Here is a 446713-nt window from a genome sequence, read left to right on the forward strand (position 1 = left end):
GCGATGTTACGGATCAGCTCCATCATGTTTACGGTTTTGCCTACACCGGCACCACCGAACAGACCAACCTTACCGCCCTTGGCAAACGGGCAAACCAGGTCGATAACCTTGATGCCGGTTTCCAGCAGCTCGTTGGAGCCAGCTTGCTCGTCGTAGCTGGGAGCAGCGCGGTGAATACCCCAACGCTCTTCTTCACCGATCGGACCAGCTTCGTCGATCGGGTTGCCCAGTACGTCCATGATGCGGCCCAGGGTCTTGACCCCGACCGGTACGGAGATGTTGGCACCGGTGTTGGCAACGGTCAGACCGCGCTTGACACCTTCAGTGGTACCCATGGCGATGGTACGTACAATGCCATCACCCAGCTGCTGCTGAACTTCAAGGGTCAGGCCCTTGTCGGTTACTTGCAGCGCGTCATACACCTTCGGCACGTCTTCGCGCGGGAATTCCACGTCGATGACGGCGCCGATGATTTGAACGATACGTCCGCTACTCATTTGTTGGTTCCTCTAAATGGTTGAAACCGTTACCGTTAAACCGCGGCGGCGCCGCCGACGATTTCCGAAATTTCCTGAGTGATAGCTGCCTGACGAGCCTTGTTGTAGATAAGCTGCAGGTTGCTGATAAGGTCACCAGCGTTGTCAGTCGCGTTCTTCATCGCGATCATCCGTGCAGCCTGCTCACAGGCATTGTTCTCGACCACCGCCTGATAGACCTGGGACTCGATGTAACGAACCAGCAGTCCATCCAGCAGCTGTCGTGCGTCGGGCTCGTACAGATAGTCCCAGCTGCCTTTCTGCGCGCCTTCCTCTTCGGAAGCGACCAGCGGGATCATCTGATCCACCTTGGGCTGCTGAACCATCGTGTTGACGAAGCCGTTGCTGACCAGGTACAGACGGTCGATGCGACCTTCGTTGTAGCCATCCAGCATCACCTTGACGCTACCGATCAGATCGTTCAACGCAGGCTGTTCGCCCAGGTTGCTGATCGCTGCGACAACGTTTCCGCCGTAGCTGCGAAAGAAGGAAGCGCCCTTGCTACCGATCACACAGAGCTCGGTTTCAACGTTGCGGTCACGCCACTCTTTCATGCTGTTGACCAGGGCCTTGAACAGGTTAGTGTTCAGACCACCGCAGAGACCACGATCCGAGCTGACCACGATGTAACCCACCCGCTTGACTTCACGCTCTTGCATGAACGGATGGCGATACTCGGGGTTGGCGTTGGCCAGATGACCAATTACCTGCTGGATACGCTCAGCGTAGGGACGGCTGGCAGCCATGCGCTGTTGTGCTCTGCGCATCTTGCTGACCGCCACCTTTTCCATGGCGCTGGTGATCTTCTGCGTACTTTTAATACTCGCGATCTTACCGCGAATCTCTTTTGCGCCTGCCATGTCACACCCTTTCAGGTTTGCCCTTGGCCGGGTCGCACGATGCGGGGCTCAGCTCATGCTGCGCCCCGCTGTCGGCTTACCAGCTCTGGGTTGCCTTGAACTTCTCGATGCCGGCCTTGATGGCAGCTTCGATATCGTCGTTGTAATCGCCCTTCTCGTTGATCTTGGCAAGCAGGTCTGCGTGCTCGGACTTGAAGTAGGCGATCATGGCTTTCTCGAAAGCACCGACCTTGTTCTGCTCGACATCGGTCAGGAAGCCTTTCTCGGCAGCAAACAGGCTGACACCCATCTCGGCGACGGACATCGGAGCATACTGGTCCTGCTTCATCAGCTCGGTAACGCGCTGACCATGCTCCAGCTGCTTGCGGGTGGCTTCGTCCAGGTCAGATGCAAACTGGGCGAAAGCTGCCAGTTCACGATACTGAGCCAGAGCGGTACGGATACCACCAGAGAGTTTCTTGATGATCTTGGTCTGAGCCGCGCCACCAACACGAGATACCGATACACCGGCGTTAACGGCCGGACGGATACCCGAGTTGAACAGGTTGGATTCCAGGAAGATCTGGCCGTCGGTGATGGAGATCACGTTGGTCGGTACGAACGCAGAAACGTCGCCAGCCTGGGTTTCGATGATCGGCAGAGCGGTCAGCGAGCCAGTCTTGCCAGTTACGGCACCGTTGGTGAACTTCTCGACGTACTCTTCGGAAACGCGGGAAGCGCGCTCCAGCAGACGGCTGTGGAGATAGAACACGTCGCCCGGATAGGCTTCACGTCCCGGAGGACGACGCAGCAGCAGGGAGATCTGACGGTAGGCAACAGCTTGCTTGGACAGGTCATCATAGATGATCAGAGCGTCTTCGCCGCGGTCGCGGAAGTATTCACCCATTGTGCAGCCGGCGTAGGGCGCCAGGAACTGCAGGGCAGCCGGGTCGGAAGCGGAAGCGGCAACGATGACGGTGTGAGCCATTGCATCGTGCTCTTCCAGCTTGCGTACCACGTTGGCGATGGTCGACTGCTTCTGACCTACTGCCACGTAGATACACTTAACGCCAGAACCTTTCTGGTTGATGATCGCATCGATCGCCATAGCGGTCTTACCGGTCTGACGGTCACCGATGATCAGCTCACGCTGACCGCGACCTACCGGAACCATCGCGTCGACGGCCTTGTAGCCAGTCTGGATGGGCTGGTCGACCGACTTACGCCAGATTACGCCCGGAGCAACCTTTTCAACCGCGTCGGTGTGCTTGGCGTTGATGTCGCCCTTGCCATCGATCGGGTGGCCCAGTGCGTTGACCACGCGACCCAGCAGTTCCGGACCAACCGGTACTTCCAGGATGCGGCCGGTGCACTTGACGGTCATGCCTTCGGCCAGACCCAGGTAGTCACCCAGAATTACAGCACCAACGGAGTCCTGCTCCAGGTTGAGTGCCATACCAAATACGCCTTCGGGAAACTCGAGCATTTCCCCGTACATTACATCGGCGAGACCGTGAATCCGCACAATACCGTCAGATACGGAAAGAATCGTACCTTCGTTACGTGCCTGAGAAGCGATATCGAGCTGCTCGATCCGCTTCTTGATGATGTCACTGATCTCTGATGGATTCAGTTGTTGCATGCCTTTATCCTCAAAACCTTATGCTGAAATCAGGAGCCCAACGACTCGGCCAGTTTGGTCAGTTTTCCGCGCACGGAGGCGTCGATGACCAAGTCGCCGGTGCGAACAACCAGTCCACCAATCAGTGACTTGTCCACAGCCGCTTCGATCTGCACATTGCGATCGAGCTTGCGGGACAGCGCCTCGGCCAGCTTCTGCTGCTGCTCTGCAGTCAGCTCGAAAGCCGAGCTCACATTGATGTCGATGGTACGCTCAAGATCAGCTCGGAAGCTGTTAAATAGCGTCGCGATCTCGGGAAGCAGGGCAAGCCTGCGATTATCGGCGAGGATCGTCAGAAAGTTGCGTTGCTCTTCGCTCACCGATTTCCCGGTGCAGTCGAGGATGACGTCGGCTTTCTTCTGTTCCGCCAGACCCGGATCGGTCAGCAGCTGGCGAGTTGCCTCGTCTGCGGCCACCTGGCCAGCAGCGTTCAGCACCTCGGCCCATTCGGCCAGGGCCTGTTGGGCTTTTGCCCGCTCAAATGCCGCTTTGGCGTAGGGGCGGGCCAGCGTAATCAGTTCTGCCATGATGACCTCGCTTAGAGTTCGGCTACCAGCTTGTTCAGCATGTCACCGTGCTTGTCAGCGTCGACAGAAGTTTCCAGAATCTTCTCGGCGCCGGCGACTGCGATGGCAGCAATCTCGGCACGCAGAGCGTCTCTGGCCTTGATGCGCTGCTGTTCGATTTCCGCCTGGGCCTGAGCCAGGATCTTCTCACCTTCCTTGCGAGCATCCTCTTTGGAGGCTTCAACAATCTGGTTGGCACGCTTGTTAGCTTGCTCAATCAGAGCTGCTGCCTGCTCTTTGGCCTGACGCAGTTCCTGGGCCGACTTTTCTTGAGTCAGTTCCAGGTCCTTGGCGGCGCGATCAGAGGCTGCAAGGCCATCTGCGATCTTCTTCTGGCGCTCCTGCAGAGCAGCAATGACCGGAGGCCATACATACTTCATGCAGAACACCACGAAGATGAAGAACGCGATCGCTTGACCGGCTATCGTCAAATTGATGTTCACGTCTTCACCTCTTGCCTGTCGTATTCATTACCTTCAAGTTGAAGTCGCCGTTGCCGGCGACTGCATTACGCAACTTGGGCAAGGAAGGGGTTGGCAAAGGTGAAGAACAGAGCGATACCAACACCGATCATGGTTACGGCGTCGAGCAGACCGGCGACGATGAACATTTTAACCTGCAGAGCGGGGATCATTTCCGGCTGACGCGCAGCGCCTTCCAGGAATTTGCCACCCAGGATACCAAAGCCGATAGCGGTACCCAGTGCGCCCAGGCCAATCAGCAGTGCTACGGCAATCGCGGTCATTCCAACTACAGTTTCCATTTAAAGCTCCCAGTTTTCAGTTAATTGCAAGTTATGGGTTTTCGGGTAGAACTAAATCGTTATCGCCTGAATCAGTGACTGTCTTCGTGCGCCATGCTGAGGTACACGATGGTCAGCATCATGAAGATAAATGCCTGCAGCGTGATGATCAGAATGTGGAAGATAGCCCACGGCACGGACAGAGCCCACTGAGCCCAGAAGGGCAGCAGAGCGATCAGGATGAAGATCAGCTCGCCGGCGTACAGGTTACCGAACAGACGCAGGGCGAGAGAGACCGGCTTGGCCAGCAGGCTGACGCCTTCGAGCAGCAGGTTGACCGGAATCAGCAGGATCTTCAGGAAGATGTTGCTGGAGGAGAAGGGATGCAGGGTCAGCTCACCGAGGAAGCCACCAACACCCTTGACCTTGACACTGTAGAAGATGATCAGCGCGAATACCGACAGGGACATGCCCAGGGTAGCGTTGACGTCGGTGGTCGGGACGACCTTCATGTATTCGACGCCGGCCATATGGAACAGCTGCGGCAGGAAGTCGACGGGGATCAGGTCCATGAAGTTCATCAGGAAGACCCAGCAGAAGATGGTCAGCGCCAGCGGTGCAATGACCTTGTTGCGGCCGTGGAAGGTTTCCTTGACGCTCTGATCAACGAACTCGACCATCAGCTCAACGAAGTTCTGCAGACCACCTGGGACGCCGGACGTGGCCTTCTTGGCCGCCATGCGGAACAGGAACAGGAACAGCGCACCGAGGAAAATGGACCAGCCCATGGTATCAACGTGGATAGCCATGAAGCCCATGTCGGACGCTTCCTGAGCGCCATGAGCCATGGTCCAGGTGTCCTGGGTCAGAACGGTACCATCGGTACGTTCGTAACCGGCCGGGAGTTTCCCGTAGGTCAGGTTCTGAAGGTGGTGCTTGATGTAATCTGATGCGGTAGCGCCTGCCATAACGTTCTCTCAGGTCCTTTAGCTATGCTGCGTTTTTCCACCCATTACTGCAGGTGTTAGCCAGTTCGTGACCAGCATGATCGCAAATGTAAGAAACAGTGCCGATTCGTCTATCGGCTTAATACTTTTGAACGCTATCGCAAAGAGGACAGCGCAGAGGATGAGCTTGCCGGCCTCACCCTTGTAAAAAGAACCCATGATCTGCTTCGCAGCCCGCGCACCGGTGTAACGGAACGCCTTGATCGCGAAATACACATTGGGCAGGAGGAAGATGAAGCCTCCTGCCAGGGCGGAATACGCCGCCACAGGGCTTTTAATCCAGAAAAGCGCCCCCATCAAAAACACGACGACAGCCTGGAACGCGAACCACTTGATCAGCGGGGGACGACGAATGGCATTGGTCTTCACAGTCGTCATCAGTACTCGGTACCCCTGCGGGTGGTGCATGCGTGAATAAATTGCCGGGCTGCCCTCAAAGCGCCGTGATTATATGTGTTCGACCCCGCAGAGGCAACCAAACCGGTCCCGTACTACACGCCGCTAAGGCGCATGCTGCCTGATCTGCGCGGCACTGCCGGCGCGTTTGGTTGTGCGCCGGAGCCAGGCACTACATGTTGTGGTTTGAATCGATTCAGCGACGCGCTGCAGTCATCTTTTGTAATAATTGACGACCGCCGCAACGCCAGCAACGACGCTGGCTTTGCGCTCAAAAGAGCTTAGCGGATGTGTTCGAGAATGCCATCGAGCTCGTCAAGCGAGCTGTAGCTGATCACCAGACGTCCCTTGCCGCGGGCACCATGCTGCAGCTTCACTTCTGCGCCCAAGCGCTCGCCGAGGTCCTGTTGCAGACGCTCGATATCCGGGTTGGTGCGCTGTTGTGTCGCATCCCTTTTCGGGCTCAGCCACTGGCGAACCAGCGCTTCGGTCTGACGAACGGTCAACCCCTTGGCCACCACCTGACGGGCAGCTACCGTTTGCTGCTCGGCCGGCAGACCAAGCAAGGCGCGGGCATGACCCATTTCCAGGTCGCCGCGCTCAAGCATCAGCTTGACGTCTTCGGGCAGGCTCATCAGGCGCAACAGGTTGGTAATGCTGACCCGCGACTTGCCAACTGCGTCAGCCACCTGCTGCTGGGTCAGTTCGAATTCCTGCTGCAGACGCTGCAGGGCGATAGCTTCCTCGATCGGGTTGAGGTCTTCGCGCTGGATGTTCTCGATCAGTGCCATGGCGATGGCGGCTTCATCCGGCACCTCGCGGATCACCGCCGGAATGCTGTCCAGGCCGGCCAGCTGACTGGCGCGCCAGCGACGTTCGCCGGCGATGATTTCGTACCGCCCCTCGCCGATCGGCCGAACGACAATCGGCTGCATCACACCCTGGGCACGAATCGACCCCGCCAGCTCTTCGAGTGCCTGCGGGTCCATGTCACGGCGTGGCTGATACTTGCCACGCTGCACCAGGTCGACCGGCAGCTCCTTGAGAATCTGATCCTGGCTTTCGCCGTCCGCTGTCGGCGCAACACTGGCACCCAGCAATGCGTCCAGTCCCCGTCCCAAGCCGCGTTTCTTGCCCGCCATGCCTGATGTCCTTGTAGTCAATCGTTCAAATCGGTAACGGCAGCCGCCTTGGCTGCCTGCTTGCTGCGGCGTACCACCTCGCCGGCCAGTGCCAGATAGGCGACGGCGCCACGGGACTGCTTGTCGTAGGCCAGTGCCGGCATGCCGAAACTGGGGGCTTCGGCCAGTCGCACGTTACGTGGAATCACAGTCTGATACAGCTTGTCGCCAAAATGCGCACTGAGCTGGGCCGACACATCCAGCGTCAGGCTGTTGCGCGGATCGTACATGGTCCGCAACAGGCCCTCGATCTGCAGGTTCGGGTTGAGCACCGAGCTGATCCGGCTGATGGTATTGACCAGCGCCGACAATCCTTCCAGCGCGTAGTATTCGCACTGCATCGGAATGACCACGCCATCGGCGGCAACCAGACCATTGACCGTCAGCATGTTCAGCGATGGCGGGCAGTCGATCAGGATGAAGTCGTAGTGATCGCGGGCGTTGACCAGCGCGTAACGCAGCCGGCTTTCCTTCATCTTGGTGTTGATCAGCTCGACTTCGGCAGCAGTCAGGTCGCCGTTGGCCGGCAGCAGGTCATAGCCACCGTGCTCCGAACGACAAACCGCATCGGCAAACTCGCATTGACCGGTCAGCAATTCGTAGACCGAGTTATCCAGATTGGCCTTGTCGATACCGCTGCCCATGGTCGCATTGCCCTGAGGATCAAGATCGATCAGCAGCACCTTGCGTTTGGTCGCAGCCAGCGAGGCGGCGAGATTGATCGTGGTGGTGGTCTTTCCCACACCGCCCTTCTGGTTGGCAATTGCCAGCACCTTGCCCACGTTCAGCCCCCTTGATATCAGCCCTGATCCATCCGTCGCAGTATCAACAGATGGCGGCTGCCAACGCAACCGGGAACCTGTAATTGTTCACTGCTCTCAAGCTTAAAGTCGACCGGCAACGCAGCCAGCTCTTCGTCGGGGTAAACGCCCTTCATCGCCAGCCAGCGGGTTTGTTCGGTACCCAGATGACGGGTCAGCTGGGTAAAGTCGGCCAGCGAGGCAAACGCGCGCGAGGTAATACCATCAAACGGCTGGCCTGGCTCGAACGCCTCGACCCGGCTGTTGACCACCTGCAGATTGGTCAGCCCCAATTCGTTTTTAACCTGGGTGAGAAACCGGGTCTTCTTGCCATTGCTGTCGAGCAGGGTGAACTCACGCTCGGGAAACATGATCGCCAGCATCACGCCGGGCATACCGCCACCGCTGCCGACATCCAGCCAGCGCTGGCCATCGATGAACGAGACAATGCTCAGACTGTCGAGCAGGTGACGGCTGACCATTTCGTTCGGGTCGCGCACCGCGGTCAGGTTGTACGCCTTGTTCCACTTGTTCAGCAGGGCCATGTAGCCCAGCAGTTTTTCCTGTTGCTGCTCGCTCAGGGCGACACCCAGCTGCCTTGCGCCCTGCGCCAGCTCTACCGCATGTTGACTCATTGCGCTTATGCCTCCCGGGCCAGCGAGCTATCGCCGAGGGCGTTGCGTTTTTTCAGATGGATCAGCAGCAGGCTGACGGCCGCCGGCGTCACGCCGGGGATACGTGAGGCCTGCCCCAGGGTCTGCGGGCGCACATCGGCCAGCTTGGCACGAATTTCATTCGACAGCCCGTTCAGGCTGGCGTAATCCAGGTCTTCCGGCAGGCGAGTCTGCTCGTGCTGACGCAGACGCTCGATTTCTTCCTGCTGACGTTCGATATAACCGGCGTACTTGGCCTGAATCTCGACCTGTTCGGCGGCATCGGCCGGAATGTCACTTGCACCGGTCAGTTCGACCAGTGCGGTGTAATCCACTTCCGGGCGGCGCAGCAGATCCAGCAGGCTGTATTCGTGGGTCAGCGGCGTACGGTACTGCGCACTATAGGCCTTGCCCTGCTCGCTGTTCGGCTGCATCCAGGTGCTGCGCAGACGCTGGGTTTCCTGTTCGATGGCTTCACGCTTGGCGTTGAAGACCGCCCAGCGCTCATCATCGACCAGACCCAGCTCGCGGCCCTTTTCGGTCAGGCGCAGGTCGGCGTTGTCTTCACGCAGTACCAGACGGTACTCGGCACGGGAAGTAAACATGCGGTACGGCTCGCGGGTGCCCATGGTGATCAGGTCATCGACCAGCACGCCGATGTAAGCCTCGTCACGGCGCGGGCACCAGGCGTCGCGCTCCTGTGCACGCAGTGCGGCGTTGAGACCTGCCAGCAAACCCTGAGCACCGGCTTCTTCGTAACCGGTGGTGCCGTTGATCTGACCGGCGAAGAACAGACCGTCGATGACCTTGGTTTCCAGCGAGTACTTGAGGTCCTGCGGATTGAAGTAATCGTACTCGATGGCGTAACCGGGGCGCAGGATGTGCGCGTTCTCCATACCCTTGATCGAACGGACGATCTGCAGCTGCACATCAAACGGCAACGAGGTCGAGATGCCGTTCGGATACAACTCGTGGGTAGTCAGGCCTTCCGGCTCGATGAATACCTGGTGCTGATCCTTGTCGGCAAAGCGATGGATCTTGTCTTCGATCGACGGGCAGTAACGCGGGCCAATGCCTTCGATGACCCCGGTGTACATCGGCGAGCGATCCAGGTTCTCGCGGATGATGTCGTGGGTGCGCTCGTTGGTATGGGTAATCCAGCAGTTGACCTGCTCCGGATGCATTGCTGCATTGCCCATGAACGACATGACCGGAATCGGCGTATCACCTGGCTGTGGCGTCATCTGGCTGAAATCGACACTGCGACCGTCGATGCGCGGCGGGGTGCCGGTTTTCAGCCGATCCACCCGCAGCGGCAGTTCACGCAGGCGCTGCGCGAGTGCGATGGCGGGCGGATCGCCCGCGCGACCGCCGGAGTAGTTGTCCAGACCGATGTGAATCAGGCCACCGAGGAAGGTGCCGGTGGTCAGTACCACGTTGTCAGCCAGAAAACGCAGACCCATCTGGGTAACCACGCCACGAACCTGCTGGTTTTCGACAATCAGGTCATCGCAGGCCTGCTGGAAGATCCACAGGTTTTCCTGATTCTCCAGGGTATGACGAATAGCCGCCTTGTACAGCACTCGGTCAGCCTGGGCACGGGTGGCACGCACGGCTGGGCCTTTGCGGCTGTTCAGAACACGAAACTGGATACCGGCCTTGTCGGTAGCCAGTGCCATCGCACCACCCAGCGCATCGATCTCCTTGACCAGATGGCTCTTGCCGATCCCGCCAATCGCCGGGTTGCAGCTCATCTGACCGAGGGTTTCGACGTTATGGCTGAGCAGCAGGGTTTTCACCCCCATACGGGCAGCAGCGAGTGCAGCTTCGGTACCGGCATGGCCACCGCCTACCACTATGACGTCAAAACGGCTGGGGAAATCCACCTGTCACCTCGATTGTCAGGCCTGTGCCTGACGCGGAAAAAAGGGGCTGATTATAGGCCCAAGGGGAAAAAATTGCAGCTTTGGCTGAACACTTTTTGTACAACGTGCCGAGTGTGGAAAAACGTCCAGATAGATATAGATAAGAAAAGAAAGATTTATATAAACCTTGAATTAGTTAATGTATATACGTAGCCACTTTTCTGTGAATAACTCATATAAATCCTTATAGATCAGAATCTTGCACAACTCAAAAGGTTGTGTGAAAGCGGTCGTTGGATGGGGGTGCAAGCGGTGCGTTGCCTGTGGGTAACTGAGGTGTTTATCCACAGGGGGATTTCACCTCAGGCTGTCCCCAGGGTTATCGACCGGGTTGGGGCCGGGTTTTCCACAGACCTTATACGCCGTTTTTTCACTTTTACCGCGCTGTTCGGGTGCATGCTTATCGCTATGCTGTGCAGATTGCACATGCATTTGCGCATCGATGCTCGCTCTTCACCGGGAAATCCATGGACTGGCACAGCGGTTGCTAAATCACCGGTGATGTACGTCTGCATGCACGCAGACGTCCTTTTTCAGCAAAGCGGAGATACCAGGATGAACCAGTCAGAGCGCACCACGGACCCCGATTACCCGTTGAGTCCGGTACCGGAAACCGCCCGCAAGAGCATGTGGTCGATGAGTTTTGTGCTGCTGGGCTTTACCTTCTTCAGTGCCACCATGTGGGCAGGTGGCAGTGTTGGCGCTGCCTTTGATTTTTCTACGACTCTGTGGGTTCTGTTAATTGGCAACCTGCTGCTCGGCGCCTATGCAGCCATTCTGGGCTATATTGCCGCGCGCTCGGGGCTGAATACGGCGTTGATGAGCCGCTACGCCTTCGGTGAGATCGGCAGCAAGCTGTCCGACTTCATTCTCGGCTTTACCCAGATCGGCTGGTACGCCTGGGGTACGGCAACCATGGCGCTGTTGCTGGTGAAAATGACCGGCCTGCCCGATAGCCTGACGCTGCCGCTGATGGTGGTGTTCGGGTTCGGTTTTTGTATCAGTGCCTTCGTTGGCTACCGAGGTCTGGATCTGCTGTCACGCTTTGCCGTACCTGCGATGCTGATTCTGATCGCGGTGAGCCTCGGGATCGCCACCAAAGACGCCGGTGGCCTGTCCGGTCTGAGCGCCATCGCACCCAGTGCGGAGCTCAGTGTGGCTGCAGCCATCACCATGGTGTTCGGGACCTTTGTCAGTGGCGGTACCCAGGCCACCAACTGGACCCGTTTTGCCAAGTCCGGCAAGGCAGCCGTCATCGCGACCCTGGCGGCGTTCTTTATCGGTAACGGGCTGATGACGCTGGTGGGCGCCTTCGGCGCGCTGGTCTATCAACAGGCCGACATCGTCGACATTCTGGTGGCACAAGGGCTGGCGACGCTGGGCGTGCTGATGCTGTTCCTCAATCTCTGGACCACCCAGGACAACACCGTCTACAACTTTGCCGTGGCCGGCTGCAACCTGCTGCGCACCGAGCGTCGCCGGACCATCACCGTGATCGGCGCGGCAATTGGCACGCTGCTGGCGGTACTGGGTATGTATGAGTGGCTGATCCCGTTCCTGATTCTGCTCGGTACCTTTATCCCGCCGGTCGGTGGCGTGATCATGGCCAACTATTTTGTGACCTGGCGCGGCCGCTACGCTGATCTGGGTTCCACTGCCCTGCCCGCGTTCAATGTGATCGGTCTGATAGCCTACGCACTGGGTTCGCTGGTGGCCTATACCTCCAACTGGATTGCGCCGGTGGTTGGCGTACTGGTCGCTGCCGCGTCCTACGCCTTGTTGGCCCTGCTGGTCAGTGCGGTCAAGGAGCGCCGCGCGGCGCTGATGAGCAACCTGTGAGTCCATTGCTGCGCACCGAGGATGTCCCGTTGTTACCCGGGCTTGGGGCTATTCGTCTGCGTGCCGGTCACGCCGGTGCGCAGCGTGTTGTCCGCTGGCCGTATGTCGCGGAAAACCGTTCCTTTACGCCGTGGATCAAGGGTGGAGAGCTGGTGTTCATCACCGGCATTGGTCGCCACCACAGCGTCGATAACCTGTTTGAGCTGCTTTACGAGGGGGTGGCGGCCAAGGTTGCCGGCCTGGTGATTCTGACCGGTGATGCCTACATCGGTCGCTTGCCTGCGGCCCTTCTGAAGTTGGCAGATCAGCAGCAGTTGCCATTGCTTGAGCAGCCGTATTCGCTGCCGATGGTGACGGTGACCGAGGTCATCGGACGGGCCATTGTGCAACGTGAACAGCTGGCCTGGCGGGATGCTGAAAGCCGAGCGGGCAGTTTGCTGGAGAAGCTGCAGCTACGCATTGGCGATGCGGGCGCGCGGGCCGACTTCGTCGCCCCCTGGTTTGCCGAACATCAGACCTTGCTACAGCACCTGGCGCCGACTATCGATGCCTGGCTGCGACATGGCGGCAATATCAGCGCGGCGGCCGCTGCACTGGGCAGCCATCGCAACTCGGTGCGCAACCGCCTCGATCGTCTGTTCCGTGAGACCGGGCTGGACCCGGCCAAGCCGACAGACATCTACAACCTGATTCTGGCTCATCTGCTGATGCACGAGCCCACTATGACACCCGAATGTGGAGATACCCCATGACCCAGACCCTGTCTGCCATCGTTAATGCTCGCCTGCCTGGTGAAACCGGCCTGTATCGGGTCGAGATCAGCGCAGGGCGGTTCAGCCGGATCGAGCCCCAGAGCGCGGATGTGGTCGCTGCCGCCGATGAACTGGATGCCGGCGGCAACCTGCTGCTGCCGCCCTTTGTCGAGCCGCACATTCACCTGGATGCTGCGCTCACCGCCGGCCAGCCGCGCTGGAACCAGAGCGGTACCCTGTTCGAAGGTATCGAGTGCTGGGGCGAGCGCAAGGCGATGCTCAGCCGCGACGACGTCATCAGCCGTGCCGAGCAGACGCTGAAGCTGTTTGCCGCCCACGGCATTCAGTACGTGCGTACCCACGTTGATGTCACCGATCCGCAGCTGACCGCGCTGCGGGCGATGGTTGAAGTACGTGACCGAGTGCGCGACTTTGTTGATCTGCAGATTGTTGCCTTCCCGCAGGAGGGCATTCTGTCCTTCCCGGGCGGTAAGGAGCTAATGAGTGACGCGGTGACGGTGGGTGCCGATGTGATTGGCGGTATCCCGCATTTTGAGTTCACTCGCGATTACGGCGTGGAGTCGGTCAAGCTGTTGATGGATCTGGCCGAAGCCAATGATTGCCTGGTGGACGTGCACTGCGACGAGATTGACGATCCGCAGTCGCGCTTCCTCGAAGTGCTCGCCGCCGAGGCCCTGAGTCGCGATTACGGCAGCCGGGTTACCGCCAGCCACACCTGTGCCATGCACTCCTACGAAGACGCCTACTGCAGCCGGCTGTTCCGCCTGCTCGGCAAGTCGGGCCTGCGCTTTGTGGCACTGCCGACCGAGAACCTGCACCTGCAGGGCCGATTTGATGGGTATCCAAAACGCCGCGGCATCACCCGGGTGCCCGAATTGCTGGATGCCGGTCTCAAGGTCTGTTTTGGTCAGGATTCGATCCGTGACCCCTGGTATCCGATGGGCAACGGTAACCTGCTGCGCACGCTGGATGTCGGCCTGCATGCCTGTCACATGCTCGGTATGGAGCGAATTGAAACCGCGCTGGAAATCGTTACCGATAACGGCGCTGCGGCGCTCAATCTTGCCGAGTACGGCATCGCGGTCGGCAACCCCGCACGCTGCATGGTGCTCAACGGCACAACGCCGTATGAGGTACTGCTGAATCAGAGCCCGGTTCTTGCATCGGTGCGTGATGGTCGCTGTCTGGTGCAGCGTGCCGCTCCGGTCCACGAGGTGGCTGGCTGGAGCTGATAACGCATGCCTCTATGCTAAGGTGACTGGCTGGTTCTGCGCTATCGAGGCGAGTTGTGTCACCTGCCAGCAACGACGGATTACCCATGCCCGCACGACTCGGCGCGATCATTGCGATTGCGCTGGGCGTGACCATGGCCGTGCTGGACGGCATGATTGCCAATGTCGCATTGCCCACCATCGCCAATGATCTGGGCACCAGTGCGGCCAACTCGATCTGGGTGGTCAACGCCTACCAGCTGGTGATAGCGGTCAGCTTGCTGCCTCTGGCTTCGCTTGGCGACCTGTGGAGCTACCGGCGTATCTATCTGATCGGGCTGGCGGTGTTTTCTGCCATGTCGATAGTCTGCGCCCTGAGTGATTCATTGTTGCAGCTGACCCTTGCGCGCATGCTGCAGGGGCTGGGCGCTGCAGCGGTGATGAGCGTCAACGGCGCCCTGACCCGACTGATTTATCCCCGCGCACGCCTGGCCCGCGGTGTGGCGCTCAATACCCTGATCGTCTCGGTGGCCGCCGCTGCCGGCCCCAGCGTGGCAGCAGTCATTTTGTCGCTCGCCAGCTGGCCCTGGCTGTTTGCGGTCAGCGCCCCCGTCGGCCTGCTGGCCCTGCTGCTGGGCTGGAAGTTTCTGCCCGCCAATGAAGGTGTACCGAGCCTGCGCTTTGATCTGCCAAGCGCAGTGCTTAATGTACTTACGCTGGGTTGCTTCTTTATGGCTGTCACCGGTGTAGCCCAGGGCCACGCCGGCTGGTGGCTGCTCGGGCCATTGTTGATTGGCGGCCCGCTGGGTTGGCTGTTCGTGCGCCGACAGCTGAGCCGTAGCATGCCGTTGCTGCCGGTGGATCTGCTGCGCATTCCCATTTTTGCCCTGTCGATCGGCAGTTCGATCACCGCGTTCGCCGGGCAGATGCTGGCGATGGTCTCCATCCCCTTCTACTTCCAGCAGCAGCTTGGACTCAATGCCATGCAAACCGGTTTGCTGATGACGCCCTGGCCGCTGGCGACCATGGTTAGCGCGCCCCTGGCCGGGCGGCTGCTGGAGCGCTTTCACGCGGGCTTGCTGGGTGGTATTGGCATGCTGCTGTTCGCCGGAGGTCTTTGGGGCTTGGCAGCATTGCCGGACAAGCCGGGAACTGGCGCAATACTCGGCTGGATGGTGCTGTGCGGCGCCGGGTTCGGGCTGTTCCAGTCGCCCAACAATCACACCATCATTACCGCTGCCCCCTTGCACCGCAGTGGCGGCGCCAGTGGCATGCTGAGCACCGCCAGGCTGGTTGGCCAGACCAGCGGTGCGGCGCTGGTGGCGTTGATGTTCAACCTGTTCGTCGACAATGGCACCCATGCCGCGTTGATCGCCGCCGGTTGCTTTGCCTGCCTTGCAGCGGCTGTCAGTACCTTGCGGCTAAGCCAGCCGCGCTCGGGATAAAGGTTACTTGCCGATGCAGAAGCTGGAGAAAATCCGCCCCAGCAGATCATCGGCGGAGAACTCGCCGGTGATCTTGCCGAGCGCCTGCTGCGCCATGCGCAGGTCTTCGGCCAGCAATTCGCCGGCCCCCATCAGGGTCAGTTGATCAAAGCCGTGCTGAAGATACGTGGCGGCTTCTTCCAGCGCCTCCAGGTGACGGCGGCGGGCACTGAACAGGCTCTCGCCGGTCTGCTCAAAGCCCATGCAGGCCTTCAGGTGCTCGCGTAGCAGGTCGATACCATCACCCTGACGGGCCGACAGGTGCAAGACCACCGAGCCATCATCCGCCGTTTCGACTGCTACCGCATCGCCGGTGACGTCTACCTTGTTGTAAATCAGCGTGACCTTGGCCGGATCAGGGCGTTGTTCGAGAAACTCGGGCCACAGCAACTCCGGGTTCTTCGCTTCCGGCTGACTGGCATCGACCATCAGCAGAATCCGGTCAGCGTCGCTGATTGCTGCCATCGCTCTTTGCACGCCGATGCGCTCAACCTGATCCTCTGTGTCGCGCAGGCCGGCGGTGTCGATGATGTGCAACGGCATGCCATCGATGTGGATATGTTCGCGCAGGATATCCCGCGTGGTGCCGGCAATATCGGTGACGATGGCGCTCTCGCGCCCGGCCAGAGCATTGAGCAGACTGGACTTGCCGGCGTTGGGTCGACCGGCGATCACCACCGTCATGCCGTCGCGCAGCAGTGCGCCCTGCCCGGCCTGACGCTGGACCTGCTGCAGGTCTGCCTGCACCTGCTGCAGCTGATTGAGCACGTGACCGTCGGCGAGAAAGTCGATCTCTTCCTCGGGAAAATCGATGGCCGCTTCGACATAGATACGCAACGCAATCAGCGACTCGGTCAGGCTGTGCACGCGCTGGGAGAACGCGCCCTGCAGCGAATTCAGTGCGTTGCGCGCGGCCTGCTCGGAGCTCGCCTCGATCAGGTCGGCAATGGCCTCGGCCTGGGCCAGATCCAGCTTGTCATTGAGAAATGCTCGTTCGCTGAACTCACCGGGACGCGCCTGACGAGCACCAGCTGCCAGACAGGCCTTGAGCAGCAGATCCATCACCACCGGGCCGCCGTGGCCCTGCAGCTCCAGCACGTCTTCACCGGTAAAGGAATGCGGGCCGGGGAAGAACAGCGCGATACCTTCGTCCAGTGTCTGCTCACCTGACCAGAACGGGCCATAGTGGGCATAGCGCGGTTGCAGCTCGCGGCGGGCGATGCGCTGGGCAATGTCTCGGGCTCCGGGACCGGAGACCCGGATGATACCGACGCCGCCTTGGCCGGGGGCAGTCGCCAGCGCGGCAATGGTATCGGCATGATAAGGCTTGCTCATGGCGGCTCCGGTGTTTTCAGTGGATAGCAAAACGCCCCGAAAACGGGGCGTTTGACTGGCGGTGTGCCGAACCTTAGTCCTTGCTCGCAGCGCCCTTTTCGATCTGGCGGGTAATGTACCACTGTTGTGCGATCGACAGACAGTTGTTGACTACCCAGTACAGCACCAGACCTGCCGGGAACCACAGGAAGAAGAAGGTGAAGACAATCGGCAGCATCTTCATTACCTTGGCCTGCATCGGATCCGGCGGCGTCGGGTTCAGCTGCTGTTGCAGGAACATGGTCGCGCCCATGATGATCGGCAGGATGAAGTATGGGTCTTTCAGCGACAGGTCGGTGATCCAGCCCAGCCATTCAGCCTGACGGATCTCGACGCTTTCCATCAGTACCCAGTACAGGGCGATGAAGACCGGCATCTGCACCAGAATCGGCAGACAGCCACCCAGCGGGTTGATCTTCTCCTTCTTGTACAGCTCCATCATACCCTGGGACATTTTCTGACGGTCATCGCCATACTGCTCACGCAGCGCCTGCAGCTTGGGTGCAACGCGGCGCATGTTGGCCATGGAGCGATAGCTGGTTGCAGACAGCGGGAAGAAGATCAGCTTGATCAGGCAGGTCAGCAGGATGATGCTCCAGCCCCAGTTGCCGACGAAGCCGTGGATCAGGCTCAGAACCCAGAACAGCGGCTGGGCGATCCACCAGAGGAAGCCGTAGTCGACCGTCAATTCCAGACCGGGAGAAATGGCTTTCAGGTCGTCCTGAATTTTCGGGCCGGCGTAGAAGCTGGCAGAAATGGTCTGCTGTTCACCAGCTGCAACCTGAACCGACGGGCTGGTGAAGCCGACGATGTAGTTGCCACCGCGGTCCTTCAGGGTGCGGTAGGTGTGCTTGGTTTCGGCATTCGGAACCCAGGCGCTGACAAAGTAGTGTTGCAGCCAGGCAACCCAGCCACCGGACACGCTCTCGCTCAGCTGCTTGTCGTCCAGGTCGGACAGACTCAACTTGGTGTAGGAGTTATCGGCACTCCAGTAGGCGGCACCGAGGAAGGTGGCCATACCGGTTGCGGTAGAGCTGGACGGATCACCACTGCCATCGCGCTTGATCTGACCAAACAGGCTGCCGCTCCAGGGCTGCGCGCTCTGGTTGTCGATCAGGTAGCTGACGTCGACCAGATAGCTGCCACGGGTGAAGGTGAAGCGCTTGGTGAAATCCACGCCGTCGCTGCTGGATTTCAGGTCAACAACCAGCTGCTCCTGGCCGTCTGCCAGGGTGTAGCTGTTCTGCTCGACACTGTAGCGTGCACGGCCGGTGGACTTGTCCGGGCCCTGTTGCCCTGTCAGACCACTTTGAGCAATGTAGGTACGGTTACCCGATTGTTCCAGCAGCTGGAACGGCAGATCCGGACGATCCTTGCGAGTCGGATACTGAGGCAGGGTGAGTGAAACGATGTCACCACCAACCGGGTTGATGCTCAGTTCCAGGGTGTCGGTTTTCACCTGAACCAGCTGACCGTCAGCCGAAGGAGTCGTCACCTGGGCCGGCGTCAGTGCCTCACCGTCGGCACTGATCGCCGCGGGAACGTCGCTGTTCAGCGGATCGGCAACGGCGCCAGGATCGCCGGGCAGGTCACTGCTGTCCTGGGGGGTTACTTGCGTCTGGGCTGCGGGCGCAAGATCCTGCTGGACAAAATCCTTGTTCCACTGCACCACCATCAGATAGGTGATAACCAGCAGTGCACCAATGAGGATATTTCGTTGGAGGTTCATGGTTTGTTGGCCATTCGGTTCGGTCGGTTGGCAGAAGCTGGGGGTACCGGATCATACCCACCGGGATTCCATGGGTGGCAACGTCCGAGGCGGCGCGCACTGAGCAAGCCTCCCTTGAGAAGACCATGCTGTTCGATGGCTTCCTGGGCGTAGCAGGAACAGGAGGGATAGAAACGGCAGTGACTGGCCATCAGGGGACTGATAGCGTAGCGGTAAACCTTGATCAGCCCTAACGCGATGCTACGCATTGGATGACGAGGGTCCAGGGTCACGTGAGCGGTTTTTGGCAGCAGATTTGATCAGCCTGCGCCACATGCCCTGATACAGAGCATGTAACGCAGCATTGTCCAGGTCGCCTACTCCCTTGCGGGCGAGTACGACAATGTCCAGATTGCCCAGTTCAGCGCGATGCTGTCTGAACGATTCACGAGCAATGCGTTTGACCTTGTTGCGGTCTACCGCATGCCGGACATTTTTCTTGGCAATGACCAGACCCAGTCGCGCGTGGCTCAGAGAGTTTTCTCTGGCCAGCAGCAGCAGACTGGGTCCTGAGGCCTTGCAGGTGGCTCCATCGAATACGGTTTTGAACTGGCCAGGTTTAAGTAACCTGTATTCAGGGCCGAATCCGAGATCCACCTGGAAACCGGGTCTTAGGCTGACAGGCGTGCACGGCCTTTGGCACGACGGCGAGCCAGAACAGCGCGGCCGTTCTTGGTAGCCATACGAGCACGGAAACCGTGGTTGCGCTTGCGCTTCAGTACGCTGGGTTGGAACGTTCTTTTCATCTTCAGATACCTGAGTAAGTTACATCAGAGCAAAGTGCCCCTCCGAGGGACGGGTGATTCTAGAGAAAAAGTGTGCCGTGGTCAATTTCCTTTCAACGTCCCGTGAATAGATAAAAATATAAGAAAAGAGATTGTTTAAGAGATTAAAGATATAGCTATGTATAGGCGACCACATTTCTGTGGGTAACCTGAATTTTCCCATATAGCTCAACGGGTTGCCCTAAGCATAAGGCTGTTGACATCCGGTTGCCCGGACTATCTGACTCCTGTGCTCCACCTGTGGATAACCGGGCGGGATATCCACAGGTGGAGTTATCCCCATTGATCGTGCTCTGTTGCCAACAATGTTGAGGCTGCCTTGTCCACAGCTTCTACGGCGCCCTGATTTCGCGGGTGTTACCGTTTTTTCATCGTTTCTGCTGCACGTCGAGGGTCGGCGTTGGCGATACTTTTTTAGCCCGGCTTCGGTCACGCGTGTGGATAAGTAGGGGGGGAGCAGATAGAATAGAGCGCTCTGTCAGTACCGCTTTTCAGTGCGGTCTGAAGTCTCTTTTTTGTACTCAATAACAGCCGCTGGCATCAGTGGTCCCGGGGGAATTCAGTGTCTGTTGCACTTTGGCAGCAATGCATCGATTTTTTGCGTGATGAGCTACCATCCCAACAGTTCAATACCTGGATTCGTCCGTTGCAGGTCGATGGCGACCAGGCGGAGATCCGTCTGTATGCACCCAACCGGTTCGTGCTGGACTGGGTCAATGACAAGTACCTCAATCGCATCCAGGAGTTGATGGACGATCTGTCTCAGGGGCAGGCGCCGATGGTGTCGCTGCTGATTGGCAGTCGTCGTACTGCTGCCGCGCCGGTCTCCGCGCCTGCGCCGCGACCGCTGCAGTCAGCGACAGCTGCCCCTGCACCGATTCCGGTAGCTGCTCCGGTTACGCCGGTGGTGGTCGAGTCTCAGCCGCAACCGCTGGTTGATCACAGCGGTACTGCCGAGGCAGCCGCTGAACTGGCCGGTAATTCTGCAGATCAGCCGCAGGCGCCGCCGACCCTGATCAAGCACACCAGTCTGCTTAACCGCAGTTTTACCTTCGAGAACTTCGTCGAGGGCAAGTCCAACCAGTTGGCCCGCGCTGCAGCCTGGCAGGTTGCGGACAATCCCAAGCATGGCTATAACCCGCTGTTCCTTTATGGGGGCGTTGGCCTGGGCAAGACCCACTTGATGCACGCGGTTGGTAACCATCTGCTGAAGAAGAATCCGGCTGCCCGGATCGTGTATCTGCATTCCGAGCGTTTCGTCGCCGATATGGTCAAGGCGCTGCAAATGAACGCCATCAACGACTTCAAGCGTTATTACCGTTCGGTCGATGCGCTGTTGATTGACGATATTCAGTTCTTTGCCAAGAAAGAGCGCTCGCAGGAAGAGTTCTTCCACACCTTCAACGCGCTGCTTGAAGGCGGGCAGCAGGTCATTCTCACCAGTGACCGGTACCCCAAGGAAATTGACGGCCTGGAAGAGCGGCTCAAGTCTCGTTTTGGTTGGGGCCTGACCGTCGCTGTCGAGCCGCCCGAGCTGGAAACCCGCGTTGCCATTCTGATGAAGAAGGCCGAGCAGTCCCGGGTTGATCTGCCTCACGATGCGGCTTTCTTTATTGCCCAGCGTATTCGCTCCAACGTCCGCGAACTGGAAGGTGCACTCAAGCGGGTCATCGCCAGTGCGCATTTTATGGGACGCGACATCACCATTGAGCTGATTCGTGAGTCGCTCAAGGACCTGCTCGCCTTGCAGGACAAGTTGGTGAGTATCGATAATATTCAGCGCACCGTCGCCGAGTACTACAAGATCAAGGTAGCCGACGTCCTGTCCAAACGTCGCTCCCGCTCCGTTGCACGGCCCCGTCAGGTTGCCATGGCCCTGGCCAAGGAGTTGACCAACCACAGCCTTCCTGAGATTGGCGATGCGTTTGGTGGACGGGATCACACAACGGTATTGCATGCCACGCGCAAGATTGCCGAGTTGCGCGAGACTGATGCGGATATCCGCGAGGACTACAAGAATCTGTTGAGGACGCTGACGACCTGAGCCCGTCAGCCCACATCACTGCCAACCAGCACGAGGTCGAAGGAAGACAATGCAATTCACCATTCAGCGAGAAGCTCTGTTGAAGCCCCTGCAACTGGTTGCGGGCGTTGTGGAACGTCGCCAGACCCTGCCGGTTCTGTCCAACGTCCTGCTCGTGGTCGACGGCAACACCCTGTCACTGACCGGTACCGACCTGGAAGTCGAGCTGGTTGGCCGTATCGCGTTGGATGAAGCCTGCGAGGACGGCGAGATAACCGTTCCTGCCCGCAAGCTGATGGATATCTGTAAATCGTTGCCGGACGATGCCACGCTGAACTTCAAGGTCGAAGACGGCAAGGCACTGATCAAGGCCGGGCGCAGTCGGTTTACCCTGGCGACCCTGCCGGCAAACGATTTCCCCAATGTTGAAGACGGCCCGGGTGCCATGAGTTTCGCCGTCAGTCAGGGCAAGCTGCGGCGCCTGATTGAGCGCACCAGCTTTGCCATGGCTCAGCAGGACGTGCGCTACTATCTGAACGGTCTGCTGCTGGAGATCAATCAGGGCCAGCTGCGTGCGGTAGCAACCGACGGTCATCGCATGGCGATGTGCACCGTTGATGCGAACATCGACTATCAGGAACGCTATCAGCTGATCGTGCCGCGTAAGGGCGTTCTTGAACTGGCCCGTCTTCTCGGCGAAGCGGATGACCTGGTCAATGTCGTACTGGGTACACACCACATTCGCGCCACCACCGGCGACTTCACCTTCACCTCCAAGCTGGTCGATGGCAAGTTCCCGGATTACGAGCGTGTGCTGCCGCGGGGCGGCGACAAGATTGTCGTGGCCGATCGGCATAGCTTGCGCGATGCATTCAGCCGTACGGCGATTCTGTCCAATGAAAAGTATCGTGGTATTCGTCTGACGCTGGAGTCGGGCCAGCTCAAGATTCAGGCCAACAACCCCGAGCAGGAAGAAGCTGAAGAAGAAGTAATGGTTGATTACAGCGGTGCGCCGTTGGAGATCGGCTTCAATGTCAGTTACCTGCTGGATGTGATGAACGTGCTCGGCCATGAGCAGGCCAAGCTGGTGTTGTCTGATGCCAACAGCAGTGCACTGATCCAGGAAGCCGAATCTGACGAAAGCCTTTACGTCGTCATGCCGATGCGTCTCTGACGCGCAATGCCGCTATCTCGTTTGACGGTCACCGCGGTGCGTAATCTGCACTCGGTGACCCTTCTCCCCTCTCCTCGTATCAACCTCGTTTCCGGTCCGAACGGCAGTGGCAAGACCAGCTTGCTTGAGGCCATTCATATTCTTGGCCTCGCCCGATCCTTCCGCAGTACCCGATTGCAGCCCGTTATTCAGTACCAGCAGGATAGCTGTACTGTCTTTGGCGAGGTTTTTTTGTCGGGTGGCAACTCCAGCAAGATTGGTATTACTCGCAGTCGGCAGGCCGACTACGACATTCGTATCAATGGCCAGAACGCACGTAGTACCGCCGAGCTCGCCGAAGTCCTGCCATTGCAGTTGATCAACCCGGACAGTTTTCGCTTGCTTGAGGGCGCTCCCAAACAACGTCGGCAGTATCTGGATTGGGGTGTGTTCCACGTGGAACATCGTTTTCTCCCGGCGTGGCAACGACTGCAAAAGAGCCTCAAACAACGGAATTCGCTGCTGCGACGTGGTAGAATCGAACGTTCGCTGCTAGCCCCCTGGGAGGCCGAGCTGGTCGCTTCTGGCGAGCAGATTGACGGCTTCCGACAGGCGTATCTGCAACAGCTGAAGCCGGTGTTCGAAGGCGTACTCGCGGAGCTGCTGCAGATAGATGGGCTAACGCTTAGCTATTTTCGCGGTTGGGATCGCGAGCGCGGTCTGGCTGAGGTGCTGGAGTCGCAGTTCGATCGTGATATGGCACTCGGGCATACCCAGGCTGGCCCACAGCGCGCTGACCTGCGACTGCGGGTCAACGGGATGAACGCCGCCGAAGTGTTGTCCAGAGGTCAGCAAAAGCTGGTCGTCTGTGCGATGAAGATCGCGCAAGGGCGGCTGCTAGGTCTGATGGAAAGGCAGCGAGATTGTGTATTCCTGGTCGACGACCTCCCCTCTGAGCTGGATCGTCACCATCGGCAAGCGCTGTGCCGCTTGCTCGAGTCGCTCGATTGTCAGGTGTTTATCAGCTGCGTCGATGCGGATTCGTTGAGTGAATGCTGGCAAGCAGACACACCCTTATCCATGTTCCACGTGGAACATGGGCACATTGTGCAGACCGAATGAAGTCTGGAGTGACTTAAGATGACCGATAACAAAGCCTATGATTCATCGAGTATTAAGGTTCTGAAGGGCCTTGATGCGGTGCGTAAGCGTCCCGGTATGTACATCGGTGACACCGATGACGGCACCGGCCTTCACCACATGGTCTTTGAAGTCGTCGATAACTCGATCGATGAAGCCCTGGCTGGCTACTGCAGTGATATCGACATCACCATCCATACCGACGAGTCGATCAGTGTCCGTGACAACGGCCGCGGTATCCCGGTCGATGCACACGAGGAAGGGGTGTCCGCTGCAGAGGTCATCATGACTGTTCTGCACGCCGGCGGTAAGTTCGACGATAACAGCTACAAGGTCTCCGGCGGTCTGCACGGTGTGGGTGTATCGGTGGTAAACGCCCTCTCGGAGAAGCTGGTGTTGACCATTCGCCGCGAAGGCAAGGTCTGGGAGCAGACCTACGTCCATGGTGTGCCGCAAGCCCCTCTGGCGGCAGTTGGTGACACCGATAGCACGGGTACCCAGATTCATTTCAAACCCTCGGCCGAGACCTTTAGCAGCATCTCATTCAGCTGGGATATCCTCGCCAAACGCCTGCGCGAACTGTCTTTCCTGAACTCCGGGGTGGGTATCAACCTGCGAGACGAGCGCACTGGCAAGCACGAACTGTTCCGCTACGAAGGCGGCCTGCGCGCATTCGTCGAGTACCTGAACCAGAACAAGAGCACCATCAACTCGGTGTTCCACTTCAATCTTCAGCGTGAAGACGGCATCGGCGTTGAAGTGGCGATGCAGTGGAATGACAGCTTTAACGAGAGCATTCTCTGCTTCACCAACAACATTCCCCAGCGCGATGGTGGTACGCACCTCGCCGGCTTCCGCAGCGCTCTCACCCGCAGCCTGAACAGCTATATCGAACAGGAAGGCTTGCTGAAAAAGCTTAAGGTCAATACCTCTGGTGACGATGCCCGTGAAGGTTTGACGGCCATCATTTCGGTCAAGGTGCCGGATCCCAAGTTCTCGTCCCAGACCAAGGACAAGCTGGTGTCATCCGAAGTGAAGACCGCCGTCGAGCAGGAAATGAACAAATTCTTTGCCGACTACCTGCTGGAGAAGCCCGGTGAGGCCAAGGCCGTAGTGGGTAAGATGATTGATGCCGCCCGGGCACGCGAAGCCGCCCGCAAGGCCCGTGAAATGACCCGCCGCAAAGGCGCACTGGATATCGCCGGCCTGCCGGGCAAACTGGCAGATTGCCAGGAGAAGGATCCGGCACTGTCTGAACTCTACATTGTGGAAGGTGACTCCGCGGGCGGCTCTGCCAAGCAGGGCCGTAACCGCCGGACCCAGGCCATCCTGCCGCTGAAGGGTAAGATCCTCAACGTCGAGAAGGCACGTTTTGACAAGATGCTCTCCTCTGCCGAGGTGGGCACGCTGATTACCGCATTGGGTTGTGGTATTGGCCGCGAAGAGTTCAACATCCAAAAGCTGCGTTACCACAACATCATCATCATGACCGATGCTGACGTCGACGGCTCGCACATTCGTACTCTGCTGCTGACGTTCTTCTTCCGTCAAATGCCAGAGCTGATCGAAAACGGCTACATCTACATTGCCCAGCCGCCGCTCTACAAGATCAAGAAGGGCAAGCAGGAACAGTACCTGAAGGACGACGAGGCACTCGAAGAGTACCTGACACAGTCAGCCCTTGAAGATTCCTATCTGTACGTTACCGAAGGCGCGCCGGGGATCACCGGTCAGGCACTGGAGCGTCTGGTACAGGAATTCCGCAGCGTGATGAAAACGCTCAAGCGCCTGGCTCGCCTGTATCCGCAGGAGTTGATGGAGCACTTCATCTATCTGCCCCGCCTGAGTGTGGAGAACCTGGCCGATAAGGCCTTTATGGAGACCTGGATTAAAGGGTTTGCAGAGCGCGTCGCACCCACGCAGCGATCCGGTCAGGAGTTCCGTGTCAGCCTTCGGGAAGACCCGGAACGGCATCTCTGGCTACCGGAGGTCGAGTCCATTACCCACGGTTTGTCGAACTATGTCACCTTCAATCGTGACCTGTTCGCCAGCAATGACTATCGCACCATGGCCGAGCTGGGTGAGAAGCTGCAGACCCTGCTGGAGCCCGGCGCCTATATGCAGCGCGGCGAGCGCAAGAAGCCGATCAGCAACTTCAAGGAAGCCCTTGAATGGATGATGAACGAAACCGCACGCCGTCATACTATCCAGCGTTACAAGGGGCTGGGCGAGATGAATCCGGAGCAGCTGTGGGAAACCACCATGGATCCGGAAAGTCGCCGTATGCTGCGGGTGAATATTGAAGACGCTATCGCTGCGGACCAGATCTTCAACACGCTGATGGGTGACCACGTGGAACCGCGCCGCGAATTTATCGAGTCCAATGCTCTGGCGGTGTCCAACCTGGACGTCTGATCAGGCGATAAAAAACCCCTTTGATCGTAGGGTCAAAGGGGTTTTTAGTGTCTGGCGATCAACGAAAGTCGTCGGTCAGATCCGAATCGGAAAACTCGTTACCCGGCGTCGCCGGCTTGAATGAAAGCTCCGCTTCTGGCTCTGGTTGCTGTGGCATGCCCAGTGGCGATTCGCTGCGGGTATCGCTGAACTTGGACTTCAGCTTCAGATCCGTTGGCGAATCAGCGTAGCGCAGCGCCATCTCCATGGTGATCTTGCCGTCGGTCAGCAGGTCGTACAGGTGCTGATCAAAGCTTTGCAGGCCGGGCTCCTGGCCGCGGTTCATCGAGTCCTTGATCTCGGACAGTTCGTCGCGGGCAATCAGGTTACGGATGTAGGGCGTGCGCAGCAGCACCTCGACGGCGGCCACACGCTTCTGATGCACCGCAGGCACCAGCCGCTGGGCAATAATGCCGGCCAGATTCATCGAGATATCACTGAGCGTCTGTTTGCGCTCGCCTTCCGGGAACAGGTTGACCATGCGCTCGATGGCCTGGACGCTGTTGGTGGCGTGCAGGGTGGCTACCACCAGGTGACCGGTCTCGCTGTAGTGCAGCGCGTGCTGCATGGTCGCCTTGTCGCGTATCTCGCCGATCATGATGACGTCAGGCGATTCGCGCAGAACATTGCGCAGCGCATGTTCGAAGCTCTGGGTATCCAGCCCGACTTCACGCTGATCGATGATCGATTTCTTGTGCCTGTGCAGAAACTCGATCGGGTCTTCAATGCAGACAATGTGCCCTGCCCGATTGGTATTACGGTAATCCAGCATGGAGGCGAGGGTTGTCGACTTGCCTGAACCGGTGGCGCCGACCACCAGCACCAGGCCGCGATCCTTGAGTGCCAGTCGTTCCAGCTGCTGCGGCAGGCCAAGGTCAGCGAAGGCAGGAATCTTGTTGCTGATATGGCGCACGACCATACCCACTTCACTGCGCTGGTAGAACACGTTGATACGGAAGCGGCCCAGGTTGGGCAGGCCGACCGCCAGGTTCATCTCCTGCTCGCGTTCGAACTCCTCGATCTGCTTTTCGTTCATCACCTGCCAGGCCAGTTCCCTGACGGCACCGGCTGCCAGCGGCTGATTGCCGAAGGCGAAGAAGTCACCCTCACGCTTTAGGGTCACGGGCGCACCAACGCTGAAAAACAGGTCGGAGCCGCCCTTTTCGGCCAGGGCGCGGAGGTAGCGGTTAATATCCATATCAAGACACCGGTCGAGCAGTTGATGAAATCGCGGTACGCCGCGTCAGAACACCCATTATGGACCAGTCGCCCTCAGGCGTCTTTCAGGCCCTGCAACTGCTGGTTGATCCAGCTTTCAGCCTGTTTGTTGGCGGCGACGATGGAGCGCGGATCGGCACCGGCCGGATAGATCGCGGGGCCGATCATCACCTTGACGGTACCGGGCTTCTTGGCCCAGCCCTGACGCGGCCAGAATTCGCCGGCATTGTGCGCAACGGGAATAATGGGGGCGTTATTGGCACAGGCCAGCGCAGCGCCACCACGGGAGAATTTGACCGTCTCTCCGGGGGCGATGCGGGTACCTTCCGGGAATACCAGAATCCACATGCCGTCCTTCAGGCGTTCACCGCCAGTGCGTGTCAGCTGCTGCAGCGAGTCGCGCGCCTTGCTGCGGTCAATCGCAATGGGTTTGGCCAGCGCAAAGGCCCAGCCAAAGAAGGGGACATACAGCAGCTCGCGCTTGATCAACTGGGTTTGCGGACGGAATACACGTGGCAGAAAGAAGGTTTCCCAGGTGCTCTGGTGGTTGGCGAGGATCACCCCCGGCTGATCCGGAATGTTCTCCAGACCGGATATCTCGTAGCGGATGCCGACGATGTTCTTCGCCAGCCACACAGCGATAGCGGACCACCACTCGATGATGACCTTGATCCGCCAGCGAACGCTCAGAAACAGCGCGAGCGGGGTGACCAGAATGCACCAGACGGCAGCGCTGGCCGACAGCAACAGGTAGAACAGAACGACGCGAAGGCGCATCAGCAGAGACATGGTTCAGGATTCCAGGAGGTGGTCGACAACAGCTGCCAGATCATCGAATACCCGCGTACCGGCGGGCAGTGTCTTGTGCTCGGTATTCGCACCCTTGCCGGTACGTACCAGATAGGGCGTACAACCGACGGCGCAGCCGGCCTCGAGGTCACGCAGGCTGTCGCCCACGGTGGGAACGCCATCGAGCGGCTGACCAAGGTCATCGGCAATCTGCCTGAACAGCCCTGGCAGCGGCTTGCGGCAATCGCAACCGGCATCAGGAGCGTGCGGACAGTAACGTATCAGATCCACCTTGCCGCCCTGCTCTGCTACCAGCTGGCGCAGCCGGTCATGCATGGCCTGCAGCGTGGCCTCGTCATAGTAGCCCCGGCCGATACCGGATTGGTTGGTGGCCACTGCGACAGTCCAGCCGGCCTTGCTCAGGCGCGCAATGGCGTCGATGGAGCCGGGCAAGGGAATCCACTCGTCGAGGGATTTGATATAGGCGTCGGAGTCCTGATTGATGACCCCGTCGCGGTCGAGAATGATTAACTTCATAGCGACAAGCTCCAAGCGGCAAGCTACAAGTCAGCACGGGCGGCTTGCCGCTTGCAGCTTGTAGCTTGCAGCGGCGTCAGCCGAGCAGCGAAATATCCGCAACGCCGAGGAACAGACCGCGCAGACGTGCCAGCAGCGCGTAGCGGTTGGCCTTGACGGCGTCGTCCTCGGCGTTGACCAGTACCTGTTCGAAGAAGGCGTCCACCGGCGCGCGCAGGGCGGCCAGTTGCTCCAGCGTCGCGTTGTACTGCCGTTGGGATGCCAGCGGCGCTACCGCCTGCTCTGCAGCGGCGACGGCGTTCGCCAGCGCCTGCTCGGCGGCTTCCTGCAGCAGTGCAGTATTGATCTGCTCACTGACGCTGCCGTCAGCCTTGGACAGGATGTTGGACACTCGCTTGTTGGCGGCAGCCAGGGCCTCGGCCTCGGGCAGTCGGCGGAAGGCCTGAACGGCCTGTACACGCTGATCGAAGTCCAGCGGCGAAGTCGGGCTGACGGCGCGTACCGACTGGTAAACCGCAACGTCGATACCTTCATCCTCGTAGCGGGCGCGCAGGCGGTCGAAGATGAAGTCCTGCACCTGGGCAACCAGCGCCTCGCCGCTCAATCCGGCGGTAGTCGCCTGGGCAAAGCCCAGTTCCTGGTTGGTCTCCACGGCATGTCCCAGCGCACTGGCCAGATCCAGGTCCAGTTGCTTCTCGATCAGGATACGCAGGACGCCGAGGGCGGCACGGCGCAGGGCATACGGGTCCTTGGAGCCGGTCGGCAGCATGCCGATACCGAAGATGCAGACCAGGGTGTCGATCTTGTCTGCCAGCGCCACGGCGGCGCCGGTCAGGGTGCTTGGCAGTTCGGCACCTGCACCGCGCGGCATGTACTGCTCGTTCAGCGCCAGCGCCACGTCGTCGGCTTCGCCGTCGTGCTTGGCGTAGTAGTAGCCGGCAATACCCTGCAGTTCCGGAAACTCGCCGACCATCTCGGTCGCCAGGTCGCACTTGGACAGCAGGCCCGCACGGGCAGCTCGCCCGGCGTCGCCGCCGATGCGCTCGGCAATAAAGCCGGCCAGCTCGGACACGCGTTTGGCCTTGTCGAATACACTGCCCAGATCGGCCTGGAATACCACGTTCGCCAGACGCTGGTTGCGGGTTTCCAGCGGCTGTTTCTGGTCCTGCTTGAAGAAGAACTCGGCGTCGGTCAGGCGCGGGCGCACCACCTTCTCGTTACCGGCGATGATCTGCGCCGGGTCCTTGCTCTCCAGGTTGGAGACGGTGATAAAGCGCGGCAGCAGCTTGCCGTTGGCATCCAGCAGGCAGAAGTACTTCTGGTTATCCTGCATGGTCGAGATCAGCGCTTCCTGCGGCACCTCAAGGAAGCGTTCCTCGAAGCTGCACACCAGCGGCACCGGCCATTCGACCAGCGCGGTGACTTCGTCCAGCAGGTCCGCCGGCACGATGGCGGTGCCCTGCTGCTCTGCAGCCAGCGTGTCGACGCGGCTCTTGATGATCTCGCGGCGCTCGGCGAAATCGGCGATCACGTGCGCGCTGCGCAGGGTCTCGGCATAAGCCGCCGGACTGGCGATGGTGACCTGATCCGGGTGGTGGAAGCGGTGGCCGCGGGACAGGTTACCGGCACGCTGCGAGAGAATCTCGCAGGGCACGACCTGATCACCCAGCAGCATGACCAGCCACTGGGTCGGGCGGACGAATTCGGTCTTGCGGGCACCCCAGCGCATGCGCTTGGGAATCGGCAGCGCGGCCAGTGCGGCGTCAACGATGCCGGGCAGCAGATCGGTGGCCGGCTGGCCCGGGATGTTCTGTACGAAGCGCAGCTTCGGACCACTCTGGTCGATCTCGGCCAGGCTGACACCGCACTTGCGGGCAAAGCCTTCGGCGGCTTTGGTCGGGTTGCCGTCGGCGTCAAACGCCGCCTGTACGGGCGGGCCATCGAGTTGGGTGGTGCGGTCGGGCTGCTGGGTTGCCAGCGCCTCGACCAGCACGGCCAGGCGGCGCGGCGCGGCGTAGTAGCGGGCCTTGGCGTAGCCCAGACCGGCGTCTTTCAGACCTCCTTCAACCCCGGCCAGGAAGGCTTCGGCCAGCTTCTTCAGGGCCTTGGGAGGCAGCTCTTCGGTGCCCAGTTCAACGAGAAAATCCTGCGCCTGCATTATTCGGCCTCCTTCAGCTTGGCCAGTACTTCATCACGCAATTCGGGGGTGGCCATCGGGAAGCCGAGGCGGGCGCGGGCCAGCAGATAGCTCTGGGCAATCGCGCGGGACAGGGTACGAACACGGAGAATGTAGCGCTGACGCTCGGTCACCGAGATGGCGCGGCGGGCGTCCAGCAGGTTGAAGGTGTGCGATGCCTTGATGACCATTTCGTAGGCCGGCAGCGGCAGCTCCAGTTCCATCAAACGATTGGCTTCACCTTCGTAGAAATCGAACAGCTCGAACAGCTTGTCGACGTTGGCGTGCTCGAAGTTGTAGGTGGACTGCTCCACCTCGTTCTGGTGGAACACGTCGCCGTAGCTGACCTTGCCGAACGGGCCGTCGGAGTAGACCAGGTCGTAGACCGAGTCGACGCCCTGCAGGTACATCGCCAGACGCTCCAGACCGTAGGTGATCTCACCGGTGACCGGATAGCACTCGACGCCACCGACCTGCTGGAAGTAGGTGAACTGGGTCACTTCCATGCCGTTCAGCCAGACTTCCCAGCCCAGACCCCAGGCGCCGAGGGTCGGCGATTCCCAGTTGTCTTCAACGAAGCGGATGTCGTGCACCAGCGGGTCGACGCCGATATGACGCAGCGAATCCAGGTACAGCTCCTGGATGTTGTCCGGGTTCGGCTTGAGCACCACCTGGAACTGGTAGTAATGCTGCAGGCGGTTCGGGTTTTCACCGTAGCGGCCGTCAGCCGGGCGGCGGCTGGGCTGGACGTAGGCGGCGTTCCAGGTTTCCGGGCCGATGGCGCGCAGGAAGGTGGCTGTATGGAAGGTGCCGGCACCCATTTCCATGTCGTAGGGCTGCAGTACCACACAACCCCGCTCTGCCCAGTAGCTTTGCAGGGCAAGGATCAGTCCTTGAAAGGTGTGGACGGCTGGATTGGTCTGAGTCACGTGTTTCACCAGGTCGGGCTGTGAAATTGAGAAAGGCCGAAGTATACATTCAGAACGCCTCCGACATACAGGAAAGCGGCGTATTTACTGGTCTGCGCGATCTTAGTCGGCGTGCTCTGCCAATCCCTTTGGGCGCTCACGGTGTTGCTGCCGCCGAGCGCTCAATCACCTGCCCCAGCCGGTCGAAATCGATATTGGCACCCGAGTTGATCGCAATCAGGGTCTGGTCGCGGATACCTTCGCGTCGTACGTATTCGCGCAAGCCAGCTACTGCCAGCGCGCCAGAGGGCTCGGTGATCGAGCGGGTGTCGTCATAAATCCTGCGTACGGCGCTGCAGATGGCGTCGTTACTGACGGTGATGACCTCGTCGACGTAGCGTCGGCAGAAGGCGAAATTGAGTTTGCCGATCTGCGCGACCGCGACGCCATCGGCAAAGCGCCCGACCGCTGGCAAGACCACACGGGCATCGGCCGCCAGTGCTGCCTGCAGGCAGGCGGATTCCTCCGACTCGACGCCGATCACCCGCACCTCTGGGCGCAGATACTTGATATACGCCGCTACCCCGGCGATCAGCCCGCCGCCACCGACCGGTACAAATACCGCGTGGAGTGCACCCTGATGCTGACGCAGCAGCTCCACCGCGACGGTTCCCTGGCCGGCGATCACATCCGGGTCGTCAAACGGCGGGACGAAGGTATAGCCGTACTTGTCTGCCAGCTGCAGCGCGTGTGCCAGTGCTTCCGGGAAGCCGTCGCCGTGCAGCAGCGCAGTGGCGCCCCGGGCACAGACGCCTTCGACCTTCAGCTTTGGCGTGGTGGTGGGCATGACGATCAGCGCGCGCACGCCGAGTCGCTGGGCAGCAAGTGCCAGTCCCTGGGCATGGTTACCGGCTGACGCGGTGATGACGCCGCGCGCCCGCTCGCTTGGGCTCAGTCGGGCGACGCGGGTGTAGGCACCGCGGATCTTGAACGAGAACACCGGTTGCAGGTCTTCGCGCTTGAGCAGAACCTGATTGTTCAGGTCTGAGGACAGGCGCGGGGCGAATTGCAGCGGGGTTTCAGTGGCGACGTCATAGACCGGTGCCGACAGGATGCTGCCGACCAGAGTGCGTAATCGTGCCGGGGCGTCGTCGTCACTCAGGTCGGTTTCGGTGTCGGTTGAAGAGAGGGATAGAGCAGTTGTCATACGGTCTCCTGATGCTTGTTTGCCCCGGAGACAGAATGAAAAAACCCGCCTCAGAGGCGGGTTTGGGTGCGCACGATGCTAGCCCGCCGTTATGGGAATGGCGGTAATAATCATTCGGCTGGTCAGTGCGGGTGTGCTGGTCATGGGTCGAATCTAGCGGCTGTGCCGGTTATGGTCAACCGCTTATTCCTTTGGCGCCCCGGGGTCGAGCAGATCCTCACTGCCGCGGCTACGCTGGTCGGCAGCGATCTGCTCCTCGAGATCGGCCTGCACGCGGGTATCCACCGCAGCGGGTGCCCGGGTTTGCGTCGATGTTGCCGGTGGTGTGACGCCCGGGCTGGAGGCCGCCCCGCGCTCGCTCAGCTGTACCCGGTAGATCGGCTCCGGCATATCCATCCCGGCGGCTTCCAGTGCCAGCTTGACCTGGCGAATGCCCTCGCTCTTTACGCTGGCAAAGTCATGGCTGCGCTGGTCTACCCAGGCCTGATAGCGGATCTGGACGTTGGAGTCGCCCAGCGCGGTGATATAGGCGCGAGGCGGGGGCGCGTCCATCACACCCTCCAGCGTGCTCAGCACGTCAATGCCAATCTGCTGGGCGCGCACCAGATCCTCGTTGACACCAATGCCGACATCAAAGCCAAAGCGACGACTGGGGTTGCGGGTGTAGTTGAGCATCACACTGCTGAATACCAGGGCGTTGGGCAGGCGCAGGTGATTGCCGTCCAGCGTCATGAGGATGGTAGCCCGTGAGGTCAGGGCGACCACAATGCCTTCGTTGCCATCAATGACGACATGATCCTTCGGTGAAAACGGCTGCCGCAGACTCATGAGGATGCCGGCAAGGTAGTTTTCCATGGTGCTCTTGAAGGCGAAGCCGAGCGCCACCCCCATGACCCCGGCAGTACCCAGCACGGCGCCGACCAGGGCGGTGGCGTCCATGATCTCCAGTGCAATCAGCACGCCGATCAGGCTGATGACCCAGCGTACGGTGGTGCGGGTCAGTTCGCGCAGGAACGGGTTGCGCCGGGCAACCCGGTCCAGCATCTGTCGGCGGGCCAGCCAGCTTCCCAGCAGCCAGAATACGGCGACCACAACGAGCGCAAGCAGGAACAGCGGCAGTGCTGCCAGCAGGCTGTAGCACTCCTCCAGCAGGCGTTGCAGGACGGCGTCCATGTTGAATGTCAGGGTCTCTGCCATGCTCGCTTCCTGTGTTGTGCCATGCCGCGGGTGGTTCGGCGCGGCGGTGGTCAGTCGTCGCGGGTGAGCACTTCCAGCAGCTCGATCTCGAACCGCAGGTTGCTGCCTGGTTTGATATGCTCGCCAACGCTGCGCTCGCCGTAGGCCAGTTCGGCAGGTACGAACAGCTGACGGCGACCACCGACCCGCATGCCCATCAGGCCCTGATCCCAGCCCTTGATGACCCGACCGGTGCCAATGACGCACTGGAAGGGCCGACCGCGCTGGTGGGACGAATCGAATACGGTGCCGTCCTCGAGGGTGCCGGTGTAGTGGGTGGTGATCAGCGCGCCCTTGACGCACTCCTTGCCCTCGCCCAGGGTCAGGTCGATGATTTGCAACTGGTCGCTCATGTGGTTCTCCGTGGGCGAATACAAGATGGGTTTTGGCGAGTATAACCCCCGAATTGGAGCAAGGCATGAACCCGACGGACCCGGTACGCTGTGGATGGTGCAGCGATGACCCTGTGTATCAGCGTTATCACGACGAAGAATGGGGCGTGCCCTGCCGGGATGCCGGCAGCCTGTTCGAGATGCTCATGCTGGAGGGCTTTCAGGCCGGGTTGTCGTGGATCACGGTGCTGCGCAAGCGTGAGCACTATCGGCAGGTGTATCGCGACTTCGATATCGCCTTTATGGCCAACCAGAGTGATGACGAGCTGCAGGCGCTGCTACAGGACCCGGGCATCATCCGCAATCGGCTCAAGGTATACGGCGCCCGGCGTAATGCGCGAGCGTGGCAACGGTTGTGTGCCGAGCAGGATCCGGTCGACTGGCTCTGGCAGTTCGTCGGCGGCCAGCCGCTGATCCGTCATGCGGCTACCCTGAGCGAGATTCCGGCACAGACCGCCGAGGCGAAGGCGATGAGCAAGGCGTTGCAGAAGGCCAACTTTACCTTCGTCGGGCCGACCATCTGCTATGCCTTTATGCAGGCGACCGGGATGGTCATGGATCACACTACCAATTGCCACTGCTACCCGGCCCTGGCTGCAGGCTGACCCGGGTTCTCGCCCTGCCCGCCCGTGCAGCTTACAATGGCCGCTGATTCATTGTTCGGAGCATTGCCGTGGAGCGGTTGAAAGGCGCCCTCATCGTTGGATTTCTCAGGCTGTTTGCCCAGTTGCCCTTTGGCGTCGCGCAGCGTCTTGGCGCGTTCGCGGGCTGGCTGATGTGGAAGCTGCCGAACCGCTCGCGTGACGTCACCCGGATCAACCTCAGTCACTGCATGCCGGAATTGGGCGAGGCCGAGCTGAATGATCTGGTCCGCCGAACGCTGCTTGATACCGGCCGCAGTTTTGCCGAGAGTGCTTGCGCCTGGATGTGGTCACCGCACAAGACGGTCGGGCTGATCAGGGAAGTCGAAGGGGAGCATTTGCTCACCGAAGCACTGGCAGCCGGCAAGGGCGTGGTCGCGATTACCAGCCACCTGGGTAACTGGGAAGTGCTCAACCACTGGTACTGCCTGCGCGCCAAGCCCATCATCTTCTACCGCCCGCCCAAGCAGAAGGCGGTTGATGACCTGCTCAAGCGCCAGCGCACCCAGCTGGGCAACAAGGTCGCTGCCTCGACCCGTGAGGGCATCATCAGTGTCATGCGCGAAGTGCGTCGCGGTGGCGCGGTGGGTATTCCGGCCGATCCGGAGCCGGCGCTCAAGAGCGGTGTGTTTGTTCCGTTCTTTGCAACCCAGGCACTGACCAGCAAGTTTGTCCCCAACCTGCTCAAGGGCAGCGAGGCACGTGCCTTGTTTTTCCATTGTGTACGGCTGCCCGACAACAGTGGTTTCAAGGTGATTCTGGAGGCGGCGCCAGAGGCGCTTTACAGTCAGGACGAGTACGAGGCCGTGGCCTGCATGAGCGCCGTGATTGAGCGCTATGTGCGCCGTTGGCCCAGCCAGTACATGTGGAGTATGAAGCGGTTCAAAAAACGGCCTGCCGGGGAAAAACGCTGGTATTAAAGTGATGGCCAGCCTGTGCTAGGGTGCACAGGTTTCTGCGGTGCAGGCCTGGCCTGTTGCAGATGGGTGCAATACGACTGATGTGGGGGTAAGGGATGGCCAACCAACGACAACATCCGCGAACACAGATGAAGGCGCAGATCCGCATCTGGCACCAGTCCTTTGGCGATATTCTGGCGTACACCCGAGACCTGTCAGACGGTGGGGTCTTCGTCGAACACCCGCTGATGGGAGAGCTGAGCAACGGTGACGAAGTCACCGGGCAGGTTCAGGGGATGCCCTTTGAGGCACCTGTTCTGCGCATGCAGGTGCAGCGAGCGGTGCCCGGTGAAGGTGCCGGCATGGCCTTTCTCGGCGAGGCTGACGAGGTCAGCGACGCCAGAACATCGGCGACAGCAGCACCAGCAGAGTGAAGACCTCCAGGCGGCCCAGCAGCATGGCGAAACTCAGCACCCATTTCACCCCGCTTTCCAGATTGCCGTAGTGCACGGCAACCTCGCCCAGACCCGGGCCGAGGTTGTTGATGCACGCCGTCAGCGCCGAGAACGCGGTGACAAAGTCCAGACCGGTTCCGAGCAGGATCAGGAACAGCATCGCGAAGGCAAAGACGTACACCGCACAGAACCCCCACACTGCTTCCACCACCCGGTCAGGTACCGGACTGTCGCCCAGCTTGACCGGGAAAACCCCGTGCGGGTGCAGCAGTCGCTTGATCTCCCGCGATCCCTGCTTGTACAGCAGCAGCACACGAATCACCTTCATACCGCCACCGGTCGAGCCGGCACAGGCGCCGATAAAGCTGGCGTACAGCAACAGATACGGCAACAGGGTCGGCCAGGTGGAAAAGTCGGTCACACCGAAGCCGGTGGTGGTAGCAATCGAAACGGTTTCGAAGGCGGCAAAGCGCACCGAAGTCCAGACATCATGGTGCTGGTAATGCACCAGCACGGCGAAACAGATGATGAACAGTGCCAGCAGGATCAGCACGTAGGCGCGGCACTCCGGGTCCTGCCAGTAGTTCTTCAGCGAGCGGTAGCGCCAGGCGAGAAAGTGCAGGGCGAAGTTGATGCCGGAAATCAGCATGAACAGGATGCAGATCGACTCGATCAGCGGGCTGTTATAGTAGCCGATACTGGCGTCGTGGGTGGAGAACCCGCCGATGGCGACGGTGGAGAAGCTGTGGCCGATGGCGTTGAACAGGTCCATGCCGGCGGCCCAGTAGGCCAGTGCACAGGCAACGGTCAGGCCGGCGTAGATATACCAGAGCACCTTGGCCGTCTCGGCGATGCGCGGGGTCAGCTTGTTTTCCTTCAGCGGCCCCGGCATCTCGGCGCGGTACAGCTGCATCCCGCCAACACCCAGCATCGGCAGGATCGCCACCGCCAGCACGATGATCCCCATACCGCCAAACCATTGCAGCTGCTGGCGGTAATACAGCAGCGCCCGTGGCAGGGTATCCAGCCCGGTGATTACGGTGGCGCCGGTGGTAGTCAGGCCGGAGAAAGACTCGAACACCGCATCGGCCACGGTCAGGTCAGGTGTTTCCAGCAACCACAGCGGCACCGCACCGAACAGGCCGAGGACCAGCCAGAACAGAACGGTAATCAGGTAGCCATCGCGGGTGCGCAGCTCGTTGCGTCGGCCACGCACCGGTAGCCAGATCAGGGTACCGGCAATCAGGGTGATGACGAAACCGCTGAGGAAGGCGTTCATCGCCTCCTCGTGGTAGTACCAGCCAACACCTGCCGCCGGCAGCATGCTGGTGGAAAAGAGCATCAGCAAAATGCCGATGATGCGCTGTATCTGTGGATACTGCATGCTGCGAGGCGCCTCAGAAGAAAGTCAGGCCGACCTGGAACAGACGCTCCACATCGCGGATATATTTCTTGTCGATCACGAACAGGATGACATGGTCATCGGATTCGATCACGGTCGAGTCGTGGGCAATCAGCACCTCGTCGTCGCGGACGATGGCGCCGATAGTGGTACCCGGCGGCAGATCAATCTGACCGATCGACTTGCCGACCACCTTGGAAGAGCGTGCGTCGCCGTGGGCAACTGCCTCGATGGCTTCTGCCGCGCCGCGGCGCAGCGAGTAGACGTTGACGATGTCACCCCGGCGCACGTGGGTCAGCAGGGTGCCGATGGTTGCCTGCGAGGGTGAGATGGCAATATCGATCTCGCCGCCCTGCACCAGGTCGACGTAGGCCGGGTTGTTGATCAGCGTCATCACCTTGCGCGCGCCGAGGCGCTTGGCCAGCATCGAGGACATGATGTTGGCTTCGTCGTCGTTGGTAATGGCGCAGAAGATGTCGACGTCTTCGATATTCTCTTCGATCAGCAGCTCGCGGTCCGACGCGCTGCCGTGCAGTACCACGGTACGGTCCAGGGTCTGCGACAAATAGTCTGCTCGGGTCTTGCTGGCTTCGATGATCTTGACCTGATAGCGGCTCTCGATGGCTTCGGCCAGCCGCTCGCCGATATTGCCGCCACCGGCAATGACCACGCGCTTGTGGGTCTTCTCGACCCGTCGCAGCTCGCTCATCACCGCCCGGATATCGCGTGTGGCAGCGATAAAGAACACCTCGTCGTCAGCCTCGATGATGGTATCGCCCTTGGGAATGATCGGGCGGTCCTTGCGGAAAATCGCCGCTACCCGGGTGTCGACACCGGGCATGTGCTGGCGCAGAAAGCGTAGTTCCTGGCCGACCAGCGGGCCGCCGTAGTAGGCGCGCACGGCGACCAGCTGGGCCTTGCCCTCGGCAAAATCGAGCACCTGCAGCGCACCGGGGTTCTCGATCAGCCGTTTGACGTAATTGGTAACTACCTGCTCCGGGCTGATCAATACGTCGATCGGCACCGCCTCGTTATGGAACAGACCGCCGCGTGTCAGGTAGGCGGATTCCCGTACGCGGGCGATCTTGGTCGGCGTCCGGAACAGGGTGTAGGCCACCTGGCAGGCGATCATGTTGGTCTCGTCACTGCTGGTAACCGCAATCAGCATGTCGGCATCATCGGCGCCGGCCTGACGCAGCACGGTCGGGAAGGAGCCCTTGCCCTGCACCGTGCGGATATCCAGCCGGTCACCCAGCTCGCGCAGGCGCGCGGTGTCGGTGTCGATCACGGTGATGTCGTTGGCTTCACTGGCCAGCTGCGCTGCCAGACTGCCGCCGACCTGACCGGCACCGAGAATGATGATCTTCATGCCGCAGACTCCCTGTTCTTCTGTTGCGGGCTGGCGCTGAGTTTGATCAGGCGGGCCAGATAAAATCCGTCGTGGCCATCGGCCTGCGGCAGCAGCTGGCGGCCGCACGGCTGTGCAACCCCGTAGTCACCGCCGATATCCAGCAGCCGTGCCCCGGGCTCGCGGGCGAGGAAGGCCTCGATCACGCGGGTATTCTCGTCCGGCAGTACCGAGCAGGTGGCATAGACCAGAATGCCGCCCACCTCCAGCGTAGGCCAGAGCGCGTCCAGCAGCTCGCCCTGCAGCGCAGCCAGCGGGGCAATATCGGCCGAGGTGCGGGTCAGCTTGATATCCGGGTGGCGCCGGATCACCCCGGTGGCCGAACACGGGGCATCCAGCAGGATACGCTGGAAGGGCGTGCCATCCCACCACTGATCGACAGCGCGGCCGTCGGCGGCGATCAGTGTGGCGTTCAGGCGCAAGCGGTCGAGGTTCTCCTCTACCCGCTTCAATCGCGCCGGCTCCAGATCAAGAGCGACTACTTCGCTCAGATCCGCCTGTTGTTCGAGAATCTGGCAGGTCTTGCCGCCAGGGGCGCAGCAGGCATCCAGCACCCGCAACCCCGGCTTGAGGTCCAGCAGTGGCGCGGCCAGCTGGGCGGCTTCGTCCTGCACGCTGACCAGCCCGTCGGCAAAGCCCGGCAGCAGGTTGACGTCGCAGGGCGTTGCGAGCTGAATGCCGACGGCGCTGAACGGGCAGGCGCTGGCGTCAATACCGGCGTCCGCCAATTGCTGCAGATAGGCGTCGCGGCTCAGGCGGCGTTGATTGACCCGCAGGGTCATCGGCGGATGCAGGTTGTTGGCGCTGGTGATGGCATCGAGCTGATCCGGCCAGGCGCGTTGCAGGCGCTTGTACAGCCAGCCGGGATGGGCACAACGCTGGGAGGGTGACTTGTCGACCGCAGCCAGCAGCGCCTCGCCCTCACGCTGAACCCGGCGCAGCACCGCGTTGAGCAGGCCCTTGGCCCAGGGCTTGTCGAGGCTGACCGCCGCGTTGACGGTTTCGGCGATGGCCGCATGGGCCGGAATGCGCAGATACAGCAGTTGATACAGGCCAACCAGCAGCAGCGCGTGCAGGTCCTGATCCGTCGGCTTCATCGGCTTGTTCAGCAGTTCGCGGGCCAGCCCTTCCAGGCGGTTGTACCAGCGCGCCGTGCCGAAGGCCAGCTCCTGCACCAGACCCTGATCGCGCGGCGCGACGGCCTTGAGTTGCGCCGGCAGACTGCCGCCGAGCGAAGCCTTGCCGGCCAGCACGGCGGCCAGGGCGCGGGCGGCTGCCGCGCGGGCATTCACTGACCGTTACCCAGCACAAGCCCGGGCGCAAACTGATCGCGACGGGCGTTATACAGATCGGCAAAGGCCAGCGGCTTGCCGCCGGGCAGCTGCAGCCGGGTCAGGCGCAGCGCGCCCTCGCCGCAGGTTACCAGCAGCCCTCGCTTCTCGCAGGCTAGCACCTGACCGGGCGTGCCCTGCCCGTCCGCCAGCTCGGCGGCCCAGACCTTGAGCGGCTTGCCGTCAAGCTGGGCGTGGGCCAGCGGCCACGGATTGAAGGCGCGGATCAGGCAGTCCAGTTCGCTGGCCGGACGCTGCCAGTCAATCGCCGAGACCTGCTTGTTCAGCTTGTGGGCGTAGGTAGCCAGGGCGTCGTCCTGCACCTCGCCGTGTAAGGTGCCCGCCGCCAGCCCTTCGATGGCCTTAAGCACTGCGGGCGGACCCAGTTCGGCCAGTCGGTCATGCAGGCTGCCACCGGTGTCCGTGGCACTGATTGGCGTACTGACCTTGAGCAGCATCGGTCCGGTATCCAGCCCGGCTTCCATCTGCATCACGGTCACGCCGGTTTCGCTGTCACCCGCTTCGATCGCGCGCTGAATCGGCGCCGCGCCGCGCCAGCGCGGCAGCAGCGAGGCATGGCTGTTGATGCAGCCCAGGCGGGGAATATCCAGTACTGCCTGCGGCAGGATCAGACCGTAGGCCACCACTACCAGCAGATCGGGCCTGAGGTCGGCCAGCGCCTGCTGGTCTGCCGGGTCACGCAGCCGTTCAGGTTGCATTACCGGCAGGCCATGCTCGAGCGCGAGTGTCTTGACCGCACTCATCGCCAGTTTCTGGCCGCGGCCGGCGGGCCGGTCGGGCTGCGTGTAGACGGCCACGATATTCAGCCCGGCATCAATCAGCGCCTGCAGATGGGCGGCGGCAAAGTCCGGTGTTCCGGCAAAAACGATACGTAGGTCGGTCGGCTTCATGGGAGTCCGTAAAGAAAAGGCTTGCCGAAGCAAGCCTTGTTATTCCGCTGGCAAATCAGGCCTGAGCCTGGCTGCGATGGATTTTCTCCAGTTTCTTGCGAATGCGGTCACGCTTGAGGTTGGACAGGTAATCCACAAACAGCTTACCGTTCAGGTGGTCGCACTCGTGCTGGATACAGACGGCAAGCAGACCCTCATAGACCTCGTCGAACGGGTTGCCGTCACGATCAAGTGCCTTGACCCTGACCCGCTCCGGGCGTTCTACGTTCTCGTAGAATCCTGGCACCGAGAGACAGCCTTCCTGCATTTGCTCGAGGTCGTCGGTCAGTGGCTCCAGCTCGGGATTGATGAATACGCGTGGCTCGGACCTGTCCTCGGACAGATCAATGACGACGACCCGCTCGTGTACATTGACCTGCGTTGCGGCAAGGCCGATACCGGGCGCGTCGTACATGGTCTCGAACATATCGTCGACGAGCTGCTGGATTCTGGCGTCCACGGCGGTGACCGGCTTGGCTATGGTCCGTAGCCGCGGGTCGGGAAACTCCAGTATGTTGAGAATAGCCATAGGGGTTTGTACCGCTTTGTCTGGAACAAATCTAAATTGTGCTGCTAAGATTATGAGCAGCTTGGAAATAAAGCGGGTCTGGCGTGTGGGAGCACGATTCGACCTGGATGCTGGCCTCTATAATAAAGGGATTCGTGTCATGAGGAAAACACTACTCGGCCTCGTGTTGCTCGCGGCGAGCGTATGGGTGCAGGCGCAAGAGTCTGTTCTCAGGGAGGATCACCCGGACAGCTACACCGTGGTCAAGGGCGACACGCTATGGGATATCTCCGGGCGCTTTCTCAGCCTGCCCTGGAAATGGCCGGAAATCTGGCATGCCAACCCGCAGATTGCCAACCCCCACCTGATCTATCCGGGCGATATCATTTCGCTGGTGTACATTGATGGCCAGCCGCGGCTGATGCTCAACCGTGGTAACGGCGGCACCATCAAGCTGTCGCCGCAGGCGCGGGTGAAACCGATCGCCGAGGCGATCCCGTCCATCCCGCTGGATGCCATCAACGCGTTCCTGCGTGCAGGCCGGGTAGTCGAAGATGAAGCCACCATCGAGATGGCGCCCTACATCATCGGCGGTGAGGCGGAAAGCGTGGTGCTGGGTGCGGGCAGCAAGGTTTACGCCCGTGGCGACTTTTCCGGCAATGTGCCGGCTTACGAGATCTATCGCCGTGGCAAGACTTACGTCAATCCCGAAACCGGCGAGCTGCTGGGCATTCACCTGCAGGAAATCGGCAATGGAACCGTATCGGCCGTCGAAGATGATATTGCGACTGTCAACGTGACCCGCAGCCGTCAGGAAGTGCTGGTCAATGACCGTCTGCTGGAGTCCGAAGAGCGCGCGGTTGCGTCGACCTTCTTCCCCAGCGAGCCGAGTCAGGAAATCAACGGCCTGATCATGGACGTGCCCAACGGCGTGACCCAGATCGGTCAGTATGACGTGGTGCTGCTCGACAAGGGCGAGCGCGACGGTCTGGAGGTTGGCAACGTGCTGGCCATCTACAAGCGCGGCGAGATCGTTCGTGACCGCGTGCGCAACGAGCGAGTGCAATTGCCCGCCGAGCGTGCCGGCCTGCTGATGGTGTTCCGCGTTTACAACAAGATGAGCTACGGCATCGTGTTGCAGGCCAGCCGCCAGATGGCGATTCTCGACGAGATTCGTAACCCCTGACGGGGAATGCACTGCCAAGGCCGCCTTCGGGCGGCCTTGTTGTTTCAACTGTTGGCCCTTTCTGATCAAGGATGATCCATGCTTACCGACCTGTCCGCCGAGCGGCAGGCCTGGTTGGAGCTGATGCTGCTCGACGGCGTTGGCCCCCGCTTTTTCCAGCGCTTGCGCTCGCATGCCGTCTCCCCGTCTGATTTCATGGCCGCCGATCTGTGCGCATTGGCCGATCTTGGTGTCCCACCGGCTGTGCTGACCAGCCTGCGACGCTGGCGCGCGGGTGATCCTGTGCTGCGCGGGCGGCTCGCCCTGGCGCTTGACTGGCAGCAGCAGGATGGCTGCCATCTGCTGTTTCTGGATGATCCGGACTACCCGCCGCTGCTGGCGTCGATCAGCGACCCGCCGCCGCTGCTGTTTGTACGCGGCCGGATCGAGGTGCTGCATGACCCGCAGATTGCCATGGTCGGCACCCGCCATCCGAGCCCGCTGGGTGCGGAAACCGCCCGGCAGTTTGCCCGCGAGTTTTGCCGCGCCGGGCTGACGGTCACCAGCGGCATGGCACTGGGTGTGGATGGCGCCTGCCATCAGGGCGTACTGGATACCGGCGGTCAGACGGTTGCGGTCTGGGGTACGGGTCTTGAGCGCTGCTATCCGCGCCGGCATCGCAAGTTGGCCGAGGCGATTGTCGACGCCGGCGGAGCGCTGGTCTCCGAGCTGTGGCCTGACAGCGAGCCGCATCCGGCCCAGTTTCCACGGCGCAATCGCATCATCAGCGGTTTGAGTCTGGGTACGCTGGTGGTCGAGGCCAGCCTCAACAGCGGTTCATTGATCACCGCGCGCATGGCGCTGGAGCAGAACCGCGAGGTGTTTGCCATGCCCGGCTCGATTCACAACGTGCAGGCGCGCGGTTGCCATCGCTTGCTGCGTGAAGGGGCCTGCCTGGTTGAGCAGGTTCAGGATGTGCTGGATGCCCTGAAAATACCGCTTGCCACAGCGCTTGAGGCGGCTGAAAAGCCGGTTACAGACGCGCCCGACTCACCGCTATGGCGCTGGCTGGGGTTTGATCCGGTTAGCCCCGACTGGCTGGCCCAGCACTCCGGGCTGGGTATGTCCGAGGTGCTGCAGCAACTGCTGGAGCTGGAACTGGCAGGGCAGGTGCTGGTGGCCGCCGGTGGCTATTGTCGCCGCCAGCCTTGAGTGCCGGGCCGGGCTCGGCTACTGTCGCAGCAATCAACCGAGGTGGAGTTCACATGCTGGCAAACTGGCGCATTACCCGTCTGAATCGCTTGCTGCAGGCCGGCGGCGTGATCGCCTATCCGACCGAGGGCGTCTGGGGGCTGGGCTGCAACCCCTGGAACGGCGCGGCGGTGGAGCGGCTGCTCAACCTCAAGCAACGTCCTGTGCACAAGGGCCTGATTCTGATTGCTGGTGAAATTGAGCAGTTCGACTTCCTGCTCTGGGATTTGCCGGACGGCCAGGTGGCCAAGCTGCGGCTGTCCTGGCCGGGGCCAAACACCTGGCTGGTGCCGCATCAGGGCCGTCTGCCCGCATGGATCACCGGTGCCCACGATACCGTCGCCCTGCGGGTAACCACGCACCCCATCGTGCGCCAGCTGTGCGCTGTCGCCGGGCCGCTGGTGTCGACCTCGGCCAATCCGGCTGGCCGCCCTTCGGCGCGTTCGCGGTTGCGGGTTGAGCAGTATTTTCACGGCGAACTGGACGCCATTGTACCCGGTGCGTTGGGTGGCGCGCGTAATCCCAGTATCATTCGCGATCTGCAAACCGACCAAGTCATACGCGGCGCCTGAGCCGCCCGGAGAGATTCCACGTGAAACAGGACCAACCCAGCGCCGCCGATGTTGCCGCGGTAAAAGCCTATCTGATGGATCTGCAGGACCGTATCTGCACCGCCCTGGCGGCGGCAGACGGACGCGAGCAGTTCATTGAGGACGCCTGGGAGCGGCCCGGTGGCGGCGGTGGCCGCTCGCGGATCATTACCGACGGCGCGCTGCTGGAAAAGGGCGGTGTCGGCTTCTCTCACGTCTTTGGTGACGGCATGCCGCCCTCGGCTACCGCGCACCGCCCCGAGCTGGCGGGTCGTCACTTCCAGGCCATGGGCGTGTCGCTGGTAATGCACCCGGAAAACCCCTTCGTGCCGACCTCGCACGCCAACGTGCGGTTCTTTATCGCCGAGAAAGACGGCGCCGATCCGGTCTGGTGGTTTGGTGGCGGCTTCGATCTGACGCCCTACTACGCCAACGAAGAAGACTGCGTGCATTGGCACCGCGTCGCCCGCGACGCCTGCGCACCCTTCGGTGACGACGTCTATCCGCGCTACAAAAAATGGTGCGATGAATACTTCTACCTCAAGCACCGTGGCGAGGCCCGCGGTATCGGCGGCCTGTTCTTCGATGACCTGAACCAGTGGGGCTTTGAGCGCAGCTTCGCCTTTCTGCGCGCCATCGGCGACGCCTACCTTGAGGCCTATCTGCCGATCCTCGAACGTCGCCGCAACAGCGCCTGGACGCCGGAGCAGAAGCAGTTCCAGGAATTTCGTCGTGGTCGCTACGTCGAGTTCAACCTGGTCTACGACCGCGGCACCCTGTTCGGTCTGCAGACCGGCGGGCGTACCGAGTCGATCCTGATGTCGCTGCCGCCGACCGTGCGTTGGGGCTACAACTGGCAGCCCGAGCCGGGCAGCCCGGAAGCCGAGCTGACCGAGCGCTACCTCATCCCGCGTGACTGGCTGGCAGGAGACGCCTGATGGACCGTTACGCCGTTGTCGGCAACCCGATCGAGCACAGTAAATCGCCACTGATCCACGCCATGTTCGCCGAGCAGACCGGTCAGCAACTGGAATACGGCAAGCTGCTGGCGCCGCTCGACAATTTCATCGGCAGCGTGCGCGACTTTCTGCGCGAAGGCCGTGGTGTCAATGTCACCGTACCGTTCAAGGAGCAGGCCTGGGCATTGGTCGATGAACACACCCCGGCCGCCGAGCGCGCTGGGGCGGTCAACACCATCATGCGCCGCGAGGATGGCAGCCTGCTCGGTGATAACACCGACGGTAAAGGGCTGGTACGCGACATAGAGGTCAACGCCGGGTTGTCGCTCAAGGGCTTGAGTGTGCTGCTGGTGGGGGCCGGTGGTGCCGCCCGCGGGGTGATTCAGCCGCTGCTGGCGGCGGGTCCGCAGCATCTGTGCGTCATCAACCGCACGGTTAGCAAGGCAGAAGAGCTGGCGGCGCTATTTGTCGATCAGGGGCCGATTGCCGCCGCGGGTCTGCAATGGCTGGTGGAGCCGGTCGATCTGATCATCAACGCGACGTCAGCGAGTCTGGCCGGCGAACTGCCGCCGATTCCCGACAGCCTGATCAAGCCCGGCCACACCTGGTGCTACGACATGATGTACGGCGCCGAAGAGACCCCGTTCAACCGCTGGGCCCGAGAGCGCGGCGCGGCGCGCTGCATCGATGGCCTCGGCATGCTGGTGGAACAGGCCGCCGAGGCCTTTGCCCTGTGGCGCGGCGTCCGTCCGGACACTGCGCCGGTGCTGGCCGCGTTACGTCAGGCCTGACGCGGCATTGCAGCGGCCAACTCGGCAGTCAGCCCGAGCGCCGCTGCCACGCCGCCCTGCTGCAGCGCCTCGATCAGCGCTGAACCCACCACCACCCCATCGGCGACCTGCGCCAGCGGCGCTGCCTGCTCGGCCCGGCGCACGCCAAAGCCAACGCAGATCGGCACACTGCTTTGCGCGCGAATGCCTTCCAATGCCTGCGCCACCGTGGTGTGATCCGCTGCGCCGACGCCGGTGACGCCGTTGTGCGACACGTAGTAGAGAAAGCCGCTGGCGTGCTCCAGCACCCTGGGCAGGCGTTGGGCGTCAGTGGTTGGCGTTGCCAGACGAATCATCTGCAGGCCGGCGTCGCGTGCGGCCGGGCCCAGTTCGTTGTCGTGCTCGGGCGGCAGGTCGACCACCAGCAGGGCGTCGACACCGGCCTTTGCGGCGTCACGAATAAAGTCCGCGCCGCCGTAGCGATGAATCGGGTTGTAGTAACCCATCAGCACCAGCGGCGTGCTCTGGTTCTGTTCACGGAAGCGGCGCACCAGCTCCAGCGTGCGCTGCTGATTCTGCCCACCCTGCAGGGCGCGCAGGGCAGCGGCCTGAATGGTCGGGCCGTCGGCTGTCGGGTCGCTGAACGGCATGCCCAGTTCGATGATGTCGGCACCGGCAGCAGGTAGACCCTGCAGCAGTTCCAGGCTGGTATCGAAGTCCGGGTCGCCGGCGCAGATGTAGGTCACCAGGGCGGCGCGGTTATCGCGGGCGCAGTCGGCAAAGCGGGTTTCCAGACGGCTCATTTTCCTTCCTCCATCAGACCCAGAATGGTCGGCATGTCCTTGTCGCCACGGCCGGACAGGCACACCACCATCAGGTGATCCTTTGGCAGCGTCGGCGCGCGGCGCGCCACTTCGGCCAGCGCGTGCGATGTTTCCAGCGCCGGGATAATGCCTTCGGTGCGGCAGCAGTTGTGGAAGGCGTCCAGCGCCTGCTGATCGGTTACCGCGACATATTCGATGCGGCCCTGCTCGTGCAACCAGGCGTGTTCGGGGCCAATGCCGGGGTAGTCCAGACCGGCGGAGATCGAGTGGGCGTCGGCAATCTGGCCGTCAGCGTCCTGCAGCAGGTAGGTGCGGTTGCCGTGCAGCACGCCGGGCGTGCCGCCCTTCAGGCTGGCGGCGTGCTTGCCGGTGTCGATGCCGTGACCGGCCGCTTCCACGCCGACCATCTGCACCTCGGGGTAATCGAGGAACGGATGGAACAGGCCCATGGCGTTCGAGCCACCGCCGATACAGGCGACCAGGCTGTCGGGCAGACGGCCTTCGCGTTCCAGCATCTGCTGGTGCGCCTCGCGGCCGATGATCGCCTGAAAGTCGCGTACCAGCGTCGGGTAGGGGTGCGGACCGGCCACGGTGCCGATCATGTAGAAGGTGTTGTCGACGTTGGTCACCCAGTCGCGCAGCGCCTCGTTCATGGCGTCTTTCAGGGTGCCGGTGCCGGAGGTTACCGGGACGATCTCGGCGCCCAGCAGGCGCATGCGGGCGACGTTGTCACGCTGACGGTGGATGTCGGTCGCGCCCATGTAGACCACGCACTGCAGGCCAAAGCGGGCGCAGACGGTCGCGGTGGCCACGCCGTGCATGCCGGCGCCGGTCTCGGCGATGATCCGCTGCTTGCCCATGCGGCGGGCCAGCAGGGCCTGGCCGATGCAGTTGTTGATCTTGTGCGCGCCGGTGTGATTCAGCTCCTCGCGCTTGAAGAAGATCTTCGCGCCGCCGTATTGCTCGGTCAGCCGCTCGGCAAAATACAGCGGGCTGGGGCGGCCGATGAACTCGGCGTTGAAGCGGTCCAGCTCGGCAATAAAGGCGGGCTCGGCGCGGGCCTCGTTGTAGGCCTGCTCCAGCTGCAGCACCAGCGGCATCAGCGACTCGGCGACAAAGCGGCCGCCAAACTGGCCGAACTGCCCGAGGGCGTCGGCTTCACGGCGATAATTATGATTGGGCATGGATAGAACCTCCTGAGCGTTGGACGCAGATTAGGGCAAGCGCAGGCGGGAAAAAATCGATAAGATGGCCGCAACATGTGAGAAAAAGTGACAAGTCCCATGGCCAGAGATCTTCCCTCGCTAAACGCTCTGCGCGCCTTCGAAGCCGCTGCCCGACTGGAAAGCGTGAGTCAGGCGGCAGGCGAACTGCACGTCACCCACGGCGCCGTCAGCCGGCAGATTCGTCAGCTTGAAGACGAGCTCGGCATCGCGCTGTTCAGCAAGGCCGGGCGCGGCATCAGCCTGACGCCGGCCGGTCGCCAGCTGCGCGATGCCTGCCGCGACGCCTTCGACGGGCTGCGCGAGGCGTGCATGGCGCTGCGTCAGGACCAGCAACAGGCGCCCTTCCTGCTGGCCTGTCCGGGCAGCCTGCTGGCGCGCTGGTTTATTCCGCGGCTGGACCGCCTGAACGCCGAACTGCCCGACCTGAACCTGCACCTGTCGGCCTCCGAAGGTGAACTCGACCCGCGCCGCCCCGGTGTCAGCGCCACCCTGCTCTACGCCGAGCCGCCGTGGCCGGCCGACATGCAGGTGTATCCGCTGCGTCAGGAGCGCATCGGCCCGGTGCTCAGTCCGCGGTATGCGGGTGCTGCGCGCCTGCTTGATCAACCGGCCGAGGTGCTACTCGGGGAAGCGCTGCTGCACACCCGCTCACGGCCCGGCGCCTGGCGCGACTGGGCCGAGCTCCAGGGACTGGACGCCGCGCAGCTGCGCAGCGGTCAGGGCTTCGAGCACCTGTATTACCTGCTGGAAGCGGCGCTCTCGGGCCTTGGCGTGGCCATCGCGCCGCAACTGCTGGTTGCCGACGACATTGCCGCCGGCCGCCTGCTCGCGCCCTGGGGTTTTGTCGAAACCCGTCACCAGCTCGGCCTCTGGGTGCCGGAACGCCAGCCGCAGGGCCCGGCGCAGCAACTGGCCGACTGGCTCGGCCACGCGCTGCAGCAGGCCAACGCATGAAGCGCTTCGCGACCCTTGGCATCGGCGCCTGCCTGCTCTGGCTGTCCGGCTGCAGCTCGGTTGGCTATCTGTATCAGAGCTGGCAGGGCCAGCGCGCCCTGATGGCGCGTGCCGAACCCATCGAGCAGCTGATTGCCGACCCGCAGACCGATCCGCAGCTGGCCGAACGCCTGCGCACCGCCAGCCAGATTCGGCGTTACGCGGTGGCGGCACTGGAATTGCCGGACAACACCACCTACACCCGCTACGCAGCCCTGCCCGGGCCCTATCCGTTGTGGAACCTGTTTGTCACCGATGAGCTGTCATTGGCGCCGGTGCCGCACTGTTACCCGTTTTTTGGTTGCATCGCCTACAAGGGCTATTTCGATCAGGCCCGCGCCGAGCAGGCCGCTGCGGACTGGCGTGCGCGCGGCAAGGACGTTTACGTCGCTGGTATTCCGGCCTATTCGACCCTCGGCTGGTACGACGACCCGCTGTTCAGCTCCATGCTGCACTGGAGCGACGACTACCTGGCCGAGATGCTGTTTCACGAGCTGGCGCATCAGCGGTTTTATGTGAAGGACGACACCGCTTTTAACGAGTCCTACGCCAGCTTTGTCGGCCAGCAGGGCCTGCGCGATTGGCTCAAGGCGCAGGGGCGAGCCGCGCACGACTCGACAGGCCGCGAACGCGAGCGGGCGTTTGTTGAGCTGGTACTGGCGGCGCGCAGCGAGCTGGAGACGCTGTATCAGAGCGATCAGTCAGACACCGCCAAGCGCAGCGGCAAGGCCGCGATCCTCGCCCGGCTGCGCAGCGATTACGCCACCCTGCGCGACAGCGAATGGGACGGCGACCAGCGCTTCGACCACTGGTTTGCCGCTGACCTGAACAACGCTCGCCTGCTACCCTTTGGGCTTTACGATCAATGGGTGCCCGCTTTTGCCGCGCTGTATGCGCAGAGCAGCGGCTGGGCCGACTTTCACCAGCGGGTCGAACGCCTCGGCAGACTCGATCCGCAAGCGCGCCTTGCCGCGCTGCGTGGCCTTTGCCCGCAGTGCGCCGCCGCAGTACAGGAGCCACAACCATGAAAGCAATTGGATACTTTGAAGCTGGCGCGCTGGACCGTGCCGACGCCCTGATCGACCTCGACGTACCCATGCCCGCCCCCGGCCCGCAGGACCTGCTGGTCAAGGTCGCCGCCATCTCGGTCAACCCGGTCGACACCAAGATCCGCAGTCGTCGCGGCGCGACCGGCGACACGCCCGAAGTGCTCGGCTGGGATGCCGTGGGTGAAGTGGTCAGCTGCGGCAGCGCCGTTTCCGGCTTCGCGGCGGGTGATCGGGTCTACTATGCCGGCGCGCTGGAGCGGCCCGGCAGTAACGCCGAGTATCAACTGGTCGACGCCCGCATCGCCGCCCACGCGCCGCTGTCGCTGTCCGCCGCCGAAGCCGCTGCGCTGCCGTTGACCGCGATCACCGCTTGGGAGCTGCTGTTCGACCGGCTAGGTGTGAATGAAGGCGGCGGAGAAGGCGAGACCCTGCTGGTGGTCGGCGCTGCCGGTGGCGTCGGCTCGATCCTGGTTCAGCTAGCGCGTCAGTTGACCAAACTCACCGTGGTCGCCACCGCCGCCCGCGCCGAGAGCGTGAAGTGGGTCAAGGGCCTGGGCGCCCATCACGTCATCGACCACAGCCAGCCGCTGCTGCCGCAGTTGCAGGCACTGGGTATCAAGGAGGTCGAGCTGATCGCCTCGCTGACCCACACCGATCAGCACTACCCGCAATACGGCGACTGCATCGCCCCGCAAGGCCGCCTCGGCGTGATCGACGACTTCGGCCCGCTCGACATGAGCGTGCTCAAGCGCAAGTGTGCGTCCTTCCACTGGGAATTCATGTTCACCCGCAGCATGTTTGAAACTGCCGACATGGCCGAGCAGGGCAAGTTGCTGCAGCGGGTCGCCGAGCTGGTCGATGCCGGCACCCTGCGCAGCACCCTGGGTGAGCATTACGGCGCGATCAACGCGGCCAACCTCAAGCGCGCGCATGCGCTGCTGGAGAGCGGCAAGGCGCGGGGGAAATTGGTGCTGGAGGGGGTTTGAGCGCCTGTGCGCCTGCTATCCAGACTGGCGCTATGCACTGGGCATCACTCCCCACACGTCATCCTCGCGTAGGCGAGGATCCATGGGGGTTGGCGGTCATGCCGGTCACTTCGGCGCTGTCTGATCATCCGCTTTTCGCCTTCACGGCGAGCCAAAGGGGGCCGCTTGCCCGGCCCCCCAAAGGGAAGCGCTAACCCATTTCACATGCCCTCTGGCGCTCAGGCCGGTCCGCAATCAAGGCGTGGTTTCGATGGCATGTCGGGTCCTGTCGAGAAATCACAACGCAGGGTGCGGACCGGCCTGACCGCCCCGCAGGGCGAGCGCTCAAGCATGCATCTGACTACGTTGCGCTGCTTGCCAATAGAACCACTATTGGCTGCACATCGCGCCTTGCATCTGCACGCTTGAGCACTTGCAGAGGGCGTGTGAAATGGATTAGCGCTTCCCTGAATCCCCCGGCACCCGACTACGCGGCCCTTCGGGTTCGCTGCGTAGGGGTCGGCAGAACTCGGCTCTGCGAGCCTCAAACAGGCTGCCGTCCTATTTCCTGCCAACCCTGCGCTACTCGCCCGCGTAAACGGGGATTGGGTCCGTGCATGCTTCACGTCGGACTGACTCGCCTCTCCACGGCATGCCGTGGCCGTGGGGCCTGTGACGTTCTGCGCAGACCATCCCTCCCAGGTTGCCCGTGCACCATCACGGTGCTAGTCTCACCAAACCGTCAAACGGCAACCTTTCGTTTTTACCTGTCCAGAGTGACCGCATGTCCACTGCCCAGACCACCGCTGTTGTAAACCGCCCCGCGCTTGCCGGTGTGGTTGCGCGTGTGCAGGCTGCCGTGGCCTGCCTGCCGGTCACCCCTCCCGGCGTAGCCATCGTGGCTGCCGTGGCTTCACCGCCACCGGCGCACTGATCCCGTTACCCCTTTTTTGATTTCTGTTCTCCCTGATTGGCGTTTTGCTGCGGGGCGAACCTGTGTCCTGACAGGTGACATATGGTTATTCAACGTTTGAACTGGGCCGCCATTGGCCCGACTGCGCTGTTCGTGCTGCTCTGGAGCGCAGGCGCGATCTTCTCCAAATGGGGGCTGGAACACGCCTCTGCCTTTGCCTTTCTGCTGCTGCGCTTTGTACTGGCCTGCGCCGCCCTCGGGCTGCTGGCGCTTACCCGGCGGCGCTGGCTGCCGGCGCACGGTACCCGCAAGCAGGTGGCGCTAGTCGGCGTGCTGCTGACCGGCGGCTACACCATCTTCTACCTGCTCTCGCTGGACGCCGGGCTCACGCCCGGGGTGCTGGCAACCGTGCTCGGCGTGCAGCCGATCCTTACCCTGATGCTGGTTGAACGCCGCGCCAACCTGCTGCGGCTCTTGGGTTTGCTGCTGGCGCTTGGAGGCCTGACGCTGGTGGTGCTCGACAGCCTGCTGGCGGCGCGCTTCTCGATGATGGGCATCGGGCTGTCGCTGGCAGCGCTGCTGTGCATCACCCTGGGTTCGATCTTTCAGAAGGGCATTCAGCAATCACCCATGGACGTACTGCCTTTGCAATACGCCATCGGCTTGCTGATGTGCGCGGTGGTCGTACCCTTTCAGCCGTTTGCAGTGGAGTGGAGCGTCGGTTTTATCGTGCCGCTGCTGTACATGGGCGTGCTGATTTCGGTCGGCGCGACCCTGTTGCTGTACCGGCTGATTCGGATGGGCAACCTGGTCAACGTCACCAGCCTGTTTTATCTGATGCCCGGTTGTACCGCGTTGCTGGATTTCCTGTTTTTGGGGAATCGGATGGCGGCGTTGAGTCTGCTGGGGATGGGGGCGATTGTGCTGGGGTTGGTGTTGGTGTTTCGACAACGGGGCTAACCCGGCGCCCGCGCTCAGGCAGCCTGGGCTCGCTGCCCCTATCCCCACGTTATCCTCGCGAAGGCGACGATCCAAGGGTGCTTTGACGCGCCACTGGATTCTCGCCTTCGGGAATTAATCTTTTCGCAGCGGCGCATCCTACCTCGCATCGCGCGATGGCAAGCTAGTGCCTCCGCCGATTCGACTCGAAAGCGCTTGTTATCAGAAGCACTTTAGTTTTTTTCTTGCGCTTGCTGCCTGCCCTTGCTCTCAGCTTGGCTTTAGCTAAACGCCGTTCTTGGCCCTTTTTTAGCAGGTATGCTTCGGCTTCCTGCCTCGTAAGTTGGGGTTCGTTTCGGAGCAATTGCTCTATCTTCTTCTCCCACACAGTGCTGTCCCTCGATTAAGTGTGAAGTTTACTAATATCCGTCAGCCGCGCTCGGATAACCTGGCTCGCTGTCCCTATCACCACGTCATCCTCTCGAAGGCGAGGATCTAAGGGGCTCAGTGGTTACTTCGGCGCTGCCTGATAACCCGGCTTTCGCCTTCACGGCGAGCCAAGGGGGGCCGCTTGCCCGGCCCCCCTTGGCGATCCCCCCGGGCACCCGACTACGCGGCCCTTCGGGTTCGCTGCGTTGCTCGATTTATCGGGGAGCCACAAAACTCGGGGCTGCGCCCCTCAGACATCCTGTGGCTCTTTTCCCCGATAAATCTGCGCTACTCGCCCGCGTAAACGGGGATTGGGTCCGTGCATTCTGCTATTTGTACGCAATCCTAAAACAACCGATATCTCTCTGCGGGCCCAGAATACAGCCAGTGCAATTAGGTTGGCAGCGCCAAAAAACTGTAGCACTATCTATCAACTGCACATGGGCAATCGCCCATCTCCATATGCGGAAAGGACGCCGACTTACAGCTTGAATACCTAGTGCATTCGATATAACACGCAGACATGAACGGAGATAGAACATGGAAGGCACTGATATGTGTCGGGTTCTTGTTAGAGGTGCGTCAGCTCCAAAGCGTGTTATGTCGAAGCTTTCGATCTAATCACTGAACCGCCCCGGGTTTCGCGGAGGCTGTTTGGTTTAAGTCAAGCCGCCACCTTGGAAGCCTGACTGGCTAGTTGCCGATAGTAGTTTGCCTCAGCCTCTGCCGGCGGTATATATCCGATGGGTTCGAGCAGTCGCTGGTGATTGAACCAATGCACCCATTGGAGCGTGGCCAGTTCCACCTGCTCACGATTGCGCCACGAGCGTCTGTGGATCACTTCGGCCTTGTACAGGCCGTTAATCGTCTCAGCCAGGGCATTGTCGTAGCTGTCCCCTTTGCTGCCTACCGACGGCTCCACGCCAGCCTCGGCCAACCGTTCGCTGTAGCGGATACTGACGTATTGCGACCCGCGATCGCTATGGTGGATCAGATGGCTACCGCGTTCAGGCTGACGTGCGTATAAGGCCTGTTCCAGCGCATCCAGCACGAAGTCGGTTGTCATCGATGGGCTCACCCGCCAGCCGACAATGCGCCGGGCAAAGACGTCCACAACGAAGGCCACGTACAGCCAGCCTTGCCAAGTGGAAACATAGGTGAAGTCGGACACCCACAACTGATTCGGTCGGTCGGCTCGGAACTGCCGGTTCACCTTGTCCAGCGGGCACGGAGCCTTGTGGTCGCTGACTGTGGTGCGGACGATCTTGCCACGCCGGACTCCGCGCAGGCCAAGTCGTCGCATCAACCGCTCGACCGTGCAGCGGGCCACGGCGTCTCCTTCACGGTTCATCTGCTTCCAAACCTTGTCAGCACCGTAAACTTGCAGGTTCGCGTTCCACACAGCTTCGATCTTTGGCATCAACTTGCTGTCGCGCCGGGCTCGGTGGCTTTGCAAATCCGGATTTCGACGGCGGGCGGCATACCGGCGATAGGCTGACGGGGCAATCTGCAGCACCGTGCAGATTGGCTCGACCCCAAAAGCATCCCGGTGTCCATCCACCAGAGCGTAGATCACTTCAGCCGGCGGTCGAGCTCCGCCTGGGCGAAAAACGCACTGGCCACCTTGAGTATTTCGTTGGCCCGGCGCAACTCCTTGACCTCGCGCTCGAGCTCTTTGACGCGTTGCGCGTCGGCTGTGCTGACGCCCGGCCGTACGCCGGCATCGACGTCTGCACGCTTGACCCATTCCAGCAACGTTTGGGGTACGCAGCCGATCTTGGGTGCAATCGACTCGACCGCCGACCACAGCGAGGGATAGTCGCCGCGATGCTCTTGCACCATCCGCACGGCTCGTTCACGGACTTCAGGGGAAAACTTGTTTGTCTTGTTCATGGCTTCATCTTCTCAGGAGTTGAAGCCTCCGCGAAACCCGGGGCGGTTCACACTGTTAGACGTAAAGAACCATGGAACCAATTCCTTCAACCATAACTAAGACGTACCCTAAGCGGGGGGCGATGCAACAGTTCCGCTTTGCAGAGGGTACGGCATTCAACTGTTTCCGCTGTGGTCGTTCTAAGAAGCCAAAGCTGATAACGGTGTATTCAGGCGATTGGTCGAAGAAGTTATGCAATGGTTGCTATGGTGAATTATTGTCGCTTTACGAGATAAAAGCTGGAACTTCTCCGGATGACATAAGGGCCGAAAAGTTATCTGACGCACTTTTATCTCTTGTTACTGCTGACCAGCAGCGGGAGGCGGAGCGGCTCTTCAAAGCTTCTGACCGTCGTGCAGAAACTCTTTCATCTGTTGCGCTTCGTTTCATAGCAACATCTGAGTATATAGCTACCCAACTTGGATCAGATGGGCAGCTTGAGTGGTCGCCCGCTGTTATAGGCGGCGGTTGCAGGAGCTGAGTGCAACACGGTTATTGAATTGACGCAGGAGCATCATATTGCATAGCCAAGGCTTTCTGCATCACTTCGCTCATGACTTCGATAGGACATTTGAAATCGAAGCGCTTACGTGGACGCATGTTCAGTTGAAACGCAATGGCATCCAGTTCTTCTTGGCTATGTACCGACAAGTCAGTGCCCTTGGGCAGGTACTGGCGGATCAGGCCATTAATGTTTTCGTTGCTGCCGCGCTGCCAAGGGCTGTGCGGGTCACAGAAGTAGATCGCCACACCGGTTCTCTGGGTGATCTCGGCGTGCTGTGCCATTTCCCGGCCCTGGTCGTAGGTCATGCTCTTGCGCATCGCCAGCGGCATGTTATTGAGGGCGGCGCTGAAGCCCTCCATCGCCGAGGTCGCCGTCGCGTCGTTCATCTTCACCAGCATCAGGTAGCCACTAGTGCGCTCCACCAGCGTACCTACAGACGAGGCGTTAGCCTTACCCTTAATAAGGTCGCCTTCCCAATGCCCCGGCATCAGCCGGTCTTCAACTTCTGGCGGGCGCAAGTGAATGCTGACCATCTCTGGAATCTGCCCGCGCCGATCCACACCGCCAAGGCGTGGTCTACGTGTCGTCTTGCCTTGGCGCAAACAAAGGATCAACTCCTTGCGCAGCTCACCGACGGGCAGGGCATAGATCGCGTTGTAGATCGTCTCGCGACAGACGTAGGCATCTCTAAGACTGGGTATGTTCATACTGCGCAGCTTGCCGGCAATCTGCTCGGGAGACAAACGCTGGCGCAGCATATGGATCACCAGTTCAAAGCGCTCACTACCTGGCAGCAGCTTTCGCATGGGCCGACAAGCCTGGCGGCGGACCTTCATCCGCTGCTGAGCCACGCGGGCCGAGTAGCTGCCAGCTGCATCTCGATTGCGGCGCATCTCTCGGCTGACCGTCGAAGGGGATCGGTTGATCAAGCAGGCAATCCTGCGCAAGCTGAGGCCTTGGGCATGACTAACTTGAATGGTGGCACGCTCTTCAACGCTGAGTTCGGAATAAGACATAGGGCAGCACCGTACCGGAAAGGTCAGGTGTTGCACTCAGTTTTTGCCGCCGCCGGCCTTTGTAAGGCTGCTGAAACTGAAATTGTCAATCGCGTCTTGGTGCCATTGGCCGCCATATCTAGTGGCGAAGATTTGAGTGCGGATAAGAAAGATAAAGATATTGGTCGCGTTGCGGCTTATTGTGCTGATACTACAAGAAAACCACCTGAGCTCGGTGTGTTTTCTCATTTCCTACAGACAGTTATTCACAGCAAGCAGCGGCGTCAAGAAAGTAAGTTAATTAGGTGCTTTGTTAAGCTTGTCGGGCAGTGGACTGGTTCGACATGGTTCCTGGAAGCAAATGGGCTTCATAGCTCTTTGGTAGATCTCACTTCAAAATATAGAAACAAAGCAGCCCATATCGATGAACTTGGTAAGCAAGACTATCTTGGCTGCCGTGAACTCGTAATCGGTAATCAAGGAATCGTTTGGAAATTAATACTTTCAACGGGAAATCGCAAATAATGCGAAATACACGTCTAACAATGGGCTCCAAGGGACGTCAAAAAGCTGCGCTCGTTCCTCGCTCCGTTTTTGCCGCCCCCGAGCCCAGGCGTTAGCCGGCGTAGGAAGCTTATATGAAAGATATCGACGGAATCCAAGATGTACTTCGCGTTCTGGAGCCGCACTGGGGAAGGATCGAAGCAGACTTCAATCGTCAGAATGAGCGATTTCTAGAGCTTGCTGCGGCTGACCACGACATGATTGGTCGTGTGCTAAGGGCCCACCTAGTCGTTGAGACTTTTCTGGGCGAGTTTCTGATGGCGCACTACGGCATTGAGGATCTCGGTGAGATGCGTCTGACGTTTGCTCAAAAGGCGAGGCTCCTGCCTCAGTCGAAATCCAGTGCAGCTTTTGTCAGGCCGGGGATCATCCAATTGAACGCGGTCCGGAACAAGTTTGGCCACCGCCTGAACCACATGATCGAGAGCCACGAGATCAGTGCAATCTACGAAGTCCTTCAAGTGGCACGTTCAGGCGTTCAGTTTGCATCGCAGGTTGACGCAATAGAGGCTTTTGTCCCCATTGCATGCGCGTTTTTAGCGGTCCCGCCTCCTGAGCTCCAACAGCTATTCATGGAGGCTTTTGCTCATGTCCACTCCTATGAGCCAGCAAATGCTAGCTAACCAGTCATTCCACCGGACCAGTTGCCTGCGGCGCCTGCCTGGTGGATTCCAACGTTAGAAACCAGGCAGAATTTACCGTGATTGATGCACTCATCAGAAACCTGCAAGCAGATATCGCGCTGCTTCAAACCTACATTGTTCAACGCCAAAAGGTTGGCTTTTATGACATGGAGCGGATGCTTGAGGCATTATCCATTCATATGTTTCGCGCACTCAATATCGGGGAGTTAGTTAACAAGAATCAGCTAAGGGTTAATTTTCCTGCAATTGACTTGGCGGACGACAAAAAAAAGGTTGCCGTTCAAGTTACGTCGAATGCGAGTCCGGCAAAGATTGATAAGACAATCAAAGCCTTCGAAACAAAAAACGATGCTGGCGTTAGCCTGGAAGACAGCTACTCAACTCTTTATATTTTCGGGTTCTGTAAGTCAGCAAAACACTCCGTGCCGACCTACTGTAAAGTGATTGACCCGAGCTATTTCATTGGTGAGCTTTGCGACAAGGCGGATGAAAATCAAATACAAAACATGCTAAACGCTGTACGGCGGCATCAAGACTATTCGTCATTGCATCCTTGGAATGATAAGGATTCTCTTGAAATCATTCTTAACACTATTAATCGCAACGCAATCAAGCACATGATGTCATGTGAAGGCAATATTGCCGATATGAACCAAGGACTTCGAGAAATATCCGAGTTGATTGCTAAGGGGACTATTGGAGGAAAAGAGCGGGCAAAGTCAATATCTGACTTCGATGATCAATCCATGATTAAATTTCTCCGAGATGTAATGGACGCCGTCTCTGATATTCAAGCGATAGTGAACAGATCAAAATTTGGCCAGGGAGATTTCGTTGCGATTGACTATGACGGAATGATGAAGATTGATGAATTAAAAGTAGAGATTTCTAAAAAATCATCCGAGATAGCCAAGTTGAACCAGATCGACATTGAGATCAACCCAAAAGGTTTCTAACATGGCGCTCAACCTCGCTCCCTTTGGTCGCTGGACTCGGGCAAGCTACGCTTGCCCTCACTAGTTAGCTCTACGTTAGAGCGATGAGGGGAGTTGTATGCACGAATGGGTAAATCTGGAAATTGGGATCAGATGAAAATTAATTACTCAAAAATGTTTACCTGATCCGTTTTCCCTTCTTCCGCTTCTCCCACTGCAGATCCCACTGATCGCCTGCAGCTTGACGCCCCAGCGTCCGTCAGCTTACCTTTACGTTAACGTAAAGCAACCCAAGCTGCCGCTCCATGACCCAGACCTACAGCATTTCCGACCTCGCCCGTGAGCTGGATATCACCACGCGGGCGATTCGTTTTTATGAGGAGCAGAACATGCTCAGCCCCGAGCGTCGTGGGCAGGAGCGGGTTTATAGCCCTCGGGATAAGGTGATTCTCAAGCTGATTCTGCGCGGCAAGCGCATCGGGTTTTCGCTGGCGGAGTGTCGCGAGCTGATTGAGCTGTACGACCCGGGCCACGGCAATCGCAAGCAGCTGGAGACCTTTCTGGACAAGATCACCCAGCGCCGTGCGCAGCTGGCGCAGCAGTTGCTGGATATCGAGCAGATGCAGATTGAGCTGGATACCGCGGAGGAGCGCTGTCGAACGGCGCTGGAGCAGACCCAGTAGTAGCTTTTTTTTCCTTTAAACGCCTACACAACAATAAACACAGGTGAACCCATGCATTACCCATCGCTGAACTTCGGTCTTGGCGAGACCATCGATATGCTGCGCGAGCAGACCCGCAATCTGGTTGATGCCGAGCTGGCGACGCGTGCCGCCCAGATCGACCGGGAGAATCAGTTTCCGCAGGAGATGTGGCGGCGTTTTGGTGACATGGGACTGCTGGGCATTACCGTGCCTGAGGAGTATGGCGGCTCGGGGCTTGGGTATCTGGCGCATGTGGTGGCGATGGAGGAGATCAGCCGCGGGTCGGCGTCGGTGGGCTTGTCCTACGGGGCGCATTCCAACCTGTGCGTGAACCAGATCAACCGTAACGGCACGCCGGAGCAGAAGGCGAAATACCTGCCCAAGCTGATCAGCGGTGAGCATATCGGGGCGCTGGCGATGAGTGAGCCGAACGCCGGTTCCGATGTGGTCAGCATGAAGCTGCGGGCCGAGCGCCGGGGCGATCACTTCGTGCTCAATGGCAGCAAGATGTGGATCACTAACGGCCCGGACGCGCACGTCTATGTGATCTACGCCAAGACCGAGCCGGAAAAAGGGCCGCACGGCATCACTGCGTTTATCGTCGAGCGCGATTGGGCCGGTTTCTCCCGCAGCCCCAAGCTGGACAAGCTGGGCATGCGCGGCTCGAACACTTGTGAGCTGGTGTTCGACAACGTCGAGGTACCGGCCGAGAACATCCTCGGCCAGTACAACGGCGGCGTGAAGGTGCTGATGAGCGGGCTAGATTACGAGCGCGTGGTGCTCTCCGGTGGCCCGACCGGGATCATGCAGAGCTGCATGGACGTGGTGGTGCCCTATATCCACGACCGTCAGCAGTTCGGCCAGAGCATCGGCGAGTTCCAGCTGATCCAGGGCAAGGTCGCCGACATGTACACCCAGCTGAACGCCAGCCGCGCCTATCTCTACACAGTGGCGCAGGCCTGCGACCGTGGCGAGACCACCCGCAAGGACGCCGCCGGGGTAATTCTCTACACCGCCGAGCGTGCGACGCAGATGGCGCTGGACGCGATCCAGATTCTTGGTGGCAACGGCTATATCAACGACTACCCCACCGGCCGCTTGCTGCGCGACGCCAAGCTGTACGAGATCGGCGCCGGCACCAGCGAGATTCGGCGGATGTTGATTGGACGGGAGTTGTTTAATGAGACGCGGTGAGGCAGCTGCAAGCTGCAAGCTACAAGCGGCAAGCCAACCCCGGCCACTCCACGGTTTTTACCGGACGAGAGCCCAACGCTTATCGTGGCTCTGTGCCCTTGACGTCCAGACAGCTCCGTGCAGCTTGCGGCTTATAGCTTGCGGCTTGCCGCTGCGCAGGGAGCGCGTCCGATGAGCGTCCTGCAAACCCAAATCAACCCCGGCTCACCGGAATACGCGGCCAACGCGAAGGCCATGCGCTCCCTGGTCAGCGAGCTGCAAGCCCTGCTTGCCGCCATTGCTCAGGGCGGGGGCGAGGCGGCGAATGCGCGGCATCTGGCGCGTGGCAAGCTGCTGCCGCGTCAGCGCGTGGACGCCCTGCTCGATCCCGGTTCGGCCTTTCTGGAGATCGGTCAGCTGGCCGCCCATGAGGTCTATGGCGAGTCGGTGCCAGCCGCCGGGGTGATCGCAGGTATCGGCCGGATCGAAGGCGTTGAGTGCATGATCATCGCCAATGACGCCACGGTGAAGGGTGGTTCCTACTATCCGCTGAGCGTGAAAAAGCACCTGCGGGCGCAGACCATCGCCCGTGAGAACCGCCTGCCCTGCGTCTATCTGGTCGACTCCGGCGGTGCCAACCTGCCACGCCAGGACGAGGTGTTCCCGGACCGCGAGCACTTCGGGCGGATCTTCTTCAATCAGGCCAACATGAGCGCCGCGGGCATTCCGCAGATCGCCGTGGTGATGGGCTCGTGCACCGCTGGCGGCGCCTACGTGCCGGCGATGGCCGACGAGACCATCATGGTGCGCGAGCAGGCGACCATCTTCCTTGCCGGGCCGCCGCTGGTGAAAGCGGCGACTGGCGAGGTGGTCAGCGCCGAGGCGCTGGGCGGCGCCGATGTGCATTGCCGCACCTCCGGGGTGGCCGACCATTACGCCGAGAATGACGAACACGCGCTGGCTCTGGCCCGCCGCTGCATCGCCAATCTGAACTGGCACAAGCAGGGCGAGCTGAACAGCCGCCCGGTGCTGCTGCCACGCTATCCGGTGGAGGAGCTGTACGGGGTGATTCCGGCTGACAGCAAGCAGCCGTTCGACGTGCGCGAGGTGATTGCGCGGTTGGTCGACGACAGCGCGTTCGATGAGTTCAAGGCGCTGTTCGGCACCACGCTGGTGTGCGGGTTTGCGCACCTGCACGGCTACCCGGTGGCGATTCTGGCCAACAACGGCATCCTGTTTTCCGAGGCCGCGCAGAAGGGTGCGCACTTTATCGAGCTGGCCTGCCAGCGCGGCATTCCGCTGCTGTTCCTGCAGAACATCACCGGCTTTATGGTCGGCAAAAAATACGAGGAAGGCGGCATCGCCAAGCACGGCGCCAAGCTGGTGACCGCGGTGGCCTGTGCCCGGGTGCCCAAGTTTACGGTGATCATCGGCGGCAGTTTTGGCGCCGGTAACTACGGCATGTGCGGCCGCGCCTACGATCCGCGCTTTCTGTGGATGTGGCCGAATGCGCGCATCTCGGTGATGGGCGCCGAACAGGCCGCGGGCGTGCTGGTGCAGGTCAAGCAGGAGCAGGCCGAGCGCAGTGGCGAGCAGTTCAGCACCGAGCAGGCCGAGGCCCTGCGCCGCCCGATCCTCGATCAGTACGAACGCCAGGGCCACCCCTACTACGCCAGCGCCCGCCTGTGGGACGACGGCGTGATCGACCCGGCGCAGACGCGGGATGTGCTGGGGTTGGCGATTTCGGCGGCGTTGGGAGCGCCTATACCGGCCAGCACGTTCGGTGTGTTTCGGATGTAGCGGCGCACATCAGCCGCAAGCTGCAAGCCGCAAGCTTCAAGCTGACCGAGCCGGCGGAGCGTTTTTTGCGAGGCAGGTAACCCTGCGTTGGCTTGGGTTAGCAAACGAGCTTGTGGGCTGCACGGACAGCTTGCCGCTTGTAGCTTGCGGCTTGCAGCTGCGCGAGCAAGAGCGCGCCAGCCACCAATCGAGAAAACAACATGAATGCTTACGAAACGATAGAACTCGAATTCCGCGCAGACGGTGTGGCGACGCTCTGGCTTGCTCGCGCAAGCAAGAACAACGCCTTCAACGCCCAGATGATCCGCGAGCTGCTGGATGCGCTGGATGCGGTGGCGGCTAACCCGGCGGTGCGCTTCATGCTGCTGCGCGGCCGCGGCAAGCACTTCTCTGCCGGTGCCGATCTGGCCTGGATGCGCGACTGCGCGGCGCTGGATTACAACGCCAATCTGGACGACGCCCGCGAGCTGGCCCAGCTGATGGCGTCGCTGGCGCAGCTCAAGGTGCCGACACTGGCGGTGGTGCAGGGCGCGGCCTTTGGTGGCGCGCTCGGGTTGATCAGTTGCTGCGATATGGCGATTGGCGCGGAGGACGCGCTGTTCAGTCTGTCGGAGGTGCGCATTGGTCTGCTGCCGGCGGTGATCAGCCCCTACGTTACCCAGGCCATCGGTGCCCGCGCCACCCGCCGCTACGCGCTGACCGCCGAACGCTTTGACGGCCTGCGGGCCCGCGAGCTGGGGCTGCTGGCCGAGTGTTATCCGGCAGCCGAACTGGAGGCGGCGCTCGATCAGTGGGTCGCCAACCTGCTGCTGAACGGTCCGCAGGCGATGAGCGCCACCAAGGCGCTGTTGCAGGAGGTCGGGCTGGGCGCCATGAGCACGCCGCTGCGCCGCTACACCGAGGCAGCGATTGCCCGGGTGCGGATCAGCCCCGAAGGTCAGGAGGGCCTGTCGGCCTTCCTGGAAAAACGCCAACCCGGCTGGTGCGCGAGCCATGATTGATTCCCTGCTGATTGCCAACCGCGGCGAAATTGCCTGCCGCATCATGCGCACCGCGCGCGAGCTGGGTATCGCCACTGTGGCGGTACACAGCGATACCGACCGCGACGCCCTGCACGTGCGCTGCGCCGATCAGGCGGTCAACCTGGGTGGCGCGCGGCCGAGCGAGAGTTATCTGCGGGTTGAGGCGATCATCGCCGCGGCCAAGGCCACCGGTGCCCAGGCGATTCACCCCGGCTACGGCTTTCTCTCCGAGAACGCCGACTTTGCCCGCGCGGTCGACGCCGCCGGGTTGATCTTCGTCGGCCCGCCGGCCGGCGCGATTGACGCCATGGGCAGCAAGTCGGCGGCCAAGGCGCTGATGGACGCCGCCGGGGTGCCGCTGGTGCCCGGTTATCACGGCGACGATCAGGCGCTGGAGACCTTTCGCGTCGAAGCCGCCAAGATCGGTTACCCGGTGCTGCTCAAGGCTGCGGCCGGTGGCGGCGGCAAGGGCATGAAGGTGGTCGAGAGCGAGGCGCAGCTGAGTGAGGCGCTATCCTCCGCTCAGCGTGAAGCGCAGGCTGCCTTTGGCGATGCGCGCATGCTGGTGGAAAAATACGTGCTGCAGCCGCGCCATGTGGAGATTCAGGTGTTTGCCGACCAGCACGGCAACGGGGTGTATCTGGCCGAGCGTGACTGCTCGATCCAGCGTCGCCACCAGAAGGTGGTGGAAGAAGCGCCGGCGCCCGGCCTGTCGCCGGAATTGCGCCGGGCCATGGGCGAGGCGGCGGTCACCGCCGCGCGGGCGATCGGCTACGTTGGCGCCGGTACCGTGGAGTTTCTGCTCGACGCCCGTGGCGATTTCTTCTTCATGGAGATGAACACCCGTCTGCAGGTCGAGCACCCGGTCACCGAGCTGATTACCGGGCAGGATCTGGTCGCCTGGCAGCTGCGCGTGGCCGCAGGGCAGCCGCTGCCGCTGAGCCAGGAGCAGATCGTGCTGCGCGGTCACGCGATTGAAGTGCGGCTCTACGCCGAAGACCCGGAGCAGGACTTTCTGCCCGCCAGCGGCGAGCTGACGCTGTACTTTGAGCCGGCGGGGGGCGTTGGGCGGCGGGTCGACAGCGGGGTGGTCGAGGGTGACCGCATCTCGCCGTTCTACGATCCGATGCTGAGCAAGCTGATTGCCTGGGGTGAAGACCGGGAAACCGCCCGCCGCCGTCTGCTGGCGATGCTGGCCGAGCAGCAGCTGGGCGGAGTGCACAGCAACCTCGCCTTCCTGCGCCGGGTGCTGGCGCATCCGGCCTTTGCTGCCGCCGAGCTGGACACTGGTTTTATCGCCCGTCATACCGACGTCCTGTTGCCTGCACCGGCCCCGCTGCCCGACGCCTTCTGGGCGCTGGCGGCCCGTGCCTGGTTGCTGACGGCACCCTCTGCTGCGCGGGCTGATGACCCGCACAGCCCTTGGGCCGCTTCCTCCGGGTTGCGCCTCGGACTGGCCGGCGAGCAGCGCCTGCATCTGCGCTGTGGCGAGGCCGAGGCGCGCGCCCTGCCCGCTGCCGGCGTCAGCCTGCAGGGCGGTCAGTTGCTGGTTGAGGGGCGTCGTCATATCGTGCAACGCCGCGGTCAGTGGCTGTTTGTCGAGTGGAACGGGCAGTTGCAACGGGTCACCCTGGTGGACCCGGTCAGCGAGGTAGAGGCCCGGCAACACGGCCACGGCGGGCTGACAGCACCGATGAACGGCAGCGTGGTGCGGGTGCTGGTCGAGCCGGGTCAGCAGGTGGCTGCCGGCGAGTTGCTGGTGGTGGTCGAGGCAATGAAAATGGAGCACAGTATTCGCGCTGCCGAGGCCGGAGAGGTCACGGCCGTTCACTGCGCCGAGGGTGATCTGGTTGACGAAGGCCGGGTGCTGGTGGCGCTGCAACCGCTTGCTGAGGAGGCAACGGCATGAGCATGCCGCAACAGGTGCGTCTGGTCGAAGTCGGCCCGCGTGATGGCCTGCAGAACGAAAAACAACCGATCAGCGTCGCCGACAAGGTGCGTCTGGTCGATGACCTGAGCGCTGCCGGTCTGAGTTATATCGAGGTTGGCAGCTTCGTCTCGCCCAAATGGGTGCCGCAGATGGCCGGCTCCGCCGAGGTGTTTGCCGCTATTCAGCAGAAACCCGGCGTGACCTACGCGGCGCTGGCGCCGAACCTCAAGGGCTTCGAAGGCGCGCTCGCCGCCGGGGTGAAGGAAGTGGCGGTGTTTGCCGCCGCCAGCGAGGGGTTCTCGCAAAAGAACATCAACTGCTCGATTGCCGAGAGCCTGCAGCGCTTTGAGCCGATCATGGCAGCGGCCAGGGAGCACGGCGTGCAGGTGCGCGGTTATATTTCCTGCGTGCTTGGCTGCCCGATCGATGGTGACGTAGCGCCGGAGCAGGTCGCCGCGATTGCCCGCGAGCTGCTCGACAGCGGCTGCTACGAGGTCTCGCTCGGCGACACCATCGGCGTCGGCACCGCAGGCGATACCCGCCGGCTGATCGAGGTGGTTGGCCGCGATATCGACCGCAGCCTGCTGGCCGGGCATTTTCACGATACCTACGGGCAGGCGCTGGCGAATATCCACGCCAGCCTGCTGGAAGGCGTGGCGGTATTCGACAGCTCGGTCGCCGGGCTCGGCGGTTGCCCCTACGCCAAGGGTGCGACCGGCAACGTCGCCACCGAAGACGTGCTCTACCTGCTCAACGGCATGGGTATCGAGACGGGTGTGGATATGGCGGCGCTGGTGCAGGCCGGTCAGCACATCTGCAACGTGCTGGGCAAAACCAACGGCTCGCGCGTGGCGCGGGCCTTGCTGGCTCGGGAGCAGGCATGAGCGAACCCTTGTGGCGGCCGGCGCCCGAGCGGGTTGCGGCCAGTCGGATGGATGCCTTCCGGCGCTTTATCAATCAACGCCATGATCTGGCGCTGGCAGACTACGCCGAGCTGCATCAGTGGAGCGTCAGCGCGGTTGACGCGTTTTGGCAGGCGGTGGCCGACTTCTTTGCGGTGGACTTCAGCACGCCGCCGCAGCGGGTGCTGGATAACCCGGATGCCATGCCCGGCGCGCAGTGGTTTGCCGGTGCCGAGCTGAACTTTGCCGCCCACCTGCTGCGCCGCCGCGACGATCACCCGGCGCTGGTCGCGATCAGCGAAGACGGTCAGCGTGAGCAGCTCAGCTACGCCGAGCTGGCGGCGCGGGCGGCCGGGTTGCAGCAGCACCTGCTGAAGCTCGGTGTGCAGCCGGGTGACCGCGTTGCGGCGCTGATGCCCAATACCTGGCAGACCGTGGTCGGCATGCTGGCGGCGGCGAGCATCGGCGCGGTCTGGTCCTCCTGCTCGCCGGACTTTGGCGCGCAGGGCGTGGTCGACCGCTTCGGCCAGATCGAGCCGCGGGTGCTGATCGCCTGCAGCGGTTACCGCTACGCCGGCAAGCAATTGGATATGAGCAGCAAGCTGGCGGAAATCCTGCCGCAGCTGGGCGGCCTGCAGCAGCTGATTCTGGTGCCCTACGGTGGCGTGGAGCCGTGTCTGGCCGAGTTTGCCTCGGTGGTCTCGACCGCCCACTGGGACGACGTCAGCCAGCCGGCCGGCAGCCCGGCGTTCACCGCCCTGCCCTTTGCCCAGCCGCTCTACATTCTGTATTCCAGCGGCACCACCGGGGTGCCCAAGTGCATCGTTCACGGTGCCGGTGGCACCCTGCTGCAGCACCTCAAGGAGCACGGCCTGCACACCGATCTGGGCAGCGAGGACGTGCTGTTCTACTTCACCACCTGCGGCTGGATGATGTGGAACTGGCTGGTCTCCGGGCTGGCGCTGGGTGCTACGCTGGTACTTTACGATGGTTCGCCGTTTGAGCCCTCGGCCGAGCGACTGATCGACCTGGTCGACGCGGAAAACATCAGTATTTTCGGCACCAGCGCCAAGTACCTGGCCGCGCTGGAAAAGGCCGGGGTCGAGCCGAATCGCAGCCACCAGCTCAGCCGCCTGAAGGCGGTGCTGTCGACCGGTTCGCCGCTTGCGCACGAGGGCTTTGATTACGTCTACCGCTGCTTCAAAGCGGACCTGTGCCTGTCGTCGATCTCCGGTGGCACCGACATCGTCTCCTGTTTCGCCCTCGGCAACCCGACCGCGCCGGTCTGGCGTGGCGAACTGCAGTGCAAGGGCCTGGGCATGGCGGTCGAGGTGTGGGACGACGAAGGGCAGCGGCTGGCCGAGGGCAAGGGCGAGCTGGTCTGCAGCAAACCCTTCCCGTCGATGCCGCTGGGCTTCTGGAAGGATGAAGACGGCAGCCGTTTCCGCGCCGCCTACTTCGAGCGCTTCCCCGGCGTCTGGGCGCACGGCGATTACGCTGAAGAGACCCCGCACGGCGGGCTGATCATCCACGGCCGCTCGGATGCAGTGCTCAACCCCGGCGGCGTGCGTATTGGTACTGCGGAAATCTATCGGCAGGTGGAAAAGGTCGAGGCGGTGCTGGAATCGCTCGCCATCGGCCAGCAGTGGCAGGGCGATGTGCGGGTGGTGCTGTTCGTGCGCCTGCGTGAGGGGATGGAACTGGATGCGGCACTGGAGGCGGAGATCCGCCAGGTGATTCGCGCCAACGCCACCCCGCGTCACGTGCCGGCGAAGATCATCGCGGTCAGCGATATCCCGCGCACCCGCAGTGGCAAGATCGTCGAACTGGCGGTGCGCAACGTGGTGCACGGTCTGCCGGTGAAGAACACCGACGCGCTGGCCAACCCTGAGGCGTTGGATCTGTTTCGCGACCTGTCCGACTTGCAGTATTGACCGGGAAGGCCGAGTTCCAACTCGGCCACGTGGCTGCTGCGGAGCTTGCTGGTCGAGCGGGAGCTCGACCCCCCGGCGTGCTATGGTTTGCGGCGCTACTCACCGCAAAATGGAGCACGCTGGATGACATTGACCGATCTGCTGGGAACCGAACTGCCGCTGATTCAGGCGCCGATGGCGGGTGTACAGAACAGCGCGCTGGCGCTGGCGGTGTGCCGCGCGGGCGGGTTGGGCTCGTTGCCCTGCGCCATGCTCGGTGCCGATGCGCTGCGCGCGGAACTGGAGGTGTTGCAGCGTGAGGCGGCAGGCCCCTGGAATCTTAATTTCTTTGCCCACCAGACACCGTCTGCTGATGAGGCCCGAGAGCAAGTCTGGCGCGCCGCACTGGCGCCCTACTACGCCGAGTTCGGGTTGGATATCGACAGCATTCAACCCGGTGCCGGTCGCCGCCCGTTCGATGCCGAAACCCTTGAGCTGATCAGCGCCTACCGTCCACCGGTGGTGAGCTTTCACTTTGGCCTGCCGGAAGCGGCCATGATCGAGCGGATCAAGGGCTGGGGCGGCAAGGTGCTGTCCACCGCCACCACCGTAACCGAAGGCCTTTGGCTGCAGGCCAATGGTGCCGATGCGGTGATTGCCCAGGGGTTGGAAGCGGGTGGCCATCGCGGACATTTTCTGTCGACCGATGTGAGCCTGCAGATGGGCACGTTTGCGCTGTTGCCGCAGCTGGTGGCGGCGCTGGACATCCCGGTGATCGCCGCTGGTGGCATTGCCGACGCCAACGGTGTAGCCGCCGCCATGGCACTGGGCGCTTCCGGAGTGCAAATTGGCACCGCCTACCTGCTCTGCCCGGAGGCAACCACCAGCGCACTGCACCGGGCAGCACTGCAGAGTGAAGCGGCGCAGCACACGGCGTTGACCAACCTGTTCTCCGGCGGCGCCGCGCGGGGCATCGTCAATCGGGTGATGCGTGAGCTGGGACCCATAAGTGATCTGCCGCCCCCCTTCCCGCTCGCCGGTACGGCGATCACGCCGCTGCGCACGGCGGCAGAGAAAGCCGGAAGCGGAGATTTTTCGCCGTTGTGGGCCGGGCAGAACGTAACCGGTTGCCGCGCCGAGCCCGCCGAAAGTCTGACCCGCGCTTTGATGGCGTTGGTGGGTTAGCTCACCTCGACCCGGTCGTGGCCGATCAACCTGAGCAATTGCTGCAGCTGGCTCGGGTCGGGCTTGGCGAAGCCGGTTTCCAGCGCCGCGATGCGCATCAGAATGCGATCCTTGCGCAGCCCGGTCTGGGGCAGCTGGAACAGCGAGCCCGTCAGTTCGCGCAGCAGGAATGGCAGTTGCTGCTGGGTCTTGATCTGGTTGCCGAAAGGCGCGGCGTAGTCGTTGATCATCTGCTTGATGGTGTCATCATCGGCCTGCTGGCCGTAGTTCAGGTAGTGCTGAATGGCGCAGATCACCGCCATTTCGCCAAGGCGGCAGAAGTTCACAGCGGTATCCAGCGGGCCGGCGGCGATCGACTGGTGTGCGCTCAGACGTTTCAGGGCATCGGAGAGGGCTTCACGTTCGGCCATGAAGCCGGCGGCCAGACGTTGCAGCAGGGGATGCTCCAGTGCGATGCGGGCGCGTGAAAGTCGCCTGGCCAGGTCAGCGCAGGTATGGCTGCCAAGCCACTCATAGGCCTCACTCAGGCTGATACAGGCGCCCTCACGGCCGCGCAGCAGGCCTTCGCGGTTGGCGCGATTGATACTGACCAGGGCCAGCAGCGGCTCGTTGCGTGCGAGTGTCAGGTAATCGGCCTGATTGGCTTGCTGCGGCAATACTGCAGCCTCCTGCTGACGCTCGGGGCTGGTCCAGGCCAGTCGAATCGGTTGCTTGAGACGCGCCTGAAGGAAGCCGTCCAGATCACCGATATTGCCCGCTGCGGCGCTTCCTTCCTGATCCCGCTGCAGCAACCTAGCCAGTCGCCTGCGCAGGTCATCCAGCTTGAACGGCTTGGCGATCAAGTCGGCAATGCCGGCGGCGCGGGCATCGAGCACCAGCTGACGGTCGATGCTGGCGGTGACCAGCACGCGCAGACTGCGTGGGGCGCGCCGTGCGACCTCTCGGGCCAGATCCAGACCACTGCGGTCACTGAGCTGCAGATCGGTGATCAGCAGATCAACGCGGTCGCTGCGCAGGTGGTTGATGGCGCTGACAGCACTATCAAACAGGTGGGTTTCGATGCCGCCCAGATCGCGCAGGACGGAACGCAACAGTTCCGCAATCCAGGGGTCTTGCTCGACGATAATTGCTTTCAATGGTTACCAGCCCCGGCTTTGCAGATACGGTCGCGACCCGATTCCTTGGCGTCATAGAGTGCGCGGTCGGCGTCATCCAGCAGGGCGTTGCTGTTCCAGTCCGGTGCCATGCAGCTGCTGATGCCGGCACTGAAGGTGCAGTTGAACGGTTTGCCCTGTGCCGAACTGAACTGCACCGCGCTGAAGGCCTGACGAATGCTGTCGAGTATGCTGAAGGCATCGTCCTCACTGCAGCCTGGCAACACGGCAACAAACTCCTCGCCGCCATAGCGGCCCAGCCGATCGATCTTGCGCAGGCGCTGGCGCAGCAGGTTGGACAGGGCGCGGATCACGCTGTCGCCGCTGGCATGGCCGTACCGGTCATTGACCAACTTGAAACGATCAATGTCGATCATGGCGACGGTCAACGGGGAGCGGGTGCGCAGCGCCCGCTCGGCTTCGATTTCAACCTGCTCCTTGATGTCGGCGTGTTTCAGCAGGCCGGTCAGGCTGTCTCGAGCCAGTGCTTCACTGACCATGCGGGCGCGCTGTGCGCGGGCATAGACGGTCGTCAGCAGAGCGCTGTCACTGATCGGCTTGGTAATGAAGTCGTCTCCGGCCTTGAGCAGGGCCGACATCTGCCGCTCGGCATTGACCTCGGCCGACAGGTAAACGATGGGGACACGCAGCCAGTCGTCGTTCAGGCGGATCACCTGTGCCAGTTCCGGACCGCTGTTCTGCGGCATGCTGAGGTCCATCAGCACCACTTCAGGGCTGAACGCTGTCATCTTGTCCAGCAACTGGTGCGGATCGCTCAGGGTGTCGACCATCATGCCCGCGCTGCTCAGCACCAGGGCGTAGCGAGCGCTCAACTCGGTATCGTCATCAATGATCAGCACCCGGAACGGGCCGCCCTGAAGCGTGTTGAAGCAGCGTTCCAGGCGGCTCTCAAGCATCGGCAGATCAACCGGTTTGGTGAAAAAACCGATGGCGCCAACACGCACGGCATGCAAGCGACCGGTGAAATTGTCCTGTGAACTGATGACCAGCAGCGGCGGCGATTGGGCATCACGCTGGCGAAACACCGGGTCCTGCAGCAGTGTGCTGCCAGGCGGGCTGGTGTCGACAATCATGGCGTCGATATGATCGGCTTGATGCAGGGTCGTCGGATTGTCGAAGCAACTCGTCTGGTAACCGAAGCTGCCCAGGGTGCGCTGTAACTGCTCGCGCATTTGGTCGTCCGCCACCAGCAGGCCAATATGCCGCTGATCACGCTCATCGGTCCTTGGTGTGTCGAGGCGCTGGTGCTCGGTTGGGGTATCGGGGGTATGCTCCAGCAGCTGATTCAGGTGATGCGTCGCCTCTGCCAGGCTATTCAGCACGGCACTGGAGCGGTGCTGCGCATCCAGCTCGGCCTGGGCGCGTTGTTCCAGCTCTCGACAACGCTCACCCAGGGCTGCGTAGCCAAAGGTGCCGGCTGACCCGGCCAGCTTGTGCAGGCGATCACGCATATCCTGCAATGCGTTTGGGGTATTTTGCAGCTGATCCGCAAGGTGGTTCAGCTCATCCAGTTCGTCGTGCAGACGTTGGCGAAAACGCTCTTCCAGAGCGGCCAGCTGGGCGACGAGCTGTTCTGATTCATGCATGCTTGTGTTCCCAAATCTCGCGGATCTGATCTGACAGGGTCATAGGGTCGAACGGTTTGATGATGACGCCGGCGGCACCCAGGTCTCGGTAGGCAGCCACCTCCTGGGTCTGCGCCTTGGCCGTCATGAATACGATCGGCACGCCCTTCATGCAGGATAGCTTGCGCAGCTCGGTCAGGGTCTGCGGGCCGTCCATTCCGGGCATCATGACATCCAGAAGGACCAGCTGGGGGCTGAAGTCATCGACGGCGGCAAGGCCGTCGGCACCGGAGTCGCAGCTGCGTACCTCAAAGCCGCCCACCACCTCCAGTGCGACCCGGGCAACTTCCTGAATCGAAGGATCATCCTCGATGTGCATTATGCGTTTCAGTACTACCGTCATACTATTGTGCATCCTGTGTCTTGGTACTGCCTTGATCGATGTCAAGGTGGTGGCACATCGCCTTGATTTTGTCGATTGTCTGACACCGCTAGCGGTAAGGTAAACCAGAAACAGGAGCCCCTGTCGACTTCCGATTGCACGCCTACCTGGCCGCCCATGCGTTCAATCAGCTCCTTGCAGATAGCCAGCCCAAGCCCGGTACCGCCGCGCCGACGCTTGTCGGTTGTGTCGAGTTGACTGAATTGCGTGAACAGCAGCGGTTGCTGTTCGGCGGCGATACCTATGCCCTGATCAACGACACTGACCGTGACCGAGTCACCCTTCAGGTGCCACTCTATGCGGATCGAGCCGCCCGAGTGCGAGAACTTGGCGGCGTTCGACAGGTAATTGGTCAGCACCTGCTGCAGGCGGCGCTGATCGGCGATGATGGCCATGTCGGCCAGCCCGTCGGGGATATACCAGTGCACCTGAAAGCGTTCCGCGTAGGGGCGGTTGCTCTCCATTGCCTGAACAACAGCGGCGCGCAGGTCCTGGGGTTCAAGCTGTAGCGCTACCTTGCCGGCCTCAAGTTTTTCCATGTCGAGCAGGTCGTTTATCAGCTCATTGAGTCGCTGGCTGTTTTCCCGGGCAATACCAAGCAATCGTGCACCTGCGGCGGAGCTGGGATCGGTTGTGCCGCTGTGCAGCAGGCCAAGGGCGCCAGTGATGGCGGTCAGCGGGGTGCGCAGCTCATGGCTGACAGTCGCCAGGAAGTGGCTTTTCATGTTGCTCGCGTGACGGATTTCGGAAATGTCGTGCATGACCACGATGGCGGCGCCCGGACCGCCCTGTTCGGGATACAGCAGGCCACCACTGCAGAGCACGTGGCGCAGCGGCTGATCGGCACAGGCGATGCAGATTTCAACGTTCTCGACCGGTTTGCCCTGCCAGGCGCGCACCAGCGGTATATCGTCCGTGGTCAGCGGCGTCCGGCCGTCGGCAGCGTAGAGATCGTAGGAGCGTGCCCATTCCTCCGGTGGCAGGTTGAGCATGTTGGTACCATGCCATTGCTGGGCGGTGCTATTGAACTGGGTCAGAGTGCCGTCGTCCGCGCAGGCAACCACGCCGGCCTTGAGAGAGTCGAGGAGCCGCCGGTTCAGCGCCTGCTGGTGTGCCAGCTCATGCGCCTCTTCCAGGCTGGTCAGCAGGGTGTGGCGCAGTTGCAGCTGGTATTCGACCAGTCTGGCCAGCCGTTGCAGGGTGTCACGCTGCTGGTCGTTGAGGGTGCGGGGCCGCTGATCGATGACGCAGAGGGTGCCGATCAGGGTGCCCTGGGGGCTGGCAATCGGCATGCCGGCATAGAAGCGGATGCCGGGGTCACCGGTGACCAGCGGGTTGCCCGCAAAGCGCGCATCAAGGGTGGCATCGGTTACCTCCATCAACGTTGGCTGGCGTATTGCGTGGGCACAGAAAGCCATTTCTTTCGGCGTTTCGCTGATATCGAGTCCGACACGGCTCTTGAACCACTGGCGCTGGCTATCAATCAGCGAGATCAGTGCGATCGGAGTGTCCAGCCAGCGCGCAGCCAGTGTTGTCAGGTCGTCGAAGGCCTGTTCCCTGGGTGTGTCCATGATATGCAGCTGCGCCAGGGCGGCCAGGCGCTGCTGGTCGTTGCTATCGCCGTTGTTCACGCTGACTCCGCAAGACGGGTTTACAGGTCAGTTTAGACAGTTTCCCGGGTTGCAGCTGTGCTCTTGCAAGGCAGGCGTACCCAGAACCGCGAACCCTCTCCCTCGCGGGATTCAAAGCCGGCCTCGCCGGCCATACGGCGCGCCAGTTCGCGGGTAATGGCCAGACCAAGCCCTGATCCGGTGCGACTGCGGGTGCTGGTGCTGTCGACCTGGAAGAACTTGTCGAAGATGCGCTCGTGCTCCGTCGATGGAATGCCGATACCCTCGTCGCGCACGCTGATCTCTACCTGGTCGCCAAGGTATTGGGCACCGAGCCAGATGCGACCTTGCCGGCGCGAGAACTTGGCTGCTTTGGACAGCAGGTTGGCCAGTATCTGACCAAACCGCTGGCGATCAACGCTGACTACCACGTCGTCTATCGGATCCAGTAACTGCGTTACCTGGAATTGGTCGGCATAGCTCTGATTGAGCTCCAGCGCCTGTTCGAGCAAGGGGCGCAGGGGCTGATCCTGCAGCTGGATCTGCAATTGGCCGGCGGTCAGCTTGTCCATATCTAGCAGGTCATTGATCAGGCTGTGCAGGTTTTCGCTGTTTTGCACCGCGATACCGAGCAGCCGACGCATGTTTTCGGGGATGGTACCGAGCGCGCCGCCATGGATAAGCTTCAGAGCGCCACTGATGGCGGTCAGCGGGGTGCGCAGCTCATGGCTGACCGTGGAGACAAACTGTGCCTTCATCTGCTCGATCCGAATTTGCTCGGTGACATCCCAGATGAATCCGTCAAAGCCGATCAGACTGTCGTCGGCAGCAAATTCGGCACGGCCTTTTTCGCGTACCTGTACGATCTGCCCGTTGGCATGAATCAGGCGATAGGTGAGCTCGAAGGTCGGCTCGCTGCGTGTGCCCTGTATGCGTTCTCGCAGAGCCGAAAGGTCATCAGGGTGGACGATGCTGGCATAGCTGCGGAGCCGGTTATCGACCAGATCAACAGCCGGATAGCCAGTAATGTGTTCTATTTCGTTACTCAGGTAGGACATGCTCAACTGGTGGTCCGGGCGACGCCGATACACCGCGCCGGGCAGGTTGCTGACCATGCTGCGGAAGCGCGACTCGCTCTGTTGCAAGGCGCGCGTGGCTTCGGCCAGGTCGGTAATATCGGTGGCCATGCCAAGATAGCCGACGGCCTCGCCGTGCTCGTCGGCGATGCGGGTGACCGTCAGATTGACCTGCCGCTCCTGACCATCCTTGCGCCGATAGGTCCAGGAGCGGGTTTCCGAGCCGCCTTGCCGTGCTTCGTGGAGAAATACCTCCAGACCATCTATCGGCTTTCCGTAGTGGGCACTGAGCTCCTGGCTGCGCTGTTCTATTTCGCTGGATAGGTGGAAACAGATGGGCGTTTGCTGACCGACCATTTCCTCAGCCCGGTAACCCAGCAACTTTTCAGCACCGGTGTTGAACAGGGTGATGCTGCCCCGGGTGTTGACGACAATGACAGCCACCTCGGTTGAGGCCTTGATCACGGCGCTCAAGAAGGCACGGGCTTCGCGCACCTCCTCGGCAGCCGCCATCTCCTGACTGATATCGGTGTGAATGCCGCTCATCCAAAGTGCCCGGCCGCTGGCATCGCGGCGCGAGACCTGGCCGTGGCTCTGGATCCACACCCAGTGGCCATCCTGATGGCGGGCACGGCAGACATAGCGAAGATGGTCGGTCTCGCCGCGCAGGTGGGCCAGCAGTTGCGCACGAGCGCTTTCCCGGTCGTCCGGATGAATCAGTTCTGACCAGCTGGCCGCCGGAATCGACTGTGGCCTAGCTGCCGGAAGGCCCAGCATCTGCAGCCAGCGCGGGTTGACCTCGAGCTGTTCCGCGCTCATGTCCCATTCCCAGCTGCCGACGCCGGTAGCGTCGATGATACGTGCCAGCCTTTGCTGTTCACTGGCCAGGTGCTGCTCGATGTGCTTGCGCGTGGTGATATCGGCAATGAATCCATGCCAGACGATGTCGCCGTTAGCCAGTGGCTCCGGACTTGCGTAGCCTGCGACCCAGATTTCGCCCAGCCGCGGATGGCGAACGCGGTATTCCGAGCGCCACTCGGTGAGCTGGCGGGCGGATTCGCCGATTTCGGCCACGATCCGGTCGTGGTCCTCCGGATGGATCAGCTCGATGGCCGGCCTGGCATCGATACCGGCTTGCTCCGGTGTCAGGTCATAGATATTGCCGATGCCCTCGCTGCTGAAGGGAAACCAGCTGTGTCCGTCGCTGCTCAGCTGGTACTGGTAGACCATGCCGGGCAGGTGCTGATTGAGTTTGGCGAAGCGCTGCAGCAGCGCTTCGCGGGCCTGCTGCTCGGCCTGCTGCTCGAGCAGGCCGCTGCACCAGCGGGCGCAGAGCCGCATGAAATCGAGGTCGACCTCATCGAACGGTCGTGCCCGCGGTGCCGAGGCGGAAAAGTTCAGCGTGCCGTAACGGCGGTTGCCAACGATCAGCGCAACGCCGATGTAGCACTCCAGGGCAAAGGTCCGGTAGCAGGGGTGTCCGTTGAAGCGCGAGTTACCCATGCTGTCGATTACCATGACATCGTCGTGCTGATAGGTCAGGTTGCAGTAGGTTTGTTCGAAGTCGAAACAGGCTCCGCTCTCCGGACTGTTCTCGCCGCTGCTGGCAGCGATTACTTCATAGGTACTGCCGCTGATCCGGCTGACCAGCCCCAGGTCCAGCTGCAGGTAATCACAGCCCAGGTCGAGCAGTCGTTTCAGGCGCTCCTGATGAGACAGGCCAAAGTCCGCCGCGATGCGATTGAGCGAGCCCAGCGCCAGCCGCTGGCGCTCCAGGCGTTCCTGCAGGGCTGTGTGCTCCTCACGCTGGCGCATTGCATTAAGCAGCTGGCCCAGGCTGGTTTGCAGCGGTGCCAGAAATGTCAGCAGCGCCGGTCCGGCCTCATCCGGCCCATGAGACAGGGCCAGCATGCCCATCAGCCGCCCGCCAAAAAGCAGCGGGAGGAGCGCGGCGCCGTGCAGCTCAGGGTTGTCGCTGGCGATAAGCCTGGCTTGCTGGTCGCTGCTGGACGCATTCATGGCGTCAACCAGAGTACGCGGGGCCGGTTCGGGATGCGGCCGGGTATCAATGCTGCTTTGTAGCTGCAGTGTCTGGGTACCGTCCGGTTCGAGCCGGGACTGGCTGAGCAAACCGACCTGATAGCCGGTCAACGCCAGTATCTGTTCCAGCACCTCGTGCAGGCTGACCTGCATCCGGTTCTGCTGGATGTAGGCCGACTGGGTGCGGGCAATGATTTCCAGCAGGCGGCGATTGTGCTCCCGCTTCTGGCTTTCCTCGCGTATGGCGTCGGCGTGGCGCAGCACCTGGCGGCGTGCCGCCCGGTAACTGCTTAACTGCAGCAGGCTGAACAGGGCGCAGGCTGCAACCAGCGCCAGCAGCCATTTACCTGCCAGCTGCCGCTGTTCACGCAGATGCGCCGCTGCCTGGGTGCTGATATCGCGCCAGAGCACCAGAGCGGTTGGTGCAGGGGTGTCGGCCGGCTGTTCATCGGCCACGGCTTCCAGTGGCAGCAGGCTCAGCAGCCAGGTGCCGTCACTGTTGCTGTAAAGCCGTTCCGGCGTTCGCTGGTCGAGGGTACCGAGAGCGTCGCTTACGCCGGGCGGCATTGCTGCACCGTGTTTTTCTACCTGCAGCCAGCGGCCTTGCCCCAGCAGCGGCATAGAGTGCTTGAGTGATCCGGCAGGGACGCTGTCGGCTTCGAGCAGCAGAGACAGACCTTCGGACCTATCGATAGGTCCGTCGACAAGTGCCGGGAAGCTAACCTGCAAGGTGGCAATCAGCGGACTGTCGGGGCGGTTGTCTGCGAGCAGCGGGGCAACGGCGCTCTCGCTGGCATTGTCGTAATGGAGCGTCAGTCCGCTGCGGATCGCGGGGTCGTCTATCACCAGCTGATTTAGCGGATTGCCCTCGTCGTGCTGATCGCCCCAGACATCCCGCTCCCGCATGCGCAGCAGGGTGCTACGGTCTTCGATCAGGTTAACCTGTAATTCTTCAGCTCCGGCCTGGCGCAGTAGCTGCCAGAAACCGTCGAGGTCTTCTGCCAGCTGGGCGCGCAGGCGCAGCACCTCCGGATGGGCCCGGCCGTGCTCCCTGATCAGGGTATTGATGCGCCGGATCAGCCGCAGAACGTCAGGGTCCTGGCTGAGGCTGTAGACCGCGATCCGGGCTTCGCCGCGCATGGCTTGTCGGGCCTGTTCGAGGACGGACAGGTCGCGGCGAGCTTCATTGAACAGCTGCTCGCGCCACTGGGCGTCGCGTTGCTGAGAGGCGGCGACCGCCAGAAACAGGAATAGCAGGGCCAGCAGTACAATGCCGAGCGGCAGGGCGATGCGTCCGTTGCGGAAAGTGGGCAGCGTGGCCATGGGAGATTCCAGTGCGTTGTCAGCCCAGAAGATAGCGGTTTGCCGACCGCGCTGCCAGCGTCGCGCGCGCTCTGTGCCGGCACTTGTCAGGTGCCGGCAACGGGTACTGACGCGATCGCGGCTTACAGGCTGTTGTTCACATGACCACCATCGACGTTGATGATGGTGCCGGTCATGAACGAACCGGCCTCGCTGGCGAGCAGCAGCAGCGGGCCATCGAGTTCGTCGAGCTGCCCCAGGCGGCCCATCGGGACCTTGCTGCGCACGTAGGTCTGGCCATGCTCGGTGTCAAAGTAGTCGGAATTCATTTCGGTGCGGAAGTAGCCGGGGGCAATGGCGTTGACGCGGATACCGTTCTTGGCCAGTTCCATCGCCATGGCCTTGGTCAGCTGCACCACACCGGCCTTGGCGACCGCGTAGTGGGCCAGTGCCTTGCCAACCCGCAGGCCGAGGATCGAGGCAATGTTGATCACACTGCCACCCTGGCCGCTGCCGGCCATCGCCTTGCAGCCGCGATGGGCGACGCGCCAGGCGCCGTCGAGGTTGGTGTCGAGCATGCTGCGCCAGTTACCTTCGTCCATTTCCAGGAAGGGCACCGGATCGCCAATCCCGGCGTTGTTGACCAGAATGTCGCACACGCCGAAGGCGTGCTCGGCGGCACTGAAGCCGGCGTCGACGCTGTCGGCGTCGGTTACGTCCATGGTGACCGCCATTGCCTCAAAGCCCTGCTGCTTGAGCTCGTCCACCAGCGCGGACAGACGATCGGCGCGGCGGGCAGCGAGCACGACACGGGCGCCGGCAGCGGCCAGTACGCGGGCGAAGTGGGCGCCGAGGCCGCTGGAGGCGCCGGTAATCAGGGCAGTCTTGCCGGTCAGGTCGAAGCGCGAGGTGGTCATGGGTCGGATCTCCTGTTGTTATTGGGCATCTTGAACGCGCCCGAGTATCGGCCAACTTACCCCCTGATACCAGCGCAGGCTGCCCGGGTGATGACGCACGATCAGCCGGACACGGGTGTGCCGAGCGGGAAGCTGGCCTGCACCAGCAGGCCGCCGAGTGGACTGTCACCGAGCAACAGGCTGCCCTGGTGGCGCTCAATGATGCGTTGCACAATGGACAGACCCAGCCCCGCACCCTGGCTGTTGCCCTGGGTGTGAAAGCGTTCCAGCAGGCGCTCGCGGTCGGCGGGCGCCACGCCACTGCCGCTGTCTTCGACCCGCAGCACCAATTGGTCGGCCTGCTGCTGCAGGCTGATCAGAATCCGCCCGCCATCGGGGGTGTGCTGGATGGCATTGCCGACCAGATTTTGCAGCAACATGCCGAGGCTGCCGGGCTCCATCTCCACCTGTTCCGGCAAGCTGCCGTCGCTGACCAGCTCCAGTTCCTGATCTCGCCGCAGAGCCAGCGGCAGCAGTTCGGCAACGGCGTCTCGGCAGCTTTGCAGCAGGGCGACGGGCACCCGCTGGCGCTGCTGGTCGTCTGCCAGCCGGGCCAGGGTCAGCATCTGTGAGATCAGCCTGGTAGCGCGCTCCACGCCCCGGCGAAGGTGCTGCAGGGCCTGGTCACGCTCGGCCGGCTCGTTGGCCTGCATGGCGTTTTCGGCGTGGATTTTCAGCACCGCCAGCGGCGTGCGCAGTTCATGCGCCGCGTCGGCAATAAAGCGCTGTTCGCGGGCCAGCAACTGGTGCAATTGCTCGAGCATGCGATTGAGCGCGGCCTGCACCGGTTCCAGCTCCTGTGGTAGATCGCTGAGTACGATCGGCTGCAGACTGTTGGGCTCGCGCAGGCGGATCAGGCGGGCCAGCTCGTCCAGCGGTTTCAAGCCCGAGCCGATGGCAAACCAGACCAGCAGTACCAGCAGCGGGATACCCAGCAGATCGGGTACCAGTGTCCCGCGCACGATCTTGTCGACCAGCTCGCCACGTACGTCGCTGCGCTCGCCGACCCAAACCGCCAGACCGCTGTCGGGTGACTCCAGTACATAGCTGCGCCACTGGTGCTGCGCCTGCTGCAGATCGGCAAAACCCGGCTGCCAGTCGGCGGCGGTCAGCGGCGGCACATTGAAGGAGCGGGCAATGACCCGGCCCTCGGCGTTACGCACCTGGAAGGCCAGCTTGCTTTCATAGCGGTGTCCGAGTTTGGGGTGCTCGCCGCTGGTTTCCAGCAGCGCCTGGGCCAGTTGTTCGGTCGGAATCTGACCCTGCGAGGCACCGAGCAGGCCGATCAGTACCCGTGCGCTCTGGCCCAGCTGAGCGTCGAACAGCTCTTCTACCTCGTGGGTGGAGTCGTGGTGGCTGGCCCAACCCATGATCAGGGTGCTGACCAGCAGCAGCCCCAGCACCCGCACCAGGATGCGCTTGCGGATGGATTTCATGCGTCGCGCTCGATCATGTAGCCGACCCCGCGCAAGGTGCGGATCAGGCCGCTGAACAGCTTGCGCCGCAGGTGGTGGATATGGACTTCCAGGGTGTTGCTGTCGACTTCCTCATTCCAGCCGTAGAGCGCCTGCTCCAGCCGATCACGGGTCAGCACCCGGTCCGGCTGAGCCATCAGTTCGTGCAGCAGGATGAACTCCTTGCGCGACAGATTGACGTTGCGGCCTTCGAAGCTGACCTGCTGGCTTTGCGGGTCGAGGGTGACGCCGCGCAGCTGGATCAACGGCTCGGCGCGCCCGGCGCTGCGCCGCAGCAGGGCGCGGATGCGGGCTTTCAGTTCGGCGCTGTCGAACGGCTTGATCAGGTAGTCGTCGGCGCCGGCATCGAGGCCGGCGATGCGGTCCTGCACGCCGTCGCGGGCGGTCAGCACCAGTACCGGCACGGCCTGATGACGGTCGCGCAAGGCGCGCAGCACCTGCAGACCGTCCATCCGCGGCAGGCCCAGATCCAGAATGGCCAGATCAAAGGGCTCGCTGCTCAGCGCGTGCAGTGCGCTGGCGCCGTCCTGCAGCCAGTCGAGTGTATAACCCTCGCCCTTGAGCGAGGTGAGAATGCCCTCGGCGAGGGAGCTATCGTCTTCAACCAGCAGCAGTCGCATGGGTTACCTGTTGGCGATTTTATCCAGTCGGGCGCGGATCTCGGCCTGGCGGCCCTGATCGGCCAGCGGGCGGTCCGGGCGCGGGGCAGCAGCCTGGGCCTTGAGCAGCGCGGCGCGGGCTTCAGCATAGCGCTTCTGGTCGATCAGGTAATCGCCCCAGAAGTAATTGCTGTCGATACCGTCCGGGTTCAGTGCCAGTGCCTGCTTCAGCAGCGCTTCGGCCTGCTCGTCATCGCCAAAGCCGATGGGCCAGCCCGGAACCTGGTAGTAGAGCGCGCCCAGACTGGTGTAGGCCGAGCCCTGCAGTGCCTGCGGGTCAACCTGCAGGGCGTGCTCGAACAGGCTCTTGGCCTCCTTGACCTTGCCCAGTGCGCCCAGGCCGCCGTCGGCGCCAGCCCAGCTGCTGAGAATGATGCCGCGCCAGATCAGCAGCGGGGCGTCATCGGGCTCCTTTGCCAGCGCCTGCCCGGCTTCGGCGGCCAGGGCTTCGAAGGCGTCCGCCTTCTGGTCTTCCGGCAGCTGGTACTGAATTTCCGCCCAGCGTTGCTGCAGCGGAGCGATATCGGCGGCAAGGATGTTCAGGCTGAAGCCGGCCAGCAGGCCGGCAACGAGATAACGAATCCAGATGGACATGATCAGTGCTCCCTGGTGTGGGTTGAGGGGGTGGCGTAGTGCTGGATGGTTGGCAGTTGGCGACGCAGGGCCTTGTCTACCAGCCGCGGCAGAATCCCGTTCAGGCGCACGAACAGGCGCTCGGGAAAGCCCAGATGCACCTCGCGCAGATCGGCATCCAGCGCCTGAACCAATCGCTCGGCGACCAGCTCGGGGCTGTCCATGCTGACCTGCAGTTCGGCGTTCATGGCTTCTACCGCGGCATTGTTCATCTCGGTGCGGGTCGCCCGCGGCGCGAGGTAAAGAACGCCGACATTGGTATCCGCCAGCTCGCGGCGCAGTGCTTCGGAGAAGCCGCGCAGGGCGAACTTGGTCGCGCAGTAGACGCTGAAGCCGGGGTAACCGATCGAGCCGAAGGTCGAGCCGATGTTGACCACACAGCTCTGCGGCTGGCTGCGCAGCAGCGGCAGCATGGCGTGGGTGAGCTGCAGGGTGGCTGTCAGGTTGGTCTCGATCAGATCATTGATGGCCTGCTCCTGCATGTTCTCGAACAGGCCGAAGTGGTTGATGCCGGCGGCGTTGATCAGCAGGTTGATGTCTCCCATCTGCTGCGCCCGGCGCAGCACGCTGGCGCGGTCGGCCGGTTGACGCAAATCGGCCTGCAGACAGCTGACCTGGGACGGATTGCGCTCCACCAGGGCCTGCAGGGCCTTGTCTTGTCGGCCGACCACCAGCACCTGCGCCCCGCGCACGCAGAGCGCGGCTACGATGGCGCGGCCCATGCCGCCGGTGGCGCCGGTCAGCAGTACACGACTAGCCGACAGCTGCATGGCGCACCTCCTCCTCGACCGAGCCCGGCAGGCTGCGGAACATGTCGGCATAGAGCCGGTAGATCACCTTGGCGGTGTGCAGCACGGCGGTGCGGTCTGCATCGTTGTCGATGCGGTTTACCAGTTGCTCGAAGAACTTCATGTGCTCCAGATCCAGCGAGCCGTGCGAGGTCAGGTAGCTGAATGCCTGCGGCGGCAGGCCCAGGCCTTCCTTGAGGCTGCCGGCGGCCTGGGTGGCCAGCGCGATGCTGGTGCCTTCGAGCACGAACACCATGCCCAGCATGGACATCGGATTGAGCCGGTTGATGCGGTCGTACATGGTGCTGACCATCAGTTCGGTGGCCAGTGCCGGGGTGCTGTGGCGGACCGCCTCGGCGTCACCACCGCAGGCGCGGATGTCGTTGAGAATCCACTCCTGATGGCCGATTTCCTCCTCGATGTACTCGGCCATGGCCTCGCGCACCCATTCGTGGTCGCTGTCCAGCCGGGCGCCGCAGGCCATCAGCAGCGGCACGGTGTGACGCACGTGATGGAAGGCCTGGGCCAGAAACGCGATGTAGCTGTGGCGTTGTACCTCGCCGCGCAGGGCGGCCTGGATCAGAGGTGAGCTGAACAGGTATTCGCGTTCGTTTACGGTTTCGCTTTGCAGGTGTTCAAAGAAAGTCATAGGGCAATGTCCTCGGTCAGCAGGCCAAGTAGGGCTGCACGGTAGTGTTCGATGATCTGTTCGCGGCGCAGGCGACCGTTGCTGGTCAGCTGGCCATTGTTGGCAGTGAAGGGTTCGCTGGCGGTCAGCCAGGGGCCGATGCGGGCGTAGTCGGGCAGTCGGCTGTTGGCCTGGGCGATTGCCTCCTCGATGTCGGTAACCCGGAAGGCACTGCTGCGCGGCACGATCAGTGCCACGTTGACCGGCAGCGCCTCGCCGTACACCAGCACCTGGGCAATCGCCGGATGGGCGGCGACCTCGGCCTCGACCCATTCGGGATTGACGTTGCGGCCATAGGCGGTGATGAACTGGTTCTTCTTGCGGCCGAGAATGCTCAGGTAGCCATCCTCCAGCTTGCCGATATCACCGGTCGGCCACTCGTCGGCGGTCAGCGGCGGCTCGCCGAGATAGCCCAGCGCGCGGGCACCGCGGACCAAGATCTCGCCGTCATCGGCAAGGCGAATCTGTACATGCGGCAGCGGCTGGCCGACGGTGCCCGGGCGGTTGCAGCCCGGACGATTGAGGCAGACCACCGACGCGCATTCGGACAGGCCATAGCCCTCGAACACCGGCATGCCGTGTCTGGCTGCCCGCTCCAGCAATGATGGTGCAACCCGGCCGCCGCCGACCGCGATAAAGCGCAGGCTGCGCGGCAGTGGCGCACCGGCGTCGGCAGCCTGCAGCAGACCCTGCAGCAGCTGCGGCACCAGAATCAGACTGTGCGGCTGGCTCTGGTTCAGCACCGTCAGCAGCCGGGCCGGATTGATCTGCGCGCCCTGCAGGCCGGTGTCGGTCGGCACGCTGATGCTGGCGCCGTTGAGCAGCGCGGTGATGGCGCCCAGATTATCCAGCAGCACGGCCAGCGGCAGCAGAATCAGGTGCTGCTGCGGATCAACCGGCGAGCAGGCCTCACGCAGGCTGTCGGCGACCTGCAGCATGGCTTCGGCAGACAGGCAGACGCCCTTGGGCGTGCCGGTGGTGCCGGAGGTAAAGGTGATCTTGGCGGTGCCGGCCGGGATGCCGACGCCCATCGGTGCCCGTTGCCAGCCCAGCGAAGTGGCGGCAAAGCCCTGTGCCAGCAGCTCTGCGCTGTCGTCGGCCATGCCCAGCACGGTGTCGACGCCGGCGCTGCGCAGCAGGTGTTCGCGCTGCTGTCGGGTAAAGAACGGCGCAATCGGCACGCAGATCAGGCCGGCCTTGAGAATCGCCAGATCCCACAACAGCCACTCGCGACCGTTGGGCAGGGCCAGCGCCACGCAGCGGCAGCCGACCGCGCGCAGGTGCTCGGCCCGGCGCTGGATCTCGGCCGGCAAATCGGCGTAGCTGATGCTGCCCTGCTCGTCGCTCAGCGCAGATTTGTTGGGGCGCTCGGCAGCGTGGCGTTCAAGGCTGTGCCAGAGCGTCTCAGGCGCAATCATGGGCAATCTCCGGGCCGGTTTGCAGGTAATCGGGTTGATAGCGCATGCGCTCGAACAGGCCGCGGCGCTGCAGCTGGTTGAAGCCTTCGGGGATATAGCCGGCCATTACCCGGGGGCGGGTGGCGTAGTAGCTGCCCCACTCCAGGCGGGCTTCCCCCAAGCGCAGCGGGTCGGCCGGGCCCAGATCAATCGGGCTCAGGGTCAGGCGCTGGAAGCTGTTGAGCAGCATCGGTGTGCCGGTGAAGACCACCCAGGTGTACCCGCTGGTCGCCAGGTAGTGGGTCAGCGCGATGATCAGCAGGCGCCCTGCTCCGGGAGCCAGTGCGGCCAGATTGCCGACTTCTACCACCTGCTCGCGGTTTACCGGCAGGTCGGTGTGCTGACGAATGGCGTCGCACACCGGCTGATCGAGATAGTGTTCGAGAAATAGCGGGCCACTGGCGCCGCCGCGGATACCCACACCGGCCTGCAGCGTGCCCTGCTGGCAAAGGCCGAGCAGCTCCGGCATGAACTGGCGGACATTGGCGCCGTAGGTGTCGGCAAAACAATCGTGAACAAAGCTCTCCAGCCGCGACCGCAGCGTGCAGTCTGGGTGCTGGGGAGCGTGCAGCAGGGCGGCGTCATCGCCCAGGCGGGCGAGTTGTCGAGCCTGTGGAACCGGGGTCTGTGACATGGCCTTCCTCCTCATGTTGGGGAGGAGAATGGCGGGTGAATCTTAAGATCGGCTTAAGCGAATATTTTGCTGCGTGTTTTTGTTGGGTTTTGTGTGTGAGCGCCTTGTTTTCATCAGCACTCCCTGTGTTGGTCAGGTTCGCTTTTCGCCTTCGCGGCGAGCCAAGGGGGGCTGCTTGCCCAGCCAGACGTGAAGCGTGTACGGACCAACTCCCCGTTTACGCGGGCGAGTAGCGCAGATTTATCGGGAAAAAGGACCGCAGCATGTCTGAGGGGCGTAGCCCCGAGTTCTGCGGTTCCCCGATAAATCGAGCAACGCAGCGAACCCGAAGGGCCGCGTAGCCGGGTGCCCCGGGGGATCGCTAAGGGGGGCTGGGCAAGCAGCCCCCCTTGGCTCGCCGGGAAAGGCGAAATACTCGGGTAGCGGCCGCACCAATAGTCAGCTGAAAGGAAATGGCGTTTGCTCGCCTCCCCGCCCCTGCGTATATGCTTATCCCCTGCTGCCCACGCCACCAACCCGAGACCTGTCATGGAACAGACTGCCCTGCTGATCAACACGCCAACGACCCTCGCGCTGACGGTGATTGCGCTCTGGCTGGGGTACTGGATCAACCAGCGGGTCAGCCTGCTCAGCCGTTACAACATCCCGGCGGCGGTCAGTGGCGGGTTGCCGATCAGCGCGCTGGTGGCGGTGATGCAGTTGCTGTCTGATCGTGAGATTCAGTTTGATCTGCAGCTGCGAGACCTGCTGCTGATCGTCTTCTTCAGCACCATCGGGCTTTCGTCGCGGTTGCGTCAGTTGCTTGCCGGCGGGCGGGCGCTGGCAATCATGCTGGGGTTGGCGGTGGTGTTGCTGCTGTGTCAGAACCTGGTGGGTACGCTGCTGGCGCTGGGACTGGGGGAAAGCCCCCTGTACGGGCTGATTGGCGGCAGCATCTCGCTGGCCGGCGGCCACGGCACCGCGCTCACCTGGGGGCAGTTGTTCGAGGAACATTTCCAACTGGCCGACGCCAGTACCCTGGGGCTGGCGATGGCGACCGCCGGCCTGATCAGCGGTGGTCTGCTGGGCGGGCCCGTGTCGGCCTGGCTGATTCGCCGTCATGGGCTGGTGAGCACCGAGGTGGAGAGCGAGTTGCCGCATCTGGAAGGGCGCGGCAAGACCACGTACCTGATCGACCTGGATCATCTGCTTACTGCGGTCCTGCTGATCGCGCTGTGTTTTGCCCTTGGTGCCAGCGTCTACGACTGGCTGTCAGGCTTGGGCCTGCGGCTGCCGGCGTTTCTGACCGCCATGTTCCTCGGCATTGTGCTGGCCAACGGGCTGGACATGGCGGGCGTGGAGGTCGATGCCAGGCCGATTCAACTGGTTGGCGATCTGAGCCTGCAGCTGTTTCTGGGCATGAGCCTGATCAGCCTGCCGCTGCTGTCATTGCAGGGCGCGTTCGGAGTGATCGGCATCATGCTGCTGATACAGGCCGTGGTGATTACCCTGTTTACCGTGTTTCTGGTCTTCCCGCTGTTGGGCCGCAATTACGACGCGGCCTGTATCAGCGCGGGGTTTATCGGCATGGGGCTGGGCGCCACGCCAGTCGGCATCGCCAATATGGATGCCTTGACCAGACGTTACGGCCCCAGCCCCAAGGCCTATCTGGTGATCCCGCTGCTCGGCGCCTTCTTTATCGACATTGCCAACGCCACGCTGGTGCAGACGCTGCTCGGCTTCGAGCTGTTCAGCCCTTGAGCTTGACCCCGTCGCTGTCGAGCACGGTGAGCTGAATCGGCAAGGCTTCCGCAACGCTCTGCGACACGGTACAGAATTGCTCGAATTGATCGAGAATCCGCTCCAGCCGCTCGAATGCGCTGGCCGGATGGCCCAGATGCAGGGTTACTTCCACGCCGACCACGCGCATGCGGTTCTTCTCGTTGCGCCCGATCAGCCCGACCGCCTCGGTGCGGATGCCGTCGTTCGGCTGGCGGAATTTGGCCAGGGCGAAGATCAGACTGTCACTCAGACAGTTGGCGATAGCGGTAACCAGCAGCTGGGCCGGGCTGGGGCCTTCGTTATTACCCAGTGGTGCCGGCTCGTCGGTGATCAGCGGTGGCGTGCCACCGCTGAAGCGGGCTTCAAATCGATAGCCCTGCTGCTGCTCAAGGGTGACTTCTACACGGTTTTCACTCATCGGGGGCTCCCTTTCGATTGGCGTGCTTGCAAACAATCTATTTTTTTATATATTGTTAGTCAATAGAATGTTCCGAGAGATCGTACTGCTGTCATGAATAACCAATCCGATATCCAGCGTCTGCGCAGCTCTGCTGATCAGGCCCACCAGTTGCTCAAGGCGCTGGCCAACCGTGACCGCTTGCTGTTGCTGTGTCAGCTGGTCGATGGTGAGCGCAATGTTGGTGAGCTTGAAGAGCTGCTGGGCATCGTCCAGCCGACCCTGTCGCAGCAACTGGCCGTGCTGCGCCGTGAGGGGCTGGTGGATACCCGCCGCGAGGGCAAACTCGTTTACTACCGTGTGGCCAGCCGTGAGGCACTGGCTATTCTGCATACCCTGTACGGCCTTTACTGCGCCGAGGAGACAGCTGATGAACATTGATTGGGCGGCGTTTACCCCGTTGTCGGCGTTGCTGGGTGGTGCCTTGATCGGCGCAGCTGCGGCATTGCTGATGCTGTTCAATGGCCGCATCGCCGGTATCAGCGGGTTGGTCGGCCGGCTGCTGACGCCGCAGGCAGGTAACGGCGAGGCGTTGCTGTTTGTGCTCGGGTTACTGCTGGCGCCCTGGATCTATCTGGCCGTGGCAGGCGAGATCAGCGTGCAGGTGGAGGCTGGCCCGCTCGCGCTGATCGTCGGCGGCCTGCTGGTGGGCTTTGGTTCGCGGCTGGGCTCTGGTTGCACCAGCGGTCACGGTGTCTGCGGGCTGTCGCGGCTGTCGCCGCGCTCGCTGGTCGCTACCCTGAGCTTTATGGGCGCGGGCTTTGTCACCGTGTTCGTGCTGCGTCACCTGCTGGGAGTCTGAACCATGCGTGGATTGATTGCGTTGGCCAGCGGCCTGCTGTTTGGTTTCGGCCTGCTGATTTCGGGTATGGCCAATCCGGCCAAGGTGCTTGGGTTTCTGGATCTGGCGGGGGCCTGGGACCCGTCGCTGGCGCTGGTTATGGCGGGGGCGATTGGTGTTGCCTTCGTGCCCATGCAGTGGATTCAGCGTCGTGGCACTACCCTGCGCGGAGAGCAGGCACAGTTGCCGACCAGCCGCACCATCGACCGTCGGCTGGTGCTCGGCAGTGTGCTGTTCGGCGCCGGCTGGGGGGTGGCAGGTTTCTGCCCTGGCCCGGCTCTGGTTGCAGCGTCAGCCCTGATCCCGCAGGCACTGCTGCTGGTGGCCGCTATGCTGCTTGGCATGTGGCTGTTTGCCCTGTATGACCGCCAGGTGAAGGCGTGAGTCAGGATCTGCGCCTGCAACCGCCGGGCAGCAATGCGCTGTTCGGCTGGATGCGCCACTATCGGCGCGCCTGGCTGGCGGGTGATCTGACAGCCGGCCTGGTGGTTGGCATCATGATCATCCCGCAGAGCATGGCCTACGCCATGCTCGCCGGGTTGCCGGTGCAGATCGGCTTGTATGCCAGCATTTTGCCGCTGATCGGTTATGCATTGCTGGGCAGCAGTATGACCCTGTCGGTCGGGCCGGTGGCGGTCACCGGCTTGATGACCGCCACCCTGCTCGCGCCGCTTGCGACGGTTGGCTCCGCTGATTACCTGCAGTTGGCGATCTGGCTGGCGCTGCTGTCGGGGCTGATGCTGCTGGGGTTCGGCTTGCTGCGCCTCGGTTTTCTGGCGAATTTTCTCAGCCATCCGGTGATCAGCGGCTTTATCAGCGGTGCGGCGATTCTGATTGTGCTCAGTCAGTTGCCGAAGCTGCTCGGCCTGCGTGGCTGGCCGGATTCCCCACTTGATCTGCTGGGCAGCTGGAATACCGGCAATTCACTGGTGCTGGCGATGGGGTTGGTCGCGCTCGGCTGGTTGCTGTATGCGCGCGGAAAGCTGGCTGGTCACCTGCGCGGGCTCGGCCTGTCTGCGACACTCGCCAGTCTGCTGGCCAAGCTGGCGCCGATTCTGGTGGTGGTGCTGGGTGTGGTGATTACCCTGCTGGCCGATTTGCCCAACAAGGGCGTCCCGGTAGTCGGGGAGATTCCCGCCGGACTGCCGGCGCTGGTGTGGAATACGCCGGATCTGTCGGCGCTGCGCTCATTGCTGCTGCCGGCGGCGTTGATCAGTCTGGTCAGCTTTGTCGAAAGTGTCTCGATCGCCCAGTCACTGGCGCGGCGCAAGCGCCAGAGCATCGACCCGGATCGCGAACTGCTCGGGCTGGGTGCCGCCAACATTGGTGCCGGTCTGAGCGGCGGCTTTGCCGTCTGTGGCGGCTTCTCCCGCTCCAGTGTCAACATCGAGGCCGGTGCCAATACACCGCTTGCCGGCGTCTTCTCGGCGCTGCTGGTTGGTCTGATTCTGATCAGCATCGCGCCGCTGTTTGCCTGGTTGCCGCAGGTTGTGCTGGCGGCGGTGATTCTGGTTGCAGTGGTGCCGCTGGTCGATCTGGCCAGCTTGCGCCGGGCCTGGCGTTATGACCGGGCCGAAGGTCTGACCCTGCTCAGCACCGCCGTTGGCGTGCTGGTGCTGGGGATCGAGGCGGGCATCGTGCTGGGCGTGTGTTTTGCTATCGTCGCCCAGCTCTGGCGCGGCAGCCGCCCCCATGTGGCGGTGGTCGGCCGGGTGCCGGATACCCACTACTTCCGCAATACCAAACGCCATCTGGTTGAAATCGAACCGCACCTGCTGGCGCTGCGGATCGACGAAAACATCTTTTTTGCCAACACCAAGGCGGTCGAGCAGGCCATCTCACAGGCGCTTGCCGACTATCCTGATACCAGAGAAGTGTTACTGATTCTGTCGGCGGTTAACCACATCGACAGCACCGGGCTGGACATGCTCAGCGAGCTGACCGAAGGGCTGCGCGAGCGGGACATTCGTCTGCACCTCGCGGAGGTCAAGGGCCCGGTCATGGATCAACTGCAGCACACCGACTGGATACGGCAGCAGATCGCCGGGGTTTTCCCCAGCACGGATATCGCCTTCAACACCCTGGGCAAGGTCAGAGACCGCGCCCCAGAGCACTCAGGAGAGTAGCCATGAAAGCCAATGTAGGTACTATTGACCGTGTTCTTCGCATCCTCGCAGGAGTCGTGCTGATTGCCCTGACCCTGACCGGCACCATCGGTTTGTGGGGCTGGATCGGGTTGGTGCCGCTGGCAACCGGCGTCTTTCGCTTCTGCCCGCTGTATCCGCTGCTCGGGATCAACACCTGCGGAAAGTGAAGCGCCATAACAGCTAAAAAAGGAGTTTGTATGAAAACCGTGATGACAACCCTGCTGGGCTCCGCCCTGCTCGCTGCCAGCCTGTCCGCCGCTGCGATGGACCCCGAGAAGCAGATTGAAACCCGTCAGGCCGGTTTCAGCTACATGGCCTGGAACATGGGCAAGATCAAGGCGCAGGTCATTGATGGCAGCGTCGAGTACAACCAGCAGCAGGTAGAAGCCGCTGCCAATACCATTGCTGCGATTGCCAACTCGGGCATCGGCGCGCTGTTTGGTCCGGGTACCGAGAAGGACATCGGTGATGTGCGTACCAGTGCAGATCCGTCGCTGTTCGAAAACATGCAGGATGTGGCTCAACTGGCCGGCAACATGGGTGCCGCCGCCAACACCCTGGCCGAGAAAGCGGCAACCGGCGACCAGTCGGAAATCCGCATGGCGTTTGCCGAAGTGGGCAAGACCTGCAAGGCCTGCCACGACAAGTACAAGATGGACTGAGTCGTCAGGTTAGCCGACAAAACCCGCCAGCTGGCGGGTTTTTGTTTGATTGGGCGGTTATCGGCCTTCCCGGGGCTTACCAGGCTGGCACGGCGGGCGCCGGCGGCGGTGCGGGAATCCAGGTGCCGGTGGCAAACCAGATGGCTGCGCCGGCGATGACCAGCGTGATGATCAGCGCAACCCAGCCGCCGCCCCTGACCTGTTCAACCTGATTGGCCGGCACCTCTGCCTTGCCGTGAATCATCGGACCAACCAGGTTCTTGCCGCGCAGGCGGTACAGCACAATGGCGAGAATGTGCAGCGCCAGCAGGGCGTAGATCAGCTCTTCGGTGGAACGGTGCCAGCCGCTGAGCAGGCTGCCGGTGTCGCTCGAAGCCAGTCGGCTGAGCGGACCATAGAAGGCCACGTCGTCGTTACTGAACAGCCCGGTTACTGCCTGAAACGCCATCAGCCCCAGCAACGCGAATACCGACAGCGCGCCGATCGGATTATGCCCCAGTGCCTGCCAGCGGCCGCCCAGATAGGCCTTGATACGAGCCGGTGTCGGAAAGAAGCTGGCAAAGCGTGAGTGGGTCGAGCCACAGACGCCCCAGACCAGACGGAAGGCCAGCAGGCCGACGACCGCGATGCCGAAGCGCTCGTGCCATTCGATCCAGTTGCCGCCGAGGCTGATGGTCACCAGCGCGCCGGTGACGGTCAGTGCCAGCAGCCAGTGAAACAGACGCAGGGGAAGATCCCAGACCAGGGTTTTCATTGGGGCAGACTCGTGGTTGTCGGAAAGAGGCTGCAAGGCTACCCCTCTGCAGCCCGCGCTCGCAAGCGTCTGGGCTGCGGGGTGCGCTGATATGTCGCTCAGGGCTGCATGTGGCGACCGAGTTTGTCGCGCAGCAGCTCCGGGTTGTTGCCGGCGGCCTTGTCCAGCTCGGCCAGCTCCTCGGGGATGTACCAGTGCAGCTGGTCCGAGTGGTAGCTGTTCCACACCGCCTTGGCTACTTCAATGGCCTCAATCAGCCGGAATGGCCCCTTGTCCGGCGCCGCCGCCATCATCTCCTCGCTGGGCATCCCGGTGCGGATCAGCCCCGGCAGCGCGTCGGCGCAGCGGATGTCGTAGCGGCGAAACTCGTTCGACAGCGCCTCGGTCAGGCCCTTCACCGCGTGCTTGCTGGCCGAGTACACCGCGATCAGCGGCATGCCCATGGTGGCGGAGGAGGACGAGGTGTTGAAGCACAGCGCATTGGGTGTCGCCTTGAGCAGCGGCAGCGCGCTGTGGGTGCCGTTGAGCACGCCGATAACGTTGACGTTGATGATCTTCAGCTGATCCTCAAAGGGTAGCTCGTCGAAGAAACCGCGCATGACGATGCCGGCGTTGTTGAACAGAATATCCATGCGCCCGCCGGTGGCTTCGCCAAAGGTAGCGACCGCGGCGTCAAACTGACCCTTGTCGCTGACATCCAGCGTCTGGATCACGCAGTTGTCGGCGCCGAGTTCTGCCTGCAGCGCCTGCAGACCGCCCAGATTCAGGTCAAAGGCACCGATAAACCAGCCCTTTTCGTGGAACAGCCGCGCGGTTTCGCGGCCCATGCCCGACGCTGCCCCGGTGATGAAAATCGCCTGCCGCCCTGCTGCCAGTGTCATGCGCCTATCCTCTTTTTGGTGTTGTGGATGGTTCGACGTTAGCACCGCAAGGCGGCCTTGGGAGCCAACCGCCAGTGGGGCTGATTGATGGGCAATCAGTGGCGTGATGGTGCCGTGGGTCGCTTGGCGCCGAAACAATTGCTCATTAAAAAGCTGGTTTTTCTCGGCCTGGACATCTGCAGGTTGTGCTCAGCGGTATAGCCTTCAGCAAGGCAACGGGTGATCGCATACAGGAACAGCGCATGTCGGGCAGCGAATTCGATTATGAAGGTACTCTTGAAGCATGCGCCGGCGGCGACCGCGCGGCGTTCAAGCGCTTGTATCAGCAGGAAGCAGGTCAGTTGCTGGGCTTGGCGATCACCCTGCTGGGGCGGCGCGATCAGGCGGAAGATTGCCTGCACGATGCGCTGCTCAAGGTCTGGGTCAATGCCGACCGCTTTGATCGCAGCCTGGGCTCCGGCCGGGCCTGGATCTTCAGCATCCTGCGTTACCGCGCGCTCAACCAGCTGCGCGGCCGCAAGCAGCTGGTGGCATCCAATGACGGCTTTATCAACGACATGGCGGACGAGACAGCTCAAGCCGAAGAGCTGGCCGATGCGCGCTCTTCTGCGCGCCAGCTGCGGGACTGCCTGCGGCTGCTGGAGCGCCCGCGTCGCCATCCGATTTTGCTGGCGTTCTACCGGGGCCTGACCCATGACCAGATTGCTGCGCGTCTGAGCGCGCCGCTGGGCACCATCAAGGGCCGAATCCGCGCCGGATTGCGCGCACTACAGGAGTGTCTGCAGCCATGATTCCGCAAGCGCCCGAGCAGCGCCGTGCTCTGATCGGCGAATACGTCCTGGGCTTGCTGGAGGAGCCCGAGGCCACAGAGGTCCGCGAACTGATCGAGCAGGACCGTGATGCCGCCAGTATGGCGCTGGAATGGGAGCGTCATCTGCTTGATCTGGCTGATGCCCTGCCCGCGCAAGCGCCCTCACCGGCACTCTGGCAACGCCTGCAGCAAAGCCTCGGCTGGCAGTCGTCAGCCGACCAGACAGAAAACAGCCTGGCCCGTTGGTGGAACAGCCTCGGCCTCTGGCGCCTGACCAGCGCCGGCCTCGCCCTGCTGGTGCTGCTCAGCTGGCTGCCGGGCGTGCTGCGTGACAGCGCCTCCGGCCCCAGTTACACCGCCGTGCTGCAGGTGCCGGGTGAGAGTGCCAGACCGGGCTGGGTGATCACGGTAGATGGCGACGGCACCCTGACCCTCGAGGCGCTGGTGGCTGATCAAATCCCGCCGGACCGCAGCGTGCAGTTCTGGACGCTGGTCGATCCCAAGGATGGGCCGCACTCACTGGGCCTGATCGAGCCGGGTAAGGCCGTCACCCTAAGCGCCGAGCAGATCGGCGCGGTGCAGGCCGGTCAGCTGTTTGAGCTGACGCTGGAGCCGGAGGGCGGCTCGCCGCTCAACCGGCCGACCGGTCCGGTGCTGTATATCGGGCGGGCGGTGCTGACGGCGAGCAATTGAAAAAATGCTGCGTCGCGACATCCAGCGCGCAGGTTGGTGGGTATAGCTTGCAGGTGTCTTGCAAAAGCACCACGTCAGACGGGCTTTCCGTCACCACCTGCAAGCGAGGATTCACCGATGAAAACTATCAATACCCTGATTTTGAGTAGCTCCCTTGTACTGGCCGCCAGCGGCGCCAGCGCGGCACAACTGATCGCCCTGGGTCAGGACGGTAGTTTGCACAAGGTCGATGTCGACAGCCTGAGTGTCACCGGCAGCATGATGGTCAGCGGCGCCAGCGACCTGCGCGGTATCGACGTGCGCCCGGCCAACGGCATGCTCTACGCCCTCAGTGGCGGCGACGGCATCTACACCATCAACACCGCCAACGGTGCGGCCACTGCCGCCACCACACTCAAGTCCGCGTTGCCGGGTGACGCCTCCGCGGTCGTCGACTTCAACCCCAAGGCTGATCGCCTGCGCCTGCTCGCCGCCGATGGCACCAACTTCCGCGTCAATGTCGACAACGGCGACGTTGCGGTCGACGGCAGCGTTGCCTACGCCGCCGACGGTGCGTACGCCGGGCAGACCGCTCAGGTCGCCGCCGGTGCCTACACCAATTCCTACCCCGGCACCGAAACAACCGAGCTGTTCACCGTAGATCTGGCCACCGGCATGCTGATGCTGCAGAACCCGCCGAACGACGGTGTCCAGCAGGCCGTCGGCGAACTCGCCAAGGGCCTCAATGGAGCCGCCATGGATATCGTCAGCGATGGCAGCGGCAACAACACCGCCTACGTGCTGACCGGCAAGACCCTGCACACCGTTGATCTGGCTACCGGCACGCCGATCACGCTGGGCGAGGTCGCCGGCCTGGCAGACGGGATTGTCGATATCGCCGTGCTCGGCAGCATGTAAGTCTGGCTGGACGGAACAGCCCCGCGCGCTGGCGCGGGGTTGTTTGTGTCTGGGTTATGGTGCTGTCGATCAGCTGCGTGGCGGGTTTGAGTGCCACCTCAGGCCGCGGTAAGGAGCTTTTTCAAGTGCCCTTAATCGTGACTCTAGCAGCCTGTTGAAATTCGCCGCGATGATTACGTCCACTGCTTCTGGCAGCAGCGGTCGCGCTCGTTTACTTCCCGTTTAGGGCGCCAATCGATGGAAATAGCCCGATTTGGCGTGCTCCAGGCGCACCTTCCCCGTCAACGCGCTCATGCCATTGAGCCTGTAGCCAGCAGCTTCGGCAGGCGCACCAGGTTGCTTGCCGCCATGGCCAGCTGGAACAGCGCGTCGACACGCTCAAGTCCGCGTTGCTTCACCTGGCGCAGGCCTGCCGCCGCCTTGAGCCAGCCGAAGTGGGTTTCGATCCAGGCGCGAATCTTCAGGCTCAGTCCATAGCCAGCATGGCGCGTGGTACGGCCGTCGATGGCGCTACGCCGGCCACTGGTGTTCTGTGCCACATGCGGTGTCACGCCGAGTGCCCGACAGGCGGCCACGAAGTCTGCCGTATCGTAGGCCTTGTCCGCAGCCAAGGTGCGGCGACGGCGACCACCCAGCTTGCTCAGCATCGCCAGCGCGGCTTCGCGTTCGCCACGGCCACCGGCCAGAGTCACATGAGCACTGCGCACCAGGCCACTGCGGTGTTCCATCAGCACATGCCCCATGTAACTCAGCTGCGCGCCGGTGTTGTGGCTCTTTCGGTACAGCCGGGCATCCGGATCGCTGGTCGAGGCGTGGGTGTCGTTGCTGCGCTTGTGCCCCTTGAAGTCCGGCGGGGCATTGCGTGGTCCGGGGCCTTGATCGTCTGGAGAGTCGTCCTTGGGCCGGAAACTCTTCTGAGAGGCCCAGGCTTGCAGCAATGTGCCGTCGACTGAGAAGTGCTCATCCGAGATCAGCCCCTGCTTCTCTGCCAGGCGCACCACCTCGCTCAGAAATTCGGTGGCCACGGCCTGGGCATTGAGACGGTCACGGTTCTTCGAGAAGACCGAGTGATCCCACACCGGATCATCGATGGCCAAGCCGACGAACCAGCGGAACAGCAGGTTGTAGCCCAGTTGCTCCATGAGCATCCGCTCGCTGCGCAGCGAGTAGAACAACTGCAGCAACTGTGCCCGCATCAGCTTCTCGGGGGCGATCGAGGCGCGACCGGTGTCGGCATACAAGGTGTCAAACAGGGCGCTCATCCGCTGCAGAGCGGTGTCTGCCAGCTTGCGGATGGCGCGCAGGGGGTGAGTCGCTGGCACGAAGTCATCGAGCTTGGCGACAGTGAACAAGGATTCCTGAGTGATATCGGCGCCACGCATGGAAATCGGGGTTCCCGGCAGATTGGAGCCGATATCGTAAACCTTACACTGCAAAGTCAGACAGACCGTAGGCGAATTTCAACAGGCTGCTAGTGAACCGCAGTGCAGTTCGAGCTTGTGCCCGTCTGGGTCCAGCAGATAGAGCGAGTCGCCCTCGCTGCAGTTCTTTTGCCATTGCTGCACGGCCAGGTCCGGCAAGCGTACGCGCAGCGCAGGCAATGCGTCTACCTGCATTGAGAAGGCGATATGGCTGTAGTCCGCAGCGGGTTTTGGCTGCCCAAGATTCAGGCAGAACCACAGTTCACCTGCACTAAGGTAGGCGCCTTTATCCCAACTGACATGCAACTGCATGCCCAGCAGGTCGCGGTAGAAAGTGATGGATGTGCCGAGGTCGCGGACAGTAATCGTGATGTGGTTGAGGGCCTGGATCATGGCGTCTGTCGAGAACCGAAGGTGCGAGCAGGGCGATGGCATGAACTGCCCCGACAACCTCGCGGGTGGCGGCGTCAGTTTTTGCAGCCGTTCTTGTCGCAGGTAATGCGCTCGGAGGATTGTACCCAGTGATGTGCATTCTCTCGGGTGTTAAATCCGCACCCGGTTCTACCGCCTTTGCTGCCCGAATGAACGATACCAGTAGGGGTGTGCTTCACGGCCATGATCCTTCTCCTTTGCGTGGCTATTACGTCCTTTTTGGCGTTACGTCTCTGCAGGGCTGCTGCAGAGTAAGAAGTGTAGTCGATGAGTTGCGGCAGGGCGAAAGCCATGGGGCACGGAGGCCCGGACTGCGATGAGCCGATTAACTTGCGTATTCGGCTCATTAAGTGAGCCGAATATCGGCTATGTTTGGGGCGTGGACGGCGGAAACGAGCGTAGCGCATTGTTGGTGGAGACGCCGCTGGCTTACTCCACCCTACCGTGCCGCGTTGGCCCGTCATAGCACCGCCTTGCCCAGCAACAACACCCCGGTCACCACCAGCAGACTGTACACCACCAGCCGGAAGCGCTGTTCGTTCAGGCGGTGATGGAGGATCTCGCCGAGGACGACGCCGATCACCAGCACCGGCAGGTAGCTGGCGATGCGTGGCAGGTTGGGCAGCAGGCTGCCGTCGAGCAGGAACAGCACGGTCATGCTGCTGTTGAGGGTGAACCAGACGCTGATCAGGGTGGCGCGCAGCTGGCTCTTGTCCAGTCGGGTGCCGGCCAGCGCGTAGACCAGCAGCGGGCCGCCGGAGGCAAACAGGCCGTGGGTCAGGCCGGCGCCGAGGGTGAGGCTGCGGCTCAGCCAGCTCGGGTGCGGCGGGCTGATATGACCACGGAACATGCGTAGCAGCTCACGACCGGCAAACCACAGCACCAGCACACCGAACAGTGCCTTGAGCAGCTCGCCGCTGAGCCACGGCCGCAGTCCGTAACCGAGCAGCATACCGATCAGCATCAGCGGCAGGATCAGTTTGAGCAGGGTTGGCCAGTGAATGTGCTGGCGGTTGCGCCAGGCCAGATAGCCGCTCATGCAGATATTGAGCGGCACCAGTACCGGCAGCATGGCCGGAATCGGCAACAGCAATGCGCCGAGCGACAGGGCAATGACGATACTGCCGAAGCCGGTGATGGCTTCGATGGTGTAGGCCAGCAGGATAAACAGCCCCAGCCAGAGCCAGGGATTGAGCAGCAGGGTGTCGAGGGACATGGTGTTTTCTTGTAGTGGAGGATTAGCCCAGCTCACCGGCAAAGCGCTTGCGCACCTGGCGCAGATACAGCGCCGGGGCAAAACGCCAGAGCAGGCTGCCGAAGCGGGAAACCGGTTCGGGCAGCAGCCAACGGTGCCGTTTTACCAGGGCTTCGTCAATCAGGCCGACCATCCATTCCGGGGTGCGCATGCCGCCGACCATGGAGCGCGCGTGGCTGGCGGGTTTGCCGTCCTTGCCCAGGGCATTGTGCTCGATCGGGGTGTCGAGAAAGCTCGGGTAGACCATCAGCACGTGGATGTTGTCGCGCTCCAGCTCCAGTCGCAGCACCTCGAAGAACTGGGTCAGCGCGCCCTTGGCAGCGCAATAGGCGGCGCGCCCCGGTACCGGCATCCAGCCTGCCATCGAGCCGATGCAAAGGATCTCGCCCTGGCTGGCGCGCAGCAGCGGCAGCGCCGCCATGGTCAGCTCGACCGGGCCTTGCCAGTCCACCGCCATGACCCTGCGGAACACCGCCGGATCGGTCTGATGCGCTGGTGAGCGGTGGGTGATGCCGGCGTTGTTGACCAGTCGATCAAGGCGACCGAAGTGGTCGCTGGTGGCCTTGATCAGCCGCTGAATGTCGTCGGCGCTGGTGATGTCGGCGGTGACCGCGAGTACCCGCTCGGGGGCATTCAGTTCCTGTTCGCGCTGCCTGAGCAGCGCCTCGTTGACGTCGGCCATGACCAGGCTGTGGCCGGCGTCGAACCAGCGCTTGGCCATCGCCCAGCCTAGGCCGGAGGCGGCGCCGGTGATCAAAATAACCTTCATGGGGGGCTACCTTTGGTCGCAGCGGCAAGCTTCAAGCTGTAAGCCTCAAGCGGGCCGCTGCATCCTTTGCATTTGGGGTTAGCGCCTCACTGCCGGGCGCGCTGAGTGGTTTTCGCTTGAAGCTTGTGGCTTGGAGCTTGCTGCTGCTACCTCCGCAGGCCGCGCTGCTCGATGAAATATTCAAATGTCTCCGCCGAGGTCTTCTGCAACTGATACCCAAACTCCTCCTTCAGCCGCCGGTTGCTCAGCACCGGGCGGTAGCGCAGGAAGTTGATCTGCTCCGGGCCGGTGGGTTTGCCGAGCCATTTGGCGACCTGCAGCGCGCTTTTCAGAATCCACGGTGAGACGGTCAGCAGCGGTTTGTTCAGCTTCCGGGCGATTTCGCGCATGGTCAGGGCGCCGTCGCCGGCCATGTTGAAGATGCCCAGGCGGTCGTCACGGATGCCCATCTCCATCGCCGCCAGTACGTCCTGATCCCAGATGAAGACGAAGGGCGAGTCGCTGCCCTTGATGGCCAGCACGCGCCTGGCTTCGAACAGATTGGTGATCTGGTTGCGGGTTTCGCTGCCGAGCACGGTGCCCGGGCGGAACACCAGTTGCTGCAGAGCCGGATGTTCGCGGCGGTACTCTGCCAGCAGTTCCTCGATCTGGCGCTTGTGATCGGAGTAGGCGAACTCGCGGTTGCCGCGGATGGCGTCCTGTTCGTCAATCCAGGCCGGGTTATCAGGGTAGTAGCCGTAGGCTGCGCCGGAACTGGTCACGGTCAGATGCTGCACCCCAGCCTCCACGCAGGCCTTGAGTACGTTGCGGGTGCCGTTGACGTCGATGTCGAAGTCGCGTTCGCGGTCCTTCGAGGCCTGCAGGATAGACGCCAGATGCACCACGTGGGTGATCTGCTCGCGTTTGAGCAGATCGACCAGGCCGGTGTCGCGGATGTCCATGACCTGCAGCGGAAAATCCAGATCGTCACGGCTGCGGATGTCGGTGCCGATGACGTAAAAGTCCCTGGCCAGGCGGTTGCCAAGTTGATGACCGATATAGCCGGCGGCGCCGGTGATCAGAATGCGTTTGCTCATGGTTACAGGCTCTGCGATACGCCGCGGCGAGCGGCTTCTTGTTGTTGTTCGTGGCGTTCGGTGCGGCGGCTCTGACGTGCCCACAGCTGCGACAGGGTCAGCCCGGAGACCAGATGCCAGACGCCCCAGAAGGCGGTAATCAGCATCATGCCGCCGGCGTCGGGGAAGAAGGTGAAGAGAATCACCAGCCCCAGACCGGAGTTCTGAATGCCCACTTCCATGGTCACCGCGCGGCGGTCGGCCAGTGGCAGGCGCAGCAGCCTTGCCATGCCGTAGCCCAGGCTCAGCGCCAGCAGGTTGTGGGCGACCACCAGCCAGAAGAAGCTGTGGAAGCGTTCGATAAACAGATCGAAGTTGTTGGTAAAGGCGATGGCGACAAAACCGAGGAACACCAGCAGCGAGATCACCCGCAGGGGCTTTTCGCTGCGCGTCACCAGCGCCGGCCAGCGCTTGCCGCTGACCATGCCAAGCAGCAATGGCAGGGCCAGCACCAGCAGCACGATGACCAGAATGCCGGTCGGGTCGAGGCTGATCTGGGTCAGGTACTCGCGGGTGTGCGGGTTGAGCCAGCCATAGAAGGCAAAGTTGAGTGGCGTCAGCACTGTCGCGGCCAGACTGGAAACCGCCGTCATGCTGACGGAAACGGCGACATTGCCGCGGCCCAGCCAGGTCATGACGTTGGAGAAACTGCCACCCGGGCAGGAGGCGACCAGGATCATGCCCAGCGCCAGTTCCGGGTCGATGTTCAGCAGCCAGGTGAACAGGCAGGTAGCGGCCGGCAGCAGCAGAAACTGCGCAATCAGCCCGGCCACCGGCGCGACCGGCGCCTTGAGGATGCGCTTGAAATCATCCAGCGTCAGGCTCAGCGACACGCCGAACATCATCGCCGCCATGATCAGGTTGAGGGTGATCAGGCTGGCCGGGTCGAACTGGATCGGCAGCGCGCCGCTCATGTCGCCGGCACCGGCTGCGGTGCGGCCTGCTCAAGACCGGCCTCCAGCTCGGTGATGTGCTGGTGCAGGGCGTCCAGATAGGCATCCTTGTTGACGTAGTAGGCCATGCGCGCGAGCTTGATGTAGTCGTAGCCACCGTCCAGATTGGTGGTCGCCTTCTGCCGTTTTGTGGCGGCAAAGCTGGCCGCCTGGGCGCTGCCCTGACGGTGCCGGTGAATATACAGCGCGGTCAGCCTGGCCTGTAGGTTGCGGCCTTCCCAGCCGAGTCCGGCGGCCTCGATCATGCCCATCATGAACAGGTTGTCGTACTCGGGGTGGAATACGTTCAGGTACAGCTGCGGTGCATCCAGCGCCGCCGGCCAGTTCAGGTGCTCGCGCTTGATGAACGGGTAATCCAGCTGATACCCGGTGGCCAGCAGAATCAGGTCGTATTCGGCGCTTTCGCCGTCGACAAAATCAACCCGGTTGCCGTCCATGCCCTGAATGTCGCGGCGGGCGTGGATATCGCCATGACCCAGGTGATGCAGGATCAGCGAGTTGACCACCGGGTGCGACTCGTACATGCGGTAGTCCGGATCGGGCAGCCCGTAGTCCGAGGGCTTGCCCATGATGAAGCGGATCAGGGCAGCGTCCATGCGCTGCTTCAGCGGGCGTGGCAGCTTGAACTTGCGGCCGGCGCTGAGGGTATCGGTCGGCTTGCCCTTGATGAATTTGGGCAGGAAGTAATAGCCACGGCGCAGGCTCATATCGACTGATTTGGCGTGGTGCACCGCATCGACCGCGATGTCGGCGCCGGAGTTGCCGCAGCCGACGATCAGCACCCGCTTGCCCTTGAACACCTCGGCGCTGCGGTACTCGGCCGAGTGCATGATCTGGCCGTCGAAGCGCCCCGGCAGCGTCGGCCGGTTCGGCGTGTGCAGGGTGCCGTTGGCGATCAGCAGGCCCTCGAAGCGGCGACTCTGCTGCCGGCCTTCGCGCTCGGTGATGATGTTCCAGTGGCTGCCATCGCGCTCGACGCTCAGCACCCGGGTGTTGAATTCGTAATGACGGTACAGATCAAAGTGCCTGGCATAGGCCTGGAAGTAGCGCTTCATCTCGCTGTGGTGCGGGTACAGCGCGACGCTGTCTTCCATCGGGAATTCGGCGAACTCGGTCATCCGCTTGGAGGAGATCAGGTGCGCGCTGTCGTACATGGTGCTGTGCGGATTGTCGATGTCCCACAGCCCGCCAACGTCGCTGTGCAGCTCAAGGCCGATGAAGGGAATGTCCAGCTTCTGCAGGTTGCGGGCAGTGGCCAGACCCATAGGGCCGGCGCCGATGACAGCGTACATGGAGATACCTCAACTTGTTCTTGTCGTTGTTATGAGCCCTGCTCTGCGCGTGTTACATCCGGACGGCGGCAGGGTATGATCACGAGTCTAGCCAAACGCCCTGCGGCGGTATCGGACAAAACGGGACAGGAATCCGGCAATTCAAGCCATGTCGAGCGTCGATCACAGCGTTACTCCCCTCTACGCCCAGGCCCTGCTGCAGTCCGCCCAGCGCCAGGGTATTACCCTGCCCGCCGACCTGATTGCGCGGCTGCAGGGTAACGAGCGTATCCCGCTGGCGGTGCAGGATGAGCTGTGGGAGTGCTACTGCGAGCTGGCTGCCGATCCACTGGCCGGTCTGCGGCTGGGGCTGGACATCCAGGTCGGCCATCTCGACAGCGCCGGCATGCTGCTGGTGACCTGCGAGACCCTTGGTGAAGCGCTGGCCGAGCAGGTTGAGTATGCGCCGCTGATCGGCGCCGGTGGCGAGTTTCAGCTGCTGCGTGACGGCGATGAGATGGCCATCGACTACCTGCCGCAGCTCAAGGTGCGGCAGGCCGAACGGGTTGAGGCGGTGCTGGCCGGCCAGCTGAATCTCACGCGCTGGGCGACCGGCGGCCGATTCACCCCGAGCGGTATCTGGCTGGCCCACGCCCCGCTGGCGCCGCTGGACGACTACCGTGCATTGATCAATTGCCCGCTGCACTTCGAGGCCGGCTGCAATCGCATCACGTTCTCTGCCGATCAGCTTGAGCTGCCGCAGATTCAGGCCAACAGCGCCCTGCGCGATCACCTGCGCCAGCTCGCCGACCAGACCCTCGCCAGCCTCGGCCAGCACAGTCTGGCCGCCGAGGTGCAGGCGCAGGTGCGCAGTCAGCCGCGCTGGGGCAAGGAGCGGATTGCCGAGCAGTTGGGTCTGAGCGGCCGCCACCTCAACCGCAAGCTGGCCGAGGAAGGGCTGTCGTTCAAGACCCTGCGTGAATCGGTGCTGCAGGAGATGGCCTGTCAGGCCTTGCAGCAGGGCCGCCTGAGCGTGGCGCAGATTGCCGAGCAGCTGGGCTTCTCCGACGAGAACGCCTTTGTTCGCGCCTTCCGCCGTTGGCAGGGCGAGACGCCGGCGCGCTTCAAGGCCGGGTTTGGCCGCTGAGCCGGCACTACGGCTTGCATTAAATTGCTGTGGGGCTATGGTAGGGCCTTCAATCGCTTTCTGAGTGGAGTAATGCGCGTGTCCCTCGCCGTCAGCGCCGCAGCTGTCGCCTTCCTGATCTGAGCCGGGGCGGTTCGTCCGCGCCCGGCTGCCGTTATCGGTTTTCCCTCTCCCCTTTTTCCCTTGCTGGAGACTGCAGACATGACGTCTGTTGCTGTTGGCGCACATCCGCGCCTGCGCGCGCTGCTGCGCGATCGTGGGGCCTGGTATCTGACCGGGCCGCAGGAGCTGGCCAGTGTGATTGGTCGGCTGGAACGGCTGGAGCGTGATGCCAGCCCTGACCTGGCTCGACCCGGCAGCTATCTTTTGCTGCTCGACCTGACCAGCCAGACCCTGTTCAATTTGCGCCTGTGCGAGCGCAGTCGCGGAACACAGGAGATCTCGATCTTCTCACCGCTGGGTGCCCGCTTGCTGGCCGCGCGGGCCGGCGATGTGGTGACGCTGGAGGGGTTTGGTTCTGGCTGGCGCCTGCTGCTGGTGCAGGTAAGACCGGGCTGAGCCTTCGCCCGCAGGCCGGCGTCGGTTCAATAGCCGGCCTGAATCACTTCAATGCCCTTGGCCAGCACATCGCGCCAGGCGTAACTGACCTCGGGTGTCGCCTGCCGGTCGTGCAACTCTACGGTGCGCACCAGGGCGTCGACCCAATAGGTGTAGAGATGTGGCTGGATATTGAGGTTCTCGCGCGAGTGCGATTTGGCCAGCGCCTGCAGTTTGGTGGGCGGCAGGCCACGGGAGAACAGCACCAGATTGAGGATGCCCTGGCGCAGCAGCAGTTTCTGCGCGGGCATATCGGTGTTGGTGAACTTGGCGCGGACTTCCGGCGAGCTTTGCAGGAATTGCTGGTAGAAGTCGTCGAAAAAGGTAGCAGACGCGCAGCAACGGCCGTAGCTCTGCATGACAATATCAGGGGCTTTCATGGTGATCCTTGCGGTGCAGCAACGTGACGCGGGGCGCGGAGTGTAACAGGTTCTGCCGCGCCGCTCGCTGCTGGCAATTTGCCGCCGCGCACCGCTCTAAAACGTGGGTTGCAGTCCTTTAACCGTAACCCGCAAGGGCGCTGGATACGCATGCTGCTATAACTGGAAGCGCTCCATCTGCTGACGCAGACTGGCCGCCAGCCGGGACAGCGTCTGACAGTCAGCCTGGCAGGCACGTACTTCATCCGCCGTGGCGTGCGCCAGGTCAGCGATACCCTGGGCATTGCGGGTAACGTCCTCGGTGACGCTGGACTGCTCCTCGGTGGCGGTGGCGACCTGGTGGTTGATGTCGCTGATCTGCTCGACCTGGCCGGCAATGGTCTGCAGCGACTCACCCGCCTCTCGGCTGGCTTCAACCCCGCTGGCGGTGGCGTTCAGGCCGGCGCGCATGGCGCCAACCGCCTGCTCGGCGCGGCTCTTGAGCGATTCGATCATTTGCTGGATTTCGTCGGTCGATGCCTGGGTGCGGCTGGCCAGGGTACGGACTTCGTCGGCGACCACGGCAAAGCCACGGCCCGACTCCCCTGCCCGCGCCGCCTCGATGGCGGCATTCAGCGCCAGCAGGTTGGTCTGCTCGGAAACGCTGCGAATCACCGTCAGCACCCGGTCGATGGAGGTGATCTGGTCTGCCAGTTCGGTCACTGAGTCGGCGGCGCGGCCAATGTCGGCGGACATACGTTCAATCGCCTCGACTGAGCGGCCAACCACGGCTCTGCCCTCGACCGCTTCGGCCTGCGCGGCGCTTGAGCTGTTGGCAGCGCTGTTGGCATTGCGCGCGATTTCCTGCACGGTCAGACCCATTTCGTGGGCAGCGGTGGCGACCAGATCGGTCATCTCATGCTGGCGCACGGCGCGCTCGGCGGTGTTATCGACCACTTGCGCCACCTGTGTGACGGCGCTGCTCAGCTGACGACTGGTGATAAGTACATCGCTGATCAACTGGCGTTGACTGGCGACGAAGGCGTTGAAGCCGCGGGCCAGTTCGCCCAGTTCGTCGTCACGCTTGTCGTCCAGTCGGGCGTTCAGGTCGCCGCCGCCGGCCGAGATGGCGCCTAGGGCTTGCGACACGCGGCGCAGCGGTTGCACCAGGCCGCGCACCAGCAGCGCCATCAGCGCCAGTGCCAGCAGTCCCACGGCACCTGCGATCAGGCTGGTGCGCAGCAGCGCGGCGCGGGCGTCGGCGTAGATTTCGTCTTCCGGCACCAGACTGACCAGGGTCAGGCCGAGGCGTTGCAGCGGCTGTGCGCTGGCCAGCCAGGCTTCGTTGTCACGCTGAAAACGCACCGGCTCGCTGCCTGCGGTCAGTGTGTTGGCCGCCTCGACGCTGGTCAGGTCACTCAGGCTGCGGCTGTCGTTGAAGCTGGCGTTGGGGTGAACCTTGACCTGCTGATCGGCACCGATGAGGAAAATCACGCCACGCTCGCCAAACTGAAAGCCGCCAATCAGCTCCGACAGGCTCTGCAGGCTGTAGCCCAGACCGGCGACGCCAAGGGTCTTGTCCTTGAGGGCGATGCGTTGATTGATGAACAGTGTCGGCAGGCCAGAGGTCTTGTCGGTGTCAATTGAGGCGACCTGATCCTGGTCGCCGTCGACCAATGTATAAAACCAGCTGTCTGCCGGGTTGTCGCGACTCATCACCCGAATCTGGCCCTGCTCGGAGTAGAAATTGCCGCTTTCCAGCACGGCGATGCTGGTGGTGAGTGCGTTCTGCTGCTGCTTGACGCCATCCAGATAGCGGGCGAAGGCACTCATCCGGATCGGGTTCTCGCCATAGGCCAGCCAGTCCTGCACCAGGCTGTTGCCGGCGATGGCCTCGGTCGCCGAAATCGGTCCGGCCAGGGTGCGTTCCAGGTCGTTGCGAATGGCGCTCACCTGCGCGGGTAATGCTTGCTTGATCAGATAGCGCTCGGTCATCTGGTGCAGCACCGAGGAGTAGATCAGCACCACAATCAGGGTGGTGACGCCCAGCGCGGCGCCCATACTGATGATCAGCTGCCATTGAATACTGCGTTTCCAAAGGGTCATGGACGTGCTCTCGACAAAGCCTGACCGTCGCCACAGGTGCAGGGCCTGCGGAGGGGCAACGGTCAGGGGGAGGTAGAGGGGCTGCGGTGACAGATGAGCCGGGCGAGTCGCCTGTAGCCCCGATAATCAGTCTTTCCAGAAGTCTTCGTGGACGCGGATGGATTCCTCTTCCAGCAGCGGGCCGATCACCTCGACGCTGCGCTGGCCGGACTCGAATACCGTGCGGCAGGGCAGATCCAGCGTCGGGTTTTCCGGGTGGTTGCCGGTCATGTCCTTCAGGCGCTTTTCGCTGGCGCCGTAAACCACCCGGCCAACGCCGGCCCAGTACACCGCGCCGGAGCACATGGCGCAGGGTTCGGCGCTGGTGTACATCGTGCAGCCGGCCAGCACCTCGGGGCTGTAGGTGGTATTGGCGCGGGTCATCAGCACCCGCTCGGCGTGGCCGGTCATGTCGTGATCGGGCAGAAAGGCGTTCAACTGCTCCATCAGGACGTTACCGTCGGCGTCGACCAGGATGGCCGCGAACGGGTGGATGCCTTGTTTGCCGGCTTCTTCAGCCAGCCGGAAGCTTTCACGCAGAAAATAAATATCGCGTTCGGTATGACTCACGGGGGGTGTCCTTGCTTGTAGCTTGAAGGCCGGCGGCGCAGGCACCGCCGGCTGTTATCACTTCTTCTTCGGCAGGCTCCAGGCGAAGAAGATCTGTTGCGTCCACTGCACCGACTTGAACAGCAGCAGGCTGACAATGGCGAGGAAGAACAGACCGGCAAAGGCCTGCGGAATCTTGAAGAACGAGGTCGAGAACTGGATGAAGTAGCCCAGCCCCTCTTCGGCGGCGACGAACTCCGCCACCACCGCGCCGATGATCGCCAGGGTGATCGCCACCTTCAGGCCGCTGAAGATGTGCGGAATCGCGTAGGGGATGCGGATCTGCCAGGTTTCGCGGCGGGTCGGTGCATCCAGCGAGCGGCTCAGTTCGATCAGTTCGGCCGGCGTCTCGTTGATCCCGGTGGCGGTCGAGACCACCAGCGGGAAGAAGGTCAGCAGGCAGGTGATCAGCACCCGTGACGGATCATCCGAGCCCATCATCACGATGATCAGCGGTGCTACCGCAACCACCGGGGTGGATTGCACCACCACCAGCATCGGGTACAGGGTGCGTGAGAGAAACTCCGAGCGCATCATCGCAATGGCCAGCGGAATGCTGATCACGATGGACAGGGCAAAGCCCATCAGCGCCACCCGCAGGGTCGCCCACAAGTGCATCATCCAGCGGCTGAACTCGACGTCGAAGAACGCCTTGGCGATTTCGCTCGGTGCCGGCAGGACGTAGGTCGGCAGCTCGAAGATGCGGCAGACCAGCTCCCAGAGCAGGATCAGGCCGACAAAGAACAGCCACGGCGACAGGTTCAGCAGCAGCGCGCGACGCGCGGCGGCGTCAGTGGGCGTCTGGCTCATAGATGTGTTTCCTTATGCGGTCAGTCAGCTCACTGAAACGGGGTTGCTTGATGGTGTCCGCGCTGCGCGGGCGGGGCAGATCCACTTCGATCAGATCGAGCACGCTGCCCGGGCGCTTGCTCATCACCAGCACGCGGTCGGCGAGCAGCACCGCCTCGGAGATCGAGTGGGTGATAAACAGCACGGTTTTCGGGTTTTCGTCCCAGATTTTCAGCAGATCGAAGCCGATCTGCTCACGGGTCATGGCATCCAGTGCCGAGAACGGTTCGTCCATCAGCAGAATATCGGGGTTGAGCAGCAGGGCGCGGACAATGCCGACCCGCTGCTGCATGCCGCCGGACAGCTCGTCCGGCATCTTGTCGGCAAAGGCCTCCAGACCGGCCATCGCCAGCAGTTCGTTGGCGCGCTTTTCGTCCTGGGACGAGTAGCGACCAAACTTGTGCTTGAGCGGGAACAGCACATTCTTGCGAACAGTCAGCCACGGCAGCAGGGTCGGCTTCTGAAACACGATGCCAACGTCGTCACGGGGGCCGTCTACCTGCTTGCCGAAGACGCTGACTGTGCCTTCGCTTGGAACCAGCAGGCCCGAGACCATGCGCAGCAAGGTGGACTTGCCGCAGCCGGAGGGGCCTACGACCGCCACAAACTCGTGGCGGTTGATGTCGAGGTCGATGTTTTGCACCGCCATCGGACTGCCGGGGGTCGGGTCATAGCGATGACCGACCCCGGACATCCGCACGAAAGCGCGTTCGCTAGTGTGCTCCATGGTTACTCCGCTACAGGCATGAAGTCGCGGTTGACGATGGTTTCCGGATCCAGCGAGTCAACACTCAGCTCGTTGGCCTTGGCGACCCACTCCCAGGTGGAAGCGATGCGCTCGGGGGTCATGGTACCCAAACCGTCGGCTTCGCTGATCTCGTTGAAGGTCAGCGGCATGGAGTCGGCGATCTGCGCGGTGGCAACCGCGGCGTCGACTTCCGGCACCATGGTGTGCAGATCGGCGGCAGCCAGTTCCGGGTGCTCGTGGGTGAAGCGCAGGGACTTGTCATAGGCGCGCATGAAGCGCTTGGCAACGTCTGGCCGCTCGGTCAGGAACTTGTCTGCAGCAACAACGGCGGAGCTGTACAGCGACAGGCCGGCATCCGACCAGCGGATCACGTTGATGTCCTTGCCGGCGGCCGCAGCCTGTTGCTTGAACAGCGCAATGTTGGTGACCCAGGCGATGATCGCGTCGGTGTTGCCGGTGACCAGCATGGGACCCAGGGCACCCGGGTCGGACTTGGTCAGGCTGACCGAATCGGCGGGCATGCTGTTGGCTTCCAGCACCAGCGGCAGAAACGCGTTGGAGGAGGTAAACGGCGAGGTTGCGACCTTCTTGCCGGCGATATCGGTGAAGCTGTTGATACCGGTGTCGGACAGCGCGAAGAAGGCGTGCGGGCCCTGGTTGAAGATCATGTAGACGGCGCTGACCGGCACGGTGTCCTGTGCGCGGGCGGCCATCAGGGCGCCAATATCGGCGCTGCCGATGTCAGCCTGGCCGGTGGCGATCTTGGTGATGGCGTCAGTGGAGCCGCGACCACTGGCAACGGTGACTTCCAGCCCTTCGTCGGCGAAGAAGCCTTGCTGGATACCGGCGTAGACCGGAGCCTTGTCGCCCCCCGGCAGCCAGTCCAGTTGGTAGGTAACCTTGTCGGCTGCAGCGGCGAACCCGCTGGCAGACATGGCGATGACCATCGCCAGAACGCCGGACGCTTTTTTCAACATGAGTCATTCTCCAGAGTGATGTGCTTGGCTTTTTATCCTGACCAGTTGGGCAGGTTTTATTTCTATTCAGCAAGTTGCGGGCCAGCTTTCGGAAATGTCGGAAATTGGCTGAAAACCCCGTATTTTCAGGGTCTTATTGCTCTGTCACGGGCTTGGCCGGCGGTGCACCTGAATTCCTGACCAGGGCGCCGCGCGTTTTTGGTGCGGCGTGAACCAGTCTCGTGCGTTCTCAGTCGGACGGGTTCGGGGCGACCTTGCGGCTGCGCAGGGCAAGGCGGCGATCTGCCAGGCCCACGATCAGAATGCCCAGCGCGATCAGGGCAAAGCCGGTCAGGTCGCTTGGTGTGGGCACCTCATGCAGGAACCAGGCGGCCGAGAGCATGCCGACCGCCGGCACCGAGGCCGAGCTGAGCGACAGGCTGACCGCGGGCAGGGAGCGAATCGCTGCCACCTGCGCCGCAACGCAGATGCCGGAGGCAATCGCCCCGCTGAAAATCAGCATCCAGATGAAGTCCGGCTGCCAGTCGATCTGCCCCGGGTCTTCTACCAGTAACGCCAGCGGCAATAGCGCCAACACCGAGGTCAGCAATTGCCAGGGGATCAGCGACAGCACGTCGCCCTGCCAGTGATGCCTGCGCACATGAATCAGCCCGGCGGTCCAGAGTATGGTGCCGAGCATGATCAAGCCGCCGCCGATGAACACCTCATGATCGGACCAGTCGATGCTCAACGGATTGAACACGGTCAGCAGGCCGGCCAGCCCCAGGCCGACGCCGATGGCGCGCGGCAGGGTAAAGCGCTCGCCCAGAAACAGCGCTGCCGCCGGCACCACCCAGATCGGCGTGGTATAGGCCAGAATCGCCGCCCGTCCCGCCGGCAAATACTGCACGCCGAGGGTGACCAGGGTAATGAAGGCCATGTTTTGCATAATCCCGACTGACAGCAGCACCGGCACATCCGCGCGCCGAGGCAAGCGCAGCACGCCGAGCGCGGCGGCGATGGCAAACATCGCCAGCGTGCCCAGCGCCATGCGCAGGCAGGTGAACAGCATCGGCGGGCTGTAGGCCAGCCCGAGTTTGAGAACCGGGAAATTAAGCCCCCAGCCGATGGCGTTGAAGCACAGCAGCAGATAGCCCAGCCGGAAGGCGTAGCTGTGACCGCCGGTGCTGCCGGCGGTCGCGTTCCGGGCCACCTCAGTGCTCCACTTCGAGGGCGCTTTCGTGCCAGTTCTGCAGGGCGCGGTTGGAAAGCCAGACCATCAGGGCGAACAGCGCGATACCGGTCAGGGTGATCAGCAGCAGGGCGGCGAACATCCGCGGAATCTGCAGGTTGTAGCCCGACTGCAGGATCATGTACGCCAGCCCGGCCTTGGCACCGCCGGTACCGGCGACGAACTCGGCGACGACCGCGCCGATCAGCGCCAGACCCGAGCTGATGCGCAGGCCACCAAAAAAGTACGGCAGCGCGCCCGGGATACGCAGGCGGACCAGCTCCTGCCAGCGGCTGGTGCGGTACATGCGGAACATGCTCAGCAGGTTCGGGTCGACGCTGCGCAGCCCCAGTGTGGTGTTGGAGATGATCGGGAAGATGGCGATGATCACCGCGCAGACGGTCAGCGCCCAGGTGGTGTCATCCACCCAGATGATAATCAGTGGGGCAATCGCTACCACCGGCGTCACCTGCATCAGCACCGCGTAGGGAAACAGGCTCATCTCGATCCACTTGCTCTGTACAAACAGCAAGGAGGCGGCCACGCCCAGCACCACCGCGATGACAAAGGCCAGGAAGGTCACTTTCAACGTGATGTACAGCGCCCCCAGCAGCGGCTGCCAGCCGTCGATCAGGGCTTTGAAGATCTCGATCGGCCCCGGCAGGATGTATTTGGGCATCTCCAGCGCCTGGACGGCAATTTCCCAGAACAGCAGAAACAGGATACCGACGCCCAGGGGCGCGGCGACTTTGACGAAGTTTTCGTTCTGGATCAGCGGCGTGCTCATGCCTTGATCTCCTGTGGCTGGCCCATGGCGCTGGCACGCTCAAGCGCCTGCGAGACCTGGCGGCAGTAGCCGGCAAACTCGGTCGAAACGCGGAAGTCGGCGTTGCGCGGGAAGGGTTGATCGATACGGATGTCGTCGACGATGCGGCCCGGGCGGGCAGCCATCACCACCACGCGGCTGGACAGGTAAACCGCCTCGTAGACACTGTGGGTAACGAACACGATGGTCCAGCCGTTCTTCTGCCACAGCTTGAGCACATCGTCGTTGAGCTTGTTGCGGGTCATCTCATCGAGCGCGCCGAAGGGTTCGTCCATCAGCAGCAGGTTGGGCTCGGTGACCATGGCGCGGGCAATCGAGGCGCGCATCTGCATGCCACCTGACAGCTCGCGCGGGAATGCGTTGTCAAAGCCCTTGAGGCCGACCATCTCGAGTGCATCATCGATCTTGGCCTCGACCTCCGGCCCGCGCTGGTGTTCCAGATCCAGCGGCAGGCGTACATTCTTGCGCACCCGTGCCCAGGGCATCAGGGTGGCGTTCTGAAATACGAAGGCCAGCTTGCGGCCCTTGTCGCCAACCACGTCATAGCCCTGCTCCCAGAACTTGACGGTGCCGGTGGTCACCTCACCAAGGCCGGCCATGATCCGCAGCAGGGTACTCTTGCCGCAGCCGGAGGGGCCCAGCAGACTGACGAATTCGCCCTGGCGTATGGTCAGGTCGGCGCCTTTCAGCGCGATGGTACCGTTGGCGTATATCTTGTTTACGCCTTCAACCTGCAGCACTGGCCGCGGGTTGCCGTTGCTGTCGGTATGCGCCAGCTCGGCGGCGCTGTCATCGACCGGTGTGGCCTTGAGCGGCGTCACGTTGGAGCTTGTCATGGGTATCTCCCGGGGCGGCCCGCAGGCGGGCCGCCGGCTGGTCGGTTAATCAGGGCAGGACGGGTTCGGCGGGCAGGTAATCCAGGCTGTACACGTCGTGGATATCCAGGCTGGCATCAACCAGGCCGGCTTCCAGCATGAACTCGTGAATCTTCGCCCAGCGTGCGTCGGTCATCACGCCGATACCGCGGGTGGCCGCGTCGCCGCCGGTCACCAGACCGTATTCCTGCATCTTGGCGATGCCGTAGGCGATCTGCTCGTCGGTCATTTCCGGGTTGGCTTCCTTGATCAGCGCGTTACCCGGTGCCGGGTCCTTGAAGTAGCTGGCCCAGCCTTCCATGCTGGCCTGCACAAAGCGGCGCACCAGATCGGGATCTTTCTCGATCAGCCCGTCAGTGGTCTCGATGGTAGTGGCGTAGGCCGGGTAGCCGTAGTCCGCCAGCAGGAACACGGACGGCTTGATACCCGCCTTCTCCATGGCAAAGGGCTCGGACGACAGATACCCCTGCTGCACGATATTGGTGTCTGCAAGGAAGGGCGCGACGCTGAAGGTGTAGGGGCGGATCATGTCATCGGTGTAGCCGTACTTGGACTTCAGCCAGGGCCAGAAGGTGGTGTTGGCAAAAGCAGCGATGTAGACCGGCAGACCCTCGGCCTTGATTTGTTCCAGCGAGGTGATGTGCGGGTGCGCGATCAGTGCCTGCGGGTCGCCCTGAAAGGCGGCGGCCACGGTTGTGACCGGCATGCCCTGCTCTACTGCCTTGACTGCACCGACGGCGTAGCCCATGGAAAAGTCGCGCTTGCCGGACACCAGCAGTTGCATGCCGTTGACCTGTGGACCGCCCATCTCGATGGACACATCCAGACCGTATTTCTCATACAGGCCGGTGGCCTTGGCCTGATAGAACCCACCGTGTTCGGCCTGGGCATACCAGTTGGTACCGAATACGACTTCGTCCAGCTCGGCCGCCATCAGGGATGTGGACAAACCGCTGGCAAGCACCGCGCCGGCCATGCCGAGCAGTGCAGACGACTTCAGATTCTTGCGGGGGTGGCGCATGTGTTGCTCCTTGCTTGCAGTAGATAGCTGACCAGTTATTCAACATTTCTCCTGCAGCAAGCGCCGTGCCATGTGCCGTAAGTGCCGTTATTTCCATTTCCTGAACAGTTGGTCAGTAAAAACGTGCACCGGATTGCGTCGCAGTGTCGGCGCTCTGCACTGCGACGGCTCAATTTTCGCGAGTCAGTGGCTGCCCGCAGCCAGGTCCACCGAGGCCGGTTCCGGGGTGATCTGCCCGGCCAGACGCGCAACCCGTGCACCGAGGGCGCGGGCAATCGCCTGCTCACCGTCATCTACGCCCAGGGTGCCGTTGAAGCCGGTGACCGCCGAGGCGCCGTAGGGCGAGCCGCCGCTGCGGGTGTGCACCAGCTCCGGCACGCTGTGCGGTACGCCCGCGAGGATCATGCCGTGCTGCAGGAACGGCAGCAGCAGGTTGATCAGCGTCATCTCGTTGCCCGAGTGCATGCCGCCGGTGGAGGTGAAAGCCGCGCCCACCTTGCCGATCAGCGCGCCCTGGCGCCACAGCGGTGCGACCTCGTCGATAAAGGCACGCAGCGGCGTGCTCATCAGCCCGTAGCGGGTCGGCGAGCCCCAGATGATGCCGGTCGCCCACTCCAGATCGGCCATGCTGGCCTGCGGCAGATCACGGTATTCGGCCTGGGCGGCAATAAAATCGGCGCGTTCGGTATCGACGCTGAACTCCGGTTCCGACAGCGCCACCCGGCGCAAACGGACCTCGGCCTGCTCATTGGCGGCGCCTTCGGCGATGGCCTTGGCCAGCGTCAGCGTGGTGCCGTAGCGGGAATCAACAACGATGGTGATGCGCGATGGGGTCATGAATAGATGCTCCTGAATGACGTTGAACAAATCGCTACACGGGCTGGCATGCAATATGAATACCTGACCAGATGGACAACCTGTTTTGATTCATCTGGAGAACGACATGACAGAGCAGTATGGGTCAGTGGCAGCCAACCTGCCGGTGATCGACATCAGCCCGATGCAGGGCGGCAGCATCGGGGACAAAGCGGCGATGGCGGCGACGCTGCGCGATGCCTGCGAGCACAGCGGCTTTTTCTACGTCAGCGGCCACGGCATCGAACCTGCGTTGATCGAGCAGGTTTTCGCGGCGTCGAAGCGGTTCTTTGAGTTGCCGATGACCGACAAGCTGGCGGTCGACAAGGCCCAGTCCAAGGCCAACCGGGGCTACGAGCCGCTGCGCGGCCAGACCCTTGAAGCCGGTACGCCGCCGGATTTGAAGGAAGGCTTCTATATCGGTGAGGAGGTGCCCGCCGATGACCCGCGCGCGCTGACCCGCTTCAATATGGGCCCCAACCAATGGCCGCAGGGCGTCGCCGATTTCCGTCCGGCGATGGAGCAGTATTACGCCGCAATGACCGAGCTCAGCGCCCGGATCATGGCCGCGCTGGCGTTGTCGTTGAACCTGCCGGAAGAGTTCTTTGCCGATTTTTGCGAATCGCCGCTGTGTACCCTGCGCCTGCTGCACTACCCGCCCCAGCCCGGCAACCCCCAGCCAGGTGAAAAGGGCTGCGGCGCACACACCGACTTTGGCGGCATCACCGTACTGCTGCTCGACGATAAACCCGGCCTGCAGGTCTGGGACGCGGCGGGTGAGCGCTGGATCGACGCCAACCCGATCCCCGGCACCTTCGTGGTCAACCTCGGCGACATGATTGCCCGCTGGACCAACGATCGCTACCGCTCGACCCTGCACCGGGTGGTCAACACCTCCGGTGCCGAGCGCTACTCGGTGCCGTTTTTCTACAGCGGCAACCCCGATCACGAAGTGCGCTGCCTGCCGGTCTGTCTGCAGCCGGGCGATGCGCCGCGTTATCCGGTGACCACGGTCGAGGCGCATCTGCAGGAGATGTACCGGAGGACCTATGCCTGAGCAAATCAACAAACCCACCTTCGTGCTGATCCACGGCGCCTGGGCCGGCAGCTGGGTGTGGGATGCGCTCAAACCGGAACTCGAAGCCGCCAGCCATCGGGTGCTGGCGCTCGACATGCCGGGCAACCCGCAGCATCCGGCCGCGCCCGACGCCATCAGCATGGCCGGCTGCATGGCGCATATCGCCGCCGCCTGTGCCGAGATTGACGGTCCACTGCTGTTGGTTGGCCATTCAGGTGGCGGCGTGATTGTTACCCAAGCGGCCGAGATGCTCGCCGAGCGCGTGGTGGGCGTAGCCTATCTGGCGGGCATGATGTTGCCTTCCGGGCTGGGCTTTGCCGAGTTGAGCAACTCGCTGCTCGCGACCAACCCGGAAGCAGCAGGCATCTGGCCGCATCTGGTTTGGGCCGAGGATCGTCAGTCGTCCGAAGTGCCGCCCGAGGCCGTATGCGAGGTATTCCTGCAGGATTTGCCGCGCGACCAGGCCATGGCCGCAGCGCAACGCTTCTGTAGCCAACCCGAAGGCACCCGAGCGTTGGTCGCCAACTGGACCGCCGAGCGCTTTGGCCGTCTGCCACGGCTGTATGTAGAGGCCACAGAAGACCGCTCCGTGGTGCTCGCCGCGCAGCGCAAGATGCAAGCGCTGGTGCCGGGCGCGCAGGTCGTCAGCCTGCCCTGTGGGCATGTACCGCAGGTAGTGCAGACGGCGGCGGTTGCTGAAGCCTTGCTGGCGTTTGCCAGTTGATGGAAGCAGGGAGCCGCAAGCGGCTCCCTGCTTTACTTACTCCGCGCCGTACATTGCTTTAACAAAGGTCAGGTCAAACGCCTTCTGCCAGTCAAGGTCGGCGGGCAGGGTGCCGGCTGCGACCATATCCTCGAAGAAGCCTTTCCAGCGCGCGGTGGTCATGATGCCGTATTGGCCGTCGGCCGCATCGCCCGACAGCAGAATGCCTTCTTCCTGCATCTTGGCGGTGCTGTAGGCCAGCAGCTCATCGGCCATTTCCGGGTTGGCCTCTTTGATCAGCGCGTTGGCCGGTGCCGGGTCGGCGAAGTAGGCTGCCCAGCCTTCGGCGGTGGCTTCAACCATGGCCTTAACCACGTCCGGGTTCTTTTCCAGCATCTCGGCGGTGGTATCCAGCGTACAGGCATAGGCATCCCAGCCGTAGTCGGCCAGCAGCAGACTCTTGGCCGCTACGTTCTCCTTGGCCAGAAAATATCCGTCGTTGGTCACGTAGCCTTGCTGGATCGCTTGCTGATCGGCGATGAACGGGCCAAAGCTGTAGTCATACGGTCGCAGCTGCTCATCGGAGAATCCGTACTGCGCCTTCATCCACGGCCAGTAGGCCACGCGGCCAGCAGTGGGAATCCGAATGCCCTTGCCCTTCAGGTCTTCGAGGCTGTCGTTACCGGCACCTTCATGCACTACTAGCGATTGCGGGTCTTTCTGGAACCAGGCGGCCACGGTCACCAGTGGGATGTCTTCTTTCACGGCATTGAGTGACTGCAGCGCGTAGCCCATGCTGAAGTCGGTTTTGCCGCCCATCAGCAGTTGCACGTTGTTGACCTGCGGGCCGCCCATATTGATGGTCACGTCCAGGCCGTACTTTTCATAGATACCTGCCGCCTTGGCGGCGTACAGCCCGCCGTGCTCGGCTTGCGCATACCAGGTGGTGGTGACGGTCACCGGGATCAGGTCGGCGGCGCTGGTAGTGGCGGCACTGAAGCCCAGCGCCAGGGCCAGACCGGTCAGTTTCAGAGATTTGAATTGCATGGGTAAAACTCCTTGATGGTGAACTCAGTAAGTCGCGTTGAGGCGTTCCAGCAGGTGGTCGCCAGCAGAAATCGGGGCGTAGCGCGCGGGGTTGTCGGCGCTGGCGCAAGTGTCGATGCAGGCGATCTCGGCATCCTTGTTCGGATGACAGAAGAAGGCGATGGAATAGCGATCGCGGTGCAGCGACTGCGGCGGCACGTTCACCCGGTGCGGGGTTGAGCAGAACACGTGGTTGGTCCAGCGGTGCATCAGGTCACCGGTGTTGACCACCACGGTGCCGGGGATCGGCGTCGCGGCCAGCCATTCACCGGCGCGGGTGCGCACTTCCAGCCCGCCCGCGTCATCCTGAAACAGCAGGGTGATGCTGCCGTAATCGGTATGCTCGCCCGCGCGGTTCTCGCCGCCTTGCGGGCTGAAGCCCTCTGGCAGCGGCGGGTAATGCAGCAGCCGCAGGGTGTGGTGATGGCGGTTGTGGGCGGTGACGAAAAAGTCGTCTGGCTGCTCAAGCGCCACGGCAAAGGCTTCCAGCACGCGGTCGGCGGTAGCGATGCACTCGGCCATAAAGGCTTCCATCTCAGGTCGGAAAGCAGGTTGCGCCGCAGGCCACAGGTTGAGCGGGCCACCCGGCTGCTCAGGTGCGAGGTTGAACGCCTCTTTCAGATCACCGGGCTTGCTCGCGTCCAGCCGCTCGCGACGCACACCCACGTAACCCCGATTGCTCTCGGCGCTCTGCCAGGCGATGGCCTGTTTGTCGTCGTCGGGCAGGGCGAAGAAGGCCTTGGAGGCAGCGAAAGCCTCGGCCAGCTGCGCCGCTGGCATGCCGCAGCCAGACAGATAGAAAAAGCCCCAATCGCTGCTGGCCTGGCGCATCTGCCGCGCTACCTCGGCGCGGGCCGCTGCGTCGCCGTCGATAAAGGGTGAAAAGTCGATTACCGGTATTGAGTCCGTTGTCATCAGTGTCTCCTGTTGCGAGTGAAGCTCCAGCGCGCGCCGGAGCGCCTGTGGTTTAGTCCTCGCACCTGTAACAGGACGACACGACTCATAACCTGACCAAATAAGCAGGAATTGAAAAAGCAAGGGCTGTGCCAAGCGCTCTGGCATGGGGGTGGGTGCGCGATTACGCGCCAGTTTGGCCGGCGAATGCACTGATACTGTGCTGAAATGGGGCCAACGGCACCCGATTTGCGCGGTTTACGGCGGCCCCACAATTGCATGCCGCGCGGCAGGAGAAAGTTTGTCCTTCTGGTCAACATAACGAATACCGAGGAATCTTATGACGCCCACCCTGCTGCTCAAGAACGCGCTGGTCATCGCCACCATGGATGACGAGCAACGTGAAATTGCCAACGGCTCCGTGTTCATTCGCGGAAACCGCGTCGAAGCGGTCGGCCCCGCCAGCGAGCTGCCGGACACCGCCGACAAGGTCATCGACATGACCGGCCACGTGCTGATCCCCGGCCTGATCAACACCCACCATCACATGTTCCAGTCCCTCACCCGCGCCCTGCCGGCGGCGCAGGATGCCGAGCTGTTCGACTGGCTGACCGCGCTGTTCCCGGTCTGGCAGAACATCACCCCGGCCATGCAGCGCGCGGCCACCCGCACCGCGATGGCCGAGCTGATGCTGTCGGGCTGCACCACCGCCGCCGACCACACCTACCTCTACGTCAACGGCACCCGGCTGGACGACAGCGTGCAGGCCGCGCAGGAAATGGGCATGCGCTTTCATGCCGTGCGTGGCGCCATGAGTCTGGGCCAAAGCCAGGGCGGGTTGCCGCCGGATGCACTGGTCGAGCAGGATGAAGAGGCGATCCTCAAGGAGATGCAGCGCGTGGTCGAAGAGCTTCACGACGCCACGCCGGACGCCATGATCAAGGTCGCCCTGGGCCCCTGCTCACCCTTTACCGTCACCACCGACCTGATGCGCGAAGGCGCGGCTTTGGCGCGCTCTTACGGCGTTGGCCTGCACACCCACACCGCCGAAAACGCCAAGGACCTCGCCTTCAGCAAGGAGCGCTACGGCATGACCCCGACCGAATACACCGAGTCGGTCGGCTGGGTCGGCCACGACGTCTGGCACGCCCACTGCGTGCATCTGGATGACCCGGGCATTGCCCTGTTCGCCCGCACCGGCACCGGCGTCGCCCACTGCCCCTGCTCCAACATGCGCCTGGCCTCCGGCATCGCGCCGATCCGCAAGATGCGCGACGCTGGCGTGAAGGTTGGCCTGGGCGTGGACGGCAGCGCCTCCAACGACACCAACAATCTGCTCGACGAAGCCCGCCAGGCCATGCTCTCGGCCCGCGTACGCGATGAAAACCCGACCGCCATGAGCGCCCGCGAAGCGCTCTACATCGCCACCCGCGGCGGCGCCGACGTGCTCGGCCGCAGCGACGTGCTGGGTCGCATTCAGCCCGGCTACTGCGCCGACATCATCGCCTTCCGCACCGACGACATCGCCCTCGCCGGCGCCCTCATCGACCCCATCGCCGCCCTCGTCTTCTGCACCCCGCAACGCGTCGCCCACAGCATCATCAACGGTCGACAGGTTATTGAGGACGGCGTGCTGCTGACGCGGGAGTTGCCGCTGATCATTGAAGAGCACAATGCGTTGGCAAGGGAGTTGGTGTTGGGTAAATAGGGGCTGTTTGGCTGTTGCCGAGCGCATAACGATACCCACCGACACCCGTCATCCTCGCGCAGGCGAGGATCCATGCGGGCTGGCAGTATCACTGGATTTCCGCCTGCGCGGGAAAGACGTTTATCGGGATTGTTGATCAGGCCGCTCTGCGACCGTATTGTGGCGCGCCACTCACCAATCAAACTCCGTCTCTGGAGCAAAGGTTCTATCGTCACTTTCACGATAGAAATACGGAAACCACACAACACTGCCATCGCTGTCGGTGCCTGCAATCGCCATGATTGCACCGGCCTCGCCGGCTTTATGCCAAGGGCCGCAACTTGAGATCGGGTACTTCAGAGAGAGAACGTCGCCTTCTTTGATTACGCCTTCTGCTGCCTCCATCACCTGATGGACTCTGGCTGCTGCCCAGCCCATGCGGTAATCCTCAATAAACACGTCGAGCAAGATGACCTTGGCCACAACGTCAGCATCAGGCAGTGGATCGGGCAGGTTGGTAAAGAACAGCTTGTTTTCAACACTCCGGCCCCGACATGCGTGCGCTTCTGGGAGGGCCAGAATCAAAAGAACCAGAACGCACAGATAGCGCAGGGTGTTTTTCGTCAAAAGCGGTTGCATGGTAAACGTCCCTGTTTTAGATAAGCCTGAAAAAACATGCTCGGATAGCCTGGCAGGCTGGTGGCTATAGTCCCTGTGGCCGCGTGATGCCTACTGGTCGCTGCTTCGCCGTTCTCTGTGCTCGCTGATCAGCACCTCGACAATCCAGCGGAGATAGCGCAGAAACATGCCCAGCGCGAGTGCTAGCGTGGGAACCATCAAAAAGGCCAGCCCAAGCGCAGCGCCGGGCGACCCTGTGTGCTCTGGCCTGGATATGACATAGAGATGCTGCGCCCACACCAATACCGTTGGTATGCCAAGCGCACAGCAAAATATCCAGAACCAGCGCCAGCGTGTGAGCAGGACGGGCGTTATCAGGAGCGCAAAACTGATTAGTAAAAGCAGCTGTTGTTCCATGTGATCAAGTGGCCTGTTGTTGGTTTGGGCGTTCTGCGTTTGGTCTTCGTGCTTTAGCGAGCGGTTGCGTTGATGCTTCACGTCACTCTTTCGCCTTCACGGCGAGCAGGCTCGGGTGGCGACCATTCACTTTGTCAGGGCTTGCCAATAAATCCTGCGACTCGTTCCAGGCCGTCCCAGCTTGATTGAATCGGAGGGATGGTCCTTGGGTCTATTAAGCCGAGTTCATCAAGGGTGTACTCCATCTTCCCAAAATTGCACGCGGCGCAGGTTACAACAAGGTTATCCATATCGTTTGCTCCGCCATGAGAGTGTGGAACCACATGATCATACTGAGCCCACATGCACTGGAAGGCGGCATGTTGAGATGCATTCGAGCGGCCCCAGGGAACCGCAGTTGGATAAGCAATGTGCAGCACTTTTCTTATTTCTGCACGGATGACCGGAATCCCACAAAATCTGCAATGAAAGCCATCCCTGCTGTGCAATTCAGCTTTCTGGATGGCGGTTGGCATTCTTGCCTTTACTCTCTCTCCAGACGCTTTGTTAGGCTGTTTCTTGATCCGCACGAAAGGGCTTTTCTTTCCCCAAATAGAGTCAGTCCAAGCCCAAACTTTTGGGTCGTTTGCGAGAGTGAATAGCTCGATAGCCAAGCTGCTATGGCCGTTTAAATGAGCAGAAACTGCTGCGTCTAGATAGCGAGCAGCATCAAATATCTCTGGGATTGGCTCTCTAAAGCAGCGTTTGGGGTGGTCGTAATTGCTCATTGTTGCCTCGGATAGCCATTTTGAACGCTCATTTCTTGGGCAGCTTTGCTTGGTCTTGCTCGCCTTTCGCCTTCTCGGCGAGCAGGGGGAAATGCATGGCCATTTCCCCCTGCACCCCCTAGGCCACCCCGGCTACGCGGCCCTTCGGGTTCGCTGCGTTGCTCGGGCTAGCGGGGGCCGGCAGAACTCGGCTCTGCGAGCCTCAGACATGCTGCCGTCCTATTTCCCGCTAGCCCTGCGCTACTCGCCCGCGTAAACGGGGACCCGGGGTCCGTGCATTGGTCATGCATTTTGGCGGGTAGGCACAGCTTGGGCTTTTTATGAGCGCCGATTCTTCATGTGCCGTTCTTGAATTGACGCCCGGCTCGCACGCCGGTTTGGTGCCGCGAAGCGGCGGAAAATCGGTCGCTGTGCAGTCGATTGCTAACTGTTAATGCTTAACGTCAACGGTACGTGGTCACTTATTGAAATCCAATCGTCGTGCTGACCGACCTGCAAATCACATTCTTTTGAAAAGTCTGACGAGGTGAAAACGTAGTCAATGTGATAGGCCTTCTCGCGGTTCCGCTGCAAGAAAAATGTCGGACTGGTTTCATTGCCCTGTTCTTCCTCGAAGACGCGATGATACTGGCTCTTGAAACCGATCTCACTAAGCTCGGCAACTACGTCCGAGTGATTCCACCAGCGGTCAGGCTTATCCCAGCGCACATTGCTATTAAAATCGCCGAGGATGACTGTCTTTGGCCCGCTAAGATCTTTGCGGTGGATCTGAAGATACTTCCAAAATTGGCCCATGTACCCAAATGCTTCATCATTGCGCCCCTTCGTCCAGACGGCCAGCACAGTGAATTCTCTATCGATGGTGAAAGGAAGAAAAAGCCTAAGATCTTCCGTACTCCAGGTCAGGGTTTCACTTTTGCTGGATAGCCCAGGGACGGAAAAGCTTCCACTCCAATTTAACTTTTCAACTCGATGACCGTTTCTCGGAAAAATGCCGATGCCACGATTTTTTGACTCACCCACCCACAGGTAACAGCCGGCCCACTCTCTGTATGTGGGCGTCGATAGCGCGGGGTCTTCACATTCCTGAACCACCAACACATCCGCTAGCAAGCTATCTGCTTCTGCAAGCTTCCGTCTGAGTGCTCCATTACAGTTCCAAGTTACTACTTTCATAGATAGAGACAGTTAATGCTTGGCGGCGGCAAAAACTGAGTGCAACACCTGACCTTTCCGGTACGGTGCTGCCCTATGTCTTATTCCGAACTCAGCGTTGAAGAGCGTGCCACCATTCAAGTTAGTCATGCCCAAGGCCTCAGCTTGCGCAGGATTGCCTGCTTGATCAACCGATCCCCTTCGACGGTCAGCCGAGAGATGCGCCGCAATCGAGATGCAGCTGGCAGCTACTCGGCCCGCGTGGCTCAGCAGCGGATGAAGGTCCGCCGCCAGGCTTGTCGGCCCATGCGAAAGCTGCTGCCAGGTAGTGAGCGCTTTGAACTGGTGATCCATATGCTGCGCCAGCGTTTGTCTCCCGAGCAGATTGCCGGCAAGCTGCGCAGTATGAACATACCCAGTCTTAGAGATGCCTACGTCTGTCGCGAGACGATCTACAACGCGATCTATGCCCTGCCCGTCGGTGAGCTGCGCAAGGAGTTGATCCTTTGTTTGCGCCAAGGCAAGACGACACGTAGACCACGCCTTGGCGGTGTGGATCGGCGCGGGCAGATTCCAGAGATGGTCAGCATTCACTTGCGCCCGCCAGAAGTTGAAGACCGGCTGATGCCGGGGCATTGGGAAGGCGACCTTATTAAGGGTAAGGCTAACGCCTCGTCTGTAGGTACGCTGGTGGAGCGCACTAGTGGCTACCTGATGCTGGTGAAGATGAACGACGCGACGGCGACCTCGGCGATGGAGGGCTTCAGCGCCGCCCTCAATAACATGCCGCTGGCGATGCGCAAGAGCATGACCTACGACCAGGGCCGGGAAATGGCACAGCACGCCGAGATCACCCAGAGAACCGGTGTGGCGATCTACTTCTGTGACCCGCACAGCCCTTGGCAGCGCGGCAGCAACGAAAACATTAATGGCCTGATCCGCCAGTACCTGCCCAAGGGCACTGACTTGTCGGTACATAGCCAAGAAGAACTGGATGCCATTGCGTTTCAACTGAACATGCGTCCACGTAAGCGCTTCGATTTCAAATGTCCTATCGAAGTCATGAGCGAAGTGATGCAGAAAGCCTTGGCTATGCAATATGATGCTCCTGCGTCAATTCAATAACCGTGTTGCACTCAGCTCCTGCAACCGCCCTTGCATAAGTGGCGGCCTGACAAGGCCGTCCCGTGTAGGCCCTGCTGGCCGGAATAGACTTAATCAACTTGCTAGGTATGGCCTTAGTTGCAGGCGAAGGCCTCACTCATTGAAAGCATCGCAAGAAGCGTTTCGTCCTCGTGGAGCTTTTGCGGGTTATCTTTCAGATATTTGTGGAGGATACGAGCCGCCTGCCCATTAGATACGCCTTCTTCTGGCCAGCAAATTTTAACTGGCGATGGAACGCTCATTATCATTAAAGTGTTTTTTACGCCGGCAACAAAGCCTAGGCATTGCCCAAGCTTCACAGCCTCTATGTTATTGAAATTATTTTGACCATCCATTATTTGAACTGCTGTTTGGCACTGGTCCAGCAACTTATTCCCATCAGCGACTGCGCTCCCTGTTATCGCCATAAGAAATATTTTAGTGATTGCGCGAAAAATACTTGTTGCCACTTCTTTCTCCTAATGATTACGGCTTTTTGATCTAAATTTTCTTACGCCTAACAGTAATTAGACAGCGCTAACTTCAACACGTGGCATAGCGCGGGATGGGGTGGCTTCGTGCTCTCTTGTATTTCAATGGATTAACAGCTTTCTCGTGCGAGTGCGGAACATGAAGCCACGCGAGGCTTAATGCTCTGCTGGCCGACGGTGTCGGCTTGCGCGCAGGTGATGGCGCTGTCGGGTATTCGAGGTGAAATGTGTCGAGTCTATGTAGCATCCATGCCTCCCGATGTGGCCGCGATAAGTGCGGTGATTTGATAGTGCTACTGCACGGCGCGTTTGCCAACCCTGAATACGGCTAGATGCTTGCTCAAGTAGCGCGGCCCTGCCGCGCAATTACGAGCGTGGCGCATGCACGGACCCGAGTCCCGTTTACGCGGGCGAGTAGCGCAGGGCTGGCGGGAAAAAGAGTCATAGGATGTCTGAGGAGCGTAGCGACGAGTTTTATGACTCCCCGCCAGACCGAGCAACGCAGCGGACCCGAAGGGCCGCGTAGTCGGGTGCCCGGGGGGATCGCCAAGGGGGGGGCCGGGCAAGCGGCCCCCTTTGGCTCGCCAGAGAAGGCGAAAGGCGAGTTAGCTACCGGCGCAGAAGTAGAGCAATGGTGCGGTGATGGAGGCAGCACGGGCACGGCATGCCGTGCCCCGGGGGATGGTGAGGCAGTCTGGAATGGACGCAGAGCGCCCTATCGGGGCATTCCCCATGCGGAGTATGGGAACGATCAATAAATACGAACGTGGCGCATGCACGGACCCTAGTCCCGTTTACGCGGGCGAGTAGCGCAGATTTATCGGGAAAAAGAGCCACAGGATGTCTGAGGGGCGTAGCCCCGAGTTTTGTGGCTCCCCGATAAATCGAGCAACGCAGCGAACCCGAAGGGCCGCGTAGTCGGGTGCCCCGGGGGATCGCTAAGGGGGGCTGGGCAAGCGGCCCCCCTTGGCTCGCCGGAGAAGGCGAAAGGCGGGTTGGTAGGCGGCGCGTATGTTGAGCAATGGTGCGGTGGTGACGGCAGCACGGGCACTGCACGCAGTGCCCCTACACGTGGCGCGGCGACGCAGAGCGTTCTGACAGGCACGCCCGGGCAGCCATTCCCACGCGGAGCGTGGTCGTGGCGCGGCGTTGCCGGGGCCACGGGCAAAGCACGCTTTGCCCCTACGACGGCTCTACCCGGTGCTCGTAAGTGGCATTCAGGCGGGCGGTGAGGTAGTCCGCACAGCTAATCGGCTCGTACTTCGGCGCTTCACCCGGGATCACGTCGCGAGGGTCGACGATGGAGTCGGGGTTCACTTCCAGGAAGAAGGCGATGGAGTAGCGTTCCTGCTCCGGCGGGCGGACGCGGTGCGGGGTGGAGACGTAGGTGTCGTTGCTCCAGCGCATCAGGCAGTCGCCGATGTTGCAGACGAAGGCGCCCGGTACGTGCGGGGCGTCGATCCATTGGCCTTGACGGGTCAGTACCTGCAGGCCGGCAACCTTGTCGGTGGCCAGCAGGGTGACGTTGCCGTAGTCGGTGTGGGCACCGGCGCCGCCGTCTTCGCGGTCGATCTGACCGGCGCTGGCGGGGTAGCGCAGCATCCGCAGGGTGGCGATGGGGCTGGTCAGGTGCTGAACGAAGAAGTCTTCCGGCAGGCCCAGATCAATCGCAAACCCCTTGTGGATCAGCCGGCCAAGGTTCAGGCAGCCGTCGAAGTAGCCGAGCATGGCTTCGCGCCAGCCATCGAGCGGTGGCCAGAAGTTGACGCCGCGGAAGGGTTTGCCGGCCAGTACGTCCGGGTGATCGGCCGGGAAGTCGGTGCCGATGTTGAAGGCTTCCTTCATGTCGGCACCTGCTTCCGGGTTGAGCTTTTCGTCGGCCATGGCGACGTAGCCGCGGTTGTGTGGCGACTTCTTGATCGACATTTCCTGCTTGGTTTCCAGCGGCAGCTCGAACACCCGTTTGGAGTTGGCGAACGCGCCAGCCATGACGTCTTCCGGGATGCCGTGGTCGATGGCGTAGAAGAAGCCGATTTCACGGCAGGCAACGCCCAGCTGGCGGGCGGTTTCGGCGCGGACGGCGGGGTCTTCGCTGTTCAGGCCAGCGACGGAGATAAGGGGCAGTGATTGCATGTGATGACTCCTGACTGCGTGGGTGCAGTCGCTTAAACCATTGACGTACGCAGGTGCGCGATATCGCGACACTGCTGAAAAAGTGCGAGGCCATGCTGCTGGGCTTCAGTGATAACCGCTTGTTCGCTCACCCGGGTGGCGCGGCCGTTGGCGATCAGTTGTCGGCCATCAACCCAGACCGCGGCGACGTTGCGGGCGTCGGCGGCAAAGACCAGATTCCACAGCAAATTGCCGCCGGCTGCATTGATCTCGGTCGGTGTCAGGTTGGGTTGCGCCAGGTCGAGCAGCAGCAGGTCGGCCTGCTTGCCGACTTCCAGCGAGCCGATGCGATCGCCGAGACCCAGCGCGCGGGCGCCGTTGATGGTCGCCATGCGCAGGATCTGGTCGGCGGGCAGCACGGTGGCGTCCAGCCGGGTGGCCTTCTGGATCAGCGAGGCGAACTTCATTTCCTCGAACAGGCTGAGGCTGTTGTTGCACACCGGGCCGTCGGTGCCGAGGCCGACGGTGATGCCGGCGGCGAGCATTTCCGGCACGCGGGCGACACCGCTGGCGAGCTTGGCGTTGCTGATCGGGCAGTGGCTGATAGCGGTGCCGGTGTCTGCGATGCGCTTGATCTCTTCGTCGTTCAGCCACACGCAGTGGGCGATCAGGGTGCGTTCACCGAGGATGCCATAGTGATCGAGCTGGGCAATCGAGCGACGGCCGAAGTGTGCCTTGACCGCGTCGTCTTCTTCCTTCTGCTCGCAGGCGTGGGTATGGATACCGACGCCGTATTCGGCCTGACATTCCAGCGCTTCGCGGTAGGCATCCGGGGTGCAGTAGAACAGGTGCTCCAGCCCCATCCAGACCTGAATGCGGCCGTTCTGGCTGCCGTGGTGGCTATGGATCAGCGCGCGGTTTTCGGCGCGGGTGGCGAAGAAGTCCTTGCCGGGTTCGTCGGCCACGTAGGGCGCGAGATTCACCCGCAGGCCGATCTCGCCAGCGGCATCGGCGCAGCGGTGCATGAAGCGATACATGTCCATCACGCAGGTGGTGCCGCTTTTCAGCGCTTCCAGATAGCACAGGCGCGCTGAGTGGAAGGCATACTCCTCGGTCAGGGCGCGGTGTTCCAGCTGGTAGTAGGGCAGCCACTCCATCAGCTGCATGTTCTCGGTCACGCCGCGCATCAGGCTGGAGTGGGAGTGGGCGTCGATCAGCCCCGGCAGCAGCGCGTGGCCGCTGGCGTCGATCACCGGCATGCCGGGCGGGATGATCAGCTCGTCGCTGGGGCCGACGGCGCTGATGCGTCCGTCCTCGACGATCAGGGTGCCGCGCGGGATGACGCGGTTGTCTGGGTCAACGGTAAAGATGGCTGCATCGTGCAGCGCAAAGTGGTTCATATGTACCTCATAGCAATCTGAACCGGGTTAGCGGTTCCGGACACTGTGACGGCACGGCGGGCACGGAATGCATCAGCGTGGCTGATGGTTTCCTCAGAGGCTGTCCGAGCGGAGCACAAGGGGTTGGTTAAGGGTTACTTCATCGCAATTGTTACCTTCACCACGGCGGTCGACGATCAGATAATCGGCGTCCGCAGTGACCGGCAGCAGTGGTGCATGCCAGGTTCCGGCATGGTAACTGATGCCCTGGTCGCCTAGCACGTAGAACGCGCGCACGGCGGATTCATCAAAGTCGCCGGGGGCGGCGACCACCGCATAAAACGCCGTGCCGTTGAGCGGCACAAAGGCCTGACTGCCCAGCGGATGGCGTTCCATCAGACTGATTTCCAGCGGCTCAAGCGGCTGGCCGCGGAAGATCGAGAAAATGCCTTCGGCACCCTCGCCCAGCAACTGCACCGTACCGAGCGCGTGGAAGCGCTGGGTCCGGCCGTTGTTGATCGGAAAGCTGTCGGCGCCGACCGTGGAGATCACATCGCCGAAGGGGGCGAAGGCTTCGCGGGTCAGCGGCTCGACGGTCAGTACGCGGGGGCTGCTCATGCGACCGGCTTGCCGAACAGGCGCAGGCGACTGACGCCGCCATCAGGAATGATATTGAAGCGAATGTGCGTGATCGGGCCGATATCGTTCAGTTCGGTGAACTGGTGGATGGCGTCGGCGGTCAGCGGCTGTTCGTCCATCAGGGTGTGCCAGAACATGCTCTGGGTGATCAGGCTCTTGGTGGTGCCCTGTTCAACGCAGGCGGCCTGGATCGAGCAGCGTGCCGGGAAGTTGCCCTTGAAGTGCGCGGTGTCGACTTCCACGTGCTCAATGAGGCCCTTGTGGCCGAGCTTGAGGATGCACCAGTCGTTGCCGGGCTCGCGGCGGCGGCGGGTTTCCCAGCCATCGCCCATGTCGGTGCCGCGGCCGGGGCGCAGCAGCTTGCGCGGCTCGCCGTAGTGGGCATCGCTCCAGGCCACCTGATTGCCGCCGTTTTCCAGCGCGATCAGGTTGATGGTCTGGCTGCTGTCGAGGTTCGACCAGTCGCAGTGCGGGGTGCCGTAGACGCGCAGGCGGGCGACGCCGCCGTCCGGGTACAGGTGCAGGCGCAGGTGGGTCCAGACCTGATCGGAGGTCAGTTCATGGAAGTGATGCGCGTTGCCGCCCAGCTCCACGGCAGCCAGCAGTTCGGTCCAGTCGCTGTCGTTGCTCGGTTCGGCGTCCGGGCTGTAGCAGGCTTCCAGCGAGACCGCCGGGGCGAAGTTGCCGGTGAAGAAGCTGGTGTCAAAGTCGACGCCCTGCAGGGTGCCGGCCAGCGCCAGTTTGATGATCGCGGTGTCGTGCCCGGTGGTGCGGCGGCGGCGGGTTTCCCAGCCATCCATCCACTTGCCGTTGTCGTCGTACAGGCCGGGGTAAAACGCCGCCGGTTCCGGGTTGAGCATGCGGATGCCGGGGGCAAAGAACTGGTCGGTCGCCCAGAGGAATTCAGCGCCAAGGCTGGCGTCGGCCAGGTTCAGGCCGGTCTTGGTAAACGCCGGGCCGTCGACGGCCGGGGCGATGATGGCGGTGCTCATGGTTAATCCTTGGCAGGCTGGTAAGGGTGCGTCTGTTTCCAGTGCCGCGCGATGTCGACGCGGCGGGTGATCCAGACCTTGTCGTGGCTCTGGATGTGATCAAGAAAGCGTTGCAGCGCGCGGAAGCGGCCGGGGCGGCCGACCAGGCGACAGTGCAGGCCGATCGACAGCATCTTGGGCGTTTCCGAACCCTCGGCGTAGAGCACGTCGAAGGCATCCTTAAGGTACTGGAAAAACTGCTCGCCGCTGTTGAAGCCACCGGCGATGGCAAAGCGCATGTCGTTGGTGTCCAGCGCGTAGGGCACAACCAGGTGCGGCTGCGGGCCGGCGCCGGCGTCTACCGTGGTCCAGAACGGCAGGTCGTCGCCGTAGTAATCGCTGTCGTACTCGAAGCCACCGGCCTCGACCACCAGCCGGCGGGTATTCGGGCTGTCGCGGCCGGTGTACCAGCCGAGCGGTGGCTGGCCGGTCAGTGCGGTGTGCAGCTCGATAGCCTGCTGCATGTGCTCGCGCTCGCGGGCTTCGCTCATGTCCTGATAGTGAATCCAGCGCAGGCCGTGGCAGGCGATCTCGTGGCCGTCTTCGATAAAGGCGCGGACCATGTTCGGGTGGCGCTGCATGGCCATGCTGACGCCAAATACGGTCAGCGGCAGGCCGCGCTGGCGAAACTCGCGCAGGATGCGCCAGGCACCGGCGCGCGAGCCGTATTCATAGAGTGATTCCATGCTCATGTGGCGGTCGGCAAAGGCCTGCGCGCCAATGATGTCGGAGAGGAAGACTTCCGAGTGACTGTCGCCATGCAGCACACAGTTCTCGCCGCCCTCTTCGTAGTTCAGCACGAACTGCACGGCGATGCGTGCCTGCCCCGGCCAGTTGGCCTTGGGCGGCTCGGCACCGTAGCCGATCAGATCACGCGGGTAGTGCGAATTGCTCATTTCTTGGGTACCTCGAGGCCGCAGCCGCGAAGAATGATGTCGGTAAGGAAGTCGGCCACGCGGTCGAAGTCCTGCTTCTCGTATTCGGCCTTGTTTTCCACCATCAGCACCTGCACCTGGAAGTCGGCGTAGTGCTGGGTTGAGGACCAGATCAGGAAGATCAGCTGCACCGGGTCTACCGGCGCCATGCGGCCCTGATCAATCCACTGCTGCATGACCCCGGCGCGGCCGCGCACCCATTCGCGCATGTTGGTGCGCAGGTGGGTCATCAAAAAAGGGGCGCCCTGGATGATTTCCATGGCAAACAGACGGGAGGCCAGCGGATACAGGCGGGCCATCTCGACCTTGGCGCGGATAAAACTGGCGAGCGCCTCGGCGGGGTCGTCGTCGACGGTCACGCTGGAGAACACGGCGTTCCAGCGCGCAAGAATATCGTCGAACATGGCTGCGTAGATCTTCTTCTTGTTGCTGAAGTAGTACAGCACGTTCGATTTGGGCAGTTCGGCCCGTTCGGCAATGTTCTGAATGGTGGCGCCGCGAAAACCGTGCAGGGCAAATTCCTGCTCGGCGGCCGCCAGAATGATTTCGTGGTTACGCTCGCGGATGCGACCGGGTCGGTAGGTCTTGGATGCGCTTTTGTTTGTCATCTGTTCCATCGCCTTTACACCATTGCAGGGGTTCGACCATCACGGCCGAACCCCCATTGCCGTGATCAGAAGTGGAATTTCACCAGCGCACTGACCGCGTTTTCGGTTTCCATTACATCGTCGTTCAGACCGTACTTGTTGTTCCAGTACGAGTATTCGATACCTGCGTAGAGCACGCCCGGCTTGCCACGGTAGTTACCCAGGTCCAGCTTCAGCTGCGGGTTGAAGTGGAAGTCGGACTTGTGATCGTCTTCCGCTGTGGACCAGTCGATATAGCCGTCGAACAGGATACGGGTGCTGCCAAATTCCATCGCCTTGCCCCAGACGACGGTGGTTTGATAATCGTCAGAGGTTTCGCTGTTGTCTACGTAGTAGAAACGGGTGCCGACGTACATGAAGCCCGGGATGTTCCAGTCGATACCCGGACCAACCATGTAGTTGTTGACGTTGGTGCCGCCGCCAAATTCGTACTGAGCGGACAGGGTGTAGTCCTTGATCAGGCCGCCGCCCAGTTTGCTGCCGGTCAGCCAGCTCAGGCTCAGGTTAGGCGCGAATTCACCGTACAGATCGTCAGAATCGGTGTCTTTTCCATGACCCTGGTTACGGTCAACGAAGAAGAAGGTGCTGCCCCAGTCGTGACCGCTGGCGTTCTCGAAGGTAAAGAACGTCTGCGAGGTCTTCTTGCCGGCGCCGTCGAAGTTAACGCGGGCGTAGTCATCGCTGTACAGGACAGAGATGCTGGAGTCGGAGAAATACTTCTCAGCGTAGGCGCTCGGTACAAAGGCGCCTGCGATGCAAGCGGCGATCAGCGTTTTTTGCAGTGTGCTCATATTCAATGCTTCCTGGAATCAGTGATTTAGTTTTGATTGGCATAGTGGGTGCTCAAGTTATTTGCTCGGCCTATAGGGTTGGCCGATTGATAGGGGTGTGTTGAGGCGGGTCCGCGCGGGATTCCACGACAACAGCACCAGAACGATAATGGTGACGACATAGGGCAGCATGGCCAGCAGCTCCGTTGAGCTGTTCCAGCCGAGCCCCTGCAGCACCAGGTGCAAGATGCTGGCGGCGCCGAACAGGTAGGCGCCGAGCAGCACACGCTCGGGTTTCCAGGTGGCGAACACCACCAGGGCCAGCGCGATCCAGCCGCGACCGGCAGTCATGTTTTCGGTCCACATCGGGGTGTAGGCCAGCGACAGGTAGGCGCCCGCCAGGCCGGCCATGGCGCCGCCGAAGGCCACCGCCATGTAACGCACCGGCAGCACTTTCAGACCGTTGGCATTGGCCGCTTCCGGGGACTCGCCGACGGCGCGCAGAACCAGGCCGCCGCGGCTGTATTTGAGGAAGCAGAACACCAGCGCGAAGATCAGCAGCGAGCCGTAGACCAGCAGGTCCTGGTTGAACAGCACCTGGCCGATGACCGGGATGTCCGACAGCAGCGGAATGGCGATCTTGTCAAAGCCGTCGATCGACTGACCGACAAAGCCTGCGCCGACGAAGGAGCTCAGGCCGATACCGAAGATGGTCAGTGCCAGGCCGGCGGCATACTGGTTGGCCGCCAGGGTAATGGCCATCAGCGCAAACAGCATGGCCATCAGCACACCACCGAGCATGGCAGCGAGCACGCCCATGCTCAGGCTGCCGGTCGAGGTGGCGGCGATAAAGCCGATCACCGCGCCCATTAGCATCATGCCTTCCTGGCCGAGGTTGAGAACGCCTGAGCGTTCGCACACCAGCTCGCCCAGGGCGACCAGCAGCAACGGGGTGCCGGCGACCACGGTCGCGGCCAGTACGTTGGTAATCAGTACGCTGTCCATATCAGGCCTCTCCTGCCACGGCCTTGGGGGCCCGACGAATGCGAATGCGGTAGTGAATAAAGGCGTCACAGGTCAGCAGGTAGAACAGCAGCAGCCCCTGGAACAGTCCGGTGATCGCCTTGGGCAGGGCCATGGCAATCTGCAGCATCTCGCCGCCCATGAAGGTCAGCGCCAGCAGCGCGGCTGCCAGCACGATGCCGACCGCCTGCATGCGCCCGAGGAACACCACGATAATTGCGGTGTAGCCGTAGCCGGGTGACACCTGCGGCACCAGTTGACCGAGCGGGCCGGTCACCTCCGATGCGCCCGCCAGACCGGCCAGACCACCGGCCAGAATGAACGCCAGCAGGGTCAGACGCTTGGCCGGGAAGCCGGCGAAGGCGGCGGCGCGCTCGTCCTGACCGAGGACCTTGAGCTGGAACCCGATAAAGGTGCGGGCAAACAGCACGCCGACCGCCACCGCTGCCAGCAGACCGAACAGCAGGCCGATATGCAGGCGGGTATCAGGGATCAGCTTGGGCAGCAGGGCGGCTGCAGCAAACATCTCCGACTGCGGGAAGCCAAACCCGTACGGATCCTTCAGCGGGCCGTGAACCGCGTACAGCAGCAGGTTCAGGGCGATGTAGTTGAGCATGATGGTGGTCAGGATCTCGTTGCAGTGGAACTGCGTTTTCAGCAGCCCCGCCAGCAGTGCCCAGACTGCGCCGGCTACGATGCCGGCAATCAGCACCAGCGGCAGCACCCAGGGGCCGCTCTGGCCGCCCAGTTGCAGGGCCACCACGCTGGCCCACAGCGCGCCCATCAGAAAGTGCCCCTCGGCACCGATATTCCACAGCTTGGCCCGGTAGCAGATGGTCAGGCCGGCGGCGCACAGCAGCAGCGGTGCCATCTTCAGGCCCAGCTCGGCCCAGCCGTGGGTATCGCTCAGCGGGGTCAGGAAGAAGAAGGTCAGACCTTCCACCGGGTCCTTGCCGAGGGCCATGAAAATGCCCATACCGGTGATGATGGTGAGGACCAGAGCCAGCAACGGGGACGCCCATTGCATGGCCCGGGAGTCGACGGCGCGACGCTCAAGCGACAGCATGGGAAACCTCCGAAGGTGCAGCGCTGGGGAAATCACCGGCCATCCACTGGCCGAGTTGTTCAATGGTCAGGTCACTGGTGTTGACCAGCGGCGACAGCCGGCCGGCGCAGATCGCGCCCATGCGGCCACAGAGCTGGAACAGTTCGTCCAGATCCTCCGAGATCAGCAGTACCGCAGCGCCCTCGTCACGCAGCCGCACCAGCGCCTCGTGGATGGCCACTGCCGAGCCGACGTCAACGCCCCAGGTCGGGTGCGAGGCAACCAGCAGCTTGGGTTGCTGCATGGCTTCACGGCCGATGATGAATTTCTGCAGGTTGCCGCCGGACAGGCTGGTGGCATGGCTGTCGATGCTGGCGGTGCGTACACCAAAGGCATCGACGATACGGCTGGCGTAGTCGCGCACCTTGTTCAGCGCCACCCAGCCCTTGTTCACCATGCCTTCGCCGTAGGCGGTCAGCAGGCTGTTGTCGACCAGCGACATGGATGGCACCGCACCGCGGCCTAGGCGTTCTTCCGGCACCACCGCGACACCGAGGCGGCGGCGCAGACCCGGCTTGGCCTGACCGATCGCCACGCCGCTGAGGGTGATGCTGTCGTTGCTGACCAGCGCCTCGCCCGACAGGGCGCGCAACAGTTCGTCCTGACCGTTACCGGCGACGCCGGCGATGCCGACAATCTCGCCTGAGCGCAGGCTCATGCACAGATCCTGCAGGCTGGTGCCGAAGGGGTCGCTGGTGCGGTAGTTCAGGTGGCTGACGTCCAGCAGCACCTCGCCGGGCGCGCGCGGTTCAACGCGGGTCGACAGCGGGGTTTCATTGCCGACCATCATGCGGGCGATGTCGTCGGTGCTCACTTCGGCCGGATTGCACTCGCCGGTCACCCGGCCCTGGCGCAGCACGGTGGCGCGGTGGCACAGGTCGCGCACTTCCTGCAGCTTGTGGCTGATAAACAGAATGCTGCAGCCCTCGTGCGACAGCTGGCGCAGGGTGCGGAACAGGGTTTCGACCTCCTGCGGCGTCAGCACCGAGGTCGGCTCGTCCAGAATCAGCAGAGAGCTTTCCTGAATCAGGCAGCGCACGATTTCGACGCGCTGGCGTTCGCCAATCGACAGGGTGTTGACGTAGCGGCGCGGATCCAGCGCCATGCCGTAATGCTCGGAGACCTCGCTGATGCGCGCCTCCAGCTTGCGCCGGTCGCGGGCCTGATCGGCTGGCAGGCTGAGCGCGATGTTTTCGGCGACAGTCAGGGTTTCAAACAGGGAAAAATGCTGGAATACCATGCCGATGCCCAGTTCGCGGGCATGGGCAGGACCCTGCAGGGTCAGCGGGTGGCCATTCCAGGTGATGCTGCCGGCGTCGGGCTGGATGACGCCGTAGATGATCTTCATCAGGGTGCTCTTGCCGGCGCCATTCTCGCCGAGCAGGGCATGGATTTCGCCTGCGTTGACTGTGAGCTGGACGCCATCGTTCGCCCGGCATCCCGGGTACTCCTTGACGATGTGTTCCAGCTTCAGGCGTTCTGCGGTTGCCATTCAGTTTCCTCTATAGGCGCTTTGCCGGCGATTCAGGGTGACCGGCCGGGCAACGCCCTATTTAATAACTGACCAATCAATCAACATTTGCAACGACAGCAATTTGCTTGCCAAAACCGGAAAAAGTATAAAAAACATATTTTTCGGACTAGTTGGTCAAGTTTTTGCAAATCTACGCTCAGAGCCTGTGTGCGCCGTTGTGCGGCGCTGAGCCTGAACACCGCCTGAAACGGGCCAAACTGCGGATAGAGCGGAGACGAACGTGATTGAGTTCTACCTGAATGGTCAGCCGGAAAAACTTGACCGAGCTGACCCAAACATGAGCATTCTTGACTGGCTGCGCACCAAAAAGCGGCTTAGCGGCACCAAGGAAGGATGCGCATCCGGCGACTGCGGGGCTTGCACCGTACTGATCGGCAGCCCCTCGGCCGACGGCGGGCTGCATTATACGGCAATCAACAGCTGCATCAGCCTGGTCGGTTCGCTGCACGGTAAACATCTGATCAGCGTTGACGCCCTGCAGGCTGATAACGCCCATCCGGTGCAGACCGCGATGGTCGAATGCAGCGGCTCGCAATGCGGGTTCTGTACGCCGGGCTTCATCATGTCGATGGTTGGCCTGCACCAGCAGGTAGCCGGCAAGAACGGCAGCGCCAGCGAGCATCAGTTGATGGAAGCACTGGCCGGCAACCTTTGTCGCTGCACCGGTTATCGGCCGATTATCGAGGCCGGCCGGCGCACCCTGGTGGATGCGGTGCAGCACTGGGATGGTGCTGCGCTGTTCGAGCCGGCGCCGGCCGGGCAGTTCGCCGCGACCCGTTCCACTGCGGCCAGCCTGCAGGACGACGAGGGCAAGCGCTTCGACGCGCCGGTCGAGCTGAGTGAACTGCGCAGCCTGCTGGCGGCCAATCCGGATGCCCGTCTAGTCGCCGGCAGCACCGATCTGGCGCTGGAAATCACCCAGCAGTTGAAGGTGCTGCCGCAACTGGTCTCAGTCGAGCAGATCACCGAACTGCATGCCGTGGAATGTGACGAGCAAAATCTGACCATCGGGTCGGCTGCGACCTACAGCGAGTTCGGAGCGACTCTCAGTGTCGACTGGCCGGCCTTTGCGCCGATGCTCGAACGCCTCGGTTCGCTGCAGATCCGTAACCGTGGCACCCTCGGCGGGAATATCGGTAACGCTTCGCCCATCGGTGACATGCCGCCACCGCTGATTGCCCTGGGTGCCGACATTCAGCTCGACAGTGAAAATGGCGAGCGCTGGATTGCGCTGCAAGACTTCTTCGTGGACTACAAGAAAACCGTGCTGGCGCCGGGCGAGTTCATCCGCGCGGTGCGGGTGCCGCGTCCACAGGCCAACGAAAAACTGTTCATCTACAAGATCTCCAAGCGGCTGGATGACGATATTTCTGCGGTGCTGGGCGCCTTCTGGCTGCAGTTCGACGGCGATACCGTCGGTGACTGCCGGCTGGCCTTCGGTGGCATGGCCGGCATTCCCAAGCGTGCAGCGGGCGCCGAGGCGGCGTTGCGTGGTGCCCGGTTCGATGAAACGGCGGTGGCCGCTGCGCAGGCGGCGCTGGCAACCGACTTCACGCCGCTGTCCGATGTGCGCGCCTCGGCCAGCTACCGCACCACGGTAGCCGGCAACCTGCTGCTGCGCGCCCTGTATGAATTCCGCGCCGGCGATGCCGGCAAGGCCCAGCTGATGGTGACCGACTATGCGTAAACTGCCCCGTGATGTACCCCGTCCGAGTGGCCAGCCGCTCGGTGTTGCCGGTCAGAGCACCCTGCATGAAAGCGCCTGGCTGCATGTAACCGGCACCGCCCGTTATATCGACGACCTGCCCGAGCCCGAAGGCCTGCTGCACGCAGCGGTGGGCCACAGCGCCCGGCCGCATGCGCGTATCACTAGACTCAATCTGGAAGCGGTGCGCGCCTACCCCGGCGTGGTTGCCGTGTTCACCATGGCCGACGTACCCGGTCATACCGACATCGGCCCGGTGTTCCCGGGTGATCCGGTGCTGGCGGGTGAGGTGGTCGAGCATATCGGCCAGCCGATCTTTGCCGTCGCCGCGACCAGTCACACCGCCGCGCGCAAGGCAGCGAAGCTGGCCGAGGTCGAATACGAGGATCTGCCGGCCATCTTTGATACCCGCGAGGCACTGGCCAAACAGTTGTTCGTGCGCCCCAGTCACACCCAGCAGCGCGGTGATCCGGATGCCGCCCTGGCGGCTGCACCGCACCGCCTGCAGGGCGAGATCAACGTCGGCGGGCAGGAACACTTTTACCTGGAAGGCCAGGCCTGCTTGGCGCTGCCGCAGGAAGATGGCGGCATGTTTGTGCACACGTCCAGCCAGCACCCGGCCGAAGTGCAGAAGCTGGTGGCCGAGGTGCTGGGCATCCCGCTGCATGCGGTGACGGCCTCGGTACGCCGCATGGGTGGCGGCTTTGGTGGCAAGGAAACCCAGGCCGCGCCGGTCGCCTGTGTGGCCGCGCTGCTGGCCAATGCCACCGGGCGGCCGGTCAAGTATCGGCTCTCGCGCCCGGATGACATGGTGCAGACCGGCAAGCGCCACGACTTCTTCAACACCTACGACATCGGTTTTGACGAGCAGGGCGTAATTCAGGGCGCCGAGATCATGGTAGCCGGCCGTTGCGGCTTCTCGCCGGACCTGTCCAATGCGATTGTCGAGCGGGCCATGTTCCACTCCGACAATGCCTATTACCTTGATCAGGCGCGGGTGACCGGCCACTGCTGCAAGACCCACACGGTCTCCAACACCGCCTTCCGCGGCTTTGGCGGCCCGCAGGGCATGATGGTGATCGAACAGGCGGTGGATGACATTGCCCGTTATCTGCGACTGGACCCGCTGGAGGTGCGCAAGCGCAATCTCTACCGCGCCGGCCGCGATACCACCCATTACGGCCAGACCATCACCCATCACGTACTGCCGGAATTGATCAGTCAGCTGGAAACCAGCGCCGACTATCAGGCCCGTCGCGCCGAGATTACCGCTTTCAACCGCCAGAGCCCGGTGCTCAAGCGCGGGCTGGCGCTGACCCCGGTCAAGTTCGGTATCTCGTTCACCGCCAAGCACCTCAATCAGGCGGGCGCGCTGGTGCTGATCTATACCGACGGCAGCCTGCAGGTGAACCACGGCGGCACCGAGATGGGTCAGGGCCTGTACATCAAGATCGCGCAGGTGGTTGCTGCGGCGTTCCAGATCGATGTCGATAAGGTCAAGGTGACTGCGACCCGCACCGACAAGGTGCCCAATGCCTCGCCGACCGCCGCCTCCTCCGGCTCCGATCTGAACGGCATGGCTGCGCTGGACGCCTGCGAGAAGATCAAGGCGCGGCTGGTTACCTTTGGCGCCGAGCTGTTTGGCTGCGAAGAAGCGCAGGTGCGCTTCGAGAACAACCAGGTGGTCGCCGGTGACGCCCGCATGGACTGGGGCGACTTCATCCAGAAGGCCTATCTGAATCGGGTGTCGCTGTCGTCCTCCGGCTTCTATGCCACGCCGAACATCTACTACGACCACGCCAAGGGTCAGGGCCATCCGTTCCTGTATTACGCCAACGGTGCGGCCTGCTCCGAGGTGGTACTCGATACCCTGACCGGCGAATACCGCGTGCTGCGTACCGACATCCTGCACGATGCCGGCCAGTCGCTGAACCCGGACATTGATATCGGCCAGATCGAGGGCGGCTTCGTTCAGGGCATGGGCTGGCTGACCACCGAGGAGCTGGTCTACAGCGATAACGGCCGGCTGCTGACCACCGGGCCCGCGACCTACAAGATCCCGGCAATTTCCGATACGCCGCCGGATCTGCGCGTCAACCTGCTGGCCAACAGCCCGAACAAGGAAGCCACCGTGTTCCGCTCCAAGGCGGTCGGCGAGCCGCCGCTGATGCTCGGCATTGCGGTCTGGAGCGCGCTGCGTGATGCGGTCGCCAGCCTCACCGACGGTTGCTATTGCCCGCCGCTGGATACCCCGGCCACGCCCGAGCGCATGCTCAATGCCGTCAACGCCGCGAAGGCCTGGCAGGCCGCGCAGCAGGAGGCCGTGTCATGAACAGAAACCTGCGCTGGTTCGAGGCGGTCGCCGACTGCGAGCAGCGCGGCGAGCCCTATGTGCTGGTGACCGTGGTTGGCGTCACCGGCTCGGTGCCGCGTGAGCCGTCGAGCAAGATGGTGATTACCGGCGAACACGCCTGGGACACCATCGGCGGCGGTCATCTGGAGTATCTGGTGACCGCCCGGGCCCGCGAGCAGCTGGCCGCCAGCCGTTTCGAGACGGTGCTGGAGCACTTCCCGCTGGGCGCTTCGCTGGGCCAGTGCTGCGGCGGCAGCGTCTCGGTGCTGCTCGAAGGCCAGCCCGGCAGTGATGCGCAACTGGTGGTGTTTGGCGCCGGCCACGTGGCGCAGGCGCTGATGGCGATCATGGGCCAGCTGCCCTGGCAAGTGACGCTGGTGGATTCCCGCGCCGAGGTGTTCCCGGCTGACCTGGCGCCGAATATCAGGGCGCTGCACAGCGACGATCCGGTCGGCGATGCCCCGGTGCTGTGCCGTGGCCGCCATGTGCTGATCCTGACCCACAATCACCAGCTCGACTACGACCTGTGCCGCGCCCTGCTGGACGCCGGCGATGCTGCCTCGATCGGCCTGATCGGCTCGCAGACCAAGGCCGACCGCTTCCGTCAGCGGCTGGCCCATCGCGGCTACAGCGACGAGCAGATCGCCCGCATTCGCTGCCCGGTCGGCCGCAGCGACGTACCCGGCAAGCGACCGATGGAAGTGGCCGTATCGATCAGCGCCGAGCTGCTGTCGTTCGGCACCGCCAGCCAGAGCCGTGGCCCGCGCCGCGGGGTCAGCTGGCCGCAATTGCGAGATTTGATGAAACACGAGCCTGAAACACCGCAACAGCCGGTGGAGACAAAATGACCCTGGAACAGCTGAACACCCTGCCTGAAGACGAGGCGCTGGCGGTCTTTCGTGACTGCTGCGCCGCCGACGCCTGGGCGCGCCCTATGGTTGCCGCCCGCCCCTACCACAGTGCCGAAGCGCTGCATGGCACGGCCCGTGCGCTCTGGCCCAATCTGCACGAGGCCGACTGGCTGGTCGCCTTTGAAGCACACCCGAAGATCGGCGACATCAAGAGCCTGAAGGCCAAGTACGCCAGCACCGAAGCGCTGGCCAGTGGCGAGCAGGCCGGTGCGCGCGTTGCGCCCGATGCGGTGCTGCAGCGCCTGAAGGATGGCAACGAGGCCTATCTGCACAAATTCGGCTTTATCTTCATCGTCTGCGCCACCGGCAAGAGCGCCGAACAGATGCTTGAGCTGCTGGAGCAACGCCTGCCCAACAGCCGCGAGCAGGAGCTGCGCATCGCCGCTGAAGAACAGGCCAAGATCACCCACATTCGTCTGGACAAGCTGCTATGAGCAAGAGCCCGATTACCACCCATATTCTCGACCTCGGCAGCGGCAAGCCCGCCGCCGGTGTGCGCATTACCCTTGAACAGCAGCAGGGCGACAGCTGGGTCACGCTGGCCAGCGCCGAAACCGACGCCGACGGCCGCGTGCTGAACGGTTTTGGCAGCGAAGCGGTCGCCGGTGTCTATCGCCTGACCTTCGACACCGACGGCTATTACGCAGACCAGGGCCTGCGCTGTTTTTACCCGCAGGTCACCATCGCCTTCCGCCTGGACGATGTTCAGGCCCATTACCACGTGCCGCTGCTGCTCAACCAGTGGGGCTATTCGACCTACCGGGGGAGCTAGGATGACGACCAACTCTGATGCCGTTGGCGTGTCGGCCTTCCGCGGCCCACTGCTGCACTTTTTGTCCGAACCGGGCCTCGGTGCGCCCGATCCGGCCAGTTACAGCTACTTCAGCGACGGCCTGCTGGTGGTTGCCGATGGCCGGGTGCAGGCGGTGGGTGACGCCGCCGAGCTGTTGCCGACCCTGCCGGCGGGTACCGCGGTCGAGCATTCGCCGGAGGGGCTGATTCTGCCCGGCATGATCGATACCCACGTACACATGCCGCAGCTGGCGGTGATGGCCAGTTACGGCACCCAGCTGCTGGAGTGGCTGGAAACCTATACCTTCCCGACCGAATCGCGCTTCGCCGACGCCGACTGGTCGGCCAAACAGTCCAAGGTCTTCCTCGACCTGCTGCTGGCGCACGGCACCACCTCGGCGCTGGTGTTCAGCACCTCGCACAAGGTCGCCAGCGAGGCGCTGTTCAGCGCCGCGCATGACTACAACATGGCGATCACCACCGGCCGGGTGATGATGGACTGCAACGCCCCGGACGGCGTACGCGACACCGCCGAGGCCAGCTATGAGGAGAGCCGCGAGCTGATCGCCCGCTGGCACGGCACCGGCCGTCAGCGTTACGCGGTCACCCCGCGCTTTGCCGCGACCTCGACCCCCGAGCAGCTGACCTACGCCGGCAAGCTGATGACCGAGGCCGAGGGCTTGTTGATGCAGACCCACTGGGCCGAGAACAAGGCCGAGATCGCCTGGATTGCCGAGCTGTTCCCGGACCGCGCCAGCTATCTGGATGTTTACGATCACTTCGGTCTGCTCGGCCCTCGCAGCGTGCTGGCGCACGGTATTCACATCGACGACGCCGACCGCGCCCGGCTGGCCGAAACCGGCACCCGCATCGCCTTCTGCCCGACCTCCAACACCTTCCTCGGCAGCGGCCTGTTCGATCTGACCAGCGCCCGCGCGGCGAATGTCGAGGTCGGCCTGGCGTCGGATGTTGGCGGCGGCACCAGCCTGTCAATGCTGGTCACTATGGCCGAGGCCTACAAGGTCTGCCAGCTGCGCGGCCAGAGCCTCAACCCGTTCCAGGCGTTCTACATGGCGACCCTCGGCAACGCCAAGGTGCTGCATCAGGAGGCCGAGACCGGCAACCTGGCACCCGGCAAGATGGCGGACTTTCTGATCATCGACCGTGCCGCCAGCCCGATTCAGCAACTCAAGCACAGCGCCGAGCGCGATCTGTCGGGCATCCTGTTCGACCTGATGATCCTCGGCGACGACCGCAGCATTCGTCGCACCTACATCGCCGGCCAGTGCCGCTACGATCGTGACGCCGCACAAGGAGCAGCCCATGCTGGTCTATCTGTCTGAATGGCTCAGCCTGATCATCCGCTGGTTCCACGTGATTGCCGGGGTCGCCTGGATCGGCGCCTCGTTCTACTTCGTCTGGCTCGACAACAACCTGCGCGAGCCGCCGGCGTGGAAGAAGCAGAAAGGCATCAAGGGTGACCTCTGGGCCATCCACGGTGGCGGCTTCTACGAGGTGGCCAAGTACGAAGTCGGCCCCGAACAGATGCCGTCCGACCTGCACTGGTTCAAGTGGGAGGCCTACAGCACCCTGCTCAGCGGCCTGGCGCTGCTGGCCGTGGTGTATTACATGGGCAACCCCGGCTACCTGATCGATCCGAGCAAGCTGGCGCTCAGCGGTGCCGGCGCTGTTGCCATCGGAGTGGGCACGCTGGTGGCGGTCGTCGCGTTGTATGAGGCGCTGATTCGCAGCCCGCTGGCGCGCAACGGCATGGCCTTTGGCGTGGTGCTGTATCTGATTCTGGTGGCGGTTGCCTTCGGTTTGTATCAGGTGTTTGCCGGTCGCGGAGCGTACATTCACGTTGGTGCGGTGATCGGCACCATCATGGTCGGCAACGTCTTCCTCGGTATCGTGCCGGCCCAGCGCGCGCTGGTGAATGCGGTGGCCCGTGGCGAGAAACCGGGTGCAGAGGTGGTGATGTTGGCTCAGCGCGCCATGCTGCGCTCGCGCCACAACAACTACCTGACCCTGCCGGTGCTGTTCATCATGATCAGCAACCACTACCCGATGTTCTACGCCAACGCTTACGGTTGGGCGGTGCTGGCGGCGATCGGTGCGATCACGGCCTACGCGCGGCACTTCTTCAACCTGCGCAATCAGGGCCAGTTCAAGCCGTCTATTCTGGTTGTCAGCGCGCTGGCCACCGTCGCCCTGATCTGGGCCATGGCGCCGAGCGCACCGGCCAAGATCGACAGCCATGCGACTGAGAAAGGCGCTGCGCTAACCCGGATTGCCGACGCCGACGTCAGCCAACTGCTGGCCACTCACTGCCAGGCCTGCCACGCGGTCAAACCCACCAGCCCGGCCTTCCAGGCCCCGCCGGCCGGCATCGTGCTGGACAGTCTCGAGCACCTCCAGCAGCACCGCGACAAGGTCTATCAGGCCGCGGTTGCCACCGAGTACATGCCGCTCGGCAACATGACCGGCATTACCCCCGAGGAGCGTGACCTGCTCGGCAAGTGGCTGCGGGAAAATCCCTGAGCCGAGAGCGCGTTCCGGCGCGCCCGTCTTTTGTGATCTGTGATCGTTCCCACGCTCTGCGTGGGAATGCCTGCCTGGACGCTCCGCGTCCATCTCGCTGTCCGCCTAAACTGCATGGAAACCACTGACGCACGATCAAGGAAGACCGTCATGGGCCGCAGCCGCTACGTCATTACCGAGCCCGACAAGGCTCACTTCCTGACCTGCACGGTGACGGACTGGCTTCCTCTGTTCACCCGGCCAGCGCTGGTGGACATTCTGTTCGCCAGTTGGCGCTACCAGCAGGCAAACCAGGGCTTGAAGCTGTTTGGCTACGTCATCATGGAGAACCATCTGCACTATGTGGCACAGGCACCCGATCTGGCCAAGTGCGTCCAGACTTTCAAGTCCTACACCGCACGGCAGATACTCGACTACCTGACCCAGCGGGGGGCCGAGGCCACCTTGAGGCAGTTTCGCGTTGGCAAGCGAGCACACAAACGGGACAGAGACCACCAGATCTGGCAAGAAGGCAGTCACGCGGAGCTGGTATGTAGCGAGGCGGTGATGCTGCAAAAACTTGAGTACATTCACCTGAATCCGGTCAAGCGTGGCTACGTTGATGTGCCCGAGCACTGGCGCTATTCCAGTGCTCGAACCTACACAGGACAGGATGGACTGATCGAGATTGACCGTTGGCGGTGAGCGGACGCAGAGCGTCCGGACGGGTGTTCCCACGCAGAGCGTGGGAACGATCAGATATCGAGTCTTGCGGCGTTACTTCTTCGCTTCGGCAAAGTTCGCCTGAATGCGCTGCAGCAGGTAATCGGCTGCCGAGATCGGCGGGTATTTGCCGGCCGGGCTTTCGATCATCACGTTCTTGTTGGCCTGACAGAAGAACGCCATGCTGTAACGCGGGCCACGGTATTCGCCCGGCTTGGGCATGCGCACGCGGTGCAGGGTGGACTTGAGCTGGTCGTCGCTCCAGCGCATCAGCATGTCACCGATGTTGCAGGTGATGATGTCGTCACGCGGGATCACGCTGCTCCACTCGCGGTTGTCGCCGGCGCCTTCGGCGTCCTTGCCCGGGCTGACCTGCAGACCGCCCTGGCCTTCCTTCTGGAACACCATGGTCAGGCAGTCGAAGTCGGTGTGTGCTCCGGCGCGCCACAGGCTTTCGTCCAGATCGTCTTCCGGTAGCGGCAGATAGTGCAGCAGCCGCAGGGTGCTCTGGTAGTCCGGCAGGCTGCGGTCATGGGCCTTGGTGAAGAAGTCGCGGGCAAAACCCAGGCGCTCGGCGAAACAGGACAGCACGTCCATGCCCAGGCGCCAGGCGCGGTATTCGAAGTCCAGCATGATGCGGTGAAACTCCGGTACCACGATCTGGTTCGGCCACAGATCATCCATGTGCGGCAGGGTGATCTGGAAGGATTCCTTCTGGTCGGCGGTGCGGGTCGAGGGGCGTACCTGCGACATGAACTCCCAGCCGGCGTTCAGACCCTTCTTCAGCGGGAAGCGGGCTTTCTGATCGTTCGGCAGGGCGAAGAAGGCTTCGGACAGCGCAAAGGCGCTCTGCACCAGCTTGATATCCAGACCATGATTAACCAGCTGGAAGAAGCCGACTTCGGTGGCGGCGCTCCACAGTTGCTCGGTTATCTCGCTGCGGCGGTTCTCGAAGTCGGTCAGGTCGATCAGCGGAATCTCGCGGACGGTTTCCTTGCCCATGCCGCCGAAAGTGGTTTCCAGCTGCAGTTCTTTCAGGCCGTATTCAGGGGTTGTTGCGGTTGTCATGTTGAATCTCCGAGTAGTTCCATTGGGGCGAATGGTGCGGAGAATGACGCAGGCGGGGAGTCGGAAAGAGGCTGTGGTCAGTCAGTCCGGCGTCCACCGCGCGATGCGCATTGTCCGCTAACTGAGCAATGACCTGGGGTGTTTCCCCCTGACAGCTTCTACTCATGTTGCCGAGGATAATCCTGCGGCACGAATACTCAAGCAGATTTTGCGCCAAGATGGGCAAATCCGGGCAACGCCCCGGCTGCTGTGGCTCGGCGTACGCCGTTCCGCTTGCGGCTGCCGTGCAGGCTGCACCTTGATTGCGCAAAAGCTGACCATCTGCACCGGATTTGGTCGCGCTGCATGGGCTTCTGGCGCTGGATGCCTGATGGAATGGGAGCTGTAGCGCCGCAGGCAGGTTGGTCAAAAAATTGCACTCATCGCCTTGGCACCGCATGCTGCGGTGATATCAACACAACGCAACAGAGTAGAAGCGGTCAGGGGCGTGAGGCATTGATTCGTGCTTCCCCAGCTCCGGGACATTGCTCTTTGGCAGCAACAGAGGAGCAGTACCTGCATGGCGTACCTGATCAAGAATGCACAAGCCGTATTTTCCCCTACCGTCGCCGATGCGACCGATATCCGCATCAGCGACGGCAAGATTACCGAGCTGGGACGGGATCTTGCGCCGGCAGCGGGTGAAACCCTGATCGACGCGCGCGGTTGCGTGGTCTGGCCCGGTTTAGTCAACACTCACCATCACCTTGCCCAGTCGATCATGAAGGGCGTGCCCGGTGGCCTGAACCAGAACCTCAACGACTGGTTGGGTTCGGTACCCTACCGCTACTGGCCCAAGGTCACCCCGGAGTTGATGTACCACGCTGCGCGTCTGGGCTTGTATGAACTGCTGCGCTCTGGCGGCACCACCTGCGCCGATCACCACTACCTGTATCACGCGACCACCAGCCCCGAGCTGGAAGACGCCGTCTGGCGCGCCGCCGACGAGCTGGGCATGCGGCTGGTACTGTGCCGCGGCAGCGCCACCTCGGTTGGCAGCCACCACGGCATGATTGAACACGGCATCGCGCCGGAAACCATTGGCCAGATCATCGAGCGGCTGGATGCCAGTCGTACGCGCTATCATCAGGACGGTGGCGATGCCATGCGCAAGCTGGTGGTGGCACCGACCAGCCTGATTCACTCCAGCGATCCGGATGGCCTGCGCGAACAGGCCGCCTACGCCCGCGAGTTCAAGCTGGGCATGCACTCGCACCTGCTGGAAGTGGACTTTGACGAAGTCGCCTCGCTGCAGAAATACGGCAAGCGTGCCGTGGATTACGCCGGTGATTGCGGCTGGCTGGGCGACGATGTCTGGTTTGCCCATCTGGTGCACTGCGACGATTACATCATCGACCGCCTCGCCAGCACCGGCACCGGTATCGCCCACTGCCCGACCTCCAACTGCCGTCTCGGCAGCGGCATCGCCCCGGCGATCAAAATGGAACAGGCAGGCATGTCGATCACCCTCGGCGTCGACGGCTCGGCCTCGGCCGAATCCGGCTCCATGCTGCAGGAGCTGAACCTTGCCTGGCTGATCCACCGCGCCGTGCATGGCCCGGACGCCACCACGCTGGAACAGGTGCTGACCTGGGGCAGCCGCAACGGCGCCAGGCTGTTGGGTCTGGATGACGTCGGCGAGATCAAAGTCGGCATGGCTGCCGATCTGGTGCTGTTCGATATCAACCAGCCGCGCTTTGCCGGCGTCCACAGCCCGCTCACCGCGCCGCTGATGTGCGGCGAACCGGCCAGCGTCAAATACAGCTTTATCCAGGGCCGCCCGGCGGTCGATAACGGCAATATCTGCGGGCTGGATGAGGCCGAGCTGACCGCGCGGGTGCAGGAATCGGTGGCGCAGCTGATTCGTAGCTGACCGTCTGATCGGGCACGGCATGCCGTGCCCCTGCGAACGCGCGCCGTGCACCATTCCCTGCGTAGGGGCACAGCATGCTGTGCCCGAGCGGCTTGCGGGGTATCCCGTGGGTCCAGGTTGTCGCGTGCAATCTTGACCGCGGGCACGGCGTGCTGGGCCCCTACGGGTGTGCGTTGTGCTGATTCCCTGCGGATGCCATAAAAAACCCGAGCATTGCTCGGGTTTTTCGTTGCCTGCGGTTCACCGTCGACGTGTGATGGGCACGCTGCCGGTGTAGTGCATGTGCTTACTTCGGAATGGAGGCGGTCATGCCTTCGACGTACCAGTCCATGCCGGCCAGTTCTTCGTGGGTCATTTCCACGCCGTCGGCCACGCGCAGGGTGCCGCTCTGGTCGTTGATCGGGCCGGTGAAGGGGTGGAATTCGCCGCTGCGGATCGACTCGATAACGCTGTCGACCTTGGCGCGTTGCTCTTCGGTCAGCTTGTCGCTGATGGACTCGATCTTGATCACGCCATCGTGGATGCCGCCCCAGTAGTCAGACGATTCCCAGGTGCCGTCCATAACGTCCTGAACGCTCTTGATGTAGTACGGACCCCAGTCGTTGACCACGGACAGCAGGTGCGCTTCAGGTGCGAAGTGGCTCATGTCGGAAGCCTGACCAACGCCCCATACGCCACGCTTCTGGGCTGCCAGCAGCGGTGCCGGGCTGTCGGTGTGCTGAACGATAACGTCGGCGCCCTGGTCCATCAGGGTGTTGGCAGCGTCAGCTTCCTTGGCCGGATCGAACCAGGTGTTGACCCACACGACTTTCAGCTCAACATCCGGGTTGACCGCCTTGGCGCCCATGTAGGTGGCGTTGATGTCGCGGATAACTTCCGGAATCGGGAAGGAAGCAATGTAGCCGAGCACGTTGCTCTTGGTGACCATGCCGGCAGCGGTGCCGGTGACATAACGGCCTTCGTAGGTTACGGACAGGTAGGTGCTCAGGTTGTCAGCGCGCTTGTAGCCGGTCGCGTGCAGGAAGGTCTTTTCCGGGTAGTCGGCGGCGACGCGGGCAGTCGGATTCATGAAACCGAACGAGGTGGTGAAGATCACGTCGTTGCCGGCCTGGGCCAGACGACGGATGGTGCGCTCGGCGTCGGCGCCTTCGTTGACGTTTTCAACGTAGGTGGTTTGCACCTTGTCACCGAAATGGGCTTCCAGCTCCTTGCGGCCCTGGTCGTGCTGGTAGCTCCAGCCGTGGTCACCGATGGGACCAACATAAACAAAACCGACTTTCAGCGGGTCATCTGCTGCCATGACCTGCAGCGGCATGACGAGTGCTGCTGCCAGAGCGAGTGTGCGTTTGAAACTCATGAATGCTTCTCCTGGGATCTAGTTGTTGGCGACCGTTCCGCGTCCGTTGGAGCGGGGCCGATCTTTCCCTGCAGCAAAAAACTGGCCATTTGTTCAGGAAATGACGAAAAATTTTAGCCGTCCGCCGGGCTCGCCGCCAGTACGACGTTCTTCGCGCGCAGGCATGGCAGGAAATGGCAGCACGCCAACCCGGATAATGCACCAATCTGAAGCATTATCCGGGCTGGCGCACCGAGTCGGTCAGCCCTGCGGCAGGGCCAGCCAGCCGCCGCGCAGGCTGGCAACCTGCGGTCTGCCCTTCTCGCGCAGGATGTTGGTGGCCAGCGCAGAGCGTCTGCCCGAGCGGCAAAGGGCGACCACCGGCAACACATCCGGTATGTCGGCAATGCGCTCGTGCAGGCTGCCGACCGGAATCTGCAGGGTGTCGCCAAGGTAGGCCGGCAGAGGCTCCTGCTCCCACTCGGCGGGCTCGCGCACGTCGAGCAGGGTCACGCCATTGCGGTGTGCCATCAGCCACTCCAGCCCCACCTCCGGCACGCCGGCGTAGGTGATGCGCAGGTCGTCGCACCAGTCCTGCTGCAGCGGCAGCTGGTCTTCCGGCGGCTTGCCGCTGCGCAGGTTGGCCGGGACTGCCTCGTCGATGCGTTTGGGGTGGGGCAGGCGCAGGGCGTCCATGTAACCGACAAAGTCGCTTTCGTTGGCCTGGCCGCCGACCCGGGCGTTGAAGGCGCGCTCTTCACCGATGCTGCTCTGGGTCCGGCCGTTGTAATCGTGGGCCGGATACACCTGACAGCTGTCGGGCAGGCTGAACAGCTGCTCGGTGATCGAGTGGTAGAGGGTGTGCGGGTTGCCCTGCTGGAAATCACTGCGTCCGCAGCCACGAATCAGCAGTGCATCGCCGGTAAACACCATCGACTGATCGGCGAGCACGTAGCTCATGCAACCGTCGGTGTGGCCGGGGGTGGCACGGGCTTCCAGCTCGACGCCGTTAACGCCGAAGCGCTGGCCGTGGTGCAGCGGCAGGTCGACATACTCGGCGTTGATGACCGCGGCTGATGCAATCTGGCAGCCGGTTTTCTGCTTCAGCAGCCAGGCGGCGGTGACGTGGTCGGCGTGAGCGTGGGTGTCGACCACCAGCTTCAGGGTCAGGCCCAGCTCCTGCAGCAGTGACAGGTCGCGGGTGGTCTGCTCGAACACCGGATCAATCAGCAGGGCTTCGCCGCTGGCCGGGTCGCCCAGCAGGTAGGTGTAGGTAGAGGAAGCAGCGTCGAACAGTTGGCGAAACAGCATGGTCACCTCACGGCAGTACGATTAAGGTCAAAACAATATATAAAAAAATAGATTGAAGGTTGCCAGAGTGCAAGCCCGAATGTTGCGGCACTGGGTCGCATGGCAGAAAAAGCCGACAAAATGGCCGGGAATGGTCAGGATTAACCGCCATGTAGCGTTCTGTAGCCCTATAATGCCGTCAGCTATTTTTCCTTCTTTTTGCCATCTACGTCACAGGTTACCTATGGATTGCGTCGCACGCTGGATTGCCACAGGTCTTTCGGCCATTGTCGTTGCCGCCTCGCTCGCAGGCTGTTCCGAACCGCCCGCCCCGCAGGCGGACAAGCCCCGCCCGGTCAAGCTGTTTACCGTCACCGAGCCGGGCGCGGAGCGCATTCGCGAGTTCCCGGGCCGGCTGAAGGCCCCGGAAGAGGCGCAGTTGTCTTTCAGGCTGGGCGGCGAGTTGCAGAGTCTGGAGGTTCATGAGGGCCAAAAGGTGCAGCGCGGTGATCTGATCGCCCGGCTGGACGATACCGATTACCGGCTCAAGCTCAGTGATCGCCAGGCCAGCTATGACCTGACCCGCAGCCAGCTGACGCGGATGGAGCAGCTGGTTGAGCGGCAGATGGTGTCGCAGGCCGAATACGACCAGCGCAAGGCGCAGTTCAACTCGGCCGAGGCGGCGCTCAATCTGGCGCGTCAGGAACTGGCCTACACGCGCATTACCGCCCCGTTTGACGGCGTGGTGGCCCGCACCCACGTTGAGCAGTTCCAGGTGGTGCAGCCGAACCAGCCGATTGCGACCCTCTACAGTGGCGACAGTATGGACGTGGTGTTCCAGTTGCCGGAAAACCTCTTGAGCAACCTGCGCCGCGACCTGCAGCCGGCCGAGCTGCGCTCCAAGGTGCGGCTGGACAACTACCCCGAGGCGCTGATTGACGCCGACTACAAGGAGTACGCCAGCCAGCCGGACCCCTCGACCCTGGCCTATGACGTTACCCTGAGCATGCCGATCCCCGATGGTCTGGTGTTGCTGCCGGGCATGAGCGCCACCGTGATCGTCAACTTTGCCGAGATCAGCCGCCAGGCCGAGATTCCGGTTGTGGTGCCGGTAGAGGCGGTATTCAGCCCGGACAGCGAAGACAGCGAGCATCGCCAGGTCTGGGTGGTCGCCGAGCAGGACGGCGCGCTGCAGGTTGTTGCCCGGGCCGTGACCGTCGGGCAGCTGACCCGCGACGGTATCGAGGTGCTGACCGGTCTGCAGACCGGCGAGCGAATCGTCGCCGCCGGCGGCGCCGAGCTGAGTGACGGTCAGGTGGTGCGCCCCTGGGTTCGTGAGCGGGGGCTGTAAATGAACATAGCCGCATACTTTATCCAGCGCCGGGTCACCAGCTGGCTGGTGGCGCTGCTGCTCGGTATCGGCGGGATCATCGCCTTCCTGGATCTGGGGCGGCTGGAAGACCCGGCCTTTACCCTGAAGATGGCGATGGTCATTACTCCCTACCCCGGCGCCTCCCCGCAGCAGGTTGAGGAGGAGCTGACCTACCCGCTGGAAAACGCCATTCAGCAGCTGCCGTATATCGACACCATTACCTCCACCAGCAGCGCCGGGCTGTCGCAGATTATTGTCGAGGTGCAGAAACAATACGGCCCGGACCAGCTGCCGCAAATCTGGGACGAGATGCGCCGGCGCATCAACGACCTGCGCCCGAATCTGCCGCCGGGCGTCAGCGAGCCGCAGATTCAGGATGACTTCAGCGACGTCTACGGCTCCTTCATGATGATCAGCGGGGACGGCTACGACTACCGCGAGCTGCGCGACTACGCCGATTACCTGCGCCGCGAGCTGGTGCTGGTCAACGGCGTCGGCAAGGTCTCTCTGGCCGGCGTGCCCCAGGAGCAGGTGCACCTGGAAATCTCGCGTGCGCGGATGACCGCGCTGGGCATCGCCCCGCAGCGACTCTACGACCTGCTCAGCCGGCAGAACGTGGTCTCGGATGCCGGCCGCATGCTGGTCGGCAGCGAGTCGATCCGCCTGCATCCGACCGGTGAGTTTCAGGATGTCGAGGAACTGGAGCGGCTGATCATCAGCCAGCCCGGCAGCTCCAAACGTGTGTATCTGGGCGATGTGGCGCGGGTCAGCCGCGGCTTTGCCGAAACCCCGACCAGCCTCTACCGAGCCCAGGGTCGGGCCGCGCTGGGGCTGGGCGTATCCTACGCCGCCCACGTCAACGTGGTCGATGTGGGCAACGCGGTAGCCGCACGTCTGGCCGAGCTGGACGCAGAGCGCCCGGCCGGCATGCACGTCGACGTGTTCTACAACCAGGCGGACGAGGTGGAGCAGTCGGTCGGCGGCTTTGTCTGGAACTTCCTGGCCTCGGTGGCCATCGTCGTGGTGGTGCTGCTGGTCTTCATGGGCCTGCGCAGCGGCCTGCTGATCGGCCTGGTGCTGGCGCTGACGGTGCTCGGCACCTTTATCTTCATGCAGATGCTGGGGATCGAGCTGCAGCGCATCTCGCTCGGCGCTCTGGTGATCGCGCTGGGGATGCTGGTGGACAACGCCATCGTCATTGTCGAAGGCATTCTGGTCGGCCGACAGCGCGGCCAGACCACCCTGCAGGCCGCCGGCGACATCGTGCGTCAGACCAACCTGCCGCTGCTCGGCGCCACCGCCATCGCCATCATCGCCTTTGCCCCCATCGGGCTGTCGGACGACTCCACCGGCGAGTACTGCCTGTCGCTGTTCCAGGTGCTGCTGATCTCGCTGACCCTGAGCTGGGTGACCGCCATCACCCTGACACCCTTCTTCGCCAGCCTGTTCTTCCGCGATCAGACCGCGCAGAGCGAACAGAGCGAGCCGCAGGACCCTTACCGCGGCATCGTCTTCGTGCTGTACCGCAAACTGCTCGCCGCCGCCCTGCACCACCGGGTGCTGACGCTGATCATGCTCGCCGCCTTGCTGGTGGTCGCGGTCGGCGGGTTCAGTCAGGTGCGCAAAAGCTTCTTTCCGCCGTCCAATACGCCGATGTTCTTTGTCGATGTCTGGCTGCCCAAGGGCAGCGACATTCGCTACACCGAGCAGGTGGTGGCCGAGATTGATCGTCATGTGCTGGCGCAGGACGGCGTGACCGAGGTGACGTCGACCATCGGTCAGGGCGCGCTGCGGTTTATCCTCACCTACTTCCCCCAGCGCATTCACGCCAACTATGCCCAGCTGCTGGTCCGTACCGAGCAGCGCGACCAGATCGCCCCGCTGATTGCCCAGCTTGACGAGTACTTCAAGCAGCAGCACCCGACCGCCAAGGTCAAGCTCAAGCAACTGATGCTCGGCCCCGGCAGCGATAGCAAGATCGAAGCCCGCTTCACCGGGCCCGATCCGCAGGTGCTGCGCGCGCTCGGTGCGCAGGCGATCGACATCATCAAGGCCGACCCGGTCGCCGATGCCGTGATGCACGACTGGCGCGAGCGCACCAAGCTGGTCCGGCCGCAGTTTGCCGAGGCGCAGGCGCGTGAACTGGGGGTCGACAAGCGTGATCTGGATACCCTGCTGAGAATGAACTTCAGCGGCGTCAACGTCGGGCTTTACCGTGACGGCACCCGCATGCTGCCCATCGTCGCCCGTACCCCGGCAGACGAGCGCCTGGATGCCAGCACCCTCAACGACCTGCTGGTCTGGAGCTCGGCGCGCAGCACCTATATTCCGATCACCCAGGTGGTCAGCGGCTTTGTCACCGACTGGGAGGACCCGCTGATCCTGCGCGAGGACCGCAAGCGCACCCTGACCGTGCAGGCCGACCCCAGCATCATCAGCGGCCAGACCGCCGCCGAACTGTTCGCCCGCATCCGTCCGCAGGTCGAGGCGATCGAGCTGCCGCGGGGCTACAGTCTGGAGTGGGGTGGGGAATACGAAAGCTCGCGAGATGCCCAGAAAGCGGTGTTCGGCAGCCTGCCGCTTGGCTATCTGGCGATGTTCCTGATCACCATCCTGCTGTTCGACTCGCTCAAGCGCGCCGCCATCATCTGGCTGACCGTACCGCTGGCGGTGATCGGTGTGACCCTCGGCTTTTTGCTTACCGGTATCCCGTTCGGCTTTATGGCGCTGCTGGGCTTCCTCAGTCTGAGCGGCATGCTGGTCAAGAACGGCATCGTGCTGGTTGATGAAATCCGCCTGCAGATCGACTCCGGCAAGGAGGCCTACAGCGCCCTGGTGGACTCGGCCATCAGCCGGGTACGCCCGGTCTCCATGGCCGCGCTGACCACCATCCTCGGCATGGCGCCGCTGCTCACCGACGCCTTCTTCCAGAGCATGGCGGTGGTGATCATGTTCGGCCTGGGCTTTGCCACCATCCTCACCCTGGTGGTGCTGCCGGTGATCTACAGCCTGTTCTACCAGATCCCGGTCGAAGGGCGGCGGGTCTGACCCCGTACCCGATCAGCCAGGATCCGCTGGCTTATCGGGTGCGGGCAGCGTGCGCTGGGCCGGGCCCTGCAGCCACTTGCTGAGCAGCATGGGTTCGCTGAACTGCAGACCCTCACCGGACTCTTTCACCTGCATGATGCTGTTATCGCCGAGCAGCAGCTTGCCCTTGACGAAGTGCACGCTCGGGTCGGCATTGGGATTGACCACCCGCGCGCCCAGGCGCTGGGCCAGCCAGAGACCGGCTTCGTAGTGACTGACCCAGCGCTGGCCGGCCAGATCGTCCAGCGCCTCCTGCGGTGCATCCCGTGCCAGCACCATCACCGGTACGTCTACCACCGGCGGCAACAGCCGGTTATGGCCCCAGACCTCGTTCTCGCCGAGCAATTGCCCGTGGTCGCCGGTAATCAGCAGATAGCGCTCGCCTTCCAGCTGATCGAACTGGGCGACAATATCGGCGACCACATCGTCGAAGTAGCGCACCGCATTGTCATAGGCATTACCCTCGCGCACGTCACGGCTGAGCGGACCGTCTGTGGGCCAGCGGGCAATCGGCTCGTCGTGGTTCTCGTAGTTGTGATCGTACGGGCTGTGCGCAGTGCGCAGATTGATCATCACCAGGTTGCGCTCGCCCCACTGCTTGCGTGGCAGCAGGTCGCTCAGGGCGTGGTCCTGCCGTTGGGAGAACAGCAGCGGAAAGTCCTCGCGGGTAATCGACACGTCGATAAACCGCTTGCCGGCGAAGGTCAGCAGCTTGGACTCCTGGGATGACAGCCAGAAGGTATTGAAGCCCTGTTCGCGGCCCAGCCGGAACAGGTTGTGCGGCTGCTCGCGCAACAGGTGATTCTGGCCCGGCTCGCGGATCAGGTTCAGAAATACCGGCAGGCTGACCGCCGTGGAGACGCCCGCGGCAATGCCTTGGCGTACCAGCAGCTCGCCGTCGTCCCTGAGCCGGGACAGGAATGGCGTGGTATCGCGCTGGTAGCCCATGACGCCCAGCCGGTCGCTGCGCAGCGAGTCGGCCATCACGATCCAGACGTGTTTTGCCGTGGGCGCGGCAAAGCTCACCTGGTAGGGCTGGAACGGGCTCTGCGGCAGTGCCTGCTGCTCACGGCCAGCCAGGTTCACTGCGTAGAAGGCAAAGCTGTTCAGGCTGTTGTGCAGCGACGAGCGGGTCGGCCCCGGCATGAAGTGGGTCATGTCGCGGTAGGTTGCCCGGTAGGGTTTGGCTGCCAGCACGATCAGCACCAGAATCCAGCCCACCCAGCGCGCACGCGGAGAGATCCGTGGCGTCAGGCTCATGTGCAGCACAAACAGCGCGCCGTAGGGCAGCAGCACACTGGGCAGCACATGCCAGTGATTGCCGAGCTGGGCGACGGCGGTTTGCTGCACATCGGCGAACTCCCCGAACAGCCCGCTCAGGTCGGAGGGCAGCAACGGCATGCCGGTGTAGGCCATGTTGCCCAACTGGATCAGTTGCATGCCTGCCAGCAGCGTCAGCACCAGTGCAGTCAGCCAGCGGTTGGCAGCCAGCCACAGGCCGAGGCTGAACAGCCACAGCACCAGCACATAGCGCAGTTCCAGCTCGGCGTGATTGATGCTGGTAAACCACTGCTGGATAACGTCGTCAGCGAGCAGCAACAGGCAGCTCAGGGTGGCAAGTAGCGGGAGGTAGCGGGCCGGCAGATAGCGCCGGGTCAGATGGCGGGATGGCAGACTCTGTTCCTGCATGGCATTGCCTCGGGCCGCGGGTGGCCGCATGATCATTGTTGGCGTTGAAACACCGACCGTGGAGGCGTGCCCGAGTTTCCGCGCCGTGTGTATCGAGTTATGTCGCCCGGCGACCCAGCAACGGAGGAACCGTCCCATGCCGACACCTGCACCACAGCGAATCGTGGCCCGCACTGCCGAAATCGGCGGCACCCTGCCAGTCAACCGGGTGCTGCCCACCCGCCAGCGCCGCCAGATCGGCGCCTGGTGCTTCCTTGATCACGCCGGCCCCGCCCGCTTTGAATCCGGAGAAGGCATGCACGTGGGCGCCCACCCGCACACCTGCCTGCAGACCTTCACCTGGATGATCGAAGGCGACGTGCTGCACCGCGACAGCCTCGGGAATGAACAACTGATTAGCCCCGGCGAGGTGAATCTGATGACCGCCGGCCGCGGCATCAGCCACACCGAAGACTCCACCGCCGCCACCGACCGCCTGCACGCCGCCCAACTGTGGATCGCCCTGCCACCGCACATGGCCGATGCAGAGCCCGCCTTCACCCACTACCCCGACCTGCCGACATGGCAGCAGAGCGGTATCGGCTTCACTTTGCTGGTCGGCGACTTCGCCGGCCACACCTCCCCGGTCGAGGTCTACAGCCCGCTGCTCGGGCTGGACATCCACAGCCCCAACGGCGGCAGCTGCGAACTGACCCTCAACCCCGCCTTTGAACACGGCCTGCTGGTGATGGAAGGCGAGCTGGAACTGGACGGCGAACGCTTCGCCGAAAACGAACTCGCCGCCCTAGACCCCGGCACCAGCACCCTGCACCTGACCCTAACCCCCGGCAGCCGCCTCATCTTCATCGGCGGAGAACCGGCCGAGAAGGTGCTGATGTTCTGGAATTTTGTCGGCTACAGCCGGGAATACATCATCGAGGCAACGCGGGAGTGGCAGGCGGAATCTGCGCGCTTCGGCAAGGTGGCGGGGTTTGATGGGAAGCGGTTGGCGGCGCCGGCGTTGCCGTGGCGGAGTGGGTGATCGACTGACCGAGTGCGTACGTCGCCCCGAGTAATCACCCCCACGCGGGGTATCCGCAATCACCTGCGTAGGGGCACGGCATGCCGTGCCCGTGCTGGCGTGCACGCTCGTTGCCTTTGTGCTGTGTTCCGCCCCGCCTTTCGCCTTCACGGCGAGCAGGGGGAAATGCATGGCCATTTCCCCCTGCACCCCCTAGGCCACCCCGACTACGCGGCCCTTCGGGTTCGCTGCGTTGCTCGATTTATCGGGGAGCCACAAAACTCGGCTCTTCGAGCCTCAGACATCCTGTGGCTCTTTTTCCCGATAAATCTGCGCTACTCGCCCGCGTAAACGGGGACCCTTGGGCCCGTGCACTGGATCGCGTTCTTACTGATGGCCGAAGGCTCGAGTTTTATACGGTCATGGACTAGGCACGATATGACTTAGAAAATGCAGTTTGGAAACCGCGTAACGCCACGCTCTGCGGCAAATTTTGAGTGCAGCGTAAAATTTTTCCGATAGCAGCGTTTTTTTAGCAATAGCCAATTTAAAAAGACACGTCATCAATGACAGCTTCTAATTTATCAAAATAAATCCTTAGCTGATTGAAATCCGTGTCATTAATATCCTTGGCGTGAGCATCAGGCCTGCCTACCTTATTTATCTCTTCTAGCATAACTTCAAATTTTGCTTTGCTCATATCAAAAATATTTTCGAATACAGGCCAGTCTCTTTTTACAATATTTATAAGCTCAAGAAAGAATAGCGGTGAAGAGTCCTTGCTGAGAAGGTTATCAAGATCATGTCCCGACAAACCTTCTCTTCTAGTTGAAGATATTGCAGATGTAACAGATTCATAGGCTTTTCTTTTGCCTTTTGAGATTATTAATGTATTTCTAATGACGCTTCTTAGCTTTTTCTCAAAGCTATTTCTTCGCGCGGATATTTCTTGGACTTTTTCTTCTGATGTCATAGTTAAGTTTTGTTTTTTATGTTTATTTCTCAGCAACTCAGACAAGTTGTCTATATTGAAATAGTAGCCTGAGACGCCTTTTTTAACCACGCCATATCCAATTAAATGACGCACCAATGCAGGGTCTGATTCGGCTAAAGAACTAAAGCTTTCAAGGTCATTATTTGCCAAGAATTTAATCATTTCATATTCATCAGGATACCAGTCGACTAGAACCTTCAGCATCATATCTAAATAGCCATGAGAATCTAAAGAGAACTTTTCTTTCGCTTTCCTGTATAGGGTTATATCGACGTCCGTCGGTCGATTGCTACTGGCTAGCTTATGAATATGACTACAAACCTGTCTGAATCACACCGGGTTTCGTGGAGGCCTCAACTCTTGAGAGAATGAGGCATGAAGAAATCCAATAGCTACTCCCCTGAAGTCCGTGAACGTGCTGTGCGCATGGTTCTGGAGAACTTGAAGGACTACCCATCCGAGTGGGCAGCCATCGAATCCATTGCACCCAAGATTGGTTGTGTTCCGCAGACACTGCATGGCTGGGTGCGCAAACACCAGACCGACAACGGCCAGCGACCCGGTCAGACGACTGAGGAACGGGATCGTATCAAGGCCTTGGAGCGCGAGAACCGTGAGCTGCGTAAAGCGAACGAGATCCTCCGCCTGGCCAGTGCTTATTTTGCCCAGGCGGAGCTCGACCGCCGCAACAAACCCTGAACGCCTTCGTTGACGAGTACCGTGACCGTTACGGGGTCGAGTCGATCTGCCGCGTGGTGCAGATCGCTCCGTCCGGTTACTACCTGCATGCAGCACGTGCTCGACAGCCTGAGCGGCGAAGCACTCGCGCCCAACAGGATGATCTGCTGTGTGAGGACATCAAGCGTGTATGGGAGGACAACATGCAGTGCTACGGCGTCGTGAAAGTCTGGAAGCAACTCAGGCGCGACAAGGTGCACGTTGCCCGTTGTACCGTTGCGCGGCTGATGCGCCGCTTGGGATTGCAGGGCGTCCGGCGCGGCCAGGTAGTTCGTACCACGGTGCCTGATGGCAAAGCCGTCTGTCCGCTCGACAAGGTTCAGCGCCAGTTCAATGCTGACCGTCCCAATCAGCTTTGGGTTTCAGACTTTACATACGTATCAACGTGGCAGGGCTGGCTCTATGTAGCTTTTGTTATCGATGTTTTCGCACGACGCATCGTCGGCTGGCGTGTGAGCAACAGCATGAAAACGGAATTCGTGCTCGATGCCCTGGAGCAAGCACTCTACGCCCGGCAGCCAAGCCACACGGACAGTCTGATCCACCATAGCGATAGGGGTAGTCAGTACGTCTCTATTCGTTATACGGAGCGTCTCGCTGAGGCTGGAATAGAGCCCTCTGTTGGTAGCAAAGGAGACAGCTACGACAACGCCTTGGCGGAAACCATCAATGGCTTGTACAAAGCGGAATTGATTTACCGGCAGTCCTGGCGGAGCCGCGAAGCCGTCGAAATCGCCACCTTGAAGTGGGTTCACTGGTACAACCACCAACGGCTACTGAGCTCGATTGGATATATACCGCCGGCAGAAGCTGAGGCAAACTTCTACCAGCAACACACCGGTCAGGCCATGGCCGCCTGACTTAAACGAAATGGTCTCCATGAAACCCGGTGTGATTCAGTCTGATTAAAAATGGGTGTCCTCCAAAATCCTCCTTTAATTTAGCTGCAATTAGGCTGTCAAACCTCAAGCCCACATAGCTTCCTAGTTTACACACCATTTCTGAAACTTGGTTAACATCAAAAAGAGGTACATACTGACTAGGCATCGAGGCATATATAGGATTGTCATGATCTTTTATGTGTGGTGTTTCTATGCAGCCCGGATTAGTGCCAACCAACATATAGCAGAACACCTCTGGGTGTTTTTGATAAAAACCTCTAAGTGTTTGCCAAAAATATACAAAGTCCTCTTCTTCGCTCCAGTGAGGTGATGATGCTGTATTTGGTGTTATTCTTTCAATTTCATCAAAGATAAATAATGTGCCATGTCTTTTTTTAGACTGATAAATCTTTAAAATATCTTCTTCAAAACTGTCTGCAGCGTTCTTTTCATTATAGCGGCCCTCTGTCGTAATTTTTAATCTCGACTCCTTTTCCTTGTGATAAAGTTTAACTAGCTTCTCTAAAAGCTCATTCCATCTAAGTAGATGTATGGAGGGGCTTTCACAGTCTATGGAAACGACTTGATCATTATGAGCAGAAAGTTTCCTCTCTAACGCATAGACTATTGATGTTTTACCGCTTTTTCTCAAGCCGAACAGGCTAGTATGCTCGCCAGAGCGATATCTATTAACTATCTCAGTGATTAAAGGGTTTCGACCGAAGAAATAGAGATCTCGCTTTAATGGTGATAGAAAGGAAAAAAGATCACGAGAATAAAAATGCTTCCTGAATTTGTTTTCCAAAATATTTACTGCATCACCATGAATTAGTTCTTCATAAGAGGCGGGTATTATTATTTGGTTCTCAGGGTCAGACTTAAGTAATCTTTCGACTTTTTCTTCTACATTTACAGCTCTAGAAAATAGAACCCCGCACATGCTTTCTGCACGAAGCTTAGGAAGCCTTCTATATACCTCATCGAAAAAATCAAGTGAACGCGGCTCAAAGTTCTCATAGTCACTCAGAACACAAACAATCTCACGTTCAATATTAAACATTTCAGAGGTGCGTTGGGACGGCTTCATCAAAAAATAGTTATATTTTGATTGTGCAATATATATCTCTTCACCCGAATTAGTCATATACCAATCCTGTGAAAGCTTCTCCAATATACGCCTTTCTTCTCCATTAAATCTGGATAAGTTGAACTGCCTGTGAAAGCCTGGATTGGTAATAGTTTTATCGATCATAATTAACTTCGCTAATCATGTGGTTTTGAATAATTGCTAACGTCGTATTCGGCGGCTTGTCCGCTGCAATGCTTTGTTAGCCTTTCAGTCGAAATCAATTTTATTTTCCTTTCTATGGTGCTCTTCATGTGGCTCAGGATTTACGACTTCGATATTGTCTAAATTTAATGCCAAATCGGGATTGTCGGCTCTTCTTTCTTTATGGTGAGCATGAGCATTGGGTTGTAACGGTGCTCCTGAATGCTCGCATGCCGTAACATTGTCTCGAGCTATTTTTTGCTGCTTTAACGACCGCTGCCCACTTCTAATCTTACTTTCATTGAGCGCACGCGCCCTTTGTGATTCACTATTATCACGAAGCGCAATTAGGCAGCGTTCGTTTTCCTTCATCTGCTCTACTTTTTTAGCGTCAAACGGTTTCTCAATTCTCTCATCTAACTCTCGTTTCAAAGCTGGGACTCTTACATATCGTTCATCTCCAACCTTAAATTTATCCGCATCTGGAAGCCTGTTGTAAAATTTCTTTGCCCCTACAGAGTCGGTACACAAAGTATGCTGTAAGCCTCTTGCATTTAGAGCAGTTTTCCCTTCACTGTCACGGACACCGTGTTGTTGAATTATGCTTCGTGTTTTCTCGGCATAATCTTTTCCAACAAATTCGGATGGAGCAGGGAAATTTAGAGGTGTAGACGACAAGGAGTGTATAACGATTTGATTATTTTCATCATCACACATCATTATCACCAAAAGCGTTTTCTTCGGTTAAATCTTCATATATCTCATTGAGTTTATGGAATGCATTTCTTGCTTCGTCGCAATCCGCCAAGTCGGCGCGAATGATTTGTGCAATTTTCTTATACCAACGTTTTGCATCTTTAGGGTTGGCATATATTTTATCGTTTATGCCTAGCAGCTTTTCGCGTTTCTCCCCGTCATGCTCGAGAAGATAATATATGTACTCCATTCTTTTGCTTAAAAAATATCCCTGACGAAAAGGTAGCCAATTTTTTTGTAGATATGTAACCAAGTCAAACAGCTCTTCATAAGAAGCTGCTGAAACTTTCAAGGGAGATATTTTTTCGTTAATATCCTGAGATATCCTATCGATAGCACCTAATTTTTTTAGGTCTTCAATAGATTTTACTTGTGCAATAGCTTTCACATCACGACCTTTAATTTTTAAAATGGTTATATATTGCCTTGGATTTAGCACTGTTCCGCGATGTATGGCTAACAGTGATTAGATCGCGCTAACTTTAATACGCTGCATAGCGCCGGACGCGGCGGCCTTATATTCTCTTATATTTCAAAGTATTAGCAGCCTCCTCGCGCTGGTGCCGAACGTTGAGCCGCGCGAGACTTAATATTCCACTGGTCGACGACGAAGGCTTGCACGCAGGCGAGGGGGCTGTTGGGTATTCGAGGTGAACTGAGCCGAGTTTATGTAGCATCCATGCCTCCTGACGGGGCCGCGAGAAGTGCGGTAATTCGATAGTGCTACTACAAGACGCGTTTGCCAACCCTGAATACGGCTAAAGACTAGATCAAGTAGCGCGGCATTGCTGAGCAACTGCGGACGTGGCGACTGCACGGACCCCAGTCCCGTTTACGCGGGCGAGTAGCGCAGGGCTGACGGGAAAAAGAGTCATAGGATGTCTGAGGAGCGAAGCGACGAGTTTTATGACTCCCCGTCAGCCTGAGCAACGCAGCGAACCCGAAGGGCCGCGTAGTCGGGTGCCCCGGGGGATTGCTAAGGGGGGCCGGGCAAGCGGCCCCCTTTGGCTCGCCGGAGAAGGCGAAAGACAATCCAGAAAGCCGCGCAGCAATAGTTCGATGCCGCAAGCATTGGACGCGGAGCGTCCTGACAGGCATTCCCACGCGGAGCGTGGGAACGATCAGGGTGGGGTGTGCTGCCCCTGCGTCGCCAACGCCGTTATCGCCGCAAGTAACTCCCTCCTCGCGGCCTCCTGACTCACCACCCGGAACCTTACCTTCTGCCCCGGCGCACATTGCGCCAACCGCGCCAGCGACAGCGGCGTTACCGCGCCCAACCGGGGATAGCCGCCGATGGTCTGGCGGTCGTTCATCAGGATGATTGGTTGGCCGTCTGGCGGCACCTGGACGGCGCCGAGGGGGATGCCTTCGGAGATCAGGGCCTGGCCCTGGTAGCGCAGCACGGGGCCGGTGAGGCGCATGCCCATGCGGTCGGCGCGTTGGTCGAGGGTCCAGTTTTGGTTGAAGGCGGCGAACAGGCTGACACCGGCGAAGGCGGCGATTTGCGCACCGGGGATCAGGTCGAGCACGACTTCATTGCCCGGATACCAGAGCGCGTCTGCCGGAAGGGTGCGCGGTTCGGCGTTGCTGGCCTTGCCCTGCAGGCGGTCGCCGTTGTGCAGGCCGCGGCCGTTGCCGTGCAAACCGCCAAGCTGTTCGCGCATGACGGTGGCGACGGCGCCCATCACCGGGTCTGCCGCAAAGCCGCCGGGGGTGGCGAGGTAGGCGCGTACGCCGCGTCTGGGGTTGTTGAACTGCAGGGTCTGGCCGTGGCGTAGCTGGAATGCCTGACCGGGTGCCAGTGGTAGATCGTCGAGTTTCGCATCCAGGTCAGCGCCGGTGAGTGCCAGCCAGCCGCTGGTTTGTGCGCGCAGTTGCAGGCCGCCAAGGGGGATTTCGATCACGGGGGCATCGGCGGCGTTGCCAAGCAGCCAGTTGGCCTGCTGCATGGCGACCCAGTCCAGCGCGCCGCCCTGGGTGATGCCCAGATGGCGCACGCCAAAGCGGCCGCCGTCTTGCAGTTGGGCAAAGCCGAGGCTGTGTTCGACCAGCAGTTCGATCACGCGCTGGCCTCCATCACGGTGTCGTCGCCGCCCAGGCGGATAAATTCAGCGTGGTCGATGGACACAAAGCGCACCCGGTCGCCGGGTTGCAGCAGGCTGCCGCGCTCGGCACTGAACAGGGTCAGCGGGCAGCGGCCAATCAGGTTCCAGCCGCCGGGTGAGGTCAGGGGGTAGATGGCGGTTTGCCGTTCGGCGATGCCGACGCTGCCCTTGGGCACGCGCTGGCGCGGGGTGGCGAGGCGGGCCGAGGCGAGCGCTTCGTCTACCAGCCCCATGTAGGCAAACCCGGGTGCGAAGCCGAGGGTGAACACCGGGTAGTCGCGGCTGCAATGCTGCTCGATCACCTGCTCGGGGGTGAGCCCGGCGCGTTGGGCGATGCTGGTCAGTTCGGGGCCGACGCTCTCGTGATACCAGACCGGGAGGGCGTGCAGGGTGCCGGTCTCATTCGCCAGCGGCTGCAGGTTGTGAAGGCTGCGTTGAATCAGCGCGATGGTGCTCGTTTCGCTCAGGGCGTGCAGGTCGTAGTGCAGCAGCAAGGTGGTGTAGGACGGCACCAGATCGATCAGCTGCGCGCCGAAGGCTTGGCGCAGCCTTTCGGCGGCGGCCATCAGCCAGGGCATGTTGGCTTCGTCGATCTGATCAAACAGCCGCACCATCAGGCTGTCGATGGCCGCGCTTTCGATACGCAGGTTCACAGCGCGTCCAGTGCGGCGCGGATACGGGCGACCACGGCGACCGACTCGGCGTTGTCGCCGTGTACGCAGAGGCTGTCTGCGCGCAGGGTTAGCTGGCTGCCGTCGCTGGCGGTGATCGGCTCGCCGCGGGCGAAGGCTAGCGCCTGGGCCAGGATGCGCTCCGGGTCGTGGTGCACGGCGCTCGGCTGGTTGCGTGGCAGCAGGTAGCCGTCCGGGTCATAGCCGCGGTCGGCGAAGGCTTCAAACAGCAGGCCGATGCCCTGCTCGGCGGCCAGCCGCTCGGCCTCGCTGTTGTCGCGGCGGGCCAGCAGCATCAGCGGCAGTTGCGGGTTAAAGCGGGAGACGGCGCGCATCACCGCAGTGAGCAGCGCGGGTTGTTTCATCATGTCGTTGTAGAGCGCGCCGTGGGGTTTGACGTAGCTGAGGCTGGCCCCTTCGGCGCGGCAGATGCCGTCGAGCGCGCCGAGTTGATAGAGCAGCAGGTCTTCCACTTCCTGCGCGGAGCAGGCCATCGAGCGGCGGCCAAAGCCGACCAGATCCGGGTAGGCCGGATGCGCGCCGATGCGCACGCCGTGCTGCACCGCCAGCGCGACGGTGCGGCGCATGGTGGACGGGTCGGAGGCGTGAAAGCCGCAGGCGATGTTGGCGCTGTGCACATGCGGCATCACGGCCTCGTCCATGCCCATGGTCCAGGCGCCGAAGCTTTCGCCCATGTCGCAGTTGAGTTGTAGCGGCTGCATGGTTGCTGGTTGTCCTGTGCTGTCACCGGCGCGGCGAGACTGAACCATTTGCGTCGATTGCTGCCGGATTTACTGTGTATTCATGCTGTCTGGCGCGCGTTCGCGTCACAGCCGTTGGTTCATCGATTGTAGAGAGGAGCGATATGAAGATTCTCATGGTTCTCACCTCACACGACAAGCTTGGCGATACCGGCCATAAAACCGGCTTCTGGTTGGAGGAGTTTGCCGCGCCCTATTACGTGCTGCGCGACGCCGGTGCCGAAATCACCCTGGCCTCGCCCAAGGGCGGCCAGCCTCCGCTGGACCCCAAGAGCGCCGAGCCGGACGCGCAGACCGAGGCGACCAAGCGGTTTGACGCCGACAGCGCCGCCCAGGCGCAGCTGGCACAGACGGTGAAACTGAGTGAGGTGTCGGCAGACGACTTCGATGCGGTGTTCTATCCCGGCGGCCACGGCCCGCTGTGGGATTTGCACAACAATCCGGATTCGGTGGCGCTGCTCAATGCCTTTTCCCGCGCAGGCAAGCCCATCGGCGCGGTGTGTCATGCGCCGGTGGTGCTGCTCAACGCCCGGGCGGCGGATGGCGAACCACTGGTTGGCGGCAAGCGGGTAACCGGCTTCTCGAATGCGGAGGAGGACGCGGTAGGCCTGAGCGATGTGGTGCCCCTGCTGCTGGAAGACGCGTTGAAGGACAAGGGCGGCGTCTACAGCAAAGGTGAAGACTGGGGCGAGTATGTGCTGGTCGATGGCCTGCTGGTCACCGGCCAGAACCCGGCGTCATCGGAGAAGGCGGCGCGTGAGCTGCTGACGCTGTTGAAGGTGTTGCCGGGGGTGTGAGGTGCTCCCGCTCGACCAGCGGACGTGGGTGCATAGCGGTGGCCGAGTTGGAACTCGGCCTTCCCGGAGTCCACCATTCTTGAGGCTTGAGGCTTGAGGCTTGAGGCTTGAGGCTTGAGGCTTCCAGCTTCTAGCTGAGAATCATATTGGTCGCCGTGGCGTACGCATACAGCGAGCCGCTTTCGTCGCGCAGATACCCTTCGCTGATGATCAGCCGGCGGGTCTTGTTGATGACCTTGCCTTCGGCGATCAGCGTTTTGTTGAAGGGCACGGGTTTGCACATCTTCACGTTGAGTTCGATGGTGCCGTAGCCTTCGCCCGCGCCCAGGGTGGTGTGCGCGGAGCAGCCGGTGACCGAGTCCATCACGGTCGCAGCAAAGCCGCCGTGCACGCCGCCGAGCGGGTTGGTGTGGGTTTCGTCGGCGGTGGCTTCAAACACCACGCGGCCCTCTTCGGCCAGCTTGACCTGCATCGGAATGGTCTTGGCAATGGGCGCAATCGGGAGGTGACCGGCTGCGGCGGCCTGCATGATCTGCAGGCCGGTCATGTCTTTCGGGTTCATTGCGTGTTCCTTGAGTCGATCAGGCCGCAGCGGCAGCCTGGGGTTGGCTGGCGAACCAGTCCAGCGCATCGCGCCAGAGCGGTTCGGCGTAGGGGCGGAAGTAACCCATGTGGCCCAGCGGCTTGAGGCCGAGGGCCTTGGGGTCGATATCCCTTGGTTGATACGCGGCGCCGCTGAAGGCGCTCATAAAGGCGTCGCGCGACTCCGGGCCGGCCCACAGGTCGTCGAGCGAGACGGCGCCGACAATCGGCGTGCGCACGGCGGCAAAGTGCTCGTTCAGCCAGGCCATCTTCGGGTCATCGAAGAAGTAGCGCGGGAAGCGGCACCAGTGTTTCCAGTCGCGGTACACGCCCTTGGGCAGATCTTCACCGAGGCCCAGCCAGTTCCACGCCTGATAGCCCTTGATGGCGACGATCAGCGGCAGCACCAGATTCCACATGAACTGCACCTTGCGGCGCTCACCCTTGGGCATCCAGCCGTGCCAGCCGGCACCGGTGCCGAAGGTGTAGACGGCGTCGATGGCATCGCGGTTGGGCAGCAGGCCGAAGGCGTGACCGCCGAACGAGTGGCCGACCAGATACAGCGGCAGATCCTGCTGGTCGAGATAGTCGACGCCGGCGGCGAGGTCCTTGTCGGCCCAGTCCAGATAATCCATCTCGAAGCCCTTGAGGCTGGCCGGAGCCGAAGCGCCGATACCGCGGTAGTCCAGCGTCAGAGTGGTGAAGCCGTTACTCGCGGCAAACTCGGCAAAGCGCCGGTAGAAGCCCTGCGGCACACCGGTGGCGCTGCCGACCAAAATCTGCCCGCGTGGTTCGCTGGCCGGGTACAGGGTGGCGGCGAGCTGGTAGCCGTCGGCGGCGGTCAGGGTCAGGCCTTGCGGGGCGAGCGATTCAGTGGCCATTGGCAAACTCCTTTTGTTGCAGGCGAACGTGACTGAGCAGGGCGCGAAACGAACGCTCGATCGGGTCGGTACTGCCGGCAGCGCGGGCCATCATCAGACCGCCCTCGTAGCTGGTCAGCACCAGCACGGCGAGGTCGGCGGCGGCCTCGGCGGGGAAGCCGGCGCGGCTGATCTGTCGGGTCAGCAGGTCGCTCAGATTGTTGAACGCGCCGTTGAGCGCCAACAGCAGGTCGGTGTCCTCGGGCGAGCAGTCGAGCGCGGCGGCGGCCAGCGGACAGCCGAGCTTGAAGCTGCTGGCGGCGATACGCTGCAGCGCGCTGTCGATCCAGGCGGCAAGTGCCTCAAGCGGGTCATCGAAGCGGGCAAACATCTGCTCCAGAAACCGCGTCATCTCCTGCTCGGCGTTGGCAATGGCAGCCAGCGCCAACTCTTCCTTGCCGCCGGGAAAGTGGTAATACAGGCTGCCCTTCGGCAAACCTGCGGTTTTCAGGATCTCGTTCAGGCCAACGCCGTGCAGCCCCTTGCTTTGCAAGGCGCTCTGCATGGTTTTGACGAGGATGTGGCGGCTATCTTCTTTACTCATGGCGCTAGTTATAGACCGATCGGTCTATGGAGTAAAGCGTGATGTACGGCCAGGCGACAAGCGTTTAGCTCTCATGCCGGTCACGGCATGTCGTGACCCTGCGCAAGACGTGTGGGCGCGCGGTGACCTCTGCTACTTTAAATTATGATTGACATTTAAATGTGTCCATTTAAATTATGACTGTAATTCAAAAGGCGTCAGCGCCCTCTTACCCCAAGGAGCAATGCCATGACCTCCATCGTTATCGCCGGTTATCTGCGTTCCCCATTCCAGTTCGCCCGCAAGGGTGGGCTGATCAATCTGCGCCCGGATGATCTGGCCGCACAGGTGCTGCGTGGCCTGGTGGAAAAGCTCGATCTGGACCCTGCCCTGCTGGAAGACGTGATCATGGGGTGCGCCTACCCCGAGGGTGAACAGGGCACCAATGTCGCGCGTATTGCCAGCTTCCGTGCCGGCTTCCCCGAGACCCTGGGTGGCGTGACGGTGAACCGTTTCTGCGGCTCGTCGATGACCGCGATCCACTTTGCCGCCGGGCAACTGCTGCTCGGCGCCGGTGAGGCCTATATCGCTGCCGGGGTCGAGTCGATGACCCGGGTGCCGATGGGCGGCTTTACCCCCTCACCCAATCCGACCCTGCTGCAGGAATTTCCCGAGGTCTATATGGCGATGGGGCATACCGCCGAGGAAGTGGCGCGGCGCTTTGATGTGAGCCGCGAGGACCAGGATGCGCTGGCGGTGCTGTCGCACAGCAAGGCCGCCAAGGCGCGTGACGAGGGCTTGCTGGCCGATGAGATCGTGCCGGTTACGACGCCGGACGGGGTGGTCAGCGAAGATGGCTGCATCCGTCCGGGGACCAGCATGGAGGCGTTGGCTGGCCTGAAACCGGCCTTTGGCGGGGTTGTCACCGCCGGTACATCCTCGCCGCTGACCGACGGCAGCGCCGCGGTGCTGGTCTGCACCGAAGACTTTGCCCGGCGCCACAATCTGCCGATGCTGGCGCGCATCAAGGCCACCGCAGTGGGTGGCTGCGCACCTGAGATCATGGGCATGGGGCCGGTCGAGGCGACGCGTAAAGTACTTGCCCGCGGCGGTCTGACAATCAATGATGTCGACCTGATGGAAATCAACGAGGCGTTTTCCAGCCAGTCACTGGCTTGCCTGCGGGAACTGGGCATGCCGCTGGAACGCGTCAACCTGGACGGCGGCGCACTGGCGCTGGGGCATCCGCTGGGTGCGACCGGTGCGCGCATCACCGGCAAGGCGGCGGCGCTGCTCAAGCGCACGGGCGGCCGTTACGCTGTGGCCACCCAGTGCATTGCCGGTGGTCAGGGGGTGGCGACGCTGCTGGAAGCCATCTGACAGGCAGTTGAAAAGCTGGCTGCGTTGCCTGCGCGGTGTTGGAAGCACTCTCAAAATGCTCATTTACTATTTGTAAACTGCGCTTTTTCGACCGCTTCCGCCTAGCGCAGGCTGCCTCGCCGACGCTTTTAAACGCCTGTCTGAATTCAGATAACAACAGGGCCGGTAGCTGGCCCGCAGGGAGAACACATGAGGTCCGCAGCCAAACTGGTCGTGCTGGTAGGAATTCTGGGTGGATTGCTCGGATGCCGCGAGGAAGCGGCACCCGTTGCCGATAACAGCGAGGCTCCGGCGCGGCTGGTGCTGTCGATGGAGGTCCACCCGGTTACCCGCGATGGTGCCCTGTTTACCGGCGTTGTTGCTGCCCGCACCGAAAGCGAGCTGGGTTTCCGCGTCGCCGGTGAGGTGATCGAGCGGCGTGTCGATCCCGGCGACCGGGTCAAGCGCGGGGATGTGCTGCTGGTGCTGGATGTGGACGATTTCGAGCTGGCCCTGCGCGCGGCCCGGCAGCGCGTGCGTTCGGCCGAGGCGTCGGTGCGCCAGCTGCAGAACGACGAGCAGCGTTATCGCCAGCTGGCAGATAACGGCGCCGTCTCCCGCCAGGCCTACGATCAACTGGCAACCGAACTGCGCGTCGCCGAAGCCAATCTGGCCTCGGCCCGCGCCGACGCCGCCCAGGTGGAAAACCGCCGCGGCTATTCCACCCTGACCGCCGACGCCGATGGGGTGATTACCGAGGTGCTGGCAGATCAGGGTCAGGTGGTGGCTGCCGGTCAGGTGGTCGCCCAGCTGGCCCATAGCGGCGCCCGCGAGGCAGTGATCAGCATTCCGGAAACCCAGCGGGCGCTGGCCGACAGCCCGGCCCAGGCGTTTCTGTTCGGGCAACCCGATACTCCCATTGGCGCGACCCTGCGTGAACTGTCGGCGGTGGCTGATCCGGTCACCCGCACCTACCGCGCGCGCTATGTGCTTGATACCACGGGCGAGCCGCTGCCGATTGGCTCGACCGTGAGCATCCGCCTGCAGGACAGCCAGAGCACGCCGCAGCTGCAGGTGCCGCTCGGCGCGCTGCTGGATCAGGGTGCTGGCACCGGCGTCTGGGTCATCGACGCGGATAACCGGGTGCGTTTTACCCCGGTTGAGGTTGCGCGACTCGGACAGGAGTTCGCCGTGATCAGCGGTGGTCTTGAGGATGGTCAGCGGGTGGTGGCGCTGGGCGCGCACCTGCTGCATGAGGGGGATGCGGTGAAGCCGTTGCCGGAGGGCCAGCTGGCCGGGACCGAAACCGCGCGGAGCCTCTGACATGAGCCGTTTCAATCTGTCTGCGCTGGCGGTCCGCAACCCCGCCGTCACGTTGTTTCTGATCATCGCCGTGCTGCTGTCCGGGGCCTTTGCCTTCAGCAAGCTGGGCCGGGCTGAAGACCCTTCGTTTACCGTCAAGGTGATGACCATCACCGCCGTCTGGCCGGGTGCGACGGCCTGGGAAATGCAGGAGCAGGTCGCTGACCGGCTGGAAAAGCGGCTGCAGGAGCTGGACTACTACGACCGGGTGGAGACCACCGCGCAGCCGGGTTTCGTGTCGATGAAGGTGCAGTTTCTCAATTCCACCCCGCCGGCGCTGGTGCCCGAACTGTTTTACCAGACGCGCAAGAAGCTGAGCGATGAAGCCAGCAAGCTGCCCGATGGCGTCGCCGGCCCGTTCTTCAACGATGAATATAACGACGTTTACTTCGCGCTCTACGCGCTGGAGGCCGGGCAACTGCCACACCGCCAGCTGGTGCAGCTGGCCGAGCGCATGCGTCAGGACTTTCTGCAGCTGCCGGGGGTGAAGAAGGTCAACATCCTCGGAGAACAGGCGCAACGCATTTACGTCGAGTTCTCCTATCAGCGGCTGGCAACCCTGGGGCTGACGCCGGAGCAGATCTTTACCGCCCTGGCGCGGCAGAACGCAGTGGCGCCGTCCGGCTCGGTGGAAACCGCCGGGCCGCGGGCCTATATCCGTCTTGATGGCGCGTTCGACAGTCTGGAGCAGATCGAAAACGTACCGGTAGTCGCCAACGGCCGGGTCTTGCGCATCGCTGATGTGGCCGAGGTGCGGCAGGGCTATGAAGATCCGCCGAGCTATCGCATTCGCCATCAGGGTGAGTCGGCATTGATGCTCGGCGTGATCATGGAGAAGCACTTCAACGGGCTGGACCTCGACAGTGCGCTGCAGGCGCACGAGGCGCAGGTCCGGCAGAATCTGCCGCTGGGCATCGAGTTCACCAAGGTCTCGGACCAGGCCAGCAAGATCCGCAAGGCGGTAGACGAGTTCATGCTCAAGTTCTTCGTCGCGCTTGCTGTGGTGATGCTGGTCAGCCTGGTGGCGCTGGGCTTTCGGGTCGGGCTGGTGGTGGCCGCAGCGGTACCGCTGACACTGGCGGTGGTGTTTGTGGTGATGATGATGACCGGCCGCGAGTTCGATCGCATCACCCTCGGCGCGCTGATCCTGTCGCTCGGGCTGCTGGTGGACGATGCCATTATCGCCATCGAAATGATGGTGGTGAAGCTGGAAGAAGGCATGGACCGGCTGAGCGCCGCTACCTACGCCTGGTCGTCCACCGCCGCGCCGATGCTGACCGGCACGCTGGTCACCATCATCGGTTTTCTGCCGGTGGGTTTCGCCCGCTCCGGTGCCGGAGAATACGCCGGCAACATTTTCTGGATCGTCGGTTTTGCGCTGATTGCCTCCTGGGTCGTGGCCGTGGTGTTCACGCCGTATCTCGGGGTGAAGATGCTGCCGAACATTGCCGCCAAGCCAGGTGGCCATGATGCCCTTTATGATGGCCCGGTCTATCAGCGCCTGCGCGGCGCCGTGCTGTTCTGCGTGCGTCAGCGCTGGCTGGTGACCGCTCTTGTGCTGGCGGCTTTCGTGCTCTGCGTGATGGGCATGAAGCTGGTCAACAAGCAGTTCTTTCCGAACTCCGACCGCTCGGAGGTCATCGTCGAGGTCTACATGCCGCCGGGCACTGCGTTCAAGAACACCGAGGCGGTGGTGGAGCGGGTCGAGCGGGCGATCATGGCCGAGCCGCAGACCCTGATGGTCGACTCCTACGTGGGCGGCGGCGCACCGCGCTTCTTCCTGTCGCTCAACCCGGAGCTGCCCGATGCCGCCTTTGCCAAGCTGATCGTGCAGACGCCTGACGCCGGCACCCGTGATGCGCTGATTGCGCGCCTGCGTGAGCGGGTCAGCGCCGGGGAATTCCCGGAGGCGCGGGTGCGGGTCACCCAGCTGGTGTTCGGGCCGCCGGTGCCGTTCCCGGTGGTATTCCGCGTCAGCGGGCCTGAGCTGGGGCCACTGCGTGCCATTGCCGAGCAGGTTCGCGAGCGGGTTGAGGCCAATCCGCTGACCCGCGACACCTTTATCGACTGGGGTGAGAAGGCCAGCAGCTACCGGCTGGTGCTGGATCAGGACCGCCTGCGCCTGCTCGGCTTTACCCCGGCCCAGGTCAAGTCGCAGCTCAACGCGCTGCTCTCGGGTAACCCGATCACCGAGGTGCGCGAGGGCACGCGCACGGTGTCGGTGGTGGTGCGCGCGGTCGAGACGCAGCGCCAGAATCTGGACAGCATCGATGATCTGACCATCACCAATGACGCCGGTCAGGCGATTGCGCTGCGCCAGGTCGGGCAGTTCGAGCCGGTCATGGAGGACCCGATCCTGCGCCGCCGTGACCGCGAGCTGACCTTCGAGGTGCGCGCCGATATCGTTGCCGGGACCCAGCCGCCGGATGCAGCGATGGCCGCCTACCGGGATCTGGGCGATATCGTCGAGAACCTGCCGGCCGGTTATCACATCGTCATCGGCGGGCCGGTGGAGGAAAGCGCGATTGCCAACAAGGCACTGGCGGTGCTGTTCCCGATCATGATTCTGCTGATGCTGGTAGTGATCATGTTCCAGGTCCGTTCGTTCGGGCTGATGTTCATGGTCTTCGCTACCGCGCCCCTGGGCTTGATCGGGGCAGTGCCGGCGTTGCTGGTGTTCAACCAGCCGTTCGGTTTCAACGCGATTCTGGCGCTGATCGGCATTGGCGGCATTCTGATGCGTAATACGCTGATCTTTACCGACCAGATCCAGCAGAACCAGCACGCGGGCATGGCGATTCGCGAGGCGATCATCGAAGCCACGGTGCGCCGGGCGCGGCCGGTGGTGCTGACCGCGCTGGCGGCGGCGCTGGCCTTTGTGCCGCTGACCCTGTCGGTGTTCTGGTCGTCGCTGGCCTTTGTGCTGATTGGCGGGGTCACCATGGGGACCTTGCTGACGTTGCTGTTCCTGCCGGCGCTCTGTGCGCTGGTATTGGAGCGCAAGGCCGCACGTTCGTCGGCTCAGGTGGAATCGACAGAGGCAGTTGCCGGGCAATCGATGTAAGATGATGACCGGCATTCAATAACCGGAGGCGTTATGCGCTATTCAGAAGACCACAAGGCCAGAACCCACCAGCTGATTCTCGACGAGGCGGCGCGCCGCTTCCGCCGTGATGGCGTCGGCGCGACCGGCCTGCAACCGTTGATGAAGGCGCTCGGCCTGACCCACGGTGGTTTCTATGCGCATTTCAAATCCAAGGATGAACTGGTCGAAAAGGCCCTGCGCCACGCGGTCGACAACCTGAAGACCTCGCTGGCCATGCACACCGGGCCGGACGTGCCGCTGTCTGCGCTGCTGGATACCTATCTGTCCGAAGGCCACCGGGCCAACCCCGATCAGGGTTGCCCGTTGCCGACCATCTCCGCCGAACTGGGCCAGCGCGGTCAGCAGAGCGAGATCACCGACGAGGTGGTGCAGGACCGGCTGGCTAACATCGCCGGCAAGCTGGACGGCGACGACAGCCGCGCGCAGGCCATGCTGGTGCTTTCCGCGATGGTCGGCGCCCTGATGCTGTCACGTAGCGTCAAGGATGAAGCCCTGTCTGCCGAGCTGCTGAGCAGCACTCGCGAGCAGTTGAAAGCGCTGACTGAGTCGGCTTGATTCGTAGGTGCTAAATGAAAAGCCCCGCTGGGAACAGCGGGGCTTTTTGTACTGGGCGTTCTAGTGTCCATCATTCCGGTCTTGTGCTGTTGCTGACTCTGCCTTTCGCCTTTTCCGGCGAGCCAAGGGGGGCTGCTTGCCCAGCCCCCCTTAGCAATCCCCCGGGGCACCCGGCTACGCGGCCCTTCGGGTTCGCTGCGTTGCTCGATTTATCGGGGAGCCACAAAACTCGGCTCTTCGAGCCTCAGACATCCTGTGGCTCTTTTTCCCGATAAATCTGCGCTACTCGCCCGCGTAAACGGGACGAACCCCGGGTGCACACTCCACCATCTGGGCGCTCGGCAGACTGCCTTTGCTTAATGGTTGATTATTCACAGCCAATACTTCGGATAACTCCGCGGGCTACGCAGATTATTGACCGCCCAGGCGGTCAGCACGATCACCAGTGACCCCACCAGCACCGGAGACACCAGATAGCTCAGCGGCGCGTGAGCCATGATCACCACCAGCGGGTCAGCGCCGGCTGGCGCATGCACGGTGCGGGTGACCTGCATGGCCGCCAGTGCCAGCGCAACACCGACCGCGCAGGCCAGCCAGCTGTCGCCGAGTAAGGTGACTACCGCCAGACCGACCGCGGTCGCCACCAGATGGCCGCCGACAATGGCGCGCGGCTGCGCCAGCGGCGAATCCGGTACGCCAAACGCCAGCACACAGCTGGCCCCGAATGGCGCCATCAACCACGGAATGCCGGATAGCACGCTCAGCCCGCCAGTAATGGCAATCGCGATGAGGGCGCCAAGCGACGACAGCAGAACGAATTTCAGCGGCGGCGCGGGCGGGGCATCAGAGTGCAGCAAGCGGCGGATTGACATGGGGACATCCTGACAAAGAGTGAAAGGGAAGCGATTTCGGGCTAGTATACCGATCAGTATCTTTCAGTCAACCGATCGGTATACTTAATGGACATAGCCCAACATATCGTTGCCTCCTCGCTGCAGTTGTTTTACCGCAATGGTTTTCATGCGACCGGGGTTGAGCTGCTCAGCCGGGAGGCAGGTGTCACCAAGAAGACCCTGTATCGGCATTATCCGAGCAAGGACGTGCTGATCGATGCGGCCCTGGCACTGCGCCATGAGCAGTTCATGACCCGGATGCGCACGTTCGTTGAGCGGGCAGACGCTGCACAGCGGCCGCTGGCCTATATCGATTTCATTGCCAACTGGGTTCAGGAAGACGACTTCTGCGGCTGCGCGTTTATCAACGCAACGGCAGAATTCGCGCAGTCCGACAGTGCTCCGCATCAGCAGGCAGCACGCCACAAGGGTGAAATTCAGGCGTACCTGCTGAGTCTGTGCGCCAGCGCCGGCGCGCAACAGCCAGAGGTGGTGTCTACCCAGTTGTTTCTGATTGGTGAGGGGCTGATTGTCGGCAGTCAGGTGCAGCAGGCACAGCGCGTTGCCCTGGTTGATGGTGCACAGGCTGCCGCGCAGGTTATCTGGTCGGCGAGCCAGTGACCTGATTGGCGCTGCAGCGAGTCTGCGGCTCGGCTCAAAGGTAGCGGGCCGCAGGCTGGTTGTGCGACAGGTTGGGCGCCAGTTGCAAGCGTGCCTGGGTCAGCGCGTGCCATTCGCTGCTGTCCGGCAGGGAGGGAATGGTCACCAGTTCGCCCTGATCGAAACCGCGCAGTGCGGCATCGACCAGATCCTCCACCTCCATCACCATGCCGGGAGGGATTTGCGTCAGCGAGCTGCCAGAGCGCTCGAAGATCTCGGTGCGGGTTACTCCGGGCAACACCACCTGAACCTGCACACCGTGGCTTGCCAGCTCGGCGTGCATGCTCTGGCTAAGGCTCAGCACGTATGCCTTGCTGGCGCTGTAGATGGCGTTGAAGCGCTCCGGCAGCAGCGACACCACCGAGCCGATATTGATGATCGCGCCGCCGCCACCGAGGCTGAAGCGTACCGTAGCAGCGCTGGCGAGCATGGTCAGCGCCAGCAGATTGATCTGCAGCAGGCTGTGGGCGCTGTCCAGGTCGGCCTCGGCCAGGCTGCCGTTGAGGGCGATGCCTGCACTGTTGACCAGCAGCGTAATCTGCTCGCCGCTGCGTAGCCTGGCGGCAACCTTTTCGATGTCGGCGTGTTGTTCCAGGTCGGCGCTGAGCAGGTCGACGTGCACCCCGTGGGCGGCAGTAAGCTCATCCGCGAGCTGCCGCAGACGTGTTTCGTTGCGGGCGACCAGCAGCAGGTCATAGCCGCGGGCGGCCAGGCGGCGGGCGTAGGTCGCACCGATACCGCTGGAGGCGCCGGTGATCAGCGCGGTCTGGGCATGAGAGGAGGCTTTCATGGTCGTACTCCTGGCTTTGAATTATGGCCGTCATGCTATTAGCATGATGATCATAATTCAATAGGCCCTGACGCACGCCGACCAGCGGTTGTCGGTGGTTTCAGCCAAACAGCTTTTGGGTGAGACCGGCGACGTACTTGCCCTGGTAACGGGCAATGGCGCGCTCGCGGGCATCTGGCTGACGGGAGCCATCACCGCCGGCGATGGTCGATGCGCCGTAGGGTGTGCCGCCCTTGCCGTGCTCGATATCGGCCAGTTCCTTGGTGCCGTAGCCGATGGGCACGATGACCATGCCGTGGTGCGCCAGGGTGGTCCAGGTGGAGGTAATGGTCATCTCCTGGCCGCCGCCGGTGCCGGTGGAGGTAAATACGCTGGCGATCTTGCCGTGCAGTGCGCCCTTGGCCCACAGGCCGCCTGTCTGATCGAAGAAGGTGCGCATCTGGCTGGACATGTTGCCGAAGCGGGTCGGCGTGCCCACGATGATGGCATCGTAGTCGGCCAGTTCACCCGGGCTGGCAACGTCAGCGGCCTGATCAACCTTGCCGCCGGCTGCCTTGAAGGCGTCTTCCGGCATGGTTTCCGGCACCCGCTTGATGGTGACCTCAACCCCCTGAACCTGCCGCGCGCCTTCGGCGACGACCTGGGCGAGGGTTTCGATATGTCCGTACATGGAGTGGTAAAGCACTAGTACCTTGGCCATTGCTGTCTGCTCCTGCTGTGATGGGCGTTGCCGCGCCGGCGCTCGGGTTCGCGATTGATCGGCGCGCCTCAAAGCATAGAGCATGATGTGCAGGGCAAGTTCAGGCGATTGCGCCGATCAATCCTGATAGCGGCGGTGCGGACCCTGACGCAGCGGGTCGAGCAGCGGTTTTAGCCCGTTGTGGTCGATCTCCTGCATCAGTTGCAGCAGGCGGCCGATCTCGCCCTTGGGAAAGCCCTCCCGGGCGAACCAGTTGAGGTAGTGGCCGGGCAGGTCGGCGAGCAGGCGACCCTTGTATTTGCCGAAGGGCATTTCGCGGGTGACCAGCAGCACAAGATCTTCGGGTTTCATTGCGGCTCGCAGATTCGGAGTGAAAGGCGATTATGCCTGCCCCGCTTCGTCAGGTCATGTTGGGCAGGTCGCGGCCAACAGGGTATCCTGCGCAGCCGTTTTCACCGCCACAGAGAGTTATTGCCATGATCGTCAAGGCACTGCGGGTCATTGTTGGCCAGCTCGTCGTCTTTATCAGCTTCCTTACCCGGCCGCGCCCGATGCAGCGCGAACCCGCCGCGCAGGCTGCGGTGGATGACGCCGCGTCGGCGCTGGCGCTTTATCAGTTCAACGGCTGCCCGTTCTGCGTGAAGGTCCGTCGTACCCTGCGGCGGCTGAATGTACCGGTTGAGCTGCGCGATGCCTCCGGCAACGCCGAGCACCGCCAGACCCTGCTGGCCGAGGGTGGCAAGATCAAGGTGCCCTGTCTGCGTATCGAGGAAGACGGTCAGACCCGCTGGCTGTACGAGTCCGATGCGATCAACGCCTACCTCGAATCCCGCTTTGCCTGAGCAGGCGCTGCACTAGGCCTGCTGATAGCTGTCGATGACTTCCTGCGCCGCACGGAAGGCATCGATGGCGGCCGGTACGCCGGCATAGACTGCGCAGTGCAGCAGCGCTTCGCGGATCTCTTCCACCGTGCAGCCGTTGTTCAGGGCCCCACGCACGTGGCCTTTGAGCTCCTGCGGGCACTTCAGCGCGGTCAGGGCGGCCAGGGTAATCAGGCTGCGGGTCTTGCGGTCCAGCCCCTCGCGATTCCATACCCCACCCCAGGCGTGTTCATTGACGAACTCCTGCAGCGGCTGACTGAATTCGGTTGCATTGTTCAGCGCACGGTCGACGAAGGCGTCGCCCATGACTTCCCGGCGTACCTGCACGCCTTCCTGCCTGGTCTTGCTCATGTTTTGGTCCTCTTTCTACGGTGCTGGCCGCAGTCTATCAGGCTGCCTTGCGAAAGCTGACGCAGATCAGCGCGTATCGGCAGCAGAGATCATTAAACTGTGCCAGAGTGGTGCAATCATAACGAAACACTGGAGGTAGACAGGCATGGCGAGTATTCGGTTTCTCGGTGCAGCGCAGGAAGTAACAGGCTCCTGCCACCTGCTGAGTTCGGCTGCGGTGGGCAAGGTGCTGCTCGACTGTGGCATGCATCAGGGTGGCGACGCGGTAGACCGCCTGCAGGAGGAGCGTTTCGCCTTCAAGCCCGCCGAGATCGATGCGGTGATCCTGTCCCATGCCCATATCGATCACTCCGGGCTGCTGCCCAAGCTGGTCAGCGAAGGGTTTCGCGGGCCGATTTACTGCACGCGCGCGACTGCCGATCTGCTGGAAGTGATGCTCAACGATGCTGCCGGCCTCTACGAGCGTGACCTGGAACGCGAGAACCTGCGCCGTTCCCGCCGCGGGGCGCCCGAGTTGCAACCGGCTTACACGCGGGCCGATGTCGAGCGGGTATTCAAGCAGTGCTCGCCGCAGCGCTATCACCAGCCGTTTGCCATTGGTGAGGCGGGCAGCGTGACCTTTCATGACGCGGGCCACATCCTCGGCTCGGCGATTGTCGAGCTGACCCTGCAGGAGCAGGGACGGGAAAAACGGCTGGTGTTCTCCGGCGACCTGGGCAAGAAAGACAGCGTGCTGCTGTTTGACCCCGAGGTGCTGACCCGCGCCGACCTGGTAATGATGGAAGGCACCTACGGTGACCGTGATCACCGCACCCTGGGCAACACGCTGGAGCAGTTCGAGCAGGTCCTGCACGAGGCCTGGGAGCGGGGCGGTAACGTGATGATTCCGGCCTTTGCGGTCGGCCGTACCCAGGAGCTGCTGTTTTACCTCGGCCAGCTGCATGAGCAGGGCAAGCTGGATAACTGGCAGGTGTTCCTCGACAGCCCGATGGCGATCGAAGTCACCCGGCTCTACGACCGCTGGCTCAGCCAGCTCGACTGCGAGGGTGTGAAGGGGCTGTGCAGTGGCGATCAGACTCTGCTGCGTGACTTCCTGCCGCGCCTGCAGCTGACGCCCAGCACCGACGAGTCGATGATGATCAACAAGATCAAGCGCGGCGCGCTGATCATCGCCGGCAGTGGCATGTGTACCGGCGGGCGGATTCGTCACCACTTCAAGCAACGCATCTGGGATGAGCGCAATACCATCGTGTTTGTCGGTTTTCAGGCACGCAATACGCTGGGCCGCATCCTGATTGACGGGGTGCAGCGCATCAAGCTGTTCCGTGAGGAGTATCTGGTGCGCGCGCAGATTGAAACCCTCGGCGGCTTCTCGGCCCATGCCGGACAAACCGGGCTGGTGGAGTGGGTCAGCCACTTTGAAAACAACCCGAAGGTTGTGCTGGTACACGGCGAGCCGGAAGCGCTGGATGCGCTGGCCAAGCGGCTGTGGGATGAGCATCAGATTGAAGCCATGATCCCGACCCCGGGCCAGTGTCTGGCATTCTGAGTGGAGCAGCAGCATGGCCGAGCAGGGAACGTCGGTTGACTGGCACGCCATTGACCCGGCCAGCGCGCTTGAGCGTCTGGACAGCACCGATCAGGGGCTGAGTCAGGCCGAGGCGCAAACGCGGTTGCAGCAGCACGGTGCCAACGCCCTGCCGCCAGCACCGCCGGAACCGGCCTGGCGGCGCTTTGCCCGCCAGTTTCAGAACACGCTGATCTATGTGCTGCTGGTCAGTGGCGTGATCAGTTTGCTGATGGGCCATCGGGTCGACGCCGGGGTGATCTTCGGCGTGGTGCTGATCAACGCGCTGGTGGGTTTTGTGCAGGAGGGCAAGGCAACCGCCGCCTTGCAGGCCATTCTCGGTATGACCCGCACCCGCTCGCTGGTCTGGCGCGACGGCCAGCTGCGGACCGTCGACAGCAGCGAGCTGGTACCGGGTGATCTGGTCAGCCTGCAGGCGGGCGACAAGGTGCCGGCGGACCTGCGTCTGTTGCAGTTGAAGGATCTGGCCTGCGACGAATCCATGCTGACCGGAGAATCGGTAGCGGTGCGCAAGCACCTGGCGGCGACGGCGGCCGCTGCGCCGCTGGCCGAGCAGCACGGCATGGCTTTTATGGGCACGCTGGTGACCGCCGGGGTGGGCCGCGGTCTGGTGTGCCGTACTGCCGCCCAGACCGAAATCGGCCGCATCAGCGAGCTGACCCGTCAGGCCACCCTGGTGGATACCCCACTGCAGCAGCAACTGGCGCGCTTCGCTCGCCAGCTCAGCATCCTGACGTTGATTATTGCCGTGCTGACCATTGTGGTCGGCAACCTGCTGCGAGGACTGGCGCTGGACGACATGGTGCAGGCGGCTATCGGTATCGCCGTGGCGACCATTCCCGAGGGGCTGCCGGCGATTGTCACCATCGCCCTGGCCATCGGCGTGCAGCGCATGGCACGGCAGCAGGCGCTGGTGCGGCGGCTGCCCAGCGTCGAGGTACTCGGCTCGGTCGATGTGATCTGTTCGGACAAGACCGGTACCCTGACCGCCAACGCCATGACCGCCCGCCAGTGTGTGACTGCGCTGCAATTGCACCGCATCGAAGGCGATGGCTATCGGCCCGAGGGCAGCATCATGCCGCCGGCAGACGCTGCCCTGATTGCTGCCGCGCGGGTGGCACTGCTCTGCAACGACGCCAGCCTGTCGCAGGAAAACGGCCAATGGCAGCTGCATGGCGACCCGACCGAGGGTGCACTGCTGGTGCTGGCGCGCAAGGCGCTGCCGCAGTTCGGTCAGGTGCTTGAACAGTGGCCGCGGGTCGAGGAGCTGCCGTTTGAAAGTGAGCGCCGCTATATGGCGACCCTGCACCGTTGTGACAGTGAGCCAACCGCCCTGCTGGCGGTCAAGGGCGCGCCGGACCGGTTGATGATGTGCTGTGAGACGCAGTTCGGTGCCAACGGTCCCGAGCCGCTGGATCTGGCCTGTTGGCAGGCCGAGCTGAAACGCCTTGGTGCCGAGGGGATGCGGGTGCTGGCGCTGGCCGAGCGACGGTTGCCGGCCGATGTCCACGCCGAGCACGGGCTGGTCGAGAAGGGCCTGTGTCTGCTGGCGCTGATCGGCATCAACGACCCGCCCCGACCGGAAGCGATCGACAGCATCGCCCGCTGCCATCAGGCGGGTATCCGGGTCAAGATGATCACCGGTGACAACCCGCTGACCGCGGCGGCCATCGGCGCGGAGATGGGGCTGAATGTCGAGCGGGTGCTGACCGGTGCCGAGCTGGATCGACTCGACAGCAAGGGGCTGGACGAGGCCGCGTCTGCTGTCGATATCTTTGCCCGCACCAGCCCTGCCAACAAGCTGCAGCTGGTCGAGGCGCTGCAGCGTCAGGGGCGGGTGGTGGCGATGACCGGTGACGGGGTTAATGACGCACCGGCGCTGCGTCAGGCCAATATCGGCATCGCCATGGGCGGCAAGGGTACCGATGCCGCGCGTGAAGCGGGTGACATGGTACTGACCGACGACAACTTCGCCACCATCGCCCACGCGGTCGCTGAAGGCCGCACCGTCTACGACAACGTGGTCAAATCGATTCTCTACATCCTGCCGACCAGTCTGGCCGAGGCGACGGTGATCATTTTCGCCATCCTGCTCGGCTGGACCCTGCCGATTACCCCGGCGCAGATTCTCTGGATCAACATGGTGACCACGGTCACGCTGGCGCTGGCGCTGGCCTTCGAGCCACCGGAGCCGGGGGTGATGGCGCGTCCGCCACGGCCGGCCGGCCAGAGCCTGATCAGTGCCGAGCTGGCCTGGCGCACGCTGCTGGTATCGGTCTGGGCCGCGGGGCTGGTGTTCTGGCAGTTCGGCGATTACCTGCGCCACGGCGCGTCAGTCGAGCTGGCGCGGGCGGTCGCGGTCAACACGCTGGTAATGATCGAGGCGGTGTATCTGATCAACTGCCGCTTGCTCGATGCCTCGGTGCTGACACCGGCAATCTTCCGCCGCGCCGGGCCGATGCTGGGAGCCATCGCCGGGGTAGTGGTGCTGCAGTTGCTTTACAGCTACCTGCCCTGGTCGCAGCAGCTGTTCGGGCTGGAGTCGCTGTCGGCCGCAGACTGGCTGCGGCTGACAGCAGTGGCTCTGTCGATCTTTGTGGTGGTCGAGCTGGAGAAGGCGTTGCGCCGCTGGCAGGCGGCGCGTCACTCAGCGCGCCAGTAAGCGCGGATCGCCCTCGCCCCTGAGCACCGCCTGTTCGGCCTTGCCGAGCAGGTCGTCCAGCGGGCGGTTCAGCAGCTGTGCTGCCTCGGCGACCAGATGCGCCCAGCTCTGGCGGTTGGCGAACTGCATGCCGAAGGTATCCAGCGTGCCACCGCGGTTGCGGTAGCCGAGGAAGCGACTGGTGCGCGGGCCGGTGTCGAGGCGCCGCAGCACCCCGGTCATCACCTCGGCATGGCCGTGGCAGACGAACAGCCGGCAGCGCGCCGCCGGGATCTGCCGGGCCAGCTCGGCGTCGCTGTGCACCACCGCCTGTTCCATGGCGTCACGCCCCTCGCGCAGCAGCCCCGGCTCGATGATTGCCACCTCGCTGCAGGGCACGCCGTGATAGCGCAGGTGCTGGGCGGCTTGCCGCACCGCCTGCAGCTGGTAGGCACCGACGGCCAGCAGTTGCAGTTCGGCACCCGGATCGGCATTCAGCACGGCAAAGCCGGTTTCCGCGGCCGCTTCGGCTTCGGGCACGGTGAGGCAGGCTTCCACCGGATTTTTCGGGGCGACGATCAGCGCCACCTTGCCGTGGCTGGCGTAGACCTTGCGCATCACCGCGACGGCGCTGTGGCTGTCGACCGGAAAGTAGACCGGGGCGCCGTCGCTCATCTCTTGCAGCCAGGCGTCGCACAGGGTCGGGTCTTGGTGGGACTGCTCGTTCTTGCCGTTCTCCCAGGTGTGCGAGGTGGCGATGATCGGTACGCTCAGCCAGCCGGGGGCGCGGCCCAGTTCGCGGGCGTGGCGGCTGAAGATCAGCTCCTGACGCATGGCACCGAGCATTTTCACCGCAAAGGCTTCATAGCTGACGGCCAGGTTGATGCCCTGGCGGTTGGCCAGCGCGGCGGAGACCACGGCCTCCTCGTTCAGCGCGGTGATCACGCTGCCCTGCAGACCTTCGGCGATGCCGTCTTCGGCGGCGGTGACCCGGTGCAGCAGCTGATCGAGGGTCTGGTTCATGCGGTTGCTGCGCATTTCATCGGGGTTGCCGACCCGCACGCGCAGCTGCGGATTGGCGCGAGTCAGGGCACAGAACCACTGGTCGATGGCGGCCATCGGCGCAGCGGGCTGTTCAGCGGCAATCGGCGGCAGTCGTGGTGTGGGGACCAGAATGCGAGCCAGCGGATGATCCTTCTCCTGCGGACGCTGCTGCTGGCTGTGGGTGTTCAGGGCGGCGACCGCGGCGCGCAGCTCGGCTTCGTCCACGTGCAGCGCGGCGATGCCCTGATTGAAGCGCTCGCGGGCGGCTTCGTTGACGGCCGGGTTGTCGACCAGCGGCAGGTTGTGGGCGGCGTTGGTGCCGGCGCCCGGAAAGCCGAAGCCCTTGACGGTTTCGGCGATGGCGTAGGGCAGGCGCACTGGGTATTCGGCCTCGCCGGCGGTGATCGCCTCGTGGGCGCGGCGCAGGCTGCGGGCCATGCTGATGATGGCCCAGGCAAAGGCGGCCGGATCGCGGCCGTCGATATCGATCGGGTCAAAGCCGTTGAGCGTCAGATGCTCGCGCAGCCAGTCGACACCGCCAACCTGCGCCATGGTCGAGCGCTGGTCGATACGCCGGCCGTTGGCGATCATGATCGGCATCACCAGCCCGCTGTCTTCACCGCGCCACCAGCGCGGCGCCCAGTCGCTGCCGCGCTGCTCCTCGAAGGCGCCGTCGCTGAGGAAGGTCACCAGTTCCTGCCCCGGCAGCGGCATGTGCACGTACTGCAGGCCGGCGAAGCCGAGGTAGCCGCCTTCGCTGATGCCGCCGCCGGTGTGCGGATTGACGTGGCTGCCAAGCGGTACCGCCGGGCGGCCTTCGGCATCAATGGCGTAGCTGTAGAAGTCCTGGCAAAGCTGGCTGAGCCCGGCATCGCTGAACGGGTAGCGCTCGGCCTGCGCCGCGTCGGTGTTGCCCAGCAGCACGTTGACCGCATCAATCGCCGCCACGCAGTGCCCTTGGCCCATCAGCCAGCTGCGGGTAGTGCCGGTCAGGGCGTTGGCCAGCAGGTAACCAACGTAGGCCGGCACCATATTCAGTGCGCCGCCGGTGTGGCCTTCGGGCTGGGGTTTGAAGTCGCTCTGCGCGAGCGGGCGGCCGTCCAGATAGACCTGGCGGGCGTAGGTCATGTGCGCCACCTGGCGCATCGCCGCATTGCACAGCCGGTCGGCGGCCTTGAGCAGCAGCGTAGCCTGAGCCACGGTGCAGGTGCCGTCGGCGGCCAGCTCTGCAAGCAGGTCGCTGATGCGGTCACGGGTCAGAAAATCGTGGTGAATGACGCCGAAGCCTTGGCTCCAGTCGTGCAACGTATCGTTCATGCTGGGTCTCCTTGCCCTGTCTGTCTGCCACGTTAGCAGAGAAAACCGCGGCTGCCTTGCGCTGGGTCACGAAGGCGGCATTTGCGATGGCTGCGGGCGATCTTCGGCAGGGGCAAACGCACAAGCACCCGCATGAAGCGGGTGCAGGGTACCTGTGGCCAGCCGGACGCTACAGCTTGGGTCGGCGGCCCATGATGAAGGACACGATAAACAGCACCAGAAAGACCAGAAACAGAATCTTGGCGATCCCGGTCGCGGTGCCGGCGATGCCACCAAAACCGAGAACCGCAGCGATGATGGCAATGATCAGAAAGGTAATGGCCCAGCTAAGCATGGTCGTTCTCCTTATCAGCAGATCCCGAGCGCTACGGTTTGATGCGCCACAGGTTCCGGGGACGCCGGGGTGGCATCTCGCCACCCCGGCCGGTCGGTTATTGCGCCTTCTTCAGGTCGCGCATCAGGTCATGGCAGGCGCGGACCTTGGGCATTTCGCTGACCAGTTCGGCGCGCAGGTCAGGATCGTTGCTCTGCATGGCGTCTTCGAATGCGTGCAGGATGCGATCCTCGGCCTCTTCCAGCTGGGCGATGTAGGTCGCTTCTTCATCACTGGACAGCGCCGCCCGGGTATCGGCGTATACCTGGCGAACCTTGCCGGTGAGCGTGCCGCCGCTGGCGGGTGTTTCCTGGTTGGCGGCAACGCGTTTTTCCAGGGCGATGATCACATTGCTTTTGGCCTGTGACATGTTGCTGAACAGGGTCTTGAGCTCGCTGCTCTTGACCTCATCGCGGGCATGTTCGTAGAAGCGTTTGCCGTCGCGGGTAATTTCGATCAGTTCGTTCAGTTGAGTGGCTGTGTTGCTCATGATCGTTCTCCGTCTCTTGGGTGTATGTGACAGATGCGGGCGCCAGCCGGGGTAAGGCTGGCGCCGGGTGATCAGTTGGCGGTGCGCAGGTTCTCTGCACTCACGCCCTTGACGCCGCGGATGTTCTTGGCGGTCTCGATGGCCAGCTCTTTCTCCGCCTGGGTCATAACCGTACCGCCCAGCGCAACGACGCCGTTATTGGTATCGACCGAGATATCCAGGCCGCTGAGGTTGCTGCTGAGCAGGTAGCTGGACTTCACCTTGCTGGTGATCCAGGCGTCACTGATCGCAGCGCCTGCCTCATCGGCGGCGTTCTGCGCCTTGGCGGCGGCGGTGGCTTCACCGTCGACGCGGATCTGGTTGTCGACGCGATGCACGCCTTCGGTGTCCTTGGCCAGCATGCCGGCCAGATCCTTGGCTTCCTCGCTCTGGGCGGTACCGGTCAGGGTGACGACACCGCCGCGGGTATCGACATTAATGTCCAGACCTTCGGTATTGCTGTTCCACAGCAGCTTGGATTTGATGCTGGCGGTGGTGGTCGCGTTGCTGAAGCTTTGCGACAGGCTCGGTGTGCCGGCAGTCTGTTCCTTGCGCTTGGCGTCCGGGTTGACGGTCAGCTGGTTGTCGACGCGCTGCACGCCTTCGATGCTCTTGGCGACCTGCTCGGCGAGGTCACGATCAACGTCGCTTTCGACTTCCCCGCTCAGGGTTGCGACGCCGCTTTCCACATCAACGTCGATGCTGAAGGGGTTGAGGTGACGGTTCAGGGCGATGGCGGTCCAGATCGAGCCTTCCTGACGCGCCTCGGTCAGATCACCGTCCGCAGCATGGGCGGCCAGCGGCATCATGCCCATCAGGCTGGCGGTGGCAGTGGCGAGTGCGATGGTTTTCAGCTTGTTCATGGGTGTCTCTCCTGTAATCGGTTTCCATCGGCGGCCTTTTCGTCGACCGTTGTGAGGATGATTGCAGGGCCTGTGCCAGCTTTTTTATTTTCAGCAAATTCTTTTAAATCAGATGGTTATGGTTCTTTGGCGGAATGCCATGACATGCGCATTGCACGAATGGGCAATATGGGTCGTGCAATTTGCAAGCGAATTTGCTGTCTATCTCCCGTAGGCTGGACAGCGTGCTGCGGTGATGCACCCGACAGCTCGCTACACTGCCTATGGCAGCGGCCCGCAGTGGTTAGGCCCGTCGCTGAGGTTGGTCCTTTTTCATTACTAGTCGGAGTCTGTTCCCATGTATGCGCGCGTACTTGCTGTTATGCCTTTGTTGCTGTCGCTGGCGGCTTGCCAGGGCGCAGCAGTCAAACCGGATTATGATCTCACTCACGACTTTGCCGGCGACCAGACCTGGGAATGGGCCGAGCCGCGGGTGGAGTTTCGACCCAGCGATGATCCGCGGATCGGTGGTGAGTTGATGGCTGGCCGGATAGAACAGGCAGTGGCCGAGCAGCTCGACGCCCGCGGCCTGCGCCCGGTGCTCGAGAGCAAGGCGGCTGATCTGCAGGTCAAGAGCTATGTGCTGGTGGAGAAGCGGCAGGAGAACGTCACTACCAGCTTTGGCGGCTACTGGGGCACCGGCTGGGGCGGGTTCTGGGGCGGCCCGGCGGTTCAGACCTACCCGGTGGATTACCGTCAGTTGACGCTGCAGATCGATCTGCTTGATGGCGACACCGGCCGGCTGGTCTGGCGCGGGATTGAAAGCGAGCGCATGAGCGAACGCGAGCTGACGCCAAGCCAGCGCGACGAGCAGGTGCAGCGGCTGGTGAGCCGCATCCTGGCGGCGTTTCCTCCGTATTAAAGCGAGGCAACCATCGCCTGATCGCCGCGCAGCTTGGTGACATCCGCGCGCGGCGGTGCGCCAAACATGCGGCGGTACTCGCGGCTGAAGTGTGAGGGGCTTTCGTAGCCAACCCGGTAGCTGGCGGTTGCCGCTTCCAGCCCCTCGGTCAGCATCAGGCGCCGGGCTTCGTGCAGGCGCAGCTTCTTCTGAAACTGCACCGGCGACATGCGGGTGACCTGTTTGAAGGTGTGGAACAGGGTCGACTCGCTCATGTTCACGTCTTCCGCCAGCTCCCGTACCCGCAGCGGTTCGGCAAAGCGGTCTTTCAGCACGGCAATGACCTTGGAGATGCGGTGGGCCTGGGTATCGGTGGCGACAAAGTCGCGCAGGCGCCAGCCCATCTCGCCCATCAGCGCCCGATAGATGATCTCGCGCCGCACCAGTGGCGCCAGAACGCGCGCATCGGTTGGCGATGACAGCAGCGCGACCAGTCGGGTCATGGCCTGCAGAATGCCGGTATCCAGCGGCGCCACGCACAGCCCGCAAGACGCCGCCGGGCAATCCCGTTGCTGATCCAGTGGCGGCAGTTCATCGCCCAGTTCCAGCACCAGCTCGGCGATCTCCTGCTGATTGAGCGATAGCTTGACCGCCAGATAGGGCGCGTTCGGGGTGGCATCAATGACGCAACCGCCGACCGGCAGTTCGACTGCCGAAATCATGTAACTCAGGGGGCCGTAGAGAATCTCCTTGTCGCCCAGCTGCACGGTTTTGCTGCCCTGGGCGATGACACAGAGCGCAGGTTCATAGACGACGGAACTGAAGCTGGTCGGCTGGTCTGCACGGTAGACCTCAAGCCCGGGAATACGCGTTTCATTGATCCCCTCGTTGATCGCATGCTCGCTGACCAGGTCGGCTAGCTGGCGGCACATGGGCAGGTCCAGTGGCGCTGGCTGAGTGTTGTCGTGTGACACGGTCAATGACCTCCTTCGGAGTTTCGCGACAGTATACGCAGATCAATTGATAACCAGATTACAGTCTTCAGGCAATTGCAGGATCAGGCAATAAGCTTGCAGGATTGCGCAAATCCTTGTGCGGTAAGGCTTGTTCTGCTCCTTTTGGGCGCTTTCTGTTACAGGGTCAGTGCTTGCTACAGCAGAATTAGGCGATTGCCAAATTCTCCGTATTTACAGAATTAGGCAATCTTCGCGCAGGACCGAGCTACCTGAGTGTGGCCCGCCGCACGTATCGTTTACGCCATACCCGATTCCCTTCAACCAACCGACGTGCCCCTCGGCGCGCGGGGATCCCTTTTTTTGCCTGCCAACTATTGCCCACAACACAGGGAGCGATGGATTACATGAACACGCATGCTTTTAACGGCTTTGCCCGTGCTGGCGCGGTCACCGCGCTATTGCTGCTACTGGCTGGTTGCGAGGCCAGCGGCGACCAGGCCAATAACCCGAACTTACCGGCTCCTGAGGTCGATGTGGCGGTGGCGCAGCCGCGCGATGTGACCCTTTGGGACAGCTTTACCGGCCGCATGGCCGCGCCGGAAACCGTGGAGCTGCGAGCCCGTGTCAGCGGTTATATCGACAAGGTGGCTTTTGCAGAAGGTGAGCTGGTCAAACAGGGGGACGTGCTGTTTGTCATCGACCAGCGCCCGTATCAGGCGCGCCTGCAGATGGCCCGAGCGGAAGTGGCGCGCGCCCGCAGTCAGGTGACGCTGGCGGCGCGTGAGGCCGAGCGGGCCGAGCAGCTGTGGCAGCGCCGCGCCATTTCCCGCGAGGAGATGGAACAGCGCAGCGCCGCGCGCAGTATGGCGCAGGCCGCGCTGGCGTCGGCGCAAGCGGCGCAGGACAACGCCGAACTGGAGCTGGCCTATACCGAGGTCAGGGCGCCGGTGTCCGGCCGCATGGGCCGTGCCGAGATTACCCGCGGCAACCTGGCGACCGCCGATGCGACACTGCTGGCGACGCTGGTCTCGGTCGACCCCATGTATGTCTACTTCGAGAGCGACCAGCAGACCGTCGAGAGCAACCCGTATGCTGATGCCATATCCATACCGGTGCGACTGGGGTTGGGCAGCGGTCAGGATTACCCCTACCAGGGTCAGCTCGACTTCGTCGACAACCAGTTCAACGCCGGCACCGGGACGCTGCAGTACCGGGCCGTGATCGCCAACCCCGAAGGGCTGTTCCGTCCCGGCCAGTTCGCCCGGGTGCAGATGCCGGTCGCGGCGGCCCGCCAGGCGATTCTGATCGACCAGAAGGCGGTGTTGACTGACCAGGATCGGCGCTATGTCTACGTGCTGGACGAGCAGAACCGGGCGACTCGCCGCTTTGTCGAGACCGGCCGCCGGGTGGATGGCCTGCTGGTGATCCGTGGCGGTTTGCAGGCCGGCGACCGGGTGGTGGTCAATGGACTGCAGAAGATTCTCTATCCGGGTTTCGAGGTCGCGCCGCAGCTGGTGGCGATGGACCGCAGCCAGCCGGTTCGCAACGAGGTAGCGCTGCAGACGGCGTTCTGACCCTGACCTGATTTTCCCCTTTTAACGATATTGCTGGGGCGTGCTCTGCGGAGCACGCCAAGGGAGCGTATTGCCGTGAATATTTCACGTTTCTTTGTCGACCGGCCGATCTTTGCCTCGGTGCTGTCGATCATCATCTTCGTGGTTGGCCTGATCAGCATCCCGATGCTGCCGGTCAGCGAGTACCCGGAGGTCGTGCCGCCCAGCGTGCTGGTCAGCGCAAGCTATCCGGGCGCCAACCCCAAGACCATCTCGGAAACCGTCGCCACCCCGCTGGAAGAAGCCATCAACGGCGTGGAAGACATGATCTACATGAAGTCGGTGGCTGGCAGCGACGGCAGTCTGGCGCTGACTGTGACCTTCGCGTTGGGTACCGACCCGGATCAGGCGCAGGTGCAGGTGCAGAACCGGGTGTCGCAGGCGCTGCCGCGGTTGCCGGAAGATGTGCGTCGCCTCGGCGTGACGACGCAGAAGCAGTCACCCAACCTGATGATGGCGGTGCACCTGATCTCGCCGGATGACAGCCTGGATGCGACCTACATTCGCAACTACGCGGTGCTGCACATTCGTGACGAGCTGGCGCGGATTCCCGGCGTCGGTCAGGCCGGTCTGTTCGGTGCCGGTGACTACGCCATGCGCCTGTGGATCGACCCGCAGCGGGCGGCGTCGCTGGGCGTCAGTGCGGGTGACATCGTCGCCGCGGTGCAGGAGCAGAACGTGCAGGTGTCGGCCGGCCAGATCGGCGCACCGCCGATGCCGAACAGCTCCGACCTGCTGATTTCGATCAACGCCAAGGGTCGTCTGGACAGCACCGAAGCCTTTGGCGACATCGTGCTGAAGACCGGTGACGACGGCCAGATCACCCGCCTGCGTGATGTGGCGCGTATCGAGCTGGCGGCGCAGGAAGACTCCCTGCGTGCGCTGCTCAATGGCCGTCAGGCGGTGGCGCTGCCGATCTTTCAGGCACCCGGCTCCAACGCGCTGGATGTCTCTGCCGCGGTGCGCGCCAAGATGGCCGAGCTGGCCGAAGACTTCCCGGCCGGCTTGAGCTGGGAAGTGGCCTACGACCCGACCGTGTTCGTCAGCACCTCGATCAGTTCTGTGATCCAGACCCTGCTTGAAGCGGTCGCACTGGTGGTGCTGGTGGTCATTCTGTTCCTGCAGACCTGGCGCGCCTCGCTGATTCCGCTGCTGGCGGTGCCGGTATCGATTGTCGGCAGCTTTGCCGTGCTGTTGATGCTCGGCTTCTCGATCAATACCCTGACGCTGTTTGCCATGGTGCTGGCGATCGGCATTGTGGTGGATGACGCCATCGTGGTGGTGGAAAACGTCGAGCGCAATATCGAGCAGGGGCTGGCACCGCTGGCGGCGGCGCATCAGGCGATGCGCGAGGTCAGTGGCCCGATTGTGGCGATCAGCCTGGTGCTCTGCGCGGTATTTGTGCCCATGGCGTTTCTGGATGGTATTACCGGGCAGTTCTACCGTCAGTTCGCGGTGACCATCGCCATTACCACGGTGATCTCGGCGATGAACTCGCTGACCCTGTCGCCGGCACTGGCCGCCACCCTGCTCAAGCCGCATGGCGCCGCACCGGATCTGCCGACCCGCGTAATCAACCGCAGCTTCGGCTGGCTGTTCCGCCCGTTCAACCGCTTCTTCCAGCGCAACGCCGAACGTTACGAGCGTCTGGTGGGGCGCAGTCTGGGTCGGCGCGGGATGGTGTTTGTGGTCTATCTGCTGCTGCTGGCAACCACTGCTGTGATGTTCCGCCAGGTGCCGGGCGGCTTTATTCCAACCCAGGACAAAACCTACCTGATTGGCAGCATCCGTCTGCCGGAAGGGGCGACGCTGGACCGTACCGAAGCGCTGGCGCGTCGGGTCAGTGATCTGGCGATGGAAACCGAAGGGGTGTCGCACGCGGCCGCGTTTGTCGGCTTCAACGCGCTGCAGGGCACCAATACGCCGAACGTGGGCACTGTGTTCATTCTGTTTGACGATTTTGATGTGCGTGAGCGTACCGCGCTGGAAATTGCCGACGACATCAACGCCAGGCTGGGCGAACTCAAGGAGGGCTTTGCCATTTCCTTCATGCCGCCACCGGTGTTTGGTCTGGGCGCGGGGTCCGGGTACTCGCTGTACATTCAGAACCGCCGCGGCGATGGCTACGGTGCGCTGCAGCAGGCGACCGACAGCATGGCTATGGCATTGAGTCAGACGCCGGGGCTGGGCTTCCCGATTACCTCCTATCAGGCCAACGTGCCGCAGCTGGACGCCGAGGTGGATCGCCTGCAGGCCAAGGCGCAGGGCGTGCGCCTGGATGAGCTGTTCGGCACCCTGCAGCTGTATTTCGGCGCGCAATACATCAACGACTTCAACCTGTTTGGCCGGACCTATCAGGTGCGTGCGCAGGCTGATGCGCCGTTTCGCGATGAGCCGAGTGATCTGGACAGCCTCTACGTGCGCAACGCCGCCGGCGAGATGGTGCCGCTCAACACCATGGTCCGCCTGAGGCCGAGCTTTGGCCCGGACCCGGTGATCCGTTACAACGGCTACCCGGCTGCTGATCTGATCGGCCAGTCCGATCCGGCCATGCTGTCGTCCACCGAGACGCTGGATACCGTCGCTGCGGTCGCAGCCAAGGCGTTGCCACCGGGCATGGATATTCAGTGGACCGACCTGAGCTTCCAGCAGGTCAATCAGGGCAGCGCCGCGCTGGTGGTGTTCCCGGTCGCGTTGCTGCTGGTGTTCCTGGTGCTGGCTGCGCTGTACGAGAGCTGGGTGATGCCGCTGGCGGTGATCCTGATCGTGCCGATGTGTCTGCTGGCGGCGATGCTCGGGGTCTGGTGGACCGGTGGTGACGCCAACATCTTCGTCCAGGTCGGTCTGGTCGTGCTGATGGGGCTGGCCTGCAAGAACGCCATTCTGATTGTCGAGTTTGCCCGCGAGCTGGAGATGCACGGCATGGAGACCGTCAAGGCCGCGCTGGAAGCCAGCCGCCTGCGTCTACGCCCGATCATCATGACCTCGGTTGCGTTTATCGCCGGCGTGTTGCCGCTGGTGCTGGCCTCCGGTGCTGGCAGCGAAGTGCGCAACGCCATGGGTATTACCGTGTTTACCGGCATGCTCGGCGTGACCCTGTTCGGGCTGCTGCTGACACCTGTGTTCTATGTTGCGCTGCGCAAGCTGGCTGGCACCTCGCTGGCCGTCGAGCGCCCCGCAGTGTAGCAGGAGGAAAAATCCAATGCATAAACTTCTCCCTCTGGCCCTGAGCGTGATGCTGACTGCATGCGCCGTGGGCCCTGACTATCAGGCGCCGGCGTCGGTGCCGCTGGCACGTTTCAGCCAGGCCGACGCGGCGGCTGAGCAACATCAGGCCAGCGAGAAGCGCTTCTGGTCTGGCTTCGATGATCCTCAACTGGCGGCGCTGATCGACCGGGCGCTGGCGCAGAATCTCGATGTGCAGACCTTGCTGGCGCGCTATCAAGGAGCCGAAGCATTGCTGCGAGGTGCGCGCCGTGACCGCTGGCCAAGCGTCACGCTGCAAGCCGGTGGTGGCGAGCAGCGGTTGGCTGAAGTGGAACGCACCGACCCCAACGTAGAGCGCGTTGAACAGTACTCGGTGGGTGCTGTCGCTAGCTGGGAACTCGACTTTTACGGTCGCCTGCAGCGTGCGGTAGAAGCGGGTGAAGCAGACCTTCAGGCGAGCGCGGCGGATCTGCAGGCGTTGCAGGTCGCGATTGCGGGTCAGGTTGCCAGCGGCTATTTCACCCTGCGCGGTCAGCAGCAGTTGCTGGCGGTGGCCGAACAGAACGTCGAATTACAGCAGGCTTCGCTGGATATCGTCAGCGCCCGTTTGGACGCCGGTCGCGGCACGGAGTTTGATCGGGTCAGGGCCCAGGCCGAGCTGGACGCCCTGCGCGCAGCGGTGCCGCAACGTCAGGCCGAGGTGCAGCTCAGCCTGCACCGGCTGGCGGTGTTGACCGGCCAGCCGCCAGCAGCCTTGAACGAGCGACTGGCTGCGCCGCAGGAGTTGCCGCCGATGAACGCCCGCATTGCGGTGGGCGCGCCTGCCGAGGTGCTGCGTCGTCGCCCTGATATTCAGGCCGCTGAACGCCGGCTAGCGGCAGCGACCGCGCGCATTGGTGTAGCCACCGCAGATCTGTTCCCGCGCTTTACCCTGGGCGCCTTGCTTGGCTCGGTAGCGGGCAGCGACGGTGACCTGTTCACCGCTGGCGCCGAGTCACGCAGTGTGACGCTGGGTATCGACTGGACCTTCCTTGACGTGGAAGGCGTGCGCGCCCGCATCGCAGCGGCGGATGCCACCGGCGCCGAGCGCTTGGCGCAGTACCAGCAGGCCGTGTTGCTGGCGCTGGAGGAAACCGAGAACGGGCTGGTGCGCTACCGCCACGCGCAGGAGCGCAGCCGCTGGCTGCTGGCCTCAAGCGAGGCCGCTCAGGCCGCGGTGGATCAGGCGCGGCTGCGTTACGAGCAGGGCTATATCGAGTACTTTGAAGTGCTGGATGCCGAGCAGCAGCTGACCGGCGTGCGCAGCGACCTGGTACAAAGCCGCATCGAGACCGCAACCGCGATGGTCAGCGTCTATCGCTCGTTGGCCGGCGCGCCGCCGCAGGCTGAGCAGTTGGCGTTGGGGGAGTAAGCTGAGCGCCACGCGTTGAGTTAGTTTTTGAAAGAACGTGTTTTCAGTCAGCTCGTTCTGAACAGGGTGAATGCTCGGACAGTGGAGTGTGCACTCTGGGTTCGTCCCGTTTACGCGGGCGAGTAGCGCAGGGCTGACGGGAAAAAGAGTCATAGGTTGTCTGAGGCTCGAAGAGCCGAGTTTTATGACTCCCCGTCAGGCCGAGCAACGCAGCGAACCCGAAGGGCCGCGTAGTCGGGTGCCCCGGGGGATCGCTAAGGGGGGCTGGGCAAGCAGCCCCCCTTGGCTCGCCGTGAAAGGCGAAAAACTGACTTGGCAACACCACAATCCAGGAGATATTTCGTGGGTAGGAAGGTGTCGTTGAGGTTGCTCGGTGGAGAAGCCTGTGGCGTTCTCCACCCTACGAGTCATCGGCGGAAGCTTAGAAGTTGGCGGGTGTCGTCGCGCTGATCAGCACGCAGGGCTCGTCGAACGGGTTACGAAAACGGTGCGGCTGGTTGCTGTCGAAGTAGTAGCTGTCGCCGGTTTCCAGTACATAAACCTCGCTGCCGACGGTCACTTCCAGCTGGCCGCTGACCACGGTGCCGGCTTCTTCGCCTTCGTGGTTGAGCATGTCCGGGCCGGTATCGGAGCCGGGTGGGTAGGTCTCGTTGAGGAAGGAGAAGGCACGGTTGGGGTGCCCCTTGCCGACCAGCTTCATGGTGACTTCGTTGGAGCCGATATCCAGCAGTTCGTCGGCGCGGTAGATCACCTTGCGTTGGGTGTCTTCTTCCAGCTCCAGCGAGAAGAAATCGACCAGCGACATCGGGATGCCTGAGAGCACTTTCTTCAGTGAACTGACCGAGGGGCTGACGCTGTTTTTCTCGATCATGGAGATAGTGCTGTTGGTGACGCCGGCGCGTTTGGCCAGTTCACGTTGGGATAAACCTTTGAGTTTGCGGATGGTTTTGAGACGGGCACCAACGTCCAATGGCAGATTCCTCCGGGGAATGGTCGGACTGAACGCCGCAGGGGGGCATTCGACCGGGGGATAATTGCACGGCTGTTCAGAATTTTCAACAGCCGTGCCGCCGCCATCACCCAATGTAGTGACGGGGTACCCGGTTCAGGTTGCAGAACAGCTGGTACGGGATGCTGTCGGCCCAGCCTGCCACTTCACTGGCGTTCAGGCCATCACCCCAGAGTGTCACGCTGCTGCCCAGTCCGCTGCCGGGCAGGTCGGTCAGTTCGACGGTCAGCATGTCCATTGATACCCGGCCGATCAGTCGGCTGCGCTGGCCGTCGACCAGCACCGGTGTACCGTCTTTGGCGTGGCGTGGATATCCGTCGGCATAGCCCATGGCAACCACGCCGACGCGGGTTGGCCGGGTGGTGACGAAGCGTGAGCCGTAGCCGATCGGCTCGCCCGCTGGCAGCTCGCGCACGGCAATGATGCGCGAGGTCAGTTGCATCACCGGACGCAGTTTGGCGGCATGCTCCTGCTCGAACTCGAACGGGGTTGCGCCATACAGCATGATGCCGGGGCGCAGCCAGTCGTTGTGGGCCTGCGGCCAGGCCAGCACGCCGGGCGAGTTGCACAGGCTGGCCGGGCCATCGAGCCCGGCAGTGGCGGCGGCGAAGGTCGCCAGCTGCTGTTCGGTACGACCGGTGTCGGGCTCGTCGGCGCGGGAGAAGTGGGTGATTTTGGTCAGGCTGGCTACCTGTGGCAGCGCGGCCAGACGGCCCCAGATCGTGGCGTATTCCTCGGGGCTGAAACCAACCCGGTGCATGCCGCTGTCGAGCTTCAGCCAGATGTGCAGCGGTCGGCTGAGGGTGGCCGCTTGCAGTTGCTGCAGCTGGGCATCGTGGTGCAGCACCGCCCAGAGGTCATGCTCGGCCAGCAGTGGCAGCTCGTCGGCATCGAACCAGCCTTCGAGCAGCAGGATCGGGCCGCGAATGCCGGCTGCGCGCAACTCCAGCGCTTCCTCGATGCAGGCGACGGCGAAGCCGTCGGCATCGGCCTGCAGCGCTTCGGCGCATTGAACGGCGCCATGCCCGTAGGCGTTGGCCTTGACCACCGCCAGCGCGCGGCGCCCGGACAGCGACTTGGCCAGTTGATAGTTGTGACGCAGGGCAGACAGGTCGATCAGGGCTTGGGCTGGGCGCATGGGCAAGGCATCTTGAATAAAAAAGACGGGGCAATGTGCCCCGTCAGAATATCAGACACCACTGAACGCGTGGGAGCGGTGACTGAGAGGGTGAAACAGGTTTTGCTGCAACCTCAGGGCAGTGCAGCAACGACCGACATCTCGACCAGAATTTCCGGCTCACACAGCTTGGCTTCGACGGTCGCGCGGGCAGGGGCGGTGCCGGCGGGCAGCCACTGATCCCAGGCGCTGTTCATGGCTTCAAAGTCGGCGTCGATGTCTTTCAGGTAAATGGTCACCGACAGGATGTTGGTCTTGTCGGTACCCGCCTCGGCCAGCAGTTTCTCGATCTCTGCGAGCGTGCTGCGGGTCTGCTCGGCGGCATCCTTGGCAAGGTCGTCATCGGCGGCCACCTGACCGGCAAGATAGACCGTGTTCTGGTGAATCACGATCTGACTCATGCGGTGGTTAGTGTGCAGACGCTGGATGGCCATGGTGCTGGTGTTCCTTGTGGTTGGTGTAGCGGTCAAAGCTGTAATCGCCGGCGTTCAGAGCCGGCTTTTCGCCGGACAGCAGGTCAGCCAGCAGTTTGCTGGAGCCGCAGGACATGGTCCAGCCCAGGGTGCCGTGACCGGTGTTGAAATACAGGTTGCGCAGACTGCTGGTGCCGATGATCGGCGTGCCGTCCGGGGTCATCGGGCGAAAGCCGGTCCAGAAGGTCGCTTCGGCCACCTTGCCACCCTGCGGGAACAGGTCGGAGACAACCATTTCCAGTGTTGCGCGACGCTTTTCTTTCAGGGTGTCGTCAAAACCGGTCAGCTCTGCCATACCGCCCACGCGGATGCGGTCGGCGAAGCGGGTGACGGCAACCTTGTAGGTTTCATCCATGATGGTGGAAACCGGCGCCATGGCGTCATCCGCCACCGGCAGGGTCAGCGAGTAACCCTTGACCGGGTAGATCGGCAGGTCAAAGCCGAGCGGACGGGCCAGTTTCGGCGAGTAGCTGCCAAGGGCCAGTACATAACGGTCGGCGGTCAGTACTTCGCCGCTTTCCAGACGTACGCCGTTAATCTGGGCGCCGTCGCTGAGCAGTTCGTCGATGGCACAGTTGTAGCGGAACTCGACGCCCAGCTCGGCGGCTTTGGCGGCCAGGCGGGTGGTGAACAGGTGGCAGTCGCCGGTCTCGTCGTTCGGCAGGCGCAGCCCGCCAACGATCTTGTCGGCGCTGGCGGCCAGGCCGGGTTCTACGCGCACGCAGCCTTCCCGGTCGAGCACCTCGTACGGCACGCCGCAGCGTTCCAGCACGGCGATGTCCTGGGCGGCGGCGTTCATCTGCTTCTGGGTGCGGAATACCTGCAGGGTGCCCAGCTCGCGGTGTTCGTAGTCGACGCCGCTGTCGGTGCGCAGATCCATCAGGCAGTCGCGGCTGTATTCCGCCAGGCGCATCATGCGTTCCTTGTTGATCGCATAACGGGCTTCGGTGCAGTTGGCCAGCATCTGGACCATCCAGCGGTACTGATGCGGGTCGCTGGTCGGGCGGATGGACAGCGGCGGATGCTTGGCCAGCATCCACTTGACCGCCTTGAACGGCACACCCGGTGCGGCCCACGGGGCGGAGTAGCCGGGGGAGATCATGCCCGCGTTGCCGAAGCTGGTTTCCAGGCCGGCGCCCGGCTGGCGATCAACCACGGTGACCTGATGGCCGGCGCGGGCCAGATACCAGGCGCTGGTAACGCCGATGACGCCACTACCGAGGATGAGAACCTGCATGACATTGCTCCCGGAAAATTTGCTGTGAATTTGCCCTTGGGCGATATCGCTATTCTATGGCAAGTGATCTGGGCTCATTTTTCGTTTATTTTGCGTATTGCAGAGCGAGATTCTCTTGCAGATTCTTTTTTTGGAGGTATTTCATGAAAACCAAAAAGGCCTCCAGTCGCGAGCTGGATCGGATTGACCGCCACATCCTGCAATTGCTGCAGGAAGAGGGGCGGATGTCCTATGTGGAGCTGGGCGAACGGGTGGGGTTGTCGACCACTCCGTGCATGGAGCGGGTGAAGCGGCTGGAGCGGGAGAAGTTCATCCTTGGCTACGGTGCCCGGCTCAACCCGCACAAGCTGCAGGCGAACCTGCTGGTGTTCGTGGAGATCAGCCTCTACTCCAAGTCTGCCGACATCTTCGACGACTTTCGCCGCGCCGCGATCAAGCTGCCGCATGTGCTGGAGTGTCATCTGGTATCGGGTGACTTCGATTACCTGATCAAGGCGCGCATTTCCGAAATGGCGTCCTATCGCAAGCTGCTGGGCGACATTCTGCTGCGTCTGCCGGGTGTGCGGGAGTCGAAAAGCTACATTGTCATGGAAGAGTTGAAGGAGACGCTGGCGCTGCCGATTCCCGATGCAGACTGAGCGGGATTGTCGGGCCGGCGGTATCTGGTTATGCTGAGCGTCAATTTTTATTTACGCTGTTTCACGATTTCAAACGCCAATGACCGCTAACGGATAGCCCCATGCTGCGCAGTTCAACCCATACTCACGAGCACGCTCCTTCGTATTACGCCGCGACCACCAACCAGCAGCTCGGGCTGCCGGTCCTGCAGGGGGAGGAGCAGGCCGACGTCTGCATCGTTGGCGGTGGCTTTACCGGCGTCAACACCGCGCTGGAACTGGCCGAACGCGGGCTGTCGGTGGTGCTGCTGGAGGGGCATCAGATCGGCTGGGGCGCCAGTGGCCGTAATGGTGGTCAGCTGATTCGCGGCGTTGGTCACGATGTTGACCGGTTCGAAAAGCAGATTGGCGCAGACGGCGTACGCAACCTCAAGCTGATGGGCATCGAGGCGGTCGAAATCGTCACCCAGCGGGTGGCACGTTTCAACATCGACTGCGATCTGACCATGGGCTACTGCGATCTGGCCAACAAGCCGGCGCACATGGAGGGCTTTCTCGCCGACCGCGAGGAGCTCAAGTCGCTGGGCTATCGTCACGATATGACTATCATCGAGCGTGATCAGCTGCATACCGTGGTCGGCTCTGACCGCTACATCGGCGGCATGACCGACATGGGCTCAGGCCACCTGCACCCGCTCAATCTGGTGCTGGGTGAGGCGGCGGCAGCGCGGCAGCTGGGTGCGCGCCTGTTCGAGCATTCGCCGGTCACCCGCATTGACTATGGCGACACCCTGACCGTGCATACCGCAACTGGGCGGGTACGGGCCAAACAGCTGGTGCTGGGCTGCAATGCCTATATGGGACAACTGAATCCGAAGCTCGGCGGCACCGTGATTCCGGCCGGCAGTTACGTGATTGCCACCGAACCGCTGGGCGAGGAACGCGCGCGCAGCCTGATCCCGCAGAATATGGCGTTGTGTGACCAGCGCGTTGCGCTGGATTACTACCGCCTCTCCGCCGATCACCGTCTGCTGTTCGGCGGTGCCTGTCACTACTCTGGCCGCGACCCGGCAGACGTAGCGGCCTACATGCGGCCGAAAATGCTCAAGGTGTTTCCGCAGCTGGCTGATGTGAAAATCGATTACCAGTGGGGCGGCATGATTGGCATCGGCGCCAACCGTCTGCCGCAGATCGGGCGCCTCGATGACCAGCCGAACGTGTTCTACGCCCAGGCCTACTCTGGCCACGGCGTCAACGCCACCCACCTGGCCGCGCGGCTGTTGGCGGAGGCCATTACTGCCCAAGCTGGCAGCGGCTTCGATATCTTTGCCAAGGTGCCGCATATGGCCTTCCCGGGCGGTCAGCGCTTCCGCGCGCCGCTGCTGGCGATGGGCATGCTGTGGGAGCGGACGAAAGAGCTGTTTTGACCCCGCGCGCTTGGGCGCGCGGGGAGCTGCAAGCTGCAAGCTACAAGCTAAACAAGCGTGAGCTGGCAGCAAAGTCGTGCGCTGCGGGGTTTTACTTGCGGCTTGAGGCTTGCGGCTTGTCGCTCGGGTTTAGGTCGATCAACCCCCACGGCAGTTCGGCCACCTTGGCTGGGTGAGCGCTGAGGTCGATCAGGTCGCCGTTGGCGGGTATCAGCCCGCCCAGTCCCAGCTCGCGTCCCAGCGCCATGTGTGCCTGCTGGTGGTAGCGCTCGCCGTGTACGGGGAGCAGGTGGCGGGCCTTCAGCCAGTTGTAGAGCTGGCGCAGGTCGTCTTGTGGCGGGTGGCCAGAGGCGTGCACATCGGGCTGCATGTCGTCGTCGATCAGTTCGACGCCCTGCTCTTTCAGACCCTGCTTGATGCGCTCCAGTGCCAGTTCGTTGCCGGGAATCAGGCGCGAGGAGAAAATCACCGTGTCGCCCGGCTCCAGGCTCAGCTGCGGATGGCTGCCGGCGGCCAGCCGGCCGAGCGCGGCCCCGGGTTCACCCTGGCTGCCGGTGCAGACCCAGAGCTGCTGCTCGCGCGGCAGATGGCCCAGTTCCCATGGCCCGATGTAACCGGGACGCCCAGGCAGATAGCCCTGGGCGCGGCCAATGCTGTGCATGTGGGTCAGGCTGCGGCCGAGCAGCGCGGCGTAGCGGCCGCAATCGAAGGCAATGTCTGCCAGACTGTGCAGGCGCGCCAGGTTGCTGGCAAAGCAGGTGACGATGACTCGCTGGCGGCAGGGCCGAATGGCGTCCTGCAGGCCATTCTGTACCGTGGCTTCGGAGCGACTGGCGCCGGGTACCGGGGCGTTGGTCGAGTCGCCGATGATGACATCAATGCCGGCTCGGCCCAGTTGCTGCAAGCGGGCCTGCGCGGTCAGCTCGCCAACGACCGGATGATTGTCCAGCTTCCAGTCGCCGCTGTGGTACAGGCGCTTGCCGGCAACCTCCAGCACGATGGCGTGCGACTCGGGGATCGAGTGGGTGACCGGAATCCATTCGGCCTGAAAGGCGCCGATGCCGATGGGCTCCAGCGGGCGTATTTCCTGCAGGCGCGGCCAGGTCAGGCCGGGATCAAGCTTGGCGCGAATCAGCTGGGCGGCAAAGGGGCTGGCGTAAATCGGACAATCCAGCGCACGCCACAGGTGCGGAATGGCGCCGATGTGATCTTCATGCCCGTGGGTAATCAGCAGCGCCGACAGCTTGATGTCGTGGCGCTCCAGTGCTGACAGGCTTGGCACCGAAACACTGTTGCGCCCGCTGGGTGTCGGATTCAGGGCAAAGCCGCAGTCCACCGCAATCCATTCGCCACCCGAGCCGTACAGATAAAAGTTCGCCCCGAACATGCCAGCGCCGCCGAGGGCCACAAACCAGGGGCCAGGTTGGCGGTGGAGTTGATCGAAGCGGGCGCGCATTGGGAAGCCTTATATCGGTTGTGAAGCGGGAACTGACAGCTTCAAGCCTCAAGCTTTAAGCTGCAAGTAAAAACCGTGTGGTGTTGAATCGTGAGGGTTTTACTTGCAGCAACAGGCGGCAGTATAGGTGAGCCGAAAACAGTTGCTGGGTCTGCGGCCGAGCGCATCCTGATTTTGCTTGCCGCTTGCCGCTTGCCGCTGCTTTTAGCCAAAAAACCAATAACACACCCCAATGGCTGTAAGCATGCCGGCCAGGTCGGCCAGCAGGGCACAGCCGAGGGCGTGGCGCACGCGGCTGATGCCGACCGCGCCAAAGTAGACCGCCAGCACATAGAACGTAGTCTCGGTGCTGCCCTGGAAGGTCGCGGCCAATTGGGCGGCGAAGCTGTCGACTCCGAAGGTGTTCATGGTCTCGATCATCATCGCGCGTGAACCGCTGCCCGAGAGTGGCTTGATGAACGCGGTGGGCAGTGCGTCGATAAAGCGGGTGTCCCAGCCAAGCCCCTCTACCAGCCAGCGGATACCATCGAGCAGTGCGTCGAGCACGCCGCTGGCGCGCAATACGCCAACGGCGACCAGCATGGCGACCAGAAATGGCAGCAGCGAGATGGAGACCTCGAAACCCTGTTTGGCCCCCTCGATAAAGCTGTCGTACACGTTGACCTTGCGCAGTGCCGCGATCAGCAAAAAGGCGATGACGATGCCGAACAGGGTGAGATTGCCCACCAGGGTCGAGGTAGCGGCCAGTGCTTCAGCCGACAATCCGGCGAGTATCGTCAGCAGCAACCCGAGCGCTGCTGCACCGGCGGCCAGATAGGCCAGCACCACAGGGTCCCAGAGTTTCAGCCGCTGGATCAGGGCAACGCTGAGCAGGCCAACCAGGCTGGAGGCGCTGGTTGCCAGCAGAATCGGCAGAAATACTTCGGTCGGATCGCTGGCGCCCTGCTGGGCGCGGTACATAAAGATGGTGACTGGCAGCAGGGTGAGCGATGAGGTGTTCAGCACCATGAACAGGATCTGCGCGTTGCTCGCCGTATCCTTGCTGGGATTCAGGCTTTGCAGAGCGTGCATGGCCTTGAGGCCGATGGGGGTGGCGGCGTTGTCCAGCCCCAGCACGTTGGCGGCAAAGTTCATGGTGATATGACCGAGGGCGGGATGCCCGCTGGGCACCTCGGGCATCAGTCGGCGGAACAGTGGATCAAGCAGGCGCGCCATGACGGCAATCAGGCCAGCGCGTTCGGCAATCTGCAAAAAGCCCAGCCACAGGGTCATGGTGCCGACCAGCACCAGAACGATCTCGACGCTGAGGCGGGCCATATCGAACAGTGCGGCGACCAGCCGGCTGAATACCTCCGCGTCACCCAGCCCCAGCCATTGCCAGAGCGCGGCGGCGAAGGCACTGAGGAAAAAACCAAGCCAGATCCAGTTGAGCATGGGCCTGTCAGTCCCCGCTGGCGCTGCAGGGGGGCAGGCGCGGAGGCAGGCTGTTGGCGTCCGGGTCGAACCACTGTGGCGCCGACTGGTTCAGCAGGATGCTGGCCTGGCCCGGTACCAGCGCGGCCAGAATGGCGGCGGTTTCGCTGTCGGGTAGACCGTCGAAGCGGGCGGGGCGAAAACGCATCTGGAACGCCGCAATCACGTTGCGGGTTGCCTCATCCAGTTCGCCATGCAACGGAGCGTCGTAGCCCCAGTCGTGCAGGGCGTTCTGGAACCAGCTGATAGCCGGTATACGCCCGCCCAGCCAGTGCTGCATGACGCGTTGACGCTGAGGGTCTGGGCCGACGGCGACGCCGGCGTCGATCAGTTGCTGCCAGGGGAAAAGCGGCCCCGGATCGACCTTGCGCTGGGGAGCGATATCACTGTGTCCGAGCACATTTTCCGGGCTAATGCCGTGGCGTTGCTGGATGTCGCGCAGCAGCCGAATCAGCGCCTCAATCTGACGCGGATCCCAGGGCGGCCACTGGCGACAGCTTGCCTGGTCGATATAGCCCGGGTGTACCAGCTCAATGCCGATCGAGCTGCTGTTGAGCCAGGTTCTGCCGCGCCAGCTGCTTTCTCCTGCGTGCCACGCCCGACGGTTCTCGTCGACCAGCCGGTAGATAACCGGATCATGGTCGCTGATCAGATAGTGGCTGCTGACGTCCTGCTCGGTCAGGGTATGCAGCGAGCGCTCGAACCCGGACGAGGTGTAGTGCAGGACGATATATTGGCTGCGACTGTCCTGGCTGCGAGCCTGATAGCGGTCATCAATAATGAGTGCCGGGCTGCACGCGTTGAGCAGCGCCGCGCAGGTGAACAGCAGGGTAAGGCGCAGGGCATGACTCATGGTGAATCGGCGGCGACTATCCGGTTGCGGCCGGCTTCCTTGGCCTGGTACATGGCTTGGTCTGCGCGCTCGAAGGTGCTGTCCAGAGTGTCGCCTTCGCGGAACTCGGTGAAACCGATGGAGATGGTCACCGGCACCGGTTCGTTCTTGAAGTGGAACGGGGTGTGTTCAATCCCGTTGCGCAGCTCTTCCAGTGCGGTGGCTCCCTGCTCGGGCGTGACGCCCGGCATCAGGATGACAAACTCCTCACCACCAAAGCGGCCGATGAAGTCGGTCTTGCGCAGTCGCCGCGAGAGTTGCTGGGCAATCAGTCGCAACACCTTGTCGCCTGCCAGATGGCCAAAACGGTCGTTGATCGACTTGAAGTGATCCACGTCCAGCACCACCAGCAGCAACCGGCCGCCATAGCGTTGCCAGCGCTCGTGTTCCTCTTCCATGCGGCGCTGCAGTCCGGCGCGATTGGCCAGACCGGTCAGGCTATCGATCATGGCCTGGCGGCGCTGCTCCTCCAGGTGGCGGCGGAAGGTCTGCGCTTCTACCTCCATCACCTGAATGCGCTCGACCATGGTGGTGAGCTGTTGCGAAACCTTGTTATCACGTTCCTCGCGCAGTTCACGGGCGCGGTCGATGTTTTCCAGCAGGGAGTTGAGTCGCAACTCCACATTGGCCTTGAGTGAGCTCAAATCGTCTGCGTCGCGCACGTTCTCATTGAGGTCGGCGACCTGGTTGCGAATATCGCCGGCCAGTTCCCGTTCCGCCTCAAGTGAGCCGTTGTAGTTGGTGTGCGCTTGCTCAAGATTGCCCTGGAACTGGCTAAGACGCTGGTTCAGCTGCTGCAGATAGCCCTCAAACTCCGCCTGGCGACTCTGCTGGGCACCCAGTATCAAGCCGGTCAGGCTGTCGAGCAGCGCAGCCAGTTCATACCAGTTGAGCCCGCGACTGACCTGCTCACGCAGGCGGTCGCGAATGGTCTGCTGGACTTCTATCACCTGCAGCTCGTTAAGCAGGTTCAGCAGGATAGACTCGATATGGGCGGCGACCTGGGAGAAGCTCTGCTGTTCTCCGCTGATCACACCTGTGATGGCCGGTTGCTCTGGTTCGACAGGCCCGGCCTGATCATCTTCGTGATGCGCGAGTTGTTCGCTCGCCTCAGGCAGAGGGTCCGCCTGGCTGGGTTCATTGCCAGCGCGGCGTTCACCGCGACCGAACAGGCGCCCCCACAGGCCGGCGGTTTCTGCTTCCGGCTCGGACTGGAGGATCTCGCCCTGCAGTTGCTGAAGGTCTCCAAGAATGCTGTCGAGCTGGCGTGGCAGCTCACCCAGATCAGTCAGACGGCGACCGAGCGTGCGCAGTGCCTTGGCTGCGTCCTTCGGCGGTTCGCTGTCCTGCAGTTGTTCGATGATGGTCTGCAGGCTTTTGGCGATATTGCTGGCGCGCTCCTGACGTTTCTGGTCAGCGGTGAGCACGGCATGTTCCAGCTTGGGCAGCAGGTCGGCCAGCATGCTGGGTGGTGCATCCGCCCGCAGGGCACGACGCAACTCGTTCAGGCGCTTGTCCAGCAGGGGGTCGATGCCTGATGCGGCAATACTGACGCGAACCAACCCTCGCTTGAGCAGTTCCGTCTGCTCGCCGGGCTCAACAGTCTGGCAAGAGCCTTCGGCGATAGGGTGGATATCCGGCATGGGTGCTCCAAGGATTGGTGTCTCAGAGATTATAGGTGATGCAGATGTTCTGACTAGCCTTTACATAGGGGGGAAGGCAATTTGATATGCATGGCGACCGGCAGGTGGTCGGAAATGGCATGCGGCAGCACATCAACCTGCTCAACGCTGAGGCTGGGGCTGACAAGAATGTGGTCAAGTACACGCGCCGGCTTCCAGCTGGGATAGGTGCCGGGCAGGTCGGGGGCCTGGAGGTCTGCCCCTTTCAGTGGCGAGTGCTGCAGCAGATCTTCGGCGTGGGTGTTCATGTCGCCCATCAGGACGACGTGGCGGTGATCGGCGATGCGTTCGCGCACGTAGGCGAGCTGGTTGGCGCGGCCCTTGGTGCTCAGTGCCAGATGCATCATGACCACCAGCAATGACTCCTCACCCTGGCCGAACTGGGTCAGGATGGCGCCGCGGCCCGGCAGAATGCCCGGCAGCTTGTGGTCTTCCAGCAGGTCCGGCGCATAGCGGCTCAGGAGCCCGTTGGAGTGCTGGGCGAAGCGGCCAAGATTGCGGTTCAATTGCTGGTACCAGTAAGGGAAACCGCTTTCCCTGGCCAGATGCTCAACCTGATTGACGAAGCCTGAGCGCAGGCTGCCGCCGTCGACCTCCTGCAGGGCAACAAGGTCAAACTCGTTGAGCAGCTGGGCGACCTTGCCCAGCTGGTGCTGACGGCTGGCGCTGGGCAGCAGATGCTGCCAGCTGCGGGTCAGGTAGTGATGATACTTCTGGGTGTTGATGCCGACCTGAATGTTGAAGCTCAACAGGCGGAGGATTTCCGGGAGTGGGCGCTGCTCTGTCTGGCACTGGCTGTTGATCCGCAGCTCACCCGGCGCCATATGGCCCCGAGTGGTGCGGGTCGAGCTGATGTTGCCGACGGACAGCATCATTTAGCCCTGCTTGGCCTGGCGCTCCTGCTCGACCAGGTACTCGGCAATTTTCAGCATGTTCTCGAAGGTACCGGCCATCCTGCCTTCGATGCGGTACTTGCCATTGACGATCAGGCAGGGAACGCCGGTAGCGCGGTAGTCGCGGGCAAGGCGCCCGGCCTGATCGAGGCGGCTTTTCACGCCGAAGGACGACCAGGCGCGCTCGAATTCTTCGTTGCTGACGCCGTAGGGGGCAAGAAACTCAGCCATTGCTTCGGTGTTCTGCAGCGGGTTTTTTTCACGATGGATAGCGTTAAACACCGCGTTGTGGGTTTCTTCCAGCTTGCCGAGGCTGTCCAGGGTGTAGAACAGTTGGCCGTGGGTATTCCAGGCTCCACCGAACATCGCAGGCACCGGACGGAAGTTGACGTCTTCCGGCAGTGTCTTGGACCAGGCATCGATGGTTGGCTGGAAGGCATAGCAGTGTGAACAGCCATACCAGAACAGTTCAGCTACTTCGATTTTGTCAGGATCCTGGGTGGGCGCCGGAGTTGGCAGAACGACGTAGTGGACGCCTTCCTGGTAGGTAGTCTCTTGAGCCTGGGCCAGTGCAAAGCTGCCGAGCAGCCAGATCAGGGCAACGCTGAACAACACACGCATGTAGTTCTCCATTACGGGGTAGTGACAGATTTCAGACCCGACAGTAGAGCAAAGATTCCGCGATTACCAGACGTAACTGTGGCGCGGTATTACCGTAGTAAAGCGCGCATGCAAAAAGGGGTAGCCGATGGCTACCCCTTTTCATTGCAACAGTGCGCGCGCTTAACGCAGGCCCTGGATATAGCTGGCAACAGCCTCGATATCCTTGTTGCTGAGGCGGCTGGCAACGGTGCGCATGATCATGCTGTCGCCGTCGTTGGTACGGTTGCCTTCGCGGAAGTCGGTCAGCTGTTTGGCAGTGTAAGCCGCGTGCTGGCCAGCCAGGTGCGGGTAGGCTGCCGGAGCGTTACCCTGACCGGTCGGGGAGTGGCAGCCGGTGCACGCAGGCAGGCCGGTTTCCAGGTTGCCGCCACGGAAGATTTCTTCGCCACGGGCTGCCAGCGCCGGATCAGCAACTCCAAGGGTGCCGGTCTGGGAGGCGTAATAGGCCGCCAGATCAGCCATGTCCTGTTCGCTCATGCCGTCAAGAATGCCGGTCATCTCGATGACGTTGCGACGGCCTTCCTTGATGTCGGTGATCTGCTTGAGCAGGTAGCGCTCGCCCTGACCGGCCAGTTTCGGGAAGTTCGGTGCAGCGCTGTTGCCGTCTGCTCCGTGGCAGGCGCCGCAAACGGCAGCCTTGGCCTGGCCAGCTTCAGCATTGCCCTCAACAGCGTGCGCACCAGTGGCGACGCCCAGGGTCAACGCCAGACTAACGAGTAATTTATTCATCGGCTAATCCAATAACGGCTAAAAGAAAACGGTTGGCAGTGCCTGCAGTCCGGCCTTAATGACCGCGTTATCAAGGGCAGGCAGCCGTGATTGTTTGCCCCATGCTAGCCGCGCGCTGCGCAGGGTGCAATGGCTGAAATGCCGCACCCCGGGTCGCACCTGCGGCGCTTCTGGGTTCTCGGGCTGACCGACCATCACCCTGCGCCTGGGCGCGGGTCAATTGGTCAGTGCTTCCCATAACCGCGGCATTATATACTAAGCCTGCCGCAAACGTGAATGTCATCAGTGCCCGGCTTTGGTATGTCGGCCCAAACGGAAATCCCATGTCCTCGAGTACTCCACTTGTTTCTCTCTGCCAGCAGGCCACCTTTATCAAAAGCGCCAGTCTGGTTACCCAGTGCCCGCCTGATATCGGTCTGGAAGTGGCCTTTGCCGGACGCTCCAACGCCGGCAAGTCCAGCGCGCTCAATACGCTGACCCACGCCCGACTGGCGCGGACCTCCAAAACGCCTGGCCGCACGCAATTGATCAACTTCTTTCGGCTGGATGATGAGCGACGGCTGGTGGACCTGCCCGGTTACGGCTACGCCAAGGTGCCACTGGAATTGAAGGCGCACTGGCAACAGCATCTGGACGCCTATCTCACCGGCCGTCGCAGTCTGGCGGGCCTGGTGCTGGTCATGGATCTGCGTCATCCCCTGTCGGATTTCGACTGCATGATGCTGGAATGGGCTCGCAAGAGTGGCATCCCGGCCCATGTACTGCTGAGCAAGGCGGACAAGCTGGCCTATGGTGCGGCCAAGAACGAGCTGCTCAAGGTGCAGGCGAGAATGCGCAAGGAGCTGCGTTCCGATGCCACAGTGCAGCTGTTTTCATCACCCAAGCGCCAGGGGGTTGAGCAGGCGCATGAGGTGCTGGCTGGCTGGCTGTTCCCGCCGGAGGCAGAGGCTGGGCAGGAAGAGTTGGAGTCCTGATTCTCCGGAGTTGGCAAAAAAAACGTAAAAAAAACCCCGAGCTTCTATGGGGAGGGAGGCTCGGGGTTCAACTAACCGGGCTGTGCTAGGAAAGGGAGTGCCCGGTTTTTCTGCCAACACTAAATCACATCTAAGGAGCATGAATGGCTTTCAAGCCGTTCATAAGCTCTGACCGGGCAGGTTCGGGATAAGTTCAAAAAAATTTTTAGATGGGTTGGTTATGAAAACGGCAGCGCTTAGGCGCTGCCGTTTTCAGCCGCAAGCCGCAAGCCGCAAGCCGCAAGCCGCAAGCCGCAAGCCGCAAGCCGCAAGCCGCAAGCCACTCGGTAGTGAGTGATAGGGTTTAGCTTGAAGCTTGAAGCTTGAAGCTTGCGGCTCGGCCCAAAGGGCCGCCCTTAGTGCGCTTCGTCCCAGTTGTTGCCCACACCGACCTCGACCACCAGCGGCACGTCCAGGTCTGCGGCCTGGCCCATGCGCTCCTTGAGTCCCTGGCTGACGGCCTCAATCTGGTCTTCGCGCACTTCCAGCACCAGTTCGTCGTGGACCTGCATGATCACACGGGCGTCCAGCGCGCTGTCGTCAAGCCATTGGGCGACCTTGATCATGGCGCGCTTGATGATATCGGCAGCGGTGCCTTGCATCGGTGCGTTGATCGCGGTGCGCTCGGCAGCCTTGCGCATGGCCTGGTTCTTGGCATGAATTTCCGGCAGGTACAGGCGGCGACCGAACAGGGTTTCGACGTAGCCCTGCTCGCTGGCCTGCTCGCGGGTGCGTTCCATATAGCTCAGCACGCCCGGGTAGCGGGTGAAGTAGCGGTCAATGTAAGCCTGCGCCTGCTTGCGATCGACACCGATCTGTTTGGCCAGACCAAAGGCACTCATGCCGTAGATCAGGCCGAAGTTGATGGCCTTGGCGCTGCGGCGCTGGTCGGTGGTGACCTCCTCCAGGTCCACGCCGAATACCTCGGCAGCGGTTGCGCGGTGCACATCGAGATCATGGCGGAAGGCGTCCAGCAGACCGGCATCTTGTGCCAGATGCGCCATGATCCGCAGCTCGATCTGCGAGTAGTCCGCCGCCAGCAGTTTGTAGCCCTTTGGCGCGATAAAGGCCTGGCGAATGCGGCGGCCTTCGGCGGTGCGGATCGGGATGTTCTGCAGGTTCGGATCAGAGGACGACAGGCGACCCGTTGCCGCCACCGCCTGATGATAGGAGGTATGGATGCGTCCGGTACGCGGGTTGATCTGCTCCGGCAGGCGGTCGGTGTAGGTGCTCTTGAGTTTGCTGACGCTGCGGTACTGCATGATCACCTGCGGCAGCTCGAAGCCTTGCTCGGCCAGTTCTGCAAGCACCGCCTCGGCGGTCGATGGCTGGCCCTTGGCGGTTTTCGACAGCACCGGCAGGCCCTGCTTTTCATACAGGATGGCGCCCAGTTGCTTGGGTGAGCCGAGGTTGAACTCCTCGCCGGCCAGCTCGAATGCCTGACGCTCCAGAGCGACCATTTTCTCGCCCAACTCGATGCTCTGTTCGCCGAGCAGCTTGGCGTCAACCAGCGCACCGTTGCGTTCGATGCCGGCCAGGACCGGCATCAGCGGCATTTCGATTTCCTGCAGGACCTTGGCCAGCGATGGCTGTGGCTGCAGTTTGGCCCACAGGGCCTGGTGCAGGCGCAGGGTCACGTCGGCGTCTTCGGCGGCGTAGGGGCCGGCCTGTTCCAGTGCGATCTGATCAAAGGTCAGTTGCTTGCTGCCCTTGCCGGCGATGTCTTCGAACTTGATGGTGCTCTGGCCCAGATACTTGAGCGAGAGGCTGTCCATGTCGTGGCGGGTAGCGGTGGCATCGAGCACATAGGATTCGAGCATGGTATCGAAGGCGACGCCCTGCACGCGGATATCGTAATGGGCCAGCACATTGATGTCGTACTTGGCGTGCTGCGCGACCTTGGCCTTGTTCGGATCTTCCAGATAGGGCTTGAGCGCCGCCAGCACCGCGTTGCGGTCGAGCTGATCGGGAACGCCCATATAGCTGTGGGCGACCGGTATATAGGCGGCTTCGTTGGCTTCGACCGCCAGCGATACACCGACCAGTTCGGCGCGCTGGGCGTCAATGCTGGTGGTTTCGGTGTCAAAGGCGAACAGCTCGGCGTTCTCGAGCTTGTCGAGCCAGCGATCGAAATCGGCCTGTTCGGTGATGATCTCGTAGCGTTTCTCGGTTTCCGCGTTGTCGTCGTCAGCGCCATCGGCACTCGGGTCAGCCTTGGCTTCGCGCAACAGGTCGTCCAGCCAGGTCTTGAACTCCATCTCGCGGTACAGCGCGATCAACGTATCGCGGTCAACTTCGCCCGGCATCAGGGCATCGACCTTTACCTCCAGCTCAACGTCCAGTTTGATCGTTGCCAACTGATAGGAGAGGTAGGCCATCTCCTTGTGTTCCTGCAGCTTCTCGGGCAGCTTCTTGGCGCCGCGAATCGGCAGCTCGGGCACCTTGTCGAGACTGTTGTAGATGACGTCCAGGCCGCCGCCGACACCGGTCAGCAGGCCGAGCGCGGTTTTTTCGCCGACGCCGGGCACTCCGGGGATGTTGTCGACCTTGTCGCCCATCAGCGCCAGGTAGTCGATGATCAGCTCCGGCCCGATGCCGAATTTGTCGTGTACGCCCTGAATATCCATCACCGTATTGGTCATGGTGTTGACCAGCGTGATGTGCTCATCGACCAGTTGGGCCATGTCCTTGTCGCCGGTGGAGATCACGACCTCCCGGCCGGCGTCGGCGCTCTGCCTGGCCAGGGTGCCGATCACGTCGTCAGCCTCTACGCCGTCCACGCACAGCAGCGGCAGGCCGAGCGCGCGCACCGCCGCGTGCAGGGGCTCGATCTGGGCACGCAGGTCGTCGGGCATGGGCGGGCGATGTGACTTGTACTGCTCGAACATCTCGTCGCGGAAGGTCGGGCCCTTGGCGTCGAAAACCACGGCAAAGGGGCTTTTCGGGTACTGCTTGCGCAAACTCTTGAGCATGTTCAGAACGCCCTTGACCGCGCCGGTGGGCTGGCCCTTGCTGGTGGTCAGCGGCGGCAGGGCATGGAAGGCGCGATAAAGGTAGGACGAGCCGTCCACAAGAACGAGGGGGGTAGTGTCTGTCATGCGTCAGGTCAACATTTCGAAGGCCAATGGGGCTAGAATGAGTGCATCATTCATGCAAAGGACAAGACTATCATGATTCGCAAACTTGGCTTTGGATTGGCCGCGTTCCTGATGTTGGGCAGTGTTTCGGTCATGGCGCAGGACGCAGTTCCCACCGAACCCGAGGTCACCATCCGTCAGGAAGGCGATCGTACCGTTGAAGAGTACCGGGTCAACGGCTTTCTCTATGCCATCAAGGTAACCCCCAAGACCGGCGCGCCCTATTATCTGGTGGCGGTGGATGAGGACGGCAACTACGTGCGTTCCGACCAGCCCAATGGCCTGCGTATTCCGTCGTGGAAAATCTTCGAGTGGTGAGCTGAGGCATGTCGGTTTTTACGCCGGTCAGTCGCGAGCAACTGGATGCCTTTCTTGACGGGTTTGAGGTCGGTCGGCTGATCGACGTTCAGGGCATTGAGGGCGGCAGCGAGAACAGCAACTTCTTCGTCAGCTGCACCGGCGGCGAGTTTGTGCTTACCCTGGTCGAGCGCGGCGATCCGCAAGGCCTGCCGTTTATCGTCGAATTGCTCGACTGCTTGCACCGGGCCGAGTTGTCGGTGCCCTATGCGGTCACCGATCGGCAGGGCGTGGCATTGCATCAGTTGAACGGTAAGCCCGCCATGCTACAGCCACGGCTGGCCGGTCGGCATGTCGAGCGGCCGGATGCGGCGCATTGCGAGGCGGTCGGACGCTGGCTGGCACAAATGCATGCAGCCACGGCCGCCAGTTCGCTGGAACGAACCAGTGAGCGCGGGCTGGCATGGATGCAGGATCATCTTCCACGGCTGTCTGCCCGGCAGTCTGCCGATCTGGAGAGCCTGTTGCAGGCGCTGCTGGATCGGATCGTTGCCTGGCGGCAGCAGTCGCCCGATCTGCCCCGTGCGGTGCTGCATGCCGACTTGTTCCGTGACAACGTCATGTTTGACGGCCATCACCTGAGCGGGGTGATCGATTTCTACAACGCCGCCAGTGGCTGGGCGCTCTACGACGTGGCCATTGCGGTGAACGACTGGTGTTTGGATGAAACCGGCGGACTGGAGCCACGCCTCACTCGCAATCTGCTTGCGGGCTATGCCTCCCTGCGACGCTTTACCCCGGCCGAACAGGAGTGCTGGCCGGACATGTTGCGGCTGGCTGCGCTGCGCTTCTGGCTGTCGCGACATATCGCTGCGGAGCAGCATGCCGGGCAGCCCGGCGTCCTGGTCAAGGATCCGGAGCACTTTCTGCAGCTGCTGCGGCGGCATCAGCAGGTGGGTATCGGCTTGCCGCTTGCGCTTTAGCCGCCGCTCGGGTGAACCGCGCAGCGGTCGCGGGGTCACAGCGCAGTAGTGTCTACTGCCTCTTAACCCTGTTGCGGAGTGTCTGCTGAATGCTGACCGCCCACCTGCCGTCCGGCTACGTACTCTCCAGCTATCTGCTGGAGCGGTTACGGCGAGCGCCCGCTAAGGCATCCTGGCTGCTTGCGGCGGGTGTGCTGGGTGGCATCGCGCCCGACTTCGATATGCTCTATTTCCACTTCGTGGATATGGGCATGAAGCACCACCATCGCTATCCCAGCCACTGGCCGTTGCTGTGGCTCTGTCTATTGGCTGTTGCGCTGCTTTGGACGCGGTGTCGACGACGTGCGCCGGGTGGCTGGTTGCTGCTGGCCTTCAGCCTGGGCGGAATGCTGCATGTGCTGCTTGATACCCTGGCGGGCGACATCTGGTGGCTGGCACCCTTTGTTGACCAGCGTTACTCACTGGTCACCGTCACGGCGCGCTACAAACCCTGGTGGCTGAACTTTGTCATTCACTGGGTATTTCTGGTTGAGCTGGCGATCTGGGGATGGGCGTTGTGGCGCTGGCGCACCAGGCGGCGCTGGATGTCTTCGGCAAACGGGCCCGTTGCTGGGCCCTGAGATGTTGCTGAATCAGAACATCCAGCCGGTCGGGTTCGGGTGCGCCTGTTGGCTGTCCAGCGCCTTCATGCCTTTGATGCAGCGGACAATCAGCCATACCATCCAGAACAGCAGGACCAGCCAGCCGATCACAACGACAGACAGGAGCGCGCCAATCAGGATGTACAGCGCACCGATCCAGAAAGTGCGGATCTGGAACTGGTAATGGCTCTTGAGCCAGTCCGGTGCGCCGTCCTTGTTGACGTAGGCCAGGACCACGCCAATGATGCCGGTGATACCAATAACCAGGCCCACAAGGTAGAGGATGTAGACGATTTTGGCGGAGCCGGTGTCGGTAGAGGAGTTGGGGACAGTTGTGTCAGTCATGCGTGCTTCCTTGTTGCCTGCTGTTGTTGATGTTTACTGCGTGTGTGCCGATCGCGGTTTCTGGTGCTGCGATCAGCGGGTTACGGTCCAGCCAGCGTCTGTTTCTGCCAGGGTGATGCTGGAGCGCTGAACATTGCGACCAATGAGGGGCGCGGTAAGGTCAACCTCCACATCGCAGCGGTAAACGTCGTCGCGCACCTCATCGCAGCCATGCAGCGTTACGTCGTGGATTTCGGTGCGCATGGCGTTTGCCATGTCCGCGCCAACCATGCTGGTGACAGCGCTGTTGGTCTGCTCCAGTTCCTTCTCCATCATGGCCTGGATATCGCCCTCCGAGGGCCCGCCGGAGCATGCGGTCAGGGTGATGGCGCTGACGGCCAGAAAAAGATGCTTCGTAGTGGTGAGCATGCAGGTTGTCCTTAACGTGGCGGGCGGGAACTAGTATGACCAACTGTTCAGGGCGGATGCCCCGATCAGGTGTGTGCTTGAGCAGGGGATGAGCAGGTCAGTGGCGGTACCTGCAAACTTCAGGGGCGGCTGAAATCGCATCTGATGTCCTTATCATCTTGCTCCGGGTAGAGCGTTAATTTCATGGCGTTTGGCGCGCGACATCGATGCGAGTCGCAGGTGCTGGCAGCCTCTGGGTCGAATTTGTCAGCAAGTCTGTCGGCAAGGTTAAGGCATTTTGATATTGCAGGTCTACAAATTGGCGTCAGCAAATTGCCTTTTGTCTGCACATGGACCGAACGCCGTGTCAGGGCATGGCGTTCGGTTTGTTTCGAAGCGGCGTCAGAGCTCAGAGTTTCGTCAGGCAGCCGGCCAGGTGGTCTGTGAGGTTGGTCAGTAATGTGACATAGCCGTCCGCACCAACTGCAATGTCGGCGCCCAGAGGATCAAGCTGGGCGGTTTCGACCGGCAGGCCTTCGGTCAGGCTGGCAATCAGCCGCGGGGTGAACTGGGGTTCGCTGAATACGCAGGCGCGGCCCGCGCTGCGCAGGTCTTCACGCAGCTCGTTGACGTGCCGTGCGCCCGGCTGGATCTCGTGGGCCAGACTGAATACGCCGCGGTGTTCGATGCCGAGGTATTCCTCCAGATAGCCGTAACCATCGTGGAAGACGAAGTAGGGCTTGTTCTTGAGCGGGGCGAAGCGTGTGCGTAGTTGCGCCTGCAAGGCACTGAGCTGTTGCTCGAACCGATGCAGGTTGGCGTCCAGACGAGCTTCCTGTTCCGGGTAGAGCGGTGCCAGGTCGGTCTTCATCCAGCGTGCCAGCGTCAATGCGTTGTCGGGTGACAGCCAGATGTGCGGGTCGAGGCTGTTGGCGTCGTGATCGTGGCTGTGGTGGTCGTCGGCGTGTTCCTCGTCGAATTCGCGCAGGGTGAGATTGGCAACCGCCATCAGTTCGCGGGCCCGGGCATTGTCGTGCAGCAGGCTGTCAAGGAAGCGCTCAAGGTCGGGGCCTATCCAGTAAATACGCTCCGCCTCGGCAAGGGCGCGGCGATCGGAAGGTCTGAGTGCGAAGGCGTGTGGTGATACGCCCGGTGGCAGCAGTACTGCGGGCTCGTCGATACCGTCGAGCAGAGCGGCTGTGATCTGCTGGATTGGCTTGATGCTGGTCAGAATGCGGCTGTCTGCCATTGACGGAAAAGACAGCAGCAGGCCGGCTGCCAGGGCCAGCAGGAAACGGATCGACATGGGGGAATACCTCGGGAAGCAGAGTTGTTATATGATAACAGGTCATTGACCTCTGAAAAGTCCCGCTTGTCATTCGACTGCGGTACGCAGCCAGCGAGGCGTCAGCATGAGCGACTCCACTACCCTTCCCGATCCGCAGCAGCCGCACAACCACGCACATTGTGTCAGTCATGCACTGAGTGCAGCCGAACAGGTATGCGCGCGTGATGGCGTGCGTTTCACCGCCTTGCGCAAGCGTGTGCTTGAGCTGGTTTGGCAAAGCCATAAGCCCCTGGGGGCTTACGATATTCTGGAAACCCTGTCACGCGACGATGGTCGCCGTGCGGCGCCGCCGACGGTTTACCGGGCGCTCGACTTTCTGCAGGAGCAGGGGCTGGTGCATCGCATTGCCTCGCTCAATGCCTTCATCGGCTGCCCGAGTCCGGAGCACCGCCATCAGGGCCATTTTCTGATCTGCCTTAACTGCCATATTGCCATCGAACTGGAGGAAGCCGGGATCAGTGATGCCATCGCGGCAGCTGCCACAACCCACGGCTTTTCTGTCAGCAGTGAAACGGTCGAAATCAGCGGGCTGTGTGCCCAGTGTCAGGCGGCAGCATGAGCGACGAGCTGCTGTCTCTCGGCAACGTCAGTCTGCGGCTGAATGCAACCGACGTGCTGGAGGGTGTGAACCTGAGCGTCAGGCGTGGCGAGATTGTCACGCTGATAGGTCCCAATGGTGCCGGCAAGACCAGCCTGGTGCGGATCGTGCTCGGCCTGCTCAAGGCGAGTGGGGGCAAGGTCTGGCGCCAGCCGCGCCTGCGCATCGGCTACATGCCGCAGAAGCTGCAGATCGATCCGTCGCTGCCACTGACGGTACTGCGTTTTCTGCTGCTGGTGCCCGGTACCAGACGCCCGGCAGTCGAGGCGGCGCTGGCCGAAGTCGGCGCCGAGCACCTGATCGCACGGCCGCTGCAGCAGGTATCCGGTGGCGAGCTGCAACGCATTCTGCTGGCGCGGGCCCTGCTGCGCCAGCCCGACCTGCTGGTGCTGGATGAGCCGGTGCAGGGCGTTGACGTTAACGGTCAGATCGAACTGTATCAACTCATTACCCGGCTGCGTGATCGCTACGGCTGCGGCGTGCTGATGGTCTCCCACGATCTGCATCTGGTCATGGCCACCACCAATACGGTGGTATGCCTCAATCGTCACGTCTGCTGCTCGGGCCATCCCGAGCAGGTCAGCCTGGACCCGGCCTTCGTTGCCATGTTTGGCGAGCAGGCCAGTGCGCTGGCGGTCTACAACCACCATCACGACCACGCCCATGACCTGCATGGCGAAGTCGTACCCCACGAACACAGCCACGGACCTGACTGCAAGCATGCCTGATTTTCTTGTTTACGCGCTGTTGGCCGGTCTGGCGCTGGCGCTGGTAGCCGGTCCGCTGGGTTCCTTTGTGGTCTGGCGGCGGATGGCCTATTTCGGCGATACGCTTTCGCACTCGGCGCTGCTGGGTGTGGCGCTTGGCATGTTGCTGGACATTAACCTGACGCTGGCGGTGACGGTGGGCTGCGTTCTGATCGCGGTACTGCTGGTGGCGTTGCAGCACAAGGAGTGGCTGGCCAGCGACACCCTGCTGGGGATTCTCGCGCACAGTACCCTGTCACTCGGACTGGTGGTGCTGGCGCTGACCGAAAACGTGCGGGTCGACCTCATGGCCTACCTGTTCGGAGACCTTCTGGCGATCACGGCGACCGACCTGGCCTGGATGCTCGGCGGGCTGCTGATCGTGCTGGTGCTGATGAGCATGCTCTGGCGCAGCCTGCTGTCGATTACCGTGCACGAGGAGCTGGCGCGGGTAGAAGGCTTGCCGGTCACGGCGATTCGGCTCGCCTTGATGTTGCTGATCGCCATCGTCATTGCGGTGGCGATGAAGGTGGTGGGCGTACTGCTGATCACCTCGCTGCTGATTATTCCGCCGGCGGCGGCCCAGCGTCATGCCCGAACACCGGAGCAGATGGCGCTGGGTGCCAGTGTGCTGGGCATGCTGGCGGTACTCGGTGGACTGGCGTTGTCCTGGCAGCTGGATACCCCGGCGGGTCCCTCCATCGTGGTCTGCGCGGCTGGCATGTTCATGCTGGCGCTGGCGATTCCTCGCCGCGCCTGAGCGGCTTCTATTCGGCGCCGATGATCCGAGGTAGCCACTGGGCCAGCTTTTCGGTGTTCAGTGGCGGGCGGATAAAGCCGACGTAGCGGCCGTTCGGGTCGACGATGACGACCTGGCCGCTGTGATCGACCAGGTAATTTTCGCTGCTGGTGTCCGGTTCGATATAGGCAATCGACAGGGCCTTGGCCAGTGTTGCCAGTTGCTCGGACTCGCCGGTTGCGCCAGCGAAGCCGGCGCTGAAGAAGTTCAGATAGGTCGTGATCTGTTCTGGTGTGTCGCGGTTGGGATCAACGCTGACAAAGGTGACCTGCAATTGGCTGCGAGTGGCCTCGGGCAGTTTCTGCATCAATTGGCGCAATTCGGCCAGTGTGGTCGGGCAGATGTCCGGACAGAAGGTATAGCCAAAGAACAGCAAATCCCACTGGCCGGTCAGGTTATCCCGTCCCCAGGGCTGGTCTGCTGCGGATCGCAGGCTGACATCGGGTATGGGGCGGGGGCTGTCGAACAGATAGATGCCCGCTTCCTGCAGCGCTGTGCGATCCAGCGGCGCCGGTTGCGTCACCTTGTTGACGACTGCTCCCACTACCAGCGCAATGCTGGCCACACATACCAGTACGGTTTTCTGTACCCCGGTCAAAGCCATCCAGCCACCTCGATATAGTGGTCCAGCAACAGGGCTACAAACAGCCACAGCAGGTACCACAGTGAATACTTGAAGGTCTTGATGGCCGCGTGCGGACGGCTGTCACGCAGCAGGGCGACAGCCCAGTCGATAAAGCGCAGGCCCAGCGCCACCGCGGCCACCAGATAGAGCGGGCCGCTCATGTGGATCACGAACGGCAACAGGCTCACAGCGAGCAGGATAAAGGTATACAGCAGAATGTGCAGCTTGGTGTAGTGCTCGCCGTGGGTAACCGGCAGCATCGGGATGTCGACCTTGGCATATTCTGCCTTGCGGTGGATGGCCAGCGCCCAGAAGTGCGGGGGTGTCCAGGCGAAGATGATCAACACCAGCAGCAGACCTTCGGCCTGAATCTGTCCGGTGACGGCGGTCCAGCCAAGCAGCGGCGGTGCTGCGCCGGCGACGCCGCCAATGACGATGTTCTGCGGCGTTGCGCGCTTGAGAAAGGCCGTGTAAATCAGTGCATAGCCGAGCAGCGACGCCAGTGTCAGCAGCGCCGTGAGCGTGTTGGTCCATGACAGCAGGACCGCCAGTCCGGCGCTGCCGAGCAGGATGGCGAACAGCACCGCGTTCAGCGGTTCGACGCGGCCTTGCGCCAGTGGGCGCCGCTGGGTGCGGGCCATATGAATGTCAATCCGGCGGTCGACCACATGGTTGATCGCCGCTGCCGACCCGGCGCACAGGGCAATGCCGAGGTTGCCCAGCAGCAGCGTGCTCCAGGGCACCGCCTGCTCGCTGGCCAGCAGCATGCCGATGGCCGAGGTGATGATCATCAAAGCCACCACCTTCGGCTTGGTCAGCTCCAGATAGTCGCGCCAGCCGGCTCGGACCGGCACCGCTTGAGAGAGGCTCGCCATGGTCTGTTCCCCCTGTCGGTGCGTGCTGCGCACCTGTGTTGTTGTGTCTGGAGTATGGATGCCTCAGGCGTGACTCGCCAGTGAACGGCGTGGTCGTGCCTCCAGTCGGACACGTACCGTTGCCGGCGCACGCACACGATAGTTGACGGCCAGTGTGCACAGCAGCAGGAGCGCCGCCATGCCGTTATGCGCCACAGCTACTGCCAATGGCAGCGCCGCCAGTACGTTGGTGATGCCCAGGCCGACCTGGGCAGTCAGTGCCAGGCACAGCAGCAGCGCCAGACCGTGCAGGCGTGCGCGCCAGAGTTGCCAGCCGAGCAGCAGCACAACGAACGTGGTGAGCAATGCGCCAAGGCGGTGGGTGAAATGGATCGCTGTCCGCCCCGGGCCTTCCAGCATGCCGCCCAGGTAGTTCGGGCCGATCTCCTGATGCAGCAGGTTGAAGCCGGTGTGGAAGTCCATCTCCGGCCACCATTCCCCGTGGCAGGTCGGCAGGTCGATGCAGGCCACCGCGGCATAGTTTGTGCTGGTCCAGCCGCCGAGCATGATTTGCAGGATCACCACCGCAAGTGCAAAGCGCGCCAGCAGGCGCAGTCTGGTGAGCGAGCGGGTGGGATGGAGTGCCGGTAGCCGGCCCGACAGGCGCAGTACCAGCAGCAACAGCAGGCTCAGGGTCGCGAAGCCGCCCAGCAGATGGGCTGTGACGACCTGCGGCCAGAGCTTGAGGGTCACGGTCCACATGCCGAACAGTGCCTGGCAGACGACAAGGGCAAGCAGCCCGACACACAGGCCGGTCGGGTAGCCGGGGTCGCGGCGCTGTCGGATACCAATCACGGCCAGGCCCAGAATCAGCAAGCCGAGGGTGCCGGCTGCGTAGCGGTGAATCATCTCCGCCCAGGCCTTGAAGGCTTCGACCGGGTCGTCCGGGAAGCGCAGCTGCGCCGTTTCCAGCGCATGATCGCTTTGCGGTACGGTCAGAAAGCCGTAGCAGCCTGGCCAGTCCGGGCAGCCGAGTCCGGCGTGTACCAGCCGGGTGTAAGCGCCAAGGATGACGACGATAAAGCACAGCAGGAGCCCTGCCAGTGCCAGGTTGTAGCCAGGTTTGCGCATGGCTCAGCCCACCTTCGAGAGTTTCAGCAGACGCTTGAGGTCATCAAGCAGGTCTTTGCCTGGCTGACCGGCACTGTGATGCAGCACCACACGGCCGAGTGGGTCGACCAGCCAGAGCTGCGGGCCGATCAGCCAGCTGTCTGGCTGGGTCTGCAGGCTGTGAAGATAGGCATTGCTGTCGAAGCGTGTACGCTGCAGGCGCGGAAATTCGGTTTCCAGCCGGGCCAGTTCATCGTCGCGCAGGGCGACCGGCGAGGCCAGTACATGCTCGACGCGGTCCGCTTCGCGGCCGACAGCCACATTGATCTGCCGGGCCTCGTGGATCAGCGCCATACATTCGCGTTCGCAGGCGCCGGTGTGGGTAACCAGCAGCCGCCAGGGTGCGCCATAGCCGATTGGCTCCAGCGCCAGTTGCCAGTCGCTGACCTGAATGGCCGGCTCGACCAGGGCGGATTTGTTTGAATGTGCCTGCGGCACACCGATGCCGAAGTGCGCCATCAGCGCGGCGATCAGAATGGGTACGACCACGACACCGATGACGGCGAGCAGCTTTAGCTGGCCGCGTGGGCGTTGCCGGGTCCGGTCAGGCTCGGTCAGGCTCATCATTATTATTCCCCCGATGGTCGGGCCGGAAACCGGCCCAGATAAACAAAGCGATCAGCGCCGCAGCGAGGCTGAACCACTGGACGGCATACCCGGTATGTCGGCTTGCGCTCATCGGCAGCGCTGGCCAGTCGAGTTGCAGTGCTGCCGATGAACCGTCCCCGGTCAAGCGGACGCTCCAGTCCTGCAGCGCAATACCGGACTGCAGGCGCAAGGCTGTCAGGTCAAGCTGGGCTACCACGCAGTTGGCAGTGCCAGCTGCGCAACGCCGGCTACCCGGGCGCCAGCCGGTGACGCTGTCTGGCAGCTTCTCTGCCAGCAGCTGCAGTTCTCCCGACGGCGTCTCGATCTGCGGCGCCTGACGGCGGTCCGGCCAGGGCAGCCAGCCGCGGTTAACCAGCAACCATTGGCCACTGGTGTCCTGAAAGGCCTGCAACACTTCTACCCCGGCTCGGCCGTCGCGGGTGCGATTGTCGAGCAGCCATGTGTGCCGAGCCTCCAGGTGCCCGCGCAGAATCAGCGGTTGCCAGTCAGACGGCCGCGTTTGCGCGAACGCAGACAGTGGCATCGCCGGGGTTTGATGCAGTGCGTCAATCGACGCCTGCATCTGCTGCTTTTCAGCCGCGCGCTGCAGCTGCCAGCTGCCGAGCGCGAGCAGTACCGGCAGCAGGGTCAGCGTGAACACCCACAGCGGCCAGCCAGGCGCAAAGCGGTGGCTGCGCGAGACTCGTTCAGCAAGCAGCATGGTGCGCCCTCGCTATACTTGAGCCCAACATAACAACAGGAAGGGGACGCCCATGTGGCTCAAACTGACCATTTTGATGCTGCTGGCGCTGATTGTGATCAGCCTGTTCAGCGGGCTGTTTTTTCTGATGAAGGACACGGATGGTCGCGGGCGGCTGGTAACCGCCCTGAGCGTACGCATCAGCCTGACGATCCTGCTGATGGGCCTGATCGCCTGGGGCTTCTGGTCCGGCAACCTGGTCTGGAATACGCCCTGGCTGCATTGAAAACGCCCCCGGCCGCATGGGTTAGAAAATGTAGACGAAGATGAACAGGCCGACCCAGACTACATCAACGAAGTGCCAGTACCAGCTGGCCGCTTCGAAGCCGAAGTGCTGTTGCGGCGTGAAGTGACCCTTGGTGATGCGGATCAGCATGATCGCCAAAATAAGCGTACCCATGGTCACGTGAGCGCCGTGGAAGCCGGTCAGCATGAAGAAGGTGGCGCCGTAGATGCCGGAGTTCAGGGTCAGCCCCAAGTCGTGGTAGGCGTGCTGGTATTCCAGCGCCTGCAGAATCAGAAACACGGTGCCCAGTGCCACGGTCAGGCCAAGCCATGCCTTGGTGGCGCCCCGCTTGTCGGCTCTCAGCGCATGGTGAGCGAAGGTGACGGTGACACTGGAAGAAATCAGCAGAACGGTGTTGATCAGTGGCAGCTGCCAGGCGCTGATTACCTCTTTAGGGCCGGGGAAGGCTCCGGGATCAGGGTTGACCATCAGCGGCCATTGATAGACGAACTCGGGCCAGAGCATGTTGGTCACGCCCTTGTCGCCCTCACCACCGAGCCACGGTCCGGCGAAGGTACGCACATAAAAGAGTGCGCCGAAGAACGCGGCGAAGAACATCACCTCGGAAAAGATGAACCAGCCCATGCCCATGCGGAAGGAACGGTCCATCTGCGGGCTGTAGAGCCCCTCGCGGCTTTCCTTCACCACGTTGCTGAACCAGCCGAACATCATGTAGGCGATCATCAATGCACCGGCAAAGAAGATCCATTTGCCGAGGCTGCTGCCGGCGCCGGCGGCATCGCCATTCATCATGCTGCCGGCGCCAAATACCGTCAGCAGCAGGGCGACCGAGGCAATGATCGGCCATTTGCTTTGGGCCGGAACGTAATAGGTTTCGTGATTGGCCATCTGTTGTTCTCCTTATCCGGCAATCATGTTCAGTGAGCCTGGGCTGACGCGCTCGCCAGCTTGTCAGGCATCCGCTCCGATACATCAAACAGGGTGTAGGCCAACGTCAGGTGTTTCACATCGGTCGGCAGTGCCGGGTCGACAATGAAACGCACCGGCATCTCCACGCTTTCCCCCGGTTGCAACACCTGCTGGGTAAAACAGAAGCATTCGGTCTTGTGAAAGAAAGCGGCGGCCTTGGCTGGCGAGACGCTGGGAATGGCTTGCGCCACCATCGGCCGGTCAGTCGGGTTGTGGGCATAAAACAGCATCTCGCGGGTTTCACCCGGATGCAGACTGAGTTGCTCTGCGTCCGGGTTGAAGTCCCATGCCATGCCCTGCGCCCGGGTAGCGACGAACTGCACCCGCAGGGTGCGGCTCTCGTCGATGTGCTCGACCTCCTGCCGATAGGCTGTGCCGCTGGTCTTGCCGTTGATGCCCAGGGCATCGCACATCACGTCATACAGCGGCACCATCAGAAAACCGAAGGCAAACATGCCGATCACGGTCAGCACCAGACGCGTTACTACCGGTTTGTTGGATTGCTGCTCGCTCATGGCCAGCGCCTCCGGTCATTTCACCTCGGGGGGGGTGGTGAAGGTGTGATAGGGCGCCGGCGACGGCACCGTCCACTCCAGCCCTTCTGCACCTTCCCAGGGGTTGGCCGCCGCCTTCGTTCCGCCCTTGATGCACTTGATGACGATGAACAGGAACAGCAGCTGGGTCACCCCGAACATGAAGGCGCCAACCGAGGAGATCATGTTGAAGTTGGCGAACATCACGTTGTAGTCGGGAATGCGCCGCGGCATGCCAGCCAGTCCGACAAAGTGCATCGGGAAGAACGCCAGGTTCATGCCGATGAAGCTCATCCAGAAATGGGTCTTGGCCAGTGTTTCGTCGTACATGTGGCCGGTCCACTTTGGCAGCCAGTAGTAAGCCGAGGCGAAGATGCCGAAGATGGCGCCGGGCACCAGCACATAGTGGAAGTGCGCGACCACAAAGTAGGTGTCGTGATACTGGAAGTCGGCCGGTGCAATGGCCAGCATCAGACCGGAGAACCCGCCGATGGTAAACAGGATGACGAAGGCCACGGCGAACAGCATCGGCGCTTCAAAGGTCAGCGCGCCGCGGAACATGGTGCTGACCCAGTTGAATACCTTCACCCCGGTGGGCACCGCGATCAGCATGGTCGCGTACATGAAGAACAGCTCCCCGGTAATCGGGATGCCGACGGTAAACATGTGGTGCGCCCAGACGATGAACGACAGGAAGGCGATGGCCGCGGTGGCGTAGACCATGGAGGTGTAGCCAAACAGCGGCTTGCGGCTGAAGGCCGGAATGATCTGGCTGACCGCACCGAACGCCGGCAGGATCATGATGTAGACCTCGGGGTGGCCGAAGAACCAGAAAATGTGCTGGAACATCACCGGATCACCGCCGCCGGCGGCATTGAAGAAGCTGGTGCCGAAATGGATGTCCATCAGCATCATGGTGACCACGCCGGCCAGCACCGGCATGACGGCGATCAGCAGGAAGGCGGTAATCAGCCAGGTCCAGACGAACAGCGGCATCTTCATCAGCGTCATGCCGGGTGCGCGCAGGTTGAGGATGGTGGCGATGATGTTGATCGCGCCCATGATCGAGCTGATGCCCGCCAGGTGAATGGCGAAGATGAAGAAGGTGACGCTGGGCGGCGCATAGGTTGTCGACAGCGGTGCGTAGAAGGTCCAGCCGAAGTTCGGGCCGCCCCCTTCCATGAACAGTGTCGAGACCAGCAACCCGAAGGCCATCGGCAGCAGCCAGAAACTGAAGTTGTTCATCCGTGGCAGCGCCATGTCCGGCGCGCCGATCATCAGTGGAATCATCCAGTTGGCCAGGCCGACAAAGGCGGGCATGACTGCACCGAACACCATGATCAGGCCATGGGTGGTGGTCATCTGGTTGAAGAACTCGGGCTGCACCAGCTGCAGGCCCGGCTGGAACAGTTCGGCACGAATGACCATGGCCATCGAGCCGCCGAGCAGGAACATGGCGAAGCTGAACCACAGGTACATCGAGCCGATGTCCTTGTGGTTGGTCGTCAGCACCCAGCGCATCAGGCCCTTGGCCGGACCGTGGGCATGGTCGTGGTGATGGGTATCGATCACAGCACTCATGGCAGGTCTCCTATTGGCCTTCTTTCGCCTTCAGAACATCGATGGGCGAGAGCATTTCGCCGGTGTCGTTGCCCCAGGCATTGCGCTCGTAGGTGATCACGGCAGCAATGTCGACTTCAGACAATTGCTTGCCGAACGCCGCCATGGCGGTGCCGGGCTTGCCGTTAAGCACGATGTCGAGGTGCGCGGCCATGTCTTCGGTGGCAATCTGGCTGCCCTTGAGCGCCGGGAACATTGGTGGCAGGCCCTCACCGTTGGGCTGGTGACAGGAGGCGCAGGCGGTGGTGTAGACCTTCTCGCCACGCTCGACCAGTTCGTCGAGGGTCCAGGTCTTGTCACGCAGCTCGGCTTCCTTCGCCGCCGCCTCTTTCTGCTCAGCCAGCCAGGTGTCGTATTCATCCTGCGGCAGCACCTGCACCACGACCGGCATGAAGCCGTGATCCTTACCGCACAGTTCGGTGCATTGGCCGCGGTAGATGCCGGGTTCTTCAACCCGGGTCCAGGCCTCGTTGATAAAGCCGGGGATGGCATCCTTCTTCACCGCAAAATCCGGTACCCACCAGGAGTGAATGACGTCGGAGGCGGTGACCAGGAAGCGGACCTTTTTGCCGACCGGGATAACCAGCGGGTTGTCGACCTCCAGCAGGTAGTCCGGGCTCTTGGCGCTGACGTTGGTGATTTCGTCGCGCGGCGTGGTCAGGGTGCTGAAAAAGCTGACCCCTTCGCCGACGTACTGGTATTGCCAGCGCCATTGATAGCCGGTGACCAGAATATCGACGTCGGCTTCGTCGGCGTCGTAGATATCGATCAGGGTTTTGGTGGCCGGAACCGCCATGACAATGAGGATGACCAGCGGGATGACGGTCCAGAGGATTTCGACGCCGACGTGCTCGTGGAAGGTCGCCGGTTTGCTGTCCGCCGATTTGCGGTGCATCAGCATCGACCAGAACATCACACCGAATACCACGACGCCGATGACGACGCAGATCCAGAAGATGGTCATGTGCAGATCGAACACGGACTGGCTGACGTCGGTGACGCCACGGCGCATGTTGATGCCCCACTCGGCGTTGGCCGACAGGCCAAGCGCGCACAGGAACAGGCCAACAGGCCAGGTGATTGCTGCTCGCAACATTCCCGGTTCCCCTTTTATTGTTGTTATCGCTTCCGGTGCACGGAATGAGGGGTATCTGGAGCAGGTACAACACTGCGCAGATACCCGAAACCGCGGGATGCGCAGCGCGAAGATCGCGATGAATCACCCCCGGTCGGAACTCCCCCACAGGCTACCGACACAATCGAGTATAGACAGGGGTTGCGGCTTGGCAATGTTGCGTCTCACTGACAGCGAGCCGCGATAGTTGGAACGCGGGGGAGGGTGTCCGCCCTGAGGTTGCAGTTATTACAATTGGATCTAATGGCTCCCGATGAGTCACTTTGACGGAATGGGGTGCCTCTGCTAGCTTTTCTCGAAATGAGAATGATATCAATATGCTGTTGGCCGCTTGCAGCATTCAGCCGTCGTTGTGGAGCGTGAAACATGAATATAACCGGCCTGAAACGCCGTATTGCCGATGCCATGGCGCAACCTGACTCGGTCGGGGCGATGCAGCGTTGGCTTGAATCCCGTCTGCCGGCCCTGCACCCATCGATCCGGGTGGAGAATAATCAGGTCGAAACCCTGTATCGGTTTGCTCGGGCCTATATCGAGCAGGTACCGGACGTGCTGGAGGCGGCAGCTGCAGTAGCGCAGGCCGCTCACTTGCGCGAGCGCATGCTGCCGGTGCTGAAGGTGGCGGAAGCCTTTTTCCTGCAGCCCCCGGATCTGCCCAGTGAGCACAAAGGGCTGATTATGCTGCTGGACGAGGCCTATCTGGCGCATCGCCTGGTCGAGGAGGTCAACGATCGTTACGTCGCCAACGGCATTGCGCCGCTGATTCCGATGGATACCACGCGGGCCAACCTGATTGTGCATCAACTGATGGGCGAGGGGTTTGCCAACCAGCTGGATACGGCGGTGGAAACAGCGGTTTCCGGCCTGCTGCCGGAGGATCTGTTTCAGTCGGAGCCGTTCAGGGCCTATCAGGCCAGTCAGGACCCGGCGCAGGTGCGCCGGTTATGGGCACAATGGCCCTGTATGTCCCGTCAGCTGGGGGTCGAGATTGAGTTGCGCGGCGCTGCCTGAACAGCAGCCGGCCCGTATTGCGAGCCGGCTGCCCGGTCAGTCCTTTTTTTTCAAACGCGGGTTGGGGAAGAACTGCACCGTCTGACTGCTCGGCTTCTTTGGTGCCTTGCGTGCCTCGTTGACCCGGGTGGTCAGCTCTTTGGGTACCGAGTTGCCGCGGGCATCCAGCGTATCGGCGTAGCCGCACTCCACGCATTCGCGGTGTGGTACGCCGTCTTCCTCGTACATCTTGATGGTATCCATCGCGCTGCACGCCGGGCAGACCGCGCCGGCGATGAAACGCTTGATCGGTTGCTGGCTCATGCGGCTTCTCCAGTCAGGCCCGAGTGGCGCAGCAGCGGATCGATTGACGGCTCACGACCACGGAAGGCGACGAACAGCGCCATCGGCGCTTCACTGCCGCCACGGGCAAGAATGTTGTCGCGGAAGGCGCGGCCGGTCTCGGCGTTCAGCACCCCTTCCTCCTCGAAGCGCGAAAAGGCATCTGCCGACAGCACTTCTGCCCACTTGTAGCTGTAGTAACCGGCTGCATAGCCACCGGCAAAGATATGGCTGAAGCCATTCTGGAAGCGGTTGAACGACGGTACCTTGATGACCGCAATCTCATCGCGCACCTGATCAAGTACCTGCTGCACGCTCAGCTCGGGGTGCTTGCGCACATGCAACTCAAAGTCGAACAGCGAGAACTCGATCTGACGCAGCATGCCGAGGCCGGATTGGAAGTTCTTGGCCGCCAGCATCTTGTCCAGCAGGTCCTGCGGCAACGGCTCGCCGGTTTCATAGTGGCTGGAGATCAGCGCCAGGCCTTCCGGCTCCCAGCACCAGTTTTCCATGAACTGGCTTGGCAGCTCGACCGCATCCCAGGCCACGCCATTGATACCGCTGGCAGAGGCGTAGTTCACCCGGGTCAGCAGATGGTGCAGGCCGTGGCCGAACTCGTGGAACAGGGTGGTGACTTCGTCGTGGGTCAGCAATGCCGGCTTGCCGCCGACCGCCGGGGTGAAGTTGCAGACCAGATAGGCGATGGGGCGCTGCAGGGCGCCGTCGGGCAGCAGGCGGCGGTCACGGCAGCCGTCCATCCAGGCGCCGCCGCGCTTGTTGGCGCGGGCGTACAGATCGAGGAAGAAGCGGCCGATGACTTCGCCCTGCTCGATCACCTCGAACAGGCGCGCGTCCTTGTGCCAGCGCTCGAACTCGGCGACTTCGCGCAGTTCGATACCGTAGAGCTTCTGGACGATGGCGAACATGCCGTTGATCACGGTATCGATCGGGAAGTAGGGGCGCAGCATTTCCTGAGAAATGGCGTAACGCTGCTGGCGCAGCTGCTCGCTGTAGAAGCCAACATCCCAGGGCTGCAGGTCGTCGCAGCCCTGTTCTGCGGCGAAAGCCTTCAGGGCGGCCAGGTCCTGTTTCGCGAACGGCTTGCTGCGCTCGCCAAGATCACGCAGGAAGCCGAGCACCTGATCGGTGCTTTCGGCCATCTTGGTCGCCAGCGACAGCTCTGCATAGTTGGCAAAACCCAGCAGCTCGGCTAGCTCCTGACGCAGCAGCAGAATCTCGTCGATGATCGGGCCGTTGTCGAACTGGCCGGCGTTGGGGCCCTGATCGGAGGCGCGGGTGCAGAAGGCGGTGTAGACCTCCTGACGCAGGGCGCGGTCGGTGGCGTAGGTCATCACCGGGAAGTAGCTGGGGAATTCGAGCGTGATCAGCCAGCCGTCCAGCTCGCGGGCTTCGGCGGCCTGTTTGGCCTGCGCCAGCGCGGACTCGGGCAGGCCGTCCAGCTGGGCCGCGTCGGTGATGTGCTTGGTCCAGGCCTGGGTGGCGTCGAGCACCTGATTGGAGAAGGTGCTCTGCAATTCGGACAGACGCATCTGCAGTTCGCCGTAGCGCTTCTGCTGCTCCGGTGGCAGGGCGATGCCGGACAGCTTGAAGTCGCGCAGGGCGTGTTCAAGGATGGTCTGCTGGGCCTTGTCCAGCGTGGCGAACTCGTCGCTGGAGGCGAGCTGTTGGTAGGCTTCAAACAGCGCCTGATTCTGGCCCATCTCGGTGTAATACTGGCTCAGCAGCGGCAGGCAGCTTTCATAGGCTTCACGCAGCTCGGGGCTGTTCATGACCGCATTGAGATGGCTGACTGGCGACCAGGCACGGCCAAGGCGTTCGCCCATGTCATCCTGCGGCTCGATCAGGTTGGCCCAGGTCCATTGCGCTGGAGGGTTGGCCAGCAGGGCATCGAGCTGTGCGCGGTTGTCAGCCAGAATCTGCTCGATGGCCGGTTTGACGTGCTCGGCACGGATCTCGGCAAAGGGCGGCAGATCGTAGGGTTGCAGCAGCGGATTGGGCATGGCGGGTATCCTGATTCGATCGATGACTTACAATGCGCCCATGGTAATCAACTCCGGCGCGCTTGGCATCGTGACTTCGTTAGAAGTTCTCAATGACGGCGATAGCCGCAAAATTCAAGGGTGATGCGATGAACGTACGTGGCTTCAGGGACTGGCAGCCGGTGCTGGGTGACCGGGTGTTTGTTGATCCGTCGGCGGTGGTATTGGGCGACGTGCACCTCGGTGACGATTGCTCGGTCTGGCCCGGCGCGATCATTCGCGGCGACATGCACAGCATTCGTATTGGCGACCGCACCAGCGTGCAGGATGGCAGTGTGCTGCACATCACCCACGCCGGCCCGTTCAACCCGGATGGTTATCCGCTGAACATCGGCGATGACGTGACCATTGGCCACAAGGTGCTGCTGCATGGCTGCAGCATCGGCAGCCGTGTGCTGGTCGGCATGGGCAGCATCGTCATGGATGGCGCGGTGGTCGAAGACGAGGTGATCATCGGTGCCGGCTCTCTGGTGCCGGCCAAGCGCACGCTGGAAAGTGGTTATCTGTATATGGGCAGCCCGGCCAAACAGGTGCGCCCGTTGACCGACAGGGAACGTGAGTTCTTTACCTACTCGGCTGCCAACTATGTACGGCTGAAGGATCAGCACCTGCTGGAAAACTGGGCCTCCAGCTGAGCCGGGCTTCGCTATACTGCACCGCTACGGACAGTCATCGGACAGGAAAGCCATTGGATTCGGAGCACGGAATACATCGACGGGCGGCAGCCGGGCTGGAGGATTCTGCCCGGCGCTCATTGCTGCGTCTTATCTTTGCCTGCACTGGCGTCGTACTCTGCGGCTTTGCGCTGCTGCAGTTTGGCAATGACAATGCCGTGCTGGCAACGCTGGAAATCATCGTTGGCCTGTTCCTGCTGTGGTCGGCCCGCACAGTCATGCGGGTCCGCTGGCTGACGCCCTGGATCTACGGCTACCTGTTGCCTACCTTCTGCTTTCAGCTCTATATCATGCTGATGCCCGAGGCGTCGGTCACCGCGTTCGTCTGGGTGTATATGGTGCCGGTGCTCGCCTATCTGCTGCTGGGGCGCCGTGCCGGATTGCTGCTGTCGATCCCGTTCATGGTCGCGGCCCTGCTGCTTTATCTGTGGCGCTATGCCGACCCGGAATCGGCTGCCGGGCTGATCGATATCGGCAACGCGGTGATCTGCGGCCTGATGATTCTGCTGTTCGTGCACTTTTATGAGGGCCGGCGCGCGGTGGCGCAGCAATCGCTGCAGCGCATGGCGGAAATGGATGGATTGACCGGCGTATTCAATCGCGCCCGTTTTCATCAGTTGTTTGCCCAGTGCATCGAGCAGAGTCAGCGCAGCAGCGACGAGTTTGCCCTGGTGCTGCTGGATGTCGATCATTTCAAGCAGGTCAATGACAGCTGGGGCCACGAAGCGGGCGACCGTGCCCTTCAGCACCTGTGCCGGGTGCTGGGGCAGCGGCTGCGCGGCACCGATGTGATCGGGCGGTTGGGTGGCGAGGAGTTCGGGTTGTTGCTGCGCAATACCGACGCGGTGGCTGCCGAACAACTGGTGCAGACGCTGTGCCTGCAGCTTGAGCGTTCGCCGCTGGTCTGGCAGGGCCAGGCGCTGCCGATTACGGCTACCTTCGGGGTGGCCTGCTGGCCCCGGGACGCACGTGATGCTGGCGGTCTGTACCGCTGCGCCGATCAGCGTCTCTACCGCGGCAAGGCCTACGGCCGCAACCGGGTGATCAGTTCCGGCGGAGCACTGTCGGTCAGCGATATTGCCTGACGCGGTTTCGGCCGACGGATTGGCAGGCAATCAAGTCTGTGAATAGTAGGCCTGCCGGGGCTGGTAGCGGCCCCGGTTCGTTTATGATCCGGGGGTTCGCGGAGGTTTCCGCCCATTCACTCATTCATGCAAGAGGCATCACATGTCTGCTCATATCAACCGCAAGATCGTGCTCAACAAGCGCCCGCAGGGCGAAATTCAGGATGGTGATCTGGTTCTGAAGGAAGAACCTGTTCGTGAGCTCAAGGATGGTGAGGTCCTGATCAAGACCCTGTGGCTGTCGCTTGACCCCTACATGCGTCCGCGCATGAACGACAGCAAGGGCTACATGGACCCGATTGAAATCGGCGCGCCGATTGTCGGCGAAAGCGTTGGCCGCGTTGTCGAGTCCAAGTCTGAAAACTATGCAGTGGGTGACGTTGTGACTGTCTACTCCGGCTGGCAGGAGTACTGCATCATTCCGGGCAACGCCCCTATGGTTTACAAGATCAAGGATCAGGGCGTGCCGCTGCAGGCTTACCTGGGTGTGGCCGGTATGCCGGGCCGCACAGGTTACTGCGGTCTGATGTATGTGGGTAAGCCCAAGGCTGGCGAAACCGTTGTGGTTGCCGCTGCGTCCGGTCCGGTCGGTACCGTGGTTGGCCAGACCGCCAAGCAGGAAGGCTGCCGTGTTGTCGGCATCGCCGGTGGCCCCGAGAAGTGCCGCTATGTCGTGGAAGAACTCGGTTTCGACGCCTGCATCGACTACAAGGCCGGTAACCTGGATGCGGATCTGGCCGCAGCCTGTCCGAACGGCATCGACGTGTATTTCGAGAACGTCGGTGGCGAGGTAGCCAAGGCGGTAGCCAAGCTGATCAACCCGGGTGCCCGCGTGCCGATCTGTGGTTATGTATCGGCCTATAACGCCGAAGACCAGAGCAAGGTCGAAACCCCGTTCCATATCTTTGGTGCGCTGGATCCCAAGCCGGAACACCGCTTCTTCCTGGTCACCGAATGGCAGGACAAGCATCAGGAAATCACCGCGCTGCTGGCTGGTCAGGTCGCATCGGGTGCCCTGAAGTACAGCGAGACCGTTGCCGAGGGTCTGGAGAACGCGGTTGAGGCGTTCAAGGGCATGCTCAAGGGCAAGAACTTCGGCAAGCAGCTGGTTCATATTGCCGACTGATGTTGTCGTAACTATCCCGGGCGCTGCTGCGCCCGGGATAGTGCACTTCTCCTCTCCTGCACACCCCTCCGGGTTATGCATATTCGCCTTTCTGGCGACGACTTTCTGACCAAATCGACGATTTTTGGTACAGAACCTGCAAGGCTCTGCACTATCCTGAGCCGCATGGCGCGAACCTGGCCGGCCGCTGCACCAGTGGGGTGCATGACCTGAGCAGTTGCGCTATCAAAGTGCCAGTTACCAAATGGAACAGGTATCTCCCATGCCCATCCCGATGCTCGATGTTCTGTGGTTGGTTTTGTGTGCCGGACTGGTATTCAACATGCAGATCGGCTTTCTCTGTCTGGAGTCGGGGCTGACTCGCAGCAAAAATGCCATCAACGTTGCGGTCAAGAACATGGCTGACCTGAGCGTTGCCATTTTTTGCTACTGGCTGTTCGGTTTCGGTTTGATGTTCGGGGCCACTGCCGGCGGCTGGTATGGCGAGGGCTTCTCCATGCTGCCCTTTGCTGATACCTGGCATTCGGCGTTCTTTCTGTTCCAGGCGATGTTCTGTACCACGGCAGCGACCATCGTGTCGGGTGCCGCTGCCGAGCGGATGCGGTTTGCGTCCTACCTGCTGGTGACACTGATCATCGCCGGCTTCATTTACCCGCTGTTTGGTCACTGGGCCTGGGGCGGCGTCTTTGCCGATGGCCTGGGCTGGCTGGCCGAACGCGGCTTTGTCGATTTTGCCGGTTCTACCGTGGTGCACGGGGTAGGCGGCTGGGTGGCGCTGGCGGTAATTCTGATTCTGGGCCCGCGCCAGGGGCGTTTTGAGCAGGACCGGGACGGGCGCAGCATGCCCGGATCGAACCTGCCGCTGGCGATGCTGGGCGCGTTGATGCTGATGTTTGGCTGGTTCGGCTTCAACGGCGGCAGCACGCTGAGCTTTGATGGCCGGGTGCCGGGCATCATCGCCAACACGGTATTGGCCGCCATTGCCGGAACCCTGGGCGGCATGGTGATGTCCTGGCTGCGCTGGCGACTGGTCGATCCGGTCTACCCGCTCAACGGCATGATTGCCGGTATGGTTGCGGTAACCGCCGGCGCGCATGTTGTCGATGCGTCGGCTGCGTTCTTTATTGGTCTGATCGGTGCGGTCGTGATGTATCTGGCGGACCGGTTGCTGCTTCGGTTTCAGATTGATGATGCGGTCGGTGCCGTGCCGGTGCACCTGGCCAGCGGTATCTGGGGCACGCTGGCAGTTGCGCTGTTCGCCGATCTGGGTGCGCTGGGCACCGGGCTGACCCGTAGTCAGCAGTTTATTGCCCAGCTGGAAGGGGTGCTGGTCGCAGGGTTGTGGGCCTTCGGGTTGACCTGGCTGCTGTTGCGCGCGGTCAATTGCTTCTGGCCGATGCGGGTAACGCCGGACGATGAGCTGGCTGGCCTGAACGTATCCGAGCATGGCGCCCGTACCGAACTGATCGAGCTGCTCGAAGCAATGGCCGCCCATCAGCGCGATGGCCGGTTTGAGCGGGATGTGCCGGTGGAACCCTTTACCGAGGTGGGCCAGATCGCGGCGCAGTACAACAAGGTCATTCACGCCCTGCGCCGCGCCGTAGGCGTGACCCAAAGCATCATCCGTGACATTCGCGACGGCGTGGTTACCTGTAACCGGGACGGCATCCTTGCGACCTGCAACCCCGGAGCCGAGCGCCTGTTCGGGCTGCCCGCCGGCGCCCTGATCGGCCAGCCGATGGCGCGTCTGGTGGCGGAGCGTGACTGGTCAGGCCTGCCCTTGCCGGAAGCCGGCAGCGAGATCAAGCAGGAGGTGCTGTTCAGTCGCAACGACCATGATCAGTTTGTTGCCGAGTTGACGGTCAGCAGCGGGTCACTGGAGGACGACCTGTATACCTGCATGATCCGTGATATCACCGAGCGTCGGCGTATCGAGCAGCAGCTGTTTCAGGAGAAGATGCTGGCGCAGGTGACCCTGGCGTCGATCGGCGACGGCGTGATTACCACCGGTCCCGATGCGCGCGTGCGCTACCTCAACCCGATAGCGGAACAGCTGACTGGCTGGCGCGAGGCTGATGCGGCAGGAAAACCGCTGGATGAGGTGTATTGCCTGTTCGATGAAAGCACCGGAGAAAAACTGCTCAATCCGGTCAGCGCCATGTTGCGGCGTTACCGGCAGGCACTGAGCCGCCCGGCCGGCAGCATGAACCAGCTGCGCCGGCGCGATGGCAGCGAAGTGACGGTGCAGGATGCGGTGGCGCCGATCCGCGATGCCGAAGGGCACATCATTGGCGCGGTGCTGACCTTTCGCGATGTGACCGTCAACCGCCGGCTGGCGCTCGAACTGTCCCATCAGGCAGCCCATGACACCCTGACCGGCCTGGTCAACCGCAAGGAGTTCGAGCGGCGGGTGGCACAGGCGCTGCAGCGCGGGCCGGGCGCGCGCGTCGACCAGGTGCTGTGCTATATGGATCTCGATCAGTTCAAGATCGTCAATGATACCTGTGGTCACGCGGCCGGAGACGAGCTGTTGCGGCAACTGGCCAAGCTGTTCCAGTCGCACATTCGCAGTTCAGACGTGCTGGCGCGCCTCGGTGGCGACGAGTTTGGCTTGCTGCTCAGTGGTTGCACGCTGGAAGAGGCCATTCCGGTGGTTGATGGCATCCGCGCGTTGGTCGAAGAGTACCGGTTCAGCTGGGAAGGGAAGACGTTTGCTGTCGGGGTCAGTATCGGCCTGGTCCAGATCGAAGAGCAGGTGGCCAGTCTCGATGTGCTGCTCAGCGCCGCAGACAGCGCCTGTTATGCGGCCAAGGACGCCGGTCGCAACCGTATTCACCTGTATCAGGCCGATGATGCGCAGATGCAGGAGCGGCGCGGTGAGATGCAATGGGTCAATCGCTTGCGTCAGGTACTGGATGCCGATCTGCTGCGGCTCTATGTCCAGCCCATTTACGCTATCAGCGAGCGCGAGATCCAGCCTGGCTATGAGGTGCTGGTGAGAATGCTTGGTGAGGATGGCCGTATTATCCCGCCGGGAGCGTTCATGCCGGCTGCCGAGCGCTATGATCTGGCGTCGGCCATCGACCGTTGGGTGGTCGGCAACTTTCTGGCCTGGCTCGGAGATTACAGCCGGCGGCATGGCGGTGCACTGGGCAGCTACTCGATCAACCTGTCGGCGGCGTCGATTGGTGAGGAGAGTTTTCTCGATTTCGTGCTGGCGGCGATCGAGCGTCACGGCGTGCCAGCCCAATTGATCTGCTTCGAGATTACCGAGACCAGCGCCATTGCCAACCTGAACAAGGCCATCGTCTTTATGCAGCGGCTCAAGGATATCGGCTGTCAGTTTGCGCTGGATGACTTTGGCTCGGGACTGTCGTCGTTCGCGTATCTGAAGTCGCTGCCGGTGGATTTTCTGAAGATCGACGGGGTGTTCGTCAAGGACATCGTGGCGGATCCGATTGCCCGGGCGATGGTCGCGTCAATCAATACCATCGGCCACGAAATGGGCCTGCAGACGGTTGCCGAGTTTGTCGAAACCGAGGCCATTCTTGATCAGTTGCGCGAGCTGGGGGTGGACTATGCCCAGGGCTATTTTCTCGGGCACCCGCAACCCTTGAGCGAGCTGGATGGCGTGCGGATGATGCCGCGCTAGCGGCCGGCAGGCGGCTGCGGTTCGGCGCGTGTCCATAACCAGAGCGCAACGCAACAGAGAAATGGCGGCAGGCTCCAGCGCAGCCAGTCGGGGGCGGGCAGCAGCCAGATCATGACTACGCTGCTGAGCATCAGCAGACTTGCGGCCCATTTCGCCCGCCGCGGAACCGCCCGGCGCGTACGCCAGTCACGAATCAGCGGGCCATAGTGCGGGTGCAGCAGCAGGCGGGCCTCCAGCTCCGGCCAGCCACGTGCCGAGGCCCAGGCGGCGACCAGCAGAAAGGGGGTGGTCGGCAAACCGGGAACCACGACACCGATGGCGCCGAGGGCGACGCACAGTGATGCCAGTGAGCGCCAGAACCAGATCATGGGCTGGCCGGTTGGGAACAGATGAAGTAGGGCATGGCTGTCGATCCGCAGAACTCGGGGTCAGCTTATCTCGAAGTGCCAGCGCACGTCACGGCGGCTCAGGGCAGCCAGATACGAAATTCGCCACCGCCCAGCGCGCCGCCATTGCTCAGGGCGATATGCCCGCTGTTGCCGTTGCGTTGATGCAGCTCGGCGATGCGCTGGCCAAAATACAGGCCCAGACCGGTACTGCCGGTGCTCATGTTGATGCCGAGAATATAGTCGGACTGGTTTTCCAGCATTGCTGGCGGGTAGCCGCTGCCATCGTCGCTGATGGTGATGACCAGTTGATCGCCGTCCATCGCTGCGCGCAGGTGGATAGCCGAGCGGGTATAGCGAATCGCGTTGTTGATCACGTTGCCCACCACCGAGCCGACCAGTTCGGCATCAAAGAATCCCATCAGACCGAATTCATCGACTTCGTAGGTCCCTTCGATATGACGCGAGCGCAGGATGTCGTGGTGGCGCGCCAGCTGATCCTCAAGGAACTCCTCCAGCTCGAGATAGCTCGGCCGCAGCGGCAACTGATTGACCCCCAGCTTGTACAGGCCAAGCATCTGCACCAGCATGCCGTTCAGTCGCAGGAACTCGTATTCGATGACGCCGCGCTCGGTGCTGTCGTGCTCGTTGGCGGGTAGCCGCTCGACCAGTTGCCCGTAGGACTGCATCAGCAGCCCCAGCGAGTTCTTCATGTCGTGAACGGTGGAGGCGATGACGGTGGAGAAATCCAGCGATTGCTCCTCGGGTACGTCGCTCATAGCGATTCGGCCTTTTCGCGCAGCTTGTTGTAGCGTTCGAATCGCGGGTCACCGGGTGGCATGTTGCGGACCCGCTGCAGGCAGTCGAGGCATTCTTCGCGCAGCGCCGGGTCCGGAGCACTGAGCAACAGGCGCAGCAGCGACTGTGCGGTGTTGAGCGCATAGCTGATGTTGCGCGGCTGCAGCGCCAGTGCGTTGCGAAATGCCTCCAGCGCCTGCGGAAACTGCTTGCCCTGATAGAGCTGCATGCCTTGCCGGTTCAGTTCCATGGCCTGGTCACCGCCACGCAGGATATCCGGGTCGCTGGTCTGTTCGGCGATGCCGGCCATGACCTTGGGGTCGTCGCCATAGATTTCGGCACAGCTGCTGAGCACCTGGTCGGCCTGGGCCGCCTGGCCAAGCGCGCGCAGCTGCGCTGCGACCTGCAGCGCGGTATCGGCGGCAAAGAAGTCTTCCATGTTGGCCAGACGCTCGGCCGCGCTTTTCGCCATCTGGGCGGCGTCTGCGGTCTTGCCTGCTCGCTGGAGCGCCGTGGCCTGCAACAGCTCTCCGCGGGCGGCCAGGGCATCGTTGTCGCGCCAGCTGTTGTTCAGATCGTCCATGGTCTGACGAATCTCCAGCAGCACCTTGGGGCCGGGAGCGCTGTCACCAGCCTGCGCGCACAGACTGTCGGCCAGACTCAGGTGATGCTCGGGATCGCGAAAGGCCGAGTGGCGGCCCAGGTTGACTGCCTGACGGAAGGCGCGCACAGCCCTGTCAGGGTCCTGGTTGGCGCGGGCGAGCCGTCCCAGCTCTGCCTGACGCTGCGGGTTGTTGGGCGAGATCTTGACCGCCTGCTCGAGAAAAACCTGTGCCTTGAGCTGCTCGCCGCGCAACTGTTTGGCGCGTGCGAGTCCGTCATACAGCGTGGGCAGCATCGGAAACTGGCTGATGCCCTGCTCGTAGAGCGCCTCGGCGCGGTCCAGATGGCCGCGCTCAAGCAGGTGCCCGGCCAGCATGACCAGCGCCCAGGGCAGTGGACGCTCATCGATGATGGCCTGCAGCAGGGTCTCCAGTTCGGCATCGCGTCCCAGTGCGGCCAGGGCGTTGGCCCGGTAGCGCTGGCAGAGCGGGGCAAGACGCGGCTGAGTTGCCAGCAGGGTGTCGCAGGCGGCCAGCACGCCGGCCTGATTGCCGGCAGCCAGCGCATCAAGAATGGGCGCCAGCACCTGCTTGCGCTCAACCAGGCGATCAAGTCGCTGCTGCAGGCTGGCACGATTGAAGGGCTTGGTCAGATAGGCATCGGGTTCATATTCCAGCGCCGCCATGACCATGGCCTGACTGCTCTCGGCAGTGACCATGACGAAAATGCAGTGCGGGCCTATCAGCTTGCGCTGATGCAGCTCTTCAAGCACCTGCTGACCATTCTTGCCATCGCCCAGATTGTAGTCATGCAGGATGATGTCATAGCGGGTCTTGCCGCACAGCGCGATTGCTTCTGCCCCACTGGCGGCGACATCGATATGCTGTGCACCCATCTGGGTCAGCATGGCCTTCACCGACGAGCGGAAGTCGCTGAAGTCGTCGACGACCAGAAAGCGCTTGTTGCTGTAGACGATCATGATTTCGCCATATTCCTGCCGTTGAATGCCGAATGTCAGTTTAGACCCTTGGCGCAAGTATACAGTGAAATCAAAGAGCCACTATTGATCCACTCTGCAGAATGGCAAATCGGGCCGCTCGCCTGCAGCCGGCCTGTGCTCAATGCCGTCTGACGATTGCGTCGGATTCGATGACATGCTGGCCGACCGGCGCCATCAGGGCCGCCTGCAGCATCGCCGCTGCGACGTCGCCGGCCTTGACCGCCCGCAGCCGTTTCGGGATCACCGGCTTGAAGGTACGCGACAGCAGTAGACCAACCAGCTCTCCCGGTCGGTTCTCGGGGCGGGCACCGTCGAGCAGGGACGGCCGAATCAGGGTCAGGGAACGAAAATCCATGGCTGCCAGATCCTGCTCCGCTTCACCCTTGACCCGCAGATAGAACGAGCCGGACCGCGGGCTGGCGCCCAGCGACGAATTCAGCACAAAGGTTCGCGTACCGGCGCGGCGGGCGTGACGGGCACAGGAGACGACATAGCCGCGATCCACTGCGCGGAAGGCGTCTCTGGAGCCGGCGTTCTGGCGGGTCGTGCCAAGGGCGCAGATTGCCGCGTCGGCCTGCCACCAGTCGGCGTCTTCGGGCAGCGCTGCGAAATCGACCTGCGGGTTGTCGAGGTGGCTGTAATGCCTGACCGCCATGGGTAGCGGCGAGCGACTGGGTGCGACGACCCGGCTGATGGCCGGGTTGACCAGCGCCTGACGCAGTACCTCCATGCCAACCAGCCCGCTGCCGCCGAGTACCAGCAGGGTCTTGCCATTGCTTTCTTCCATTCTGCTCCCCCCCCCGATGACGCCTGTTCGTTAAGGTTCAGTTAAGCGCAAGTTGGGCATGCTGCCTGCGCCTGACGGAAAAATACGGCAACAAAGTTCGCCTTGGTTGCCATGAGTGCTCGGACTCACTCTGTGGTCCAAGCAACTGACATGCCATTGACGGAGAAGTCCATGAATACCCGAAGCCTGCTTGATCAACTGTTGAAGTCTGCCAGCGGTGCCCTGTCCGGCGCAGGCGATGCCGCGCCCTCGGCCAAGGGACAATCGAGCTCGAACGCGCTGGGAAGCCTGCTGACCGGTGCTGGCGGCGGGGCGCTGGCAGCGGGTGCGGTAGGCCTGCTGCTGGGCAGCAAGAAGGCACGCAAAATGGGCGGCAAGGCGGTCAAGTATGGTGGTCTTGCGGCTCTGGGCGTGGTTGCCTACAAGGCTTGGCAGCATTGGCAGCAGAATAGTGCCAGTGCACCACAAGGCGAGCCGCAGACGGTGGATCGGCTGCCCGCGCCGCAGGCCGAGCAGCACAGCCATGCGATATTGCGGGCGCTGATTGGTGCCGCCAAGGCGGACGGGCATATCGACGACCGGGAGCGGGAGCTGATTGATGGCGAAATCGCCCGGTTGACCGGTGACGCGCAGCTGCATGCCTGGTTTGACGCCGAGCTGAGCAAACCGCTGGATCCGACCGAAATTGCCCGCGCGGCGCAGACGCCGGAGATGGCGGCCGAAATGTACCTCGCCAGCCTGCTGGTGGTTGATGAGCAGAATTTCATGGAGCGGGCATATCTGCAGGAGCTGGCGACTCAGCTGAGGCTGGACCCGCAACTGCGCACCGAATTGGAGCGTCAGGCAACCGCCGTCTGATCAGTGCCGGTGGCTGCGACCAACATGCGAGTCCGCGTCGGGGGGACTCACGCTGCCACTGGTTTGCAGCTGGGCGATGATGCCGCAGTGGTCAACATCATTATCGTCGTGACACTGCCGGCGTAGCTCCAGCAGTTGCTGCTGCAGCTGATTCAGTGCCGCAATGCGCTCGCCGACGTGCTCAATGTGCGCTTCGATCAGGCCGTTTACATCGCCACAGCTTGCCTCTGGCCGGCGGCGCAGCTGAAGCAGCTCGCGGATCTCGTTGTGGGTCATGTCCAGCAGACGGCAGTTGCGAATGAACACCAGCTGCTCGACATGGCGCTCGCCATACTGACGGTAGTTGCCCTCGCTGCGTTGCGGTTCCGGCAGCAGGCCTTCACGTTCGTAGTAACGAATGGTCTCTACCGTACAGTCGGTGCGGCGTGCCAATTCTCCGATTTTCACAGGTACCTCCCGGGCAGGCTTGACTCTGTAGTGGCTATAGGGTTTTTACTTTGCCCTAAAGTTGCCCGGAGGTCACATGTCTGCCCAACATTCGCATGATCACGTCACGCCTGCCCCCTGCTGCGGCGCGGCGCCAGCTAGCTCGACGGCCCCGGTGTTTGCGCCGGGCGCGGGGGAGCAGGTCAGTCGCATTCATATCGAACAGATGGACTGCCCCACCGAGGAGCGGCTGATTCGTCAGCGTCTGACCGGCATGGCCGGTGTCGGTACGCTGCATTTCAATCTGCTGCAACGGGTGTTGTCGGTAAGCCATCTGCCCGAGCGGCGCGAGGCGGTGCTGACGGCGATCAACGAGCTGGGTTTCAGCCCCCGGCTACTGGTCGATGACCATCGGCCGGAGGCCAGCGCCGGCAAGCTTTGGTGGCCGCTGGCGCTGGCGGGTGGTGTTGCGTTACTGGCCGAGATCGTTCACTTCGCCTCCGGGCCGGTCTGGCTTGGGGCGTTGCTGGCACTGCTGGCGATTGCCCTGAGTGGCATCGACACCTACCGCAAGGGCTGGGTGGCCCTGCGTCACCGCACGCTTAATATCAATGCACTGATGAGCATTGCGGTCACCGGCGCGGTGCTGATCGGGCAGTGGCCGGAAGCAGCCATGGTGATGGTGCTCTTTGCCATCGCCGAGCATATTGAAGCCCGGTCGCTGGGGCGGGCGCGCGAGGCGATCAGCAGCCTGCTGGCGCTGGCGCCGGAGCAAGCCAGTGTGCAACTTGAGGATGGCAGCTGGGCGGTACGTGCCTCCAGTGACGTTGCCCTGGGTGCCCGGGTTCGGGTCCGGCCGGGGGAGCGCATCGCGCTGGACGGTGAGGTGGTCAGCGGACGCTCGGCGGTCAACCAGGCGCCCATTACCGGTGAGAGCATGCCGGTCGACAAGCAGCAGGGCGATCCGGTCTTTGCCGGCACCATTAACCAGAATGGCACGCTGGAATACCGCGTTACCGCGGTGGCCGGGCAGACCACCCTGGCGCGCATTATCCATGCGGTAGAGCAGGCCCAGAGCGACCGTGCGCCGACGCAGCGCTTCGTCGACCGCTTCGCCGCCATCTACACGCCAGTCGTCTGCCTGCTGGCGCTGCTGATGGCAGTGCTGCCGCCGCTGTTAACCGATGCCGGTTGGTACGAGTGGATTTATCGGGCGCTGGTATTGCTGGTGGTGGCCTGCCCCTGTGCGCTGGTGATCTCGACCCCGGTGACCATTGTCAGCGCACTGGCGGCGGGCGCCCGGCGGGGCCTGCTGATCAAGGGTGGCGTGCACCTTGAACAGGGTGGTCAGATCGATCTGATCGCCCTCGACAAGACCGGCACCCTGACCGAAGGGCGCCCGGTACAAACCGACTTTCAGCTGCTGGCAGGCAGTGACGCCGATGCCGCGCAGCAACGGGCCGCAAGTCTGGCCGCGCGCTCGGATCACCCGGTGTCGCGGGCGCTCGCCAACGCCAACAGCCAGCCTCTGCTGACGGTGGACGACTTCGCTGCCCTGCCGGGGCAGGGCGTCAGCGGCCTGATCAACGGCGAGCGCTATTGGCTGGGCAACGCGCGGCTGGCCGAGGCCCGCGGTTTGCTGAGCGCCACGCTGCAGGAGCGTCTGGGGCTGCTCGAACGGGAGGGCAAGTCGCTGGTCCTGCTGATCGGCGAGGATCAGGTGCTTGCCCTGTTCGCCGTAGCCGACACCCTCAAACGGGGCAGCCGCGACGCCATACGCGAGCTTCATACACTGGGTGTGGAGAGCATTATTCTCAGCGGCGACAACGCCCCAACGGTGCAGGCAATCGCTACCCAGGTTGGCATCGACCGGGCTCATGGCAACCTGTTACCGGACGACAAGCTGGCGCTGGTTCGCCGGGCCCGGGCCCGCGGCAAGCGCGTTGCCATGGTCGGTGACGGCATCAACGATACGCCGGCGCTGGCCGCTGCCGATATCGGCTTTGCCATGGCTGCAGCCGGCAGCGACAGCGCAATTGAAACAGCCGATGTTGCGCTGATGGATGACGACCTGCGCAAGCTGCCGGCGTTTATCAGCCTGTCGCGGCGCACTCTGCGCGTCCTTCGGCAAAATATCTGGTTGGCTCTGGGTATCAAGGCGGTGTTTGTTGCCCTGACGCTGACCGGCTCGGCAACCATGTGGATGGCGGTGTTTGCCGATATGGGCGTCAGCCTGCTGGTGGTGTTCAACGGCCTGCGACTATTGCGTTACCCGCTCTAGAGTGGGGCTGCGACGAAGAAAAAATTGTCAGAAGGTGGTGTTTTTTTCTGGACGTGTAGCAATTTCTGCAACAGACTGTTCTCCTCTAACAAAAACAAGATTGGCGCATCTCTGCCGGAGGTGCGCAAGGAGAAAGACATGACACGCCGTTATTCCGCGTGGTTCGTGCCGGCGCTTCTGGCGCTGGGGTTCGTTTCTGCAACGCTGGTTGTGGCCGGGCAGTCCGATCTGCCTGCGCCGTCCTTTGCATCCATCCCGGTGGTCTTCGTCAGCGATATGTTCAGCCGCTTTTGAGCCGAATGGCTGATCAACGGGTTTTGCCCATAGCCGCAAATACTCTATGCCATAGCTGATGTGCCAGGCTGGTGCGCCGTCAGTGTTGCTGACGGCGTGGCGTCCCAGTCGCCCAGAGCCAAAAATTCCCTGCTCTTTGCCATGTGTGTTCAGCGGTTGACCGCGTTAGGGTCGATCGAGGCGCCGGCCCCCAGCTCCGCCCGCTGTTGCGCCAGCTTTGCCCCTTCGGCAGCGGTAAAGGCGAAGGTACGCTCCGGGTCGCTCGCGCGCATCTGCAACGCCATCAGCTCCATGCCTTCGGCAACAACGATGTCGTGCTTGCCGGCGCTCAGGCCCTCGATGATGGTGCGCGCGGCGTCGTCAGGATCGATACCGTTGTCGATGTTGGCGTCCGACCGGCCGCGTGCGTTACCGCCTCCCTCCAGCGCGTTGGCGGCAATGGCGGTGCGCACCGAACCGGGAATGATCACGCTCACGCCAATGCCGTAGGCCTGCTCGACTTCGGCGCGCAATGCCTCGAAGTAGCCGACTACCGCGTGCTTGGCTCCGCAGTAGCCCGTGCGCAGGGGCGCGCCGAGCTTGCCGGCAACCGAGCTGACCACCGCCAGCTGACCGCTGCCCTGCTCGACCAGGCGCGGCAGCAGCAACTGGGTCAGGGCAACCGGCGCGAGATAGTCGACTTCCATCAACTGGCGATAGACCTGCAGGCTGGTATCCAGCGCAAGGCTGCGCTGACTGATCCCGGCGTTGTTGATCAGCAGATCAATGCGGCCACGCCAGCCCCAGGCCTGCTCGACCAATGCCGGCAGGCGGTCGTAGTCGGTGGTTTCGAAGGGCAGTACCAGGGTGCGCTCGGGCGCCACGGCGGCCAGAGCCTGCAGCGCGTCGACGCGGCGACCGGACAGGATTACCTCGGCGCCCTGTGCCAACATGGCCCTGGCCAGCGCTTCACCGATGCCCGAGGAGGCGCCGGTGATCCATACCACTCTGGATGCGAAACTCATCTTCTTGTTCTCCTGTTATGGTCGTGCCGCGACTGGCCCGGCCGGGCGTTCACCATAGGGAGACAGGGAGGAAGGAATCTGTCGCCGGGGCGACAGTCTGCAACGGCAGGATCAGGTCCTGACCGGGCGCATGGCGCGCCCGGACAAGACCTGAAGGCGCTCAGTTGAGTGCGGCGAGGATCGACTGCAGCTGGCCGGCGTCCACCTGGTTGGCGTTGGCCAGGCTCAGGAACGACTGGCTGGTGCCGCTCCAGGCGTTGATCAGGCTGGGCAGATTGCGTGCCACGGAGCTGGCCTCACTGATGCTGCGGGTCAGCTCACCGGCGGCCATCGGGTTGGACAGCAGCGAGCCGGCATTGCCCTTGGCGCTGGCCAGCCAGCTCTGGAACGCACCGCTCAGCAGCGAGCCTTCCTTCAGACCGTTCTGGTAGAAGGGAATCGCCTCGGCCAGCGTGCTGCGGTTGGCCCCGCTCAGTGTGCCGCCCTGTGCGAGCAGACTCTGAATCAGTGCCTGGTTGCTGCTGGTCAGCTCGGTGTCAGCGGCGATCGATGCCGTGTCCGTGTTTGCACCCTGCGCATAGTTGGCGGCCGCAGCCAGCGTGCGGCTGGCGATGTCGGTTTGCCCCGTCGCTTCCAGGGTTTTGGCCTGGGCCATCAGCATGTTGTTCATGCTCGCGTTGAAGCGCTGCATCAGCAGATCCTGCTGCTGGGCCAGGTTTTCGGCACCGGCGGCTTCGCCACCTTGCGCTGCTGTGTTCAGCGCTGCGCCTGCGGCGGCCTTCAGCGAGTCCAGACCAAATGCCTGAGCCTGACTGGTGGCCAGCATGCCGGCGGCGATCAGGCTCAGCAGGCCTGCGTGGATGCGGTTGTTCTTCATCTTTCCATATTCTCCTGAATGGGGCTCCGTCGTGGATTTGCGTCGTTCCAGAGGTCCTTCCTGCAGTGCTGCCGGCGTGCTGCAAACGCAATGGCAAAGCGGGTCTACCAGACGCAGCGCGCACTCTACCCGATTCGAGCCCCCGGCGGGAGCAGGTGCAGTTGATAGATGCTGACAGGTTATCGGGCCGTGAGTACTTGGGCGAGGCGGAGCAGCGTCTGCGGGATGAGCGTCGTCTACTCACCGCCATGCCGCAATGAACCAAAAAAAGCCCGCATTGCGCGGGCTTAATACGGAGCAGTGCCGGTGTTGCTGATCAGTTCCCGGTGGCGCGCATGTGCTGAACGCTGAACATGTCCGGGGTGCTCAGGCTGGGGTCGACCTGGCCCTTGAATTGGCCGGTGGTGCAGTGCATGGCCTGTACGTCGATCATGCTGAAGCTGTCGTCAATGGATACGCCACTGCCCTGGTTGGCAGGCAGGTGGTGGTCCGGGTGGGCCTGGCCGATGGTGAAGGTTTTCCACATGCTGCCCTTGCGGTCATAGGCCACGGTGCGCGGGATGGTGAAGGTCTGGGCATCCATGAAGTGCACGCGAGTAGCTTTTTCGCTCTTAGGGCAGATGTCATTCCAGCAAGCGGTGAGAATCAGAAAAGTAGCAAACGAAGGTATAGGAAAACGATGCGGCAGGCCTGAGATAGGTTGATTTGCTTGCGTAACATATTGAATTTACTGGGAAATGGCGCACTCGGCGGGATTCGAACCCACGACCCCTGCCTTCGGAGGGCAGTACTCTATCCAGCTGAGCTACGAGTGCGTTGCGCTGTTGCGGTCGTTGCGACCTTTGGCCGCACCTTGGCTGCCTTTGCGTGTTGCAGTCGGCGGCAGGTGCGTTTCAGCGCGGCAATGATACGCATTGAACGGGGCCGCGTCCATGCCTCAGGGTGGATTCCTTGCGTGCTGTGGCAAGTCGGGTACTTTGTCGGGTGGGGGTTTATCGGTATACTCGCGCACATTGTCCGGGCAATGCACTTGGGCGCAACACTTATAGCCATGATGAGGATGCACAAGGTGATGACTTTGAAGAAGATTCTGCTGGCCTCGGCGGCCATGCTGGCCGTAGTTGCCGGTAATGCTTTCGCTGCCACCGCGAACGAAGAGGCTATCGCTGAACGTCTGAAGCCTTACGGTACCGTCTGCCTGGCAGGTGATCCGTGTGCTGACGAGGTTGCTGGCGGTGGCGCTGCTGCTGCGGCGGGCCCGCGCTCCGGTGCCGATGTGGTTGGCAAGTTCTGCTCTGCCTGCCACAGCGCCGGCGTACTGGGCGCTCCGAAGATTGGCGACACCGCTGCCTGGACAGCCCGTCACGGTGGTGACCTGAACGAGTTGCTGAAGAACGCCATTGCCGGTCTGAACGCGATGCCGCCGAAAGGCACTTGCGGCGACTGCTCTGACGATGAGCTGATGGCGGCGATCAAGGAAATGTCCGGTCTCTGATCTGACCTTTCGTCCCGCTATGAACGCCCCGCCCTGTGCGGGGCGTTTTGCTTTGTGGCTCAGGAGCCTTTGAGCAGGTCGCGCAGGTTGGACAGTGCCGCTTTACCGCGGGCCTGCTTCTGCTCGACCGGTGCTTCCTCGGTGCCTTCCCACTCCAGATCCTCGGACGGAATTTCGTCCAGGAAGCGGCTGGGCGCACAGTCGATGACTTCGCCAAACTGGCGGCGCTTGGCAGCGAAGGTAAACGTCAGCGTCTTGCGCGCACGGGTAATGCCGACATAGGCCAGCCGGCGTTCTTCTTCGACGCTGTCGGCTTCGATGCTGGAGCGGTGGGGGAGAATCTCTTCCTCCATGCCCATGATAAACACGTGCGGATACTCCAGACCCTTGGAGGCGTGCAGGGTCATCAGCTGCACCCGGTCGGAGTCCTCTTCCTCTTCCTGGCGTTCGAGCATGTCACGCAGGACCAGCTTGGCAATGGCATCTTCGATGTTGCTCTCGCCGCTTTCGTCCTTTTCCAGGATGCTTTTGATCGAGTCCAGCAGGAACCAGACGTTGCCCATGCGCTTGGCAGCGATCTCGTCGCTGGAGCAGTTCTGGCGAATCCAGTTCTCGTAGTCCAGATCGAGCACCATGCGTCGCAGGGTTTCAATCGGGTCGCCTTCGTAGCACTGCTTGCGAATGCCGTCGAGCCAGGTGATGAAGCGCTGCAGCTTTTCGGTGTAACGGGCATCCAGGCGCTCGCCCAGCCCGATCTCGGTGCAGGCCTGGTACATGGTGATCTGACGTTCGTTGGCGTAGGTGCCGAGCTTTTCCAGAGTGGCCGGGCCGATCTCGCGGCGCGGGACGTTGATAACCCGCAGCAGGGCGTTGTCGTCATCCTGGTTGACCAGCAGGCGCAGGTAGGACATCAGGTCCTTGACCTCCTGCCGGCTGAAGAAGCTGGTGCCGCCGGACAGGTGATAGGGGATCTGATGGTGCTGCAGCTTGAGTTCGATCAGCCGCGCCTGATGGTTGCCGCGGTAGAGAATGGCGAAGTCGCGCCACGCACGCTTGTGCTGGTGGTGCTGGTTCTGAATCTCGACCGCCACGCGCTCGGCCTCGGCCTCTTCATTGCGGCAACGGATCACGCGCAGTGGCTCGCCGTAGCCCAGCTCGCTCCACAGTTGCTTCTCGAACACATGCGGGTTGTTGGCAATCAGGGTGTTGGCGGCGCGCAGGATACGGCTGGTTGAGCGGTAATTCTGCTCCAGCATGACTACCTTGAGCTGCGGAAAGTCTTCCTTGAGCAGCGCCAGGTTTTCGGGGCGGGCGCCGCGCCAGGCGTAGATCGACTGGTCATCGTCACCGACCACGGTAAAGCGCGATTGCGCGCCGACCAGCATCTTGACCAGCAGGTACTGGCTGGCGTTGGTGTCCTGGTATTCGTCGACCAGCATGTAGCGGATGCGAAACTGCCACTTCTCGAGCACATCGGGGTTATCGCGAAACAGCACCACCGGAATCAGGATCAGGTCGTCAAAGTCGACCGCGTTGTAGGCCTTTAGGGTGCGCTGGTAGTGCATGTAGACGCTGGCGGCGGTCTGCTCCTGCGGGGTCTTGGCCTTGGCCAGTGCTTCATCCGGCAGGATCAGGTCGTTCTTCCAGTTGGAGATCTGTGCCTGGATGCCTTCGATGCCGTCTTCGGCGCCGTAATCCTTGTGCATCAGATCGGTAATCAATGCCGTGGCATCCTGTTGATCGAAGATCGAGAAGCCGGGCTTGTAGCCGAGTCGCTGATGTTCCTTGCGGATGATGTTCAGGCCGAGGTTGTGGAAGGTCGAGACGGTCAGGCCGCGGGCGTCCGGTCCCTTGATCAGCTGGCTGACCCGCTCCTTCATCTCGCGTGCGGCCTTGTTGGTGAAGGTCACGGCGATGATGTTTTGCGCGCGGATACCGCACTCCTTGACCAGATAGGCGATCTTGCGCGTGATCACACTGGTCTTGCCGCTACCGGCCCCTGCCAGTACCAGCAGCGGCCCGCTGATATATTCGACGGCTTCCTGTTGGCGGGGGTTGAGGCGTGACACGGCTTTGATACTCCTGAACGGGCGGGCAATAGTAGCAGTTTTCGTGTTGAGACCGGATGAGCGGTGTGGGTGAAGCTTGGTAATTACGCAAAATTTCGCTATAAGTAACTTCACAAAAATGCTGTATATATCTAAATTTAAAAGAATCTTTGCCTTTCGAGACGTAATGTGACGCTGTCAGCCCTGCCTGATGTCGCAGTGGCTTCCAGAAAGATGTCAGCCAAATCAAGCAGATAGCTTGGCTAGCTGGAGGGTGGGATGGAGAGTGTCAGTGTTGTTCTCGAACCTTGGGGGATCGCCAGTTGAGCGATGACAGTGCGACGCAGCGGGTAGTGATGCTCGATAGCGACCACGGAGCCTACGTGCAGCTCTGTCGGCGGCTATCGGCATTGGCACGTCTGCCCTTCGTGCTGGAGCGTATGGATGACTGGCATCAGCTGCAGACCCGAATCAATCAGGGTGAGGTACAGGCGGTACTGTCGCGTTCGGCGAATCTTTCCCTGCTGCAGGACTGTGGCGTCCCCGTCATTCACCTGGTCAGCGAGCCGGATTTCTCCGGGTTTAACAGCGGCTTGAACGACAGTCTCTGGGAGCAGGCGTCAGCTAGCGAGATGGTGCGTTGCCTGCAGTACGCCATTGAACGCCACCGGCTGCGCAGTGCCCTTGAACGGGCTGCAAGCTTCGACCCACTGACCGGCACCTGCAATCGGCAGATGCTTCAGGATCGCCTCAAGCAGGGCATGCGCCGCGCCCTGCGTACCAATCAGCCGCTGGCGGTGTTCTGTGTCGACATGGACAACTTTCGCCACGTCAATGATACCCTCGGCCACAGTGCCGGCGACGCCATTATTTGCGAAGTGGTCGAGCGGCTGCGCTCGGTGCTGCGCAACACCGACACCATCGGCCGCATGGGCAGCGACGAGTTTGCTCTGGTAGTCGAGGATTACGGCTCGTCCAGCAACCTGCTGCAGATCGCGCAGAAGATCATCAACGAGCTGGCCGAGCCCTTCAACGTCAACAGTGAAGGCATGCTGCTCGGCTGCAGTGTCGGTATTGCCACCTATCCTGAGGGTGGCCAGACCGTCGACAGTCTGTTGCTGCACGCCAATCTGGCGATGCTGCAGGCCAAGGGGCAGCGCGGCTGCAATTTCCACTTCTATGACGAGCGCATCAATCTGCAGGCGCACAGCCTGATCGAGTTTGAGGCGTCGCTGCGCCATGCGCTGCGGCGCGGTGAGTTTGAGCTGCACTATCAGCCTCGGGTTGATCTCGGCAGCGGCAAGATCGTTGGCCTTGAGGGGCTGATTCGCTGGCGTCATCCCGAGCGCGGTCTGCTCGGTCCCAACGAATTCATTCCGTTGGCCGAGGAGACCGGCCTGATCGTGCCAATGGGCTATTGGGTCATTGCCCGCGCCTGCCACGATCTGGCCCAGATGAAGAAGCGCAATATGGCACCGGTGCACGTGGCGGTGAACATGTCGTTCCGCCAGTTCCAGGACAGCGCGCTGCTGTCGACGGTCAAGCGCCTGCTCGAACGCACCGGCATCGACCCGCACTGGCTGGAGTTCGAGCTGACCGAGACCGCGGTCATGCAGCAGCCGGAGCAGGTGCTGATGACCATGGACGGGATGACCGGCCTGGGGCTGCGTTTTTCGCTGGATGACTTCGGCACCGGGTTTTCGTCGTTCGTTCACCTGCACAGCCTGCCGATCAACCTGCTGAAAATTGACCGCAGTTTCGTCAAGGCGATTGCCGAGCGTACGGCCGATCGTCAGTTGGTGGGGGCGATGATCGACATGGGGCACAGTCTGGGGCTGGAAGTGGTTGCCGAAGGCGTCGAATATCGCGACCAACTGGAGATTCTGCGCAGTCTCGGGTGTGATCAGGTACAGGGCTATTTCATCAGCCCGGCGCTGGCATTCGAGGAGCTGTGTTACTTCATGGATGCCTACGCGATGGGGCGTGAGGAAGAGTGCGGATCGGCAACCGGTCTGTCACTGATTTCCTGATTGCTGCAGGTTAAACGCAAGGCGACGACCGGCACCGCTGGCGCCAGCGTCTCGACACCGGTGCCGCCCCGCTGCTACTGACTATAGTCCACCTGTTCGCGCCTGCCAGTTATTGCATATCTTTTCTCTAGCCGGGCTGGCGGTCCAGCTGCCGATATTGCAGCGCTTCTGCCAGATGTGAACGGCTGATCTGCGCTACGGCGTCCAGATCCGCCAGCGTCCGCGCGACCTTGAGTACCCGGTGACTGGCCCGATGGGAGAGCCCAAGGCGGGTGACCGCCTGCTCCAGCCACTGACCATCGGCGTCGCTCAGCTTGCAGTGCGTACGCAAGCTCTCCAGTCCCATATGGGCATTGAGACCCTGCTGCCGATTCAGCTGGCGCGCCCTGGCGGCTGCCACCTGCGCCGCAGCAGTCGCGCTGTCCGGCCGGCCGGGCTCGTTGTTGCCCTGCAGGCTGAATGGCTCGTTGCGCATCGCCAGATGCAGGTCGATGCGGTCCAAAAGGGGGCCCGACAGCTTGCTGCGGTAGCGCTGAACCTGCTCCGGCGTGCAGCGGCAGCGGCTCGATGGGTCACCCTGATAGCCGCAGGGGCAGGGGTTCATCGCCGCTACCAGTTGAAATCGGGCAGGAAAGCGCAGTTGCTCGCGGGCGCGGGCGATGTGAATCGCACCGGACTCCAGTGGCTCACGCAGCATCTCCAGTACCTTGCGATCGAACTCCGGCAACTCATCCAGAAACAGCACGCCATGATGTGCCTGGCTGATTTCACCGGGGCGTGGCTGGCTGCCGCCGCCAACCAGCGCCGCAGCGGATGCACCGTGATGGGGCGAGCGGAAGGGGCGGGCAGGCCATGCGCTCAGCGGCGTGCGGTCGCAGACCGATTGAATCGCCGCGACCTCGAGTGCTTCCTGCTCCGCAAGTGGCGGCAGAATGCCGGGCAGACGGCTGGCCAGCAGGGTCTTGCCGGTTCCGGGTGGCCCGAACAGCAGCAGATTGTGACCGCCGCTTGCGGCGATGATCAGCGCCCTTTTGGCCTGCTCCTGTCCCTGTACGTCGGCGAGGTCGGCATGCCTGGCTGGCTCTGAGGGCGCCGTCGGGGGGAGGTCGGGCAAGCGCTGCTCACCGCGCAAGTGCGCACATAGCGGCAGCAGATGATCGGCAGCGATCAGTTCGATCCCGCTGACCAGGGCTGCTTCGGCCGCGTTAGCGGCCGGCAGAATCAGCTTGCGACCGGCATCGCGGCAGGCCAGCGCCACCGGCAGCACGCCCTGTATCGGTCGCAGCTCGCCGGACAGCGCCAGCTCGCCGATGCACTCGCAGTCGGTCAGTGCCTGTGCCGGAATCTGCCCGCTTGCCGCCAGCAGCCCGAGGGCGATGGCCAGGTCAAAGCGGCCGCCATCCTTGGGCAGATCGGCGGGCGCCAGGCTGATGGTGATGCGCTTGCTGCCCGGGAACTCCAGCTGCGCGTTCAGCAACGCGCTGCGCACCCGGTCCTTGCTTTCACGGACCGCCGTTTCCGGCAAGCCGACCAGGGTCAGGCTGGGCATACCGTTGGCAAGATGGACTTCGACCTGGACGGCCGGCGCGTCGATACCCAGACGCGCGCGGCTGTGGATGGTGGCCAGGGACATGATCGCTCCTTGATCAATACCTGATACTGCCGAGGGTCAGGCGATAACGAATGGGTTGGCAGCAAGGCTGCTGCCAAGGGGCATCAGGGGGTTTTGGCTTCCAGCTCGCTGACGCGCTTTTCCAGCGCTTCCAGGCGCTCGCGGGTGCGCATCAGCACGGCCTGCTGGGTGTCGAACTCGTCGCGGCTGACCACATCCAGCTTGCTCAGCGCGCTTTGCAGCAAGGCCTTGAGATGCTTCTCGACTTCCACGTTGGGTAGCCCGTGTTCGCTCATCAGCAGTTTGGTCGCCTGAGCGCTGACGGTGTCTATCACCAGTTTGTGCAGCATATGCCTGTTACCTGCGGGTCAAGAGGGCTGACGGGCCTGCAAGTGTAGCACTCCGATCCGGCTCGCCGAAATCCGCGCCGTGCTTGTGCGTACTTTGTGCGCGCGCACCACGCTTGCGCACTATGCTGGTGCATGGGTAGTGCGTTGATGATGGCCTGCTGTCCCTGTTTATTTGCAACCAATTGAAAATTAAAGGGAAAACAAAATTGGCAGGGTTTCTGCAAAGCTTGCTCCAGCTGATCCCGGCGGCATGTCCCTCTACGGGGCACGGCATCGGGGCGCAGCCAGAATCGTGAGCGATCACATCGGGAGCACAATAATGAAGCGATTGACCCTGGCAGGTTTGACCCGTAATCCGCGGTTAGGCATCGGGAACACCCAGGCGCTGCCAGCGGGGGCAGGGACGCAATTGATCTCTGCCTGTGTCGAGATGAGTGCGCCGGCATGTGCAGGGCGTGTCGGCGATTCTGACGACTGCGACAGCACTTTTGTTTTGTCCGTTTCTAAAAGCCTCTAACTCGGCATAGACTTGTGCTGTCCCCCAGGGCAGTCCATCACACGGGAGTATCGAAATGAAACTAGTAACGGCTGTAATCAAGCCTTTCAAGCTGGATGACGTGCGTGAAGCGCTGTCTGAAATCGGCGTTCAGGGCATCACCGTAACCGAGGTCAAGGGCTTTGGTCGTCAGAAAGGTCACACCGAGCTGTATCGTGGCGCTGAGTACGTTGTCGACTTCCTGCCGAAGGTGAAGATCGACGTTGCCATCGCTGACGACATGCTGGATCGCGTTATCGAGTCCATCACCAAGGCAGCCAACACCGGCAAGATCGGTGACGGCAAGATCTTCGTGGTCAACCTCGAACAGGCCATCCGCATCCGTACCGGCGAGACCGGCACCGACGCCATCTAAGGCGGGTTGTTCAACAGACAGCAGTAACCAAGCCTATATGGGGGGCTTAAAATGGAAGACATCGTACAAATCAAGTACGCGCTTGATACATTCTACTTTCTGATCTGCGGTGCTCTGGTGATGTGGATGGCGGCGGGTTTTGCCATGCTCGAAGCCGGTCTGGTCCGCGCCAAGAACACCACTGAAATTCTGACCAAGAACGTGGCCCTGTACGCAACGGCGTGCACCATGTATCTGCTGATCGGCTACCACATCATGTATTCCAGCCCGGAAGGCGGTATCTTCCCGAGCTTCGGCGTGCTGATCGGTGCCGAGAACACCGTTGAAGACGTACTCGCCGGTGGCGACGATGCACCGTACTACTCGGTTGCTTCGGACTTCTTCTTCCAGGTCGTGTTCGTTGCGACTGCCATGTCCATCGTTTCCGGTGCGGTTGCCGAGCGCATGAAGCTGTTCGCGTTCCTGGTCTTCGCCGTGATCATGACTGGCTTCATCTACCCGATCCAGGGCTTCTGGAAGTGGGGCGGTGGCTTCCTGAACGAAGCTGGCTTCCTCGACTTCGCCGGTTCCGGTGTGGTTCACATGACCGGTGCTACCGCTGCTCTGGCCGGTGTGCTGCTGCTGGGCGCTCGTAAGGGCAAGTACGGCTCCAACGGTCAGATCAACGCCATCCCGGGCGCCAACCTGCCGCTGGCCACTCTGGGTATGTTCGTCCTGTGGCTGGGCTGGTTCGGCTTCAACGGTGGCTCGCAGCTGGTTGTATCCAACATCTCCGATGCCAACGCTGTTGCCCAGATCTTCGTCAACACCAACGCTGCTGCTGCTGGTGGCCTGATCGCTGGTCTGGTTGTTGCCCGCATCCTGTTCGGCAAGGCTGACCTGACCATGGCACTGAACGGTGCACTGGCTGGCCTGGTTGCCATCACTGCCGAGCCGCTGACTCCGAGCGGCCTGCAAGCCACCCTGATCGGTGCTGTAGGCGGCGTGATCGTAGTCTTCTCTGTCCTGGCTCTGGACAAGCTGAAGATCGACGATCCGGTCGGTGCCATCTCCGTTCACGGTGTGGTCGGTATCTGGGGTCTGCTGGCTGTATGCCTGACCAACAGCGACGCTACCCTGACCGCTCAGCTGATGGGTATCGTAGTGATCTTCCTGTGGGTGTTCATCTCCAGCCTGATCGTCTGGAGCATCATCAAACTGGTGATGGGCCTGCGCGTCAGCGAAGAGGAAGAGTACGAAGGTGTGGATATTTCCGAGTGCGGTATGGAAGCCTATCCGGAGTTCACCAGCAAGAAGTAATCGCTGGTAGAACACGCAACACCAGACGGGGCGCCCATTGGGCGCCCCCAGACTGCTGACAAAGCCCCTAGCCGAAAGGCGGGGGCTTTTGTTTAATGGGTTGTCGTTTACTGCAGGCCAACCCGATGCTCAAACCCCCTTCACCCAAACAGCACGCGCTGGAGATGGTCACCCTCGAAGAGCTGGTGCCCGCCGATCATCTGCTGCGCAAGATAGCCCGTCATATCGATTTCGAGTTTATTCGGCCTGCCACGCAGCACCTGTATTGCGCTGACAACGGTCGTCCGGCGATTGACCCGGTTATGCTGTTCAAGATGCTGTTTATTGGATACTTGTTTGGCGTGCGCAGTGAACGACAGTTGATGCGCGAGATTCAGGTTAACGTTGCCTATCGCTGGTTTCTGGATCTGAGTCTGACTGACAAGGTGCCCGATGCTTCGACCCTGAGTCAGAACCGTCGCCGTCGCTTTGCCGATACGGATATCGAGCAAGTCATCTTTGATGGGATTGTCGAGCAAGCGCTGCACAAGGGCCTGATTGGGGGCGAGGTATTACACACCGACAGCACGCACCTCAAGGCCAGCGCCAACAAGCAGCGGTTCGCTGTGCATCAGGTTGAGCAGCGTCCTGTTGATTATCTGGCCGAGCTTAATGCGGCAATCGATGCCGACCGCCAAGCGCACGGCAAGCAACCGCTAAAGCCCAAAGACAGTGATCCCGAGGTAAAGGAAACCAAGGTCAGCACCACCGACCCTGATAGTGGATTCATGACGCGGGATAACAAGCCGCAAGGTTTCTTCTATCTTGATCACCGCACGGTAGATGGGAAGCACAGCATTATCACCGATACCTTTGTTACCCCCGGCAATGTGCATGACAGCCGACCTTACCTTGAACGACTGGACCGCCAATGCGAGCGCTTTTCTCTGACACCGCTGGCCGTTGCCCTGGACGCCGGCTACTTCACGCCAGCGATCTGCAAGGGGCTGGAGGAACGAGACATCTTCGGCGTGATGGGCTATCGACGCCCCAATCACAAGCAAGGTTACTTCTATAAACGTCAGTTCACCTACGATGCAGAACGTGACGGTTACCTGTGCCCAAACAATCAGTTCCTGCCCTACAGCACGACTAACCGGGCCGGTTATCGCGAGTACAAGTCCGACCCGCAGCAATGCCGAGATTGTCCATTACGAGACCAATGCACTCGCAGTCGAAACCACGTCAAGGTTGTCGTGCGGCATGTCTGGGAGGACGCCAAGGAGCGGATTAACCAGAATCGTCTTAGCCCTGAAGGCAAGCGTATCTATGCCAGGCGCAAAGAAACCGTCGAGCGCAGCTTTGCGGACGCCAAGGAGCTGCACGGGCACCGTTATGCCCGGTTCCGTGGTCTGCGCAAGGTAATGAAACAGTGCCTGCTGGCAGCCGCCTGCCAAAACATGAAGAAGATTGCCCGCCTGCTGGCAGTGCTTTTACGCCTGCGGTCCGGGATAAGACGCGGCACTTGGCTACGAAGCCAAAAGTGCAGCTACTCGGAGGGAATTGGGGCCTTCGCAGGCTGAATCAGTCAACACAGGGAAAATCATTGCAAGCGTCCCAGAAAAACGAAACCCCGCGAAAATGCGGGGTTCGTCAGCAGTCTGGGGGCGCCCATTGGGCGCCCCGTTTTTTTGTGCCTGTAACCCTTGCAATGAGGGAGGAGACCATATACGACCTTCCCGTGAGTGGGCGGGATCAGGCCTGTGTGGGGATCTCGACCCGCACCAGCAAGCCACCCAGTGGGCTGGCCTCAAACTGCACAGCGCCCTGATAGCGTGCTGCCAGGTCCCGCACAATCGCCAGCCCAAGGCCGTGCCCCGGCATCTGCTGGTCCAGTCGCCAGCCGCGGGTGCCGAGCTGGCTGCGTTCCTCGGGCGCTACGCCCGGCCCGTCATCGTGGACCTCCAGAATACGCTGATCGGCCTGCTCGCTCAGGCGCACCCGAACGCGGCTACGTGCCCATTTGCCGGCGTTATCGGCGAGGTTGCCCAGTAGCTCGCTGAAATCCTGCTCTTCCACCGGCCAGCGGGCAGCCTCGGCGAGGCTGGAGTCCAGTTCGAATTCAATATGACTGTGCAGCCGGCCGAGCATCCACAGCAGCTCGCGGGCCTGTTCCAGCGGCTGGCAACTGCTGCCGGCCAGCGGGCCGCCGGAATGGCTGGCATGCAGGCTGCCGTCCAGCTGGCGACTGATGTCGTCCAGGCGCTGGCTGATCTGGCTGCGGGTCTCGGGTGTAATCGGTTGCTCGCTGCTGATCAGTTGATTGATTGCTGCGATGGGGGTCTTGATCCGGTGCGACAGATTGGCGTTGGCCTCACGGACCTTCTGCAGGCGGTGTTGCAAGGTGTCGAGCAGTTGATTGAGCTGACCGATAAGGCCGCTGAACTCCTGGGGTACGGCGTCTCCGAGCCGTTGCAGGTGCCCTTGCTTGAGCGCTTTGAGATCCTGCTGCAGTTGGCGTACCGGGCGCATCGACAGCTGCACAGCCAGCAGAATCAGGGCAAACAGGACGGCCAGCAGCCCGATCGCAACCGCCGCAGTCCATAGATGCAGCTCGTGGGCGCTGGCCTGCAGCTGGCTGTAGTCTTCGGCTGCGACAATGGTGACCGGCTGGCCGTTGATCTGCGTTTCGGTGCGCCAGGCCATATAGCGGTGGGCCGCCGGTTCGCCCTCGGGTACGCCGTGCAGTTCGATCAGGCCCTGATCGGGCAAGTCCAGCCAGGGTAGCAGCAGATCGGACCACTGTGGATGTGACAGGCGCGCGTGTTCGCCGATCCTGAGTACAAACAAGTGATGTGACAGTGCACCGAAATAGTTGCCGTCGAGCGCCTCCAGCCCGGCGGGAGAGCCGAGCTGCTGCTCGATCATGGCCACCTCCTGCTGCAGGCGCTCGCGCACGAAGTCGCGGGACATGCGATCCAGCAGTGCCCCATGCAGATACCATGCGAGCAGCATGAACAGGGTGGCAAACGGCAGCAGCCAGAGCAGCAGGGTGGTGCGGATCGAGCGGGTGCTTTCAGCCTTCGGCAGAAAAGACATAGCCTTGCCCCCGTTGGGTCTTGATGGCGTCCCGGCCGATCAGCAGGCGCAGGCGGCGGATATAGGTTTCGATGGTATTGAGCGTGGGCTCTGCGTCCAGATTATAGAGCTGCTCCAGCAGTGCTTCCTTTGGATGCAAGCGATTCGGGCGGCTCATCAGACAGCGCAGCAGACGAAACTCGGTACCGGTCAGCGGATGCCATTGGCCGTCCGGGGTGCGCACCCGCTGGCGTTCTTCGTCGAGCAGGTAGTTGCCGGCCTGGATCTGCGTGTGACTGCGCCCTTCGCTGCGACGCAGCAGCGCCTGCAGGCGGGCCAGCAGCTCTTCCGGGTGAAAGGGCTTGGTCAGATAGTCGTCGGCACCGGCTTTCAGGCCATTGACCTTGTCCTGCCAGCGGTCGCGGGCGGTCAGCAGCAGAATCGGCAGATCGCGCCCGGCGTCGCGCCAGCGCGCCAGCAGTTGCAGGCCGTCACCGTCGGGCAGGCCGATGTCCAGCACGATCAGCCGATAGTCTTCCTGCAGCCCGAGTTGTTCGGCGGTCACCGCCGAGCCGGTTGCGTCGACCGCGAATCCGGCCTGACTCAGGCTGTCCTGTAGGCTGCTGCGCAGCAGGTCGTCATCTTCCACCAGCAACAGGCGCATGGGCTGGTTCCTTTTTATCCAAGTGGTTCAGTCAGGATTCAGTTTCGCTCGGCAATCTTGGGTTCAGCACCGAGATGATGGGGCAGAGAGTGCATCGGCAACCGGGGTGGTTGTCAATTCTGTGTCGAACGTCGCCCCACCGGTTAACAGGAGAGACAGCATGAATCGCATATTGAACGGACTGGCCGCAGCGCTGCTGCTGAGTGCAACGACCGCTGCAGGCGCTGCGGCCGGCACCGGTGGACAGCCCGGTGACCCGCAGCAGGTAACGCGGACCATCGAGGTAGTCATGCACGACAACTACTTCGAGCCTGAGCAGCTGTCGTTTGCAGCAGGCGAGACCGTGCGCCTGAAGGTGCGCAACGAAGGCGCCCTGGTCCACGAATTCAACATCGGCACGGCGGCCATGCACGAAGCTCATCAGGGACAGATGCAGATGATGGTCGATCATGGCGTTATCCGGGGCGACCACCTCAATCGCGCGTTGATGAAGATGGACATGGGCGGTGGGCACAGTATGGCGCACGATCATGCCAACAGCCTGCTGCTGGAGCCGGGGCAGGAAGCCGAGCTGGTCTGGAAGTTCGACCACGCCGACCACCTGGAATTTGCCTGCAATGTGCCCGGGCACTATCAGGCCGGCATGATGGGGGGCATCGATGTCGAGTAGAGCATTGCTCTCGGCGCTGGCACTGCTGCCGGCGCTGAGCTGGGCCGGTGAGTACCGGCTTACTGTCGACGAGGTGACCATCGACACCGGCGACTTCCGCAAGCAGGGCATTGGCTACAACGGTGCATCGCCGGGGCCGGTATTGCGCTTTCGCGAAGGCGAGGACGTCACCATTCATGTCACCAACAACCTCGATGAGCCGACCTCGGTACACTGGCACGGACTGATACTGCCGTACCAGATGGACGGAGTGCCCGGACTGAGTTATCCGGGCATCGCGCCGGGTGAAACCTTCACCTATCGCTTTCCGATCACGCAGTCCGGCACTTACTGGTTCCACAGTCACTCGGGATTTCAGGAGCCGGATGGCGCCTATGGCGCGATCATCATCGAGCCGAATGGTCGTGAGCCGTTTCGCTATGACCGCGAGTACGTGGTTCAGCTGACTGACAAGCACCCGCACTCGGGCGACCGCATCATGCGCAACCTCAAGAGCTCGGCGGACTACTACAACCGTCAGCAGCAGACCGTCGGCGACTTCTGGCGCGACAGCAAGGAGCAGGGTCTGGCGGCGACGCTCAAGGACCGCCTGATGTGGGGCGAGATGCGCATGATGGCCAGCGACATCGAGGACGTGCAGGGCTTTACCGGCCTGATCAACGGCAAGGGGCCCGAGCAGAACTGGACCGGGCTGTTCAAGCCGGGCGAGCGTGTGCGCCTGCGCCTGATCAACTCCTCGGCGATGACCTATTTTGACGTACGCCTGCCCGGCCTGAAGATGACCGTGGTGCAGGCGGACGGCAATAACGTCCAGCCGGTGATCGTGGATGAGCTGCGCATCGGTGTGGCGGAGACCTACGATGTCATCGTTCAGCCCAAGGACGATAAGGCCTACACCCTGTTCGCCGAATCCATGGGCCGTTCGGGTTTTGCCCGCGGCACGCTGGCGCCGCGTGAGGGCATGCAGGGCGAGATTCCCGAGCTGCGTCCGGCACCGTTGCTGACCATGGCTGATATGGGCATGGCGCATGCGGGTATGGATCATGGCAGCATGGGCCACGGTGACATGGCCGGCATGGATCACGGCAGTATGAACCACGGCGACATGGCCGGTATGGATCACGGCAGCATGAACCACGGCGCTATGGCCGGCATGGATCACGGCAACATGAGTCATGGCGAGGCCGCAGCACTGCCCGCTGATCCCTTCTACGCCCAAGGCAGTGGCCTCATTCCCCAGGCCTATAACGACGGTCGCTTCCTGTCCTATGCCGACTTGCGTGCGCAGAAGCCGTTGTATGAAGAGCGTGAGCCGACGCGCGAGATCGAGTTGCGGCTGACGGGCAATATGGAGCGCTATATCTGGTCGATCAACGGCATCAAGGAGTCGGACGCCGAACCGATTCGCCTGCAGTACGGCGAGCGGGTGCGCTTCAAGTTCGTCAACGAAACCATGATGACTCACCCGATGCACCTGCATGGCATGTGGTCGATCCTCGACGTTGGCGCAGGCCAGTGGAATCCGGTCAAGCACGTGATCAGCGTGGCACCCGGCACGACCGTCTATATGGAGACCGAGGTCGACGCGCCGGGGAAGTGGGCCTTCCATTGCCACCTGGCCTATCACGCGGCAGCCGGGATGTTCCGCACCGTGATTGTTGAGGGTGGCCCCGAAGGAGGTGACTCATGAAGCGCCTGATGACGGCGTTACTGCTGTCGGCCTCGGCATCAGTGGGCGCCGAGGAAATGCGTCACTCCATGCATCATGGTTTCTTCTATGGCCTGCAGGCCGATGCCCTGGAATACCGCTACGGTGACAGTGGTGAGGAGCTGGGGTATTGGAGCACCGAAGCCTGGTGGGGCACCGATGAGTTGAAGGCGCTGTGGCTGAGCGAAGCCGAGTACGACTTTGATCATGACAGCTGGGAAACCCTCGACAACCGCCTGGCGCTGCAAACCCCGGTCAGCGACTTTATGGACCTGCGTGGTGGCCTGCGTTTCGACACGCCCGACGGTGAGAACCGGCACTACGCCTTTGTCGGCCTGAGTGGTCTGCTGCCCTATTGGCTGGAGATGGACAGCAATCTGTACCTGAGTGAGCACGGCGATCTGTCGCTGGATCTCGCGCTGGAATACGAGCTGCTGCTGATCAACCGCCTGCATCTGACCCCGGAGCTGGAGTTCGATGCCGCCCTCTCGGATGACGAAGCAGTTGGGGTTGGTCGTGGTCTCAGCGGTATGGAAGCCGGCCTGCGGCTGAGCTACGACCTGGTTGATCGTGCCGTCGTGCCTTATGTGGGGGTGCACTACGAACGGGCCTTCGGGCGCAGCGCCGACTTTGCCGTGCAGGACGGTGAAGATCGCGACGGCTGGTTTGCGGTCGCGGGCGTAAGGCTGATGTTCTAGCTACGCAGTGCTGCGTCGCCGGCTGGAGCCTCGCAGCCGGTAGCGCAGTCGCAAGGTCAGGGTGATCGTGTTCTGTGCCGCTGGGGCGGCGTTGTGCCAGCCGGTGCAGGCACTGCCCAGATGACACAAACCGGACAGCAGGAGTGACCCGATGACGGATCGACCGCATGAAGCGACACTCTATCGCATGGTGATGAAAAACCACCTTTGCCCCTTCGGGCTAAAGTCCCTCGATCTGCTCAAGCGTGAGGGTTTCAAGGTGCAAGACCATCACTTGACCAGTCGCGAGGAAACCGACGCATTTCAGCGCGAATACGACGTGGACACCACGCCGCAGGCCTTTATCGACGGCAAGCGCATTGGCGGCTACGACGAGCTGCGACGGTACTTCGGCAAGCCGGTCAAGGAGGCGGATGAGGTGACTTATCAGCCGGTTATCGCGGTCTTTGCCTGCACGGCGCTGATGGCGTTGGGTGTCAGCTGGGCCGCGTTGGGTACGTTATTCGGTGTGCGCACGCTGGAATGGTTCGTCGCTATATCGATGTGCGTGTTGGCGATACTCAAGCTGCGTGACCTTGAAAGCTTCTCCAACATGTTTCTCGGTTATGACCTGCTGGCGCAGCGCTGGGTGCGCTATGCCTATCTTTACCCCTTCGGCGAGGCACTGGCCGGCATTCTGATGATTGCCGGTGCGCTGCTGTGGCTGGCCATTCCGGTGGCTATGCTGATCGGGGTGGTCGGCGCGGTTTCGGTATTCAAGGCGGTGTATGTCGAGCGACGCGAGCTGAAGTGTGCCTGTGTGGGTGGCGACAGTAACGTGCCGCTGGGTTTCATTTCGCTGACCGAAAACCTGATGATGGTGGGGATGGCGATTTGGATGCTGATCAAGTAGCTCCAGACGCATACACTGACACCTCGACATGCACATTTGTTGCACGACCGCAGGAGGCTTGATGAAGGCGGAAACCTATCGCGATTTGATTGAGTGGACACAGCAGCTGCACGGTCATCTGGCCAGCAGCCTGGAGGCTGGCGCCGCGGACAGCGGGACCGGCGAGCGCATGCGCGCGCTGTTGCAGTACCTGGCCGAGCACGAACGGCGCATGCAGCAGATGGTGCTGCGCTTTGAGCAGCAGGCCGATATCAAGGTGCTCGATAGCTGGGTCTACGACTACTTTACCGACAACCCGCGCGTGCGCCTGCTCAATACCCGGCCCAGCTTTGCCGGGCTGGACTACGATGCGCTGTGCACCATGGTATTTGACCTGCACAACGATGCGCTGGACTTGTATCGCTACCTGCAGGGCCGGGCGGAAACGGCGGGTGGTCGCGAGTTGATGCAGGATCTGCTGGCCATGGAAGAGCACGAAACCTTGCGGCTGGCCGAGCAGGTCCAGCGCGGCCAGGATCTTTGAGACTTGGCCGGGAGCGGTGAAGGTAAATGTGGCTGCAGAGAGAAATTCGCCTCAAGCCCCGTGCGCGCGGGTTTCATCTGATCGATGACGAGATTCTGCGTGCGCTGCCAGAGCTGACCGAGGTGCGCGTGGGGCTGCTGCATCTGTGGCTGCAACACACCTCGGCGTCGCTGACTGTCAACGAGAACGCCGATCCGCTGGTACGCGGCGACTTCGAGACGTTCTTCCGGCGCGCGGTGCCGGATGACGCCCCCTACTTCAAGCATACCTACGAAGGCCCGGACGACATGACAGCGCATATCAAGTCGAGCCTGCTGGGTGTGCAACTGACCCTGCCGGTAACTGCGGGCAGACTCGCCGTTGGCACCTGGCAAGGTCTCTATCTCGGGGAACACCGGGAGCATGCCGGCAGTCGCCGGGTGCTGGCAACCTTGCAGGGACAGTGCGACTGAACCGGGTGCATCCCGGGGCGCTCGCCCCAAATCAGGGCGGATCGACAGCGTCTACGAGGTGCCGCTGCCCAAGGTGCGGCATCAGGATATGAAGCTGGAGCCGGAATTTATCGCCCTCAAGCGCGAGATTCTGACCCGCATTCGGGAAACCTCCGGGGTGCAGACCGATCTGGATCAGCTGGCGCGCCTGAGCGAGGGGGCTGTTTTATAGGCTGGCTGTCTAGGGCAGGCGCTATAGGCGAAAATTTTTTTTCGCAAGACTAGCCAAATCCCCTCGATGAACTATATATAGCCTGTTTTCCACTGTGAGGATTCAGGCATGAGTGATGATCTGGACGACGATCTGGATGGTATGGACGACTCCGAGGTCGACGATCAGGATGATGTGGTAGACGACAGCGATGACGGTGACGACGGCGAACCGGTTTCCAGCGGCAAGTCGCGCAAGAAGGCATCGTCCTCGGCGGATGACCTGGAAGGGGCGTCGATGGAGGCCAAGGAGCGTGAGCGCGAGATGCTGGCCCGTCAGATCGAAGAATTCATGGCCCGAGGCGGCAAGGTCCAGCAGATTGACGACAACGTCGTCTCTGATCCGCCGAGAAAGCCCGAGAGCAAGTACGGCAGCCGTCCTATCTGACGCTGCCGTAGCCACCGTTCAGCGCTTGGCGTAGCGCTGGTAGCGGTTCAGCCAGGGCGGAATCTCGCTCAGGCAGCGCACTTCGCCGTGGGCCCGTTGCTGGCCCGCCCAGGCACTACCCTGTGGGTTGAACCACAGGGTATGCATGCCCACATCCAGTGCCCCCTGGATGTCATCACCCGGATGATCGCCAATATGGACCGCCTGCTGCGGCTCGACGCCAGCCCGTTCCAGTGCGGTGACAAAGGGTGCCGGATGCGGCTTGCTCAGGCCCACTTCGTCGGCCGAAACGATAATGCTGAAATAGCGGTCCAGACCCAGCCGGCGTACGTCGGCGTTGCCGTTGGAGATACACGCCAGCTGGTACTGGCGTGACAGCAGTTCCAGCACCAGTTCGGCATGCGGAAAGTATTCCAGCCGGTGCCGTGCGTCGATGAATACCTCGAAGCCTGCCAGCGCCAGTCGCTTTGCCTCGTCCGCTGAATAGCCTGCCTGGCGCAGGCCCAGCTCCAGCACCGCGATGCGCAGGGCTGTGACCCGGTGGCGCAGTTCGGGGTCGGCATCCAGTACCTCGGCCAGCAATGCCTTGCGGGCCTCCTTGTCACGGGCGGCGGTGTAATCCGGTGCCTGCTTGCCAAGCCAGTCGGCCAGCACCCGTTCGGCATTGGCTACCACCGATTCGGTTTCCCACAGGGTGTTGTCGAGGTCAAAGGTCACCAGTTGAATCATTTGTCTGCCTTGCGTTTGGCTCTGGGATGGGCCTGATCATACACCTGCGCCAGGTGCTGGAAATCAAGATGGGTGTAAATCTGGGTGGTGCTGATATCGGCGTGGCCGAGCAGCTCCTGCACGGCGCGCAGGTCGCCGGAGGATTCGAGCATGTGGCTGGCGAAGGAGTGGCGCAGCATGTGCGGGTGCAGATGCTGGCCGATGCGCTCGATGCCGTGACGGCGCAGGCGCAGCTGGATGGCGCGCGGTGTCAGTGCGCTGCCGCGCTGGCTGACGAACACCGGCTGCTGCGCCCCTTCGCGCGCCGGGCGCACGCTGAACCAGTCGCGCAGGGCACGGCGCGCCATGCGCCCGACCGGCAACACGCGGGTCTTGTTGCCCTTGCCGGTTACCCGTACTTCGCCTTGCTGCAGATCGATGTCGGCCATGTCCAGCCCGGCCAGCTCCGACAGCCGCAGGCCGGAGGAGTAGAACAGCTCAAGCATGGCCTGATCGCGGCGCTGCAGCCAGTCGTCTTCACCAGTGTTGTCGAGCAACTGTGCGGTCAGGTCGGCGTCGAGGGTGCGTGGCAGGGTGCGCGGTGCCTTGGGCGCGCGCAGATCCTGTGCCGGGTTCTGGCGGCTGCGCCCTTCGCGCTGGAGAAAGCGGTAAAAGCTGCGAATGGCGCTCAGCAGGCGCTGCAGGCTGCGCGGTGCCAACCCATGCTGATGCTGGCTGGCGATGAAGTGGCGCAGGTGCTGGGTGTCCAGCTGGCCCCAGCCGGGCAAGCTGCGTTCGGACCGGTACAGGTCGAGGCGGAGCAGGTCGTGGCGGTAGGCTTCGACGGTACGCGGCGACAGCCTGCGCTCAATGCGCAGGTGATCGAGAAACGCGCTGATGTCAGGGTCGGCGACGCCGGCCGGCTCAGGTGTGGCTTTCATCGGCCAGCGGGCGTTGGCGCAGCAGCACGCGGGCAAGCGCGTCGGCGACGTAGCCCAGAAACAGGGTGCCGGTGGCGCTGCGGTACTGCTGGGCGTCTTCGCTGCCCAGTGCCAGCACGCCATGCAGACCCTGGTAGCGGATCGGTGCCAGCGCGGTGGAGGCCACCTGTTCGGCTGACTCGGCGAACAGGAAGCTCAGCTCGGCAGGACGCAGCGCGCCGGCCAGCGGCTTGTCACTGTCCAGCAGGTGGCCGATGGCCTCCTTGGCCGCCGCGTGGGTGACGCAGTGGGCGTTGCTGTAGCGATCGGCCTCGGTAAACAGGATCAGGCTGACATGCGGCACCTGAAAGTCGGTGCGCAGGCTGTCTTCCAGGGTGGCAATCACCTGATCCGGACTCTGCGCTTCCAGCATGCCGAGAATCAGTCGACGGCTCTTGTCGAACAGTCTGTCGTTCTCGCGGGCGGTGTCCATCAACTGATTGAGCCGATGGCGAACATCGATATTGCGCTCGCGCAGTAGCTTGACCTGACGCTCCACCAGCGACACCGCATGGCCGGCCTCGTGCGGGACGATCAGATCGGCCAGCAGCTCGTCGTGCTCGACGAAGAAGGCCGGGTGGCGACGCAGGAAGTCTGCGACCTGTTCGGCGTTGATCTGTTCCGGCTGCGGTGTCTGCTGTTCCTTCATACGCGGATCTGTCCCTCGTAAACTCGGGTGGCGGGGCCGGTCATCAGTACCGGTTGGCCCGGGCCGGCCCACTCGATCTGCAGGCGGCCGCCGGGCAGATCGATCTGTACCGGTGAGTCGAGCAGGCCGAGGCGGATACCGGCAACGGCAGCAGCGCAGGCGCCGGTGCCGCAGGCCTGGGTCTCGCCGACGCCGCGCTCGTATACCCGCAGACGGGCGTGCTGGCGGTCAACCACCTGCATAAAGCCGGCGTTGACCTTGCGCGGAAAGCGCGGGTGCGCTTCGATCAGGGCGCCAAGGCGCTCCAGTGTGCCGTCGCGTACATCCGATACCAGGGTAACGCAATGCGGGTTGCCCATGGATACGGCGGCGACCTGCAGGGTCTCACCGCCAACCTCGAGGCTGTATTCGCAGGCTTCGGCGTCGGCCTGGAACGGGATCTCGGCCGGCACGAAACGCGGCGCACCCATGTCGACGGTGATTTGCTTGTCGCGGTTTACCTTGAGCACGATCGGGCCGCCGGCGGTTTCGACGTGGATGGTCTGCTTTGCGGTCAGGCGCTTGTCCTGTACGAAGCGGGCAAAGCAGCGCGCACCGTTGCCGCACTGTTCGACTTCGCTGCCGTCGGCGTTGAAAATCCGGTAGCGGAAGTCGGCATCGGGCGTGCTTGGCGGCTCGACCAGCAGCAGCTGGTCAAAGCCGACACCGGTGTGGCGGTCGCCCCACTGGCGGATCTGCTTGGCTGACAGCTGGGCGTGCTGGGTGACCAGGTCGATGACCATGAAGTCGTTGCCCAGTCCGTGCATCTTGGTGAATCGCAGCAGCATCTCAGGCCTCGGGCAGCAGTGATTCGCCGGCCAGCAGCTCGCTGACGGTTTCGCGGCGACGGACCAGATGGGTGGTTTCGCCGTCGACCAGGACTTCGGCGGCCCGTGGGCGGGTGTTGTAGTTGGAGCTCATGACAAAGCCGTAGGCACCGGCCGAGCGCACGGCCAGCAGGTCTCCTTCGGCCAGCGCCAGCTCGCGGTCCTTGCCGAGGAAGTCGCCAGTCTCGCAGACCGGGCCGACCAGATCCCAGGTTTGCACGGCAACGTCACTGCGCGGCTTGACCGCATCGATGCCCATCCAGGCGCTGTACAAGGCCGGACGGATCAGGTCGTTCATGGCGCCATCGATGATCGCGAAGTTCTTGTGTTCGGTCGGCTTGAGCAGGTTGACGCGGGTGAGCAGTACACCGGCGTTGGCCACGATCGAGCGGCCCGGCTCGAACACCAGGGTCAGGTCGCGGCCGGCCAGCGCCTCGCGGACCTTGGCCAGGTAGCTGCCGGGGCTCGGCGGCACTTCGTCACGGTAGGTCACGCCGAGGCCACCGCCGAGGTCGAGGTGGCGAATGCTGATGCCTTCCGCTGCCAGACCGTCGATCAGTTGCAGCAGGCGTTGCAGGGCGTCGATAAACGGCGTGTCGTCGGTCAGCTGGGAGCCGATATGGCAATCAACGCCACAGACCTCGATGTGACTCAGCTCGGCGGCGCGGCGGTAGACGGCCGGTGCCTGGGCGATGTCGATGCCGAACTTGTTTTCCTTCAGCCCGGTGGAAATATACGGGTGGGTCTTGGCATCCACATCCGGGTTGACCCGCAGCGAAACCGGGGCCTTGACGTCCAGCTCCGCAGCGACCTGCTGCAGACGCTCCAGCTCGGCGGCGGATTCGACGTTAAAGCAGTGGATACCCACTTCCAAAGCACGGCGCATTTCGGCGGCGGTCTTGCCCAGTCCGGAGAAGACAATCCGGGCCGGATCACCGCCGGCGGCCAGTACGCGCTCCAGTTCGCCACCGGAAACGATGTCGAAGCCGGCACCGCGGCGGGCCAGCAGGTTCAGCACGCCCAGGTTGGAGTTGGCCTTGACGGCGAAGCAAACCAGATGGGGAACGCCCTCCAGCGCGCTGTCCCAGGCGTCATAGGCCTGTTCGATGGCAGCACGGGAGTATACGAAGCAGGGCGTATCGTATTGCTCGGCAATAGCGGACAGGGCGACGCCTTCGGCGTAGAGTTCGCCGTTGCGATAATCAAACGCGGTCATGGATGCATCACTTCTCGGTCGATTGCTCGGTGGTCTCGGTTTGGACCGCGGAAGTGGCAGCCGTGTCCTCGGGCAGGTAGAGAGGGCCTTTCTGACCGCAACCGGTGAGAACCAGGAGCGTAAACAGGGCCGCAGCGAATGGCTTCATGTTGAAATCCTTACAGGTAGAATACCCGGCAGTATACCCAGCCACCCGGTCGGACGCATCAGCCAGCGGCCGGGCGGACGGAAAACGGCGCACAGGCGCCCGAGCCAGATGAGAGACAGACAATGCAGGACATGAGCGAAGCGGCATTTCACCAGACCGTGGATCGGGTGCAGGACCTGATCGAGCACGCCCTTGACGGCGGCGACCTGGATCTGGAGATGGAGCACATTGACGGTTCGCTGGTGCTGATACTGCCGGAGGGGCAGCGGCTGGTGGTCGGCCGCCAGCCGGCGTCACGCGAGCTGTGGCTGGCGACTCCGGACCGCACGCTGCACTTCAACTTTGATCCCGAGCGCGGCTGGTTGCATGACAGCGGTGAAGGCACGCTGGGGGAGGTACTGGCTGGCGTGCTGGAAGAGTTCAGTGGTGAAGATGTCGAGCTGGATATCGACGCGGAGTCGTTGTGAGCAGCCGCGGGCGCCAGCCTTCCCCCTGCGTGCGCAAGTGCTGCCTGGACGGCGATCTGTGCATGGGCTGTGGCCGTCTGCTGGATGAAATCCTTGAGTGGGGCAAGGCGTCCGACCGTCGTCAGTGCGAGATCATTGATGCAGCCGCGCAGCGCCGCGCGGCCTGGCAGAATCCCTCCGCCGCATCGCGCTGAGCCCGCCGGACGTCAGGCCAGCGCCTGCATGGCGTCGTTCAATGCCGTTTCCAGCTGCTGCCGATAGCGCAGGTATTGAACGGTCTGCATGCGCCCGCCCGGGTCGATGGCGGACAGGTCCAGATCGGTGATGTAGCACGGATAGGCTTCGCGGTGGCGGCGCCGGCTGAGGATATGGCCCGCCACTTCCCGGTACAGGCGTTCGCCGTACTCCAGCTCGGAGAACTCCCGGTGATCGCAGAAAATGGTGACCCGCGGACCGCGGCTGCCGCCGGGCTCGGCGATCGCCTGGACCGCGTAGATGTCGGGATCCATGCCGCCACGCGGCAGTGGGCGCTGCTCGATGCGCAGCGGATGACCGTCAAGGGCCGGCAGAATGGCGTATACCAGCAAATCCCCTTCGTTCACGCTGCTGTCCAGTGGCTGGTTGGCCTGGCGGCGCTGCCGAATGCTCTGCAGAAACCGCAGCAGCGGCAGCAGCAGGGTCTGTTCGTCGCGGTAGCTCTGGCGTGTGCTCCATAGCGCACCGCGTTCATCCAGCAGGCTGATCTCGGCATAGCCCTGCGGCTTGAGACGGTAGAACAGCTGGATGCGCCCTGGCTGGTCCTGCGGCAGGATCAGCGCCAGATCCTGGCCTTGCAGGGCGTAGTTGTCCAATGCCAGCTTGCTGTAGCGTGGTGTGGGTTTGCCGAGGTAGCGCAGCAGCTGTTCACGGTCGCTGAGGGTCTGCATGCGGATCTGCTCATCCTGCCATTCCAGCGCGCGGTAGCCGTTTTGCAACTGCAGCAGGAAGCGCTCTGGCTGACCCGAGAGCAGGTGGTTTGAGGCGTCACGAAACAGCTGCTCTACACGTTCGGCGATCGCGCTGGCCCGGTTGCGGCAGAAACAGCGTACCTCCAGCTCGGGCAGGCGCTGATGTTCGCGACCGCTGGTAAGGTAGTCCTGCAGGGCCTGCATGCAGGCTTCTTCGCCACTGTACTGATGCACCAGCAGCTCGTTCCAGCTGTTCAGGGTGATCTGATCGATGCTCAGAATCAGGTTGTCGCGCATCCCCGAGTAGCCCAGCGCATCGGTATGGCTGCTGATCAGGTGCAGGTTTTTCTGGCTGTTGCCGGGTAGCGGGTCGAGGCCGATATTGACCAGCAGCACTACCTTGCACGGCTCGCTGGCGCGCGACAGGGCGGTTTCGGTGAGTGCCGGCAACGGCAGCGGGAACTGCTGGCGCAGGCAATGCACGATACTGTTGAGTTCGTACTCGGTCAGGGCGCTGTCGCCCGGATGCAGGGCAAAGCGGGTAGCCCCGTCAATCACGCCGTTGCGCTGCCCCCAGGCCAGCAGCTCCAGCAACTGCCTCGACCGTTTCAGTGGCAGATGGTCGCTCAGCTCCTGCACGTTCAGTGTGCCGCGGTAGAGGCTCCAGTAGGGCTCCCCTTCGTCTGCCGACAGGTTCTGGCTGATGGTCAGCACCGGTTCGCTCAAATCCGGGCTGATGCCGGGATTGATGAACTCGATCTTGCCGGCCTTGCGCTCGAAGGCGGCATACAGACGACGGCCGAGCAGTGACAGGTCGCGGGCACTGACCTGATTGATCACATCCTGGCTGCGACCAAACTGCGACAGCAGCCGGTAGCTGTGGGTCAGCTCGTTGACCAGCTGGCGGCGCTCGGCGCTGACCTCGCGGATGCGCCACTGGGTGCGGTCGTCCATCTGCTGCAGCTGACGCGGGCCCCAGTGCCACTCGCGCACCAGCTTTTCCATGATATTGCGCTTCCAGTCCATCATGCCGCTGCGCCGGCTCAGGCGCACATTGGCCTTGATGTACAGGCAGCGGCGCACCAGTTCCAGTCGCTCGGATTCGCCGCGGTTGACCAGGTAGCGCTCCAGTTTGCGGTACAGCATGACGTAGGGGTCCAACTCGTCCTCGTCCAGCTGACCGGCAAAAATGGCCTGCTTGAAATCCAGACTGAGGCAGCGCACCTGCGGGTGTTCGCTGGAGTACACCTCGGTCAGCAGCAGCTTGAGCACCGATTTGTAGGGCGAGTCGATACCCTTGAACAGTTGCCACAGGCCGGCGCCGACAAATTCGCCGGCGGGGATGCTGGCGACATGGCCGAAGTCGAGGCTGTCGGCCTGCTTGATAAAGCGCTTGCTGATCAGCTGGTCGGTGTAGTGGGCGTAGCGCGCCTCCTCGTATACCGGCACCAGCCACCACAGCGGAAAACGGCCGCCGAGCAAAATGGCGGTGCGATAAAACTCGTCCAGCAGCAGGTAGTGCTGGGTGGTGCCGCAGTCCTCGATGCCGAGGGTGTTCTCACGCGCGCCCTGGGCGAAGTGGGTCGGGTCGACCAGGTGGAAGTGGGCTTCGCAGCTCTGGGTTGCTGCCCAGTCGCTGATCGCCTGACACTTGCGGCTCAGCTCGTCTCGCTGGGCGGCAGACAGATTGGGGGTGTGGCAGACCCAGATATCCAGGTCACTTTGTTCGGATTGGCCGATGGTACCGCCACTGCCCATCAGGTACAGACCCTGAATGTGCGGCGTGAAGCCTGCGGGATGGCGGCGGTACTGGAAGCTGCGGGTCAGGCTCTGGGCCACCTGCAGGCTGGCGGTTTCCGGTTCGAAATTGGCCAGCCCGCAGGGCGTGTCGCGGGAAACAAAGCCGGGCAACAAGGGATAGTTGACGTCAAACAGCAGCGGGATCAGCTGCAGCACGTTGTACTGCCGGGTGGGCAGTGCCTGCAGAACCCGGCGCAAGCGCGTGGCGTTGAGTGCCATGAAGCGCTTGCGCAGGGTATTCAGAGCCTTGCGGTCAATGCCCTCTTCAATGCGTGGCTGGATTTCACCGTGCGACTGCATGTGGCGTGTCAGGATGCAGCAGTACGCAGAATGGTCAGCAGGGTCTGGCTGTGTTCGGCGGCGTCCAGGCCGAGGCTGGTCAGATAGCCGCCGTCGTGCTGGGTGATCAGGCCCTTGGCAAACAGACGCTCGGCGGCGGCGACAATCGCCGGATCGGCATCGTGGCTGTGGATCTTGAGTCCTTCCAGGGAGTTGGCCAGGTTGAACTGGCTGAGCAGGTTGATTTCGATGATTTCGTCGGATGTCAGCATGGCGGGGCCTTTTTTATCGGGTTTACAGTCAGTCTAGCCGGGTGTCGTTGTTGGCGCATTCAGAGCCATGATGACACTGGCGCATTATCACCTGAGCGGGTACAAATCAGGGCGCGTCACGGTGTCGCCACTTCCGCCTAACAATGGAGAACAACAGGATGATCAGACTACACGGCTTTGCCGCCAGCAACTACTTCAACATGGTCAAGCTGGGGCTGCTGGAAAAGGGCGTCGAGTTCGAAATCAATCACGTGCATGGCAGCCAGGACCCCGAGTTTCTGGCAATCAGTCCGCGCGGCAAGGTTCCGGTACTGGAGACCGACAAGGGCTTTCTCAATGAAACCAATGTCATCCTCGAATACATCGAGGAAACCCAGGGTGGCAAGCCGCTGCTGCCAAGCGACCCCTATGAGCGCGGGGTGGTGCGGGCGCTGACCAAGGAGATCGAGCTGTATATCGAACTGCCGGCCCGTTCCTGCTTCATGGAAGTGTTTTTCGGTGGCAAGGTCGATCAGGCGATCAAGGACAAGGCCCGCGTCGAGTTGCTGGCCGGTGTTGCCACCCTGGCCCGTCATGCCCGCTTCGCGCCCTACGTGGCCGGCAGCGAAATGACCATCGCCGACCTGTTCTTCCTCTACAGCTTTGATCTGGCTTGCACTGTCGCGCAGAAACTGTTCGATATCGACCTCAAGGCCGAACTGCCGCAGGGCGCAGCGCTGCTGGAACTGCTGGCGCAGAATCCCAACGTGCAGCAGGTTGCTGCCGATCGCGATGCCGAGATGGCTGCGTTTATGGCGGCGATTCGGGCTCGTAAGTAAGTAGGCGGGTTTGTTGCGGAGCGGCGAACATTGGTTAGCCATTTTTCGCATCGCGCCGCGGTTAGATCGGCCTTTCGCCTTTCACGGCGAGCCAAGGGGGGCTGCTTGCCCAGCCCCCCTTAGCGATCCCCCCGGGCACCCGGCTACGCGGCCCTTCGGGTTCGCTGCGTTGCTCGGGCTGACGGGGAGCCATAAAACTCGTCGCTTCGCTCCTCAGACATCCTATGGCTCTTTTTCCCGTCAGCCCTGCGCTACTCGCCCGCGTAAACGGGACGAGGCCAGTGTGCACACTCTATCATTCGAGCATTCGCTTAGCTGCCGTGGCGCCACCCCATGTCGTGTGTCCCGGAACTCCGTGAAGTGCCAGTTTACAGGACAGCTAACCCGCGCTTGGCATATCCTTTGCTGCATGAACTGCACGTTCGTGCAGCAGGATTCCAGGAGTTGCCCATGTCTTTTCCCGATACCGATTTTCTCCGTGCGCTGCCCAAGGCCGAGCTGCACATGCACCTTGAGGGCAGCCTTGAGCCCGAGCTGATGTTTGCGTTGGCCGAGCGCAACGGCATCACCTTGCCCTACGCCGATGTGGAGGCGCTGCGCGGCGCCTATGAGTTCGGCAACCTGCAGGACTTTCTCGATCTTTACTACCAGGGCGCCGATGCCCTGCGTACGGAGCAGGACTTCTTTGACCTGACCTGGGCCTACCTGCAGCGTTGCGCTGCCGACGGTGTGGTGCACGTCGAGCCGTTCTTTGACCCGCAGACGCACACGGTGCGCGGTATACCCATTGCGGTGCAACTGGCCGGTATCTCACGGGCGCTGGCCGAGGGCGAGCGGCAGCTGGGTATCAGCTCGCGGCTGATCCTCAGCTTCCTGCGCCACCTCAGTGAGGACGATGCCATCGCCACGCTGGAAGAGGCGCTGCCGCTGCGCGAGCATTTCGTCGCCGTCGGGCTGGACAGTTCCGAGCGGGGCAACCCGCCGGACAAGTTCCAGCGCGTGTTTGCCATGGCCCGGGAGGCCGGGCTGGCCTGCGTGGCCCATGCGGGTGAAGAGGGGCCGGCCGAGTACATTGAACAGGCGCTGGATCTGCTCAAGGTAGTGCGTATCGATCACGGTGTACGCTGTGTCGAAAGCCCGGCGCTGGTCCAGCGGCTGATCGCCGAGCAGATGCCGTTGACCGTTTGCCCGCTGTCCAATACCCGCCTGAAGGTATTTGCCGACATGCGCGAGCACAACATCCTGCAGTTGCTGGAGCAGGGCGTGAAGGTCACCATCAACTCGGATGATCCGGCCTATTTTGGCGGTTATCTGCTGGCCAACTTTGTTGCGGTGCGTGATGCCCTGAACATGACCCGTGAGCAGGCGATTGCGCTGGCGCGCAACAGCATTACGGCGAGTCTGCTGAGTGAAGCCGAGCAAGCCGGATGGCTGGCAAAACTGGCCGAGGCGGCCTGAGGCGGAAGCGGGGCACGGCAGGCCGTGCCCTGCGGTCAAATCAGTCCAGCATGTCCTTGAAGCGCTCATCGGTGCGGAAGGTCAGCGCCTTGCTGAACCCGGGCACCTGAATCTGCGCGTCGCTGATCTCGATTGCCGACTCGTCGATCATGTTCTGACCGAAGTTGTAGATGATATCCAGCTGGCCCTTGAGTGCGCGCTGGTCATAGGCCGCGGCCGCGGCGCGGGTCTGTTCGCGGCGCTGCTGCCAGGCCTCGAATGCCTCGGCCCCGTAGCGTTTTTTCAGCATCCGTTCGACGACCGTCGGGGCGATCACTACGGCACTGGCGTTATTGCCGCCAAAGCCCTTGGAGTTGATAAAGGCGACTTCCAGCGGTAGCTGGCTGCGGTCGATATCGCGGGTGCTGATCAGCAGACGCTGCTGGTGCACATCATCGGCGACCTGATCAATGGTCTTGATGCCCGGAATAATCTGGTATTTGAAGCTGCCGAGGGTTGCGGCCAACTGATCGGCACTGGCGCTGGCCAGTGAATGCCCGACGTAGGCTTTCACCGCCGCGACCGGCCAGCTGCTGATGTCGAACGCCTCGGCCACGCGGTCGAGAATTTCCGACTCGGTTACCCGGTTGGCTGGGGTGCTGGAGCCGTGAGCCTGAATGAAACTGCGCTGGCGCACCGCCTCCGGGCCAACGATCTGCATGGCCGCGTGGACCGCTTTGGCCATGGTCAGATAGTTGCCGGGGCCGGGTGCGGAAATCGATTTCTTGAAGCCGTCGGCGTTGATGAACACGTCCGGCACCGCGCCGTGAATATCTGCGCCCAGTTCCATCGCCAGGGCGTCGTCCATCAGCACAAAGAACTGGCCGGACTCTGCCAGGGTAAAACCGCAGTTGGCGCTGAACGGGCGGCTGGCACGGCGGAAGTCGACCTCGTCGCTGCCGCCAATCTGGCGTAGACCGTCTTCGGTGGCCAGCGCGCCCATGGCGCCGTAGCCCTCGATGCATTCCTGGGTAATCGGCGCTTCCCCGTTGCCGACCAGTACCACGCGGGCGCGGCCGCTGGTGATCATGTCGCTGCCTTTTTGCAGGTTATAGAGGAAGCTGGCGCAGGCGCCGGTGATGGCGCCGGTGGTGCCGACGCTGCCGAGAATATAGGCATTGATAAAGTCGGCCGGCATGCTGTTCAGGCCGAGCGCGAGCTGCTTGGCGCTGACCCGGCCGCCTTTCAGGCGCGACTGCATCAGGCCGCCGAAGCTGTTTTCGTCAAGCTGGCTCATGGCGCTGCTGGCAAACACCGCGACTTCGTCGGGTTCAACACTGTTGGCGATGGTCTGCCAGTCGATGCCGACCGAGCGCAGGGCGTCGGTGGCGGCAACGATGGTCAGCTGCAGGCCGCGCGGATGAAAGCGCGAGGCGTACAGCTCACCGGGCTCCAGGCCACTGGGCAACTGGCCGGCCGACTTCACCGGCAGGGCGCGGAAGCTGTCGACCTTGAGATCGCAGCCGTCATACACGGTGACCATGACTTCGGTGTCGTTCAGCGGCTCAACCACCCAGTCGCTCGGCAGCGGCTCGGGCAGCTGCTTGCTCAGGGTAATGAAGGAGAAGGGCTTGCCGGCTTCACCGGTGACGGTCAGATTCTTTTGCCAGTGGGCGGCGTCGACGTCCAGATAGCGCTTTTCGATGCGGCGTACCAGGGTGCCGTCGAGGATCTGCTGGCCAAAACGCTGCTCAATGTCGGCGAGAGTCAGCGGCTGGCCATCGGTATCGATATATTGATCGTTCTCGACGCTCACCAGCTTCATCAGTACGGCCAGGCCTGCGAGTGTCTCCTGCCGCTCGGCAGCGGGCAGGGACTCGATCACCATGCGCCGAAAACCGTGGTGGAAAGAGCTGCGGCCGGCGGCGTTGTAGCCGCCGAAGCCGACAATGACCGGTAAACGCGACATCAGACTGGACTCCTGGCTGTGTCCTGAGCTCCTGCAACAGGGGCGTAATCGGGCGCTACCTGGCTATTGAAAGCCGCTGCCCGATCAATGGGACTATTGGATTGTTGGTTTCGATGTCAGTGCTGACGAGAAATGTAACCGGCTGGTCACGTTTAGACCACTGTGTTTTGTAATCGGACCGGGCTGCAGGTCACTGCCGGTAAAGCGCTGCGGCCAGAATCCGTTGTACATCGCCGCGCTGTTTTACCCTGCGCAGTGCGGCATCCAGCCGATCACGCAGGCCTTCGGCATCGGGATGGGCGCGGGATATGAAAAGGTAGACATCCATACGCACCAGCGGGTCACTGGCAATGCTTTCGGCCGGCAGCGCATCGATCAGGCTGCGCATCGGATCGTCATAGTTGAGCAGATAGGGCGCGCGATTGTGCAACAGCATCTGCAACGCCCCGGAGTGGCTGTTGGCGTAGGCAATCCGAACCCGAGCGCCGGGGGCCTTGAGCTGTTCGCCGAGTGCGCCATAACGGTAGGCGCCAATCAGGATCACGCTGCTGCCTGCCAGGTCCGCCGGGCTGCGGATGGCCGGTTGCAGCGGCTTGCGGTAGATGTTCAGGGCCAGGTTGAACACCGGGACATTGCCCTGCAGGGCGCCGACCAGCATTCCCGGGTGCCCTTCGCCGCCCATGGAGACGGTCGTCTGCCCCTGCTGCAGCCTGCTGTACAGACGGGCGGGGGGGTAAGCGCGTGTGGCAAAGGGCAAGTCGGCCTCGGCAAACAGCGCGTCGGCCAGCGCCAGCACCGGGCCGCCGGGCTCCCCCTGGTCGTCGATCTGGAAGTACGGGGGGAAGTCGGCCAGCGCGAACTCGAGCGGAGCCGGCTCCTGGGCACAGGCTGGAAGTACCGTCAGTGACAGTGATAACAGGCTGACAAGAAAGACAAGACGCCTCACCAATTGCTCCCGCCTTATCCGTATGGCTTCTTCTCCAACCTAGGTGGTGGGGCGTGATACGTCAAACCGGCGGTGCTGATCAGCTGGCCGGTTCGTAGATCACGTAGACCTTGCGGGTGCGCTCGCGGACTTCCCAGCTGCCGCTGAAACCGGCGGGGATGACGAAGCGGTCGCCGGTGCGCAGCACCCGGCTGTTGCCGTCGGCGTCGTGCAGTACCGACTCGCCCTCGAGAATCTCGCAGTACTCGTGCTCGCTGTAGCTGACTGTCCAGTGACCGGGTTCGGCCTCCCAGATACCGGTGCTGAACTGGCCGTCCGGGCTGCTGTAGTGATTGCGCACGTTCTGTGCCGGGTCGCCGCTGATGATCTTGGCGGCGTCCGGACGGTAGTGCTCTGCCGGGGTGTCGGCAGTGGCGAAATCAATGATGCTGGAAATACTCATGATGGCTCCCTGTAAGGTTTTGGCTGCCGTCGTTTCCGACAGCAGCCGGACAAGCTCAGGCGGTGCGACGAATCACGGTAGCGAGGGTGTCGACCAGACGATCCAGTTCGGCCTTCTCCACGGTCAGCGGTGGCGACATGGCAATGATGTCGCCGCTGCAACGCACCATTGCGCCTTCCCAGAAACAGCCATCGAACACCTCGTAGCCACGGACACCGGGGGCGTCCGGACGACTGGCCAGGTGCACGGCGCCGACCAGTCCGGTGTTGCGGATGTCGATCACGTTCGGCAGGTCGCGCAGGCTGTGCAGCGCATCGGCCCAGTAGTCTTCCAGCTCGGCAGCGCGGGTCAGCAGCTGTTCGTTGGCATAGATATCGAGCGTTGCCAGCGCGGCGGCGGCAGCGACCGGGTGACCGGAGTAGGTGTAGCCGTGGAAGAACTCGATCAGCCCCTGCGGGCCCTGCATGAAGGCGTCGTGAATATGCTGGGCAACAAACACCGCGCCCATCGGGATTGAGCCGTTGGTCAGCCCCTTGGCGGTGGTGATGATGTCCGGCGTGACGCCCCAGCGTTGCGAGGCGAAGGGTGCGCCAACGCGGCCGTAACCGGTAATGACCTCGTCAAAGATCAGCACAATGCCGTGCTTGCGGGTTATCTCGCGCAGCCGCTGCAGATAGCCCTGGGGCGGCAGGATGACGCCCGCCGAGCCCGACATCGGCTCGACGATGACGGCGGCAATGTTCTCGGCGCCGTGCAGGGTCACCAGCGCTTCCAGTGCTTCGGCCCGCTCGATACCAAAGGTCGGCAGCCCTTTGGTGAAGGCGTTGCGCTCCAGATCCAGCGTATGCGGCAGGTGGTCGACCCCCGGCAGCTGCGGGATGAACGCCTTACGATTGTTGCCCATGCCGCCGACCGATACGCCGCCAAAACCGACGCCGTGATAACCCAGCTCACGGCCGATCAGTCTGGTCCGGGTGCCCTGGCCGATGGCGCGTTGATAGCCCAGTGCAATCTTCAGGGCGGTATCGACCGACTCGGACCCCGAGTTGGTGAAAAACACCCGGTTCAGGCCTGCCGGGGCCAGCTCACTCAGCCGCTCGGCCAGCTGGAACGGCAGCGGGTGGCCCATTTGGAACGTAGGCGCAAAGTCCATCTGCTGGATCTGGCGGCTGACGGCTTCGGAGATCTCGCGACGACCGTGCCCCGCGTTGCAGCACCACAGCCCCGAAGTGCCGTCGAGCACCTGGCGCCCTTCGACGTCGGTGTAGTAGACGCCGGACGCGCTGGCCAGCAGCCGGGGCTTGGCCTTGTACTGACGGTTCGCGGTAAAGGGCATCCAGAACGGGTCAAGGCTGAGGTCCTGGGCGGGTGTCGGGTGCTGCAAGCTGGTCATGATGCAATCCTGGCTGAGGGGTGAAGTGAGGCAGACTGCAACGTCATCGTCGGGAGGGGTGGGCGGTGGCGCTGATGCAGGAAAGTCTATGTCAAAAATAACAAACGTCAAAGGGGTGTTTAGCGAAACAGAGCGGTTCTTTTATTATCGTTTGTCAAAAATATTGAATTATTCCCGCGGACTGAATTACTGTTGCCGGAATTTCAATTCCCTTCAGCGCAACAGCAGCGAGGAGCAGAACATGAGCAAGGCAGTCAGTCGGCAGGACTGGGAGCAGCGCGCGGCCGCGCTGCAGATTCAGGGCCAGGCGTTTGTGGCCGGCCAATATCAGCCGGCGATCAGCGGCGAGACCTTTGACTGTGTATCGCCGATCGACGGTCGCGTGCTGGCGCAGATCGCCAGCTGCGATCAGGCCGATGCCGACCAGGCGGTGGCCAATGCCCGTGCGGTGTTTGACAGCGGCGTCTGGTCACGCAAGGCGCCGGTTCAGCGCAAGCGCATCATGCAGCGCTTTGCCGATCTGATCGAACAGCACAGCGAGGAGCTGGCGCTGCTGGAAACCCTCGACATGGGCAAGCCGATTGGCGATTCCATGGCGGTCGACATTCCCGGTGCAGCCCGCTCGATCCGCTGGAGCGCTGAGGCAATCGACAAGGTCTACGACGAAGTGGCACCTACCGCCCACGACGAGCTGGGTCTGGTGACCCGCGAGCCGGTCGGTGTGGTTGCGGCCATTGTGCCGTGGAACTTCCCGCTGCTGATGGCCAGCTGGAAACTGGGCCCGGCACTGGCAACCGGTAACTCGGTGGTTCTGAAACCGTCGGAGAAGTCTCCGTTGACCGCCATCCGTGTCGCTGCGCTGGCGGTTGAGGCTGGTATCCCGGCGGGCGTGCTGAACGTGTTGCCCGGTTACGGCCACACCGTCGGCAAGGCGCTGGCGCTGCACATGGATGTCGATACCCTGGTGTTCACCGGCTCCACCCGCGTAGCCAAGCAGTTGATGATCTACGCCGGCGAGTCGAACATGAAGCGCGTCTGGCTGGAAGCCGGTGGCAAGAGTCCGAACGTGGTATTCGCCGATGCACCGGATCTGGATGCCGCGGCTGAAGCTGCGGCCAGCGCTATCGCCTATAACCAGGGCGAGGTCTGTACCGCCGGCTCGCGTCTGCTGGTGGAAGAGTCGATCCGCGAGGCGTTTGTCGCCAAGGTGGTTGAGGCGCTCAAGCGCAGCTGGGCACCGGGTCACCCGCTGGATCCGAATACCAGCGTGGGTGCGCTGGTCGATACAACCCAGATCGAAACCGTGCTGCGCTATATCGACGCCGGTCACGCCGACGGTGCAACCCTGAAGCTCGGCGGCAAGCGGGTGATGGAAGAAACCGGCGGGCTCTTTGTCGAGCCCACCGTGTTCGATGGCGTCACCAACAGCATGCGGATTGCCCGCGAGGAAATCTTCGGGCCGGTGCTGTCGGTCATCGGCTTCAGCAGCTTCGACGAAGCCATGCAAATTGCCAACGACACCATCTACGGTCTGGCCGCGGCAGTCTGGACCAGCGACCTGTCCAAGGCGCACCGCGCGGCGCGTACCCTGCGCGCAGGCAGCGTCTGGGTCAACCAGTACGACGGCGGCGACATGACCGCGCCCTTTGGTGGCTTCAAGCAGTCCGGTAACGGCCGCGACAAGTCGCTGCACGCCTTCGACAAGTACACCGAACTGAAGGCGACGTGGATCAAGCTCTAAGCAGCTGCGCTGCTTGGAGCAGCGGCAAGCTGCAAGCCTCAAGCTGCAAGTAAAACCCGCGTAGCACCGAGCTGCGCGGGTTGTCTCGCAGTCTTGCATAGTAAAAAACGAAACAATCGTTGACGGCCCCGCCGCGCAACTGATCCTTTTGCAGCTTGCAGCTTGCAGCTTGCAGCTTGCAGCTTGAGACCCCTATGAACTGGAAAACCTACACCGTTGTCACCGCCGCGGTGGTTATCGTCGGGCTGGCGCTTGGCGTGACTCTGCCGCTGGTGTCGCTGCGCCTGCACGAATGGGGTTACAGCACCTTTGCCATTGGCATCATGGCGGGGATGCCGGCGGTGGGTATTGTGCTGGGCTCGCGTTTGAGCGGGCGGCTGGCGGGGCGGCTGGGTTCGGAGAATACCCTGCGCCTGGTAATGGTCTGCAGTGCGGTATCGGTTGCGCTGCTGGCGATCTGGCCGAGCTATGCGGTCTGGCTGCTGCTGCGGCTGGTGCTGGGCATTTCGCTGACGGTGACCTTTATCCTTGGCGAAAGCTGGATCAATCAGATTGTGCCGGATCGCCTGCGCGGGCGGCTGGTGGCGGTATACGGCAGCGGTTTTGCCCTCAGCCAACTGTGCGGGCCGTTGCTGCTGGGCTTTATCGGCACCGAGGCGGACAGTGGTTTCTGGCTGTCGACCGGGCTGCTGGTGTTCGGCAGCCTGATGCTGATGACCGTCTCGGGTGCGCCGGTGGTGGATGCCGCCGCTGCAGGCGGGCGTGGCCTGCGCCGGTTTATTCGCCAATTGCCTGCGATTGCCTGGGCGATGGTGCTGTTTGCCGGGTTTGAAACCATGACCCTGACGTTGCTGCCGGTCTACCTGATTCGCGAGGGCTTTGCCCAGCAACTGGCGCTGGTCATGGTCAGCACCGTGGTGGTCGGCGATGCGGTGTTGCAGGTGCCGGTCGGCGCTCTGGCAGACCGGATCTCGCGCACGGCGCTGTTCAGGTTCTGCGGGCTGATATTGCTGCTGAGCAGTATCGCCTTGCCGCTGGTGCTGCACACGGTGCTGATCTGGCCGGTGCTGGTGCTGTTTGGTGCCAGTGCCGGCGCGCTCTATACCCTGTCGATCATTCTGGTTGGGCAGCGCTACCGTGACGATGAGCTGGTGCGTGCCAATGCGCACATCGCCATGCTCTGGGGGCTGGGCTGTTTGCTCGGGCCGATGCTGACGGGTGCGGTCAGCGAGTGGCTGACCGGCCACGCGCTGCCGATCATGATGGCGATCGCTGCGCTGATCTTTGTGCTGCTGGCGCGCCGGCCCGGGGCGTTCGATGCGGTCAGCATTGAGCGCGCCTGATGGTTGGGCTCAGTCCCAGCGGTACTGGACGTCCAGTCCAAGCAACCAGCTGCGCTCCGGCGCCGGCTCGTAGTAGCGGGCGCCGGCGCCGTTGACGATCAGTGAGCCGATGTACTCGCGGTCGGTCAGATTGTCGATGCGGACGAACGGCTCCAGCTGCAGATTGCCGAGCGGCTGGCGGTAGCTGGCGCGCCAGTTGAATGCCGCATAGCCTGCGGCGTCGGCGCTGTTGTCGTCGTTGGCGTAACGCTGGCTCAGGCTCTGCATTTCCAGCGCGGTGCTCACCTGTTCGGTCGGTTGCCAGGCCAGCTCGGCGTAGAGGCTGTGGCGCGGCACGCCGGGCAGCCGGTTGCCGGCCAGGTCATCGCCGGTGGCGTTGATGTAGCGGTCAAAACGCGCGTCCAGCCAGGTGTAGGCCAGGTAGCCCGTCAGGCTTGAAGCAAGCTGCTGCTCGACGCTTAGCTCAAGGCCGCGACGGGTCGATTTGCCGGCATTGGCATAGGTGGAGCGGTCAGTGTTCAGCTGCGGCTCGCCGGTGACGATTTCATCGTCGACACGGGTATGGAACAGCGCCACATCCATCTGCGTCCGCTCACGGCGCAACTTGAAGCCAACTTCGGCGTTATCGGCGGTGCTCGGGCGCAGGTCCAGATTCAGGCCGCTGCCGCTCGGACGGTAGGCCAGCTCCTGCGCGGTCGGCGTTTCAAATCCCTTGCCAACGGCGGCGTAGACGCTGACGGTCGGTGTCCATTGGTAGCTCAGCCCGAGTGCCGGCGTGGTTTCGTCGTAGCGGACCGAGCCGCTGTCGTCCTGACCGTCGACCAGGTACGTGTCGTCGGAATCGAAGTTGACCGTGCTGTAGCGCGCGCCAGCCGTCAGGCTCCAGCGCGGTGCCAGTTGCCAGGTGCTGATCAGGTAGGCTTCTCGGCTCTCCACCCGGTTGAACTCGTCACGTTTGATCGCACCTTTTCTAGGGTTTGGCTGTGGAATATTCACAAAGCCCTTGCGGCCCTCGCCCTGATAATTCCAGCTCAGGCCTGCGGCTAACGTGACCGGCAGATCAAACAGCCGGGTGTCGCGTTGCCAGCCCAGCTCGCTGCCGCCGAAACGGCGATCAAGCTCGATGACGCCCCCGCCGGAATACTGCGAATCGCCGGGGAAAGCCAGAAACTGCTGCACGTCGCGCTCGCCGCCGTAGACCATCACGGTGATCTGGTCATCGTTGGCCAGGCGGCGCTGGTAGTTCATCCCGGTTTGCTGGTGGCTGACGCTTTTGCGGGTATCGAATCGCTCGGCCTGGGCTACGGCCTGCTGGCGGTCAGCGGCCAGCGCGGCGGCGGTCAGGCCCAGCGGGTCCTGGGTGTCCGGCTGGTCCAGCGCACTGAACAGCAGGGTCAGGCTGGAGGCATCGTCGATATCCCAGCCCAGACGCAGGTTGGCCATGTCGCGGCGGGTTTCGCTGTGGTCGCGGTAACCGTCGGTTTCGAGTCGGGAAATGTTGGCGGCGACATTGAGGTCGCCATATTGAGCGTCGTACTTCAGGCGTTCTCGCCAGAGTCCGTCGCTGCCGATGCTGCTGCGGCTGCTCAGGGTAGGGTAGTAGCTGCCTTCGCTGCTGAAGCCTTGAATGATGCCGCCCGAGGCGTTGCCGTACAGGCTGCTGAGCGGGCCACGCAGCACTTCGATGCGTTGCAGGTTATCGAGATCGAATAACGCTGGCTGGCCTTGACCGTCGGGCATGGTCAGTGGGATGCCGTCCTGCAGCAGGCGCACACCGCGCACGCCGAACTGGGCGCGGGCGCCGAAGCCGCGGGATGAAATCTGTACGTCCTGGGCGTAGTTCTGGCGGTTCAGCGCAAGCAGGCCCGGCACCCTTTGCAGGGGCTCGGACAGGTTGGCACCGAGATTGGCTGTTGGTAGCTGCTCGGCGAACAGGCTGCTGCGCGCCAGTGGCAGGCCCAGGTCACGGCTGTCATCGCTGGCACCGAGCACGGTCTGGGAGGGCAGTCTGAGCGCATCTGGGGCGCTGTACGCGAGGTGGGTTGTGCAGAGCAACGCGCTGCTGATCACGACCCGAAACGAAGTGGGTTTCATCGGCACGGACTGTTGTTATCGGATGTGTTTCGCCTGAATGGCGGTGTCTGGCAGCAGTCTATCAGGGGGCTCTTGTCAGGGCAGCTGGAATGGCAGGGGGGATTTGGGGGAGCCGAACGAGGCTTATTGTTTTGAAGTGAAAGTAAATTGGGTGTATCTTTGCGCGTTATTAAGGTTTTTCTGGGAGATGCTCTTTTTCTTGCTGTAACTTTTGCAAGGAGCGTCTTCGTCGTCGGGAGGTATAACGCATGCATATGATGCACGATCTTTATCTTGCCCTGCGCCGGTTGCAGCGCGCCAGCGAGATTCACGCCAAGCGTCTTGGTCGCCACAGTGGCCTGACGCCCATTCAACTGCTCATTCTGCACAGCATCAAGGCCATGGGAGAAAGCACCCTGGGAGATCTGGCGCGGCAGGTGAGTGTATCGCAAGCCACGCTCAGTACCATCATTGATCGTCTGGAAAGTCGCGACCTGTTGCATCGGGTGCGCAGTACCAGCGACAAGCGCAAGGTGCATCTGGCCCTGACTGAAAAGGGGCTGGCGGCCATTCAGGCCGAACCCGCGCTGCTGCCGGGTGCCTTCCTTGAGCGCTTTGGCCAACTGGCGGACTGGGAGCAACTGATGCTGCTGGCCAGTTTGCAGCGCGTTGCCGGGCTGCTTGAAGAAGGTCAGCAGGTACGCCCCGAACTGTTCGACGGCGAAACCGCCGCCTGATTCCGGTGCCCGGTTCGCGGGCATCGATTGGCCCATCGCTTTTTTCTTTGTCCGGGTATTGCCTGCGCGCGTCCGCACGCTTAGCATGTTTGAAATATCAAACAAGGCTGTTTTAAATGCGTTACGACAGCCGAAGCACTCCCTGTTACGAGGACTTTTCGGATGGAACTGCATTGCCCTGACCTGTTTCGCCAGCAAGCCTATGTCGCCGGTCACTGGTGCGAGGCCGACAAGGGCGCCCGTACCGAGATCGCCAATCCGGCGACCCATGAACGACTTGGCAGTGTGCCGAACATGGGCGGCGAAGAAACCCGTCGCGCCATTGAAGCCGCCCGCGAGGCGCAGCAGCAATGGCGTCAGCGTACCGCCAAGGAGCGCGCGCAGGTACTGCGCAAGTGGTTCGAGCTGATGATGCAGAACCAGGAAGACCTGGCGCGCATCATGACCGCAGAACAGGGCAAGCCGCTGGCAGAGGCCCGTGGCGAGGTGGCTTATGCCGCCTCCTTCCTGGAATGGTTCGCCGAAGAGGCCAAGCGGGTCTATGGCGACGTGATTCCCGGTCATCAGGCCGACAAGCGCATTCTGGTGCAGAAGGAGCCGGTCGGTGTGACCGCGGCCATTACGCCCTGGAACTTCCCCGCAGCCATGATCACCCGCAAGGTCGGTCCGGCGCTGGCCGCCGGCTGTGCGATGGTACTCAAGCCGGCACCGCAGACGCCGTTCTCGGCGCTGGCTCTGGCCCACCTGGCCGAGCAGGCCGGCGTGCCGGCCGGCCTGTTCAGCGTGGTCACTGCCGATGTGGATCGCTCCCGCGAAGTGGGTGATGAGCTGTGCAGCAACCCGGTGGTGCGCAAGCTGTCCTTCACCGGCTCCACCGGTGTTGGCATCAAGCTGATGGAGCAGTGCGCTCCGACGTTGAAGAAGCTGTCGCTGGAATTGGGCGGCAACGCACCCTTCATCGTCTTTGAGGATGCCGATCTGGATGCCGCGGTCGAGGGCGCGATGATCTCCAAGTACCGCAACGCCGGTCAGACCTGCGTCTGCGCCAACCGTATCTACGTCCAGGATTCGGTCTACGACGCGTTCGCTGCCAAGCTGGCCGATGCTGTGGCCAAGCTCAAGGTCGGTGACGGCACCGAAGCGGGCGTCACGACCGGGCCGTTGATCGACGCCCGCGCTGTGGAAAAAGTGCAGCGCCATCTCAAGGATGCCACCGATAAGGGCGCCAAGGTCATCGCTGGTGGCAAGCCGCATGAACTGGGCGGCTTCTTCTTCGAACCGACCATTCTGACCGGCGTGGACAGCAGCATGGCCGTCGCCCGCGAAGAGACCTTCGGCCCGCTGGCGCCGCTGTTCCGCTTCAGCGACGAGACTGACGTGATTCGTCAGGCCAACGATACCGAGTTTGGCCTGGCGGCCTACTTCTATGCCCGTGATCTTGGCCGTGTGTTCCGCGTTGCCGAGGCGCTGGAGTATGGCATGGTGGGCATCAATACCGGCCTGATCTCCACCGAGGTCGCGCCGTTCGGCGGTATGAAGGCCTCCGGTCTTGGCCGCGAAGGTTCGAAGTACGGCATCGAGGAATACATCGAGATCAAGTACCTCTGTCTGGGCGGCATTTGAGCCAGCCCTGTGCACCAACCTGACGGGGAGCCGTTTGCTCCCCTTACTTCCCGCGAGGCGGTTATGAGCAAGACCAACGAGTCCCTGATGCAGCGGCGGCACAATGCTGTCGCGCGTGGTGTAAGCCAGATTCACCCGATTGCGGTGCAGCGTGCGGAAAACGCGACCGTCTGGGATGTGGAAGGCCGACAGTACATCGACTTTGCCGGCGGCATTGCGGTGCTCAATACCGGCCACCGTCACCCCAAGGTGATGGATGCCGTGCGCCGTCAGCTGGATCAGTTCACCCACACCTGTTTTCAGGTTCTGGCCTATGAGCCCTATATCGCCCTGTGCGAGCGCCTGAACGAGAAGGTACCCGGCGACTTCGCGAAGAAGACCCTGCTGGTGACGACCGGCTCCGAAGCGCTGGAAAACGCGGTCAAGATCGCCCGTGCCGCGACCGGCCGCGCGGGTGTGATTGCCTTCACCGGCGCCTACCACGGCCGCACCATGATGACCCTGTCGATGACCGGCAAGGTTGTGCCCTATTCGGCAGGTATGGGCCTGATGCCGGGTGGCGTCTATCGCGCCCAGTTCCCCTGCCCGTTGCACGGGGTCAGTGACGATGACGCTATTGCCAGTATCGAGCGGATCTTCAAGAACGACGCCCAGCCGCAGGATATCGCCGCCATTGTCATCGAGCCGGTGCAGGGCGAGGGCGGTTTCTATGTCGCCAGCCCGGCCTTTATGCAGCGCCTGCGCGCGCTCTGTGACCAGCACGGTATCATGCTGGTGGCAGACGAGGTGCAGACCGGCGCTGGCCGGACCGGCACCTTCTTCGCCATGGAACAGATGGGCGTCGCTGCCGATCTGACTACCTTCGCCAAGTCCATCGCCGGTGGCTTTCCGGTGGCAGGCGTGTGCGGCCGGGCGGAGGTAATGGACGCCATCGCCCCCGGCGGCCTGGGCGGTACCTACGCCGGCAGCCCGCTGGCCTGTGCTGCGGCATTGGCGGTGATGGAGGTGTTTGAAGAGGAAAACCTGCTGGCGCGCAGCCGTACCGTGGGCGAGATCCTCACCGGCCGCCTGAATGCGCTGGCGGCAGACGACAAGCGTATCGGTGATGTGCGCGGCCTTGGCGCGATGGTCGCCTGTGAGCTGTTTACCGCCGACGGTTCGCCGGATGCCGAGCTGACTGGCCGCATCGTCGCGGCAGCGCGCGACAAGGGGCTGATCCTGCTGTCGTGCGGTCAGTACGGCAATGTTATCCGCATTCTGGTGCCGCTGACCGCGACCGATGTCGAGCTGCACGCCGGCATGGACATCATCGCCGCCTGCTTCGCCGAGCTGTAGGGGCAGGGCATGCCGTGCCCGTGGTCCTGACCGCACGCTGGTGCGGCCATCCCGGATATGGGCGCCGAGCGGTGCTCAGAAGGTCGACAGCCCGCTCGCTTCCATAACGCGATAGACCAGATAGCGCCAACGGCTGTGGTCTGCAAAATCTGCGTAGGGCAGGCTGTAGACCGCACCGTTGGCGTTCTGCCATTGGCGTTCGAAGTCGGCTCGCTGGGCGCTGATCTGCGGGTCATCGCTGTGGCTGACCAGCCGTACGCTGGTTTCCAGATTGAGGTCGTGCAGGTTGCGCCGGGTGAAGTTGGCGGAACCGGTGATCAGCTCGGCACTGCCGTCAGCCCTGTCCAGACGAACCCACTTGCGATGACACTGCTCCCCGACGGTCGCGCACCAGCGCACCTCAATGCCGGCGTCGTGCAGGTCCCATGCCGCCTGTCGATTGGGAATGCCGTTCTTCTCGCGGCCAAAGGCATCGCGGTTGGGGTCCAGCATCACGCGCATCCGTGCGCCGCGCTGCCGAGCAGCGATCAGCGCCTCAATGATGGGCCGTGACGAAAGGTAAAACACCTCAACGTCGAGCTGGTCGTTACCCTGCGCCGAGTTTATCAGTTGCAGCAGCCCACCCTCGATTTCGCCCTCGGTCAATACCTGCAGCTGGTTGCCAGCCGCGGGCCTGGTATCAAGCGCCGGTGCAGACGGCCAGTTGATCGCGGCCGGATAGCCGGATATCAGCGCGACGGCGCGTTCGGTCTGCAGCAGGTCAAGCGCCGCGGCGCCGCTGAACTGCACGGCGCTGTTATCGTGCCGGCTGCTGGCATCGTGCGGGTTCATCGAGGTAACCAGTGCCTTCCATTCGCTGCCGGTGCCGACCAACAGCGTCTTGCGGTGGTTGGCGCGGAAGTTCAGCAGGTGCAGGTAGCTGCGCAGGGTGACCTTGCCCGGGCCAACCGGGTTCGGCAGCCAGCCCCCTTCGGTGCTGTTGCCCAGGTAGCTGCAGAACAGGCTCCAGATGCCGGTCCACAGCGGGTTGGACGCCGGCAACCGGCTGAGATCGGTCATGACCACATCTACTCCGGCGGCGCGCAGTCGTGCGAAGTGGGCAGGTTCAAGACCGCCGTACAGGGTGTTGAACGGGTCGGTAATCAATACCACCGGCATCTCGGGATGCTGCTGGCGCGCGTGGATCAGGGCGTCGGTCAGTTCGGCCGACAGTGGTCGATAGCTGTCCGTGCCGGCAAAGTCGTTGAACAGGAACATGTCGATCACCAGCAGCTCACGGGCCTCGCCGATCAGCGCGAGGATATGGTTCATGATCTCTTGCCGGATCTGTTCGTCGCCGTTGCTGTCGCGCCAGGTCTGATCAAACAGCAGCAGGGCGTCGTCTGCCGGGCGCAGTGGGGTGCTGGCAGACAGGCCTGCGGGCATCGGGCGCCAGGCGGCGATCAGGCAAGCGACAAGGATCGCGGTGGCGAGCAGCAGAACGCCGAGGCGGAGCAGGTTTGTTGTGAGCATGGTGCGCGTCGGTTGTGGGCAGGTGTTCAGCCTGCCGAAGCGGGCTGGGTAATGCAATGGGGTGCTGGCAGGCGTCTGGGGTCGGCTGCGTGCTAACCTGTGGGCGGATTCCGGTTGGGTGTAGGGACGATGCGTCGACGCGTTTCCATTTTTCTGCTGCTTGGGTTGCTGCTGGTGCTGGCAGGGCTGCTCGGGCGCCTGTATCTGCACCAGCAGCTGCAGCGCGCCGGTGTCAGCGAGCTGACCTGGTCTGGGCCTGGCTGGCAGTCCGGTGCGCTCACGCTGGATGAGTTGACGCTGACGCTGGACAACGGCAGCACCTTCGAACTGCAGCAACTGGCGCTGGCGCCGGGCTGGCGGTCAGGCGTTGTGCTCAAGCATGCCGGGGCGGGTCGACTGGTCCTGAGCCTGCCGGCGGCCGAGCAGACCCCATCGGCGGCGGAAACCGACTCTCCTCTAGTGGTTCTCGGCGACGAAACCTTCTGGCGCACACTGGCGCGCTGGTTGCCTGATTCCGCACGTTTGCAGCAGATTCAGGCAACCTTGCCCTGCCGCACGGGGCAGTGCCTGCTGGCCGGCAGCTGGCGGCTGGATAGCGAGCGCTCTGGTGGCAGCACAACCCTGTCCAGCCAATTGCTGCTGGATCTGGAAGGCCAGCAGTTGGCGCTGAGCCCGCGCCTGCAGCTGGACGCCGAGCGTGTTGCGCTGCAGGCCGCGCTGGCGATTGACGGCCAGCCGGCTGCTAGGCTCGACAGCCAGTGGCAGCAGGGGCACGCGTGGCAGGGGCAGCTGGCAATTCCCGACTGGCCGCAGACACCCTGGCTGTTCGGCTATCTCGGCCGCTGGCTGACGCTGGGCGCCTTGCCGTTCGAGCAGATACCGACCGCGGCTCAGGCCGATCTGAGCTGGCAGCTGCGTCCGGCAGAGAAGCCCGCCCGGGTTGAGGATTGGCTGGGCGGGGCGGTTGCCCTGCAGGCGAACGTCTTGCTGCCTGAGCCTTGGGCGATTGCCGGGGTAGGCTCGCTGACCGGCGAGCTGAGCCTGCAATTGAGCGGTGATCAAGGCCGCTGGGCGTTACCCGACGCACAACTGAACATGGTGTTGGTGCCTGACCTGCTGGCGGCACTGCAGCAGTTTCCGAGCGCGTTGCAGCCGGCGCAGCTAGCGTTGCGGCTGCAACCGGCCAGCGAGCAACAGCTGGTGCTGGGGCAGCCGTTGGCGCTGCAGCTTTCTGCTGACGCGACCTTGCCCAGCGGCGGCACCGTTCAGTTGGATGGGCCTTTGCAAGTGCAGGGGTTGGCTGATTGGCAGATCAATAGCGACGCGTTGCTGGTGCAGCTGCAACTGCCACGGCTGCCCCTGCCGGAGTTGGCGGCGCGCTCGGTTACCGCGCGTTTGCCTTTGCAGCTGCGGGCCAATGCCCGGTCGGCAACCATCGGTTTGAGCAAGGCCGGTGAACTGGGCTGGCAGCGTCTGCAATTACCGGCGGCCGAGCTTGCGCTGACGGCGACCTCCGCGCGGGTAGGCACTCTGGCGATCACCCTGCCGCTGGATGAGGGCCAGTCAGCGAGCGCCACCGGCGAACTTGCCGCCGAGATCAACCGGGTCGAGCACGCACAGCTCAAACCGCAAAGCTGGTCGCTCTCTGGTGACTGGGAGTGGCAGGATGGCGCGCTGGTCTGGCGCGGGCAGGTGGCCAACGCGGCCGGTTTGCAGCTCGATCATCAGGCGAACGTCAGCAGCGATGGCCAGTGGCAGCTTGAGGGCATGCTGGCGCCGATTTATTTCCGCGCAGGTAACCCGCTTGAGCAGACCCTGGCCAGTTGGCCTGCGCTGCTTAGCCTGTCGAGCGGTCAGCTTGATGCCGAGCTGCAGGCCGGAGACAGTGGCAAGGGGCTGCGCGCCGGGTTGAGCGCGCGGCTCAGTGGTGCCAAGGGGATTTATGATCGGACCGCGTTCAGTGGGCTTACAACGCCAGTGCAGGTTTCGTTGCAAGGTGATCGCTTCAGCGCCGTGCTGGCGGATCTGGAGGTCGGCGAGTTGAACGCCGGTATTCCGGCTGGACCGTTGCAGGCCAGTCTGGATTATCAGGGGGCGTTGGCCCATCCCACAACCGGGACCCTGGAGGCCAGGCGACTGACCCTCGAACTGCTGGGAGGGCGGGTGTCGCTGACCCCGGCCACGCTGGACCTGGCGCAGCCCGAACAGCACGCGGAGCTGGTGCTGCAGGGGCTGGAACTGGGCCGTCTGTTCGAAGTCTATCCAACTGAGGGGCTCAGTGGCGGCGGTACCCTGGATGGGCGGCTGCCGGTGCTGTTGCGAGATGGCCAGTTGCTGGTAGATCAGGGCGCGGTCGCTGCGCGCGCGCCCGGTGGTGTGCTGCGTTACCAGTCCGACAAGCTGCAGAGACTGGCGGCCAGCAACCCGAGCATGCGCGAGCTGGCCGGAGCACTGGAGGAATTTCACTACACTGTACTGAGCAGTCAGGTAGAGTTGGCCGAAGGCGGTGATCTGACGCTGGCGCTGCGCCTGCAGGGCAGCAACCCCGATTTTCAGCAGGGGCGGCAGGTCAACCTGAACATCAATCTGCAGGAGAACATTCCGGCGTTGCTGGCCAGCCTGCAACTCAGCGGCAAGGTCAGCGACATCATTGAACAACGGGTGCAGCAATACCTGCTCAAAAGGCGGATAGAGCAACCCTGACGAGGAGCGCCTATGTACGGGCGAAGTCTGATAATCGCGGCACTGGCCGGCCTGCTGGTCGCCTGTGCCGGACCCACGGTGCAGCTGGCTGCGCCGAGCGAGCCGATCAACATCAATCTGAATGTGAAGATCGAGCACGAAATCTACGTCAAGGTGGACCGCCAACTGGACGACGTCTTTGACGAATCCAGCGGTCTGTTCTGAGCCGGCGAATAAGGAACAAGACAATGCGCAAGACGATATATCTGACCTGTTGCCTGCTGGCGCTGCTGATTGGCAGCGGTTCGGCCTGGGCGCTGAGCCTGAACGAGGCGATGTCGGCCCTGCCGGCAGCCAAGGAAGCGGGGCTGCTTGGCGAGCAGTCCAACGGTTATCTGGGCGTGGTGCGGGCGTCAGGTAACGCCGCCGAGGTGGCGCAGCAGATCAACGCGGCGCGCAAGGCCGAGTACCAGAAGGTGGCCCGCGACAACGGCATCTCGCTGAATGACGTTGAGCTGATTGCCGGCCAGAAGGCGATTGACCGTACCCCGCGCGGGCAGTACATCAAACTTAACGGCCAGTGGCGCCAGAAGTAGCCGGCAGCCACTCGATGGTGCCGTACCAGCCGGTGACGGTCTGACCGCTGTTGTCGCAGTCGGTCATGATCGCCAGCCCGTCGATCTGATCCAGCGTCTGCCCATGCAGACGCTGGAAATCCTCCCTGACATTTCGCTCCAGCGGCACCAGCGCCGTGCCGTCCGGTGCGCCGCTGCTGACTGCCAGCATCTGCGCGTTGGCGGTGTAGGCGTTGGGCCACTGGCTGCCGGTCGGCTGGACGGATGACCAGACGTAATTCACCGCCAGCGTGCGCCAGGGCAACAGGCCGCCGTCCCTGACCACATAGAGCCGCACCGGATAGTCGTCGCCCTGCTTGCGGGTCTCGTCGAGCTGGCTGAACGGCTGGCTTATGCTCCAGGACCAGCGCAGGATCGGTGTCTCTCGCAGGTCAACCGGGTGTTCCAGATAACGGGCGCTGGCCTGGCCGTCGCCGCAATCGGCGCGCAGCAGGGTCTGACCGTCGCGCTCTGCCAGCTGATAGTCGGTCGGCTGGGTGAAGGTGCGCTCGGGCCACTGAACGATGTCGGCTGGATCATAGCGTTGGGCAGCGCAGATGTTGCTGCCCAGCAAGCCTGTCAGCATCAGCAAGAGGGTTTGACGCATAGTGGGCTCCTGTGTCGGGAGCCCCAGTATGGCAGCTTCAGCTCTCGGGTGCCGTTGGCTCAATGGCGCTGAGGCGCAGCTGTTCGGTGTGGTCGAAGCGTTCCTCAAGCAGCGCCTGTACCGCGCTGGCGCGATCACTGTCGGCCAGTCCCGGCTGACTGAGAATCGCCTCGCGCTCGCGGTTGAAGTCGCTCACACGTTGCCGCCAGGCGGCGCGTTGCTGATCCAGTGTTTCCAGCCTGTCGGTTGCCTCCGGACCGACCAGCGACAGCCTGAGCGCCCGCACCTCGGCTTCACTGGCGCCCTTGTCGCGCAGGGCGCTGGTCTGCTGGCGCAGGTCCTGATGAATCTGCGGCACCAGCAGCGCCTGCAAGTCCTCGGGCAGGCGTTCGCGCAATGCCTCGACCTCGTAGGCCTTGTCGGCGTCGCTCAGCTCAGGGTTGCGTAAGATCGCCAGACGCTCCAGGGTGAAGCGGTTATACAGTTCCTCGCCGGCAAAAAACGCCTGGTGCTCCTCGGCACTGAACAGCTCGGCCCGCAGGCGTTGCACGGCGTCCTGGCGCGCCCACAGCGCATCCAGATCGGCGGCGACCGGAAAGGTCTGCTCAAGTGTGATCAACTGCTGCTGATAGGCGAGATAGCGCTGCAGCAGGTCCAGCGCCTGACCGCGGGCCGGGTCCGGCAGGCTGGCGCTGATCAGGGCTTGCAGCTGACGCACGATGTCGGCGTGCGACTGCTCGCCAGCGGTGCTCAGGTAGTAGTCGAACAGGTGACGCAGCTGGTCGCTGATCAGCAGGCTGCCATCGGGGTTGGCCTGCAGCCGGCCGTCGATATCGGTGCCTCGCAGCGATGGCGCGACGGCAGCCGGGCTCGCGACGGGCGCGCTGCGCAGCAGGCCGGCCGGAGGCCCGTCTGAGCGCGGCGTCGGGTTCGGGGCGAGCTGGCTGTCGGCCGCCTCGATCTCCGGTTCCTGCGCAGGTTCACTCAGCTGCCAGCCGAGCAGCAGTGCAGCGGCGAGTAAAGGAAGATAGACAAGCGCTTTCATGATGTACTCGGGCAGGTCGGGGAAGCGGGCCGCCGCGAAGCTGGCGGCCCGTGTACTTACAGGCCGGCGTTTTTCAGGCGATTGGCCTGCTGGCGGTAGACCGTGACCGGATCGGTTTCGAACAGGCTGGTGAGCCCCAGGGTCTGGTTGACCTCGTCGAGGTGGTTCATGCGGTAGTTGTCGCGAATCACCATGCCCAGGTGCGAGCTGCAGCGGCCGACCAGACCGTCGTTGGCTTCACCGCCGAAGGTCAGCGACGAGGCGCCGAGCAGCAGATCGGACACATCCAGCGCGTTGGTCAGCGGGCGGGTGCCACTCCAGGAGTAGTAGCGCACATTATTTACCACATAGGCGCCCTCGCCACAGGCGGTGGTGGGCAGGCCCTGCGGGAACCTGGCATTGAAGCGCGCGGCGCCCTCGCTGTTCAGCGACTCCAGCGAGCCGAGCGCATTCTGCTGGCTGTTGGAGCTGCTGCCGGACAGGAAGTTGATCAGTGCGCCGAGGCCGTTGACGATGCCCGCCAAAAGGGCCTCGCCGCCTGAGCCTTCCGGCACCTGGCGCAGGAAGTCGGCGGTGGCGGACCCCTTGTGTGGAGCGCCAACGCTGGTCACCGAAGCGACCAGATCCGGCCGTACCGCCGCGACGTAGCGCACGGTCGGGCCGCCGTGGCTGTGGCCGATCAGGTTCACCCGTCCCTTGCCGCTGATGGCAACGATTTCCTCGACCTGCTCGAGCAATTGCTCGCCGCGGGCCTCGGAGGTGTCCAGTTGGCTGACTTCGGTAACGTAGACGGTGGCGCCATCCTTGCGTAGGGCACTGGGGATGCCGTACCAGTAATCGACGCCAAGCAGGCTGTCGAAGCCAAGCATGCCGTGGGTCAGCACGATGGGATATTTGGTTTTGGTGTAGCCGGAGGAACCAAACCAGAAGGCATGGGCCTGGGTGCTGACGCCGAACGCGGCGATCAGCCCGCAGGCAAGACTCAGTCGGGTCTTGCGCGACATGACGAAACTCCTTGTTGTTGTGCTTGTTTTGTATCGTCTTGAGGCACTTTTTCCAGTGCCTGGGCGCTGAGCATAGCCAGCCTCGGCAAGGCTGAGTAGCGACTGATCGGCAGAACGGCAGCGCACCGGCATTGCAGGAAAATGACCGGCGGGTCATTGGCTCTGCGACGGGGTCATTCAGCTTGTTAATCCGATGAACGGCAATTCAGGGCTTGGCTCGCTATAGCTGTTCGCCGAGGTAGGCGCGCTGAATCAGCCGCCAGTCGGCGGACTCGGTCAGCCGCAGCACTGCCTCGTTCAGCGGTTCGCGCAGGCGACTGCCAGCAGGCATGGCCAGCGCGTAAAGCTGCTGATCAAATACGCCGGGCAGCAACTCCAGCCGCTCTCGCCCGAGCTGCTGATTGCGGTACTGCATCAGGGGGCGGTCGTAGACCACGGCGTCGGTCTCGCCTGCGGTGACCGACTGCATGGCACCGGTGAGATCCGGATAGGCGCGTGAAACGATGCGCTGCTCGTCGAGATAACGGGCGCTCGCGGTGCCTGCGATGGTCGCCACCGTGCTGCCGGGCAAATCCTGCGGCCCGCGTATCTGGTATTGCAGGTTGCTGACGGTCAGCGCACTGGTGATCGCCGCAGTAAAGCTGGCGACCATGATCAGGCCGGCAAACATCCAGATCAGTGCAACCAGCCGGCCGGCAAAGGTGACCGGTGCCTTGTCGCCGTAGCCGACGGTGGTCATGGTCACCGCTGCCCACCAGAAACTGGCGCCGATGCCTTCGGTTGCGCTGCCGCCGAACTGCTCGGGGTTGCGACGGCGCTCGAACAGCCAGAGCAGGGTGCCTGCCGCGAGCAGCAGCAGGGCCAGACCGCCGACGACACTGAGGAAACCCCAGCTGAACAGCGCTCGCAGGCTTTGCAGCAGACCTGATTTGGGCGCGCGTGCGACAGCGATGGACAGACCGGTCTGATAGAACGGGTGGCTGAAATCGAAGCGTTGTTCGCGCTCGGAGGTCATGGTCAGCGCACCCACGGCGATATCGATCTCACCGCTTTCGACCGCCTGCAGCAGGTCGGTAAAGCCCATTGGCCGAAACTCGAACGCCCACCCCTTCTGCTCGGCAATGCTGCGCCAGAGGTCGATGCTGATCCCCTCCCAGCCGCCCTTGCCATCGGCGATGACAAAGGGCGGGACCTCGGTAATTCCGACCCTGAGCGGTGGCTGGCTGGTGCTGTCGGTCTCGGTGGCGCCGGCCAGCGGGGCGAGCAGCAGCAGACAAAATAGCAGGCGGGTAATCAGGCGATCGGTCATGCGTAACTCCCTGTTGATGATGTCTTCAGGGTACCAGACTGAAATCAGGGTGCCAGTTTGCCTACCCGGTAACGCTCCGGCGTTTTTCCCGGGGCGTGCGATCTGTCCATCTGGTAGTCTTCCTGCAGTCTGAACAAAAGGGCAGGGAGTGCAGATGTTGACGGGTTATCTGGAAAGTTACGCGTTCTGGTTGTTGCTGGGCCTGCTGTTGCTGGCCTCGGAGTTTTTCATCCCCGGTTTGATTGCGGCCTTCTTTGGCCTTGGGGCACTGCTGGTCGGGCTGTTGACGTTGCTTGGCCTGATCGATTCGCTGCCTGCTCAGGTGACGGTATTTTCGCTGTCGAGCATATTGGCGCTTTGGCTGCTGCGCCGCCGCTTCCAGCGCTGGCTGCGTGGCAGCGAAGTCGATCTGGCCGCCAGGGATCAGGACGACGCAGGTCTGCTGGGCATGCGCGTGCGTGTGCTGACCGACTTTGTTGATGGCGTCGGTCACGTGCAGCTTAACGGAGCCAAATGGGATGCGGAGTCGTCTGACCCGCTCAAGAGCGGCGAGTCGGCCTGGGTGACGGATCATGCGGGCATCGTCCTGCGGGTCAGTGCGTCCCATCCCGACAACAATAACTGATCTTTTCGGACCAAGGAGCTTTTCATATGGAAATCGCAACAATGCTGTCACTCGGGTTTCTGGTGCTGGTCATCATTACCCTCACCAAAACCGCCCGCATCGTGCCGCAGCGTTCGGCCTTTATCGTCGAGCGGCTGGGCAAGTACGCCAAGACCCTCGAAGCGGGCTTTCACATCCTGATCCCGTTTATCGACCGGGTGGCCTACAAGCATACGCTCAAGGAAGAGGCGATAAACGTGCCGAGCCAGGCCTGTGTGACCAAGGACAACATTCAGGTGGTAGTCGACGGCGTGATCTACCTGCAGGTGGTTGATCCCAAGCTGGCCAGCTACGGCATCAATGACTACCGCTACGCCTCCATTCAACTGGCGCAGACTACTCTGCGTTCGGTAGTCGGCAAGATTGACCTGGACAAGACGTTTGAAGAGCGTGAAACCATCAATGTCCAGGTGGTTGAGGCACTGGATGAAGCCGCCAAGCCCTGGGGCGTGAAAGTGCTGCGCTACGAAATTGCCGATATCGAGCTGCCGGCAACCATTCTGGACGCGCTGGAGAAGCAAATGCGCGCCGAGCGGGAACGTCGTGCCGTCGTGGCCCAGTCCGAAGGCGAGCGAGAAGCCAAGATCAACATTTCCGAAGGTCAGAAGCAGGAAACCATCAACCTGTCCGAAGCCGACAAGATGCGTCAGATCAACGAAGCCGAAGGTAAGGCCCGCGAGATCGAGCTGATCGCGACCGCTACCGCCGAAGGTCTGCGTCGCGTTGCCGAGGCGATCAACACCCAGGGTGGCCAGGAGGCCGTTTCGCTGCGGGTTGCCGAACAGTATGTGAAGGAGTTCGGCAAGCTGGCGCAAACCAACAACACCATGATCCTGCCGGCCGAACTGAGCAATATCGGCTCGGCCGTCGCAGCGATCACCAAGACGCTGGAAGCGGCTCGCAAGTAAGCCGCAAGCGGCTTAGCTGCAAGCGACAAGCGACAAGCTACAAGCTACAAGCTACAAGTTTGAAGCCTGAAGCCTGAAGCTCGAAGAGAAAACCGTGCGGCGTGAGTCGCGCGGTTTTTTTCGGCCTCACGGTAGGGCAAGGTTTGATCGTTCCCACGCCCTGCGTCCGGCTGCTGGAAAGCTGCAGCGGACGCGACATGTCGCGTCCCTACAGTTGGGTGCTGTTCATGTCATGCCAACGCGAAGCACTTGGCAACGGTCCTTCTCTTAATCCAGCCACCCGCGCAAGCTCCTGGCTTCCAGCTTCCAGCTTCCAGCTTCCAGCCCCAAAAAACAAACCCGGCACCAAGGCCGGGTTTGCTTGCAGCTTATAGCTTGAGGCTTGCAGCTGGCGGTCGCCCAGGCCGCTAGGCCGGCCGGGCTCGCCGCGCTTTCCACCCCTCCAGCAGCGACAGCAGCGCCGGCACCACCAGCAGCACCAGCAGGGTCGAGAAGCCGAGGCCGAAGGCGATGGAGGTGGCCATCGGAATCAGGAACTGGGCCTGCAGCGAGGTCTCGAACAGCAGCGGCAGCAGGCCGCCGATGGTGGTCAGCGAGGTCAGCAGCACTGCGCGCAGACGCTGCACGACGGCCTCGTTGAGCGCATCGTTCACCTCCAGCCCGCGTTTGCGCTGGTCCTGGTAGAAGCTGACCAGGATGATCGAGTTGTTGACCACGATACCGGACAGGCCGAACAGACCAAACAGCGACAGGATGGTCAGGTTCAAGCCCATGACCCAGTGACCCAGCAGTGCGCCGACCAGCGCCAGCGGGATAACCGACATGACGATCAGCGGTGTACTCCAGGAGGAAAATACCCAGACCAGCACCGCGTACATCAGCAGCAGGCCGATGATCAGGCCGTCGCGCATGTCGGCGAGGGTTTCCTGCTGATCGACCGAGCGCCCTTCGAAGCTGTAGCGCACGTTATATTGGCTGGCCAGCGCTGGCAGTTCCAGCTCGGCTGCCTTGAGAACAACGCCGGCAGTGGTCTGGCTGCTGTCGATATCCGCAGTAACGTCGGTTGCCAGCTGGGCATCGGCATGACGCAGCGCCGAGAAGCCCTGATTACTGGTGAAGGTGATGACCTGGCGCAGCGGCACGAAGCGGCCGTCATCCAGACGAATGCTGAGATCACTCAAGCTGGCAAGGCTTTCCCGTTCTGCGCGGGGCAGTTGAACCCGGACTTCGATCTCGTCGCGCTTGTCCTGGTAGATCTGCGCCAGTCGACCGTCATAGGCCGCACGCAGTTGCGTACCGACGCTTTCGATGCTGAGCCCCAGTGCCTGACCGTAGGGCGTCAGGCTGTAGACCAGTTGCTCACGCCCCCAGCTCATGTCGTCCTCGGTGCTGACGACCCCTTCGATGCCGGAAAGCAGTACCGACAGGGCATCAGCAGCATCCTTGAGCTGCTGCGGGTCGGAGCCGGTCAGGCGGATATCCACGTCCTTGCCGGGTGGGCCACTTTGCTGTTCGGTGATGCTGATTCGGTCGATTCCCGGCGGGCGCTGAATGCGCTGTTGCCATTCACGGATAAAGGTCTTGTTACGTACCTCCCGGTGGTCGGGTGACACCAGCTCGACCATCAGCGAACCAAGGTTGTCGCCCTGACGGGCGACCCCGTTATCGCCCAGCACTTCTCCCTCGCGGGTCAGCGCGGTGAGAATCAGATCGCCACCCAGCGCCTGCTCGGTTTCGTTCAGGCTCTGTTCCAGCTCGCGCATGAACGCGACCATGCTGTCGCGTGGCGTGCCAGCGACGAAGCTGACATTGGCATATACCACCTGGGGTTCGGGGGTCGGGAAGAAACTGAAGCCGATACGGCCGCTGCTCAGCAGGCCGATGGTAATGATGACGCTGACCAATGCGCAGGCCAGGGTAGTACCGCGGTGGGCCAGCGCCGCCTTTGACAGCTGACGAAAACGGCCGTCGCGCAGGCGGTTGAAGGCACTGTCAAAGCGGCCTCGGACGGCATCCAGACGATTGCCAATGGCGCCCAGTGCGCCGCCGCGCGGTTTGCTCGGACGGAAGGCCTCGCGCAGGTGGTGCGGCAGCACAACGAAACATTCGAGCAACGAGGCGATCAGTACGCAGATCATGACAATCGGGATATCGCCGAGGATATTGCCGAAGATGCCTCCGACCATCAGCAGCGGCATGAAGGCGGCTATGGTCGTCAGCGAGGAGGCAACCACCGGCCAGAACATGCGCTTGGCGGCGCCTTCGGAAGCACGCTCGGAGGCCTCGCCGCTGCGGTGATGGGCGTCGGCGTCTTCGCCTACCACAATGGCGTCGTCGACGATCACCCCAAGTGCCATGATCAGCGCGAACAGCGAGATCATGTTGATCGAGCCGCCAATCATCCAGAACACCCCCAGGGCGGCGAGAAAGGCGGTGGGAATACCGACCGCCACCCACAGCGCGACCCGAGCCGGCAGGAACAGGTAGAGCAGGATGAGAACCAGCACCAGACCGCTCAGACCGTTGTTCACCAGCAGGCGAATGCGGTCATCGATCAGTTGCCAGGCCTGGTCATAAACGTGAATTTTCAGCTGCGGAGGCAGGGTTGGGCGGATTTCCTCCAGCCAGTCATTGAGGATTTTCGCCGACTCAAGCGAGTCGCCGTCCTCGCTGCGCTCCAGTTGCAGCTCCACGGCGGGCTGGCCGTCGTAACGCAGCAGCACCTGGTTGCGCCTCGGCTCCTGGCGAATGTCGGCGATGTCGCCGAGGCGCAGGTGGCTGTTACCCTCAGGTTGCAGGGCGATGCTGCCGAAAGCCTGGGGATCGCGGCGCTGCTCGATGGCGCGCAGCTCGCGGGCCGAATCCTGTTCGCCGGCCTGGCCTGCCGGCAGATCCCGTGACTCGGCGTTGATACGTGCCGCAAGCTGGTCCAGCGACATGCCCAGTCGGCGCAGCTCGGCATTGGGTACCTCAATGCTGATCTGCTGCTCGGGCACACCGTTGATGACAATGCGGTCGATGCCCTTGTTCAGCAGATCGTCTTCCATGCGGTTGGCGATGGTGCGCAGCTCGTGGGGTTCGAACGGGCCGTAGAGCAGCAGGTTGGCAATCGGATCGTAGCGGGCAACCCGCACCACCTCCGGCTTTTCTGCCGCCGCCGGCAGGTTGCGGAATTCATCCACCTGCTGACGCGCGTCATCGAGCGCGACGATCGGGTCGGTGCCCTCGCGGAATTCCAGGGTGATGCTGGATACACCCTGGGCCGAGGTTGAAGTCATGTTCTTGAGGTTCTGGATGCTGCGCAGGCGCTGCTCCAGCGGGATGGTGATCGCCTGCTCGACGTCTTCCGCCGCGGCGCCATTCCAGACCACCCGGACGGTAACGAAATCAAGGGCGAAGGTCGGGAAGAACTGGATGTTCATGCGCGACAGGCCGATCACTCCGCCCATCAGCATGACCAGCATCAGCAGGTTGGCGGCAACCTTGTGACGAACAAAGAAGCCCAGCGGTCCGGTGTTGCTCATTGTGCCGGCTCCGCCGCGGCTTCACCGGTATCTACCTTCAGACCGGTCATGGCATTGGGCAGATGGGTAGTCACAATCGGCATACCGCTTTCCAGCGCGCTGGAGCGCACCAGTACCCGGCGGTTACCCTGCTCGTCCAGGGTTTCGCCGACACGTTCGACGGCGATCGCCTTGAGTCGGCTGTCCTCGACGGTGTACAGGGTGTTGTTACCGTACAGGGCGCTGTAGGGCAGGGCGACGCTGTTGTCGTGGGCCGGCCGGGCGACACTGATGGCCAGCAGGGTGCCAAGGCGTAATTCCGGGCGCGGATTGGTGACGGTGAAGATGGCTTCAATGCCGCGTGCGTCAGCCTTGCCGGCGATGCGGGCAAGGGTCAGCTTGATCTCGGGCGTGCTGTCGAGACTGTGACCATCCAGCGTCTGGCCCTGGCTCAACGCGTTGATAAAGTCCTGGCTGTGAATCTGCGGGACCAGCGCGCGCAGCTCCAGGCCTTCCAGCGGATAGAAATCGAGCAGCGGCGCGTTGGCGTTGACCTGATCGCCGACGGCGACCTGAACCGCCCCGACGACCCCGTCGAACGGGGCGACAAAACGGCTGCGCTCGGCATCGCGCTGGATGCTGTCGAGCGCCGCACTGGCGCGCTCAACGCGTGCCTGCTGGGCAGCCAGACGCGAGGCGTAGGTGGACAGACTGCGCTGGCGGTTGGCAACCGTCAGGGCGGCGCGATCCAGTGCATCCTGGGCGTTGTCGACCTCGACCGCAGGCACCATCTCGCGGGCTACCAGTTGCTGCATGCGCTCAAGCGTCTTGCGGGCGTTGGCTTCCAGCCGCTGCTCCATGCGCAGGGCCTGCTGGTCGGCCTGATGTGCCAGCTTTTCACTTTCCAGCTGCGCCCTGGCGTCGGCCAGTTCGGCTCTGGCCTGCTCGATCCGTGGCGTGATGTCGGCCTCGTCCAGCGCCACTACCAGCTCGCCGGCCTTGATATGACTGCCATCGCTGGCGGGAAGCGCGGCGATGCGGCCTGCCAGCGGTGCGACCACGGTAAAGCGACGTGGTGATTCCAGCTGGCCGTACAGGGTCAGTCGGGGCTGGAAGGCGTCAGGTGCAATGGCTTCGGTCGCAACCCGCCAGGCGCGCTCCTGGGTGCCCAGCGGCTCGGGTTGATCACGGGTGACGCGCAGCAGGATGAAAATGATGATTCCGACGACAACAATCAACAGCGGTGTGAGACGTTTACGCATTCCTTCTCTCTTGTTCTTTCCTGCGGGCGTAAGGGTCTCTCTGTATAGCGTGTGACGGCGATGGTCGCAATAGCGCTGAGTGTCGCGGCAGTGTCCTTGCGGACACTGCGCAGATCAGTGACTGCTGCCGATCTCCCGCTCGAGGCGGTCGAGCTGCTGGGCGACCTGGACACTGGCCTGTTCCATGTCCAGGAGCAGCCGGTGCAGCCTGTCATTGTCACCCTTGAGAGCGGCGTCGCGCGCCTGCAGACCGCATTCATGTACCTGGCGATGCACGTTTTCCAGCTGACGATATGCCGGCAGGTGGCTGTACAGGTCAGCTCCCTGGCCACGGTAATACCATTGCCCCAGGCGGCATTCGTGGTGATCGGTGAGTGATTGGCTCAGGTTGCCGGCGGCGATGCGCTGGTATAGATCCATCTTCCAGACCACATGATCGAGCTTTACGGTCGACAGAAAGCTGCGCGTGGCAGAGCTGTTGATCACCTGCTTCATCCGGTCGGCATGGTCGATGACCTGATGGGTTACCTGATCAATCTGCTGGGCAGAGGCGGCGATTTCCAGGCTGCTCTGCATGGATTCCTCAGCCATGCCGGACAGGGTCTGGCTCTTTTCCATTACCTGGGTTACCAGAACCTCAATGTTTTCGCTGGCGTGCTGGGCCTTCTCGGCGAGACTGCGTACCTCATCGGCTACCACGGCAAAGCCGCGACCCACTTCGCCGGCTCGTGCTGCCTCAATGGCCGCATTCAGGGCCAGCAGGCTGGTCTGTTTGGATATGTCCTGGATGACGGCAATGAAGGCACGAATGCGGCCGGCGGTTTCGTCAAGGCTGCTGGCAGACTCGGCATTGCGTTCGGCATGGTTGCCCACCGTGTCGGAGCGTGCCTGCAGGCTGCGCACCGCCTGCTGGGTCTGGGCGAAGATCTCGCTCAGCGCGGTCAGGGTCTGTTGCTCATCCATCAGACGGCTCGCTGCGCCGGCCACCGATTCGCGCACATCCTGGACCAGATGATCCCCCATTTCCCGGCAACCGAGCAGCTTCTGGGACAGGGTCTGCTCGCTCTCGGCAATGCCGATACGCGCATCGAACTGCCGTTGTCGTTCGTCCAGTTGTGCCGTCAGGGTGCCGAGTTGCTCCTGCAGTTGCCGGTTCAGTTCTTGGGATTGTTGCAGCTCTGCGCGTAATTGACGGCTTTTGAACACGTTTTGCTCCTGGATGGGCAGGGAGGGGTATAGGGACGATACTGTTATCGGGCCGACTCGGACCTGCTATCGGCTGGGTAACATGAAACTTTAATGATGCGTTGATTCGGCTGGCAGATTATTGATTTGCGGCAGGATTTGCCTTGTCGCTCAGCGTTGGCAGCGGCTATGGTCCGACATATCCGCAGTCGATCAAGCTTCACCGGAGCACGGCACAGCGACTAGGGTTGGGAAAACAAAAAGCGCCCCGCGCCAAAGCCGCCCGGGCAGACAATGGAGAGCATGCTGTGGACACCGAATTGCGCTGGTTGAAGTCGTATCCGTCGGACGTGAATTGGGAGCTTGCCTATACCCCGGAGGCCATTCCGGCGTTGCTGGACGCGGCCGTCACCGAGTTCCCCGATAATCCGGCAATCGACTTCCTTGGCCACAAGCTTACCTACAGCGAACTCGACGCGCTGGTCTCCCGCGCGGCCTGTGGTCTGCAGAAACTGGGTGTTGGCCCCGGCGTCCATGTGGGGCTGTATCTGCCCAACTGCCCGCATTACTTCATCGGTTTTCTGGGTGTGCTGCGCGCCGGCGGGACGGTGGTGAACTATTCACCGCTGGATGCTGAACGCACCCTCGAGCACAAGATCGAGGACAGTCAGACCGACATCATGCTGACGCTGGATCTGGAGGCCTTTTACCCGCGTATGGCGAGCCTGATGACGCGCACTCGGCTGCGTCAGCTGGTCGTGGGCAGTCTGGTCGAGTTCTGTGGTGAGGTCAGCGACGAGCAGCGCCATCTGCTTGGCAAACCGGCGATGGTGGCCTGGGGCGATCAGTGCTGCAGTTTTGCCGAGCTGCTGGACAATGCCGGCGATTATCGGGAGCACCTGCTGGCCGATCCGGCCAACACGCTGGCTGTGCTGCAATATACCGGCGGCACCACCGGCGTCCCCAAGGGGGCGATGCTGACCCACGGCAATATCACAGCCTCCTGTGCCCAGCTGCGCGAGGTGTTGCGTTCGGCGATCGTGCCCGGGCAGGAGCGGGTGCTGGCAGTGCTGCCGCCGTTCCACATCTACGCGTTGATGGTGAATATGATCTTTGGCCTGCGTGCTGCCGCCGAGATCTACCTGCACCCGCGTTTTGACGTGCTGACGGTACTGCGCGAGATCAGTCAGAGCCGCATTACCACCTTCCCGGGCGTGCCGACCATGTTCATCGGTCTGCTCAGCCATCCGGAGACCGACAAGCACGACTTGTCGTCGCTGAAAATGTCCAACTCCGGTGGCGCGCCGTTGCCGGTCGAGGTTCAGCAGCAGTACTTCTCCCGTTCCGGTTGCGCCTTGCGTGAGGGCTGGGGGATGACCGAAACCACCACCAGCGGCACCTTTACCCCGCGCGACGCCCAGCCGCGCCCCGGGTCATGCGGTGTGCCGGTGCCGGGCACGCAGATTCGCATCCTGCCGCTCGACGGCGGCGAAACCGAGCTGCCGATCGGCGAGCGTGGCGAGGTCTGCATCAAGGGGCCGAATATTACCGCAGGCTACTGGAAGCGCCCGGACGCGACGGCAGAGGCAATGACTGCAGACGGCTTCCTGCGTACCGGTGATGTGGGCTACATGGACGAGGATGGTTACGTCTACATCGTCGATCGTACCAAGGACATGATCCTGTGCAGCGGCTACAACGTCTATCCGCGGGTGATCGAAGAGGCCATCTACGAGTACCCGGGCGTTGAGGAGGTATCGGTCATCGGGGTTGATGACCCCTATCGCGGGCAGGCGCCGAAAGCCTTTATCAAGCTGCGTGCCGGCGTCGAGCCCTTCGACTTCGAAACCCTGCAGGCGTTTCTCGCTTCGCGTCTTGGCAAGCATGAACGTCTGAGCGCGATGGAAATTCGCGCGGAGCTGCCGAAGACGCCGGTGGGCAAATTGTCGAAGAAGGAGCTCTACGAAGAGGAGCGCCAGCGGCAGGCCGCCCCGGCGACGGCCTGATCGCGATGCCCTGACTCAGGCGGAGAGCCGCTGGGTCAGGGTGCTCAACTCCCCGGACAACTCATGCAGGGACTGGCTGGCGCGAGCGGTGTTGTCGACTTCGCTCTGGTTGGCTGCGGCAATATCGGTGATCTCGGTGATGTTGCGGGTAATGTCCTCGGCAACGCTGGTCTGTTCGTCGGCTGCGGTTGATATCTGTCGGTTCATGTCGCGGATCGACTCGATCGCGACGGTGATCTGGGTCAGGCGCTCACCCGCCAGGTTGACCTGTTGCATGCTCGACTCGCTGCGGGTCTGACCGATGGCGATGGCCTTGACCGCGGCGTCGGCCCCGGACTGCACATCATTGATGATCTGCTGAATTTCAGCGGTTGATTCTGCGGTGCGCTTGGCCAGCGTGCGGACTTCGTCGGCGACGACAGCAAAGCCGCGTCCGGCCTCACCGGCGCGTGCCGCTTCGATGGCCGCGTTCAGGGCGAGCAGGTTGGTCTGCTCGGCGATCCCCTGAATCACATCCAGTACCTTGCCGATGCGATTGCTGTCTCCTTCCAGGCGCCGGATAACCTCGGTGGTCTGGGTGATCTGTGCGAGCATGTCCTGCATCGCCTGGATCGTGTGCTGCATGACCCGGCCGCTTTCCTGAGCATTGCTGTCGGCATCGTCTGCGGCGCGGGCAGCCTCGGCGGCATGCTGCGCAACCTGCATGGAGGCTGCAGACATTTCCTGCATGGCGGTGGCTACCTGGTCCGTGCGCGAGAACTGCTCTCGGCTGCCATGGGCCATGCGGGTAGCGATGGTGTTCAGCTCTCCGCTGGCGCGATCCAGCTCACTGGTACTGCGCTGCAGCTGGCTGAAGGTGTCTTCCAGGAAGCTGCGCAGCTGGTTGGCCGCCCGGGCGAGGGTGCCCAGCTCGTCGTCCCGACGCAGGGTGATGGGCTTGCCGAGCCTGCCCTGGCTCAGCTGTTCAACCTGCTCGATCAGCTGGGTTATCGGGCTGACCAGGCGCCGGTTTACCAGCCACAGGCTGAGTACGCCGATCACCACTGCTGCGATGACCAGTATTGCAAGCCCGATCCAGACGGTGGTCGCAGCGGTTGCGTTGATCTCGTTGCCTTGTTGCTGTGCGGCTCCGTTCAGCTGGCTGGACAGCTGGTTCATGTGCTCGCTGACCTGACGGTCGATTCCGCGCGCAGCCTTGTCGCCTGCGGTCGGCTCCATTCCCGCGGCCTCGTAGGCTTGCAGACTGTCGCGATAGCGTGAACCCAGCTGGCGGTGCTCTTCAGCCAGCGCGCGCACCTCCGCCAGTGTCTGCGGCTCCAGCTCAAGGGTGCCTATCTGCTGCAGGGTGGCCTGTACTGCCTGTTCTGATGCCTCAAACTGGCTCCAGTATTTCTCCCGATCAGCCGGTGCTGCGCCGCGCAGCAATACGTTCTTCCACTCCTGCACCTGGGTCTTGAATTCCAGGTTGGCGCGATTGATCAGTGTGGCGCTGGCTAGCGGGCTGGCCAGCAGGTTGCGATAGCTGTTGACGCTTCCAGACAGGGTCAGCGTGATGATGAGTGCAACCAGCAGCATGAGCGCCAGGCTGCCGGTCATGAGTGTGAGGGTTTGCAGTCGCAAGGAGCGGTTTATAGCCGTGTGAACACCTGTCGTCAGGGTTGTCGGGCGGTCCTTCACCTCGGGAAAAAGCGATTGTTCAGTGTATCGACCGTTGCGCGCAGAGCTGAATTTTTTTGTAACGGCTGCTGCTGCCTGCCACTGTCTACCCTGTTCACTTTCATTGATAATGGCCGCTAATTTGAGTCTGGCACAGGAATTTGATGATGTTATTGGCATTGGCCGCGGTTGTAGTGGGACTGGCGCTTCTGGTCTGGAGCGCAGATCGCTTCGTTGATGGTGCGTCGGCGACCGCCAGTCATGCGGGCATGCCGCCGCTGCTGATCGGCATGCTGATCATCGGCTTCGGCACCTCGGCGCCCGAGATGGTGGTGTCTGCGCTGGCCGCCGGCCAGGGCAATCCGGGGCTGGCACTGGGTAACGCCTATGGCTCAAACATCACCAATATTGCGCTGATCATCGGTCTTGTTGCGGTGATCAGCCCGATCAAGGTGCATTCGCAGGTGATTCGCAAGGAGTTGCCGATTCTGCTCGGCATCACCCTTCTGGCGGGCTACCAGCTGCTTGACGGGCAGCTATCGCGCAACGACGCCTGGGTGCTGATCGGGGTGTTTTTTGTGTTGATGGGCTGGTCCATCGTTCAAGGCCTGCGCGGCAAGGATGATGCCTTGTCCGGGGAGTACGCCGAGGAGGTGGCTGCCCACGCAATGCCGCTCCCCAAGGCCCTGTTCTGGCTGGTACTGGGTCTGGTACTGCTGATCGTCAGTTCCCGCGTGCTGGTATGGGGCGCAGTGTTTATTGCCGAAAGCCTGGGTGTGAGTGACCTGGTCATCGGGCTGACCATTGTCGCCATCGGCACGTCGCTGCCGGAGCTGGCCTCCTCGCTGGCCGCCATTCGCCGCAACGAGCATGACCTTGCGCTGGGCAATGTGATCGGCTCCGGCCTGTTCAATACCCTTGCGGTGGTGGGCATCGCCGCCGGCATCGCGCCGCTGGCAGTCGACCCGGTCGTGCTGCAGCGCGACTGGGTAATCATGTTCGTATTGACCGCGGTTTTGCTATTTATGGGCATCGGGCGGTTCGGCAAGCAGGGCGAGGTGACTCGCTTCAACGGTATCCTGCTGTTGGCAACCTACGCGGGCTATACCGGGTGGCTGGTCAGCACCATGCTGCGCTGACCGACTGGCGGTTGGGAGGTTCGTGTTGCTATGCGAGCCGCCCAGCCGGTGTATGATGGCCCATCTTCATTCCGCCAGAGACTTTCTGTTCCGCCATGTCTGACGCGAAAACCGCTCCTGCGCAGCACAAGCCGCGCCCGCTGATCGACCTGCTGGTCAGCATCCTCCTGCCCTCGATCATTCTCATGAAGCTCAGTGGCGACGACAACCTCGGCGCTACCAATGCGCTGCTGCTGGCGCTGGCTTTTCCGGTGGGCTGGGGGTTGTTCGAACTGGTGCAGTATCGCAAGTTCAACTTCATTGCCTTGCTGGGCGTGATCAGCGTGCTGCTGACCGGTGGCATCGGCGTGCTGCAACTTGATACCCGCTGGCTTGCGATCAAGGAAGCCGCGGTACCGGGTGTCATCGGCCTGGCCGTGCTGATTTCTACCCGCACGCGTTACCCGCTGATTCGTACCCTGCTGTACAACGAGAAGGTGATCAACGTCGCGCTGGTGCAGGAGCGCCTGCAGGAACGCGGCCTGGTCGACATCTTCAATCTGCGCCTGCTGCGCGCGACCTATTTTCTGGCCGGCACCTTCTTTTTTTCTTCGGCGATGAACTACATCGTCGCCAAATGGATCGTCGTCAGCCCGGCGGGTACCGAGGCCTTCAACGAAGAGCTGGGGCAGATGACGCTGGTCAGCTATCCGATGATCGCGATTCCATCGATGATCATGATGATGGCCATTCTGTTTTACCTCTGGCGCACCATCCACGGCCTGACCGGTCTGAGCATGGAAGAGATCATGGCGCAGCAAAAGGGCTAGCGGAGCTAGCTGGGCTAGCCAGCGGCAAGCCACAAGCTGCAAGCTACAAGCAAACCCGCGCGGTGTTCAGCCGTGCGGGTTTTTTTACGGTTGCATGGGGGCAGATAGTGGACGGGTGTAACAGCAGGGCCGCATGCAGCGCAGCCGCCATTTTCCAGCGCAAAAACAAAACCCGGCATCGAGACCGGGTTTGCTTGTAGCTTGCAGCTTGCAGCTTGTAGCTTGAGGCTGCGCTTGGCGCGCCTACAGCGCAGCAAAGGCCTCCCGCAGCGTGGCAACCGTGCGTTCGGGGTTGTGCAGCTTGTCCAGGCCGAACAGGCCGAGGCGGAAGGTCTTGAAGCCTTCCGGTTCGTCGCACATCAGCGGTACGCCGGCTGCGGTCTGCAGGCCGAGCGGGGCGAAGGCCTTACCGCTCTGGATAGCGTCGTTGTCGGTGTAGCTGACGACGACCCCGGGGGCGCCGAAGCCGTCAGCCGCAACATTCTTGTAGCCCAGCTCCTGCATCAGCTCGCGCACGGCGGTGCCGAGCGCCAGTTGCTCCTGCTTGACCTTGTCGAAGCCGTAGTCGCGGGTTTCGAGCATGGTGTCGCGGAAGGCCTTGAGGGCATCGGTCGGCATGGTGGCGTGGTAGGCGTGGCCGCCGTTCTCGTAAGCCTGCATGATCTGCCGCCACTTCTTCAGGTCGGCGGCAAAGCTGGTGCTGGTGGTCTGTTCCAGAACCTGCTCGGCGCGTTCGCTGAACATGATCAGGGCGCTGCACGGGGAGGCGCTCCAGCCCTTTTGCGGCGCGCTGATCAGCACGTCGATACCGCAGGCCTGCATGTCGACCCAGACGGTGCCGGAGGCGATGCAATCGAGGACGAACAGGCCACCGACTTCGTGTACGGCATCGGCAACCGCGCGCAGGTAGTCATCGGGCAGAATGATACCCGCGGCGGTTTCGACGTGCGGGGCGAACACCACATCCGGCTTGCTGGCGCGAATCTCGGCGACAACCTGATCAATCGGCGCCGGGGAAAACGCTGGCTGGTTGCCGGTATCGGATTTGACCGCCTTGAGTACGGTCTCGCTGGCCGGGATGCGCGCCATCTCGAAAATCTGACTCCAGCGATAGCTGAACCAGCCGTTACGAATGACCAGGCACTTCTTGTCCTGGGCAAACTGGCGCGCAACGGCTTCCATACCATAGGTGCCACCACCGGGAACCACTGCCACTGCGTGGGCGTTGTACACGCTCTTGAGCGTAGTGGAAATGTCACGCATGACCTGCTGGAAGGTTTGCGACATGTGATTGAGCGAGCGATCGGTAAAGACGACCGAGTATTCCAGCAAGCCTTCGGGATCGATGGCGGGAACCAGTTTGGACACGGGGTTTCTCCAGACGGTTGACAGGAAACGCCGGCTTTGCCTGCGTTGATGTGCTGACAATCCTACCCCGATTCCGGGCCGGACGCAGTTCGGAAAAGCGGCGTTTTGTTAACTCCGGGAACAGTTGCCCGGGTGCGTATCCGTTTCGCCCAGGTTGTGCGCCCAGACTGGATTGGCGGGGGGCTCAGCCGGTCAGCATTGACCAGCAGGTTTCGCAGGCAGCCTTCAGGTCTTCCGGCTGCAAGACCAGCAGACCTTCGCGTTCGCACTTGACCAGATTGGCAAAGCTGCCCCAGACCATGGCCATGAGTACTTCGGCCCGCAGGTCGCGACGGTAGATGCCTTGCTCCTGATACTGCCGATATTGTCTGACCAGCGGGGTAAAGAACTGCTGTTCGAGTTGCCGGCTCTGTTCGTCCAGATAGGGCCGGTGATCCTGCATCTCGAGAAAACGATAGGTGTCCGGATGCTGGCGGCTGTAGTCGATCATGCGCTGCCAGACAATGTCGAATTGCGCCCGGGCCGGCAGGCTGCGATCGAGACCGTCGAACAGCAGGTCGCGTTTGAACTGTCGCTGGCTGCGAAACAGTTCGTTGACCAGTGCCTCCTTGCTGCTGAAATAGCGATAGATGGTGCCGGTACCCACCTGTGCCTGTTCGGCCAGGGCAGGTATTGGCACACCGTTTACGCCACCGGCGGCAAATACCTTCAGGGCCGCGTCCAGAATGGCCTGGCGTTTGTCCCTGATGCGCGGTCGGGCTGCTTTCCCGGTTTCAGTCGGTGTCTTCATGTTGGCATTCTAGCGACCAGCGCCGGGTTTGTGCAGAGTGGGGAGGGGGCTGTTAACGGCAAACGGGGCAGTCTGACTGCCCCGTGCTTGCTGCGATTTGATCAGTTACGACGGCTGTCTATAACCGCTTGCCAGGTGATGACGTCCTCGTCCTCCGGCGGCTGCGAACGGCGCTTGTCGGCGCTGCGCGCAATCAGCCAGCCGATCAACGTGAAGATCGACACGGCGAGCAGGATCAGACTGGCGACCGCGTTGATCTCCGGCTTCACGCCCAGACGCACGGCGGAGAATACCTCCATCGGCAGGGTGGTGGAGCCCGGGCCGGATACGAAGCTGGCCAGTACCAGGTCATCAAGCGACAGAGTAAAGGACAGCAGCCAGCCAGCGGCGATCGATGGTGCGATCATCGGCACGGTGATCAGCAGGAAGGTCTTCCACGGGCGCGCGCCGAGGTCCATTGCGGCCTCCTCGATCGACTGGTCAAGCTCGCTCAGGCGACCGCTGACCACGACTGCCACGTAGGCGGTACAGAAGGTCACGTGGGCGATCCAGATGGTCACCATGCCGCGCTCTGCCGGCCAGCCGATCATCTGCGCCATGGCGACGAACAGCAGCAGCAGCGACAGACCGGTAATCACCTCGGGCATGACCAGCGGCGCAGTGACCAGCCCTGAAAACAGGGTGCGGCCCTTGAAGCGCTTGATGCGGGTCATGACGAAGGCCGCAAGGGTGCCGAGCGCCACCGCCGCTGTGGCGGTGAAGAAGGCAATCTGCAGGCTGCGTTTGACCGCATTCATCAGCTGGGTGTTGTCCAGCAGACCGACATACCAGTGCACCGACCAGCCACCCCAGACGGTAACCAGCCGGGACGCGTTGAACGAGTAGATCACCAGAATGATCATCGGCAGGTAGATGAATACCAGGCCCAGCCAGAGCATCAGGGTGGAGAAGTTGGGGCGCTTGCTCATGCTTTTTTCTCCATTTCCTTGGCCTGGTTGTAGTGGAACAGCACCAGCGGGACGATCAGGATAACCAGCATGACAATGGCGAGCGCCGAGGCAACCGGCCAGTCACGGTTGTTGAAGAATTCCTGCCAGAGTACCTTGCCGATCATCAGGGTTTCCGGGCCGCCCAGCAGTTCGGGGATGACGAACTCACCGACCACCGGAATGAACACCAGCATGGAGCCGGCGATGATGCCGGTTTTTGACAGCGGTACGGTAATGCTCCAGAACGCCTTGATGCGACCGGCGCCAAGGTCCATGGCTGCTTCGAGCAGGCTGTGATCGTGCTTGACCAGGTTGGCGTACAGCGGCAGCACCATGAACGGCAGGTAGGCGTAGACCACGCCGATATAGACTGCCGTGTTGGTGTTGAGGATCTGCATCGGCTCGCTGATCAGACCCAGACTCATCAGGGTGCTGTTGAGCAGGCCGTTGTTGCTGAGGATACCCATCCAGGCGTAGACGCGGATCAGGATCGCGGTCCAGGTCGGCATCATCACCAGCAGCAGGTAGACCAGTTGCTTTTCGCGCGGCGCCCGGGCGATGGCATAGGCCATCGGGTAGCCGACCAGCAGGCAGATCAGGGTCGAGAAAAAGGCAATTTTCAGCGAACCCAGATAGGCGGACAGGTAGAGACCGTCCTGGCTGAGGAAGATGTAGTTGCCGAGGTTGAGCATGACGTTGAGCTTCTGCTCGACGTACTGGAAGATCGGCTGATAGGGCGGAATGGCGATCGCGGCTTCCGAAAAGCTGATCTTCAGCACGATGGCGAAGGGCAGCAGGAAGAACAGGAACAGCCAGAGATAGGGGACGCTGATGACCCAGAAGCGCCCCGGCGGTGTCAGGCGTGGCATTTTCATGAGTGCAGAATGACCCCGCTGTCGTCTTCCCAGCTGATGTACACCTCGTCCTCCCAGGTCGGGCGAGGCAGGCGACGCTCGGAGTTGGCGAAGAAGGCCTGGACCATCTTGCCGCTATCGAGCTTGATGTAGTAAACCGAGTGGCCGCCGAGATAGGCGATGTCATGCACCACGCCGTGGGAGCTGTTGTACTCGCCCTCGGGCTTCTCGGTGCTGACCCAGACTTTCTCCGGGCGCAGGGCGTAGATGATGCTCTTGTCCTGGGCACGGGTGGTGATGCCGTGGCCGACGTAGATCGGCTTGTCGAGGCAGTTGCACTGGATGATCGCGTGGTCTTCCATGTCGGCGCTGATCTCGCCTTCAAAGATGTTCACACTGCCGATGAACTCGGCGACATGACGGCTGACCGGGCTTTCATAGATATCCATCGGCGTGCCGACCTGGGCAATCCAGCCCTGGTGCATGATGGCGATACGCTGGGCCATGGTCATGGCCTCTTCCTGGTCGTGGGTGACCATGATGCAGGTCACGCCGACGCGCTCGATGATCTCGACCAGCTCCAGTTGCATCTGGGTGCGCAGCTTCTTGTCCAGCGCGCCCATGGGTTCGTCCAGCAGCAGGACTTTCGGACGCTTTGCCAGCGAGCGGGCCAGGGCCACACGCTGACGTTGCCCGCCGGAGAGCTGATCCGGCTTGCGCCGCGCGTACTCGGTCATGTGCACGAGCTTGAGCATTTCCTTCACGCGCTCGTTGATTTCGGCCTTTGGCAGTTTGTCCTGCTTGAGGCCGAAGGCGATGTTCTGTTCGACCGTCATATGCGGGAACAATGCGTAGGACTGGAACATCATGTTGATCGGGCGCTCGTAGGGCGGCAGATCGGTGATGTCCTGACCATCGAGCAGTACGCGGCCCTCTGTTGGGCGCTCGAAGCCGGCGAGGATGCGCAGCAAGGTCGACTTGCCCGACCCCGAGCCGCCGAGCAGAGCGAAGATTTCGCCGCGATTGATGCTCAGACTGACGTCGTCTACCGCCAGCGCTTCATCGAACCGCTTGCTGATGCGCTCAATCTTCACAAAGTCATTGGGCTCGGCCTTGGCCATTGCCTGTTTCATGGCTCCTGCTGCACCAACCATAGTCGTCTCCGGATCTCTTTCCACCTGTGCAGCACCGCTGCACACAAAGATATTGGCGGGCCGCCGCAGCGGCACCTTGCGTGTTTGTTCTGTTGATTCAACAAGGGGCTGCCGGAAGGCAGCCCCTTGAGTGTCTTACTGACCTGACTTGATGCGGCTCCAGGTGCGGGTCATCAGTCGCTGTGCGGCCATCGGACGCGGCACGTTGACGTAGAGTCGGCTCATCACCTCGTCGCTCGGGTAGATCGCCGGATCATTGCGCACTTCCGGGTCAACCAGCTCGTCGGATGCCTTGTTCGGGTTGGCGTAGGCAACATAGTCGGTGATCGGTGCGATTACGTCCGGGCGCAGGATGTAGTTGATGAAGGCGTGGGCTTCTTCCGGATTCGGCGCATCCTTCGGGATGGCCATCATGTCGAACCACAGGGCAGTCCCTTCCTTCGGAATGATGTAGTTGATCTCGACGCCGTTCTCGGCTTCCTCGGCGCGGTAGGCGGCCTGGAAAACATCGCCCGAGTAGCCTGCCGCGACGCAGATGTCGCCGTTGGCCAGATCGGAAATGTAGCGCGAGGAGTGGAAGTAGGTGATGTACGGACGAACCGCCAGCATCAGTTCTTCGGCCTTCTTCAGGTCATCGGCATCGCTGCTGTTCGGGTCCAGGCCGAGGTAGCTCAGCGCTGAGGGCAGCATTTCATCCGCCGAATCCAGCACGCTCACGCCACAGCTGGCGAGCTTGCTGGCGTATTGCGGATCAAAGATCAGCGCCCAGGAGTCCAGCGGTGCGTCGTCACCGAGAGCGGCTTTAACCTTCTCGACGTTGTAACCAATACCGTTGGTGCCCCACAGATAGGGAATGGAGTGCGCGCTGCCCGGGTCGATGCTTTCCATTTGCTTCATCAGCTCGGGATTGAGGTTGACCATGTTGGGCAGCTTGCTGTGATCAAGTTCAAGGTAGACACCGGCCTTGATCTGCTTGGTCAGGAAGTTGTTGGACGGTACGACGATGTCGAAGCCGGAGCGACCTGTCAGCAGCTTGGCATCGACCACTTCGTTCGAGTCATAGACGTCGTAGGTCACCTTGATGCCGGTTTCCTTCTCGAAGTTGGCAATGGTGTCCTCGGCGATGTAGTCCGACCAGTTGTAAATGTTCAGTTGGCCTGCGGCATGCGTGACACCGGCTCCGCCCAGCAGGGCGGCAGTGGTCAGTGCCAGCAGCGACTTTTGCATTGGATGCTTCATGGTGTCTCCTGATTCGGACACCGGCTTGCGCCGGGCCCTTCTGGTTTCTGGTCGATGCAGGAGGGGAGTCCTGCAGTCGACCGTTTCTTGTTACTTTCTTTGGCGTTACTGACCGGACTTGACGCGCGTCCAGACACGGGTCCGGGTGCGCTCGATGTTGGCCGGCAGCTCTGCCAGAGTAAAGAGTTTGGCCAGGGTCTCGTCGCTGGGGTATACGCCCGGATCGGTTAGCACGCTTTCATCAATCATCGGCTTGGAGGCCGCGTTGCCATTGGCATAGGCAACATAGTTGGATATGCCGGCGATCACCTCGGGGCGCAGAATATAATCCATAAACGCGTAGGCGTTATCGACATTTTTTGCGTCCTTGGGAATGGCCATCATGTCGAACCACATGGCCGCGCCTTCCTTCGGAATCACGTAGCTGACTTCAACCCCGTTTTCGGCCTCTTCAGCCCGCGCTGCGGCCTGCAGAATATCCCCGGACCAGCCAACCGCAACGCAGATGTCGCCATTGGCCAGGTCGGTAATGAACTTGGAGGAGTGGAAGTAGGTGATGTGCGGACGCACGCTCATCAGCAGCTCCTGGGCCTTCGGATAATCCGCAGCGTCGGTGCTGTTCGGGTTCAGCCCGAGGTAGAACAGGGCCGACGGAATAATCTCGGCCGGTGCGTCCAGGAAGGCCACGCCGCAGGAGGCCAGCTTCTCCATGTTTTCCGGCTTGAATACCAGATCCCATGAGTTCAGCGGTGCATCTTCGCCCAGCACGGCCTTGACCTTCTCGGCGTTGTAGCCGATGCCGGTGGTGCCCCACAGATACGGGAAGGCGTACTGGTTGCCGGGGTCGTTGGTTTCCAGTGCCTTGAGCAGTGTCGGATCCAGATTTTCCCAGTTCGGCAGCTTGCTGCGGTCCAGCGGCAGGAAGGCTCCAGCCTTGATCTGCTTGCCGAGGAACTGGTTGGAGGGAACGACGATGTCGAATCCGGAGCTGCCGGAGAGCAGCTTGGCTTCCAGTACTTCGTTGCTGTCGAACACGTCGTAGACCGGGCGGATGCCGGTTTCCTTCTGGAAGTTGTCGAGCGTGTCCTCGGCGATGTAGTCCGACCAGTTGTAAACGTTTACCACTTCCTCTGCGGTGGCTGCGGTGCTGATGGATACAGCAGTGGCTGTTGCCAGCAGGGTCTTGCCCAGATGTTTCATCATCGTTTCAACTCTCCATCCATTGTTTGGAAACGCGGTGTTGGCATGGGTGCCATTTCGGTGAGCGAAAAAGGCACCCTATAGGCCAGCATAGCCGCTGGTCGGACTCGGGGCGATCAGACTCCCAGTTGCTCGGCTACCAGATCCAGCACCTTCCAGGCCTTGTCGACCAGTTCGTCGATTTCGGCGCGGCTGATGATCAGCGGCGGCGACATGATCATGGTGTCGCCGACCGCGCGCATCACCAGACCGTTGGCGACGCACAGATCACGGCACAGTGTGCCAACGGTACCCTTGTCCGGGAAGCGCTCACGGGTTGCCTTGTCCTTGACCAGCTCGATGGCGCCGAGCAGGCCGACACCGCGAACTTCACCTACCAGGCGATGTGCTGCCAGGCCGGCAATCTTGTCCTGCAAATACGGTGCCGCTTCGTTGCGAACGTAGTCGACAATTTTCTCGTCGCGCATGATGCGCAGGTTTTCCAGGCCGACGGCCGCGGATGCCGGATGACCGGAGTAGGTGTAGCCGTGGTAGAACTCGCCGCCGTGCTCGATCATGGTTTCGGCAACGCGGTCGCTGACGATCACCCCGCCCATTGGCAGATAGCCCGAGGTCATGCCCTTGGCGATCGGCATCAGGTCGGGCTGCAGGTCATAGTGCTGGCTGGCGAACCACTGGCCGGTGCGACCAAAGCCGCAGATCACCTCGTCGATGACCAGCAGGATCTCGTACTTGGCCAGAATGCGCTTGATTTCCGGCCAGTAGGTATCCGGCGGAATGATCACGCCGCCGGCACCCTGAATCGGCTCGGCGATGAAGGCTGCGACCTGATCGATGCCCAGTTCGAGAATCTTGGCTTCCAGTTGCTGGGCCGCCCAGATGCCGAACTCGTCCGGCGACATGTCACCACCCTCGCCATACCAGTACGGTTGCGGGATGTGCACGATACCGGGGATCGGCAGGTCACCCTGTTCATGCATTACCGACATGCCGCCGAGACTGGCGCCGGCTACCGTCGAGCCGTGATAACCGTTGATACGGCTGATGATGGTTTTCTTGGTTGGCTTGCCCTTGAGGTCCCAGTAGCGGCGCACCATGCGCAGCACGGTATCGTTGGATTCGGAACCTGAGCCGGTGAAGAACACATGATTCATATGCTCAGGTGCGACCTCGGCGATAGCCGTGGCCAGCTCGATGGCCGGGGGGTTGGCGCACTGGAAGAAGCTGTTGTAGTAGGGCAGCTTCAGCATCTGCTGGTAGGCGGCCTCAGCCAGTTCCTTGCGGCCGTAGCCGATATTCACGCACCACAGACCGGCCATGCCGTCGAGCACCTTGTTGCCTTCGCTGTCCCAGAGATACACGCCCTCGGCGCGCTCGATGATGCGCGTGCCGCGCTCACCCAGCTCCTTGTGGTCGGTAAAGGGGTGCAGATAGTGGGCGGCGTCCATGGCCTGCAGTTCGGCGGTATTGAGTTTGCTCATACGGTACTCCGGTTTCCGTGGTGTCGCTGCCCTCCGGCAGCGACCGTTACAGGGTTGAGGGATCAGACGGACAGCAGCAGGAACTCGCGCTCCCAGGAGCTGATCACCCGTTTGTAGTTTTCGTGTTCGGCGCGCTTGACCGCCACATAGCCGCGGCAGAACTTGCTGCCGAGCACTGCTTCAATGTCCTTGCATTGCTCCATGCGCTCCAGTGCCGATTCGATGGTCAGCGGCAGGCGCAGGTTGCGGCGTTCATACGCGCGGCCCTTGACCGGTGCCGACGGTGACATGCGGTTTTCCATACCCAGGTAGCCGCACAGCAGACTGGCCGCAATGGCAATGTAGGGATTGGCATCTGCGCCGGGCAGGCGGTTTTCGACCCGACGGTTCTGCGGGTTGGAGTCCGGCACGCGCAGGCCGGCGGTACGGTTCTCTTCACCCCACTCGACGTTCACCGGTGCCGAGGTGTCGGGCAGGAAGCGGCGGAACGAGTTGACGTTCGGCGCGAACAGCGGCAGCACTTCCGGGATGTAGCGTTGCAGACCGCCGATGTGGTGCAGGAACAGCTCGCTCATGCTGCCATCATCATTGGAGAAAATATTCTTGCCGGTCTTGGCGTCAACGATGCTCTGGTGCAGGTGCATGGCGCTGCCCGGCTCATTGGTGATCGGCTTGGCCATAAAGGTCGCGGTCATATCGTGCTTGAGCGCAGCCTCGCGCATGGTGCGCTTGAACACCTGAATCTGATCGGCCAGATGCAGCGGGTCACCGTGACGGAAGTTGATTTCCATCTGCGCGGTGCCTTCCTCGTGGATCAGGGTGTCCAGATCCAGGCCCTGAGCCTCGCACCAGTCGTACATGTCTTCGAACAGCGGGTCGAATTCGTTGGCGGCGTCGATGGAGAAGGACTGGCGGCCGGTTTCCTGGCGGCCGGAGCGGCCGATCGGCGGCTGCAGCGGCAGGTCCGGGTCTTCGTTGCGGCGGGTCAGATAGAATTCCATCTCGGGCGCGACGATCGGCTTCCAGCCCTTTTTCTCATACAGCTTGAGCACGGTCTTGAGGACGTTGCGCGGCGCCATCTCGATGGGATTGCCCATCTTGTCAAAGCAGTCATGGATGATCTGCGCGGTCGGTTCCAGTGCCCACGGCACCATGAACATGGCGGTCTCGTCCGGCTTGCAGATCATGTCGATATCGGCCGGGTCGAGCAGGTCGTAATAGATGTCATCTTCTACATAGTCGCCGGTAACCGATTGCAGCAGGATGCTTTCGGGCAGACGCATGCCTTTCTCCGAGATGAACTTCATGGTCGGAGCGATCTTGCCGCGGGCAATACCGGTCAGGTCGCCCACCATGCATTCCACTTCAGTAATCTTGTTTTCTTTAAGCCAGCTTTCAATCTTGTTCATAACCGCCTCAGGAGTGTCGCGACGCACGGGCCCGGCAGGCGTTTCCGAACGCCTGGAAGATCGACAGGTAAAACGGATTGCGGGTTACCTGCCATTCGGGGTGCCACTGTACGCCGAGAGCGAATTGGGTTGCCTGGCTGACCGAGAAGGCCTCAATCAGTCCATCGGGTGCTGTCGCTTCAGGCTGCAGACCGGCTCCCAGTGTAGCGACTCCCTGAGTGTGCAGGGAATTGACCTGAGCCGAGCTGCAGCCTGAAATTTCGTAGAGCAACCCCCCGGGCTCAAGACGAACCTCGTGAGCTGGGCCATACTGAATGTCGACCGGCTGATTCTTGTCCTCGCGGTGTTCGATATAACCGCCGACTTCGTACAGTCGCTGATGCAAAGTGCCGCCAAAGGCGACGTTCATTTCCTGAAAGCCTCGGCAGATGCCGAGTACCGGAACGCCGTGGTCAATTGCGGCGCGAATCAATGGCAGGGTGGTCGCGTCGCGCTTGGGGTCGTGCTTGGTGCCTTCCGCGCTACCCGGCCCGCTGTAATGATGGGGCTCAACGTTGGACGGCGAGCCGGTAAACAGGATGCCGTCCAGCAGGTCCAGCAGCTGATCGCTGTCCAGTCGCTCGCCCAGGGCCGGAATCAGCAGCGGCAGGCCGTTGGCACCGTCCACGACGCCGAGAATGTATTTCTCGCCGACGATGTTGAAAGGGTGCAGCCCGAGCTGTTCCGAGCAGCAGACGATACCAATGACGGGTTTGCGTACGACGGACATTTGATGTTCCAGCAAGTCAGAGACAAAGTGAATGCGAACCGATTGTTGTTCGTTTTTTCGTACAATAGCAATAAAAAATAATTAACACAAAGAGCAAAAATAACGAACACGCGAGGTAGTCATTTTGGTCTTTAACGCCCGTCTGTGGCCTTTTATAGGGCAGTGCGCACCATGTTTGTGCGGTATCAGTTCTATTGACTCCGAAGGGCCTTTCGGATTAACTCACATCGTGTAAGTTCTGTGATTGATATATTTTACAAATAACAGGTGAAATCCCATGCAGCCCCAAGCCGGAGCGGATGCTGTAACCGCCGTCCCCGCCACGCCCAGTGAGCCGGTAGGCATCCAGGAAGCGGAGGCCTTTCTGGCCGCGCATCCGGAAACTCATTTTATTGACCTTCTTATTGCCGATATGAACGGTATCGTGCGCGGCAAGCGCATTGATCGTTCTGCGTTGGCCAAAGCCTTCGAGAAGGGCATCGCATTGCCGGCATCGGTCTTTGCGCTGAACATTCAGGGTACGACCGTAGAAGAGACCGGTCTCGGTCTGGAAATCGGCGATGCGGACCGCATTTGCCTGCCGATTCCCGGAACCCTGACGGTTGAACCATGGCAGAAGCGTCCAACCGGACAACTGCTGATGACCATGTACGAGCTGGACCGCAAGACCCCCTTCTTCGCCGACCCCCGCTATGTTCTGCAACGTATCGTAGAACGCTTCAAGGATCTCAAGCTGACCCCGGTGTCTGCCTTCGAGCTGGAGTTCTACCTGATTGACCAGGAGAATATTACCGGCCGCCCGCAGCCGCCGCGCTCTCCGATGTCCGGCAAGCGTCCCAATTCGGTGCAGGTCTATTCCATGGATGATCTGGACGAATACGCCGAGTTCCTTGAGGACGTCATCGAAGCTGCCCACGAGCAGGGCATCCCCGCTGACGCCATCGTGGCCGAGTCGGCACCGGGGCAGTTCGAGGTCAACCTGCACCATGTTGATGATCCGGTTAAGGCCTGTGACTTCAACGTGCTGCTCAAGCGGGTGATCAAGAACGTGGCCTACGACCATGAAATGGATACCACTTTCATGGCCAAGCCTTATCACGATCAGGCCGGTAACGGTATGCACGTGCATATCAGCCTGATGGACGAGAACGGCCGCAATGTCTTTGCGCCCAATGCCGACGGCAGTTTGAGCGATCGCCTGCGCTGGGCTGTTGGTGGCCTGCTGGAAACCCTGCCGCAGTACATGGCCTTCCTGTGTCCGAATATCAACTCCTATCGTCGTTTCAGCCCGAGTTTCTTCGTGCCCTGTGCGCCGACCTGGGGTATTGATAACCGCACCGTGGCAGTCCGTGTGCCCGGTGGCGACCCGGAGGCAATGCGTATCGAGCACCGCCTGGCCGGCGCCGATGCCAACCCGTACTTGCTGATGGCAGCATTGCTGTCGGCCATTCACTACGGCATCAGCAATCAGGTCGAGCCGCCGGAGATGACCGAGGGCAACGCTTACGATCAGCATGAGCCGTCGCTGCCGACCAACCTGCGTGATGCGCTGCGTGAGCTGGAAGCCTCCGAGGTAATGAAGGAGTACATCGGCGAGGAATATCTCGACGTATTTGTACTCTGCAAGGAAAGTGAGATGGAGGAGTTCGAGAAGACCATTTCCGACCTTGAGTACATGTGGTACCTGCACACCGTCTGACCACGTCGTGGCCAATCACAATCCCGCCCTCCGGCGGGATTGTTCGTTATGCGAGAGCCTTTGTGATGAATGATTCCTGGTATCGGGCCAGCGTGCCCGCTGTTCCGCCCCGCGCACAGCTGCAGGGTGTGCTGGATGCGGATGTCTGTATCGTGGGTGCCGGTTTTACCGGCCTGTCTGCGGCGCTGGAGCTGGCCGAGGCCGGGCGCAGCGTGATTGTGCTCGAGGCAGAGGATGTCGGCTGGGGCTGCTCGGGTCGTAATGGCGGGCAGATCAATCCCGGGGTGGCCTGCGATCATGCCAGGGTGGTTCGTGAGCTGGGCGAGCAGGACGCTCGCCGCGTCTGGCAGCTCGGGCTCGATGGTGTAGACCTGCTGCGCGACCGGGTCGAGCGCTACGGCATCGACTGTGATCTGAAGTGGGGGATTTTGCTGGTTGCCAACAAGGCGCGGCAGGTTCCCGAGTTGCGGGCCTGGCAGCAGGAGCTGGGTGAGCTTGGCTACGACCGGCTGGAGTTTCATGATCGGGCGGCGCTGCAGGGCTTGCTGAACGCGGATTATCAGGCCGGCGTGATGGATTTGGGTGGTGGCGATCTGCACCCGCTCAAGTATGTACAGGGGCTGGCTCGTGCTGCCGAGCAGGCCGGTGTGCGCATTTTCGAGCGCTCCGCGGTCCGCAGCTATCGCGAGCAGCGCGGGCAGGTTCAGGTTTGTACGGCTGGCGGTCAGGTGCGCGCCGGTCATCTGCTGCTGGCGGGTAACGCCTACCTCGGCAAGCTGCTGCCCTGGTACCGCAAGGGCTTTATGCCGATCGGCAGTTATATCGGGGCGACTCGGCCGCTCGGCGATCTGGCCGAACAGTTGATTCCCTCCCGCGCAGCGGTCTGCGACATGAACACCCTGATCGATTATTACCGGCTGACGCCGGATAACCGTCTGCTGTTCGGTGGGCGCGCCAGTGCCCGCGATGCCCGTCCCGATGCATTGCGCCAGACCATGCGTGAGCGCATGGCGCAGGTGTTTGGGCAGCTGGCGGGTGAGGATTTCGAATACCTCTGGGGTGGTCAGGTCGCGATGACCATGAGCAAGGCGCCGGTGTTTGGTCGGCTGGGGCAGCGGGTGCTGTTTACCCAGGGCTATTCCGGACAGGGCGTGGCGCTGGCCGGATTGGCGGGCAAGCTGATGGCCGAGACGGTGCTGGGCGATGCCCGCAACTTTGACCTGATGGCGCGCTGGCGTCACCTGCCGGTTCCGCCGGGTGCGCCGCTGCAGACCGCTATCCGGGCGCTGGCGCTGCTGTGGTATCGTCTGCAGGACAGTCGTTGATACGGAACCCCTATGAGCAGATCCGCCCCGAAACGCCGCGCCAGCAGTCAGGAGCGGATCGACCGTATCCTCGAGGCGACCACTGCGCTGCTTGACCAGGGCGGGCTGAGCGCGCTGTCGATCTACGCCATCGCCGAGCAGGCCGACATTCCCCCGTCTTCGGTGTATCACTTTTTTCCTCAGGTCAGCGACGTGCTGGCGGCGCTGGCCGAGCGCCTGTTCCTTGAGCTGGACGGGATTCTCCAGACACCTCCAGTCTCCCACGCGTCCAGCTGGATGGCGCTGGTCGCCGACATCGAACAGCGTTTTCAGGACTATTACCGCGGCAATCCGGCCGCCCGCGAGCTGCTGTTGGGCGGGCATGATCTGGCCGCCATTCGCCAGGCCGACCAGCAGCACGATCAACTGCTGGGGCGGCGGTTTCAGCAGTGCTTGGCCGAGGTCTTCGTGCTGCCGCCGTTGCCGAATGATGTGGATATCTTCGCGCTGGCCATGCAGGCGGCAGACAAGCTGCTCGCCGTCGGTTATCAGCAGTCTGGCGAGTTGAGCGACCCCATTTGCCGTGAAGCAACACGGCTGATGACCGCCTACCTGGGCGTCTATCTGCCGCCGGTACTGGCGCGGGTCGAGGGGCGCTGAGTGGGGCTGGTGCGCTGGTGGCGTGAGCGCAGCGAACAGCGTCGCTTGCAGCGTGTGCAGGGTGAGCTTGATCCGGCCCTGTGGCAGCAGGCGCTGGGTGACTGGCCCTGTTACCGGCACCTGAGCGCGGCCCAGCGTGAGCGTCTGCATGACACCGCGTTGCGTTTTTTGCTGCGCAAGCATCTGCATCCGCTGGAGGGTGTTGAGCTGGACGATGTTCTGCGTTTGCGGGTCGCCGGAATGGCTGTTCTGCCGGTGCTGGAGATTGGTTTGCACTGGTACGACGGCTGGCAGACGCTGGTGCTCTACGACGGTCCGTTCCGCACCCGGCAGCAATGGCGTGACGAGGCCGGCGTGGTGCACGAAGCGGTGCGCGAGCTGAGCGGCGAGGCCTGGTTGCATGGCCCGGTGGTGCTGTCGCTGGAGGATGTTCGCCATTCTGGGCAAGCGGACGGCTTCAACGTGGTTATTCATGAGCTGGCGCATACGCTGGATATGCGCTCATCCGCCGCCAATGGTTCGCCGCCGCTGCACCGCGGCATGAGCCAGGACGATTGGGCGCGTGACATGCAAGCCGCCTGGGATGATCTGGCCCAGCGTGCCGAACGCGGTGAGCACCTGCCCCTGGATGCCTACGCGCTGGAGGCGCCGGCCGAGTTCTTTGCCGTGTTGTCGGAGAGCTTTTTCGAATGCCCACAGGTGCTGCACCGCAGCTGGCCTGCAGTCTACCGGCATCTGGTCGATTTTTATCGGCAGGATCCGCTGCGCTGGCATGCCTGAGCGGTGGTAGTGCGCAGGCAGCGCTATGCTTATGGCTGATGTTATGCCTGTTTTCTCGTTAAATATCGATGAGGCGGCGGGAAAGTCATTGCTAATCAGTTTCTAATTGGTTATAAGTCGATAAATATCGGCTTTTGGTCGAATTCTACCTTCAGGAGAGCGTCATGACCCGTACCGTTACCGTAGCCGCAACCCAGATGGGCTGTTCCTGGGACCGTCAGGCCAACCTCGCACAGGCAGAAAGGCTGGTGCGTGAGGCGGCAGCCAAGGGCGCGCAGATCATCCTGATTCAGGAGCTGTTCGAAACCCCGTACTTCTGTCAGAAGCCCAATCCGGACTACCTGCAGCTCGCGACGCGGGTTGAAGACAACCCGGCGATCAGGCACTTTCAGGCGCTGGCCAGGGAGCTTGAGGTCGTGCTGCCGATCAGTTTCTTCGAGCTGGCCGGGCGGGCGCGCTTCAACAGTGTTGCCATCATTGACGCCGACGGCAGCAACCTGGGTATCTACCGCAAGAGCCATATTCCCGATGGCCCCGGCTACCACGAGAAGTACTACTTCAACCCGGGTGACACCGGCTTCAAGGTCTGGCAGACGCGCTACGCCAAGATTGGCGTCGGTATCTGCTGGGATCAGTGGTTCCCCGAGTGCGCCCGCAGCATGGCGCTGATGGGCGCCGAGCTGCTGTTTTATCCGACTGCCATTGGCAGCGAGCCGCATGACCACAGCATCAACTCGCGGGATCACTGGCAGCGCGTGCAGCAAGGCCATGCCGGTGCCAACCTGATGCCGCTGATTGCCAGTAACCGCATTGGTCGCGAAGAGCAGGATGGCTACGACATTACCTTCTACGGCTCGTCCTTTATCGCCAATCAGTTCGGTGAAAAGGTGCAGGAACTGAACGAAACGGACACCGGCGTGCTGGTGCAGACCTTTGATCTGGACGAGCTGGAGCACATCCGCAGCGCCTGGGGTGTATTCCGCGACCGCCGGCCAAACCTGTACGGCCCGGTCAAAACCCTGGATGGCAAGCTGGAGTCCTGAGCCGATGTTCAACCTGCATACCACGCCACGCCACGATGGCTACTTCATGCCCGCCGAGTGGGCGCCGCACAGCCAGACCTGGATGATCTGGCCTGAACGGCCGGACAACTGGCGCCAGCAGGCGGTGCCGGCGCAGGCCGCCTTTGCCGCCGTGGCGCAGGCGATAGCCGGCTTTGAGCCGGTCACCGTTGGCGTCTCGGCGGCGCAGTATGCCAGCGCCTGTGCCCAGCTGGATCATCCGGGTATCCGAGTGGTTGAGCTGAGCAGCAACGATGCCTGGGTACGGGATACCGGCCCGACCTTTGTCATCAACGGTCAGGGCGGATTGCGCGGCGTCGACTGGACCTTCAACGCCTGGGGCGGCGAGCTGGGTGGCCTCTACAGCGACTGGGCGCTGGACGATCAGGTGGCCAGCAAGATTCTGTCGATGGAGCGCTGCCCGCGCTATCGTACCGAAGGCTTTGTGCTTGAGGGCGGCTCGATACACGTTGACGGCGAAGGCACGCTGATCACGACCGAGGAGTGCCTGCTCAACCCCAATCGCAATCCCCATCTGCAGCGAGAGGAAATCGAGTTCAGGCTGGCCGAGTATCTGGGTATCAGCAAGGTCATCTGGCTGCCGGAGGGTCTGTTCAATGACGAAACTGACGGGCACGTCGACAACTTCTGCTGTTTCATTCGCCCCGGTGAAGTGTTGCTGGCCTGGACAGATGATCCAGACGACCCAAATTATCCGCGTTGTCAGGCGGCGGCTGCTGTGCTGGCTGCCGAGCGCGATGCGCAGGGCCGTGAGCTTGTCATCCACAAAATTCCGATTCCCGGACCGCTTCATGCAACCGCTGAGGAATGCGCGGATGTGCTGGTGGTGGAAGGCAGTCAGCCCCGTGACCCGACCGTTCGTCTGGCGGGATCCTACGTCAACTTTCTGATCGTCAACGACGGTATTGTCGCGCCCAGCTTCGATGATCCGCTTGATGCCGAGGCGCTGGAGGTGCTGCAGCGGGTGTTTCCCGAGCGCAGGGTGGTTATGGTGCCGGGGCGGGAAATCCTGCTCGGCGGTGGCAATATTCACTGCATTACCCAGCAACAGCCGTTGGTCGGGTAGGCCAAGCGGACCTGGCTCACATACCCGGTTCGAGTACTGGAGCCGGATCGGGTCAGCGGGCATAATCGGCGTGCACCACTACGGAGCCGGGCGGTCAAGCCCGGCGGTCTCAGGATGTCTATCCGTCCAGAAGGAATTTCCATGTCGTTTACCAAGTCCCTTCCCTTTCCGCTGATTCGCGGCGCTGCAGCGCTGGGTATGGCGGTCACCCTCGCCGGTTGCGCCGCAACCCAAGGCACCAGCGGCTTTGACGCTGCCGGCCAGGCGCGTCTGCAGGGCGAAATCACCAGCAGCAGTCCGGTGAACTTCAGCGATGGTTCGCACCACCAGGTGTTCGCGCTCAAGCTCAAGCAGGGTGATCTGGTGCGTGTGCAGCAGAGCGGTGCGCTTGACGGTGCGGTACTCACCCTCGTCGACGAGCGCAATCAACTGGTCAATGGCCCTAACCAGGGCGCGCTGCACCTGACCCCTGAAGCCGACGGTACCTATCGTCTCGGTGTCAGCGGGAGCAGCCCGAGCACGTTCGGTCCCTTCCAGCTGAGCCTGGAAAAGGTCACTGCACGCAACAGCGGCGCGCTTGAACTGGATCAGTCGGTGTTTGGCCTGCTGACCCGTAATGGCAACGCCAACACCTACACTCTGAATGTGGCCGAGGCCGGTCTGTACGAAATCCTGATGACCTCCGATGAGCTGGATACCGTACTCAAGCTCAATGGCGGAGCAGTCTCTGCCGAGGATGACGACAGCGGCGGCGGTACCAATTCGCGCATTACCGTGCAGCTGGAGCCGGGTACCTACCAGGTCACCGCAACCGCTCTGGATGATCCGGCAGAGGGCGCCTACGACCTGAACGTCACCAGTCGGCCGCTGCCGGAGGGCGTTGAGCTGGTTAATGGCGGGCCGATCGAGCTGGGTGCCAGCATTACCGGTCTGGCCGACAGCAGCCCGAAGGTCTACAGCCTGACCATCACCGAGCGCGCGCTGCTGCGGGTGGTCATGTCCTCGCCGGTGGTTGACAGCTACCTCAGCCTGCAGGGGCCGGGGGTTGACGTTACCGATGATGATGGCGCGGGCAACAACCTGGATGCCGGCATCACCACGCTGGTCAGTCCCGGCACCTACCGCCTGAGTGCGTCTACTGCCGACGGCAGTGCCGGTCTGTTCACCCTGACTACGGCGACCCAGCCGGTCAGCGGCAGCGGTTCAACCCTGCGTCCGGGTGAAGCGGTCTCCGGTTCGCTGGCCGGTGCCAGTGCCGAAAAGACGCTGGTGATCAGCGAGGCGGGTGCCTACAAGGTCGAGCTGTATGCCGGTGACTTTGACGCCATGCTCAGACTGAGCGGCAACGGTGTCGAACTGGAAGATGATGATGGTGCGGGTGGTACCAACTCGCGTATCAGCAGCTATCTGGAAGCTGGCCGTTACACGCTGACTGCCAGCAGCTATGACAACAATGGTCGTGGCAGCTTTGTGATCAGCGCCGAGCGCGAGCAGTAAGAGGTAAGGCCGGCAGCCCGCTCGGGCTGCCGGTTATCAACAGCCGATCAACTGTTGAGCAGGGCGCGGCCGCGCTTGACCGCTGCCAGCACCTGAGCCGGTGCGGTGCCGCCGATATGGTCACGGGCGTTGACCGATCCTTCCAGTGTCAGCACGTCAAATACGTCCTGTTCGATCTGGTCGCTGAAGCGGCGCAGTTCATCCAGCGACATTTCTGCCAGATCCTTCCCTGAGTCGACACCGTACTTGACTGCATGTCCGACGATTTCGTGACAGTCGCGGAACGGAATCCCCTTGCGTACCAGATAGTCGGCCAGATCGGTGGCGGTGGAGAAACCGCGCAGCGCTGCTTCGCGCATGATCTCGATACGCGGCTCGATGGCCGGGATCATGTCGGCAAAGGCGCGCAGGCTGTCGCGCAGGGTGTCTACCGCGTCGAACAGCGGTTCCTTGTCTTCCTGGTTGTCCTTGTTGTAGGCCAGCGGCTGGCTCTTCATCAGGGTCAGCAGGCCCATCAGGTGGCCGTAGACGCGGCCGGATTTGCCGCGTACCAGCTCCGGGACGTCCGGGTTCTTCTTCTGCGGCATGATCGACGAGCCGGTGCAGAAGCGGTCGGGCAGGGCGATAAAGTTGAACTGGGCGCTGGTCCACAGCACCAGCTCTTCGGAGAAGCGCGACAGGTGCATCATCGCCAGCGAGGCCGCGGCGCAGAATTCGATGGCGAAATCGCGGTCGGAAACACCGTCCAGCGAGTTGCCGGAGATGGCTTCGAAACCGAGCAGCTCGCAGGTCACGCTGCGGTCGATCGGGTAGGTGGTGCCGGCCAGTGCGGCTGAACCGAGCGGCATGCGGTTGACCCGCTTGCGGCAGTCGATCAGTCGCTCGCGGTCACGCTGCAGCATTTCGAACCAGGCCAGCAGGTGGTGGCCGAAGGTTACCGGCTGGGCTGTCTGCAGATGGGTGAAGCCGGGCATGATTACGGCATTGTGACGCTCGGCCTGATCCAGCAGGCCGGTCTGCAGGCGGATCAGCTCGGCGACGATGGCGTCGATCTCTTCGCGCAGCCAGAGGCGGATATCGGTGGCGACCTGGTCGTTACGTGAACGACCGGTGTGCAGCTTCTTGCCGGTGATGCCGATGCGGTCGGTCAGCCTGGCTTCGATGTTCATGTGCACATCTTCGAGGTCGACGCGCCAGTCGAACTGCCCGGCTTCGATTTCAGCGCGAATGGCGTTCAGCCCGTCGATGATGGTGTCGCGCTCGGCATCGGTCAGTACGCCGACCTTGGCCAGCATGGTGGCGTGGGCGATCGAGCCCTGAATGTCGTGCTTGTACAGACGCTTGTCGAAATCCACCGAGGCGGTGAAACGGGCAACGAAGGCGTCGACCGGTTCGCTGAACCGGCCACCCCAGGATTGGTTGGTTGTCTTGTCTTGGGTCATGTCTCGGATGGGTCCGCTGCGTGTAGTATCAGAAAACGGGTAGCATACCACTTCACGCTTGCACGATGGCGGCGGGCTGGCAGACACTGATGACATGAAGAACGGATTCTGGACGTTGCTCAAACAACCCTACGACGGAGAGGACTTTTTTCTCCCCGATCTGTGCTCGTCCGTGGCCGTTTTTACCCTGATCGTGCTGGCGCAGCTGGTAGTGCTGGTGTGGGTGCTGGCACAGCCGGTCGCCGGTGTCTTTGACTGGGTCCAGCTCGCCATGGCGTCGCTGTTCGTGCAGTGGATTGTGCTGCTGTCGGCCGCCGCGCTGTGCCGGTTGCGCGGATGGATGCAGCGTCGGCCGCTGGTGCTGGCGGTGGCGGTCTGCTACGCGGTGGTGATTGCGCCGACCCTGCTGTTTACCGTGCTTGGCGACTGGGTTATCTACCGCGGCTTGCAGGGCGCCTTGCACTGGGATGCTCAGCAGTTGCTTCGCCATGGCCTGATTGCGTTGATCATGACCAGTTTGCTGCTGCGCTACTTTTACCTGCAGCAGCAATGGCAGCGTCAGCATCAGGCCGAATTGCGCTCGCGGCTGCAGGCTCTGCAGTCGCGCATTCGCCCTCACTTTCTGTTTAACAGCCTCAACAGTATTGCCAGCCTGATCGAGATTGATCCTGCCAAGGCCGAGCAGGCTGTGCTTGATCTGTCGGACCTGTTTCGCGCCAATCTGGCCAGTCCGGATACGTTGTCGAGCTGGGGCGAGGAGCGCCGCCTGTGCGAAGGTTATCTGCGCATCGAGCAGTACCGCCTGGGGCAGCGCATGCGCGTGCACTGGTCGGTCGTTGCGTTGCCGGATGAGGTGCCGATGCCACTGCTGACGCTGCAGCCCCTGCTGGAAAATGCCATTTTGCACGGACTGCAGCCCCGGCTCGACGGGGGCGATATCTATATCGAGGGTCGGCTGCATGAGGGGCAGGTGGAACTTGTGGTGCGCAATACCTGTCCTGAACAGACAGACACCCATCACGGCTCGCGCATGGCGATGAGCAATATCCGGGCTCGGCTGCAGGCGCTGTTCGGTGAGCAGGCGCAGCTGACAGGCTGGCGGGAAGGGGAATGCTTCTTCAGCAGGCTGGTCTATCCTGTTAAACAACGTCCAACAATGGCAGAGAAGTCATTACCGAATGAAAGTACTGATCGCTGATGATGAACCGCTGGCCCGCGAGCGGCTGGCGCGACTGGTCGGTTCACTGCCGGGCTACAAGGTCTTACCGGAGATGGCCAGCAACGGTCACGAGGCGCTGCAGCTGGTGCAGGAGCATCATCCGGACATTGTTCTGCTGGATATCCGCATGCCCGGACTGGATGGCCTGCAGACGGCGGCCAAGCTGTGTGAAAGCCCGGAGGCTCCGGCCGTCGTGTTTTGTACCGCTCACGGCGAGTATGCGCTCGACGCCTTCGCGGTCAGCGCGGTTGGCTATCTGCTCAAACCGGTGCGCAGCGAAGCGCTGGAAGAGGCTCTGGCCAAGGCTCAGCGGCCCAACCGCATGCAGCTGGCCAGTCTCGGCAAGGCTACGGCATCTGGCGATGACATGCCGGCCCGCAGCCACATCAGCGCGCGGACCCGCAAGGGCATCGAGTTGATACCGATTGAGGACGTGCTGTATTTCATTGCCGATCACAAGTACGTCACCCTGCGGCATGTCAACGGCGAGGTGCTGCTCGACGAACCGCTCAAGGCGCTGGAGGAGGAGTTTGGCGATCGTTTTGTCCGCATCCATCGTAACGCCCTTGTGGCGCGGTCGCGTATCGAGTGCCTGCAACGTACCTCAATGGGTCACTTCGAGTTGTGTCTGAAGGACCTGGAAGGAGAGACGCTGACAGTCAGTCGTCGTCATGTTCCCGGTGTGCGCAGGCTCATGGATCGCCTGTGAGTGACCTGCGACACCCGCCCGCGTGGATGCCTGCCTGACCATGGCGTATGATGCGACCTGGTTTGAAGCGAGAGTCCCATGAGTCGACATCTGCGAATTGCCACCCGAAAGAGCGCCCTGGCCCTGTGGCAGGCCGAGTATGTTAAGGCGCGTCTCGAACAGCTTGACCCGGCGCTCAGCGTCAGTCTGGTTCCGATGGTCAGCCGTGGCGACCAGTTGCTGGACTCGCCGCTGGCCAAGATCGGCGGCAAGGGCCTGTTCGTCAAGGAGCTGGAAACCGCCATGCTGAACGACGAGGCGGATCTGGCCGTGCACTCCATGAAGGATGTGCCGATGCAGTTCCCTGAAGGCCTCGGGCTGTATGCCATCTGCGAGCGTGAAGACCCTCGCGACGCCTTTGTCTCCAACAACTTCGATCATCTCGACAGCCTGCCTGCCGGCAGCGTCGTCGGTACATCCAGTCTGCGCCGTCAGGCGCAGATCATGGCGCGTCGACCTGATCTGCAGATCCGTTTCCTGCGCGGCAATGTGAATACGCGCCTGGCCAAACTGGATGCCGGTGAATATGACGCGATCATTCTGGCTACGGCGGGTCTGGTGCGTCTTGGCTTTGGCGAGCGTATTCGCTATTCGATGCCGCCTGAGGAGAGCCTGCCAGCGGGTGGGCAGGGCGCGGTCGGCATCGAGTGCCGCAGTGACGATATCGAGCTGCAGGCACTGCTGCTCAAGCTGAATGATGAGGATAGTGCCCTGCGTGTGCGCGCCGAGCGAGCGCTCAATACCCGCCTGAACGGTGGCTGCCAGGTGCCGATTGCCTGTTATGCCGAGCGCGAGAATGGCCAGCTATGGCTGCGCGGACTGGTTGGCGATCCGGATGGTCAGCGCCTGCTGCGGGCCGAGGCGCGTGGCGCGGAAAGCGATCCGGAGACACTCGGCATTTCGGTCGCCGAGGACCTGCTGGCGCAGGGTGCACAGGCTATTCTGGACGCCGTATACGAGGAGGCGCCTGCGCGGTGAGCGGGTGTTTGCTGCTGACCCGTCAGGCGGCGGACAATCAGCGATTGGCTGCACGTTTTGCAGCCGAAGGCGTCGAGACCTGCAGCGTGCCGTTGCTCGAGCTGCGGCCCTGCGAGGAAGGGCCGGTCGAGCGCCAGTACATGCTTGACCTGGATCGCTATCACGCGGTGGTTGTGGTCAGTCCGACCGCAGCCCGGTTGGGTCTGGAGCGGCTCGACCGCTACTGGCCTCAGCCACCGGTTGGTATCGACTGGCTGGCGGTTGGCGCAGGAACCGCGCAGGTGCTGCGCGATTACGGGCTTGCGGCGCAGTGTCCGGCGCAGGGGCAGGACAGCGAGGCATTGCTCGCCATGCCGTTGTGGCAGGCACACTTTGCCCGGCCGGATCTGCGTGTGCTGATCTGGCGCGGCGAGGACGGACGTGAGCATTTGGCCGACCGGATTCGCGCCGCCGGTGGTACGGTGCACTATCTGCCGCTTTACGCGCGCAGCGCGCCGGAGTCGCTGCCAGCCGAGCTGGCAGCTGTAGCTCCGCGGGTGGACCGGTTGATCGTGCTCAGCGTGCAGGCCTTGAGCAACTGGCGCGTGGCCGCCGGAGCGCACTGGGAGCAGCAGCGCCACTGGCGCTGCTGGGTGCCGAGTGAGCGGATTGCGGCGCAGGCCGCCGCCTGGGGTTGTACAGATGTAGTAACCTGTCGAGGTGCGGATGATGCCGCGCTGGTCGAGGCCGTGCTGACTGGCTCGTCGGGATGACAAAGGGGATGCGTGTGGAACCGAGCGAAGCGAATAACAAGACCGAACAGCCGCCGAGTGTGGCCAAGCCCGAAGTCGACAAGGCCGAGCCGGGCAAGCCGAACCCTGCAGCCAGCCGTAAACCGGCGCGCTCTGGTGGAGGCGGCCGCGGGGTGAGTTTGCTGGCGCTTTTGCTGGCTGCCGCTGCTCTGGGACTGTCCGGCTGGCAATGGCAGCAGGCCCGCCAGCAACAGCAGGCCCAGCTTGATTTGCTGGCGCAGCAGGCGAGTCAGCTCGCCAGCGCCAATGCCCGTCTTGATCAGCGCCTTGATGGCGTGCCACAGGGCAGCGACTGGGCGGCGGCACAGAGGTTGATCGCCGAAATGCAGCGTGGTCAGCAGGCGCTGGCTGACCGCTTGAAAGTCCTGCAGGGTGATGGCCGTGACGAATGGAAACTGGCCGAGGCACAGTATCTGCTGCGCCTGGCCTCGCTCCGGCTGCTGGCGGTGCAGGATGTCGCCGCCGCGCGCGAATTACTGGGAACTGTCGACGGCATTCTGAAGTCGATGCCTGACAGCGGCCTGTATGGCGTCCGCGAACAACTGGCCAGTTATCAGGCCGAGCTGGAAAGCTTGCCCGAACTGGATCGTGCCGGCGTGTTCCTGCGCCTTGGTGCCCTGCGTGATCAGGCCGAGACGCTGGCTGCATTACCGGTACCCGAATTTGATCCCGATGAGCTCAGCACCGAAGAGGAATACGCCGATCGCCTGCAGCGCCGTGATCGCTGGGATCGTGTGCTGATGCGTCTTGAGCGTTACGTGCGGGTCGATTTCCAGCGTGGCAAGGTCATCACTCCGCTGCTTGATGATGCGGAGCTGCAGCGGGTTCGTCGTACGCTGCAGCTGACCCTGGAACAGGCCCAGTGGGCCGCGCTCAGGGGAGAGGAAGAGGTCTATCAGGCCAGTCTTACGCAGGTGGAAAAATTGCTGGCCCAGTACTTCGAGCTGGAGAACCCAAGAGTGCAAGCCATGCAGGCCCAGTTGCAGGGGCTGCGTGAGCGTGCAGTCAGCCTGTCGCCGCCGGATCTGACACCGCTGCAGCAAAGTCTGGCCAACTACCTGCAGTCGCGCGGGGCGCCGCAGGCGGAGGAGCCTGCCGATGAGTAAAAGCTATGTGGCCATCCTGGCGGTCGTACTGGTCGCCGCATTGCTCGGCATGGCGATCGCCGAGGACCCGGGATACCTGCTGATTGCCTGGCGCAATGTGTCGATCGAGACCAGCATCTGGGTCGGTATCGGCTTTCTGTTGGCGTGCTGGCTGTTGCTCTGGCTTGCGCGCTCGCTCTGGCGTTTGCTGACGGCGTCTGGTCGCCGGATCAACCCGTGGTCGCGCCGCAACCTGCAGCAGCGCGCCAGTGCGCTGGCTACCCGCGGGCTGCTGGAATTTGCCGAAGGGCACTGGAAGCAGGCCGTGCGCCTGCTCAAGCGATCTGCCCCACACTCCGAACTGCCGTTGATCAACTATCTTGCTGCTGCCCGGGCTGCCAACGAACTGGAAGACTATGCCGAGTCCGACGCGCTGCTGCGTGAAGCCTATGAGGTTACCCCCGAGGCCGATGTCGCCATTGCGGTGACCCAGGCGCAGCTGCAGATGGTCCGTGGCCAGTTCGAGCAGGCGCTGGCGACGCTCACTCGCCTGCGCAAGGATCACCCCAAGCACCTCTACGCGCTCAAGTTGATGAGCCAGGTCTATTTGCGACTGGAGGACTGGGCGCGTCTGCTGGAACTGCTGCCGGAGTTGCGCAGGCAGAATGCGTTGCGCGAGGACGAACTGCAGGCGCTGGAGCGCCGGGTGCATGCCGCGTTGCTGGCGCAGGCTGGCCAGCGTCTGGCAGCCGCCGATAGCGACCCTGCCAGTCTGGTCATTGCTGCCTGGGAGCGGATGCCGACCCGGCTGCGTGAGGATCCCGAGCTTATCGAAGCCTATGCCTTGCAGTTGCGCGGGCATAGTCGTGAGGAAATGGCCGAGCAGGTGCTGCGAGCTGCCTTGTTGCAGCAGTTCGACGAGCGCCTTGCGAACCTCTATGGGCTGGTCAGGGGCAAGGACTGCGCGCGTCAGCTGGCCAATGCCGAGCAATGGCTACTCAAGCACCCGCATAACGCAACGCTGCTGCTGGCGGCGGGACGGCTGGCCCAGCGGAACAGTCTGTGGGGTAAGGCCCGTGATTATCTGGAAGCGAGCTTCGCCAGCCGCCGGGATATCCAGACCTGCGCCGAGCTGGCTCGCCTGCTTGATCGCATGGGGGATAGCGCAGGAGCTCAGCGGACCATTCGGGACGGCTTCGAAATGCTGGAAGATCACCTGCCGACGTTACCGTTGCCTGACGCCTGAGGCTGTGCGACCTGTTGCAGGCCCCGGTTGAGCTGCAAGCGGGCCTGCTCTCCCGCCTCACCCGGGGTGAAGCAAACGTGCATGGTCGGCTCGGCCAGCAGTTGAGGTGCAAACGCCAGCTTGTCTGCACTCTGGCGCAGCTGAGGGTCATGGGCCATCCAGTAGTGCATGACCTGCTCATCGATGACTGCTGCATCCAGTCTGCCGTACACCAGCTTCAGGAGATTCAGTTCGTCGCTGGCGGCTTCCTTGACCTTGAGCGTGCCTTCGGCCACCAGAGCATCGAACTCGGGCGCGTTGCGATAGCCGCGTACCACGCCGATTCGGTACTGCGCCAAGTCCTCCAGCTTGTCCCAGCGCACAGATATATCACTGCGAACTGCCAGGCCGACGCGGCTGGTGCCAATGCTGTCGGAGTAGAGACACAGGTTGTCATTGGCGAAGTAGCGGGGGAAATAGCCCACGATCTCCGGCTCGGTTGTTGCCGATCGGATGGCTCTGCTCCAGGGCTGGAAGTGGATCAGCAGGGGTTCATTCTGTGTCGCCAGTGCCTGATGCAACAGGTGCGACAGGGTTCCCTGCTCCGGCAGCTCCGCGCCGCTGTAGGGTGGCCACTCCAGGCTGCTCAGCTCCATCGCTCCGGCGGGGGTGCAGAGCAATGGCAGACTCAGCAGCGATGCTCTCAGCTTGGCAGTTCGCATGGGACCTCCCTGATCTCAGCGGTGTCTGATGGCGTTCAGTCTAGGCCGCCGGACAACCGCTGTCATGTGCCGTCAGGGCTGACGTGGAGCGTAGGCGAAGGCATCGGCGAGCATGTGATCTTCCGGCATGCCGGAAGCCACCAGCGCGTCCAGTGTCCCGTAGACCATGGCAGGGGAGCCGCTGACAATAAAGCGGTAGTCGGCCAGATCGGCGATATCCTCACAAACTGCCTGGTGCAGCATTCCCTGACGCTCCGGCCAGTCCGGCTGGTCGCTGATGACTCTGTGCAGGTACAGGTTAGGTGCCTGCTGCCAGCGTTGCCAGTGTGGAGCCTCATACAGGTCATCACTGTGGCGCACGCCCCAGTAGAGATGGATCGCGTGGGCAAATCCCTGCTGCAGACATTGTTCAACGATGCTCTGCATCTGGGCCAGTCCGGTGCCGGCGGCAATCAGTACCAGTGGCTGATCCGGCAGCTCCGACAGGCATGCCTCGCCGAAGGGCGCCTGGATGCGTGCCACCTTGTGTTGCTGCAGATAGTCGATGACTGCCTGGGTGACCGGGTCGCGGGTAAGGATATGCAGCTCTAGCATGCGCTCTTCGCTGGGCGCGGAGGCAATGGAAAAGGCTGCAGGTTCTGCGCCGTCGCGCTCCAGCAGCAGATACTGACCTGGGTGATAACGCAGGGGTTTGCCAGCCGGCGTGCGCAAGCGCACCCGCCAGACGTCGCCGCCAATCGGGCTGCATTCAACCACCTGGCAGGCCAGTTTGCGCACGGGTAGTTGGCCGGGCGCCAGGATCCCTTCCCAATGCAGCGCACAGTCTTCCAGCGGCTCGGCCACGCAGGTGAATATCTCTTCGCCCGGGCCGGCCTCACGGCTGTCCGGCAGTTTCACGCGGCCATGCAGCAATACCGCTTCGCAGACATGGCAGTTGCCGTTGCGGCAACTATTGGGCGCATCAAATCCCTCGCGGCGCGCTGCATCCAGAATGGTTTCGCCTGGTGCGGTCTCCAGGTCCAGGCCGCCCGGCTCCAGTGTGATTCTCATCAATCAATACCCAGCTCTGCCCAGAGTGCGTCCACGCGCTGACGTACCTGCGCGTCCTGTTCAATCGCCACGCCCCACTCGCGGGTAGTTTCCCCCGGCCACTTGTTGGTGGCATCCATCCCCATTTTGCTGCCGAGACCGGAGACCGGTGAGGCGAAATCGAGGTAGTCGATCGGTGTATTGTCGATCATCACGGTATCGCGTTTGGGGTCCATGCGGGTGGTGATGGCCCAGATAATGTCGTTCCAGTCGCGGATGTTGATGTCATCGTCCACCACGATTACATACTTGGTGTACATGAACTGACGCAGGAAGCTCCAGACGCCGAGCATCACGCGCTTGGCATGGCCCGGATACTGTTTCTTCATCGACACCACCGCCATGCGGTAGGAGCAGCCTTCCGGCGGCAGGTAGAAGTCGGTTATCTCGGGAAACTGCTTCTGCAGCAGTGGCACAAAAACCTCATTCAGCGCCACGCCCAGCACCGCCGGCTCATCCGGCGGCCGGCCAGTGTAGGTGCTGTGGTAGATCGGCTTCTCGCGCTGGGTAATGCGTTCAACGGTAAACACCGGGAAGCGATCCACTTCGTTGTAGTACCCGGTGTGGTCGCCAAACGGACCTTCGTCAGCCATTTCGCCCGGATGGATGACCCCTTCCAGCACGATCTCGGCGCTCGAGGGAACCTGCAGGTTTGAGCCGCGACACTTGATCAGCTCGGTGCGCTGGCCGCGCAGCAGGCCTGCAAAGGCGTATTCGGACAGACTGTCTGGCACCGGGGTCACGGCACCGAGAATGGTGGCCGGGTCGGCGCCCAGCACCACGGCAACCGGGAACGGCTCGCCCGGGTGGGCCTTTTGCCACTCATGGAAGTCCAGTGCGCCACCACGATGGCTCAGCCAGCGCATGATGACCTTGTTGCGGCCAATCACCTGCTGGCGATAGATGCCCAGGTTCTGCCGTTCCTTGTGCGGGCCACGGGTGACCACCAGCCCCCATGTGATCAGCGGGCCGGCGTCGCCGGGCCAGCAGGTCTGCACCGGAATGCGCCCGAGGTCGACGTCGTCGCCCTCGAATACCTGCGCCTGACAGGGGGCATCCTTGACGACCTTGGGCGCCATGTTGATGACCTTCTTGAAGATCGGCAGCTTGGACCAGGCGTCTTTCAGACCTTTTGGCGGATCGGGTTCCTTCAAAAAGGCCAGCAGCTTGCCGATTTCTCGCAGCTCGCTGATGCTTTCGGCGCCCATGCCCATGGCGACGCGTTCGGGCGTACCGAACAGGTTGCCGAGTACCGGCATGTCGAAACCGGTGGGATTTTCAAACAACAGGGCAGGGCCACCCTTGCGCAGGGTGCGGTCGCAGACTTCGGTCATCTCCAGCACGGGAGAGATGGGAGTCTGGATGCGCTTGAGTTCGCCGCGCTGTTCCAGGCCCTTGATGAAATCGCGTAGATCGGAATATTGCATTTGAGCTTCAAGCCTCAAGCTTCAAGCTGCAAGCAGTGCGTGGTATGCCGCAGCCTGTGGTGTTTGGTCAGAAGCACAGTGGGTTGACAGTCAGGCCGCCTAGGCGGCCTGACCTGCTGAAAGCGACCAGCTACAGCGGACTGCTTGCAGCTTGTGGCTTTCAGCTTGTCGCTTTAATTCTTGCTGCGCTTCATCGACAGGAAGAACTCGTCGTTGGTCTTGGTATCTTTCAGACGGTCCAGCAGGAACTCGATCGCCGCGATCTCGTCCATCGAATGCAGAATCTTGCGCAGAATCCACATGCGCTGCAGTTCGTCTTCGCTGGTCAGCAGCTCTTCGCGACGGGTGCCGGAACGATTGATGTTGATGGCCGGGAAGGTGCGCTTCTCGGCAATCTTGCGATCCAGGTGGATCTCCATGTTGCCGGTGCCCTTGAACTCCTCGTAGATCACCTCGTCCATCTTCGAGCCGGTGTCGACCAGCGCGGTGGCGATGATGGTCAGGCTGCCGCCTTCTTCGATGTTGCGCGCGGCGCCAAAGAAGCGCTTGGGCTTCTCCAGGGCGTGGGCGTCAACACCACCGGTCAGCACCTTGCCGGAGCTCGGGATCACGGTGTTGTAGGCGCGGGCCAGACGGGTGATGGAGTCGAGCAGAATGATCACGTCTTTCTTGTGTTCAACCAGGCGCTTGGCCTTCTCGATCACCATTTCGGCAACCTGAACGTGACGGGCCGGCGGCTCGTCGAAGGTGGAGGCAACCACTTCGCCGCGCACGGTGCGCTGCATTTCGGTTACTTCTTCCGGGCGCTCGTCGATCAGCAGAACGATCAGGTGGCACTCGGGGTTGTTGCGGGCGATGTTCGAAGCGATGTTCTGCAGCATCAGCGTCTTACCGGCCTTCGGCGGTGCAACCAGCAGGCCACGCTGACCTTTGCCGATCGGGGCGCAGAGATCGATGATGCGGGCCATCAGGTCTTCGGTGGAACCGTTGCCGGCCTCCATGACCAGGCGCTCATCGGGGAACAGCGGGGTAAGGTTTTCGAACAGGATCTTGTTCTTGGTGTTTTCCGGCTTGTCGAAGTTGATCGAATCAACCTTCAGCAGGGCAAAGTAGCGCTCGCCGTCTTTTGGCGGGCGAATCTTGCCGGAAATGGTATCACCGGTACGCAGGTTGAAACGGCGGATCTGGCTGGGCGAGACGTAGATGTCGTCCGGGCCGGCCAGATAGGACGAGTCAGCCGAGCGAAGGAAGCCGAAGCCGTCCTGCAGAATCTCCAGAACGCCGTCACCGAGAATGTCTTCACCGCCCTTGGCGTGCTTTTTCAGGATGCCGAAAATCACATCCTGTTTTCGCGATCGGCCCATGTTTTCGAGGCCCATCTGGTTGGCGATTTCCAACAGTTCGGTAATAGGTTTTTGTTTGAGGTCGGTCAGGTTCATAGGTTCGGAGAGTGATGTAAGGGTTTCGGCAGGAAAGGTTCTTTTCGGCCGCCATGGAACATGGGGCGATCAGCTTGGCTGCGGTGTGTTTTGAGAAGCCGCTGCGCAGGGTGCGTCAGGGCGTTGGAAGCCAAATCTAGCACCGCCGGCCGGTGACGTCCAGCATTGCGGGTGCAAAAAAAGCCCCGGCGGGATTCGCCAGGGCTTGATACATCAGATGTTGCTGTCGAGGAAGGCTGCCAGCTGCGACTTGGACAGGGCGCCGACCTTGGTGGCCTCAACGTTGCCGTCCTTGAACAGCATCAGCGTCGGAATGCCCCGCACGCCGTACTTTGGTGCGGTTTCTGCGTTTTCGTCGATATTCAGTTTGCAGATCTTCAACTTGCCGCTGTAGTCCTTGGCAATTTCGTCCAGTACCGGGGCGATCATTTTGCAGGGACCACACCACTCTGCCCAGTAATCAACCAGAACAGGGGTATCGGACTTGAGCACTTCGTCTTCGAAGCTGCTGTCAGTGACGTGCACAATCAGATCGCTCATGTGTTTCTCCAGAGGGATAAAAAGGCGGAATTGCCGAATCATAGCACCACCCTATACGGCTGCGAAAGGCGATGATCAGTACCGTTGTGCAGGCAATTGTCATCGAGCAGGTGCTAGAATCGAACCAATTCAGACCTGACAGGAAGAGTGCATGGCAGACGCACAGCCGAATGATTTTTCGCTGGTAGCCGCAATTGATCTGGGCTCCAACAGCTTTCACATGGTGTTGGCGCGGGTTGATCAGGGGGAGATACGGATCCTCGAGCGGCTGGGTGAAAAGGTGCAGCTGGCCGCCGGACTCGATGACGACAACATGCTCAGTGACGAAGCCATGCAGCGCGGGTTGGATTGCCTGCGCCGCTTCGCCCAACTGATCAATGGTCTGCCACAGGGTGCGGTACGGATCGTCGGGACCAACGCCCTTCGCGAGGCGCGCAACCGTGGCCAGTTCATTCGTCAGGTTCAACAGGTGCTCGGGCACCGGGTGGAGGTGATCTCCGGCCGTGAGGAAGCGCGGCTTATCTTTCTGGGCGTATCCCACACCCTGGCTGACGACGAAGGCAAGCGCCTGGTGGTCGACATCGGTGGTGGCAGTACCGAGTTCATTGTTGGCGAGCGCTTTGAGCCGTTGCTGCGTGAGAGCTTGAGCGTTGGGTGCGTATCCTTCACTCGCCAGTTTTTTTCCGACGGCAAGATTACCGCCGCCCGCTACAGCCAGGCCTACACCGCGGCCCGCCTCGAACTGATGAATATTGAACAGGCCATTCAGCGCCTGGGCTGGAGCGAGGCGGTGGGCGCCTCGGGCACCATTCGTGCGGTTGGTCAGTGCATTCAGGCCGGCGGTCGCGGCCAGGGAGAGGTAACCCGCGAAGGGCTGCAGTGGCTCAAGCGGAGACTGCTCAAGGCAGCCCACGTCGACAAGCTGGATATGCCGGGGCTGAAGGCGGATCGCCAGCCGATCCTGCCGGCTGGACTGGCCATTCTGGAAGCGCTGTTCGACGCCCTCGGAGTGGAATCCATGCACCACTCCGAGGGCGCCCTGCGTGAGGGGGTGCTCTACGACCTGCTGGGGCGCCATAGCCATGAGGATGTGCGTGAGCGCACGCTGAGCGCGCTGATGGAGCGCTATCACGTTGACCTGGAACAGGCCGCCCGCGTCGAGGCCAAGGCCCAGAAACTGCTGGGCAAGGTGGATGACGCCTGGCAACTGGTCGCCAGCAAGCAGGCACCATTGCTGACCTGGGCGGCGCGGGTCTATGAAATCGGGCTGGATATCGCCCACAGCCAGTACCACAAGCACGGCGCCTATCTGATCGAGCACTCCGATCTGCCCGGGTTTTCGCGCCAGGACCAGCAGGCGCTGGCACTGCTGGTGCGCGGGCACCGGCGCAATATGCCAAGCGCCGACCGGCTGGCCGAATTCGGTGATGAGGCGGTCAACCTGCTGCGCTTGTGCATGATTCTGCGGCTGGCGATTCTCTATCACCATATCCGCGGTTATCAGGACATGCCGGAAATGGCGGTCGAGGCCAGTCAGGACGCGCTGGCCGTCACCTTCCCTGACGGCTGGCTGGAGCAGAACCCGCTGACCCAGGCTGACTTCGAACGCGAAGCGCAGTACTGGGCCAAGGCTGGTTACAGGTTGACGGTTCGCTGAGACGAGTTGGCCAGTTTCTCCAGCAGCGTTGCCTGGGCGCTGCGGGGAATCTGGTTGCCGCTTGGTGAGCTCAGCACGTAGGAGCCGTCAGGTTGCAGAATCCAGCTGCGGGTATTGTCGGTCAGAAAGACCTGCAGCTCCTGCTTGGCGCGGGTGATCAGCTTCTTGCCCTCAAGCGGGAAGCAGGTCTCGACCCGCTTGTCGAGATTGCGTTCCATCATGTCGGCACTGGACATCCAGACCTGTTCCTGGCCGTCGTTGAGGAAGTAGTAGACCCGGCTGTGCTCCAGGAAGCGGCCGATGATCGAACGCACGGTTATGTTGTGTGATACGCCGGGAATGCCCGGGCGCAGACAGCACATGCCGCGGATAATCAGGTCGACTTTCACGCCGCACTGGGATGCCTTGTAGAGCGCCTTGATCACCTTGGCATCGGTCAGCGAGTTGGCCTTGGCGATGATATGCGCGGGCTTGCCGGCCTGGGCGTTGAGGGTTTCCCGATTGATCAGTTCCAGCAGGCGTTTCTTCAGTGTGAAAGGCGCCTGCAGCAGTTTCTTCATGCGCTGGGTCTTGCCCATGCCGATCAGCTGGTTGAACAGCTTGTGCACGTCTTCGGTCAGCGCCACGTCAGAGGTCAGGATGCTGTAGTCGGTGTACAGCCGCGCATTGCCTGCGTGGTAGTTGCCGGTGCCGAGGTGCACATAGCGTTTCAGGTTGCGCTCTTCGCGGCGCAGGATCAGCATCATCTTGGCGTGGGTCTTGAAGCCGACCACTCCATAGATCACTACCGCCCCAGCCTGCTGCAGACGGCTCGCCAGCTGCAGGTTGGACTCTTCGTCGAAACGCGCCCGCAGCTCGATCACCACGGTCACTTCCTTGCCGTTACGGGCGGCATCGACCAGCGCGTTGACGATTTCGGAGTTGGCACCGGTGCGATACAGGGTCTGCTTGATCGCCAGCACGTTCGTATCCTGGGCCGCCTGGCGCAGCAGGTCGACGACCGGTGAAAATGACTCATAGGGATGCTGCAGCAGGATGTCCTGCTTGCTGATGGCCTGGAACAGGTTGTCAGCGCCGGACAGCGCCCGCGGCAGCCCCGGGCTGAATGGCGGGAACTGCAGCTGCGGGTGATTTTCCAGGCCGGTGATCGAGAACAGCCGGGTCAGGTTGACCGGACCGTTGACCTCGTACAGCTCCGCTTCTGTCAGGCCGAATTGGCGCAGCAGAAAATCGGTCAGCGGCTTCGGACAGTTGTCGGCAACCTCCAGGCGTACTGCATCGCCGTAACGGCGCGACAGTAGCTCGCCGCGCAGCGCACGTGCCAGATCGTCGACTTCTTCCGGATCAACAATCAGGTCGGCGTTGCGTGTCAGACGGAACTGGTAGCAGCCGAGGACTTTCATGCCGGGGAACAGTTCGTCGGCATGGGCGTGGATCATTGACGACAGGAACACGAAGTTGTCGCCACCATCACAGAGCTCGTCGGGCAGGCGAATCAGGCGCGGCAGCGAGCGCGGCGCAGGAATGATCGCCATGCCGGAGTCGCGACCGAAGGAGTCGATGCCGTCGAGCTGAACGATAAAGTTCAGGCTCTTGTTCACCAGCAGTGGGAAGGGATGCGTCGGGTCCAGCCCGATCGGGCTGATGATCGGCGCGACCTGCTGGCGGAAGAAGCGGCGAATCCACAGGGTCTGCTTGTGCGTCCACTGATAGCGGCGCAGGAAGCGGATGCCCTTCTCATTCAGCTGCGGCAGCAGAATGTCATTGAGGATGCTGTACTGGCGGCTGACCTGATAGTGCGCGGTCTCGCTGATCTTGCTCAGTACCTGCTGCGGTTGCAGCCCGTCTGGGCCGGTTTGTTCGCGGGCAAAGGTAATTTGCTTCTTCAGACCGGCAACGCGGATCTCGAAGAACTCGTCCAGGTTGCTGGAAAAGATCAGCAGAAACTTCAGCCGCTCAAGCAGCGGATAGGATTCGTCCAGCGCCTGTTCGAGCACGCGGATATTGAACTGCAGTTGCGACAGTTCGCGATGAATGTAGAGCTCGGGCGCGTTCAGATCGGGAACCGGGGTGACTTCGACCACCTTTTCGCTGAGCTGCGCCGGACGGGTAACCAGATCACTGCGTGCGCTGGTTTCGGCTGGCGGCGCGATATCGTCCTTGCTGGTATCACGGGTGCTGTTGAGCTCTGACATGGCTTCCTCTGTGCAGCTACTGACGGCTGCGTAACTGACGCGCCGCGGTTTTGGCAAAATAGGTCAGGATGCCGTCGGCTCCTGCACGTTTGAAGGCGGTCAGCGACTCCAGAATCACCGCTTCGCTGAGCCAGCCGTTGTTGATGGCGGCGCAGTGCATGGCGTACTCGCCACTGACCTGATAGACGAAGGTGGGTACCTTGAAGGTGTCTTTCACCCGGTACACCACATCCAGATACGGCATGCCGGGCTTTACCATCACCATGTCAGCCCCTTCGGACAGATCCATGGCGATCTCGTGCAGTGCCTCGTCGCTGTTGGCCGGGTCCATCTGGTAGGTCGACTTGTTGCCCTTGCCAAGGTTGCCGGCGGAGCCGACCGCATCACGGAATGGCCCGTAGTAGGCACTGGCGTACTTGGCGGAGTAGGCAAGGATACGGGTGTGGATGTGACCTGCGGCTTCCAGCGCCTCGCGCATGGCGCCAACCCGTCCGTCCATCATGTCCGACGGGGCAACGATGTCGGCGCCGGCCTCGGCGTGGGACAGGGTCTGCTTGACCAGCGCTTCGACCGTGACATCGTTCATCACATAGCCGTTGTCGTCGATGATGCCGTCCTGTCCGTGGGTGGTAAACGGGTCCAGGGCGACGTCGGTGATGACGCCCAGCTCCGGGAAGCGAGCCTTGAGGGCGCGCACCGCGCGCTGTGCCAGGCCGTCGGGATTCCAGGCTTCGGCGCCGTCCAGCGATTTCTTCTCCAGCGGCGTGACCGGGAACAGGGCGATGGCCGGGATGCCCAGCTCCACCAGCTCGGCGGCTTCCTCCAGCAACAGATCGATCGACAGCCGCTCGATGCCGGGCATGGAGGCAATGGCTTCGCGCTGTTGCTCGCCCTCCAGGACAAACACCGGATAGATCAGGTCGTCTGCGGTCAGGGTGTTTTCACGCATCATGCGGCGGGAAAAGTCATCCTTGCGCATGCGACGGGGACGGCTGAATGGGAAGGGGCGCTGAACAGGGGAATAACTCACGGGGACTCCAGGGGGGTGCGGGCCGCTGTGCACCTGTCTGATTGACGTTATACGTCCAGATTGTGACGGAAATGTGACAACAGGCGCAGGGCAACCTGCTCCTGTGGGGCACCATCAGGACCAGGTGCCAGCTCGACGCGATTGCGTCCAAGCGCCTTGGCACGGTAGAGCGCGGCATCGGCAGCGCCGAGCAGCGTGTTGAAATCATAACCGTGATGTTCGGAACAGGCTACTCCAAGGCTGACGCTCAGATGGATTGGCCGTTGCAGGGACTGTCCGTCATGCTGGCAGATCGACTGTCTGATGCGCTCGGCTACCTGGCCGGCGTCGACACTGTCGAGCCCTGGAAGCACGACGATGAACTCCTCGCCGCCGAAGCGCCCGAGCAGATCCCGGCCGCGCAGCAGCAGGCGAACCCGGTTGACCAGATGACAGAGCACTTCGTCACCGATCTGGTGACCGAATTCGTCGTTAATATGCTTGAAGTGATCTGCGTCCAGCATGATCAGCGTAAGAGGCTCGTTGCTCGCCGCCATGCGCCGCAGCAGTTGTTCCGCCTGCAGCAGCAGGCTGCGTCGGTTCAGCGTTTCGGTCAGCGGGTCGAGTTCCGACAGCCTGCGCAGGCTGTCGAGGTGGCTGTAGTGGGTCATCAGAATCAGGCCGCAGGCCATGCCGATTTGTGCGGCCATTGCGCCAAGCACCGTAATCAGTTGAAGCGGCCCGCCGAGCAGGTCGTTTGGGCCGTTCCAGCCGGTCAGCGAGGCTGCCGGTCGGGCAACCAGGATGAATCCGTAGGTCAGTGCGATGATCCCGCTGAACCAACTGGCGGTGCGCATCGGCGGCCGTTCGGCAACCAGCAGCTCGGTTGCGCAGAGCAGGCAGAATCCGCCCAGCACCAGCGAACTGATGGCATAGCGTACTGTCAGGTTGTCGATCTGATAGCGGAACACCCAAAGCAGCAGCATGGTGATCAGACTGACCGCTATCGGCGCCCATTGCGGCTGGGTGCGGCTGCGAAATTGACGCAGGCCCAGCCATACCAGCCCGAGCCCCAGGGTCATCAGACCGTTGGCCAGAATAATCGACAGCCCGTGCGGGATACGGTCCTGATTGATATTCAGCAGCAGGCCAAGCATCAGCGATGCATTGCCCAGAGCCCATTGCCGCACGCCGCGTTCGGCAGGTGCCTGCCAGGCTGCCAGAGCGAGCAGCAGGGTTACAGCCAGGGTAACGACCGTCAGGGTGACGGTGAGGGTCTTGATATCCAGATCAGCCAGCATGTGCGCACTCATCCTCGACCTTGGCAGGTCGTCAGCGCTGTTTCGTCCGTGACGGGGAGCGGGGCCATATCCGGCCACCGTTACGGCAGACGTTAAATCATCACCGGCGCGCTGCCAACGCCGAGGCCGCACAGATGTGGTCGGGTTTGCACAAATCCTGATCAGGTCAGAATGCCGCACCCGGTATTGCTGTGAGGTGGTTGTGGCACAATGCCGTATCGAATTGCGGGGTTAATCGGAGATGAATATCTGGCTGCGCAGAGTGCTTGTCGGAGTTGCGTTGCTTGTCTGGCTGGCTGGTCTGGTGTGGGCCTACTGGTGGTTTGAGGGGCGCTATATCAAGGCATTTGAGCGACCTGTTTTCTTTCAGGCCGAGCAGGTGGCGCCGCCGTTTGCTCCCGGGCAGGTGCAGGTGGTGCATGTCTGGCAGTCAAGCTGCCCCTGCAGCGCCGGCCACGAGGCCTATGTTGAGGAAATGACCAGACGCTTCGCGGAGCAGGGCGTGCGTTTCGCCCGCTCCGGACAGTATCCGACGAGTGGTATGCCGGCCGGCTTGAGTAACCTGCCTTACTGGCCGATACCTCAAGCATGGTCCGGTTGGCCGGGCGCGCCGTCTATTGCCATCTGGGCAGCGGACGGAAGTCTGGCCTATGTTGGACCTTACAGCGATGGAGCGCACTGCAGTGCCGACAGCAGTTTTGTGGAGCCGGTTGTTCAGGCTTTGCTGGCGGGGCGCAAGGTGAACATCACCCGGCAGGACGCCGTTGCCTGTCTATGTGATCTGCCTGTCGTGGAGAGCTCTGCCGATGTCGAAACCGGTTCCCGAAAGTCTGACCCTTGAAGCGCACTACCTGCATGCCGATCGCGCCATGCTCGGCGTACTCTGGCTTTGTCTGCTGGGTGCGCTGGGGCTTGCCGCCTGGCACGGCACCTGGTTGCAGGCAATGCTGGTTGGTGGCGGAACGGTGCTGCTGGCCCATATCCTTTACGCGCTGATCCGCGGCAGTTTGCTGTTCCGCTGTTTTGTCGCTGCTGCGTTTATGGTCATGGCGGCGCTGCACATCAACCAGGCGCAGGGCACGCTGGAGATGCACTTTTCGATCTTCGTGCTGCTGGCGTTCCTGATCATCTATCGCGACTGGCGACCGATCGTCGTAGCCACCATCGTCATTGCCGTTCATCACCTGGCGTTTTATGTGTTGCAGATGCAGGAAGCCGGGGTGTGGCTGGCTCAGGGCGTGACCTTCGGGCTGGTAATGGTGCACGCCGGATACGTCATCATCGAAGCGGGCGTGCTGGTGTATCTGGCACGCATGTCCTTCAATGAGGCTCGCGAAGGCGAAGTCATGGGGCAGACCGTCGCCCGGATGATTGGTGACGGCAGCGGCGTGGATCTCACCTGTCGGGCCAATATGCGCTCGCCCATGCTTGATTCTTTCAATGCCCTGCTCGATACCCTGGAAAATATGGTCTCCGGTTTGAGCGCCAGCATGCAGCAACTTGGGCAGCTCGGCAGCTCGGTCAGCAAGGGCGCCAGTGACCTGCGTCAGGGCTCGGAGCAGCAGCAGGACAAGACGCGGTATATGGTGCAGGCCATGCTGGAGCTGAGCCAGGCGACTGCCGACGTCGCGCGCAATGCGGCCGATGCGGCGCGGGCCTCCAGTGAGGCTGACAAGCGTGCCCAGGACGGCCATGCGGCGATGCAGGAAATTGCCCGCGAGGTGGCGTCACTGGAGAATAACATCGCGCAAACCGGCGAGGCGGTCGATGGTGCGGCGCAGCTCGCCATCGATATCGACCAGGTGGTTGATGTGATCAAGGGTGTCGCCGAGCAAACCAACCTGCTGGCGCTCAATGCCGCCATCGAGGCCGCGCGCGCCGGTGATCAGGGCCGCGGGTTTGCCGTGGTGGCCGACGAGGTGCGCAACCTGTCGCAGCGCACGGCGCAGTCGACCAGCGAGATCCAGGACTTCATCTCCCGTCTGCAGCAGGCCTCGGAGTCGGCCCGCAGTGCGATGGAGCAGAGTCGCACCTCGGTGCATCGTTGTCTGCAGGTAACGCAAAGCAGTACCGAGATTCTTGCCGGCATTGTCAGCGAGATCGCCAGTATCGTCGGGCGCAACGCGCAGATCGCTACTGCGACGGAGGAGCAGTCGGCGGTCGGCGAAGATGTCGCTACCCATTTGCACGAGGTCGAAGCCGTTGCGCTGGCCAACACCGCCGAAGCGGTCGAGCTGGATCGCCTGTCCGCCGAGCTGGAGAAGGTGCGTGTGGTGCTGATGCGCGATGCGGCTCAGTTCCGGACCGGCCGCTGAGGTCTCAGAGCCTGGCGATCAGGCGGTCCAGCGCATTGGCGAAGGCCTGCTTGTCCTTATCACTGTAAGGTGCCGGGCCGCTGCGGCCGGCCAGACCGGCGCCGCGCAGCTCGTCCATCAGGTTGCGCACCGCCAGGCGCTCGCCGATGCTGCCCTTGTCGTAGATCTGGCCCCGGGGGTTGATGGCGGTGACGCCGCGGTCGACCAGGCCGGCAGCCAGTGGGATGTCGGCTGTGACCACCAGGTCGCCGGGTCGTGAGTGCTCGATGATGTAATGGTCGGCAGCGTCGGCGCCGGCGGCTACTGTTACCTGGCGTATGCCGGGGCCCGGCGGCAGTTGCTGGGCGCTGTTGGCCACCAGTACCAGTTCGATCTGCTTGCGTCGGGCGGCCTTGACGGTAACGTCACGTACTGGCCTGGGGCAGGCGTCGGCGTCGATCCAGAGGGTCATGCGGGCTCCTCGCTCAGCTGTTGCCGAGTTCCTGTTGCAGGGCTTCGAGCTCTTCCTGAGCCATCAGCCAGTCTTCTTCCAGTTGGGCGATCTGCTGGCGATACTCGGCCTGACGGTTCAGCAGCTCCTTTAGCCTGTCTTTGCTGGCAGCCTCGTACAGGCTGCTGTCGGCCAGCGCGTTCTCCACCTCGGCGTTCAGGTCGCTGACCTTGTTCAGTTCCTTCTCCAGCTTTTCTGCGGCCTTTTTCAGCGGCGCCAGCAGTTGGCGCTGTTCGGCCGCGGCGCGGCGCTGGGCCTTGGCGTCTACCTTGGGCGCACCTGAGCTGGCTTCCGGGGCCGCCGCCGCGGCCTGTTGCTGGCGGAACTGCGCCAGCCAGCGGGTGTAGCTGTCGAGGTCTTCTTCATAGCTGCGCACACGCCCATCGGCGACCAGCCAGAGCTCGTCGGTAGTCTCGCGGATCAGGGCGCGGTCGTGGGAGACCAGCAGCATGGCCCCTTCAAAGGCCTGCAGGGCTACGGTCAGCGCGTGACGCATTTCCATGTCGAGGTGGTTGGTTGGCTCGTCCAGCAGCAGCAGGTTGGGGCGTTGCCAGGCAATCAGCGCCAGTGCCAGACGGGCCTTCTCGCCGCCGGAAAAATTCAGCACCGGTTCTTCGATGCGGTCGCCCTTGAAGTCAAAGCCGCCGAGGAAGTTGCGCAGTACCTGCTCGCGCTCATCCGGTGCCAGGCGTGCCAGATGCAGTAGCGGGCTGGCTTGCGGGTCGAGGCTGTCGAGCTGGTGCTGGGCAAAGTAGCCGATGGCCAGATGTTCGCCGGTTTTCAGTTCGCCGCCAAGCAGCGGCAGGCTGCCGGCCAGTGATTTGATCAGGGTAGACTTGCCGGCGCCGTTGGGCCCCAGCAGGCCGATACGCGCGCCCGGTGCGAGCTGCAGTTTGACCTGCTCGAGAATCGCCGTTCCATCGTAGCCAAGGGTGCCCTGATGCAGATCGAGCAGCGGGGTTGACTGGTTACTGGCCTCACGGAAGCTGAACGAGAAGGGCGAGTCGATGTGCGCCGGACTCAGTTCTTCCATCCGCTCAAGCGCCTTCAGGCGGCTTTGTGCCTGTTTGGCCTTGCTGGCCTTGGCTCGAAAGCGGGCAATGTAGCTCTGCATGTGCTCGCGCTCGGCCTGCTGCTTCTCGAAGGCTGACTGCTGCTGTGCCAGGCGCTCTGCGCGGGTACGCTCGAACTGGCTGAAACCGCCGCGGTACAGGTGCAGTGCACGGTTTTCAAAGTGCACGATGTGCTCAACTACCGCATCCAGGAAGTCGCGGTCGTGGGAGATCAGCAGCAGGGTGCCGGGGTAGTTGCGCAGCCAGTCTTCCAGCCAGAGGATGGCGTCCAGGTCCAGGTGGTTGGTCGGTTCGTCGAGCAGCAGCAGGTCGGAGGGGCACATCAGCGCCTGCGCCAGGTTCAGGCGCATCCGCCAGCCGCCGGAGAAGTCGCCGACGCGGCGGCTGCATTGTTCGGTCGTGAACCCCAGGCCGGCCAGCAGGGTACGCGCGCGGCTGTCGGCGCTGAAGCCACCGTGGCTTTCCAGTTCGGCGTATAGTGCGCCGAGTTGCTCGGCCTGCTCCAGGCGCTCGGCTTCGGCCAGCCGTCGCTGGATATCGCGCAGGCGCTGGTCGCCGTCGAGCACATAGTCGACCGCGTTGCGGTCCAGCGCGCTGACTTCCTGCTGCATGTGGGCGATACGCCAGTCGGCCGGTACGCTGCAGCTGCCGGCGTCGGGTTCGATCTGGCCGCGCAACAGGGCGAACAGACTGGATTTGCCGGCACCATTGGTCCCCAGCAGGCCGACTTTCTGGCCGGCATGCAGGGTGAGGTTGGCGTGTTCAAGCAGTCGCAGGGGGCCGCGCTGCAGGGTAAGGGAGTCGATGCTTATCATGGGGCGGGAGTATATCAGCGCCGCAAGGCGGGAGAAGCACAATGAGTAAGACAACCATCGGCTTGCCGCAATGGGCGCAGTGGCTGTATGCCAGGCCGGGTGCAGCGCCTCTGCTGCTGGCGTTGCAGGACGAATGCGACGAAGACGTGCTGCTTCTGTTGCTGACTATCTGGCTCTGGCTGCAGCGGCGCGCACTGCCGGCGCCGCAATGGCAGGCGCTGCATCTGCAGCAGGCAGCGTGGCGGGATGCGGTTATTCTGCCGGCGCGTGAGGCTCGTCGCGGTCTCGCCGGCGACCCCCAGTCTCAGGCGCTGTATCAGATAGCCAAGCAGGCGGAGGTCGAGGCAGAACTGAGTCAGTTGGCGCGCCTGGCTGTCTGGCTTGAGCGCAGCGAGTTGACCGCAGCCGGGCTGCAGCAGTGCCTTGCGGCGGGCTGCATCGGGCAGATGGACGGGCGTCGCGCCGAGCTGGTAGAGCAGCTGGCGCTATGCCTGGAGCGTCAGCTCAGTTCGCTTCAGTAGCGGGCTGAGCTGCAGACTTGGCTGCCGAGGGTTTGCGCCTGGTCGGCGCGCGGCGGTTGCGCGGTTTGGCGGCCGGTTTGGGGGCGTCGCGCTTGTCGAGGGCCTGGGTCACCTGGGCGTCGATGCGGTCCAGCCCCTTGGCCAGGCGCAGGGTCTGACGCACATCGGCTTCCAGCTGGGCGATATAGCGCTCGGCGTTGTTGCGCGATTGCTCAAGCGTTTCCAGCGCCGCGCGCAGGTCGGCAATCTTGCGGCGCGTCTTGCTTGCCGGCTTGTTCGGATCCTCGGCGGTGCGCTCGGCCAGCCTGGCTTCGCTCTGTTTGAGTTTGTCCTCAAGCTTTTCCTGCTGGCGCTGGAGCTTCTCCAGGGCCTTGCCCGCATCCTTGATCGCTTTCTCGCAGGCCTCGGTGAGGTGTTCGTTGAGGGTGCGTGTCAGGGTCTTCAGCAGATGCAGAGGTGAGGCAACCCTGTCGGCTGTTTTTGGCTTGTCTGTGCTGGTCACGAGCAGCTGTTCCTTGGTCTGCGGATTGCTCAGACGGCGCCGAGCAGATCCTTGTGAGCGGTATGCAGTACTTCGATCAGACAGTCTTCAAGCTCGAAACGTTCATGCAACAGGCCGCCCAGCTGTTCCAGCTGCTGTTGCATCTGCGTCTCGTCGATGATGCTGGCTGCCTGACCATAGCGATCATTGAAGGCAACGGCTTCGAGGGTAATGGCTTCGATGCGCGGGTAGACCTGATGAGCCAGCTCAATGCCGCGCTGGTCGTCGAAATCCTGTGCTTCACGCAGCAGCTGTTCGTAGATTTCGAAATGACCGGCGGAAACGTAGTCGACCAGCACGTCACAGAAGGCCGACAGTGCCGTGTCGGCGGAGTCGGGCACCGGCGTGCGTTTGCGCAGCTGGGTGTAGTCCAGGATCAGCTGGTTGCGTTCGGCGAGCCAGCGGTCGATCAACTGGTGAACACCGCCCCAGCGCTCCTGGGAGGTTCTGCAGGTTTCCAGCATCTTCCACCTCTTTTCGGCAGTGTCGGTCTGGCCGACTTAGTGGGTGTGAATGAATCCCGGGCTGGCATCAGAATAGGCCAGTCGGTATCGCCGCATCAAGGCTTCTGATGCCGGTTCTGCAGCAATCAGTCGACCTTGCGCAGGATCTGCATTACACCGAAGACAGAGAAGCAGATGAACGCGATCAGGGTGCCTTCGGCGATGCTCAGGCCGAGGAAGGTCCAGGTCACTTCTGCGCACTGGGCGGTGCCGCTGAAGACTTGGCTCAGCACATCCCAGAAGGGCAGGGTTTCGAGCATGTAGTCCAGCGGCAGAATGCATGATGGCACCTGATCTGGTGGCAAGTGCTGCAGCCAGACCTGGCGGCCGGCAGTGCCTGCCCCAAAAAGGCTGGCCAGCGTCAGCAGAACGCCGTAGGTTCGTGCGCCGGTGCGCTTGCCGTTCTTCGGGCCGGGGTTATGCAGCACTGCGGCAAGGCAGATCAGACCGACGATGATGAGCGCAATGCGCTGGATGATGCACAGCGGGCAGGGCTCCAGGCCAACCACGTGCTCCAGATAAAGAGCGGCTGCCATCAGCAGGGCGGACACAATCAGGGCAAGCAGGTAGAGAGGGCGAGAGGCCGGCAGGGTCATGCGAGATTCCGTCTTCGTTCGGGGGGCGGACGCCTACCTTAGATCATGCGCCTTGGCGCGCACAAGATCCGGTGGTTGCCGGTATTGATGCGAGGTGCTTGCCGGGCTTTGCGGCCCGGCAAGCAGCGGCTGATCAGGCAGTGCCTGCGGCCTCGGCGGCACGACGCTGTTCGGATTGGGCGAACAGGGCGTCGAAGTTGACCGGGGACAGCATCAGGGGAGGGAAGCTGCCACGCAGTACCAGGTTGTCGATGGTTTCACGGGCGTAGGGGAACAGGATGTTCGGGCAGAACGCGCCGAGGGTGTGACGCATGGCCGCTTCATCCAGGCCGTCGATGGCAAAGATGCCGGCCTGCTGTACTTCAGCGATGAAGCAGACTTCGTTCTCGCCAGTGGTGACGGTGGCATTGACGGTCAGAACCACTTCATAGATACCCGGCTGCAGCTCGGTGTTGCGGGTATTGAGGTCCAGATTGACGTGAGGATTCCACTGGCTCTGGAAAACGGCCGGCGACTTCGGCGACTCGAAGGAAAGGTCCTTGACGTAGATGCGCTGCAGGCTGAACTGCGGCTGACCTGCCTGTGCGCCGTTGGCGGCTTGATTGTTCTGTTCTTCGGCCATCGTGAAAAATCCTTGAAGTGATGGTTGTGTTTTCGGGTTGAAAGCGCTGCTTACCCTGCCAGCAGCGCATCCAGTTGTCCAGAGCGCTGCGCGGCGACCAGGTCATCACAGCCGCCGACATGGGTGTTGCCGATCCAGATCTGCGGAACCGACGTGCGCCCGCCAGCCAGGCGGGTCATCTCGGCGCGTACGGCGGGCTGACCATCGACACAGATCTCGCGGAACTGCACGCCCTTGCTGGCCAGCAGCTGCTTGGCGCGCATGCAGAAAGGGCAATAATTGCTGCTGTAGATGACGACGTCTGCCATGTTATTTGACCAATGGAAGGTTGTCGGCGCGCCAGCCCGAGATACCGCCTGCCAGGCGGGCGACGTTCTCGTGTCCGGCAGCTTTGAGCTGCTTGGCGCAGCTGCCTGCGTGCTGACCTGCGGCACAGACCAGCAGCAACGGCTTGCCCTTGTGCTTGTCCAGTTCGCCCATGCGTTTTTCGAGCGCGTCGTAGGGAATGTTGATGGAATCGACGATATGGCCTGCGCTGAAGTCCTTCTTTGAGCGCAGGTCAATCACAACCGCCTGTTCCCGGTTGATCAGGGTGGTGGCCTGGCTGGCAGTCAGGGCCTTGCCTGACTTGCGACCCTCGGTGAACAGCAGGAGGGCGAGCACGACAAGAAAGGCGGTGGTCAGCAGATAGTGATTGCCGATGAATTCGATCAGATGTTGGAGAAACTGCATTGAACTGGCTTCCGGGACGCTGAAAGCTCGCGAGTATACACCAAGGTTGGCGGGAACCGAGCATGACAGGCCGCCGCCCGACCAGTAAACTGGGGGCCTTGTTGGCGGCCGACAGGCACGCAGTACCCTTTCCCGATCTTTTCAACGCGAGTTTTTGCCATGACAGCAGCGCCCAAACCTGTGGTTTTGATGATTCTGGACGGCTTCGGTTACAGTGAATCTCCCGACTCCAACGCCATCATGGCAGCCAGGACGCCGGTCTGGGACAAGCTCTGGGCCAGCGCGCCGCACACGCTGGTATCCGGCTCGGGCATGGATGTTGGCCTGCCGGACGGCCAGATGGGCAACTCGGAGGTTGGCCACATGAACCTGGGTGCGGGCCGTGTCGTCTATCAGGACTTCACCCGCGTGACCAAGTCGATTCAGGACGGCGACTTCTTCGACAATCAGGTGATCTGCGCAGCGGTCGACAAGGCAGTGGCTGCCGGTCGCGCAATACACGTCATGGGGCTGCTGTCGCCGGGCGGCGTGCACAGCCATGAAGAGCAGTTGGCGGCGATGGTCGAGCTGGCGGCCCGCCGTGGTGCCGAGAACATCTATCTGCACGCCTTCCTCGATGGTCGGGATACGCCGCCAAAGAGCGCCGAGCCCTCGCTGCAGATGATGGAAGATACCTATGCCCGCCTCGGCAAGGGTCGCACCGTCAGTCTGATCGGCCGCTATTACGCGATGGATCGTGACAACCGCTGGGAGCGGGTCGAGGCTGCATACAATCTGATCACCGAGGGTCGCGGCGAGTTCGGCGCGCAGACCGCAGCCGATGGTCTGGCTGCCGCCTACGAGCGCGGCGAGAGTGACGAATTCGTCAAGGCCACCACTATCGGTGCGCCGGTCAGGGTCGAGGATGGTGACGCTGTCATCTTCATGAATTTCCGCGCCGACCGCGCCCGCGAACTGAGCCGTGCCTTCGTTGAGCCGGGTTTCAGCGGCTTTGCCCGCCAGCGCGAGCTGAAGCTGGCCGGCTACGTGATGCTGACGCAGTACGCCGCCGACATTCCGGCGCCCTGCGCCTACCCGCCGGCAACACTGGAAAACGTGCTGGGTGAATACCTGGCCAAGCAGGGCAAGACCCAGCTGCGTATCGCCGAAACCGAAAAGTACGCCCACGTGACCTTCTTCTTCTCCGGCGGCCGTGAAGAACCGTTCGAAGGCGAAGAGCGGATCCTGATCCCGTCCCCGCAGGTTGCGACCTACGACCTGCAGCCGCAGATGAGTGCGCCGGAAGTGACCGATCGCATTGTCGAGGCCATCGAGCAGCAGCGCTACGACGTGATCATCGTCAACTACGCCAACGGCGACATGGTCGGCCACACCGGTGTCTTCGACGCGGCAGTTGCTGCAGTCGAATGTCTCGACAGCTGCATTGACCGTATCAGCACCGCATTGGCCAAGGTCGGTGGCGAGGCGCTGATCACCGCCGACCACGGCAACGTCGAACAGATGTCCGACGAGCACACCGGGCAGGCGCACACGGCGCACACCTGCGAGCCGGTGCCCTTCGTCTATGTCGGCCCGCGTCAGGTCGAGCTGCGTGACGGCGGCATCCTGTCCGACGTTGCACCAACCCTGCTGACCCTGCTCGGCCTGCCGCAACCGGCCGAGATGACGGGTCGCAGCATCATCACCAGCGTGAAGTAAGCGCCGATGCCCAGTGCTCAGCAGGGACGCTGGCGTCGGCCGCTGATGGCCATGCTGCTGGCTGCGATATGTGGTTGGGTTGCACCACTGGCCGCAGATCAGCCGTCAGATTCGCGTGCTGCCCGTGCCGAGCTGGAGAAGGCCCAGGCGGATATTGAGCGGCTGAAGGACATGTTGCAGGGCCTGCGGCAGGAGGTCTCCGGCATGGAGGCCGAGCTGAAGGAAAGCGAGACGGACATTGGTCGCCTGCAGCGCGAACGACGCGAGCTTGAGCAGCAGATTCGCGATGGCGAGAGCCGTCTGATCGACCTGCGAGAGCAGACCCGCACCCTGCAGGCTTCGCTCAAGGCCCAGCAGCAGCAGATCGCCCGTCAGGTGCGCGCCGCCTATATGGCCGGTCAGCAGAGCTATTTGAAGTTGCTGCTGAATCAGGATGACCCGGGCCGCATGGCGCGGATGCTGCGCTACTACGACTACGTCGGCCAGGCGCGGGTCGGGGAAATCACCCGTTTCAACGACACCATCGCCGAGTTGCAGCAGGCCAGCGCACAGATAGTCACCCAGCAGACGAGCCTGCAGCAGCAGCGCGAAGGGCTGGCCGAACGTACCGCCGCACTTGAAACCCAGCAGCGCAAGCGCAGCCAGTTGCTGGCGTCACTGCAAGGTCAGCAGCGCAGTCAGGCCGAACAGCTGCGCGCCCGTGAAGCCGAGCGCGCCGAGCTGACACGCTTGATCAAGCGTCTCGAGGAAGCCGTAGTCAGCATCCCGGTGCCGGCAGGTAACCTGCCCTTCGCCCAGGCACGTGGCAAGATGCCGTTGCCGGTCAGGGGGCAGGTGGCGGCGCGTTTCGGCAGTCAGCGCGGTGCCGATTCCCGATTGAAGTGGGATGGGCTGGTAATCAATGCGCCGAGCGGAACCCCGGTCAATGCCATTCACGGTGGCCGGGTGGTGTTTGCCGATTGGTTGCGTGGCTCTGGGCTGCTGCTGATTCTCGATCACGGCGGTGGCTATCTGACCCTGTATGGCCACAACCAGACCTTGCTGAAGGAAGTGGGAGCCTGGGTGCAGCCCGGTGAGCCCATTGCCACCGTCGGCAGCAGTGGCGGGTTGAGCGAGCCGTCACTGTATTTTGCCATTCGTCACCGTGGTCAGGCGCTGGATCCGCTGGGCTGGTGTATGCTGTCCGGGTGACAGCGCCCGCTGCAGATCACGGGTGGTTGTTGAATATTCCGGACTGGAGAGTTACATGATCGCAGCGCGTCGTCTGTTGGTGGCCGGGTTTGCCCTGGCCTTTGGCCTGTCACAGGTTCAGGCTCAGGAGTCGGCTTCCCAGCCCGCTACCGCACCGCTGCCGCTGAACGAGCTGCGCACCTTCGCTGAGGTATTCGAACGCATTCGCGGCTCCTATGTCGAGCCGGTGGACGACGCCACCCTGCTGGAAAACGCCATTCGCGGGATGCTCGAGGGGCTTGATCCGCACTCCGCCTACCTTACCCCGGAAGATTACACCGGCCTGCAAGACTCCACCGAAGGGCAATTCGGCGGTTTGGGCATTGAAGTGGGGCAGGAAGACGGCTTCCTCAAGGTCGTATCTCCGATTGACGACACCCCCGCCGCCGAGGCAGGTATCGAGGCCGGCGACCTGATCATCAAGATCGACGATCAGCCGGTAAAGGGCATGAGTCTGATGGACGCGGTCGACAGCATGCGCGGCGAGCCGGGTTCCGAGGTTCGACTGACCCTGGTGCGTGGCGAAGGACGCCCGTTTGAGGTGACCCTCACGCGCGCGATCATCAAGGTCAAGAGCGTCAAGACCGAGGAGCTTGAGCCGGGCTATGCCTATTTGCGCGTTACCCAGTTTCAGATCAACACCGGTGACGAGGTGCGGGCGGCGATCAATCGCCTCAATGCCAACGGTCAGCTCAAGGGGCTGGTGCTCGATCTGCGCAACAACCCCGGCGGCGTTTTGCAGGCGGCGGTCGAGGTGGTCGACAGCTTTGTCGACAGCGGCCTGATCGTCTACACCAAGGGCCGCCTCAGTAACGCCGAGATGCGTTTCAATGCGACCAGTGCCAATCCCTCCGGCAGCGTGCCGCTGGTGGTGCTGATCAACGGTGGCTCGGCCTCGGCTTCCGAGATCGTTGCCGGTGCTCTGCAGGATCTGGGACGCGGTGTGATCATGGGTACCGACAGTTTTGGCAAGGGCTCTGTGCAGACCGTATTGCCGCTGAACAATGACCGGGCACTCAAGCTGACTACCGCGCTTTACTACACGCCGAGCGGACGCTCGATTCAGGCCCAGGGCATCGTGCCGGATATCCGTGTCGAGCGCGGACATCTGACAGTCGACGAGGGCGAGGTCGGCTTCCGTGAGGCCGATCTGGCTGGCCACATCAATAACGCCAGTGGCAACGAGCGGCCCACGGGCAGCGAGCCCAAGCCGGAGCGCAGCCTGCTCGACGACGACTATCAACTGACCCAGGCGCTGAGCCTGCTCAAGGGGCTGAACATCGCCACACGTGCGCGCGCCGCAGACTGATAAATGAGCTGGACCTTTCTGTCGCGCGTTGGCGTGTTGCCTGCGCTTGTGCTGGGTTTTGCGCTGTTGCTGGGCGCCTGCTCGGACGAGGAGTCGCCGGAAAAACCTGCGCCCGTCCCGGTAACAGCTACGGCACCATCAACCGAGTCGTCTGACCTGCCCGTGGTCGAGGCGGACGCTGCTGTTGGTCCCGTCGTCCCGGGTGATGCGCCGCCGGCTCCAGCGGACGAGGTGCCCTCGGTGGTTGTCGAGCCCGAACCGGTTCCGCCGGCGTCGCCCATCGAACCGCCCTTGATGCCGCAGTTGGCGATCATCATTGATGACGTGGGCCAGAGCCTGCCGGTTGGCCGCCAGTTGGTGGCTTTGCCTGGTCCGGTTGCACTGGCCATCCTGCCGTTTCTTCCCCACTCACAGCTGCTGGCCACCGAAGCCGCGGCAGCCGGCAAGCCGGTGATGCTGCATCTGCCGATGGAAAACATGGCCGGCCTGTCGATTGGCCCCGGCGGGTTGACCACGGCCATGTCGGAAGCCGAGTTTCGCTCCCGTTTGCAACTCGCCCTGAATGCCTTCAGTCCGATTCAGGGTGTCAACAACCACATGGGCAGTCGTCTGACTGCGGATCGTCAGCGCATGGACTGGCTGATGCAGGTACTCGCCGAGCGGCATCTGTTCTTTGTCGACAGTCGCACTACCGCTCAGACTCAGGCTGTTTTTTCCGCCAAGGCTGCACAGGTGCCGAGCGTGTCACGCGACGTATTCCTCGATAACCAGCGGACCGAGGCGGAGATTGATTACGAGTTCGCTCTGGCTGTCGCCAAGGCGCGCAAGGACGGCGCGGCGGTACTGATCGGTCATCCGTATCCTGAGACCGTGCGCTATCTGGAGCGGCGGTTGCCGCAACTGGAGGGAGAGGGTGTGCGGTTGGTGAGTGTGCAGGCGTTGTTGGAGCGTTAGCTGCTTGATCGTTGATCGCTCCCATGCTCCGCGTGGGAGCGCCCGTCAGGGCGTGCATCTCTGGTGCGTTCAGTTTTGCATGGCATTGCCGGCTGCGGTGTCGCCTGACAGATGGCTTTTCGCCTTTTACGGCGAGCCAAGGGGGGCCGCTTGCCCAGCCCCCCTTAGCGATCCCCCGGGGCACCCGGCTACGCGGCCCTTCGGGTTCGCTGCGTTGCTCGGCCTGGCGGGGGACGGCAGAACTCGTCGCTGCGCTCCTCAGACATGCTGCCGTCCTGTTTCCCGCCAGCCCTGCGCTACTCGCCCGCGTAAACGGGACTGGAGTCCGTGCGCGCTCCGCCGTCGCTGATCGTTCCAATGCTCTGCGTCTCACCGCCGCTTATCGGTATGCGTAACGTCCGTGCGGTCAGTATCCCAGGCAGAGCGTGGAAGCCGTCAGTGATATCAGAGACGCATCTCGATGCCGCGCTCGGCCATATAGGCCTTGGCTTCGGCAATGCTGTATTCGCCGAAGTGGAAAATGCTCGCCGCCAGCACCGCATCGGCGCCGCCATGCAGTACGCCGTCGGCCAGGTGCTGCAGGTTGCCGACGCCGCCGGAAGCGATCACCGGGATGTGCAGGGCGTCGCTGATGGCGCGGGTTACGCCCAGGTCGTAGCCGCTCTTCACACCGTCCTGATCCATGCTGGTCAGCAGAATCTCGCCAGCGCCCAGCTGTTCCATCTTCTTCGACCACTCGACTGCGTCCAGCCCCGTTGGCTTGCGTCCGCCGTGGGTGAAGATCTCCCAGCGGCCGGGTTCGTTCGGGCCGGACACGCGCTTGGCGTCGATCGCCACAACGATGCACTGCGAACCGAAGCGATCCGCCGCTTCGCCGACGAACTCCGGGTTGAACACCGCTGCGGTGTTGATGGATACCTTGTCCGCGCCGGCGTTGAGCAGGTTGCGAATATCCTGCACGGTGCGCACGCCGCCACCGACGGTCAGCGGAATGAACACCTGGCTGGCCATGCGTTCGACCGTGTGCAGCGTGGTGTCGCGCTCCTGATGGCTGGCGGTGATATCGAGGAAGGTGATTTCGTCCGCGCCCTGCTCGTTGTAACGACGAGCGATTTCCACCGGATCACCGGCGTCGCGGATGTTCTCGAACTTGACGCCCTTGACCACGCGACCATTATCGACGTCGAGGCAGGGGATGATGCGTTTGGCCAGGGGCATGGGCTTTCTCCGAAAGCAGCTGCAAGCGACAAGCTTCAAGCTGCAAGCAAAATCAGTAAACCGGCGCGGACAGCTTGCCGCTTATGGCTTGTGGCTTGCCGCTGCGTTGTCACACAGCGCCTGCGCTTCAGCTACATCCAGCGTGCCTTCATAGATTGCACGGCCGGTGATGGCGCCGATGATGCCGGGGGCGCGGGCGTCGAGCAGGGTCTGGATGTCGCCGATGTGGTGAATGCCGCCGGAGGCAATCACCGGGATCGAGGTGGCGTTGGCCAGCGCGGCGGTCGCTTCAACGTTGCAGCCCTGCATCATGCCGTCTTTGGCGATGTCGGTGTAGACGATGGCACTGACGCCGTCGGCTTCAAAGCGCTTGGCCAGGTCAACCACCTGAATGCTGCTGACTTCGGCCCAGCCGTCGGTGGCAACGAAGCCGTCTTTGGCGTCTAGACCCACGATCACCTTGCCCGGGAACGCGCGGCAGGCTTCGCCGACGAACTCCGGCTCTTTGACCGCCTTGGTGCCGATGATGACGTAGCTGACGCCCGCCTTGACGTATTCCTCGATGGTTTCCAGCGAGCGGATACCGCCGCCGATCTGGATCGGCAGGTTCGGGTAGCGGCGCGCGATCGCGGTGACCGCATCGCCGTTGACCGGCTTGCCCTCGAAGGCGCCGTTCAGGTCAACCAGATGCAGGCGGCGGCAGCCGGCTTCAACCCATTTGGCGGCCATGGCGACCGGGTCGTCGGAGAACACGGTGGCGTCTTCCATCAGGCCCTGACGCAGGCGCACGCAGGCACCGTCTTTCAGGTCGATAGCGGGGATGATCAGCATGTCTTTTTCCTTTGGAAAAAGAGCTTCAAGCTTCAAGCTTCAAGCTTCAAGCGGTCTGGCTTGTGGCTTGCAGCTTGTGGCTTGTCGCTCGATGTTTACCAGCGCCCATCCCAGGCGAGAAAGTTGCTCAACAGCTGCAGGCCGTTGGTGTGGCTTTTCTCGGGGTGGAATTGGGTGGCGAATACGTTGTCCTGGGCCAGTGCGGCGGCGAAGTCGACACCGTAGTGGCAGCGCCCGGCCAGCTGGCCGCTCTTGTCCGGCGCAGCGTAATAGCTGTGCACAAAGTAGAAGCGGGCATCCTGCTCAATGCGGTGCCAAAGCGGGTGGTCGATGGCCTGCTTGACCTGATTCCAGCCCATGTGCGGGACCTTCAGGCGGGTGCCGTCGGCTTCATGCAGCTCATTGCCAAAGAAGCGCACCTTGCCCGGGAACAGACCGAGGCAGTCAACACCGCCATTCTCTTCGCTGTGCTCCAGCAGCATCTGCATGCCGACGCAGATGCCGAGCAGGGGCTTTTCCCTGGCGGCCTGACGGACCACGCCGTCGAGTTCGAGCTGGCGCAGTTCGCTGACGCAGTCGCGAATGGCACCAACGCCCGGCAACAGCACGCGGTCGGCGGCGAGGATGATTTGCGGATCACTGGTCACGTCGACCTGGCGGGCGCCTGCATGTTCAAGCGCCTTGGCAACCGAGTGCAGGTTGCCCATGCCATAGTCGATGACGGCTACATGGCTGCTCATGGCTTACAGGCAACCCTTGGTCGACGGGGTGATGCCGGCCATGCGTGGATCTTCTTCAATCGCCATGCGCAGCGCGCGGCCGAAGGCCTTGAACACGGTCTCGATCTGGTGGTGAGTATTCACACCACGCAGGTTGTCGATGTGCAGGGTGACCTGGGCGTGGTTGACGAAGCCCTGGAAGAATTCCATGAACAGATCCACGTCAAAGCCGCCGACGCTGGCGCGGGTAAAGGGCACGTGCATCTGCAGGCCGGGGCGGCCGGAGAAGTCGATCACCACGCGCGACAGCGCCTCGTCCAGCGGCACATAGGCATGGCCGTAGCGGCGGATGCCTTTCTTGTCGCCGATGGCCCTGGCAAACGCCTGGCCGAGGGTGATGCCGACGTCTTCGACGGTGTGGTGGTCGTCGATGTGCAGGTCGCCGCGGGCCTTGATGGTCATGTCGATCAGGCCGTGACGGGCAATCTGGTCGAGCATGTGCTCAAGGAAGGGAACCCCGATGTCGAAATCGGCCTGGCCAGTGCCATCGAGATTGATGGCGACCTGGATCTGGGTTTCCAGCGTGTCGCGCGCGACGCTGGCCTTACGCTCAGCCATGGGTGTCTCCGCTGATGGATGCATTCAAAGGCGTGCATTATACGTGCCTGCCAGCCAGAAGGGCTACCGGTGACTGATGGGGTCTGCCAATCGGCTTGATAGGAAGGGCTATTGCCGGACCATGGCTGACGGCACAATGGCAGCGAAACAGGAGGAGAGCTGCGCGTGGATGTGGATCTGGTGGTCATCGGAGCAGGGGTTGTCGGGCTGGCTGTCGCACAGCGCATGGCGCGCGGCGGCCGCAGCGTGCTGGTGCTGGAGCAGGAAAGCAGCATTGGTCAGCATTGCTCCAGCCGCAACAGCGAGGTGATTCACGCGGGTATCTACTATGCGCCGGGCTCGCTCAAGGCGCAGCTTTGCCGGCATGGGCGCGACCTGTTGTATGACTGGTGCCGCGCCCATGCGGTGCCGCATCACGTCATCGGCAAGCTGCTGGTGGCGGTCACCGAAGACGAGATTCCCGCACTTGAACGGTTGCAGGCCAACGCCGCGGCCAATGGCGTCGAGCTGCTCTGGCAGAGTGCCGACGATGTCGCCGCACGTGAACCGCAGGTGCGGGCGGTGGCCGGACTGTTCTCTCCGCTCACCGGGATTGTCGACAGTCATGCGCTGATGCAGTCGTTCGAGGCGGCGCTGCAGGTCGCCGGCGGCGAGCTGTACTGCAACACCCGGGTCGCCGGGCTGGAGTCGATCAGCGGAGGGCTGCGCGTGACCGGCACCAGCGCGGGCGAGCCCTTCGTTGTCAGCGCTCGACAGGTGGTCAACGCCGGCGGGCTGTTCGCGCAGCAGGTGCAGGCTGCCGCCGGTGCGGGTGAGATCCCGCCGTTGCAGCTGTGTCAGGGGCGCTATTTCAATTACAGCGGTCGCTCGCCCTTTTCCCACCTGGTCTACCCCATGCCGGAAGCCAATGCGGCAGGGCTCGGCGTGCATGCGACGCTGGATCTTGGTGGACAGCTGCGCTTTGGCCCGGATGTGCGCTATATCGATCAACTGGATTATCAGGTCGACGAGGGTTTGCGCGATGTCTTTGCCGGCGCGATTCGCCGCTACTGGCCCGATTGCGATGCCCGGCGGCTGCAGCCGGCTTACGCCGGCGTGCGGCCCAAGCTGTCCGGCCCGGGGGAACCGGCCCGGGATTTCGTCATCCAAGACCACACGACTCACGGTATTGTCGGGCTGGTCAGCCTGCTGGGGATCGAGTCCCCGGGCTTGACTGCCTGTTTGGCGCTGGCCGAACAGGTCGCGATCAGGCTGGATGCCGTGTAGGCTGCATGCAGGCGGCGCGGAGGCCGCAAACGACAAGGAGCAAGTATGAAATCCTTTGCCAAGGTATTGGGGATGGTGCTGGCAGGCATCGTCATTCTGGTGATCGGCGCGCTGTTCTTCCTGACCCGGATGTTTGACCCCAATGACTACAAGGACGACATTCGTCAGGCCGCGCGTGAGCAGGCCAATGTCGAGCTGACGCTGGATGGTGATATCGGCTGGTCGCTGTTTCCCTGGCTTGGTATCGAACTCAAGAACGTGGGTGTGGCGCCGGTGGCAACGCCCGATCAGCCGCTGGCCTCCGTTGGCAGCCTTGGCCTGGGCGTGAAGGTACTGCCGCTGCTGCGCAAGCAGCTGCGCATGAGTGACGTGATTCTCGACGATATCCAGCTGCAACTGATGCGTAACGACAAGGGTGTTGGCAACTGGGAAAGCGTCGGCCCGCAAGCCAAGCCCGAAACGGCAGGTGCGGGAGGCGACGGTGCAGCCGGCGAAGAGTCGGCGGACAGTGGCCGCAGCTTCGATATCACCGTCGAAAGCGTGCGGGTGACCAACGCCAGCGTGCGCTACGAAGACCGCCAGAGCGGCCGCATCCTGAGTCTGGATGAGGCCAACTTCATGACTGGCGCACTGATTCCCGACGAGCCCTTCGATGTGTCTTTTCAGGGACTGCTGACGACTGATCAACCGGCCATGCGGGTGCGTGTGGATCTGTCCTCGGTGGCGACCCTGCAGCCTGAGAGTCAGCGCTATCAGCTCAGCGCTGTGGACCTGAAGGTCGACGCCAGCGGTGAGCCGTTCGACGGTCGTGCGGTTAATTTCCAGCTTCAGGGCGACGGCATGCTTGACCTTGCCGAGCAGGTTGCCGAGCTGAGCCAGCTGCGGCTGTCGCTGGCGGATATGCGCGCGACTGGCCAGGTGAAGGTGACGGGGCTCAGCACCGAGCCGCAGCTGACCGGTCGGCTTGACGTCGCTGCCTTCGATGCCCGTGACCTGCTGCGTGACATCGGCCAGCAATTGCCGGAGATGGCAGACCCCGGTGCGCTCTCGAGTGTGGCGCTGTCGGCCAACCTCAAGGGCGGTGCGAGCAGCATCATGCTCAACGACCTGCAGTTGGCGCTGGACGGCTTTGCGCTCAACGGCTCGCTGGGCGTCGCTGACTTCGAGCGTCAGGCGCTGCGCTTTGACCTGAGTGGCGACAACCTCAATCTGGATAACTACCTGCCGCCGCGCGATGCGGGTGAGAGCACTGGTGCTGCTGCCGGCTCCGGTGGCAGCCGCTCACAGTCGGCGCCGGAGGAGTGGAGCGATGAAGCGCTGCTGCCACTGGATGTGCTGGCGAGCCTGGACGTGGACGGCAAGCTGGCGCTGCAGCAAGTCACCCTGACCGGACAAAATATCAAGCCGTTCAGTGTGGCAGTAAAGGCGCGTGACGGCCTGGTACGGCTGACGCAGCTCGATGGCGGCATCTTCGGTGGCACCTTCGCGGCCAGTGGCAGTATCGACACCCGCAAGACGCCGGTCAGCAATGCGCTGAAAGCGCAGCTCAAGGGGATTGATTCGGCGGCCGCGCAGCAGGCTTATGATGTGCCGCAGCAGGTTCGCGGCCTGATGGATCTGAATCTGGATGTCACCGCTGGCGGCAACAGCCTGCGTCGCTGGATGAACAGCCTGAACGGCTCGGCCAACTTCAAGGTAGATGATGGCGCGCTGCTCGGCGTGAATCTGGAGCAGCAGGTTTGTCGCGCTATTGCACTGGCCAATCGTAAGTCCTTGAGCGCCGAGCACGGCAGTGAAGACACGCCGTTCGAGCAACTGAGCGGCAGCTTCACCATTCGAAATGGCGTGGTCAGCAACCGTGATCTGGTGGCTGACCTGCCGGGGCTGGCCGGCAAGGGGCAGGGCGAGATCAATCTGCCGGATCAGCGGATTGATTATCGGCTGGGCTTGCTGCTGGAAGGTGATCGCAGCGAGATGCCGGACGAGGCCTGCCAGGTTAATGAGCGCTATGCCGATATCGAGTGGCCGATCCGTTGCAATGGCTATCTGCATAACGCCGGCAGCAGCTGTGGTGTGGATACCGAGGGTGTGGGCAAGATCGCCGCCAAACTGGTGGGTAACGAAGTGCAGCGCAAACTGGAAGAGCGCATTGACGATTCTCTCGGCGACAAGGCACCGGAACTGCGTGACGCCATCAAAGGGCTGTTTTCACGGTGATACCTGAGGTTTTTGCCCAGCGCGTGCTGGACTGGTATGACGAGCATGGGCGGCACGACCTGCCCTGGCAGCAGGATATGACCCCCTATCGGGTCTGGGTGTCTGAGATCATGCTGCAGCAGACGCAGGTGGCCACGGTCATTCCCTACTATCTGCGTTTCATGCAGGAACTGCCGAGCGTTGAGGCGCTGGCGGCGGCTGACGAGGATCAGGTGCTGCACCTGTGGACCGGGCTGGGTTATTACAGCCGAGCGCGCAATCTGCACAAGGCTGCCAGGCTGGTTGTCAGTCAGCTCGGCGGCGAGTTTCCGCGCAGTGTCGAGGGGCTGTGCGCGCTGCCGGGCATTGGTCGTTCCACTGCGGGCGCGGTGGCATCGCTCAGCATGGGCATTCGTGCACCGATCCTGGATGGCAACGTCAAGCGGGTGCTGACCCGCTTCGAGGCGGTCGACGGCTGGCCCGGCGAGAAGGCGGTACATGACCGTTTGTGGCGCATGGCCGAGTCGCTCACGCCCCAAAACAGGGTGGCCCACTACACCCAGGCGATGATGGACCTCGGCGCGACCCTGTGTACCCGCAGCAATCCATCCTGTCTGCTCTGCCCGCTGCGCGATGGCTGCAAGGCGCGCGCGCTGGGCGAACCGAAGCGCTTTCCGGCATCGAGGCCGCGCAAGGTATTGCCGGTGCGCAGCTGCGTGATGCCGCTGCTGATGAACGAGGAGGGCGCCGTCTGGTTGCAGCGCCGGCCGTCCAGCGGCCTCTGGGGCGGGCTCTGGTGTCCGCCGCAACTGGATGCCGAAGACGAGCTGGCCGACCTGCTCGGCCGCTTGCAGATGGCTGCGCATGAGCGCGAGGCGCTGGCGCCCCTGCGGCATACCTTCAGCCATTTTCATCTGGACATTCAGCCCCTGCTGCTGCGGGTCTCGGCGCGTCCTGCCGTGGCCGAATCCGGGCAGGTCTGGTATAACCTGCGGCACCCTGAATCGCTGGGTCTGGCGGCTCCCGTGAAGAAGTTGCTGCGCCAGATCGAAGCGCGAGTTCCGTCACTGGCCTGAGAGGAGTTTGTCGATGACACGCATGGTGATGTGCCGCAAGTACAAGAAGGAGCTGCCGGGGCTGGACCGACCACCCTATCCGGGCCCGAAGGGGCAGGCGGTTTTTAACGAAGTGTCGCGCAAGGCTTGGGATGAGTGGCAAAAGCACCAGACCATGCTGATCAACGAGCGCCGTCTGAACATGATGGATCCCGAGGATCGCCGCTTCATCCAGCAGGAAATGGACAAGTTCCTGGCCGGTGAAGAGTACGCGCAGGCCGAGGGTTACGTTCCTCCCAGCGAGTAATTTGCCGGTAAGCAGCTGAAAAAATGGAAAATATTTTCCAGGGTGCTTGACAGGTCGAGGCGCAATCTATTTAATGGCGCCCACGTTGCCCGGGTAGCTCAGTTGGTAGAGCAGGGGATTGAAAATCCCCGTGTCGGCGGTTCGATTCCGTCCCCGGGCACCACTATTTAGAAAGCCCGCTGGCAACCCCAGCGGGCTTTTTTGTTTTTAGTGATTCGAGGCGTCTGGCATCGGGGTTGGCAAGACTCTTGCCTGTTAATTGCCCGGTGTGACCGAACGGCTGATCTTGGTCATGGTTGGCAGCTGTGCTAGGTTTGCCATCAGTACCGCACTCGGATGACTGCATAGGGAACGCTTCCCGATGGCATCGCACCACGAGTGTGATAGCCCCATACCTGACGGCCAACACAGCCTGGTGGATATTGATACGTGACTTCACCCGCTCTGGAAGTGCGCAACCTGCACAAACGTTACGGCGACCTTGAGGTTCTCAAGGGCGTTGATCTGGTCGCCCGCGACGGCGACGTTATCTCGATTCTCGGCTCTTCCGGGTCCGGCAAGAGCACCATGCTGCGCTGCATCAATCTGCTGGAGAACCCCCATCAAGGGCAGATCCTGATCGCTGGCGAAGAGCTCAAGCTCAAGCGCAGTCGGCAGGGCGACCTGGTTGCCGCAGACAACAGCCAGATCAACCGACTGCGTGCCCGCGTCGGTTTTGTCTTTCAGAACTTCAATCTCTGGCCGCACATGAGCATCCTCGACAACATTATCGAGGCGCCGCGCCGTGTGCTGGGCCAGTCCAAGGCCGAGGCCGTTGAGGCGGCTGAGGCCTTTCTTGAGAAGGTGGGGATCGCCGACAAGCGCCACGCCTTCCCGGCACAGCTTTCCGGTGGTCAGCAGCAGCGCGCAGCGATTGCCCGCACACTGGCCATGCAGCCACGCGTGATCCTGTTCGACGAGCCTACCTCCGCCCTCGATCCCGAGATGGTGCAGGAAGTATTGAACGTGATCCGCGCGCTGGCGGAAGAGGGGCGTACTATGCTTCTGGTAACCCACGAGATGGGGTTCGCCAGGCAGGTATCGAGTGAAGTGGTATTTCTGCACCAGGGGCAGGTCGAAGAGATCGGCACTCCGGAGCAGGTATTCGGCAATCCCGTTTCCGAACGCTGCCGACAGTTCATGTCAAGCCATAAGTAAGGAGTCCTTCCATGAAGCAATACAAGAAAGTCTTGCTGGCAGTCGCCACAGCGTTGTTTGTAAGTGCTCCCGCCGTTGCCGAGAGCCTGCGTATCGGCACAGAAGGGGCCTACCCTCCCTTCAACCAGATCGACGCCAGTGGAGAGGTTGTCGGCTTTGACCTGGATATCGCCAAGGCACTGTGTGCCGAGATGCAGGTCGAGTGCACCGTTGTGACCTCGGACTGGGATGGCATCATTCCGGCTCTGAACAACAACAAGTTCGACTTCCTAGTCGCCTCCATGTCGATCACCGACGAGCGCAAGCAGGCGGTAGACTTCACCAACCCCTACTACACCAACAAGCTGCAGTTCGTTGCGCCCAAGTCGTCTGACTTCGCTACCGACGAAGCCAGTCTGAAGGGCAAGACCATTGGCGCGCAGCGCGCGACCATCGCCGGCCAGTGGCTGGAAGACAATCTGGGTGATGTGGTCGACATCCGCCTGTACGACACCCAGGAGAACGCATACCTGGACATGAGCGCGGGCCGTATTGACGGTGTGCTGGCCGACAACTTCGTGCAGTACGAGTGGCTGCAGAGCGATGCTGGCGCAGACTTCGAGTTCAAGGGCGAGCCGGTGTTCGACAACGACCAGATCGGTATTGCCGTGCGCAAGGGCGACCCGCTGCGCGAGCGTCTGAATGCGGCGCTGCAGACGATCGTCGAGAACGGTACCTACGAGACCATCAACGCCAAGTACTTCCCCTTCAGCATCTACTGATGACCAGTCGGGCCCTGCGGGGCCCGACCTGGATGTAAACTCATGCCTGATCTTCACGGTTTTGGTCCAGCCCTGCTCGAAGGGACCTGGATGACTCTACGTCTGTCACTGGCCGCGCTGGTGTTCGGCCTGCTGTTTGGCCTGCTGGGTGCCTCCGCCAAGGTCTCCGGCAATCGCGTTGCGCGGTTGTGCGGCGGCTTTTACACGTCGGTGGTGCGTGGCGTGCCGGAGACCGTCTGGGTACTGATGATGTACTTCGGCACGGTGTCGGCGATGAATGCCATCGGTGCCTGGTTTGGCAATCCGACCCTGTCACTGAGCCCGTTTGTTGCTGGTACCCTGGCGCTGGCGCTGTGCTTTGGTGCCTACGCGACCGAGGTGTTCCGTGGTGCGTTGCTGGCCATTCCCAAGGGGCAGAAGGAAGCCGGCCTGGCGCTGGGCATGTCGAACCTGCGGATCTTCTGGCGCATTACTCTGCCTCAGCTCTGGCGTGTTGCGCTGCCCGGGCTCGGTAACCTGTACCTGATCATGCTCAAGGATACAGCGCTGGTCTCGCTGATTACCCTTGAAGAGATCATGCGCAAAGCCCAGACCGCGGCGAATGCGACCAAGGAACCGTTCACCTTCTATCTGCTGGCCGCGTTGATCTACCTGTTCCTCACGGTCTTTATCATGGCAGCGATGCACTGGTTCGAGCGTCGTGCCAACCGGGGTTTTGTGAGGACTGAACTATGACCTGGGCCGAACGCTGGGCGCTGATCGAGCGCTTTTTGCCGCAACTCTGGGACGGTACCCTGGTTACCCTGCAGCTGGTCGGGCTGGCGGTGGTCATCGGTCTGTTTTTTGCCATTCCCCTCGGGCTGGCGCGGGCGTCGCGGCACTGGTATATCCGGGCGCTGCCCTACAGCTACATTTTCTTCTTCCGTGGCACACCGCTGCTATTGCAGCTGTTTTTGGTCTATTACGGCATCTCCCAGTTCGAAGTCGTGCGCAAGAGTTTCCTCTGGCCCTATCTGCGCGAGCCATACTGGTGTGCGCTGATCACCATGACCATGCATACCGCAGCCTATATCGCCGAGATCCTGCGCGGCGCGATTCAGGCGGTACCGCCGGGTGAGGTCGAAGCTGCGCGGGCGCTGGGCATGTCCCGCCGTCAGGCGCTGCAGTACATCATCCTGCCACGTGCCATTCGCATCGGTCTGCCGGCCTACGGCAATGAAGTGATCCTGATGCTCAAGGCCAGTGCCGTGGTCTACACCATCACCATGATGGACATCATGGGCGTAATCCGCACCATCAACTCGCGCACCTACCAGTACGAGCTGTTCTTCCTGGTAGCCGGGGTCATGTATCTGATCATCACGCTGGTCTTTACCCAGCTGTTCCGGCTGGTCGAGCGCTGGCTCAAGGTTGACGCCAGCCGCCAGCAACGCTGACCCCTGCGGCGTGGATCTGCTCACGCGGTTCACCCGACTGACGGACTGGCTGCAGCGCCATCAGGCGCTGTGGCGAGCCCGACCTTTCACAACCCCTGTGCTTGCGTGGGAAGCCGACTGGCCCGAATTGGCCGGCTGGTTGCGCGCATGCTCGCTGGCCGATGCCGAAGCGGCGCAGTCGCAACCGGCCCAGCTCCTGGGGGCGCCGGAGCCATTTGGCCAGTTGGCCGCAGAGGCGCAAGAGCTTTGCGTGCTGCCGCGTTGGGAGGCCGCCGTTTCCCCGTCGGTGCCCGAGCTGCTGCACCGTCACATCCCCGGCCGCAAGTGGCAGCAGATTACCCGCTTTGCTGGGGTAGCCACCGCGCGCACGCCGGCGCCGGTTGAACGCTGGGTCGACTGGTGTGCCGGCAAGGGCCATCTGGGCCGGTTGCTGGCCTGGCAGAGCGGTTGCCCGGTCTGCTGCCTGGAGTGGGATGCCGAATTGAACCGCGCCGGCGCCGAGCTGAGTGCGCGGCTGCAGGTTGATGCGCAGCATCTGGATGCCGACGTCATGCAGGCCAGCAATGCCGAACGACTTGAACGCGGCGATACGCTAGTGGCGCTGCATGCCTGTGGCGATCTGCATCGACAGTTGATCGAACAGGTAGTTGCTCGTCAGTGCCGACAGCTGGCGTTGTCGCCCTGCTGTTACAACCGCATCGCTGGCGCGAGCCACCAGCCGCTGTCGCTGGCCGGAAAGACGGCGGCGCTGCCGCTCAGTCGCGATGAGCTGGGGCTGGCACTGCAGCAGAGCGCCACCGCCGGCGCCCGTGAGCTGCGCCAGCGTGACCGCTCGATGGCCTGGCGGCTGGCGTTTGATCACTGGCAGCGTGAGGGCAGGGGAGTGGATAGCTACCTGCCTACCCCGTCACGTGCGCCCGGCCCGCAGCCACAAACGCTCGCAGACTTTTGCCTCGCCATGGCCGCTTACCACGACCTGCAGCTGCCGGCACCGGCGGACTGGCAGGCGCTGGAAGCGCATGGCTGGCAGCGCTTGGCCGAGGTACGCAATCTGGAGCTGGTTGGCGGCCTGTTCCGGCGTCCTTTGGAGCTGTGGCTGGTGCTGGAGCGGGCTCTGTATCTGCAGGAGGCGGGCTATCGGGTGCGGCTCGGCGAGTTCTGCGAGCCGGCACTGACACCGCGCAACCTGCTGTTGCTGGCTCAACGGGATAACTGACAGGCCATCACCAGTCTGTGTACCGCTTGCGCACAGACTTATCCACAACTTGTGTGTATCTGTGGTTATCCACGCCTTCTGTGCATAACTGTGTTGATGAGGTTGTAGTAACTACCTCAAAGCGAGAATCCACGCGGCTTTGCGGTGTCAGGTCAATTGTTGACCAGTTGTGTTTGATGCATGAAAACAAGGGCTTGCGTAGCCTTTATGAAGTGTTGATCGAAAAGTCATGCACAAGTGGGCGAACGGTATCCACAGGAAAAAATAGAGGATAATCAGCGCCTGCACGCCGCTGATCTCTTTACACAGAAATTTGGCGATATATAATGCACCCCGCGCCGGTATAGCTCAGCTGGTAGAGCAACTGACTTGTAATCAGTAGGTCCCGAGTTCGACTCTTGGTGCCGGCACCAGACAAATCAAAGGGTTACGCTTCAGCGTAGCCCTTTTTTTATGTGAAAACCAGCTCCGGGGTAGGATTGGGGTAGGGTTTTGCCAGGGCTCAAAAGTCCGTTATAGATCGCCGCTGTAAGGCTTCTGCATCGCCAGCTGTTGGTGGCCGCTCGTTCTGGTGGGTGCGTAACAGGCTTCGCCTTGATGCTCTGATTTCTCCCTGTCAGGCCGGTATCGCAGTCAAGCAATTCGCCTCTAGCGTCTTACCGTCGGTGTCCTCGCAATCCCGTGATCACCAGATAACTGTGGTGTTCGCCATTTTCCCTTCGAGCCATCCTTCGTATGCCTGTCAGTGTCTCCCCTGTAACGTCCAGTACCAGGTTTTCAGGTGCATCGAACAGGCCGTCATAGTCCGCAGCATTCAGCACCTTGGCGAGTGTTTGCATGTACACGGAATGAAGCGGGTCGTAACCGTTCTCGTAGCCTTCCACGAGTACCTCCGTATCCGTAGGGTAGCTGCTGAGCAGTTGGATGAGCTGGGATACCTTCATTTCCAAATCCTTCTTGGGTAGAGAATTGCCTTTACGATCAAAGACTGTCAGCTCGTGTACGGCCCTGATTGGGCCAACTGCGTACAGAAATCGACGGTCACAGTGCGAGCCATTGGCGTACAGCTTCTGACGGTCAGGCAGGCTGTGGCGTGCTTTTGTCTGATCGCCCTGGCTTCCAGTGTGGCCTACACAAACTGACGGTTGAAGAACCAAGTGGACGCCACGCTCAAAGACCGTCAACTCGTGTACGGCCCTAATTGGGACAACTGCGTACAGAAATCGACGGTCATAGCGCGAATCCTTGCGGCACAACTTCTGACGGTCAGACAGGCTGTAGCGTGCTTTTTGCCTGATCGCCCTGGCTTCTAGGGCGGCGTACGCAAACTGGCGGTCGAGAGCCTAGTGGACGCCACTCTCAAAGACCGTCAACTCGTGTACGGCCCTGGTTGGCTCTGGTGCGTACGCAAGTGATGGTCACATTGCAGGCTCTTGCCGTACAAGTTCTGACGGTCAAGTAGGTTCTATAGCGCTTTCTGCCCGGCCTTCCTCGCTTGCAGCATGCTGAAGACAAATCGCTGTGGTCTGACACCCAACATGTAAGGAAAATGCTGTCTGAATCGCCCCTAGAGCGTCCCTGCTCTAGGGAATTGCGCCCAGCTTTATGGTGACCGCCAAGTGTTCCGACGTAGGTCTAACTTCCAGAGAGTGCGAACGCGGGAGCCATGTAATCTTGTTCACGAGGCGGCAGACCAACGGCCTTTGCGATGGTACGCCACTGGCCAACCACGAGTTTACAATCGCCGATGATGTCGTCTGCCGTTGACAGAGGCAAACGAAAGAGCCCCGCCACTTCTCTGGCAAGCTCCAAGTCCAGGGCGTTGTCTGCTTCGGTGATATTGAGCTTCAGGCTATCTCCGGTGGGCACCGGGTTGATGTCGTAGGCCTCTGACAGGCACCACCCCCTGCTAGGGCTGAGAATAAATCCATGATTTCGCAGGTGGTCATCCGTGTTAGATACAAGGATGCTGAACACGATGCGAGTCCATAGCTCTTGCAGGTCTCTCTTCGGCTCTGATCCTGCGCGTATGAGAACCTCCGCCAGCTCAAGGTAGCTCACGCCCGTGCTTGCGTCCTCGCCGTCAATATGACCCGTCAAGGTCATGGCCGAGGCAAAGTGCAGCCGGCCACCGTGCTCTGTTCTGTCGAAGCGCTTAACCCTGAAGCAGTGAAAGGGGCTGGCGTAGCGCTGGGCTGCACCCTGAGCGACATTAATGCCACAGCTTTTGGCCAATGCATTAACTACCATCTCCCAGCCACCAACATCATACTCGTCACGCACGCTGGGAAACTTTGCAATCCATAAATGACCAGCGTCGTCGACCACGCTCGCTTTCGGACGGGCGCCACCCAACGAGCCGCCAGGCGCAATTAGCATACGGAGCCAATCTCGACCATCACGCGAGGTGTTGTTGGGATCACGCTCAAGAGCCTGACTTGCCCTCTCAAGTTCAGTGATCGCAACAAAAGGTGGAGCGGCAACATTATCCGTGTTGTCGAGAAAAGCTCCTTCGCCATGGGGGCGGTAGCGCAGTGCTCCAACCCTGTACTGGTCGTGGACGCCTAGTAGGTAGTCGGATTCCCGAAGAATAGAGCCTTTGGGGGCCAAACCGTCACGGATGTCGCGCTCCAGTCGACGTTTCATGAGGAGTCGTCCCCAGCGGTCAGGACAAGAGTCTCCAAATACACCGAACATGTCTCGGCCATTTGGCGGGTACTGAGAGCCCTCGTACGGAAGGATGCTTGGGTCAATCTGTACCAAGCTTAAAAGAGGGTTGGTTAGCGCCTCGGGGTCATGTTCGTACTCAAATTTCTCGATAGCACCTTTGTTCCACGCATGGAGCCAGCCCAGGCGTTGCGGCCCGCCCAATCCTTCCCAGTCGGCGCATACCTCGATAGGCGTCATTTCTTGTCTCCGCTTGGTGGAATGATAAGGATGGAAAGTGAATCCGTATCAAGTGATCCGCTAGAGCCAAGGCGCTTGCTTTTTGGGGGCTCGGTGGCAGTGGAGATAGACGAGTCACCTGCTCCTAAGGTGCTCCTGTATTTTTTTTCTTCCGGGCTTTCAGCTACGGCAGCCGTGTTCCGGGCGACTTCAACGCCGCCCTTTTTTCGGCTACTTTTTTCTAATAGATCGGAGTCTTGGAGATGCCTGCCCAGTTCATCCGAGGAGGCAAGCTTGCTGAGGTCTTTCTCCATGCCCAGTATCTGCAAAACCGCTAAATAAGCGCCAATGGTGCTGCCCGAGGAGCCTTTCTCCAGCGCTCGCAACGTCATCAGCGACATCCCAGCCCTCTCTGCAGCTTGCTTGGCCGTGATCTTTCGGCGTAAGCGGGCGATTTTGATGCGCCCACCAAGCTCGGACACAAGGCGTTCTGTAGAGGGAAGAAGCGGTGCGACCTTCTTCGCCATGATGTTATTCCTTCACTTAAAAGCGTTAAGTGAAGGAATAATAGCATCATTTAGAGAATGCTTGGCATGAAATTATTTTGGCACTTTATAGTGTGGAAAGGCTGAAATAATGGCATCGTTCTGGTGCGTGACGGGCCGAGAACTGCTTTTTCCATCAAATATCGTCAACTCGTGTGCGTCCATTCTGGGTGGGTCACCAGGCTCTCAGCCCTTGCAAGCTCTGACGGTTATGGTGCCTAGAGGGCGCTGCTTCTCCGTGGCGTCCGCCACGGAGGCTATTGCTGTTTTGATGACAAACACTTGCACGGGCGTTTGCTCCATGCGCACGCTGAATGTAGATGAAGCGGCGCGCGAGTAACGCTCGTGCCCCCCATACTCGCGGCGCGAGTATGGGGGCGGTGTGCTGGTTCGGGCGGAATGAGAAATACACGAGGCGTAGGCCGAGGGTGTTTCAGTGCAGCCAGAACCGGCTCACCGCGCCTTCGCGTAGCGGCTGCTTTGTCATCAACATAACAACAAGAGGTGAGTGCTCATGCAGCCTGAAACCCTGAAGAAGTACCAGACCCGGGCGCGGAATTTTTACCGCGACCATTGCAACGGAAGCGCGACTGATTCGGCGCAGATATGCGCGGCTATGGTGGCGCTTGCGCCACAGTACGTCAGCAGCTCCTTTCGCGTCCTGAAGAGTGCGCTGGCGGCGGATCAGTTGGCTCGAGGGAATCCGGTTGCAGCTGAGGCGATTCGATCGGTCACCAATCCCGTAACAGCACCTGGCTCAACCATGCCACGCAAGCCGAGGCCGCGACGGGTGCGCTCGGTCTCCAAGCAAGACGTCGCTCTGTTGGTGCGGCATTTATCTGATAGTGGCTGCAGCGACGAGTGGGCAGCGGTGATGTTGGCGTATGTCACGGGTGCCCGGCCTTGTGAGATGCGCTCGATCGAGGTCGAGGGCAACCTTGTCATCATTCGAGGGGGAAAGAAAAGCCGGAAGCTTAAGCGCGGTGCGGATAGGGCGTTGGTGATCGAGAACCCAAAAGCCTTGAAGGCGGTTATCTTGGCTGCGGAGCGTCTGCGGCATACTACGCGCTCAGATACGGCTATTCGTGATGCGCTACGGAAGGTCTGCAGAGAGCTGTGGCCTAGGCGAAAAGTGCAGCTTACCTTGAAAAGCCTGCGCCACCAGCTTGGTGCGAACTTGAAAGCGTCATCCGACAGTCCGCAGCAAATCGCTTACATCATGGGGCACCAGTCCACTGAATCCATTGATGTATACGGGGATCGGCGTAAAGGCGAGGGGCGCAAGCTATACGTTGCTCCGGCCAATGATGCTGATGTGGAGAGGGTGCGTGTTTCAACTCGGGACGCCCGCTATGGCCGTAGCCATAATCCGGTGGCGGTGGACTTTGTCGGTGGTGTGTCAGACACAACTCCGCTGGGGCGTTTCATTCGACGCTGGGAGCGTGAGAGAGGCTCGTAGCGCTGAGTCGCTAATATCATGAGCTTCGGGTGCAGCGCCTTGTTGTCCGTGCAGTTGGTTCGTGTGCGCCTAGGCCCGGATGAGGTTGGGAAACTTATTCGGATTTTGGGGCGCATGACCTACTCCCCCCTTGCAGGCCTAGCAGCCTGTTGAAATTCGCCTACGGTCTGTCTGACTTTGCAGTGTAAGGTTTACGATATCGGCTCCAATCTGCCGGGAACCCCGATTTCCATGCGTGGCGCCGATATCACTCAGGAATCCTTGTTCACTGTCGCCAAGCTCGATGACTTCGTGCCAGCGACTCACCCCCTGCGCGCCATCCGCAAGCTGGCAGACACCGCTCTGCAGCGGATGAGCGCCCTGTTTGACACCTTGTATGCCGACACCGGTCGCGCCTCGATCGCCCCCGAGAAGCTGATGCGGGCACAGTTGCTGCAGTTGTTCTACTCGCTGCGCAGCGAGCGGATGCTCATGGAGCAACTGGGCTACAACCTGCTGTTCCGCTGGTTCGTCGGCTTGGCCATCGATGATCCGGTGTGGGATCACTCGGTCTTCTCGAAGAACCGTGACCGTCTCAATGCCCAGGCCGTGGCCACCGAATTTCTGAGCGAGGTGGTGCGCCTGGCAGAGAAGCAGGGGCTGATCTCGGATGAGCACTTCTCAGTCGACGGCACATTGCTGCAAGCCTGGGCCTCTCAGAAGAGTTTCCGGCCCAAGGACGACTCTCCAGACGATCAAGGCCCCGGACCACGCAATGCCCCGCCGGACTTCAAGGGGCACAAGCGCAGCAACGACACCCACGCCTCGACCAGCGATCCGGATGCCCGGCTGTACCGAAAGAGCCACAACACCGGCGCGCAGCTGAGTTACATGGGGCATGTGCTGATGGAACACCGCAGTGGCCTGGTGCGCAGTGCTCATGTGACTCTGGCCGGTGGCCGTGGCGAACGCGAAGCCGCGCTGGCGATGCTGAGCAAGCTGGGTGGTCGCCGTCGCCGCACCTTGGCTGCGGACAAGGCCTACGATACGGCAGACTTCGTGGCCGCCTGTCGGGCACTCGGCGTGACACCGCATGTGGCACAGAACACCAGTGGCCGGCGTAGCGCCATCGACGGCCGTACCACGCGCCATGCTGGCTATGGACTGAGCCTGAAGATTCGCGCCTGGATCGAAACCCACTTCGGCTGGCTCAAGGCGGCGGCAGGCCTGCGCCAGGTGAAGCAACGCGGACTTGAGCGTGTCGACGCGCTGTTCCAGCTGGCCATGGCGGCAAGCAACCTGGTGCGCCTGCCGAAGCTGCTGGCTACAGGCTCAATGGCATGAGCGCGTTGACGGGGAAGGTGCGCCTGGAGCACGCCAAATCGGGCTATTTCCATCGATTGGCGCCCTAAACGGGAAGTAAACGAGCGCGACCGCTGCTGCCAGAAGCAGTGGACGTAATCATCGCGGCGAATTTCAACAGGCTGCTAGATGTGGCAACGAATATCACCGGGGTGTTAATCGGCTCGTAGTGCTCGGTGCAAGAGCACGCATTGATCAGCAACTGTTCTCCTCGTTGGTACATCCCGTAACCTTCATGAATGTGTCCGAATACGTGTGTCTGCAGGGGCATGTCTCGAAACCGCCGTAAGAGTGGGCCAACGTCACGGAAAACCTGTGGTCTTAGAGGTACTGTCCGGAAGAATGCACAGGGAGGGAGCGAGCTTCTTTCTGTCTGATAATGGTGTTTGGCTCACAGAGTCTGTGCAGGCAAAGTTCCTTGCCCTGCTCGTTCAGAGCTAATCAAACCGGGCAAGAAATTGCATCGCCAGTCCAACTGGGGCGTAGGACCTCGCGCGATATCTGAATCGCCGTTGGTTTTGTAGACACCAGATGAGCGCTTATGGCCGGGAGGCGCCTGTCGCAACTGGCAGGATCCGGCCAGAAGGGGCAGTTCCGCAGTGGCTTAGAAATCTCCGTTGAGGCCAGGAAGTGTCTACGAAACTAGGGGCGATTCAGTGCTCCAACTGTTCCTGGAAAGACCTTGGACGATTTCTGTGTCAAAAACGGGCTAATGACGCCTCGAGAAGAGTGATCAGCGGTACAGGAGTGATTTATCCCTGAGATCGCGGCTAAACTGCCGTAACCGAGTAGAACAGCATATCGATCTCCACTCCGGCGGCGAACAGCATCGCCACCCAGGCCCCCTGTGATGTGGTTTCAGGCAAAACTGCCTACTGGACAACTAGGCTGACACAGGGGGGCTATCGATCGCCGGTAACTGCACGTGCATGGCCGCCACCACCTCGCCAATCACCAGCACCGCCGGGCTTTGCAGGTTGAAGGTGCTGGCCGCCGTGCACAGCTGATCCAGGCGGCAGCTGTGCTGACGCTGCTGCGGCAGGCTGGCGCGTTCGATCATCGCCACCGGAGTGGCCGCCGGCAGGCCGCCTTGCAGCAGTCCCTGCTGGATTTCCGCAAGGCGTGCCACGCCCATATAGACCACCAGGGTGGTGCCGCCCTGGGCCAGTGCCTGCCAGTTCAGCGGGCTATCGTCACGGGTATGCGCGGTGACCAGGGTCACGCCCCGGCTGATGTCGCGCAGGGTCAGCGGAATGCCGCACTGGGTGGCGCCGGCCAGTCCGGCGGTGATGCCGTTGACTATTTCGCAGCCGACGCCGCGCTCGATCAGCCACGCGGCCTCTTCACCGGCGCGGCCGAAGATGCACGGGTCGCCGCCCTTCAGGCGCACAAGTCGCTTGCCCTGGCGGGCGTAGCGCAGCATCAGCCGGTTGATGAACTGCTGCGGGGTGGAGCGGCAGCCGCCGCGCTTGCCGACGCGGATGATGCGCGCCTGCGGGCAGTGTTCAAGCAATTGCGGGTTGACCAGATCATCCAGCAGTACCACTTCGGCCTGCGCCAGCAGGCGTGCGGCTTTCAGGGTGATCAGTTCGGGGTCGCCGGGGCCGGCGCCAAGCAGCCATACCTGGGTATTCATGGTACCTCCTGGGTGGCGGCCAGTGCCGCCTGCTGATGTCTGTCTACCAGCTGGCCGATTTCCGCCAGACAGGAGCCGCAGCCGCTGCCACAGCGCAGTTCGCGTTGCAGTCCGGGCAGGTCAAGGCCGCGCTGCAGGCCGTCAAGAATGGCGCTCTGGCGCACGTCCATGCAGCTGCACAGGGTGCGATCGGGTGCGCTGCGGGTGGCGCCTGGCGGGTTGGAGAAGGGCGCGAGGAACCAGCGGCGCAGTTCGCTATCGGCTTCGCCACTCTGCCAGGCGGCCAGCAGCCAGTCGGCGGCGAGGGTTTCGCCACTCAGACGAATGGCCTGGATGCGTTGCTGCTCAATGCGGACCCGCTTGCCGACGCCCCGGCGCGGGTCGTCATAGGCGAGTACCGGGCCTTGGTCGACCCCTAGCAGCCGGTCGATCTGCTCCAGCCAGTCGCTGTCTGCGGCGCTGGCATGCGCGGCGCGGACCACCAGGGCCGGGCGTTCGTTGCCGGTCAGGGCAAAGGCGGCGTAGTCGAAGGAGTCGAACAGCGGGCGCAGGGCATTGAAGCGCTGCTGCACATCGCCCTCGACCAGCAGAAAGCATGACCAGGGCAGGTCAACCGGGTCCAGACGAATGGCACTCTGCTTGAGTTCCGGCTGTTTTGACAGCGGGTCGAAGGCTGGCTGGGTCAGCACATTGATACCGAGGCCCTTGAGAAAACGGTCGCCCCAGTGCATCGGCAGGAATGCCTGCCCGGAGGCCACGGCGGGGTCGCCGTGCAGTGGCAGGACCAGATTGCCGCGACGGCTGCTGACCCGCATCAGTTGGCCTTCACGCAGGCGGCGGCTGGTCATGTCACCCGGATTCAGGTGCAGCTGCGCGCGGTCAACGCTGCCGAACAGCCGGGCGACTGTGCCGGTGCGGGTCATGCCGTGCCACTGGTCGCGCAGGCGTCCGGTATTCAGCACTAGCGGATAGCGGGCTTCGCGCTTTTCCCGTGGCGGCTGGTAGTGTTCGGCCACAAAGCGGGCACGACCGTCGGCACTGGGGAACTGTGCATCCGTGTACAGCCGAGGTTTGCCTGCTTCGGCACCCGCCGGGAATGGCCATTGCTGCGGGCCAAGGCGGTCGATCAGTGCATGGCTGATGCCGCTGCAGTCGAGGTCGCGGCCGGCGGTAAGGCCCTTGTATTCGTCGTAGATCTGCGCCGGGTTGTCGAAGGCGAACAGGCTGGGCAGGCCGGGGCGCAACTGCTTTTCCAGGCGTTGCGCCAGGTCGCGGGCAATCCGCCAGTCCGGGCGGGCTTCGCCGGGGGGGGCGATGGCGGCACGCACGTGGCTGATGCGGCGCTCGGAGTTGGTCACCATGCCGTCCTTCTCGCCCCAGCTGGCAGCGGGCAGCAGCAGGTCCGCAAACTGGCAGGTTTCGCTGGTGGCGAAGGCTTCCTGCACCACCACAAAGGGGCAAATGGCCAGCGCCTGTTGCACCAGCTGTTGGTCCGGCAGTGACTGCGCCGGGTTGCTGCAGGCGATCCACAGGGCCTTGATACGCCCGTTGCGCACCGCCTCAAACAGTTCTATGGCACTGAGTCCCGGGCGCTCCGGCAGTGCCGGGATACCCCAGTAATCGGCTACTTCATGCAGGTGCTGGAGGTTGCCGGCGTCGCGGTGGCCGGGCAGCAGGTTGGCCAGGGTGCCGGTTTCGCGGCCACCCATGGCGTTGGGCTGGCCGGTCAGGGAGAACGGCCCGCTGCCGGGTTTGCCGATCTGCCCGGTGGCCAGGTGCAGGTTGATCAGCGCGTTGTTCTTGGCGCTGCCGGCGGTCGACTGGTTGAGCCCCATGCACCACAGCGAGAGCAGGCGCGGGGCGCTGCCGATCAGCCGTGCGGCCTGTTGCAGCTCGTCCTGGTGAATGCCGCACAGCTCGCTGACCATGGCCGGGGTGTAGTCGCGCACCAGTGCCTTGAGGGCGTCAAAGCCTTCGGTGTGCTGCTCGATAAACTCACGGTCGATCCAGCCTTCCCACAGCAGTATGTGCAGGATGCCGTGGAACAGGGCGACATCGGTGCCCGGTTGCAGTGCCAGGTGCAGGTCGGCCAGTTCACAGGTTTCACTGCGCCGCGGATCAATCACGATCACGCGCATCTCCGGGCGTCTGGATTTGGCCTCGCGCAGACGGCCAAACAGCACCGGATGGGCATTCGCCATGTTGCTGCCGGCAATCAGTACGCAGTCGCTCTGTTCGATGTCCTCGTAGCTGCATGGCGGTGCGTCGGCACCCAGGCTGCGCTTGTAGCCGACCACCGCGCTGGACATGCACAGCCGTGAGTTGCTGTCGATGTTGTGGGTGCCGACCAGTGCCCGCGCCAGCTTGTTGAATACGTAGTAGTCCTCGGTCAGCAACTGGCCGGAGACGTAGAAGGCCACGCTGTCCGGGCCGTGCTCGGCAATGCTGCGACCTATCACCTCGGCGGCGTGGTCGAGGGCGCTGTCCCAGTCGATGCGGCTGCGCGCCAGGCCCTTGCCCAGGCGCAGTTGCGGATGCAGCAGGCGCGCCGCCGGGTCGCTGCTTTGGTGCAGGCTGGCGCCCTTGCTGCACAGCCGGCCAAGGTTGGCCGGGTGCTGCGGGTCACCGCTGACGCCGAGAATGCGCTGCTGGTCATGCTCGATCAGTACGCCGCAACCGACGCCGCAGTAACAGCAGGTGGAGGCAGTGGTTTGGGTCATGGCCGGCTCCCCGGGCAGGTGTATCGGTCAGGCTGTCTTGCGGATACGTTCCAGTACCAGTTGCACCCGGCCGTTCTCCACCCGGGTCGGGTAGCGGTGGGCGCAGCCGACATCCGGTGCCACCGCCTCGCCACTTTCCAGCTGGATCTGCCAGTTGTGCAGCGGGCAGGTGACCTGCCGGCCGTGGACTATGCCCTGGGACAGCGGCCCGCCCTTGTGCGGGCAGCGGTCCTGCAGGGCAAACACCCCGTCATCGGCACTGCGAAACAGCGCTATGTCACCCAGCGGGCTGTCGATCACCCGCGAACCCAGTTGCGGAATATCTTCCAGGGCACAGACATCCAGCCAGTTCATACGCTCGTCTCCTCAATCTGCTTGACCGCGATGCGGCGGAACTCCTGCTTCAGCGCTTCCTTCTCGATGCGCTCTTTCCACGGGTCCTGTTCGAACGACAGGGCGTACAGCAGGCGCTCGTGCAGGGCCTTGCGCTGTGCCGCATCAGTCAGTACGGCGGCCTTGATGTGCTCCATGCCGACGCGCTGCATGTAGTGCACGGTGCGTTCCAGGTAGAAGGCTTCCTCGCGGTACAGCTGCAGAAAGGCCAGGCTGTACTCCATCACCTCTTCAGCGGTCTGCACCTTGACGAAGAATTCACCGGCCTCGGTCTTGATGCCGCCATTGCCGCCGATGTACAGCTCCCAGCCGGAGTCCACACCGATGATGCCGACATCCTTGATACCCGCTTCGGCGCAGTTGCGCGGGCAGCCGGAAACCGCCAGCTTGACCTTGTGCGGTGACCACATGTTGAACAGCGCGTGTTCCAGGTCGATGCCCATCTGCGTCGAGTTCTGCGTGCCAAAGCGGCAGAACTCGCTGCCGACGCAGGTTTTCACCGTGCGGATGGATTTGCCGTAGGCATGTCCGGAGGGCATGTCCAGGTCCTTCCAGACGCTCGGCAGGTCTTCCTTTTTGATGCCCAGCAGGTCGATGCGCTGACCGCCGGTGACCTTGACCATCGGCACCTGGTACTTGTCGGCGACGTCGGCAATGCGGCGCAGCTCGGCGGCGTTGGTAATGCCGCCCCACATGCGCGGGATTACCGAGTAGGTGCCGTCCTTCTGGATGTTGGCGTGGGCGCGCTCGTTGATGAAGCGCGACTGTGGATCATCCTTGGCCTCACCGGGCCAGGTGGAGATCAGGTAGTAGTTGAGTGCCGGGCGGCAGGTGGCACAGCCGTTCGGCGTGCGCCAGTCCATAAAGGCCATGGCCTCAGGAATGCTGGTCAGGTGGTGTTCGCGAATCGCCTTGCGCACCTGGCCGTGATTGAGGTCGGTGCAGCCGCATACCGGTTTTTCGCTCTTTGGCTTGACGTCGGCGGCGCCGCCCACGGTATTGATCAGGATCTGTTCGACCAGACCCACGCAGGAGCCGCAGGAGCTGCCGGCCTTGGTGTGCTTCTTGATGTCGTCGACGCTGAACAGTCCCTGTTCCTGGATGGCCTTGACGATGGTGCCCTTGCACACGCCGTTGCAGCCACAGACTTCCATGCTGTCGGGCATGTTGGCGGTCTTGCTCTGGCCCTGGTGGCCGACATCGCCAATGCTGTTTTCACCAAACATCAGGTGGTCCCGGATTTCGCGCACATTCTGGCGTTCCTTGACCATGCGGAAATACCAGCCGCCATCGGCGGTGTCGCCATACAGGCAGGCGCCGACCAGCACGTCATCCTTGATCACCAATTTCTTGTAGACGCCGCCGATCGGGTCGGACAGGGTGATCAGCTCGCTGCCGTCATCGCCCATAAACTCGCCGGCGGAGAACAGGTCGATGCCGGTGACCTTGAGCTTGGTCGAGGTGACCGAGCCAAGGTAGCGGCCATAGCCGAGCATCGCCAGGTGGTTGGCACAGACCTTGGCCTGTTCAAACAGCGGAGCCACCAGTCCGTAGGCGGTACCCCGGTGGTTGACGCACTCGCCAACCGCATAGATGCGCGGGTCGAAGGTCTGCAGGGTGTCGTTGACGAGGATGCCGCGGTTGCATGCCAGACCGGCGCTCTCTGCCAGTTCGGTATTCGGGCGGATGCCGGCGGCCATCACCACCAGGTCGGCGGGGATCACGCTGCCGTCATTGAACTTCACCGCGCACACGCGGCCATCGCCATTGTCCAGCAATTCACTGGTGAACTGCGGCAGCAGGAACTTCAGGCCACGCTCTTCCAGGGATTGCTGCAGCAGCTGGCCGGCGGTGCGGTCGAGCTGGCGTTCCAGCAGCCATTCGCCGATATGCACCACGGTCACGTCCATGCCGCGCAGCTTGAGGCCGTTGGCAGCCTCCAGGCCGAGCAGGCCGCCGCCGATGACTACCGCATGCTTATGGGTTTTGGCGGTTTCCATCATGGTTTCGGTGTCGGCGATGTCGCGGTAACCGATCACCCCGTCCAGGTCCTTGCCGGGAATCGGCAGGATGAACGGATTGGAACCGGTGGCCAGCAGCAGGCGGTCATACTCGGCCTCGGTGCCGTCATCGGCAATCACCTTGCGGGCACGGCGGTCAATCTTTACCACCTTGCGACCGGTATGCAGGGTGATGTGGTTTTCCTCGTACCAGGACAGCGGGTTGAGGATGATTTCCTCGAAGGCCTGCTCGCCGGCGAGTACCGGCGACAGCAAGATGCGGTTGTAGTTGGGATGCGGCTCGGCGCCGAATACCGTGATGTCGTACATGTCCGGTGCCAGCTTGAGCAGCTCTTCCAGGGTGCGTACCCCGGCCATGCCGTTACCTACCATTACCAGTTTGAGTTTTTGCATCCTGGGCTCCATCAGCGTGAGCGCAAAACAAAAAAGGCGTCCTACCGCTCGCGCGGCAGGACGCCTTTGTCCAGTCCTGATCGGTCAGGAAGCCTGTCTATCTCCGTTGACCGACAGGCTTTGATTCATTGCTGGGTAGAGCAATGCATTCCTCGTGCCAACTTGAAAGGTGTTATTTTTCAGTGGCTTGGGCCTTTGGTGTGGCCCATGGGTTGCACCGTGATGCAGCGGGTTGCACTGCAGTGGTGCGTTTGGGCTTGTGGCCCGGTGATACAGGGTTGTTGCCGGTGCAGCTTCAGTGCAGCAGCAGTACCAGCAACAGCAGGTTCAGCGCCAGGGCACCCAGCGCAATGCTCCTCCAGACCAGCAGCGGCTCGCGTTCCAGCAGCGGGCGGTGCGGGCTGGTCAGGTTCTCTCCCTGTTGCAGCGTCAGCAGCCACTGTTCGGCGGTTTCGTAGCGTTTCTGCGGGTCGGCGGCAATTGCCCGCAGCAGGCATTCATCCAGCCAGGCGGGCAGGTCCGGGCGGTAGCGGCTGAGGCTGGATGGCGCGCCGAAACGTGGGCGCTGAAAGGCCTCGACCTCGCCATAGGGGTAGTGCCCGGTGAGCAGGTAAAAAAAACTGACGCCCAGTGCGTAGATGTCCTGTTGGGGCGCCGGTTCGGCACCGGCGAAGGCTTCCGGGGCAATGAAGCTGGGTGTGCCGGCCGGGCTGCCGGGTTGCCAGTGTGACAGCCCGGGACAGAAGGCCAGCCCGAAATCCAGCAGGCGCAACACCCGGTCATCACCCAGGTGCAGGTTGTCCGGCTTGAGGTCGCGGTGCACCAGATTGCGCCGGTGCAATGCGCCGACGGCGCTGATCAGCGCGGGGGCCAGACGCTGGAACTCGGCCAGCGTCCATAGCCCCTGTGCGGTCTTGTGCTGCGCCAGTGTCAGTCCCGGATATTCGCGCATCACCAGATAATGGTGGCGGCGCTCGGGTAGCGGATGCAGTTCGGGGATTGCGGTGCCGGCCACCCGCCGCATAAACCATTCTTCCTGCAGCAGCTCGCGGCAGGCCTGGGGCTCATCCCGCCGCACGGCGGGCAGGGTTTTCAGCAGCCACGGCTGGCCCTGCGCATCGCTGACCCGATACAGCAGCGATTGCCGCGATTCGCTCAGTTGACCCTGCACCAGCCAGCCTTCGAAATACTGGCCGGGTTTCAGGCGCGGCGGCAGGCCGCGTTCGGCGACCGGTTGCAACAGGTCGTCAAGACTGGCATCGGGCAGGCCTGCGATCTTGACCAGCAGGGCGCTGGCGTTGTCCTGCCCGCCATTGGCCAGGGCCTGATCGACCAGTCGCTGGCAGATGCCCTCAGGCTCATCGTTGCTGGTCAGCAGGCGGGCTATGCTGGCATCGTCCAGACTGGCCCAGATGCCGTCGCTGACCAGCAACAGGCAGTCGCCGGTGTGCAGCTCGTCCTCGTGGTAATCGATCAATGGCTGTTCGTCGAGGCCAAGCGCACGTTTCAGCACATGTTGCATGCCCGGCTGCTCCCAGACATGTTCGCTGGTCAGTTTGTGCAGGCGTCCGCGGCGCAGCAGATAGGCCCGGCAGTCGCCTATGTGTGCCAGGGTGTAGCGGCGTCCGCGCAGGATCAGGCAGCTCAGGGTGGTCAATAACGGCTGACCACCGCCATTGGCGCGCAGCCAGCGGTTGTGTGCGCTGAGCAGGCGTTCTAGGGCCTGGGTGGTGGTCCAGGTTTCCGGTGTCGAATAGTAGTCCAGTGCCAGCGCCTGCAGGGTGGCGCGTGCCGCCAGACCACCATCGCGGCATTGGCTGACGCCGTCGGCGAGCGCCAGCAGGTGCCCCTTGCTGGCGGCCAGCCAGGGCGCCGGCGTGACTATGCGCAGGGCATCCTGATTGTCCTTGCGTGGCCCGGCGGCGCTGGCCTGGTCAAGCTGAAGCTGCAGGGTCATGTTCAGACGCGGGCGCTGGTAACGGCGGAGGAGCCCCAGGTGGTGCGCCAGCGCCGCTTCACTGAGGTCAGGCCAAGCAGCGCAACAATCCCCAGTGCGGCAAACAGCCAGAGTCCCAGCTGATAGTCACCGGTGTGCTGTTTGATGCTGCCAAGCCCGGCCGCCAGAACAAAGCCGCCAATGCCACCAGCCATGCCGATCAGCCCGGTCATGGCACCGATTTCACGGTGGAAGCGCTGGGGAACCAGCTGGAACACCGAGCCATTGCCGGCGCCCAGTCCGAGCATGGCGGCGACGAACAGGGCCAGTGCGGCAATTGAGCTGTCCAGATTGAAACCCACCAGTGCGATGCACGCTGCGGCCAGGGCATACATGAACGACAGGGCGCGGATGCCACCGATACGATCCGCCAGGGCACCGCCCAGCGGCCGCATCAGGCTGCCAGCCATGACGCAGGCGGCGGTGTAGTAGCCGGCGACCACCGGATCAAGCCCGTACTGGTCATTGAAATAGCCGGGCAGGGCGCTGGCCAGGCCGATGAAGCCTCCGAAGGTCACGCAGTAGAACAGCATGAACCACCAGCTGTCCTTGTCATTCAGTGCCTGCAGGTAGTCGCGGACCGATTTGGGTTTGGCCCGTTGCGGTGCGTTGCGGGCGACCAGAGTGAAGATGATCAGCGTGGCGGTCAGCGGGATCAATGCCAGGCCAAACACATTCTGCCAGCCGAACAGGTAGGCCAGGCCGGGGGCGAACAGGGCTGCCAGCACGGTGCCCGAGTTGCCGGCACCGGCAATACCCATGGCCTTGCCCTGATGTTCCGGCGGATACCATTGCGAGGCCAGCGGCAGGGCCACGGCGAAGGCGGCGCCGGCAAAGCCGAGGCCCAGACCCAGCAGCAGGGCCTGGTGATAGCTGTCTATGCCGATAAGCCAGGCGGCCAGCAGGGTGGCAATCACCACCAGCTGGGCGAGGATACCGGTGCCCTTGGGCGACAGGTGATCAGCCAGAAAGCCCAGCAGCAAACGCAGTATGGCGCCGGCAAGGATAGGGGTGGCGACCATCATGCCCCGTTCCTGTGCAGTCAGTCCCAGATCGGTGGCAATCTGCACCGCCAGGGGGCCAAGCACGTACCAGACCATGAAGCTCAGATCGAAGTAGAGAAAGGCGGCGAACAGCGTCGGTGCATGGCCGGCTTTCCAGAATGATGTTGTCATGGATTACCCCTCAGGCTAGGCAGAATCAGTGATTCAGGTGTTTTGCCGGCAACCTTGCGGCAAAAAAAAACGCCACCCCCAACCGCGGATTGGCTCCGGGTCGGGGATGACGTCGTTGTCTGGCAGGCAACCGCCGTTGGCTGCCTGACGATTGCTTTGCAGGATGCGTGCCAGCTGGTGGCCGGCAGAGCACTGACTAATTGCACCGAAACTGCGGGGCGCGGCAGCCAATGACCTGTTCTGGACCGTCGATGCCCTGGACGGGCATCGCCGAGCTTACAGGGATGTATTTACAGCGTGTCCGGAACAGGTCATTGGCTGCTGCGTTGGCGCAGAGCCGCTGCTTGAACCTAGTTGCCGAGCAGTTCCTGCATGGCAATGATCTGTTCCGCCACCTGGATCAGCTTCTGCTGTCGGGTCATGGCCTGGCGGCGCATCAGGCTGTAGGCCTCGGGTTCACTGCACTGTTTCATCTGCATCAGCAGCCCCTTGGCCTTTTCGATGCGTTTGCGCTCGTTGAGTTGCTGTTCCCGCGCCTGCAGCTCGTTGCGCAACTGTTGCTCGGCCTCGAAACGGGCCTGGGCGACATCCAGTATAGCCTTCAGCCGCTGGCTCTGGATGCCTTCGACGATGTAGGCGCTGACACCGGCCTGAATCGCCTGGCGCATCACCGCCGGATCCTGTTCATCGGTGAACAGCACCATTGGCCGTGGCTGGTCGCGGCTGATCAGGCACAGTTGCTCAAGCACGTCGCGCCCTGGGGAGTCGCTGTCGATCAGGATGACGTCGGCCTGCAGCTGCTGTGCGCGTTGCGGCAGGTCAATCGCCACAGCCGATTCGTCGATTACCTCGAAGCCGGCCTCGCGCAGTGCGTCACGCAGGCGCCCAACCTTGCGCGCTGTGTCGTTGATCAGCAGGATGCGCATGGGCTGCCTTCGTCAGTCAGGCCGTGCAGGCTGAAGCTGCGGGCATAGTCGGCGGGATTGCTGCCACTCCACAGGCCGCCGTCGCACAGCCGTGCGCTGCGCAGGTTGCTGGTGTCGAGCGGAATGCCCAGGGCGGTTGCGGCATCGGCATAGATATCCATGCGTTGCACCTGGCGGGCCACTGCCAGATAGTCCGGATCACTGCGCAACAGTCCCCAGCGGCGCAACTGGCTGAGGAACCACAGGGCATCCGACAGCCAGGGCTGGTTGGCCCGCCCATCGGCATGGAACTGCAGCGGGTGGGGGTCCTGACATGCCTGGCCGAGCGCGTTCTGGCCGCTGCCAAGCAGGGCGTCCTGCAGGATGCTGGCCGGTGCGTCGAGGTAGCATGCTGCGCTGATCAGTTGGGCGGTGTCGCGGCGGTTGTCGGCGCTGGCATCGATAAAACGGCTGGCCTCAAGAATCGCGCAGGTCAGGGCGCGTGCTGTATTTGGGTGCTGGTCGGCAAACTGGCGGCTGCAGAACAGGACTTTTTCCGGATGATCCGGCCAGATCGCCTGGGTAGTGCTGACGGTGAATCCCAGTTGCTGCTGGCTGGCGCAGGAGCCCCAGGGTTCGCCGGCGCAAAAACCGTCAATATCGCCATTGCGCAGGTGTTCCACCATATCCGCCGGCGGCACCACCGGGCTGTCAATGTCACGCAACGGATGAATGCCATGGGCGGCCAGCCAGTAGTAAAGCCAGAGCGCGTGGGTGCCGGTGTTGCAGGTATGGGCCAGACGCAGGCGCGCCTTGTTTTGGTGCGCATACCGGGCCAGTGCTTCGCCATCGCGCACGCCGGCCTGCTGCAGGCTGCGCGACAGGGTGATGCCCTGGCCATTCAGGTTCAGCCCCATCAGTACCGCGAGATCAGCCTGCGGACCGGCTATGCCCAGCTGGATGCCATACACCTGACCATAGAGCCCCTGGGCTGCATCAAGCCGGCCATTCAGCAGGTTGTCACGCAGGCCGGCCCAGGAATGCTGGCGTCGCAGGTTCAGGCTCAGACCGTGCTGCTGGGCAAAGCCCTGAGTGGCCGCGACTATCAGTGACGCCGAGTCGCAGAGCGGCATAAAGCCCAGCTCCAGTACCGGTTTTTCCGGGGCATCGCTGCCGCTTGCCCATATCCGCGGGTCACGCAGGGGATTGCTGGGTGGTTGCATAGGCTTATCCGCAGTCATTAAAAAACGCCGTGCCCGTTGCGAAGTATTTCGCAGCGGATGCACGACGCCGTTGTCGTTTCGGGCATCGCCATTGATACCTGCCATGGACCGGCAAGCAAGCATTGTGCCGTCTGGTGCGCCGCTGATGCCATATGGTTGAGGCTAACTACTGGCATTTAGTTGCATCGAATTTCCTGACGGGTAGCTGAATTTCCCCGGTTTCTTGCTTGCAACTGACATGCGCTTTGATTTAATCGAACCAAAGCACCGATTACATCAGGTTGCAGTCAGCTGCCCGCTTTCAGGAGAAAACCATGCCAAAAATACCCTTGATTCTTGAACTGCATGCCAAAGATGCTTTGGGAAACGCTGCACAAATCAGCCCTCTGCCTGATTACGCAGCCCTGAGTATAATCACCAGACACTGCCACTACCTCAGCCAAGCCACCCGATGAAGCAGATCACCTTCGCCCAAGCCGAGCATCAGAACAAGAAAAAAGTTACCCGCCGGGAACGCTTTCTGGCCGAGATGAATGTGCTGGTTCCTTGGCAGCGCCTGCTGGATGCGCTGTCGCCCTCGTATTACCCCGATGCTGCCGGCAAGCGTGGCCGTCCACCGACTCCGCTGGAGCGGATGCTGCGAATCTACTTCCTGCAGCAGTGGTACGGCCTGGCTGATGAAGCCCTTGAGGATGCGATTTACGACAGTCAGGCGATGCGTGATTTCGTCGGTATTGATCTGTCCATCGAAAGCGTGCCGGATGCCACAACACTGCTGCGTTTCCGCCACCTGCTGGAAAGGCATTCGCTGACGCAACGGATCTTCGAAGAGATCAACGCCACTCTGGCAGAACGTGGTTTGTTCATGCGCGAAGGGACCATTGTCGATGCCACCATCATTGCCGCTGCACCTTCTACCAAGAACAAGGCCAAGCAGCGTGATCCGGCGATGAAGCAGACACGCAAAGGCAACCAGTGGTATTTCGGCATGAAAGCCCATATCGGTGTTGATGCGGCAACAGGTCTGACACACAGCCTGGTGGCCACCTCGGCCAACCAGGCGGACATCACAGTAGCCGCGCAGCTGCTACGTGTCGACAAAGAACCTGTTTATGCCGATGCCGGGTACACGGGTCTGGGCAAACGTCTTGCTGAGGATGGCATCACGCTTCCTCCGCTGCGGATTGCTGCGCGGCGCAGCACCATCAAGAAAATTGAAGATGGCCCGGAGAAGCAGATCATGCAACGCATTGAGCACTGCAAGGCGAGCATCCGCGCCAAGGTGGAACACCCGTTCCATGTGATCAAGAATCTGTTTGGTCACTGCAAGGTGCGCTACCGGGGCATGGAGAAGAATCAGGCCCAGCTGTTCAGCCTGTTTGCACTGGCCAACCTGGTATTGGCCAAGAGGTGTTATGAGATGACAGACGGGGTTATTGCGTCTTGAAACCCGTTAGTCGGGTGAAAACTGGCCCAAATGGCCAGAATTGAAGATGATTTGCGTGGTGCTGTAGCTGAGAGCGAGTTGGCTGCATCAAAATCCATTGATTGGAACGGCCGCCGCGCCAATCTGAATTGATCAGCGATTCCTTAGAGTGATCGCATGTGCTTTTGGCCGCCTGTGGAGCCATTTGGCTTGCCTTGTGGTGCAAGGTGCTACCCATGTAAGGGTTTCTAGCTTATAGCTTTCTTGCGCTGCCTGGGGCGGTCTGAGCAGTTCTGGTAGGTGGCCCAGTAGATGATTCATCTGGCCAGGTGCGCCCGGCGGTGTTTTGCTGCAAATTTCTTGAAGACTTTCGTAAGTATCACAAATGAAATCGAGAATTTAAGCAGTGGCTTGTCAATTGCTTTGGCCTGAAACTCCGGTCCAATGTTTGCCAAGGTTTGCTTGGCAGTACGCTTGCGTGAACTAAATATTCAAAATATATCAATTTCATGATTGATCTGTGACTCAAACGTGATTCTGTTTACGAGGGTGAATACCGTCGGGTAGCCTCGATAATATAACTCAATGAGGGTGTGCAGAATTCTGTGTAACCGGGGATGGGGTTACTACTGTGGCAGCCTGCCTTCGTAGCTGATCGTAAAGCGTGTCAGTGCCGCTTTCCAGTCACGGATCGGCATCGTCCATTTCTTGCTGATGTTGCGTAGCGCCAGATAGAACAGTTTCAGCAGCGCCTCGTCGCTGGGGAACGAGCCGCGGTTCTTGGTTATCTTGCGCAAACTCATGTTCACCGACTCAATGGCGTTGGTGGTATAGATCACTTTGCGGATCTCCGGTGGGAAGTCGAAGAACGGCGTGATCCGAGCCCAGTTGCGCCGCCAGGACTGACCAATTGGCAGGTAGTCGTCATCCCATTTGGTTTCGAACTCGCCAAGGCGCAGCTCAGCCTCGTCCGCCGTGCTGGACTGGTAAATCCGCTTCAGGTCAGCCGCTACCTCGGCGCGCCGTTTCCAAGAGACGTAGTTCAGGCTGTGCCTGACCATATGCACGATGCACAGTTGCACGCTGGTGTGCGGGAAGACAGCCTCGATGGCCTCGGGGAAGCCCTTCAGGCCATCCACGCAGGCGATGAAGATGTCCTGCACGCCACGGTTGCGCAACTCGGTCACCACCTGCAACCAGAACTTGGCACCCTCGCTCTGGGCGATCCATAGCCCGAGGATTTCCTTCTCCCCGGCCAGGTTGATGCCCAGCGCCAGGTAAACCGCCTTCACCCGCACGGCACCCTCACGCACCTTGGTGTGGATGCAGTCGAGGTAGACGATGGGATAGACCGCGTCGAGCGGCCGTGACTGCCAGGCCTTCACCTCATCGGTTACGGCATCGGTCACCGAGGAGATCAGACTGGGCGATACCTCGGCGCCATACATCTCCTGTAGGTGTGCCTGAATCTCGCGCACGGTCATGCCCCGTGCGTACAGCGAAAGAATCTTGTCGTCGAACCCCACCCAGCGGGTCTGGTGCTTCTCGACGATCTGCGGTTCGAAGGTGCCATGCCGATCACGCGGTATCTCAATGGGCAGCTCGCCGAACTCGCCCTTGAGCTTCTTGCGGCTAAAGCCGTTGCGGGTATTGCCAGACGAGTTACCGACCGGCTGATGCTTGTCGTGCCCCAGATGGTGAGTCAACTCGGCATCCAGCGCACGCTCAACCAGCTTTTTGGTCAGCTGCTTGAGGATGCCTTCGGCACCAATCAGGTCTTCAGGTTTTTGATAGTTGGCCAAGAGCTGATCCAGCAGCTCGTCGGTGATGGGATGTAGTTTCTTGCTCATCGTGTCTCCGGTTCGGAGCGACAGTGTCGCTCATTAGCCGGTTACACAAAAATTCGTACACCCCCAACTCAATACCTTTGATGGAATCTGATAGGTAACTCATGCCGTAAACGAGAAACGTGAAGTCTTGTGCGTACGTCGTTGTATGAATAATCACTACATCATCATTCATCGAAACACCACTTGTTTCCGTCCAGCTAAAACTCACTCCAGTCATCTCTATGCCATCAGGTTTTACACTGAATAAGTGCAGAAGGGCGTTTCCTCTCTCGTAATTTGGAGCATACCCGTAAACCTCACTATCAGGTAGTGAACCGCCCCGGGTTTCGCGGAGGCTCCACCCTTTGAGAGAATGGAGCCCATATGAGCAAGCACACCAAATTTTCCCCTGAAGTCCGTGACCGGGCCATCCGTATGGTTTATGAGGTCCGGGAGTCCCACGCATCGCAGTGGGCCGCCATTGAGGTGGTGGCCAGCAAGATCGGCTGCACCGCCCAGACGTTGAGCAGTTGGATTCGGAAGGCGGCTGCGCCTGCGGCCCCCTCCGCCTCGGGCACTGATGCCCGCGTCAAGGAACTGGAGCGCGAGGTTCGTGAGCTCAAGCGAGCCAACGAAATCCTCAAGGTCGCCAGCGCTTTTTTCGCCCAGGCGGAGCCCGACGGGCAGGCCATCCTGCGCCGTTTGAAGTGATCTGGCAGCTGATCGACAAGCACCGGCAAAGCTTTGGAGTCGAGCCACTGTGCCGCGTGTTGCAAGTGTCTCCATCGGCTTACCGGCGCCATGCTGCACGGCTACGTGACCGCTCACGACGCTCCGCCCGAGCGATCCGTGACGAGGAACTTGCTGTACAAATTCACCGTGTCTGGCAGGAAAACTACGAGGTCTACGGGGCTAGGAAAGTCTGGCGGCAGATGCATCGCGAACACCAGGTGGTTGCGCGCTGCACAGTGGAACGGTTGATGCGTGAAATGGGGCTCTGCGGCGTAACGCGGGGCAAAACGGTGAAAACCACACAAGCCGATCCTGACAATGCCAATCCCAGGGATCTGGTAAAGCGCCAGTTCACGGCCGAACGTCCCAATCAGCTCTGGGTCGCCGATTTCACATTCGTTTCAACCTGGCAGGGATTTGCTTATGTGGCGTTCATCGTCGATGTCTACTCACGGTTTATCGTAGGCTGGCGTGTCAGTGCATATTCCGGCCCATCGTGACCGCTCATTCCGTTTGAACGTGACCGCCTGTTCTGGGCTATCGTGACCGCTTATTCCGTTTCATCGTGACCGATTTTGGGTGCTTGCCCGGAATCGTCGGTCACGATGCCGGAATCATCGGTCACGTTCCTCCGGAATCACAGCCAACGCACTGGAATTCTTGAACTTTATCCAGCATACCCCTTCCTTTTTTCGAGGAAGAGCGGATGCCGGCTGCGAGGATTTCCATGCGACAGATCATCGAGATATTACGCCTCAAGTACGAAGCCGGCCTGAGCCACGAGCGCATTGCCCGTGCTTGCGGCCTCTCCAAGGGCGTGGTCGGCAAGTACGTCAGCCTGGCCCAAGTCCAGGGTGTTTCTTGGCCACTACCGAAGGACCTAGACGAGGCCCGGCTGCATGCGCTGTTGTTCCCGGCCAAGACACCCCCGTCACGCTTTGCAGAGCCTGATTACTTCCAGGTCCATCAGGAGCTCAAAACCAAAGGCGTGACCCTACAACTGCTCTGGGCCGAGTACGTGGAGCGCCACGGAGACAAGGCCTACCGCTACAGCCAGTACTGCCATCATTACCGGCTCTGGCGTGGCCGGCAGCGCCGTAGCATGCGTCAGGTCCACCGTGCCGGTGAGAAGATCTTTATCGACTACTGCGGCCCGACCGTGCCTGTGGTGGATCGCTCTACCGGTGAAGTGCGCAGGGCACAAGTCTTTGTGGCAGTGTTGGGCGCCTCCAGCTACACCTTCGCCGAGGCCACCTGGAGCCAGGGCCTTCCAGACTGGGTCGCGTCCCACCAGCGGATGCTCAACTTCTTCGGCGGGGTACCGGAACTGCTGGTTCCGGACAACCTCAAGGCTGCGGTGACCAAGGCGGACCGCTACAGCCCGACGATCAACGAGACCTACGCTGAGCTGGCCCGCCATTACCAGACAGCGGTGTTGCCTGCGCGGCCCTACAAACCGAAGGACAAGGCGAAGGCCGAGACGTCGGTGCTGTTGGTTGAGCGCTGGATCCTGGCCCGCTTACGGCATCAGACGTTCTTCTCCCTGGCTGAACTGAATACCGCCATTGCTGCGTTGCTACCCGCACTGAACCAGCGCCCGTTCCAAGGCCGGGTCGAGACCCGTCAAAGCCTGTACGACGCGATTGACCGACCAGCCCTGCGGCCGCTCCCAGCAACGCCCTATACCTACGCCGAGTGGCGCAAGGCCCGGCCCGGCATCGACTACCACATTGAGATCGACAAGCGGCTGTACAGCGTGCCTCACGCCCTGGTGGGGCTGGTGCTGGACGTGCGGCTAACGGATACCGCTCTGGAGGTTATGCACAAGGGCCAGCGCGTTGCCTTGCACCCCCGCCACGGGAAGAGCCGCTTCGTCACTCTGACCGAGCATATGCCCAAAGCGCACCAGGCCCACAAGGACTGGTCTCCGGAGCGCTTCCTCAATTGGGCCAAAGACATCGGTCCCGCATCCCTGCAGGTGGTGCAGGGCCAGCTCAAGGATCGCCCCCATCCTGAGCATGGCTATCGCGCCTGTCTGGGGTTGCTGAACCTCAGTCGGCGTTACAGCCGTGAACGCCTTGAGCAGGCCTGCGCTCGGGCGCTGTCGATCAACTCGGCCAGCTACCAGAGCATCACCTCAATCCTGAAACAAGGACTTGATCAGTTCCCCCTGCCACTGGCTGAGGAAGAGCGTGATCTGACTGACCTGCCAGCGCATACCAACGTTCGCGGACCGCATTACTACCACTGATACCGGAGAGATCTATGCTGACCCACACCACACTCAACACCTTGCGCCAACTCAAGCTGACGGGCATGTGTGACGCCCTGGAACAACAACGGGCTCAGCCCGAGACCCACGATCTGGCGTTCGAGGAGCGCCTGGCTCTGCTGGTGGACCGGGAAGTGCTGCACCGGGAAAACCGTCGGCTGGACCGCCTGCTCAAGACTGCCCGCTTGCGCGTGCCAGCTTGCATCGAAGACATCGACTACCGGCACCCGCGCGGCCTGGAGCGCTCGCGCATGGCGGGCCTGGCTAGCTGTGACTGGATCAGACAATCGCTGAACCTGTGCATTACCGGCCCCACCGGCTGTGGCAAAACCTGGCTGGCCTGCGCCCTCGGCAATCAAGCCTGTCGCCAAGGCCTGTCCGTCCGTTACCTGCGAGTGCCGCGGCTGTTCGAGCAAGTACGAATCGCCCACGGTGATGGCAGCTACGCTCGCCTGATGACGCAGTTGTTGAAAACCGATCTGCTGATCCTTGATGACTGGGGTATGCAGAAGATCAATGCCCAGCTTTCCGCTTAAGCACCTGAACGCGAGCTTTTAAGTGTGAAACCGGACTGGGTTTCCGTTTCGATCAAACGCCATGTAGTGAGACAGGTCGCCACCGTTTTCTACAGTATGCTGCATCACTTTAAGCGGTTGAGTTGCATCGTCAGCGCTTGGGGCTATTCCGTTGCGGCCAGATAAACCGGCCACTAGGACGATCTGCCACGCCTGCCCCATATGTTCAGACTCTGCTACTAGATCGGCAAAACTTCCCAGTTCGCTCAGGGTTTTGTCAACGCACATGACCGGTTGTAATTGACCGCCTTGCCCTGAGTGAAAACGGGCTGCTTCTTCGCTTTCATGCTCTTCGGGTAACGATGCCTTCAAGAAAACGAAAAGCAAGCGTTGTGGTTCGGGTTGGTTTTTGGCGGCCAACAACAGAGTTTCATAGTCTGTAATGTTAATTTTCGCTCTCCTGCTGCTGGTTAATAGTCGCGTCTGTTATTGACGTGCCATCTAAGCCGATGCTGTGGCTTGTTTGTAAGGTGTTAAAAATATGGCGGTTGCAGCTGAGTGCAACACGGTTATTGAATTGACGCAGGAGCATCATATTGCATAGCCAAGGCTTTCTGCATCACTTCGCTCATGACTTCGATAGGACATTTGCCAGCCCCAAGCGGTGGCGGGCGACCACAGGGCTTTGAGTTCTGCTTTCATCAGATAAACCGTCATCAGCGATTGGTTCGCCGCCAGCAGATCCTGCAGATGTACCTGCTGATCTTCTCGCTTGAGATTTTCTGGATTACGCAGCAGCAGCCACCGTGCTTGCTTGATCACCCTGCGTGCGGGTTTGTCATGGCGCAGGCGATTGGCCTCATCGACCCGTACCCGATCAATCACCTCTCGCCCATACTTGGCGATCACATGAAACAGATCATAAACAACGCGTGCTTGAGGGCAGTGTTGGTGCACCTCCAAGTCAAATGCGGTGTTCATGTCCATTGCCACTGCCTCGATCCGTGCGCAACCCTCCGCCCCCAGCGCTTCAAAAAACGGTCTGACAGCAGCTCGGCTACGCCCTTCGCCAATCCACAGCACCCGGTGGGTATCGGCATCCAGCACCACGCTGGCGTAGCGATGCCCTTTGAACAGAGCGAACTCATCCATCACCAAGCGTCTGGGCTGCGCCTTCGGTAGCTTCTCCAGTGCGTCTTGTAGCGCCCGTCGCTCCAGCAAGCGCACGCTGCCCCAATGCAAACCAAACAGCTCGGCGACGTGCAGAGTGGGCAGTCTTTGACAGGCCTGGATTACAGCTTCGGCCAAGCGCTTGGTCATTCGCGAATAGCGGTCAAGCCAGCGGACTAACTCCATTCTCTTGCCGCATGTGCTGCACCCGACGCGCCGCAGCGCCACATTCAACCGCACTGCGCGGCCAAGGATGGGCAGGTCACGGATTGAGCGCTGGCAGTATTCGTGGATGGTGGTGCTGGGCTGATGGCAGCCGCTGCAGGTGGGCAATCTGGTGGGCTGCGGAATCAGGTCGATCAGCAGGCCGTCGCCGTCAGGCCGGATCGCAGTGACAGAAAAGCCCTCCCAAAAGGGCAGAAACGTATTAATATCGTGCACAAGAACGCCGGTTTGTGGATGTGTTTGTTCGCACTAACATCATCCCTCAAATCGGCGTTCTTGTTTTTATCTTTCCCGGGATTCCGTGAAGAACCATTAAAAACTCTATCTGTCAGGGTTTTTAATACCTTTATTGTTTATATCTAATTGATTTATATGAATATTATTTTGGCATGCTTTGTGATGGGTAGTGGGTGAAGTCTCTAACCTAAACAAGGAACATGTCATGCGTAAGCTCATTACTCTAAGCGCCGTAGTCGCACTGCTGAACAGCCCCTTGAGTCATGCGGAACAGATACTCTCAGCGCAAAGCGATACGTTGGTCGGGGGTGGCTATAGCAGCTTGAGCGGATTCATGCTCGGCGGTGCGGCAGGCGGCCCAGTGGGGGCTTTGGTTGGGGCGGCTATCGGCTACTTTGCCGGTAGCGAGGCACAGCAAGCCTTAGGGCTGGAGCAGACGCTGTATGTGATCAAGGATGACAGTGGTCATGTTCACCGTGTGCGCTCCTCAGATGCTGGCTTTATCAAGGGCCAGCAGGTTTCTGTACAGGGCTCGCAGATCACGGCGTTAGCCCCATAAATAGCGGTTGTCATGCCGCTGCCTGGCGGCAGGGGCTGGCAAGCAGGAGGGTAAGTCGTGCTGTATGCCTTGTTTCATGTCGTGCACTTACTGGCAGCCATCGCGTTTATCGGCGTGGTGTTTTTTCAGTTGCTGATTCTGGAGCGCGTCAAGGCGCAACTTGACGCCACTGGCCTGCCTGCGCTTGAGCAGGCACTCAGTGCGCGTACGCGGGCGGTGCTGCATTGGGTTGTAATGCTGTTGTACGGCGCCGGCATTGGCCTGGCCTGGCATTACCGGCAGCTCCTGAGTGCGCCGTTCTCCAGCAGCTTCGCCAGCTTGCTGACGTTGAAAATCGGCTTGGCAGTGGCGGTCTTTATCAGCTACGGCGCACTTGCACTGCTGCTGCGTCGGGGGCGCATGACCCCCAGGCTGTACCGCGCGCTGCATTGGGCGGTGCTGGGGCAAATGCTGGCGATCGTGCTGCTGGCCAAGGCCATGTTTTACCTGCACTGGTAGCGCACTGAACAGGCGCCAGTGTGGCGTGCACGGTATCAGTCGTTGTGCGGCAGTCGTACCAGGGTGACCAGCACAATGGTTTCCACCTTGCTGTACAGAGCGTGCTCGACCCCTTCGGCTACGTACATCAATTGATGTTCCTGGAGTGTTTGCCAGGTGCCATCGGCCTGAACCTCGACACGGCCTTGCAGGCACTGAATCGTCAGCGGGCCGGCTAGGGCGTGTCCGGGTATTTGCTTGCCGGCCACCATGACAAAGCGCATGACTTCCAGGCGCGGTGCACAGACCAACGCTTGGGAAATCTGTGCCGCAGTGGGCGTGGTGGGCAGTAACTCAAGCACCTCCCCTGAGGCTGCATGTTTTAAAGCCATGAGTCTGATCTCCAGGTTGAATGGGGTTTGGCCATAACACTGTCGCGTATATCAGTCGGTTAGCACTACGCCGTTAGGCTGTGACTGACGATGATTTTGGTCAATAACGGTTGCTGCTTGGGCGCGTTGATAGATGCAGATTCAGGTATTGGAAGATCCTCGATTTTACCGGTTGCGCTGGCTAAGGTGTGCACACAGCCATCATCCAGCATGTTGAGGTGCCCCATGAATTTTGCCTACAGCCCCCGCACAGAAGCTCTGCGTCAGCAACTGCGTGGCTTTCTTGATCAGCACATCGTGCCGCGTATTGGTGCCTGGCACGCCGAGGTGGCCGCCGGACAGTTTCCGCCATCGTTTATGCCTGATTTGAAAGCCTTGGCGCGCGCCGAGGGTTTGTGGAATCTATTCTTGCCGGCGCTGCACAGTGATGAGCCAGGCACGGCGCTGAGCAATTTGGAATACGCACCGCTGGCGGAAATCATGGGCCGGGTGCCCTGGGCTTCCGAAGTGTTCAATTGCAACGCGCCGGACACCGGCAATATGGAGTTGCTGCATCTGTTTGCCAGCGCGGAGCAGCGGCAGCGTTGGTTGTTGCCGTTGCTCGAAGGGCAGATCCGCTCCGCATTTGCCATGACGGAACCGGACGTGCCGTCTTCCGATGCCAGCAATATCCAGACGCTGATCCGCCGCGAGGGCGACGAGTATGTAATCAATGGTCGCAAGTGGTTTATTACCAACGCCGCACACCCTGATTGCAAGCTGTTTATCGTCATGGGCAAGACAGACCCGGATGCTCCCGCGCACCAACAACAGAGCATGATTCTGGTGCCGTTCGATACGCCGGGGGTGCAGTTGCTGCGCAATATTCCGGTGCTCAATCACCTTGCCCCCGAGGGCCATTGCGAGATGCTGTTGCGCGATGTGCGGGTGCCGCTGAGCAACCTGCTGGGCAGCGAGGGCGAGGGCTTTATGATGGCTCAGGCACGCTTGGGGCCGGGCCGCGTACACCACTGCATGCGCTCAATCGGCATGGCCGAGCTGGCGCTGGAATTAATGCTTGAGCGTTGTCAGGAGCGCAAGGTGTTCGGCAAGTACCTGCATCAGTACGCCAATATCGCGGACTGGATCGCCGAGTCGCGGATCGAAATCGAACAGGCGCGCCTGCTGGTACTCAAGACCGCCTGGATGATCGACGAGGTTGGGGCCAAGGCCGCGCGCAATGAAATCGCCATGATCAAGGCCCTGGTGCCGAGCATGCATACCCGCGTGGTCGATCGCGCCATTCAGGTCTACGGCGCCATGGGCTTGAGCCCCGATACCCCGCTGGCGGATATGTGGACGGGGGGCCGAGCGCTGCGCTTTGCCGACGGTCCCGACCAGGTTCACCTGCGCAGCATTGCGCGTTTCGAACTGCACAATGCGCAGCAGCAGCGCGGCGCTACGGCGGCCTACTTGACGCCGCATCACCGGGTTTGATGGTTGCGAGGTTGCGTACAACAACCGCTACACATGCCATAAAGCTGATTGCAATCAAGTCGCTCATCACGCGTCTGGCTGTACAAAGACCTCTCAGTCACAGTGCATGCAGTGGAGAGTTCGATGGACGGCGAGTTTGCGGATCGCTTGGCGGTGGTGACCGGTGCCAGCTCAGGCATTGGCTTGGCCCTGACCACGCAGCTGCTGCAACAAGGCGCGCGGGTGCTGGGTATGGCGCGGCATGTCTTGGGTTTGCAGGCGCTGCAGCAAAGCTACCCGCAACGGCTGCTGGTACAGGCGGGCGATGTTACCCGATGCGCCGACCTAGAAGCGCTGCGTCAGCGGGCGGTGGCCCTGGGTGGCGTCGACTACCTGGTTGCCTGTGCGGGCAATGCAGAGTTGGCCGGCAGCCTCGATCACGCCGCGTTTGAGCGCCAATGGGCAGTCAACGGTGCCGGTGCGCTGAATACCTTGGCGGTGCTGCGCGGGGCACTGAGTAGCCGCAGTTCGGTGGTATTTCTCGGCAGTTTTCTGCGTCAGGCAAGCGTTCCGGGATTGGCTGCCCATGGCGCCGTTAAAGCCGCACTGACCACCCAGGTGCGCAGCTTGGCCGCAGAATTTGCCGCACTCGGGGTGCGCATCAATCTGGTATCGCCTGGGCCCACGACTACAGCGCTGTGGGACGGGCTGGGGCTGTACGAGCACGAGCTGGAACAGATCGCTGACAACCTCGGCCGGCGTCTGTTAACCGGGCACTTTCTGGATGCAGCGGCGGTGGCGCGGGTGATTGCATTTCAACTCTCGGAAGGTGCGCGAGGTGTCTACGGGCAAGACTGGGTGGTGGATAACGGCTTCAGCTTGACGGCCTGACAGCGGCCGCAGTGATTGCCAGCCATTGCGTACGAGCCGGGCACGGATGTTGGCCGCGCTTGATGCTAATCAAGAGTTCCGCGCAGACGCCTTGAGACTGATAGCCGTGGCAGGTAGCGTGAAATTCTGAACAACCCTGTGTGAGGTGCGCTGTGAATGCTCCCCTGAATCTAGTCCAGCCGGGCCCGGCGGCGCAGCCGTTCTACCAGGCCTGCGGCAATGAAGAAGTGCTGTTTGAACAGGCCTGGCAGCATGGTTTGCCGGTATTGATCAAAGGCCCGACCGGCTGCGGCAAGACCCGTTTCGTGCAGCACATGGCCCATCGTCTGAACCTACCGCTGTACACCGTGGCTTGCCACGATGACCTCAGTGCGGCAGATTTGGTTGGCCGGCATTTGATCGGCGCGCAAGGCACTTGGTGGCAAGACGGCCCGTTAACGCGGGCGGTGCGCGAGGGCGGGATCTGTTATCTGGATGAAGTGGTCGAGGCGCGGCAGGACACCGCCGTGGTGCTGCACCCGCTGGCGGATGATCGCCGCGAGTTGTATCTGGAACGCACCGGCGAAGTGTTGCGCGCTACGCCGGGCTTCATGTTGGTGGTGTCTTACAACCCCGGCTACCAGAACTTGCTCAAGGGTATGAAGCCAAGCACCCGCCAGCGCTTTGTCGCGTTGCGTTTCGACTACCCCGAGGCGGCTGAGGAACAGCGCATCGTCGCGCGCGAGGCACAGGTGGGCGATGAACTGGCGGCGCAGCTGGTCAAGCTGGGGCAGGCGTTGCGGCGGTTGGAGCAGCTTTACCGGCAATTGACGCAGCCGTGACACAGCCGTCGCTGTTATCGGGTGGCGAGTGGTCCGGGTGGTGTTGATAAGTTGACCTTTATCATGCGTCTGGACAGACCACTGGCGCATGATGTGTACATCAGGCAGAGAGGTTCGACATGCAGATGAGCTTTTCCGGGTTGGTGCTCAGTGGTGGCCGCGGCAGCCGTATGGGCGGCGCTGACAAAGGGCTGGTGCATTGGCGCGGCATGCCGATGGCCGAGCATGTCTGTCGGCAGTTAAGTCCATTGACGTGTGAGGTGCTGCTCTCTTGCAACCGTAATCAAGCACAGTACAGCGCCTTTGCCACACAAATTCTGGGCGATGCACAGAGTGATTACCCAGGCCCCCTGGCCGGCATTGTGACGGGGTTGCGGGCGATGCGAGGCTCACATTTGCTGGTGCTGCCCTGTGACTTGCCGGCAATCACTAGCGCATTGCTGGTAGGCCTGCAAAGGCTGTCTCGCCAGTATCCGGAGCGGCCCGTCGTGGTTCGTCAGGGCGCTGGTTTACAGCCGCTCGTGTGCGTTGTACCGCGCGAGCTCAAAGAGGCGATTGAACTGGCCTGGGATCAAGGCGAGCGCAGCCCGAATCGGTTATGGCAGCAGTTGCAGGCCGTTGAGCTGGCCTGTGCGGAGGACGATCCGCAACTCATCAACGTCAATTCCCTAGACATATTGGCAGCGGCATAGACGCGTTGCTCACAGAACACTTGGAGGACATATGCAGGTGATTGATAAGCGCCAAGCAATGGCGATAACACCGTTGTTGCGTTTGGGCTTTCGACCATTCTTCTTGTTTGGCATGGTGCTGGCTGCCCTGGCCATTCCGTTGTGGGTAGTGGTCTTCCTCGGCGGATGGTCTTTTCCTGCGCCGCAGGGGGGCTGGTTGGCCTGGCACCGGCATGAGCTGGTGTTCGGTTTTGCCGGAGCCATTATCAGCGGCTTCTTGCTCACGGCGGTGCAAACCTGGACCGGCCAACCCAGTGTGTCGGGACGCCCGTTAGGGCTGTTGGTTGGCCTTTGGCTGCTGGGACGTTTGAGCTGGTGGCTGCCTTCGCCAGTCTTGTTGCTGGCGGTTAATGTGCTGTTCTTGGTGGCGGTAGCGGCCGTAATGGGTCGCCTGCTGTGGGCAGTGCGGCAGCAACGGAATTACCCGATTGTGCTGGTATTGCTGCTGCTGGCCGCCGCAGATGCGCTGACCTTGCTCGGCGTGGCGCAGCTCAACGATGCCGGGCAACGCCAAGGCAGCTTGGCTGCGGTATGGCTGGTGGTGGCGATGATGACCCTGATTGGCGGCCGGGTGATTCCTTTCTTTACCCAGCGCGGGTTAATGCGCGTGGCGGCGGTGCAGCCCTGGCCGTGGCTGGACTGGTCGCTGTTAATCGGCACTGTGCTGGCCGGCGTGCTCACGGGGCTCGGTTGGCTACTGCTGCCTTCAGCATGGGCCGGCGGGTTGCTACTGTTGTTGGGCCTTGGCCATGCCATACGTCTATACCGCTGGTTTGATCGCGGCCTGCTGAGCGTGCCCTTGCTGTGGTCGTTGCACCTGGCTTACGCCTGGTTGGTGGTCGGTTGCGCAGCGCTGGCGCTGTGGCATTGGGGCGCGCCGCTATCGGCCAGCCAGGCCGTGCATGCGTTGACGGTTGGTTCCGTGGGCGGGCTGATTCTGGCCATGCTGGCGCGGGTTTCGTTGGGCCATACCGGGCGTCCACTGACCTTGCCGCGCGGTTTTGCGCTGGCCTTTGTGATGATCAACCTGGCCGCGCTGGTGCGCGTTGTTGGGGTGTCGTTTGCCTACCAGCCGGCCCTGTGGTTCGCCGCACTGTGCTGGAGTCTGGCGTGCGCGCACTACCTGTATTGCTATGGCCCGATGCTGTGCCGCACCCGGGCGGATGGACATCCGGGATGATTTATCTACTGCTCAAAGTCGTTCACCTGGGCGCCGCGGCGTTCTTTATTGGTGGGGTATTTTTTGAGGTGATGATCCTCAGTCGCGCCGCCCGTCAATTACCTCCCGAGCCTCGTGAACAATTGTCCAAAGCCTTGGGCCAGCGCGCACGACGGGTTATGCATTGGGTAATATTGGCACTCTATGGGGCAGGCCTGGCCTTGGCCTGGAACTTCCGCGCGGTGCTTGTCGACCCGTTTGCCAGCAGCTTTGGCACATTGTTAACGCTGAAAATCTGTCTGGCATTCAGCATTCTTGGGCATTTTCTGACTGTCGTCTGGCTGATGCGGACTGGGCGGATGAACCCGGCACGCTCACGCCTGATTCACCTGAGCGTGTTGACGCAGATGCTGCTTATGATCTTTCTAGCCAAAGCGATGGTGATTCTGACCTGGTAATCGCCGCCTGTGAGCACAAGGAAGGCCCGCAACTGACGGGCCTTCCTTGTTAAGGATTGAGTGCTTCTTTGCCTAAAAAAATGCAGGGAGTGGGCTAATAACGGCATTCAGGTGGCTGAGGAACAAGAAGCCCGAGACCAATACCGCATTGATCGACCAGGCTACCGTAAGAAAGCGGGCAATCTGGCCGTACATGGGCTCAGTGACATTGTCGGCATTGCGCCACACGGTATTCAGCACCCAGGCGGTGTATGCAACAAACGCGAGCAGGATTAAGCCAAACAGCGGCGTATCGACTCGACTGAACGCCAGCATGATCGAGCCGAACAGCACTTGGCTGACCAGCACGCCATAGAGCCAAAACGCCACCCACAAGGGGGTAGTGCCGGGGGCATTCAACGCTTGCTGAAGCTTGTGCATATCACCCAACTCGCAAAGCGCTGCTGATGGCCCATGGTTGGTTGAGCTTGCGGCCGTTGCGGGTCGCGGGTTACGTGAATGGCATGTCGCGTGGTTACCTCATGTCACGTTTTAGAGCATAGCGCGCTTTGCCGTATTTCCCAGCCAGTGCTGGGCTCTGTAGCTCAAGCCGGTTTGCTGAAAAAGCGCATGCGGCATGCCCGCCAAGCATATTAGCGCTGCCTCTCTTCAACCCCGTCCTCAAGCGCCCGGGTAAAGAGCAGGTTGTTTTCCAGGTGAATGTTTTGCATCAGGTTGATACCCAGCTCGTCGAGGCTGCGGTATAGCGCCCGTCAGGTGTTACATGCGCCGGCAGGTGGTTGCATGTCATTGGTCAGCATGATGATTTCCTCTAGGGCGTCGGCGTACTGAACATGCTCGAAGCGCATCGCTGAGATGGCCCCCGCCACGAGTGGATGGCTACTTTGTTTGATCATAGGAAAGAGCACGTGCTCTTCCTTATGCATATGGTTCTCCAGCTCCTGCTGCATGGTCAGTAGCACATCGGTCAAGCCGCGTGGGCAATGCTCTCGGGCACCGTGCACCTGTTCGACCCTGGCGGCCAGGCGTATCAACTCCGGTAACTGTTGACGATGCACCGCGTGGTAACGCTCAAGCAGGTGCTCAATCAGTTGTGCATTGGATGCTTGCTGCCAGTCGCACAGTGGCAACTCATCCGGAGCCAGGGCCAGTAAGTGCTCCTCCACCAGCCATGCATCGAGGTCGTTTTCCAGCGCGGCCTGGCGCAGGGTTTTCTGACCGTCGCAGCAGAAGTCCAGATGAAATGTATGGAATACCTGGGTTGCCCCGGGAATCCGACTGGCCAGGTTGCCCAGGGTGTGATCGAGTAATTGGTCGGTCATGAAACGCTCCTTCTCAGGCTGGATACTGAACGGGCTATCGCAACTCCCGTGTCGACTTCAGGCTTGACGCATATCAAGGGCTTACAGCCTTTCGAGGTTTAATCTACCTTGAATTTTCAAGGTGCCAGGTACCTGAAATGGTCAATTTTACCCCGCTGCAGCCTGGTCTTCTGGCAGCCCTGACCAGTGAACTGCCGCCCGCTGTGCGCCTGCAGCGCTTGGTGGTCAGCTTGCGTGAAGCGTTCGCCTGTACGGCGGTTGTGATACTGCGCCTGGATGCTCAGAGCCTGCGTCCACAAGCTGCTTTCGGGGTGGCCCATGAGGTGCTCGGGCGCAGCTTTATGCTGTCGCGCCACCCACGCCTCGCTCGGATTCTGGCGCAGCGCGAGCCCGTGCAATTTGCCGCCGATGATCAGCTGCCCGATCCCTATGACGTCCTGTTCGAAGACGGTGGCGAAGAGCCTCTGACGGCGCATGATTGCATCGGTACGAGTCTTTATCTGGACGGCCGTTTATGGGGCGCTGTGACGTTTGATGCGCTCCGACCGAGACACTTTGATGGCCAGGTGTGTCAGCAGTTGCAGGCTTATACCTGGCTGATCGAAACGGTCTTGCGCATCAACCGACTCGAAGCGGATGTGCGCAGCCTGGGCCTGGCCAGACGTGAGCAGATGGAGGGTGGCGACGAGACCCCGTCAATGATTCTTGGCAGCAGCCCGGTTGTGTGTGAGTTGCTCGATGAACTTGGCGTGGTGGCCGACTCGGACCTGCCGGTGTTACTGCAAGGTGAAACCGGCGTGGGCAAGGAGCTGTTTGCTCGCTGGCTGCATGCGCACTCGCCACGCGCGCGCAAGCCACTGGTGTATGTGAATTGCGCGGCGTTGCCGGAAAGCCTGGCAGAGAGTGAGCTGTTCGGTCATCTGCGCGGTGCCTTCTCCGGTGCCGGGCAGGATCGGCCTGGGCGGTTTGAAGCCGCCAATGGCGGCAGCTTGTTTCTCGATGAGATTGGCGAGTTGCCTTTGTCGATCCAGGCCAAGTTATTGCGCGCGTTGCAAAACGGCGAAATCCAGCGTTTGGGGGCTGACCAGCCGCACCATGTCGATGTGCGAATTATCGTCGCGACAAATCGGCGGCTGTGGGAGGAGGTGCGTAACGGCCGTTTTCGCGCCGACCTCTATCATCGCCTCTCCGTGTATCCGCTGCATATTCCGCCACTGCGCGAACGTGGCCGCGATGTGCTAGTGCTGGCGAGACACTTTCTTGAGCTTAATCGCACGCGCCTCGGGCTTCGTTGTTTGCGCCTATCCAGCGATGCCGAACGGGCACTGATGAGGTATGACTGGCCTGGCAACGTACGTGAGCTTGAGCATGTCATCAGTCGGGCGGCGCTTAAGGTGCTCAACCAGGCGCAATCACGTAGCGCCTTGCTCAGCATTGAAGCGTCCTGGCTGGGTTTGGACGGCCCCTCAGGCGATGCGCAACATAACCAGCCGGTGCAGCTGCCTGTTCGTATTGACGCCATGCACAGCGCGGTGGAGCAGTTCCAGGCGGAGTTGATTACTGCTGCTCTGGCGCGTTGTCAGGGCAAGTGGGCCGCTGCTGCTCGTGATCTGCAGCTGGACCCCAGCAATCTGCGCAAATTGGCACGTCGCCTCAACTTGATTTAACCGACGAAGGAGTTGCAATGCTGACCCACCTAGATGCCCAGGGCCGCGCCAATATGGTCGATGTTTCCGCAAAGCCAGCCACCACTCGCGAGGCCTTGGCCGAAGCACGGGTGCGTATGCAGCCAGCCACCTTGCAGATGATTGTCGCTGGCGGCCACCCCAAGGGCGATGTCTTCGCCGTGGCACGCATTGCCGGTATCCAGGCGGCCAAAAAAACCTCAGACCTGATCCCGCTCTGCCATCCCTTGATGCTGAGCAGCATCAAGCTCGAATTACAGGCCGAGGCCGATGACTGCGTGCGCATTCGCGCGCGGTGCAAGCTGGCCGGGCAAACCGGAGTGGAAATGGAAGCCCTTACCGCAGCCAGTGTTGCTGCGTTGACGATTTACGACATGTGCAAGGCCGTGGACCGTGGCATGCAGATCGAATCGGTGCGCTTGCTGGAAAAGAGCGGCGGGGCGTCCGGAGATTTTTATGCATCTTGAGTTTGGTCATGGTGCCTGTGTGACGAGCTGTTGAGATGGGGCAACCGTTAATCTGGAGGGTTGGCCATGAATGAACAGCTAGAAAACATGCGGCGCCATTATCAATGCGATGCCCTTTTGGACAGCCAGTTGGCTGATGACCCCGTCAGCCTGTTGCAGGCCTGGCTAGCGCAGGCGATTGAATGTGAAGCGCCGTCGGTTGAGGCCAATGCAATGGTTTTGGCCAGTGTGGATGCGCAGAGCCGGCCGCATTGTCGCGTGGTGTTGCTCAAAGGCCTGGACGCCGCAGGCCTGGTTTTCTATAGCCACTATGACAGCGCAAAAGGCGCTGAGCTGGCGTTAAACCCCTATGTGGCGGCAACCTTTTATTGGCCCGGAATGGAGCGGCAAGTGCGCGTGGAAGGTGTGATTGCAAAGGTCGCTGCTGACGAATCAGAGCGTTATTTTCACAGCCGGCCTTTGCTCAGTCGCTTGGCCTGCTGGGCCAGTCCACAGAGTTAGCCGCTGGTAAATCGCGAGGCCCTGGACGCCCGCATGCGACAGGTCCAGCAGCAGTATGCCAACAGTCAACCCGAGCGCCCCCAGACTTGGGGTGGTTATCGCCTGTCGATGCAGCGGGTGGAGTTCTGGCAGGGCCGGCCTGATCGTTTGCATGACCGTATCAACTATCTCAAGCAAGCCTCGGGCTGGTGCTGTGAGCGCCTTGCACCCTGACAAATAAGGACGTGACTGATGTTGACCCTTCATTATTTCGCCCGCTACCGCGAGCAGCTTGGCCTGGATCACGAGCGACTGGACTGGCAGCCCGCGCTAAGCAGTGTTGGTGCGCTGCGCGATCATTTGGTTGCGCGAGGTGGCTGTTGGGCCGAACTGGCAGCCAATAACTTGATGTGTGCGCGTAACCAGGATCTTTGCAGCCCGGCCGAGCCACTTGTGGACGGCGATGAAGTGGCATTCTTCCCTCCTGTGACCGGAGGCTGAGATGAGCATTCGGGTACAGCACCAACTGTTCGACGCCGGCGAGTTGCTCAATGCCCTGCATGGGCGCAATCAGGGCGTGGGGGGGGTGGTCAGTTTTGTCGGCTATGTGCGTGATTACAATGAGGCCCACGCGGTGCACGGCCTGTTTCTGGAGCACTACCCCGGCATGACCGAGAAAGCCCTAGCGAAAATCGAGGCTGAGGCGCGTACCCGCTGGCCTTTGCTGGCGGTTGAAATCGTGCACCGTGTCGGCCAGCTGGTACCGGGCGCGCCGATCGTGTTTGTGGGGGTCAGCAGTGCGCATCGGCAGGCGTCTTTCGAGGCCTGCGCATTCATCATGGATTACTTGAAAACCCGTGCACCTTTCTGGAAGAAAGAGCACGACGGCGAGCGTCAGCAGTGGGTTGCGGCGCGCGCCAGCGACCAGCAGGCGGCGCAGCGCTGGAGTGTGGTAAACAGCGTCAGGGACTGACGCTGTTTGCCCCGGTGTTTAGTGCCGTGTCAGCCTCGGCAGGCGCTTCAATGTCCCAGCCGCCAAACAGGTACCAGTCCTCGCCGAGCATTTCTGCGGGGTGCATGGTGCGGTCTGCGCCGTTACCGCAGGCCAGGTCAGCGCTCGAGCAGTAACGATCACAGCCCCAGCAAATGCGTTCCGGGTGTTTAGGATGCAGCGGAAATTTCTTACTCATCGGGCGGCCCCTTCGGCTGACACCTGCGTTCAGGTTAAGCCGTGAGAGGGGGTTGGCCTTGACCTCGATCAAGTTGCTCGCGATTGCCCCTAGGGGATACCTCCAACGGGGAATGGGCGAGGGCGTACATACGGCGCAGGCTTGTGGGTAATGACTTTTCGAGGAGGGCAACATGGCCCATTTATCCAGCGATACGTTTCACTCACTGCGCATTGCCGTCCTCACGGTTAGCGATACTCGCACCTTGGCCACCGACACATCGGGGCAGACCTTGATCGAAGGGTTGGAGTCGGCCGGCCATGCCTTGTTCGAACGCGCCATTGTTCAGGATGACATTTGGCAGATCCGCGCACGCCTGTGCGCCTGGATCGCCGACCCGCTGGTGCAGGCGGTGCTGATTACGGGCGGTACCGGTTTCACTGCGCGTGACAACACTCCGCAGGCGGTGGCGCCTTTGCTGGATAAAGCCGTGGATGGCTTTGGCGAGCTGTTCCGCCAGGTATCGTTGGCGGAGATTGGCACCTCCACGGTGCAGTCGCGGGCGTTGGCGGGCATCAGCAACGGCACGCTGGTGTGCTGCATGCCGGGCTCGCCGGGCGCCTGCCGTACCGCCTGGAACAATATTTTGCTGGAGCAGCTGGACAGCCGTACCCGGCCCTGCAACTTTGTTCCGCACCTCAAACAGCTACCGCAACAGCCGGTCAGTGCCTGTGGGGCTCGCTCATGAGTGCCTGCGGTTGCGATGGTCATGGCCATAGCCTGCGTCCGGTCGATCAGGCCATTGCCGAGTTGCTCTCCCGAGTGCCTGCCGCGCTGCCCAGCGAATTGATCGCCCTGAGCGAGGCGGGCGGCCGAGTGCTGGCCGAAGATGTACGTGCGCCCCGGCCAATGCCGGCATGGGATAACAGTGCGATGGACGGCTACGCCCTGCGCGCCGCCGATGTGCCTGCGGACGGGGGCTGGTTGCCTCTGGCCGGGCGCATTGCTGCAGGTGACAGTGGCTTGCAGCCGCTGCCGCTGGGCCATGCGGTACGAATTTTCACCGGCGCACCGTTGCCGCCCGGTGCCGACAGTGTGGTGGCGCAAGAGCAGGCGCAAGAAGAGGGGGGGGAAGTGCGCTTGCCCGCTACCCCGTTGGGCAGTCATGTGCGCCGTTGCGGTGAAGAGTTTGCAGTGGACAGCTGCGTGCTGCAGGCCGGCCAGCGCCTGCGGCCACAAGAGCTAGGGTTATTGGCCAGCCTGGGCGTGGCTGAGGTGCGGGTGCATCGACGTTTGCGGGTGGGCCTGTTGAGCAGTGGCAATGAGCTGCGTGAGCCGGGTGAGGCGTTGCAGGCCGGGCAGATCTACAACGCCAACCGCTACAGCATTGGCGCTGTTTTGCGCGGGTTGGGCTGTGAGGTGGATGACAGTGTGTTGCTGCGTGACGAATTGGATGCCAGTCGTGCCGCGTTGCGCCTGGCCGCTGCTCAATGTGATGTGTTGGTTAGCAGTGGCGGAGTGTCGGTCGGTGAAGAGGATCACCTCAAGCATGCCGTGAGCGAGTTGGGTGAGCTGCAGTTGTGGCGGCTGGCCATTCAGCCGGGCAAACCCTTGGCCTTCGGGCATGTGTGCGGTACGCCCTGGATCGGTTTGCCGGGCAACCCGGCGGCGGCGCTGATTACCGCGTTGGTGGTGGCTCGGCCCTACCTGTTAAGGGCTCAAGGTTGTCGCGATGTCATGCCCCAGCCGCTGCGTATCGCTGCTGGGTTTTCCTGGGACAGGGCCAATAGTCGCCGCCAGTACCTGCGTGCGCGTTTGTACCCGGCAGGTGGGCAACTGAATGCGGTACTTCACCCCAAACAAGGCTCGGCGATGCTCACGGCCGCTTGCTGGGCGGATGGCCTGGCCATCGTCGAATGTCAGCGCACATTGGCGGCGGGGGAACTGATTGATTTTCTGCCTTTCGACAGCCTGCTGCACTGACCCGGCTTGACCAGCATCAAGGGCGCATAGCGTTTTGCGCCCTAGAGTGTCGCCACGCTTTTAGACAGAGGATTTCAACATGCATCTGGTATGTCCGGCGGGCAGCTTGCCCGCCCTTAAGGCAGCCTTGCAGCAAGGTGCAGACGCGATTTATGTCGGCTTTCGCGATGACACCAATGCACGGCACTTTGCCGGCCTCAACCTCGATGACAAACAACTGGATAGCGGCCTGCAACTGATCCGTCAGCGCGGCAAGTAGCTCTATGTGGCGGTCAATACCTATGCCCAGCCACAGGGCTGGACGCGCTGGCAGCGGGCTGTTGATCAGGCCGCCGACTTGGGGGTGGATGCGCTGATTGCCGCCGATCCTGGCGTGCTGGCTTACGCCAGCCGGCGTTACCCTGACCTCAATCTGCACCTGTCAGTCCAGGGCTCGGCCACCAATGTGGCAGCGCTGAGCTTCTATCAGCAGCGCTACAACATTCGCCGCGCCGTGTTGCCACGGGTACTGTCGCTGGCACAGGTACGCCAGGTGGCAGAAAAAAGCACGGTGCCGCTGGAGGTTTTTGCCTTTGGCAGCCTATGCATCATGGCTGAGGGGCGTTGCCACCTGTCGTCTTATGTTACGGGCGAGTCGCCCAACCTGTGCGGGGTCTGTTCACCGGCTAAAGCGGTACGTTGGCAGGAGGATGCCGATGGCCTGAGCTCGCGCCTGGGTGGCGTCTTGATCGACCGCTACAGCCCTGAAGAACCGGCCGGTTACCCAACCCTGTGCAAGGGCCGTTTTATGGTCAACGGCCAGCGTTTTCACGCGCTGGAAGAGCCGACCAGCCTGAACACTCTGGACCTGATCCCGCAGTTGGCGAAAATCGGCATTGCCGCAGTAAAAATCGAAGGCCGGCAGCGCAGCCCAGCGTATGTCGAGCAGGTCACACGCGTGTGGCGCGCCGCTCTGGATGCCCACGCACAGGCACCTGCACATTTCAACGTATTGCCACAGTGGCGCAGTGCGCTTGATGCGCTGTCGGAAGGCAGCCAGAGCACCCTGGGTGCCTACCATCGATCCTGGCAGTGAGGCGGTTATGAAACTGAGTCTGGGCCCTGTGCTGTTTTACTGGAGCCGTGAAAAGCTCTTGGACTTTTATGCCGAGATGGCTGAGCAGCCGCTCGATATCATCTACCTGGGCGAAACCGTCTGCTCCAAGCGTCGCGCTCTATCGCTGGACGACTGGCTCGGCTTGGCCCGTGAGCTACGCGAGTGCAGCAAGGCTGAGTTGGTGCTCTCGGGTTTGGCGTTGATCGAGGCCGCTTCCGAGCTGTCCAGCCTCAAGCGCTTGTGCCACAACGGCGAAATGCTGGTGGAAGCCAATGATATGGGGGCGGTGCAACTGCTGCACGAACAAGGCCTGCCATTTGTCGCCGGCCCCGCGCTCAACCTGTATAACGCCCAAGCCCTTGCCGAGCTGCAAGACTGTGGCTTGCAACGCTGGGTGCCGCCGGTGGAGTGTTCGGCGGCGCTGTTGCGCGACTGCCTGGACCAGCTTGATGCGCTGGGACGACCGCGCCCCGAAGTGGAGTTGTTTGCCTACGGCCATTTGCCCCTGGCCTACTCGGCGCGCTGTTTTACCGCGCGAGCGGAGAACCGCCCCAAGGACGATTGCCAGATTTGCTGCATCAACTACTCCGAAGGTATCCCGCTGCTCAGCCAGGAAGGCGAAGCGTTGTTTACCCTCAATGGCATCCAGACGCTCTCGGCGCGGGTGAATAACCTGCTGGCCGACTACCCGGCTGTGCAACGCAGTGGCGTTGATTGCCTGCGCTTAAGCCCGCGCGCTGACGGCATGGCCCAGGTGGTGGCGGATTATCACGCGGTGCGTCAGGGCGGTTTGCCGCCGTTGCTGGCGCAGGGTTGCAATGGTTACTGGCATGGCCGTCCGGGTATGCTCAGCGCAGAGGAGGCTGGCCTGTGTTAAGTGTTCAACAGTGGGCGCTGCGCAGTGCTGATCCGTTACTGGGGCTGGCCAAGCATGTGCCCTTTACCTTGCAGCGCTGGGTATTGGAGGCCGCCGCCGCACGGCTGTTTGCTGAGTCGGTGAGTGACGGCGCGTTTGATTTGCTCAAGGGTCGCTGGCTGCGTTTGGAGGTGAGCGATTTGCAGCTGGGCTGGTGCATCACCCGTAACCGTCAGGGCTTGCGCATGGCTGCGCAGGCGCCTGTAGATGTGTGCATCCGCGGTAACTGGCGTGAGTTTGTCTTGCTCGCCAGCCGCCAGGAAGACCCGGACACCTTGTTCTTTCGCCGGCGCCTAGTGATTGAAGGGGATACCGAGCTGGGGTTGGCGATGAAAAACCTGATCGACAGTCTCGACCCGGACCAACTGCCGCCACGCCTGTGGCGTTCGCTATGCCGGGTGGGTGAGGTGGTTCGTGATGATCTGGCGCAACGGGCAACGGCCAAGGCCAGCTAAGCACTCACCCCACGGCAGTGCTGCCGGTTCATACAGACAGCACTGCCGGGTGGAGGGTGTGTTTAGGATTTGTGGTTTTCTAGCGCCGGCTGCAGGCGCTGATCGCGGCTAATCAGTTCCACTATTTCCGCGTAGACTTGGTCCACGGTTGCGCTGTTGAAATCCTTGCCGTAGCGCTTCTTTAAGCCCAGGTCACTCAGGGTGATATGCACATTGGCCTTGATGCCGTGTTGCTCCAGGCAGCCTCGCACGCACTCTAGCTTGCAGCCATCGAACGCAAGAATAGCTTGGCCGCTACACGCCTTGTTAACCAGCGCGGTAACTCGCCCGCCGACCCCGGCAATGCAGGACATCTCGGCCAGCCCGGCACGGTCTAGGCGCACAGCCAGGGTATTGGCGAGCTGAGCCACGTTGGAGCAGCCGGAGCAGGAATAAACCAGTGGCAGGGTAGGGGTGGACATAAAGCACTCCTCAGATGAGCCGCCGCATACGGCGGCGTTCATTCGTAGTAGTTGGCCAGGCTGAGAGGATCCAAGACGCGGATATTGCGGCGCTCCATGGCGATCAATCCGGCATCAATCAGGCGATGCAGGATGCGCGAGAAGGTTTCCGGCTGGATGCCCAGCTGCGAGGCGATAAGCCGTTTCGGTACGCTGAGCTGAATTTGCTCGCCGCCAGCCTCGTCTTGCTCCTGGCAGAGAAAACGCACCACGCGCCGACCGGCATTTCCGGCAGTCAGGGTGTCGATTTCATTCAGGCGTTGATGCAGGCGAATACTCAGATTGGCCAACAAGTCGAGGCAGATTTTCGGTTGTTCTTCCAGCAGACGCCGGTAATGACAGCCATCAATACTGATCAGGTTACTGGTCTTCAGCGCGTTACAGGTCACCGGATAATATTTTGCGCCGGTAAACAGCAAGGCTTCGGCAAAGCTCTGGCCGGGTTGAATCACCTCGACCAGTTTTTCCTGCCCTTCGAACAGCACGCGGGTCAGCTTTACTTGGCCGTTGAGCAGCAGATAAAAGCGATCGGCCGTGTCGCCCTGGTGGAACAACGCCTCACCGCTGTCCAGCTTGCGGTGAATCGCCAGGCAACTGACTTCGTTGAATAGATCCTCGGGCAAGCGGCTGAACAAGTGGTGCTGGCGCAACGCCTTGAGGTTTTCTGAATCGGTCAGCATGGCGGTACCTCCTAGCTGCCATCCTATGTGCACTGTTGCGCCTCGCCCATTCCCCGAAGGCGCTACCTCCAAAGAGGCAGTGTGATGTTGTGGCTGATTTGGGATGCTATGGCGAGGAACCTCGTGCGTTCGGTGGCGGGTGTTTAAGCCAGGCTTGATTGAGGAATGCGCCGTGGATGTGAAGCAGTTGTTGAGTAACAACCGTAACTGGGCCGAATCGATGAGCGCTCGTGATCCGGACTTCTTCCCCAGCTTGGCGCGTCAGCAGAAACCGGAGTTTCTCTGGGTCGGTTGCTCCGACAGCCGCGTGCCGGCTAACGAAGTGGTGGGGATGATGCCCGGTGAGCTGTTTGTGCATCGCAACGTGGCCAATATGGTGGTGGCCACAGACATGAATTTTCTCTCGGTGCTGCAGTACGCGGTAGACGTACTGCAGGTCAAACAGATAATCGTCTGTGGCCATTACGGCTGTGGTGGCGTGCGCGCGGCGTTGAGCCATGAAGCCCTTGGATTGATCGATAACTGGCTGCGCGCGCTAAAGGCCTTGCATCATCAGAACTTGCCACGGTTTGCCGGGCTGAATGCCGAGCAGCAGGTCAATTTATTGTGCGAGCTGAATGTGCAGCGCCAGGTGCGAAACGTGTGCCACACCACCATTGTGCAGAGCGCTTGGCGGCGTGGGCAGAGTCTGGCGGTGCATGGTTGGATCTATGGTTTGACCGACGGCCTGGTCAAAGACCTGAACGTGACTGTCGATTGCGCTACCCAGCTCGATGAGACCTTTCTGTATGACCAATAACGCGGGTGTGAAAACCGCTTAACGCAGATTTTCCATGGCCCATACCGCCGCTTCAACCCGTGAACGCAGGCCGAGTTTGTGCAGCAGGTGTTTCACATGCACCTTCACGGTACCTTCGGTGATGCCCAGTTTGTTGCCGACCATTTTGTTGCTCAGGCCGCCGGCGATCATTTTCAGCACCTGCCGTTCGCGATCGGTTAAATCCAGTGAGCTGGCACTTTGCGGCGCGCGCAGTGCCTGAGCGAGTGCCGCAGTCAGCGCCGGGCTGACCACCAGCGCACCTTTCAGAGCCTCGCGCAACCGCACGATCAGCAGCTCCGGCTCCATATCCTTGAGCAGGTAACCGTCGGCGCCAAAGCGCATGGCATCGCGCACGTCATGTTCGGCATCGGACACGGTAAACAGCAGTACCTTGCCGGCGTAGTTCAATTCGCGCAGGCGTTTGAGGGTTTCCACGCCATTGAGTTGCGGCATGTTGTTGTCAAGCAACACCAGCTCAGGGTTCAACTGGGCCACTAGGGCGATGGCTTCTTCGCCGTTATTGGCTTCTCCGACAACGCACAGGTCGCTCTCCAGCTCGATCAGTTGGCGAATGCCGCGACGCATTATGGGGTGGTCGTCGACCAGCAACAGGGTGTGGGGAGCGGAAGGCTTCATTGCGGATTATCTCGGCTGGGTTGGCGAAGAAATTCGGGGCAGAACAGTACATGCACCCGGGTTCCACTGGGTTCGCGTGAGCTAATGCTGAGGTCGCCGCTGAGGCTGCGAGCACGCTCCTGCATGATGGTTAAACCATGATGTTGGCGACTGTCGAATCCATCGGCAATTCCACAACCGTCATCCTCGATCAAGAGCTCGACCTTTTCGCCGAGCTGGCGCAGGTGCACCCAGGCTTGTTTGGCTTGGGCGTGACGGGTGCAGTTGGATAATGCTTCGCGCACGATTTGCAACAGGTGGATCTGTTCGGTTGCCGTGAGGCCAAAGGCCAGTGGTTCGCAATGCAACAGTATGCGGATATTGCCGCGCTCGGCGAACTCGCGGGCAGTGTCGTTGAACGCCTGGTCGATACCGCCGTCCTGAATTTGCAGGCGGAAGGTAGTGAGGAGCTCGCGTAATTGGCGGTAGGCATTATTCAGCCCGTCACGCAGTTCATCACTGACCTGGATCAATTGCTCGCCCGACTCGCCGCGGCGAATCAGGGTCTGCAGGCGGCTGACCTGCAGCTTCATGTAGGACAACGCCTGGGCCAGCGAATCATGCAGCTCGCGGGCGATAATGGTGCGCTCATCGAGCAGGAGCAAACGGTTGTCCTGTTCGCGCTGGTGCTCGAGCAGCAACGAGGTGCCGATCAGGTTGGCCAGGGCTTGAATCAGCTCCTGCTCCCAGATATGTGGCGGGTGGCCATCGAGGTAGTGCGCGCGCAACTCGCCCAAACTATGGCCTTGAGCATTGACCGGGTAAATCAGCCGGCTAGGCCCCTGATGACGCTCGCAGCTGGCGCAGTCGTTAGGCGCACAGATTTCCCGTGACTCGTTACCGTGCAGGGCAATCAGCTGCTCAACCGGCTCAGCGGCATCGCCACGCAGGCACAGGGTCAGGCGCAGGCCCGGTAAGCGCAGCTGGAAGCGCTCGATCAGTTCGTCCAGCTGCTCCGCGTTGGCCGGGTTGCTAGCAATGCTGCGGCTGCTTGTATAGAGGAGTTCAAGCGCGGCATTGGATTGTTCGAGGTTCTGGGTTTTTTCCGCGACTCGTGATTCCAGCGTGCGGTGTGACTCTTCGATGGCGTCGGCCATGCTGTTGAAACTCAGGGCCATCTGCCCCAATTCGTCGTCGGAACGATATTCGATACGTGCATCCAGATCGCCTGTGCGAAAGCGCTCCGTGGTGCTCACCAACTCTTGTAACGGGCTGATGACACTGCTTTGCAGCTCGAACATGCCGATCAACAGAATGACCACCGTAAGCAGCAGGGCTGCTCCTTGGATGTTTTGCTGCCAGCTTTGACGCTGCTCACTGAGTTTTTGCAGCAACAGCACAAACTGTTCGAGTTGCTCGACAAATCCTTCCGAGGCTTGCTGGAACGCTACTTTGTCGTTGCGTTCCAGCGCAGGTCTCAACTGTGTATCCCAGGTTTTAAAGATGTTGCCGAAGGCTTGTTGCTGTGGGGAGGCGCTCTGCTCGTTGAGCAAGTGCTGCAGGGTGCTGCTGTCGAGGCGCCGCTGCATGTCGTTGCTTAGTTGAGCAACCTGCTCGGGCGAGGCGTTGGCTTCCAGCTGCCAGTTCAGTCGGTAGGTGGCCATACGCAGTGAGCCTGCGGTGTTGATGGCCGCAGCGTCGTTCTCACTGACCCAGGCAATCAGCACCGCACTAAAGGCGCTGGAGAAGGCAAGGGCGGCAATCAGCATGACCGCAAGTCCGGCTCGGGCCGGCAGCGAGCTTTTCAGCCAGTCAAGCATGACGGCTACCTCTAAAGAGATTTTGGCCAAAGTCCATGTGTTTAGTACCCCGCCTTTTTTTATTTAACCTATTGATTTTAATGAATTTATTTATCGTTATTGGCGCTACCTCTTTAGTGGTATCGACGGCAATGATAGGCCCTGGAGGTGATGGGCTCCCTTGATCTAGGTCAACTGTTTCCGATGGCACGCGACTATCCTGCTACCATGAACTGACATGCGGGGGAGCGGTCATGGTAAGCCAGAAAGTACAGCAAGGCTTGGTACTGGGCATGAGTACCACAGCGTTCACCATCTGTTTCATGGTGTGGATGATGTTTGCGGTGCTGGGTATTCCGGTCAAAGAGCTGCTGCAGCTCAACGAGACCCAGTTTGGTTTGCTGGTATCCACACCGGTGCTGACCGGTTCGCTGGTGCGCCTGCCACTGGGCATGCTCACCGACCGTTTTGGCGGGCGGATCGTGTTCTTTCTGCTGATGTTGGCGTGTGTCCTGCCGATTTACCTGATCAGCGCGGCCACTCAGTACTGGCAGTTTCTGCTCTTGGGTTTGTTTGTCGGCCTGGCTGGCGGTTCTTTCTCGGTAGGCATCGCCTATGTCGCCAAGTGGTTCAGCAAGCAAACCCAAGGCACGGCAATGGGGGTGTTCGGTGCCGGTAACGCGGGCGCTGCCCTGACCAAGTTTGTGGCTCCGGCAATTATTGCCGCCGGCAGCTGGCAGATGGTGCCCAAGGTCTACTCGGCCATCATGTTCATCACGGCGCTGCTGTTCTGGTTTTTCACCTACGAGAACAAAGCGCACCGCATGCCCAGTTCGGTGTCGTTCGCCGAGCAGCTCAAGACGCTGAAGGATCCTCGGGTATGGCGCTACTGCCAGTACTACTCGATCGTGTTTGGCGGCTATGTCGCATTGGCCCTGTGGATGACCAAGTACTACGTCCAGGAGTACGAATTCTCCCTGCAGAGCGCAGCGTTACTGGCCGCCTGTTTCTCCCTGCCCGGCGGCATCTTGCGCGCCTTCGGCGGCTGGATGTCGGACAAGTGGGGCGCGCACAGCGTGACCTGGTGGGTGATGTGGGTCAGCTGGATTTGCTTGTTCATTCTGTCCTACCCGCAAACCAGCCTGATCGTACAAACCGTCAATGGCCCGCAAAGCTTTCACCTGGGGCTGAGCGCCACGTTGTTCACCGTGCTGCTGTTCATCATGGGCATCGCCTTCGCGTTCGGCAAAGCCTCGGTCTTCAAATACATCTCCGATGAGTTCCCTGACCGCATGGGCGCTGTGTCCGGCATCGTCGGTCTGGCGGGCGGTCTGGGTGGTTTTGTCCTGCCAATCATGTTTGGCGCGCTGGTTGATCTGACTGGCGTACGCAGCTCCTGCTTCATGCTCATGTACGGAGTGGTCTGGGTCTCTCTGGTCTGGATGTACCTCAGCGAAGTCCGCAAAACCCCGCTCATGGGTCAGGGCTCTTCTAGCCCAATGGTTTCCGCTTCTGACGCTTAAGGAGAGAGTTATGTCTGTAACCAACAACCTCGCCAGTAATTTACCTCCACCCAAGGGGCCGGTGATTAGCGACTGGCAACCAGAGGACCCGCATTTCTGGGGCACGGTCGGTAAGCGCATTGCCAACCGTAACCTGTGGGTCTCGATTCCGGCGCTGCTGCTAGCGTTTGCCGTGTGGATGGTGTGGAGCACGGTGATTGTGCGTTTGAACGCCATCGGCTTCGGTTTCACCACCGACCAACTTTTTTGGCTGGCCGCCTTGCCGGGGTTGTCCGGTGCCACATTGCGCATCTTTTATTCGTTCATGGTGCCCATCTTCGGTGGCCGCCGCTGGACCGCGCTAAGTACGGCCTCGTTGCTTGCTCCGGCTATCTGGATGGGCTTTGCCGTACAGAACCCGGAAACGCCTTACAGCGTATTTGTGATCATCGCGTTGCTCTGTGGTTTTGGCGGCGGCAACTTTGCTTCATCGATGTCCAATATCAGCTTCTTCTACCCGAAAGCACAGCAGGGCACAGCGCTCGGCTTGAATGCCGGTCTTGGCAATCTGGGCGTTTCGGTGATGCAGTTTCTGGTGCCATTGGTCATTGGCTTCAGCCTGTTTGGGGCTGTGGGTGGTCGTCCGCAGGAACTGGCGGATGGTGGTCAGTTGTGGCTGCAAAACGCCGGTTTTGTCTGGGTTCCGCTGATCATCGCGGTCACTGTAGCCGCCTGGTTTTGCATGAATGATTTGACCAGCGCCAAGGCCTCCTTCTCTGAGCAGGCAGTGATTTTCACCCGTAAGCACAACTGGTTGATGTGCTGGTTATACCTGGCCACCTTCGGTTCTTTTATTGGCTTTGCTGCTGCTTTCCCGCTGTTGATCAAACACTCCTTTCCTGATGTGAACGCTTTGAAATTTGCCTTTCTTGGGCCCTTTGTCGGTGCGCTGATGCGTCCGCTGGGCGGTTGGGTAGCGGACAAGCTGGGCGGCGCGCGCGTCACCCTGTGGAACTTTGTACTGATGATCGCAGCGGTATTCGGGGTCATTCACTTTTTGCCGCAGGACGGTAGCGCCGGAAGCTTCTACGGCTTTCTGGCGATGTTCATGCTGCTGTTTGTTACCACCGGTATTGGTAACGGTTCGACCTTTCGCATGATCCCGGTGATTTTCCGCACCTTGCATGAACGCTGGAGCGCCGGCAAAGACGCGGCCGCTAAAGAGTTGGCCAGCAAGGCGGCGGGTAAGGAGTCAGCTGCTGTTCTGGGCTTTACCTCGGCAATTGGCGCCTTCGGTGCGTTCTTTATTCCCAAGTCATTCGGTTCCTCCATCGCGCTGACCGGTGGACCTGAGGTCGCCCTCTACGTGTTCGTGGGCTACTACCTGAGCTGCATCCTGGTGACCTGGTGGTGGTACTCACGCAAGGGTGCCGAGACACCCTGCTAACCCCGTAACTGAATCCGAGAAATGACGAGCGTAGGGCCGCCTGCGCTCAGCCTGAGAGGAAGAAAAAATGAGCCACCTACTCGACCAGCTGCGCTTCTTCAATCGTAAGCAGGGTGAGTTCGCCGATGGTCACGGTGAGACCCGCAAAGAGTCCCGTGACTGGGAGAACGTGTACCGCTCACGCTGGCAGTACGACAAGATTGTGCGCTCCACCCACGGGGTGAACTGCACCGGTTCGTGCTCGTGGAAGATCTACGTGAAGAACGGCCTGATCACCTGGGAAACCCAGCAGACCGACTACCCGCGTACCCGTAACGACCTGCCCAACCACGAGCCGCGGGGCTGCCCACGGGGTGCCAGCTACAGCTGGTACATCTACAGCGCCAACCGTCTGAAGTACCCGAAAATTCGCAAGCCACTGCTTAAACTGTGGCGTGAAGCGCGCCGTACCATGGCGCCGGTAGAGGCCTGGGCGAGCATTGTTTCCGATCCGGTCAAGGCCGAGTCGTACAAAAGCAAGCGCGGCATGGGTGGCTTTATTCGTTCGAGCTGGGATGAAGCCAACGAAATCATCGCCGCTGCTAACGTCTACACCGTTAAAGAGCACGGCCCGGACCGCGTGGTCGGCTTCTCGCCGATCCCCGCCATGTCGATGGTCAGCTACGCCGCAGGCAGCCGTTACCTGTCGCTGATCGGCGGCGTATGCCTGAGCTTCTATGACTGGTACTGCGACCTGCCGCCGGCTTCCCCGCAGGTGTGGGGCGAGCAGACCGACGTGCCGGAGTCGGCCGACTGGTACAACTCCAACTACATCATTGCCTGGGGCTCCAACGTCCCGCAGACCCGCACCCCGGACGCGCACTTCTTCACTGAGGTGCGCTACAAAGGCACCAAGACCGTTTCCGTTACTCCGGACTATTCCGAAGTAGCCAAGCTCACCGACCTCTGGCTGAACCCTAAGCAGGGCACCGATGCGGCGTTGGCTCAGGCGTTCAATCACGTCATCTTCAAAGAGTTCCACCTCGACAAGCCGAGTGAATATTTCACCGACTACGTGCGTCGTTACACCGACTTCCCAATGCTGGTGCTGCTCAAGGAGCATGGCGAAGGTAGCTACCAGCCGGACCGCTTCCTGCGTGCCGCTGACCTGACCGACAACCTTGAGCAGGCCAACAACCCCGAGTGGAAAACCGTTGCCCTGGACAGCGCCAGCAATGAACTGGTGTCGCCGTTGGGCTCGATCGGCTACCGCTGGGGCGAGAAGGGCAAGTGGAACATCCAGGCCCGTGAAGGCTCGGCGGATCGTGAGGTCAAACTGCAACTGAGCCTGATCGGCGAAGACGTGGCCGAAGTGGCGTTCCCCTACTTTGGCGGGCAGACCCACGCGCACTTCCAGCACGTGGCAGGTGACGAGGTGCAGTTGCGCCGGGTGCCGGTCCGTTCCATCACCCTGGCCGATGGCAGCCAGGTGAAAGTCGCTACCGTATTCGATCTGTCGGCGGCCAACCTGGCCATCGACCGTGGTCTGGGCGGCGCTAACGTGGCCAAGGATTACAACGATGCCAGCGTGCCCGGCACCCCGGCGTGGCAGGAGCAGATCACTGGCGTCAGCCGTGAGAAGGCCATCCAGATCGCCCGTGAGTTTGCCGACAACGCCGACAAGACCAAGGGTCGCAGCATGATCATCGTCGGTGCGGCGATGAACCACTGGTACCACATGGACATGAACTACCGTGGCCTGATCAACATGCTGATGTTGTGCGGCTGCGTAGGGCAAACCGGTGGTGGCTGGGCGCACTACGTGGGGCAGGAAAAACTGCGTCCGCAGTGCGGCTGGTTGCCGCTGGCCTTTGGCCTGGACTGGAGCCGTCCGCCACGCCAGATGAACGGTACCAGCTTCTTCTACAACCACTCGTCCCAGTGGCGTCATGAAAAAATGAGCATGCACGAAGTGCTCTCGCCCTTGGCCGACAAGTCGCAGTTCCCCGAGCACGCGCTGGATTACAACATCCGCGCCGAACGCGCCGGCTGGTTGCCGAGTGCGCCGCAGCTCAACCGTAACCCGCTGCAAATCACCAAGGATGCCGCCGCTGCGGGCATGTCGCCGGTGGATTATGTGACCCAGTCGCTGCAAGACGGCAGCTTGAAGTTTGCCTGCGAGCAGCCGGATAATCCGGCCAACTTTCCGCGCAACATGTTTATCTGGCGCTCCAACTTGCTCGGCTCGTCCGGCAAGGGCCACGAGTACATGCTCAAGTACCTGCTGGGTACCAAGAACGGCGTGATGAACGAAGACCTGGGCAAGCGCGGCGGGGTCAAGCCGGGTGATGTCGAGTGGGTGGACGAAGGCGCAATCGGCAAGCTCGATCTGGTCACCACCCTGGACTTTCGCATGTCCTCCACCTGCGTCTATTCCGACATCGTGTTGCCGACGGCAACCTGGTACGAAAAAGACGACATGAACACCTCGGACATGCACCCCTTCATTCACCCGCTGTCGGCGGCGATTGATCCGGCCTGGGAGTCGCGTTCCGACTGGGAAATCTACAAGGGTATCGCCAAGCGTTTCTCGGAAATGGCCGAAGGCCACCTGGGCGTAGAGCAGGACCTGGTGACCATTCCCATGCAGCACGACAGCGTGGGCGAGTTGGCCCAGCCTTTCGGCGGCACCGACTGGAAAACTGCCGGCGAAGCACCGGTTCCGGGCAAGAACTGCCCGAACATGCTGGTGGTCGAGCGCGACTACCCCAACACCTTCAAGAAATTCAGCTCCCTCGGGCCGCTGCTCGACAAGCTGGGCAATGGCGGCAAGGGCATTAACTGGAACACCGAACATGAGGTCGAGTTCCTCGGTGAGCTGAACTACAAGGTGCGCGAGGAGGGGGTCAGCAAAGGTCGGCCGAAGATTGATACGGCCATTGATGCGGCGGAGGTGATTCTCTCCCTGGCTCCGGAAACCAACGGCCATGTGGCGGTTAAAGCCTGGGCAGCCCTGTCCGAATTTACCGGTCTGGATCACAGCCACCTGGCCGTGCCGAAAGAGCATGAAGCGATTCGCTTCCGCGATATTCAGGCGCAGCCGCGCAAGATCATCTCCAGCCCGACCTGGTCAGGCCTGGAAGACGACAAGGTCAGCTACAACGCCGGTTACACCAACGTCCACGAGTACATCCCGTGGCGCACCATCACCGGCCGTCAGCAGTTCTATCAGGATCACCCGTGGATGCAGGCGTTTGGCGAGCAGCTGATGAGCTACCGGCCACCAATCAACACCCGCACCATCGAGTACGTGAAGGACAAGCGCCCCAACGGCAACACCGAGATCGTCTTGAACTGGATCACGCCGCACCAGAAGTGGGGCATCCACAGTACCTACACCGACAACCTGATCATGCTCACCTTGAGCCGGGGCGGCCCGATTATCTGGCTCTCGGAAACCGACGCCAAGCGTGCCGGCATCGAGGACAACGACTGGGTCGAATGCTTCAACGCCAACGGCGCCCTGACCGCGCGAGCGGTGGTCAGCCAGCGGGTTAAAGACGGCATGGTGATAATGTACCACGCCCAGGAACGGATCATGAACGTGCCGGGTTCGGAAACCACCAAGACCCGTGGCGGCCACCACAACTCGGTAACCCGCGTGGTGCTCAAGCCCACCCACATGATCGGGGGCTACGCGCAACAGGCCTATGGCTTCAACTACTACGGCACGGTCGGCTGCAACCGCGACGAGTTTGTGGTGGTACGCAAGATGAGCAAGGTCGATTGGCTCGATGGCTCTGACGGTGACGCTTTGCCACAACCCCTGCCACAAGATATTTGAGGAGCGCTGACATGAAAATTCGTTCACAAGTCGGCATGGTCTTGAACCTGGACAAGTGCATCGGTTGCCACACCTGTTCAATCACCTGCAAAAACGTCTGGACCAGCCGTGAAGGCATGGAATACGCCTGGTTCAACAACGTGGAAACCAAGCCTGGTATTGGCTACCCGAAAGAGTGGGAAAACCAGGACAAGTGGAAGGGCGGTTGGGTACGCAACAAGGACGGCTCGATCAATCCGAAAATCGGTGGCAAGTTCCGCGTGCTGGCGAACATCTTCGCCAACCCGGACATGCCCACCATCGACGACTATTACGAGCCGTTCGATTTCGACTATCAACACCTGCACACCGCACCACTGGGTGAGCATCAGCCGACTGCCCGGCCGCGCTCGGTACTCACCGGCAAGCGCATGCAGAAGATCGAATGGGGCCCGAACTGGGAAGAAATTCTCGGTACCGAGTTCGCCAAGCGGCGCAAGGACAAGAACTTCGACAAGATCCAGGCGGACATTTATGGCGAGTATGAAAATACCTTCATGATGTACCTGCCGCGCCTGTGCGAGCACTGCCTCAATCCGGCTTGCGCGGCGTCCTGCCCGAGCGGCGCGATCTACAAGCGCGAAGAAGACGGCATCGTGCTGATCGATCAGGAGAAGTGCCGCGGCTGGCGCATGTGCATCAGTGGCTGCCCGTACAAGAAGATTTACTACAACTGGAAGAGCGGCAAATCCGAGAAGTGCATCTTCTGCTACCCGCGCATCGAAGCCGGTATGCCGACCGTCTGCTCGGAAACCTGCGTAGGGCGTATCCGCTACCTCGGCGTATTGCTGTACGACGCTGACCGTATTGCCGAAGTGGCCAGCACGCCAAACGAGCAGGACCTGTATCAGAAGCAGCTGGATATCTTCCTTGACCCCAATGACCCGGCTGTCATCAAGCAGGCGTTGGCCGACGGCGTACCGATGTCGGTGATCGAGTCGGCGCAAAAATCGCCGGTGTACAAGCTGGCGGTGGACTGGAAGCTGGCCCTGCCGCTGCACCCGGAATACCGCACCTTGCCAATGGTCTGGTACGTGCCGCCATTGTCGCCCATCCAGAACGCGGCCACCGCCGGCACCGTCGGGATGAACGGGGTGATTCCGGATGTCGACAGCCTGCGTATCCCGCTGCGCTATCTGGCCAACCTGCTGACGGCGGGCGACGAGAAGCCGGTCAAACTGGCCCTCAAGCGCTTGCTGGCCATGCGTGCCTACAAGCGTGCCGAGCAGGTCGAAGGCGTGCAGGACCTGCAAGTGCTTGAAGAGGTTGGTCTGTCGCAGGCGCAAGTGGAGGACATGTACCGCTACCTGGCCATCGCCAACTACGAAGATCGCTTCGTGATCCCATCCGCGCACCGTGAAGACGCCATGACGGATGCCTTTGCCGAGCGTTCCGGTTGTGGCTTCAGCTTTGGCAGTGGTTGCAGTGGCAGTTCGGACACCAACATGTTCGGCGCGAAAAAGGCCAACAAGCGCGACATCCTGAAAACCGTGCAGTTGTGGGAGGACTAAGCATGAAAATTCTTAAAGTCATCTCGTTGCTACTGGATTATCCGACCGAGGTGCTGCTGGACGGTCGTGATGAATTGGATCAAGCGATTGCCGCCAGCCGTGAAATCAGCCCGGAGCAGCGCCATGCGCTGCACGAGCTGCTCAAACTGATTTGCGAAAATGACCTGATGGACGGCCAGGAGCACTACGGTGCCCTGTTCGGTCGCGGTCGCTCACTGTCCCTGCTGATGTTTGAGCATGTGCATGGTGAGTCCCGTGATCGCGGCCAGGCCATGGTCGATTTGATGGCGCAGTACGAAGAAGCCGGTTTTGCCATCAGGGTGAAAGAGCTGCCGGACTACATCCCGCTGTACCTGGAATACCTCGCTACCCGTGAAGACCTGGAGGCCCGTGAGGGCTTGGCCGATGTCGCGCATTTGCTGGCGTTGTTGGCCACCCGTCTGGATGAACGTGAAAGCGCCTATGCCAGTTGTTTGCGTGCCCTGCTGCAGATTTCCGGCGCCAACCCGCAAGTGGCAATGGATGAGGTGCGTGAGCAAGTCGCCGCCGAGGTGCGTGACGACTCGCTGGAGGCTCTGGATAAGGTGTGGGAAGAGGAGGCCGTGGACTTTATGCAGGCCGAGCAGCAAGACCGTTGCCCGAGCCAGACCACGTTGTCGGGCAAGGCGCGTGAAGAGTCTGCGGTGCCGTTGCATTGGGTTGATTTCAAACAGGATGGGTTGGCCACCGAGCTGACTCCGGAGGTGCGTCATGTCCAAGGTTGATCTGTTGCTATTCGGGGTTTTCCCCTACATCGCGCTGGCTATCTGCCTGATCGGTAGTTGGGCGCGCTTTGATCTGTCGCAATACAGCTGGAAGTCAGGCTCCAGCCAGGTGTTCAACCGCAACGCGGCCGAGCAGCGCTACATGCGCATCGCCAGCAATTTGTTCCACGTCGGGGTGCTGTTTGTCCTGGCCGGTCACTTTGTGGGTTTGCTTACGCCTGAGCCGATTTATCACCATGTAATCAGCACCGCGAACAAGCAGTTGTTGGCGATGGTGTCCGGTGGTTTCTTCGGCATCCTGTGCCTGATCGGCTTGCTCATGCTGATCAAACGGCGCTGGACCGACGACCGTGTGCGTGCTTCTTCCAGCACCTCGGACATGATGATTCTGCTGGTGCTGTTGGCTCAGCTGATCTTGGGGCTTATGACCATCGTGGCGTCTACTCAGCACATGGATGGTTCGGTGATGGTCATGCTGGGGCACTGGGCGCAAAGCATTGTGACCCTGCAACCGGTAGCCGCGGCGGCGGCCATTACACCGGTGAGCTTGGTGTACAAGCTGCACGTGTTCCTCGGTCTGACCCTGTTCGTGCTGTTTCCCTTCACCCGTCTGGTGCACATCGTCAGTGCTCCGGTGTGGTACCTGGGGCGGCGCTACCAGATCGTGCGGCAAAAAGGCTGAGTCGCGTGTGGCGAGCGCTTAACTAAATCATCTGTTGTGCGGGGCACGCCGTGCCCTGCACTGAGCGAGGAATACCGTCATGGCATGTGGATGCGGTGGAGGAAATGGTGGCGGCGGTTGCGCCGGCGGGCAAGAGCCCGTTGCTGCACCTGTTGCAGGGCCTGCTGTGCAGGAGTTTGTCCCGCCGGTGCGCGAGGTTGAGACTCAGGCGCCTGATAATACCCTGGAGCTGATTGCCTCCAGTGAACAGGAGTGGCCGCGGATCAAGGTCAATGGTGTCGGCCTGGCAGTCGAGAACATTGCTCAGGAGCTGCAGTATCACCCGGCCGATACGCGTCAGGAGGCGGTGTTTCTGGCCAGCCAGGCGTTGGTGATCCGTGAATTGTTGACTCAGCGGGTCAATGCACTGGGCCTCAGGGTTCAGCCTGCAGAAGGCGAAAGCCGCGAAGAGGCAGCCATCAGCGCCCTGATTGAGCGCGAAGTGGCCTTGCCCAGTGCAGACTCTGCAACGTGTGAGCAGTATTACGAGAACAACCGGGCCCGCTTTGCCAGCGCGCCGCTGCTCGTCGCGCGGCATATTTTGCTGGCCTGCGCGGCCGATGACGCAGAAGGGCGCTCGTTGGCCAGCGAGCAGGCGCATAGCTTGCTCAAACAGTTACAGGCCGATGGCAGCCGCTTTGCCGAGTTGGTGGAAGCCTATTCGGCTTGCCCTTCAAAAGCGCAGGGCGGTGCACTCGGGCAGATCAGTCAGGGGCAAACCGTACCGGAGTTCGAACGCCAGTTGTTCCGCTTGCCGGAAGGGCTGGCCAGCCAACCGATAGAGAGCCGTTACGGTTTCCATCTGGTTTGGGTTGACCAGCGTATCGAGGGTAAGCAGCTACCCTTTGAGGTGGTTGAAGGCTCCATTCGTGCCGAACTGGACCAGCGGGTCTGGCAGGTCGCGGTGGTGCAATACATCAAAGGCCTGATCGGTGCGGCGGATATCCAGGGCATAGTCCTGGAAGGTGCCGATTCGCCTCTGTTGCAGTAATCACCAGCCCGGTCGCCTGAGGTTGGCGCACCAAGGAGTGCCAGATGGACAGCAATCTGCAGGATGGTTTCGGTCGCACTATCGATTACCTACGGATGTCGGTGACTGATCGCTGTGATTTCCGTTGTGTCTACTGCATGGCTGAAGACATGACCTTTCTGCCACGTCAGCAGGTGCTGGGCCTGGAAGAGCTGTACCGCCTGGCCGCCTTGTTTGTACGCAATGGGGTGAAGAAGATTCGTCTCACTGGCGGCGAACCTTTGGTGCGCAAGGGCATTGTCGGTTTGTGTGAGCAAATTGCTGCATTGCCAGGCCTGCGTGAGCTGGTGATGACCACCAATGGCTCGCAGTTAACCAAGCTGGCGCAACCTTTGGCCAATGCCGGGGTAAAGCGGCTGAATATCAGCCTCGACACCCTGAACGGCGAACGCTTCCGCGCCATTACCCGTACCGGCGAGTTGCATCAGGTGCTGGCTGGCATTGAGGCGGCCAGCGTGGCCGGTTTCGGGCGGATCAAGCTCAACACGGTGGTGATGCAGGGTCGTAACGCCGATGAGGTGGTTGAACTGGTGGATTACGCCGTCAACCGCGGGCTGGATATCAGCTTTATTGAAGAAATGCCGCTGGGCGATGTGGGGCGTTCGCGTGGCGAAAGCTTCTGCTCCAGTGATTGGGTACGTGAGCGGATTGCCGAGCGCTTCAGCCTGATCGACAGCGCCGAGCTCAGTGGCGGGCCTGCACGTTATGTGCGGCTGAAAGACTTTCCCGATAGCCGTATCGGTTTTATTTCACCGCACAGCCACAATTTTTGCAGCACCTGCAATCGTGTTCGGCTGACCGTGGAAGGGCGCTTGCTGTTGTGCCTGGGTCACGAAAACTCAGTGGATTTGCGGGCGCTGCTGCGCCGTCACCCGGAAACCGATACACCGCTGCTCAATGCCATCAATGCAGGCCTTGCCCGCAAACCTTTACGTCATGAATTCAGTGTGAACGGTGAGGTTCAGGTGGTGCGCTTTATGAACGCCAGCGGCGGCTAGCCGCTGGTTGTTGCCTTATACCCTCCTTAACCTGCATTGCAGGTTTTTGCCACGTGTCGAGCCTGTTGGGGCAGGACGTGGCTTTTTTCGTTTTTGCCTCTGCTGGCTGCTCAAGGCCGAGTTTTGCCTGCCTTCCTTGGTGAATGCCCAAGGTCGTGCGAGCGCTTTTGTAGCGTTCTTGATCATGGTCAAGTTATATCCGGGCTTTACGCGTAGATTGCACATCATGTTGTGTTTATTTTTTATAAAATAACTAGATGATGTGTTTTGGGGGTGGTGAATGACAGCCGGGAAAGCAGCTTTCGGGCCCCAGGTTTTACTCAAGCGCGATGGCACTGAAGTGTTATTTGAGCGTGGCAAGATCGAGCGTGCGATTGGCGCAGCAGGCCAGGCCACAGGGGAGTTCACTGCCGATGAAGTGCTCGCGCTGAGTGATGCCGTGTTGGCCCGTTTGATCCCGCAGCAGCCGCTCGATGTGGAGCGCGTGCAGGACACCGTGGAGCGGGTGTTGATGGAGGCGGGTTACTACGCTACCGCACGGGCCTACATTGTGTACCGTGAGCGCCATGGTCGCTTGCGCCGTGACCGTCACAGCCTGATTGATGTGGCGGCATCGATGAATGAATACTCTCGCGCGAAGACTGGCGCGTACAGGCCAACGCCAACCAGGGCTATTCGCTCGGTGGCCTGATTCTCAACGTATCCGGCAAGGTTACCGCCAACTACTGGCTGGATGAGGTCTACAGCCCGGCCATTGGCACCGCCCACCGCGAAGCCGATTTACATGTGCATGACCTCGACATGCTCGCCGGTTACTGCGCCGGCTGGTCGCTGCGCACCCTGCTCAATGAAGGCCTCAACGGCATCCCCGGGCGGGTAGAAGCCGGGCCGCCGCAACACCTGTCCAGCGCGCTGGGGCAGATGGTCAACTTCCTCGGTACCCTGCAAAACGAATGGGCTGGCGCCCAGGCATTCAGTTCCTTTGACACCTACCTGGCACCTTACGTGCGCAAGGACAATCTCAGCTTTGCCCAGGTACGCCAGTCGATACAGGAGTTCATCTACAACCTCAACGTACCGTCACGCTGGGGCACGCAAACGCCGTTTACCAACCTGACCTTTGACTGGGTTTGCCCGGACGATTTGCGCGAGCAAGTGCCGCTGATTGGCGGTGAGGAAATGCCGTTCAGTTACGGTGAGCTGCAAGCCGAGATGGATCTGATCAACCGCGCCTATATCGAAGTGATGATGGCCGGCGACGCCAAGGGCCGGGTGTTCACCTTCCCGATACCGACCTACAACATCACCCATGATTTCCCCTGGGACAGCGAAAACGCCACGCGCCTGTTCGATATGACGGCGCGCTACGGCCTGCCGTATTTCCAGAATTTCCTTAATTCCGATATGCAGCCCAATCAGGTGCGCTCCATGTGCTGCCGTTTGCAGCTGGATGTGCGTGAGTTGCTCAAATGGGGCGGTGGGCTGTTTGGCTCGGCCGAGCAAACCGGCTCACTGGGTGTGGTAACGCTCAACTGCGCGCGCCTGGGTTACCTCTACCGGCAAGACTGGGGCGGCCTGCTGCAGTGCCTGGATGAGTTGCTGCAATTGGCTTACGAGAGCCTGGAGGTCAAGCGCAAGGTTATTCAGCACCATATGGATAACGGCCTGTACCCCTACACCAAGCGCTACCTGGGCACGTTGCGTAACCATTTCTCGACCATTGGGGTTAACGGCATTCACGAGATGCTGCGCAATTACACCCATGATGAGCACGGCATGCACACCGATGCCGGGCGTGCACTCGCCTTGCGTTTGCTCGACCACGTACGGGCGCGTTTGGTCGAGTTTCAGGAGCAGAGCGGGCATCTGTACAACCTCGAAGCCACTCCAGCCGAGGGCACCACCTACCGCTTTGCCAAAGAAGACCCGAAGCGTTTCGCCGACATTCTCCAGGCCGGTACGCCCGAGGCGCCTTACTACACCAACTCCTCACAGCTGCCCGTAGGCTTCACCAGTGACCCGTTCGAAGCCCTTGAGTTGCAGGATGAGCTGCAATGCAAATACACCGGCGGCACCGTGCTGCATTTGTACATGGCCGAGCGCATTTCCTCCGCTGAGGCCTGTAAAAAACTGGTGCACACCGCCCTGGGGCGCTATCGCCTGCCGTACCTGACGGTAACGCCGACCTTCTCGATCTGTCCGGTGCACGGCTATCTAGCCGGTGAGCACGAATTCTGCCCGAAATGCGACGACGCTCTGCTGCAGAAGAAGTCCTGCTGCGGTGCGTTCGGCGGTTAACCCTTTACCCACAACAAGGAGCATCATCATGAATCAAGCCCAGCAATTGCCAGAAGCCAAACGTCAGCGCTGTGAAGTCTGGACCCGGGTGATGGGTTATCACCGCCCGGTAGCCGCATTCAACCTCGGCAAGCAGCCCGAGCACCGTGAGCGGCGACATTTCGTCGAGTCCAAGTAAGCGCTATCTAACCAGCGCCGCCTGACCAACGCACGGTTGTGTAGGTCTGTACGGGCGGCGTTCTTGGTTTAGCAAGGAGGTTGTATGACTGGCCCCCGCCAACAGTTCGGCTCATACGCAACGCTGGACACACCGCTGCGCGTCGGTGGCCTGTTACCCATGACCACCCTCGATTACCCCGGCCATCTGGCCTGTGTCGTGTTCTGTCAGGGCTGTGCATGGCGCTGTCGCTATTGCCATAACCCAGAGCTTATCCGCGCCCGCATACCCACCGATATAAGTTGGTCGCAGGTGCTGAGTTTTCTGTGCAAGCGTCGCAACCTGCTTGAGGCCGTGGTGTTCAGCGGCGGCGAGGCCACCTTGCAAAAAGCCTTGCCGGGAGCCATGCGTGAAGTGCGTGAGCTGGGTTTTAAAGTCGGCTTGCACAGCGCAGGGATCAAGCCCGGTGCTTTCCGCCGGGTGCTGCCCCTGTGTGACTGGGTAGGCTTTGACGTCAAGGCGCTGGAAGAAGACGTCGCGCTGATTACCGGCGTGACAGGCAGCGGCCAGGCCAATTGGCACAGCCTGGATATCTTGCTAGACAGTGGCGTGGCCTACGAATGCCGCAGCACCGTGCACTGGCAGCTGTTCGATTGCCTGCGCCTGCAGCGCTTGGCCGAGCGTTTGGCCGGGCAGGGCGTGGAGCACTTTGTGGTGCAGCTGGCGCGCGGGCAGCGCATGTTTGATTCGACATTAGGAGCCAGTGTGGCCCCGGCTGAGGCCCTGCAATTGTGGCCGTACCTGCAACAACTCTTTCCCCGTTTCGAGCTGCGTGAAGCCTGATGTTACGTAAACCTTCAGAGGCTCCGTCAGGTGCATCCTGCGTTGAATTACTTGCTATCCAGCAGGCTGAACTTGATTTGTATCAAGTTGCGTATTCCGGCGAACGTGACCGGTCATTCTGGGGATCGTGACCGATTTGCACACGGCCTTCACGCTGGAGCGGGTTTCGTACTCTGAGCGGTCACGATGTGTCAACCAGCGCCGTGTTTTGAGCGTTGGCCTTTCTCAGTGATTCTCCCTTCAGATTGAGCCGGTGAGCGCCGTGCAGGAGCCGGTCCAGGATGGCGTCGGCGAGCGTGGCGGAGCCGATGTACTCGTGCCAGTGTTCGGTGGGTAGCTGGCTGGCAATGAGCGTTGAGCCGCGTCCATGACGGTCCTCGATCACCTCCATCAGATCCTGTCGTTGCTGGGCATTGACCTTCTGCATGCCCCAGTCGTCCAGGATCAGCAGATCGGTTTTCAACAGCTGCGTCATCAGGCGGGCGTAGCTGCCATCGCCGTGGGCGATCCGCACTTGCTCGAACAGCCGTGGCACCCGCAGGTAGCGCACAGACAGCCCTTGCCGGCATGCTTGGTTGCCCAGGGCGCAGGCCAGCCAGGTCTTGCCACAGCCGGTGGGACCGGTGATGCACAGGTTCAACGATTGTCTGATCCAGTCACAGCTGGCCAGACCTGCCATGCGGGAGCGTTCCAGCCCTCGCGGGTGGCGATAGACTATGTCTTCGATGCAGGCCGGCACGCGCAAGCGGGCAGCCTTCAGTAGCCGGTCCAGACGGCGGTTCTCCCGGTGCAGTACTTCCCGGTCCACCAGCAGGGCCAGTCGCTCCTCGAACGCCAGATCGTGGGTTTGCGGTTGCGCCCGTTGCTGTTCCAGGGCGTCGCACATGCCCGTTAGCTTGAGGTGGCGCAGGGTGTTGAGTGTGTTGTGAGTCAGCATAGGTTTCTCCGGGATCAGTGGTAGTAATGCGGGCCGCGAACGTTGGTGTGCGCCGGCAGGTCGGTCAGGTCACGCTCATCGTCGGCCAGAGGCAGCGGGAACTGGTCCAGCCCCTGTTTCAGGATCGAGGTGATGCTCTGGTAGCTGGCCGAGTTGATCGACACCGCCCGGGCACGGGCTTGTTCAAGGCGTTCACGACTGTAGCGCCGGCTGAGATTCAGCAACCCCAGGCAAGCGCGGTAGCCATGCTCTGGATGAGGGCGGTCCTTGAGCTGGCCCTGCACCACCTCCAGCGTGCCGGGGCCGATGTCCTTGGCCCAGTTGAGGAAGTGCTGTGGCGACCAGTCCTTGTGGGCCTGGTGCGCTTTGGGCATGTGTTCGGTCAGGGTCACGAAGCGGCTCTTTCCGTGGCGGGGATGTAACGCCACCCGCTGGCCCTTGTGCATGACCTCCAGGGCGGTATCCGTTACCCGTACGTCCAGAACCAACCCCACCAAGGCATGGGGTACGCTGTACAGCCGCTTGTCGATCTCGATGTGGTAGTCGATTCCCGGTCGGGCTTTGCGCCACTCGGCGTAGGTATAGGGCGCTGACGGCAGCGGTCGCAACGCCGGTCGGTCGAGGGCATCGAACAAGCTTTGACGGCTCTCGGTCCGCCCCTGGAACGGGCGCTGGTTCAGGGCTGGTAGCAACGCTGCAATGGCGGCATTCAATTCGGCCAGGGAGAAGAACATCTGATGCCGTAACCGCGCCAGGATCCAGCGCTCAACCAGCAGCACCGACGTCTCAGCCTTCGCCTTATCCTTGGGTTTGTAGGGCCGTGCTGGCAACACCGCCGTCTGGTAATGGCAGGCCAGCTCAGCATAGGTCTCGTTGATCGTCGGGCTGTAGCGGTCCGCCTTGGTCACCGCTGCCTTGAGGTTATCCGGAACCAGCAGTTCCGGTACCCCGCCAAAGAACCTGAACATCCGTTGGTGGGAGGCGATCAAGTCTGGAAGGCTCTGGCTCCAGGTGGCCTCGGCGAAGGTGTAACTGGACGCGCCCAGCACTGACACAAAGACCAGGGCCTTGCGCACCTCACCGGTAGAGCGGTCCACCACCGGCACAGTAGGGCCGCAGTAATCGATAAAGATCTTCTCGCCAGCGCGATGGACCTGTCGCATGCTGCGGCGTTGCCGGCCACGCCAGAGCCGGTAGTGGTGGCAGTACTGGCTGTAGCGATAGGCCTTGTCGCCGTGGCGTTCTACATACTCGGCCCAGAGCAGTTGCAGAGTGACGCCTTTGGTTTTGAGCTCTTGATGAACCTGGAAGTAGTCGGGCTCGGCAAAGCGTGACGGTGGCGCCTTGGCCGGGAACAGCAGCGCGTAAAGCCGAACCTCGTCCAGGTCCTTCGGCAGTGGCCAGGTAACGCCCTGAACCTGGGCCAGGCTGACGTACTTGCCGACCACGCCCTTGGAGAGTCCGCAGGCACGGGCAATGCGCTCGTGACTGAGACCGGCTTCGTATTTGAGGCGCAAGACCTCGGTGATCTGTCGCATGGAAATCCTCGCAGCCGGCATCCGCTCTTCCTCGTGGTAAAAGGAAGCGGTATGCGCGATTAAGTTGAAGAATTCCAGTGTGTTGGCAGTGATCCCGGGGGAACGTGACCGATGATTCCGGCATCGTGACCGACGATTCCGGGCAAGCACCCAAAATCGGTCACGATGAAACGGAATAAGCGGTCACGATAGCCCAGAACAGGCGGTCACGTTCAAACGGAATGAGCGACTTCAGCAACCAAGCGATGAATCTCACGATTGTGGATGAGTTCATCATGGGTCTTGAGTACGGATACCTTCGTAGTAAATGCAATGAGAAAAACACGCTTTATCAGGCGATTTTCCTGTCTGCGCAGTCACAGATGTGGATTTTCTCTGCTTACGAGCTGATGCGTACATGGCGTGAGAAAATCAGCAAGTACCTCAAAGCAGCAGACAACGGCGGCCTGCACCTAAAGCTGAAGGAACTGCAGCAGCCCATAGGCTACGAGAACTACACGATCCAAAGGCGCATCGATGAACTCACCCTACTCGTCGAGAAGCCAGAGCTCGTCGAGACGATGAGGGATGACCTGAAGCGTACTCAAATACTGTTCACTCGGATGGAGCTCCTGCGGATGTCGCTAGCAAAGCACCAGATGAGAAAGCGACCCAGCGCTGCTGTTCTGACACCTACCGTTGGGTACATGAATCGCTGGTGTGGCTCCTTGGAATATCAGATTAACAGCGGCCAGGTGATCATCTGCAATCTGAGCCGTAGAGACATTGCGGATGGGATTCGAGCGATACCGACAATGACCGTCCCCTCCGACGAAGACCTCAACTCATTTGAAACTGCCATGCGCGGGCCTAGCGATGATGAGGTCAAGTAACCGACTCATGGTGGATATGTGCTACCGATATGCATTGTCGAGCATTTACAGGCTTAGAATCAGGATGTCACCTTTGACCTGGGCTGGCGCAGGCCAGGTCTGAATTTTTGAGCGTTTCGTTTTTGCTCGGTGGGTTAATCCGGCCGGCTCGATTCTATTGTTGAGGCCTCAGCTCTAAATGGGGCTGCATCGCAGCCCCAGCAGCCTGATTACTTGCCCAGCGGGTACCACGTTGCATAGTTATCGTTGAAATCTTCCTCCAGCCCATAGGCTTTATTCCTAGGCCCTTTAATCACCGCCTCAATACGTGCAAAAGCTTCCTTCATATGTTCCCGAGCAAGTGCCTCAGGCACATAAGCCATGCCGAACCAGGTATTTCGCCATGCAACCAACTGGCGATCAGTTTCAATCACATACACAGGCGCATCCATTTGCACACGCAAGCGTGGAACTGCGAAAGCCCCATCCAGATCCCTCGGAATACGAACTTCCCTCCCGCACTTGTCCCATCCGGCCCAGAGACTGTAAAAGCGCATACGGCGTTCGCTCTGGGCGATGAACTCATAGTAGGGCACGTTAGGTTTGGGTAGGACTCTAGCGCAAGCCTGTCGCATGAGCTTCGTTGAGTACTTGCCGATCTGGACATCAGGGAGTTCGGTGATCTTTTGCTCGAAGTGATGGCGGTTGTTGAAGCCGAGCGCGCGGCAAAGAAGATCAAGCCGTTGGCAATGCGTCAGGCTATCGTCTTTGAATTGGTAGGACAGGTACTTCAGATCGTTGTAGCAGTCGATTGCAGCAGACATGATTTTTCTCCATTGGCCCATACCGGAATTTCGGTAATTGCATGCTGCTTGCTTGGCCCGAAAAGGCGAAAAATCAATATAAACAGGGGGTTTTTTCCCATCGCAGCAGGGTGCCTCCCCAGGCCCATAGATTTTTGTTCACCGACATTAGTGATGTCAACCCCTTTGCCCCAGCTAGTGTTTACACAAGTCTATACCTGCCACAACGAGGAGTGCATCAACAAGGAAGCGTAGAAACGCCCTCCGGCTACCGATAGCGACCGCTACATACTGGTCAAAACCCAATGAATTTCCGCGCGTCTACGCAAAATCCAAAACCACTACGACGTAAAAATTGGACAGATTTCAACGTAGAGCAGGTTGTTTCTTGGCCGAAAATCTCCACGGGACGTTTTCAATAGAATCGGACGGGCGCGGAGATGAGCAGTTGATGGGGGAGGGTATCTGAAGCTTGACCTCCTTAGGCGTTGACCCGAG

At 61.9% G+C, this 446713-nt stretch carries 407 protein-coding genes, 3 tRNA genes, 10 pseudogenes and 3 other annotated features (1 of these 423 cut by a window edge); of the genes and pseudogenes, 193 read left to right on the plus strand and 227 right to left on the minus strand.

The window, feature by feature from the left end:
• The 12 genes from atpD to mnmG form a co-directional block, all read right to left on the minus strand.
• Positions 1–497: the 5' portion of a F0F1 ATP synthase subunit beta gene (gene atpD / locus ACZ5WQ_RS13830; RefSeq protein ID WP_088275878.1), read on the minus strand. It extends 880 nt beyond the left edge of the window; 497 of the gene's 1377 nt are visible here — the first part of the coding sequence; its start codon is at positions 495–497; its stop codon lies off the left edge, out of view.
• Between the two features lie 35 nt (positions 498–532).
• Positions 533–1396 carry a F0F1 ATP synthase subunit gamma gene (atpG, locus tag ACZ5WQ_RS13835; RefSeq protein WP_088275879.1) on the minus strand — a complete coding sequence of 288 codons (864 nt, stop codon included), beginning with the start codon at positions 1394–1396 and terminating at the stop codon, positions 533–535.
• A gap of 76 nt (positions 1397–1472) precedes the next feature.
• Complete coding sequence (gene atpA, locus ACZ5WQ_RS13840) at positions 1473–3017, minus strand: F0F1 ATP synthase subunit alpha (protein ID WP_228246014.1); 1545 nt, start codon at positions 3015–3017, stop codon at positions 1473–1475.
• Positions 3018–3046: 29 nt separating this feature from the next.
• Positions 3047–3583, minus strand: coding sequence for a F0F1 ATP synthase subunit delta (locus ACZ5WQ_RS13845; RefSeq protein WP_228246015.1), 537 nt, complete (start codon positions 3581–3583; stop codon positions 3047–3049).
• Between the two features lie 11 nt (positions 3584–3594).
• Entirely contained in the window at positions 3595–4065 is a 471-nt protein-coding gene (locus ACZ5WQ_RS13850; RefSeq protein WP_088275883.1) for a F0F1 ATP synthase subunit B, read from the minus strand.
• 65 nt (positions 4066–4130) lie between these two features.
• The gene (gene atpE / locus ACZ5WQ_RS13855; RefSeq protein ID WP_088275884.1) at positions 4131–4385 is read right to left on the minus strand and encodes a F0F1 ATP synthase subunit C; all 255 of its coding nucleotides are present in this window, start codon (positions 4383–4385) and stop codon (positions 4131–4133) included.
• A gap of 71 nt (positions 4386–4456) precedes the next feature.
• Positions 4457–5332, minus strand: a complete 876-nt coding sequence (atpB, locus tag ACZ5WQ_RS13860) for a F0F1 ATP synthase subunit A (protein ID WP_088275885.1) — start codon at positions 5330–5332, stop codon at positions 4457–4459.
• A gap of 18 nt (positions 5333–5350) precedes the next feature.
• Positions 5351–5749, minus strand: a complete 399-nt coding sequence (locus ACZ5WQ_RS13865; RefSeq protein ID WP_088275955.1) for a F0F1 ATP synthase subunit I — start codon at positions 5747–5749, stop codon at positions 5351–5353.
• Between the two features lie 299 nt (positions 5750–6048).
• Complete coding sequence (locus tag ACZ5WQ_RS13870) at positions 6049–6909, minus strand: ParB/RepB/Spo0J family partition protein (RefSeq protein WP_228246016.1); 861 nt, start codon at positions 6907–6909, stop codon at positions 6049–6051.
• A 17-nt stretch (positions 6910–6926) separates the two neighbouring features.
• Positions 6927–7730 carry a ParA family protein gene (locus ACZ5WQ_RS13875; protein WP_228246017.1) on the minus strand — a complete coding sequence of 268 codons (804 nt, stop codon included), beginning with the start codon at positions 7728–7730 and terminating at the stop codon, positions 6927–6929.
• A 17-nt stretch (positions 7731–7747) separates the two neighbouring features.
• The gene (gene rsmG / locus ACZ5WQ_RS13880) at positions 7748–8383 is read right to left on the minus strand and encodes a 16S rRNA (guanine(527)-N(7))-methyltransferase RsmG (protein ID WP_464382493.1); all 636 of its coding nucleotides are present in this window, start codon (positions 8381–8383) and stop codon (positions 7748–7750) included.
• Positions 8384–8388: 5 nt separating this feature from the next.
• Positions 8389–10287, minus strand: a complete 1899-nt coding sequence (gene mnmG / locus ACZ5WQ_RS13885) for a tRNA uridine-5-carboxymethylaminomethyl(34) synthesis enzyme MnmG (RefSeq protein WP_228246018.1) — start codon at positions 10285–10287, stop codon at positions 8389–8391.
• A gap of 594 nt (positions 10288–10881) precedes the next feature.
• Between mnmG and codB the strand changes: the two genes are divergently transcribed.
• The 4 genes from codB (at position 10882) to ACZ5WQ_RS13905 (ending at position 15594) form a co-directional block, all read left to right on the plus strand.
• On the plus strand, positions 10882–12165 hold the full coding sequence (gene codB, locus ACZ5WQ_RS13890) for a cytosine permease (RefSeq protein WP_088275891.1): 1284 nt from the start codon (positions 10882–10884) through the stop codon (positions 12163–12165).
• A complete protein-coding gene (locus ACZ5WQ_RS13895) occupies positions 12162–12917 on the plus strand; it encodes a PucR family transcriptional regulator (RefSeq protein WP_216359007.1) in 756 nt (251 codons plus the stop codon). Before codB ends, ACZ5WQ_RS13895 begins: the two co-directional genes overlap by 4 nt.
• Positions 12914–14170, plus strand: a complete 1257-nt coding sequence (gene codA / locus ACZ5WQ_RS13900) for a cytosine deaminase (protein ID WP_228246019.1) — start codon at positions 12914–12916, stop codon at positions 14168–14170. Before ACZ5WQ_RS13895 ends, codA begins: the two co-directional genes overlap by 4 nt.
• Before the next feature lie 86 nt (positions 14171–14256).
• Complete coding sequence (locus ACZ5WQ_RS13905; protein WP_228246020.1) at positions 14257–15594, plus strand: MFS transporter; 1338 nt, start codon at positions 14257–14259, stop codon at positions 15592–15594.
• A 3-nt stretch (positions 15595–15597) separates the two neighbouring features.
• Here the strand turns inward: ACZ5WQ_RS13905 and mnmE are convergent, their stop codons facing one another.
• From mnmE to rpmH, 5 genes are all read right to left on the minus strand, one after another.
• Positions 15598–16968: a tRNA uridine-5-carboxymethylaminomethyl(34) synthesis GTPase MnmE gene (mnmE, locus tag ACZ5WQ_RS13910; protein ID WP_228246021.1), complete on the minus strand. Its 1371-nt coding sequence runs from the start codon at positions 16966–16968 to the stop codon at positions 15598–15600.
• 73 nt (positions 16969–17041) lie between these two features.
• On the minus strand, positions 17042–18736 hold the full coding sequence (gene yidC, locus ACZ5WQ_RS13915) for a membrane protein insertase YidC (protein ID WP_088275895.1): 1695 nt from the start codon (positions 18734–18736) through the stop codon (positions 17042–17044).
• Positions 18733–18984: a membrane protein insertion efficiency factor YidD gene (gene yidD, locus ACZ5WQ_RS13920; protein WP_088275896.1), complete on the minus strand. Its 252-nt coding sequence runs from the start codon at positions 18982–18984 to the stop codon at positions 18733–18735. Before yidD ends, yidC begins: the two co-directional genes overlap by 4 nt.
• Positions 18977–19372 carry a ribonuclease P protein component gene (gene rnpA, locus ACZ5WQ_RS13925; RefSeq protein WP_088275898.1) on the minus strand — a complete coding sequence of 132 codons (396 nt, stop codon included), beginning with the start codon at positions 19370–19372 and terminating at the stop codon, positions 18977–18979. The genes yidD and rnpA overlap by 8 nt, the downstream gene beginning before the upstream one ends.
• A 14-nt stretch (positions 19373–19386) precedes the next feature.
• Positions 19387–19521 carry a 50S ribosomal protein L34 gene (rpmH, locus tag ACZ5WQ_RS13930; protein WP_074496262.1) on the minus strand — a complete coding sequence of 45 codons (135 nt, stop codon included), beginning with the start codon at positions 19519–19521 and terminating at the stop codon, positions 19387–19389.
• 601 nt (positions 19522–20122) lie between these two features.
• On the opposite strand from rpmH, the gene dnaA reads away from it, so the two are divergent.
• The 4 genes from dnaA to gyrB are packed head-to-tail and all read left to right on the plus strand — an operon-like array spanning position 20123 to position 26291.
• Positions 20123–21604 carry a chromosomal replication initiator protein DnaA gene (gene dnaA / locus ACZ5WQ_RS13935; RefSeq protein WP_088275899.1) on the plus strand — a complete coding sequence of 494 codons (1482 nt, stop codon included), beginning with the start codon at positions 20123–20125 and terminating at the stop codon, positions 21602–21604.
• Between the two features lie 49 nt (positions 21605–21653).
• Positions 21654–22757 (plus strand): DNA polymerase III subunit beta, encoded by a 1104-nt coding sequence (gene dnaN / locus ACZ5WQ_RS13940; RefSeq protein ID WP_228246022.1) that lies wholly within the window; start codon positions 21654–21656, stop codon positions 22755–22757.
• Between the two features lie 6 nt (positions 22758–22763).
• Positions 22764–23858: a DNA replication/repair protein RecF gene (gene recF, locus ACZ5WQ_RS13945; RefSeq protein WP_269688372.1), complete on the plus strand. Its 1095-nt coding sequence runs from the start codon at positions 22764–22766 to the stop codon at positions 23856–23858.
• A gap of 18 nt (positions 23859–23876) precedes the next feature.
• Positions 23877–26291 carry a DNA topoisomerase (ATP-hydrolyzing) subunit B gene (gene gyrB / locus ACZ5WQ_RS13950; protein WP_228246024.1) on the plus strand — a complete coding sequence of 805 codons (2415 nt, stop codon included), beginning with the start codon at positions 23877–23879 and terminating at the stop codon, positions 26289–26291.
• Positions 26292–26349: 58 nt separating this feature from the next.
• Here gyrB and ACZ5WQ_RS13955 read toward each other — a convergent pair whose 3' ends face one another.
• From ACZ5WQ_RS13955 to ACZ5WQ_RS13990, 8 genes and pseudogenes are all read right to left on the minus strand, one after another.
• On the minus strand, positions 26350–27528 hold the full coding sequence (locus ACZ5WQ_RS13955) for a PilT/PilU family type 4a pilus ATPase (RefSeq protein WP_228246025.1): 1179 nt from the start codon (positions 27526–27528) through the stop codon (positions 26350–26352).
• Between the two features lie 74 nt (positions 27529–27602).
• Positions 27603–28337 carry a lysophospholipid acyltransferase family protein gene (locus tag ACZ5WQ_RS13960; protein ID WP_088275904.1) on the minus strand — a complete coding sequence of 245 codons (735 nt, stop codon included), beginning with the start codon at positions 28335–28337 and terminating at the stop codon, positions 27603–27605.
• Between the two features lie 3 nt (positions 28338–28340).
• On the minus strand, positions 28341–28874 hold the full coding sequence (gmhB, locus tag ACZ5WQ_RS13965) for a D-glycero-beta-D-manno-heptose 1,7-bisphosphate 7-phosphatase (protein WP_228246026.1): 534 nt from the start codon (positions 28872–28874) through the stop codon (positions 28341–28343).
• A gap of 76 nt (positions 28875–28950) precedes the next feature.
• A complete protein-coding gene (gene glyS, locus ACZ5WQ_RS13970) occupies positions 28951–31032 on the minus strand; it encodes a glycine--tRNA ligase subunit beta (RefSeq protein ID WP_228246027.1) in 2082 nt (693 codons plus the stop codon).
• A complete protein-coding gene (gene glyQ / locus ACZ5WQ_RS13975) occupies positions 31032–31979 on the minus strand; it encodes a glycine--tRNA ligase subunit alpha (RefSeq protein WP_228246028.1) in 948 nt (315 codons plus the stop codon). Before glyQ ends, glyS begins: the two co-directional genes overlap by 1 nt.
• A gap of 154 nt (positions 31980–32133) precedes the next feature.
• Positions 32134–33120: pseudogene (gene ilvA, locus ACZ5WQ_RS13980) on the minus strand (threonine ammonia-lyase, biosynthetic); the annotation flags it as partial.
• A 228-nt stretch (positions 33121–33348) separates the two neighbouring features.
• Positions 33349–34362, minus strand: coding sequence for a mechanosensitive ion channel family protein (locus ACZ5WQ_RS13985; protein WP_464382494.1), 1014 nt, complete (start codon positions 34360–34362; stop codon positions 33349–33351).
• Between the two features lie 50 nt (positions 34363–34412).
• Entirely contained in the window at positions 34413–34754 is a 342-nt protein-coding gene (locus tag ACZ5WQ_RS13990) for an FKBP-type peptidyl-prolyl cis-trans isomerase (protein WP_088275911.1), read from the minus strand.
• A 65-nt stretch (positions 34755–34819) separates the two neighbouring features.
• Here ACZ5WQ_RS13990 and ACZ5WQ_RS13995 point away from each other — a divergent pair, with 65 nt between their 5' ends.
• The 3 genes from ACZ5WQ_RS13995 (at position 34820) to ACZ5WQ_RS14005 (ending at position 36767) form a co-directional block, all read left to right on the plus strand.
• Positions 34820–35398 (plus strand): DNA-3-methyladenine glycosylase I, encoded by a 579-nt coding sequence (locus ACZ5WQ_RS13995; protein WP_228246030.1) that lies wholly within the window; start codon positions 34820–34822, stop codon positions 35396–35398.
• Positions 35399–35466: 68 nt separating this feature from the next.
• The gene (locus tag ACZ5WQ_RS14000) at positions 35467–36354 is read left to right on the plus strand and encodes a lysophospholipid acyltransferase (RefSeq protein WP_228246031.1); all 888 of its coding nucleotides are present in this window, start codon (positions 35467–35469) and stop codon (positions 36352–36354) included.
• Between the two features lie 95 nt (positions 36355–36449).
• Positions 36450–36767 (plus strand): PilZ domain-containing protein, encoded by a 318-nt coding sequence (locus ACZ5WQ_RS14005; RefSeq protein WP_088275915.1) that lies wholly within the window; start codon positions 36450–36452, stop codon positions 36765–36767.
• Here the strand turns inward: ACZ5WQ_RS14005 and ACZ5WQ_RS14010 are convergent.
• The 5 genes from ACZ5WQ_RS14010 to def are packed head-to-tail and all read right to left on the minus strand — an operon-like array spanning position 36724 to position 42408.
• The gene (locus ACZ5WQ_RS14010) at positions 36724–38172 is read right to left on the minus strand and encodes a TrkH family potassium uptake protein (protein ID WP_233048586.1); all 1449 of its coding nucleotides are present in this window, start codon (positions 38170–38172) and stop codon (positions 36724–36726) included. The two genes, ACZ5WQ_RS14005 and ACZ5WQ_RS14010, sit on opposite strands and share 44 nt — an antisense overlap.
• Positions 38173–38185: 13 nt before the next feature.
• On the minus strand, positions 38186–39559 hold the full coding sequence (gene trkA / locus ACZ5WQ_RS14015) for a Trk system potassium transporter TrkA (protein ID WP_228246033.1): 1374 nt from the start codon (positions 39557–39559) through the stop codon (positions 38186–38188).
• A complete protein-coding gene (gene rsmB, locus ACZ5WQ_RS14020; protein WP_338212498.1) occupies positions 39556–40890 on the minus strand; it encodes a 16S rRNA (cytosine(967)-C(5))-methyltransferase RsmB in 1335 nt (444 codons plus the stop codon). Before rsmB ends, trkA begins: the two co-directional genes overlap by 4 nt.
• Entirely contained in the window at positions 40887–41840 is a 954-nt protein-coding gene (gene fmt / locus ACZ5WQ_RS14025; protein ID WP_464382495.1) for a methionyl-tRNA formyltransferase, read from the minus strand. The genes rsmB and fmt overlap by 4 nt, the downstream gene beginning before the upstream one ends.
• 55 nt (positions 41841–41895) lie before the next feature.
• Positions 41896–42408 carry a peptide deformylase gene (gene def / locus ACZ5WQ_RS14030; protein ID WP_088275920.1) on the minus strand — a complete coding sequence of 171 codons (513 nt, stop codon included), beginning with the start codon at positions 42406–42408 and terminating at the stop codon, positions 41896–41898.
• 139 nt (positions 42409–42547) lie between these two features.
• On the opposite strand from def, the gene ACZ5WQ_RS14035 reads away from it, so the two are divergent.
• The 5 genes from ACZ5WQ_RS14035 to aroE all read left to right on the plus strand — a co-directional run bounded on the left by ACZ5WQ_RS14035 (position 42548) and on the right by aroE (position 47143).
• The gene (locus tag ACZ5WQ_RS14035; RefSeq protein ID WP_338212500.1) at positions 42548–43573 is read left to right on the plus strand and encodes a LysM peptidoglycan-binding domain-containing protein; all 1026 of its coding nucleotides are present in this window, start codon (positions 42548–42550) and stop codon (positions 43571–43573) included.
• Between the two features lie 78 nt (positions 43574–43651).
• Positions 43652–44764: a DNA-processing protein DprA gene (gene dprA / locus ACZ5WQ_RS14040; RefSeq protein ID WP_338212501.1), complete on the plus strand. Its 1113-nt coding sequence runs from the start codon at positions 43652–43654 to the stop codon at positions 44762–44764.
• A 53-nt stretch (positions 44765–44817) separates the two neighbouring features.
• Positions 44818–45375 (plus strand): L-threonylcarbamoyladenylate synthase type 1 TsaC, encoded by a 558-nt coding sequence (gene tsaC / locus ACZ5WQ_RS14045; RefSeq protein ID WP_338212502.1) that lies wholly within the window; start codon positions 44818–44820, stop codon positions 45373–45375.
• Positions 45376–45449: 74 nt separating this feature from the next.
• Positions 45450–46331, plus strand: coding sequence for an oxygen-dependent coproporphyrinogen oxidase (gene hemF / locus ACZ5WQ_RS14050; protein WP_464383655.1), 882 nt, complete (start codon positions 45450–45452; stop codon positions 46329–46331).
• Positions 46331–47143 (plus strand): shikimate dehydrogenase, encoded by an 813-nt coding sequence (aroE, locus tag ACZ5WQ_RS14055; protein ID WP_096005000.1) that lies wholly within the window; start codon positions 46331–46333, stop codon positions 47141–47143. The genes hemF and aroE overlap by 1 nt, the downstream gene beginning before the upstream one ends.
• Here the strand turns inward: aroE and trpA are convergent.
• Both trpA and trpB read right to left on the minus strand, forming a co-directional pair.
• A complete protein-coding gene (gene trpA, locus ACZ5WQ_RS14060; RefSeq protein ID WP_338212504.1) occupies positions 47134–47925 on the minus strand; it encodes a tryptophan synthase subunit alpha in 792 nt (263 codons plus the stop codon). The genes aroE and trpA overlap by 10 nt on opposite strands.
• Entirely contained in the window at positions 47922–49130 is a 1209-nt protein-coding gene (gene trpB, locus ACZ5WQ_RS14065) for a tryptophan synthase subunit beta (RefSeq protein WP_338212505.1), read from the minus strand. Before trpB ends, trpA begins: the two co-directional genes overlap by 4 nt.
• Before the next feature lie 99 nt (positions 49131–49229).
• Between trpB and ACZ5WQ_RS14070 the strand changes: the two genes are divergently transcribed.
• The 5 genes from ACZ5WQ_RS14070 (at position 49230) to ACZ5WQ_RS14090 (ending at position 54052) form a co-directional block, all read left to right on the plus strand.
• Positions 49230–50126: a LysR family transcriptional regulator gene (locus tag ACZ5WQ_RS14070; RefSeq protein WP_464382496.1), complete on the plus strand. Its 897-nt coding sequence runs from the start codon at positions 49230–49232 to the stop codon at positions 50124–50126.
• On the plus strand, positions 50123–51193 hold the full coding sequence (locus ACZ5WQ_RS14075) for an aminopeptidase (RefSeq protein ID WP_464382497.1): 1071 nt from the start codon (positions 50123–50125) through the stop codon (positions 51191–51193). Before ACZ5WQ_RS14070 ends, ACZ5WQ_RS14075 begins: the two co-directional genes overlap by 4 nt.
• On the plus strand, positions 51190–52200 hold the full coding sequence (locus tag ACZ5WQ_RS14080; RefSeq protein WP_464382498.1) for a zinc-binding alcohol dehydrogenase family protein: 1011 nt from the start codon (positions 51190–51192) through the stop codon (positions 52198–52200). The genes ACZ5WQ_RS14075 and ACZ5WQ_RS14080 overlap by 4 nt, the downstream gene beginning before the upstream one ends.
• Before the next feature lie 763 nt (positions 52201–52963).
• Positions 52964–53113 carry a hypothetical protein gene (locus ACZ5WQ_RS14085; protein WP_160003172.1) on the plus strand — a complete coding sequence of 50 codons (150 nt, stop codon included), beginning with the start codon at positions 52964–52966 and terminating at the stop codon, positions 53111–53113.
• An 81-nt stretch (positions 53114–53194) separates the two neighbouring features.
• Positions 53195–54052: a DMT family transporter gene (locus ACZ5WQ_RS14090; RefSeq protein ID WP_464382499.1), complete on the plus strand. Its 858-nt coding sequence runs from the start codon at positions 53195–53197 to the stop codon at positions 54050–54052.
• 1072 nt (positions 54053–55124) lie between these two features.
• On the opposite strand, the gene ACZ5WQ_RS14095 is transcribed toward ACZ5WQ_RS14090, so the two are convergent.
• Positions 55125–56353, minus strand: a protein-coding gene (locus ACZ5WQ_RS14095; RefSeq protein WP_123891115.1) for an IS3 family transposase whose coding sequence is annotated in 2 segments (ribosomal slippage) — positions 55125–56065 and positions 56065–56353 — 1230 coding nt in all. Because the reading frame shifts where the segments join, the coding sequence is not laid out codon by codon here.
• Positions 55959–56075 (minus strand) — a sequence feature (AL1L pseudoknot). Its footprint overlaps the gene before it by 117 nt.
• 71 nt (positions 56354–56424) lie before the next feature.
• Here ACZ5WQ_RS14095 and ACZ5WQ_RS14100 point away from each other — a divergent pair.
• A complete protein-coding gene (locus ACZ5WQ_RS14100; protein WP_464382500.1) occupies positions 56425–56874 on the plus strand; it encodes a hypothetical protein in 450 nt (149 codons plus the stop codon).
• A gap of 11 nt (positions 56875–56885) precedes the next feature.
• Here the strand turns inward: ACZ5WQ_RS14100 and ACZ5WQ_RS14105 are convergent, their stop codons facing one another.
• On the minus strand, positions 56886–57914 hold the full coding sequence (locus ACZ5WQ_RS14105) for an IS30-like element ISPsp4 family transposase (protein WP_057392730.1): 1029 nt from the start codon (positions 57912–57914) through the stop codon (positions 56886–56888).
• On the opposite strand from ACZ5WQ_RS14105, the gene ACZ5WQ_RS14110 reads away from it, so the two are divergent.
• The 11 genes from ACZ5WQ_RS14110 to ACZ5WQ_RS14160 all read left to right on the plus strand — a co-directional run bounded on the left by ACZ5WQ_RS14110 (position 57861) and on the right by ACZ5WQ_RS14160 (position 70665).
• Positions 57861–58418 carry a hypothetical protein gene (locus tag ACZ5WQ_RS14110; protein ID WP_464383682.1) on the plus strand — a complete coding sequence of 186 codons (558 nt, stop codon included), beginning with the start codon at positions 57861–57863 and terminating at the stop codon, positions 58416–58418. The genes ACZ5WQ_RS14105 and ACZ5WQ_RS14110 overlap by 54 nt on opposite strands.
• 113 nt (positions 58419–58531) lie before the next feature.
• Entirely contained in the window at positions 58532–59080 is a 549-nt protein-coding gene (locus ACZ5WQ_RS14115; RefSeq protein ID WP_464382501.1) for a hypothetical protein, read from the plus strand.
• 77 nt (positions 59081–59157) lie between these two features.
• The gene (locus ACZ5WQ_RS14120; protein ID WP_464382502.1) at positions 59158–60057 is read left to right on the plus strand and encodes an SMEK domain-containing protein; all 900 of its coding nucleotides are present in this window, start codon (positions 59158–59160) and stop codon (positions 60055–60057) included.
• A 284-nt stretch (positions 60058–60341) separates the two neighbouring features.
• A complete protein-coding gene (locus tag ACZ5WQ_RS14125) occupies positions 60342–60719 on the plus strand; it encodes a MerR family transcriptional regulator (protein WP_464382503.1) in 378 nt (125 codons plus the stop codon).
• Between the two features lie 51 nt (positions 60720–60770).
• Positions 60771–61934, plus strand: coding sequence for an isovaleryl-CoA dehydrogenase (locus ACZ5WQ_RS14130; RefSeq protein WP_464382504.1), 1164 nt, complete (start codon positions 60771–60773; stop codon positions 61932–61934).
• A gap of 171 nt (positions 61935–62105) precedes the next feature.
• Positions 62106–63713 (plus strand): carboxyl transferase domain-containing protein, encoded by a 1608-nt coding sequence (locus ACZ5WQ_RS14135; protein WP_464382505.1) that lies wholly within the window; start codon positions 62106–62108, stop codon positions 63711–63713.
• 200 nt (positions 63714–63913) lie between these two features.
• Positions 63914–64714 (plus strand): gamma-carboxygeranoyl-CoA hydratase, encoded by an 801-nt coding sequence (locus ACZ5WQ_RS14140; protein WP_464382506.1) that lies wholly within the window; start codon positions 63914–63916, stop codon positions 64712–64714.
• Complete coding sequence (locus tag ACZ5WQ_RS14145; RefSeq protein ID WP_464382507.1) at positions 64707–66644, plus strand: acetyl/propionyl/methylcrotonyl-CoA carboxylase subunit alpha; 1938 nt, start codon at positions 64707–64709, stop codon at positions 66642–66644. The genes ACZ5WQ_RS14140 and ACZ5WQ_RS14145 overlap by 8 nt, the downstream gene beginning before the upstream one ends.
• The gene (locus tag ACZ5WQ_RS14150) at positions 66641–67549 is read left to right on the plus strand and encodes a hydroxymethylglutaryl-CoA lyase (RefSeq protein WP_233048606.1); all 909 of its coding nucleotides are present in this window, start codon (positions 66641–66643) and stop codon (positions 67547–67549) included. Before ACZ5WQ_RS14145 ends, ACZ5WQ_RS14150 begins: the two co-directional genes overlap by 4 nt.
• Positions 67546–69501: an acetoacetate--CoA ligase gene (locus tag ACZ5WQ_RS14155; RefSeq protein ID WP_338212517.1), complete on the plus strand. Its 1956-nt coding sequence runs from the start codon at positions 67546–67548 to the stop codon at positions 69499–69501. The genes ACZ5WQ_RS14150 and ACZ5WQ_RS14155 overlap by 4 nt, the downstream gene beginning before the upstream one ends.
• A gap of 123 nt (positions 69502–69624) precedes the next feature.
• A complete protein-coding gene (locus ACZ5WQ_RS14160) occupies positions 69625–70665 on the plus strand; it encodes an NAD(P)H-dependent flavin oxidoreductase (protein WP_464382508.1) in 1041 nt (346 codons plus the stop codon).
• Here the strand turns inward: ACZ5WQ_RS14160 and ACZ5WQ_RS14165 are convergent.
• The 13 genes from ACZ5WQ_RS14165 to ACZ5WQ_RS14225 all read right to left on the minus strand — a co-directional run bounded on the left by ACZ5WQ_RS14165 (position 70662) and on the right by ACZ5WQ_RS14225 (position 87165).
• Positions 70662–71801 (minus strand): response regulator, encoded by a 1140-nt coding sequence (locus ACZ5WQ_RS14165; RefSeq protein WP_464382509.1) that lies wholly within the window; start codon positions 71799–71801, stop codon positions 70662–70664. The genes ACZ5WQ_RS14160 and ACZ5WQ_RS14165 overlap by 4 nt on opposite strands.
• A complete protein-coding gene (locus ACZ5WQ_RS14170) occupies positions 71798–73426 on the minus strand; it encodes a diguanylate cyclase (protein WP_464382510.1) in 1629 nt (542 codons plus the stop codon). Before ACZ5WQ_RS14170 ends, ACZ5WQ_RS14165 begins: the two co-directional genes overlap by 4 nt.
• Positions 73419–73808, minus strand: coding sequence for a response regulator (locus ACZ5WQ_RS14175; RefSeq protein WP_335601015.1), 390 nt, complete (start codon positions 73806–73808; stop codon positions 73419–73421). Before ACZ5WQ_RS14175 ends, ACZ5WQ_RS14170 begins: the two co-directional genes overlap by 8 nt.
• A gap of 41 nt (positions 73809–73849) precedes the next feature.
• Positions 73850–75478, minus strand: coding sequence for an ATP-binding protein (locus ACZ5WQ_RS14180; protein ID WP_464382511.1), 1629 nt, complete (start codon positions 75476–75478; stop codon positions 73850–73852).
• A 32-nt stretch (positions 75479–75510) separates the two neighbouring features.
• Positions 75511–79896: a PAS domain-containing protein gene (locus ACZ5WQ_RS14185; RefSeq protein WP_464382512.1), complete on the minus strand. Its 4386-nt coding sequence runs from the start codon at positions 79894–79896 to the stop codon at positions 75511–75513.
• Positions 79897–80018: 122 nt separating this feature from the next.
• Entirely contained in the window at positions 80019–80792 is a 774-nt protein-coding gene (locus ACZ5WQ_RS14190; protein WP_285676958.1) for an SDR family NAD(P)-dependent oxidoreductase, read from the minus strand.
• Positions 80793–80893: 101 nt separating this feature from the next.
• Complete coding sequence (locus ACZ5WQ_RS14195; protein WP_269688345.1) at positions 80894–82267, minus strand: ATP-binding protein; 1374 nt, start codon at positions 82265–82267, stop codon at positions 80894–80896.
• Positions 82264–82926: a response regulator gene (locus ACZ5WQ_RS14200; RefSeq protein ID WP_233048616.1), complete on the minus strand. Its 663-nt coding sequence runs from the start codon at positions 82924–82926 to the stop codon at positions 82264–82266. The genes ACZ5WQ_RS14195 and ACZ5WQ_RS14200 overlap by 4 nt, the downstream gene beginning before the upstream one ends.
• Before the next feature lie 3 nt (positions 82927–82929).
• Positions 82930–83559 carry a hypothetical protein gene (locus ACZ5WQ_RS14205; RefSeq protein WP_464382513.1) on the minus strand — a complete coding sequence of 210 codons (630 nt, stop codon included), beginning with the start codon at positions 83557–83559 and terminating at the stop codon, positions 82930–82932.
• Between the two features lie 2 nt (positions 83560–83561).
• On the minus strand, positions 83562–84368 hold the full coding sequence (locus ACZ5WQ_RS14210; RefSeq protein ID WP_464382514.1) for an SDR family oxidoreductase: 807 nt from the start codon (positions 84366–84368) through the stop codon (positions 83562–83564).
• Entirely contained in the window at positions 84352–85035 is a 684-nt protein-coding gene (locus tag ACZ5WQ_RS14215; protein WP_464382515.1) for a TenA family transcriptional regulator, read from the minus strand. The genes ACZ5WQ_RS14210 and ACZ5WQ_RS14215 overlap by 17 nt, the downstream gene beginning before the upstream one ends.
• Positions 85032–86492, minus strand: a complete 1461-nt coding sequence (locus tag ACZ5WQ_RS14220; protein ID WP_464382516.1) for an AMP-binding protein — start codon at positions 86490–86492, stop codon at positions 85032–85034. The genes ACZ5WQ_RS14215 and ACZ5WQ_RS14220 overlap by 4 nt, the downstream gene beginning before the upstream one ends.
• A complete protein-coding gene (locus ACZ5WQ_RS14225) occupies positions 86479–87165 on the minus strand; it encodes a thermostable hemolysin (RefSeq protein ID WP_338212523.1) in 687 nt (228 codons plus the stop codon). Before ACZ5WQ_RS14225 ends, ACZ5WQ_RS14220 begins: the two co-directional genes overlap by 14 nt.
• Before the next feature lie 528 nt (positions 87166–87693).
• On the opposite strand from ACZ5WQ_RS14225, the gene gltS reads away from it, so the two are divergent.
• Complete coding sequence (gene gltS, locus ACZ5WQ_RS14230) at positions 87694–88905, plus strand: sodium/glutamate symporter (protein ID WP_464382517.1); 1212 nt, start codon at positions 87694–87696, stop codon at positions 88903–88905.
• On the opposite strand, the gene ACZ5WQ_RS14235 is transcribed toward gltS, so the two are convergent.
• Complete coding sequence (locus ACZ5WQ_RS14235) at positions 88895–89344, minus strand: OsmC family protein (RefSeq protein WP_464382518.1); 450 nt, start codon at positions 89342–89344, stop codon at positions 88895–88897. The genes gltS and ACZ5WQ_RS14235 overlap by 11 nt on opposite strands.
• A gap of 93 nt (positions 89345–89437) precedes the next feature.
• On the opposite strand from ACZ5WQ_RS14235, the pseudogene ACZ5WQ_RS14240 reads away from it, so the two are divergent.
• From ACZ5WQ_RS14240 to ACZ5WQ_RS14265, 6 genes and pseudogenes are all read left to right on the plus strand, one after another.
• Positions 89438–89647: pseudogene (locus tag ACZ5WQ_RS14240) on the plus strand (ArsR/SmtB family transcription factor); the annotation flags it as partial.
• Entirely contained in the window at positions 89562–90185 is a 624-nt protein-coding gene (locus ACZ5WQ_RS14245) for a YeeE/YedE family protein (RefSeq protein ID WP_464382519.1), read from the plus strand. The pseudogene ACZ5WQ_RS14240 and the gene ACZ5WQ_RS14245, both read left to right, overlap by 86 nt.
• A gap of 3 nt (positions 90186–90188) precedes the next feature.
• A complete protein-coding gene (locus ACZ5WQ_RS14250; protein ID WP_464382520.1) occupies positions 90189–90608 on the plus strand; it encodes a DUF6691 family protein in 420 nt (139 codons plus the stop codon).
• Positions 90605–92350 carry a SulP family inorganic anion transporter gene (locus tag ACZ5WQ_RS14255; RefSeq protein WP_464382521.1) on the plus strand — a complete coding sequence of 582 codons (1746 nt, stop codon included), beginning with the start codon at positions 90605–90607 and terminating at the stop codon, positions 92348–92350. Before ACZ5WQ_RS14250 ends, ACZ5WQ_RS14255 begins: the two co-directional genes overlap by 4 nt.
• Before the next feature lie 2 nt (positions 92351–92352).
• The gene (locus tag ACZ5WQ_RS14260) at positions 92353–92538 is read left to right on the plus strand and encodes a YgaP family membrane protein (RefSeq protein WP_233048625.1); all 186 of its coding nucleotides are present in this window, start codon (positions 92353–92355) and stop codon (positions 92536–92538) included.
• A 30-nt stretch (positions 92539–92568) separates the two neighbouring features.
• A complete protein-coding gene (locus ACZ5WQ_RS14265) occupies positions 92569–93033 on the plus strand; it encodes a c-type cytochrome (protein WP_285676949.1) in 465 nt (154 codons plus the stop codon).
• Between the two features lie 76 nt (positions 93034–93109).
• Here ACZ5WQ_RS14265 and ACZ5WQ_RS14270 read toward each other — a convergent pair whose 3' ends face one another.
• The gene (locus ACZ5WQ_RS14270; protein ID WP_233048627.1) at positions 93110–93787 is read right to left on the minus strand and encodes a cytochrome b/b6 domain-containing protein; all 678 of its coding nucleotides are present in this window, start codon (positions 93785–93787) and stop codon (positions 93110–93112) included.
• Positions 93788–93885: 98 nt separating this feature from the next.
• Positions 93886–94668 carry an SDR family oxidoreductase gene (locus ACZ5WQ_RS14275; protein WP_464382522.1) on the minus strand — a complete coding sequence of 261 codons (783 nt, stop codon included), beginning with the start codon at positions 94666–94668 and terminating at the stop codon, positions 93886–93888.
• A 242-nt stretch (positions 94669–94910) separates the two neighbouring features.
• On the opposite strand from ACZ5WQ_RS14275, the gene ACZ5WQ_RS14280 reads away from it, so the two are divergent.
• The 3 genes from ACZ5WQ_RS14280 to ACZ5WQ_RS14290 all read left to right on the plus strand — a co-directional run bounded on the left by ACZ5WQ_RS14280 (position 94911) and on the right by ACZ5WQ_RS14290 (position 97069).
• Positions 94911–95459, plus strand: a complete 549-nt coding sequence (locus tag ACZ5WQ_RS14280) for a sigma-70 family RNA polymerase sigma factor (RefSeq protein WP_464382523.1) — start codon at positions 94911–94913, stop codon at positions 95457–95459.
• The gene (locus ACZ5WQ_RS14285) at positions 95456–96172 is read left to right on the plus strand and encodes an anti-sigma factor (protein WP_335601024.1); all 717 of its coding nucleotides are present in this window, start codon (positions 95456–95458) and stop codon (positions 96170–96172) included. The genes ACZ5WQ_RS14280 and ACZ5WQ_RS14285 overlap by 4 nt, the downstream gene beginning before the upstream one ends.
• A 117-nt stretch (positions 96173–96289) precedes the next feature.
• The gene (locus ACZ5WQ_RS14290) at positions 96290–97069 is read left to right on the plus strand and encodes a DUF4394 domain-containing protein (protein ID WP_464382524.1); all 780 of its coding nucleotides are present in this window, start codon (positions 96290–96292) and stop codon (positions 97067–97069) included.
• 290 nt (positions 97070–97359) lie between these two features.
• Here the strand turns inward: ACZ5WQ_RS14290 and ACZ5WQ_RS14295 are convergent, their stop codons facing one another.
• The 7 genes from ACZ5WQ_RS14295 to ACZ5WQ_RS14325 form a co-directional block, all read right to left on the minus strand.
• On the minus strand, positions 97360–98451 hold the full coding sequence (locus ACZ5WQ_RS14295; RefSeq protein ID WP_464383627.1) for an IS5 family transposase: 1092 nt from the start codon (positions 98449–98451) through the stop codon (positions 97360–97362).
• A 78-nt stretch (positions 98452–98529) separates the two neighbouring features.
• Positions 98530–98883, minus strand: a complete 354-nt coding sequence (locus ACZ5WQ_RS14300) for a VOC family protein (protein WP_464382525.1) — start codon at positions 98881–98883, stop codon at positions 98530–98532.
• A 499-nt stretch (positions 98884–99382) separates the two neighbouring features.
• A complete protein-coding gene (locus ACZ5WQ_RS14305) occupies positions 99383–100138 on the minus strand; it encodes a sulfite exporter TauE/SafE family protein (protein WP_464382526.1) in 756 nt (251 codons plus the stop codon).
• 22 nt (positions 100139–100160) lie between these two features.
• Positions 100161–100946, minus strand: coding sequence for an SDR family oxidoreductase (locus ACZ5WQ_RS14310; protein WP_464382527.1), 786 nt, complete (start codon positions 100944–100946; stop codon positions 100161–100163).
• 146 nt (positions 100947–101092) lie between these two features.
• Positions 101093–102022, minus strand: coding sequence for an SDR family oxidoreductase (locus tag ACZ5WQ_RS14315; protein WP_464382528.1), 930 nt, complete (start codon positions 102020–102022; stop codon positions 101093–101095).
• A gap of 2 nt (positions 102023–102024) precedes the next feature.
• Positions 102025–102975, minus strand: a complete 951-nt coding sequence (locus tag ACZ5WQ_RS14320; protein ID WP_233048635.1) for a bile acid:sodium symporter family protein — start codon at positions 102973–102975, stop codon at positions 102025–102027.
• Positions 102972–104306 (minus strand): flavin-containing monooxygenase, encoded by a 1335-nt coding sequence (locus tag ACZ5WQ_RS14325; RefSeq protein ID WP_269688328.1) that lies wholly within the window; start codon positions 104304–104306, stop codon positions 102972–102974. Before ACZ5WQ_RS14325 ends, ACZ5WQ_RS14320 begins: the two co-directional genes overlap by 4 nt.
• Before the next feature lie 148 nt (positions 104307–104454).
• Here ACZ5WQ_RS14325 and ACZ5WQ_RS14330 point away from each other — a divergent pair, with 148 nt between their 5' ends.
• Both ACZ5WQ_RS14330 and ACZ5WQ_RS14335 read left to right on the plus strand, forming a co-directional pair.
• On the plus strand, positions 104455–105432 hold the full coding sequence (locus ACZ5WQ_RS14330; RefSeq protein WP_464382529.1) for an AraC family transcriptional regulator: 978 nt from the start codon (positions 104455–104457) through the stop codon (positions 105430–105432).
• A 201-nt stretch (positions 105433–105633) separates the two neighbouring features.
• The gene (locus ACZ5WQ_RS14335; RefSeq protein ID WP_088277739.1) at positions 105634–105990 is read left to right on the plus strand and encodes a hypothetical protein; all 357 of its coding nucleotides are present in this window, start codon (positions 105634–105636) and stop codon (positions 105988–105990) included.
• 26 nt (positions 105991–106016) lie between these two features.
• On the opposite strand, the gene ACZ5WQ_RS14340 is transcribed toward ACZ5WQ_RS14335, so the two are convergent.
• The 11 genes from ACZ5WQ_RS14340 to wrbA (ACZ5WQ_RS14390) form a co-directional block, all read right to left on the minus strand.
• Positions 106017–106409: a globin gene (locus ACZ5WQ_RS14340; protein WP_269688319.1), complete on the minus strand. Its 393-nt coding sequence runs from the start codon at positions 106407–106409 to the stop codon at positions 106017–106019.
• Positions 106410–106565: 156 nt separating this feature from the next.
• Positions 106566–108494 (minus strand): methyl-accepting chemotaxis protein, encoded by a 1929-nt coding sequence (locus ACZ5WQ_RS14345; protein ID WP_335600988.1) that lies wholly within the window; start codon positions 108492–108494, stop codon positions 106566–106568.
• A 126-nt stretch (positions 108495–108620) separates the two neighbouring features.
• Positions 108621–109103: a nucleoside deaminase gene (locus ACZ5WQ_RS14350; RefSeq protein ID WP_088277747.1), complete on the minus strand. Its 483-nt coding sequence runs from the start codon at positions 109101–109103 to the stop codon at positions 108621–108623.
• 57 nt (positions 109104–109160) lie between these two features.
• Positions 109161–109952 (minus strand): ABC transporter permease, encoded by a 792-nt coding sequence (locus ACZ5WQ_RS14355; RefSeq protein ID WP_088277749.1) that lies wholly within the window; start codon positions 109950–109952, stop codon positions 109161–109163.
• A complete protein-coding gene (locus ACZ5WQ_RS14360; RefSeq protein ID WP_088277751.1) occupies positions 109933–110718 on the minus strand; it encodes an ABC transporter ATP-binding protein in 786 nt (261 codons plus the stop codon). Before ACZ5WQ_RS14360 ends, ACZ5WQ_RS14355 begins: the two co-directional genes overlap by 20 nt.
• A 2-nt stretch (positions 110719–110720) precedes the next feature.
• Positions 110721–111716: an ABC transporter substrate-binding protein gene (locus tag ACZ5WQ_RS14365; protein WP_464382530.1), complete on the minus strand. Its 996-nt coding sequence runs from the start codon at positions 111714–111716 to the stop codon at positions 110721–110723.
• Between the two features lie 229 nt (positions 111717–111945).
• Positions 111946–112908 carry a DMT family transporter gene (locus ACZ5WQ_RS14370; RefSeq protein WP_464382531.1) on the minus strand — a complete coding sequence of 321 codons (963 nt, stop codon included), beginning with the start codon at positions 112906–112908 and terminating at the stop codon, positions 111946–111948.
• A gap of 1 nt (position 112909) precedes the next feature.
• The gene (locus ACZ5WQ_RS14375; RefSeq protein ID WP_088277757.1) at positions 112910–113713 is read right to left on the minus strand and encodes an ABC transporter permease; all 804 of its coding nucleotides are present in this window, start codon (positions 113711–113713) and stop codon (positions 112910–112912) included.
• Positions 113710–114588 (minus strand): ABC transporter ATP-binding protein, encoded by an 879-nt coding sequence (locus ACZ5WQ_RS14380; RefSeq protein WP_147811357.1) that lies wholly within the window; start codon positions 114586–114588, stop codon positions 113710–113712. The genes ACZ5WQ_RS14375 and ACZ5WQ_RS14380 overlap by 4 nt, the downstream gene beginning before the upstream one ends.
• A gap of 49 nt (positions 114589–114637) precedes the next feature.
• Positions 114638–115648 (minus strand): ABC transporter substrate-binding protein, encoded by a 1011-nt coding sequence (locus ACZ5WQ_RS14385; protein WP_088277761.1) that lies wholly within the window; start codon positions 115646–115648, stop codon positions 114638–114640.
• 183 nt (positions 115649–115831) lie between these two features.
• Complete coding sequence (wrbA, locus tag ACZ5WQ_RS14390; RefSeq protein ID WP_088277763.1) at positions 115832–116485, minus strand: NAD(P)H:quinone oxidoreductase; 654 nt, start codon at positions 116483–116485, stop codon at positions 115832–115834.
• A gap of 106 nt (positions 116486–116591) precedes the next feature.
• Here wrbA (ACZ5WQ_RS14390) and ACZ5WQ_RS14395 point away from each other — a divergent pair, with 106 nt between their 5' ends.
• Together ACZ5WQ_RS14395 and ACZ5WQ_RS14400 are read left to right on the plus strand one after the other, a co-directional pair.
• Positions 116592–117560, plus strand: coding sequence for an isopenicillin N synthase family dioxygenase (locus ACZ5WQ_RS14395; protein ID WP_464382532.1), 969 nt, complete (start codon positions 116592–116594; stop codon positions 117558–117560).
• A complete protein-coding gene (locus ACZ5WQ_RS14400; protein ID WP_338212537.1) occupies positions 117553–118305 on the plus strand; it encodes an alpha/beta fold hydrolase in 753 nt (250 codons plus the stop codon). Before ACZ5WQ_RS14395 ends, ACZ5WQ_RS14400 begins: the two co-directional genes overlap by 8 nt.
• A 36-nt stretch (positions 118306–118341) precedes the next feature.
• On the opposite strand, the gene ACZ5WQ_RS14405 is transcribed toward ACZ5WQ_RS14400, so the two are convergent.
• Entirely contained in the window at positions 118342–119331 is a 990-nt protein-coding gene (locus ACZ5WQ_RS14405; RefSeq protein ID WP_228246050.1) for an ABC transporter substrate-binding protein, read from the minus strand.
• A 24-nt stretch (positions 119332–119355) separates the two neighbouring features.
• Positions 119356–120285 (minus strand): isopenicillin N synthase family dioxygenase, encoded by a 930-nt coding sequence (locus ACZ5WQ_RS14410; protein ID WP_425056303.1) that lies wholly within the window; start codon positions 120283–120285, stop codon positions 119356–119358.
• 319 nt (positions 120286–120604) lie between these two features.
• Here ACZ5WQ_RS14410 and ACZ5WQ_RS14415 point away from each other — a divergent pair, with 319 nt between their 5' ends.
• Positions 120605–121972, plus strand: a complete 1368-nt coding sequence (locus ACZ5WQ_RS14415; RefSeq protein ID WP_464382533.1) for an 8-oxoguanine deaminase — start codon at positions 120605–120607, stop codon at positions 121970–121972.
• 171 nt (positions 121973–122143) lie between these two features.
• Here the strand turns inward: ACZ5WQ_RS14415 and ACZ5WQ_RS14420 are convergent, their stop codons facing one another.
• From ACZ5WQ_RS14420 to ACZ5WQ_RS14435, 4 genes are all read right to left on the minus strand, one after another.
• Positions 122144–122590, minus strand: a complete 447-nt coding sequence (locus tag ACZ5WQ_RS14420; protein WP_464382534.1) for a hypothetical protein — start codon at positions 122588–122590, stop codon at positions 122144–122146.
• Positions 122591–122680: 90 nt separating this feature from the next.
• Positions 122681–123067 carry a hypothetical protein gene (locus tag ACZ5WQ_RS14425; RefSeq protein WP_464382535.1) on the minus strand — a complete coding sequence of 129 codons (387 nt, stop codon included), beginning with the start codon at positions 123065–123067 and terminating at the stop codon, positions 122681–122683.
• 53 nt (positions 123068–123120) lie between these two features.
• Positions 123121–123753, minus strand: coding sequence for an HNH endonuclease (locus ACZ5WQ_RS14430; protein ID WP_464382536.1), 633 nt, complete (start codon positions 123751–123753; stop codon positions 123121–123123).
• A 423-nt stretch (positions 123754–124176) separates the two neighbouring features.
• A complete protein-coding gene (locus ACZ5WQ_RS14435; protein ID WP_335600969.1) occupies positions 124177–124929 on the minus strand; it encodes an endonuclease/exonuclease/phosphatase family protein in 753 nt (250 codons plus the stop codon).
• 75 nt (positions 124930–125004) lie between these two features.
• On the opposite strand from ACZ5WQ_RS14435, the gene ACZ5WQ_RS14440 reads away from it, so the two are divergent.
• A complete protein-coding gene (locus ACZ5WQ_RS14440; protein ID WP_057392730.1) occupies positions 125005–126033 on the plus strand; it encodes an IS30-like element ISPsp4 family transposase in 1029 nt (342 codons plus the stop codon).
• A gap of 113 nt (positions 126034–126146) precedes the next feature.
• Here ACZ5WQ_RS14440 and ACZ5WQ_RS14445 read toward each other — a convergent pair whose 3' ends face one another.
• The 11 genes from ACZ5WQ_RS14445 to ACZ5WQ_RS14495 all read right to left on the minus strand — a co-directional run bounded on the left by ACZ5WQ_RS14445 (position 126147) and on the right by ACZ5WQ_RS14495 (position 137675).
• The gene (locus tag ACZ5WQ_RS14445; RefSeq protein WP_464382537.1) at positions 126147–126521 is read right to left on the minus strand and encodes a Rap1a/Tai family immunity protein; all 375 of its coding nucleotides are present in this window, start codon (positions 126519–126521) and stop codon (positions 126147–126149) included.
• A gap of 1203 nt (positions 126522–127724) precedes the next feature.
• Entirely contained in the window at positions 127725–128675 is a 951-nt protein-coding gene (locus ACZ5WQ_RS14450) for an isopenicillin N synthase family dioxygenase (RefSeq protein ID WP_464382538.1), read from the minus strand.
• A 32-nt stretch (positions 128676–128707) separates the two neighbouring features.
• Positions 128708–130054: an amidohydrolase family protein gene (locus ACZ5WQ_RS14455; RefSeq protein ID WP_464382539.1), complete on the minus strand. Its 1347-nt coding sequence runs from the start codon at positions 130052–130054 to the stop codon at positions 128708–128710.
• A 93-nt stretch (positions 130055–130147) separates the two neighbouring features.
• On the minus strand, positions 130148–130651 hold the full coding sequence (locus ACZ5WQ_RS14460) for an ureidoglycolate lyase (protein ID WP_464382540.1): 504 nt from the start codon (positions 130649–130651) through the stop codon (positions 130148–130150).
• The gene (alc, locus tag ACZ5WQ_RS14465; RefSeq protein ID WP_464382541.1) at positions 130648–131664 is read right to left on the minus strand and encodes an allantoicase; all 1017 of its coding nucleotides are present in this window, start codon (positions 131662–131664) and stop codon (positions 130648–130650) included. The genes ACZ5WQ_RS14460 and alc overlap by 4 nt, the downstream gene beginning before the upstream one ends.
• A 2-nt stretch (positions 131665–131666) precedes the next feature.
• Positions 131667–132599: an allantoinase PuuE gene (puuE, locus tag ACZ5WQ_RS14470; protein ID WP_464382542.1), complete on the minus strand. Its 933-nt coding sequence runs from the start codon at positions 132597–132599 to the stop codon at positions 131667–131669.
• Positions 132596–133246: a TetR/AcrR family transcriptional regulator gene (locus ACZ5WQ_RS14475; RefSeq protein WP_147811338.1), complete on the minus strand. Its 651-nt coding sequence runs from the start codon at positions 133244–133246 to the stop codon at positions 132596–132598. Before ACZ5WQ_RS14475 ends, puuE begins: the two co-directional genes overlap by 4 nt.
• A 65-nt stretch (positions 133247–133311) precedes the next feature.
• Complete coding sequence (locus ACZ5WQ_RS14480; protein ID WP_088277928.1) at positions 133312–134076, minus strand: outer membrane protein OmpK; 765 nt, start codon at positions 134074–134076, stop codon at positions 133312–133314.
• Between the two features lie 57 nt (positions 134077–134133).
• A complete protein-coding gene (locus ACZ5WQ_RS14485) occupies positions 134134–135060 on the minus strand; it encodes an ABC transporter permease (protein WP_228247627.1) in 927 nt (308 codons plus the stop codon).
• A gap of 1 nt (position 135061) precedes the next feature.
• Positions 135062–136144: an ABC transporter permease gene (locus ACZ5WQ_RS14490; RefSeq protein ID WP_147811335.1), complete on the minus strand. Its 1083-nt coding sequence runs from the start codon at positions 136142–136144 to the stop codon at positions 135062–135064.
• Complete coding sequence (locus tag ACZ5WQ_RS14495) at positions 136131–137675, minus strand: ABC transporter ATP-binding protein (RefSeq protein ID WP_228247626.1); 1545 nt, start codon at positions 137673–137675, stop codon at positions 136131–136133. The genes ACZ5WQ_RS14490 and ACZ5WQ_RS14495 overlap by 14 nt, the downstream gene beginning before the upstream one ends.
• A 262-nt stretch (positions 137676–137937) precedes the next feature.
• On the opposite strand from ACZ5WQ_RS14495, the gene xdhA reads away from it, so the two are divergent.
• The 8 genes from xdhA (at position 137938) to ACZ5WQ_RS14535 (ending at position 146703) form a co-directional block, all read left to right on the plus strand.
• Positions 137938–139404 carry a xanthine dehydrogenase small subunit gene (xdhA, locus tag ACZ5WQ_RS14500; protein WP_464382543.1) on the plus strand — a complete coding sequence of 489 codons (1467 nt, stop codon included), beginning with the start codon at positions 137938–137940 and terminating at the stop codon, positions 139402–139404.
• Positions 139397–141754, plus strand: coding sequence for a xanthine dehydrogenase molybdopterin binding subunit (gene xdhB, locus ACZ5WQ_RS14505; RefSeq protein ID WP_464382544.1), 2358 nt, complete (start codon positions 139397–139399; stop codon positions 141752–141754). The genes xdhA and xdhB overlap by 8 nt, the downstream gene beginning before the upstream one ends.
• Complete coding sequence (xdhC, locus tag ACZ5WQ_RS14510) at positions 141751–142623, plus strand: xanthine dehydrogenase accessory protein XdhC (RefSeq protein ID WP_285676919.1); 873 nt, start codon at positions 141751–141753, stop codon at positions 142621–142623. The genes xdhB and xdhC overlap by 4 nt, the downstream gene beginning before the upstream one ends.
• Positions 142620–143120 (plus strand): 2-oxo-4-hydroxy-4-carboxy-5-ureidoimidazoline decarboxylase, encoded by a 501-nt coding sequence (gene uraD, locus ACZ5WQ_RS14515; protein ID WP_233048655.1) that lies wholly within the window; start codon positions 142620–142622, stop codon positions 143118–143120. Before xdhC ends, uraD begins: the two co-directional genes overlap by 4 nt.
• Positions 143117–143458 carry a hydroxyisourate hydrolase gene (uraH, locus tag ACZ5WQ_RS14520; protein WP_096005933.1) on the plus strand — a complete coding sequence of 114 codons (342 nt, stop codon included), beginning with the start codon at positions 143117–143119 and terminating at the stop codon, positions 143456–143458. The genes uraD and uraH overlap by 4 nt, the downstream gene beginning before the upstream one ends.
• A 1-nt stretch (position 143459) precedes the next feature.
• On the plus strand, positions 143460–144821 hold the full coding sequence (guaD, locus tag ACZ5WQ_RS14525; RefSeq protein WP_464382545.1) for a guanine deaminase: 1362 nt from the start codon (positions 143460–143462) through the stop codon (positions 144819–144821).
• The gene (locus ACZ5WQ_RS14530; protein WP_464382546.1) at positions 144802–146019 is read left to right on the plus strand and encodes a urate hydroxylase PuuD; all 1218 of its coding nucleotides are present in this window, start codon (positions 144802–144804) and stop codon (positions 146017–146019) included. Before guaD ends, ACZ5WQ_RS14530 begins: the two co-directional genes overlap by 20 nt.
• A gap of 150 nt (positions 146020–146169) precedes the next feature.
• Complete coding sequence (locus ACZ5WQ_RS14535; RefSeq protein WP_269688296.1) at positions 146170–146703, plus strand: REP-associated tyrosine transposase; 534 nt, start codon at positions 146170–146172, stop codon at positions 146701–146703.
• 72 nt (positions 146704–146775) lie between these two features.
• Here ACZ5WQ_RS14535 and ACZ5WQ_RS14540 read toward each other — a convergent pair whose 3' ends face one another.
• Positions 146776–147789, minus strand: a complete 1014-nt coding sequence (locus ACZ5WQ_RS14540; protein WP_147811326.1) for an isopenicillin N synthase family dioxygenase — start codon at positions 147787–147789, stop codon at positions 146776–146778.
• A 559-nt stretch (positions 147790–148348) separates the two neighbouring features.
• Between ACZ5WQ_RS14540 and ACZ5WQ_RS14545 the strand changes: the two genes are divergently transcribed.
• Positions 148349–149701, plus strand: a complete 1353-nt coding sequence (locus ACZ5WQ_RS14545; RefSeq protein WP_464382547.1) for an amidohydrolase family protein — start codon at positions 148349–148351, stop codon at positions 149699–149701.
• Positions 149702–149987: 286 nt separating this feature from the next.
• On the opposite strand, the gene ACZ5WQ_RS14550 is transcribed toward ACZ5WQ_RS14545, so the two are convergent.
• On the minus strand, positions 149988–151058 hold the full coding sequence (locus ACZ5WQ_RS14550; RefSeq protein ID WP_147811324.1) for a BMP family ABC transporter substrate-binding protein: 1071 nt from the start codon (positions 151056–151058) through the stop codon (positions 149988–149990).
• A 240-nt stretch (positions 151059–151298) separates the two neighbouring features.
• Complete coding sequence (locus tag ACZ5WQ_RS14555; protein ID WP_147811323.1) at positions 151299–152348, minus strand: MBL fold metallo-hydrolase; 1050 nt, start codon at positions 152346–152348, stop codon at positions 151299–151301.
• A gap of 223 nt (positions 152349–152571) precedes the next feature.
• Here ACZ5WQ_RS14555 and ACZ5WQ_RS14560 point away from each other — a divergent pair, with 223 nt between their 5' ends.
• Complete coding sequence (locus ACZ5WQ_RS14560) at positions 152572–153678, plus strand: efflux RND transporter periplasmic adaptor subunit (protein ID WP_269688293.1); 1107 nt, start codon at positions 152572–152574, stop codon at positions 153676–153678.
• Positions 153679–156747: an efflux RND transporter permease subunit gene (locus ACZ5WQ_RS14565; RefSeq protein WP_464382548.1), complete on the plus strand. Its 3069-nt coding sequence runs from the start codon at positions 153679–153681 to the stop codon at positions 156745–156747.
• Positions 156748–156759: 12 nt separating this feature from the next.
• Here the strand turns inward: ACZ5WQ_RS14565 and ACZ5WQ_RS14570 are convergent, their stop codons facing one another.
• Positions 156760–158475 carry a sulfatase-like hydrolase/transferase gene (locus ACZ5WQ_RS14570; RefSeq protein ID WP_464382549.1) on the minus strand — a complete coding sequence of 572 codons (1716 nt, stop codon included), beginning with the start codon at positions 158473–158475 and terminating at the stop codon, positions 156760–156762.
• A 136-nt stretch (positions 158476–158611) separates the two neighbouring features.
• On the opposite strand from ACZ5WQ_RS14570, the gene ACZ5WQ_RS14575 reads away from it, so the two are divergent.
• Positions 158612–159496 carry a pirin family protein gene (locus ACZ5WQ_RS14575; protein WP_464382550.1) on the plus strand — a complete coding sequence of 295 codons (885 nt, stop codon included), beginning with the start codon at positions 158612–158614 and terminating at the stop codon, positions 159494–159496.
• 526 nt (positions 159497–160022) lie between these two features.
• Here ACZ5WQ_RS14575 and ACZ5WQ_RS14580 read toward each other — a convergent pair.
• Complete coding sequence (locus ACZ5WQ_RS14580; RefSeq protein WP_464382551.1) at positions 160023–160676, minus strand: hypothetical protein; 654 nt, start codon at positions 160674–160676, stop codon at positions 160023–160025.
• Between the two features lie 168 nt (positions 160677–160844).
• Between ACZ5WQ_RS14580 and ACZ5WQ_RS14585 the strand changes: the two genes are divergently transcribed.
• A protein-coding gene (locus ACZ5WQ_RS14585) for an IS3 family transposase (RefSeq protein WP_228246832.1) occupies positions 160845–162067 on the plus strand; the annotation gives its coding sequence in 2 pieces (ribosomal slippage) (positions 160845–161130 and positions 161130–162067; 1224 coding nt in all).
• Positions 161123–161239, plus strand: a sequence feature (AL1L pseudoknot). (Overlaps the previous gene by 117 nt.)
• 1 nt (position 162068) lies before the next feature.
• On the opposite strand, the gene ACZ5WQ_RS14590 is transcribed toward ACZ5WQ_RS14585, so the two are convergent.
• From ACZ5WQ_RS14590 to ACZ5WQ_RS14615, 6 genes are all read right to left on the minus strand, one after another.
• Complete coding sequence (locus ACZ5WQ_RS14590; RefSeq protein WP_464382552.1) at positions 162069–163340, minus strand: ATP-binding protein; 1272 nt, start codon at positions 163338–163340, stop codon at positions 162069–162071.
• 84 nt (positions 163341–163424) lie between these two features.
• A complete protein-coding gene (locus ACZ5WQ_RS14595; RefSeq protein ID WP_464382553.1) occupies positions 163425–164075 on the minus strand; it encodes a hypothetical protein in 651 nt (216 codons plus the stop codon).
• Positions 164068–164502 (minus strand): hypothetical protein, encoded by a 435-nt coding sequence (locus ACZ5WQ_RS14600; protein ID WP_464382554.1) that lies wholly within the window; start codon positions 164500–164502, stop codon positions 164068–164070. The genes ACZ5WQ_RS14595 and ACZ5WQ_RS14600 overlap by 8 nt, the downstream gene beginning before the upstream one ends.
• Before the next feature lie 733 nt (positions 164503–165235).
• Positions 165236–166177 carry a 5-oxoprolinase subunit C family protein gene (locus ACZ5WQ_RS14605; protein ID WP_464382555.1) on the minus strand — a complete coding sequence of 314 codons (942 nt, stop codon included), beginning with the start codon at positions 166175–166177 and terminating at the stop codon, positions 165236–165238.
• On the minus strand, positions 166174–166872 hold the full coding sequence (gene pxpB / locus ACZ5WQ_RS14610; protein ID WP_464382556.1) for a 5-oxoprolinase subunit PxpB: 699 nt from the start codon (positions 166870–166872) through the stop codon (positions 166174–166176). The genes ACZ5WQ_RS14605 and pxpB overlap by 4 nt, the downstream gene beginning before the upstream one ends.
• Positions 166869–167612 (minus strand): 5-oxoprolinase subunit PxpA, encoded by a 744-nt coding sequence (locus ACZ5WQ_RS14615; protein ID WP_464382557.1) that lies wholly within the window; start codon positions 167610–167612, stop codon positions 166869–166871. Before ACZ5WQ_RS14615 ends, pxpB begins: the two co-directional genes overlap by 4 nt.
• Before the next feature lie 143 nt (positions 167613–167755).
• On the opposite strand from ACZ5WQ_RS14615, the gene ACZ5WQ_RS14620 reads away from it, so the two are divergent.
• Complete coding sequence (locus tag ACZ5WQ_RS14620) at positions 167756–168448, plus strand: type 1 glutamine amidotransferase domain-containing protein (RefSeq protein WP_228245577.1); 693 nt, start codon at positions 167756–167758, stop codon at positions 168446–168448.
• A 130-nt stretch (positions 168449–168578) separates the two neighbouring features.
• On the opposite strand, the gene ACZ5WQ_RS14625 is transcribed toward ACZ5WQ_RS14620, so the two are convergent.
• From ACZ5WQ_RS14625 to ACZ5WQ_RS14635, 3 genes are read right to left on the minus strand one after another with little or no spacing between them, the layout of a single operon-like run.
• Positions 168579–169010, minus strand: coding sequence for a PaaI family thioesterase (locus ACZ5WQ_RS14625; protein ID WP_464382558.1), 432 nt, complete (start codon positions 169008–169010; stop codon positions 168579–168581).
• A 19-nt stretch (positions 169011–169029) separates the two neighbouring features.
• Positions 169030–169911 (minus strand): alpha/beta hydrolase family protein, encoded by an 882-nt coding sequence (locus ACZ5WQ_RS14630; protein WP_464382559.1) that lies wholly within the window; start codon positions 169909–169911, stop codon positions 169030–169032.
• Positions 169901–170494: a TetR/AcrR family transcriptional regulator gene (locus ACZ5WQ_RS14635; protein ID WP_464382560.1), complete on the minus strand. Its 594-nt coding sequence runs from the start codon at positions 170492–170494 to the stop codon at positions 169901–169903. Before ACZ5WQ_RS14635 ends, ACZ5WQ_RS14630 begins: the two co-directional genes overlap by 11 nt.
• 228 nt (positions 170495–170722) lie before the next feature.
• Between ACZ5WQ_RS14635 and ACZ5WQ_RS14640 the strand changes: the two genes are divergently transcribed.
• From ACZ5WQ_RS14640 to ACZ5WQ_RS14655, 4 genes are all read left to right on the plus strand, one after another.
• The gene (locus tag ACZ5WQ_RS14640) at positions 170723–171853 is read left to right on the plus strand and encodes a thiolase family protein (RefSeq protein WP_269688276.1); all 1131 of its coding nucleotides are present in this window, start codon (positions 170723–170725) and stop codon (positions 171851–171853) included.
• 189 nt (positions 171854–172042) lie between these two features.
• Positions 172043–173155, plus strand: coding sequence for an efflux RND transporter periplasmic adaptor subunit (locus tag ACZ5WQ_RS14645; protein WP_228245582.1), 1113 nt, complete (start codon positions 172043–172045; stop codon positions 173153–173155).
• 1 nt (position 173156) lies between these two features.
• Positions 173157–176258: an efflux RND transporter permease subunit gene (locus tag ACZ5WQ_RS14650; RefSeq protein WP_464382561.1), complete on the plus strand. Its 3102-nt coding sequence runs from the start codon at positions 173157–173159 to the stop codon at positions 176256–176258.
• A 33-nt stretch (positions 176259–176291) separates the two neighbouring features.
• A complete protein-coding gene (locus ACZ5WQ_RS14655; protein ID WP_464382562.1) occupies positions 176292–176855 on the plus strand; it encodes a TetR/AcrR family transcriptional regulator in 564 nt (187 codons plus the stop codon).
• 371 nt (positions 176856–177226) lie between these two features.
• On the opposite strand, the gene ACZ5WQ_RS14660 is transcribed toward ACZ5WQ_RS14655, so the two are convergent.
• Positions 177227–177727 carry an HPP family protein gene (locus ACZ5WQ_RS14660; RefSeq protein ID WP_269688273.1) on the minus strand — a complete coding sequence of 167 codons (501 nt, stop codon included), beginning with the start codon at positions 177725–177727 and terminating at the stop codon, positions 177227–177229.
• 87 nt (positions 177728–177814) lie between these two features.
• Here ACZ5WQ_RS14660 and ACZ5WQ_RS14665 point away from each other — a divergent pair, with 87 nt between their 5' ends.
• On the plus strand, positions 177815–178369 hold the full coding sequence (locus ACZ5WQ_RS14665; protein ID WP_269688272.1) for a TetR/AcrR family transcriptional regulator: 555 nt from the start codon (positions 177815–177817) through the stop codon (positions 178367–178369).
• Positions 178370–178403: 34 nt separating this feature from the next.
• Here the strand turns inward: ACZ5WQ_RS14665 and ACZ5WQ_RS14670 are convergent, their stop codons facing one another.
• From ACZ5WQ_RS14670 to ACZ5WQ_RS14680, 3 genes are all read right to left on the minus strand, one after another.
• Positions 178404–179198: an SDR family NAD(P)-dependent oxidoreductase gene (locus ACZ5WQ_RS14670; protein WP_464382563.1), complete on the minus strand. Its 795-nt coding sequence runs from the start codon at positions 179196–179198 to the stop codon at positions 178404–178406.
• A gap of 100 nt (positions 179199–179298) precedes the next feature.
• The gene (wrbA, locus tag ACZ5WQ_RS14675; protein ID WP_269688270.1) at positions 179299–179898 is read right to left on the minus strand and encodes an NAD(P)H:quinone oxidoreductase; all 600 of its coding nucleotides are present in this window, start codon (positions 179896–179898) and stop codon (positions 179299–179301) included.
• 117 nt (positions 179899–180015) lie between these two features.
• Positions 180016–180249 carry a DUF3820 family protein gene (locus tag ACZ5WQ_RS14680; RefSeq protein WP_233048681.1) on the minus strand — a complete coding sequence of 78 codons (234 nt, stop codon included), beginning with the start codon at positions 180247–180249 and terminating at the stop codon, positions 180016–180018.
• Positions 180250–180374: 125 nt separating this feature from the next.
• Here ACZ5WQ_RS14680 and ACZ5WQ_RS14685 point away from each other — a divergent pair, with 125 nt between their 5' ends.
• Entirely contained in the window at positions 180375–180740 is a 366-nt protein-coding gene (locus tag ACZ5WQ_RS14685; RefSeq protein ID WP_285676892.1) for a glutaredoxin family protein, read from the plus strand.
• Positions 180741–180752: 12 nt separating this feature from the next.
• Here the strand turns inward: ACZ5WQ_RS14685 and ACZ5WQ_RS14690 are convergent, their stop codons facing one another.
• Complete coding sequence (locus ACZ5WQ_RS14690) at positions 180753–181130, minus strand: carboxymuconolactone decarboxylase family protein (protein WP_233048683.1); 378 nt, start codon at positions 181128–181130, stop codon at positions 180753–180755.
• 145 nt (positions 181131–181275) lie between these two features.
• On the opposite strand from ACZ5WQ_RS14690, the gene ACZ5WQ_RS14695 reads away from it, so the two are divergent.
• Positions 181276–182679: an MBL fold metallo-hydrolase RNA specificity domain-containing protein gene (locus ACZ5WQ_RS14695; RefSeq protein WP_285676891.1), complete on the plus strand. Its 1404-nt coding sequence runs from the start codon at positions 181276–181278 to the stop codon at positions 182677–182679.
• Between the two features lie 13 nt (positions 182680–182692).
• On the plus strand, positions 182693–185380 hold the full coding sequence (locus ACZ5WQ_RS14700) for a cation-translocating P-type ATPase (protein WP_464382564.1): 2688 nt from the start codon (positions 182693–182695) through the stop codon (positions 185378–185380).
• Here the strand turns inward: ACZ5WQ_RS14700 and ACZ5WQ_RS14705 are convergent.
• The 4 genes from ACZ5WQ_RS14705 to ACZ5WQ_RS14720 all read right to left on the minus strand — a co-directional run bounded on the left by ACZ5WQ_RS14705 (position 185366) and on the right by ACZ5WQ_RS14720 (position 189485).
• The gene (locus ACZ5WQ_RS14705) at positions 185366–187720 is read right to left on the minus strand and encodes a phosphoketolase family protein (RefSeq protein ID WP_464382565.1); all 2355 of its coding nucleotides are present in this window, start codon (positions 187718–187720) and stop codon (positions 185366–185368) included. The genes ACZ5WQ_RS14700 and ACZ5WQ_RS14705 overlap by 15 nt on opposite strands.
• A 169-nt stretch (positions 187721–187889) precedes the next feature.
• Complete coding sequence (locus tag ACZ5WQ_RS14710; protein WP_088276880.1) at positions 187890–188054, minus strand: DUF1328 domain-containing protein; 165 nt, start codon at positions 188052–188054, stop codon at positions 187890–187892.
• A 97-nt stretch (positions 188055–188151) separates the two neighbouring features.
• Positions 188152–188583 carry a ferritin-like domain-containing protein gene (locus tag ACZ5WQ_RS14715; protein ID WP_228245594.1) on the minus strand — a complete coding sequence of 144 codons (432 nt, stop codon included), beginning with the start codon at positions 188581–188583 and terminating at the stop codon, positions 188152–188154.
• Between the two features lie 71 nt (positions 188584–188654).
• The gene (locus tag ACZ5WQ_RS14720) at positions 188655–189485 is read right to left on the minus strand and encodes a BON domain-containing protein (protein WP_464382566.1); all 831 of its coding nucleotides are present in this window, start codon (positions 189483–189485) and stop codon (positions 188655–188657) included.
• 337 nt (positions 189486–189822) lie between these two features.
• Here ACZ5WQ_RS14720 and ACZ5WQ_RS14725 point away from each other — a divergent pair, with 337 nt between their 5' ends.
• A complete protein-coding gene (locus ACZ5WQ_RS14725) occupies positions 189823–190386 on the plus strand; it encodes a DUF4136 domain-containing protein (protein ID WP_228245596.1) in 564 nt (187 codons plus the stop codon).
• Here the strand turns inward: ACZ5WQ_RS14725 and ACZ5WQ_RS14730 are convergent.
• On the minus strand, positions 190383–191339 hold the full coding sequence (locus ACZ5WQ_RS14730; protein WP_228245597.1) for an AraC family transcriptional regulator: 957 nt from the start codon (positions 191337–191339) through the stop codon (positions 190383–190385). The two genes, ACZ5WQ_RS14725 and ACZ5WQ_RS14730, sit on opposite strands and share 4 nt — an antisense overlap.
• Positions 191340–191725: 386 nt before the next feature.
• Here ACZ5WQ_RS14730 and ACZ5WQ_RS14735 point away from each other — a divergent pair, with 386 nt between their 5' ends.
• The 3 genes from ACZ5WQ_RS14735 to ACZ5WQ_RS14745 all read left to right on the plus strand — a co-directional run bounded on the left by ACZ5WQ_RS14735 (position 191726) and on the right by ACZ5WQ_RS14745 (position 197552).
• Positions 191726–192895, plus strand: a complete 1170-nt coding sequence (locus ACZ5WQ_RS14735; RefSeq protein WP_269688261.1) for an efflux RND transporter periplasmic adaptor subunit — start codon at positions 191726–191728, stop codon at positions 192893–192895.
• A 75-nt stretch (positions 192896–192970) separates the two neighbouring features.
• The gene (locus ACZ5WQ_RS14740) at positions 192971–196120 is read left to right on the plus strand and encodes an efflux RND transporter permease subunit (protein WP_464382567.1); all 3150 of its coding nucleotides are present in this window, start codon (positions 192971–192973) and stop codon (positions 196118–196120) included.
• Between the two features lie 16 nt (positions 196121–196136).
• Positions 196137–197552 carry an efflux transporter outer membrane subunit gene (locus ACZ5WQ_RS14745; RefSeq protein ID WP_464382568.1) on the plus strand — a complete coding sequence of 472 codons (1416 nt, stop codon included), beginning with the start codon at positions 196137–196139 and terminating at the stop codon, positions 197550–197552.
• Positions 197553–197973: 421 nt separating this feature from the next.
• Here the strand turns inward: ACZ5WQ_RS14745 and ACZ5WQ_RS14750 are convergent, their stop codons facing one another.
• From ACZ5WQ_RS14750 to ACZ5WQ_RS14765, 4 genes are all read right to left on the minus strand, one after another.
• Positions 197974–198522 carry a cupin domain-containing protein gene (locus ACZ5WQ_RS14750; protein WP_228245601.1) on the minus strand — a complete coding sequence of 183 codons (549 nt, stop codon included), beginning with the start codon at positions 198520–198522 and terminating at the stop codon, positions 197974–197976.
• Positions 198523–198628: 106 nt separating this feature from the next.
• Complete coding sequence (gene alr / locus ACZ5WQ_RS14755) at positions 198629–199699, minus strand: alanine racemase (protein ID WP_464382569.1); 1071 nt, start codon at positions 199697–199699, stop codon at positions 198629–198631.
• Positions 199700–199812: 113 nt separating this feature from the next.
• A complete protein-coding gene (locus ACZ5WQ_RS14760) occupies positions 199813–200172 on the minus strand; it encodes a RidA family protein (RefSeq protein WP_228245603.1) in 360 nt (119 codons plus the stop codon).
• Complete coding sequence (locus ACZ5WQ_RS14765; RefSeq protein WP_464382570.1) at positions 200147–201448, minus strand: D-amino acid dehydrogenase; 1302 nt, start codon at positions 201446–201448, stop codon at positions 200147–200149. Before ACZ5WQ_RS14765 ends, ACZ5WQ_RS14760 begins: the two co-directional genes overlap by 26 nt.
• A 143-nt stretch (positions 201449–201591) precedes the next feature.
• Here ACZ5WQ_RS14765 and ACZ5WQ_RS14770 point away from each other — a divergent pair, with 143 nt between their 5' ends.
• Positions 201592–202086, plus strand: a complete 495-nt coding sequence (locus tag ACZ5WQ_RS14770) for an Lrp/AsnC ligand binding domain-containing protein (RefSeq protein ID WP_285676883.1) — start codon at positions 201592–201594, stop codon at positions 202084–202086.
• 101 nt (positions 202087–202187) lie between these two features.
• On the plus strand, positions 202188–203492 hold the full coding sequence (locus tag ACZ5WQ_RS14775; RefSeq protein WP_285676882.1) for an NAD(P)/FAD-dependent oxidoreductase: 1305 nt from the start codon (positions 202188–202190) through the stop codon (positions 203490–203492).
• Positions 203493–203583: 91 nt separating this feature from the next.
• Here the strand turns inward: ACZ5WQ_RS14775 and ACZ5WQ_RS14780 are convergent, their stop codons facing one another.
• The 7 genes from ACZ5WQ_RS14780 to ACZ5WQ_RS14810 form a co-directional block, all read right to left on the minus strand.
• Entirely contained in the window at positions 203584–204948 is a 1365-nt protein-coding gene (locus ACZ5WQ_RS14780) for a ribonuclease J (protein WP_228245606.1), read from the minus strand.
• Between the two features lie 204 nt (positions 204949–205152).
• Positions 205153–206382 carry a nucleoside recognition domain-containing protein gene (locus ACZ5WQ_RS14785; protein ID WP_233048698.1) on the minus strand — a complete coding sequence of 410 codons (1230 nt, stop codon included), beginning with the start codon at positions 206380–206382 and terminating at the stop codon, positions 205153–205155.
• Between the two features lie 7 nt (positions 206383–206389).
• On the minus strand, positions 206390–207274 hold the full coding sequence (locus tag ACZ5WQ_RS14790) for an N-acetylmuramoyl-L-alanine amidase (protein ID WP_464382571.1): 885 nt from the start codon (positions 207272–207274) through the stop codon (positions 206390–206392).
• A complete protein-coding gene (locus ACZ5WQ_RS14795; protein WP_285676880.1) occupies positions 207271–208956 on the minus strand; it encodes a GGDEF domain-containing protein in 1686 nt (561 codons plus the stop codon). The genes ACZ5WQ_RS14790 and ACZ5WQ_RS14795 overlap by 4 nt, the downstream gene beginning before the upstream one ends.
• A gap of 53 nt (positions 208957–209009) precedes the next feature.
• Positions 209010–209819 carry an endonuclease/exonuclease/phosphatase family protein gene (locus ACZ5WQ_RS14800; protein ID WP_088277045.1) on the minus strand — a complete coding sequence of 270 codons (810 nt, stop codon included), beginning with the start codon at positions 209817–209819 and terminating at the stop codon, positions 209010–209012.
• Between the two features lie 51 nt (positions 209820–209870).
• Positions 209871–210509, minus strand: a complete 639-nt coding sequence (locus ACZ5WQ_RS14805; protein ID WP_233048701.1) for a thiol:disulfide interchange protein DsbA/DsbL — start codon at positions 210507–210509, stop codon at positions 209871–209873.
• A gap of 162 nt (positions 210510–210671) precedes the next feature.
• Entirely contained in the window at positions 210672–211280 is a 609-nt protein-coding gene (locus tag ACZ5WQ_RS14810; RefSeq protein ID WP_088276918.1) for a c-type cytochrome, read from the minus strand.
• Positions 211281–211603: 323 nt separating this feature from the next.
• On the opposite strand from ACZ5WQ_RS14810, the gene yihA reads away from it, so the two are divergent.
• Complete coding sequence (yihA, locus tag ACZ5WQ_RS14815; protein WP_228245613.1) at positions 211604–212254, plus strand: ribosome biogenesis GTP-binding protein YihA/YsxC; 651 nt, start codon at positions 211604–211606, stop codon at positions 212252–212254.
• A 395-nt stretch (positions 212255–212649) separates the two neighbouring features.
• Here yihA and polA read toward each other — a convergent pair whose 3' ends face one another.
• Positions 212650–215391 carry a DNA polymerase I gene (polA, locus tag ACZ5WQ_RS14820; protein WP_228245614.1) on the minus strand — a complete coding sequence of 914 codons (2742 nt, stop codon included), beginning with the start codon at positions 215389–215391 and terminating at the stop codon, positions 212650–212652.
• Between the two features lie 72 nt (positions 215392–215463).
• On the opposite strand from polA, the gene ACZ5WQ_RS14825 reads away from it, so the two are divergent.
• The 3 genes from ACZ5WQ_RS14825 to ACZ5WQ_RS14835 all read left to right on the plus strand — a co-directional run bounded on the left by ACZ5WQ_RS14825 (position 215464) and on the right by ACZ5WQ_RS14835 (position 217330).
• Complete coding sequence (locus ACZ5WQ_RS14825; RefSeq protein ID WP_088276924.1) at positions 215464–215748, plus strand: DUF2782 domain-containing protein; 285 nt, start codon at positions 215464–215466, stop codon at positions 215746–215748.
• An 8-nt stretch (positions 215749–215756) separates the two neighbouring features.
• Positions 215757–216710 carry a homoserine kinase gene (locus ACZ5WQ_RS14830; RefSeq protein ID WP_233048704.1) on the plus strand — a complete coding sequence of 318 codons (954 nt, stop codon included), beginning with the start codon at positions 215757–215759 and terminating at the stop codon, positions 216708–216710.
• A gap of 89 nt (positions 216711–216799) precedes the next feature.
• A complete protein-coding gene (locus ACZ5WQ_RS14835) occupies positions 216800–217330 on the plus strand; it encodes a metal-dependent hydrolase (RefSeq protein WP_233048705.1) in 531 nt (176 codons plus the stop codon).
• A gap of 12 nt (positions 217331–217342) precedes the next feature.
• On the opposite strand, the gene ACZ5WQ_RS14840 is transcribed toward ACZ5WQ_RS14835, so the two are convergent.
• The 3 genes from ACZ5WQ_RS14840 to ACZ5WQ_RS14850 form a co-directional block, all read right to left on the minus strand.
• Positions 217343–217696: a DUF4870 family protein gene (locus tag ACZ5WQ_RS14840; protein WP_233048706.1), complete on the minus strand. Its 354-nt coding sequence runs from the start codon at positions 217694–217696 to the stop codon at positions 217343–217345.
• A 72-nt stretch (positions 217697–217768) separates the two neighbouring features.
• Positions 217769–218104: a hypothetical protein gene (locus tag ACZ5WQ_RS14845; RefSeq protein ID WP_233048707.1), complete on the minus strand. Its 336-nt coding sequence runs from the start codon at positions 218102–218104 to the stop codon at positions 217769–217771.
• A 388-nt stretch (positions 218105–218492) separates the two neighbouring features.
• Positions 218493–219389 (minus strand): zinc ABC transporter substrate-binding protein, encoded by an 897-nt coding sequence (locus ACZ5WQ_RS14850; protein ID WP_233048708.1) that lies wholly within the window; start codon positions 219387–219389, stop codon positions 218493–218495.
• Between the two features lie 106 nt (positions 219390–219495).
• On the opposite strand from ACZ5WQ_RS14850, the gene ACZ5WQ_RS14855 reads away from it, so the two are divergent.
• Genes ACZ5WQ_RS14855 through znuB form a run of 3 tightly spaced genes read left to right on the plus strand, consistent with a single transcriptional unit; the run spans position 219496 to position 221535 of the window.
• Positions 219496–219990, plus strand: a complete 495-nt coding sequence (locus ACZ5WQ_RS14855; RefSeq protein ID WP_088276936.1) for a Fur family transcriptional regulator — start codon at positions 219496–219498, stop codon at positions 219988–219990.
• Positions 219987–220757 carry a zinc ABC transporter ATP-binding protein ZnuC gene (znuC, locus tag ACZ5WQ_RS14860; protein WP_088276938.1) on the plus strand — a complete coding sequence of 257 codons (771 nt, stop codon included), beginning with the start codon at positions 219987–219989 and terminating at the stop codon, positions 220755–220757. Before ACZ5WQ_RS14855 ends, znuC begins: the two co-directional genes overlap by 4 nt.
• A complete protein-coding gene (gene znuB, locus ACZ5WQ_RS14865; protein WP_088276940.1) occupies positions 220750–221535 on the plus strand; it encodes a zinc ABC transporter permease subunit ZnuB in 786 nt (261 codons plus the stop codon). The genes znuC and znuB overlap by 8 nt, the downstream gene beginning before the upstream one ends.
• Before the next feature lie 7 nt (positions 221536–221542).
• Here the strand turns inward: znuB and ACZ5WQ_RS14870 are convergent, their stop codons facing one another.
• From ACZ5WQ_RS14870 to ACZ5WQ_RS14890, 5 genes are all read right to left on the minus strand, one after another.
• Complete coding sequence (locus tag ACZ5WQ_RS14870) at positions 221543–222172, minus strand: SCO family protein (RefSeq protein ID WP_233049916.1); 630 nt, start codon at positions 222170–222172, stop codon at positions 221543–221545.
• The gene (gene cyoE / locus ACZ5WQ_RS14875; RefSeq protein WP_269688248.1) at positions 222169–223074 is read right to left on the minus strand and encodes a heme o synthase; all 906 of its coding nucleotides are present in this window, start codon (positions 223072–223074) and stop codon (positions 222169–222171) included. Before cyoE ends, ACZ5WQ_RS14870 begins: the two co-directional genes overlap by 4 nt.
• 63 nt (positions 223075–223137) lie before the next feature.
• Positions 223138–224184 carry a COX15/CtaA family protein gene (locus tag ACZ5WQ_RS14880; protein ID WP_233048710.1) on the minus strand — a complete coding sequence of 349 codons (1047 nt, stop codon included), beginning with the start codon at positions 224182–224184 and terminating at the stop codon, positions 223138–223140.
• Between the two features lie 3 nt (positions 224185–224187).
• Entirely contained in the window at positions 224188–224790 is a 603-nt protein-coding gene (locus ACZ5WQ_RS14885) for a hypothetical protein (protein WP_338212584.1), read from the minus strand.
• Positions 224768–225532, minus strand: a complete 765-nt coding sequence (locus tag ACZ5WQ_RS14890) for an SURF1 family protein (protein WP_464382572.1) — start codon at positions 225530–225532, stop codon at positions 224768–224770. The genes ACZ5WQ_RS14885 and ACZ5WQ_RS14890 overlap by 23 nt, the downstream gene beginning before the upstream one ends.
• 52 nt (positions 225533–225584) lie before the next feature.
• Here ACZ5WQ_RS14890 and ACZ5WQ_RS14895 point away from each other — a divergent pair, with 52 nt between their 5' ends.
• Positions 225585–225797 carry a DUF2909 domain-containing protein gene (locus ACZ5WQ_RS14895; RefSeq protein WP_464382573.1) on the plus strand — a complete coding sequence of 71 codons (213 nt, stop codon included), beginning with the start codon at positions 225585–225587 and terminating at the stop codon, positions 225795–225797.
• A 21-nt stretch (positions 225798–225818) separates the two neighbouring features.
• On the opposite strand, the gene ACZ5WQ_RS14900 is transcribed toward ACZ5WQ_RS14895, so the two are convergent.
• From ACZ5WQ_RS14900 to coxB, 4 genes are read right to left on the minus strand one after another with little or no spacing between them, the layout of a single operon-like run.
• Complete coding sequence (locus tag ACZ5WQ_RS14900) at positions 225819–226706, minus strand: cytochrome c oxidase subunit 3 (protein ID WP_233048714.1); 888 nt, start codon at positions 226704–226706, stop codon at positions 225819–225821.
• A gap of 29 nt (positions 226707–226735) precedes the next feature.
• Positions 226736–227302, minus strand: coding sequence for a cytochrome c oxidase assembly protein (locus ACZ5WQ_RS14905; RefSeq protein WP_269688243.1), 567 nt, complete (start codon positions 227300–227302; stop codon positions 226736–226738).
• Positions 227303–227317: 15 nt separating this feature from the next.
• Complete coding sequence (gene ctaD, locus ACZ5WQ_RS14910; protein ID WP_233048716.1) at positions 227318–228901, minus strand: cytochrome c oxidase subunit I; 1584 nt, start codon at positions 228899–228901, stop codon at positions 227318–227320.
• Positions 228902–228911: 10 nt separating this feature from the next.
• Positions 228912–230036: a cytochrome c oxidase subunit II gene (gene coxB / locus ACZ5WQ_RS14915; protein WP_228245631.1), complete on the minus strand. Its 1125-nt coding sequence runs from the start codon at positions 230034–230036 to the stop codon at positions 228912–228914.
• Positions 230037–230441: 405 nt separating this feature from the next.
• Between coxB and ACZ5WQ_RS14920 the strand changes: the two genes are divergently transcribed.
• A complete protein-coding gene (locus ACZ5WQ_RS14920; protein ID WP_269688242.1) occupies positions 230442–231086 on the plus strand; it encodes a hypothetical protein in 645 nt (214 codons plus the stop codon).
• Positions 231087–231122: 36 nt separating this feature from the next.
• Here ACZ5WQ_RS14920 and ACZ5WQ_RS14925 read toward each other — a convergent pair whose 3' ends face one another.
• Positions 231123–231389, minus strand: coding sequence for a YheV family putative zinc ribbon protein (locus ACZ5WQ_RS14925; RefSeq protein WP_233048718.1), 267 nt, complete (start codon positions 231387–231389; stop codon positions 231123–231125).
• Positions 231386–233428, minus strand: coding sequence for an oligopeptidase A (gene prlC / locus ACZ5WQ_RS14930; protein ID WP_464382574.1), 2043 nt, complete (start codon positions 233426–233428; stop codon positions 231386–231388). The genes ACZ5WQ_RS14925 and prlC overlap by 4 nt, the downstream gene beginning before the upstream one ends.
• Before the next feature lie 128 nt (positions 233429–233556).
• On the opposite strand from prlC, the gene ACZ5WQ_RS14935 reads away from it, so the two are divergent.
• From ACZ5WQ_RS14935 to amt, 4 genes are all read left to right on the plus strand, one after another.
• Entirely contained in the window at positions 233557–234102 is a 546-nt protein-coding gene (locus ACZ5WQ_RS14935) for a gamma carbonic anhydrase family protein (protein ID WP_233049917.1), read from the plus strand.
• A gap of 53 nt (positions 234103–234155) precedes the next feature.
• Positions 234156–235226 carry a GGDEF domain-containing protein gene (locus ACZ5WQ_RS14940; RefSeq protein WP_464382575.1) on the plus strand — a complete coding sequence of 357 codons (1071 nt, stop codon included), beginning with the start codon at positions 234156–234158 and terminating at the stop codon, positions 235224–235226.
• Positions 235227–235368: 142 nt separating this feature from the next.
• A complete protein-coding gene (locus tag ACZ5WQ_RS14945) occupies positions 235369–236391 on the plus strand; it encodes an NADP-dependent oxidoreductase (RefSeq protein WP_088276970.1) in 1023 nt (340 codons plus the stop codon).
• Positions 236392–236653: 262 nt separating this feature from the next.
• The gene (gene amt / locus ACZ5WQ_RS14950; RefSeq protein ID WP_464382576.1) at positions 236654–240043 is read left to right on the plus strand and encodes an ammonium transporter; all 3390 of its coding nucleotides are present in this window, start codon (positions 236654–236656) and stop codon (positions 240041–240043) included.
• Here amt and ACZ5WQ_RS14955 read toward each other — a convergent pair.
• The 4 genes from ACZ5WQ_RS14955 to ACZ5WQ_RS14970 all read right to left on the minus strand — a co-directional run bounded on the left by ACZ5WQ_RS14955 (position 240040) and on the right by ACZ5WQ_RS14970 (position 243617).
• Positions 240040–240411: a YbaN family protein gene (locus ACZ5WQ_RS14955; protein ID WP_233048722.1), complete on the minus strand. Its 372-nt coding sequence runs from the start codon at positions 240409–240411 to the stop codon at positions 240040–240042. The two genes, amt and ACZ5WQ_RS14955, sit on opposite strands and share 4 nt — an antisense overlap.
• A gap of 98 nt (positions 240412–240509) precedes the next feature.
• On the minus strand, positions 240510–241208 hold the full coding sequence (locus tag ACZ5WQ_RS14960; RefSeq protein ID WP_233048723.1) for a sensor histidine kinase: 699 nt from the start codon (positions 241206–241208) through the stop codon (positions 240510–240512).
• Positions 241205–242809 carry a response regulator gene (locus ACZ5WQ_RS14965; RefSeq protein WP_464382577.1) on the minus strand — a complete coding sequence of 535 codons (1605 nt, stop codon included), beginning with the start codon at positions 242807–242809 and terminating at the stop codon, positions 241205–241207. The genes ACZ5WQ_RS14960 and ACZ5WQ_RS14965 overlap by 4 nt, the downstream gene beginning before the upstream one ends.
• 139 nt (positions 242810–242948) lie before the next feature.
• Entirely contained in the window at positions 242949–243617 is a 669-nt protein-coding gene (locus ACZ5WQ_RS14970; RefSeq protein ID WP_464382578.1) for a Rossmann-fold NAD(P)-binding domain-containing protein, read from the minus strand.
• 171 nt (positions 243618–243788) lie between these two features.
• Here ACZ5WQ_RS14970 and ACZ5WQ_RS14975 point away from each other — a divergent pair, with 171 nt between their 5' ends.
• Positions 243789–244475 (plus strand): tellurite resistance TerB family protein, encoded by a 687-nt coding sequence (locus tag ACZ5WQ_RS14975; RefSeq protein WP_088276982.1) that lies wholly within the window; start codon positions 243789–243791, stop codon positions 244473–244475.
• Here ACZ5WQ_RS14975 and cadR read toward each other — a convergent pair whose 3' ends face one another.
• A complete protein-coding gene (gene cadR, locus ACZ5WQ_RS14980; protein ID WP_269688236.1) occupies positions 244476–244922 on the minus strand; it encodes a Cd(II)/Pb(II)-responsive transcriptional regulator in 447 nt (148 codons plus the stop codon).
• 76 nt (positions 244923–244998) lie between these two features.
• Here cadR and ACZ5WQ_RS14985 point away from each other — a divergent pair, with 76 nt between their 5' ends.
• Both ACZ5WQ_RS14985 and ACZ5WQ_RS14990 read left to right on the plus strand, forming a co-directional pair.
• Positions 244999–247182, plus strand: a complete 2184-nt coding sequence (locus tag ACZ5WQ_RS14985) for a heavy metal translocating P-type ATPase (protein ID WP_464382579.1) — start codon at positions 244999–245001, stop codon at positions 247180–247182.
• A 138-nt stretch (positions 247183–247320) separates the two neighbouring features.
• On the plus strand, positions 247321–247476 hold the full coding sequence (locus ACZ5WQ_RS14990; protein WP_228245645.1) for a hypothetical protein: 156 nt from the start codon (positions 247321–247323) through the stop codon (positions 247474–247476).
• A 149-nt stretch (positions 247477–247625) separates the two neighbouring features.
• On the opposite strand, the gene ACZ5WQ_RS14995 is transcribed toward ACZ5WQ_RS14990, so the two are convergent.
• From ACZ5WQ_RS14995 to ACZ5WQ_RS15010, 4 genes are all read right to left on the minus strand, one after another.
• Entirely contained in the window at positions 247626–248480 is an 855-nt protein-coding gene (locus ACZ5WQ_RS14995) for an SDR family NAD(P)-dependent oxidoreductase (RefSeq protein WP_464382580.1), read from the minus strand.
• 160 nt (positions 248481–248640) lie between these two features.
• Positions 248641–249357 carry a hypothetical protein gene (locus ACZ5WQ_RS15000; protein ID WP_464382581.1) on the minus strand — a complete coding sequence of 239 codons (717 nt, stop codon included), beginning with the start codon at positions 249355–249357 and terminating at the stop codon, positions 248641–248643.
• 316 nt (positions 249358–249673) lie between these two features.
• A complete protein-coding gene (locus ACZ5WQ_RS15005) occupies positions 249674–249940 on the minus strand; it encodes a DUF1329 domain-containing protein (RefSeq protein ID WP_464382582.1) in 267 nt (88 codons plus the stop codon).
• Positions 249941–250095: 155 nt separating this feature from the next.
• Positions 250096–250172: transfer RNA gene (locus tag ACZ5WQ_RS15010), tRNA-Arg, on the minus strand.
• A gap of 257 nt (positions 250173–250429) precedes the next feature.
• On the opposite strand from ACZ5WQ_RS15010, the gene ACZ5WQ_RS15015 reads away from it, so the two are divergent.
• On the plus strand, positions 250430–250852 hold the full coding sequence (locus ACZ5WQ_RS15015) for a c-type cytochrome (protein ID WP_160003183.1): 423 nt from the start codon (positions 250430–250432) through the stop codon (positions 250850–250852).
• A 59-nt stretch (positions 250853–250911) separates the two neighbouring features.
• Here the strand turns inward: ACZ5WQ_RS15015 and rep are convergent, their stop codons facing one another.
• Positions 250912–252921 carry a DNA helicase Rep gene (gene rep, locus ACZ5WQ_RS15020; RefSeq protein WP_228245657.1) on the minus strand — a complete coding sequence of 670 codons (2010 nt, stop codon included), beginning with the start codon at positions 252919–252921 and terminating at the stop codon, positions 250912–250914.
• 302 nt (positions 252922–253223) lie between these two features.
• Here rep and ACZ5WQ_RS15025 point away from each other — a divergent pair, with 302 nt between their 5' ends.
• Positions 253224–254930 carry a putative bifunctional diguanylate cyclase/phosphodiesterase gene (locus tag ACZ5WQ_RS15025; RefSeq protein ID WP_140418580.1) on the plus strand — a complete coding sequence of 569 codons (1707 nt, stop codon included), beginning with the start codon at positions 253224–253226 and terminating at the stop codon, positions 254928–254930.
• A 127-nt stretch (positions 254931–255057) separates the two neighbouring features.
• On the opposite strand, the gene ACZ5WQ_RS15030 is transcribed toward ACZ5WQ_RS15025, so the two are convergent.
• Both ACZ5WQ_RS15030 and ACZ5WQ_RS15035 read right to left on the minus strand, forming a co-directional pair.
• Positions 255058–256563, minus strand: a complete 1506-nt coding sequence (locus tag ACZ5WQ_RS15030) for a YifB family Mg chelatase-like AAA ATPase (RefSeq protein ID WP_464382583.1) — start codon at positions 256561–256563, stop codon at positions 255058–255060.
• 83 nt (positions 256564–256646) lie between these two features.
• Positions 256647–256892 (minus strand): accessory factor UbiK family protein, encoded by a 246-nt coding sequence (locus tag ACZ5WQ_RS15035; protein WP_464382584.1) that lies wholly within the window; start codon positions 256890–256892, stop codon positions 256647–256649.
• Between the two features lie 572 nt (positions 256893–257464).
• Here ACZ5WQ_RS15035 and glnK point away from each other — a divergent pair.
• From glnK to ACZ5WQ_RS15050, 3 genes are all read left to right on the plus strand, one after another.
• Positions 257465–257803 (plus strand): P-II family nitrogen regulator, encoded by a 339-nt coding sequence (gene glnK / locus ACZ5WQ_RS15040; protein ID WP_088276303.1) that lies wholly within the window; start codon positions 257465–257467, stop codon positions 257801–257803.
• 51 nt (positions 257804–257854) lie between these two features.
• Complete coding sequence (locus ACZ5WQ_RS15045) at positions 257855–259102, plus strand: ammonium transporter (RefSeq protein WP_088276302.1); 1248 nt, start codon at positions 257855–257857, stop codon at positions 259100–259102.
• A 125-nt stretch (positions 259103–259227) separates the two neighbouring features.
• Positions 259228–260664, plus strand: coding sequence for an IS1182 family transposase (locus ACZ5WQ_RS15050; protein ID WP_373315100.1), 1437 nt, complete (start codon positions 259228–259230; stop codon positions 260662–260664).
• 172 nt (positions 260665–260836) lie between these two features.
• Here ACZ5WQ_RS15050 and ACZ5WQ_RS15055 read toward each other — a convergent pair whose 3' ends face one another.
• Together ACZ5WQ_RS15055 and ACZ5WQ_RS15060 are read right to left on the minus strand one after the other, a co-directional pair.
• On the minus strand, positions 260837–262180 hold the full coding sequence (locus ACZ5WQ_RS15055) for an ATP-binding protein (protein WP_464382585.1): 1344 nt from the start codon (positions 262178–262180) through the stop codon (positions 260837–260839).
• The gene (locus ACZ5WQ_RS15060; RefSeq protein WP_464382586.1) at positions 262158–262823 is read right to left on the minus strand and encodes a response regulator transcription factor; all 666 of its coding nucleotides are present in this window, start codon (positions 262821–262823) and stop codon (positions 262158–262160) included. The genes ACZ5WQ_RS15055 and ACZ5WQ_RS15060 overlap by 23 nt, the downstream gene beginning before the upstream one ends.
• 160 nt (positions 262824–262983) lie before the next feature.
• Here ACZ5WQ_RS15060 and ACZ5WQ_RS15065 point away from each other — a divergent pair, with 160 nt between their 5' ends.
• From ACZ5WQ_RS15065 to ACZ5WQ_RS15100, 8 genes are all read left to right on the plus strand, one after another.
• Entirely contained in the window at positions 262984–263493 is a 510-nt protein-coding gene (locus tag ACZ5WQ_RS15065; protein ID WP_464382587.1) for a cupredoxin domain-containing protein, read from the plus strand.
• Positions 263483–265183, plus strand: a complete 1701-nt coding sequence (locus tag ACZ5WQ_RS15070; protein WP_464382588.1) for a copper resistance system multicopper oxidase — start codon at positions 263483–263485, stop codon at positions 265181–265183. The genes ACZ5WQ_RS15065 and ACZ5WQ_RS15070 overlap by 11 nt, the downstream gene beginning before the upstream one ends.
• Positions 265180–265899 (plus strand): copper resistance protein B, encoded by a 720-nt coding sequence (locus ACZ5WQ_RS15075; RefSeq protein WP_464382589.1) that lies wholly within the window; start codon positions 265180–265182, stop codon positions 265897–265899. The genes ACZ5WQ_RS15070 and ACZ5WQ_RS15075 overlap by 4 nt, the downstream gene beginning before the upstream one ends.
• A 151-nt stretch (positions 265900–266050) precedes the next feature.
• Positions 266051–266791 (plus strand): MauE/DoxX family redox-associated membrane protein, encoded by a 741-nt coding sequence (locus ACZ5WQ_RS15080; protein WP_464382590.1) that lies wholly within the window; start codon positions 266051–266053, stop codon positions 266789–266791.
• A 61-nt stretch (positions 266792–266852) separates the two neighbouring features.
• A complete protein-coding gene (locus tag ACZ5WQ_RS15085) occupies positions 266853–267314 on the plus strand; it encodes a hypothetical protein (protein WP_065335639.1) in 462 nt (153 codons plus the stop codon).
• A gap of 26 nt (positions 267315–267340) precedes the next feature.
• Positions 267341–267766 carry a secondary thiamine-phosphate synthase enzyme YjbQ gene (locus tag ACZ5WQ_RS15090; RefSeq protein WP_464382591.1) on the plus strand — a complete coding sequence of 142 codons (426 nt, stop codon included), beginning with the start codon at positions 267341–267343 and terminating at the stop codon, positions 267764–267766.
• Between the two features lie 88 nt (positions 267767–267854).
• Complete coding sequence (locus ACZ5WQ_RS15095) at positions 267855–267977, plus strand: hypothetical protein (protein WP_464382592.1); 123 nt, start codon at positions 267855–267857, stop codon at positions 267975–267977.
• A gap of 108 nt (positions 267978–268085) precedes the next feature.
• Positions 268086–268403, plus strand: a complete 318-nt coding sequence (locus ACZ5WQ_RS15100) for a hypothetical protein (RefSeq protein WP_088276279.1) — start codon at positions 268086–268088, stop codon at positions 268401–268403.
• A gap of 18 nt (positions 268404–268421) precedes the next feature.
• On the opposite strand, the gene ACZ5WQ_RS15105 is transcribed toward ACZ5WQ_RS15100, so the two are convergent.
• From ACZ5WQ_RS15105 to lptM, 6 genes are read right to left on the minus strand one after another with little or no spacing between them, the layout of a single operon-like run.
• Positions 268422–269132, minus strand: coding sequence for an HAD family hydrolase (locus ACZ5WQ_RS15105; RefSeq protein ID WP_228245679.1), 711 nt, complete (start codon positions 269130–269132; stop codon positions 268422–268424).
• Positions 269129–270052 carry a tyrosine recombinase XerC gene (xerC, locus tag ACZ5WQ_RS15110; protein WP_285677323.1) on the minus strand — a complete coding sequence of 308 codons (924 nt, stop codon included), beginning with the start codon at positions 270050–270052 and terminating at the stop codon, positions 269129–269131. Before xerC ends, ACZ5WQ_RS15105 begins: the two co-directional genes overlap by 4 nt.
• Complete coding sequence (locus ACZ5WQ_RS15115) at positions 270036–270740, minus strand: DUF484 family protein (protein ID WP_464382593.1); 705 nt, start codon at positions 270738–270740, stop codon at positions 270036–270038. The genes xerC and ACZ5WQ_RS15115 overlap by 17 nt, the downstream gene beginning before the upstream one ends.
• Positions 270737–271567, minus strand: a complete 831-nt coding sequence (gene dapF / locus ACZ5WQ_RS15120; RefSeq protein WP_088276275.1) for a diaminopimelate epimerase — start codon at positions 271565–271567, stop codon at positions 270737–270739. Before dapF ends, ACZ5WQ_RS15115 begins: the two co-directional genes overlap by 4 nt.
• Position 271568: 1 nt before the next feature.
• Positions 271569–272822, minus strand: a complete 1254-nt coding sequence (lysA, locus tag ACZ5WQ_RS15125) for a diaminopimelate decarboxylase (RefSeq protein ID WP_088276273.1) — start codon at positions 272820–272822, stop codon at positions 271569–271571.
• Positions 272823–272829: 7 nt separating this feature from the next.
• Entirely contained in the window at positions 272830–272970 is a 141-nt protein-coding gene (gene lptM / locus ACZ5WQ_RS15130) for an LPS translocon maturation chaperone LptM (protein WP_103904635.1), read from the minus strand.
• A gap of 122 nt (positions 272971–273092) precedes the next feature.
• On the opposite strand from lptM, the gene cyaY reads away from it, so the two are divergent.
• Together cyaY and ACZ5WQ_RS15140 are read left to right on the plus strand one after the other, a co-directional pair.
• Positions 273093–273437 carry an iron donor protein CyaY gene (cyaY, locus tag ACZ5WQ_RS15135; protein ID WP_233048776.1) on the plus strand — a complete coding sequence of 115 codons (345 nt, stop codon included), beginning with the start codon at positions 273093–273095 and terminating at the stop codon, positions 273435–273437.
• Positions 273434–273631: a DUF1289 domain-containing protein gene (locus ACZ5WQ_RS15140; RefSeq protein ID WP_088276270.1), complete on the plus strand. Its 198-nt coding sequence runs from the start codon at positions 273434–273436 to the stop codon at positions 273629–273631. The genes cyaY and ACZ5WQ_RS15140 overlap by 4 nt, the downstream gene beginning before the upstream one ends.
• 12 nt (positions 273632–273643) lie before the next feature.
• Here ACZ5WQ_RS15140 and ACZ5WQ_RS15145 read toward each other — a convergent pair whose 3' ends face one another.
• Together ACZ5WQ_RS15145 and ACZ5WQ_RS15150 are read right to left on the minus strand one after the other, a co-directional pair.
• The gene (locus ACZ5WQ_RS15145) at positions 273644–276484 is read right to left on the minus strand and encodes a class I adenylate cyclase (protein WP_285677321.1); all 2841 of its coding nucleotides are present in this window, start codon (positions 276482–276484) and stop codon (positions 273644–273646) included.
• A gap of 8 nt (positions 276485–276492) precedes the next feature.
• Entirely contained in the window at positions 276493–276735 is a 243-nt protein-coding gene (locus tag ACZ5WQ_RS15150; RefSeq protein ID WP_088276268.1) for a TIGR02647 family protein, read from the minus strand.
• Between the two features lie 158 nt (positions 276736–276893).
• On the opposite strand from ACZ5WQ_RS15150, the gene ACZ5WQ_RS15155 reads away from it, so the two are divergent.
• Complete coding sequence (locus tag ACZ5WQ_RS15155) at positions 276894–277553, plus strand: glutathione S-transferase family protein (RefSeq protein WP_228245685.1); 660 nt, start codon at positions 276894–276896, stop codon at positions 277551–277553.
• Between the two features lie 450 nt (positions 277554–278003).
• The gene (locus tag ACZ5WQ_RS15160; RefSeq protein ID WP_233048779.1) at positions 278004–279011 is read left to right on the plus strand and encodes an adenosine deaminase; all 1008 of its coding nucleotides are present in this window, start codon (positions 278004–278006) and stop codon (positions 279009–279011) included.
• A 40-nt stretch (positions 279012–279051) separates the two neighbouring features.
• Here ACZ5WQ_RS15160 and ACZ5WQ_RS15165 read toward each other — a convergent pair whose 3' ends face one another.
• The 4 genes from ACZ5WQ_RS15165 to aptA all read right to left on the minus strand — a co-directional run bounded on the left by ACZ5WQ_RS15165 (position 279052) and on the right by aptA (position 283740).
• Positions 279052–280959, minus strand: coding sequence for a beta-ketoacyl synthase (locus ACZ5WQ_RS15165; RefSeq protein ID WP_233048780.1), 1908 nt, complete (start codon positions 280957–280959; stop codon positions 279052–279054).
• A gap of 190 nt (positions 280960–281149) precedes the next feature.
• Positions 281150–281905, minus strand: a complete 756-nt coding sequence (locus ACZ5WQ_RS15170; protein WP_464382594.1) for a substrate-binding periplasmic protein — start codon at positions 281903–281905, stop codon at positions 281150–281152.
• A gap of 79 nt (positions 281906–281984) precedes the next feature.
• On the minus strand, positions 281985–282347 hold the full coding sequence (locus tag ACZ5WQ_RS15175; RefSeq protein ID WP_233048782.1) for a cupin domain-containing protein: 363 nt from the start codon (positions 282345–282347) through the stop codon (positions 281985–281987).
• A gap of 55 nt (positions 282348–282402) precedes the next feature.
• A complete protein-coding gene (gene aptA, locus ACZ5WQ_RS15180) occupies positions 282403–283740 on the minus strand; it encodes an omega-aminotransferase AptA (protein ID WP_228245690.1) in 1338 nt (445 codons plus the stop codon).
• 241 nt (positions 283741–283981) lie between these two features.
• On the opposite strand from aptA, the gene ACZ5WQ_RS15185 reads away from it, so the two are divergent.
• Both ACZ5WQ_RS15185 and ACZ5WQ_RS15190 read left to right on the plus strand, forming a co-directional pair.
• Positions 283982–285481, plus strand: coding sequence for an aldehyde dehydrogenase (locus tag ACZ5WQ_RS15185; protein ID WP_464382595.1), 1500 nt, complete (start codon positions 283982–283984; stop codon positions 285479–285481).
• Positions 285482–285675: 194 nt separating this feature from the next.
• Positions 285676–286824 carry an MFS transporter gene (locus tag ACZ5WQ_RS15190; protein ID WP_464382596.1) on the plus strand — a complete coding sequence of 383 codons (1149 nt, stop codon included), beginning with the start codon at positions 285676–285678 and terminating at the stop codon, positions 286822–286824.
• A gap of 9 nt (positions 286825–286833) precedes the next feature.
• On the opposite strand, the gene ACZ5WQ_RS15195 is transcribed toward ACZ5WQ_RS15190, so the two are convergent.
• Positions 286834–288918, minus strand: coding sequence for a TonB-dependent receptor family protein (locus ACZ5WQ_RS15195; protein WP_464382597.1), 2085 nt, complete (start codon positions 288916–288918; stop codon positions 286834–286836).
• A gap of 248 nt (positions 288919–289166) precedes the next feature.
• Here ACZ5WQ_RS15195 and ACZ5WQ_RS15200 point away from each other — a divergent pair, with 248 nt between their 5' ends.
• From ACZ5WQ_RS15200 to gabT, 3 genes are all read left to right on the plus strand, one after another.
• On the plus strand, positions 289167–289634 hold the full coding sequence (locus tag ACZ5WQ_RS15200) for a MarR family winged helix-turn-helix transcriptional regulator (protein WP_088276256.1): 468 nt from the start codon (positions 289167–289169) through the stop codon (positions 289632–289634).
• A 162-nt stretch (positions 289635–289796) separates the two neighbouring features.
• Positions 289797–291257: an NADP-dependent succinate-semialdehyde dehydrogenase gene (gene gabD / locus ACZ5WQ_RS15205; RefSeq protein ID WP_228245694.1), complete on the plus strand. Its 1461-nt coding sequence runs from the start codon at positions 289797–289799 to the stop codon at positions 291255–291257.
• A gap of 63 nt (positions 291258–291320) precedes the next feature.
• Positions 291321–292592: a 4-aminobutyrate--2-oxoglutarate transaminase gene (gene gabT, locus ACZ5WQ_RS15210; protein WP_285677317.1), complete on the plus strand. Its 1272-nt coding sequence runs from the start codon at positions 291321–291323 to the stop codon at positions 292590–292592.
• A gap of 75 nt (positions 292593–292667) precedes the next feature.
• On the opposite strand, the gene ACZ5WQ_RS15215 is transcribed toward gabT, so the two are convergent.
• Positions 292668–294104 (minus strand): phospholipase D-like domain-containing protein, encoded by a 1437-nt coding sequence (locus ACZ5WQ_RS15215; protein WP_464382598.1) that lies wholly within the window; start codon positions 294102–294104, stop codon positions 292668–292670.
• Between the two features lie 129 nt (positions 294105–294233).
• Between ACZ5WQ_RS15215 and ACZ5WQ_RS15220 the strand changes: the two genes are divergently transcribed.
• Genes ACZ5WQ_RS15220 through ACZ5WQ_RS15230 form a run of 3 tightly spaced genes read left to right on the plus strand, consistent with a single transcriptional unit; the run spans position 294234 to position 297382 of the window.
• Complete coding sequence (locus ACZ5WQ_RS15220; protein WP_464382599.1) at positions 294234–296807, plus strand: intermembrane phospholipid transport YdbH family protein; 2574 nt, start codon at positions 294234–294236, stop codon at positions 296805–296807.
• Between the two features lie 12 nt (positions 296808–296819).
• Positions 296820–297011, plus strand: a complete 192-nt coding sequence (locus ACZ5WQ_RS15225; RefSeq protein WP_228245698.1) for a YnbE family lipoprotein — start codon at positions 296820–296822, stop codon at positions 297009–297011.
• 23 nt (positions 297012–297034) lie between these two features.
• Positions 297035–297382: a YdbL family probable chaperone protein gene (locus tag ACZ5WQ_RS15230; RefSeq protein ID WP_088276248.1), complete on the plus strand. Its 348-nt coding sequence runs from the start codon at positions 297035–297037 to the stop codon at positions 297380–297382.
• Here the strand turns inward: ACZ5WQ_RS15230 and ACZ5WQ_RS15235 are convergent.
• The 4 genes from ACZ5WQ_RS15235 to ACZ5WQ_RS15250 form a co-directional block, all read right to left on the minus strand.
• The gene (locus ACZ5WQ_RS15235; protein WP_233048790.1) at positions 297357–298007 is read right to left on the minus strand and encodes a DUF3047 domain-containing protein; all 651 of its coding nucleotides are present in this window, start codon (positions 298005–298007) and stop codon (positions 297357–297359) included. The two genes, ACZ5WQ_RS15230 and ACZ5WQ_RS15235, sit on opposite strands and share 26 nt — an antisense overlap.
• A gap of 37 nt (positions 298008–298044) precedes the next feature.
• Positions 298045–299052 carry a lipase secretion chaperone gene (locus ACZ5WQ_RS15240; protein WP_228245700.1) on the minus strand — a complete coding sequence of 336 codons (1008 nt, stop codon included), beginning with the start codon at positions 299050–299052 and terminating at the stop codon, positions 298045–298047.
• A 56-nt stretch (positions 299053–299108) separates the two neighbouring features.
• On the minus strand, positions 299109–300056 hold the full coding sequence (locus ACZ5WQ_RS15245) for an alpha/beta fold hydrolase (protein ID WP_464382600.1): 948 nt from the start codon (positions 300054–300056) through the stop codon (positions 299109–299111).
• 220 nt (positions 300057–300276) lie between these two features.
• Positions 300277–301365 (minus strand): transporter substrate-binding domain-containing protein, encoded by a 1089-nt coding sequence (locus ACZ5WQ_RS15250; protein WP_464382601.1) that lies wholly within the window; start codon positions 301363–301365, stop codon positions 300277–300279.
• Positions 301366–301519: 154 nt separating this feature from the next.
• Here ACZ5WQ_RS15250 and ACZ5WQ_RS15255 point away from each other — a divergent pair, with 154 nt between their 5' ends.
• On the plus strand, positions 301520–301990 hold the full coding sequence (locus ACZ5WQ_RS15255; RefSeq protein ID WP_464382602.1) for an NfeD family protein: 471 nt from the start codon (positions 301520–301522) through the stop codon (positions 301988–301990).
• Positions 301991–302016: 26 nt separating this feature from the next.
• The gene (locus ACZ5WQ_RS15260) at positions 302017–302937 is read left to right on the plus strand and encodes an SPFH domain-containing protein (RefSeq protein ID WP_233048794.1); all 921 of its coding nucleotides are present in this window, start codon (positions 302017–302019) and stop codon (positions 302935–302937) included.
• Between the two features lie 407 nt (positions 302938–303344).
• Here ACZ5WQ_RS15260 and ACZ5WQ_RS15265 read toward each other — a convergent pair whose 3' ends face one another.
• The 3 genes from ACZ5WQ_RS15265 to ACZ5WQ_RS15275 form a co-directional block, all read right to left on the minus strand.
• Positions 303345–306461, minus strand: coding sequence for an efflux RND transporter permease subunit (locus ACZ5WQ_RS15265; RefSeq protein ID WP_464382603.1), 3117 nt, complete (start codon positions 306459–306461; stop codon positions 303345–303347).
• Positions 306458–307702 carry an efflux RND transporter periplasmic adaptor subunit gene (locus ACZ5WQ_RS15270; protein ID WP_228245704.1) on the minus strand — a complete coding sequence of 415 codons (1245 nt, stop codon included), beginning with the start codon at positions 307700–307702 and terminating at the stop codon, positions 306458–306460. The genes ACZ5WQ_RS15265 and ACZ5WQ_RS15270 overlap by 4 nt, the downstream gene beginning before the upstream one ends.
• 114 nt (positions 307703–307816) lie before the next feature.
• Positions 307817–308908 (minus strand): methyl-accepting chemotaxis protein, encoded by a 1092-nt coding sequence (locus tag ACZ5WQ_RS15275; RefSeq protein ID WP_088276237.1) that lies wholly within the window; start codon positions 308906–308908, stop codon positions 307817–307819.
• Positions 308909–309195: 287 nt separating this feature from the next.
• Between ACZ5WQ_RS15275 and ACZ5WQ_RS15280 the strand changes: the two genes are divergently transcribed.
• On the plus strand, positions 309196–310893 hold the full coding sequence (locus tag ACZ5WQ_RS15280) for a long-chain-fatty-acid--CoA ligase (RefSeq protein WP_233048798.1): 1698 nt from the start codon (positions 309196–309198) through the stop codon (positions 310891–310893).
• Between the two features lie 15 nt (positions 310894–310908).
• Here ACZ5WQ_RS15280 and ACZ5WQ_RS15285 read toward each other — a convergent pair whose 3' ends face one another.
• Positions 310909–312489 carry a methyl-accepting chemotaxis protein gene (locus tag ACZ5WQ_RS15285; RefSeq protein WP_464383656.1) on the minus strand — a complete coding sequence of 527 codons (1581 nt, stop codon included), beginning with the start codon at positions 312487–312489 and terminating at the stop codon, positions 310909–310911.
• Positions 312490–312716: 227 nt separating this feature from the next.
• Here ACZ5WQ_RS15285 and ACZ5WQ_RS15290 point away from each other — a divergent pair, with 227 nt between their 5' ends.
• The gene (locus ACZ5WQ_RS15290) at positions 312717–313688 is read left to right on the plus strand and encodes a calcium/sodium antiporter (protein WP_338212641.1); all 972 of its coding nucleotides are present in this window, start codon (positions 312717–312719) and stop codon (positions 313686–313688) included.
• Positions 313689–313783: 95 nt separating this feature from the next.
• On the plus strand, positions 313784–314497 hold the full coding sequence (locus tag ACZ5WQ_RS15295) for a VC0807 family protein (RefSeq protein ID WP_228245709.1): 714 nt from the start codon (positions 313784–313786) through the stop codon (positions 314495–314497).
• 243 nt (positions 314498–314740) lie between these two features.
• Here the strand turns inward: ACZ5WQ_RS15295 and ACZ5WQ_RS15300 are convergent, their stop codons facing one another.
• From ACZ5WQ_RS15300 to ACZ5WQ_RS15345, 10 genes are all read right to left on the minus strand, one after another.
• On the minus strand, positions 314741–315865 hold the full coding sequence (locus tag ACZ5WQ_RS15300) for an aminotransferase class V-fold PLP-dependent enzyme (RefSeq protein ID WP_464382604.1): 1125 nt from the start codon (positions 315863–315865) through the stop codon (positions 314741–314743).
• Between the two features lie 184 nt (positions 315866–316049).
• Entirely contained in the window at positions 316050–316655 is a 606-nt protein-coding gene (locus ACZ5WQ_RS15305) for a TetR/AcrR family transcriptional regulator (RefSeq protein WP_088276230.1), read from the minus strand.
• A gap of 101 nt (positions 316656–316756) precedes the next feature.
• Positions 316757–317623, minus strand: a complete 867-nt coding sequence (locus ACZ5WQ_RS15310; protein ID WP_228245712.1) for an ABC transporter permease subunit — start codon at positions 317621–317623, stop codon at positions 316757–316759.
• Positions 317620–318519, minus strand: coding sequence for an ABC transporter permease subunit (locus ACZ5WQ_RS15315; RefSeq protein ID WP_088276228.1), 900 nt, complete (start codon positions 318517–318519; stop codon positions 317620–317622). Before ACZ5WQ_RS15315 ends, ACZ5WQ_RS15310 begins: the two co-directional genes overlap by 4 nt.
• On the minus strand, positions 318516–319652 hold the full coding sequence (locus tag ACZ5WQ_RS15320; RefSeq protein WP_464382605.1) for an ABC transporter ATP-binding protein: 1137 nt from the start codon (positions 319650–319652) through the stop codon (positions 318516–318518). Before ACZ5WQ_RS15320 ends, ACZ5WQ_RS15315 begins: the two co-directional genes overlap by 4 nt.
• 135 nt (positions 319653–319787) lie before the next feature.
• Positions 319788–320879, minus strand: a complete 1092-nt coding sequence (locus ACZ5WQ_RS15325) for a polyamine ABC transporter substrate-binding protein (protein ID WP_200818459.1) — start codon at positions 320877–320879, stop codon at positions 319788–319790.
• A 117-nt stretch (positions 320880–320996) separates the two neighbouring features.
• Complete coding sequence (locus ACZ5WQ_RS15330) at positions 320997–322091, minus strand: extracellular solute-binding protein (protein ID WP_269688668.1); 1095 nt, start codon at positions 322089–322091, stop codon at positions 320997–320999.
• A 116-nt stretch (positions 322092–322207) separates the two neighbouring features.
• Positions 322208–323572 (minus strand): aspartate aminotransferase family protein, encoded by a 1365-nt coding sequence (locus tag ACZ5WQ_RS15335; protein WP_228245715.1) that lies wholly within the window; start codon positions 323570–323572, stop codon positions 322208–322210.
• A gap of 62 nt (positions 323573–323634) precedes the next feature.
• Complete coding sequence (locus ACZ5WQ_RS15340) at positions 323635–324981, minus strand: glutamine synthetase family protein (RefSeq protein WP_088276224.1); 1347 nt, start codon at positions 324979–324981, stop codon at positions 323635–323637.
• Positions 324982–324988: 7 nt separating this feature from the next.
• Positions 324989–325750 carry a gamma-glutamyl-gamma-aminobutyrate hydrolase family protein gene (locus ACZ5WQ_RS15345; RefSeq protein WP_228245716.1) on the minus strand — a complete coding sequence of 254 codons (762 nt, stop codon included), beginning with the start codon at positions 325748–325750 and terminating at the stop codon, positions 324989–324991.
• 277 nt (positions 325751–326027) lie between these two features.
• Between ACZ5WQ_RS15345 and ACZ5WQ_RS15350 the strand changes: the two genes are divergently transcribed.
• From ACZ5WQ_RS15350 to ACZ5WQ_RS15380, 7 genes are all read left to right on the plus strand, one after another.
• Positions 326028–327449 (plus strand): glutamine synthetase family protein, encoded by a 1422-nt coding sequence (locus ACZ5WQ_RS15350; protein WP_088276221.1) that lies wholly within the window; start codon positions 326028–326030, stop codon positions 327447–327449.
• Positions 327450–327514: 65 nt separating this feature from the next.
• Positions 327515–328774, plus strand: a complete 1260-nt coding sequence (locus ACZ5WQ_RS15355) for an NAD(P)/FAD-dependent oxidoreductase (RefSeq protein WP_088276220.1) — start codon at positions 327515–327517, stop codon at positions 328772–328774.
• Between the two features lie 12 nt (positions 328775–328786).
• A complete protein-coding gene (locus tag ACZ5WQ_RS15360; RefSeq protein WP_228245718.1) occupies positions 328787–329413 on the plus strand; it encodes a TetR/AcrR family transcriptional regulator in 627 nt (208 codons plus the stop codon).
• A gap of 9 nt (positions 329414–329422) precedes the next feature.
• Positions 329423–330193, plus strand: a complete 771-nt coding sequence (locus ACZ5WQ_RS15365) for a M90 family metallopeptidase (protein WP_464382606.1) — start codon at positions 329423–329425, stop codon at positions 330191–330193.
• A 164-nt stretch (positions 330194–330357) separates the two neighbouring features.
• Entirely contained in the window at positions 330358–331236 is an 879-nt protein-coding gene (gene aguB / locus ACZ5WQ_RS15370) for an N-carbamoylputrescine amidase (protein WP_464382607.1), read from the plus strand.
• Between the two features lie 4 nt (positions 331237–331240).
• A complete protein-coding gene (aguA, locus tag ACZ5WQ_RS15375) occupies positions 331241–332341 on the plus strand; it encodes an agmatine deiminase (protein ID WP_464382608.1) in 1101 nt (366 codons plus the stop codon).
• 141 nt (positions 332342–332482) lie between these two features.
• The gene (locus ACZ5WQ_RS15380; RefSeq protein ID WP_464382609.1) at positions 332483–333838 is read left to right on the plus strand and encodes a hypothetical protein; all 1356 of its coding nucleotides are present in this window, start codon (positions 332483–332485) and stop codon (positions 333836–333838) included.
• Between the two features lie 47 nt (positions 333839–333885).
• Here ACZ5WQ_RS15380 and argH read toward each other — a convergent pair whose 3' ends face one another.
• Complete coding sequence (gene argH / locus ACZ5WQ_RS15385) at positions 333886–335280, minus strand: argininosuccinate lyase (protein WP_464382610.1); 1395 nt, start codon at positions 335278–335280, stop codon at positions 333886–333888.
• Between the two features lie 94 nt (positions 335281–335374).
• Between argH and ACZ5WQ_RS15390 the strand changes: the two genes are divergently transcribed.
• The 6 genes from ACZ5WQ_RS15390 to ACZ5WQ_RS15415 all read left to right on the plus strand — a co-directional run bounded on the left by ACZ5WQ_RS15390 (position 335375) and on the right by ACZ5WQ_RS15415 (position 341347).
• Positions 335375–336478, plus strand: coding sequence for a sensor histidine kinase (locus ACZ5WQ_RS15390; RefSeq protein WP_233048807.1), 1104 nt, complete (start codon positions 335375–335377; stop codon positions 336476–336478).
• On the plus strand, positions 336459–337208 hold the full coding sequence (locus ACZ5WQ_RS15395) for a LytR/AlgR family response regulator transcription factor (protein ID WP_088276212.1): 750 nt from the start codon (positions 336459–336461) through the stop codon (positions 337206–337208). The genes ACZ5WQ_RS15390 and ACZ5WQ_RS15395 overlap by 20 nt, the downstream gene beginning before the upstream one ends.
• Positions 337209–337286: 78 nt before the next feature.
• Positions 337287–338225: a hydroxymethylbilane synthase gene (gene hemC / locus ACZ5WQ_RS15400; protein WP_228245726.1), complete on the plus strand. Its 939-nt coding sequence runs from the start codon at positions 337287–337289 to the stop codon at positions 338223–338225.
• On the plus strand, positions 338222–338977 hold the full coding sequence (locus tag ACZ5WQ_RS15405; protein ID WP_228245727.1) for a uroporphyrinogen-III synthase: 756 nt from the start codon (positions 338222–338224) through the stop codon (positions 338975–338977). The genes hemC and ACZ5WQ_RS15405 overlap by 4 nt, the downstream gene beginning before the upstream one ends.
• 14 nt (positions 338978–338991) lie before the next feature.
• Entirely contained in the window at positions 338992–340122 is a 1131-nt protein-coding gene (locus ACZ5WQ_RS15410; protein ID WP_464382611.1) for a uroporphyrinogen-III C-methyltransferase, read from the plus strand.
• Positions 340115–341347 (plus strand): heme biosynthesis HemY N-terminal domain-containing protein, encoded by a 1233-nt coding sequence (locus ACZ5WQ_RS15415; protein WP_269688175.1) that lies wholly within the window; start codon positions 340115–340117, stop codon positions 341345–341347. The genes ACZ5WQ_RS15410 and ACZ5WQ_RS15415 overlap by 8 nt, the downstream gene beginning before the upstream one ends.
• On the opposite strand, the gene ACZ5WQ_RS15420 is transcribed toward ACZ5WQ_RS15415, so the two are convergent.
• The 5 genes from ACZ5WQ_RS15420 to trxA form a co-directional block, all read right to left on the minus strand.
• The gene (locus ACZ5WQ_RS15420; RefSeq protein ID WP_269688174.1) at positions 341314–342048 is read right to left on the minus strand and encodes a substrate-binding periplasmic protein; all 735 of its coding nucleotides are present in this window, start codon (positions 342046–342048) and stop codon (positions 341314–341316) included. The two genes, ACZ5WQ_RS15415 and ACZ5WQ_RS15420, sit on opposite strands and share 34 nt — an antisense overlap.
• Positions 342049–342120: 72 nt before the next feature.
• Positions 342121–343098: a 2Fe-2S iron-sulfur cluster-binding protein gene (locus ACZ5WQ_RS15425; protein ID WP_233048811.1), complete on the minus strand. Its 978-nt coding sequence runs from the start codon at positions 343096–343098 to the stop codon at positions 342121–342123.
• A complete protein-coding gene (gene ubiD / locus ACZ5WQ_RS15430) occupies positions 343098–344564 on the minus strand; it encodes a 4-hydroxy-3-polyprenylbenzoate decarboxylase (protein ID WP_088276204.1) in 1467 nt (488 codons plus the stop codon). The genes ACZ5WQ_RS15425 and ubiD overlap by 1 nt, the downstream gene beginning before the upstream one ends.
• Positions 344565–344737: 173 nt before the next feature.
• Positions 344738–346003 carry a transcription termination factor Rho gene (rho, locus tag ACZ5WQ_RS15435; RefSeq protein ID WP_088276203.1) on the minus strand — a complete coding sequence of 422 codons (1266 nt, stop codon included), beginning with the start codon at positions 346001–346003 and terminating at the stop codon, positions 344738–344740.
• Positions 346004–346216: 213 nt separating this feature from the next.
• Entirely contained in the window at positions 346217–346543 is a 327-nt protein-coding gene (gene trxA, locus ACZ5WQ_RS15440; RefSeq protein WP_088276202.1) for a thioredoxin TrxA, read from the minus strand.
• Between the two features lie 151 nt (positions 346544–346694).
• On the opposite strand from trxA, the gene ppx reads away from it, so the two are divergent.
• The gene (gene ppx / locus ACZ5WQ_RS15445; RefSeq protein WP_088276201.1) at positions 346695–348200 is read left to right on the plus strand and encodes an exopolyphosphatase; all 1506 of its coding nucleotides are present in this window, start codon (positions 346695–346697) and stop codon (positions 348198–348200) included.
• Here ppx and ppk1 read toward each other — a convergent pair.
• The 3 genes from ppk1 to ACZ5WQ_RS15460 all read right to left on the minus strand — a co-directional run bounded on the left by ppk1 (position 348179) and on the right by ACZ5WQ_RS15460 (position 352705).
• Positions 348179–350395: a polyphosphate kinase 1 gene (gene ppk1, locus ACZ5WQ_RS15450; RefSeq protein ID WP_464382612.1), complete on the minus strand. Its 2217-nt coding sequence runs from the start codon at positions 350393–350395 to the stop codon at positions 348179–348181. The two genes, ppx and ppk1, sit on opposite strands and share 22 nt — an antisense overlap.
• A 16-nt stretch (positions 350396–350411) precedes the next feature.
• The gene (gene hemB / locus ACZ5WQ_RS15455; protein ID WP_464383657.1) at positions 350412–351374 is read right to left on the minus strand and encodes a porphobilinogen synthase; all 963 of its coding nucleotides are present in this window, start codon (positions 351372–351374) and stop codon (positions 350412–350414) included.
• 98 nt (positions 351375–351472) lie between these two features.
• Complete coding sequence (locus tag ACZ5WQ_RS15460) at positions 351473–352705, minus strand: GGDEF domain-containing protein (protein ID WP_464382613.1); 1233 nt, start codon at positions 352703–352705, stop codon at positions 351473–351475.
• Positions 352706–352946: 241 nt separating this feature from the next.
• On the opposite strand from ACZ5WQ_RS15460, the gene ACZ5WQ_RS15465 reads away from it, so the two are divergent.
• Complete coding sequence (locus ACZ5WQ_RS15465; RefSeq protein WP_233048814.1) at positions 352947–353546, plus strand: DUF6436 domain-containing protein; 600 nt, start codon at positions 352947–352949, stop codon at positions 353544–353546.
• On the plus strand, positions 353512–355020 hold the full coding sequence (locus tag ACZ5WQ_RS15470) for a methyl-accepting chemotaxis protein (RefSeq protein ID WP_347428615.1): 1509 nt from the start codon (positions 353512–353514) through the stop codon (positions 355018–355020). Before ACZ5WQ_RS15465 ends, ACZ5WQ_RS15470 begins: the two co-directional genes overlap by 35 nt.
• Positions 355021–355024: 4 nt before the next feature.
• Here the strand turns inward: ACZ5WQ_RS15470 and ACZ5WQ_RS15475 are convergent, their stop codons facing one another.
• Together ACZ5WQ_RS15475 and ACZ5WQ_RS15480 are read right to left on the minus strand one after the other, a co-directional pair.
• Positions 355025–355471 carry a YaiI/YqxD family protein gene (locus ACZ5WQ_RS15475; protein WP_088276194.1) on the minus strand — a complete coding sequence of 149 codons (447 nt, stop codon included), beginning with the start codon at positions 355469–355471 and terminating at the stop codon, positions 355025–355027.
• A gap of 13 nt (positions 355472–355484) precedes the next feature.
• Positions 355485–357398 (minus strand): ATP-binding cassette domain-containing protein, encoded by a 1914-nt coding sequence (locus ACZ5WQ_RS15480; protein WP_233048816.1) that lies wholly within the window; start codon positions 357396–357398, stop codon positions 355485–355487.
• A 41-nt stretch (positions 357399–357439) separates the two neighbouring features.
• Between ACZ5WQ_RS15480 and ACZ5WQ_RS15485 the strand changes: the two genes are divergently transcribed.
• Entirely contained in the window at positions 357440–357919 is a 480-nt protein-coding gene (locus ACZ5WQ_RS15485; protein WP_228245737.1) for a TIGR02444 family protein, read from the plus strand.
• Here ACZ5WQ_RS15485 and ACZ5WQ_RS15490 read toward each other — a convergent pair.
• The 6 genes from ACZ5WQ_RS15490 to ACZ5WQ_RS15515 form a co-directional block, all read right to left on the minus strand.
• Positions 357903–358421 carry a hypothetical protein gene (locus tag ACZ5WQ_RS15490; protein WP_228245738.1) on the minus strand — a complete coding sequence of 173 codons (519 nt, stop codon included), beginning with the start codon at positions 358419–358421 and terminating at the stop codon, positions 357903–357905. The genes ACZ5WQ_RS15485 and ACZ5WQ_RS15490 overlap by 17 nt on opposite strands.
• A 29-nt stretch (positions 358422–358450) precedes the next feature.
• On the minus strand, positions 358451–358924 hold the full coding sequence (rsd, locus tag ACZ5WQ_RS15495) for a sigma D regulator (protein WP_228245739.1): 474 nt from the start codon (positions 358922–358924) through the stop codon (positions 358451–358453).
• Between the two features lie 125 nt (positions 358925–359049).
• Positions 359050–359559, minus strand: coding sequence for a disulfide bond formation protein B (locus tag ACZ5WQ_RS15500; RefSeq protein WP_233048817.1), 510 nt, complete (start codon positions 359557–359559; stop codon positions 359050–359052).
• 133 nt (positions 359560–359692) lie between these two features.
• Positions 359693–360181: a protein-export chaperone SecB gene (gene secB / locus ACZ5WQ_RS15505; protein WP_228245741.1), complete on the minus strand. Its 489-nt coding sequence runs from the start codon at positions 360179–360181 to the stop codon at positions 359693–359695.
• Between the two features lie 50 nt (positions 360182–360231).
• Complete coding sequence (gene grxC / locus ACZ5WQ_RS15510; protein WP_228245742.1) at positions 360232–360489, minus strand: glutaredoxin 3; 258 nt, start codon at positions 360487–360489, stop codon at positions 360232–360234.
• 1 nt (position 360490) lies between these two features.
• Positions 360491–360913, minus strand: coding sequence for a rhodanese-like domain-containing protein (locus tag ACZ5WQ_RS15515; RefSeq protein ID WP_228245743.1), 423 nt, complete (start codon positions 360911–360913; stop codon positions 360491–360493).
• A 159-nt stretch (positions 360914–361072) separates the two neighbouring features.
• Here ACZ5WQ_RS15515 and gpmI point away from each other — a divergent pair, with 159 nt between their 5' ends.
• From gpmI to ACZ5WQ_RS15535, 4 genes are read left to right on the plus strand one after another with little or no spacing between them, the layout of a single operon-like run.
• A complete protein-coding gene (gpmI, locus tag ACZ5WQ_RS15520) occupies positions 361073–362611 on the plus strand; it encodes a 2,3-bisphosphoglycerate-independent phosphoglycerate mutase (protein ID WP_464382614.1) in 1539 nt (512 codons plus the stop codon).
• Positions 362612–362617: 6 nt separating this feature from the next.
• Entirely contained in the window at positions 362618–363802 is a 1185-nt protein-coding gene (locus ACZ5WQ_RS15525) for a murein hydrolase activator EnvC family protein (protein WP_233048820.1), read from the plus strand.
• Positions 363803–363857: 55 nt separating this feature from the next.
• Entirely contained in the window at positions 363858–365150 is a 1293-nt protein-coding gene (locus ACZ5WQ_RS15530; protein ID WP_464382615.1) for a S41 family peptidase, read from the plus strand.
• Between the two features lie 3 nt (positions 365151–365153).
• Positions 365154–366104 (plus strand): divergent polysaccharide deacetylase family protein, encoded by a 951-nt coding sequence (locus tag ACZ5WQ_RS15535; protein WP_464382616.1) that lies wholly within the window; start codon positions 365154–365156, stop codon positions 366102–366104.
• Between the two features lie 444 nt (positions 366105–366548).
• On the opposite strand, the gene hisF is transcribed toward ACZ5WQ_RS15535, so the two are convergent.
• The 4 genes from hisF to hisB form a co-directional block, all read right to left on the minus strand.
• Positions 366549–367322: an imidazole glycerol phosphate synthase subunit HisF gene (gene hisF / locus ACZ5WQ_RS15540; RefSeq protein ID WP_088276179.1), complete on the minus strand. Its 774-nt coding sequence runs from the start codon at positions 367320–367322 to the stop codon at positions 366549–366551.
• 81 nt (positions 367323–367403) lie between these two features.
• On the minus strand, positions 367404–368153 hold the full coding sequence (hisA, locus tag ACZ5WQ_RS15545; protein ID WP_233048822.1) for a 1-(5-phosphoribosyl)-5-[(5-phosphoribosylamino)methylideneamino]imidazole-4-carboxamide isomerase: 750 nt from the start codon (positions 368151–368153) through the stop codon (positions 367404–367406).
• 95 nt (positions 368154–368248) lie between these two features.
• Entirely contained in the window at positions 368249–368893 is a 645-nt protein-coding gene (gene hisH, locus ACZ5WQ_RS15550) for an imidazole glycerol phosphate synthase subunit HisH (protein WP_088276176.1), read from the minus strand.
• A gap of 3 nt (positions 368894–368896) precedes the next feature.
• Positions 368897–369490, minus strand: a complete 594-nt coding sequence (gene hisB / locus ACZ5WQ_RS15555; protein ID WP_269688164.1) for an imidazoleglycerol-phosphate dehydratase HisB — start codon at positions 369488–369490, stop codon at positions 368897–368899.
• A gap of 225 nt (positions 369491–369715) precedes the next feature.
• Here hisB and ACZ5WQ_RS15560 point away from each other — a divergent pair, with 225 nt between their 5' ends.
• From ACZ5WQ_RS15560 to ACZ5WQ_RS15610, 11 genes are all read left to right on the plus strand, one after another.
• Positions 369716–370756, plus strand: coding sequence for an NAD(P)/FAD-dependent oxidoreductase (locus ACZ5WQ_RS15560; RefSeq protein WP_269688667.1), 1041 nt, complete (start codon positions 369716–369718; stop codon positions 370754–370756).
• A gap of 45 nt (positions 370757–370801) precedes the next feature.
• On the plus strand, positions 370802–372973 hold the full coding sequence (locus tag ACZ5WQ_RS15565) for an AsmA family protein (RefSeq protein ID WP_464382617.1): 2172 nt from the start codon (positions 370802–370804) through the stop codon (positions 372971–372973).
• Positions 372970–374028, plus strand: coding sequence for an A/G-specific adenine glycosylase (mutY, locus tag ACZ5WQ_RS15570; RefSeq protein ID WP_464382618.1), 1059 nt, complete (start codon positions 372970–372972; stop codon positions 374026–374028). Before ACZ5WQ_RS15565 ends, mutY begins: the two co-directional genes overlap by 4 nt.
• A 13-nt stretch (positions 374029–374041) precedes the next feature.
• Positions 374042–374314: an oxidative damage protection protein gene (locus ACZ5WQ_RS15575; RefSeq protein WP_088276171.1), complete on the plus strand. Its 273-nt coding sequence runs from the start codon at positions 374042–374044 to the stop codon at positions 374312–374314.
• 87 nt (positions 374315–374401) lie between these two features.
• Positions 374402–374477: transfer RNA gene (locus ACZ5WQ_RS15580), tRNA-Phe, on the plus strand.
• Between the two features lie 266 nt (positions 374478–374743).
• Positions 374744–375511, plus strand: coding sequence for an ABC transporter ATP-binding protein (locus ACZ5WQ_RS15585; RefSeq protein ID WP_228245752.1), 768 nt, complete (start codon positions 374744–374746; stop codon positions 375509–375511).
• Positions 375512–375522: 11 nt separating this feature from the next.
• Positions 375523–376272: an ABC transporter substrate-binding protein gene (locus ACZ5WQ_RS15590; protein ID WP_228245753.1), complete on the plus strand. Its 750-nt coding sequence runs from the start codon at positions 375523–375525 to the stop codon at positions 376270–376272.
• A 42-nt stretch (positions 376273–376314) separates the two neighbouring features.
• Positions 376315–377007: an ABC transporter permease gene (locus ACZ5WQ_RS15595; protein ID WP_088276167.1), complete on the plus strand. Its 693-nt coding sequence runs from the start codon at positions 376315–376317 to the stop codon at positions 377005–377007.
• A complete protein-coding gene (locus ACZ5WQ_RS15600) occupies positions 377004–377708 on the plus strand; it encodes an ABC transporter permease (protein ID WP_088276166.1) in 705 nt (234 codons plus the stop codon). Before ACZ5WQ_RS15595 ends, ACZ5WQ_RS15600 begins: the two co-directional genes overlap by 4 nt.
• 10 nt (positions 377709–377718) lie before the next feature.
• On the plus strand, positions 377719–378924 hold the full coding sequence (locus ACZ5WQ_RS15605) for a class I SAM-dependent methyltransferase (protein WP_464382619.1): 1206 nt from the start codon (positions 377719–377721) through the stop codon (positions 378922–378924).
• Between the two features lie 337 nt (positions 378925–379261).
• Positions 379262–379337: transfer RNA gene (locus ACZ5WQ_RS15610), tRNA-Thr, on the plus strand.
• 243 nt (positions 379338–379580) lie between these two features.
• Here ACZ5WQ_RS15610 and ACZ5WQ_RS15615 read toward each other — a convergent pair.
• From ACZ5WQ_RS15615 to ACZ5WQ_RS15625, 3 genes are all read right to left on the minus strand, one after another.
• A complete protein-coding gene (locus ACZ5WQ_RS15615; protein WP_285678123.1) occupies positions 379581–379868 on the minus strand; it encodes a hypothetical protein in 288 nt (95 codons plus the stop codon).
• A gap of 691 nt (positions 379869–380559) precedes the next feature.
• On the minus strand, positions 380560–381831 hold the full coding sequence (locus ACZ5WQ_RS15620; protein ID WP_285678122.1) for a type II toxin-antitoxin system HipA family toxin: 1272 nt from the start codon (positions 381829–381831) through the stop codon (positions 380560–380562).
• On the minus strand, positions 381828–382337 hold the full coding sequence (locus ACZ5WQ_RS15625; RefSeq protein WP_285678121.1) for a helix-turn-helix transcriptional regulator: 510 nt from the start codon (positions 382335–382337) through the stop codon (positions 381828–381830). The genes ACZ5WQ_RS15620 and ACZ5WQ_RS15625 overlap by 4 nt, the downstream gene beginning before the upstream one ends.
• Positions 382338–382869: 532 nt before the next feature.
• On the opposite strand from ACZ5WQ_RS15625, the gene ACZ5WQ_RS15630 reads away from it, so the two are divergent.
• The 3 genes from ACZ5WQ_RS15630 (at position 382870) to ACZ5WQ_RS15640 (ending at position 385596) form a co-directional block, all read left to right on the plus strand.
• A complete protein-coding gene (locus tag ACZ5WQ_RS15630) occupies positions 382870–383814 on the plus strand; it encodes a site-specific integrase (RefSeq protein WP_464382620.1) in 945 nt (314 codons plus the stop codon).
• 231 nt (positions 383815–384045) lie between these two features.
• Complete coding sequence (locus ACZ5WQ_RS15635; RefSeq protein WP_464383627.1) at positions 384046–385137, plus strand: IS5 family transposase; 1092 nt, start codon at positions 384046–384048, stop codon at positions 385135–385137.
• Between the two features lie 309 nt (positions 385138–385446).
• Positions 385447–385596, plus strand: coding sequence for an RNA 2'-phosphotransferase (locus ACZ5WQ_RS15640; RefSeq protein WP_233048917.1), 150 nt, complete (start codon positions 385447–385449; stop codon positions 385594–385596).
• Between the two features lie 442 nt (positions 385597–386038).
• On the opposite strand, the gene cobA is transcribed toward ACZ5WQ_RS15640, so the two are convergent.
• The 8 genes from cobA to ACZ5WQ_RS15680 all read right to left on the minus strand — a co-directional run bounded on the left by cobA (position 386039) and on the right by ACZ5WQ_RS15680 (position 397617).
• A complete protein-coding gene (gene cobA, locus ACZ5WQ_RS15645) occupies positions 386039–386791 on the minus strand; it encodes a uroporphyrinogen-III C-methyltransferase (RefSeq protein ID WP_233048918.1) in 753 nt (250 codons plus the stop codon).
• Entirely contained in the window at positions 386788–389511 is a 2724-nt protein-coding gene (locus ACZ5WQ_RS15650; RefSeq protein ID WP_233048919.1) for a nitrate reductase, read from the minus strand. Before ACZ5WQ_RS15650 ends, cobA begins: the two co-directional genes overlap by 4 nt.
• Before the next feature lie 27 nt (positions 389512–389538).
• Entirely contained in the window at positions 389539–389865 is a 327-nt protein-coding gene (gene nirD, locus ACZ5WQ_RS15655; protein ID WP_093477475.1) for a nitrite reductase small subunit NirD, read from the minus strand.
• Complete coding sequence (gene nirB, locus ACZ5WQ_RS15660; protein WP_233048920.1) at positions 389862–392318, minus strand: nitrite reductase large subunit NirB; 2457 nt, start codon at positions 392316–392318, stop codon at positions 389862–389864. The genes nirD and nirB overlap by 4 nt, the downstream gene beginning before the upstream one ends.
• Positions 392319–392613: 295 nt before the next feature.
• Entirely contained in the window at positions 392614–394275 is a 1662-nt protein-coding gene (locus tag ACZ5WQ_RS15665; protein ID WP_233048921.1) for a bifunctional protein-serine/threonine kinase/phosphatase, read from the minus strand.
• Between the two features lie 2 nt (positions 394276–394277).
• Positions 394278–395489: a nitrate/nitrite transporter gene (locus ACZ5WQ_RS15670; protein ID WP_233048923.1), complete on the minus strand. Its 1212-nt coding sequence runs from the start codon at positions 395487–395489 to the stop codon at positions 394278–394280.
• A 350-nt stretch (positions 395490–395839) separates the two neighbouring features.
• Positions 395840–396415 carry an ANTAR domain-containing response regulator gene (locus ACZ5WQ_RS15675; RefSeq protein ID WP_233048924.1) on the minus strand — a complete coding sequence of 192 codons (576 nt, stop codon included), beginning with the start codon at positions 396413–396415 and terminating at the stop codon, positions 395840–395842.
• Positions 396400–397617, minus strand: a complete 1218-nt coding sequence (locus ACZ5WQ_RS15680; protein ID WP_233048925.1) for a CmpA/NrtA family ABC transporter substrate-binding protein — start codon at positions 397615–397617, stop codon at positions 396400–396402. The genes ACZ5WQ_RS15675 and ACZ5WQ_RS15680 overlap by 16 nt, the downstream gene beginning before the upstream one ends.
• A 451-nt stretch (positions 397618–398068) precedes the next feature.
• On the opposite strand from ACZ5WQ_RS15680, the gene ACZ5WQ_RS15685 reads away from it, so the two are divergent.
• A complete protein-coding gene (locus ACZ5WQ_RS15685) occupies positions 398069–399064 on the plus strand; it encodes an IS5 family transposase (protein ID WP_233048926.1) in 996 nt (331 codons plus the stop codon).
• A 605-nt stretch (positions 399065–399669) separates the two neighbouring features.
• Here ACZ5WQ_RS15685 and ACZ5WQ_RS15690 read toward each other — a convergent pair.
• On the minus strand, positions 399670–400893 hold the full coding sequence (locus ACZ5WQ_RS15690) for an IS256 family transposase (protein WP_233048513.1): 1224 nt from the start codon (positions 400891–400893) through the stop codon (positions 399670–399672).
• Positions 400894–401256: 363 nt separating this feature from the next.
• On the opposite strand from ACZ5WQ_RS15690, the pseudogene ACZ5WQ_RS15695 reads away from it, so the two are divergent.
• The 3 genes and pseudogenes from ACZ5WQ_RS15695 to ACZ5WQ_RS15705 all read left to right on the plus strand — a co-directional run.
• Positions 401257–402086 (plus strand): annotated as a pseudogene (locus ACZ5WQ_RS15695) (IS3 family transposase); the annotation flags it as partial.
• Positions 401526–401657: a sequence feature (AL1L pseudoknot), on the plus strand. (Overlaps the previous pseudogene by 132 nt.)
• Positions 402087–402310: 224 nt before the next feature.
• A complete protein-coding gene (gene istA, locus ACZ5WQ_RS15700; RefSeq protein WP_464382621.1) occupies positions 402311–403855 on the plus strand; it encodes an IS21 family transposase in 1545 nt (514 codons plus the stop codon).
• A gap of 14 nt (positions 403856–403869) precedes the next feature.
• Positions 403870–404400: pseudogene (locus ACZ5WQ_RS15705) on the plus strand (ATP-binding protein); the annotation flags it as partial.
• 30 nt (positions 404401–404430) lie between these two features.
• Here ACZ5WQ_RS15705 and ACZ5WQ_RS15710 read toward each other — a convergent pair.
• Together ACZ5WQ_RS15710 and ACZ5WQ_RS15715 are read right to left on the minus strand one after the other, a co-directional pair.
• The gene (locus ACZ5WQ_RS15710) at positions 404431–404811 is read right to left on the minus strand and encodes a ribonucleotide reductase subunit alpha (RefSeq protein ID WP_464382622.1); all 381 of its coding nucleotides are present in this window, start codon (positions 404809–404811) and stop codon (positions 404431–404433) included.
• Between the two features lie 285 nt (positions 404812–405096).
• Positions 405097–406002 (minus strand): annotated as a pseudogene (locus ACZ5WQ_RS15715) (ISL3 family transposase); the annotation flags it as partial.
• Positions 406003–406228: 226 nt separating this feature from the next.
• Here ACZ5WQ_RS15715 and ACZ5WQ_RS15720 point away from each other — a divergent pair.
• A complete protein-coding gene (locus ACZ5WQ_RS15720) occupies positions 406229–406582 on the plus strand; it encodes a hypothetical protein (protein WP_464382623.1) in 354 nt (117 codons plus the stop codon).
• Between the two features lie 57 nt (positions 406583–406639).
• Complete coding sequence (locus ACZ5WQ_RS15725; RefSeq protein WP_464382624.1) at positions 406640–407080, plus strand: hypothetical protein; 441 nt, start codon at positions 406640–406642, stop codon at positions 407078–407080.
• A 35-nt stretch (positions 407081–407115) separates the two neighbouring features.
• Here ACZ5WQ_RS15725 and ACZ5WQ_RS15730 read toward each other — a convergent pair whose 3' ends face one another.
• Positions 407116–407451: a cupin domain-containing protein gene (locus tag ACZ5WQ_RS15730; RefSeq protein ID WP_464382625.1), complete on the minus strand. Its 336-nt coding sequence runs from the start codon at positions 407449–407451 to the stop codon at positions 407116–407118.
• Between the two features lie 225 nt (positions 407452–407676).
• On the opposite strand from ACZ5WQ_RS15730, the gene ACZ5WQ_RS15735 reads away from it, so the two are divergent.
• The 6 genes and pseudogenes from ACZ5WQ_RS15735 (at position 407677) to ACZ5WQ_RS15760 (ending at position 412966) form a co-directional block, all read left to right on the plus strand.
• Positions 407677–408927: an acyl-CoA dehydrogenase family protein gene (locus ACZ5WQ_RS15735; RefSeq protein ID WP_464382626.1), complete on the plus strand. Its 1251-nt coding sequence runs from the start codon at positions 407677–407679 to the stop codon at positions 408925–408927.
• Between the two features lie 123 nt (positions 408928–409050).
• Positions 409051–409797 (plus strand): SDR family NAD(P)-dependent oxidoreductase, encoded by a 747-nt coding sequence (locus ACZ5WQ_RS15740; RefSeq protein ID WP_464382627.1) that lies wholly within the window; start codon positions 409051–409053, stop codon positions 409795–409797.
• A 152-nt stretch (positions 409798–409949) separates the two neighbouring features.
• Positions 409950–410591 (plus strand): annotated as a pseudogene (locus tag ACZ5WQ_RS15745) (AAA family ATPase); the annotation flags it as partial.
• A 146-nt stretch (positions 410592–410737) separates the two neighbouring features.
• Positions 410738–411310, plus strand: a complete 573-nt coding sequence (gene mobA, locus ACZ5WQ_RS15750; RefSeq protein WP_464382628.1) for a molybdenum cofactor guanylyltransferase MobA — start codon at positions 410738–410740, stop codon at positions 411308–411310.
• 31 nt (positions 411311–411341) lie between these two features.
• The gene (locus ACZ5WQ_RS15755; protein ID WP_464382629.1) at positions 411342–412529 is read left to right on the plus strand and encodes an NnrS family protein; all 1188 of its coding nucleotides are present in this window, start codon (positions 411342–411344) and stop codon (positions 412527–412529) included.
• The gene (locus ACZ5WQ_RS15760; protein WP_464382630.1) at positions 412526–412966 is read left to right on the plus strand and encodes a CopD family copper resistance protein; all 441 of its coding nucleotides are present in this window, start codon (positions 412526–412528) and stop codon (positions 412964–412966) included. Before ACZ5WQ_RS15755 ends, ACZ5WQ_RS15760 begins: the two co-directional genes overlap by 4 nt.
• Positions 412967–413038: 72 nt before the next feature.
• On the opposite strand, the gene ACZ5WQ_RS15765 is transcribed toward ACZ5WQ_RS15760, so the two are convergent.
• Entirely contained in the window at positions 413039–413386 is a 348-nt protein-coding gene (locus tag ACZ5WQ_RS15765; protein WP_464382631.1) for a hypothetical protein, read from the minus strand.
• 212 nt (positions 413387–413598) lie between these two features.
• Positions 413599–414288, minus strand: a pseudogene (gene ytfE, locus ACZ5WQ_RS15770) (iron-sulfur cluster repair protein YtfE).
• A gap of 137 nt (positions 414289–414425) precedes the next feature.
• Here ytfE and norR point away from each other — a divergent pair.
• The 5 genes and pseudogenes from norR to moaE all read left to right on the plus strand — a co-directional run bounded on the left by norR (position 414426) and on the right by moaE (position 417893).
• Positions 414426–415955 carry a nitric oxide reductase transcriptional regulator NorR gene (norR, locus tag ACZ5WQ_RS15775; protein WP_464382632.1) on the plus strand — a complete coding sequence of 510 codons (1530 nt, stop codon included), beginning with the start codon at positions 414426–414428 and terminating at the stop codon, positions 415953–415955.
• Positions 415956–415972: 17 nt separating this feature from the next.
• Positions 415973–416440 carry a cyclic pyranopterin monophosphate synthase MoaC gene (gene moaC / locus ACZ5WQ_RS15780; protein ID WP_464382633.1) on the plus strand — a complete coding sequence of 156 codons (468 nt, stop codon included), beginning with the start codon at positions 415973–415975 and terminating at the stop codon, positions 416438–416440.
• Between the two features lie 66 nt (positions 416441–416506).
• Positions 416507–417154: pseudogene (gene pdxH / locus ACZ5WQ_RS15785) on the plus strand (pyridoxamine 5'-phosphate oxidase).
• Positions 417155–417172: 18 nt separating this feature from the next.
• Positions 417173–417421, plus strand: a complete 249-nt coding sequence (gene moaD, locus ACZ5WQ_RS15790; RefSeq protein ID WP_464382634.1) for a molybdopterin converting factor subunit 1 — start codon at positions 417173–417175, stop codon at positions 417419–417421.
• A gap of 1 nt (position 417422) precedes the next feature.
• Positions 417423–417893, plus strand: a complete 471-nt coding sequence (moaE, locus tag ACZ5WQ_RS15795; protein ID WP_464382635.1) for a molybdopterin synthase catalytic subunit MoaE — start codon at positions 417423–417425, stop codon at positions 417891–417893.
• Here moaE and ACZ5WQ_RS15800 read toward each other — a convergent pair.
• Positions 417883–418110 carry a DUF3079 domain-containing protein gene (locus ACZ5WQ_RS15800; RefSeq protein ID WP_464382636.1) on the minus strand — a complete coding sequence of 76 codons (228 nt, stop codon included), beginning with the start codon at positions 418108–418110 and terminating at the stop codon, positions 417883–417885. The genes moaE and ACZ5WQ_RS15800 overlap by 11 nt on opposite strands.
• Positions 418111–418282: 172 nt before the next feature.
• Here ACZ5WQ_RS15800 and moaB point away from each other — a divergent pair, with 172 nt between their 5' ends.
• The 5 genes and pseudogenes from moaB (at position 418283) to ubiT (ending at position 422539) form a co-directional block, all read left to right on the plus strand.
• Positions 418283–418837 carry a molybdenum cofactor biosynthesis protein B gene (moaB, locus tag ACZ5WQ_RS15805; RefSeq protein ID WP_464382637.1) on the plus strand — a complete coding sequence of 185 codons (555 nt, stop codon included), beginning with the start codon at positions 418283–418285 and terminating at the stop codon, positions 418835–418837.
• Positions 418834–420072 carry a molybdopterin molybdotransferase MoeA gene (locus ACZ5WQ_RS15810; RefSeq protein ID WP_464382638.1) on the plus strand — a complete coding sequence of 413 codons (1239 nt, stop codon included), beginning with the start codon at positions 418834–418836 and terminating at the stop codon, positions 420070–420072. The genes moaB and ACZ5WQ_RS15810 overlap by 4 nt, the downstream gene beginning before the upstream one ends.
• A 79-nt stretch (positions 420073–420151) precedes the next feature.
• Positions 420152–421147 (plus strand): annotated as a pseudogene (gene ubiU, locus ACZ5WQ_RS15815) (ubiquinone anaerobic biosynthesis protein UbiU).
• Positions 421148–421154: 7 nt separating this feature from the next.
• Positions 421155–422045 carry a U32 family peptidase gene (locus ACZ5WQ_RS15820; protein ID WP_464382639.1) on the plus strand — a complete coding sequence of 297 codons (891 nt, stop codon included), beginning with the start codon at positions 421155–421157 and terminating at the stop codon, positions 422043–422045.
• Positions 422039–422539, plus strand: a complete 501-nt coding sequence (gene ubiT / locus ACZ5WQ_RS15825; protein WP_464382640.1) for a ubiquinone anaerobic biosynthesis accessory factor UbiT — start codon at positions 422039–422041, stop codon at positions 422537–422539. Before ACZ5WQ_RS15820 ends, ubiT begins: the two co-directional genes overlap by 7 nt.
• Before the next feature lie 62 nt (positions 422540–422601).
• On the opposite strand, the gene ACZ5WQ_RS15830 is transcribed toward ubiT, so the two are convergent.
• Together ACZ5WQ_RS15830 and ACZ5WQ_RS15835 are read right to left on the minus strand one after the other, a co-directional pair.
• Positions 422602–423000 carry a putative zinc-binding protein gene (locus ACZ5WQ_RS15830; protein WP_464382641.1) on the minus strand — a complete coding sequence of 133 codons (399 nt, stop codon included), beginning with the start codon at positions 422998–423000 and terminating at the stop codon, positions 422602–422604.
• Positions 423001–423038: 38 nt separating this feature from the next.
• A complete protein-coding gene (locus ACZ5WQ_RS15835; protein WP_464382642.1) occupies positions 423039–423719 on the minus strand; it encodes a Crp/Fnr family transcriptional regulator in 681 nt (226 codons plus the stop codon).
• A gap of 220 nt (positions 423720–423939) precedes the next feature.
• On the opposite strand from ACZ5WQ_RS15835, the gene can reads away from it, so the two are divergent.
• On the plus strand, positions 423940–424518 hold the full coding sequence (gene can / locus ACZ5WQ_RS15840; RefSeq protein ID WP_464383658.1) for a carbonate dehydratase: 579 nt from the start codon (positions 423940–423942) through the stop codon (positions 424516–424518).
• An 18-nt stretch (positions 424519–424536) separates the two neighbouring features.
• Here the strand turns inward: can and narL are convergent, their stop codons facing one another.
• Both narL and ACZ5WQ_RS15850 read right to left on the minus strand, forming a co-directional pair.
• Positions 424537–425175: a two-component system response regulator NarL gene (gene narL, locus ACZ5WQ_RS15845; protein WP_464382643.1), complete on the minus strand. Its 639-nt coding sequence runs from the start codon at positions 425173–425175 to the stop codon at positions 424537–424539.
• Positions 425172–426974: a HAMP domain-containing protein gene (locus ACZ5WQ_RS15850; RefSeq protein ID WP_464382644.1), complete on the minus strand. Its 1803-nt coding sequence runs from the start codon at positions 426972–426974 to the stop codon at positions 425172–425174. Before ACZ5WQ_RS15850 ends, narL begins: the two co-directional genes overlap by 4 nt.
• 233 nt (positions 426975–427207) lie before the next feature.
• Here ACZ5WQ_RS15850 and ACZ5WQ_RS15855 point away from each other — a divergent pair, with 233 nt between their 5' ends.
• The 11 genes and pseudogenes from ACZ5WQ_RS15855 to ACZ5WQ_RS15905 all read left to right on the plus strand — a co-directional run bounded on the left by ACZ5WQ_RS15855 (position 427208) and on the right by ACZ5WQ_RS15905 (position 442086).
• Positions 427208–428476 (plus strand): MFS transporter, encoded by a 1269-nt coding sequence (locus tag ACZ5WQ_RS15855; RefSeq protein ID WP_464382645.1) that lies wholly within the window; start codon positions 427208–427210, stop codon positions 428474–428476.
• A gap of 10 nt (positions 428477–428486) precedes the next feature.
• On the plus strand, positions 428487–429902 hold the full coding sequence (locus ACZ5WQ_RS15860; protein WP_464382646.1) for a NarK family nitrate/nitrite MFS transporter: 1416 nt from the start codon (positions 428487–428489) through the stop codon (positions 429900–429902).
• Between the two features lie 67 nt (positions 429903–429969).
• Positions 429970–433725: a nitrate reductase subunit alpha gene (locus ACZ5WQ_RS15865; protein ID WP_464382647.1), complete on the plus strand. Its 3756-nt coding sequence runs from the start codon at positions 429970–429972 to the stop codon at positions 433723–433725.
• 11 nt (positions 433726–433736) lie between these two features.
• The gene (narH, locus tag ACZ5WQ_RS15870) at positions 433737–435275 is read left to right on the plus strand and encodes a nitrate reductase subunit beta (protein ID WP_464382648.1); all 1539 of its coding nucleotides are present in this window, start codon (positions 433737–433739) and stop codon (positions 435273–435275) included.
• A gap of 2 nt (positions 435276–435277) precedes the next feature.
• A complete protein-coding gene (gene narJ / locus ACZ5WQ_RS15875) occupies positions 435278–436039 on the plus strand; it encodes a nitrate reductase molybdenum cofactor assembly chaperone (RefSeq protein WP_464382649.1) in 762 nt (253 codons plus the stop codon).
• Positions 436026–436721: a respiratory nitrate reductase subunit gamma gene (gene narI, locus ACZ5WQ_RS15880; protein WP_464382650.1), complete on the plus strand. Its 696-nt coding sequence runs from the start codon at positions 436026–436028 to the stop codon at positions 436719–436721. The genes narJ and narI overlap by 14 nt, the downstream gene beginning before the upstream one ends.
• Before the next feature lie 79 nt (positions 436722–436800).
• Positions 436801–437751: a peptidylprolyl isomerase gene (locus ACZ5WQ_RS15885; protein WP_464382651.1), complete on the plus strand. Its 951-nt coding sequence runs from the start codon at positions 436801–436803 to the stop codon at positions 437749–437751.
• Between the two features lie 44 nt (positions 437752–437795).
• Positions 437796–438788, plus strand: coding sequence for a GTP 3',8-cyclase MoaA (moaA, locus tag ACZ5WQ_RS15890; RefSeq protein WP_464382652.1), 993 nt, complete (start codon positions 437796–437798; stop codon positions 438786–438788).
• Positions 438789–439068: 280 nt separating this feature from the next.
• Positions 439069–441086, plus strand: a pseudogene (locus ACZ5WQ_RS15895) (ribonucleoside triphosphate reductase).
• Between the two features lie 28 nt (positions 441087–441114).
• Complete coding sequence (nrdD, locus tag ACZ5WQ_RS15900; protein WP_464382653.1) at positions 441115–441264, plus strand: anaerobic ribonucleoside-triphosphate reductase; 150 nt, start codon at positions 441115–441117, stop codon at positions 441262–441264.
• A gap of 123 nt (positions 441265–441387) precedes the next feature.
• Complete coding sequence (locus ACZ5WQ_RS15905) at positions 441388–442086, plus strand: anaerobic ribonucleoside-triphosphate reductase activating protein (protein WP_464383659.1); 699 nt, start codon at positions 441388–441390, stop codon at positions 442084–442086.
• A gap of 181 nt (positions 442087–442267) precedes the next feature.
• Here ACZ5WQ_RS15905 and istB read toward each other — a convergent pair whose 3' ends face one another.
• Positions 442268–443023, minus strand: coding sequence for an IS21-like element helper ATPase IstB (istB, locus tag ACZ5WQ_RS15910; RefSeq protein WP_464382654.1), 756 nt, complete (start codon positions 443021–443023; stop codon positions 442268–442270).
• Positions 443024–443037: 14 nt separating this feature from the next.
• Positions 443038–444582: an IS21 family transposase gene (istA, locus tag ACZ5WQ_RS15915; RefSeq protein WP_464382655.1), complete on the minus strand. Its 1545-nt coding sequence runs from the start codon at positions 444580–444582 to the stop codon at positions 443038–443040.
• Positions 444583–444782: 200 nt separating this feature from the next.
• Between istA (ACZ5WQ_RS15915) and ACZ5WQ_RS15920 the strand changes: the two genes are divergently transcribed.
• The gene (locus ACZ5WQ_RS15920) at positions 444783–445433 is read left to right on the plus strand and encodes a hypothetical protein (RefSeq protein WP_464382656.1); all 651 of its coding nucleotides are present in this window, start codon (positions 444783–444785) and stop codon (positions 445431–445433) included.
• Between the two features lie 209 nt (positions 445434–445642).
• Here the strand turns inward: ACZ5WQ_RS15920 and ACZ5WQ_RS15925 are convergent, their stop codons facing one another.
• On the minus strand, positions 445643–446236 hold the full coding sequence (locus ACZ5WQ_RS15925) for a hypothetical protein (protein WP_083729504.1): 594 nt from the start codon (positions 446234–446236) through the stop codon (positions 445643–445645).
• Between the last annotated feature and the right edge of the window lie 477 nt (positions 446237–446713).

It is taken from the genome of Halopseudomonas sp. T1L2, assembly GCF_055397385.1.

What these genes read in the sequence shown, in the direction of transcription:
- atpG (WP_088275879.1), bottom strand. Translation starts at nt 1,396, where the DNA reads ATGGCAGGCGCAAAAGAGATTCGCGGTAAGATCGCGAGTATTAAAAGT.
- atpA (WP_228246014.1), bottom strand. Translation starts at nt 3,017, where the DNA reads ATGCAACAACTGAATCCATCAGAGATCAGTGACATCATCAAGAAGCGG.
- ACZ5WQ_RS13845 (WP_228246015.1), bottom strand. Translation starts at nt 3,583, where the DNA reads ATGGCAGAACTGATTACGCTGGCCCGCCCCTACGCCAAAGCGGCATTT.
- atpE (WP_088275884.1), bottom strand. Translation starts at nt 4,385, where the DNA reads ATGGAAACTGTAGTTGGAATGACCGCGATTGCCGTAGCACTGCTGATT.
- atpB (WP_088275885.1), bottom strand. Translation starts at nt 5,332, where the DNA reads ATGGCAGGCGCTACCGCATCAGATTACATCAAGCACCACCTTCAGAAC.
- ACZ5WQ_RS13865 (WP_088275955.1), bottom strand. Translation starts at nt 5,749, where the DNA reads ATGACGACTGTGAAGACCAATGCCATTCGTCGTCCCCCGCTGATCAAG.
- ACZ5WQ_RS13870 (WP_228246016.1), bottom strand. Translation starts at nt 6,909, where the DNA reads ATGGCGGGCAAGAAACGCGGCTTGGGACGGGGACTGGACGCATTGCTG.
- rsmG (WP_464382493.1), bottom strand. Translation starts at nt 8,383, where the DNA reads ATGAGTCAACATGCGGTAGAGCTGGCGCAGGGCGCAAGGCAGCTGGGT.
- codB (WP_088275891.1), top strand. Translation starts at nt 10,882, where the DNA reads ATGAACCAGTCAGAGCGCACCACGGACCCCGATTACCCGTTGAGTCCG.
- codA (WP_228246019.1), top strand. Translation starts at nt 12,914, where the DNA reads ATGACCCAGACCCTGTCTGCCATCGTTAATGCTCGCCTGCCTGGTGAA.
- ACZ5WQ_RS13905 (WP_228246020.1), top strand. Translation starts at nt 14,257, where the DNA reads ATGCCCGCACGACTCGGCGCGATCATTGCGATTGCGCTGGGCGTGACC.
- mnmE (WP_228246021.1), bottom strand. Translation starts at nt 16,968, where the DNA reads ATGAGCAAGCCTTATCATGCCGATACCATTGCCGCGCTGGCGACTGCC.
- yidC (WP_088275895.1), bottom strand. Translation starts at nt 18,736, where the DNA reads ATGAACCTCCAACGAAATATCCTCATTGGTGCACTGCTGGTTATCACC.
- yidD (WP_088275896.1), bottom strand. Translation starts at nt 18,984, where the DNA reads ATGCGTAGCATCGCGTTAGGGCTGATCAAGGTTTACCGCTACGCTATC.
- rpmH (WP_074496262.1), bottom strand. Translation starts at nt 19,521, where the DNA reads ATGAAAAGAACGTTCCAACCCAGCGTACTGAAGCGCAAGCGCAACCAC.
- dnaN (WP_228246022.1), top strand. Translation starts at nt 21,654, where the DNA reads ATGCAATTCACCATTCAGCGAGAAGCTCTGTTGAAGCCCCTGCAACTG.
- recF (WP_269688372.1), top strand. Translation starts at nt 22,764, where the DNA reads ATGCCGCTATCTCGTTTGACGGTCACCGCGGTGCGTAATCTGCACTCG.
- gyrB (WP_228246024.1), top strand. Translation starts at nt 23,877, where the DNA reads ATGACCGATAACAAAGCCTATGATTCATCGAGTATTAAGGTTCTGAAG.
- ACZ5WQ_RS13955 (WP_228246025.1), bottom strand. Translation starts at nt 27,528, where the DNA reads ATGGATATTAACCGCTACCTCCGCGCCCTGGCCGAAAAGGGCGGCTCC.
- ACZ5WQ_RS13960 (WP_088275904.1), bottom strand. Translation starts at nt 28,337, where the DNA reads ATGTCTCTGCTGATGCGCCTTCGCGTCGTTCTGTTCTACCTGTTGCTG.
- gmhB (WP_228246026.1), bottom strand. Translation starts at nt 28,874, where the DNA reads ATGAAGTTAATCATTCTCGACCGCGACGGGGTCATCAATCAGGACTCC.
- glyS (WP_228246027.1), bottom strand. Translation starts at nt 31,032, where the DNA reads ATGCAGGCGCAGGATTTTCTCGTTGAACTGGGCACCGAAGAGCTGCCT.
- ACZ5WQ_RS13985 (WP_464382494.1), bottom strand. Translation starts at nt 34,362, where the DNA reads ATGGCAGAGACCCTGACATTCAACATGGACGCCGTCCTGCAACGCCTG.
- ACZ5WQ_RS13990 (WP_088275911.1), bottom strand. Translation starts at nt 34,754, where the DNA reads ATGAGCGACCAGTTGCAAATCATCGACCTGACCCTGGGCGAGGGCAAG.
- ACZ5WQ_RS13995 (WP_228246030.1), top strand. Translation starts at nt 34,820, where the DNA reads ATGAACCCGACGGACCCGGTACGCTGTGGATGGTGCAGCGATGACCCT.
- ACZ5WQ_RS14005 (WP_088275915.1), top strand. Translation starts at nt 36,450, where the DNA reads ATGGCCAACCAACGACAACATCCGCGAACACAGATGAAGGCGCAGATC.
- ACZ5WQ_RS14010 (WP_233048586.1), bottom strand. Translation starts at nt 38,172, where the DNA reads ATGCAGTATCCACAGATACAGCGCATCATCGGCATTTTGCTGATGCTC.
- trkA (WP_228246033.1), bottom strand. Translation starts at nt 39,559, where the DNA reads ATGAAGATCATCATTCTCGGTGCCGGTCAGGTCGGCGGCAGTCTGGCA.
- fmt (WP_464382495.1), bottom strand. Translation starts at nt 41,840, where the DNA reads ATGAAGCCGACCGACCTACGTATCGTTTTTGCCGGAACACCGGACTTT.
- def (WP_088275920.1), bottom strand. Translation starts at nt 42,408, where the DNA reads ATGGCTATTCTCAACATACTGGAGTTTCCCGACCCGCGGCTACGGACC.
- ACZ5WQ_RS14035 (WP_338212500.1), top strand. Translation starts at nt 42,548, where the DNA reads ATGAGGAAAACACTACTCGGCCTCGTGTTGCTCGCGGCGAGCGTATGG.
- dprA (WP_338212501.1), top strand. Translation starts at nt 43,652, where the DNA reads ATGCTTACCGACCTGTCCGCCGAGCGGCAGGCCTGGTTGGAGCTGATG.
- tsaC (WP_338212502.1), top strand. Translation starts at nt 44,818, where the DNA reads ATGCTGGCAAACTGGCGCATTACCCGTCTGAATCGCTTGCTGCAGGCC.
- hemF (WP_464383655.1), top strand. Translation starts at nt 45,450, where the DNA reads ATGGATCTGCAGGACCGTATCTGCACCGCCCTGGCGGCGGCAGACGGA.
- aroE (WP_096005000.1), top strand. Translation starts at nt 46,331, where the DNA reads ATGGACCGTTACGCCGTTGTCGGCAACCCGATCGAGCACAGTAAATCG.
- trpA (WP_338212504.1), bottom strand. Translation starts at nt 47,925, where the DNA reads ATGAGCCGTCTGGAAACCCGCTTTGCCGACTGCGCCCGCGATAACCGC.
- trpB (WP_338212505.1), bottom strand. Translation starts at nt 49,130, where the DNA reads ATGCCCAATCATAATTATCGCCGTGAAGCCGACGCCCTCGGGCAGTTC.
- ACZ5WQ_RS14070 (WP_464382496.1), top strand. Translation starts at nt 49,230, where the DNA reads ATGGCCAGAGATCTTCCCTCGCTAAACGCTCTGCGCGCCTTCGAAGCC.
- ACZ5WQ_RS14075 (WP_464382497.1), top strand. Translation starts at nt 50,123, where the DNA reads ATGAAGCGCTTCGCGACCCTTGGCATCGGCGCCTGCCTGCTCTGGCTG.
- ACZ5WQ_RS14080 (WP_464382498.1), top strand. Translation starts at nt 51,190, where the DNA reads ATGAAAGCAATTGGATACTTTGAAGCTGGCGCGCTGGACCGTGCCGAC.
- ACZ5WQ_RS14085 (WP_160003172.1), top strand. Translation starts at nt 52,964, where the DNA reads ATGTCCACTGCCCAGACCACCGCTGTTGTAAACCGCCCCGCGCTTGCC.
- ACZ5WQ_RS14090 (WP_464382499.1), top strand. Translation starts at nt 53,195, where the DNA reads ATGGTTATTCAACGTTTGAACTGGGCCGCCATTGGCCCGACTGCGCTG.
- ACZ5WQ_RS14100 (WP_464382500.1), top strand. Translation starts at nt 56,425, where the DNA reads ATGGAACCAATTCCTTCAACCATAACTAAGACGTACCCTAAGCGGGGG.
- ACZ5WQ_RS14110 (WP_464383682.1), top strand. Translation starts at nt 57,861, where the DNA reads ATGACTAACTTGAATGGTGGCACGCTCTTCAACGCTGAGTTCGGAATA.
- ACZ5WQ_RS14105 (WP_057392730.1), bottom strand. Translation starts at nt 57,914, where the DNA reads ATGTCTTATTCCGAACTCAGCGTTGAAGAGCGTGCCACCATTCAAGTT.
- ACZ5WQ_RS14115 (WP_464382501.1), top strand. Translation starts at nt 58,532, where the DNA reads ATGAAAGATATCGACGGAATCCAAGATGTACTTCGCGTTCTGGAGCCG.
- ACZ5WQ_RS14125 (WP_464382503.1), top strand. Translation starts at nt 60,342, where the DNA reads ATGACCCAGACCTACAGCATTTCCGACCTCGCCCGTGAGCTGGATATC.
- ACZ5WQ_RS14130 (WP_464382504.1), top strand. Translation starts at nt 60,771, where the DNA reads ATGCATTACCCATCGCTGAACTTCGGTCTTGGCGAGACCATCGATATG.
- ACZ5WQ_RS14135 (WP_464382505.1), top strand. Translation starts at nt 62,106, where the DNA reads ATGAGCGTCCTGCAAACCCAAATCAACCCCGGCTCACCGGAATACGCG.
- ACZ5WQ_RS14140 (WP_464382506.1), top strand. Translation starts at nt 63,914, where the DNA reads ATGAATGCTTACGAAACGATAGAACTCGAATTCCGCGCAGACGGTGTG.
- ACZ5WQ_RS14145 (WP_464382507.1), top strand. Translation starts at nt 64,707, where the DNA reads ATGATTGATTCCCTGCTGATTGCCAACCGCGGCGAAATTGCCTGCCGC.
- ACZ5WQ_RS14150 (WP_233048606.1), top strand. Translation starts at nt 66,641, where the DNA reads ATGAGCATGCCGCAACAGGTGCGTCTGGTCGAAGTCGGCCCGCGTGAT.
- ACZ5WQ_RS14155 (WP_338212517.1), top strand. Translation starts at nt 67,546, where the DNA reads ATGAGCGAACCCTTGTGGCGGCCGGCGCCCGAGCGGGTTGCGGCCAGT.
- ACZ5WQ_RS14160 (WP_464382508.1), top strand. Translation starts at nt 69,625, where the DNA reads ATGACATTGACCGATCTGCTGGGAACCGAACTGCCGCTGATTCAGGCG.
- ACZ5WQ_RS14170 (WP_464382510.1), bottom strand. Translation starts at nt 73,426, where the DNA reads ATGCATGAATCAGAACAGCTCGTCGCCCAGCTGGCCGCTCTGGAAGAG.
- ACZ5WQ_RS14175 (WP_335601015.1), bottom strand. Translation starts at nt 73,808, where the DNA reads ATGACGGTAGTACTGAAACGCATAATGCACATCGAGGATGATCCTTCG.
- ACZ5WQ_RS14185 (WP_464382512.1), bottom strand. Translation starts at nt 79,896, where the DNA reads ATGGCCACGCTGCCCACTTTCCGCAACGGACGCATCGCCCTGCCGCTC.
- ACZ5WQ_RS14190 (WP_285676958.1), bottom strand. Translation starts at nt 80,792, where the DNA reads ATGACCACCTCGCGCTTCGACCTGACCGGCAAGACTGCCCTGATTACC.
- ACZ5WQ_RS14195 (WP_269688345.1), bottom strand. Translation starts at nt 82,267, where the DNA reads ATGAAATCCATCCGCAAGCGCATCCTGGTGCGGGTGCTGGGGCTGCTG.
- ACZ5WQ_RS14200 (WP_233048616.1), bottom strand. Translation starts at nt 82,926, where the DNA reads ATGCGACTGCTGCTGGTTGAAGACGATAGCTCCCTCGCCGAGGGCATT.
- ACZ5WQ_RS14205 (WP_464382513.1), bottom strand. Translation starts at nt 83,559, where the DNA reads ATGTCCATCTGGATTCGTTATCTCGTTGCCGGCCTGCTGGCCGGCTTC.
- ACZ5WQ_RS14210 (WP_464382514.1), bottom strand. Translation starts at nt 84,368, where the DNA reads ATGCAGCTGTCGGCTAGTCGTGTACTGCTGACCGGCGCCACCGGCGGC.
- ACZ5WQ_RS14215 (WP_464382515.1), bottom strand. Translation starts at nt 85,035, where the DNA reads ATGACTTTCTTTGAACACCTGCAAAGCGAAACCGTAAACGAACGCGAA.
- ACZ5WQ_RS14220 (WP_464382516.1), bottom strand. Translation starts at nt 86,492, where the DNA reads ATGATTGCGCCTGAGACGCTCTGGCACAGCCTTGAACGCCACGCTGCC.
- ACZ5WQ_RS14225 (WP_338212523.1), bottom strand. Translation starts at nt 87,165, where the DNA reads ATGTCACAGACCCCGGTTCCACAGGCTCGACAACTCGCCCGCCTGGGC.
- gltS (WP_464382517.1), top strand. Translation starts at nt 87,694, where the DNA reads ATGGAACAGACTGCCCTGCTGATCAACACGCCAACGACCCTCGCGCTG.
- ACZ5WQ_RS14235 (WP_464382518.1), bottom strand. Translation starts at nt 89,344, where the DNA reads ATGAGTGAAAACCGTGTAGAAGTCACCCTTGAGCAGCAGCAGGGCTAT.
- ACZ5WQ_RS14245 (WP_464382519.1), top strand. Translation starts at nt 89,562, where the DNA reads ATGTTGGTGAGCTTGAAGAGCTGCTGGGCATCGTCCAGCCGACCCTGT.
- ACZ5WQ_RS14250 (WP_464382520.1), top strand. Translation starts at nt 90,189, where the DNA reads ATGCGTGGATTGATTGCGTTGGCCAGCGGCCTGCTGTTTGGTTTCGGC.
- ACZ5WQ_RS14260 (WP_233048625.1), top strand. Translation starts at nt 92,353, where the DNA reads ATGAAAGCCAATGTAGGTACTATTGACCGTGTTCTTCGCATCCTCGCA.
- ACZ5WQ_RS14265 (WP_285676949.1), top strand. Translation starts at nt 92,569, where the DNA reads ATGAAAACCGTGATGACAACCCTGCTGGGCTCCGCCCTGCTCGCTGCC.
- ACZ5WQ_RS14270 (WP_233048627.1), bottom strand. Translation starts at nt 93,787, where the DNA reads ATGAAAACCCTGGTCTGGGATCTTCCCCTGCGTCTGTTTCACTGGCTG.
- ACZ5WQ_RS14275 (WP_464382522.1), bottom strand. Translation starts at nt 94,668, where the DNA reads ATGACACTGGCAGCAGGGCGGCAGGCGATTTTCATCACCGGGGCAGCG.
- ACZ5WQ_RS14280 (WP_464382523.1), top strand. Translation starts at nt 94,911, where the DNA reads ATGTCGGGCAGCGAATTCGATTATGAAGGTACTCTTGAAGCATGCGCC.
- ACZ5WQ_RS14285 (WP_335601024.1), top strand. Translation starts at nt 95,456, where the DNA reads ATGATTCCGCAAGCGCCCGAGCAGCGCCGTGCTCTGATCGGCGAATAC.
- ACZ5WQ_RS14290 (WP_464382524.1), top strand. Translation starts at nt 96,290, where the DNA reads ATGAAAACTATCAATACCCTGATTTTGAGTAGCTCCCTTGTACTGGCC.
- ACZ5WQ_RS14295 (WP_464383627.1), bottom strand. Translation starts at nt 98,451, where the DNA reads ATGCGTGGCGCCGATATCACTCAGGAATCCTTGTTCACTGTCGCCAAG.
- ACZ5WQ_RS14300 (WP_464382525.1), bottom strand. Translation starts at nt 98,883, where the DNA reads ATGATCCAGGCCCTCAACCACATCACGATTACTGTCCGCGACCTCGGC.
- ACZ5WQ_RS14305 (WP_464382526.1), bottom strand. Translation starts at nt 100,138, where the DNA reads ATGTCCCTCGACACCCTGCTGCTCAATCCCTGGCTCTGGCTGGGGCTG.
- ACZ5WQ_RS14310 (WP_464382527.1), bottom strand. Translation starts at nt 100,946, where the DNA reads ATGAAGGTTATTTTGATCACCGGCGCCGCCTCCGGCCTAGGCTGGGCG.
- ACZ5WQ_RS14315 (WP_464382528.1), bottom strand. Translation starts at nt 102,022, where the DNA reads ATGAGCAAACGCATTCTGATCACCGGCGCCGCCGGCTATATCGGTCAT.
- ACZ5WQ_RS14320 (WP_233048635.1), bottom strand. Translation starts at nt 102,975, where the DNA reads ATGAGCGGCGCGCTGCCGATCCAGTTCGACCCGGCCAGCCTGATCACC.
- ACZ5WQ_RS14325 (WP_269688328.1), bottom strand. Translation starts at nt 104,306, where the DNA reads ATGTACGCTGTCATCGGCGCCGGCCCTATGGGTCTGGCCACTGCCCGC.
- ACZ5WQ_RS14330 (WP_464382529.1), top strand. Translation starts at nt 104,455, where the DNA reads ATGTCGAGCGTCGATCACAGCGTTACTCCCCTCTACGCCCAGGCCCTG.
- ACZ5WQ_RS14335 (WP_088277739.1), top strand. Translation starts at nt 105,634, where the DNA reads ATGACGTCTGTTGCTGTTGGCGCACATCCGCGCCTGCGCGCGCTGCTG.
- ACZ5WQ_RS14340 (WP_269688319.1), bottom strand. Translation starts at nt 106,409, where the DNA reads ATGAAAGCCCCTGATATTGTCATGCAGAGCTACGGCCGTTGCTGCGCG.
- ACZ5WQ_RS14345 (WP_335600988.1), bottom strand. Translation starts at nt 108,494, where the DNA reads ATGACCCTTTGGAAACGCAGTATTCAATGGCAGCTGATCATCAGTATG.
- ACZ5WQ_RS14355 (WP_088277749.1), bottom strand. Translation starts at nt 109,952, where the DNA reads ATGAGCCAGACGCCCACTGACGCCGCCGCGCGTCGCGCGCTGCTGCTG.
- ACZ5WQ_RS14360 (WP_088277751.1), bottom strand. Translation starts at nt 110,718, where the DNA reads ATGGAGCACACTAGCGAACGCGCTTTCGTGCGGATGTCCGGGGTCGGT.
- ACZ5WQ_RS14365 (WP_464382530.1), bottom strand. Translation starts at nt 111,716, where the DNA reads ATGTTGAAAAAAGCGTCCGGCGTTCTGGCGATGGTCATCGCCATGTCT.
- ACZ5WQ_RS14375 (WP_088277757.1), bottom strand. Translation starts at nt 113,713, where the DNA reads ATGAGCACGCCGCTGATCCAGAACGAAAACTTCGTCAAAGTCGCCGCG.
- ACZ5WQ_RS14380 (WP_147811357.1), bottom strand. Translation starts at nt 114,588, where the DNA reads ATGACAAGCTCCAACGTGACGCCGCTCAAGGCCACACCGGTCGATGAC.
- ACZ5WQ_RS14385 (WP_088277761.1), bottom strand. Translation starts at nt 115,648, where the DNA reads ATGCGCCACCCCCGCAAGAATCTGAAGTCGTCTGCACTGCTCGGCATG.
- wrbA (WP_088277763.1), bottom strand. Translation starts at nt 116,485, where the DNA reads ATGACCCCATCGCGCATCACCATCGTTGTTGATTCCCGCTACGGCACC.
- ACZ5WQ_RS14395 (WP_464382532.1), top strand. Translation starts at nt 116,592, where the DNA reads ATGACAGAGCAGTATGGGTCAGTGGCAGCCAACCTGCCGGTGATCGAC.
- ACZ5WQ_RS14400 (WP_338212537.1), top strand. Translation starts at nt 117,553, where the DNA reads ATGCCTGAGCAAATCAACAAACCCACCTTCGTGCTGATCCACGGCGCC.
- ACZ5WQ_RS14405 (WP_228246050.1), bottom strand. Translation starts at nt 119,331, where the DNA reads ATGCAATTCAAATCTCTGAAACTGACCGGTCTGGCCCTGGCGCTGGGC.
- ACZ5WQ_RS14410 (WP_425056303.1), bottom strand. Translation starts at nt 120,285, where the DNA reads ATGACAACGGACTCAATACCGGTAATCGACTTTTCACCCTTTATCGAC.
- ACZ5WQ_RS14415 (WP_464382533.1), top strand. Translation starts at nt 120,605, where the DNA reads ATGACGCCCACCCTGCTGCTCAAGAACGCGCTGGTCATCGCCACCATG.
- ACZ5WQ_RS14420 (WP_464382534.1), bottom strand. Translation starts at nt 122,590, where the DNA reads ATGCAACCGCTTTTGACGAAAAACACCCTGCGCTATCTGTGCGTTCTG.
- ACZ5WQ_RS14430 (WP_464382536.1), bottom strand. Translation starts at nt 123,753, where the DNA reads ATGAGCAATTACGACCACCCCAAACGCTGCTTTAGAGAGCCAATCCCA.
- ACZ5WQ_RS14435 (WP_335600969.1), bottom strand. Translation starts at nt 124,929, where the DNA reads ATGAAAGTAGTAACTTGGAACTGTAATGGAGCACTCAGACGGAAGCTT.
- ACZ5WQ_RS14440 (WP_057392730.1), top strand. Translation starts at nt 125,005, where the DNA reads ATGTCTTATTCCGAACTCAGCGTTGAAGAGCGTGCCACCATTCAAGTT.
- ACZ5WQ_RS14450 (WP_464382538.1), bottom strand. Translation starts at nt 128,675, where the DNA reads ATGCAATCACTGCCCCTTATCTCCGTCGCTGGCCTGAACAGCGAAGAC.
- ACZ5WQ_RS14455 (WP_464382539.1), bottom strand. Translation starts at nt 130,054, where the DNA reads ATGAACCACTTTGCGCTGCACGATGCAGCCATCTTTACCGTTGACCCA.
- ACZ5WQ_RS14460 (WP_464382540.1), bottom strand. Translation starts at nt 130,651, where the DNA reads ATGAGCAGCCCCCGCGTACTGACCGTCGAGCCGCTGACCCGCGAAGCC.
- alc (WP_464382541.1), bottom strand. Translation starts at nt 131,664, where the DNA reads ATGAGCACCGCCATCATCGCCCCGGCCGTCGACGGCCCGGCGTTTACC.
- puuE (WP_464382542.1), bottom strand. Translation starts at nt 132,599, where the DNA reads ATGAGCAATTCGCACTACCCGCGTGATCTGATCGGCTACGGTGCCGAG.
- ACZ5WQ_RS14475 (WP_147811338.1), bottom strand. Translation starts at nt 133,246, where the DNA reads ATGACAAACAAAAGCGCATCCAAGACCTACCGACCCGGTCGCATCCGC.
- ACZ5WQ_RS14480 (WP_088277928.1), bottom strand. Translation starts at nt 134,076, where the DNA reads ATGAGCACACTGCAAAAAACGCTGATCGCCGCTTGCATCGCAGGCGCC.
- ACZ5WQ_RS14485 (WP_228247627.1), bottom strand. Translation starts at nt 135,060, where the DNA reads ATGGACAGCGTACTGATTACCAACGTACTGGCCGCGACCGTGGTCGCC.
- ACZ5WQ_RS14490 (WP_147811335.1), bottom strand. Translation starts at nt 136,144, where the DNA reads ATGCTGTCGCTTGAGCGTCGCGCCGTCGACTCCCGGGCCATGCAATGG.
- ACZ5WQ_RS14495 (WP_228247626.1), bottom strand. Translation starts at nt 137,675, where the DNA reads ATGGCAACCGCAGAACGCCTGAAGCTGGAACACATCGTCAAGGAGTAC.
- xdhB (WP_464382544.1), top strand. Translation starts at nt 139,397, where the DNA reads ATGCGTAAACTGCCCCGTGATGTACCCCGTCCGAGTGGCCAGCCGCTC.
- xdhC (WP_285676919.1), top strand. Translation starts at nt 141,751, where the DNA reads ATGAACAGAAACCTGCGCTGGTTCGAGGCGGTCGCCGACTGCGAGCAG.
- uraD (WP_233048655.1), top strand. Translation starts at nt 142,620, where the DNA reads ATGACCCTGGAACAGCTGAACACCCTGCCTGAAGACGAGGCGCTGGCG.
- uraH (WP_096005933.1), top strand. Translation starts at nt 143,117, where the DNA reads ATGAGCAAGAGCCCGATTACCACCCATATTCTCGACCTCGGCAGCGGC.
- guaD (WP_464382545.1), top strand. Translation starts at nt 143,460, where the DNA reads ATGACGACCAACTCTGATGCCGTTGGCGTGTCGGCCTTCCGCGGCCCA.
- ACZ5WQ_RS14530 (WP_464382546.1), top strand. Translation starts at nt 144,802, where the DNA reads ATGCTGGTCTATCTGTCTGAATGGCTCAGCCTGATCATCCGCTGGTTC.
- ACZ5WQ_RS14535 (WP_269688296.1), top strand. Translation starts at nt 146,170, where the DNA reads ATGGGCCGCAGCCGCTACGTCATTACCGAGCCCGACAAGGCTCACTTC.
- ACZ5WQ_RS14540 (WP_147811326.1), bottom strand. Translation starts at nt 147,789, where the DNA reads ATGACAACCGCAACAACCCCTGAATACGGCCTGAAAGAACTGCAGCTG.
- ACZ5WQ_RS14545 (WP_464382547.1), top strand. Translation starts at nt 148,349, where the DNA reads ATGGCGTACCTGATCAAGAATGCACAAGCCGTATTTTCCCCTACCGTC.
- ACZ5WQ_RS14550 (WP_147811324.1), bottom strand. Translation starts at nt 151,058, where the DNA reads ATGAGTTTCAAACGCACACTCGCTCTGGCAGCAGCACTCGTCATGCCG.
- ACZ5WQ_RS14555 (WP_147811323.1), bottom strand. Translation starts at nt 152,348, where the DNA reads ATGCTGTTTCGCCAACTGTTCGACGCTGCTTCCTCTACCTACACCTAC.
- ACZ5WQ_RS14560 (WP_269688293.1), top strand. Translation starts at nt 152,572, where the DNA reads ATGGATTGCGTCGCACGCTGGATTGCCACAGGTCTTTCGGCCATTGTC.
- ACZ5WQ_RS14565 (WP_464382548.1), top strand. Translation starts at nt 153,679, where the DNA reads ATGAACATAGCCGCATACTTTATCCAGCGCCGGGTCACCAGCTGGCTG.
- ACZ5WQ_RS14570 (WP_464382549.1), bottom strand. Translation starts at nt 158,475, where the DNA reads ATGCAGGAACAGAGTCTGCCATCCCGCCATCTGACCCGGCGCTATCTG.
- ACZ5WQ_RS14575 (WP_464382550.1), top strand. Translation starts at nt 158,612, where the DNA reads ATGCCGACACCTGCACCACAGCGAATCGTGGCCCGCACTGCCGAAATC.
- ACZ5WQ_RS14580 (WP_464382551.1), bottom strand. Translation starts at nt 160,676, where the DNA reads ATGATGCTGAAGGTTCTAGTCGACTGGTATCCTGATGAATATGAAATG.
- ACZ5WQ_RS14590 (WP_464382552.1), bottom strand. Translation starts at nt 163,340, where the DNA reads ATGATCGATAAAACTATTACCAATCCAGGCTTTCACAGGCAGTTCAAC.
- ACZ5WQ_RS14595 (WP_464382553.1), bottom strand. Translation starts at nt 164,075, where the DNA reads ATGTGTGATGATGAAAATAATCAAATCGTTATACACTCCTTGTCGTCT.
- ACZ5WQ_RS14615 (WP_464382557.1), bottom strand. Translation starts at nt 167,612, where the DNA reads ATGCAGCCGCTACAACTCAACTGCGACATGGGCGAAAGCTTCGGCGCC.
- ACZ5WQ_RS14620 (WP_228245577.1), top strand. Translation starts at nt 167,756, where the DNA reads ATGAAGATTCTCATGGTTCTCACCTCACACGACAAGCTTGGCGATACC.
- ACZ5WQ_RS14625 (WP_464382558.1), bottom strand. Translation starts at nt 169,010, where the DNA reads ATGAACCCGAAAGACATGACCGGCCTGCAGATCATGCAGGCCGCCGCA.
- ACZ5WQ_RS14630 (WP_464382559.1), bottom strand. Translation starts at nt 169,911, where the DNA reads ATGGCCACTGAATCGCTCGCCCCGCAAGGCCTGACCCTGACCGCCGCC.
- ACZ5WQ_RS14635 (WP_464382560.1), bottom strand. Translation starts at nt 170,494, where the DNA reads ATGAGTAAAGAAGATAGCCGCCACATCCTCGTCAAAACCATGCAGAGC.
- ACZ5WQ_RS14640 (WP_269688276.1), top strand. Translation starts at nt 170,723, where the DNA reads ATGACCTCCATCGTTATCGCCGGTTATCTGCGTTCCCCATTCCAGTTC.
- ACZ5WQ_RS14645 (WP_228245582.1), top strand. Translation starts at nt 172,043, where the DNA reads ATGAGGTCCGCAGCCAAACTGGTCGTGCTGGTAGGAATTCTGGGTGGA.
- ACZ5WQ_RS14650 (WP_464382561.1), top strand. Translation starts at nt 173,157, where the DNA reads ATGAGCCGTTTCAATCTGTCTGCGCTGGCGGTCCGCAACCCCGCCGTC.
- ACZ5WQ_RS14655 (WP_464382562.1), top strand. Translation starts at nt 176,292, where the DNA reads ATGCGCTATTCAGAAGACCACAAGGCCAGAACCCACCAGCTGATTCTC.
- ACZ5WQ_RS14660 (WP_269688273.1), bottom strand. Translation starts at nt 177,727, where the DNA reads ATGTCAATCCGCCGCTTGCTGCACTCTGATGCCCCGCCCGCGCCGCCG.
- ACZ5WQ_RS14665 (WP_269688272.1), top strand. Translation starts at nt 177,815, where the DNA reads ATGGACATAGCCCAACATATCGTTGCCTCCTCGCTGCAGTTGTTTTAC.
- ACZ5WQ_RS14670 (WP_464382563.1), bottom strand. Translation starts at nt 179,198, where the DNA reads ATGAAAGCCTCCTCTCATGCCCAGACCGCGCTGATCACCGGCGCCTCC.
- wrbA (WP_269688270.1), bottom strand. Translation starts at nt 179,898, where the DNA reads ATGGCCAAGGTACTAGTGCTTTACCACTCCATGTACGGACATATCGAA.
- ACZ5WQ_RS14680 (WP_233048681.1), bottom strand. Translation starts at nt 180,249, where the DNA reads ATGAAACCCGAAGATCTTGTGCTGCTGGTCACCCGCGAAATGCCCTTC.
- ACZ5WQ_RS14685 (WP_285676892.1), top strand. Translation starts at nt 180,375, where the DNA reads ATGATCGTCAAGGCACTGCGGGTCATTGTTGGCCAGCTCGTCGTCTTT.
- ACZ5WQ_RS14690 (WP_233048683.1), bottom strand. Translation starts at nt 181,130, where the DNA reads ATGAGCAAGACCAGGCAGGAAGGCGTGCAGGTACGCCGGGAAGTCATG.
- ACZ5WQ_RS14695 (WP_285676891.1), top strand. Translation starts at nt 181,276, where the DNA reads ATGGCGAGTATTCGGTTTCTCGGTGCAGCGCAGGAAGTAACAGGCTCC.
- ACZ5WQ_RS14700 (WP_464382564.1), top strand. Translation starts at nt 182,693, where the DNA reads ATGGCCGAGCAGGGAACGTCGGTTGACTGGCACGCCATTGACCCGGCC.
- ACZ5WQ_RS14705 (WP_464382565.1), bottom strand. Translation starts at nt 187,720, where the DNA reads ATGAACGATACGTTGCACGACTGGAGCCAAGGCTTCGGCGTCATTCAC.
- ACZ5WQ_RS14710 (WP_088276880.1), bottom strand. Translation starts at nt 188,054, where the DNA reads ATGCTTAGCTGGGCCATTACCTTTCTGATCATTGCCATCATCGCTGCG.
- ACZ5WQ_RS14715 (WP_228245594.1), bottom strand. Translation starts at nt 188,583, where the DNA reads ATGAGCAACACAGCCACTCAACTGAACGAACTGATCGAAATTACCCGC.
- ACZ5WQ_RS14720 (WP_464382566.1), bottom strand. Translation starts at nt 189,485, where the DNA reads ATGAACAAGCTGAAAACCATCGCACTCGCCACTGCCACCGCCAGCCTG.
- ACZ5WQ_RS14725 (WP_228245596.1), top strand. Translation starts at nt 189,823, where the DNA reads ATGTATGCGCGCGTACTTGCTGTTATGCCTTTGTTGCTGTCGCTGGCG.
- ACZ5WQ_RS14735 (WP_269688261.1), top strand. Translation starts at nt 191,726, where the DNA reads ATGAACACGCATGCTTTTAACGGCTTTGCCCGTGCTGGCGCGGTCACC.
- ACZ5WQ_RS14745 (WP_464382568.1), top strand. Translation starts at nt 196,137, where the DNA reads ATGCATAAACTTCTCCCTCTGGCCCTGAGCGTGATGCTGACTGCATGC.
- alr (WP_464382569.1), bottom strand. Translation starts at nt 199,699, where the DNA reads ATGCGCCCAGCCCAAGCCCTGATCGACCTGTCTGCCCTGCGTCACAAC.
- ACZ5WQ_RS14760 (WP_228245603.1), bottom strand. Translation starts at nt 200,172, where the DNA reads ATGGCCATCCAGCGTCTGCACACTAACCACCGCATGAGTCAGATCGTG.
- ACZ5WQ_RS14765 (WP_464382570.1), bottom strand. Translation starts at nt 201,448, where the DNA reads ATGCAGGTTCTCATCCTCGGTAGTGGCGTCATCGGCGTTACCAGCGCC.
- ACZ5WQ_RS14770 (WP_285676883.1), top strand. Translation starts at nt 201,592, where the DNA reads ATGAAAACCAAAAAGGCCTCCAGTCGCGAGCTGGATCGGATTGACCGC.
- ACZ5WQ_RS14775 (WP_285676882.1), top strand. Translation starts at nt 202,188, where the DNA reads ATGCTGCGCAGTTCAACCCATACTCACGAGCACGCTCCTTCGTATTAC.
- ACZ5WQ_RS14780 (WP_228245606.1), bottom strand. Translation starts at nt 204,948, where the DNA reads ATGCGCGCCCGCTTCGATCAACTCCACCGCCAACCTGGCCCCTGGTTT.
- ACZ5WQ_RS14785 (WP_233048698.1), bottom strand. Translation starts at nt 206,382, where the DNA reads ATGCTCAACTGGATCTGGCTTGGTTTTTTCCTCAGTGCCTTCGCCGCC.
- ACZ5WQ_RS14790 (WP_464382571.1), bottom strand. Translation starts at nt 207,274, where the DNA reads ATGAGTCATGCCCTGCGCCTTACCCTGCTGTTCACCTGCGCGGCGCTG.
- ACZ5WQ_RS14795 (WP_285676880.1), bottom strand. Translation starts at nt 208,956, where the DNA reads ATGCCGGATATCCACCCTATCGCCGAAGGCTCTTGCCAGACTGTTGAG.
- ACZ5WQ_RS14800 (WP_088277045.1), bottom strand. Translation starts at nt 209,819, where the DNA reads ATGGCGCCGGGTGAGCTGCGGATCAACAGCCAGTGCCAGACAGAGCAG.
- ACZ5WQ_RS14805 (WP_233048701.1), bottom strand. Translation starts at nt 210,509, where the DNA reads ATGCGTGTGTTGTTCAGCGTTGCCCTGATCTGGCTGCTCGGCAGCTTT.
- ACZ5WQ_RS14810 (WP_088276918.1), bottom strand. Translation starts at nt 211,280, where the DNA reads ATGAATAAATTACTCGTTAGTCTGGCGTTGACCCTGGGCGTCGCCACT.
- yihA (WP_228245613.1), top strand. Translation starts at nt 211,604, where the DNA reads ATGTCCTCGAGTACTCCACTTGTTTCTCTCTGCCAGCAGGCCACCTTT.
- polA (WP_228245614.1), bottom strand. Translation starts at nt 215,391, where the DNA reads ATGACAGACACTACCCCCCTCGTTCTTGTGGACGGCTCGTCCTACCTT.
- ACZ5WQ_RS14825 (WP_088276924.1), top strand. Translation starts at nt 215,464, where the DNA reads ATGATTCGCAAACTTGGCTTTGGATTGGCCGCGTTCCTGATGTTGGGC.
- ACZ5WQ_RS14830 (WP_233048704.1), top strand. Translation starts at nt 215,757, where the DNA reads ATGTCGGTTTTTACGCCGGTCAGTCGCGAGCAACTGGATGCCTTTCTT.
- ACZ5WQ_RS14835 (WP_233048705.1), top strand. Translation starts at nt 216,800, where the DNA reads ATGCTGACCGCCCACCTGCCGTCCGGCTACGTACTCTCCAGCTATCTG.
- ACZ5WQ_RS14840 (WP_233048706.1), bottom strand. Translation starts at nt 217,696, where the DNA reads ATGACTGACACAACTGTCCCCAACTCCTCTACCGACACCGGCTCCGCC.
- ACZ5WQ_RS14845 (WP_233048707.1), bottom strand. Translation starts at nt 218,104, where the DNA reads ATGCTCACCACTACGAAGCATCTTTTTCTGGCCGTCAGCGCCATCACC.
- ACZ5WQ_RS14850 (WP_233048708.1), bottom strand. Translation starts at nt 219,389, where the DNA reads ATGTCGATCCGTTTCCTGCTGGCCCTGGCAGCCGGCCTGCTGCTGTCT.
- ACZ5WQ_RS14855 (WP_088276936.1), top strand. Translation starts at nt 219,496, where the DNA reads ATGAGCGACTCCACTACCCTTCCCGATCCGCAGCAGCCGCACAACCAC.
- znuC (WP_088276938.1), top strand. Translation starts at nt 219,987, where the DNA reads ATGAGCGACGAGCTGCTGTCTCTCGGCAACGTCAGTCTGCGGCTGAAT.
- znuB (WP_088276940.1), top strand. Translation starts at nt 220,750, where the DNA reads ATGCCTGATTTTCTTGTTTACGCGCTGTTGGCCGGTCTGGCGCTGGCG.
- cyoE (WP_269688248.1), bottom strand. Translation starts at nt 223,074, where the DNA reads ATGGCGAGCCTCTCTCAAGCGGTGCCGGTCCGAGCCGGCTGGCGCGAC.
- ACZ5WQ_RS14880 (WP_233048710.1), bottom strand. Translation starts at nt 224,184, where the DNA reads ATGCGCAAACCTGGCTACAACCTGGCACTGGCAGGGCTCCTGCTGTGC.
- ACZ5WQ_RS14885 (WP_338212584.1), bottom strand. Translation starts at nt 224,790, where the DNA reads ATGATGAGCCTGACCGAGCCTGACCGGACCCGGCAACGCCCACGCGGC.
- ACZ5WQ_RS14890 (WP_464382572.1), bottom strand. Translation starts at nt 225,532, where the DNA reads ATGCTGCTTGCTGAACGAGTCTCGCGCAGCCACCGCTTTGCGCCTGGC.
- ACZ5WQ_RS14895 (WP_464382573.1), top strand. Translation starts at nt 225,585, where the DNA reads ATGTGGCTCAAACTGACCATTTTGATGCTGCTGGCGCTGATTGTGATC.
- ACZ5WQ_RS14900 (WP_233048714.1), bottom strand. Translation starts at nt 226,706, where the DNA reads ATGGCCAATCACGAAACCTATTACGTTCCGGCCCAAAGCAAATGGCCG.
- ACZ5WQ_RS14905 (WP_269688243.1), bottom strand. Translation starts at nt 227,302, where the DNA reads ATGAGCGAGCAGCAATCCAACAAACCGGTAGTAACGCGTCTGGTGCTG.
- ctaD (WP_233048716.1), bottom strand. Translation starts at nt 228,901, where the DNA reads ATGAGTGCTGTGATCGATACCCATCACCACGACCATGCCCACGGTCCG.
- coxB (WP_228245631.1), bottom strand. Translation starts at nt 230,036, where the DNA reads ATGTTGCGAGCAGCAATCACCTGGCCTGTTGGCCTGTTCCTGTGCGCG.
- ACZ5WQ_RS14920 (WP_269688242.1), top strand. Translation starts at nt 230,442, where the DNA reads ATGAATATAACCGGCCTGAAACGCCGTATTGCCGATGCCATGGCGCAA.
- ACZ5WQ_RS14925 (WP_233048718.1), bottom strand. Translation starts at nt 231,389, where the DNA reads ATGAGCCAGCAACCGATCAAGCGTTTCATCGCCGGCGCGGTCTGCCCG.
- prlC (WP_464382574.1), bottom strand. Translation starts at nt 233,428, where the DNA reads ATGCCCAATCCGCTGCTGCAACCCTACGATCTGCCGCCCTTTGCCGAG.
- ACZ5WQ_RS14935 (WP_233049917.1), top strand. Translation starts at nt 233,557, where the DNA reads ATGAACGTACGTGGCTTCAGGGACTGGCAGCCGGTGCTGGGTGACCGG.
- ACZ5WQ_RS14945 (WP_088276970.1), top strand. Translation starts at nt 235,369, where the DNA reads ATGTCTGCTCATATCAACCGCAAGATCGTGCTCAACAAGCGCCCGCAG.
- amt (WP_464382576.1), top strand. Translation starts at nt 236,654, where the DNA reads ATGCCCATCCCGATGCTCGATGTTCTGTGGTTGGTTTTGTGTGCCGGA.
- ACZ5WQ_RS14955 (WP_233048722.1), bottom strand. Translation starts at nt 240,411, where the DNA reads ATGATCTGGTTCTGGCGCTCACTGGCATCACTGTGCGTCGCCCTCGGC.
- ACZ5WQ_RS14960 (WP_233048723.1), bottom strand. Translation starts at nt 241,208, where the DNA reads ATGAGCGACGTACCCGAGGAGCAATCGCTGGATTTCTCCACCGTCATC.
- ACZ5WQ_RS14965 (WP_464382577.1), bottom strand. Translation starts at nt 242,809, where the DNA reads ATGATCGTCTACAGCAACAAGCGCTTTCTGGTCGTCGACGACTTCAGC.
- ACZ5WQ_RS14970 (WP_464382578.1), bottom strand. Translation starts at nt 243,617, where the DNA reads ATGGAAGAAAGCAATGGCAAGACCCTGCTGGTACTCGGCGGCAGCGGG.
- ACZ5WQ_RS14975 (WP_088276982.1), top strand. Translation starts at nt 243,789, where the DNA reads ATGAATACCCGAAGCCTGCTTGATCAACTGTTGAAGTCTGCCAGCGGT.
- ACZ5WQ_RS14985 (WP_464382579.1), top strand. Translation starts at nt 244,999, where the DNA reads ATGTCTGCCCAACATTCGCATGATCACGTCACGCCTGCCCCCTGCTGC.
- ACZ5WQ_RS14990 (WP_228245645.1), top strand. Translation starts at nt 247,321, where the DNA reads ATGACACGCCGTTATTCCGCGTGGTTCGTGCCGGCGCTTCTGGCGCTG.
- ACZ5WQ_RS14995 (WP_464382580.1), bottom strand. Translation starts at nt 248,480, where the DNA reads ATGAGTTTCGCATCCAGAGTGGTATGGATCACCGGCGCCTCCTCGGGC.
- ACZ5WQ_RS15000 (WP_464382581.1), bottom strand. Translation starts at nt 249,357, where the DNA reads ATGAAGAACAACCGCATCCACGCAGGCCTGCTGAGCCTGATCGCCGCC.
- ACZ5WQ_RS15005 (WP_464382582.1), bottom strand. Translation starts at nt 249,940, where the DNA reads ATGGATGCCCAGACCTTCACCATCCCGCGCACCGTGGCCTATGACCGC.
- ACZ5WQ_RS15015 (WP_160003183.1), top strand. Translation starts at nt 250,430, where the DNA reads ATGACTTTGAAGAAGATTCTGCTGGCCTCGGCGGCCATGCTGGCCGTA.
- ACZ5WQ_RS15030 (WP_464382583.1), bottom strand. Translation starts at nt 256,563, where the DNA reads ATGTCCCTGGCCACCATCCACAGCCGCGCGCGTCTGGGTATCGACGCG.
- ACZ5WQ_RS15035 (WP_464382584.1), bottom strand. Translation starts at nt 256,892, where the DNA reads ATGCTGCACAAACTGGTGATAGACACCGTCAGCGCTCAGGCGACCAAA.
- glnK (WP_088276303.1), top strand. Translation starts at nt 257,465, where the DNA reads ATGAAACTAGTAACGGCTGTAATCAAGCCTTTCAAGCTGGATGACGTG.
- ACZ5WQ_RS15045 (WP_088276302.1), top strand. Translation starts at nt 257,855, where the DNA reads ATGGAAGACATCGTACAAATCAAGTACGCGCTTGATACATTCTACTTT.
- ACZ5WQ_RS15050 (WP_373315100.1), top strand. Translation starts at nt 259,228, where the DNA reads ATGCTCAAACCCCCTTCACCCAAACAGCACGCGCTGGAGATGGTCACC.
- ACZ5WQ_RS15055 (WP_464382585.1), bottom strand. Translation starts at nt 262,180, where the DNA reads ATGTCTTTTCTGCCGAAGGCTGAAAGCACCCGCTCGATCCGCACCACC.
- ACZ5WQ_RS15060 (WP_464382586.1), bottom strand. Translation starts at nt 262,823, where the DNA reads ATGCGCCTGTTGCTGGTGGAAGATGACGACCTGCTGCGCAGCAGCCTA.
- ACZ5WQ_RS15065 (WP_464382587.1), top strand. Translation starts at nt 262,984, where the DNA reads ATGAATCGCATATTGAACGGACTGGCCGCAGCGCTGCTGCTGAGTGCA.
- ACZ5WQ_RS15070 (WP_464382588.1), top strand. Translation starts at nt 263,483, where the DNA reads ATGTCGAGTAGAGCATTGCTCTCGGCGCTGGCACTGCTGCCGGCGCTG.
- ACZ5WQ_RS15075 (WP_464382589.1), top strand. Translation starts at nt 265,180, where the DNA reads ATGAAGCGCCTGATGACGGCGTTACTGCTGTCGGCCTCGGCATCAGTG.
- ACZ5WQ_RS15080 (WP_464382590.1), top strand. Translation starts at nt 266,051, where the DNA reads ATGACGGATCGACCGCATGAAGCGACACTCTATCGCATGGTGATGAAA.
- ACZ5WQ_RS15085 (WP_065335639.1), top strand. Translation starts at nt 266,853, where the DNA reads ATGAAGGCGGAAACCTATCGCGATTTGATTGAGTGGACACAGCAGCTG.
- ACZ5WQ_RS15090 (WP_464382591.1), top strand. Translation starts at nt 267,341, where the DNA reads ATGTGGCTGCAGAGAGAAATTCGCCTCAAGCCCCGTGCGCGCGGGTTT.
- ACZ5WQ_RS15095 (WP_464382592.1), top strand. Translation starts at nt 267,855, where the DNA reads ATGAAGCTGGAGCCGGAATTTATCGCCCTCAAGCGCGAGATTCTGACC.
- ACZ5WQ_RS15100 (WP_088276279.1), top strand. Translation starts at nt 268,086, where the DNA reads ATGAGTGATGATCTGGACGACGATCTGGATGGTATGGACGACTCCGAG.
- ACZ5WQ_RS15105 (WP_228245679.1), bottom strand. Translation starts at nt 269,132, where the DNA reads ATGATTCAACTGGTGACCTTTGACCTCGACAACACCCTGTGGGAAACC.
- xerC (WP_285677323.1), bottom strand. Translation starts at nt 270,052, where the DNA reads ATGAAAGCCACACCTGAGCCGGCCGGCGTCGCCGACCCTGACATCAGC.
- ACZ5WQ_RS15115 (WP_464382593.1), bottom strand. Translation starts at nt 270,740, where the DNA reads ATGAAGGAACAGCAGACACCGCAGCCGGAACAGATCAACGCCGAACAG.
- dapF (WP_088276275.1), bottom strand. Translation starts at nt 271,567, where the DNA reads ATGCTGCTGCGATTCACCAAGATGCACGGACTGGGCAACGACTTCATG.
- lysA (WP_088276273.1), bottom strand. Translation starts at nt 272,822, where the DNA reads ATGACCGCGTTTGATTATCGCAACGGCGAACTCTACGCCGAAGGCGTC.
- lptM (WP_103904635.1), bottom strand. Translation starts at nt 272,970, where the DNA reads ATGAAGCCATTCGCTGCGGCCCTGTTTACGCTCCTGGTTCTCACCGGT.
- cyaY (WP_233048776.1), top strand. Translation starts at nt 273,093, where the DNA reads ATGCAGGACATGAGCGAAGCGGCATTTCACCAGACCGTGGATCGGGTG.
- ACZ5WQ_RS15145 (WP_285677321.1), bottom strand. Translation starts at nt 276,484, where the DNA reads ATGCAGTCGCACGGTGAAATCCAGCCACGCATTGAAGAGGGCATTGAC.
- ACZ5WQ_RS15150 (WP_088276268.1), bottom strand. Translation starts at nt 276,735, where the DNA reads ATGCTGACATCCGACGAAATCATCGAAATCAACCTGCTCAGCCAGTTC.
- ACZ5WQ_RS15155 (WP_228245685.1), top strand. Translation starts at nt 276,894, where the DNA reads ATGATCAGACTACACGGCTTTGCCGCCAGCAACTACTTCAACATGGTC.
- ACZ5WQ_RS15160 (WP_233048779.1), top strand. Translation starts at nt 278,004, where the DNA reads ATGTCTTTTCCCGATACCGATTTTCTCCGTGCGCTGCCCAAGGCCGAG.
- ACZ5WQ_RS15165 (WP_233048780.1), bottom strand. Translation starts at nt 280,959, where the DNA reads ATGTCGCGTTTACCGGTCATTGTCGGCTTCGGCGGCTACAACGCCGCC.
- ACZ5WQ_RS15175 (WP_233048782.1), bottom strand. Translation starts at nt 282,347, where the DNA reads ATGAGTATTTCCAGCATCATTGATTTCGCCACTGCCGACACCCCGGCA.
- aptA (WP_228245690.1), bottom strand. Translation starts at nt 283,740, where the DNA reads ATGACCAGCTTGCAGCACCCGACACCCGCCCAGGACCTCAGCCTTGAC.
- ACZ5WQ_RS15185 (WP_464382595.1), top strand. Translation starts at nt 283,982, where the DNA reads ATGAGCAAGGCAGTCAGTCGGCAGGACTGGGAGCAGCGCGCGGCCGCG.
- ACZ5WQ_RS15190 (WP_464382596.1), top strand. Translation starts at nt 285,676, where the DNA reads ATGAACTGGAAAACCTACACCGTTGTCACCGCCGCGGTGGTTATCGTC.
- ACZ5WQ_RS15195 (WP_464382597.1), bottom strand. Translation starts at nt 288,918, where the DNA reads ATGAAACCCACTTCGTTTCGGGTCGTGATCAGCAGCGCGTTGCTCTGC.
- ACZ5WQ_RS15200 (WP_088276256.1), top strand. Translation starts at nt 289,167, where the DNA reads ATGCATATGATGCACGATCTTTATCTTGCCCTGCGCCGGTTGCAGCGC.
- gabD (WP_228245694.1), top strand. Translation starts at nt 289,797, where the DNA reads ATGGAACTGCATTGCCCTGACCTGTTTCGCCAGCAAGCCTATGTCGCC.
- gabT (WP_285677317.1), top strand. Translation starts at nt 291,321, where the DNA reads ATGAGCAAGACCAACGAGTCCCTGATGCAGCGGCGGCACAATGCTGTC.
- ACZ5WQ_RS15215 (WP_464382598.1), bottom strand. Translation starts at nt 294,104, where the DNA reads ATGCTCACAACAAACCTGCTCCGCCTCGGCGTTCTGCTGCTCGCCACC.
- ACZ5WQ_RS15220 (WP_464382599.1), top strand. Translation starts at nt 294,234, where the DNA reads ATGCGTCGACGCGTTTCCATTTTTCTGCTGCTTGGGTTGCTGCTGGTG.
- ACZ5WQ_RS15225 (WP_228245698.1), top strand. Translation starts at nt 296,820, where the DNA reads ATGTACGGGCGAAGTCTGATAATCGCGGCACTGGCCGGCCTGCTGGTC.
- ACZ5WQ_RS15230 (WP_088276248.1), top strand. Translation starts at nt 297,035, where the DNA reads ATGCGCAAGACGATATATCTGACCTGTTGCCTGCTGGCGCTGCTGATT.
- ACZ5WQ_RS15235 (WP_233048790.1), bottom strand. Translation starts at nt 298,007, where the DNA reads ATGCGTCAAACCCTCTTGCTGATGCTGACAGGCTTGCTGGGCAGCAAC.
- ACZ5WQ_RS15240 (WP_228245700.1), bottom strand. Translation starts at nt 299,052, where the DNA reads ATGAAAGCGCTTGTCTATCTTCCTTTACTCGCCGCTGCACTGCTGCTC.
- ACZ5WQ_RS15245 (WP_464382600.1), bottom strand. Translation starts at nt 300,056, where the DNA reads ATGTCGCGCAAGACCCGACTGAGTCTTGCCTGCGGGCTGATCGCCGCG.
- ACZ5WQ_RS15250 (WP_464382601.1), bottom strand. Translation starts at nt 301,365, where the DNA reads ATGACCGATCGCCTGATTACCCGCCTGCTATTTTGTCTGCTGCTGCTC.
- ACZ5WQ_RS15255 (WP_464382602.1), top strand. Translation starts at nt 301,520, where the DNA reads ATGTTGACGGGTTATCTGGAAAGTTACGCGTTCTGGTTGTTGCTGGGC.
- ACZ5WQ_RS15260 (WP_233048794.1), top strand. Translation starts at nt 302,017, where the DNA reads ATGGAAATCGCAACAATGCTGTCACTCGGGTTTCTGGTGCTGGTCATC.
- ACZ5WQ_RS15265 (WP_464382603.1), bottom strand. Translation starts at nt 306,461, where the DNA reads ATGAGCAACACCGGACCGCTGGGCTTCTTTGTTCGTCACAAGGTTGCC.
- ACZ5WQ_RS15270 (WP_228245704.1), bottom strand. Translation starts at nt 307,702, where the DNA reads ATGCGTAAACGTCTCACACCGCTGTTGATTGTTGTCGTCGGAATCATC.
- ACZ5WQ_RS15285 (WP_464383656.1), bottom strand. Translation starts at nt 312,489, where the DNA reads ATGACCGGCAGCCTGGCGCTCATGCTGCTGGTTGCACTCATCATCACG.
- ACZ5WQ_RS15290 (WP_338212641.1), top strand. Translation starts at nt 312,717, where the DNA reads ATGTTATTGGCATTGGCCGCGGTTGTAGTGGGACTGGCGCTTCTGGTC.
- ACZ5WQ_RS15295 (WP_228245709.1), top strand. Translation starts at nt 313,784, where the DNA reads ATGTCTGACGCGAAAACCGCTCCTGCGCAGCACAAGCCGCGCCCGCTG.
- ACZ5WQ_RS15305 (WP_088276230.1), bottom strand. Translation starts at nt 316,655, where the DNA reads ATGAAGACACCGACTGAAACCGGGAAAGCAGCCCGACCGCGCATCAGG.
- ACZ5WQ_RS15310 (WP_228245712.1), bottom strand. Translation starts at nt 317,623, where the DNA reads ATGAGCAAGCGCCCCAACTTCTCCACCCTGATGCTCTGGCTGGGCCTG.
- ACZ5WQ_RS15315 (WP_088276228.1), bottom strand. Translation starts at nt 318,519, where the DNA reads ATGAAAATGCCACGCCTGACACCGCCGGGGCGCTTCTGGGTCATCAGC.
- ACZ5WQ_RS15320 (WP_464382605.1), bottom strand. Translation starts at nt 319,652, where the DNA reads ATGGTTGGTGCAGCAGGAGCCATGAAACAGGCAATGGCCAAGGCCGAG.
- ACZ5WQ_RS15325 (WP_200818459.1), bottom strand. Translation starts at nt 320,879, where the DNA reads ATGCAAAAGTCGCTGCTGGCACTGACCACTGCCGCCCTGCTGGGCGGA.
- ACZ5WQ_RS15330 (WP_269688668.1), bottom strand. Translation starts at nt 322,091, where the DNA reads ATGAAACATCTGGGCAAGACCCTGCTGGCAACAGCCACTGCTGTATCC.
- ACZ5WQ_RS15335 (WP_228245715.1), bottom strand. Translation starts at nt 323,572, where the DNA reads ATGAGCAAACTCAATACCGCCGAACTGCAGGCCATGGACGCCGCCCAC.
- ACZ5WQ_RS15340 (WP_088276224.1), bottom strand. Translation starts at nt 324,981, where the DNA reads ATGAACAAGATTGAAAGCTGGCTTAAAGAAAACAAGATTACTGAAGTG.
- ACZ5WQ_RS15345 (WP_228245716.1), bottom strand. Translation starts at nt 325,750, where the DNA reads ATGTCCGTCGTACGCAAACCCGTCATTGGTATCGTCTGCTGCTCGGAA.
- ACZ5WQ_RS15350 (WP_088276221.1), top strand. Translation starts at nt 326,028, where the DNA reads ATGCAGCCCCAAGCCGGAGCGGATGCTGTAACCGCCGTCCCCGCCACG.
- ACZ5WQ_RS15355 (WP_088276220.1), top strand. Translation starts at nt 327,515, where the DNA reads ATGAATGATTCCTGGTATCGGGCCAGCGTGCCCGCTGTTCCGCCCCGC.
- ACZ5WQ_RS15360 (WP_228245718.1), top strand. Translation starts at nt 328,787, where the DNA reads ATGAGCAGATCCGCCCCGAAACGCCGCGCCAGCAGTCAGGAGCGGATC.
- aguB (WP_464382607.1), top strand. Translation starts at nt 330,358, where the DNA reads ATGACCCGTACCGTTACCGTAGCCGCAACCCAGATGGGCTGTTCCTGG.
- aguA (WP_464382608.1), top strand. Translation starts at nt 331,241, where the DNA reads ATGTTCAACCTGCATACCACGCCACGCCACGATGGCTACTTCATGCCC.
- ACZ5WQ_RS15380 (WP_464382609.1), top strand. Translation starts at nt 332,483, where the DNA reads ATGTCGTTTACCAAGTCCCTTCCCTTTCCGCTGATTCGCGGCGCTGCA.
- argH (WP_464382610.1), bottom strand. Translation starts at nt 335,280, where the DNA reads ATGACCCAAGACAAGACAACCAACCAATCCTGGGGTGGCCGGTTCAGC.
- ACZ5WQ_RS15390 (WP_233048807.1), top strand. Translation starts at nt 335,375, where the DNA reads ATGAAGAACGGATTCTGGACGTTGCTCAAACAACCCTACGACGGAGAG.
- ACZ5WQ_RS15395 (WP_088276212.1), top strand. Translation starts at nt 336,459, where the DNA reads ATGAAAGTACTGATCGCTGATGATGAACCGCTGGCCCGCGAGCGGCTG.
- hemC (WP_228245726.1), top strand. Translation starts at nt 337,287, where the DNA reads ATGAGTCGACATCTGCGAATTGCCACCCGAAAGAGCGCCCTGGCCCTG.
- ACZ5WQ_RS15415 (WP_269688175.1), top strand. Translation starts at nt 340,115, where the DNA reads ATGAGTAAAAGCTATGTGGCCATCCTGGCGGTCGTACTGGTCGCCGCA.
- ACZ5WQ_RS15420 (WP_269688174.1), bottom strand. Translation starts at nt 342,048, where the DNA reads ATGCGAACTGCCAAGCTGAGAGCATCGCTGCTGAGTCTGCCATTGCTC.
- ACZ5WQ_RS15425 (WP_233048811.1), bottom strand. Translation starts at nt 343,098, where the DNA reads ATGAGAATCACACTGGAGCCGGGCGGCCTGGACCTGGAGACCGCACCA.
- ubiD (WP_088276204.1), bottom strand. Translation starts at nt 344,564, where the DNA reads ATGCAATATTCCGATCTACGCGATTTCATCAAGGGCCTGGAACAGCGC.
- rho (WP_088276203.1), bottom strand. Translation starts at nt 346,003, where the DNA reads ATGAACCTGACCGACCTCAAACAAAAACCTATTACCGAACTGTTGGAA.
- trxA (WP_088276202.1), bottom strand. Translation starts at nt 346,543, where the DNA reads ATGAGCGATCTGATTGTGCACGTCACTGACAGCAGCTTCGAAGACGAA.
- ppx (WP_088276201.1), top strand. Translation starts at nt 346,695, where the DNA reads ATGGCAGACGCACAGCCGAATGATTTTTCGCTGGTAGCCGCAATTGAT.
- ppk1 (WP_464382612.1), bottom strand. Translation starts at nt 350,395, where the DNA reads ATGTCAGAGCTCAACAGCACCCGTGATACCAGCAAGGACGATATCGCG.
- hemB (WP_464383657.1), bottom strand. Translation starts at nt 351,374, where the DNA reads ATGCGCAAGGATGACTTTTCCCGCCGCATGATGCGTGAAAACACCCTG.
- ACZ5WQ_RS15460 (WP_464382613.1), bottom strand. Translation starts at nt 352,705, where the DNA reads ATGCTGGCTGATCTGGATATCAAGACCCTCACCGTCACCCTGACGGTC.
- ACZ5WQ_RS15465 (WP_233048814.1), top strand. Translation starts at nt 352,947, where the DNA reads ATGAATATCTGGCTGCGCAGAGTGCTTGTCGGAGTTGCGTTGCTTGTC.
- ACZ5WQ_RS15470 (WP_347428615.1), top strand. Translation starts at nt 353,512, where the DNA reads ATGTCGAAACCGGTTCCCGAAAGTCTGACCCTTGAAGCGCACTACCTG.
- ACZ5WQ_RS15475 (WP_088276194.1), bottom strand. Translation starts at nt 355,471, where the DNA reads ATGACCCTCTGGATCGACGCCGACGCCTGCCCCAGGCCAGTACGTGAC.
- ACZ5WQ_RS15480 (WP_233048816.1), bottom strand. Translation starts at nt 357,398, where the DNA reads ATGATAAGCATCGACTCCCTTACCCTGCAGCGCGGCCCCCTGCGACTG.
- ACZ5WQ_RS15485 (WP_228245737.1), top strand. Translation starts at nt 357,440, where the DNA reads ATGAGTAAGACAACCATCGGCTTGCCGCAATGGGCGCAGTGGCTGTAT.
- rsd (WP_228245739.1), bottom strand. Translation starts at nt 358,924, where the DNA reads ATGCTGGAAACCTGCAGAACCTCCCAGGAGCGCTGGGGCGGTGTTCAC.
- ACZ5WQ_RS15500 (WP_233048817.1), bottom strand. Translation starts at nt 359,559, where the DNA reads ATGACCCTGCCGGCCTCTCGCCCTCTCTACCTGCTTGCCCTGATTGTG.
- secB (WP_228245741.1), bottom strand. Translation starts at nt 360,181, where the DNA reads ATGGCCGAAGAACAGAACAATCAAGCCGCCAACGGCGCACAGGCAGGT.
- grxC (WP_228245742.1), bottom strand. Translation starts at nt 360,489, where the DNA reads ATGGCAGACGTCGTCATCTACAGCAGCAATTATTGCCCTTTCTGCATG.
- ACZ5WQ_RS15515 (WP_228245743.1), bottom strand. Translation starts at nt 360,913, where the DNA reads ATGCAGTTTCTCCAACATCTGATCGAATTCATCGGCAATCACTATCTG.
- gpmI (WP_464382614.1), top strand. Translation starts at nt 361,073, where the DNA reads ATGACAGCAGCGCCCAAACCTGTGGTTTTGATGATTCTGGACGGCTTC.
- ACZ5WQ_RS15525 (WP_233048820.1), top strand. Translation starts at nt 362,618, where the DNA reads ATGCCCAGTGCTCAGCAGGGACGCTGGCGTCGGCCGCTGATGGCCATG.
- ACZ5WQ_RS15530 (WP_464382615.1), top strand. Translation starts at nt 363,858, where the DNA reads ATGATCGCAGCGCGTCGTCTGTTGGTGGCCGGGTTTGCCCTGGCCTTT.
- ACZ5WQ_RS15535 (WP_464382616.1), top strand. Translation starts at nt 365,154, where the DNA reads ATGAGCTGGACCTTTCTGTCGCGCGTTGGCGTGTTGCCTGCGCTTGTG.
- hisF (WP_088276179.1), bottom strand. Translation starts at nt 367,322, where the DNA reads ATGCCCCTGGCCAAACGCATCATCCCCTGCCTCGACGTCGATAATGGT.
- hisA (WP_233048822.1), bottom strand. Translation starts at nt 368,153, where the DNA reads ATGCTGATCATCCCCGCTATCGACCTGAAAGACGGTGCCTGCGTGCGC.
- hisH (WP_088276176.1), bottom strand. Translation starts at nt 368,893, where the DNA reads ATGAGCAGCCATGTAGCCGTCATCGACTATGGCATGGGCAACCTGCAC.
- hisB (WP_269688164.1), bottom strand. Translation starts at nt 369,490, where the DNA reads ATGGCTGAGCGTAAGGCCAGCGTCGCGCGCGACACGCTGGAAACCCAG.
- ACZ5WQ_RS15560 (WP_269688667.1), top strand. Translation starts at nt 369,716, where the DNA reads ATGGCGCGCGGCGGCCGCAGCGTGCTGGTGCTGGAGCAGGAAAGCAGC.
- ACZ5WQ_RS15565 (WP_464382617.1), top strand. Translation starts at nt 370,802, where the DNA reads ATGAAATCCTTTGCCAAGGTATTGGGGATGGTGCTGGCAGGCATCGTC.
- ACZ5WQ_RS15575 (WP_088276171.1), top strand. Translation starts at nt 374,042, where the DNA reads ATGACACGCATGGTGATGTGCCGCAAGTACAAGAAGGAGCTGCCGGGG.
- ACZ5WQ_RS15590 (WP_228245753.1), top strand. Translation starts at nt 375,523, where the DNA reads ATGAAGCAATACAAGAAAGTCTTGCTGGCAGTCGCCACAGCGTTGTTT.
- ACZ5WQ_RS15595 (WP_088276167.1), top strand. Translation starts at nt 376,315, where the DNA reads ATGCCTGATCTTCACGGTTTTGGTCCAGCCCTGCTCGAAGGGACCTGG.
- ACZ5WQ_RS15600 (WP_088276166.1), top strand. Translation starts at nt 377,004, where the DNA reads ATGACCTGGGCCGAACGCTGGGCGCTGATCGAGCGCTTTTTGCCGCAA.
- ACZ5WQ_RS15615 (WP_285678123.1), bottom strand. Translation starts at nt 379,868, where the DNA reads ATGAAGGTATCCCAGCTCATCCAACTGCTCAGCAGCTACCCTACGGAT.
- ACZ5WQ_RS15620 (WP_285678122.1), bottom strand. Translation starts at nt 381,831, where the DNA reads ATGACGCCTATCGAGGTATGCGCCGACTGGGAAGGATTGGGCGGGCCG.
- ACZ5WQ_RS15625 (WP_285678121.1), bottom strand. Translation starts at nt 382,337, where the DNA reads ATGGCGAAGAAGGTCGCACCGCTTCTTCCCTCTACAGAACGCCTTGTG.
- ACZ5WQ_RS15630 (WP_464382620.1), top strand. Translation starts at nt 382,870, where the DNA reads ATGCAGCCTGAAACCCTGAAGAAGTACCAGACCCGGGCGCGGAATTTT.
- ACZ5WQ_RS15635 (WP_464383627.1), top strand. Translation starts at nt 384,046, where the DNA reads ATGCGTGGCGCCGATATCACTCAGGAATCCTTGTTCACTGTCGCCAAG.
- cobA (WP_233048918.1), bottom strand. Translation starts at nt 386,791, where the DNA reads ATGAATACCCAGGTATGGCTGCTTGGCGCCGGCCCCGGCGACCCCGAA.
- ACZ5WQ_RS15650 (WP_233048919.1), bottom strand. Translation starts at nt 389,511, where the DNA reads ATGACCCAAACCACTGCCTCCACCTGCTGTTACTGCGGCGTCGGTTGC.
- nirD (WP_093477475.1), bottom strand. Translation starts at nt 389,865, where the DNA reads ATGAACTGGCTGGATGTCTGTGCCCTGGAAGATATTCCGCAACTGGGT.
- nirB (WP_233048920.1), bottom strand. Translation starts at nt 392,318, where the DNA reads ATGCAAAAACTCAAACTGGTAATGGTAGGTAACGGCATGGCCGGGGTA.
- ACZ5WQ_RS15665 (WP_233048921.1), bottom strand. Translation starts at nt 394,275, where the DNA reads ATGACCCTGCAGCTTCAGCTTGACCAGGCCAGCGCCGCCGGGCCACGC.
- ACZ5WQ_RS15670 (WP_233048923.1), bottom strand. Translation starts at nt 395,489, where the DNA reads ATGACAACATCATTCTGGAAAGCCGGCCATGCACCGACGCTGTTCGCC.
- ACZ5WQ_RS15675 (WP_233048924.1), bottom strand. Translation starts at nt 396,415, where the DNA reads ATGCGCATCCTGCTGATCAACGACACAGCGCGCAAGGTTGGGCGCCTG.
- ACZ5WQ_RS15680 (WP_233048925.1), bottom strand. Translation starts at nt 397,617, where the DNA reads ATGCAACCACCCAGCAATCCCCTGCGTGACCCGCGGATATGGGCAAGC.
- ACZ5WQ_RS15685 (WP_233048926.1), top strand. Translation starts at nt 398,069, where the DNA reads ATGAAGCAGATCACCTTCGCCCAAGCCGAGCATCAGAACAAGAAAAAA.
- ACZ5WQ_RS15690 (WP_233048513.1), bottom strand. Translation starts at nt 400,893, where the DNA reads ATGAGCAAGAAACTACATCCCATCACCGACGAGCTGCTGGATCAGCTC.
- istA (WP_464382621.1), top strand. Translation starts at nt 402,311, where the DNA reads ATGCCGGCTGCGAGGATTTCCATGCGACAGATCATCGAGATATTACGC.
- ACZ5WQ_RS15720 (WP_464382623.1), top strand. Translation starts at nt 406,229, where the DNA reads ATGCGTAAGCTCATTACTCTAAGCGCCGTAGTCGCACTGCTGAACAGC.
- ACZ5WQ_RS15730 (WP_464382625.1), bottom strand. Translation starts at nt 407,451, where the DNA reads ATGGCTTTAAAACATGCAGCCTCAGGGGAGGTGCTTGAGTTACTGCCC.
- ACZ5WQ_RS15735 (WP_464382626.1), top strand. Translation starts at nt 407,677, where the DNA reads ATGAATTTTGCCTACAGCCCCCGCACAGAAGCTCTGCGTCAGCAACTG.
- ACZ5WQ_RS15740 (WP_464382627.1), top strand. Translation starts at nt 409,051, where the DNA reads ATGGACGGCGAGTTTGCGGATCGCTTGGCGGTGGTGACCGGTGCCAGC.
- mobA (WP_464382628.1), top strand. Translation starts at nt 410,738, where the DNA reads ATGCAGATGAGCTTTTCCGGGTTGGTGCTCAGTGGTGGCCGCGGCAGC.
- ACZ5WQ_RS15755 (WP_464382629.1), top strand. Translation starts at nt 411,342, where the DNA reads ATGCAGGTGATTGATAAGCGCCAAGCAATGGCGATAACACCGTTGTTG.
- ACZ5WQ_RS15760 (WP_464382630.1), top strand. Translation starts at nt 412,526, where the DNA reads ATGATTTATCTACTGCTCAAAGTCGTTCACCTGGGCGCCGCGGCGTTC.
- ACZ5WQ_RS15765 (WP_464382631.1), bottom strand. Translation starts at nt 413,386, where the DNA reads ATGCACAAGCTTCAGCAAGCGTTGAATGCCCCCGGCACTACCCCCTTG.
- norR (WP_464382632.1), top strand. Translation starts at nt 414,426, where the DNA reads ATGGTCAATTTTACCCCGCTGCAGCCTGGTCTTCTGGCAGCCCTGACC.
- moaC (WP_464382633.1), top strand. Translation starts at nt 415,973, where the DNA reads ATGCTGACCCACCTAGATGCCCAGGGCCGCGCCAATATGGTCGATGTT.
- moaD (WP_464382634.1), top strand. Translation starts at nt 417,173, where the DNA reads ATGTTGACCCTTCATTATTTCGCCCGCTACCGCGAGCAGCTTGGCCTG.
- moaE (WP_464382635.1), top strand. Translation starts at nt 417,423, where the DNA reads ATGAGCATTCGGGTACAGCACCAACTGTTCGACGCCGGCGAGTTGCTC.
- ACZ5WQ_RS15800 (WP_464382636.1), bottom strand. Translation starts at nt 418,110, where the DNA reads ATGAGTAAGAAATTTCCGCTGCATCCTAAACACCCGGAACGCATTTGC.
- moaB (WP_464382637.1), top strand. Translation starts at nt 418,283, where the DNA reads ATGGCCCATTTATCCAGCGATACGTTTCACTCACTGCGCATTGCCGTC.
- ACZ5WQ_RS15810 (WP_464382638.1), top strand. Translation starts at nt 418,834, where the DNA reads ATGAGTGCCTGCGGTTGCGATGGTCATGGCCATAGCCTGCGTCCGGTC.
- ACZ5WQ_RS15820 (WP_464382639.1), top strand. Translation starts at nt 421,155, where the DNA reads ATGAAACTGAGTCTGGGCCCTGTGCTGTTTTACTGGAGCCGTGAAAAG.
- ACZ5WQ_RS15830 (WP_464382641.1), bottom strand. Translation starts at nt 423,000, where the DNA reads ATGTCCACCCCTACCCTGCCACTGGTTTATTCCTGCTCCGGCTGCTCC.
- ACZ5WQ_RS15835 (WP_464382642.1), bottom strand. Translation starts at nt 423,719, where the DNA reads ATGCTGACCGATTCAGAAAACCTCAAGGCGTTGCGCCAGCACCACTTG.
- can (WP_464383658.1), top strand. Translation starts at nt 423,940, where the DNA reads ATGAGCGCTCGTGATCCGGACTTCTTCCCCAGCTTGGCGCGTCAGCAG.
- narL (WP_464382643.1), bottom strand. Translation starts at nt 425,175, where the DNA reads ATGAAGCCTTCCGCTCCCCACACCCTGTTGCTGGTCGACGACCACCCC.
- ACZ5WQ_RS15850 (WP_464382644.1), bottom strand. Translation starts at nt 426,974, where the DNA reads ATGCTTGACTGGCTGAAAAGCTCGCTGCCGGCCCGAGCCGGACTTGCG.
- ACZ5WQ_RS15855 (WP_464382645.1), top strand. Translation starts at nt 427,208, where the DNA reads ATGGTAAGCCAGAAAGTACAGCAAGGCTTGGTACTGGGCATGAGTACC.
- ACZ5WQ_RS15860 (WP_464382646.1), top strand. Translation starts at nt 428,487, where the DNA reads ATGTCTGTAACCAACAACCTCGCCAGTAATTTACCTCCACCCAAGGGG.
- ACZ5WQ_RS15865 (WP_464382647.1), top strand. Translation starts at nt 429,970, where the DNA reads ATGAGCCACCTACTCGACCAGCTGCGCTTCTTCAATCGTAAGCAGGGT.
- narH (WP_464382648.1), top strand. Translation starts at nt 433,737, where the DNA reads ATGAAAATTCGTTCACAAGTCGGCATGGTCTTGAACCTGGACAAGTGC.
- narJ (WP_464382649.1), top strand. Translation starts at nt 435,278, where the DNA reads ATGAAAATTCTTAAAGTCATCTCGTTGCTACTGGATTATCCGACCGAG.
- narI (WP_464382650.1), top strand. Translation starts at nt 436,026, where the DNA reads ATGTCCAAGGTTGATCTGTTGCTATTCGGGGTTTTCCCCTACATCGCG.
- ACZ5WQ_RS15885 (WP_464382651.1), top strand. Translation starts at nt 436,801, where the DNA reads ATGGCATGTGGATGCGGTGGAGGAAATGGTGGCGGCGGTTGCGCCGGC.
- moaA (WP_464382652.1), top strand. Translation starts at nt 437,796, where the DNA reads ATGGACAGCAATCTGCAGGATGGTTTCGGTCGCACTATCGATTACCTA.
- nrdD (WP_464382653.1), top strand. Translation starts at nt 441,115, where the DNA reads ATGAATCAAGCCCAGCAATTGCCAGAAGCCAAACGTCAGCGCTGTGAA.
- istB (WP_464382654.1), bottom strand. Translation starts at nt 443,023, where the DNA reads ATGCTGACTCACAACACACTCAACACCCTGCGCCACCTCAAGCTAACG.
- istA (WP_464382655.1), bottom strand. Translation starts at nt 444,582, where the DNA reads ATGCCGGCTGCGAGGATTTCCATGCGACAGATCACCGAGGTCTTGCGC.
- ACZ5WQ_RS15920 (WP_464382656.1), top strand. Translation starts at nt 444,783, where the DNA reads ATGAGCGACTTCAGCAACCAAGCGATGAATCTCACGATTGTGGATGAG.
- ACZ5WQ_RS15925 (WP_083729504.1), bottom strand. Translation starts at nt 446,236, where the DNA reads ATGTCTGCTGCAATCGACTGCTACAACGATCTGAAGTACCTGTCCTAC.